Annotated in this window: 362 protein-coding genes, 6 tRNA genes, 1 other RNA gene and 11 pseudogenes (2 of these 380 cut by a window edge); 182 read left to right on the top strand and 198 right to left on the bottom strand. The window is 38.1% G+C overall.

Translation table 11 applies throughout. From position 1 onward, the window contains the following. The 5 genes from NNJ85_RS02195 to NNJ85_RS02215 form a co-directional block, all read left to right on the top strand. A protein-coding gene (locus tag NNJ85_RS02195; protein WP_254473194.1) for a siderophore ABC transporter substrate-binding protein crosses the window boundary here: on the top strand, positions 1-466 show its 3' end. The gene continues 485 nt to the left of window position 1, outside the view; 466 of the gene's 951 nt are visible here — the last part of the coding sequence; the start codon falls outside the window, past its left edge; its stop codon occupies positions 464-466. Between the two features lie 105 nt (positions 467-571). Beyond that, positions 572-1,528, top strand: coding sequence for an ABC transporter permease (locus NNJ85_RS02200; RefSeq protein ID WP_254473196.1), 957 nt, complete (start codon positions 572-574; stop codon positions 1,526-1,528). Continuing rightward, positions 1,521-2,471 (top strand): iron chelate uptake ABC transporter family permease subunit, encoded by a 951-nt coding sequence (locus tag NNJ85_RS02205; RefSeq protein WP_254473198.1) that lies wholly within the window; start codon positions 1,521-1,523, stop codon positions 2,469-2,471. Before NNJ85_RS02200 ends, NNJ85_RS02205 begins: the two co-directional genes overlap by 8 nt. Further along, positions 2,468-3,226 (top strand): ABC transporter ATP-binding protein, encoded by a 759-nt coding sequence (locus tag NNJ85_RS02210; protein WP_254473200.1) that lies wholly within the window; start codon positions 2,468-2,470, stop codon positions 3,224-3,226. Before NNJ85_RS02205 ends, NNJ85_RS02210 begins: the two co-directional genes overlap by 4 nt. A 64-nt stretch (positions 3,227-3,290) precedes the next feature. After that, positions 3,291-3,364: transfer RNA gene (locus tag NNJ85_RS02215), tRNA-Gln, on the top strand. Between the two features lie 403 nt (positions 3,365-3,767). Here the strand turns inward: NNJ85_RS02215 and NNJ85_RS02220 are convergent. From NNJ85_RS02220 to NNJ85_RS02295, 16 genes are all read right to left on the bottom strand, one after another. Further along, positions 3,768-3,959: a hypothetical protein gene (locus NNJ85_RS02220; protein ID WP_254473076.1), complete on the bottom strand. Its 192-nt coding sequence runs from the start codon at positions 3,957-3,959 to the stop codon at positions 3,768-3,770. Positions 3,960-3,993: 34 nt separating this feature from the next. Next, entirely contained in the window at positions 3,994-4,989 is a 996-nt protein-coding gene (locus tag NNJ85_RS02225; protein ID WP_254473904.1) for a phage late control D family protein, read from the bottom strand. Next, the gene (locus NNJ85_RS02230; protein ID WP_254473202.1) at positions 4,989-5,243 is read right to left on the bottom strand and encodes a tail protein X; all 255 of its coding nucleotides are present in this window, start codon (positions 5,241-5,243) and stop codon (positions 4,989-4,991) included. The genes NNJ85_RS02225 and NNJ85_RS02230 overlap by 1 nt, the downstream gene beginning before the upstream one ends. Then, complete coding sequence (locus tag NNJ85_RS02235) at positions 5,240-5,710, bottom strand: phage tail protein (protein WP_142416576.1); 471 nt, start codon at positions 5,708-5,710, stop codon at positions 5,240-5,242. The genes NNJ85_RS02230 and NNJ85_RS02235 overlap by 4 nt, the downstream gene beginning before the upstream one ends. 11 nt (positions 5,711-5,721) lie before the next feature. Next, on the bottom strand, positions 5,722-8,055 hold the full coding sequence (locus NNJ85_RS02240) for a phage tail tape measure protein (RefSeq protein ID WP_254473204.1): 2,334 nt from the start codon (positions 8,053-8,055) through the stop codon (positions 5,722-5,724). A gap of 131 nt (positions 8,056-8,186) precedes the next feature. After that, on the bottom strand, positions 8,187-8,600 hold the full coding sequence (locus tag NNJ85_RS02245; protein ID WP_254473206.1) for a hypothetical protein: 414 nt from the start codon (positions 8,598-8,600) through the stop codon (positions 8,187-8,189). Then, positions 8,575-9,585: a phage tail protein gene (locus NNJ85_RS02250; RefSeq protein WP_254473208.1), complete on the bottom strand. Its 1,011-nt coding sequence runs from the start codon at positions 9,583-9,585 to the stop codon at positions 8,575-8,577. Before NNJ85_RS02250 ends, NNJ85_RS02245 begins: the two co-directional genes overlap by 26 nt. Positions 9,586-9,592: 7 nt before the next feature. Then, positions 9,593-10,606 carry a phage tail protein gene (locus NNJ85_RS02255; RefSeq protein ID WP_254473210.1) on the bottom strand — a complete coding sequence of 338 codons (1,014 nt, stop codon included), beginning with the start codon at positions 10,604-10,606 and terminating at the stop codon, positions 9,593-9,595. 9 nt (positions 10,607-10,615) lie between these two features. After that, positions 10,616-11,617 (bottom strand): phage tail protein, encoded by a 1,002-nt coding sequence (locus tag NNJ85_RS02260; protein ID WP_254473213.1) that lies wholly within the window; start codon positions 11,615-11,617, stop codon positions 10,616-10,618. An 11-nt stretch (positions 11,618-11,628) separates the two neighbouring features. Further along, on the bottom strand, positions 11,629-12,264 hold the full coding sequence (locus NNJ85_RS02265; protein ID WP_254473215.1) for a transglycosylase SLT domain-containing protein: 636 nt from the start codon (positions 12,262-12,264) through the stop codon (positions 11,629-11,631). After that, on the bottom strand, positions 12,257-14,362 hold the full coding sequence (locus NNJ85_RS02270) for a glycine zipper family protein (RefSeq protein WP_254473217.1): 2,106 nt from the start codon (positions 14,360-14,362) through the stop codon (positions 12,257-12,259). Before NNJ85_RS02270 ends, NNJ85_RS02265 begins: the two co-directional genes overlap by 8 nt. Continuing rightward, on the bottom strand, positions 14,359-15,825 hold the full coding sequence (locus NNJ85_RS02275) for a hypothetical protein (RefSeq protein WP_254473219.1): 1,467 nt from the start codon (positions 15,823-15,825) through the stop codon (positions 14,359-14,361). The genes NNJ85_RS02270 and NNJ85_RS02275 overlap by 4 nt, the downstream gene beginning before the upstream one ends. Positions 15,826-15,845: 20 nt before the next feature. Continuing rightward, positions 15,846-16,691: a hypothetical protein gene (locus tag NNJ85_RS02280; RefSeq protein WP_254473221.1), complete on the bottom strand. Its 846-nt coding sequence runs from the start codon at positions 16,689-16,691 to the stop codon at positions 15,846-15,848. A gap of 1 nt (position 16,692) precedes the next feature. Beyond that, positions 16,693-17,118, bottom strand: coding sequence for a hypothetical protein (locus NNJ85_RS02285; RefSeq protein WP_254473223.1), 426 nt, complete (start codon positions 17,116-17,118; stop codon positions 16,693-16,695). Beyond that, on the bottom strand, positions 17,118-18,578 hold the full coding sequence (locus NNJ85_RS02290) for a hypothetical protein (protein ID WP_254473225.1): 1,461 nt from the start codon (positions 18,576-18,578) through the stop codon (positions 17,118-17,120). Before NNJ85_RS02290 ends, NNJ85_RS02285 begins: the two co-directional genes overlap by 1 nt. Position 18,579: 1 nt before the next feature. Then, complete coding sequence (locus NNJ85_RS02295) at positions 18,580-19,287, bottom strand: hypothetical protein (protein ID WP_254473227.1); 708 nt, start codon at positions 19,285-19,287, stop codon at positions 18,580-18,582. 64 nt (positions 19,288-19,351) lie between these two features. Here NNJ85_RS02295 and NNJ85_RS02300 point away from each other — a divergent pair, with 64 nt between their 5' ends. Together NNJ85_RS02300 and NNJ85_RS02305 are read left to right on the top strand one after the other, a co-directional pair. Next, entirely contained in the window at positions 19,352-19,663 is a 312-nt protein-coding gene (locus NNJ85_RS02300; RefSeq protein WP_139413117.1) for a type II toxin-antitoxin system RelE/ParE family toxin, read from the top strand. Continuing rightward, positions 19,644-19,928, top strand: a complete 285-nt coding sequence (locus NNJ85_RS02305) for an addiction module antidote protein (protein WP_254473229.1) — start codon at positions 19,644-19,646, stop codon at positions 19,926-19,928. The genes NNJ85_RS02300 and NNJ85_RS02305 overlap by 20 nt, the downstream gene beginning before the upstream one ends. Positions 19,929-19,963: 35 nt before the next feature. Here NNJ85_RS02305 and NNJ85_RS02310 read toward each other — a convergent pair whose 3' ends face one another. The 7 genes from NNJ85_RS02310 to NNJ85_RS02340 all read right to left on the bottom strand — a co-directional run bounded on the left by NNJ85_RS02310 (position 19,964) and on the right by NNJ85_RS02340 (position 26,514). After that, complete coding sequence (locus NNJ85_RS02310; RefSeq protein WP_254473231.1) at positions 19,964-20,344, bottom strand: hypothetical protein; 381 nt, start codon at positions 20,342-20,344, stop codon at positions 19,964-19,966. Positions 20,345-20,355: 11 nt separating this feature from the next. After that, on the bottom strand, positions 20,356-20,736 hold the full coding sequence (locus NNJ85_RS02315; protein ID WP_254473233.1) for a hypothetical protein: 381 nt from the start codon (positions 20,734-20,736) through the stop codon (positions 20,356-20,358). Between the two features lie 21 nt (positions 20,737-20,757). Continuing rightward, complete coding sequence (locus NNJ85_RS02320; RefSeq protein ID WP_254473235.1) at positions 20,758-21,882, bottom strand: N4-gp56 family major capsid protein; 1,125 nt, start codon at positions 21,880-21,882, stop codon at positions 20,758-20,760. An 89-nt stretch (positions 21,883-21,971) separates the two neighbouring features. After that, on the bottom strand, positions 21,972-22,856 hold the full coding sequence (locus NNJ85_RS02325) for a hypothetical protein (RefSeq protein WP_254473237.1): 885 nt from the start codon (positions 22,854-22,856) through the stop codon (positions 21,972-21,974). Positions 22,857-22,869: 13 nt separating this feature from the next. Continuing rightward, positions 22,870-24,888, bottom strand: coding sequence for a portal protein (locus tag NNJ85_RS02330; RefSeq protein WP_254473239.1), 2,019 nt, complete (start codon positions 24,886-24,888; stop codon positions 22,870-22,872). After that, positions 24,873-26,201, bottom strand: coding sequence for a PBSX family phage terminase large subunit (locus tag NNJ85_RS02335; protein WP_254473240.1), 1,329 nt, complete (start codon positions 26,199-26,201; stop codon positions 24,873-24,875). Before NNJ85_RS02335 ends, NNJ85_RS02330 begins: the two co-directional genes overlap by 16 nt. Continuing rightward, positions 26,182-26,514 carry a hypothetical protein gene (locus NNJ85_RS02340; RefSeq protein ID WP_254473241.1) on the bottom strand — a complete coding sequence of 111 codons (333 nt, stop codon included), beginning with the start codon at positions 26,512-26,514 and terminating at the stop codon, positions 26,182-26,184. The genes NNJ85_RS02335 and NNJ85_RS02340 overlap by 20 nt, the downstream gene beginning before the upstream one ends. Positions 26,515-26,717: 203 nt before the next feature. Here NNJ85_RS02340 and NNJ85_RS02345 point away from each other — a divergent pair, with 203 nt between their 5' ends. Beyond that, on the top strand, positions 26,718-27,242 hold the full coding sequence (locus NNJ85_RS02345) for a hypothetical protein (RefSeq protein WP_254473242.1): 525 nt from the start codon (positions 26,718-26,720) through the stop codon (positions 27,240-27,242). Positions 27,243-27,258: 16 nt separating this feature from the next. Here NNJ85_RS02345 and NNJ85_RS02350 read toward each other — a convergent pair whose 3' ends face one another. From NNJ85_RS02350 to NNJ85_RS02410, 13 genes are all read right to left on the bottom strand, one after another. Then, a complete protein-coding gene (locus NNJ85_RS02350) occupies positions 27,259-27,783 on the bottom strand; it encodes a hypothetical protein (RefSeq protein ID WP_254473243.1) in 525 nt (174 codons plus the stop codon). After that, the gene (locus NNJ85_RS02355) at positions 27,784-28,284 is read right to left on the bottom strand and encodes a Panacea domain-containing protein (RefSeq protein WP_254473244.1); all 501 of its coding nucleotides are present in this window, start codon (positions 28,282-28,284) and stop codon (positions 27,784-27,786) included. It lies immediately after the preceding gene. A 240-nt stretch (positions 28,285-28,524) separates the two neighbouring features. Continuing rightward, entirely contained in the window at positions 28,525-28,962 is a 438-nt protein-coding gene (gene ssb / locus NNJ85_RS02360) for a single-stranded DNA-binding protein (RefSeq protein WP_254473245.1), read from the bottom strand. Between the two features lie 989 nt (positions 28,963-29,951). After that, positions 29,952-30,614, bottom strand: a complete 663-nt coding sequence (locus tag NNJ85_RS02365) for a hypothetical protein (RefSeq protein WP_254473246.1) — start codon at positions 30,612-30,614, stop codon at positions 29,952-29,954. An 89-nt stretch (positions 30,615-30,703) separates the two neighbouring features. Continuing rightward, positions 30,704-31,309 (bottom strand): hypothetical protein, encoded by a 606-nt coding sequence (locus NNJ85_RS02370; RefSeq protein WP_254473248.1) that lies wholly within the window; start codon positions 31,307-31,309, stop codon positions 30,704-30,706. Between the two features lie 291 nt (positions 31,310-31,600). Further along, on the bottom strand, positions 31,601-32,032 hold the full coding sequence (locus tag NNJ85_RS02375; protein WP_254473250.1) for a hypothetical protein: 432 nt from the start codon (positions 32,030-32,032) through the stop codon (positions 31,601-31,603). A gap of 201 nt (positions 32,033-32,233) precedes the next feature. Next, positions 32,234-32,701, bottom strand: a complete 468-nt coding sequence (locus tag NNJ85_RS02380; protein WP_254473252.1) for a hypothetical protein — start codon at positions 32,699-32,701, stop codon at positions 32,234-32,236. Next, positions 32,661-33,728 carry a DUF1376 domain-containing protein gene (locus NNJ85_RS02385; RefSeq protein ID WP_254473255.1) on the bottom strand — a complete coding sequence of 356 codons (1,068 nt, stop codon included), beginning with the start codon at positions 33,726-33,728 and terminating at the stop codon, positions 32,661-32,663. The genes NNJ85_RS02380 and NNJ85_RS02385 overlap by 41 nt, the downstream gene beginning before the upstream one ends. Next, complete coding sequence (locus tag NNJ85_RS02390) at positions 33,718-34,089, bottom strand: DUF1376 domain-containing protein (protein WP_254473258.1); 372 nt, start codon at positions 34,087-34,089, stop codon at positions 33,718-33,720. Before NNJ85_RS02390 ends, NNJ85_RS02385 begins: the two co-directional genes overlap by 11 nt. Next, the gene (locus NNJ85_RS02395; protein WP_254473260.1) at positions 34,076-34,552 is read right to left on the bottom strand and encodes a crossover junction endodeoxyribonuclease RuvC; all 477 of its coding nucleotides are present in this window, start codon (positions 34,550-34,552) and stop codon (positions 34,076-34,078) included. The genes NNJ85_RS02390 and NNJ85_RS02395 overlap by 14 nt, the downstream gene beginning before the upstream one ends. Before the next feature lie 167 nt (positions 34,553-34,719). Then, positions 34,720-34,887, bottom strand: coding sequence for a hypothetical protein (locus NNJ85_RS02400; protein WP_254473262.1), 168 nt, complete (start codon positions 34,885-34,887; stop codon positions 34,720-34,722). 10 nt (positions 34,888-34,897) lie between these two features. Then, positions 34,898-35,602 carry a hypothetical protein gene (locus NNJ85_RS02405; RefSeq protein WP_254473263.1) on the bottom strand — a complete coding sequence of 235 codons (705 nt, stop codon included), beginning with the start codon at positions 35,600-35,602 and terminating at the stop codon, positions 34,898-34,900. 10 nt (positions 35,603-35,612) lie between these two features. Continuing rightward, positions 35,613-35,942 (bottom strand): hypothetical protein, encoded by a 330-nt coding sequence (locus tag NNJ85_RS02410; RefSeq protein WP_254473848.1) that lies wholly within the window; start codon positions 35,940-35,942, stop codon positions 35,613-35,615. Positions 35,943-36,044: 102 nt separating this feature from the next. Between NNJ85_RS02410 and NNJ85_RS02415 the strand changes: the two genes are divergently transcribed. From NNJ85_RS02415 to NNJ85_RS02535, 25 genes and pseudogenes are all read left to right on the top strand, one after another. Further along, positions 36,045-36,365: a helix-turn-helix domain-containing protein gene (locus tag NNJ85_RS02415; RefSeq protein WP_254472617.1), complete on the top strand. Its 321-nt coding sequence runs from the start codon at positions 36,045-36,047 to the stop codon at positions 36,363-36,365. Between the two features lie 237 nt (positions 36,366-36,602). Beyond that, entirely contained in the window at positions 36,603-37,007 is a 405-nt protein-coding gene (locus tag NNJ85_RS02420) for a hypothetical protein (protein ID WP_254472619.1), read from the top strand. 92 nt (positions 37,008-37,099) lie between these two features. Beyond that, positions 37,100-37,786 (top strand): hypothetical protein, encoded by a 687-nt coding sequence (locus NNJ85_RS02425; protein WP_254473265.1) that lies wholly within the window; start codon positions 37,100-37,102, stop codon positions 37,784-37,786. A gap of 14 nt (positions 37,787-37,800) precedes the next feature. Continuing rightward, positions 37,801-38,268 carry a hypothetical protein gene (locus tag NNJ85_RS02430; protein ID WP_254473267.1) on the top strand — a complete coding sequence of 156 codons (468 nt, stop codon included), beginning with the start codon at positions 37,801-37,803 and terminating at the stop codon, positions 38,266-38,268. Between the two features lie 2 nt (positions 38,269-38,270). Then, positions 38,271-38,702 carry a hypothetical protein gene (locus NNJ85_RS02435; RefSeq protein WP_254473269.1) on the top strand — a complete coding sequence of 144 codons (432 nt, stop codon included), beginning with the start codon at positions 38,271-38,273 and terminating at the stop codon, positions 38,700-38,702. Between the two features lie 2 nt (positions 38,703-38,704). Next, a complete protein-coding gene (locus tag NNJ85_RS02440; protein ID WP_254473271.1) occupies positions 38,705-39,250 on the top strand; it encodes a hypothetical protein in 546 nt (181 codons plus the stop codon). Further along, a complete protein-coding gene (locus NNJ85_RS02445; RefSeq protein ID WP_254473273.1) occupies positions 39,247-39,666 on the top strand; it encodes a hypothetical protein in 420 nt (139 codons plus the stop codon). Before NNJ85_RS02440 ends, NNJ85_RS02445 begins: the two co-directional genes overlap by 4 nt. A 121-nt stretch (positions 39,667-39,787) precedes the next feature. Then, the gene (locus NNJ85_RS02450; RefSeq protein WP_254472625.1) at positions 39,788-40,612 is read left to right on the top strand and encodes a RecT family recombinase; all 825 of its coding nucleotides are present in this window, start codon (positions 39,788-39,790) and stop codon (positions 40,610-40,612) included. Position 40,613: 1 nt separating this feature from the next. Further along, the gene (locus NNJ85_RS02455) at positions 40,614-41,237 is read left to right on the top strand and encodes a lambda exonuclease family protein (protein WP_254472627.1); all 624 of its coding nucleotides are present in this window, start codon (positions 40,614-40,616) and stop codon (positions 41,235-41,237) included. 118 nt (positions 41,238-41,355) lie between these two features. After that, a complete protein-coding gene (locus tag NNJ85_RS02460; RefSeq protein ID WP_254472629.1) occupies positions 41,356-41,574 on the top strand; it encodes a hypothetical protein in 219 nt (72 codons plus the stop codon). 6 nt (positions 41,575-41,580) lie between these two features. Continuing rightward, positions 41,581-42,618, top strand: coding sequence for a tyrosine-type recombinase/integrase (locus tag NNJ85_RS02465; protein WP_254472631.1), 1,038 nt, complete (start codon positions 41,581-41,583; stop codon positions 42,616-42,618). A gap of 79 nt (positions 42,619-42,697) precedes the next feature. Beyond that, positions 42,698-43,747: pseudogene (locus NNJ85_RS02470) on the top strand (tyrosine-type recombinase/integrase); the annotation flags it as partial. A gap of 210 nt (positions 43,748-43,957) precedes the next feature. Beyond that, complete coding sequence (locus tag NNJ85_RS02475; protein WP_254473274.1) at positions 43,958-44,158, top strand: AlpA family transcriptional regulator; 201 nt, start codon at positions 43,958-43,960, stop codon at positions 44,156-44,158. A gap of 103 nt (positions 44,159-44,261) precedes the next feature. Then, positions 44,262-45,137 (top strand): toprim domain-containing protein, encoded by an 876-nt coding sequence (locus tag NNJ85_RS02480; protein WP_254473277.1) that lies wholly within the window; start codon positions 44,262-44,264, stop codon positions 45,135-45,137. Further along, positions 45,134-46,732, top strand: a pseudogene (locus NNJ85_RS02485) (YfjI family protein). The gene NNJ85_RS02480 and the pseudogene NNJ85_RS02485 overlap by 4 nt, the downstream one beginning before the upstream one ends. Before the next feature lie 612 nt (positions 46,733-47,344). Beyond that, on the top strand, positions 47,345-52,303 hold the full coding sequence (locus NNJ85_RS02490) for a type ISP restriction/modification enzyme (protein ID WP_254473279.1): 4,959 nt from the start codon (positions 47,345-47,347) through the stop codon (positions 52,301-52,303). 1,335 nt (positions 52,304-53,638) lie between these two features. Then, positions 53,639-54,396 (top strand): annotated as a pseudogene (locus tag NNJ85_RS02495) (hypothetical protein). Positions 54,397-54,484: 88 nt separating this feature from the next. Further along, entirely contained in the window at positions 54,485-55,147 is a 663-nt protein-coding gene (locus NNJ85_RS02500; RefSeq protein ID WP_254473281.1) for a hypothetical protein, read from the top strand. 82 nt (positions 55,148-55,229) lie between these two features. Next, entirely contained in the window at positions 55,230-55,997 is a 768-nt protein-coding gene (locus NNJ85_RS02505) for a hypothetical protein (protein ID WP_254473283.1), read from the top strand. Positions 55,998-56,933: 936 nt separating this feature from the next. Continuing rightward, positions 56,934-57,284 (top strand): type II toxin-antitoxin system RelE/ParE family toxin, encoded by a 351-nt coding sequence (locus NNJ85_RS02510; protein ID WP_254473285.1) that lies wholly within the window; start codon positions 56,934-56,936, stop codon positions 57,282-57,284. A 1-nt stretch (position 57,285) separates the two neighbouring features. Then, positions 57,286-57,609, top strand: coding sequence for a helix-turn-helix domain-containing protein (locus NNJ85_RS02515; RefSeq protein ID WP_254473287.1), 324 nt, complete (start codon positions 57,286-57,288; stop codon positions 57,607-57,609). 165 nt (positions 57,610-57,774) lie between these two features. After that, positions 57,775-58,230: pseudogene (locus NNJ85_RS02520) on the top strand (lambda exonuclease family protein); the annotation flags it as partial. A 65-nt stretch (positions 58,231-58,295) separates the two neighbouring features. Further along, positions 58,296-58,760, top strand: a complete 465-nt coding sequence (locus NNJ85_RS02525) for a DUF488 family protein (RefSeq protein ID WP_254473289.1) — start codon at positions 58,296-58,298, stop codon at positions 58,758-58,760. 130 nt (positions 58,761-58,890) lie between these two features. Next, complete coding sequence (locus tag NNJ85_RS02530) at positions 58,891-59,109, top strand: hypothetical protein (RefSeq protein ID WP_254472629.1); 219 nt, start codon at positions 58,891-58,893, stop codon at positions 59,107-59,109. 6 nt (positions 59,110-59,115) lie between these two features. Then, positions 59,116-60,153: a tyrosine-type recombinase/integrase gene (locus NNJ85_RS02535; protein ID WP_254472631.1), complete on the top strand. Its 1,038-nt coding sequence runs from the start codon at positions 59,116-59,118 to the stop codon at positions 60,151-60,153. A gap of 207 nt (positions 60,154-60,360) precedes the next feature. Here the strand turns inward: NNJ85_RS02535 and NNJ85_RS02540 are convergent, their stop codons facing one another. Genes NNJ85_RS02540 through NNJ85_RS02555 form a run of 4 tightly spaced genes read right to left on the bottom strand, consistent with a single transcriptional unit; the run spans position 60,361 to position 63,715 of the window. Then, positions 60,361-60,915 carry a biotin transporter BioY gene (locus tag NNJ85_RS02540; protein ID WP_254473290.1) on the bottom strand — a complete coding sequence of 185 codons (555 nt, stop codon included), beginning with the start codon at positions 60,913-60,915 and terminating at the stop codon, positions 60,361-60,363. Between the two features lie 31 nt (positions 60,916-60,946). After that, positions 60,947-61,570 (bottom strand): energy-coupling factor transporter transmembrane protein EcfT, encoded by a 624-nt coding sequence (locus tag NNJ85_RS02545; protein ID WP_254473292.1) that lies wholly within the window; start codon positions 61,568-61,570, stop codon positions 60,947-60,949. Continuing rightward, the gene (locus tag NNJ85_RS02550) at positions 61,567-62,247 is read right to left on the bottom strand and encodes an energy-coupling factor ABC transporter ATP-binding protein (protein ID WP_254473295.1); all 681 of its coding nucleotides are present in this window, start codon (positions 62,245-62,247) and stop codon (positions 61,567-61,569) included. Before NNJ85_RS02550 ends, NNJ85_RS02545 begins: the two co-directional genes overlap by 4 nt. A gap of 40 nt (positions 62,248-62,287) precedes the next feature. Continuing rightward, positions 62,288-63,715 (bottom strand): amino acid permease, encoded by a 1,428-nt coding sequence (locus NNJ85_RS02555; RefSeq protein WP_254473297.1) that lies wholly within the window; start codon positions 63,713-63,715, stop codon positions 62,288-62,290. A gap of 2,049 nt (positions 63,716-65,764) precedes the next feature. On the opposite strand from NNJ85_RS02555, the gene NNJ85_RS02565 reads away from it, so the two are divergent. From NNJ85_RS02565 to NNJ85_RS02575, 3 genes are all read left to right on the top strand, one after another. Continuing rightward, positions 65,765-65,837: transfer RNA gene (locus tag NNJ85_RS02565), tRNA-Thr, on the top strand. Positions 65,838-67,196: 1,359 nt separating this feature from the next. Continuing rightward, complete coding sequence (locus tag NNJ85_RS02570; RefSeq protein ID WP_254473301.1) at positions 67,197-67,859, top strand: lysozyme; 663 nt, start codon at positions 67,197-67,199, stop codon at positions 67,857-67,859. Then, positions 67,856-68,083: a hypothetical protein gene (locus NNJ85_RS02575; RefSeq protein WP_254473303.1), complete on the top strand. Its 228-nt coding sequence runs from the start codon at positions 67,856-67,858 to the stop codon at positions 68,081-68,083. The genes NNJ85_RS02570 and NNJ85_RS02575 overlap by 4 nt, the downstream gene beginning before the upstream one ends. Before the next feature lie 638 nt (positions 68,084-68,721). Here NNJ85_RS02575 and NNJ85_RS02585 read toward each other — a convergent pair. Continuing rightward, positions 68,722-68,941 (bottom strand): annotated as a pseudogene (locus tag NNJ85_RS02585) (integrase); the annotation flags it as partial. A 245-nt stretch (positions 68,942-69,186) separates the two neighbouring features. Here NNJ85_RS02585 and NNJ85_RS02590 point away from each other — a divergent pair. Further along, a complete protein-coding gene (locus tag NNJ85_RS02590; protein ID WP_254473307.1) occupies positions 69,187-69,456 on the top strand; it encodes a hypothetical protein in 270 nt (89 codons plus the stop codon). A gap of 12 nt (positions 69,457-69,468) precedes the next feature. Beyond that, positions 69,469-69,609, top strand: a complete 141-nt coding sequence (locus NNJ85_RS02595) for a transketolase C-terminal domain-containing protein (protein WP_254473309.1) — start codon at positions 69,469-69,471, stop codon at positions 69,607-69,609. A gap of 881 nt (positions 69,610-70,490) precedes the next feature. Here the strand turns inward: NNJ85_RS02595 and lldD are convergent. Together lldD and NNJ85_RS02605 are read right to left on the bottom strand one after the other, a co-directional pair. Then, positions 70,491-71,642 carry an FMN-dependent L-lactate dehydrogenase LldD gene (gene lldD / locus NNJ85_RS02600; RefSeq protein WP_254473311.1) on the bottom strand — a complete coding sequence of 384 codons (1,152 nt, stop codon included), beginning with the start codon at positions 71,640-71,642 and terminating at the stop codon, positions 70,491-70,493. Between the two features lie 887 nt (positions 71,643-72,529). Further along, a complete protein-coding gene (locus tag NNJ85_RS02605; RefSeq protein ID WP_254473313.1) occupies positions 72,530-73,618 on the bottom strand; it encodes a 2'-deoxycytidine 5'-triphosphate deaminase in 1,089 nt (362 codons plus the stop codon). A gap of 272 nt (positions 73,619-73,890) precedes the next feature. Here NNJ85_RS02605 and mutL point away from each other — a divergent pair, with 272 nt between their 5' ends. Both mutL and NNJ85_RS02615 read left to right on the top strand, forming a co-directional pair. Beyond that, positions 73,891-75,744 (top strand): DNA mismatch repair endonuclease MutL, encoded by a 1,854-nt coding sequence (gene mutL / locus NNJ85_RS02610; protein WP_254473315.1) that lies wholly within the window; start codon positions 73,891-73,893, stop codon positions 75,742-75,744. A gap of 107 nt (positions 75,745-75,851) precedes the next feature. Further along, entirely contained in the window at positions 75,852-76,088 is a 237-nt protein-coding gene (locus NNJ85_RS02615) for a DUF2093 domain-containing protein (RefSeq protein ID WP_254473317.1), read from the top strand. Positions 76,089-76,099: 11 nt separating this feature from the next. Here NNJ85_RS02615 and lpxK read toward each other — a convergent pair whose 3' ends face one another. The 8 genes from lpxK to NNJ85_RS02655 all read right to left on the bottom strand — a co-directional run bounded on the left by lpxK (position 76,100) and on the right by NNJ85_RS02655 (position 86,117). Then, complete coding sequence (gene lpxK, locus NNJ85_RS02620) at positions 76,100-77,149, bottom strand: tetraacyldisaccharide 4'-kinase (RefSeq protein ID WP_254473319.1); 1,050 nt, start codon at positions 77,147-77,149, stop codon at positions 76,100-76,102. Then, entirely contained in the window at positions 77,139-78,461 is a 1,323-nt protein-coding gene (gene waaA / locus NNJ85_RS02625; protein ID WP_254473321.1) for a lipid IV(A) 3-deoxy-D-manno-octulosonic acid transferase, read from the bottom strand. Before waaA ends, lpxK begins: the two co-directional genes overlap by 11 nt. A gap of 1,248 nt (positions 78,462-79,709) precedes the next feature. Beyond that, positions 79,710-79,955 carry a DUF4170 domain-containing protein gene (locus NNJ85_RS02630; RefSeq protein ID WP_254473323.1) on the bottom strand — a complete coding sequence of 82 codons (246 nt, stop codon included), beginning with the start codon at positions 79,953-79,955 and terminating at the stop codon, positions 79,710-79,712. A gap of 46 nt (positions 79,956-80,001) precedes the next feature. After that, the gene (locus NNJ85_RS02635) at positions 80,002-80,805 is read right to left on the bottom strand and encodes a 3'(2'),5'-bisphosphate nucleotidase CysQ (RefSeq protein ID WP_254473325.1); all 804 of its coding nucleotides are present in this window, start codon (positions 80,803-80,805) and stop codon (positions 80,002-80,004) included. After that, entirely contained in the window at positions 80,792-82,123 is a 1,332-nt protein-coding gene (locus NNJ85_RS02640; protein WP_254473327.1) for a TldD/PmbA family protein, read from the bottom strand. The genes NNJ85_RS02635 and NNJ85_RS02640 overlap by 14 nt, the downstream gene beginning before the upstream one ends. 810 nt (positions 82,124-82,933) lie before the next feature. Next, positions 82,934-83,380, bottom strand: a complete 447-nt coding sequence (locus tag NNJ85_RS02645; RefSeq protein WP_254473329.1) for a hypothetical protein — start codon at positions 83,378-83,380, stop codon at positions 82,934-82,936. Positions 83,381-84,169: 789 nt separating this feature from the next. Then, complete coding sequence (rsmD, locus tag NNJ85_RS02650; protein WP_254473331.1) at positions 84,170-84,736, bottom strand: 16S rRNA (guanine(966)-N(2))-methyltransferase RsmD; 567 nt, start codon at positions 84,734-84,736, stop codon at positions 84,170-84,172. Next, positions 84,717-86,117 carry a pseudouridine synthase gene (locus tag NNJ85_RS02655; protein WP_254473333.1) on the bottom strand — a complete coding sequence of 467 codons (1,401 nt, stop codon included), beginning with the start codon at positions 86,115-86,117 and terminating at the stop codon, positions 84,717-84,719. The genes rsmD and NNJ85_RS02655 overlap by 20 nt, the downstream gene beginning before the upstream one ends. A gap of 268 nt (positions 86,118-86,385) precedes the next feature. Here NNJ85_RS02655 and NNJ85_RS02660 point away from each other — a divergent pair, with 268 nt between their 5' ends. Beyond that, complete coding sequence (locus NNJ85_RS02660; RefSeq protein WP_139412823.1) at positions 86,386-86,832, top strand: nucleoside deaminase; 447 nt, start codon at positions 86,386-86,388, stop codon at positions 86,830-86,832. A gap of 651 nt (positions 86,833-87,483) precedes the next feature. On the opposite strand, the gene NNJ85_RS02665 is transcribed toward NNJ85_RS02660, so the two are convergent. From NNJ85_RS02665 to NNJ85_RS09725, 3 genes are all read right to left on the bottom strand, one after another. Then, a complete protein-coding gene (locus NNJ85_RS02665; RefSeq protein ID WP_254473335.1) occupies positions 87,484-87,975 on the bottom strand; it encodes a hypothetical protein in 492 nt (163 codons plus the stop codon). Between the two features lie 177 nt (positions 87,976-88,152). Beyond that, positions 88,153-91,068 (bottom strand): isoleucine--tRNA ligase, encoded by a 2,916-nt coding sequence (gene ileS, locus NNJ85_RS02670; RefSeq protein WP_254473337.1) that lies wholly within the window; start codon positions 91,066-91,068, stop codon positions 88,153-88,155. Positions 91,069-91,315: 247 nt separating this feature from the next. After that, the gene (locus NNJ85_RS09725; protein ID WP_371923316.1) at positions 91,316-91,732 is read right to left on the bottom strand and encodes an outer membrane protein; all 417 of its coding nucleotides are present in this window, start codon (positions 91,730-91,732) and stop codon (positions 91,316-91,318) included. A 273-nt stretch (positions 91,733-92,005) separates the two neighbouring features. Between NNJ85_RS09725 and NNJ85_RS09730 the strand changes: the two genes are divergently transcribed. Next, complete coding sequence (locus NNJ85_RS09730) at positions 92,006-92,287, top strand: pentapeptide repeat-containing protein (RefSeq protein WP_371923324.1); 282 nt, start codon at positions 92,006-92,008, stop codon at positions 92,285-92,287. Then, a pseudogene (locus tag NNJ85_RS09735) lies at positions 92,241-92,465 on the top strand (hypothetical protein); the annotation flags it as partial. The gene NNJ85_RS09730 and the pseudogene NNJ85_RS09735, both read left to right, overlap by 47 nt. A 1,090-nt stretch (positions 92,466-93,555) precedes the next feature. On the opposite strand, the pseudogene NNJ85_RS02680 reads toward NNJ85_RS09735, so the two are convergent. Continuing rightward, positions 93,556-94,081, bottom strand: a pseudogene (locus NNJ85_RS02680) (ShlB/FhaC/HecB family hemolysin secretion/activation protein); the annotation flags it as partial. A 47-nt stretch (positions 94,082-94,128) separates the two neighbouring features. Then, a complete protein-coding gene (locus NNJ85_RS09740; protein ID WP_371923317.1) occupies positions 94,129-94,359 on the bottom strand; it encodes a hypothetical protein in 231 nt (76 codons plus the stop codon). Between the two features lie 851 nt (positions 94,360-95,210). Here NNJ85_RS09740 and NNJ85_RS02685 point away from each other — a divergent pair. Continuing rightward, a pseudogene (locus NNJ85_RS02685) lies at positions 95,211-95,346 on the top strand (integrase); the annotation flags it as partial. A 339-nt stretch (positions 95,347-95,685) separates the two neighbouring features. Here the strand turns inward: NNJ85_RS02685 and NNJ85_RS02690 are convergent. The 14 genes from NNJ85_RS02690 to gshB all read right to left on the bottom strand — a co-directional run bounded on the left by NNJ85_RS02690 (position 95,686) and on the right by gshB (position 113,153). Continuing rightward, positions 95,686-96,522, bottom strand: a complete 837-nt coding sequence (locus NNJ85_RS02690; protein ID WP_254473341.1) for an outer membrane protein — start codon at positions 96,520-96,522, stop codon at positions 95,686-95,688. Positions 96,523-96,856: 334 nt separating this feature from the next. Beyond that, positions 96,857-97,690: an outer membrane protein gene (locus NNJ85_RS02695; RefSeq protein ID WP_254473343.1), complete on the bottom strand. Its 834-nt coding sequence runs from the start codon at positions 97,688-97,690 to the stop codon at positions 96,857-96,859. Between the two features lie 1,512 nt (positions 97,691-99,202). Further along, positions 99,203-99,532, bottom strand: a complete 330-nt coding sequence (locus NNJ85_RS02700) for a hypothetical protein (protein WP_254473345.1) — start codon at positions 99,530-99,532, stop codon at positions 99,203-99,205. 1,047 nt (positions 99,533-100,579) lie between these two features. After that, complete coding sequence (locus NNJ85_RS02705) at positions 100,580-101,200, bottom strand: ribonuclease D (RefSeq protein WP_254473347.1); 621 nt, start codon at positions 101,198-101,200, stop codon at positions 100,580-100,582. Then, positions 101,193-102,587, bottom strand: coding sequence for a M20/M25/M40 family metallo-hydrolase (locus NNJ85_RS02710; RefSeq protein WP_254473349.1), 1,395 nt, complete (start codon positions 102,585-102,587; stop codon positions 101,193-101,195). Before NNJ85_RS02710 ends, NNJ85_RS02705 begins: the two co-directional genes overlap by 8 nt. 84 nt (positions 102,588-102,671) lie before the next feature. Further along, complete coding sequence (mutM, locus tag NNJ85_RS02715; RefSeq protein WP_254473351.1) at positions 102,672-103,547, bottom strand: bifunctional DNA-formamidopyrimidine glycosylase/DNA-(apurinic or apyrimidinic site) lyase; 876 nt, start codon at positions 103,545-103,547, stop codon at positions 102,672-102,674. Between the two features lie 285 nt (positions 103,548-103,832). Beyond that, positions 103,833-105,080 carry an aminopeptidase gene (locus tag NNJ85_RS02720; protein WP_254473353.1) on the bottom strand — a complete coding sequence of 416 codons (1,248 nt, stop codon included), beginning with the start codon at positions 105,078-105,080 and terminating at the stop codon, positions 103,833-103,835. A gap of 179 nt (positions 105,081-105,259) precedes the next feature. Continuing rightward, positions 105,260-106,096 carry a cell wall hydrolase gene (locus NNJ85_RS02725; RefSeq protein WP_254473355.1) on the bottom strand — a complete coding sequence of 279 codons (837 nt, stop codon included), beginning with the start codon at positions 106,094-106,096 and terminating at the stop codon, positions 105,260-105,262. Between the two features lie 570 nt (positions 106,097-106,666). Continuing rightward, on the bottom strand, positions 106,667-107,389 hold the full coding sequence (gene phoU / locus NNJ85_RS02730) for a phosphate signaling complex protein PhoU (RefSeq protein WP_254473357.1): 723 nt from the start codon (positions 107,387-107,389) through the stop codon (positions 106,667-106,669). Between the two features lie 21 nt (positions 107,390-107,410). Further along, positions 107,411-108,169, bottom strand: coding sequence for a phosphate ABC transporter ATP-binding protein PstB (pstB, locus tag NNJ85_RS02735; protein ID WP_139412809.1), 759 nt, complete (start codon positions 108,167-108,169; stop codon positions 107,411-107,413). A 50-nt stretch (positions 108,170-108,219) separates the two neighbouring features. Beyond that, complete coding sequence (gene pstA, locus NNJ85_RS02740; protein WP_254473358.1) at positions 108,220-109,512, bottom strand: phosphate ABC transporter permease PstA; 1,293 nt, start codon at positions 109,510-109,512, stop codon at positions 108,220-108,222. Beyond that, on the bottom strand, positions 109,505-110,965 hold the full coding sequence (gene pstC / locus NNJ85_RS02745) for a phosphate ABC transporter permease subunit PstC (protein WP_254473360.1): 1,461 nt from the start codon (positions 110,963-110,965) through the stop codon (positions 109,505-109,507). Before pstC ends, pstA begins: the two co-directional genes overlap by 8 nt. 62 nt (positions 110,966-111,027) lie before the next feature. Then, positions 111,028-112,074, bottom strand: a complete 1,047-nt coding sequence (locus NNJ85_RS02750) for a PstS family phosphate ABC transporter substrate-binding protein (RefSeq protein WP_254473362.1) — start codon at positions 112,072-112,074, stop codon at positions 111,028-111,030. 140 nt (positions 112,075-112,214) lie between these two features. Then, positions 112,215-113,153 (bottom strand): glutathione synthase, encoded by a 939-nt coding sequence (gene gshB, locus NNJ85_RS02755; RefSeq protein WP_254473364.1) that lies wholly within the window; start codon positions 113,151-113,153, stop codon positions 112,215-112,217. Positions 113,154-113,240: 87 nt separating this feature from the next. Between gshB and NNJ85_RS02760 the strand changes: the two genes are divergently transcribed. Continuing rightward, positions 113,241-114,035, top strand: a complete 795-nt coding sequence (locus NNJ85_RS02760; protein ID WP_254473366.1) for a molybdopterin-synthase adenylyltransferase MoeB — start codon at positions 113,241-113,243, stop codon at positions 114,033-114,035. 470 nt (positions 114,036-114,505) lie between these two features. On the opposite strand, the gene NNJ85_RS02765 is transcribed toward NNJ85_RS02760, so the two are convergent. Further along, positions 114,506-115,069, bottom strand: coding sequence for a cytochrome c family protein (locus NNJ85_RS02765; protein WP_254473368.1), 564 nt, complete (start codon positions 115,067-115,069; stop codon positions 114,506-114,508). 104 nt (positions 115,070-115,173) lie between these two features. On the opposite strand from NNJ85_RS02765, the gene NNJ85_RS02770 reads away from it, so the two are divergent. From NNJ85_RS02770 to truB, 24 genes are all read left to right on the top strand, one after another. Beyond that, on the top strand, positions 115,174-115,905 hold the full coding sequence (locus NNJ85_RS02770) for a 3-deoxy-manno-octulosonate cytidylyltransferase (protein ID WP_254473370.1): 732 nt from the start codon (positions 115,174-115,176) through the stop codon (positions 115,903-115,905). Next, positions 115,902-116,765, top strand: a complete 864-nt coding sequence (locus NNJ85_RS02775) for a prephenate dehydratase (protein ID WP_254473372.1) — start codon at positions 115,902-115,904, stop codon at positions 116,763-116,765. The genes NNJ85_RS02770 and NNJ85_RS02775 overlap by 4 nt, the downstream gene beginning before the upstream one ends. Positions 116,766-117,327: 562 nt before the next feature. Next, entirely contained in the window at positions 117,328-117,732 is a 405-nt protein-coding gene (locus tag NNJ85_RS02780) for a hypothetical protein (RefSeq protein ID WP_254473374.1), read from the top strand. A gap of 507 nt (positions 117,733-118,239) precedes the next feature. Next, positions 118,240-118,337: signal recognition particle sRNA small type (gene ffs / locus NNJ85_RS02785), an RNA gene on the top strand. A gap of 224 nt (positions 118,338-118,561) precedes the next feature. Beyond that, on the top strand, positions 118,562-120,502 hold the full coding sequence (locus NNJ85_RS02790) for a DNA polymerase III subunit gamma/tau (protein WP_254473375.1): 1,941 nt from the start codon (positions 118,562-118,564) through the stop codon (positions 120,500-120,502). A 14-nt stretch (positions 120,503-120,516) separates the two neighbouring features. Next, entirely contained in the window at positions 120,517-120,840 is a 324-nt protein-coding gene (locus NNJ85_RS02795; RefSeq protein ID WP_254473376.1) for a YbaB/EbfC family nucleoid-associated protein, read from the top strand. 32 nt (positions 120,841-120,872) lie between these two features. Then, on the top strand, positions 120,873-121,478 hold the full coding sequence (gene recR, locus NNJ85_RS02800; RefSeq protein WP_005774121.1) for a recombination mediator RecR: 606 nt from the start codon (positions 120,873-120,875) through the stop codon (positions 121,476-121,478). A gap of 49 nt (positions 121,479-121,527) precedes the next feature. Next, positions 121,528-122,556: a YeiH family protein gene (locus NNJ85_RS02805; RefSeq protein ID WP_254473377.1), complete on the top strand. Its 1,029-nt coding sequence runs from the start codon at positions 121,528-121,530 to the stop codon at positions 122,554-122,556. Between the two features lie 377 nt (positions 122,557-122,933). Then, positions 122,934-123,620 carry a tRNA (adenosine(37)-N6)-threonylcarbamoyltransferase complex dimerization subunit type 1 TsaB gene (gene tsaB, locus NNJ85_RS02810; RefSeq protein ID WP_254473378.1) on the top strand — a complete coding sequence of 229 codons (687 nt, stop codon included), beginning with the start codon at positions 122,934-122,936 and terminating at the stop codon, positions 123,618-123,620. Continuing rightward, positions 123,620-124,111: a ribosomal protein S18-alanine N-acetyltransferase gene (gene rimI / locus NNJ85_RS02815; protein ID WP_254473379.1), complete on the top strand. Its 492-nt coding sequence runs from the start codon at positions 123,620-123,622 to the stop codon at positions 124,109-124,111. The genes tsaB and rimI overlap by 1 nt, the downstream gene beginning before the upstream one ends. A gap of 31 nt (positions 124,112-124,142) precedes the next feature. Beyond that, positions 124,143-125,519, top strand: a complete 1,377-nt coding sequence (gene miaB / locus NNJ85_RS02820; protein ID WP_254473380.1) for a tRNA (N6-isopentenyl adenosine(37)-C2)-methylthiotransferase MiaB — start codon at positions 124,143-124,145, stop codon at positions 125,517-125,519. Positions 125,520-125,648: 129 nt separating this feature from the next. After that, positions 125,649-126,785 (top strand): PhoH family protein, encoded by a 1,137-nt coding sequence (locus tag NNJ85_RS02825; protein ID WP_254473382.1) that lies wholly within the window; start codon positions 125,649-125,651, stop codon positions 126,783-126,785. Then, the gene (gene ybeY / locus NNJ85_RS02830) at positions 126,782-127,273 is read left to right on the top strand and encodes an rRNA maturation RNase YbeY (RefSeq protein ID WP_254473384.1); all 492 of its coding nucleotides are present in this window, start codon (positions 126,782-126,784) and stop codon (positions 127,271-127,273) included. Before NNJ85_RS02825 ends, ybeY begins: the two co-directional genes overlap by 4 nt. An 84-nt stretch (positions 127,274-127,357) precedes the next feature. Next, complete coding sequence (locus NNJ85_RS02835) at positions 127,358-128,383, top strand: hemolysin family protein (protein WP_254473386.1); 1,026 nt, start codon at positions 127,358-127,360, stop codon at positions 128,381-128,383. Further along, the gene (gene lnt, locus NNJ85_RS02840; RefSeq protein ID WP_254473388.1) at positions 128,346-129,980 is read left to right on the top strand and encodes an apolipoprotein N-acyltransferase; all 1,635 of its coding nucleotides are present in this window, start codon (positions 128,346-128,348) and stop codon (positions 129,978-129,980) included. Before NNJ85_RS02835 ends, lnt begins: the two co-directional genes overlap by 38 nt. Before the next feature lie 149 nt (positions 129,981-130,129). Further along, a complete protein-coding gene (locus NNJ85_RS02845; RefSeq protein ID WP_005774131.1) occupies positions 130,130-130,543 on the top strand; it encodes a helix-turn-helix domain-containing protein in 414 nt (137 codons plus the stop codon). Between the two features lie 136 nt (positions 130,544-130,679). Next, positions 130,680-131,948 (top strand): methionine adenosyltransferase, encoded by a 1,269-nt coding sequence (metK, locus tag NNJ85_RS02850; protein ID WP_254473390.1) that lies wholly within the window; start codon positions 130,680-130,682, stop codon positions 131,946-131,948. After that, entirely contained in the window at positions 131,945-132,646 is a 702-nt protein-coding gene (locus NNJ85_RS02855) for a tRNA (guanine(46)-N(7))-methyltransferase TrmB (RefSeq protein ID WP_254473392.1), read from the top strand. Before metK ends, NNJ85_RS02855 begins: the two co-directional genes overlap by 4 nt. A gap of 151 nt (positions 132,647-132,797) precedes the next feature. Then, the gene (gene rimP, locus NNJ85_RS02860) at positions 132,798-133,424 is read left to right on the top strand and encodes a ribosome maturation factor RimP (protein WP_254473394.1); all 627 of its coding nucleotides are present in this window, start codon (positions 132,798-132,800) and stop codon (positions 133,422-133,424) included. Between the two features lie 47 nt (positions 133,425-133,471). Beyond that, the gene (gene nusA / locus NNJ85_RS02865; RefSeq protein WP_254473395.1) at positions 133,472-135,085 is read left to right on the top strand and encodes a transcription termination factor NusA; all 1,614 of its coding nucleotides are present in this window, start codon (positions 133,472-133,474) and stop codon (positions 135,083-135,085) included. Then, a complete protein-coding gene (locus NNJ85_RS02870; RefSeq protein ID WP_254473396.1) occupies positions 135,086-135,721 on the top strand; it encodes an RNA-binding protein in 636 nt (211 codons plus the stop codon). It begins immediately after the preceding gene. After that, positions 135,718-138,246 carry a translation initiation factor IF-2 gene (infB, locus tag NNJ85_RS02875; protein ID WP_254473397.1) on the top strand — a complete coding sequence of 843 codons (2,529 nt, stop codon included), beginning with the start codon at positions 135,718-135,720 and terminating at the stop codon, positions 138,244-138,246. Before NNJ85_RS02870 ends, infB begins: the two co-directional genes overlap by 4 nt. A gap of 125 nt (positions 138,247-138,371) precedes the next feature. Further along, positions 138,372-138,776 (top strand): 30S ribosome-binding factor RbfA, encoded by a 405-nt coding sequence (rbfA, locus tag NNJ85_RS02880; RefSeq protein ID WP_254473398.1) that lies wholly within the window; start codon positions 138,372-138,374, stop codon positions 138,774-138,776. A gap of 4 nt (positions 138,777-138,780) precedes the next feature. Then, positions 138,781-139,743: a tRNA pseudouridine(55) synthase TruB gene (truB, locus tag NNJ85_RS02885; RefSeq protein ID WP_254473399.1), complete on the top strand. Its 963-nt coding sequence runs from the start codon at positions 138,781-138,783 to the stop codon at positions 139,741-139,743. A gap of 467 nt (positions 139,744-140,210) precedes the next feature. Here the strand turns inward: truB and NNJ85_RS02890 are convergent, their stop codons facing one another. Next, positions 140,211-141,839, bottom strand: coding sequence for an MFS transporter (locus NNJ85_RS02890; protein ID WP_254473400.1), 1,629 nt, complete (start codon positions 141,837-141,839; stop codon positions 140,211-140,213). A 315-nt stretch (positions 141,840-142,154) separates the two neighbouring features. Here NNJ85_RS02890 and rpsO point away from each other — a divergent pair, with 315 nt between their 5' ends. From rpsO to NNJ85_RS02905, 3 genes are all read left to right on the top strand, one after another. Further along, positions 142,155-142,424, top strand: coding sequence for a 30S ribosomal protein S15 (rpsO, locus tag NNJ85_RS02895; RefSeq protein ID WP_254473402.1), 270 nt, complete (start codon positions 142,155-142,157; stop codon positions 142,422-142,424). A gap of 252 nt (positions 142,425-142,676) precedes the next feature. Beyond that, the gene (gene pnp / locus NNJ85_RS02900; RefSeq protein ID WP_254473403.1) at positions 142,677-144,872 is read left to right on the top strand and encodes a polyribonucleotide nucleotidyltransferase; all 2,196 of its coding nucleotides are present in this window, start codon (positions 142,677-142,679) and stop codon (positions 144,870-144,872) included. 74 nt (positions 144,873-144,946) lie between these two features. Then, positions 144,947-145,942 carry a class I SAM-dependent methyltransferase gene (locus NNJ85_RS02905; RefSeq protein WP_254473906.1) on the top strand — a complete coding sequence of 332 codons (996 nt, stop codon included), beginning with the start codon at positions 144,947-144,949 and terminating at the stop codon, positions 145,940-145,942. 18 nt (positions 145,943-145,960) lie between these two features. On the opposite strand, the gene hslU is transcribed toward NNJ85_RS02905, so the two are convergent. Together hslU and hslV are read right to left on the bottom strand one after the other, a co-directional pair. Continuing rightward, a complete protein-coding gene (hslU, locus tag NNJ85_RS02910; protein ID WP_254473405.1) occupies positions 145,961-147,271 on the bottom strand; it encodes an ATP-dependent protease ATPase subunit HslU in 1,311 nt (436 codons plus the stop codon). Then, positions 147,272-147,853 carry an ATP-dependent protease subunit HslV gene (gene hslV / locus NNJ85_RS02915; RefSeq protein ID WP_254473407.1) on the bottom strand — a complete coding sequence of 194 codons (582 nt, stop codon included), beginning with the start codon at positions 147,851-147,853 and terminating at the stop codon, positions 147,272-147,274. A 218-nt stretch (positions 147,854-148,071) separates the two neighbouring features. Here hslV and NNJ85_RS02920 point away from each other — a divergent pair, with 218 nt between their 5' ends. From NNJ85_RS02920 to NNJ85_RS02935, 4 genes are all read left to right on the top strand, one after another. Next, entirely contained in the window at positions 148,072-149,061 is a 990-nt protein-coding gene (locus tag NNJ85_RS02920) for an asparaginase (RefSeq protein WP_254473409.1), read from the top strand. A gap of 173 nt (positions 149,062-149,234) precedes the next feature. Then, positions 149,235-150,179 carry a type I pantothenate kinase gene (coaA, locus tag NNJ85_RS02925; protein WP_254473915.1) on the top strand — a complete coding sequence of 315 codons (945 nt, stop codon included), beginning with the start codon at positions 149,235-149,237 and terminating at the stop codon, positions 150,177-150,179. 14 nt (positions 150,180-150,193) lie between these two features. Continuing rightward, on the top strand, positions 150,194-151,561 hold the full coding sequence (locus tag NNJ85_RS02930; RefSeq protein ID WP_254473410.1) for a M17 family metallopeptidase: 1,368 nt from the start codon (positions 150,194-150,196) through the stop codon (positions 151,559-151,561). Between the two features lie 157 nt (positions 151,562-151,718). Continuing rightward, complete coding sequence (locus NNJ85_RS02935; RefSeq protein ID WP_254473412.1) at positions 151,719-152,585, top strand: NlpC/P60 family protein; 867 nt, start codon at positions 151,719-151,721, stop codon at positions 152,583-152,585. 686 nt (positions 152,586-153,271) lie between these two features. Here NNJ85_RS02935 and mutT read toward each other — a convergent pair. The 3 genes from mutT to NNJ85_RS02950 form a co-directional block, all read right to left on the bottom strand. After that, entirely contained in the window at positions 153,272-153,685 is a 414-nt protein-coding gene (mutT, locus tag NNJ85_RS02940) for an 8-oxo-dGTP diphosphatase MutT (protein ID WP_254473414.1), read from the bottom strand. Positions 153,686-153,804: 119 nt separating this feature from the next. Beyond that, positions 153,805-155,037 carry a bifunctional glutamate N-acetyltransferase/amino-acid acetyltransferase ArgJ gene (gene argJ, locus NNJ85_RS02945; protein ID WP_254473416.1) on the bottom strand — a complete coding sequence of 411 codons (1,233 nt, stop codon included), beginning with the start codon at positions 155,035-155,037 and terminating at the stop codon, positions 153,805-153,807. A 133-nt stretch (positions 155,038-155,170) separates the two neighbouring features. Beyond that, entirely contained in the window at positions 155,171-156,124 is a 954-nt protein-coding gene (locus NNJ85_RS02950; RefSeq protein ID WP_254473417.1) for a peptidylprolyl isomerase, read from the bottom strand. Between the two features lie 424 nt (positions 156,125-156,548). On the opposite strand from NNJ85_RS02950, the gene secA reads away from it, so the two are divergent. The 4 genes from secA to prmC all read left to right on the top strand — a co-directional run bounded on the left by secA (position 156,549) and on the right by prmC (position 161,861). Further along, positions 156,549-159,266: a preprotein translocase subunit SecA gene (gene secA / locus NNJ85_RS02955; RefSeq protein ID WP_254473419.1), complete on the top strand. Its 2,718-nt coding sequence runs from the start codon at positions 156,549-156,551 to the stop codon at positions 159,264-159,266. Further along, positions 159,205-159,696, top strand: coding sequence for a Fur family transcriptional regulator (locus NNJ85_RS02960; RefSeq protein WP_254473421.1), 492 nt, complete (start codon positions 159,205-159,207; stop codon positions 159,694-159,696). Before secA ends, NNJ85_RS02960 begins: the two co-directional genes overlap by 62 nt. Positions 159,697-159,921: 225 nt before the next feature. Beyond that, positions 159,922-160,998 carry a peptide chain release factor 1 gene (prfA, locus tag NNJ85_RS02965; protein ID WP_254473422.1) on the top strand — a complete coding sequence of 359 codons (1,077 nt, stop codon included), beginning with the start codon at positions 159,922-159,924 and terminating at the stop codon, positions 160,996-160,998. Then, entirely contained in the window at positions 160,995-161,861 is an 867-nt protein-coding gene (prmC, locus tag NNJ85_RS02970) for a peptide chain release factor N(5)-glutamine methyltransferase (protein WP_254473423.1), read from the top strand. Before prfA ends, prmC begins: the two co-directional genes overlap by 4 nt. On the opposite strand, the gene nrdF is transcribed toward prmC, so the two are convergent. The 4 genes from nrdF to nrdH are packed head-to-tail and all read right to left on the bottom strand — an operon-like array spanning position 161,858 to position 165,598. Next, the gene (gene nrdF, locus NNJ85_RS02975) at positions 161,858-162,832 is read right to left on the bottom strand and encodes a class 1b ribonucleoside-diphosphate reductase subunit beta (protein WP_254473424.1); all 975 of its coding nucleotides are present in this window, start codon (positions 162,830-162,832) and stop codon (positions 161,858-161,860) included. The two genes, prmC and nrdF, sit on opposite strands and share 4 nt — an antisense overlap. A gap of 11 nt (positions 162,833-162,843) precedes the next feature. Then, positions 162,844-164,994 (bottom strand): class 1b ribonucleoside-diphosphate reductase subunit alpha, encoded by a 2,151-nt coding sequence (gene nrdE / locus NNJ85_RS02980; protein ID WP_254473425.1) that lies wholly within the window; start codon positions 164,992-164,994, stop codon positions 162,844-162,846. After that, positions 164,976-165,374 (bottom strand): class Ib ribonucleoside-diphosphate reductase assembly flavoprotein NrdI, encoded by a 399-nt coding sequence (gene nrdI / locus NNJ85_RS02985; protein WP_254473426.1) that lies wholly within the window; start codon positions 165,372-165,374, stop codon positions 164,976-164,978. The genes nrdE and nrdI overlap by 19 nt, the downstream gene beginning before the upstream one ends. Then, entirely contained in the window at positions 165,374-165,598 is a 225-nt protein-coding gene (gene nrdH / locus NNJ85_RS02990; RefSeq protein WP_254473428.1) for a glutaredoxin-like protein NrdH, read from the bottom strand. The genes nrdI and nrdH overlap by 1 nt, the downstream gene beginning before the upstream one ends. 680 nt (positions 165,599-166,278) lie before the next feature. Between nrdH and NNJ85_RS02995 the strand changes: the two genes are divergently transcribed. Genes NNJ85_RS02995 through NNJ85_RS03005 form a run of 3 tightly spaced genes read left to right on the top strand, consistent with a single transcriptional unit; the run spans position 166,279 to position 168,842 of the window. After that, complete coding sequence (locus tag NNJ85_RS02995) at positions 166,279-167,013, top strand: ABC transporter ATP-binding protein (protein WP_254473430.1); 735 nt, start codon at positions 166,279-166,281, stop codon at positions 167,011-167,013. 28 nt (positions 167,014-167,041) lie between these two features. After that, on the top strand, positions 167,042-167,911 hold the full coding sequence (locus tag NNJ85_RS03000) for a metal ABC transporter permease (RefSeq protein WP_254473431.1): 870 nt from the start codon (positions 167,042-167,044) through the stop codon (positions 167,909-167,911). 10 nt (positions 167,912-167,921) lie between these two features. Further along, the gene (locus NNJ85_RS03005) at positions 167,922-168,842 is read left to right on the top strand and encodes a metal ABC transporter solute-binding protein, Zn/Mn family (RefSeq protein WP_254473432.1); all 921 of its coding nucleotides are present in this window, start codon (positions 167,922-167,924) and stop codon (positions 168,840-168,842) included. Between the two features lie 925 nt (positions 168,843-169,767). On the opposite strand, the gene NNJ85_RS03010 is transcribed toward NNJ85_RS03005, so the two are convergent. The 7 genes from NNJ85_RS03010 to NNJ85_RS03040 all read right to left on the bottom strand — a co-directional run bounded on the left by NNJ85_RS03010 (position 169,768) and on the right by NNJ85_RS03040 (position 178,870). Next, positions 169,768-170,814, bottom strand: coding sequence for a sn-glycerol-3-phosphate import ATP-binding protein UgpC (locus NNJ85_RS03010; protein ID WP_254473433.1), 1,047 nt, complete (start codon positions 170,812-170,814; stop codon positions 169,768-169,770). Between the two features lie 2 nt (positions 170,815-170,816). Next, the gene (gene ugpE, locus NNJ85_RS03015) at positions 170,817-171,668 is read right to left on the bottom strand and encodes a sn-glycerol-3-phosphate ABC transporter permease UgpE (RefSeq protein WP_254473435.1); all 852 of its coding nucleotides are present in this window, start codon (positions 171,666-171,668) and stop codon (positions 170,817-170,819) included. 10 nt (positions 171,669-171,678) lie between these two features. Next, on the bottom strand, positions 171,679-172,563 hold the full coding sequence (gene ugpA, locus NNJ85_RS03020) for a sn-glycerol-3-phosphate ABC transporter permease UgpA (RefSeq protein WP_254473438.1): 885 nt from the start codon (positions 172,561-172,563) through the stop codon (positions 171,679-171,681). Between the two features lie 95 nt (positions 172,564-172,658). Further along, a complete protein-coding gene (gene ugpB / locus NNJ85_RS03025) occupies positions 172,659-173,993 on the bottom strand; it encodes a sn-glycerol-3-phosphate ABC transporter substrate-binding protein UgpB (protein WP_254473439.1) in 1,335 nt (444 codons plus the stop codon). 976 nt (positions 173,994-174,969) lie between these two features. After that, positions 174,970-175,692 carry a glycerophosphodiester phosphodiesterase family protein gene (locus NNJ85_RS03030; protein ID WP_254473441.1) on the bottom strand — a complete coding sequence of 241 codons (723 nt, stop codon included), beginning with the start codon at positions 175,690-175,692 and terminating at the stop codon, positions 174,970-174,972. A gap of 202 nt (positions 175,693-175,894) precedes the next feature. Next, on the bottom strand, positions 175,895-177,451 hold the full coding sequence (guaA, locus tag NNJ85_RS03035; protein WP_254473917.1) for a glutamine-hydrolyzing GMP synthase: 1,557 nt from the start codon (positions 177,449-177,451) through the stop codon (positions 175,895-175,897). A 132-nt stretch (positions 177,452-177,583) separates the two neighbouring features. Beyond that, entirely contained in the window at positions 177,584-178,870 is a 1,287-nt protein-coding gene (locus NNJ85_RS03040; RefSeq protein WP_254473442.1) for an RsmB/NOP family class I SAM-dependent RNA methyltransferase, read from the bottom strand. Between the two features lie 526 nt (positions 178,871-179,396). On the opposite strand from NNJ85_RS03040, the gene NNJ85_RS03045 reads away from it, so the two are divergent. Continuing rightward, positions 179,397-179,543, top strand: a complete 147-nt coding sequence (locus NNJ85_RS03045; protein WP_254473443.1) for a hypothetical protein — start codon at positions 179,397-179,399, stop codon at positions 179,541-179,543. A gap of 187 nt (positions 179,544-179,730) precedes the next feature. On the opposite strand, the gene guaB is transcribed toward NNJ85_RS03045, so the two are convergent. The 3 genes from guaB to NNJ85_RS03060 all read right to left on the bottom strand — a co-directional run bounded on the left by guaB (position 179,731) and on the right by NNJ85_RS03060 (position 184,728). Then, a complete protein-coding gene (guaB, locus tag NNJ85_RS03050; protein WP_254473444.1) occupies positions 179,731-181,230 on the bottom strand; it encodes an IMP dehydrogenase in 1,500 nt (499 codons plus the stop codon). Positions 181,231-181,391: 161 nt separating this feature from the next. Continuing rightward, a complete protein-coding gene (locus tag NNJ85_RS03055) occupies positions 181,392-182,963 on the bottom strand; it encodes a phospholipase D family protein (RefSeq protein ID WP_254473445.1) in 1,572 nt (523 codons plus the stop codon). 379 nt (positions 182,964-183,342) lie between these two features. Then, a complete protein-coding gene (locus tag NNJ85_RS03060) occupies positions 183,343-184,728 on the bottom strand; it encodes a sigma-54 dependent transcriptional regulator (protein WP_254473446.1) in 1,386 nt (461 codons plus the stop codon). A gap of 267 nt (positions 184,729-184,995) precedes the next feature. On the opposite strand from NNJ85_RS03060, the gene NNJ85_RS03065 reads away from it, so the two are divergent. Continuing rightward, the gene (locus tag NNJ85_RS03065) at positions 184,996-185,364 is read left to right on the top strand and encodes a hypothetical protein (protein ID WP_254473447.1); all 369 of its coding nucleotides are present in this window, start codon (positions 184,996-184,998) and stop codon (positions 185,362-185,364) included. A gap of 272 nt (positions 185,365-185,636) precedes the next feature. On the opposite strand, the gene NNJ85_RS03070 is transcribed toward NNJ85_RS03065, so the two are convergent. Both NNJ85_RS03070 and NNJ85_RS03075 read right to left on the bottom strand, forming a co-directional pair. Beyond that, positions 185,637-186,629 (bottom strand): SIS domain-containing protein, encoded by a 993-nt coding sequence (locus NNJ85_RS03070; RefSeq protein ID WP_254473448.1) that lies wholly within the window; start codon positions 186,627-186,629, stop codon positions 185,637-185,639. A gap of 39 nt (positions 186,630-186,668) precedes the next feature. After that, positions 186,669-187,559 (bottom strand): UTP--glucose-1-phosphate uridylyltransferase, encoded by an 891-nt coding sequence (locus tag NNJ85_RS03075; RefSeq protein WP_254473450.1) that lies wholly within the window; start codon positions 187,557-187,559, stop codon positions 186,669-186,671. A 241-nt stretch (positions 187,560-187,800) separates the two neighbouring features. Here NNJ85_RS03075 and NNJ85_RS03080 point away from each other — a divergent pair, with 241 nt between their 5' ends. Then, positions 187,801-189,057, top strand: a complete 1,257-nt coding sequence (locus NNJ85_RS03080) for a lytic murein transglycosylase (RefSeq protein WP_254473452.1) — start codon at positions 187,801-187,803, stop codon at positions 189,055-189,057. A gap of 15 nt (positions 189,058-189,072) precedes the next feature. Next, complete coding sequence (locus tag NNJ85_RS03085) at positions 189,073-190,149, top strand: SGNH family hydrolase (RefSeq protein WP_254473454.1); 1,077 nt, start codon at positions 189,073-189,075, stop codon at positions 190,147-190,149. A gap of 165 nt (positions 190,150-190,314) precedes the next feature. Here the strand turns inward: NNJ85_RS03085 and NNJ85_RS03090 are convergent, their stop codons facing one another. Then, complete coding sequence (locus NNJ85_RS03090) at positions 190,315-192,339, bottom strand: M3 family metallopeptidase (RefSeq protein ID WP_254473456.1); 2,025 nt, start codon at positions 192,337-192,339, stop codon at positions 190,315-190,317. A gap of 906 nt (positions 192,340-193,245) precedes the next feature. On the opposite strand from NNJ85_RS03090, the gene mgtE reads away from it, so the two are divergent. The 3 genes from mgtE to ppa all read left to right on the top strand — a co-directional run bounded on the left by mgtE (position 193,246) and on the right by ppa (position 197,989). Continuing rightward, positions 193,246-194,622: a magnesium transporter gene (mgtE, locus tag NNJ85_RS03095; RefSeq protein WP_254473457.1), complete on the top strand. Its 1,377-nt coding sequence runs from the start codon at positions 193,246-193,248 to the stop codon at positions 194,620-194,622. A gap of 950 nt (positions 194,623-195,572) precedes the next feature. Next, complete coding sequence (gene typA, locus NNJ85_RS03100) at positions 195,573-197,399, top strand: translational GTPase TypA (protein WP_254473458.1); 1,827 nt, start codon at positions 195,573-195,575, stop codon at positions 197,397-197,399. 65 nt (positions 197,400-197,464) lie between these two features. Next, positions 197,465-197,989: an inorganic diphosphatase gene (gene ppa, locus NNJ85_RS03105; protein ID WP_254473459.1), complete on the top strand. Its 525-nt coding sequence runs from the start codon at positions 197,465-197,467 to the stop codon at positions 197,987-197,989. Between the two features lie 58 nt (positions 197,990-198,047). Here the strand turns inward: ppa and NNJ85_RS03110 are convergent, their stop codons facing one another. The 23 genes and pseudogenes from NNJ85_RS03110 to NNJ85_RS03225 form a co-directional block, all read right to left on the bottom strand. Then, positions 198,048-198,362: a DUF167 domain-containing protein gene (locus NNJ85_RS03110; RefSeq protein ID WP_254473460.1), complete on the bottom strand. Its 315-nt coding sequence runs from the start codon at positions 198,360-198,362 to the stop codon at positions 198,048-198,050. A 22-nt stretch (positions 198,363-198,384) separates the two neighbouring features. Further along, positions 198,385-198,678 (bottom strand): YggT family protein, encoded by a 294-nt coding sequence (locus tag NNJ85_RS03115; protein ID WP_254473461.1) that lies wholly within the window; start codon positions 198,676-198,678, stop codon positions 198,385-198,387. Between the two features lie 261 nt (positions 198,679-198,939). Next, positions 198,940-199,500 (bottom strand): invasion associated locus B family protein, encoded by a 561-nt coding sequence (locus NNJ85_RS03120; protein WP_254473462.1) that lies wholly within the window; start codon positions 199,498-199,500, stop codon positions 198,940-198,942. Between the two features lie 110 nt (positions 199,501-199,610). Then, positions 199,611-200,132, bottom strand: a complete 522-nt coding sequence (locus tag NNJ85_RS03125; RefSeq protein WP_254473464.1) for an RNA pyrophosphohydrolase — start codon at positions 200,130-200,132, stop codon at positions 199,611-199,613. A 40-nt stretch (positions 200,133-200,172) separates the two neighbouring features. Then, a complete protein-coding gene (locus NNJ85_RS03130; protein WP_254473466.1) occupies positions 200,173-201,483 on the bottom strand; it encodes a S41 family peptidase in 1,311 nt (436 codons plus the stop codon). Next, positions 201,473-202,717 (bottom strand): murein hydrolase activator EnvC, encoded by a 1,245-nt coding sequence (locus NNJ85_RS03135; protein WP_254473468.1) that lies wholly within the window; start codon positions 202,715-202,717, stop codon positions 201,473-201,475. Before NNJ85_RS03135 ends, NNJ85_RS03130 begins: the two co-directional genes overlap by 11 nt. A 134-nt stretch (positions 202,718-202,851) precedes the next feature. Beyond that, complete coding sequence (gene rlmH, locus NNJ85_RS03140) at positions 202,852-203,334, bottom strand: 23S rRNA (pseudouridine(1915)-N(3))-methyltransferase RlmH (protein WP_254473470.1); 483 nt, start codon at positions 203,332-203,334, stop codon at positions 202,852-202,854. Position 203,335: 1 nt separating this feature from the next. Continuing rightward, positions 203,336-203,782 carry a ribosome silencing factor gene (gene rsfS, locus NNJ85_RS03145; RefSeq protein ID WP_254473472.1) on the bottom strand — a complete coding sequence of 149 codons (447 nt, stop codon included), beginning with the start codon at positions 203,780-203,782 and terminating at the stop codon, positions 203,336-203,338. A gap of 68 nt (positions 203,783-203,850) precedes the next feature. Continuing rightward, positions 203,851-204,444, bottom strand: a complete 594-nt coding sequence (locus NNJ85_RS03150) for a nicotinate-nucleotide adenylyltransferase (protein WP_254473474.1) — start codon at positions 204,442-204,444, stop codon at positions 203,851-203,853. A gap of 29 nt (positions 204,445-204,473) precedes the next feature. Then, positions 204,474-205,730 carry a glutamate-5-semialdehyde dehydrogenase gene (locus NNJ85_RS03155; protein ID WP_254473919.1) on the bottom strand — a complete coding sequence of 419 codons (1,257 nt, stop codon included), beginning with the start codon at positions 205,728-205,730 and terminating at the stop codon, positions 204,474-204,476. A 42-nt stretch (positions 205,731-205,772) separates the two neighbouring features. Then, positions 205,773-206,912 carry a glutamate 5-kinase gene (proB, locus tag NNJ85_RS03160; protein ID WP_254473921.1) on the bottom strand — a complete coding sequence of 380 codons (1,140 nt, stop codon included), beginning with the start codon at positions 206,910-206,912 and terminating at the stop codon, positions 205,773-205,775. Position 206,913: 1 nt separating this feature from the next. After that, the gene (obgE, locus tag NNJ85_RS03165) at positions 206,914-207,939 is read right to left on the bottom strand and encodes a GTPase ObgE (RefSeq protein ID WP_254473476.1); all 1,026 of its coding nucleotides are present in this window, start codon (positions 207,937-207,939) and stop codon (positions 206,914-206,916) included. 174 nt (positions 207,940-208,113) lie between these two features. Continuing rightward, the gene (locus NNJ85_RS03170; protein WP_254473478.1) at positions 208,114-208,842 is read right to left on the bottom strand and encodes an RlmE family RNA methyltransferase; all 729 of its coding nucleotides are present in this window, start codon (positions 208,840-208,842) and stop codon (positions 208,114-208,116) included. A 29-nt stretch (positions 208,843-208,871) separates the two neighbouring features. Then, complete coding sequence (locus NNJ85_RS03175; protein ID WP_254473480.1) at positions 208,872-210,182, bottom strand: Ppx/GppA phosphatase family protein; 1,311 nt, start codon at positions 210,180-210,182, stop codon at positions 208,872-208,874. Between the two features lie 922 nt (positions 210,183-211,104). Then, on the bottom strand, positions 211,105-211,707 hold the full coding sequence (locus NNJ85_RS03180) for an invasion associated locus B family protein (protein ID WP_254473482.1): 603 nt from the start codon (positions 211,705-211,707) through the stop codon (positions 211,105-211,107). Next, on the bottom strand, positions 211,704-228,923 hold the full coding sequence (locus NNJ85_RS03195) for a Vomp family autotransporter (RefSeq protein WP_305883487.1): 17,220 nt from the start codon (positions 228,921-228,923) through the stop codon (positions 211,704-211,706). The genes NNJ85_RS03180 and NNJ85_RS03195 overlap by 4 nt, the downstream gene beginning before the upstream one ends. Positions 228,924-229,465: 542 nt before the next feature. After that, positions 229,466-229,705 (bottom strand): YadA-like family protein, encoded by a 240-nt coding sequence (locus tag NNJ85_RS03200; protein ID WP_254473484.1) that lies wholly within the window; start codon positions 229,703-229,705, stop codon positions 229,466-229,468. 12 nt (positions 229,706-229,717) lie between these two features. After that, positions 229,718-229,957: a hypothetical protein gene (locus tag NNJ85_RS03205; RefSeq protein ID WP_254473485.1), complete on the bottom strand. Its 240-nt coding sequence runs from the start codon at positions 229,955-229,957 to the stop codon at positions 229,718-229,720. Positions 229,958-230,083: 126 nt separating this feature from the next. Beyond that, positions 230,084-230,176, bottom strand: a pseudogene (locus NNJ85_RS09650) (hypothetical protein); the annotation flags it as partial. Positions 230,177-230,401: 225 nt separating this feature from the next. Then, positions 230,402-230,512, bottom strand: a complete 111-nt coding sequence (locus tag NNJ85_RS03210; RefSeq protein WP_256480982.1) for a hypothetical protein — start codon at positions 230,510-230,512, stop codon at positions 230,402-230,404. A 51-nt stretch (positions 230,513-230,563) separates the two neighbouring features. Continuing rightward, positions 230,564-230,923, bottom strand: a complete 360-nt coding sequence (locus tag NNJ85_RS03215; protein ID WP_254473487.1) for a hypothetical protein — start codon at positions 230,921-230,923, stop codon at positions 230,564-230,566. Positions 230,924-231,519: 596 nt separating this feature from the next. Continuing rightward, positions 231,520-236,034: a Vomp family autotransporter gene (locus NNJ85_RS03220; RefSeq protein ID WP_254473489.1), complete on the bottom strand. Its 4,515-nt coding sequence runs from the start codon at positions 236,032-236,034 to the stop codon at positions 231,520-231,522. A gap of 663 nt (positions 236,035-236,697) precedes the next feature. Then, the gene (locus NNJ85_RS03225; protein WP_254473491.1) at positions 236,698-237,222 is read right to left on the bottom strand and encodes a helix-turn-helix domain-containing protein; all 525 of its coding nucleotides are present in this window, start codon (positions 237,220-237,222) and stop codon (positions 236,698-236,700) included. Between the two features lie 941 nt (positions 237,223-238,163). Between NNJ85_RS03225 and NNJ85_RS03230 the strand changes: the two genes are divergently transcribed. Next, entirely contained in the window at positions 238,164-238,433 is a 270-nt protein-coding gene (locus tag NNJ85_RS03230; protein ID WP_254473493.1) for a hypothetical protein, read from the top strand. Between the two features lie 304 nt (positions 238,434-238,737). Here NNJ85_RS03230 and NNJ85_RS03240 read toward each other — a convergent pair. Beyond that, positions 238,738-239,921 (bottom strand): annotated as a pseudogene (locus tag NNJ85_RS03240) (MFS transporter). 567 nt (positions 239,922-240,488) lie between these two features. Between NNJ85_RS03240 and NNJ85_RS03245 the strand changes: the two are divergent. The 4 genes from NNJ85_RS03245 to NNJ85_RS03260 all read left to right on the top strand — a co-directional run bounded on the left by NNJ85_RS03245 (position 240,489) and on the right by NNJ85_RS03260 (position 244,207). After that, positions 240,489-241,265, top strand: a complete 777-nt coding sequence (locus NNJ85_RS03245) for a trans-aconitate 2-methyltransferase (protein WP_254473499.1) — start codon at positions 240,489-240,491, stop codon at positions 241,263-241,265. 655 nt (positions 241,266-241,920) lie between these two features. Beyond that, positions 241,921-243,003: an MFS transporter gene (locus tag NNJ85_RS03250; protein ID WP_254473501.1), complete on the top strand. Its 1,083-nt coding sequence runs from the start codon at positions 241,921-241,923 to the stop codon at positions 243,001-243,003. A 45-nt stretch (positions 243,004-243,048) separates the two neighbouring features. Further along, positions 243,049-243,891, top strand: coding sequence for an ATP-grasp domain-containing protein (locus NNJ85_RS03255; RefSeq protein ID WP_254473503.1), 843 nt, complete (start codon positions 243,049-243,051; stop codon positions 243,889-243,891). Further along, positions 243,872-244,207: a hypothetical protein gene (locus tag NNJ85_RS03260; protein ID WP_254473505.1), complete on the top strand. Its 336-nt coding sequence runs from the start codon at positions 243,872-243,874 to the stop codon at positions 244,205-244,207. Before NNJ85_RS03255 ends, NNJ85_RS03260 begins: the two co-directional genes overlap by 20 nt. Before the next feature lie 173 nt (positions 244,208-244,380). Here the strand turns inward: NNJ85_RS03260 and NNJ85_RS03265 are convergent. The 4 genes from NNJ85_RS03265 to rplU form a co-directional block, all read right to left on the bottom strand. Beyond that, positions 244,381-244,470: transfer RNA gene (locus tag NNJ85_RS03265), tRNA-Ser, on the bottom strand. Positions 244,471-244,893: 423 nt separating this feature from the next. Next, complete coding sequence (ptsP, locus tag NNJ85_RS03270) at positions 244,894-247,425, bottom strand: phosphoenolpyruvate--protein phosphotransferase (RefSeq protein ID WP_254473507.1); 2,532 nt, start codon at positions 247,423-247,425, stop codon at positions 244,894-244,896. 953 nt (positions 247,426-248,378) lie between these two features. Beyond that, complete coding sequence (gene rpmA, locus NNJ85_RS03275; RefSeq protein ID WP_254473509.1) at positions 248,379-248,648, bottom strand: 50S ribosomal protein L27; 270 nt, start codon at positions 248,646-248,648, stop codon at positions 248,379-248,381. A 12-nt stretch (positions 248,649-248,660) separates the two neighbouring features. Beyond that, positions 248,661-249,137, bottom strand: coding sequence for a 50S ribosomal protein L21 (gene rplU, locus NNJ85_RS03280; protein WP_254473511.1), 477 nt, complete (start codon positions 249,135-249,137; stop codon positions 248,661-248,663). A gap of 289 nt (positions 249,138-249,426) precedes the next feature. Between rplU and NNJ85_RS03285 the strand changes: the two genes are divergently transcribed. Together NNJ85_RS03285 and NNJ85_RS03290 are read left to right on the top strand one after the other, a co-directional pair. After that, positions 249,427-249,516 (top strand) — tRNA-Ser (locus NNJ85_RS03285). Between the two features lie 877 nt (positions 249,517-250,393). Next, on the top strand, positions 250,394-250,600 hold the full coding sequence (locus tag NNJ85_RS03290) for a hypothetical protein (protein ID WP_254473512.1): 207 nt from the start codon (positions 250,394-250,396) through the stop codon (positions 250,598-250,600). Positions 250,601-250,926: 326 nt separating this feature from the next. Here NNJ85_RS03290 and pgi read toward each other — a convergent pair whose 3' ends face one another. From pgi to NNJ85_RS03305, 3 genes are all read right to left on the bottom strand, one after another. Then, the gene (gene pgi, locus NNJ85_RS03295; protein WP_254473513.1) at positions 250,927-252,597 is read right to left on the bottom strand and encodes a glucose-6-phosphate isomerase; all 1,671 of its coding nucleotides are present in this window, start codon (positions 252,595-252,597) and stop codon (positions 250,927-250,929) included. 189 nt (positions 252,598-252,786) lie between these two features. Further along, positions 252,787-255,924, bottom strand: a complete 3,138-nt coding sequence (locus tag NNJ85_RS03300; protein ID WP_254473514.1) for an efflux RND transporter permease subunit — start codon at positions 255,922-255,924, stop codon at positions 252,787-252,789. 29 nt (positions 255,925-255,953) lie between these two features. After that, positions 255,954-257,060: an efflux RND transporter periplasmic adaptor subunit gene (locus NNJ85_RS03305; protein ID WP_254473515.1), complete on the bottom strand. Its 1,107-nt coding sequence runs from the start codon at positions 257,058-257,060 to the stop codon at positions 255,954-255,956. A gap of 366 nt (positions 257,061-257,426) precedes the next feature. Between NNJ85_RS03305 and NNJ85_RS03310 the strand changes: the two genes are divergently transcribed. From NNJ85_RS03310 to NNJ85_RS03325, 4 genes are all read left to right on the top strand, one after another. Further along, positions 257,427-257,503: transfer RNA gene (locus NNJ85_RS03310), tRNA-Arg, on the top strand. 770 nt (positions 257,504-258,273) lie between these two features. Continuing rightward, positions 258,274-259,944, top strand: a complete 1,671-nt coding sequence (locus tag NNJ85_RS03315; protein ID WP_254473517.1) for a formate--tetrahydrofolate ligase — start codon at positions 258,274-258,276, stop codon at positions 259,942-259,944. A 186-nt stretch (positions 259,945-260,130) separates the two neighbouring features. Continuing rightward, the gene (gene rpsU / locus NNJ85_RS03320) at positions 260,131-260,364 is read left to right on the top strand and encodes a 30S ribosomal protein S21 (protein WP_005774473.1); all 234 of its coding nucleotides are present in this window, start codon (positions 260,131-260,133) and stop codon (positions 260,362-260,364) included. Between the two features lie 1,160 nt (positions 260,365-261,524). Further along, positions 261,525-262,085: an SH3 domain-containing protein gene (locus NNJ85_RS03325; protein WP_254473519.1), complete on the top strand. Its 561-nt coding sequence runs from the start codon at positions 261,525-261,527 to the stop codon at positions 262,083-262,085. 48 nt (positions 262,086-262,133) lie between these two features. Here NNJ85_RS03325 and irrA read toward each other — a convergent pair whose 3' ends face one another. Continuing rightward, complete coding sequence (gene irrA, locus NNJ85_RS03330; protein ID WP_305883485.1) at positions 262,134-262,646, bottom strand: iron response transcriptional regulator IrrA; 513 nt, start codon at positions 262,644-262,646, stop codon at positions 262,134-262,136. Between the two features lie 234 nt (positions 262,647-262,880). On the opposite strand from irrA, the gene fabA reads away from it, so the two are divergent. From fabA to NNJ85_RS03350, 4 genes and pseudogenes are all read left to right on the top strand, one after another. Further along, the gene (gene fabA, locus NNJ85_RS03335) at positions 262,881-263,390 is read left to right on the top strand and encodes a 3-hydroxyacyl-[acyl-carrier-protein] dehydratase FabA (RefSeq protein ID WP_254473521.1); all 510 of its coding nucleotides are present in this window, start codon (positions 262,881-262,883) and stop codon (positions 263,388-263,390) included. A gap of 57 nt (positions 263,391-263,447) precedes the next feature. Next, complete coding sequence (gene fabB / locus NNJ85_RS03340) at positions 263,448-264,668, top strand: beta-ketoacyl-ACP synthase I (RefSeq protein WP_254473523.1); 1,221 nt, start codon at positions 263,448-263,450, stop codon at positions 264,666-264,668. Positions 264,669-264,715: 47 nt separating this feature from the next. Next, positions 264,716-265,534, top strand: a complete 819-nt coding sequence (fabI, locus tag NNJ85_RS03345) for an enoyl-ACP reductase FabI (protein ID WP_254473525.1) — start codon at positions 264,716-264,718, stop codon at positions 265,532-265,534. A gap of 832 nt (positions 265,535-266,366) precedes the next feature. Then, a pseudogene (locus NNJ85_RS03350) lies at positions 266,367-266,534 on the top strand (integrase); the annotation flags it as partial. A gap of 320 nt (positions 266,535-266,854) precedes the next feature. On the opposite strand, the gene gpsA reads toward NNJ85_RS03350, so the two are convergent. The 11 genes from gpsA to acnA form a co-directional block, all read right to left on the bottom strand. Further along, positions 266,855-267,859: an NAD(P)H-dependent glycerol-3-phosphate dehydrogenase gene (gene gpsA, locus NNJ85_RS03355; protein ID WP_254473527.1), complete on the bottom strand. Its 1,005-nt coding sequence runs from the start codon at positions 267,857-267,859 to the stop codon at positions 266,855-266,857. 402 nt (positions 267,860-268,261) lie between these two features. Next, positions 268,262-269,233: a cytochrome o ubiquinol oxidase subunit IV gene (cyoD, locus tag NNJ85_RS03360; RefSeq protein ID WP_254473528.1), complete on the bottom strand. Its 972-nt coding sequence runs from the start codon at positions 269,231-269,233 to the stop codon at positions 268,262-268,264. Beyond that, a complete protein-coding gene (locus NNJ85_RS03365) occupies positions 269,230-269,898 on the bottom strand; it encodes a cytochrome (ubi)quinol oxidase subunit III (protein WP_254473529.1) in 669 nt (222 codons plus the stop codon). Before NNJ85_RS03365 ends, cyoD begins: the two co-directional genes overlap by 4 nt. After that, entirely contained in the window at positions 269,895-271,913 is a 2,019-nt protein-coding gene (gene cyoB / locus NNJ85_RS03370) for a cytochrome o ubiquinol oxidase subunit I (protein ID WP_254473530.1), read from the bottom strand. Before cyoB ends, NNJ85_RS03365 begins: the two co-directional genes overlap by 4 nt. Before the next feature lie 75 nt (positions 271,914-271,988). Next, positions 271,989-272,960 (bottom strand): ubiquinol oxidase subunit II, encoded by a 972-nt coding sequence (gene cyoA / locus NNJ85_RS03375; RefSeq protein WP_254473531.1) that lies wholly within the window; start codon positions 272,958-272,960, stop codon positions 271,989-271,991. Between the two features lie 125 nt (positions 272,961-273,085). Beyond that, positions 273,086-273,535, bottom strand: coding sequence for a type II 3-dehydroquinate dehydratase (gene aroQ, locus NNJ85_RS03380; RefSeq protein WP_254473532.1), 450 nt, complete (start codon positions 273,533-273,535; stop codon positions 273,086-273,088). Positions 273,536-273,588: 53 nt separating this feature from the next. Continuing rightward, positions 273,589-274,722: a DNA replication/repair protein RecF gene (recF, locus tag NNJ85_RS03385; RefSeq protein WP_254473533.1), complete on the bottom strand. Its 1,134-nt coding sequence runs from the start codon at positions 274,720-274,722 to the stop codon at positions 273,589-273,591. A gap of 20 nt (positions 274,723-274,742) precedes the next feature. Then, positions 274,743-275,864 carry a DNA polymerase III subunit beta gene (gene dnaN, locus NNJ85_RS03390; RefSeq protein ID WP_254473535.1) on the bottom strand — a complete coding sequence of 374 codons (1,122 nt, stop codon included), beginning with the start codon at positions 275,862-275,864 and terminating at the stop codon, positions 274,743-274,745. Between the two features lie 186 nt (positions 275,865-276,050). Continuing rightward, positions 276,051-277,622 carry a chromosomal replication initiator protein DnaA gene (gene dnaA / locus NNJ85_RS03395; RefSeq protein WP_254473537.1) on the bottom strand — a complete coding sequence of 524 codons (1,572 nt, stop codon included), beginning with the start codon at positions 277,620-277,622 and terminating at the stop codon, positions 276,051-276,053. 711 nt (positions 277,623-278,333) lie between these two features. Then, complete coding sequence (gene rpsT, locus NNJ85_RS03400; protein ID WP_254473540.1) at positions 278,334-278,600, bottom strand: 30S ribosomal protein S20; 267 nt, start codon at positions 278,598-278,600, stop codon at positions 278,334-278,336. Positions 278,601-278,841: 241 nt separating this feature from the next. Next, positions 278,842-281,529, bottom strand: a complete 2,688-nt coding sequence (gene acnA, locus NNJ85_RS03405; protein WP_254473541.1) for an aconitate hydratase AcnA — start codon at positions 281,527-281,529, stop codon at positions 278,842-278,844. A 296-nt stretch (positions 281,530-281,825) separates the two neighbouring features. Here acnA and ccmA point away from each other — a divergent pair, with 296 nt between their 5' ends. From ccmA to NNJ85_RS03430, 5 genes are read left to right on the top strand one after another with little or no spacing between them, the layout of a single operon-like run. Beyond that, positions 281,826-282,437: a heme ABC exporter ATP-binding protein CcmA gene (gene ccmA / locus NNJ85_RS03410; RefSeq protein ID WP_254473542.1), complete on the top strand. Its 612-nt coding sequence runs from the start codon at positions 281,826-281,828 to the stop codon at positions 282,435-282,437. 11 nt (positions 282,438-282,448) lie between these two features. Continuing rightward, positions 282,449-283,114, top strand: a complete 666-nt coding sequence (gene ccmB, locus NNJ85_RS03415) for a heme exporter protein CcmB (protein ID WP_254473543.1) — start codon at positions 282,449-282,451, stop codon at positions 283,112-283,114. Between the two features lie 46 nt (positions 283,115-283,160). After that, positions 283,161-283,940 carry a heme ABC transporter permease gene (locus tag NNJ85_RS03420; protein WP_254473928.1) on the top strand — a complete coding sequence of 260 codons (780 nt, stop codon included), beginning with the start codon at positions 283,161-283,163 and terminating at the stop codon, positions 283,938-283,940. After that, a complete protein-coding gene (locus NNJ85_RS03425; RefSeq protein ID WP_254473544.1) occupies positions 283,928-284,179 on the top strand; it encodes a hypothetical protein in 252 nt (83 codons plus the stop codon). Before NNJ85_RS03420 ends, NNJ85_RS03425 begins: the two co-directional genes overlap by 13 nt. Continuing rightward, positions 284,154-284,747 carry a DsbE family thiol:disulfide interchange protein gene (locus NNJ85_RS03430; RefSeq protein WP_254473545.1) on the top strand — a complete coding sequence of 198 codons (594 nt, stop codon included), beginning with the start codon at positions 284,154-284,156 and terminating at the stop codon, positions 284,745-284,747. Before NNJ85_RS03425 ends, NNJ85_RS03430 begins: the two co-directional genes overlap by 26 nt. Before the next feature lie 715 nt (positions 284,748-285,462). On the opposite strand, the gene NNJ85_RS03435 is transcribed toward NNJ85_RS03430, so the two are convergent. The 3 genes from NNJ85_RS03435 to NNJ85_RS03445 are packed head-to-tail and all read right to left on the bottom strand — an operon-like array spanning position 285,463 to position 288,625. After that, complete coding sequence (locus NNJ85_RS03435) at positions 285,463-286,446, bottom strand: Hsp33 family molecular chaperone (RefSeq protein WP_254473546.1); 984 nt, start codon at positions 286,444-286,446, stop codon at positions 285,463-285,465. A gap of 35 nt (positions 286,447-286,481) precedes the next feature. Then, on the bottom strand, positions 286,482-287,417 hold the full coding sequence (gene argF / locus NNJ85_RS03440) for an ornithine carbamoyltransferase (RefSeq protein ID WP_254473547.1): 936 nt from the start codon (positions 287,415-287,417) through the stop codon (positions 286,482-286,484). Further along, positions 287,414-288,625: an aspartate aminotransferase family protein gene (locus tag NNJ85_RS03445; protein ID WP_254473929.1), complete on the bottom strand. Its 1,212-nt coding sequence runs from the start codon at positions 288,623-288,625 to the stop codon at positions 287,414-287,416. The genes argF and NNJ85_RS03445 overlap by 4 nt, the downstream gene beginning before the upstream one ends. Positions 288,626-289,097: 472 nt before the next feature. Between NNJ85_RS03445 and NNJ85_RS03450 the strand changes: the two genes are divergently transcribed. Next, positions 289,098-289,628, top strand: coding sequence for a GcrA family cell cycle regulator (locus tag NNJ85_RS03450; RefSeq protein WP_254473549.1), 531 nt, complete (start codon positions 289,098-289,100; stop codon positions 289,626-289,628). 943 nt (positions 289,629-290,571) lie between these two features. Here NNJ85_RS03450 and NNJ85_RS03455 read toward each other — a convergent pair. Beyond that, the gene (locus tag NNJ85_RS03455; protein ID WP_254473551.1) at positions 290,572-291,162 is read right to left on the bottom strand and encodes a Smr/MutS family protein; all 591 of its coding nucleotides are present in this window, start codon (positions 291,160-291,162) and stop codon (positions 290,572-290,574) included. Between the two features lie 46 nt (positions 291,163-291,208). Further along, positions 291,209-291,901, bottom strand: coding sequence for a Tim44/TimA family putative adaptor protein (locus NNJ85_RS03460; protein WP_254473930.1), 693 nt, complete (start codon positions 291,899-291,901; stop codon positions 291,209-291,211). Positions 291,902-292,071: 170 nt separating this feature from the next. Here NNJ85_RS03460 and NNJ85_RS03465 point away from each other — a divergent pair, with 170 nt between their 5' ends. Together NNJ85_RS03465 and secB are read left to right on the top strand one after the other, a co-directional pair. After that, complete coding sequence (locus NNJ85_RS03465) at positions 292,072-292,566, top strand: FxsA family protein (RefSeq protein WP_254473552.1); 495 nt, start codon at positions 292,072-292,074, stop codon at positions 292,564-292,566. A gap of 142 nt (positions 292,567-292,708) precedes the next feature. Further along, complete coding sequence (gene secB / locus NNJ85_RS03470) at positions 292,709-293,185, top strand: protein-export chaperone SecB (protein WP_254473553.1); 477 nt, start codon at positions 292,709-292,711, stop codon at positions 293,183-293,185. 66 nt (positions 293,186-293,251) lie between these two features. Here secB and NNJ85_RS03475 read toward each other — a convergent pair whose 3' ends face one another. After that, the gene (locus tag NNJ85_RS03475; protein WP_254473554.1) at positions 293,252-295,552 is read right to left on the bottom strand and encodes an NADP-dependent malic enzyme; all 2,301 of its coding nucleotides are present in this window, start codon (positions 295,550-295,552) and stop codon (positions 293,252-293,254) included. 197 nt (positions 295,553-295,749) lie between these two features. Here NNJ85_RS03475 and mutS point away from each other — a divergent pair, with 197 nt between their 5' ends. Continuing rightward, positions 295,750-298,482, top strand: a complete 2,733-nt coding sequence (mutS, locus tag NNJ85_RS03480; RefSeq protein ID WP_254473555.1) for a DNA mismatch repair protein MutS — start codon at positions 295,750-295,752, stop codon at positions 298,480-298,482. A gap of 343 nt (positions 298,483-298,825) precedes the next feature. On the opposite strand, the gene ilvD is transcribed toward mutS, so the two are convergent. The 3 genes from ilvD to NNJ85_RS03495 all read right to left on the bottom strand — a co-directional run bounded on the left by ilvD (position 298,826) and on the right by NNJ85_RS03495 (position 301,966). Further along, complete coding sequence (gene ilvD, locus NNJ85_RS03485; protein WP_254473556.1) at positions 298,826-300,664, bottom strand: dihydroxy-acid dehydratase; 1,839 nt, start codon at positions 300,662-300,664, stop codon at positions 298,826-298,828. A 592-nt stretch (positions 300,665-301,256) separates the two neighbouring features. Beyond that, positions 301,257-301,508 carry a DUF1150 domain-containing protein gene (locus NNJ85_RS03490; RefSeq protein ID WP_005774433.1) on the bottom strand — a complete coding sequence of 84 codons (252 nt, stop codon included), beginning with the start codon at positions 301,506-301,508 and terminating at the stop codon, positions 301,257-301,259. Positions 301,509-301,534: 26 nt separating this feature from the next. Then, positions 301,535-301,966 carry an Hsp20 family protein gene (locus tag NNJ85_RS03495; protein ID WP_254473557.1) on the bottom strand — a complete coding sequence of 144 codons (432 nt, stop codon included), beginning with the start codon at positions 301,964-301,966 and terminating at the stop codon, positions 301,535-301,537. Between the two features lie 120 nt (positions 301,967-302,086). Between NNJ85_RS03495 and nth the strand changes: the two genes are divergently transcribed. The 10 genes from nth (at position 302,087) to NNJ85_RS03545 (ending at position 313,114) form a co-directional block, all read left to right on the top strand. After that, positions 302,087-302,848 carry an endonuclease III gene (gene nth, locus NNJ85_RS03500; RefSeq protein ID WP_371923318.1) on the top strand — a complete coding sequence of 254 codons (762 nt, stop codon included), beginning with the start codon at positions 302,087-302,089 and terminating at the stop codon, positions 302,846-302,848. A 156-nt stretch (positions 302,849-303,004) separates the two neighbouring features. After that, positions 303,005-303,208: a 50S ribosomal protein L35 gene (gene rpmI / locus NNJ85_RS03505; RefSeq protein WP_120100283.1), complete on the top strand. Its 204-nt coding sequence runs from the start codon at positions 303,005-303,007 to the stop codon at positions 303,206-303,208. A gap of 33 nt (positions 303,209-303,241) precedes the next feature. After that, positions 303,242-303,643: a 50S ribosomal protein L20 gene (gene rplT / locus NNJ85_RS03510; protein WP_005774428.1), complete on the top strand. Its 402-nt coding sequence runs from the start codon at positions 303,242-303,244 to the stop codon at positions 303,641-303,643. Positions 303,644-303,737: 94 nt separating this feature from the next. Next, positions 303,738-304,820 carry a phenylalanine--tRNA ligase subunit alpha gene (gene pheS, locus NNJ85_RS03515; protein WP_254473559.1) on the top strand — a complete coding sequence of 361 codons (1,083 nt, stop codon included), beginning with the start codon at positions 303,738-303,740 and terminating at the stop codon, positions 304,818-304,820. Between the two features lie 31 nt (positions 304,821-304,851). Next, positions 304,852-307,266, top strand: coding sequence for a phenylalanine--tRNA ligase subunit beta (gene pheT, locus NNJ85_RS03520; protein WP_254473561.1), 2,415 nt, complete (start codon positions 304,852-304,854; stop codon positions 307,264-307,266). Between the two features lie 1,533 nt (positions 307,267-308,799). Further along, a complete protein-coding gene (locus tag NNJ85_RS03525; RefSeq protein ID WP_254473563.1) occupies positions 308,800-309,708 on the top strand; it encodes a metal ABC transporter substrate-binding protein in 909 nt (302 codons plus the stop codon). Beyond that, complete coding sequence (locus tag NNJ85_RS03530) at positions 309,705-310,535, top strand: manganese/iron ABC transporter ATP-binding protein (protein ID WP_254473565.1); 831 nt, start codon at positions 309,705-309,707, stop codon at positions 310,533-310,535. Before NNJ85_RS03525 ends, NNJ85_RS03530 begins: the two co-directional genes overlap by 4 nt. Then, complete coding sequence (locus NNJ85_RS03535) at positions 310,532-311,398, top strand: metal ABC transporter permease (protein ID WP_254473567.1); 867 nt, start codon at positions 310,532-310,534, stop codon at positions 311,396-311,398. Before NNJ85_RS03530 ends, NNJ85_RS03535 begins: the two co-directional genes overlap by 4 nt. Beyond that, the gene (locus tag NNJ85_RS03540) at positions 311,395-312,300 is read left to right on the top strand and encodes a metal ABC transporter permease (RefSeq protein ID WP_254473570.1); all 906 of its coding nucleotides are present in this window, start codon (positions 311,395-311,397) and stop codon (positions 312,298-312,300) included. The genes NNJ85_RS03535 and NNJ85_RS03540 overlap by 4 nt, the downstream gene beginning before the upstream one ends. Positions 312,301-312,727: 427 nt before the next feature. Further along, complete coding sequence (locus NNJ85_RS03545) at positions 312,728-313,114, top strand: YbaN family protein (protein ID WP_254473572.1); 387 nt, start codon at positions 312,728-312,730, stop codon at positions 313,112-313,114. Positions 313,115-313,592: 478 nt separating this feature from the next. Here the strand turns inward: NNJ85_RS03545 and pncB are convergent, their stop codons facing one another. The 5 genes from pncB to aroA all read right to left on the bottom strand — a co-directional run bounded on the left by pncB (position 313,593) and on the right by aroA (position 327,640). Then, positions 313,593-314,897: a nicotinate phosphoribosyltransferase gene (gene pncB, locus NNJ85_RS03550; protein WP_254473574.1), complete on the bottom strand. Its 1,305-nt coding sequence runs from the start codon at positions 314,895-314,897 to the stop codon at positions 313,593-313,595. Between the two features lie 116 nt (positions 314,898-315,013). After that, positions 315,014-323,599 carry a GH36-type glycosyl hydrolase domain-containing protein gene (locus tag NNJ85_RS03555; protein WP_254473576.1) on the bottom strand — a complete coding sequence of 2,862 codons (8,586 nt, stop codon included), beginning with the start codon at positions 323,597-323,599 and terminating at the stop codon, positions 315,014-315,016. Between the two features lie 233 nt (positions 323,600-323,832). After that, positions 323,833-325,533, bottom strand: coding sequence for a 30S ribosomal protein S1 (gene rpsA / locus NNJ85_RS03560; protein ID WP_005774415.1), 1,701 nt, complete (start codon positions 325,531-325,533; stop codon positions 323,833-323,835). A 134-nt stretch (positions 325,534-325,667) separates the two neighbouring features. After that, on the bottom strand, positions 325,668-326,315 hold the full coding sequence (gene cmk / locus NNJ85_RS03565) for a (d)CMP kinase (RefSeq protein WP_254473578.1): 648 nt from the start codon (positions 326,313-326,315) through the stop codon (positions 325,668-325,670). Then, entirely contained in the window at positions 326,312-327,640 is a 1,329-nt protein-coding gene (gene aroA, locus NNJ85_RS03570) for a 3-phosphoshikimate 1-carboxyvinyltransferase (RefSeq protein ID WP_254473580.1), read from the bottom strand. The genes cmk and aroA overlap by 4 nt, the downstream gene beginning before the upstream one ends. Before the next feature lie 186 nt (positions 327,641-327,826). On the opposite strand from aroA, the gene NNJ85_RS03575 reads away from it, so the two are divergent. Together NNJ85_RS03575 and NNJ85_RS03580 are read left to right on the top strand one after the other, a co-directional pair. Then, positions 327,827-328,207, top strand: a complete 381-nt coding sequence (locus NNJ85_RS03575) for a TIGR02300 family protein (RefSeq protein ID WP_005774412.1) — start codon at positions 327,827-327,829, stop codon at positions 328,205-328,207. A 116-nt stretch (positions 328,208-328,323) separates the two neighbouring features. Further along, positions 328,324-328,399 (top strand) — tRNA-Ala (locus tag NNJ85_RS03580). 465 nt (positions 328,400-328,864) lie between these two features. Here the strand turns inward: NNJ85_RS03580 and NNJ85_RS03585 are convergent. After that, the gene (locus NNJ85_RS03585; protein ID WP_254473582.1) at positions 328,865-329,452 is read right to left on the bottom strand and encodes a hypothetical protein; all 588 of its coding nucleotides are present in this window, start codon (positions 329,450-329,452) and stop codon (positions 328,865-328,867) included. Positions 329,453-329,565: 113 nt separating this feature from the next. Then, complete coding sequence (locus NNJ85_RS03590) at positions 329,566-330,750, bottom strand: DNA recombination protein RmuC (RefSeq protein ID WP_254473584.1); 1,185 nt, start codon at positions 330,748-330,750, stop codon at positions 329,566-329,568. Positions 330,751-330,841: 91 nt separating this feature from the next. Here NNJ85_RS03590 and def point away from each other — a divergent pair, with 91 nt between their 5' ends. The 3 genes from def to truA are packed head-to-tail and all read left to right on the top strand — an operon-like array spanning position 330,842 to position 333,046. Beyond that, positions 330,842-331,372: a peptide deformylase gene (gene def, locus NNJ85_RS03595; RefSeq protein WP_254473585.1), complete on the top strand. Its 531-nt coding sequence runs from the start codon at positions 330,842-330,844 to the stop codon at positions 331,370-331,372. Beyond that, positions 331,372-332,301, top strand: coding sequence for a methionyl-tRNA formyltransferase (fmt, locus tag NNJ85_RS03600; protein ID WP_254473586.1), 930 nt, complete (start codon positions 331,372-331,374; stop codon positions 332,299-332,301). The genes def and fmt overlap by 1 nt, the downstream gene beginning before the upstream one ends. Position 332,302: 1 nt before the next feature. Then, positions 332,303-333,046: a tRNA pseudouridine(38-40) synthase TruA gene (gene truA / locus NNJ85_RS03605; RefSeq protein ID WP_254473587.1), complete on the top strand. Its 744-nt coding sequence runs from the start codon at positions 332,303-332,305 to the stop codon at positions 333,044-333,046. A 32-nt stretch (positions 333,047-333,078) separates the two neighbouring features. Here the strand turns inward: truA and NNJ85_RS03610 are convergent, their stop codons facing one another. Further along, positions 333,079-333,942 carry an LOG family protein gene (locus NNJ85_RS03610; protein WP_254473588.1) on the bottom strand — a complete coding sequence of 288 codons (864 nt, stop codon included), beginning with the start codon at positions 333,940-333,942 and terminating at the stop codon, positions 333,079-333,081. 106 nt (positions 333,943-334,048) lie between these two features. Between NNJ85_RS03610 and dapD the strand changes: the two genes are divergently transcribed. Further along, positions 334,049-334,897, top strand: coding sequence for a 2,3,4,5-tetrahydropyridine-2,6-dicarboxylate N-succinyltransferase (gene dapD, locus NNJ85_RS03615; RefSeq protein ID WP_254473589.1), 849 nt, complete (start codon positions 334,049-334,051; stop codon positions 334,895-334,897). 583 nt (positions 334,898-335,480) lie between these two features. Here the strand turns inward: dapD and lepA are convergent. The 5 genes from lepA to dnaK all read right to left on the bottom strand — a co-directional run bounded on the left by lepA (position 335,481) and on the right by dnaK (position 344,577). Continuing rightward, a complete protein-coding gene (gene lepA, locus NNJ85_RS03620; RefSeq protein WP_254473590.1) occupies positions 335,481-337,286 on the bottom strand; it encodes a translation elongation factor 4 in 1,806 nt (601 codons plus the stop codon). Positions 337,287-338,103: 817 nt separating this feature from the next. Continuing rightward, positions 338,104-339,018, bottom strand: a complete 915-nt coding sequence (locus NNJ85_RS03625) for a DMT family transporter (RefSeq protein ID WP_254473591.1) — start codon at positions 339,016-339,018, stop codon at positions 338,104-338,106. Positions 339,019-339,050: 32 nt separating this feature from the next. Next, entirely contained in the window at positions 339,051-339,956 is a 906-nt protein-coding gene (gene argB / locus NNJ85_RS03630; RefSeq protein WP_254473593.1) for an acetylglutamate kinase, read from the bottom strand. A 1,425-nt stretch (positions 339,957-341,381) separates the two neighbouring features. Further along, the gene (gene dnaJ, locus NNJ85_RS03635) at positions 341,382-342,527 is read right to left on the bottom strand and encodes a molecular chaperone DnaJ (protein WP_305883488.1); all 1,146 of its coding nucleotides are present in this window, start codon (positions 342,525-342,527) and stop codon (positions 341,382-341,384) included. Between the two features lie 157 nt (positions 342,528-342,684). After that, positions 342,685-344,577: a molecular chaperone DnaK gene (gene dnaK, locus NNJ85_RS03640; protein ID WP_254473614.1), complete on the bottom strand. Its 1,893-nt coding sequence runs from the start codon at positions 344,575-344,577 to the stop codon at positions 342,685-342,687. Between the two features lie 1,017 nt (positions 344,578-345,594). Here dnaK and NNJ85_RS03645 point away from each other — a divergent pair. Beyond that, the gene (locus NNJ85_RS03645; RefSeq protein WP_254473615.1) at positions 345,595-346,149 is read left to right on the top strand and encodes a copper chaperone PCu(A)C; all 555 of its coding nucleotides are present in this window, start codon (positions 345,595-345,597) and stop codon (positions 346,147-346,149) included. A gap of 106 nt (positions 346,150-346,255) precedes the next feature. Here the strand turns inward: NNJ85_RS03645 and lysM are convergent, their stop codons facing one another. Further along, positions 346,256-346,711, bottom strand: a complete 456-nt coding sequence (gene lysM, locus NNJ85_RS03650) for a peptidoglycan-binding protein LysM (RefSeq protein ID WP_005774393.1) — start codon at positions 346,709-346,711, stop codon at positions 346,256-346,258. 386 nt (positions 346,712-347,097) lie between these two features. Between lysM and NNJ85_RS03655 the strand changes: the two genes are divergently transcribed. The 6 genes from NNJ85_RS03655 (at position 347,098) to thpR (ending at position 352,081) form a co-directional block, all read left to right on the top strand. Then, positions 347,098-347,820 carry a response regulator transcription factor gene (locus NNJ85_RS03655; RefSeq protein ID WP_254473616.1) on the top strand — a complete coding sequence of 241 codons (723 nt, stop codon included), beginning with the start codon at positions 347,098-347,100 and terminating at the stop codon, positions 347,818-347,820. A gap of 39 nt (positions 347,821-347,859) precedes the next feature. Continuing rightward, entirely contained in the window at positions 347,860-349,644 is a 1,785-nt protein-coding gene (locus NNJ85_RS03660) for a sensor histidine kinase (protein ID WP_254473617.1), read from the top strand. 22 nt (positions 349,645-349,666) lie between these two features. Continuing rightward, positions 349,667-350,131 (top strand): HPr kinase/phosphatase C-terminal domain-containing protein, encoded by a 465-nt coding sequence (locus NNJ85_RS03665; protein WP_254473618.1) that lies wholly within the window; start codon positions 349,667-349,669, stop codon positions 350,129-350,131. Between the two features lie 135 nt (positions 350,132-350,266). After that, positions 350,267-350,665, top strand: a complete 399-nt coding sequence (locus NNJ85_RS03670; protein WP_005774388.1) for a PTS sugar transporter subunit IIA — start codon at positions 350,267-350,269, stop codon at positions 350,663-350,665. Positions 350,666-350,682: 17 nt separating this feature from the next. Then, entirely contained in the window at positions 350,683-350,979 is a 297-nt protein-coding gene (locus NNJ85_RS03675; protein ID WP_254473619.1) for an HPr family phosphocarrier protein, read from the top strand. A gap of 562 nt (positions 350,980-351,541) precedes the next feature. After that, positions 351,542-352,081 (top strand): RNA 2',3'-cyclic phosphodiesterase, encoded by a 540-nt coding sequence (gene thpR / locus NNJ85_RS03680; RefSeq protein WP_254473620.1) that lies wholly within the window; start codon positions 351,542-351,544, stop codon positions 352,079-352,081. A 105-nt stretch (positions 352,082-352,186) separates the two neighbouring features. Here the strand turns inward: thpR and grpE are convergent, their stop codons facing one another. Together grpE and hrcA are read right to left on the bottom strand one after the other, a co-directional pair. Next, positions 352,187-352,846, bottom strand: coding sequence for a nucleotide exchange factor GrpE (grpE, locus tag NNJ85_RS03685; protein WP_254473622.1), 660 nt, complete (start codon positions 352,844-352,846; stop codon positions 352,187-352,189). A gap of 124 nt (positions 352,847-352,970) precedes the next feature. After that, positions 352,971-354,041, bottom strand: coding sequence for a heat-inducible transcriptional repressor HrcA (hrcA, locus tag NNJ85_RS03690; protein ID WP_254473624.1), 1,071 nt, complete (start codon positions 354,039-354,041; stop codon positions 352,971-352,973). Between the two features lie 482 nt (positions 354,042-354,523). Here hrcA and rdgB point away from each other — a divergent pair, with 482 nt between their 5' ends. Together rdgB and hemW are read left to right on the top strand one after the other, a co-directional pair. After that, the gene (gene rdgB, locus NNJ85_RS03695) at positions 354,524-355,171 is read left to right on the top strand and encodes an RdgB/HAM1 family non-canonical purine NTP pyrophosphatase (RefSeq protein WP_254473626.1); all 648 of its coding nucleotides are present in this window, start codon (positions 354,524-354,526) and stop codon (positions 355,169-355,171) included. Then, positions 355,168-356,367 (top strand): radical SAM family heme chaperone HemW, encoded by a 1,200-nt coding sequence (hemW, locus tag NNJ85_RS03700; protein WP_254473628.1) that lies wholly within the window; start codon positions 355,168-355,170, stop codon positions 356,365-356,367. Before rdgB ends, hemW begins: the two co-directional genes overlap by 4 nt. 429 nt (positions 356,368-356,796) lie before the next feature. Here the strand turns inward: hemW and dapE are convergent, their stop codons facing one another. The 3 genes from dapE to NNJ85_RS03715 all read right to left on the bottom strand — a co-directional run bounded on the left by dapE (position 356,797) and on the right by NNJ85_RS03715 (position 359,750). After that, positions 356,797-357,969, bottom strand: a complete 1,173-nt coding sequence (gene dapE, locus NNJ85_RS03705; RefSeq protein WP_254473629.1) for a succinyl-diaminopimelate desuccinylase — start codon at positions 357,967-357,969, stop codon at positions 356,797-356,799. Positions 357,970-358,191: 222 nt separating this feature from the next. Then, positions 358,192-358,938, bottom strand: coding sequence for a M48 family metallopeptidase (locus NNJ85_RS03710; protein ID WP_254473630.1), 747 nt, complete (start codon positions 358,936-358,938; stop codon positions 358,192-358,194). 32 nt (positions 358,939-358,970) lie between these two features. Continuing rightward, positions 358,971-359,750 carry a carboxylesterase gene (locus NNJ85_RS03715; RefSeq protein WP_254473631.1) on the bottom strand — a complete coding sequence of 260 codons (780 nt, stop codon included), beginning with the start codon at positions 359,748-359,750 and terminating at the stop codon, positions 358,971-358,973. A 194-nt stretch (positions 359,751-359,944) separates the two neighbouring features. Between NNJ85_RS03715 and infC the strand changes: the two genes are divergently transcribed. Next, positions 359,945-360,463 (top strand): translation initiation factor IF-3, encoded by a 519-nt coding sequence (gene infC, locus NNJ85_RS03720; protein ID WP_254473632.1) that lies wholly within the window; start codon positions 359,945-359,947, stop codon positions 360,461-360,463. Between the two features lie 1,500 nt (positions 360,464-361,963). After that, positions 361,964-363,730, top strand: a complete 1,767-nt coding sequence (locus NNJ85_RS03725) for an ABC transporter ATP-binding protein (RefSeq protein ID WP_254473633.1) — start codon at positions 361,964-361,966, stop codon at positions 363,728-363,730. Between the two features lie 777 nt (positions 363,731-364,507). On the opposite strand, the gene NNJ85_RS03730 is transcribed toward NNJ85_RS03725, so the two are convergent. From NNJ85_RS03730 to NNJ85_RS03740, 3 genes are all read right to left on the bottom strand, one after another. Further along, on the bottom strand, positions 364,508-364,672 hold the full coding sequence (locus NNJ85_RS03730; RefSeq protein ID WP_254473634.1) for a hypothetical protein: 165 nt from the start codon (positions 364,670-364,672) through the stop codon (positions 364,508-364,510). Between the two features lie 561 nt (positions 364,673-365,233). Continuing rightward, the gene (locus NNJ85_RS03735) at positions 365,234-369,886 is read right to left on the bottom strand and encodes a translocation/assembly module TamB domain-containing protein (protein ID WP_254473635.1); all 4,653 of its coding nucleotides are present in this window, start codon (positions 369,884-369,886) and stop codon (positions 365,234-365,236) included. Then, a complete protein-coding gene (locus NNJ85_RS03740; protein ID WP_254473637.1) occupies positions 369,886-371,850 on the bottom strand; it encodes an autotransporter assembly complex family protein in 1,965 nt (654 codons plus the stop codon). Before NNJ85_RS03740 ends, NNJ85_RS03735 begins: the two co-directional genes overlap by 1 nt. A 402-nt stretch (positions 371,851-372,252) precedes the next feature. On the opposite strand from NNJ85_RS03740, the gene NNJ85_RS03745 reads away from it, so the two are divergent. Next, the gene (locus NNJ85_RS03745) at positions 372,253-373,785 is read left to right on the top strand and encodes a YifB family Mg chelatase-like AAA ATPase (RefSeq protein WP_254473639.1); all 1,533 of its coding nucleotides are present in this window, start codon (positions 372,253-372,255) and stop codon (positions 373,783-373,785) included. Positions 373,786-373,796: 11 nt separating this feature from the next. On the opposite strand, the gene NNJ85_RS03750 is transcribed toward NNJ85_RS03745, so the two are convergent. Beyond that, complete coding sequence (locus tag NNJ85_RS03750) at positions 373,797-374,711, bottom strand: transporter substrate-binding domain-containing protein (RefSeq protein WP_254473641.1); 915 nt, start codon at positions 374,709-374,711, stop codon at positions 373,797-373,799. 619 nt (positions 374,712-375,330) lie between these two features. Between NNJ85_RS03750 and gyrB the strand changes: the two genes are divergently transcribed. From gyrB to tsaE, 11 genes are all read left to right on the top strand, one after another. Beyond that, positions 375,331-377,763 carry a DNA topoisomerase (ATP-hydrolyzing) subunit B gene (gene gyrB / locus NNJ85_RS03755; protein WP_254473643.1) on the top strand — a complete coding sequence of 811 codons (2,433 nt, stop codon included), beginning with the start codon at positions 375,331-375,333 and terminating at the stop codon, positions 377,761-377,763. A 118-nt stretch (positions 377,764-377,881) separates the two neighbouring features. Then, positions 377,882-378,664, top strand: coding sequence for a bifunctional demethylmenaquinone methyltransferase/2-methoxy-6-polyprenyl-1,4-benzoquinol methylase UbiE (gene ubiE, locus NNJ85_RS03760; RefSeq protein WP_254473645.1), 783 nt, complete (start codon positions 377,882-377,884; stop codon positions 378,662-378,664). Positions 378,665-378,666: 2 nt separating this feature from the next. Further along, a complete protein-coding gene (gene ubiB, locus NNJ85_RS03765) occupies positions 378,667-380,253 on the top strand; it encodes a 2-polyprenylphenol 6-hydroxylase (protein ID WP_254473647.1) in 1,587 nt (528 codons plus the stop codon). 68 nt (positions 380,254-380,321) lie between these two features. Continuing rightward, entirely contained in the window at positions 380,322-381,749 is a 1,428-nt protein-coding gene (coaBC, locus tag NNJ85_RS03770) for a bifunctional phosphopantothenoylcysteine decarboxylase/phosphopantothenate--cysteine ligase CoaBC (protein WP_254473648.1), read from the top strand. A 152-nt stretch (positions 381,750-381,901) separates the two neighbouring features. Further along, positions 381,902-382,621: a sulfate transporter family protein gene (locus NNJ85_RS03775; RefSeq protein WP_254473650.1), complete on the top strand. Its 720-nt coding sequence runs from the start codon at positions 381,902-381,904 to the stop codon at positions 382,619-382,621. Positions 382,622-383,495: 874 nt separating this feature from the next. Next, entirely contained in the window at positions 383,496-384,416 is a 921-nt protein-coding gene (accD, locus tag NNJ85_RS03780; protein WP_254473652.1) for an acetyl-CoA carboxylase, carboxyltransferase subunit beta, read from the top strand. Between the two features lie 4 nt (positions 384,417-384,420). Next, a complete protein-coding gene (locus NNJ85_RS03785; protein WP_254473654.1) occupies positions 384,421-385,740 on the top strand; it encodes a folylpolyglutamate synthase/dihydrofolate synthase family protein in 1,320 nt (439 codons plus the stop codon). A 43-nt stretch (positions 385,741-385,783) separates the two neighbouring features. Next, complete coding sequence (locus NNJ85_RS03790; RefSeq protein WP_254473657.1) at positions 385,784-386,782, top strand: complex I NDUFA9 subunit family protein; 999 nt, start codon at positions 385,784-385,786, stop codon at positions 386,780-386,782. Positions 386,783-387,498: 716 nt separating this feature from the next. Continuing rightward, positions 387,499-388,896: an adenosylhomocysteinase gene (ahcY, locus tag NNJ85_RS03795; protein ID WP_254473659.1), complete on the top strand. Its 1,398-nt coding sequence runs from the start codon at positions 387,499-387,501 to the stop codon at positions 388,894-388,896. A gap of 36 nt (positions 388,897-388,932) precedes the next feature. Next, positions 388,933-391,398 (top strand): PAS-domain containing protein, encoded by a 2,466-nt coding sequence (locus tag NNJ85_RS03800; protein WP_254473661.1) that lies wholly within the window; start codon positions 388,933-388,935, stop codon positions 391,396-391,398. An 11-nt stretch (positions 391,399-391,409) separates the two neighbouring features. Continuing rightward, on the top strand, positions 391,410-391,877 hold the full coding sequence (tsaE, locus tag NNJ85_RS03805) for a tRNA (adenosine(37)-N6)-threonylcarbamoyltransferase complex ATPase subunit type 1 TsaE (RefSeq protein ID WP_371923325.1): 468 nt from the start codon (positions 391,410-391,412) through the stop codon (positions 391,875-391,877). 172 nt (positions 391,878-392,049) lie between these two features. Here the strand turns inward: tsaE and trxA are convergent, their stop codons facing one another. From trxA to NNJ85_RS03835, 6 genes are all read right to left on the bottom strand, one after another. Then, positions 392,050-392,373, bottom strand: coding sequence for a thioredoxin (trxA, locus tag NNJ85_RS03810; RefSeq protein WP_005774353.1), 324 nt, complete (start codon positions 392,371-392,373; stop codon positions 392,050-392,052). Between the two features lie 180 nt (positions 392,374-392,553). Beyond that, positions 392,554-396,030: a double-strand break repair helicase AddA gene (gene addA, locus NNJ85_RS03815; RefSeq protein ID WP_254473665.1), complete on the bottom strand. Its 3,477-nt coding sequence runs from the start codon at positions 396,028-396,030 to the stop codon at positions 392,554-392,556. Between the two features lie 2 nt (positions 396,031-396,032). Continuing rightward, positions 396,033-399,152 carry a double-strand break repair protein AddB gene (gene addB / locus NNJ85_RS03820; protein ID WP_254473667.1) on the bottom strand — a complete coding sequence of 1,040 codons (3,120 nt, stop codon included), beginning with the start codon at positions 399,150-399,152 and terminating at the stop codon, positions 396,033-396,035. A gap of 436 nt (positions 399,153-399,588) precedes the next feature. Continuing rightward, positions 399,589-401,163 (bottom strand): peptide chain release factor 3, encoded by a 1,575-nt coding sequence (locus tag NNJ85_RS03825; RefSeq protein ID WP_254473669.1) that lies wholly within the window; start codon positions 401,161-401,163, stop codon positions 399,589-399,591. Continuing rightward, positions 401,163-402,824, bottom strand: a complete 1,662-nt coding sequence (locus NNJ85_RS03830) for a lysine--tRNA ligase (protein WP_254473671.1) — start codon at positions 402,822-402,824, stop codon at positions 401,163-401,165. Before NNJ85_RS03830 ends, NNJ85_RS03825 begins: the two co-directional genes overlap by 1 nt. Positions 402,825-403,444: 620 nt before the next feature. Next, positions 403,445-404,680, bottom strand: a complete 1,236-nt coding sequence (locus tag NNJ85_RS03835; protein ID WP_254473674.1) for an argininosuccinate synthase — start codon at positions 404,678-404,680, stop codon at positions 403,445-403,447. Positions 404,681-404,853: 173 nt separating this feature from the next. Between NNJ85_RS03835 and NNJ85_RS03840 the strand changes: the two genes are divergently transcribed. Next, positions 404,854-405,495 (top strand): LysE family translocator, encoded by a 642-nt coding sequence (locus tag NNJ85_RS03840; RefSeq protein WP_254473676.1) that lies wholly within the window; start codon positions 404,854-404,856, stop codon positions 405,493-405,495. A 797-nt stretch (positions 405,496-406,292) separates the two neighbouring features. On the opposite strand, the gene rlmN is transcribed toward NNJ85_RS03840, so the two are convergent. From rlmN to lptC, 6 genes are all read right to left on the bottom strand, one after another. After that, positions 406,293-407,519, bottom strand: coding sequence for a 23S rRNA (adenine(2503)-C(2))-methyltransferase RlmN (rlmN, locus tag NNJ85_RS03845; RefSeq protein WP_254473678.1), 1,227 nt, complete (start codon positions 407,517-407,519; stop codon positions 406,293-406,295). Between the two features lie 42 nt (positions 407,520-407,561). Continuing rightward, on the bottom strand, positions 407,562-408,065 hold the full coding sequence (locus NNJ85_RS03850) for an invasion associated locus B family protein (RefSeq protein ID WP_254473932.1): 504 nt from the start codon (positions 408,063-408,065) through the stop codon (positions 407,562-407,564). Between the two features lie 703 nt (positions 408,066-408,768). Further along, positions 408,769-409,233: a PTS IIA-like nitrogen regulatory protein PtsN gene (gene ptsN / locus NNJ85_RS03855; RefSeq protein ID WP_039759419.1), complete on the bottom strand. Its 465-nt coding sequence runs from the start codon at positions 409,231-409,233 to the stop codon at positions 408,769-408,771. Between the two features lie 1,024 nt (positions 409,234-410,257). Then, entirely contained in the window at positions 410,258-411,052 is a 795-nt protein-coding gene (lptB, locus tag NNJ85_RS03860) for an LPS export ABC transporter ATP-binding protein (RefSeq protein WP_254473680.1), read from the bottom strand. 6 nt (positions 411,053-411,058) lie between these two features. After that, entirely contained in the window at positions 411,059-411,658 is a 600-nt protein-coding gene (locus NNJ85_RS03865) for an LptA/OstA family protein (protein ID WP_254473682.1), read from the bottom strand. Between the two features lie 76 nt (positions 411,659-411,734). Continuing rightward, a complete protein-coding gene (lptC, locus tag NNJ85_RS03870) occupies positions 411,735-412,379 on the bottom strand; it encodes an LPS export ABC transporter periplasmic protein LptC (protein ID WP_254473684.1) in 645 nt (214 codons plus the stop codon). A 186-nt stretch (positions 412,380-412,565) separates the two neighbouring features. Here lptC and ihfB point away from each other — a divergent pair, with 186 nt between their 5' ends. From ihfB to NNJ85_RS03905, 7 genes are all read left to right on the top strand, one after another. Further along, positions 412,566-412,844, top strand: coding sequence for an integration host factor subunit beta (gene ihfB / locus NNJ85_RS03875; protein ID WP_026500856.1), 279 nt, complete (start codon positions 412,566-412,568; stop codon positions 412,842-412,844). A 7-nt stretch (positions 412,845-412,851) separates the two neighbouring features. Continuing rightward, positions 412,852-413,148, top strand: coding sequence for a lipopolysaccharide assembly protein LapA domain-containing protein (locus NNJ85_RS03880; RefSeq protein WP_254473686.1), 297 nt, complete (start codon positions 412,852-412,854; stop codon positions 413,146-413,148). Positions 413,149-413,308: 160 nt separating this feature from the next. Further along, positions 413,309-414,241, top strand: coding sequence for a class I SAM-dependent methyltransferase (locus NNJ85_RS03885; RefSeq protein WP_254473688.1), 933 nt, complete (start codon positions 413,309-413,311; stop codon positions 414,239-414,241). 2 nt (positions 414,242-414,243) lie between these two features. Beyond that, positions 414,244-415,092 (top strand): RNA methyltransferase, encoded by an 849-nt coding sequence (locus NNJ85_RS03890; protein ID WP_254473690.1) that lies wholly within the window; start codon positions 414,244-414,246, stop codon positions 415,090-415,092. Next, positions 415,089-415,592 carry a signal peptidase II gene (lspA, locus tag NNJ85_RS03895; RefSeq protein ID WP_254473692.1) on the top strand — a complete coding sequence of 168 codons (504 nt, stop codon included), beginning with the start codon at positions 415,089-415,091 and terminating at the stop codon, positions 415,590-415,592. The genes NNJ85_RS03890 and lspA overlap by 4 nt, the downstream gene beginning before the upstream one ends. Positions 415,593-416,426: 834 nt before the next feature. Further along, complete coding sequence (locus NNJ85_RS03900; RefSeq protein ID WP_254473694.1) at positions 416,427-417,200, top strand: Bax inhibitor-1/YccA family protein; 774 nt, start codon at positions 416,427-416,429, stop codon at positions 417,198-417,200. Between the two features lie 111 nt (positions 417,201-417,311). After that, positions 417,312-418,175, top strand: a complete 864-nt coding sequence (locus NNJ85_RS03905) for an endonuclease/exonuclease/phosphatase family protein (RefSeq protein WP_254473696.1) — start codon at positions 417,312-417,314, stop codon at positions 418,173-418,175. Positions 418,176-418,181: 6 nt separating this feature from the next. Here the strand turns inward: NNJ85_RS03905 and polA are convergent, their stop codons facing one another. The 6 genes from polA to NNJ85_RS03935 all read right to left on the bottom strand — a co-directional run bounded on the left by polA (position 418,182) and on the right by NNJ85_RS03935 (position 425,014). Continuing rightward, positions 418,182-421,091, bottom strand: a complete 2,910-nt coding sequence (gene polA, locus NNJ85_RS03910; RefSeq protein WP_254473698.1) for a DNA polymerase I — start codon at positions 421,089-421,091, stop codon at positions 418,182-418,184. 328 nt (positions 421,092-421,419) lie between these two features. Beyond that, complete coding sequence (gene dnaQ / locus NNJ85_RS03915; RefSeq protein ID WP_254473700.1) at positions 421,420-422,127, bottom strand: DNA polymerase III subunit epsilon; 708 nt, start codon at positions 422,125-422,127, stop codon at positions 421,420-421,422. 4 nt (positions 422,128-422,131) lie between these two features. Then, positions 422,132-422,719: a dephospho-CoA kinase gene (gene coaE / locus NNJ85_RS03920; protein WP_254473702.1), complete on the bottom strand. Its 588-nt coding sequence runs from the start codon at positions 422,717-422,719 to the stop codon at positions 422,132-422,134. Then, on the bottom strand, positions 422,716-423,588 hold the full coding sequence (locus NNJ85_RS03925; protein ID WP_254473704.1) for a shikimate dehydrogenase: 873 nt from the start codon (positions 423,586-423,588) through the stop codon (positions 422,716-422,718). The genes coaE and NNJ85_RS03925 overlap by 4 nt, the downstream gene beginning before the upstream one ends. Continuing rightward, complete coding sequence (locus NNJ85_RS03930; RefSeq protein ID WP_254473706.1) at positions 423,581-424,177, bottom strand: Maf family nucleotide pyrophosphatase; 597 nt, start codon at positions 424,175-424,177, stop codon at positions 423,581-423,583. The genes NNJ85_RS03925 and NNJ85_RS03930 overlap by 8 nt, the downstream gene beginning before the upstream one ends. A gap of 12 nt (positions 424,178-424,189) precedes the next feature. Beyond that, positions 424,190-425,014 (bottom strand): pyruvate, water dikinase regulatory protein, encoded by an 825-nt coding sequence (locus tag NNJ85_RS03935; RefSeq protein WP_254473708.1) that lies wholly within the window; start codon positions 425,012-425,014, stop codon positions 424,190-424,192. Between the two features lie 557 nt (positions 425,015-425,571). Here NNJ85_RS03935 and rho point away from each other — a divergent pair. From rho to NNJ85_RS03965, 6 genes are all read left to right on the top strand, one after another. Continuing rightward, positions 425,572-426,837, top strand: coding sequence for a transcription termination factor Rho (rho, locus tag NNJ85_RS03940; protein ID WP_005774324.1), 1,266 nt, complete (start codon positions 425,572-425,574; stop codon positions 426,835-426,837). A 31-nt stretch (positions 426,838-426,868) separates the two neighbouring features. Next, complete coding sequence (gene mnmE / locus NNJ85_RS03945; RefSeq protein ID WP_254473710.1) at positions 426,869-428,176, top strand: tRNA uridine-5-carboxymethylaminomethyl(34) synthesis GTPase MnmE; 1,308 nt, start codon at positions 426,869-426,871, stop codon at positions 428,174-428,176. Between the two features lie 107 nt (positions 428,177-428,283). After that, the gene (mnmG, locus tag NNJ85_RS03950; protein ID WP_254473712.1) at positions 428,284-430,152 is read left to right on the top strand and encodes a tRNA uridine-5-carboxymethylaminomethyl(34) synthesis enzyme MnmG; all 1,869 of its coding nucleotides are present in this window, start codon (positions 428,284-428,286) and stop codon (positions 430,150-430,152) included. Beyond that, complete coding sequence (gene rsmG, locus NNJ85_RS03955) at positions 430,152-430,793, top strand: 16S rRNA (guanine(527)-N(7))-methyltransferase RsmG (RefSeq protein ID WP_254473714.1); 642 nt, start codon at positions 430,152-430,154, stop codon at positions 430,791-430,793. Before mnmG ends, rsmG begins: the two co-directional genes overlap by 1 nt. 13 nt (positions 430,794-430,806) lie before the next feature. After that, on the top strand, positions 430,807-431,604 hold the full coding sequence (locus NNJ85_RS03960; protein ID WP_005774319.1) for a ParA family protein: 798 nt from the start codon (positions 430,807-430,809) through the stop codon (positions 431,602-431,604). Positions 431,605-431,642: 38 nt separating this feature from the next. After that, positions 431,643-432,539, top strand: a complete 897-nt coding sequence (locus NNJ85_RS03965) for a ParB/RepB/Spo0J family partition protein (RefSeq protein ID WP_254473716.1) — start codon at positions 431,643-431,645, stop codon at positions 432,537-432,539. Between the two features lie 22 nt (positions 432,540-432,561). Here NNJ85_RS03965 and NNJ85_RS03970 read toward each other — a convergent pair whose 3' ends face one another. The 7 genes from NNJ85_RS03970 to dapF all read right to left on the bottom strand — a co-directional run bounded on the left by NNJ85_RS03970 (position 432,562) and on the right by dapF (position 439,037). After that, positions 432,562-433,029: a hypothetical protein gene (locus NNJ85_RS03970; RefSeq protein WP_254473718.1), complete on the bottom strand. Its 468-nt coding sequence runs from the start codon at positions 433,027-433,029 to the stop codon at positions 432,562-432,564. Positions 433,030-433,653: 624 nt separating this feature from the next. Next, complete coding sequence (locus NNJ85_RS03975) at positions 433,654-434,142, bottom strand: hypothetical protein (protein WP_254473719.1); 489 nt, start codon at positions 434,140-434,142, stop codon at positions 433,654-433,656. Between the two features lie 2 nt (positions 434,143-434,144). Beyond that, positions 434,145-434,906 carry a hydroxyacylglutathione hydrolase gene (gene gloB, locus NNJ85_RS03980; protein ID WP_254473721.1) on the bottom strand — a complete coding sequence of 254 codons (762 nt, stop codon included), beginning with the start codon at positions 434,904-434,906 and terminating at the stop codon, positions 434,145-434,147. A gap of 69 nt (positions 434,907-434,975) precedes the next feature. Then, complete coding sequence (locus NNJ85_RS03985; protein WP_254473723.1) at positions 434,976-435,662, bottom strand: septation protein A; 687 nt, start codon at positions 435,660-435,662, stop codon at positions 434,976-434,978. After that, entirely contained in the window at positions 435,659-436,888 is a 1,230-nt protein-coding gene (ftsY, locus tag NNJ85_RS03990; RefSeq protein ID WP_254473725.1) for a signal recognition particle-docking protein FtsY, read from the bottom strand. The genes NNJ85_RS03985 and ftsY overlap by 4 nt, the downstream gene beginning before the upstream one ends. Before the next feature lie 14 nt (positions 436,889-436,902). Next, entirely contained in the window at positions 436,903-438,186 is a 1,284-nt protein-coding gene (gene mtaB, locus NNJ85_RS03995) for a tRNA (N(6)-L-threonylcarbamoyladenosine(37)-C(2))-methylthiotransferase MtaB (protein WP_254473727.1), read from the bottom strand. After that, positions 438,186-439,037 carry a diaminopimelate epimerase gene (dapF, locus tag NNJ85_RS04000; RefSeq protein WP_254473729.1) on the bottom strand — a complete coding sequence of 284 codons (852 nt, stop codon included), beginning with the start codon at positions 439,035-439,037 and terminating at the stop codon, positions 438,186-438,188. The genes mtaB and dapF overlap by 1 nt, the downstream gene beginning before the upstream one ends. A gap of 223 nt (positions 439,038-439,260) precedes the next feature. Between dapF and NNJ85_RS04005 the strand changes: the two genes are divergently transcribed. The 8 genes from NNJ85_RS04005 (at position 439,261) to lpdA (ending at position 450,380) form a co-directional block, all read left to right on the top strand. Continuing rightward, positions 439,261-439,806 carry an AprI/Inh family metalloprotease inhibitor gene (locus NNJ85_RS04005; protein ID WP_254473731.1) on the top strand — a complete coding sequence of 182 codons (546 nt, stop codon included), beginning with the start codon at positions 439,261-439,263 and terminating at the stop codon, positions 439,804-439,806. A gap of 97 nt (positions 439,807-439,903) precedes the next feature. Then, positions 439,904-441,103, top strand: a complete 1,200-nt coding sequence (gene zapE / locus NNJ85_RS04010; RefSeq protein ID WP_254473733.1) for a cell division protein ZapE — start codon at positions 439,904-439,906, stop codon at positions 441,101-441,103. Positions 441,104-441,377: 274 nt separating this feature from the next. Next, on the top strand, positions 441,378-442,340 hold the full coding sequence (gene mdh / locus NNJ85_RS04015; RefSeq protein WP_254473735.1) for a malate dehydrogenase: 963 nt from the start codon (positions 441,378-441,380) through the stop codon (positions 442,338-442,340). A 91-nt stretch (positions 442,341-442,431) separates the two neighbouring features. Continuing rightward, on the top strand, positions 442,432-443,628 hold the full coding sequence (gene sucC, locus NNJ85_RS04020; protein ID WP_254473737.1) for an ADP-forming succinate--CoA ligase subunit beta: 1,197 nt from the start codon (positions 442,432-442,434) through the stop codon (positions 443,626-443,628). Between the two features lie 3 nt (positions 443,629-443,631). Continuing rightward, positions 443,632-444,534: a succinate--CoA ligase subunit alpha gene (gene sucD, locus NNJ85_RS04025; RefSeq protein ID WP_254473739.1), complete on the top strand. Its 903-nt coding sequence runs from the start codon at positions 443,632-443,634 to the stop codon at positions 444,532-444,534. 164 nt (positions 444,535-444,698) lie between these two features. After that, positions 444,699-447,698, top strand: coding sequence for a 2-oxoglutarate dehydrogenase E1 component (locus NNJ85_RS04030; protein WP_254473741.1), 3,000 nt, complete (start codon positions 444,699-444,701; stop codon positions 447,696-447,698). A 32-nt stretch (positions 447,699-447,730) separates the two neighbouring features. Beyond that, positions 447,731-448,942 carry a 2-oxoglutarate dehydrogenase complex dihydrolipoyllysine-residue succinyltransferase gene (odhB, locus tag NNJ85_RS04035; RefSeq protein ID WP_254473743.1) on the top strand — a complete coding sequence of 404 codons (1,212 nt, stop codon included), beginning with the start codon at positions 447,731-447,733 and terminating at the stop codon, positions 448,940-448,942. A gap of 31 nt (positions 448,943-448,973) precedes the next feature. After that, on the top strand, positions 448,974-450,380 hold the full coding sequence (gene lpdA, locus NNJ85_RS04040) for a dihydrolipoyl dehydrogenase (protein ID WP_254473745.1): 1,407 nt from the start codon (positions 448,974-448,976) through the stop codon (positions 450,378-450,380). A gap of 1,199 nt (positions 450,381-451,579) precedes the next feature. On the opposite strand, the gene NNJ85_RS04045 is transcribed toward lpdA, so the two are convergent. Both NNJ85_RS04045 and NNJ85_RS04050 read right to left on the bottom strand, forming a co-directional pair. Continuing rightward, positions 451,580-452,818 (bottom strand): saccharopine dehydrogenase family protein, encoded by a 1,239-nt coding sequence (locus NNJ85_RS04045; RefSeq protein ID WP_254473746.1) that lies wholly within the window; start codon positions 452,816-452,818, stop codon positions 451,580-451,582. Between the two features lie 53 nt (positions 452,819-452,871). After that, positions 452,872-453,969, bottom strand: a complete 1,098-nt coding sequence (locus tag NNJ85_RS04050) for a carboxynorspermidine decarboxylase (RefSeq protein ID WP_254473933.1) — start codon at positions 453,967-453,969, stop codon at positions 452,872-452,874. Positions 453,970-454,136: 167 nt separating this feature from the next. On the opposite strand from NNJ85_RS04050, the gene NNJ85_RS04055 reads away from it, so the two are divergent. From NNJ85_RS04055 to mnhG, 7 genes are all read left to right on the top strand, one after another. Then, positions 454,137-454,634 carry a BA14K family protein gene (locus tag NNJ85_RS04055; RefSeq protein WP_254473747.1) on the top strand — a complete coding sequence of 166 codons (498 nt, stop codon included), beginning with the start codon at positions 454,137-454,139 and terminating at the stop codon, positions 454,632-454,634. A gap of 231 nt (positions 454,635-454,865) precedes the next feature. Then, positions 454,866-457,787 carry a monovalent cation/H+ antiporter subunit A gene (locus tag NNJ85_RS04060; RefSeq protein ID WP_254473748.1) on the top strand — a complete coding sequence of 974 codons (2,922 nt, stop codon included), beginning with the start codon at positions 454,866-454,868 and terminating at the stop codon, positions 457,785-457,787. Beyond that, entirely contained in the window at positions 457,787-458,128 is a 342-nt protein-coding gene (locus tag NNJ85_RS04065) for a Na+/H+ antiporter subunit C (RefSeq protein ID WP_005774297.1), read from the top strand. The genes NNJ85_RS04060 and NNJ85_RS04065 overlap by 1 nt, the downstream gene beginning before the upstream one ends. Beyond that, the gene (locus tag NNJ85_RS04070; protein ID WP_254473749.1) at positions 458,128-459,750 is read left to right on the top strand and encodes a monovalent cation/H+ antiporter subunit D; all 1,623 of its coding nucleotides are present in this window, start codon (positions 458,128-458,130) and stop codon (positions 459,748-459,750) included. The genes NNJ85_RS04065 and NNJ85_RS04070 overlap by 1 nt, the downstream gene beginning before the upstream one ends. Continuing rightward, positions 459,747-460,229 (top strand): Na+/H+ antiporter subunit E, encoded by a 483-nt coding sequence (locus NNJ85_RS04075; RefSeq protein WP_254473750.1) that lies wholly within the window; start codon positions 459,747-459,749, stop codon positions 460,227-460,229. The genes NNJ85_RS04070 and NNJ85_RS04075 overlap by 4 nt, the downstream gene beginning before the upstream one ends. Further along, entirely contained in the window at positions 460,229-460,510 is a 282-nt protein-coding gene (locus tag NNJ85_RS04080) for a K+/H+ antiporter subunit F (RefSeq protein ID WP_254473751.1), read from the top strand. Before NNJ85_RS04075 ends, NNJ85_RS04080 begins: the two co-directional genes overlap by 1 nt. Further along, on the top strand, positions 460,507-460,917 hold the full coding sequence (gene mnhG / locus NNJ85_RS04085) for a monovalent cation/H(+) antiporter subunit G (RefSeq protein WP_254473753.1): 411 nt from the start codon (positions 460,507-460,509) through the stop codon (positions 460,915-460,917). The genes NNJ85_RS04080 and mnhG overlap by 4 nt, the downstream gene beginning before the upstream one ends. 16 nt (positions 460,918-460,933) lie before the next feature. Here mnhG and NNJ85_RS04090 read toward each other — a convergent pair whose 3' ends face one another. Together NNJ85_RS04090 and NNJ85_RS04095 are read right to left on the bottom strand one after the other, a co-directional pair. Beyond that, positions 460,934-461,326 carry an MliC family protein gene (locus tag NNJ85_RS04090; RefSeq protein ID WP_254473755.1) on the bottom strand — a complete coding sequence of 131 codons (393 nt, stop codon included), beginning with the start codon at positions 461,324-461,326 and terminating at the stop codon, positions 460,934-460,936. A gap of 17 nt (positions 461,327-461,343) precedes the next feature. Then, a protein-coding gene (locus NNJ85_RS04095) for an MliC family protein (protein ID WP_254473757.1) crosses the window boundary here: on the bottom strand, positions 461,344-461,373 show its end. 354 nt of this gene lie beyond the right edge of the window; the window shows 30 of its 384 coding nt (coding positions 355-384); its start codon lies off the right edge, out of view; the stop codon is at positions 461,344-461,346.

Genomic DNA, 461,373 nt, shown 5'->3' on the forward strand with positions numbered 1-461,373 from the left:
AGAACAGGAAGCAGAAAAAGAAATTACAAAGCTTAATGAAACTTTAGCTGAAGTCCGTCAAAATACCCAAGGAAAAGGTACAGGGCTCGTTCTCATGACCTCTGGTGGAAAAATCAGTGCTTTGGGACCAAAATCACGTTTTGATATTTTTCATTCCGCTTTTGGAATTACCCCTGCAACCGATAAACTCACTGTACAAAAACATGGACAGCTCATTTCTCCTGAATTTATTCTTGAGACAAATCCTGATTGGTTGTTGGTAATTGATCGGGATGCTGCAATTGGGAGAGAAGGACTATCCGCAGCACAACTGCTCAACAATGAGCTTGTGCACCGCACAACAGCAAGCAAACAAAACCAAATTATTTATTTGGACTCTTGGAGCTGGTATCGTGCAAGTGGTGGTTTAACAGGACTCCTTGAAACCGCTAAACAGATCAACCAAGCCTTTACAAAGAGCAAATAAGCACACAAAAAAGCTTGCTTGCGATATGAATAAAATTTAAAAGCAGAGGTTGTTTATGAAACAACCTTTGTTTTTTTGTTAAATTTTGTGAGAAAATGATTTAACGTGAAGAATTATTGGATAACCATAACATTTCTAAGTCTCCTGTCTATCCTCAGCATTTTTGTTGGTTATTCTGATGTCACACCTTCTGATCTTTTTGCAGCCGATCCCCATGCGTGGCTTATTTTTTGGCAAACGCGTCTTCCTCGTACCATTTCAATCCTTTTAGTAGGCGCAGCGCTTGCACTTTCAGGCATGATTATGCAACTGTTGACACGTAATCGCTTCGTCGAACCATCAACCGCTGGAACTGTTGAATCTGCTTCCCTTGGCATTCTTTTTATTATGATTTTTCTGCCCGATATTCCTGTTTTAGGAAAAATGGTCATTGCGACACTTTTTGCCATGACAGGCACTTTACTTTTTATGTTTTTATTGCACCGCATTCCTTTAAAATCGGCTCTCATTGTACCCCTTACAGGGATTATGCTAAGCTATATTATTGGCTCGTTAACCAATGCCATTGCAGATTATGAAATGCTCCTTCCTTCTCTTCAAGCTTACTTATTTGGTAGTTTTGCCATGATTCTTGAGGGAAAATATGAACTTTTATGGCTCACCCTTCCCCTTTGTCTTCTAGCCTATTGTATTGCTGATCGCTTTACGGTTGCAAGCTTAGGAGAAGATCTAACCAATAATCTTGGGTTAAATTATCGTGTCGTCATGTTTTTTGGTCTTTTTATTGTCGCCTCAATCACTGCTGTTGTTGTCTGTACTGTCGGCCGTATTCCTTTTGTTGGATTGATTATTCCAAATATTGTTTCAAGTTTCATGGGAGATAATATGCGCTATACTGCTCCTTGGGTAGCCATCAGCGGTGCAGAATTGGTCTTGATTTGTGATCTTTTAGGGAGAATCATTCATCCATCTCTTGAAATTCCCATCAGCACCATAATGGGCGTGATCGGTAGTTTTATTTTTATGATACTGCTTTTACGCTGGAGAAAGAATCTTGGATAGAAGAAAAAAAACAAAATGTGTACTAACAACGCTTATTATCATAGCATGTACAATCATCAGTCTTTACATGACGTGGAATATCAATGTTTATACATGGACATTTCGTCTGACAAAACTGATCTCTCTGCTTCTTATTGCCTATGCAATAAGCGTTTCTACAGTTTTATTTCAAACAATCGTTAATAACCGTCTTCTGACTCCTTCAATTATGGGATTTGATCAGCTTTATATTTTAATAAAAACTGTTTTGATGTATTTTGTAGGCTCTCTTTCTTTGCCCTTTTTGAATGAAGAAGGACACCTCATTCTCGAAGCCCTTATTCTCATGCTTTTTTCCATAAGCCTTTTTCATTGGCTGTTTTCAGGTAGCCTAAAAGGTCTTCACTTGACACTTTTAATTGGTGTTGTTTTAGGCGGCTTTTTTTTCAGTTTACGGATGTTTATGCAATTGCAACTCAATCCAGATCAGATGATGAATCTAACAGATATTATGTTTGCAAATTTTAATAAATTTAATACGTCCCTCATAAGCTTTGCCACAATAATTGTTTTCATTGTGAGTTTAATTGGGTGGCGTTTCCGCCATCTTTTTGATATTTTGGCTTTGGGACGTGAAAATACTCTCAATCTTGGCGTTAATTATCATAAAAGTGCAACAGCTATTCTTATTTTTGTTTCTATTCTCGTCTCTATTTCCACTGCATTAGTAGGCCCCGTCACTTTTTTTGGACTGCTCGTTGCCAACCTTTCATATGAACTTTCACCTCAAGCAAAACATAGTGTCATTATACCGATTGCAATATTGTTAGCGATGATTTGTTTGGTGGGGGGACAATTTATTTTAGAGCAAATTTTTCACATGGCGGGACGTTTAAGTTTTATCATTGAGTTTTGTGGAGGGATTGTTTTCTTAATGTTACTGATGAAGGGAAAAGTAAAATGATTGAGATCAATCATCTTTCCAAGGCTTACGGAGCACGATTGATTATCGACAATTTATGTCTTCATCTTCCCAAAGGGGGGATTATTTCTCTTATTGGGCCTAATGGTTCGGGAAAATCAACTCTTTTAATGCTGATAAGACGTCTTTTACCGCACGACAAAGGCACAATTAATATCGACGATTTTGATATTGATAAAATGCCCCATGATATTTTGGCTCAAAAGCTCTCCATTTTGCGTCAAGATAATCCTTTATCCTTCCGTTTAACCGTGTACGATTTAGTGAGTTTCGGACGCTATCCTTATTCAAAAGGCTGGTATACACATGAAGATAGACAATTTATCGACAGTGCGCTACGCTATCTTGACTTACAAGATTTAAAAGACCGTTTTTTAGACGAGCTTTCTGGTGGTCAGCGTCAACGGGCTTTTATTGCGATGGTTATTTGTCAAGATACCGATTATCTTCTCTTAGACGAACCATTAAACAATCTGGATATGAAACATACCGTTTCTATGATGAAGCAATTACGCCGCACAGCTGATGAGCTGAAAAAAACCATTCTTATTGTTATGCACGATATTAATTGTGCCTCCTCTTATTCAGATATGATTGTTGCATTGAAAAATGGGAAAGCAGCCTATTTGGGAACCCCCAAAGAAATTATGCAGCCAGAAATTCTTAAAGACATTTATGATGTCGATATTCAAATCAAAACAATCAATGACATTCCTATTGCTCTTTATTATCGATAATTATAAAGATTTTTTGCGCTTGCCTACGCTGTAGAATCTGCTAGAGATGGTAAAATCGGCTTATTGGGGAATATTTTTATGGTAGAATAGCGGACTCTGACTCCGTCAATCTTGGTTCGAATCCAAGTTCCCCAGCCAATTTTAGTTGTTGTTGTAGCTTGTGTGTATGTAGCTTGTCAGCAGGTTTTGTATATTTTGCCACCAGGTTTTGTACCAATTTATTTTGCTTCACATGATTTTTAAGGGGTTCTCAAAGGAGCTTCAAAGTCCTTTCAAAGGTTGTTTAAAGACTGTAGCTTGCCAGCAGGTTTTGTATATTTTGCCACCAGGTTTTGTACCAATTTATTTTCTTTAAAATGATTTTTAAGGAGTTCTCAAAGAGTCTTCAAAGACCTTTCAAAGATCATTTTAAGCCTCTTTAATGAGTCTTTATTTTTCTTCTCTTAAAGGTCGCAATTTCTGATGATCAGTCATGAGCAAGAATCGCATTAAAAGAATCGTATTATTTGAGAAGAAGCATGCATAAAATGGTACCTTTTCTTTAGCATAAACTGCGTGACAGCTTTTCGGTTTTCTGAGGCATTATTAAAAAACAAAAGAAGCTTGGAAAAATTCGGTCATGTTGACCGTATTGCACTTCTATATGCAATTGCGCAATGTTTGCACTATTGCTCCTTTCTGCAATTGGTGCAAGTTGCACCAATTCCTCCAAATGTTCATCACCATCGATCAAAGGGACAAGTTGTCCCTTTGATTTTCTGTTCTGATCAAGTTTCCCTTTCTCCTGTTTCCTTTCCTTGATTTAGCGCTTCTAGGGTAATTTCTGTGATGTATCCGCTTTGCTTTTCATAGCGATGGGTCACGGTTGCAGCATGCCATGGGCCATTGATTTCGCCTCGAAACCCTTGAAGCAAAAGCGGTTGCCCCGCCATGATTTCAGGGCGCCCCTCAAGGCTTAAAGAACCACTACCCATGGCTCGACAAAGCCTATCCGACTCAGAAGCAGCCGCAGCTAAAGCTTGCTGCTCACAAGGGTAGCACGTCCGCAGACGGCGAATGGGCCCCGTATACCCTGTGCGATGCGTAACAACGTGCTGTTGCCCTTTTGTGCGATCAAAATACCGTGCTTCTATCATGCCATATTGGGTGCGCGGCTCAAGGTTAAATTCCCAATGGGAACAATCCTGTTGATGAATTGTCTGGAGAGGAAGATTGTCTCCGCTTAAAAATAAAAACTTATTGTCTTTGATCAAAAAACGCCCCTGCATCCGATCAGCAAGCCGGGTTAAAAAATCAATCGCCGATTGATTGGTGCGCACCACATAAGGCAAGGTTTGTTTGCTAAACTGTGGACTGACCTTTGCTTGATAACCATGACGTTTGGCAAGGCTCTCAACAATCTCAGCAATGGTTTTATGGTCAAAATGTTCGCTGTCCTGTTCTTTGATCTCCGCACGCATGGAAGCGCTTTTGCCACAAAGGCGCAAAATCTCTCCATCACTGCCCCCACAACTGGTCACCGTCTCCACAACAAAACGCCCCATAAAGGCACGAATGCTGTTCTCATAACCAAAGGTGACATGGAGTGCAGTGTTACTGGAGGGAATCTCTAAATCATTGCCGCTATCATCAAATTCCGCCTCGAATGTATCGGCTTCATTACCCGCATTGTCTGTGATGGTTGCCGTTAAAAGACGTTGGTAAAAAACTTCATGAACAAGCTTATCCCCTACCCTTACCTTAATAAAGGGATGTGTGCGCATTAATCCCATAGCCGTTTGACCACGCTGTTTTTTTCTTGGGAAATAAATTCAGGCAGAAAAACTTTTAAGCCCCGCGGTAAAAAAGTATCATACCCAGCAATCTCTGGATTAGCCTCCAGTGTGGCTTCTAAATAACCTTTCAGTAAACCAGCTTGCCTCCGGTCTCCTAAAACAGACAAGGCATGGTGATAACAAATGAGGTCTAAACTCATATCCTCTAGTTCGACCACAAGCTGTTTTGCGGGGATCTTCATGAGGTATCCTCCTCTTGCCCCCCTTGGTATTGCCCTATTTGATATTGACCTTGTGGTTTTCCCCCATCAAAAAACGGCAACAGGCTAATGGAATAGCGAATACGCCCCGATTGACCAGAGCGGCTAATATAGTCATGGTCTTTCGTGACACTGGTAATCACCACGGATCCAAGCATTAAGGCACTGTAGCTATCATCACTCATCCAACGGATCATCTGAACGGGTTGAGCCGCACGTATGGTTCTGGTGATGGCATCAATGGCAACCCGGTCACCAAACTCTTCTGGAAATAATACCCCGTGGATGGTTTTGGGATCATTGCCATAGCCGGTAAATTGCAAACCAGGGGCCCCACCAAAACGCTCTAAGCAAACCCATGAGGCAGAGAATTCCTCTTCAAAAGATTGGAAGTTCAACCAGTCCACATAAAATTGATGCGGTCCCAACATCAGCAAAGGATCTTGCATACTCCCTCCCCTTATTCTGTTCCGCCATGCAAGGCATTGGCCCCTGCCCGTTGCAAGGCATGACGAACCGCATAACCAGTTGCAATAGGATCACGCGCGCCATTGACATGCACCGTGACATTTTGATTGTGCGTAATGGGGACGCGTTCTTTGTCTTTTGCTTCTGTGAGAGGCGCATTGGCACGACCAGCCCCCGAAAATTGCACAACAGGCTGAGGCGTTTTGCCTCCTAAAAAACTTGGCAAATAATCTCTTACATCAATCGACCCAATCCACCCCTTTATGCGGTGAGGTAAAGATTTACAAAAGTCCGTCAATTGTGAGATGGTGCCCATAAAACCATTAACAATCCAACTCCCTAAATCTTCTCCGGCTTGTTCCATGCTTGCCTTGGCACTATCCGTGAGCTTTTCTTGAGAGAAAAAACGCTTCAACCACCCCCAAAAATTGGAAAGGCTTTGTTTAATCCCCTCCCACAAATCTTCAAAGCTTTGAGCAACAAAGGAAAGTCCTTGTTTAAACTTTTGCCAGTGGGCAGAAAAATCAAAGGCAGCGGCAATGATGTTTTTCCAACGTGTAATGGTTGCCGTGTCAGCACCAAAAAAACGCATGACGGCTTCAAAGGCACGACCAAAAGCGCGGATTAGCCCCCGTGCAAATCCTTTGACAAAGGAAGAAAAGCGATCCCAATATTTCCACAAAACAAAACAAGTCGCAATGATGACAGCCACAACAGCAGCAATCAGAGCACCGATTGGGGTAAATACAGCCCCAACAACAGAAGCAATACCTGCCCCAACCACCTCGATCGCTGTCCCTATCCAGCCAAAAGAGGCAGCAAATGCTGTACCTGAAATTGCGATCCCTCGCAAAGCTCCCATCAATAAAGTCATGGGGCGTAAGAGTCGCAGTGAACTTGCCCCAAGACCTGCAGTTAACAAGCCCAGTGAGCGCCCTGAAGCCAAGAGCCCGCGCCAACTTGCCTTCAGCGCACCACTAACAGCCCTCATCTTGATAAAAGAGGCAATCAATTGCAGGACCCCAAGGCGGGTTCCCGCCATGGTAAAACGTACAACCCGCAAAGCAATATTAAAAGCCATAAGGGCGGCAATGGTTTTGATGATCACACCGGTTAAAACAGGGTGTTCATTAGCCCATGCCATCAGAACGTTTAAAAAACCACCAACAGTTTCCATTAAACTGTTGACAGGAGGCAGAAGCACTTCACCAATGGTAACCCCTAAAGCCACAATGCGGTTTTGTAACAGTTCAAATTGCCGCATGGCACCGGTTGCTTGTTTATCTGCCTCTTGTTCGACAGAGCCTTTAAAGACTTTTGGGTCTTCAACAAACTTTAAGGCTTGCCCTACCAATTCGGGGTTACCCACCAGTTTGGCAAAATCCCCAGTAAAGTCGCGTCCTGCAATGGCAATCAGTGAACGCATCCCCTGTTCGGATTTGCCCAACACATCAAAAAAACGCACCAAGGTACCGGTGGCATCTTTCTCCAAATCTTCCATAAATTTTTGACGAGAGAGACCAATATTGGTAAAAGCATCTTCAATATGCTTTCCTCCCGCCTGAATACGGGCACTGATAGAGTTAAAACCACGTGCTGCACTCTCTGGAACAATCCCAGCAGAAATCATCGCCGTCCCAAAGGCCGCCGTCTCACGGGCTGTCAGTTTAAACATGGTTGCCGCTCCGGTCGCCCGATTGGTAAAGTCAGACACCTCACTTGCCTTAGCCGCCATGTGGTTGGAAAGATGGTTGATAGCATCCCCTAAATCTTCGATGCCTGCTTGATTAAGCTTAAAGACATTGCGCAATTTGGCAAAGCGTTCCCCAATCTGATCCCCCGTCATATCAAAGGCGACCGCTGCTTTGGCGGCATAAATACTAAAAGCCTCGAGATCTTGTTCACCAATCCCTGCTTGGCTGGCACTGGTCATCAGTTCTAACACTTCACGAGCGGCGAGAGGAATTTTGGTGGAGGTTTCAAGCGCAAAACGACGCAATTCTTTTAAACGATCAAGGGGGGCATCCAGAACCTTTTCCAAGCCTTTCATCGATTGGTCAAATTGCATGGCTTTATAAAGAGGCGCAATTAAGGTTGCGGTTTGAGCCATGGCGCCTACCATGCGCCCACGCGCATGAATATAAGCATTTTGCGCTTTTGCTGTAGCTTCCTCCAAGTGCTCAGGGTCAAACCACCCTTTAAAATGCTTGCGTGTTTGGTTTTGGAAATGCGCAATATCGAGGCTGAAGGCTCTTAAGTCTCGCTTGGCAGAGGCGATCCCTTCTTGGAGATGATTCACAAAACGCACAACAAGGGAAACATCCATAAGCGTATCTCATCCTAACATTTGGCTTTCATATTCTTGGGCTTTCAAGCGCACTAATTCTTCGCGATAGGCAATCACTTCCAACCAATCCATCTGATTGATCTCTAGAGCCGACCAGTGGTAATAAAGGGCTAGTTCGGCTCCAAATTGTCCGGCATAGGGGATTGGTGTTTGGGAAAAAAAGCAAAAAAAACCTTAAACACGGCCATAACATCAACAATATCAAGACGATTAATCAGTTCAACAGATTCATGAGACATCTCTGCCAGAAGCGCGGCGATTCCTTCCATGGCTTCATGGGTAAATAAAGCCTCACAAAGCTTGGCAATGAGAATATCATTGCTCAAAGGTATTTTATCTTCTTCTACAGCGGGCAAAAGTAACTTTGCCAGCTGTGGTCCAATCAGCACAGCTAATTGGCGTGCTTGCTTGAAGTTTGGGCGATAAAAGATCAATTTTTGCCGTGTTGTTTCTTTGCCATCCTTGTCTTGATAAACAAGGGGAACCTGCAATTCCACTTCAATACTGGTTTGTAAACTTGTCATCAGAAATTCCTATAAAAGGCAAGCGAGGCGGCTTATCCTTATCGGTAAACCAAAAGGGAACCTCTTCTTGTGAACCTCCTGCTATTTGGTCAAATTCTTGATTACACCTTTCCAAGGCATCCCCACTCAACCCTACACACTCTTCGTCTAGAGATCTCTTTCGCCTTGTCAAAGAAGATTCAGAAGAAGAAATATCTCGTTTCTTGCGTGAAGAACGGTCAACTGAAGAAGCGGCTCCTATTAAATGTTCATGCGCTTTCAAAGAACACGCTTGCTGACTTGCAAAAGAACGCCAAGGATCTAGACCACGTTCATAATCTGTGCCCCGTAAAAACATTCCCCGAAAATCGGGGACATTAAATGTCGAAACGCCATCTCCTGCTCCCCAAACCGTTCCTATCGCGTCAAACAATGCTCTATACGTTCTTCGCGAATATGCCCCCCCATCACAAGGCAACCAACCTGCCGGCAAGCGTTCCATTGCAAAAGGACCAATAAAACCAGACGGTAGACGTTTTAAGGAAAAAGCTTTCTCCCTTGTTGGATTGAGAATTTGCCAACCGCTTATCTCTTCATCATACACAAGCGTATAAAGACAACCCTCTTGGATCTCGCCTCCCGATAAGGCTAATAAACCGCTTTCTGTCGCCTTATAAACGGGCTTAGCAGCCAAATTATCCAAAGCAATCGTGGTCGCCCCAACGTTTTTACCTTTCGCTTTAAAACAAACCGAGATACCATTCTTATACGCTAAAAATTTCGATTGACTTTGAAGACGTATCGCACTCGTCTTTTGTTCTTGATTAACCGTAACAACCCCCTCAATCACACCCCCCGTATCCGATAAATACTCACTGACTCTTTGCATCATAAAACGCGCGCTGTTATTGACCGTGTTAGGGTGCTGTCCCTCTGACCAATTAATCAAGCTATCTGCCCCACCATTCTCAGAGGCGCTCAAAGACCAATCATAAATCGTTGACATCTTGACCTCACGTCTTAATCCCAAACACAACACTCATATTAATCGGGCGTGTTTCACTGACACCTGAACGAGCCCAAACAACATCACGCATGTGAAGATGGGAATGGGGAAAGGCAAGCACATGATGCAACCGTATATCCTCTGCACGCACACCCAAACGCTCGGCAAGCTTTTCCCTTTGCTGCTCATTCAGCACATACCCCCAGATAATCATCATATTTCCATACCAACTCTCTTCCTCATTGGCATCATTCAAAATCGTAACCGATTGACCTCCATGTTCATGCTTTCTCATAGTGTCATGCTGTAATGTGCCAAGATAACGAAAACGGTCTATCTCGCGATCATCATCAACACCCCGCAAAAACACGCCACGCAAATCGGGAACATTAAACTTCGTCCAACTATCACTGCCACCCCATCTTGTTCTTATCGCTTCATAAAGTGCTGGATAATCACTGCGCAAATAAGCAGCCCCATCACAGACTAACCAGCCTTCAGGCAAAACTTGCATTCCAAAAATCCCTATCGTACCGGTAGGATAAACTGAAATCATTGGTTCTTGTAATAAAGGCAAGGGGGTAGGATTCAAAACATGCCAACCATTATCCCTATAAACCAAACGATAAATGCACCCCTTTTGAAACTCGCCTCCTGTCAAAGAACGCATGCCTAATTCCGTCGCCTTATAAAGAGGCTTGGCAGGTAAAGCATTTAAAGCAATTGTTGTTGCCCCAACATTCTTGCCCTTCGCTTTAAAACAAACCGTGATACCATTCTTATACGCTAAAAACTGACAGTGGCTTTCAAGTCTTATCAACGTCGTTTGTTGTTCCGCATCAACCGTAAAGGTATTTGCAATCATACCACTCGTATCGGATAAATATTCCTTTACGCGTTGCATCATCACACGCGCACTATTATTCACGCTGCTAGGACGCTGTCCTTCTGACCAATCAATCAAATCATCACAATAGGCATTCTCAGAGGCTCTCAAAGACCAATCATAAATCGTCGACATCGTAAAACCTCATGTCTTAATGGCAAACAGAACAGAAACATTCACTGGACGCGTCTCACCTTCACCACTGCTTCTCAAGTCAACCTCTTGATCTTCATCATGGCTATAGGGACTTGCAATATAGCTCCCTAAATTCTCACGCTCTATTCCCATAAAGTTTGCAAGTGCCCCCCCTCCAAACAATCCTAGACGATATCCCAAAACAGCCGTCGTATTCCCATCCCAAAAATCTTCATTGCTCGTAAAATGGGGAAAGGAAAGACTTTGCCCCTGATGTTCGTGTGACTCCATTAAATCTGTTTGCACACTTGCAAAAGAACGCCCTTCATCAATATGACGACCGCTATCAACACCGCGTAAGAACATTCCCCGAAAATCCGGAACATTAAACGTCGTAACACTATTCCCTTCTCCCCAAACCGTCCCTATCGCAGAAAACAGATCACTATAATCACTACGCGAATATGCTCTCCCATCGCAGAGTAACCAACCTGTTGGAAGATCACGCATCGCAAACGTTCCGATAAAACCAGTAGGATAAAGACTGATTTCTTCTTCTAAAGGGATAGAGGTGGGATTAACAAGGTGCCAATGATCTCCACTAAATACCAATGTATAAATGCATCCCTGTTGAATTTCGCCGCCCGATAAAGGACCAATCCCTAAGGCGGTCGCTTTATAAACCGGCTTGCCCTCTAAAGCATTCAGAAAAACTGTCGTCGCTCCAATATTCTTATCCATCGCCATAAAGCGTAAAACGATACCATTCTTGTATTCTAAAAACTGTGATTGGCTTTCAAGCCTTATCGTACTTATTCGTTGGACATGATCATTCGTCACAATCCCTTCAAGCGTTCCACCCATGTCTAACAAGTATTCCTTGATACGCTGCATCATCACACGCGCACTGTTATTGACTGTGTTAGGGTGTTGTCCCTCTGACCAATCAATCAAATCATCTGCGCGCGTGTTATCCGCCGCTCTTAGCGACCAATCATAAATCGTTGACATATTTGTGACCCCTAAACTCCGTAAAATGCCCGCATGAATTGCGTCATCAAAGGATTATCATCTTCACGCTCTTCTTCTTCCAAAGGCTCTTCCTGTGACGCTAGTAATGCCCGTAAAACCTCCAGCAAGTTCTCTCTATCGCCCATACCACCCCGTGCGATAGGGCTTGCTCTATAAGGCTGCCCCCCATACATCTGAAATACACGATTAACAAAATCACTTGCGCGCATTGCGTTATTGCCTGCATTCAAACCAACCGCATTGCTCCCAACCAATTGCGCTGCATTGGCATGGGGATTTTGCAAAAGCCGCGCTGCTCCCCCTGCTCCTTGTTGATGTGCTAAATACAGTTCCGCATCTGTAGGCGCCCTTCCCAACAGACGGCTTAAATGATTGCGATTATCAAGCGTAAACCGCCCCATGGCATCGGCTGCTTGCATAGGGTCAAAACGGTCTTGCAAACCATATTGTTTCGCGGTGCTGTCTATAAACTGATATAACCCACCCGCAGAAGACCGTGGATTCCTTGCATTGGGATTGCCCCCACTTTCAACTTGCGCAACACGGTATAAATAACTTTCCGGCAAGCCATATCGCGCCGCTGCTTGACGGATCGCTTGATCAACTGAAGGGTTATATCTAGCCATAGATTTTGCTCCTTGCAAATCTGCCAGCTTCCCCCATCAATGCCGAAGAAATGAAATGCATTGTCTTCTCAGTCAAAACTCCCTTTTTATGCCAATTTATGAACCTTTGTACCATTTGAGCTACTTCTTGCTGGGTCATACCTTTAACGCCAAAAGTTGCTAACTTTGCTATATCACTTTCAAATATTTGTCTCTCTTTTTGAGGCAATTTTTTAATCGTATCAGATAAAATATTTTGAGTAATTTTTGCCCCTTCATGTGCTGCACTAACTTTTCCGTGCGGTAAGCGAACTCCTTCTAGAACAGAAGCCTCTGGTGTTCCTTGAAACGGCTTTAGTGATCTTTGCGCCGCATCTTGATAAAATCTTTCATCATCTAAAGCTTTTCTAAACGCTTTAACGTTTGTAGGACTTAAAGATCTGCTAAGATTTTCAGACATGCTCTCCGTTTGTAAAATATTCGAAAGTCTATTAACAGAGCGGGATTTCTTTAATATATCATCGATATAATCCCTTATCCCTACGTGATAGGTATTAAGACCATTCGGCATCGCTCCTTTACGAAGTCCTTCGGCTATTCCCTCTCCTGAAATATCTTTTTCTGCAATTCTTTTGCCTTGTTGTATCGCTTCTTCAAAACCTTCATATTTTGCTACACTACTACGGGCTGCTTTATAGGTAGGAGAGATTTCATCCGTTATCTTTACCAAATTGTTCTTAAGCATTTGGTACCCTGAAGACTTTTGATTATCACCAAAATTTTTATACTTGTCGCGAAGATCATCAAGAGACTTCTTAGCTTGATCTAATAATTCCATCGTAGGCTTATAGTTAATATGGGGAAAATCTTTATTATAAAATCGTTGAGCAATTGCTTTTCGTGGGTCTCCTTTTAAAGTATCAACTGCTTCTTTGAGAGCATCTTGAAACCATTGATTTTTAAAAAGCCTATTAAGAGCTGGATAATACCTTTTTCCTATTGGAGTACGATAAGCTTGTGCATAAAGAGGTGTATATTCTCTTTTCCCTTGCTCTTCAAGCGCCCTTTTTAAAACTTTCGTATCTTGGAGAGGAGTAATGTTTTCATCTGCCGATTGACCAATACGGCGGATAGCGTTCTGTACCCTTTCCCCATGAGCATGTTTCAAAAGTTCAGAAACGCGCGTATTTGTTTTTCCCATATTAGCAAGTGATACTTCTAAATTCGGACTAATATCTGTCAAAAATGCGTGACGCGGCGCACTTGCAAGGCGTTCTGCAACATTCTCAACACCATCATCATATAATGTTTTTGCAACTTCTCTAACCGCTTTGGTTTGAACGTCTTTATAAGCAGGATTAAAATGCCTTCTTACAAAAGGAACCTGTTGCAATCCATGTCCCGCTTTTCTTAATCCCCAAGAAGCTCCTGTACCAGCAAGAGAACCAACAGGACCAGCAACTGCTCCAATACCACCACCAATCCCTGCCGAAGCAAGGCGGTCATAAAGACCATCTCCCGCCCCAGAACCATGTAAAGCACCAGAACCCGCTCCTAAAATTGCCGCCTTACCAATATTTCCAAATGTTGATGCCGCAGCACCTACTCTCAAAAGTCCAAGCCCAGGGACAAATGAAAGTGCTGTTGGTACAAACGAACCAGCAATATAACCAATAGAAGACAACACTGGATGTTTCTTTTCCAAGGCTTTTAGGTAAGCGCGCTCTTCTGCTATCCTTCTGTTGTAAATCTCTTCTGCCCGTTTATCGCCTCTCCAATAATCCATAAAACCCGCTTCATTCGCCGCTTGTATCTCATCACTATATCCTGCTGTCAAACCAGATGCACCATGACTCCTTAGTGCATCCCACCACGTAAGATCTTTATCATCAAATGAAAAATCATCTGTTACTCTTGATTGATTTGCTGTATTTTGTAATCCTTCAACATATAAAGGATAGTCGGCTACATAAACATCATCACCAAGCTCTGGTACACGATCTCCTGGTCGATAATGTTTTCCTGAATTGCTGTGTTTAAGAGGATAATCAGCTACATAAACATCATCACCAAGTTCTGGTACACGATCTCCTGGTCGGTAACGCTTATTGTTCATCATCTTTTTGCCTCCCTATATACTGGAGTACCATTATAATCAACCACTGTTCCAGGAGGATAATTATATAGCTCTTCCCTGCTACTTATCGTTGGCAAGTTTGCACCGCCTCCTTGCGATATCGACTGATTAGAATATTGAGCAGAGGGATTTGAACGCGGTCTTACTTCCATTCCTTTTGATAACCTATAAATTTCCTCATCATTGAGTTGTTTAAAAAGATCAAACATATCTTTAATTTTTAAGAGCGTTTTATGTAGTTCTTCAGGTTTATCGCTAATATCCAAAGAACCATAAGATGCTACCAACCGCGCGCTTTCTTCATTAGATAACGGTCCTACTCCCAATGAGCCATTTTCACTTTGTTTTTTGATTGTTTCAATCACTCGAGTAAAGATACCACCTTCAAGCTGTTTGAACTTCTTTTTTAATGAGTTTGCATCAGATCCTGGAACATACTGACCGAGTGAACCAATTATACCTGCAACCTTGTCGGGGTTCGCATCTATAAGTTGAAGAGCATCATTCACTGTCCCCATAATGCTATCAATTTCTTTTGCTGCTATAGCAGCAGCGTTTCTCTTATTTATTTCCCACTCTTCTATTTCTTTTTTCTTCTGATTATATTCAAGTTCCTGCATAGACCCCTTAACCGGTCTATATTCAAGTTCACCTGTCTCTGGATTGGTATACGATTGAAAGCCTTCTGGGGTCTTACCACCTGTTAACAGCGCACTAAGCATTTGAGGGTTACGTGCCATGACAGCAGCTTCTTCTTCACTGTAGCCTTTAGATTTCAGATACTCGACCGTTTGGTTAACCTGCCCTCTTTTTTCTCTTTCCATATCACCACGACGAAGATTCATGGCTCCACTGGCTAAACTTTGTGCCACCGTTCCATCTGACAAGGCATAACCAATCCCATAATCCGCTAATCTTTGTAAAAACTCTGGACTCCGTAGATGATCCCAAAAACTCTGTTGAGAACCAGCCGTTTGGTTAGGAACGACACTCTGTTGTGGTTGTACAGACTTTTGTGGTTCTACCGTTGAAATAGGTTCTGGTAACTGAGCCTGCTTTGGTTGCAATGATGCTAAATCCGAAATTGCATTAGGCAATGGCTCTATATCTTTACCTAAACCTAGAGGATTTTGTTGTGAACCAAAAGTCGCTATAGGTAAAGAAGGTACTGAAGATGGTACATCCGGTTTAAATCCTGCTGGTCTCAAAGACGAACTTACATCTGGTAAAGGGGGAATATTTTTAGCTAAGCCATGTATATTTGGTTGCGAACCAAATGTAGCTATAGACGAAGAAGGGATTAAATAAGGAAAATTATTTGCTTGTTGTTTCGCGTCTTCTCGTGCCATGCGTTGATTTTGCATAAGTATACGTGACGTCAATGGGTCCATTGCATATATAGACTTAAGAAGTCTTGAGAAAATATTATCACTATTGTTTTCCATAACTATCTCTCTTATCTCGCTTATTTTTTTACATAATTTGAACCCAATTGACTAAGACTAGCTAAAATCCCTATAGCGTTCTTCCAAGGGTCGTTGCCTTGCATCATTGTATCTGTCAGATTGTTTGTCGTCGTACCGTAATTTCTTGCAAAACCATGACCGGCATTCATCAACATGTTCAGTCTGTTCCAACCGCTATTGTCCTGCTCCAGCCAACGTTCGCGATTGGCATCAACAAGCCGTTGATTATAATTATCAAGCACGCCTCCTCCCTGTATGGCATTAGAATAGGCATTACCATAACCTTGTAAGAAGTTATTCGAAGCTCCCAACTGGTTTTGATTGGCTTGATCAATCATTGCATTGGCTTGCATCATGTTCTGTACATCTTGATTATACTGGTTTGCTGTAGCACTTGTAGACAAAGCACCAAGTTCATTTGCCAATACATCTGTATGTGCACCAGATCCATAACGACCTGCACCTGCAAAAGAACTGTTAATCGTATCTCTTACACGGTCTAAACTATTTTGAAGAGCGGCATTAAAAGAGGGATTCTGTCCAACCATACCGCCAGAAGCCATTCTTCCAAGATTATTTGCTGCCGACGTTGGATTGTAGATCGTATTCATCAAAGAACGATTTTGATAATGGCTAGGGATACTCCCAAGTCCCCCAATGGCATAGCGCGTCTGATCACTTAACGGCGCAACACGAGGTCCACCATAAACATTGCCACCAATCCCTGTGTCATACATTTGATAGGCATCCGCACCACCACGCTTAAAGACATTCTGCATCCAAGAAGGTGGGGCGCTCGTCTGCACCTGCTTCTGTTCTTGTGTTGTCGGTGTCTTGCTCCCCATGTCATAATTCCTTCCTGTAATAAAGCATCGTTATGCCATAACCTTGCTTGTCTAAGGCGCGCTTCCAACCAAGACGCCCTAAAATCTCTATCTCGAAGGCGCCATTCTCACGCGCCCAATCCTCTGCAACTTTTAAATTATCAATTTGATCAAGAACGCCCTTGCCACTGCATTCACAAATCAAAACGCGCTTCTTTCCTAAAACTGTCTGTTGTATCTGGGTCGTAACAGCCGCTAAAAATTTCTCATCATCATCCAAAACAAGCCACAACTGTTTTTTGCCACTGCAAATGGCTTCAATCAGTTCTTGTAACGTAACTTCATGTTTGAAACGCTCTACGTAATCACTCAATGACGCAATGATCTCTTCAAAATACGGCGCTATACGCTCCAGATCCCAAGAACTGGTCAAATAGACTTTTGCCATTATCCCCTGCCTAAAGGACGTAAATCAACATTAAAGCCCGTAATCATCGTCCAAGATTCATGTTCTGGAATGCGCAATTTAAAGCGGTGATAACGATTGCGTGAGCGACCATGATAAGCACCTGTGACATAAGAACATATCCTCTCCTTGTGCCATGTGATCGGCGTATCGTGATTACGCAATCTTCTCTCACCAATACTTAAAAGACCTTGCGTCGTATCAACCTCTGCAAATATCTTCGTGATAAAGCTAAAACTTCCATCCGGTGCCCCCATCTCTTGCGAAACAACCGTTGCCTCCATTGGGGCTCCTGTAAACATAACAAGATGATTTTGATCATCAAAAGCCCCAAGGATAGGCGCACCACTTTGCCAACGAGGGCTATCTAAAGAAGCCGGTAAGGACTCAAGATTGATCGAAATCTCATCCAATTGTTCTAAAGTATAACCTGTCGTAAAGACTGGAAAAAATGTGAAAGGCTTTCCTTGTATCGTCGACCACTTTTGCAAACCCCAATCATAAATAAAGGTAGTTTGCTCGTTGTTACCTCTCTTTAAAGACCAGTAAATCCGGTTATCAACGGGGTCTATAACCCCTTGCATCTCATCAAGAGCAAACTTATCAAATGTTTTAAAAACCGTTCTATCAACCTTTTCAAAGCCTATCGGCAAAAGTTGACCATCCAAACTCATCTGATAAAAGCCACCATCACTCGCAAAAAAGGTGTCACTGCCTCGACAAGCTATAGAGGCTGCACTGCGCGCGCCTCGCTTGTCTTGAATCTTTTGAAACGTAAACACTATCTTAGAACCTGGAACAAAGGTTCCTGCATAAACAGCAGAACGCATAAAAATGAGCGGATTGGTCGTTTCTGTTGCCCCTTGGACATATTCTCCATCCGGAAAATCTTGAAAATCACAATTTTTCTGCTTAACAGTCCAATGGGTTGCATCATCCAAACCAGACCAATGAATGCGATTGGGATTATCTGTCAATTGCATCAAACAAACAAAAGGTCCCCAAACCTTCACCAATCCGGCTTTCGGTGGATTGCCCCCTAAATCTTCAAATCTTTCAGAACTGTGGGTATTAAAGACTTGCGGTTTGTCATTTTTATTCACCGCAATAACTCTTTGACCAAACAAAGCAAATGACCATTGATTATCTTCATGCGCATGATACGTCACACCACTTTGACTGATGTCTTTCCAACCCTGCGTTTGACTGTCATAACTATAAAGCTTTTGCTTACCTCCAACAATAATCTTAACACCATTGCCACTTCTAAAAGCTATACAACCCAACGGCTTTTCTTCCAAAGGAACCTTAGAAACAATCGTTGCACTCGGCATAGGAATGTAACCGCCATCTGCCGGTAAAACATTCACAAGGCTATCTGTAAAGCTGCCATTGACAACCGAAATATCCGGTCGATAATCGGCTATAGGAAAATAAACCATGTTAGAAATCCGTTGGAATTATGCGGGTGACGTTATGACGTTGAGAGGTCTCTGCACGCAATTCATGCAAATGCTCCTTAAAGTCATTGTAAGCTGCCGTTGCACAATCGGGATCTTTAAGGATATTCTTGTACAACTCATATTTTGCACGCGCCTTAATCAAATCAAACGCGTGCACAAACCATAGATGCTCTTCATCAACACTTTCTATCTCTGCTAAGCGCAATGGAGAGAGAATGAGTTGAATTTGATAGGCTCTGTCCGGTGTAGGATAAAGATGCAATTTCCTATCAAAGTAACTGTAACAAACCGGCGTTCCTTGCTGTTCTGATCGCAATAAAGGCTCTAAAGAAACATGGTCCTTACACGCCAAGGCAAACTTATGATGTTCATCAGAACCCAAGTAAACGCTTTTGATTTTAACAGCTGTTTCGATATGGCGGGTATCGGTTGCATCATAAGCCCCTTGCCCCGCCCTTGTTCGAAACACCACATCACGGCTTTCGTTAAAGTAAAAAGTTTCCCTCTCACAAAAACGAATAGCAGCAAAAATACTTTCTTGGATTTGAGATACATATTCATCCGCAACATCATCAATCTCATCTTGAATGACTGACACCATGTGTGAAAGCGTTTTTCTATGACGATAAACATTTTGACCAGCAGGTATCGGTCCGCCGGTCCTAACCCGAATATAATGACGTGCCATTAAAATACCTTTCCGTAATTGAAACGAACTTGACATTATATGTCATGTATACTATAGTACACGAATGGTAGCGATAATAAAAACAACAGATGAATTCGATAAATGGTTAGAAAAGCTTAAAGATAGAAAAGCTGCCAATATGATTCTTGAAAGACTTCGTAGAATTCGTTCAGGACTTTTGGGTGATGTTAAATTCTTTAATGGCATAGGTGAATTACGTATCCACTATGGGGCTGGTTATCGAATTTATTTTGTAAAAAAAGGCGATAAAATCATTATATTGCTTTGGGGTGGTGACAAATCCACACAATCCAATGATATTCAAAAAGCCTTATCTCTTTTAGAGGATCTTAAAAATGAAATTGAAAACCTTTAACTTTGAAAAACATCTCGCAACACCAGAAGATCAAGAAATCTTTTTAAATGAAGCTCTTAAAACCGGTGATGCAGCTCATATTGCCGATGCTATTGGTCTCGTTGCCAGAGCCCGAAATATGAGTGCCTTAGCAAAAGAAACCAATCGTGAACGCAGTGGATTATATCGCTCCTTAAGTAAAACGGGGGACCCCAAGCTTTCTACCTTAGTTGCTGTCTTATCTGCCCTTAATTTGCAACTCTCTGTACAATCTTGCAATTCATAAAATAAGGGGAAATTAATAGATCTTTCCCCTTAATTTCAGTGATTTGTCACAAATTCAACGACTATACTTGCTTCACCTGCTTGGACTGTCTTATCAGCTTTAGCATAGAGAGTAAGCTCTTCATCATAAGGAACAAATTCCTTTTGGTTGGTGGGTTTGACCTCTTTGACTGCCTGTTGTTTGATTTCTGCCTCACCAAACTCAATCCCTCCAGCCGTGCTGCCTATTTTCACTTTCGTGTCCGAAAAGGCTGTTTTAACAAATACCTTAATCGAAGTAATTAAAGCCCCTCGAGGCAAAATGCCTATTCTCAGTGCATTCTCTTTATCTTTGTAGCTAAAATTAAGCCGCAAAAAGCTTACTTGCTGGGTATGAAGATTTCTCCCCTGTAACGGAGGTGGTAAATGATCTGCCATGTCTGATCCCCTTAATGATTTGTCACAAATTGTACGACCACAACACATTCACCAGCATCCGTGGTTTTATCACGGGTGGCATAAAGAGTAACCTCCTTATCATTCGCAATAAAAACCTTTTGATCTGTTGGTGTAAAATCTTGTGTTCCTTGGGCTTTGATATCCTTTTCACTAAAATCATTGCCCCCATCGGTACTGCCAATCTTCAACTTCGCTTCTGAAAACGCCGTCTTAACAAATGCTTTCATCGACGTGATCAAAGCACCACGAGGGAGAGTTCCTATTTTCGTTGTGAGATGTTTATCTTTATGCGATATGTTCAACCGTAAGAAACTCACCTGTTGCGTGTGAAGATTTCTCCCTTGTAATGGAGGTGGTAAATGATTTGCCATGTCTGTTTTCCTCCTTAATAATTATGCTGCTTCACCGCTGTAGGTAGGAATGACAATCGTTCCAAAATCTTGTGCTGTTTGTGCACTATTTGGCATTTGGAAACGAGTTTTCTTCATTCCTATCAAGGTCTTAGCTGCAACACCAAATTCACGTTCATAATCAAAATATTCTTCTTTGAGTGTGTAATGCGTTGCACTGTGATTTTTACCAAAACCTATAATCGCACTTTGTGCTCCCAAGAACACTGCACGACGCACGCTTTTGACCGCTGTATGATCGGTCGATTTAACACCATGGGTGACATGGATTGCTTCGCGTAAAACAACCCCGTTATACATGCCAAGAGAACCATCAAAGATTGGGTTCTTCGCACGAGAGGTTGCATAAACCGATTTTTGAATATCTAACCATTCACCGGCTGCTGTATTGGTTCGCAACTGCATCACTTGAGTGGGATGCAAATAGAGAACGTAAACATCATCACCATTAACATGAACCGGAGAAATTTGAGGATTAGCTAGTTTAGCTTGTTTAACCGCTTCATCAATCAATTTAAGGCTAAAGCTATGTTTGGCTTTCTCATTGAGATCTTCATCCTTGGTTTTGCCATCTGGACGAATAATCCGTTCACTGCTTGGTGCCATGATTTCATTAAAGCCGTAATGAACCGGTTTAATGTACACTTCTCGACCATCAACATTGATCGTACGCGCTGTATAACCACACACCTGTAAGAAGAACATGATGCTTAAACGATTGGCATACCAGCGAACCAAGCCTTCTTTGGCTTTCTTGCGTAAATTCGGGAGTATTCTCTGTTGATCAATCGAGTCATCATTGGCTACACGCGCTGCATGTAAGAGCTCGTTAATGACCAGCCTATCATTCATAAATTGAAGCGCTTCTTCATTGCCCTCTAGGGTTTCACCTTGAGTGACACCATCCCCAAACAGATTCACCAGCAAACTGAATGTAACGCTATCCCCTGCACTCTTATGGGTTTCATTATAAAGCTGGATAATGCTGTTTGAACTTTTGCCAATCAAGGGGGCAATTTTCGTTGCCTTCAAAACTTCATTACTTAATTTTTGTGACCACAATTTCACTGATTGTGGATCATGGGTTCCTATATGTGTTGTTGCCATTTATTTTACCTTTCTTTGCTGTAAAAAAACCGGCTTAAAGCCGGTGGAAAACCCGCATCAAAGGCGGATTATGCTGTAAAACTTATTGCCTAATCGGGATCTGCACCCATAATTTCATAAAAACGTGCTTCATTCTTTGGATTGGCTATCCAAGCATCAAATTCCTTCTCTGACATATTGGCAAGAGTTTGTTTAGTCATAGGACCTGTTACACCCCCACCACCAGATGCCGTTAAGGTTCTCGCAGAATTCTGCCGACTCTGGAGCGCTGCAATTTGATCATTGACTTGCACCGCTTGGTTCTGATACCCCAGATTTTGCGCTATCCGATAAAGCTCTTCTGCCGGATTAACGCCTTTTTGTGCACACGTCGCGACAATGGTACGTAATTCATCCCCTATAATCGCATCTATCGTGCTTTTTTGCGCATAATTTGGATAAACAGAAGACCATGCATTTAACTGCTTTGCACGCGTCTCATAAAGAAAGTCTGCCGCTGCATCAAAATCACTGTATTTATCCTTAACTGACGCAACAGAATTTTCTAAAAACTGATTCAAATGTCCATTGAATTCTTGATATTCAATCGCTTGTCTTTGCACATCTTGTTGTGCTCTAATATACGCATCCTGCTCTTGAAGCTTTCTTCCCATCCATCCCATATAACCGATAATGTCTTGTGTAGGGTCTGGGGGTGCGTTTTCTCCTTCAGCCATTGGCGCTTGAGATTGGGGTTCATAAAACTTGACAAGTGCTTCACGGGCTTGATTGGCTTGTTCTACAGCGCGCTGCCGATCTATAGGAACAATTTCTGAAGGCTGTTCAACGGGCTCTACAACCGGCTCCGGAGCCGTGACATCATGGCTCTCAACCGTTTCCACATCATTGACGGCATCAAAAGAGCCTTCATCATCAAACACCGGTGCTCCAACTCTGTAGTCCTCATTTAGTCCTTCATTCATTTCTGCATTCATTCTTTCACCTTTCTCAAATGCTTCTTCCTCTGTATGTTGCCGCTCGCTCTCGCATGATCTGATTTTGCATCTGTTCATTGATTATGCGTTGCCGTTCTAGTTCATGTTTCTGTTGCATCAACTCTGAATCCAATTCTGCTCTCTTTTGACGCATGAACAATTCAATCTGCTTTCCTTGTAAATCCATCTGTTGCATTTGGCTTTTCGCTGCTATGTCCTGCTGCTTTTCTTGCAACTTCATTTCTTGTTCTGGAGTCATCTGTTGTTGGGCTTGGTAAGCCATTTGCTGCTGTTGTTGAACCTTCTCACTCACACGATTAAGCAGTGACGCAGGCAATGGGGAATAACGCAACAAATCAATCATGATATCTGGTGTAACCGCATTTTGAAGTAACGGTAACAATTGCGTAATAATGCCAAAGGTCCGCTCTTTCTCATTCGGGCTGGTCGGCGCATCATCTACCACAATATCGTAATCAACACTCATCACTGCTTCACGAGTTAAGGGAATGTATTGCGCATTCTCCTCTCCAGAAATTCTCACCAAACGACCATCAGACAGATAATTCTGGATCAAGTGCAAAATAAGCTTGCCTTGCCTTTTGCGATACAAACGCAAGCCATCAAACAGACAAGCAAGCAGATTTAAACTGGACTGACGTCGTTGTGCCTCCAAAACCCCTGCTTGTGAAACTTCTCGCGTTCCTATAAACTCTGGTGATAATCCTGTGACTTGGTTAATCGCTTCTTTCGCCTCATTAAACAATTGGAAAAAACCCGTTGGAAATTGTGCTACGGGCTTGGGTTGGATCTTGCTAGTAGCTAAAGCATTGGGTTTTGTCCACGTAATACTATCTATCCTGCTCCAACTTTTTACTGCTTCTCTTTCATCTTCAAAAGCCCCCCTTTCTGCCATAATCCCGCCTTTGGATTGGCTATTGAGAATATGCATCACTTGACTGAAATATTTATTCGCCCACCGTTGCGGATCTTTTGTAGGACGCACAACCCCATAAAATTGCCGCTCTACTTTATCAAAATAACCCGTGATACATTCCCAGCCCAATTGACCAACAGGAACCATCGGTTGATCGGGGCATAGTAAAACTTTTCTGCCTAAAAAAGCGCGCTTGACCACCTTTTTATTGAAAGCCGCTCCTTGAATATCGGGCATTATGCATTGAAGTTGCTTAAATTCTTCCTCGCTATAATCACGAAGTTCTCCAGTGCTTAAATCGGGTGCTTTGTAATATGGCTCGTTTTCAAACCAACGACATTCAACGAGCGTGACCATCCGTCGACCGTTTTCAACATCAATGCCTCTCTCATCATCATAAGCCTCTGAGTCGTTATGATGAACCCCTTCATAAATATTCCCATCCTTCGCCCAATCTGCACTCAGTTCACTCCAATGGGATTTTGGAAACATTTGCCTTGCAACTTCCAAAGGCTTGCGGTCCACATACCACATACGTTGTGCATCCGTTAAATTCGGTTGCACTGCCGCGCTGTCCCAAACCATCTTTAATGGATCTAAACGCGTGATAACCGGCTCGCCATCAAGGCTATTCTCATAATCAAGACGTGTATCAGTCCACCCCATGCCACAAATGACAGCATCTTGGAAAGCATCCGAGTCCGCATATTCGGCTTGTGCCATATCGCGAAACCATTCGGCTGCCCCCGTAAGCAATTCACTTGGCAACGCTTTTCCTATTTGACGGGGAATAAACTGTACTTCACGTTTGTTATTACGCTCTGACCCCACAACCGCATTGACCAATGGTGCAATACGATTAAAAGTCATAACGGGGCGGCGTTGCTCTTTTAATGCCGCTAAATCCGCTTCATTCCACTGGTCTCCATTGTAAAAACGAAAATCTTCACGCGCATGCTCACGCCATTTGTTCACATGCTCAACATCTTCTTTGTACCAACTCACAAGCTTGCGAAACAAGCCTTCTGTCGACAGATCTGAAGCGTTGCTATCTTGCTCTAAATGCTCTTCATCATGCATCATTCTGCCATCCATGACGTACTCTCATAAACTTCTCTACCGCTATAAGCTTGTCTCTTATGTTTCTGTATCGGTTGCTCATAACCCACACACATTAATCCAAAGGCATCTGCCCCATGACTCGACCAATCATGCTCTGCCCCCAAACCAATCCCCCGCTTCTCATCCCATTTTTCATGATACCAGTTCAGTGCCTTACGACCCGCTACCGTTGTTTCCTCGTGAAACCAAACGGAGGGCAAGATACGGCGCACTGCCTCTATCCGCATTTTGACTGCACCAGCCCCTTGATTGGGAATGACTTGCGTTTCAAAACCCGCATCATTGAGAGCACTTTCAAAACTCACATTATGCACACGGTCTCTGGTTGCACCGTCATGGGGTAATACCATCAGTGCCTTCTCATAACCATTGTCACGTAACCAACCGATATGCTCTGAGAGCGGCTGTCCTTGTGCCTCGTAATAATCCAGCACTCTGATCTCTCTGCCAACAAATTGTGCTATCCATATCGCTGTGGCATCTGCCTTAGCCCCCGTCCCCCCAATATCCCAAAAGGCGCGTATCTGCATTAAAGGGTCACGGGCAACACGCCCTATCCGCCCCTCTTGCTCGGCTGCCAACATCTCCTTTTGGTAGTAAGCCCCTTGAACCGCTGTAAGATAAGCCCCTTCCCATATATGCTTATAGGTCTCTGGACGGTTTCTAAGGTCATCAAGTCGCGCTTCATTCAAGATCTTGGGAAACTTCGGATTATCTGACCAGTTGATCTCAACACGCTTAATCGCTTCATTGTCTGAAAAGCGAAAACGCCTTTCAACCGGTGCATTGTCTCGCAACGGGTTCCATGTCACCCATAACTCTGCACGCCACCCCTCTCCCTCTTCACGCAACGTCGGTATAAGCGTCTGCCAAGCTGTCTCTGTGACTGGTTCTGCCTCATCAACCCAACAGAGCAAAATACGCCCCATGGATTTGATACTCGCAATATTGCGGTCTAGTCCAGAAAACTGAAAAGCTATACGACCATCATTTGACTTAATCGAAGCTTCCCCAACTTTGTAATAATCTTTTAAAAAATCATGGGCTTCAATAGCGCGCTTAATTTCCTCCAAGGAACTTTCTGCCAACGAATTTTGAAACTGACGCGCACAAAGAATAGTGCCTGATATCCCCTGCATACCAAATTGATAGCCCTTTAAAGCCGCCATTAAGGCAAATGATCTTGTCTTTCCAGACCCTCGTCCACCCCAAGCTGCCCGCACCAAAGCATCTCCTGCAAAAAGTGGAATAAGCTTTGGTACAATCTTAATCTGTCTTGTCGTCATTCATTAAAGGAGCAATTTCTACACGCCCTATGATCTTAATCGCGCCCCCATTCTCACCCGTCACTTGCAAAGGCAAGATCTTACCCAGCAAGGCTAAATAAGCCGCGGGGCATTTGAGTGCTTGCTGTTCTAAATAAGAAATTAGCCCTTCCTTGCCATACTTATTGCCTGCCAATTCAGCTGCTTTAATAATTGCCTCTTTAAGAAGACGTGTATTCTTGTTTGGAACACCTTTGACACGCCCCATACCTGCCCTCGCTGGTCTCAACTTTTTTGCTGTTTGAAAAACCTGTTCTGTATTTTCAGATGTCATAAAATACACCCTCCAGATAATAAAAAACCCCGCATTTGCGGGGATTTTTGACTGTACATCACCCTCATTAGACACAATACACCTAAGTACAGTAATGTCATTAAATACGATTTGCTACACTTTGTCAACATAAAAATAACACATATTGATAATTTCAAAGGGAATCTGTTAGGTAATTAAGACGTAAATTAAGGTAGGAAACAATGTTTACAAAAAAGTCTTTCTTTAAAAGCATCTTAATTATCACATTTCTAATATTATGTCCTATCCCCACTCAAATGGGATATACAAATCCGAAAGAAATATTTTCTTCGAAAGAAATTAGCGAAAAAGAAAGACTATTCCGCATTTTTCTTGTAAATGGAAGTTACTGGTGGTCAGACAGATTTTACAACATCTTATGGATAGAAAAAATATTTTTTTCGAAACAAAATTGGCGATTATCGAGGCAATCCTATGAACAACGTGTTCGTATAATAAAAAAATGGCAGGATATAGTCATAAAACGACATCAAGTATTTGCCGCTTTGTGTTCCCTTATAGAATTTGAAATAAATACAATGAAGCGTATAAATGACGCGAGACAATCTAATGAGCATGTACATGTATCAAACCTAATGCAACACCTATACGACTACAGAGAAAAAATAAATGAAAATAAGAAAGAACTTGAGAAACTAGATCATGAAATTGATCTATTATATAGAGTTATTATAGAGTTTTCATAACTTTGATCTATAATTATTACGAAAAATGCTTTTGAAGCACATTAAGAGCAATCTTTAGTGAACTCACCAGATGTGGTAATTCTTGATCTTCTATAACAAGGTACTGTAGCGCAGCATAAATGTTGTATTGTCTATAGAGGTGTTGCGCTTCTTTTATTGCCTCTTGCGTATTTAAAAACTGCTCTGTTGCAAATTTTACCCATTTGTCCCTTGCTGCCTCATCAGAAGATGACGGCATTTCATCATAAATCGCGCTTGGAAAGCCTTTTGCACAAAGGTAATTATTTCTTATCTGTAGATACTGTTGCGCGGTGTCATATTGCTCTTGAGTAAGTACACCTTGCAAACAAAGCCGCCCTATGTAGGACCCAGCAAGTGGATTTTTTGCCTCATGTAAGCTTAAACCGAAGCGTTTTGCACGCATTTCTATAGCCAATTTATCAATGGCTTCACGCGGTTCTTTTGCACGTGATATACGACCATTGGCTTCTCTTGTCTGCCCTGTAATCTTAGGGCGTCCCCTCTTTTTATTTGCTTTCACTTATACCCTCGATTGTGAATATTCATTAATTTTTTGCGTGAAATATTCTTCGATATCATGGTCTTTTAACTTCACACCAAACCGCCCATTATATACTTTCTTCCATGGCGTTCCCTCCTTATGAGCTTCATTACATAAATGAGCAGATGAAAAATTTTTATAAGCATTCCAAACGATCTCTAATAATTTGAAAGTATATTCATCTGTTGAGTTTTTATGCATTTTAGGGATAAAAATCTCTCCGGTCTCTAAGTCCACCATACGCGAATAAAAATCGATACAACGCCTTCCCCAATCTTTAAACTCATGATAGAGAGCCGGTATAACGGGACCATGCTGCCATGCCTCTATACGATCTAAAAAGAGACGCTTACCTGTAGCTGCTAACATCCAACCATATGCAAAATACACCAGCTTAATAAGCTTCATAGGGGAAATTCGAATATCTTCCTCGCGTCCTTTTTCAAGAAAGAAGTTAGCAATCTGTTGAACTTGATACATTACTCAAACTAAATAACCATACAGATGAAGAGAGACCTATAATTATACTCAGTATGCTTTCCTTTATTTTTCCCTCAAGAAAAAAGAAAGCGCATCCCGCTATTGCCAGCGATATTACAATTGCTATTGCCAGTTCAAAAATAGTCATAGAAGCATCGTTATGATTTAATAACATCATATTATTTTGCATCATCATATTATGATGTATGAGCCATGTGCTTGATCTCATTTTCACGCACCTTAAAAAGGAACATCATCATTTAAAGCGTTTGTAGACATATCAAGAGGTCTGTGAATGCTTGCATAAACTGATGACGGCTCTTGATCATCGTTATTTTTACCATCTAAAAGCTGTAATTCACCTTTGTAAGGAGGCAATATGACCTCTGTTACATACCGTTCACTACCGTTTTTATCTTGCCATTTACGGGTTTGTAAGCGCCCCTCGATATAGACTTTGCTTCCCTTCTTAAGATACTGAAGAGCCACTTTTGCAAGATGTGGATTAAACACCACAATGGAATGCCACTCTGTTTTGTCTATTCTCTTATTGGTTGCCTTGTCTGTATAGCTCTCAGACGTTGCCATGCGAAAATTGACCACCTCGATACCAGATGACATTGTTTTGCTTTCAGGATTTGCACCTAAATGACCAATTAACATCACTTTATTAAGCATTTGCTTTGCTATCCTTTTTATGGGAAATAGTACTTAGAAACAAAAATAACTGATACATAACAATAATATAACACATTATGCTATATTATTACAAGCAAAAATAGTTTTAATAAACTGAATCTAAAGAATGAATCCCATTTTTATTTTACTTATTTGCTTGCGTTTTTACACGTTTTGTGCAATAAAAGAGATGTTCTTTTATTGTGATTAATCTAATCGCTTATTGGAATCGTTAATTATTTTGAGCATAAAGACCGTATCAATTCATTTTGATGCGGTTTTTATGTATTAAGGCTTGTGATTTTGCACGCTTTGTGTAATAAAAGAGATGTTCGTAAACTTGTGAATAACGATAACAGAAATGCATTGCAAAACAGAAGCCGTGTTCATAAAGGGGCACGGCTTTATTATTTGAATGTAATAAAAATCTATAGCTAGTACAAAAGAAAACCCTGTTATGTAAAAAACATAACAAGGTCTTCTCCAATTTCTCAAATCTCAGACAAAATATAGCACATTATGTGTAAAAATACAAGCGTTGAGATACAAAAAAAACCGCATCTTTAAAGACACGGCTTCTTTTGTAGCGATTTTTAAAAAGTATATTGTTTTAAACCTAAGGAACGGTTTAAATACAACGCCATTATGACGTTGCAACAGAAAGTTTTTTACGCTTTCTATGTTTTTAATATAGAACAATATGTTGATTGGTTCAATTTAAATAAAAACAAACTTGCGTTTATACACAAAGTATGTATTTTATAAATTGATCTATTTGATTATGAATTTTATTTTGTTTGATTCATTAGCTATAAAAGCCGTATCAATTTATTTTGATGCGGTTTTTATATATTAAGGCTTGCGTTTTTATACGTTTTGTGTAATATGTTCTCTAGTATTTAGAAGATGTATTATTGGAATCCTATTCTCAAAAGCCGCGTTCTTTATGACACGGCTTTTTTGCTATAAAACAGCCCCCCGCCCCTTATTTACGCTGCTTTGTTTTCAATAATCTTGACAACGTGATCGCTTTCATAAACCACACAATTTTTTGGAACCGAACATAAACCGCTATGTCTTTTTAACCTTGCATTGCCATAGACCTTGCCTCTAATCACGATATGATCAGAGATTTTCGCATTGCCATAAACAGAGCCATAAACATCAGCATTGCCCCCCACGCTAGCATTGCCATAAACCTTGCCATAAATTTTGCAAGCGCCACTCACAACAGCATGGTCATAAACCACGGCATTACTATGAATACGTGCACTCCCTGATAATTTTGCATTCCCATAAACCCTTGCATATTGATAAACCCAAGCGTTATAAGAAAGATGCGCATTGTCATAAACATGAGCATTTGCATAAACGCGGGCGCGGTCACAAACATGCGCATTGCCATAAACAAAGCCCATGATAATAGCCTTATCAGAAACTTTTGCATTTTCACTAACAATAGCATCATATGCAACTATAGCATTATCATATACCCAGCAATTGCCATCATGAGAGAGGTTGCTTTCATTTGCAATAAAGCCACCTAAAGAGCCGGCTTTAACATCAGCAAAGTCTCTTAATGCTTTAATACGATAAAGAGTTTGATTATTTAATACACGTGTCTCATTTGTGAGTGCAAACTTTTTTTGCATAGCACAATTCCTTTATAAAGAAGATTCAATTTTTAAAATGAAAGAATTTGGTTAGAAAGCAGGCGCCCCCGCCGCGCCTTGATATTTAATTACCAATAAAGATCATCTTCTTCTGGAATAAACTTATCACAAATAAAATCAGTTGGAGATAAATAGGTATCACTTTCAATTTGAGAATCCCCTATGACAGTAGCACCATCTATAACGACGTTTTCACTGATACACGAAAAATCGGCAATAAGAGCATTCCCATAAATTTTTACATTATCGTAAATAGCAGCATTATCACAAATGTGTGCATTATCAGAAATATAAACATTATTTACAACACGCGCGTTATCAGAAACCTTTGCTGAATCTTTAACGATAACATCACAAGCTACATAAGCATCATCAGAAACATGCGCATTTTGATAAACACGGGCATTATCGAAAACCCAGCAACTGCCATCATGAGAGAGGTTATCTTCCTTTTCAATAAAACCACCTAAGTCACCCTCTCTAACCGCTCCAAACATATAACCAAAATCTCTTAACGCTCTAATTCGATGTAAAATATGACCGTCAATTTCTATTGTCTCATCTGTAAATTCATATTTTTTCCCAAGATCTTCCTTTTGAAGCGTGGCGTTATCATTATGATGTTGAATATAAGAGAAAATGGTGTCTTGTAATTTTTTAACTGTAGCATTCATGCTTGTTGTCCTATTGGTTAGAAGTTTCTATTGACGACCCTATAAGGGCGCCGGGCGCTAGAAACACGGCCAATAGTCCGCTGTATGCTTTTCCCTCGAAAGGGTATTGTATAGCATAACCACACCCGGCAAAATCATCATACGCTATTCAAAGCATAAAAAACAGCCAGTATTTTAAGAAATGGGAAAAACCTTATCGTGGTTTACCCGCTATTGGATTAGTGTTTCTACACACTTGACACCTTTCTAAACCAACCTTCCTTTAAAGTCAATACGTATTTTTTATTTTTTTCACTTTTTTTCATTTTGATACTTACCTAATTGAATATCAAGCGCTTTTTCTAGCTCTCTGTCCGTCTCTTCACTCGATAATGGGTAGCCTCTCTCCAAATCATTCGTGATCTCACAAATCAAACAATCATTCTTTGTACGTTCTTTAATTTTCATATTTACCTCGTCTATCAATGCTTCAAAATTCAAAATGTTTTTTGGTAACAAACCACCATAAATCCACGCTTTCACTTGAGCCTTCGTGCTATAATCTACATTCGCAGGCGTCTCATGATACTGACCGCCTTCAAATTCCTCATATTCCCTCATTCCATCACCATATTCGTAAAGATTATAAAAATACTCAGTAACCCCTAATCCCCATGGTGCATATCCAACCGCTGTTGCAATAAATTTCTTTTGCTGTCTTGATTTACGATTTCTTAAGAACATCTAATTTAATATCCCCTTATCTAAATCCATAACTTTACCTATGGGTTTATTTGCCTCAAATTGGACCGTACAGTAGCGTTTTTATTTTCAATGTGGTTTTCATCATAAAAATCTAAAATCGTTCTGTACGGTACTTTTTTAGCTATTTAAACCCATATCTAATCTCAAAACCATCAGCACTTTTCACTATTTTGCTGTTTATCATTCAATACCCTTTAAAACCTCTTCCATGCCATTTAAGAGCTCTTCAAGGCTCTTTTCGGTTCTTTCTGTACGGTCTGATGATATCGTCGCCTCTTGATTTTTGCTCTTGATTTCTGGCTTTTGAAGATTCTTAAGAATGCGATTTGCTTGGTAACGAATATCGCTTTCAAGCTTTTCGCAGTAACGATAAAAATCTGCTGTTGATGGCATAAAAGTTGTGTTTAAGCCCTCTGCTTTGCCTTTCAAAACGTTCTTTGTTGCTGTTTGCAATATCCAGCTGCTTATGCCTTCAAGAGCATAAAAATACGCAAGCGCCGTTGCTTTCTCATCTGATCCCATGGGGCTTTTGAGACCATTTGAAAGGACAAGAAACGCTGTTTGGATTTCTTCTTCAGTTGCTTTTCTTTCAAGCTTTTGCAAAGCATCAGTAACCAATGCTGTAACTCTCTCCGCTTCTGCACTCAATGGCTTTTGCCCCGTTTTCCAAAGAAATGGTGGTTCTGTCATCATCCTTGAATAAAAATTTGTACACACTATCTGAATTTTTGATATGGGACATGTGCTGTGCAGCTCGATAACTCCAGCCGCGCTGTTGTTCTGTTTGATAATTGGTTTGTTTTCCATAGTTTTTTTCTTTCTCTAAATCTTCAATTTTTTTTCTTACCCAGTTACGCCATGTTGCTTGCCAATCTGTTTTGCGTGCGTCCTTGCCTGCTTTGGCATTCCAATAATCTCGAAATTTTGCGATTTCGACTTTCACACGCTCTGGAGGCAAGCCCTCTTCGATTGCAAAATCGTAATCGGGTTCAAAATCCGCAGGCAATCGACAACCTCGATTAGCTTTCGCACGTTTTGCTTTTTTCGGAACGCTTTTTTGCTCGTGAATGATTGGTTGGTTTTCTGATGATGTTGCGTTTTGATCTGATTGAACATCATCACACTCGATTGGCTCGTCAACCAAATCGCTTGTTTCTAAATCTTCAAACTCAGTTTCTTTTTTTGATAAAACGATAGTTTTATTTTTTTTATATATATTGTTAATGTTATTGTTAATGGCATCATTTCGCATTGCGTTTGCATTGCGTTCGCATTGCGTTTGCATTGCACTAACATCATAATTACTTTTATCTTTATTTTTATCCCATCTTAATTTTGCTGCTTTTGCTGCTTTGGAAGCCTTTTCTGTAGCTTTATCTAAATTTTCACTACAGTTATTAAGCTCTTCTTCAACTTTTAAACTCCACAAACGACCATCGTCTAAACGTATGATCTTCTCATCACGTAATAAGATGTCTAATGTCTTTTTTAAAATTCTTACTGAACAGCCAGCCCACCGTGCTAATTTTGGAGCATCTTCAATAATAGGGCGGCGTTCTTCATACATATATAAAACAAGAGTCATATAAAGACCCTTCTCCACTATACTCATGCCACTAACATCAACAATCCATTGTGAAGAAAATAGCCTCGTCCATGGCAACTTAGTTGACATGCATTGCCTCCTCTCTTTTCTTACCCCATCTTGCTAATGCTGCTCTCGAAGCGTTCTCTGAAGCTTTGTTTACTCTCTCAAAATCAAAAGCGAGTGACTTATGCCATAAGCCACCATTCTCTAAACGCGTAATATGACCCGTGCTTATTAAGGTCTCTAATGTCTTTTGAAACGTTCTTACTGAACACCCACACCAACTTGATAAATAAGACGCATTATTCATAAGAGGCGCTTTCTTATCATTCATAAGCAACACAAGGGTTGTATAAACTGCCTTCTCTGTTGCTTTTAAACCCATAAGCTCTTTTAAAAACTTATCTGTACTAAACTTTACACACGCTACTTTATTAATAGATATCATTCGTGCTCTCCCTTTCTTTAACTAAATGTAAAATTGCTAAAGCATCCGCTTCGTTATCATCACAAGGCGCGTGTCCTTTTGCACGCATTGCCTTTATCATCTCTTCTTTCGACGCATTCCCCTTGCCTGTTGTCGCTTTCTTAATCGTACAAACCGGTATCCCCTCATACGGTATCTGATGATGTTCACACCACGCCGTTAACGTTGCTAATAAACCACCGTAAACATGCGCTGCATCGGTTCCAACATGACGCCTCACCTCTTCAAAATAAACCGCGTCAATTTGACCTGCTGTCTGCTTTATTTCTGTAAGCCATCTCTTAAAGCGTAAATAACGCATCCCACCGCCTTCAAAACGGCGTGATTTAAAATCAACGGTGCCACTAAATATGTCACCACTCCCTCCACACATCGCCCACCCCGTCTTCGTCCCTAGATCAAAACAAAGAATCGTGCTAATCACTGCCCCTCTCCATACATAACGTGTTTTATAAGATTGTTTTTTTCTAAAAGTAGCTAGAAAAAGGTGTCTAAATTGAATATTGAACACACTTCATCAAATCATCCAGAAAGAGTGCTTCAAACCAAGTTTTGGACAGAGTTTTTACTCGCTTTTGAAGATGAGAATTCTCAAGAATAAGGTAATTTGTAAATTTTCTCTTCTTGTTTTTCTATTATTTTATCTCTTTTATGTACCTCCTTTCTAAGTTTTTGAATTTTTTTATCAAAACAATAAAGTTGAATAGCTAGTTGAATATTGACCGCCGTAGATAAACAAACTGCTGTTATTAAAGCCATTTTTTTCTCCTCACTTACTTTTCTTCTTATTCTTCTGAGACTTTTCTTTTACAGATTCATCACGCTGCTTAAGTTCGTCTTTAAGCAGCTCAATCTTTTTATTAAGAGATTGATTTTCATCAAATTGACAGAGTAGAGCTATGTCTTTCCGTTCAAGCGCTTCTTTAAGCTCGTCTTTAAGCCTCTCAATTTCTGCATCACGGGATTGAACTTCTTTAAATCGCCTGTGTAGAGCTATGTCTTTCTGTTGAAGTGCTTCTTTATGCGCTTGTTTTAGCTTCTTAATTTTTTCATCACGCTGTTTAAGCTCGTTTTTAAGTTTCTCAATTTCCTCATTACGCGATTGAACTTCTTTTTCATCCTCTGGATTCAGTTTATTCTGTTGGTTCAATTTCTCAATTTCTGCATTTAGCCTGCATATAATATCATTTTTCCGTTTGAACGCTTTTTCATACTCATCTATCTTTTGATTCAGTTCTTTAATTTCCTCTTCATACTTTTCTATATTCTCATCATATCCACTAATGATCTCCCTAATTCCTTCGCGTTCTTCTTTTAAAGCCCTAGCTGCAAATTCTTCATCTTCAATATGCTCTTTAAGCGCCTTAACTTGGTTGCGATAATACAAAACAAAACCCAACATCACGACGTCGATAAGTAACATTGCAATAATTGTTATTGATAAAATCTCTGATAAAATTTCATTTAAAATCATTCTGATCTCCTTAAGGCTGCAAAGTATCGCCGGTGTTCTCAACACCGCAGCTCTTGCAAATTTTCGTAATTGGGGGGCGCTGCTCTTGCATTAATGTCTGCAAGCGCTCGGGATAAAAAAAATCATCAGGACGTAAATCTATCCCATGTTCACGCGCGTAATTTAAAAGCATAACTTGGTATTTAGCAGGTATAATTCCGCCTTTACCCTCTCGCTTTTCAAAAGGATAAGCCCATTTTCTAACCACAATAACATTGCGATTAACAATATTGGCAACTTTTTTATGTCCACCTAAATACTCAATTATGAGTTTTGCGGTTTTCGTATATGTTTTTATCATAGCGATAAAAATACGATATCCAAAATATTTAGTCAATACGAAAAACGTATCATTATATTTTTTATATTGTAAGAACTTTAAAAATAAGGAATAAACTTAATTATGATTAGGCAAAAAGAGCTAAAAATTTGGATAAGAAAAGAGCTTGATAAAATGGGACGAGGGAGCCAAGCTAAGCTCGCCGCCCATCTTGGTATAAGAAGACCAGCTATATCTAATATGATTAATCTTAATACAAATAGGGAAATGAGAGATATTAAGGCTGATGAATTAGTGAAGATTATGGAGTTTTTTAAGGATTCTTCACCTATTTCTGGACCTTATTCTGATGATTTTCTTTATTTATATTCACAAGCGAATGATTCTGAAAAGAAGATTGTCGAGGATCTTTTAAAATCTCTGCTCGCAGCAAGAAGTTCATAAAAGCTTTTTTTTCACATTCAGTTAATTTATTTAGCATGATGCATAGCTGCTTTTCTCTTATATTTTCTATCATAAGCACCTCATTAACATTAATGATAATAAACAAATTTGAATAGGTTTATAAAAATAAAAATACGTTTTTCGTATTTTATCTATTGACACATCATTACGAAAAACGTATTAATTTCTCCATATCGTAAAAATTAACGGTTGCCAATAGGCTCTATGGAGGTAGTTGTGAACAAACCAGTGCTTATAAATTCTAATGAAATTTTATTACTTGCCTGCGATGATGATCAAAACATTGCAGAGTCTGGACCGCTTGATGCAAGCCAAATTCTAAGCATTGTTGATGGGGTAGATGATGTTATACAAATCTTTCGTATAAATCCTTCTGAAAAGAGTTGTGAAGACATTTCTGAACAGATTGCAGAAGCATATGTAAAAAAAAATATCGACCATCTCTATGAGGAGAGAGAAGTTCATTACTTTATACGCGAAAGTGATATCTACAATGAAATTTTAGAAGAGATTGCAGAAGAAAAATATGAAGATGAAATGTACGGTACCTATGAAGAACAGCACCGTTTAACTCCTTGGGATGTCCTTCCAAACTACCCAAGCTATACAGTACGCTTCTAAAAGCACCCCTTTTCTCAAAAATTTACAACACAAACCAATGCCGTTCTTTTCAAGAACGACAAAGGAATACTCTAACTTAAAGGAAATAAATCATGGAAAAAAAATACGAACTTACTGATGAAACAACCGAAGTTGGCTTTAAAACACTTTATAGAATTAAAGCATTACGAGACTTTGGAGATGTGAAAAAAGGTGATCTAGGGGGCTTTATAGAAAAAGAAGATAACTTAAGTCATGAAGGCAATTGCTGGATTGGTGATAATGCCAAGGTTTGTGGTCATGCACAAATTTTTGGTGATGCCTTGGTTTCTGATGATGCCAATGTTTGTCGTCATGCCCGTATTTATGACAATGCCCGTGTTTACGGGAACGCATGGATTTATGATGATGCACATGTTTCTAGCAATGCCAAGGTTTGTGGTCATGCACAGATTTTTGGTGATGCCAAGGTTTATGGTGATGCCAATGTTTGTGATAAGGCAAAGGTTCTTGGTGATGCCAAGGTTTATGAATACGCCCAAGTTTCTGATGATGCCGCGGTTTCTGGCAATACTGAAGTTTTTGGCAATGCCGTGGTTAATGGCAATGCCGAAATTTTTGGCAATGCCAAGGTTTATGACAATGCGCAGGTTTTCGGTAAAGCGAAGATTTCTGGTAATATGAAGATTTACGGCAAAGCCCATGTGTTTGGTAGTGCATGGGTTTTTGGCAATCACTGTATTTATGGCAATGCACAAGTAACCGAAAATACAGAAGAATCCGGTAACGACACTGTTTAAGGTCGGGGGTAATCATGGAAAAGAAATACGAATTTACTGATGAGATAATCGAGTTTAATGGTCACATTCTCCAACGCATTCGTGCCTTAAGAGACTTTGGATATGTCAAAAAAGGTGATATCGGCGGTTGGGTAGAGAGTGAAGATAACCTATCCCATGAAGGCGATTGTTGGGTTTTTGATAGTGCACATGTTTTTGGCAATGCCAAAGTTTATGATGATGCTCGTGTTTATGGTTATGCCAAGGTTTATGCTAATGCACAAGTTTATAATTATGCAGAAGTTTCTAGTGCCTCTATTAAAGATAATGCTAAGATTTATGGCTATGCGCGGGTCTATGGAAATTCTGTTATAGGGGAAAGTACACGAATTTACGGAAATGCTAAAATTTACAATCAAGCATATATTTCTTGTAATGTAGACATTGCTGGAGATTGTAAAATTAGTGGCTCCACCGTGATCGTAGCACGTGAGAAAGAGTAATCATGGAAAAGAAATACGAACTGACAGATGAGACAACCGAAGTTAATGGAACAACGCTTTATAGAATTAGGGCATTAAAAGATTTTAGAGGTGTTAAAAAAGGTGATCTAGGGGGCTTTATTGAACATGAAGGTAATCTCTCTCATGATTATGGCTGCTGGGTTGGCGATGAAGCCAAGGTTTATGGTGATGCATGGGTTTATGGGAATGCCAAGATTTTTGATGACGCCCGTGTTTATGGTAGCGCATGGGTTTTTCATAATGCAAAAGTTTTTGGCAATGCCAAGGTTTATGATGCTGCTCATGTTTTTGAGTGTGCCGAAGTCTTTGGGAATGCGAAGATTTTTGGGAATGCACGGATTTTTGGTGCCTCCGAAATAACTGGAAATACAAAAATATCCAGAATGGACCCTCTTTTAATGGAGGAGGAATAATCATGGAAAAGAAATACGAACTGACAGATGAGACAATCAAAGTTAATAAACGTACGCTTTACCGCATACGTGCATTAAAAGACTTTGCAGATGTTAAAAAAGGTGACTTTGGTGGATTTATTGAAAATGAACGCAACCTATCCCATGGTGGCAACTGTTGGATTGGGGATTATGCCAAGGTTTATGATGATGCACATGTTTATCAAAATGCGCATGTTTACAGTTATGCCCATGTTTATGGCGAATCCCGTGTTTATGGCAATGCACACGTTTGTGGTGAAGCAGAAGTTTACGATTACGCAGAAATTTACGGTGACGCAGAAGTTTACGGTTACGCTAAAGTTTTTGATAATGCACATGTTCATGGGGATGCAAAAATTTACGATGATGCACGCGTTTATGATAATGCGCGCGTTTATGGAAATGCGAAAGTTTATGGTAGTGCACACATTTACGGAAAAGCTAAAATTTACGGTGACGCAGATGTATCTTGGGATCAATGGATTGGCGGCGATAACAGAATCTCAACTGGAGGAAAAACCAGATGAAAAAATACGAATTAACTGATGAGACAATCGAAGTTGGCTTTAAAACACTTTATAGAATTAAAGCATTGCGAGACTTTGGAGATGTAAAAAAAGGTGATCTAGGGGGCTTTATAGAAAAAGAGAGCAACTTAAGCCATGAAGGCAACTGTTGGGTTGGTGATAATGCCTATGTTTGTGCTCAAGCACAGATTTTTGGTGATGCCAAGGTTTATGGTGATGCCAATGTTTGTCGTCATGCCCGTATTTATGACAATGCCCGTGTTTACGGGAACGCATGGATTTATGATGCTGCTCATGTTTTTGAGTGTGCCGAAGTCTTTGGGAATGCGAAGATTTTTGGTAATGCACGAATTTTTGGTGACGCCGAAATAACTGGAAATACAAAAATATCCAGAATGGACCCTCTTTTTACGTAGGGCGATAACCGCGAACCTTCAACAGAGGATTACAATCCTTTCTAACAACCAAACCAAACAACTTTTAACACATGCGTGATTCACGCCACGGGGGAATTGCGCGTAAAATAAGGAAACAATAATGACAGATTCACCATTAGCTATTATGGCAAACAAATATGGGTTTTCTCATGAGGAATTTAGAAAAACTCTTATCAAAACATGTATTAATTATAACTCTTCTGATGAAGAATTTGCTGCTTTTATCTCCGTTGCCAACACTTATGGTCTTAATCCCCTAACCAAAGAAATCTATGCTCTCCCTAAAAGAGGTGGCGGCATTATACCCGTGGTCTCTATTGATGGATGGATTAAGATCATAAAATCTAATCCTAACTTTGATGGTATGACCTTTCAAGATCAACTCGATAAAGATGGGAAGATCATTGCTATAAAATGTGCTATTCGTCTCAAAGGCATTAAAGACCCTATCGAGGTCACCGAATATTTAAACGAATGCCTACAAGAAAAAAGTGACCCTTGGAAAAAATATCCAGCACGCATGCTCCGTCATAAAGCAACTATACAATGTGCACGCTACGCTTTCGGATTTTCTGGTATTTATGAAGAAGACGAAGCAGCACGTATTAATAACATCACACAAGGACAACTTGTTTCTTATGACATACTTGAACAAATCAAAGAGTTAATTAAAGAGACTGAAACCAATGAAGATAATCTTCTCACTTACGCAAATGTAGAAAAACTAACAGATCTGTCTTGTGAAAAAGCACAAGAAGTTTTGGGACTGTTGGAAAAAAAGCAAAACATTCAAAGAGAAAGAGCTCTACAATCTCTCCCACAACAAGAGCAAACAGACGCCTCTATACAAGATGCCGAATATATTCATATCCAAGATATTGAATATACACCCACAACCTCTCACGAACAACAAAGGGCGGTGTGAAATGGAACAAAGAACAGCAGAATGGTTTCAAGCCCGTTTAGGTAAAGTCACCGCTTCAAATATTTACAACGTTATTAGTAAAACAGCAAAGGGAACTCCTACAAGCAAATATGAAGACTACAAAATCAAACTCATTACAGAGCGTCTGACTGGTCAAACAAGCCCCTATTATGAAACAGAAGATATGAGATGGGGAATTGAACATGAAGAAGATGCCTTGAGAGAATATGCATTCATTTATGATACTGAAGTCACAAGGTGCGGCTTTATTCAACACCCCACAATAAAAATGGCGGGGGCTAGCCCTGATGGTCTGATTGATGAAGATGGGTTAATCGAAATCAAATGCCCTAGATCAACTAATCATATGCGTTTCATTATCGATAACGAAATCAAACCTGAATATCTCGCACAAATGCAGTTTCAAATGGCTTGTACGGGGCGCAAATGGTGTGATTTTATCAGTTATGACCCACGTTTTACGGGCGATTCATCTCTCTTTCGTATGAAAATCAAACGCATCCACCGTGATGAAAAGAAAATTGAAGAGATTAATCAAGCGGTTGAAAGCTTTTTAGCAGAAATAGAACGAGAGATACAAAGAATCTCAACAAAAGCCGCATGAACTTTTGGGGGCTTTGTTTTAGCATATCTCCTAGCCCCCCCGCCCTTTCCTAACAATTTTCAATCAATTCGTGATTCACGATACGAGTGAATTGCATCTTAAATGTAAGGAGAAAAGAATGGCGCCTCGTCCTGCTACCATAACGCAACCAGCTATTGCACGCGCTTTAAGAGAAGCAAAAAAGCAAGGGTGTGAACTCATAGAAATAAAGCCAACCGGTGAACTGCTTATCTATCTTAAATCCGATATCCCAATACCAAACTCAACAACACACCCAGACAAACTTTTAGATTTCTCCACCAATGAATATTACGAAACCGCGCTCTCTAAGATGTAAAATACCATGCCTAAACCACGCCCTCCTCATCTTGTCAAAGAAGTCACACGTCATGGTAGAATTATATGGTATGTACGCATTGGTCATGGAAAACGCATTAGAATCCGCGGAACCTATGGAACACAAGAGTTTGTTGATAAATACAAAAGCGCACTTGCCGAATTGCAAGGGCTTATACTTCCTAAATCCAAAACCGGTAAACTTACTGAAGGTTCGTTTGCATGGCTGCTTAAGCAGTATTTAAACAGCTCTAATTGGCATAGTTACTCTAATACGACAAAGAAACAAAAAGAATACATTCTTATGAAGGTGTGCGATACAATAGGCAACGTTCCATACCAAGCAATTGAAAAGAAACATATCATAGCCGGTGTTGAACGACGTAAAGAAACGCCAGCAATGGCTATAAGCTTTCTGAAAGCCCTTAATGGACTTTTTAATTGGGCGATTGACCAAGATCTTTTAGAAAATAATCCAGCTTTAGGCATTAAAAGACCAGTCCTTAACAACAAAGATGGGTTTGCTGTTTGGACAGAAGAAGATGTCGAAAAGTATTATCAAAAATGGCATCATGGTACCCATGAACGTGTCTGGATTGATGTTCTTTTATATACGGGTTTGCGTCGTGGTGATGCCGTTCGCATTGGTTGGAAAGATGTAAAAGATAATATTATTCATCTCAAAACAGAAAAAAGCAAATTTCAAACAGATGTTTTTCTTCCGATTTTGCCTGAATTAGCCGAAACCCTTAAAATTGGTCCTATTGGTGATGAAACATTCATCTGTAGTAAAACTAATAAAAAACTCGTCAAAGAAAGTTTTGGCGATGCATTTAGAGAGGCTTGTTATACAGCAGGCATTAAAAAATCAGCCCATGGTTTAAGAAAATTAGCAGCAACACGCGCAGCTAATTCTGGGGCAACAGTATCACAACTGAAAGCACTCTTTGGCTGGACAAATGATGCTATGGCATCTCTTTACACAAAGAGCGCAGATCGTAAAAGATTAGCTCTTGAAGCTATAAAAAAGCTCCAAAAAAGTTAGGGATAGAGGAAAAAAAACGTAATAGAATCAAGATTCACCTATTCCCTTATATTAGACATAACTATTTTATTTTACTTGCTTTTTATATACCATTCACGGGCGGCGTCGTGAAATGGGATTGGGGGCTTTAAGACATGTCTCTTTAAAACAAGCCCGTGAATTGGCAAACCAATGGCGTTCTGTTCTTCGTGAAGGGCGTGACCCCATTAAAGAACGCAACAAACAAAAGCGTGAAGCAATAAGCAATCTTCATTATTTAAAAGATATCGCTTTGGATACTTTTGAAAGCCGTAAAGCTGAATTAAAAGGGGATGGGAAGGATGGGCGTTGGTTTTTACCATTACGCCTTCATATTTTACCAAAATTAGGCTGTCTGCCCGTTTCAGAGATTACCCAAACAGAGATACGCAATACCCTCGCTCCTATCTGGCATACAAAAGCTGGAACAGCAGAGAAAGCACTAAACCGTCTTAATCTTTGTCTTAAACATGCGGCTGCCTTAGGACTGGATGTTGACTTACAAGCAACAGAAAAAGCACGCGCTCTCTTAGGTAAACAGCGTCATAAGGTCACTAATAGACCAGCCATGGATTGGAAAGATGTTCCTGCTTTTTATAAAACACTGTGCCAAACAACAACCCTAACACAACTGGCTTTGCGTTTGCTTATCCTTACAGGCGTTCGTACGCGTCCTTTGCGTCATATTCATAAGGATCAAGTTGAGGGTGATATATGGACAATCCCTGCTGAAAACATGAAAGGAAAGCGTGATGCTACAACAGAATTTCGCGTCCCTTTATCATTAGAGGCATTAGAAATTCTAAAACAAGCGCTCCTGCTTTCTCGCAATGATTTTTTCTTTTCTGCTACCGGTCGCGGTCCTCTTAATGAGTGTTCCATGTCAAAATATATGAAAAAAATTGGACTTGAATCCTGCCCCCATGGTTTTCGTTCCAGTTTACGTGATTGGCTCGCTGAAACAACCGATGCCCCCTATGAGGTCGCTGAAACTATTTTAAGTCATACGGTTGGGGGTAAAGTAGAGCGTGCCTATCGTCGTACTGATTATTTAGAACAGCGCCGTGTTTATATGGATAAATGGACAGCTTATGTCACCGGTCAATCTTAAGATATGGGGTGCATAACCCCATGATCTGTGGATAACTTTCTCTCTCTCTTCTCTCATATCATCTCAATTAAACTCATAAATTATCACATCAGAAAATATATGATAAAATACTGTTTTCTATGAATAAAATACCTTCAAAAATAAACCAAAATGTGTTTAATAAATAGGCATGATTTGTTCTCATTTTTTAATATTTGAAAGGATTTTAGTATGATAGAAAATGATATTCTTTTAACAGACCGTGAAAGTGCAAAACTGCTTCATATGAGTGTCTCAACTTTCCGCCGTCATGTGACCAATGGCTCTTTACCAAAACCTTTAAAATTTGGTTTTTTATCCCGTTGGTTACAATCGGATCTTACCAATGTTATCGAACAAGCAAAACAGCAGCGTCAAAGTGATGCGGCATAAAAAAAACCTTGTCACATAAGGATGGACAAGGCTTTTCATTTTCACACGATGATTATCGATAGCAGAGTCCGTCCTATGATGCAATCATTATAGGATCAAAAATATGTTTTCTTTTACGAATGCTTGGGGCATCACACGTGCCTTGCATGGGGTTTGGTATGGGCGTTATGGACTTGCCCGTTGCCCTGCTCATGATGATAGGCTGCCTAGCTTATCCATTACCAATGGACTTGATGGGCGTCTCTTACTCACTTGTTATGCTGGCTGCTCTTTTAGAGAGATCATACAAGCGCTTAGAAGAATTGGCTTGCTTGGAAAACAAGCCTTTTGGGATAAAGCTTATGATCATACGCTTTCTTTCTCAAAACAGTTTTGTGCTGATTTCAAACGAGCAAAAAAGATTTGGAAACAAAGTCAACCGATCAAAAATACTTTAGCAGAAACCTATTTACGCATGCGGGGTATTACGTGTGAATTATTTCCTTATTTACGATTTCACGACAAATGCCCTCACCCATTAGGAATGACATTGCCCGCGTTGGTAGCTCTTGTTAAGGGGGCTGGTTCCTTTGCCATTCATAGGACCTTTTTAAAAGCCAATGGCTGCAAAACAGATCAGAAACCAGCCAAAGCCATGTTGGGTTCTGTCATGGGCGGTGCTGTGCATTTAAATCAAGGCAATCCAAAACATCTGGTTATTTGTGAAGGTATTGAAACGGGTCTGTCTCTGCTGTCTGGTTTATTATCAGAACCCGTGAATTTATGGTCGTCTCTTTCCACCAGTGGCATGATGCGTGTGAATTTACCCCCGATAAAAGGGCGTCTGACAATTGCAATGGATGGGGATGATGCGGGTCGTAAAGCAGGTTTTACCCTAGCAAATCGTGCTTATAGCCAAGGCTTTGAGGTCTTTATCATGCAAGCTCCAAAAGGAACCGATTTTAACGATTTTCTCTATTATTCAAGGTACGTAATATGAAACAAGATAATAAAAATGTTTTAGAGAAGAATACCCCCGTCAATGATAACGATAATGCCTCTTTAAACGATAATGCTTGTTTAAAAGCCATTCCTTATAAACAAGCCTTGCAACAAAATGGTTGGGGGGAATTAAAACCAATTGCTACGGCTCTCTTACCCGTTGAACCTTTTAATCCATTACAACTCCCAATGCCATTCATGGACTATATTTATAACGTTTCAGAGCGTCAACAGGCTCCAATAGATTTTATTGCTGTCTCTGCGCTCTGTGGTTTGTCTGCTGTGATTGGTAATGGCGTGCGGATTGCTCCAAAACAGCATGATGATTGGACAATTGTTCCTAATCTCTGGGGGGCTCTTATTGGTCAATCGTCAACATATAAAACACCAGCCATGAAAGCCGCTTTAGCCCCTATCACGCGCCTTCAAAAGGAATGGTATAAAGAGTGGTTAAAGCAGAAAGAAAGGCAAGAAATTGAAGAGAGATTAGAAAGTTTAGACAAAAGAGAAAAAGAAAGACAAGCCAATAAAGCGCTTAAAAAAGGTGAGTGTGAAATAGCCCGTGCTCTGTTGTTTGAAACGCTCTCTAAAGACAGTGCTCATGATGATGATGATGTCTCGCGTTTTATTGTCAATGATGTGACGGTCGAAAAGCTTGGGGAATTGTTAAAAGAAAACCCCCGTGGTCTCTTAATGGTCCGTGATGAATTATCTGGGTTTTTAGCCGATTTGGAGAGAAAGGAATATCAAACAGACCGTTCTTTCTATTTAACAGCTTTTAATGGAGATGATCAATTTACCTATGACCGTATCGAGCGTGGAACCATTTTTATTCCCCATGTAACTTTATCAATGATTGGAGGCATTCAACCTTCACGAATTATTCCCATCATTCAAGCCATGCACCGTGGAATAAACGATGACGGTTTATTACAACGGTTTCAAATGCTGGTGTGGCCCGATGAGACAAAAGATTGGCAATTGGTTGATAGACCTCCCAATCAAGAGGGTTAGCAAAAGTATGAAGGGGTGTTTCGTTCTTTTCGTGATAAACGACTAGGTTCTCCAGAACATCCGCTGATCATGCGTTTTATGCCAAAAGCACAAGAGAAATTTTATGAATGGCTAGAAAATCTTCATAGAGAGGCAAAAAGTGATCGTTTCTCAGAAAGCTTACAATCGCATGTTTTAAAAATGCCAAAGACTATAGCAAGCCTTGCGTTGATTTTTGAACTTCTTGACAGTGGTGGTTTTGAAATTGGTCTCTATGCTATCACAACAGCGTTGCGTTGGGAAAAATATCTGATAAGTCATGCGAAACGTCTTTACGCAGCGGGGGATACATTAACAGCAGAGCGTGCAAAATTGATTGTCGAACGCTGTGATTGTTTACCCGATGTTTTTACGGCAAGGGATATCTATAGACGATGTTGGAGTTCTTTAAAAGATAAAGAAGCTGTGAAGCAAGCTTTAGAGCTTTTATGTCGTTCTAATCACCTGCGAAAAAAGTTTATAACACATCAGACAAGTGGACACCCTAGCGCCTATTATGAATGGCATCCTTTGGTCAAAAACAACAGCATAAAACAATAACACCTCTTTTGAAGTTTTTAAAACAATCACACAAAACTCTTTTTATAGCATTCTCATTAAGTAATTTTTTTCCAAAAAAAATGATCTGAATGACTTTGTAAAAAGAGTTTTGTCAGTGCTGTCAGTCTTGTCAGTTCTTTTTAGCCCCCCTTTCTATATATTTTTTAATCAAAAATAAAAGTTATTATATTTCAAAACGTTATTTTTTATTAAGTTTAAAAATAACAACCTATAGTGATATTATAAAACTATAGATACAACCCATAATATATTTTGAAGGTATTTTGAGAGTGTTAGGAACCTTCAAAACCTCTCTGTAAAGTTTGTATAAAACTTATCAAAATAATCATTATGATATTTTAAGCGCCCATAGTGCATTTGTCTTGATTAACACATCAAATGAATAGCAAATTTCACTACTTTGCTGATCTGATCTTTCTCATAGGCTGTTGATAAGTATCCTTTTAAAAACTCTTTTGAAAAAATTTATCCGTTTTTGCGCACTTTTCTACATTTTTTTCTCAATTCGTCCAAAATGGATTTAATAAGCTTCATTTCGATTTTTTTGAAAAGAATTAACCCTCTCATGCCAAAATGGAGCTCTGTTTTAATATGCTGCAATCTGTTAAGTCTGATAATAAACACGTCACTCTACGCTCTCTGTTGGAAGAGTATCGCGATCAAGCAACTTCAAATGCTAAAAAGGGAAAAATTTTTGAAGATTTTGTTAGCAAATATCTTATGCATGACCCTATCCATTATGGACGCTATGAAAAGGTTGAAAGCTATTTTGAATGGGCTAAAGAGCGTAAAGATTGGAATAAAAATGATATCGGCATTGATCTGGTTGCAAAACTTCGCAATCAAGAAGGCTATGTGGCTATTCAATGTAAGTTTTATAAAGCTGACCATCAGATCAGTAAAAAGGATATTGATAGCTTTATCGCAGCCTCTGGAAAAGACATCTTTAAATATCGCCTTCTCGTTGATAGCACTGAAAGTGAATTAAGTGACAATGTGAATGCCATGATTAAAGGACAAGCGATACCCGTTTATCGCATTGACCTTCGTCATATGGAAAACAGTCGTATAGATTGGCAAATATTTGCAACAAAACAAAAAGTTGTTCTGAAAGTTACAAAAGAACCTCGTCCCCATCAGAAAGAAGCCATCAAGAAAGTCTGTGAAGGTTTAGAAGAAGCAGACCGTGGCAAGCTAATTATGGCATGTGGTACGGGGAAGACGTTCACAAGCCTAAAAATAGCAGAGACCATAGCGGGAAAAGGCAAGCGTGTTTTGTTTCTAGTGCCTTCTCTTGCTTTAGTCTCACAAACAATCCGTGAATGGACCATTGATACAGAAATCCCCTTGCGTTCTTTTGCGGTGTGTTCGGATACAAAAGTAGGAAAGCGTCGTAAAAACCAAGATGATCTTGTTGGCATGGAAACATCAGATCTTGTTCTTCCTGCTACAACAGATGCAAAAGCCCTTGCCAAAGAAGCTTGTGAAAGCTTCGCAGAGGCAATGACCGTCATCTTTTCAACCTATCATTCCATTCAAGTGATTTCCGATGCGCAAAAGGAATATGGATTACCAGAATTTGATCTGATTATTTGTGATGAAGCACACCGTACGACGGGTGCTTCATTGGGAACAGACAAGCATGAATCTGAATTTATCAAGGTTCATGATAACAGCATCATTGGCGGCAAAAAACGTCTATATATGACAGCAACGCCTAAGATCTTTGCTGACAATGCTAAAAAACAAGCTCATGAAATGAATGGCATTCTGGCGTCTATGGATGATGAAGCGCTTTATGGAAAAGAGCTTTACACCTATACATTCTCAAAAGCCGTCCAGAATGAACTCTTAGTTCCTTATAAGATTATTATCTTGGGTGTTGATGAGGGGGAAATCAGTGAATCCATTCAACATCTGATGACCGATGAGAATTATGAACTTATCCTTGATGATAAGACTAAGATTATAGGCTGTTATCAAGCTCTGAGTAAAATAGATTTGAAAGTTGATTTGAGTGATGACCCCAAGCCTATGCGGCGGGCTTTGGCTTTTTGTAAAGATATTAAGACCTCTGAACGTATCCGTGATACATTTAACTCTCAAGAAATCCAGAAAGAATTGTCTAATCTTCATAAGCTCTATAAAGAAACGCCGCCTCTTCAGTGTACCTTTGCGCATATTGATGGAACACAAAGTGCCAAGAAACGTAACGAAGCTCTTGATTGGTTAAAGGAAGATGCGGGGGAGCATACGTGTCGTGTGTTGACCAATGTGCGTTGTTTGTCTGAAGGTGTTGATGTTCCTGCTCTTGATGCGATTATGTTTTTACACCCGCGCAAAAGCCAAGTGGATGTGATACAGGCGGTGGGGCGTATCATGCGTCGTTCCAAGGGCAAGAAGAGAGGTTATATCATTTTACCCGTTGGGGTACCTGCTGGGGTTTCTGCTGAAGAGGTTTTAAAATACAACAAGAGATACAGTGTTGTCTGGCAAGTGATCAATGCGTTGCTTTCCCATGATGAGAACTTTGAAGTAACCCTTAACCAGATGATTTTAGGTCAAGATGTTAGTCATACTTTAGAGATTGCTGCCTTAAAGAGTATGACGACGGTTGAAGATAAACTCCATGTTTATGAGAAACCAGAAAGCACGGGTCTTGATATTGGAAAAGCAGCCTATGAACCACAAAAATACATTCATAGCGTAACAGGAAGATTACCCTTTTATAAAGAGTTTCCTAATGCCCTTAAAACTCTTCTGGCTAAGAAATTTACCCTTGCGGATTATTGGGGCATCTGGGCTGGCAATGTTGCTGAGATTGCGCAAAATTATATCAATCATCTTAAAGATATCCTATCCGATGAAACCAGTGAAGCCTATCATGCTTTTGAGAGCTTTCATAAAGAACTAAAAAACAACTTAAACAGCGACATCAAACAAGAAGAAGCTCTAGAGATGTTAGGACAACATCTTGTAACGCGTCCCGTGTTTGAGGCCTTGTTTGATGGAAATGAATTTGTGCAAAACAATGCCATTTCACAAGCGATGGAAAAGATTTTAGCTGAATTGGATAAAACCAATATCAAGCAAGTCTCTAAAGAATTACAAGAGTTTTATGACAGCGTAAAATTCCGTGCCTCTGGAATTACAACCCCCCAAGCAAGACAGAACCTTATTATCAAGCTTTATGAAGATTTTTTTACCAAGGCATTTAAGAAAACCACGGATAGGCTTGGGATTGTTTATACCCCCGTTGAGGTTGTGGATTTTATCATTCACTCTGTTGATGATGTTTTACGCAATGAATTTGGTAAAAGTCTAGGATCACGGGGTGTTTCTATTCTCGACCCTTTTACAGGTACTGGAACCTTTATCACACGGTTGTTACAATCAAATCTCATCAAACCAGAAGATATGGAATATAAGTTCCGTCATGATATTCATGCTAATGAGATTGTCTTGCTCGCCTATTACATAGCCGCGATTAACATTGAATCGACCTATCATAGTCTTATGAAAGGTGATTATATCCCATTCAAGCATATTGGTTTAACCGATACGTTTCGAATGCTTGAAGAGAAAGATCTTATGGAAGGTATACTCAAAGAAAACAGTGAATATTTAGAACATCAAAAGAAACTGGATATCAAAGTTATTTTTGGTAACCCTCCTTATTCCATAGGACAAAAAAGTGAAAATGATAATAATGCTAATATAACCTATATTGCACTTGATACAAGAATTCGTAATACATATGCATCAAGATCTCAAGCAACACTAAAAAGAAATCTGTATGATAGTTATATCCGTGCTATCCGCTGGGCAAGTGACCGTATAAAAGACCGTGGTGTTATTGGTTTTGTTACAAATGCAAGTTTTGTAGATGCAAACGCTATGGCTGGCTTACGAAAATGCCTCGTTGAGGAATTTAGCAGCCTTTATATTTTCCATTTACGGGGGAATGCACGAACGTCTGGAGAGCAGCGTAAAAAAGAAAGTGGGGGAATTTTTGGTGAGGGATCTCGAGCCCCTATAGCTATTTCCATTCTTGTAAAAAATCCAGAATCTGAACAACGTGGCAAGATATATTTCCGTGATATTGGAGATTATCTTAAAAGAGAAGAAAAACTTACGATAATTGAATCCCTTGGAAGCATTGATGGCATCACACGGAGTGAACAAGGTTGGAAAATAATTACACCAGATAAGCACGGTGATTGGATCAATCAACGTGATGAAAGTTTCAAATCATTTTTAGTGTTAGGTGATAAAAAGGTTGGTAATAAAAAGCTTTTTGATACTTTTTCTTGTGGTATTGTAACAAGTCGCGATGCATGGGTTTATAACTCAAGCCGTGAAGCTTTAGCGAAAAATATGAAATCTATGATCACTTTTTATAATAGTGAAGTGGAGCGTTTTAATGATACTTATGCACATGCTGAACGTAAATCACGTGTAAAAGTTGTAAATGATTTCGTAAATTCAGATGTGAAAAAAATTAGTTGGAGTTTTAGTATTAAACAGCAATTAATTAGAGGAAAGGTTTTTGACTTTGAAGATACATGCCTTATGCAAAGTTCATATCGCCCTTTTACACAACAATGGCTCTATTATAATCATACCTTTAATGAAGCAATTTATCAAATGCCGCGTATATTCCCAATAGGGCAAGCGGTTGATAATAAGGTGATACAACTTACAAGTACAGGAGCAACAAAAGACTTTTCTGTCATCATGATTAAGAAAGTACCTGATTTTCATGCAATAGATACTAGCCAATGCTTTCCACTATATATTTATGAAGATGTTACAGCCTTAAAAGATAATAATCAGTCTTATTTATTTACGAATTCTATAGAGAAAAGCAAAAATACTGGTTTACAGAGGCGTGATGCCATTACTGATGAAGGACTAGACCATTTTAAAGCTACTTATCCGAATGAAAAAATTACTAAAGATGATCTATTCTATTATGTTTATGGGATTTTGCATTCGGAAGATTATCGTACCCGTTATGCTGATAATCTCTCTAAAGAATTGCCTCGTATCCCTTGTGTAAAAACTGCTGATGATTTTTGGAAATTTGTTACAGCAGGACGTGAATTGGGTCATTTGCACGTCAATTATGAAACTGTAGAACCTTATCCAGTCACATTTAAAAAAGGCAATCCAAAATTAACTGATATTCCTAATCCAGAAGAATTTTACTACGTTACAGAAATGAAATTCGCAAAAGTTAAGAATAGTAAGGAAAAGGATAAAACAACGGTTATTTATAATAGCAATATCATTATGACAGATATCCCTCTAGAGGCTTATAACTATATCGTCAATGGTAGACCTGCTCTTGAATGGGTTATGGGGCGTCAATGTGTAAAGACTGATAAAAAAAGTGGTATTGTGAATGATGCCAATCGCTATGCTGTTGAGACCATTGGCAACCCTGCTTACCCTCTAGAATTGTTTCAAAAGGTTATTACCGTAAGTTTAGAGACAATGAAAATCGTGAAAAAACTACCAAAATTAGAACTTAAAGAAACTGAATAAGCTTATTAAGGTATGCTCATATAATGGGTATGCTATCTTATAAGGGGTATAGAGTCTTATAATCATAATCTATACCTCTTTTATTAAGTTGATTAGATACAATCTTAAAAGGAGTGTTTATATGTGTTCTTCTAAAAAGAAATCATTTGCACTTTTAAACACCCTTATTTGTATTGCTTTAAGACTTTGAAGAAATCCACTCTTAAATAGAATACGCTTCTTTTGGATTACCTTTAAGAGATTATACCGTAATCTAAAGTGATAGCTTTATCCTTTTCAAAAGCTTTGTTTAAAGAGAGTTACATATATTCATTTTGCTTATAGGTTTTGAAGGTTCCTAACACTCTCAAAACACCTTCAAAATATATTATGAGTTGTATTTATAGCTTTATAATATCACTATAGGTTGTTATTTTTAAACTTAATAAAAATTAAGATATTGAAATATAATAACTTTTATTTTTGATTAAAAAATATATAGAAAGGGGGGGCTAAAAAGAACTGACAAGACTGACAGCACTGACAAAAGTCTATTAAAAGGGATTTTGCTCATCTCTATAATTAACAATCTCTCTTTAGATGTTTTCATAACAAGCTATAAATCACAATTATCCTATTTATAATCTCTCTTATGAAAATGAAAAATGATGCGGTGGCTATAAAGATTATAACAGCTATAAAGCACGCGTGAAAAAAGCAGGGTTTCATAATCATAATGCATTTTCATAATCACAATGCAAATGAAAGCATGATTATAAAGACAATCCCTATAAAAGGCTGTTAAGTTGCAAATGTGTTATAAAAAGAAATTAACAGAAATCTTTAAAACCATTTAGTAAAAAACAAGATAGGTTATAAAGTTAAAAATACGCATGATGAGAGCGTTTATAAATATTATAAATGTATAGATTCAAAAAATAACGCAATTGTTTAAGAAAGCACATAATATAGCTTTAAAAGCATATAATAAAAAAGAAGCAATTCATAATCATATGATAAATATTTATACACAATGCATTTAAAAAAATCATAAAAAATATCAAAAAATATAAAATATTATTTGACAATAAATACGTATTTTGTTATATAAATAATCAAGTGATTAACAAACACTTTCGTTAAGCGGATAGGTTACGAAACAACCTCTCTTATGCTTTTAAAATACTGGCTGTTTTTTATGTGTTAATTAGCATATAATGACTCTGTCGGGTGTGCTTACACCATACAATACCCTTATGGGAAAAGTGTAAGCAACGGACTTAACGCCGTGTTTGTTAGCACCCGATGCTTGTTAAGAGTGTCAATAACAAACAATTTTACGTTAAGGTTTTAATTATGACAAATATATCAAAAAACACCCCCGTTATTTCTAACATTTCAAATGAAACCGCTTCTATTAACAAACAAGAGCCTGCAAAAAATACGAATTTATTGATGATTGTGAATATATAGATGGTCATTTCTTAAAGCGAATTAGAGCTTTAAGAGATTTTGATGATGTCAAAAAAGGCGACCTCGGGGGGTATATTGAAAGTGAAGATAATCTCTCTCATGATGGCAATTGCTGGGTTTATGATAAAGCACGCGTTTTCCAAAATGCTAGGGTTTTTGAGAATGCTAAAGTAAAAAGCTTTTTTGTCGATGTTTATGGCAATGCTAAAATTTATGGCAATGCTATTTTTCAAGGCATGGCAATAAATGATTATTGTGAGGTTTATGGCAATGCTCATATTGAAAATGCCGTTATAATTGAAGGAAATGTTAAAATTTATGATAACGCCCGTGTAAGTGGGCATGCGCATATTTCTGATATGTCTGTTGTTTGTGATAATGCTCATGTCGGTGGCAATGCAAAAATAAGTGATGGTGCTTATATATGTGATTATTCTTATGTTATTGATGATGCCGTGGTTTGTGGTTCTTATGTATCAGGTTCTTCTTGTGTTCATAGCGCTGCCTCTTTAACTTCTGATGATCAAATTCATGATGAGGCAATTCCAAGATTTGGTAGTAAAGATGATTATTATCGTCATGAATATTATGATGATTATAGCTATGATGATGACAGCGCATATGAAAGTGACGCTGCTTAAATAAAGCACGGGCGCGGCGGGGGCGCCTGCTTTCTAACCAAATTCTTTCATTTTAAAAATTGAATCTTCTTTATAAAGGAATTGTGCTATGCAAAAAAAGTTTGCACTCACAAATGAGACACGTGTATTAAATAATCAAACTCTTTATCGCATTAAAGCATTAAGAGACTTTGCTGATGTTAAGGCTGGGGATTTAGGTGGCTTTATTGCAAATGAAAGTAACCTTTCTCATGATGGCAATTGCTGGGTATATGATAAAGCTCTTGTTTTAAATACTGCCTATATTTATGAAAATGCAAAAGTTTCTAATAACGCTATTATCATGGGCTTTGTTTATGGCAATGCGCATGTTTGTGACCGCGCCCGCGTTTATGCAAATGCTCATGTTTATGACAATGCGCATCTTTCTTATAACGCTTGGGTTTATCAATATGCAAGGGTTTATGGGAATGCAAAATTGTCAGGAAGTGCACGTATTCATAGCAATGCCGTGGTTTATGATCATGCTGTTGTAAGTGGCGCTGCAAAAATATATGGCAAGGTTTATGGCAATGCTAGCGTGGGGTCTCATACTGATGTTTACGGCTCTGTTTATGGGAATGCGAAAATCTCTGATTATATCGTGATTAGAGGCAAGGTCTATGGCAATGCAAGAATAAAAAGACATAGCGGTTTATGTTCGGTTCCCATAAATTGTGAGGTTTATGAAAACGATCACCTTGTAAAGATTATTGAAAACAAAGCAGCGTAAATAAAAGCAGCGGTGGTGCGGGGGCGCCCCTCTTTAAACATTTCATTTAAAAATTTATCGAATATTAGATTAGGAGTTACCTATGACCAGTACAATTGTATCTAAAAAATATGAATTTACTAATGAAAGTTTCACTTTTGATGGGATTATTTTACATCGTATACGTGCTTTAAGAGACTTTGCTGATGTTAAAGCCGGCTCTTTAGGTGGCTTTATTGAAAAGGAAGATAACCTCTCTCATGATGGTAATTGCTGGGTTTATGATGAGGCTCTTGTTTATGGCTATGCTCATGTTACTGATCATGCAAAAGTAAGGCATCTTTCTCATGTGCGGGGGCGTGTCTATGGCAATGCTGAGGTTTATGGCAAGGCTGTAATCACTCGATATGCAAAAATTTATGACCATGCTTGTGTCTATGACAGTGCTCATGTCGCAGGGAATGTTTATGGCAAAGCTCATGTGAGTGGTTGCGCCCGTGTTTATAGCAATTCCCATATTTATAATCATGCGCGCGTTTCTCATGATGCTTTTGTTTATGATCATGCAAGGATCTATGATCATTCAAAGGTTTCTGGGTCTGCTTGTATTTACAGCAGTGCAAAAATTTATGGACAAGCTGCTATCAAAGGCTTTGCAAAGATTTATGGCAAGGTCTATGGCAATGCTATAGTGAGTGGTCGTGCCGCGGTTTATGGCTCTGTTTATGGCAATGCGAAAATCTCTGGTTATGTCAAGGTTTGGGGTCGTGCCTATGGAAGAGCAAAAATAGATACACAAAGTAAGATAAAATTGGTTCCCGATAATTATGAGGTCTATAAAAGCGATGAGGTTGTAAAGATTGAGAAATAAAACAAATAATAGTATGTGAGTGCCTTCTTTATGGCTATAAATGCATTATAAGCATTGTTTAAAACGTATCATAAAAGAGAGAATTCAAAAAGAAAGCCGTGCCATTAATATGACGCGGCTTTCTAATTTTGATTCTAATGATTAAAATTAATCACCCACAATGGAGTAATGCATGCCTATATACAAAATGTATTATATTGCAAGCGTTTTCTTGTTTTTATGAAAACTTATCAAAAGGAACATAAATGATGGGTATCATCTTGATAGCATTCATTTGAATGAGAAAAACTATAAACGCTTGTTATGACTATCAAACGTATCAATAAAATGCCCTTTTCTTTAAAGAGATTCATTTGAAATAAAGCACATGATCAAAATGCTTCTTTAAAACGTTTTAAAATACTAAGCTCAAAATTGAGTTGAGTGAATTCAAATAACTGACATTCTAAAATAAAAACGTATTAAAATGCTTTGTAGGTTTATTAAGACAATCAAAAGCAAATATGTATTAAGTGAAATGTCTATAACAAAACCCATTTTTACATTTACGCGCGTTGGTTTTTAAAAGTAGCTTTTCATAAGACAAATAAACAAACGCTTTTTAGAACCTAAGTTTTAAGATTTGCTCTGCTGTGAAATCTAGATTTTTGTTTTTTCGTAAATAAGACGTTCTTAAGAGAAAATGATAACTAAGTTATAGCTGTTATAAAAGAGGTTTTAAGCGTTTCTTATAATCATCTCATTTTATGTTTCAAACGTTTAAACATTCCCTTAAAGAGGTTCTTATAAGCGTATTTTCACTTTTCATTAAAACCTAATTTCTTTGCAAATTAACCAGCTTAAATTCGAACTCATTATTTTAGAATAAAGCATTCCTAATTTTCATATTATTAAATAAGCACTTGAAATTATATCCATATGGATATATTAATAATTATGAGTAAAATAAAACGTATCATATGGCTTGGATCTTCACGAAAAGATATAAAAAGTTTTTCAGATCTTATTCAACAAAGGATTGGTTATACTCTTTATCTTGCTCAGATAGGAGATAAAGGAGAAAATGTTAAGGTTCTCAAGGGATTTGGATCTGCCAATGTTCTAGAAATTATCGAACGTGATATTCAAGGAACTTATCGTGCTGTTTATACGGTACAATATAAAAAGTCTCTTTATGTGTTGCATTGTTTCCAAAAAAAATCGACCCATGGCATTGCAACACCAAAACCAGATATCAACTTGATTAAAGAACGTCTCAAGTTAGCAGAACAATTAGAAGGAAATTAAAATGGTCAATGTTTTTCACGGTACTTCCAATGTCTATGCGGATCTTGGCTTTTCAGATTCTAGAGAGATGCTAATTAAAGCGCAACTTGCACATAAGATTAGTCAAATTCTTAAAGAAAAAAACTTAACACAAAAGCAAGCTAGTCAACTTTTAAAAATGACGCAACCAAAATTGTCTAAACTTTTAAGTGGAGAATTTCGAGGGATAAGTGAAATGAAAATGCTTGAGTGTTTGGCAAAATTGGGAAATGATATCAAGATTGTTGTGAGTTCGGAAAAAGTTAAAACGTTTGAAGGACGGTTTGAAGTTGTTTTTACCTCTTAAGCCTCTTTATGATTTGCTTTTTATGCTCTATTCATACATGGCAATCTTTTATAAAAAATGGTCAAATGAATCACGTATAAAAGGATGGATTCTTAAGTGGATTCATATAAAATAATTGCACATAACATATTGACTTTATTAATTTTTTATGTATAATACGTTATATATTTTATACAAGATATGAGATGGGGAATTGAACATGAAGAAGATGCCTTGAGAGAATATGCATTCATTTATGATACTGAAGTCACAAGGTGCGGCTTTATTCAACACCCCACAATAAAAATGGCGGGGGCTAGCCCTGATGGTCTGATTGATGAAGATGGGTTAATCGAAATCAAATGTCCTAGATCGACTAATCATATGCGGTTCATTATCGATAACGAAATCAAACCAGAATATCTCGCACAAATGCAGTTTCAAATGGCTTGTACGGGGCGCAAATGGTGTGATTTTATCAGTTATGACCCACGTTTTACGGGCGATTCATCTCTCTTTCGTATGAAAATCAAACGTATCCACCGTGATGAAAAGAAAATTGAAGAGATTAATCAAGCGGTTGAAAGCTTTTTAGCAGAAATAGAACGAGAGATACAAAGAATCTCAACAAAAGCCGCCTGAACTTTTGGGGGGCTTTGTTCTCGCATATTCCCTAGCTCCCACCCATTTGCATAAGGAAATTAAACATGTGTAATACCAAAGATGAGAAGCCTTGTTTTTTTACCATTGGTTATGAAGGAAAATCACTAGACCATTATCTGAATTGCCTCATAGAAAACAATGTTAAAACTTTGTGTAATGTTCGTAAAAATCCAATAAGTAGAAAACATGGTTTTTCAAAAAGGCAATTAGAGAAAGCTGTAAGCAACATTGGCATTGAATATATACACTTGCCTGAACTTGGAATTGCCTCTGAAAAAAGACGCAATCTGAAAACACGAGAAGATTATGAACATCTTTTTGAAGATTATCAAAATACAACTCTTAAGGATAATCTTCATGCAATAGAAAAATTATACCAGATTTTTTTAGATAAAAAACGTGTTGCTATTACTTGTTTTGAATCTGATGTGTGCATGTGTCATAGGGGAGAAATTACGACGGCTATTACACAACTAACAAATTGGAAATATGAAATTAAGCATATCTAACACATAACTTGCAATTTTTTAAACTGAAGGTGTTCTATAACACCTCTATCTCCACCCTTTCCTAACAATTTTCAATCAATTCGTGATTCACGATACGAGTGAATTGCATCTTAAATGTAAGGAGAAAAGAATGGCGCCTCGTCCTGCTACCATAACGCAACCAGCTATTGCACGCGCTTTAAGAGAAGCAAAAAAGCAAGGGTGTGAACTCATAGAAATAAAGCCAACCGGTGAACTGCTTATCTATCTTAAATCCGATATCCCAATACCAAACTCAACAACACACCCAGACAAACTTTTAGATTTCTCCACCAATGAATATTACGAAACCGCGCTCTCTAAGATGTAAAATACCATGCCTAAACCACGCCCTCCTCATCTTGTCAAAGAAGTCACACGTCATGGTAGAATTATATGGTATGTACGCATTGGTCATGGAAAACGCATTAGAATCCGCGGAACCTATGGAACACAAGAGTTTGTTGATAAATACAAAAGCGCACTTGCCGAATTGCAAGGGCTTATACTTCCTAAATCCAAAACCGGTAAACTTACTGAAGGTTCGTTTGCATGGCTGCTTAAGCAGTATTTAAACAGCTCTAATTGGCATAGTTACTCTAATACGACAAAGAAACAAAAAGAATACATTCTTATGAAGGTGTGCGATACAATAGGCAACGTTCCATACCAAGCAATTGAAAAGAAACATATCATAGCCGGTGTTGAACGACGTAAAGAAACGCCAGCAATGGCTATAAGCTTTCTGAAAGCCCTTAATGGACTTTTTAATTGGGCGATTGACCAAGATCTTTTAGAAAATAATCCAGCTTTAGGCATTAAAAGACCAGTCCTTAACAACAAAGATGGGTTTGCTGTTTGGACAGAAGAAGATGTCGAAAAGTATTATCAAAAATGGCATCATGGTACCCATGAACGTGTCTGGATTGATGTTCTTTTATATACGGGTTTGCGTCGTGGTGATGCCGTTCGCATTGGTTGGAAAGATGTAAAAGATAATATTATTCATCTCAAAACAGAAAAAAGCAAATTTCAAACAGATGTTTTTCTTCCGATTTTGCCTGAATTAGCCGAAACCCTTAAAATTGGTCCTATTGGTGATGAAACATTCATCTGTAGTAAAACTAATAAAAAACTCGTCAAAGAAAGTTTTGGCGATGCATTTAGAGAGGCTTGTTATACAGCAGGCATTAAAAAATCAGCCCATGGTTTAAGAAAATTAGCAGCAACACGCGCAGCTAATTCTGGGGCAACAGTATCACAACTGAAAGCACTCTTTGGCTGGACAAATGATGCTATGGCATCTCTTTACACAAAGAGCGCAGATCGTAAAAGATTAGCTCTTGAAGCTATAAAAAAGCTCCAAAAAAGTTAGGGATAGAGGAAAAAAAACGTAATAGAATCAAGATTCACCTATTCCCTTATATTAGACATAACTATTTTATTTTACTTGCTTTTTGGTCGCCGTGGCGAAATGGGCTTAAGTATCTTGAGAGATGTTTCTTTAAAGCAAGCTCCTGAATTGACAACGCAATAGCATTCTGTTTTACGTGAGGGGCATAACCCCATTTAAGAATCAGAACTACTCTTTCCTAGAATGAATGAGAGGGACAGTTTTTTTAATGGTAAGTGCTATAAATGATGCAATGAGCACTTTCAAAAAACCACCAATTAAAAAGCCTAATGAACTTATTAAAACTGTCAGCAAAGACACTTGTATCATATAGGCTGTCCATGGAATGCCAAAAGCATAAACAACGCCTATACCACCGACAGTATTGATTAAGAATAAGAGGATAAAATTTAATCGTTTCCAAAATAACTCAACCAGCAAGCCAATGAAAAATGCAGCAAAGGGAAAACTGATGAGATAACCACTCGTAACCCCTGAAAAAACGCTAATTCCACCACGACCACCAGGCAATAGAGGCAATCCAATCGCAACAAGAACAAGAAAAAGAAGTGATGCGAGAGCTCCCCTTTTGGACCCAAGTATAGATCCTGCTAACATTGGTCCCATCGACTGAGCTGTAATAGGTACTCCTAGAAGAAAAGGAAGATAAACAGGAGGGAAAAGGCTTAAAACAGCATAAATAGCAGCGAATAAAGCAATATAGACTAAATCTTTTGTATTCATTTGATTCTTCTTTCACTATCAAAAACTTGCATTATTGATGAGATACTGTATCAATATTATCGGCATCATAAGAACGTGCTTCCAATGCTTCAGCTACTTCTGAAGCCATTCTTATAGTTCGTATAATTAAAGGTATTGCAAGAGCAACGATGTTCGTATTCAGTCCCCGTGCTTGCTGTGCTTCATAGACTTCATTAAACTTTTCACTCAAAAGAGGAATAAACCTGACCGCCATAGAGATAACCATACTCACTTTTGACGGATTTATACCCAAACAACGAAAGGGCTGAAGCCCTGCTTCAATTGCATCCACCATATCTGAAACTTTTGTTGTGAATGAAACAAGGGATGATAAAGAAAAGAGAATAACAAGACGTAATATGACCTCAACTCCCGTAAGCCAACCACTAAAAATAGTTTGAAATACAAATAGAAGAACTAAAAGCAATCCCATCGATTTAAACTGCTTTATCACAGTGCTACAAGGAACCTTGGCAACTCTATAGAATAAGGCAACAAATAATAAAAAGAGTCCAAGAAATGGTATAGATGAAACCATTATTATAAAAGTTCCACATACCGTAAGAAATAATAGCTTAACTCCAGGACTTAACCTATGAATAAACGTATCCCTTGGAATATATAAACCGATCATGACATTCTTCTTATATATTCCTTAATAGCAACAAAAGGTACATCATCAATTGCTATTTCCCCCTTATCAAAAACCAGTACTCTATCAAACTTTTTCAAAAACTCCAAATCATGCGATACAACTATTGCCGTTTGTGGTAATTCTTCTATCACTTGCGTAACACGATGCTTATTTCGCAAATCAAGTAATGTTGTTGGCTCATCAAAAATAATGTAATCTGGTTTCATTGCAATGACACTGGAAATAGCAACGAGTTGTTTTTGCCCACCACTTAATAAATGAACAACGTGATTTCTGAAATCTTGAAGTTCATAGCGCTGTAAAATTTCATCTACACGCTTCTTAATTTCATCTTTACTAAGCTTCAAATTTTTAAGACCAAAAGATAAATCTTCTTCCACTAAGGGTAAAACAATTTGATTATCAGGATTTTGAAAAACAAATCCTACTTTACGCTTTACCGCCTTTGCATCGCGCTTTGTATCAAGCCCATCAACACTTACAAAACCATGAGATGGTAATTGGAGCCCATTGATAAGACGCACAAATGTACTTTTTCCAGAACCATTCGCACCAATAATGGCAATGCGTCTTTCGGTAAGTTGTACAGTAATATTCTTTAAAACACACAACTCACCAAAGACTTGCGTCACCTTATCAAATTTTATAACTCCCAAGGTTTATTCCAATCAAACCCTTTATTATCATCTTCTATTGTTATCGCTTAAGCTTATAGCCTAAAAGTAAAAATAAGTACCATAGAGGAATAATAATAACTGCCAAACTCATATCAGGCATCTGTACAGGAATATATGTTTCAAGAAAAGGTATTCTTATTCCTACCATATCCAAAAGTCTAGCCATTAATCCATTTTTCCCAAAACCACTTATAAGCATTATACAAAATAATAAAACAAGAAAGCATAAGCAAAGATAGTTCGCGTAAGGATATAAACCAAACGCATAAATAAAGTTTCCTTTTCTACTCTTATGCGCCTTTCGAAATTTTAAATGAACAATAACAATAATAGCCCACGTAATAAGCGCCGCAGCAGTTGCAAGAGCCATAATTCGCATAAAACTATTATCAGGAACGAGAGCATTAATAACAATGATTATTGCCGTACACAATGATGAAAAAAGGATAGTAACATAAGGAACACGAGCAGCATTCAGTTTACTGAAAATATGTGGTGCATTTTTTTGTATCGCTAAACTATAAAGCATACGACCATTCGAATAAATGCCACTATTGTAAACAGAAATAGCCGCCATAATAACCACAAAATTCAAAATATGACCCGCAGCGGGAATGCCTACAGTTTCAAAAATTGTCACAAAAGGACTACCATTTTTGCCAATCATATCCCACGGGCTGATTATCATAATAACGCTGATAGAACCAATATAAAAAATTATAATTCTCCACATAACTTGACGAATAGCCGCCGGTATTGTTTTTTGTGGATTAGATGCTTCTCCAGCAGCAATCCCAATAAGTTCGGTCCCACCAAAAGAAAACATCACGACAGAAGTCGCCAAAACAACCCCTATAGCTCCATAAGGAAAAAAACCGCCATGATCCCAAAGATAACGGATACTCGCTTGATTTTCCCCTATTCCAGAAACAATGAGAAAAATCCCAAAAATAATCATACCAATAACAGCAGTAACTTTGATTAAAGCACAACCAAATTCAAATTCTCCATAAAAACGAACATTCGATAAATTAACGAGTGTGACAAACAAAAGTACAATAAAGGATGACTTCCAATGATCAATCAAAATCCAATGATCTAGATAAAATCCAATCACTGTAAGTTCAGTCATACTGACGAGGATATAAAGAAACCAATAATTCCAACCTGTTATGAAACCTGCTAAACTCCCCCAATATTTATAAGCAAAAAAACTAAAAGCACCCGATGTTGGTTCTTCTACAGACATTTCACCAAGCATTCGCATAATGAAATAAATAATAAGTCCCCCGAAAAGATAAGCTAGAATAGCCGAAGGACCAGCCAATTGAATTGCCTCTGTTGATCCATAAAAAAGCCCCGTCCCTATAACGCCACCCAAAGCAATCATCTGAATGTGGCGATTTTGAAGATTACGCTTCAATTTATTATCCGCATCCTTAAGCATTATTCTTCACTCCCCCCCCCTTAATATTGATTGTAATCTTTACATGAAAGGCTGATAATATCTTCGACATATTTTTTTTCAACAGAAATTATAAAAGAGAACATAAATCTATTTTTTTGTCATAATGCAACTCCTTGTCTTTCTGTGCATTATGCGAATGTTCCATTGAAAATATAGGAAGAAAAAATATGCTTCGTTCTTTATTCAAATTAATGGCTTTCATTTTTGTTACACTAACAATTGTAACGTTGGTCATTGATAATGCACACTCCGTCATCACATCACATTGGACAATAACCCCCCTTAATAAAATTCTCGTAAATCTTCTGCAAACAAATATCTATAACCTTAATCAATCTCTATGCAAGATAATGCCTGATTTTCTGTCCTCCATTTGCATTACTCTCACGTATCTACCAGCATGGATTATCTTTGCTGCTTTAGCAATAATATTTTGTATCTTAACCTACAAAAAACAAAAGCCTTTTCAAAAAATATCATATACATATAATAAAGAATACATTTAAACTTGAAAAAGGTTTATAGAACTCACTGTACTATACACAACCGATGTAGCCTAAAGTCCCTAATCCTATCAACACAACCAAAAGTCATTTGATCATAAGAACAGGTTAAAACGCTTTATTATAATATATACATGTTCAATCACGATTGTTAATCGATAACGATAATATCATTTAGTTTGCATCAACTCAAAGAAATTAGCGAGTAAGTTTACCTCCACCTATGAGAAAACTCTGTACAGAAAAAATTGAAACTTCTTAAAATGAATAAGGGAGCTTATAAAAGCTGTCTACATGCTAAAAAATGCATTCAATAAAAACTAATCTGTCAATAACGTAATCGTGATAAAGAACTTTTCACAGTTTCCTCCTATTGAAATATTCATCCTATCACCTCTAAAAAAATAAAGAGGCTATTATTAATTGTTGAACAAATATCTTCACAGGATCACGCCCCTCTCGTAAAATAGAATGCCATTGGGTTGCACATTTATGCGCTTATTTAAAAAAATATCTCTCAATATGCCCAAGCTCAATTCGCGACATCAACCATGAATGATATAATGTTCAATCCATTCAGCACCTCCATCTTTATGCTTGTAAAAGAACAAGCAGACACCATCACATACTTTGCCAACCAACCCTAAAATGTCGCAACAGCCCTTGGTACTTGAGATGATTTATAAAAGGTATTTTAGTTCTTTCTTGTATAGTTTTTATCCTCACATGCATCTTACTTGTAACGTGCAAAAGATCATGGTTTTGACTTAATTAAACATGAGAGAGATTTGAAATGAGAGAATCTTGCGGTATTAAAGATTTTAATTCAAGTTGAATAATGATAAATATTATAAATTAGCCTGTTGCTTTATTAAGAAAATGGCAAAATAACAGCTTCATTAAGGCTTTTCTTCTGAATCTGCCAAGCATCTCTAAAACATCAACTTTTTAGATATTTTCTCCAAACTTTTCCATTGATCAGTGACCACACGAGAAAGCTCCTAAATGATTTTTTCTTTGCAAGCGAGCTTCGTTTCTAGTTCTACCAACCGATTTTCATCCGACATGATCCGACTTCCTCTTAAGTAAAAACCGTGATTAAGTTTAATAACCCGCCCTCTTTTTCTTCCTATAAAGTTGAAAAGAAACTTCAACTAATTTTACTCGCCTCATTTTCAAATTATATAAGATTTATGATAAATTTTAGTTTTCTGAGCACTTATTCAACAAATTTCTTCCATGTCTTAGAATCAGAAAATATTTTTATCTTTGCTAAGATCTCTTAACACCATTTTCTATCTTAAAGAGAGAGGTTTCCAGCTTCTTAATTTGAACACTATCATAAATCGGTAAGCATTTTATAGCATTACAATCACAAGAATACTGCCTCCATGACTTTTGTGCAGTTCTCGCCTTCAATATTATCACATCTTATAAATTTTTGAAAAAAATGCATACTTGCTTTTATACATACTTTTAGCTATTACCCTCAAATTAGTTTTGTTTCATTGACTTACAAACCTATGCCGCATTAGCTCAGTTGGTAGAGCACATCATTCGTAATGATGGGGTCGCTGGTTCGAATCCGGCATGCGGCACCGATTTGTGTGTTTAGAATATTTAAATATATAGGTTTTTTCTTTATTTTCTATTTTTAGACCACCTTTTAGTCTGCCTCTTGTGGCTTATATAATTACTTAGTTTGTTGTTATTTTCTCCGTATTTTTTGAGTAAAAGCTAGCATCTCTTTTTTCTCCATTTCATGACTCTACCTCACTTATATGACTCTAGAAGTAGCGCTTTGAAGCCTCCAAGTATGAATCATTGTTGTGGATACACTAAAAAGCGGTGCACATTCATGAAATATATCTACCACCATTATCACAAAGCATCTCATTTTTATACTCCATAAATGGGTGAAGATTCTGAAAAGAGAAATTTCCCTTCCTAACTTCAAGCAGCTTTTATCAAAATCTTTTATATTCCTTGTGTTATTACCCCTAAAAAGATTTCACAAGCTGAACTGATTTATTTAAGATGCTACTGGAAACGTAGCCAATAAACACTAGACAAGATAATGCCATTGCCAAAACGCTTCATATGAAGAAAACAAGGCATTATTCATATGAATAAACAACATAACCAAGACTGCCGCTCAAGTTTCTTACAGTACAATATTCTTTAAAAAATTATTAAATATCATTGATCTATAGATTAAATATGCTTCTCTGATATACTGTTTCAGTTGGAAACAGATTATAAGAGAGAGATAAAATATCCATTATGTTTTCATGTAAATATATTTTATTTATAAAAAAATTTATGTAACAGTTTATTTCAAATCCTTCATGAAGGTATGTTTTTAATGAAATTAAGCAATTAGAGGAAAAATAAAGAACAATTAAATTAACTATAGCTTTTTTGATTAAATATGTATAATACGTTATGTATTCGATATGTTGATTCTAAGATAGTTGGTGGATGGAAATGTTTAATCGTAATATCTCTTTTTGTTTTTATAAAAGTTTATATAGTGCAGGTTATGGATTCTGAAATTATTTAAGAATCAGTACCTATTGTTTCGTTAATTATTATATTTCTTACTTTTTTATTGAAAAGATATTTTCTTCTCTAAAAGTATTGGAGTATTTCAGATAAATTTTATCTAAATCATTCTATATCAATTGTATTTATCGGTGAAATATCTGATTATAAATTTATAAATTGGTTTATTAAGAATTGTTGTATTTAGGTTCAAGAGGAAGTTAATTACTACAAAATGAATAGTAGTTAACATGATTTTTTCTCTAATAAAAATGATATGGGGTTTAATAAAGTTCATTAAGGTAGTTTTATCTCAATTAAACCCTTTCACTGTTTCATTCTTTAAAATTGAGTAGATGTAAGTTTTGAATTTATGTCCTGCTTTGTGTAGTTTTTTTATAGGATTAAGAATAATGCGAAAAATATCAACGGAAGGGCTTGCACTGATTAAGCAATGGGAGGGTTTACGTTTAAAGTCCTATGAGGATTCTGGTGGAATATGGACAATTGGTTATGGGCATACAAGTGCAGCTGGCGCCCCAAGTGTCAATAAAGACATGCAAATTACCGAAAAAGAAGCTGAAGAAATTCTTTGCCAAGACTTGAGAGAATGTGAAGCCGTTGTTGAAAAAGCTGTTACCGTTCCTTTAAACGATGAACAATTCGCAGCTTTGGTGTCGTTTTCCTATAATGTAGGAATAACAGCTTTTTGCAAATCTACGCTTTTAAAAAAGCTCAATAACGGTGAATATGAAGCGGTACCAACTGAATTGCAAAAATGGACAAGAGTAGGCGGAAAGCGTATCCAAGGTCTTGTCAATCGTCGAGCAGCCGAAGCAGGATTATGGGCAAAGGGAGCTCGTGTTGCGCCTAATTATCATGTCGTAGAATCAGAAGGCGTAACGGGGATTTGCAAAATAGAAGCTCTTGCACCAATTATAGGCTCTTTTTCAGGGCTTGGAGGACTTTTTGCAGGAAATGGTCCTGTCCAGTGGGCTTTAGCAGGCATTATGGTTTTAGCTGCTTGTACAGCTATGGTATATATTGCTAAACGTTTTCAGGAACACCGCCTATGATCTTATGGATAAAAAAATATCTGACGACGACGTCAGCAATCATAGCAGCTTTTTTTATAGCTTTAGTGAAAGCCTTTTTCCTTGGAAAAAGGGTTGAGAAGCAAAAACAAACAAAGGAAGCTTTTAATACAGCGAAAACACGGCTTGAGGTAGAAAATGAAATTAACAAGAAAAGTGATGCTGATGTGCGCAATAAGCTTTCTAACTGGGTGCGCGACGAATGAACGAACTTCTTGTATTGGGTGGCTCCCAATATATTTGAATAGACAAGACATCAGTGTCATTAGTCCAGAGTTGGCAAGAGAGATTCTCAAACATAACGAACAAGGTGAGCGTGTATGTGGCTGGAAACATACAAGAAAAATCAAGTAATAAAAATGCCATTCCTCTGAAACATTTATCAATGAAAAAATTTGAAAGAGGCGAATCCATTTAAATCAAAAACAGAAACCCTTAAAGGGTTAAAGCACTTTGATGGTCTTTTTGATTTACTTGGAGCGATTTAATTTCATTGGAGTGACAATGGGGAGCTTGGCTTAAAATCAAAGGATTTAACTGGTTATATTTTCGCAAAATGATTAAATGTATTGAGATATTCTAGGGGTGTTCCTGTTATCCTAACCAAACAAGAGAAGAAAGGATTTTGTAGATTGCCCTTTTATTGCTTCTCAAAGATCTGATGATATGTCTTTAGCAAAAATTATTTTTAGAGATCTATTCATATTTAAGAAAATAAATCCATAAAATTATACAGAGATATTAGCTTTTTAGGGGATTTATTAATGAAGTTTTTTCAGCTTTTTACTGTAATCTTTTTGAAGGTAAAGTAAATACTTTCGCGTTGTATCTGCTATTTATGCTAAAGTGGTGCAAGAATATTGCGAATAATATTGGCTGTTAATTTTTCCATAGATAAGCTCTCTATGTGTGAAATAACATGCAATTTCAGTGGAGAAAACCAGCACCCATTTTTGCCTTCATTTTTTTTACTGTGCTTTTTTGCTTTCAAAAGCTGTATGTGCAATTTATTTAAAAGTATTACTTTGTTGTTTTAAAATAGTTTGTTCTCGAGAGACAAATGGCGGTTTCATGAATATCTGGAAAGATTGCTCAATTCGCAAAACTTTATCCGACATGTATTGTAGAAGTTGGAAGTACTGAATAAAATTTGATAGGTATTGCTGCTGGTCTTACTTCATGTGAAAAAAGTTCTTTGTTGTTTTGCAGGCTTGTTTTTTGATAACACGTGCCCTTAACAAATAAAGGTAGATATCTGCTTATTGTGAAAATCCTGTTCGATTAATTGATATTAGTGCGGGTATTAGCTATGGATCCTGAAGATACCATCATGCTATTTCCGATTTTGCTTCGTTTCGCATCATTCCTAACATACAGTATTATTGCTTCTGCAGATAATAAAGAAACAAAATCCACAATTCTCTCAACATTAAACAATCCTATGCACGTTTATATCTCCCTAGGAAAGCACCCTGTTATAAATATTCATAAGAGTACTGCAAACATCGATATCAGCAAAGCTTCTGTTATCAAAAAGGGAAAAGATATTCTCCTATTTGCCACTGGAAAAATCGTCTAGATTTATCTTGATGTGCCTGAAGCACTTAAAAAATATGAAATTATCCCAACAGTTGTCAGTGTACCAACAATCCGATCTTTAGATGATGCATCTATATTAGAATTTTGCAAATCTCACAGATCTATCGTTATTTGTGAAGAGCAGGAGGCTTAGAGAAGAAATAGCAAGATTACTCATGGAACAAAATATCGTCTGTAAATTCGTATCACTATAAATACCGGATGAGCCAATCTATAATGGAAACCAATGGGATTGTTTTGGCAAGTTATAAAATAAGTCTAGGAGATATAAAAAAACTGTATTAGCAATGATATAAGATACAAAAAACATGAAACTGCATCTTAATATGCTCGCCCAGTTAAAAATCATCATAAATCATTGAGGATGCAAAAAAAGAGACTGATAAGCACATTAAATCGCATTCTCTTGCTTTCTAATGAAAGCGTTTTTTTTTAATATACTATACTGTATTTTTATTATTTAAAAATATATTCTATAAAAAACAATACCATACCCATATAATATATTATTCATTAAAATTAGCATAAATACTATAGATATTATAGAATATATCTCAATCTTTTATTATAATTTATATATATTAATAATACATATTGATTTTTTAAATAAAATTAGTTATATACTATTATATGTATTAATTGAATATTAAAAACATGATTAATATTATATTTTTTATAAATAGGAGAGGAAAAATGCTCACAGCATTATTTATATCTATTTTTCTATGTCAACAGCTGTTATGCCTTTGCTCACAGCGCTTGTTCCTTTTTATCCTTAGAACGCGTTTTAACAAAGTGAATAACAGGTTTATGAAGTGTTATTTGTACTTTTTCTGCTTTGATTGTTAGTAAGATTTTTTTTACTATTATTATAGTTATTGGGTATTTATTGCCATTTTATAGAAGAGATTTTTAATCTTTTTCTTCAACGTTAACTGTCAACATATCTGTAAAATATACAATGATGCTCTTCTATAAAAAAATTCTTTTTCTAAAAGCAGTATAAAATAACTTTCATTGCTTAAAAACATCTGTATTTACTAAACTTTTGTGTGTAATCTCTTTGACTGTCTGAGCACCTGTCAATGTCATAGCTACCCGCATTTCATTGGCAAAAAGATCAAGCAGGTGAGTAACACCTTTCTCACCTGCTGCTGCGAGCGCATAAACAAAAGCACGACCAATCATGACAGCATCTGCACCTTGTGCGATCATGCGTACAACATCAAGACCAGAACGCACACCAGAATCCACTAAAATAACTAGATCACTCTTTACAGCATCCGCAATTGCAGGCAACGCCCGCGCCGTTGATAAGACACCATCAAGCTGACGTCCGCCATGATTGGAAACAACAATGCCATCAGCACCAAATTGTACTGCTTCTCGCGCATCTTCTGGATCAAGAATACCTTTCAGAATCATTTTTCCTTTCCAAAAATCGCGAATCCATTGTAAATCATACCAACCAATTGATGGATCAAAATTTGCACCAAGCCAACCAACATAATCATCCAGTGCAATTTTCTTTTTGAGATAGGTAGAAACATTTCCAAGATCATGCGGGCGCCCCATAACACCAACGTTCCAAGCCCAATGTGGATGCATAAAAGCTTGTAAAAAACGGCGTACCCCAGCATAAGGACCAGACATCCCTGAATGCGCATCACGGTAACGTGCCCCTGGAACCGGCATATCAACTGTAAAAATCAACGTGCGTATACCTGCTAACCAAGCGCGCTCTAATGCATCACGCATGAAACCGCGATCTTTGAGAACATAAAGTTGAAACCAAAATGCATCACCAACCGCTTCTTGCACTTCTGCAATAGGACAAACTGAAACAGAAGATAGAGTAAAAGGAATCCCTTTTGTAACAGCTGCACGCGCAGCTTGTACCTCACCACGGCGTGCATACATGCCTGTTAGCCCAACAGGGGCAAGAACAATTGGTAAATCAAGTGTCTGATCAAAAAGCTTTATTGAAAGATCAACACCACCAACTTGCCTTAAAATCCTTTGACGCAGTGCAAGTGCTTGAAGATCGCTACAATTACGTCGCAATGTTTCTTCAGCATAAGCCCCACCATCAATATAGTGAAAAAGAAAGGGAGGAAGACGACGCTTTGCTGCCTTACGATAATCAAATGTTGAAGAAATAATCATTGATGGCACCATTGTTTCTAAATGAAAGAGAAGATATCCTAAAATGCATAAGAGCCCCCTCTGTACCTCCTATTTGATACCCTCCCCAAACGCTCGATTGAATAGATAGAGGGAACAGGAATTGCAACTTTCTAAAAAACTCATTGATAAAAACAACGTCTTTTTTTTCTTTTCCAAATTTAAAACCTCACAGTATGGAGGAGGATCAATAACCTATTATTCATACTTTTATACATCGTTCATCTACAATTGAAGTGCTAAACTTTACTGTAAACAGATGCCTCTTTGAAAGCTATTGCGCCGCCAGCTTGTTCATTGTAATTCAAAGTTATCTCTCCCTTAAAAGTTTATTTACACTATTTCTTATAAGAATAGAGAGTCTCTTATCATGTAGGATAAACTATAATCCCCCCAAAAGATGAAAAAAGTATTTATTGGCTCTGAATGATGAATTTTATAGAGAATAAAATATACTAGGTATTTAAGTTCTAGAACAATGAAATTTATAGCAGCATCTAAGTTTTGCATATTTGTTTTGAAAATCAAATACGTTATTGTTATATCGAGTTTTATTAACTTGTTGATTTATTATCATAATGCATATGCAATGACTTATTGAAATAAGAATTGAATACAGTAAAACTCTTTAGATCTTTTTACGATGAAACAATTGGAACTATTCTTTTGCTCATGATAAACAAAGCTCATATGGATAAAAACGCTTAAAAAAGAAGTAAAAATCTCTCTCATATCCTCTAAAATGCAAGGACAGTCAAAACTTTTAAAACTGACAATAGAATGCAGGGAGTCCGTTTTGTGAGAAACAAAATTTTCCTACTTAAAAGATATTTTCTGCATATATTTCATCAAAACTCGTAGTTTTTAGCTCATTTAAAATGCTTGGATAATTTTAAACCCTGTGCTTGATAATGTGACCCGACATCATGCCCATAAAGGGTTGTTGGTCGATTAAACATATGCTCATAGACCAAACGGCCAATAATTTGGCCATGCTCTAAGATAAAAGGAACTTCATGGCTCCGCACTTCTAAAACCGCTCTTGCCCCTTTACCACCCGCTTCCATATGCCCAAATCCTGGATCAAAAAAGCCTGCATAATGCACCCTAAACTCACCTACTAAAGGATCAAAAGGAGTCATTTCTGCAGCATAAAGCGGAGGCACATGAACAAACTCTCGTGAAACTAAAATATAAAACTCATCAGGATCAAGAACCAGCTCCCTTTGACCACGATCAAAAAGAGGTTCCCAAAAATCTAAAATGTGGGCAGAAGCACGTTTATCAATATCAATAATACTTGTATGATGTTTACCACGATAACCTATAAGCTCATTTTTATCTCCTTTTAAATTAATGGAAAGCCCAATACCACCAGTGCTAATATTAGGATGATCATCCGATATCAGCGTTTCTTGCCTTTGCAAAGCTTGCAGCTCAGTTTCATTTAAATAACTTTGCCCTTTTCTAAATCGAAGCTGTGATAAATGCGAGCCAGTACGCACCAAAATCGGAAATGTTCGTGGGCTAATTTCCAGATAAAGCGGACCATGATAACCAGCACAAATTTTATCAAACTCTTGAGCATTATCCGTAATGACCCGTGTAAAAATATCTAATCGTCCCGTAGAGCTTTTGGGATTGGCAATAGCCGATAAAAATTCTGGTAAGGCCAAATTTTCCAAAAGTGGAACAATATAAACACACCCCGTTTCCAAAACAGCGCCATCTCGTAAATCAAACTCATGCAACTTTAACCGCTCAAGCTTATCCAAAACTTTTGCCTCAAGACCCGGCATAAAGGAAGCACGTATACGGTAAGCTTTCTCCCCTAAACGAAGATCAAGGCTTGCTGGTTGTATTTGAGATCTATTAAACGGATACAGAGCTTTCAGAAAGTTATTATCAATCAAAGCTTGTATATCACTATCTGCTAAAATACCGCTTAGACGCGCCATATATGTTGCCTTCCCTTTTTACACTATTTCTTTTTTGACCTAGATGATAAATTGGTGCAAGTTATTTTAAGATGATAAAAATTATTTTTTCTATTTTTTCCAAGTAATTTGTTGATATTTCGAACAATGAAAAACATTTAGTATAATATGCTCTTGAAAAAATAAGAAGCGTTTAGAAAAAATACCTCTCATACCTTCTCATTCTTGAATGTTACACAAATGATGTTATCATAATTTTCTATAAACCCCTTAAGAGTCCTGTTAGAATTTATATGATTATACGCCATCTTAGCGAAAATATTATTAACCAAATCGCCGCTGGTGAAGTTATTGAACGGCCGGCAAATGTTGTCAAAGAACTTGTTGAAAATGCTATTGATGCTGGTGCAACACGCATTGAAATTATGACAGCAAATGGTGGAAAAAATTTTATAAAGGTAAGTGATAATGGTTGTGGGATTCCAGCAGATCAGTTAACTTTAGCCGTTTCCCGCCATTGTACCTCAAAGATTACCGATGACGTACACAATATCTGCTTCCTCGGGTTTAGAGGAGAAGCCCTCCCTTCTATTGGTTCTGTTGCTAAACTTAAACTCATTTCACGGACAAAAGAAGCTGAGAGTGCTGCTGAAATTTCCGTTACTGCAGGAAAAATTGTAGGACCCAAACCAGCCGCTGCAAATTTGGGAACAATTGTTGAAGTTCGAGACCTTTTCTTTGTCACGCCAGCACGGTTAAAATTTATGAAAACTGATCGAGCTGAAACAAATGCTATTAGTGATATGATTAAGCGAATTGCTATCGCATTTCCACATATCCGCTTTTCTCTTTCAGGACTAGACAGAACATCTATGGAACTGTCTGCGACAGAAAATAATACTCAAGGACAATTACAACGTATTACCCAAATTATGGGAAAAGAATTTGCCCCTAACAGCATTGCACTGAATGCTGAACGCGAATCCGTGCGCTTAACGGGGTTTGCTTGTTTGCCATCTTTCAACCGAAATAACAGCCTTCATCAATTTGCTTATGTTAATGGACGTCCGGTGCGTGATAAATTTCTATGGGGTGCAATTCGAGGCGCTTATGCTGATGTCATGACACGGGACCGTTATCCTGTCGCTATTCTTTTTATTGATCTTCCTCCTGCTGAGGTCGATGTTAATGTTCATCCAGCCAAAGCTGATGTGCGCTTCCGTGATCCAGGATTAATTCGTGGTTTAATCGTTGGAGCAATTCGTGAAGCATTGCAGCAATCTGGTATTCGTCCTACTTCAACTCGTTCTGAAGCAATGCTCACAGCTTTTCAAACACAAAAACCATTGACACAACAATCATTGGACAATTTTAAAAATGCCCACCAATCTTCTTCTTACAGCCCGCAGTCTCATCATTTTGCCACCGCTTCAATGGTGCACAAACCATTGGATAGTAACGGTTCTTTTGGTTTAAAAGAAAATGCCACACCTATTATGGAGGGCTTAAATACACCAAGTGGTGCTACCTACATTCCAAGCACTATACCTTCGTCAGAAGAGTTATCGTATCCTCTAGGTGCGGCCAGAGCACAAATCCATAAAAACTATATTATTGCTCAAACTCAAGATAGTTTGATCATTGTCGATCAGCATGCTGCGCACGAACGATTGGTTTATGAATCACTCAAAAATGCTCTTTATGCTAAACCACTTCCTTCACAATTATTACTGATTCCTGAAATTGTAGAACTCTCTGAAGAGGATGCAACATGCCTCTTAATGCACAAAGATGCTTTGCAAAAATTTGGATTAGGAATAGAACCATTTGGACCTGGTGCAATTCTTGTACGTGAGACGCCTTCTATGTTAGGAGAGATCAACGTGCAAGCCCTTATTAAAGATCTCGCCGATGAAGCCGCTGAGCATGATACAACAAACAATTTAAAAGAAATGCTTGATTATGTTGCAGCAACAATGGCTTGTCACGGCTCAATACGGTCAGGGCGCCTTTTACGCCCCGAAGAAATGAACACTCTGTTACGACAAATGGAGGCAACGCCCAATACAAGTACGTGTAATCATGGACGCCCTACTTATATTGAACTTAAATTAGCAGATATAGAACGGCTTTTTGGCAGAAAATAAACGTTTAACTCTTTTGATAAGAAAAATATTTTTAAATTAACTCTCGACTTTATAATATATCTTATGGCACTTTTTTAAATAATACTGTCAAATAAAAAGGAACTAAAATGTTTTCCAATGGTGAACGCGAAGCAAAAGTTCGTTATTCTAATAATGGATATGACATTGTGGAATATGGAACCTATACTATTTGTGCCGTTAGCGGACAAAAAATCCCTATAGATGATTTAAAATATTGGAATCATCACCGCCAAGAAGCATATGCTAGTTGTGAAATTTCCTATCACCGTGAACTTGAATGCAATCCATATCTCAAGCAATTGTTAAAAACAAAAGAAAAATAGACTCTCGAAAGCTACAAATTTAACCTTTTCCCTCTCTGACAAGAAAATTCACAGGAACGTTTTCTAAAGCGGGTTATGACCTCTTCAAGGAGCATATGACAGAAATCTTTTTGAAGAAAATCGACTTCTACATCAAAAACAATAAGATTTTTCAAATCTTTTTGCGTATGAATTGTCTGTATACGGATATAATCTTTAGCCGTTGTCGCTAGCCATAAATTGTGCATTTGAGCTTTTTGTATAAGATCTGTTAAATTTTTATCGGTGAAAAAATAGTGATCTGGATAGATATAAGTTTGCACCACATGACCAGACAATTCTTTAATGGACCGAAAAAATTTATCTGGATTGCCAATCCCTGCAAATGCTAAAAACGATTTTCCCGAAACCTCATCAGAAGCACTTGCCTTAAGATGGGCACGATGTAAAGGCTTTCCAGTACCCCCAACAAGAAAAGCAACATTATCACGTGCATCTGAGTGACCAATCAATAAAACACTATCCATAAAAGAAAATTGCGTTTTTAATGGAACACGTAAAGGTCCTGCTGGAAAAACAGCTCCATTCCCAAAACCACGCATCGCATCCACAACAAGTAACGCATAATCCATATAAAGGCGGCGGCTTTGAAAACCGTCATCCATTAAAATAAGATTACATCCCTCTTTTTTCAACCGTTGTGCTGCTGCATAACGATTAGCCGATACAGCAACAAAAGCATGCCGTGCCAATAAAAGGGCCTCATCTCCAACATCGCGTGCAGTATCATATTTCTCATTTACAAGATGCACTCCTTTAACATCTCCACCATAACCACGTGATACAACACCAGGAACAAAACCAAGCTCTTTAGCCACTTTGGCAAAAGCAATAACAACTGGCGTTTTACCCGTACCACCGCATGTAAAATTTCCAATACATAAAACCGGAAGATCAATCACAGGAGGCTGTCTTGCCATAAAACGATGTGCAAAATAACCATATCCCCATGAAACTGGAGCTAATAAAAAACGCAAAAAGCTTTTATTTTTCCACCAAAAATGGGGAGCACTAATATGCATATCCACCCTGACGCTGACGTAAACCTGTTTGTATGACAAGGGGTTGTAAAAATGGATCTAAAATCTTTAATGTGCGCTCAAGTGCACCTGCCATACCCATTGCGACCTCATGAGCCTTATCAACCATTTCTTGTCGCAATGTTTCATTTGTTAAAAGTTTATACACTTGGATCGCAAGCTGTTTTGTATCTTGAACCACGTATGCTGCATCACGTATTAAAAATTGTTCGAACATCTCTTGAAAATTTGAAACATGAGGTCCCGTTAAAATAGCGGAATTCAGCAAAGCCAATTCCAATGGATTATGACCACCCTTTCCACATAACGATTTACCAACGAAAGAAACTTTCGATAAACGAAGAAAAAGTCCCATTTCTCCAATCGTATCTCCCCATAAAATGTCTGTATTCATATCTGGAATAGCATTTCTGCTTCTCCGCATAAAACGTAAACTCTGATTGTCACATTTTTTGATAAGATCTTCTACACGTTCAGGATGACGAGGTACAATAATTGTCAATAAATCTGGTAAATAATTTTTAACAATCTTATGAACCTCAAAAGCTATCTCTTCTTCCCCTTCATGCGTTGAAATAGCGGCCCAAACTGGACGGTTGCCGATAGCATTACAATAACGTGCAAGCAATGCTTGATCTTCAACCAAAAAAACATCAGCCTTGAGATTACCAGAAAACGTAACAGATTTTACACCAAGTGTATGGTAATAAACGACATCTCTTTCGTTCTGACTAATCGCCAAATCAATATCCTCAAAAATATGTTTGGCAAGAACGCGCCGTTTTTGCCACGCTTTAAAAGAACGTTCAGACATATGGGCATTAACCAGAATCTGCGGAATACGCATTTTGGCAAGCTCTTTAATACGCAGAGGCCAAATTTCCGATTCACAAACCAAAACGAGATCAGGCTTCCAATGATGAATAAATCGCCGCACGACAAAACCTAGGTCCAAAGGCGCATATTGATGAATCAACCGATTCCCAAAATGTTTTCTCACAAGAGAGGAAGATGTCACCGTCCCCGTTGTCAATAAAACATTTATTTTTAATGATAAAATATGATTAATAAGTGGAACAAGCGCAAGTGTTTCTCCCACACTTGCTGCATGCAACCAAACTAATGAACCTTGAGGACGTAGAAGGGAGCTTTTACCTAAACGCTCTTTTTTGCGACACCATTCTTCTTTTCCACGGATAGCACGAAAAAACAAATAAAAAGGGATAACAGGATATAAGCAAAAGCCAATCATCCGATAGGTTAAAAGAGCCGCATGTGCCTTTAATTCTACCATTTAACATCACCTCAGCCAGCTGTTTTGAGATATCTATAGGCTTATTTTGTTAAAAAATTCATCAACACTCTTTGGTTTACATCCATATTTTTTAAAGACTATCCATATCTTGGATACAAGACATTTCTCCTATGAGAAAATTGAAGAAGCTAAAGGAAAAAAATGTAATTTTATCCCCATCTTTTTTTAATTTTCCTATAAGAATAGCATATACACAAAATACAATAGAATAGATAAACCATTGACTATACAATGTCTCTTTTTTAACTTTCTTTACTCTTCCATATGCAATAGGCACATTTATAGCCATATTTTTTCTCAGATTTAAAGGCATTTCAAACGTTAATAATACTCACAAATTTTTATATGAACATAATATGCTGTACATTATTCTATTCCAATCACAATCATGTTACACTTACACTGTTTTATAAATTCCATATTTGTCTTTGCACAACCAAGAAAAAATAGAGCAAAAACTTTCTCAATTTGAGAACAAAACAGCTCCAAGACAATACTACTTGTGTAAAAAAAGTAATAACAAATGAATGATATGCGCCTTTGTGTCTTTGCAATTTTCATCTAAATCTATCTTATAAATAAAGAGATATACCTCATTTCTTTCACAATAAAAACTTGCGCAAACCACCTTGTCATCTGTAAATGCTATATTTTACCAAAGGTACTTTAAAATGTATCGCCTCTTTTTTGAACTCTTTTATTCACTCTGACGGCAAATCCAGAAACTTAACCACACTCTATTCTTATAATCAGGTAATATATTGATGTATAATGATTCACCAATGCGTAACTTATCTTTAAATATCGTAAAATTCTTCTATTTAAAGCCACCTTATGTTGCAGCAATTAAAACTTTTTGCTTACGCACTACAGGTGGAGAGGGGCGTAGATAAAAACGTACTGAAAAAGGCATACTAATACCTCTTATGCCCTCTCTCAAGTGCTAAAATTTATTCTCATCGTTTGAGCTCGCAAAGTGTACAATGATGTAAGAGAAGAATTTTTATTAATATTTTTAAGCATAAAAGATGGTGATATAATAATGGATTTTATTCCTTGCGCGAACACCATTATGAAATGAATTTGACATCTTGAGAAATGTTCCCTTAGGAAATCATATGAATTTACAATAATAATAGGCATTTTGTTTTTCTTAAAGGGCATGCCTATGAGAGAGCACGATAAACGAGCGTAAGATAGCGGATATAATGACCAAATATTCAAGCTTTACTCTGCATCGTCTGTTTCAGTATCAAGACACTGATGCAAATCCACGATGTAATAACGTTGTAATGCATTATCGACACTGCTTTGTGCTTTTGCCTGCCATGCTTCTTTAGCGGATTGGTAATTTGAGAAAATACCAACCACATCTAAATCATCAGGATTCTTAAATTGATTACTTTTAAGATTTTTTAATTCACCACCAAATACAAGGTGTAAATATTGTTTTTTTTCGTTGGCTTCAGTCATATGTGCCTCCATATCATTCAGATAATTTTAGCGCGCTTTTATGTGATTAAACTAACTTTGCTTGACGAACAACATCTATCATATCTTGACAGCAATTATTTTTACCAGCAATTAAAAGTCCATATTGATAAGGTTCAACTCCGTAAAATAATAAAGGGGCATCAAGCGATAAAAAACGCCCCCCACACTCCTGCAAAATAAGATCAGCCGCGGCAATATCCCATTCATGACAATTCGGACGAACTAATACGATATCGATCTCATCTTGAGCAACAAGAACAATACGATAAGCAAGAGAAGGAAGATAATGGTAAAGACTGACTCGATTGAGAAAATTATCGGGTAATTTTTGTGCGAGCGATTTATCAAGCGAAATTTTATATTTTCGATGAGCCTGAAAGGCTAAACGAGGAAGTTTTATCCCATTTAATGTTGCTCCTCCACCCGTGACAGCTGCATAAACATCTCCTTGAGCGGGACATTGTAGAACGCCCACAATAGGACGACCATCCTCAATAATAGCAACCGAAATACACCAATAAGGACTGCCAGAAAGAAAACCTCGTGTTCCATCAATAGGATCAACCACAAAGGAGCGTTCATAACTTTGTTGTTCTCGATGATCTTTTGTTTCTTCTGAAATCCATCCATAATTTGGACGCGCCCCAAGAAGCTTCTCTTTCAAAAAATGATCAACAGCAAAATCTGCCTCACTGACCGGTGAATTACCCTCTTTCATCCAAACATCCAACGTGCATCCAAAATACCGCATTGCTAAATCTCCTGCCTCTCGACAAACCTCACGCAAAAGATTTAAATCAGAAGAATGATGCGTGTTATTTTCCTGCAAGTGTCATCCCTTCAATTAACAATGTTGGAGCCGCTGTACTATAACGCCGATCAATATCATTGGCTGGTGTTAAATGTGCTAACATATGAAGCAAATCAGAACCCAGCGTTACTTCACTCACCGGATAAGCAATTTCACCATTTTCAATCCAAAAACCAGAAGCACCCCGACTATACTGACCGGTAACAAAATCAATGCCATGGCCGAATAATTCTGTAACATAAAATCCACTTCGTAAATCTTTTATCATATCGCAAGGCGATACTAAACCCGGTTCAATAGCAAAATTTGTACTTGTCGGCTGCACCAATGACCCCGAACGCACACCGTGTCCATTTGTTTGAAGTCCCAATTCACGTGCTGTGGATGATGAAAGAAGCCAGTTTTTTAAAATACCATTTTCAATAATATTGAGTGTTTGCCCCTCTATCCCTTCTCCATCAAAAGGATGAGAAGCATTTCCCCGTAATCGCAAAGGCTGATCGGTCACATTAATGCCTTGTTTCATTACCGTTTTGCCTAAGAAGTCCTGTAAAAGACTTGTTTTGCGCGCTACAGATGCTCCATTGACCATAGAGGCGATATGCCCTGCAATTCCACGCGCTGTACGCGGACTAAAAATAACATCAACGCCTCCTGTTGCTACACGAACGGCTCCCACACGGCGAACTGCACCAAGCCCTGCATTCTTTCCCACAGTTTCTGCATCCTCTAAATCAGAAAAATGTAAGGCTGTTGTGTAATCATAATCCCGCTCCATCTGTGTCCCTTCCCCCGCAAGAGCACTGCAAGAACGTGAAAAGCAACTGGAGCGATAGGCACCACAAAAACCATCGCTGGTTACAAGAATAAACCCACTACGGCCATAAGCTGTTGCAGCGCCACCAGAATTGCTTACACCTTTAACATCAAGAGCTGCCGCTTCTGTTTTTAAAGCATCCTCTGTTAAAAAATGACTGCTGGGTACAAAATCATCAAAAAGATCAAGATCTTTAGGATTCTTAACCAAACACTCTTTATCTGCCAACCCCTCAAATAAACTATCGGGAGAAGCTTTAGCCATTGCAACAGCACGTTCTGCAAGCTCTTGCGGATAAGACGCTAAATTAGCAGAAACACTTGCTACTTTTTTTCCAACAAAAACCCTTAGAGTAAAATCATTGCTCTCCGCTGCTTCTGTCGATTCGACTTTCCCAAAACGAACAGATACACTGGTAGAATGTGCATGAACAATAACAGCATCAGCAGCATCCGCCCCAGAACGCCTTGCCGCTTCAACCAATGAAACCGCTTTCTCAATCTGGTTCTTGTCAGTCATTCATAGACTCCCTAAAATATTTTATTATTTACCTTGATACGCACTCTGACAAATTTATACCAATCAGAATATAACTCTTGTGTGTTCATTCATAAAATTACGCACGTCTTATGCATTCTTTTTCTTTTAATGCATTAAATCACTTCCCTGTTAGCTTCTTTATGAAAAGTGGTAATATGTCGTAAAATCTCTTTAGTTTCAAGATTTCTCATGGGCTCTTATCATTTTAAAAGCGAAATCTGCAACTCATAATCAGATCAACAGAAAACCTCGTAAATCAATAGAAGACTTAGCAATAACACTTAGATTTAAGCCAAAATCTTCAAAAATTCAAAAAGCATAAAACAACCTAAACCCCACGCCTTTTGTTCTCTGAAGTGTCAAATAACCTCCCTCATTCCTATAGCATTCTTTAATGTCTCCACAAGAATCAAGAAAATGATTTATCTTTTTGGATATTGCTTTAACTTCTATAAGATCTCTCGTAATGAAATGACAATCTTGTAACCATAAATAGTGTAAAATACCATGACAATACTGGCTAAAACTTCACAAGAGCAGAAAAGAGTTTCTACAATTTTCTTATTTTCAATGAAAAAATCATCTTATAAGTTTTTATATAAAAAATAAAATTTTTATGACTTTTATAAGATTTTTAGGGAAAAATTAATCCCGTAAGATAATTTGACACGCTCTTAATGGCTAACTATAAAACTCATTGGTTTGTGATATACTCATAACTGATTTCATCCTAACAAGGCTATAATTTCTGTATCTTTTTTAAAAGATCAACTTCTTTATGAAGACACATCAGAGAGCTTTATTTTCAGTAAGAGCACGTCTGCTCATTTCAATCATTGCATCGCGAAGATGTAACTTAATTTTTGATCCAATAATCATTCCAAAGAAAGGAGAAAGTAAACCAGACATCGTTACGGTATGACAAACTTTGTTAGTTGAAGAACCAGATTTTTTTGAACAAATATATTCATGATCAAAACTCATACGTGTAAGAGGAAGTTTAGCATAATCAGAAAAACAAATATTTTTTATAACTTTATCAAGTGTAAAAGTTACTATTGGTCCTTTTTTAGGTTTCATGCGTCCTACAGCGCCTTCCTTGAAAGCACCAGAAAGTTCTACCCATTCAAGTTCATGATCCCAGCAAGGCCATGTTGCTACGTCCTCCCACATAGACCAAATCTGCTCTGCACTTGCTTGTGTACTAATTTCTTCACTATGCGTCCATTTAAACATAATAATCTCCCCCTTTTTTACAAAATCAGGTCTCTTTAGTGACAAAGAGTAATATATCAATTACTCTTAAAATTGTATAACGATAAGATATTTAATCTTCTCAAGTGTCTTTAATAGGTAATGATTAAGTCAACAAGCAATATTAATAAAATAAACACACAAATGTTCAGTATAGATGAACATTATTGTCTCCCTTAAATAAAAATATCTGTTTTTTTAAGTCCATACAATAACAAAGAGAGATTTACGCACCATTTAAGATATCAATGTCAACGACATGGCTTAAAGCTTTCCACTGTTGATAAAACATTGACGATGAAGGTGTAACCGAAAAAAGGAGAAAAAAGATGTCACAATTGTTATCGTGAAATATATCTCCTATTGAAGAAGAAATATTGATCGGTAGTAAAGTTCATAATACACGAAAGCTTTGATAATGCGTTTCGCTTTTAATGTCGCTGAAATTAATAAATTAGCCTATAACTTACAAAAATGAGCAGAAACACATACTGCCAACTCAGGTACAATACTATTTACACCTCAAAGCACTTTTGATCTCGACAGAAAATTAGAGGACATCTCTTATTATAAAAGGCTCGCCCTTAGAGCTATAAAAAAGCTCCAAAAAATAGAGGAATTAAGATAAAAAGCATAATGAAGTTAAAACGCATCAATTTCTTTAACATTAGAATCTTTTATTGATTTTCTGCTTCACCTTGAAAGAAACCATATAAAATAAAGGAAACTGTAAAGAAGTTTTTTTGTCCTACTGGATAAAAAAGAATTTTCTCAAGATGCAAGCAATCGTAATTTATAGAGACGTATTGCTGTCTCACCATAAAAACGCTCATCATCTAGATAAAAAACGTCAGGTAAATGAATGATTGTATCTTTCTTTTCTTCAAGTACAAAGAGTGTATCCGCTTTTGCCCACCCTCCTCGCAAAGCTTCTACAAAAGCCCGTTCACCTAAACAACGACTATAGGGAGGATCAGCAAAGATAACATCAAATGGAAGCATTGTTCCAATCTTGCCAAGTTTTGTTGCATCACGACGCAAAATCCGTCCGATTGATTGTAACTCAAAGGCTTCGATATTTTTTTGAAGCAAACCACGCCCCTCAACCGAATTTTCAACAAAAACAGCAGCCTTTGCTCCACGTGAAAGTGCTTCAATGCCTAAAGCACCAGTACCAGCAAACAGATCAAGGATGCGTTTATTGGTCCAAAACTGTTCTTCACGGCTAGAAAGAATATTAAAAAGGTTTTCTCGCGTACGATCACTCGTTGGGCGAATCGACTGATCAACAGGCGAAAACAAAACACGCCCAGCAAATTTACCGCCGATAATCCGCACGTGGTCCTCCAAATCGCTTCGAAGTTTTTGCACCATCTCTATGTGGTTTAGATTTTTTCAGAGCACCACTAAACGATTTTACCTTGTCTTTTCTCTCAAAAGAACGCTCATCAGGACCACCTCTTATCATTTTCTCTTTATCCTTAGAAAAGTGATCTTTCTTACTAAATGCACGCGTCTCATCGTAAGATGTCTTGCTACGTTTTTGAACAAAACCCTCTCCCTTCTCTTTCTGAAAGTGATTGTCTTTTAATTTTTCTTTGCCTCGATGAAAGGATTTTCTACCAGCCAAATCGCTTTTATGAGCCTGCGATTTCTCCTCATTATTGGAAGGCTTCCTCCGTGCACTCTGCGGACGTGCACCAGGAGCCATCCAAACATTCGCACGACGAGACCTCGGTAGAAAACGCTCTACTTTTCCTTCCTCACTTTTCCCTTTATTCATATTCTCATGAGACTTTGCATCCAATCGTGCGCGACTATGCTCAACAGAACGATCTCTAGGGTAGCGCCGTATCGTTCTTTCACCTGAAAAGACCCAACCATCATTGGCAACAGAAACATCCTTCTGTCTTTGCTTTTCTGCAACAACTGCAGAATTTGAAAAGGGTTTCAGAATAGGAGCATCAAAATCGGCATTGGCCTGCATAATCAAACGCTCTCCCAACTGATCTCGTAACATCCGACCTTTTAATTCTTGTACAGCTCCTTCTTCTAAATCAGAGAGATGAAATGGGCCATAAGAGACACGGATTAAACGATTAACGGATAATCCCAATGCCCCTAAAACATTCTTTATTTCACGATTTTTTCCTTCTCGCAAAGAAATAGAAAGCCATATGTTAGACCCTTGTTCCCGTTCAATTGAGGCTTCAATTGAACCATAGAAAATACTATTAATCGCAATACCATTTTTAAGGTTATCGAGCGTGCTCTGCTTTACTCTTCCATGGGCACGGACGCGATATTTGCGGACCCACCCCGTTACAGGAAGCTCTAATACGCGCGCTAAGCCACCATCATTGGTTAAGAGCAAAAGCCCTTCCGTGTTAATGTCAAGCCTTCCAACAGAAAGAACGCGCGGCATTTCTTTTGGTAAATGGCTAAATACTGTAGGTCTACCTTCCGGATCACGGTTCGTGGTGACAAGCCCTGCTGGTTTATGGTAGAGCCATAAACGCGTTCGTTCTATAGGAGGTAAAGGTTTGCCATCAACTTTAATAACATCAGAGCGGCTAACATTAAAAGCAGGTGTTGTCACAACTGTACCATTCACAGAAACACGACCTGCAACAATCATCATTTCCGCATCTCGACGCGAGGCAACGCCAGCACGCGCTAACCTTTTAGCAATCCGTTCACTCTCATTATTTTCATTCATTTGCGTTTCAAACCAATTTTTGCCAGTATGTTCAGAAAATTATTCACATGCACCATACCGCTTATCCTGAAAGACGAAGTAGCACAATCATTTATCATTTTCTATCCTTTAACAACAATAACGTATCCATTGATTTGCAAGTTTGTTTTAAACACTTAAAAAATGAAGGTATTTCTTTCATTATAAAAGCGTAATAAATGATTCATTCCATAGCATTCTTTATTGAGATAATCTTTAGATTCTCTATACTGCCAGTAGAAAGAACATTATGACTTTGACCCCCATGGAAATAGCCCTTTTGGAAGCGCAGTGTGCTGCAAAAAAACATGAAGTTCCTGTAGGCGCTGTCATTACACGTGGAAAAACTATCATCGCACGTGCTGGGAACTTTATAAAATCTGCCTATGACCCTACAGGACACGCAGAAATGCGCGCAATCCGTATGGCTTGTGAAACATTGCAAAGCGAAAGGCTTCCTGATTGCGATCTTTACGTAACACTTGAGCCTTGTGCTATGTGTGCTGCTGCCATTTCATTTGCACGCATACGACGTCTGTATTATGCAACAAATGATCCTAAAGGAGGAGCTATAGAAAATGGCCCACGTTTTTATCAGCAACCAACTTGTCATCACAAACCTGAAATTTATTCTGGTTTTAAAGAAAAAGAAGCTGCTCAATTACTTAAAGATTTTTTTATCCAAAAGCGATGCTAAAAACAATTCTTTATCCATAACTTTCACTCTTTAGAAACTATCCTATTCCTTAAAAAAGACAATTAATCCTTCTGATATAGCGAAAGCTAATTTTCCTCTAACACTCTTTTAACACTGCATAGTGCTTCTATTGGATTGATTCATTCATTTATGAGAATAATTCATTGTTTTATCTATAAAATATAAAGTCCAAAAGATCGTAGAATTCTCTTATTTCAAATCTGCTTATGGTGAATCAATAAAAATCTCTTTCTTGCACATCACAAAGTGGAGTACCATCTGGATAAAAAACAATTTAGAAAAGACTAAAAATACCCCTTATGAAGACTCTTCACTGCAACGGCCCTATCACAACATTAAAGGCTGGCAAATACAATGATGATAACAGCCTGTTCTCTTCATAAAGCATATAGATGGCAAAGCACAATGGATTTTACGTTATCTCCTCTAAACGAGCGACGCTGTGAAATGGGTCTGAAAACCTTGATAGATTTTTCTTGTGAGGGAAACACAGCACCACTCTTTTGATGCTATTGCCATATTACTATTTCATGAAAATCCCCCCTGCCACAAAGGGAAAGCTCTGCGTGGACAAGGACTTGATATTATAAGTAATAGGAAGGACACCTCACATACTTTAATATTTTTTCTCTAGCGACCAATAGGAGCAGTGTTTGCCGGCTGGCGATAACTTAAAGGCGGTTCCGTGAGATAGCGACGGTATTTTGGGCTTCCAACTTGTGCTCTTTGACAACGTAAATATTCTTGTCGTTGTTTTGCATTCAACTGTGAAGGATTTTCTGAACCAACGCCATTAACTGAAGATCCTTTGTGAGAAAAAGAAGGAGTTTCTTGATGCTGTTGTGATGCTGCTCCTTTATTGACAGATCTATCCTGTTGAGGCACCGGCAAAAATCGACGTGCGCTAGAACTTGGTATCACAAGTTCTGGGTGGGGCTTTATAACAATCTGACTGCTGTTATTTACTGGTGTTAATGAAGCAATATTAGCAACATCTTCAAAAAACTGTATCGAAACCGGTTTATTTGTCCCATAGGTAGGAGCAGATAAACTACATCCCGTTAAAATAAAGCATATACCTAAAATTCCTGTTGGAAATATTTTTACTTCACGTTTCCTCACTGCTTATTCCATTTCCCAAGCATACGGCTGATCAATATTCCCGCTATTTATGAGAGAACAGTCCATACACAAATTTCCCCCCTGCAGATAAAACAACGGAATTTGCTTCGTACCACAAAAAACGATATTCATCAATATGCGAAATCTGCTTTCACTTCTTTCTCTTGATCTAAAATTTTAAATCTTGCCAAGAATTTTTAATTCTCGCAAAGCAGCTGCATCACGAGCAGAGACATCCGGATAAGCTGGATCACTCCCAACATCTTGTGTATAACGCCATGACCTAGCACATTTTTTCCCCAACGCCTTCTCTGGATATACACCAACACCTTTAACATCATTCAAAGTAAAAGCACCGGAAGGCATTGTATCCTGCACAATTGTGAGAGCACTGGTGATACAGATTTCTGCCATATCCACATTTTCTAATGCCTCTCGTAGAACTGAATTGGAAATAAAAACAATAGGAGCTGCTTCTAACGAGGAACCAATACGCTTATTAGCACGCTCAAGCTCTAAAGCTCCTGTCACAACTTTACGGACCTGTCGAATTTTTTTCCAACGCTCAGCTAAAGATTTGTTTTGCCATTCTTTTGGTACAGAGCGAAATTGTTCCAAATGTACCGATTGGCTTTCTGGATAACGCTCTAACCAAGCCTCTTCCATTGTAAAAGGCAACATTGGAGCAAGCCATGTCACCATTCGTTCAAAAATCTCACGAACAACCTGCAAAGAAGCTTTACGTTTTTGTGATGAAGGCGCATCGCAATAAAGAGAATCTTTGCGGATATCAAAATAAAATGCCGATAACTCAATGATTGAAAAATCTAATAATGCACGCATAATTTTTTTAAAATCAAATTCATCGTAAGCGTGATTAATCAATTGATCAAGTTCAAAAAGCCGATGTAATATAAATTTTTCAAGATCTGGCAGGGCGCTATAAGATATTTCTTCTCCTTCATCGTAGGCTAAAGTTCCAAGCATCCAACGAATTGCATTACGTAGTTTACGATATGAATCCACATTCGTCTGAAGAATCTTCTTACCTAAACGCTGATCTTCCCAATAATCAGTTGTCATGACCCAGAGACGAAAAATATCAGCTCCAGATGTTTTAATGATCTCTTGCGGAACAACCGTATTGCCTAAAGACTTAGACATTTTCTTACCATTCTCATCTAAAGTAAAACCGTGTGTGATCACTGTCTTATAGGGAGAACAAGCACGCGTACCGCAGCTTTCCAATAGAGAAGATTGAAACCATCCACGATGTTGATCTGAACCTTCAAAATAAACATCTGCAGGCCATTTTAAATCAGCCCGATCTTCTAATACAAAGCTATGACTTGCTCCAGAATCAAACCAAACATCCAAAATATCATAAACCTGCACCCAAGGCTCATGCGCACGATCACCTAAAAAACGTTCACGTGCTCCTTCAGCAAACCATGCATCTGCCCCTTCTGCTTCAAAAGCCTGTAAAATACGCTCGTTCACGTCTTCATCTTTCAAAACAATACCATCTTCATTGGCAAAAATACAAATAGGAACACCCCAAGAACGTTGACGAGAAAGAACCCAATCAGGACGATCTTCTATCATAGAAGCAAGGCGGTTTTGTCCAGAAGATGGCACAAAACGCGTTTTTGAAACAGCTTCCAAAGCCCGACTGCGTAAAGTTGAACCATCCCCAAAATCTTTATCCATTGAAATAAACCATTGCGGTGTATTGCGAAAAATAACTGGTTTTTTCGAACGCCAGCTATGGGGATAGGAATGCTTTAAACGCCCCCGTGCAAACAATCGATCTGCTTTAATTAAAGCGTTAATGACCTCTTTATTGGCATCACCCATTTTTCCATTATCATCAATAACACGTGCCGGTCCCCCTTCACGATCTGGCCCCAAACCCGGAACATCTTTCGTATAGAAACCCGCATCATCAACAGGAAACGGTATCGATGTATCAATCCCCGCTTGCTCTAATAAAGATTTATAATCATTCCAAATTTCAAAGTCCTCACGCCCATGGCTTGGTGCTGTATGGACAAAACCTGTCCCCGCACTCTCTGTCACATGGGTGCCCTCAAGCAGCACAATCTTATAATTATACGCTCCAGCCAAACCTTTCAATGGATGAGAAAGAATAAGAGCTTTCAATTCGTCAGCAGAAACAGTACGTAAACGTTTCAAAACAAGTTTGGCTTTTTCTGCGCAACCCATAGCGAGAGCATCTGCAAAGAGAAGCTTTTCTCCTACTTGAGGACCAAAATCATTTTCAGCACTTTCAACTTCGTAAAGACCATAAGAAATCTGCGAAGAATAACTCACTGCACGATTGCCTGGAATTGTCCATGGTGTTGTTGTCCAAATGACGACATAAGCACCATATAAATCATCAGAATTTGCTTCAAAAATAGGAAACTTAACCCAAATCACCTCTGATTCATGATCATGATATTCAATCTCTGCCTCTGCCAAAGCTGTACGCTCCACAACAGACCACATCACCGGCTTAGAACCACGATAAATCTGATCTGACATCGCAAATTTTATCAATTCACTCGCAATGCGTGCTTCCGCTTGAAAAGCCATTGTGGTGTAAGGCGCCTTAAAATCTCCCACGACACCAAGGCGTTTAAATTCTTCACTTTGAACGGTTACCCAATGTTGTGCAAATTCACGACATTCTTGACGAAATTCATTAAGAGGAACTTCATCTTTATTTTTTCCTTGTGCGCGATATTTTTCTTCAATTTTCCATTCAATTGGAAGCCCATGGCAATCCCAACCAGGAACATAATTTGCATTAACCCCCCGCATTTGAAATGAACGGACAACCACATCCTTTAGAACTTTATTTAAAGCATGCCCGATATGAATATGGCCATTTGCATAAGGTGGGCCGTCATGAAGAATATAAAATGGACGATCTTTTGCTTGTTGGCGCAATTGCGCATAAAGCTCTATATTTTCCCACCGCGCCATTAATTCAAGCTCTTTTTGCGGAAGCCCTGCACGCATAGGAAAATTTGTCTGTGGGAGATAAAGAGTTTTTGAATAATCTATTGTTTCATTTTTCACAGTCATTGTGAAATATTCCTGTCCACTTTTACGATTTCATTTTTGCATAACTTCCCTGAACTCTGCAACTCTGGTTTTTATCTATAGGGAAAGCCGAGCTTATCATTCGTATTAAGCAGCGATCAAGAAAATATTCATCACATTCTATGGGCTTTATCATGAAATTTGCAAAAAAAGAAACCAAAAAATGAGCTTAAAAAAATAAAGGCTCCACCAATAGTGGAGCCTCTTAGAAATTTACTCTTAAAACAGATTAGAATTTATAAGCTACACCAACACGGAAATCATTGGTTTTGTAGTTAATTTCAAGTTTTTCCTTTGCAAATTTCTTTTTACCAAAATCGGAGTAACGATATTCTGCACGCACAATGACATTATCCAGCACCGAGAAATCAACGCCACCACCAAGAGTGTAACCAATCATGGTTTTAGTTTCATCGGTTAAGTTTCTAGAAGAAGCAACGCTTCCATCTTCACCCTTAACGGATATTGATACAGTGTCTTGGAACTGCCCATAAGCAATACCACCCGCAAAATAAGGCATAAAGCGATCAGCAGCAAAACCGATACGTACCCGTGTAGCTCCACCCCAATTTTGCTTGAAAGTATGATTTACAGTTTCAACTTCATCCTCTTGATCAAGACCAAGTTCAGAAGCCATCTGTTTCATTCGTTCTATACCATATACGCTGGTATTACCCTTATCCACCGCTTGTTGACTTTGTGCTCCATGAGAACGAGAAGCATGTGGATGAGCACCAGAGCCATGCCCGCCTGGGTGAAACGCACCATGCGGATTAGAATGTCCACTACCATGGGCACTATGATGAGCTCCGTTTTGCGCTCCACTTGCTCCATTGGAAGCGCCTGTCCCTGAGTTAGATGACCCTGATCTCGCAAGTAAAAGGTTTCCGCTTGGTACTGTTCTTCCTGCTGCTGATGGTTGTGCAGATGCAGGTTTTGCGGGTGCGGCGGGTGCGGTGGGTGCGGCGGGTGCTGTGGTGGCGGGTTCTGTGGCGGCGGGTGCAGCGGGTGCTGTGGTGGTGGGTTTTATGGCGGCGGGTGCAGCGGGTGCAGGTTTTGCGGGTGCAGATTTTGCGGGTGCAGGTTTTGCGGGTGCAGGTTTTGCGGGTGCAGGTTTTGCGGGTGCAGGTTTTGCGGATGCAGATTTTGCGGGTGCAGATTTTGTGGGTGCAGATTTTGCGGGTGCAGATTGCTCTTGTGAGCTTGGAAGGGTTTGCGTTTCTGCTGATCTGCGGGATCTTCCCACGGCATTTTCTACTGTAACGTTATCAGATGAACCTATAGTAATTGTCTTTGTATGTTTTTTTCCAGATAGCGTTAAATCCGTATCGACACCAAAAATAAAACTGTCACCGAGATCAATATTAGATCCTGCATAAAAACCACCAGCAAAACCTGAAAGTTTAGGAGAGAACTCTTTATCCAGTGGAAAACTCTTTTCTTGACCGACAAGAGCCATATCAGCCTTGCTCGAAAAGCCACCAGCTTGGACACCTAAATAAAGCCCCGTCCATGAAAAAGTGGGCGCAACAATGGCAGAAGAAGGAGTCGATGGTGCTGTCTGATGAGGAATCAGTACATCAGCAGCTAACGCTGTAGATGCTGAAATTAAAGAAAAAATAGACGCTGTTATTAAACGTTTTGTATTCATAAAATCTCTCCAAATATCCAAAATGAAATGTATATAGAGTATCTTTTTTGAAAGATCTGTAGCAAAAATGACACACTCACAAAAAAATAAAGAAATTTTGAAATTAAGGTTTTAACTATTTATTTTGCATCCAATGAAAATTTATCAACTAAGTCATACTAAAATTATGTGTCTTAAAGTTGGATTCATTTTCCCTAAACTTTCACATAATTGTTAATGTTCATATTTTTTGTAAATTTCTTTTACCTAAATCTCAGTAACGATATTCTGTACACAACAGAATATTGCTTACCATTAGGAAATCAATGCCAGCCCAAATAGTAAAACCCAATCATTGGCTTTTTTACCCAAGTACCATCAAAGTTTCATCTATTTACTAACATAGTCTATCTTTGATATTTTATTTGTATCTTAAATTACGAAAAACAAAAACGCAAAAAAACATGTCTGACTTTTTATGCTTGAGGATGCTCCAGAAAATACTGGAATAACTAGCATCAAGAGAAACCATTCTCCCTGCAAGCTTGACACCTGCTGTCCAACCAGCAAGCTGTTCATTCATGATAATTGGTTGATTTCATAATGATAATTTACTGTTTTACATGTTGAATGAGAGTCTCAAATATCGTAAGATTCTTTTATTTCAAATCTGTTTATCTTAAATCAATAAAAACCATTTACTTGCACATCAAAAGCGGAGCTTGTGTGTAGGTAAAAACTGTATAAGAAAAGACTAAAAATGGCTCTTATGAACCGTCTTAATGCAAAGGCTGGCAACATGGGGGCTGGCAAATATAACGATGGTACCGACTTATAAAACCGCACAAAGGTTGTACAAAAACACGACCATAGTCCAAACCAACAAAGGGGTGAAGTTCTCCAAAACTCTTTTTAAGAATCCCATTGTTGCACCACGGAACGGTTCTCAGCATCAAGTCATTACGGATAAAAACCGTTATTGTCAAAAATCAAACTCTCACGCGTACCACGAACATTGGAGGCCGCCCCCAAAGATATCTGCTCTGCAGCCAATAAATTATGCGGTGAATATTACCCACTTAAAAAAGTGCTTAATATAAAATTCCACCCGCTCACCTGAAAAGATGTCATGACACTGATCGTACCGGTAATTGGTAAATTAAGACTTCGCATCACCTGCTCCTAGAGCATGTTTTTTAACCGAATGAAAAAGGGGAAATCCTTGCAAATAACTATTATCAAAGGTCTATGTTCTCCCTAACATCTAACGAGAATGCAAAATCCCCAAATTTGTGCCACTATGACACCATTATATTGACGGAGCCCTCCAATCTTATTGCCAAGAAGGTAATTATTGGTTCTTTTTATATCCTAGTCTGGGATATAAAAATGCGCTGTGACATAGTTTTTATCTAAATAGACTTTAGCTTGATTAAAAGCTGGACATCGACAAGACCTATACATCTTTCAACATAAGGATCTGTCATCGCTGCTATAGAACACTTTTTGATATGATAGTAAGCCCCTTCAACAATAATATCATGAATTTGAAAGCCGTATTCACTTCCCCAAAGTTCTCGCTGTTTTCCTTCAAAAGGCGTTGTAATGCCTTGAAGCATCAAGGTGTCGAGAATAACGAACATTTCTAATCTTATAAAATCTAATCTTATAAAAAGCAAAAATTAGAAAAAATATCAAAAAAAACCATAAATTAATTGACAATAAAAAAGCATAGTGACGGACTGTATGCCGTGTTTTCTAGCACCCAGTTCCATTAGAGAAGGTTAATAGAAAATTTAAATAACGATAAGGATTGAACTATGACAACTATATAAAAAAAATACTACAATTTTCTCTAACATTTCAAATAAAACTGCACCTGTTAATAAACAAGAACCTGCAAAAAAATACGTCATTATTCTGAAATCTGTGGTCAAGTCTATAGAAATTCTGAGGTCTATGGCAAAGCCTTCATCTCTCAATATGCAAAGATTTATGATAATGCTTATGTCTATGGGCAAAGTTAAAATTTCCAGAAGTCCCAAGGTTTGTGGGTTAACCTATATTTGCGGAAACATGAAAACCCCTCTTTCTAACAAAAAAAAACAACTCTTTGAGAACAAAAGCGTGATTTACGCCATAGGGAAATTGCGCGTGAACTAAAGAAACAATAATGATAAATTCATGATTAGCTACTATAGCAAAGAATATGTTTTTTCTTATAACGAACTTCAAAAGATTATGATGAAGACTTGTATTGGTAATAAAAATGCCGAAAACATCTCTCTTGAAGAGATTTGCTATTTTTCTTTTTATTGCCAATAGTACGATTTTAATCCTATAACTAAAGAAATCTACAAGCTCTCCCCCCACAAAGCGGTAGCATGATCCCTTTCGTCTCTATCGACAAATGGGGTAAGATCATTAAGTCTAAACCTGAATTTGAAGGTATAACCTCTCTAAATTTACCAAAAAACAGAGAAAACTCATTCTGATGTACAATAGGCAATGTTCCATATGAAGCAATTGATAAGAAATATATTATAGTTGGTATTGAGCGTCGTAAAGAAAAACCAGAAATAGCTAGAAACTTTCTGAAAGATCTTAATGGATTTTTTAATTGGGCAATTATTTATGAGCGCAATATTATAAGTTTAAATGAAGAAAAGCTGTCATAAAAAATAATATAATTATAAAAAATGGAGAATAATCCAAAATAAAATTGCTACATAATTTCACTTCGTACAAAAAATTACATGTTATAAACACCGATAAAATGTTGAACTTACAGTGTAATTATTATCTATCGTTTATGAGAAAGTTTTTAAGAAAATCTGAAGAATATCTTTTTACATCCGCAAATAAAATATAGGATGTGTGATAATATAGTAATATAAAAAGTAGAGGCTCTATCTTTGACAGAGCCTCTAAGAAGTTTATTTTGTGTTTATAATTTCATTTTTATGAAATTAGAATTTGTAAGCAACACCAACACGGAAATCATTGGTTCTGTAAGCTACTTTATCCCCGTCCTTTACAAATGCTTTTTTACCGTAGTCTGAGTAACGGTATTCAGCACGCAACAGGACATTGTCTGTCATTGCGAAGTCAACACCACCACCAATGGTGAAACCAACAAATGTTTTTGATTTATCAGATACTTTAGCAGAAGCGATTTCGGTACCACCAGCTGTTTCTGCCTTAAGAGAATTAACCACCTGCAGCTGTGTATAAGCAATACCACCAGCAACATAAGGCATAATACGATCAACCGCTGCAAAACCAACGCGAACGCGTGTAGCACCAGACCATTTTTCTTTTAAAGAAGCGCTATCTACACGTTTGTCATCCTTCGTGATATCATCGTTTTTTTTCCCTGGAGCATATGTAGCTTTAGCTGTTGTAAGCTCAGCTTTAAAAGCATCAAGACCAGCTGCCCCAATGACTTTTGAAGAGCTTTTTGATTCTTCGCGGTCTGCCCAAACTGCATCGGTTTCAACACCTAAAATGAGGCCACTTCCAAGATCTACGTTAGAGCCTACATAGATACCACCCATAAAACCGGAAGGCTTAAGTACCGAATCTTTATCTGTAATTTTCTTTTTTGATTCTGAATCATATACATCAACTTTACTCGAAAAGTTTCCAACTTGACCACCGACATAAAAACCTGTCCAAGAAAATGAAGGGGCTGCTGCGATAACTGCTGGGGCTGTTTCACGAGGGACGATAACATCAGCAGCTTGCGCCGCAGAAGCTGCAGCTATAGCGATAACAGAAGTTGTTACTAAAGATTTTATATTCATAAACTTTGCTCCTAACTTTTATTTATGAGACAATGCTACAAGATTACACAAAGAAAAGCTGTAGTAAAAATGACACAGTCACAGGAAATGGAGAGTTTGCCGAAGATAAAATTACTTAATAACTTCATTTTATACGAAAAATTGTAAGCTGCATAATATACAATATATTGATTTTAAATGTAATTTTGTTTGTTATGTGTGATTTTTTTTAATAAAATATATTACTAATACTTTTTCATATCCACTATAAATATGGGATGTGTGATAATATAGCAACAAAAATAATAGAGGCTCTATCTTTGTAGAGCCTCTTTGTTATTTAACTGATCATCTGTTAAAATTTGTAAGCAACACCAACACGAAAATCATTGGTTTTGAAAGAAATCTCATATTTATCATTTGAGAATTTCTTTTTTCCAAAATCAGAGTAACGATATTCCGCACGGACAATAATATTATTGGTCACTCCTAAATCAACACCCGCACCAAGAGTGTAACCAACAAGGGCCTTTGTTTCATCAGACAGAGTACCAGAAGCTATGACTTTGTCTGAATCTTTGTCCGTTATTGAAATCAACGCAGTATCTTGGAGCTGTGTATAGGCAATACCACCAGCAACATAAGGCATAATGCGTTCAGCAGCAAACCCAATACGTACACGTGTTGCACCATCCCACTTTTCTTTTAAGGTGAAACTGTGTGTTCGTTTAGAACCCGCTTTAAGGGCATCTTTACCAATATTAATTGCAGCATCTTTTAGTACCTTGTTAATATAATCGATGTGTTCTCTGTCAATGACATATGTTTTTCCTGTCTTTGTGTCATCTTTATTAGACCACATGATATCTGTATCGACACCTAAAATAAGGCCGTTGCCGAGATCAACATTAGAACCTCCGTAAAGCCCTCCCATAAAACCAGATAGTTTAGGCAAATAATCATCACTTACTGGAATCCTTTGTTCTTTCGCGAGAATATCCACTTTCGTTTTACCCGAAAAACCACCAATCTGTCCCCCAAAGTAGAAACCTGTCCAAGAAAAAGTTGGAGCAACAATAACGGGAGCAATAGGTGTTGGACTCGGGGGAACAATAACATCTGCTGCTTGCGCTGCCGAAACTGAAACAAAAGCGCAAGCAGAAGCTATTATTAACCATTTCATATTCATATTTTCTCTCCATAGCTGAATATTTATTTGAACACATCATGTCATATAGAGCCCAAACTTCAGATATCTGTAGCAAAAATGATACACTCATAAAAAAAATAAAAAGCCAATCAAAGTGCTCTAATGACGTGATCTGTAGTCAATGAGAATTAAGCGATGCCCATGCACAAATAAATTCCTCTCGTCACATTTCTCTTCTTGATGAATTTTTCAAAAATATCTGAGTCATCACCGTGGAAAGCATGTGCTATTTTCTATAGAAAGATCGCTACTAATTATAATACCAAAATTATCTTTTCCTCTGTAATATTGAAGATACTCTCATCTTAAATTATTTTATTTAAAGTAACCAAAATCATCCACCTACACGTTACAAACGAGCACGTGTGGGTAAAGTCGTAGAAAAAAAATAAAAATGGCTCTTATGAACACTCTCAATATCAAGGACAGAGAGAGTTCTTAGATCTTGAGAACAAGCAAAATATAACTGTTTCATTTAAATTTATACAAACAATGTGTTTAGTTCATTATTTGCAAGACCAAATGCGCATAGCTCTTTGAGAGTTTTTTACTGTAAAAGCTGTGTATCGCACATAAACAAAGTTTTGAATAATTCATGGATTGTAATAAGATCACATTCAATTTACTTGCTCTTTGTTTTTACTTTAAGCAATTTATTGTTTTTGAAAGATTGACCATTTTATATCTCAATCTTATAGAAATTCTTTTTCAGAGCTTCAGCCTTCTTTGTAAATGCCCTATCTCATACTCTTGTATAAACTAAATTGAAAAAAACAATTCATAAACATTGAAACTTATATAAAAACTCTCCCTCAAACTGAAAAAAGAAAAATCTTTCTTACAGTTTTCACACAAAACCTAGCTTTAAAAATCATGAATTTAGCAGAAAAGCTCTTTGATATTTTAAATCAGAAATCAATAAAGAATATTTTATCTATAGTTAAAACTTGCCAACAAAAATTAAAAATTTAATATTAAAAATAAAGCTTTTTTACACTTAACGACAAGCCTCTTCCTCGATTTTGTGGAAAGAGCCTCAGCAGATTCTGTCTGCAAACAACCCAGATTTTTATCGAGTGGGTTTTTCTTAGTTTCCTGCTCATGTGATTGACTTAATTCAAGAACGTATGGACCAAGTCCTATTCTTGATCCACCTCGTATCCTAAAAACACTTAAATAAAGGATACTTATACCCTTTATATAATCAAACTTCAAATGAGGGAATTTGCGACATACATAATAGAGTCATCGAAAATCTACACATTATATAATTCAATGAAATTTATAACGAGCGAGCACCACTCTACAGTGTGTTCTTTCACCAAAACCTCCCTCCCCTTATCTTTTCCGAACAGTACCCTTCATTCCCCCGCGCATAATCATAATATCCTTCGCAAATAAATAACTCCCCCCCCCTGTTTTTAGGTGATAAACAATATCTTCCTTATTCAATTCCCTAACATAGACTTTTTGATGTTATTTTCTTACTTTTTAATAACTCATTGGACTTCGTGCAAATAGGTTTGGCCGGTTTCTTGTTCCTGGTCCTTTTTTAGGTTTAGGACCTCTTTTTTTACCAGAATGTGACACAGGTACTAACTGAGCCGCTGTCATGCATTGATTGTTTTCTGTGCAAGAAAGTTCCATTTGAACAACTTCAGATAAGATCTTACTAAACTGTTCCCTAGAAAAAAGGTCTCTAGGAAGAACAACAGAAGATATCCCCTCTATGAACTTTTGAGAAGACAAAAAGCCCGCCCCTTGAGCAAAAGAGATTGAAGAAAAAGTAACAAAAGCTGTAATAAAATATTTTATGTTCATAAATTTAACCTCGTAGAAATATTCATAATGGATTTTACGTAGTGTCTTCATTGCTAATTTCCAGAAAAAATAGTATGTTTATAGATAAAAAGTGAAAATCCTCAAAAAACAGAGCTTTGGAGAATTTTAATTTTAAAATAAATGCAAATTACTCTGCTCTGCCAACATAGAAATCACTTGTTTGGCAATGAATAAAAGCACGAAGTATCGTCTGTGAGATGATAAAGGGCACAGGTTTCATATCAACATATTGATTTATAATGATAATATAGCGTTATTTATATTGAATTAGCCCCCGAATACCATAAAACTTCCTCATATTGAATTAACCAAAACCGTTTGTTTTCACATTATAAATGAAGAAACTTACGTGGAGTGAAACTATACAATAAAAATGCTTCTTATGAAGAGTGCCAAGGATTGTCACAAAATTGGGTGTTGGCAAAATGTGTGAGGGTCGCGGCTTTTTAACTCCATAAGCATAAAGATGATGGTTCTCAATAGATTTTATTATATCATATTGGAGGATTTTATCGTTATACCATTCATGAACGCCGCCGTGTGTGTCATGGGCTTGGGTATCTTAAAAAAGTTTTTTTAAAAAAGCATGTGAATGAGAAACTCCAATATATTCTCCGTTTAGGAAAGTATTTTGCATAAATGGTGTAACTCTGCTAAAGAATGTGAAAAACAAAAACGTAAGGCGATATGTAATCTGCATACCTTAATAGATATTGCTTTAGGTCCTTTTGAAAGGCGTAAAGTAAAATGAATGATCGTCAAAATGAGAATTGTTTTTTACATTGATGTCTTTATATTCTCCCCTAGGCTGTATAGTCGTTTCAGAGATTTAAGCTTTCCGTCCCCCTACCGTAATTCCTAGCTTCTCTTCAAAATTGCTTTTATTGCCTCAACTTCAAATCAAAGAGCACTTATGTTATAACTTTTTATGAAAAGATGAGAGGAAAAAGGACAAAATGCCTACATTATCGGCATTTTGTCCTCTTGCATCAGTAATTCACTTCTATTAAAAGTCAATCTTTAAAGTTAGCTATGGGCAAAAATATCAACTTCCGACCATCCTAAAAGGTCAAGCTTAGCTCTCATAGGCAAAAATTGAAAGCACGCCTTGGCAACACTTTCTCGCTCTTCGCGTCTTAAACGTTCTTCAAATATAGCCTTTAAACGATGCAAATATAACACATCCGATGCAGCATATTCAATTTGTGCCTGTGATAACGTTTCTGCCGCCCAATCCGAAGATTGTTGCTGTTTAGAAATATTCACATTCAGCAATTCATTACAAATTTCTTTCAAGCCATGACGATCCGTATAGGTACGCGTGAGTTTTGAAGCGATCTTTGTACAAAAAACAGCCTCTGGCATAACACCAAATGTATGCGCTAAAATAGCAAGATCAAAACGCCCAAAATGGAATATTTTGGTGACTGCATTATCTTTAAGAAGCTTGGACAAATTAGGAGCACTTTTTTGTCCTTTAGCAATTTGTATAATATCCGCAGTTCCATCTCCAGGAGAAATCTGAACAACACACAAACGATCACGATGTGGTTGTAATCCTAAAGTCTCAGTATCAATCGCAACGGCATCAGTTTTATAATTGTCTAAGTTTGACAAATCACCTTGATGAACGCGAATCTCAGCCATTCACCCTCCTCTTTGCTAAAGCGGTAAGAATGCGCGCCCAAGATCTCTGCCCCTTATGAAATGATTTTAGATTATACTTTTCATTAGGCGAATGAATACGGTCATCAGCCAATCCAAAACCAACCAAAAGAGTTTCCATACCAAGAATGGACCGAAAATCAGCAACAATTGGAATCGACCCTCCCATGGCTGTCAAGACAGCAGGAACTTCCCACTCTTGTGATAAAGCATCCTTTGCCTCCTTGATAAAAGGTGAATCATCAGAAAGCTGAAGTGCTGGAGAAGAACCATGATTCTTAAATTCAACCGTACAATCAGCAGGAATTAAGCTACGGACATAATCACGCAACGCTTGGCGTATTTTCTCTGGATCTTGCTTATGAACTAGACGACAGGATACTTTTGTACTCGCCTGAGACGCAATAACCGTTTTCATTCCTTCCCCTTCATAGCCCCCACTAATACCATTAAATTCCATGGTAGGACGTGCCCATACAAGCTCCAAAATGCTCCGTCCTTTTTCACCTGCTGGAACGGAAAGACCGATAGGACCAAGCAAATTTTCAGCAGTACAATGAAGCGCATTCCATGATTGTAAAATATGTGAAGGTGTTTCTTCTACGCCATCATAAAAACCAGGAAGCGTCACCTTATTATTTTCATCGTGAAGTCCTGCCAAAATTTTAGCTAAAATACGAATGGGATTAGCTGCTATGCCCCCAAAATAACCAGAATGCAAATCACGATTTGCTGCTGTAATAATAATCTCTTCCGCCATAATTCCTCGAAGAGAAAGAGCAATAGAGGGTGTATCCGCATCCCACATCGACGTATCACAAACCAGTGCATAATCTGCCTTAAGCTCCTCCTTATTTGCTTTCAAAAAAGGAATAAGGGAAGGAGAAGCACATTCTTCCTCACCTTCACATAAAATAGTCACTTTAACAGGAAGCTGTCCTGTTGCTTGCTTATAGGCACGACATGCTTCAATAAATGTCATCAACTGACCTTTATCATCAGAGGCTCCGCGAGCACAAATAACTTTCTCTCCATCTCTCTCTTTTAAAGAAGGTGTAAATGGATCATCCTCCCATAAACTCAAGGGATCAACAGGTTGAACATCATAATGTCCGTAAAACAACACATGTAAACAATCCTCTGAAGGTCCTGGATGATGCCCAACAACCATTGGATGACCCGGCGTGTCACGCCGTGAAGCCTCAAAACCTATGCTTTTTAAATCCTCTACTAACCAATCAGCTGCTTGACGACATGCATCCTTATAAGCCGAGTCTGTAGAAATCGATTGAAAACGTAAAAAAGAAAAAAGGCGTTCAAGGCTCTTTTCTATATTTCCATCAAGATGTGTTAGTACTTTATTCAGCATAAAAAAACCTCTCAAGCCTCATATATTCGTATAATATAAGAACCTGACTTTAAGCCTCTTGTAGGATTTTGCAAGACATCTTATTCATTTTTGACACTGTGAGCAGTAAAAACTTGAACGTCCAGCCTGTAAAATACGTAATATAGGCGTTCCGCATTCCAAACACTCCTTGCCTTCTCGTCCATAAACTGAAAAAGCATGTTGAAAATAACCAAGGGAACCATCTATATGCATATAATCACGTAAAGAAGAGCCACCAGATAAAATAGCTTCAGAAATTACATTGCGTATATTCTGTGCTAAAGAATCTGCAAGTTCACGTGCATGTACCGTTTTTGACGCCAATGTAAATGCACCACGCTGTGGAGATAAGCGACTTCGCCAAAGTGCCTCGCAAACATAAATATTCCCAAGACCCGCAACGATAGACTGATCAAGTAAAACACCCTTGAGAGACATTTTTTTATTAACAAAAGCCTTTTGTAAATAACGACCAGAAAATGCATGACTCATAGGTTCAAGCCCTAGCTTATTTAAAAGCGGGTGTTTATAAAGCTTGTCCGTATCAACTAACAGCATAAACCCAAAGCGACGCACATCATTATAAATAAGATGATAAACTTCACCATTCCTTGTCTGAATATCCATGATAAAATGATCATGCTTAACCAATTTATTGGTCGTTGAAAAAGCTTTTCTTAAAAGAGCATTTTCTATACGCCATGACCCCGACATTCCTAAATGGCTTAAAATCGTTTCATCCTGAGAAAGATGAAATAATAAATATTTCGCACGTCGACCAAGTTCTAGAATTTTTCTGCCAATAAGCCGCTCAGAAAAAGCCTCAGGAAAAGGAAAACGCAAATCTCTACGATTAAGTTTGATAGATACTATCTTTGCATCAGTGACAACAGACTTAAGTCCACGACGAACTGTCTCTACTTCAGGAAGCTCAGGCATCACTCCTCTTTAATAATTATGCACTCTCCAAGCATATCACTGATCAATTGATCTCTTCCTCACCCTTAAAGAATAAAAATTTTCATCCCATCTGCTCTGTAAATAACGGTGATTCCTGTCGAGTGGGCTTTACTTGGCTTCATACTCATGTAACTCACTTAACGAAAGGCTTTACACAATCAAGCTTTGTCTTGAATATTCACCCACGTACTCTAGAAATACTTGCCCTGTCAAGGAGACTTATCAACCTCAAATGTCGTGTTTGACTTTTACAGCATAACAGAATTAAGCCCATTCTCCCTTACGAAAGATAGGAACTCTTACACCATCCTGCGTAAGACCATCTATGTCAATTTCACCAGAGCCAATCATCCAATCAATATGAATAACACTTTTATTACCACCACGTGCTGCAATCTCTTCTGATGTCAATGATGCCCCATCTAAAAAGCATTTGGAATAACACTGCCCTAAAGCAATATGACAGGCTGCATTTTCATCAAATAAGGTATTATAAAAAAGGAGCTCACTCTTAGAAATTGGTGAAGAATGAGGGACAAGAGCAACTTCACCCAATCGGCTTGCACCTTCATCATTTTGCAAAACTCGCTGAAAAACTGCCTCGCCTGTTGATGCTCTGGCCTCAACAATGCGCCCTGCTTCAAAACGCACTTCAATATTATCAATCAATGTTCCTTGATAGGAAAGAGGCTTTGTTGAGCGAACAAAACCTTCAACCCTATGAGCATGAGGAGTCGTGAAAACTTCTTCTGTCGGAATATTAGGATTGCAAACAACACCATTTTGAGCAATGGATGCACCCCCATGCCATTCATGACCATCTGCTAAACCAACGGTTAAATCAGTCCCTGGTCCTGTAAAATGCAAAGCAGAAAAACGCTGCTCATTAAGCCGAGATGACCGTTTCTTCAAATTTTCATTATGGACAGCCCACGCATGCACCGGATCTTCTCCTGTAACACGTGAAGCAGAAAAAATGGCATCAGCTAATTTCTTAATCGCCTCATTAAGTGGTAAAGAAGGAAAAATCGCCTCAGCCCATCCTGCTGTTGGATAAGCAACAATCGACCAATTCATAGCAAAGTTCGATATTTGCTTGAGTGCCGGCTGGTAAGCCATTGAAGTGGCTTTATTTAATCGCGCAATCTTATCAAAGTCTTGATTGGAAAAGAGTAAAGGATTATCACCAACAATCGCTAAACGTGCAGCCCCATTTTCAAAAGCCTTCGCCATTCCCTCATAGAGCCAAGAAGGAGCACAATCAAAACTAGCTGTATGGGCATTTTCAAAACGCGTAAGCGATAACATATCATCACTAAAAATTGGTGTAATGACGCCAGCACCAACCTTATAAGCATGATATGCAATACGCCGAACAAAAGGTAATGCTGAAACTGGAGCAGTCAAAACAAGATCCTGCCCCTCTTGTAAATTTAGCCCCACTTTTACCGTAACTTCTGCAAGACGATTAAGCATTTCAGGCGAAATTGTCTCATGAATATCAAAATACATTACCTATACCCTTCTTTAAGTAAAATGCGTTCTTTAACGCCACCATATTCTAAATTGCTTTTCCAGATCCTTTCAATTTACTTTCTCTACATCTATTTATATGTAGCACATTACTAAAGAGTTCACTGAATTCATAAACCGCAATGGGGTGTAAAACTCTTCTTCGGTCGCACAAAAACTTACCAGTTTCTGTGTCGCTTTTCTAACATGGCAACAATTGCATTTAACTGATCTGATGAAGGCAACGCCATAATTGTTTTATTTTCCTCTTTCCTCGCTAGATGTTGAGGGGCATAGGTTGGAATAGGAACTTTATCAAGCTGTACCATAGCAAAAGATGTAGGTTGTACCGTCTTGGACAGAGCTACTTCTGTTGAAGGAGATGCACTTTTCTCTGCTTTGACTCCCTTACTTTCTAAACCTTCATCGATAAAGCTTGGCGCATAACCAGAACGCTCCTGAGCAAAGGCATAAGCAACATCATAAGGACGATTATCCGTAGGAATTTGAAGTGATCCATCACGGGATCGTTTTTCATAAAAAGCATTCCCCCCTGCAATATGAACATAGTGCATGTTTTTATAAGGAAAAGACAAACCAGCGGTATGAAAAAACTTAGCGTGTTTAACCTTCTTATCTCGTTCACCCTGTAAAACTGCATCAGCAGCTTCTCTTACACGAGCAACAGACGCTTTCTCCGTCATAGGACGCGTTAAAACACCAGGCGCAAATTGCTTATATTGACCAACAACACCACAAATCGTCTTAGGATAAGCGCTTGAATTAACACGATTCATAACAACCGTCCCAACGGCAATCATCCCTTCACGGCTCGAACGATTTGACTCAAAATACATCGCACGCATAAGGCATTGGCGCTCTGTCAATGGATACGTAACTGTTTTTGTTTTCTTATTATTTACTTTTTCAGCATCTAAATGATTTACAGCACACCCCACAACAACTAACGGTGCTACGCAACAGGTAACAAAAACATTCCAACGATTTTTTTTCATCTTAGGCAACGCATTCCTATAATCTTTGAGCTATTCAAATTTTGAAATGAGCTTTAAATGTATCTCTCAATAAAGTATACAGCTAATTGTTACCAATCAGTAAAATTTTAATACAAATGGTAATCAAAAACTATCTATGCAAAATAAAAAATAAAATACTCTTAATTTATAGATCAATATTGTCGCTCCTCATGGAACAATATAAGCCTCTAACAACCCACACATTTCAATCACAATAAAATAATATGATCACTCATTCTACATACGAAAAAAGACTGGGATATTAAAACTCTTTGCATCAATATTGAAAAAATAATACAGATACCCCCTTATAATATAAATCTTAACAAAATGATCAGAAAGAAGATCCCCCTCCGGCATAATTCAAGTGATGGTATCATCCAATATATAAAAATGTCAAATTAAGAGTTAATAATCTGCCATGTTAGCCTAAAAAACTCTTTGGTGCTTCTGTATGCTTTTTCATCATATGGTTACTATATCCTTATTGATGTTCTTTCTAAAGCTTCTGTATTGTAAGAAAATACTCAATGTATCTACAAGCAACTTTTAATCTCTTTTCTTCTCACCTACGCCAACTTTATAGGTAAGGTCATCACGAGGACGATCAGAAGACATATGATACCCCGTTATGATATAATGCAACATTTCAGCAATATTGGTAACATGATCACCAATTCGTTCAATATTCTTTAAACAAAATAACAAGTGCGTACAAACCGTAATATTGCGCATATCTTCCATCATATATGTCAAAAGTTCACGAAAAAGAGAAGTATACAAAGCATCAATCTTCTCATCACGCTCACGCACAGCGTCAATACGCTCTAATCGGCGACTCGTATATGCATCTAAGACTTCTTTTAATTGATTGAGCGCTAAAGCTGTAATTGTTTCAAGCCCATGATAAAAAGAGGCAGACTGACGTATTTCTGAAAGGGCAACAGTCCTCTTAGCGATGTTTTTGGCCATATCCCCAATCCGCTCAAGATCAGAAGAAATACGAATGACTCCTATAATTTCACGCAAATCTACACCCATCGGTTGACGCTTGCAAATAATAGCAACCGCTTTTTCATCAATATCACGTTCTGCTTCATCTAAAAATACATCATCGGCAATCACTGCCGTTGCAAGTTGAAGATCACTACAGACAACTGATGCAACAGAACATTCAATCATTCTTTCCGCATGGCGCCCCATTTCTGTAATCCTTGCTTTTAGATATTTTAGTTCTGCATCATAAGAACGAACAGTATGGTTCATAGACATATCTTATACTCCTCAATTCACCTATCCAAAACGCCCCGTAATATAATCTTGCGTCCGTTGTTCTTTTGGTGAAGTGAAGATCATTTCAGTTGCACCAACTTCGACTAAATGCCCTAAATGAAACATAGCCGTATATTGAGAAACACGTGCCGCCTGTTGCATAGAATGTGTTACAATAACAATTGTATAATTTTGCCGTAACGCATCGATAAGCTCTTCAATCCGAGCCGTCGCAATGGGATCAAGAGCTGAACAAGGCTCATCCATCAAAATAACTTCGGGACTAACCGCAATGGCACGCGCAATACACAAACGCTGTTGTTGCCCTCCCGATAAACTTGTTCCAAGATCATGAAGACGATCTTTTACTTCTTCAAACAAACCCGCCTGTCTCAAACTCTTTTCAACCACATCATGCAATTCAGAACGCGTTTTCACCAAACCATGAATGCGCGGACCGTAGGCAACATTTTCAAATATAGATTTTGGAAAAGGACTAGGCTTTTGAAAAACCATTCCAACACGAGCCCGTAATTCTACAACATCAATTCTCTGGTCATAAATATTCTCCCCATCCAAAGTGATAAGACCCGTTATTTTTGCCCCTTCAATCGTGTCATTCATACGGTTGAAACAACGCAAAAAAGTCGATTTTCCACATCCTGATGGACCAATCAAAGCAGTGACTTGATGTTCAGGAATATCAAGGGTAATACCATGAAGTGCTTCCTTGTCTCCATAAGAAACCTTCACATCTTGACCACGCATTTTAATCTTCATGACAAAACTCACCTTACAAAAATCTCATCGAAGTTGTTATTTTATTTAAATTACTGGCGGCGTTCAAATCGTCGACGTAAAAAAAACGCAGAAATATTCATGATCGCAAGAAAAATCATTAAGACAATAATAGCTCCTGATGTCTTTTCAACAAAAGCGCGCTCTGCTTCACCCGCCCACATAAAAATTTGAACAGGCAAAGCTGTTGCTGGATCCATGGGAGTTGTAGGAGTATTAACAACAAAAGCAACCATTCCAATCAAAAGCAAGGGTGCTGTTTCACCTAAAGCCTGAGCGACTCCAATAATCGTACCAGTCAAAATACCAGGCGCCGCTAAAGGAACAACATGATGAAAAATCATTTGTGTTTTTGATGCCCCCAACCCTAAAGCTGCAGCACGAATAGAGAGAGGAACAGCACGCAAAGCAGAACGTGTTGCAATAATGATCGTGGGAAGAGTCATGAGCGCTAAAACAAGACCACCAACAAAAGAGGCTGAACGTGGTAATCCTAAAAAATTAACAAAAACTGCAAGTCCTAAAAGACCAAAGACAATCGAAGGAACAGCGGCAAGGTTATTGATATTTACTTCAATAAAATCTGTAAATTTATTTTTGCGTGCATATTCTTCTAAATAAAGAGCCGTTGCTATGCCTATCGGCAGCGAAACCAATAAAACGATGCCGATCATATAAAGAGAACCAATGATCGCAACAGCTAATCCCGCAGTCTCAGGGCGGCTTGAAGCACCAAATGTAAAAAAACCAATATTAAATGTTTTATAAAGCGTACCATCATGCGCTAAACGCTTTATCCATTCTACTTGTCGATTAGAAACTTTGCGATTTTTTTCTGCTACATGCAGATCAATCTGCCCCTTATAAGCAGAATCAATATCTGCGGCTGCCAAAACTCTGATTTTTTGCATTGTGCCAATCAGTTTTGGATTTTTTGTCACCATTTCACGCAGTTGAACACGCACACCACTTGAAAACATACGGTTAATGTCCCTCAGAGAGGTGTGATCATTTTGATTGACTTTAAGTTTTTTTGCTAAAGCATTGCGTACAAGAAGCGGATAATTCGCTGTTATGAGAACTTGTGGTTTTGTTTGACGTTGACCACTTGGATCAATAATCTTTTCATCCAAATAAATCAATAATGTCATTTCACTTTGAAAAAAAGCTGTATAGCCTTGACGCATGATCGACCATAAAAGCGCAAATAAAAAAAACAAACCAATAAAAATAGCAATCAAACCATAGGCACGAAAACGACGTTCAGCCCTATACCGACGCTTAAGGCTAATATTGCGACGAGGAAAAAAATCTTCTTTATTCATATTGTTCCCGATATTTACGCACAATATAAAGAGCTAGAATATTCATCAAGAGTGTCATCACAAAGAGTGTCATTCCCAAAGCAAAAGCCACCAAAGTTTGTGGAGAATTAAACTCAAAATCACCGGTCAATTGATTAACAATCTTAACCGTCATGGTGGTCATTGCTTCGAAAGGATTGAGTGTTAAGTTTGCTGCAACGCCTGCCGCCAAAACCACAATCATTGTTTCCCCAATTGCACGCGATGCCGTCAACAAAATAGCCCCCATAATCCCTGGAAGTGCTGCGGGTATAACGACTTTTTTAATTGTTTCAGATTGCGTTGCACCTAAACCATAAGAACCTTCACGTAAAATGCGTGGAACAGCCGTAATAATATCATCCGACAAAGAAGAAACAAAAGGAATCAACATAATTCCCATCACAATGCCAGCAGTCAAAACACTTTGTGCCATAATAAAACCACCCCCACCTGAGAGAGAAACAGACAGATCTCGTAAAAATGGTCCAACAACCTTTAAAGCAAAAAAACCATAAACAATGGTTGGAATGCCAGCAAGAACTTCTAATAATGGTTTTACAATTGCTCGCAATCGCGCAGAAGCATACTCGGCCATATAAAGAGCTGAAAATAGGCCTATAGGTACAGCAAAAAGCATGGCAACAAAGGCAATATAAAGTGTACCAGCAAGGAGCGGTATTAAACCAAATTGTCCAGCTTCATCGCCTGCACCACTCACGGAAAAACGCGGATCCCAAACCGTTCCTAAAAAGAAATTTGAAAAGGATACAGACTGAAAAAAGCTTACTGTCTGAAAGAACAGAGACAATGCAATGGCTATTGTCGTCAAGACTGCAACGATAGAAGCACAAGCCAAGCCAATGATAATTAAAGATTCAACCTTATTGCGCGCACGCTGATGAGGCGCAATTTGTATTATTCCACAGATAAAACCAAAGGAGGCAATAGCAAAAAGGAAACCACGACCAATAAATTGAAGCTTTTCAGAAGAAAGCATCCATGACCGCGCTATTTTGAACACATCATCCAATACTTCATGAGGCAACATCAATCCTGTTGCAAGTAATTGTGTCTGCACTTCCTTATAAGAAGCAGTGGATAGATCCCCTTCAAAGCGATGCATCATTTTGACGAGATTTCGAAGAATCTCCCAAAGTAGATCATGATTGACAGACTCTGTTATATGCGTACTATACGCCCCAAACTCTCGAGAGGCATTATATTCTAAATAAATTGTACTCCCAGCATCCCACAAAATTAAAAAAATAAAAGCTGGAATAACAGTGATCAAAAAAGTCCACCAGCCGTAATAATAGGCACGAGAATGCATTTTATGTTGTTTATATTCAAGAGTACGTGCTCGCATATAAGAAATACAAAAGCCACAAAATCCAAAAAGAAATAACAAAAAAACAATGAAGGAAATGCGCATTTTATCTTTCAGTTTTTATAAAAAATAGCACCGAAAACTCTTATCTCTGGAACGGCGATAAATTATTTCAACATCATGACTCGACCAGCAGAAAAAGTAGAACGCTGTGCTTGACGTTCCTGTTCAGGAGCAACAATCAAACCATATTCAGCCAAAGGGCTATCTGGACCAATCATTTGTTCAGAAAGGAAAAAATCAACATACTCTCGCAAACCTGGAACAATATCTAAATGTGCTTTCTTAATATAGAAAAAAAGTGGACGAGAAACTGGATATTGTCCACTAGAAATTGTCTCAACTGTTGGCGCAAAACCATTAATATCGGCAACCTTTAACCTATCAGCATTATTTTGATAAAAAGACAAACCAAAAATGCCAATCCCTGTTTTATTCGATGTTAGACGCGCAAATGTTTCAGAATAATCACCATCAATATCAACCGCTTTTCCATCCTTACGGACCGCAATACAAGCAGCGTGTATTTCCTTATCACCCATCCCCAACGCCTTCATCACCTCAACTGCACCACTCTCTTTACAGCCCACAGCAAGTAATTTTTCCTCAAAAACTTCGCGTGTTCCATGCTTCTCTCCAGGAATATAGGCTGCTATCGTCCAATCAGGAAGGGCGCTATTGACTGCACTCCATTTTAAAACATGATTGGGCCGCAACTTCCCGTCTATAATAACGCGAGCTGCAAGGGCTTTATAAACATCTATCGGTTGTAATTTCCAATCAGGACCTTTAATATCTGTTGCAAAAACAATGCCATCATACCCAATGCGTATTTGCTCAATATCTTTCACACCAGCCTCAAAACAAGACTGCAATTCACTCGATTTCATTGCCCGCGAAGCATTCACAATATCAACGGTGTTCTCCCCAATACCACGGCAAAATTCCTTAATTCCCGCTCCTGTTCCACCCGATTCGATAACAGGAACCTTAAAATGGGGATAAATTTCTCCAAAGGTCTCAGCAACAATCTTTTGATAAGGTAAAACTGTAGATGAACCAGTAATCTGTATTTGATCACGCGCATTGCCTATATTTGCTGACAGCAGTAACACAAAAACCAATCCCACTCCAATTGATAAGACTCTGCTCATCTATAAACTCCCTAAAAATCGAGGATAAAGCCTCTTAATTTATATCATACGCTCATTTTAGTTCACATTTGCAACATAACAAAATAAAAAACAACATGGATCATTTTTTTAACAAAAACTATGATTGAACCCCGTATAAATTAATTTGAACGTTTAAACTCAACAATATCCCAAAACAGATGTGCAATATCTGTACCGCAGAAGCGTTTAATTTCACGAATTCCCGTAGGAGACGTTACATTGATTTCTGTTATATAATCTCCAATCACATCAATCCCCACAAACAGAAGACCACGTTTCTTTAAGGCTGGACCAATGCGTTCACAAATTTCATAATCACGTTTTGTTAATTCAACATTTTCCGCACGACCTCCAACATGCATGTTAGAACGCACATCTGTTTTTGTCGGAATTCGATTAATGGCTCCAACAGGTGTGCCATCAAGCAAAATAATCCGTTTATCTCCTTTTCGTACTGCCTCTAAATAACTCTGAACAATAAAAGGTTCGCGATAAATGTCTGCAAACATTTCCAACAACGATGCTAAATTGCGATCATCTTGTTTTAAATAAAAAACACCAGCGCCCCCATTCCCATAAAGTGGTTTCACAATAATATCGCCAAATGTCTCTCTAAAAGCAGTTATTTCTTCAATATCTTTGGTAATTAACGTTTCAGGCATCAAATCAGAAAATTCTGTCACAAAAATTTTCTCTGGACTGTTGCGTACCCATGCCGGATCATTCACAACAAGTGTTTTTGGATGAATACGTTCTAATAAATGTGTCGTGGTGATATAATTGAGATCAAAAGGCGGATCTTGGCGCAAAAGAACCACATCCATATCTCTTAATTCCGCACGAACAGGCTTTCCTAATTGATAGTGCTTTCCCTCTTCCTCATAGAGAATCAATGACTCTAAGCGTGCAATCACACAACCATTGCACAGAGATAAACGATCTGGAGTATAATGGAAAAGAGAGTGTCCACGTTCTTGCGCTGCTAAAGCGAGAGCAAATGTCGTATCTCCTTGAATCCGAACGGTTGAAATATGATCCATCTGAATAGCAATTTTCATCAATAAATCCTCCCTATCCTAAAAGCAGACTGGTCTATGCACTATAAACTTAGTAAACAATAAAATAATGATGACAAGAGAAATTTCATGACACAAGAAACAGATACAAAATTCAATAACGAAGAAATCGAACGCTATGCACGTCACATCATTTTGCCTGAGATTGGTGGTGCGGGACAACAAAAGCTCAAACAAGCGCGTGTTCTTGTTGTGGGTGCTGGTGGTCTTGGAGCACCTGTCTTAACTTATTTGGCTGCCGCAGGTGTTGGAACCCTTGGAATTGTCGATGATGACACCGTTTCACTTTCCAATTTACAGCGCCAAATTATTCATAAGACAAAGGCAATCAACCAAAGCAAAACAGACAGTGCTGAAACCACTATAAAAGCCATAAATCCCCATGTTATGGTCGAAAAACACACCCTACGCTTAGATGAAAGGAATGTGGATAAACTGCTCAATGCCTACCACATCATTGTTGATGGAAGTGATAATTTTACCACACGCTATCTTCTTGCTGATCACACGGCTCAATGCAAAAAGCCTTTAATAAGTGGCGCTGTAGAACGTTTTAATGGCTCATTAACCGTCCTTATGCCGTATAAAGACAATAACCCTCACTATCGCGATTTATTCCCCACCCCTCCTGCTCCCGACACGATCCCAACATGTGCTGAAGCTGGAATCATCGGTGCTTTACCCGGCGTTATTGGAACCCTACAAGCAATGGAAGCCATTAAAATAATCACAAACATCGGAGACCCACTCGTAGGAAAAGTTCTCCTCTATAATGGCTTATTAGCGCAATTTCATGTTATTACCTATAAACGATCAAATTCCAGAGAAAATACCATTGCTCTTAAAAAGCCCAGAAAAACATGATGTTATCCCTACTCATTTTTAAGATTCTCGCGATATGCCTTGAACAAGCATTTGTCTCTGTCCATAAGAAAAACACAGGGGAATTGATGTGTATAAAAGGATTAAGGATAAACTTCATGGAGAGCTTTTATCACATAATAATTATTATTTGCATTTAAAAACAGAAAGCTGTCGCTCATAAATGGATAATCCTTCAGTGATAATTTCACAGACAAGTATATGTGGAAAAAGTGAAGCAAATCGATCTCGAAACCCAATCTGCAGATGACAGCGTAAAGAGTGCATTTTCTTAAAAGATCTCTTTAAAACAAGCGGGGAAATATGCAACGTGAAGTGTCTTCTGTTTTACGTGAGAGGCGTTTCCCCTATCAAAACACCAATAAGAGCTCTTGCAATAAAACCTTGAAACTAAAATCATAAACAAAAAAACTAATCATCCTTATTTCTAAAATGAGCCTCTATAGTATAAGTTAATTTGGCTCATTTGCTTTATCATTATCCATTGGTATGGTAACAGGATGATCGGATAAACTGCGTAAATAAAGCAAAAGATCAGCACGATCTTGGTCATCTTTAATTCCACGGAAAGACATAGTAGTCCCAGGGAATGCTTTACGTGGAGAATGCAGATAACGATCTAACGTTACGAAATCCCATTTTTGATCAGAATGTGCGCGCAACGCCCGTGAATAGGCAAAACCTGCTGCTGAGGCCAAAGGACGATTGACAATTTCCCAAAGAACTGGACCAACACGCCCTGCTTGGTTGCGTCCAGAAGTGTGGCATATGGCACATTGGCGAAAAATTTTACGCCCATTTTCAAAATTGCCTTGTTGAAGGCGGCTATTGAGTGATATGGTGACATGAGATTCTTTTTGTTTTTCTTTGAATGTATCATTCTTGGTAGCTGTGTGCTGATATTGGCCTGATGGAGAATGATCGTAAATGATATCGCTCAGTGTGGAAATCCCCACAACAATAACTAGCACACATAAACACGCACAAATAAAATAGATAACTTTCGAGCGATTCATAAAAACTCAAATGTTCATGGTTTCATTACCGTTTTTAGTATAAGCTTTTTCTTTGTAACACACAACATCATAAATGCATCACAGACGACATTTGGAACCTTGTAATGGCTCTTGAACCGATTATTCTTATTCCTGCCCGTATAGGCTCAACCCGCCTTCCCAAAAAAGCTCTCGCTGAAATCGGTGGAAAGCCGATGATTGTTCATGTCGCAGAACAAGCCAAAAAAGCAGCAATAGGGCGTATAATCGTTGCAACAGATCACAATGATATTGCCAAAGTCGTTGCAGAGTATGGACATGAATATCTCATAACACGAAGTGATCATAAATCTGGATCTGATCGTATTTATGAAGCTTTAATGCGTATTGATCCTGAGCAACGCTACAATGCTATTTTAAATATACAAGGTGACCTCCCAACGATCATGCCACATGAAATCATCAGTGCACTACACCCTTTAGAAAATAACTTTACTGATATCGCAACCTTGGGGGCTCCAATCATTGAGGAAGATGAAAAAAGAGATCCCAATGTTGTCAAAATCATTGGAACACCGCTTTCTCAAAATCGCCTTCGTGCTCTTTATTTCACTCGTGCTACAGCTCCTTATGGAGAGGGGCCTCTTTATCATCATATTGGAATATACGCTTATCGTCGTGAAGCACTTGAGAAATTTGTATCATTCAAACCCTCTACACTCGAGATGCGTGAAAAACTTGAACAATTACGGGCTTTAGAGCATAATATGCGTATCGATGTGGAAATAGTCGATACGATTCCTTTAGGTGTAGACACACAACGTGATCTCGATAGAGTACGTAAGATTTTAGCATGAAAACACTCAAAAAAACCAATAAAATCTCTTTCCAAGGGGAATATGGTGCTAATTCCCATATTGCTTGCTCCAATATGTTCCCCAATATGAATGCTGTGCCCTCTGCTACTTTTGAAGACGCTCTTAATTTGGTGGAGAACGGGAAAGCTGATCTTGCTATGATCCCTATTGAAAATACTCTTGCTGGACGTGTTGCAGATATTCATCATCTTTTACCACAATCATCACTTTATATTATTGATGAGTATTTTTTACCTATCCATTTTCAACTCATGGTTTTGCCCGGCGTTACCCATAACGAAATTAAAACCGTCCACAGTCATACACATGCCCTTGCACAATGTCGAAAAATCATACGAAACAACGGTTGGAAACCTGTTGTTTCTGCTGACACCGCTGGAGCTGCGAAATTTATTAAAAAAAGTGCTCAACGTTCACAAGCAGCCTTAGCCCCTCTGATCGCAGCAGAACTCTACGGGCTTGATATCCTTGAAAGAGATGTTGAAGATAACGCTCATAATATTACGCGTTTTGTTATCCTTTCACGATCCAAACGACATGTGCCCAAACCTACAAATGGCGAAAAAATTATCACCAGTCTTCTTTTTCGAGTGCGCAATGTCCCCGCTGCTCTCTATAAGGCTATGGGAGGATTTGCAACAAATGGTATCAATATGACAAAATTAGAAAGCTATCAAATTGGTGGAAACTTCAATGCAACACAATTCTTTGTTGACCTTGAAGGACATCCTGAAGATCCAATGATGAAACTTGCCTTAGAAGAGTTGTCTTTCTTTTCCGCCGAATTGCGTATTATCGGTACTTATCCAGCACAAAACGATCGAACATCGCATATATAAAAGCAACGAAACCATCGTCATTTTTCACTGATACCGAAGGACATCCTAAAAATCCTATAATGCAATGTGTTTTGGAAAAACTCGTTTTTTTATGCTAAACGCACTTCATTATAAAGCTAACACAGAAAAAGAGTAATAACATCCGATAACGGAATATATAAATTGCTTCGATAATGGTTTTGATAAATTACATTATAATAAACAGTAGTTCAACACGTACCAAAGACCTCTGTGAAAAAAAACAATCACCAAAAATGAAAGTACTTGTACCATCCATTTTTCTTCATATAAAAAAGATTTTGAAGAAAATATATTATTTCCTCTAGCCGTTTATCCCAATAAAGATAACGAACTTCTAAATTAGCTCATAAAAACAATTTAACTTATCATTAGAATATATTAAGATAACAGCTGTTTAAATCTCTTGAATTTAGATAATTTTCAACATGCTTTTTATAAAGCTAGGAAATGTTGTTTAACCCTATTTTTTTTGAATTACGTTTGAGTTTTCTCATTTATAAAAATTGATATATGATTCATTTTGTTAAAAAAGGAGAAGATAATGCAAAAAATCTTCACACAAGGATTATTAACTGCAAATATTCTCGCCTACTCTAGTGTTGCGTTTGCTGGATTTGGCGAAAGAGAATGGGATTTTGCGCCAAATGAAACTGTTACAATTGGTGCACCCGATAAAATACAGCAAGGTGCTGAATATGGGTGCGAAGCATTTAAACCCGAAAAAGTATCCTTTACTTTATCATACTCATCTCCTTCTGACGTCAACAAACTACACATTGCTGCAGATAATGAAAAGAAAATAACACATGATAAAGAACATAAGATCTTTACGATCAAAGATGTAAAATCCCTCGATATAGGTTTCCCTGGATCTGGATATTATACTTTTAAAAATATTACTAAAGAAAGGGTTATTGGTCTAGATTGTGATGCAGGGGATTTTTAATAATATTTTCAAAAATATCTTAGCGTTTCGTAGATGTATAAAAAGACTTAAAGTAAGCTTTTTTCGAAATCGGGCATTGTAAATCATTAACGCTCGGTTTTTGAGAAATTGAGCTTTGTGCTTATGGAATAAAAACTGTATCATAAAATTAAACCGTCAAGAAAAACAAATTTCAAAAAGACTGAAGATTGAATAACTTTTGTAAATTGTGAAATTGTTTATTATATTTTCATTATCAGAATAACTGGTTTATATGAGACTATTGTATCTGCCTACGCCATTGAAGCCTCTCAAAATTGCTACACGCTATATCGTATATAAACAGAAAAATAAAAAGGCTTTGTTTATGGCAAATCAGTGGAGGAGTTATTGCTGAAAATTTAAATCTCCATTACTTTTTGTTGCCTATAATATAAGAATGAAGCTCAAAGGAAAAATTCTTATGTTTGTGTTATATTTTTTGTTTCTGAGCTTGATTTTTCATTCCAAATGGACAATATGAACTTGGGAGGTTGGTGGTGGACGAACTACTCGCCAACTGGGTCAGGTCTGGAAAGAAGCAGCCCCAACGAGTTCTGGTACGGGTCATCGTGCCAGCCTCCTATTTTGCTGAAGGGATTATTTTTATGCTATATTTTAGCAAGGTATTTAATCTTCAGAGCAGCATTTGTATGCAGCATGTAAAGGGATTTGGTTATTTTTAAGAAAATGATCCCATAAAAAATACATTGATTGAGAAAAAATCCTTTTATATGAGAGTACAGTATTGACCTATGCTTTGTGTATGATCAAAATGTACGCATAAAGAACTTCAAAGTTGGAAACATTCATGGAAAATGTACCGGCAGAAACAGCCTATCGTGTTCTTGCTCGTAAATATCGACCTCAAAACTTTTCTGACCTCATTGGTCAAGAAGCTATGGTGCGTACTCTCACCAATGCCTTTGAAAAAGGTCGTATTGCGCAAGCGTGGATGTTAACAGGGATTCGTGGTGTAGGTAAAACTACAACAGCACGTATTTTGGCACGTGCACTCAATTATAAAACAAAAGATATTGATCAACCAACAACGGTCTTGGACTCTCTTGGTGAACATTGCACACAAATTATCGAAGGGCGCCATATTGACGTTATAGAAATGGATGCCGCTTCTCATACCGGCATTGACGATATTCGTGAAATTATTGAACAAATACGCTATCGTCCTGTTTCTGCGCGCTATAAGGTTTATATTATTGATGAAGTCCATATGCTCTCAACGCAAGCCTTTAATGGTTTGTTGAAAACGCTTGAAGAACCACCATCCCATGTAAAATTTATTTTTGCCACAACAGAAATTCGCAAAGTTCCCATTACAATTCTCTCACGTTGCCAACGTTTTGATTTGCGACGAATTGAATCAAAAGCTTTGAGTGTGCATTTGCGCAAAATTGCGAAATATGAAAAGGTCGAAGTAGAAGATCAAGCACTCTCTATGATTGTTCGTGCTGCAGAAGGCTCTGCACGTGATGCATTATCCATTTTTGATCAAGCGATTGCCCATAGCAATGGCAATGTTAATGCCGCTGCCGTGCGTACAATGTTAGGATTAGCGGATCAAGCACGTATTATTGATCTCTTTGAATTTATCATGAAGGGCGATGTTGTCCATGCTTTACATGAATTACGTAGTCAATATGATGCAGGTGCTGATCCTCTGACGATATTAACAGAATTAGCCGATTTTAATCATCTGGTCACACGTTTACGTTTCACACCAGAAATAATGGAAGATTTCTCACTAACTGAAGAACAACGTTTAAGAAGCTTAAACTTTTCAAAAAAACTTTCCGTTCCTGTTCTATCCCGAAACTGGCAAATGTTACTCAAAGGCTTACAAGAAGTTAATCAAACTGCACGCCCACTGCAAGCAACAGAAATGCTTTTAATTCGTCTTGCACACACAGCTGATCTCCCCACTCTTGATGAAGCCTTAAAAAAACTTACGCAGGAAAAAACACCTCTCACGTTTGTTTCGAACTCTTCTCATCAAGAATCGATAAATGCAAATAATACAACAAAAGAAACAACAGCTGATGTCCATGCTTCCTCAAGCGTTTCACATACATTACCAAATCAGACAGATTTTAAAACATCCTTGCAAGACCAATTAGACCACTCCTTAAAACTAGAAAATTTCGTTAAAAATCAAATACCGGACAACGCCAACGCCCAAGAAGTAACAGAAACTCTTGAAACTTCTCAATCGACTAAACTTTCTGAAAAGAGTGCAAATGTATCGCAGTCTGTCACGCAACCAACAGAAGAGATTACTGAACCTAAAACTCTCGTGATTAATTCTTTACACGATATTGTTAAATTAGCCGAACAGCATAATGATGTACCTTTCAAACTCCTTATTAAAGAATTTGTTCATCCTGTTTCTTTTGAAACTGGGCATATTACTTTAAGACTTTCTGAAAATACCCCACAATTTCTTGCTCATGATATCGAAAAAAAAATCTCTCAATGGGCCAAAAAACGCTATGTAATAACTTTTGTTAATAAAGGAGGCGGTCCAACCTTACAGGAAGAAAGTGTTGCGATTCAAAAGACTCTTTTTTCCAATGCAGAGACAGATCCGGATATCGCAAAAATCCTCAACCATTTTCCAGAAGCAAAAATTGTCGATATACGACTTAATCGAGAAGAAAATGATCTTGATTTACCCCCCGATACCTTTAAAAATACTGATCTCTTTGAAAATGAAAACGATAGCAATGATGAATAAGGATACCTATTCCTATGCGTGAAATGATGAGCATGATGAAAAAAGCCAAAGAAATGCAAGAGAAAATGCAAAAAATTCAGGAGGAAATAGCTAATCTGCAAGCTACCGGGACAGCAGGAGGTGATCTCGTCAGGATCACTTTAAATGGCAAAAATATTATAACAGCCATTCAAATTGATCCTTCATTACTCAAACCTGAGGAAACTGAGATTCTTGAAGATCTCATTATGGCGGCTTATAATGAAGCAAGAACAAAAATTGACAACGCACTAGAAGAAAAAACCAAAAGTATGACAGCAGGGCTACCGCTCCCGTCAGGCTTCAAACTTCCATTTTAATAAAACGGTTTTTTCCCCACGGGACAAAATATATGTCTAAATACATTGCAGGCCCGGAGATTGAGCGTCTCATTCAGATTTTAGCACGGTTGCCAGGTCTTGGACCACGCTCAGCGCGTCGTGCTGCGCTTCATCTTATTAAAAAAAAGGAAACTTTGCTGGAGCCTTTAGGGGCAGCAATACAAACAGCGATAGAAAAAGTCGGCATTTGTTCTGTTTGTGGCAATGTCGATACTATTGATCCTTGTTCAATTTGTACAGATCCGCGACGTGATGATACAACGATCATTGTTGTTGAGGATATTGCTGATCTGTGGGCTCTTGAACGTGCAAAAACTCTCGCCGCACGTTATCATGTATTGGGTGGACGCCTCTCCCCTTTAGATGGAATAGGTCCTGACGAACTCAACATTGCTACCTTAATACAACGTGTTGTACAAAACCCAATCACAGAGATTATTCTTGCTGTTAATGCGACTGTCGAAGGACAAACAACCGCTCACTACATCACCGATCAACTTTCCAATTTTTCAGTTAAAATTACGCGACTTGCTCATGGTGTTCCTGTAGGAGGCGAGCTTGATTATCTTGATGATGGAACTTTAGCAGCGGCTGTACAAGCAAGAACAAATCTTTAAAACTTTTTACTTTGAACCTTTAGCTCTTTAATGATGGGGGAATATTCAAATGCTAAAGAAGAATCTCTCACTTTTAAACAACTTTGGTCCTGGTATTTTAGTATGTTTACTCATATCAGCTTTGGCGTATGGTTTAGAAGTCGTAGAAAAACAGCTTTTTGGGCAAGCATGGCTTGAAAGTCTTGTTTTAGCAATTCTCTTAGGGTCTGTTACCCGTAGTTGTTTTACGATACCAACCTATTTTCAAAAAGGTATTAATTTTTGTGCCAAAACACTTCTTGAAGTTGCTATTGTCCTTCTAGGAGCAAGCATTCGTATTCATGCCGTTCTTTCCACTGGTTGGAATTTACTTGCAAGCATTGTATTCTTTATATTTGTAACCATTCTTTTCAGCTTTATCATCGGGCGAATTTTCGGACTTTCTAAACATTTGGCAATGCTCGTTGCGTGCGGAAATGCTATTTGTGGAAACTCAGCCATTGTTGCCGTTGCCCCTATCATTAAAGCAAAACATGAAGAAATTGCTGCATCAATCGCTTTTACAGCTCTTTTGGGGATCCTTATTATTTTATGTCTCCCTTTTGCACATCCACTTCTGAATTTATCCTTTAACCAATATGGTGTGCTTGCCGGGATGGTTGTTTATGCTGTACCACAAGTTTTGGCAACTACCGCATCTGTCTCTTTTGCCAGTGTTCAAATTGCAACCGTTGTTAAATTGGTACGCGTTCTCATGTTAGGCCCTCTTATTTTTGCCCTGTCACTCATCTATCGTCGATCAGAACAAATACACTTTCGTTGGCATACTCTTGTTCCATGGTTTATTATTGGGTTTATGATGATGTTGTTGGTCCGTTCGAGTAATCTTATCCCCGAAACAGCTCTTAATCCGATCAAATTTATTGCTCAATTGTTCACGATTATTTCAATGGTCGCATTAGGATTAGGTGTTGATATTCGCTCATTAAAAAAAGCAGGATGGCGCATTATTTTAGCTTCGACTTGCTCTATAATTATTCTCGGTATTTGTAGCCTTATCATGATACAATTGAATGATTTAAATCATATAACATTCTAAAATATTCTTATTTTTTTTCAACAGAACATGTGATAAACTCAGACAATTGCCAACATTATTAAAACAGCTCTTTCATTTAAATAATCCTTTCTTAAATGATTTTATCTATACACTAACTCTGCTTATGATATGTAAGAGAATGATTTTGATTTATGGGTTTAAATTGAACATAGAAAAAATAATTTATCATTGTAAATCAATTTATTAACAATCAAAACAAATAAGGATCAAATCAATATTTCGTCTTATTACATAAAAAGATATTGTTGCTTATTGGCACTAGCAACTTTCATACAAATGAACTATACAACGATAAGAAAGATTAAAAATACCGTAGATTTTTTTGTCTATCGTTTTATTCAATTAAAATATTTTTTATGCTTATTCTTGCTATCGATACTGCTTCAATTTATTGTGCTGTTGCACTCATTCATCATAAGTCTGTTATTGCGCGTATCGATGAGCGCATGAATAAAGGACATGCTGAAAGACTTATCGGGCAGATTACACAAATAATAACACAAGCCAATATAACGCTTGATCAAGTTGAGCGTATTGCTGTCAACGTTGGACCTGGATCGTTTACTGGTGTGCGTGTTGGTGTTGCCACGGCACGCGCTTTGGCATTAGCACTTGAGATACCAGCTGTGGGAGTGAGTGCACTTGAAGCGTTAGCAGCACAAATTACACTCCGTAAAAATACTGCATCAGCAATTACTGTTGTCATTGAAGCAGGGAGAGAGATGTTCTACCGTCAAGATTTCCATAATGATCTCACTCCTTTGGGAAAACCAAAATTACAAAAAATTGAACATATCCTCGACGATTTGCCCAAAAAAACCCAACTGACTGGCCCAGCGGCTGATATCATTGAGAAACATATTAAAAACCATAAAATAAACGAAAAAATTGTCTTGGAAAAAATCCCTTGCGAAGCAGCAGATATTGTAAACTATGCTTACCTTGCTGCAAACAAACAACCACAAAATTCGCCTCGCCCCCTCTATCTACGCAGCGCTGATGCAAAACAACAAATCAATTTTGCTTTACCACGAAAAAAATAATGTTGAAATTTTCATTGACAAAAAAGCGTTTTGGAATTGCTCCACTACACGTTAAGGATAGTGCTACTCTTCACCAAATTCATCAACATTGTTTTACCCCAGCTTGGGGGGAAAAAACTTTTGATACCTTTTTAACAGATCACTCTATTTTCGGATACAAAGTCTTTCTTATTAATCAATCTGATCAAATTTTAGGCTTTTGCCTATGCCGTCTCATTCTTGATGAAGCAGAAATCATCACAATTGCTGTCCATCCTCATTATCGTCAACAAGGAATTGCTACCCTACTTATTGATCATACAATTCGCCATCTTCACGATAAGTGCGTTATAAAATTATTTTTGGAAGTAGAATCCACAAATCTTTCTGCTTTAACCCTTTATCAACGCTTTGAATTTCAAAAAATTTCTGAACGTCTGGCCTACTACCCGTCAAAAAATGGTCGTGGTGATGCAATTATCATGCAAAAAACTTTTAAGCAAAGAGATTGAGATTTGTGTAAAAAACATTTAGAAAAGCACTATGAATGAAGTAAATCCTAAAAATACATCTCCTGCTGCTCCTAAAAAGGTTTTTATCAAAACCTATGGGTGTCAAATGAATGTTTATGATAGCCAGCGGATGACTGATAGTCTCAGTGCGCAAGGCTATGTGACAACACAAACGCCTGATGATGCCGATCTTATTCTTGTCAATACCTGTCATATTCGTGAAAAAGCAGCAGAAAAACTCTATTCTGATCTTGGTCGTTTACGTGTTATGCGTCAAGAGCGAACGCCTGATAAACCCTTGACAGTTGGTGTAACTGGTTGTGTTGCACAAGCTGAGGGAAGTGAAATCTTGCGTCGTGCTCCAACAGTGGATCTCGTTATTGGTCCGCAAATGTATCATCGCTTGCCAGAATTTTTAGAAAAAGCTAAACAAGGTAAAAAAATTATTGAAACAGATTATGCTGTTGAAGATAAATTTGCTCATTTGCCGCCTCATAATAAACGTGCAGTAAGAAAACGGGGGGTTAGCGCATTTTTAACAGTACAGGAAGGGTGCGATAAATTTTGCACTTTTTGTGTTGTTCCTTACACACGCGGTGCTGAAATATCGCGTTCTGTCGAGCAAATTACCGAAGAAGCCCGTCAACTCATTGAAGCGGGTGTTAAAGAAATTACACTGCTTGGACAAAATGTTAATGGTTGGCATGGACAAAGTGCAGATGGCAAAACCTGGCGTCTTGGTGATCTTCTTTATCATCTTGCAAAACTCGATGGTTTAAAGCGTTTGCGTTACACAACCAGCCACCCCCGTGATATGGATGATAGCCTTATTGCCGCGCATCGAGATCTTGATATGTTAATGCCTTACTTGCATCTTCCCGTTCAATCAGGCTCAGATCGCATCTTAAAAGCAATGAACCGCCAACATAAAAGCTCTTATTATCTTCATATTATCGAAAAAATTCGGGCTGCACGGCCAGATATTGCCTTTTCAGGTGATTTTATTGTAGGGTTTCCAGGGGAAACAGATGAAGACTTTGAAGAAACCATTAAGCTCATTCAACAAGTGCAATACAGTTCAGCTTATTCTTTTAAATATTCCCCCCGTCCTGGAACAGTAGGGGCCACAATGAAAAATCATGTTGATGAAGCTGTCAAAGATGCCCGACTTCAACATTTACAAGTTCTCCTCCTTGAACAGCAAAATACATTTTTGCGTTCTAAAATTGGTCAAAAAGCGGATGTTCTTATCGAAAAAACTGGACGTCACTCAGGACAAATGGTGGGACGTTCTCCTTGGCTTTTACCTGTTGTTGTGGATACAGATGCTTCTACAGGCTGTGTGGTAACAACACATATCAAAAATGTAAGCTCAAATAGTTTTGTTGGTGAAGTGACAAATAGATAAATAGGCTTCTACCATCTTGTTAACAATAAAGATTTTGGAAAACTCTTTTATTTTCAAAGAAAATAATTACATCTAAAGCATAAATTTTTATGAAAGAAAATTTGCCTTTTATAAAGTTCACTCAAAAAAATGTGTAATATTGATGTCGATATGGAGAATAAGCTGAAAGCTTCAACTGAAAAAATAAATGCTGACATTGAAAAAATTGATCCCTTGGAACGAAAAAGCGCTTCAGACATAAGTAAAGTTGTTTTGATTTTCGAAAACAATAAATATGCAAAAGCGGTTTTTGGTAAATTTGACGAAAATCTTGCTTATATTGAAAAAAAACTTAAACTTAGTATTCATCCGCGTGGTAATGAAATTTTAATCCATGGAAATATTTCTGTTATAAAACGTGCGCAATATGTATTGCAGCAGCTTTATGAGCGTGCCAAAACAGATCAAGAGCTCACTTTATCAGATATAAAAGGAGTGATTGCTATGGCGAATCTACCACAGAAGCAGAAAGAAGACACAATAACACACAAATCTGCAACGAAACGTATACCAGCACGGTTGAGTACCCATAAAAAAATAATTCATGCAAGGACTCCAATACAAGATGCTTACATACGCGCGATGGAGCATGCTGAACTTGTATTTGGTGTAGGACCAGCGGGAACAGGAAAAACGTATCTTGCTGTTGCTCATGCTGCAATGCTTCTAGAACGTGGTATCATTGAGCGAATTATTCTCTCACGTCCTGCTGTTGAAGCTGGAGAACATCTGGGGTTTCTTCCCGGTGATCTTAAAGAAAAAGTCGACCCCTATTTACGACCACTTTATGATGCTCTTTATGATATGATACCTGCAGAAAAAATAGAACGCATTTTAGCTTCTGGTGTCATAGAAATCGCTCCTCTTGCCTTTATGCGCGGGCGAACACTTGCCCATGCCGCTGTTATTCTTGATGAGGCACAAAATACCACGCCTATGCAAATGAAGATGTTCCTCACGCGTCTTGGAGAAGGAACACGTATGATTGTTACCGGGGATGTAAGCCAAATTGATTTGCCTATAGGGCAAAAATCAGGTCTTATTGAAGCAATCCGCATTCTTTCAAATGTAGAAAATATTGCCATTGTGCACTTTGATGAAAAAGATGTTGTACGCCACCCGCTTGTTGCAGCTATCGTTCATGCCTATGATCGTGATTCTGGAATACAAAATAAAAAAAAATCACGCGCATGCAATACATTAAAAAATGAATTTGATTCATCATGATTATTATTGATATAATGACTAAAAGCGCAGGGTGGAATGATGAGAAAATGCTTTATAATATCACCGAAAAAGCATTAATGGCGGTGATGCATCATGTTTCATTGGAAAATGTTGTAAGCGAGATTAGCCTGCTTTTTACGGATGATGAACATATGGCACAAATCAATGCACAATGGCGAGGTAAAAACAAATCTACCAATGTATTATCCTTTCCGGCGTTCCCAATTAAAGCTGGAAGTTCTCCTGGCCCCATGCTGGGTGATATTATTATTGCGCGAGAAACTGTTGTGCTCGAAGCAGAAAAACAAGGAAAAACATTTCAAGACCATTTAACGCATATGATTGTTCATGGTATCTTGCATCTTCTTGGCTATGACCATAAAACCGATGATGAAGCACATCAAATGGAAAAGCTCGAAAAAGAAATTCTTCAAAAGCTCTCCATCAAAGATCCTTACGCTGAGTTATCTATAAATGATAAAATTTAACTTTTAAAATCAATATGACGAGCATACCATTTAAAGCCTTTCATTTACCTATCATAAAAAGAAAGTTTAGAAGATTTTAAAACCATGGCAAACAAAATAAATGAACAAAATAATAGTCAAACATCTTCTAACAATGAAAAAGATCCCTCTCAACAGACGAATCATACAGAAAAATATTCTCTGATGAATCATTTTTTTTCATTCTTACGCGGCCGTAATTGTGCATCTACGTCACTGCGCGATGATCTTACCGTTGCACTTGCGACTAACAATGAAAAAGACACCGCCCTCTTCTCACCTGAAGAACGTACGATGCTGCATAATATTTTACGCTTGCGTGAAGCACGCGTGGATGATGTTATGATACCGCGTTCTGAAATTGAAGCATTGGAAATAAATACCTCGCTTGGAGAAGCCCTTAAATGTTTCGCAAAAATTGGTCATTCTCGCATCCCTGTTTATGCTGAAACTTTAGATGACCCGCGCGGCATGATCCATATCCGCGATATTCTTAACTATATGACTCGCTTTATTATCAACCCTACAAAAACCGAACAGAAATCCGATTTGCTTCCGTTAAACCATACAGATTTACATACCCCCATCGGTGAATTAGATTTGATCCGAACCGTTCTCTTTGTTCCAAGTTCTATGCTTGCAAGCAAATTATTAACACGAATGCAAACCACACGAACACAAATGGCTTTAGTTATTGATGAACATGGAGGAACAGATGGTCTCGTTTCAATGGAAGATATTGTTGAATTGGTCGTGGGTGATATCGAAGATGAACATGATCATGTCGACAACGCGATCGTACGCGAACACAACAATAAGTGGCTCGTTGATGCAAGAACCGAATTAGAAGATGTGGAGAAAGCTCTTGGACCTGATTTCATCGTTGGAGAATATGGTGATGAGGTTGATACTATTGGTGGTTTAATTGTCTCCATTCTTGATCGTATTCCTGCAAAAGGTGAAGTTGTCGAAGCTGTTCCTGGCTATAAATTCCGTATTTTAGAAGCTGATAAACGCCGAATTAAGCGATTGCGCATTTTTCGCATTCCAAAAAATGAAAATTTTGAAAACAATGCCATCTCTAAAGAATAGTCGAGCGTTTTTAAACAATTTTATCGTTTTTTTGTTCTCTATTACCAGCTGGAAGCGACAAGCATGGATATTTCTATGTGGTGCTCTTACTTCCCTTGCACTGCCACCCTTTTATTTAACACCTCTTTGCTTTCTCACTTTTCCCATTTTTATCGTTTTACTTGACTCAATACAATCCTCTCCAAACAATAAAAAATATTTTTTTACCTACGCTTTAAGCTGTGGAACCTTTGGTTTTAGTTATTTTATTTGCGGACTTTGGTGGCTCTGCAATGCTTTGTTGACAGATCCAGATTCTTTTGGTTGGGCGGTCCCATTAGCTATTTTATTTCCTCCTCTCTACCTTTCTCTTTATTGGTTTTTTTCTGGTTTCATTGTCGGTTTATTATGGACAAAAGGAATAGCACGCTTTTTCGTTTTAGCCTTTGCCTTAGGATTGGCCGAGTGGTTGCGTGCGTTCTTATTCACAGGATTTCCGTGGAATGCTCTTGGCTATACAGCCATGCCAACCCCGATGTTCATGCAATCTGATGCAATCGTAGGACTTTACGGAATGAATATTCTTGCTGTCTTAACCTACAGTTTGCCAACAGTTTTATTAACAAATGAAAAAAAGAAAGCAGCACTTTCTCTTTGCTTATCACTTATATTCATTCACAGTAGTTTTGGATTTTATCGTCTCCATACGATAGAGAATACAACTGAAGATCAAAAGAGCAATTATTGGGTGCGCATTATTCAACCTTCTATCCAACAAAATATAAAATTGCGTGATAATACACGAGAAGCTATATTGGAAGCGCATATGAATCTGAGTGCAACACCAATAACTGATAAAAATCCAGAACCCGATTTTATTGTATGGCCCGAAGCATCCGTTCCTTACCTTCTCTATGATAATTCATCTATCACAATGCGCATTGCCTCTCTTTTAAAACCTAAACAATGGGCTATTATCGGAGCGATACGCGCCAGTGATGATCTCCCTTATTCCCAAACACAATATTTTAATACAATTGCAGTCATTAATGCTCAAGGTAATATTTTACACACTTCCGATAAACTTCATTTGGTCCCTTTTGGTGAGTATCTTCCCTATCAGAATTTATTGGAAAAAATTGGATTGCGTATTCTCACTGATAATATTGGTGGATATAGTGCTGCACATGTACGCAAAACTGTCACAATGCTAAACGGATTTTCTTATCTACCGTTGATTTGTTATGAAGCAATATTTCCTCATGAAATGACTTTTAAAGGTTCTCCGCCTCAAGCAATCATTAATGTTACAAATGATGCATGGTTTGGTGTAACACCAGGCCCCTATCAACATCTTCAACAAGCACAGCTTCGTGCCATTGAACTGGGAATTCCCCTCATACGAGCAGCCAATAATGGAATATCAGCTGTTATTGATTCTTATGGACGAATCGTTGTAGCTCTTCAACAAAATGCTGTGGGCATTATTGATTCAAAAATTCCATTAGCCATTACCCCTATAGGAAGCAATGAATACAGAACTTTCGCTACTTTTATCTTATTCATCCTTATGCTATTGTGTCGTATTGGTTTTGGTTTTACAAAACAGCCTAAGTGATTCAAGTGCTCATTGTACGGTATTATGTTGCGTTTACCAGTAATATTGGGAAAAAATATTACATATTATTTTAATTGTATGATAAACCAACTTCGCATAAATCTGATGTTGGTTTAAAAGAAAAGTGCTGGAAATTAAAGAGTTGCATTATGACCGAAACTAGAAAAAAACCTGACCCTATCGATATCTATGTTGGAACTCGTATCCGTTTACGTCGTAATATTTTAGGACTTACTCAAGAAAAACTAGGTGAAAAATTAGGAATTACTTTTCAGCAAATTCAAAAATATGAAAAAGGAACAAACCGTATTGGTGCCAGTCGTCTTCAAGCGATAGCAGAAATTATGGATGTTCCTGTTTCTTACTTTTTTGATAAAGGTCTTACCTCTCAGCAAGTAGAGGGTTTTGCTGAAAGTGATCACAATTTTATGGACTTTTGTTCTAGCAGCGAAGGTATCCAGCTGATGCGGGCTTTTACGAATATATCTGATGCTAAAGTACGTCGAAAAATCATTGACTTGGCAAAGGCACTGTCTGAGGAAGATTTGACAGATAAGCTATAAAATAAAATTAAACTTATATTTTTTCTCTCTTGTTCATATAGATTTGCATTGACGATTTGCTGTGGAATTGGCAAACCGGATAAACTTTAGTAGGCAATTAATTGAATGATTGATTTTCTTTTTTGAAGGAGTTCCTATGCCGCATCAAGATTATCTTTTTACGAGCGAATCGGTATCGGAAGGACATCCTGATAAAATTTGTGATCGTATTTCCGATGAAATTGTTGATATGGTCTATAAAGAAGCACAAAAAACTGGTACTGATCCTTGGTTAGTGCGCGTTGCTTGTGAAACTCTCGTCAGTGTAAACCGTGTTGTTATCGCTGGTGAAGTCCGTGTTCCTGATACGCTCTTAAAAAAAGATAAAAATAAAGAATTTATCTACGATGAAACTGGCTTTCCACTTATTAATCCTACGCGTTTTCGTACGGCAGCGCGCCGTGCTATTCGTGCCATTGGCTATGAACAAGCAGGTTTCCATTGGAAAACTGTTAAAATTGATGTTCTTTTGCGCCCTCAATCCACTGACATTGCAAGAGGCGTTGATAATGCGACGGATCGGCATGGTGAAGAAGGAGCAGGTGATCAAGGCATCATGTTTGGATATGCTTGCCGTGAGACACCTGACCTTATGCCTGCGCCAATTTATTATGCGCATAAAATTCTCAAACTTCTTGCCGCAGCCCGCCATAAAGGAGAAGGAGAAACTGAGAAATTAGGACCAGATGCTAAAAGCCAAATCACCATACGCTATAAAGATGGAAAACCTATAGAGGTAACATCCATCGTTCTTTCAACGCAGCATCTTGACGAAAGTTGGGATTCCAATAAAGTCCGCACAGTCGTTGAGCCTTATATTCGTCAAGCTTTACATGATATTCCCATTGCAGCTCAATGCAGTTGGTATATTAACCCAACAGGAAAATTTGTCATTGGTGGCCCTCAAAGCGATGCTGGACTGACGGGACGCAAAATTATCGTGGATACTTACGGAGGAGCAGCCCCCCATGGAGGCGGTGCTTTTTCAGGAAAAGATACAACAAAAGTTGATCGTTCTGCAGCGTATGCAGCGCGCTATCTGGCGAAGAATATTGTTGCTGCTCATTTAGCAGAGCGGTGCACCATTCAGCTCTCCTATGCAATTGGTATCGCACAACCTTTATCGATTTATCTTAATCTTCATGGAACAGGAAAAGTCGATGAAAAAGTTATTGAAGCAGCCATTCGAAAAATAATGGACCTTTCTCCCACTGGAATTCGCAAACATCTTGATCTTAATAGACCGATCTACACAAAAACAGCGGCTTATGGTCATTTTGGGAGAAAACCAAAGCATGATGGTTCGTTTTCATGGGAAAAAATGGATCTCGTGAAAACGCTTCAAACAATGATCAAAATCCCATGATTAAACATAATACACGCAAGAGTGAAGCCTTTTTTGGACGTCGACAAGGAAAGCCACTACGAAACAGTCAACTTAAACGTATAAAAATGCTTCTCCCCAATTTTAATATTGATTTAAATGTCCCTCCTCCCTCAAATCTTACATCCTTATTTTCGAGAAAAATAAAAGAAATTCGACTTGAAATCGGCTTTGGTGGCGGTGAACATTTACTTCATGAAATGGAACATTTTCCGCAAACCGGTTTTATCGGCATCGAGCCTTTTATCAATGGCATGGCAAAAATATTGTTTTCCCTTGAACAACAGACACACTATCAAAATCATCTTCGCCTCTATAATGATGATGCTACACGCCTGCTTGATTGGCTCCCTGATAACTCACTTGATGGAATAGATCTTTTCTATCCTGATCCTTGGCCTAAAAAGAAACACTGGAAACGACGTTTCATCAACGTAAAAAATCTTAACCGTTTTGCTCGCGTTCTTAAAACGGGGAAATTTTTTCGCTTTGCGAGCGATATAGACAGTTATGTAAACTGGACCCTCTATCATTGTGCACACCATGATCACTTTGAGTGGAAAGCAGAAAGCCCCCAAGATTGGAAAACCCCTTATCCACTATGGAGAGGAACCCGCTATGAAGCAAAAGCTTTACGCGAAGGACGAACACCTACCTATCTTACCTTTATCAAGAAATAAAAGACCAAGCGCTTTTCTCATAAAGATCTTGAAAAATTTTGAATTTAAGAGTATCAATAACTAAATTCTTGGTCTTATGATGAAGAGTGGGTCGTTGGACCTGCTCTTTTTTAATATCGTAAAACTGACGAAAATAACTTGGATAAAATGTATGAACGAAGCTGAAAAAATAAGCAATCTTGATGAGCCACGTCTTTTTGAAGAAGATGGTATCGAGGCAAGGGTTGCTGCTCTTGTCATACCACTGCTTAAACCTTTAGGTTTTCGTTTGGTTCGTGTGAAGCTTCTTGGACAAAATGGTTTAACACTTCAAATTATGGTTGAACGGGCTGATGGTTCTCTAACGGTGGAAGATTGTGAAACTGTTAGTCGGACCGTTTCCCCTCTTCTTGATGTGGAAAATGTTATCGAACGCAAATATCATTTAGAAATCTCATCCCCTGGAATTGACCGCCCATTAGTAAGAAAATCCGATTTTTTTCATTGGCAAGGACATCTTGCAAAAATTGAAACCAAAATAGCCATTGATGGACGCCGAAAATTTCGCGGAAAACTCACCAATATCACGCAAGACGGATTTATTTTAAACACTGATAAAGCTGCTTACGGAGAAACCATGTATACCTCTATTTCCTTTTGTGATATCATAAGCGCTCATTTAGTGCTTACCGATCAGCTTATTCGCGATGCGTTGAAAAAGAATAAAGATTTAAGTCAACAATTCATTCCCGAAGATAATCCTACCGACTCAATACAGACGCTCAATTTAAAAAAATAATATCACTGGGAAATACCCATCGTGTGGCATAAAGAAGGAGAAAATTGATGGCTACAAGCGCTAACAGGCTTGAAATTCTGCAAATTGCAGATGCTGTTGCACGTGAAAAGTCAATCGATCGTGAAATTGTCATTTCTGCGATGGCTGACGCTATTCAGAAAGCAGCACGTTCTCGTTATGGTCAAGAAACCAATATCCGTGCTGAAATCAATTCCAAAACAGGTGAAATTAAATTACAACGTCTGCTTAAAATCGTTAATGTTGTTGAAGACTATACAACAGAAATTACTTTGTCCGATGCACTCAAACGTCAAGAAGAAGCAAAAATCGGTGATTTTTTTGCTGATCCTTTACCTCCTATGGATTTTGGACGTATCGCAGCACAATCGGCTAAACAGGTTATTGTACAAAAAGTACGCGATGCAGAGCGTGATCAGCAATATGAAGAATTCAAAAATAAAGTTGGTGAAATTATTTCTGGTACAGTCAAGCGTGTAGAATATGGCAATGTTATCGTTGATCTAGGGCGCGGTGAAGCTATTGTGCGTCGCGATGAATTAATTCCTCGTGAATCCTTCCGCTATGGAGACCGTATCCGAGCTTTTGTTAATGATGTACACCGTGAAACACGTGGACCACAAGTTTTCCTTTCACGCACACATCCTCAATTTATGGTCAAACTTTTTACGATGGAAGTTCCAGAAATTTATGATGGTATTATAGAAATCAAATCGGTTGCCCGCGATCCAGGTTCACGGGCCAAAATTGCCGTTGTTTCACGCGATGGTTCCATTGATCCTGTTGGCGCATGTGTGGGAATGCGAGGAAGCCGTGTACAGGCTGTTGTTGCAGAGTTACAAGGCGAAAAAATTGATATTATTCCTTGGTCGCCTGATGCTGCAACATTTGTCGTTAATGCACTGCAACCTGCTGAAGTTTCTAAAATCATTCTTGATGAAGATGCTGAACGCATTGAAGTCATTGTGCCGGATGACCAACTCAGCCTTGCTATTGGACGACGTGGACAAAACGTTCGCTTAGCTTCACAACTAACAGGATGGAACATTGATATTTTAACGGAAAAGGAAGAATCTGAAAATCGTCAAAAAGAATTTACTGAACGCAGTAAATTGTTTATGGAAGCCTTAGAGGTTGACGAGATGATCGGACAGGTTATGGCATCAGAGGGTTTTTCTTCTATTGAAGAAATCGCTTACATTGATCTTGAAGAAATCGCTTCTATTGATGGTTTTGACCATGATACCGCTGCGGAAATCCAAAGTCGGGCTCGCGAATATCTCGAACATCAGGAAAAAGAACTTGATGAAAAACGCAAAAAGCTTGGGGTTTCTGACGAATTGCGAACACTTCCTGGAATGACAAGTGCTATGCTGGTTGCTGTGGGTGAGGATGGTGTAAAAACAATAGAAGACTTTGCTGGCTATGCCGTTGATGATTTAGCTGGTTGGAGAGAACGTAAAGAAGGACAAACAAAGAATTTTTCTGGTATTTTAACCCCTTTTGACATTACACGCGCGGATGCAGAAGCTATGGTTTTAGCCGCACGTGTAAAAGCAGGCTGGATAGACCAAGCTGATCTTATTACAGGAAATCCTGTAGAAGATGAAAAAACAGATGATTTGGATGTGGATACACTTTAAATGAATGAACGGACTTGCATTGTGACCCGACAAAATGCTTCAGCACAAACGCTGATCCGTTTTGTTATTGGTCCCAATAACCAAATTGTTCCTGATCTTAAAGCGAATTTACCAGGGCGTGGCGTTTGGATTTCTGCCCATCACACTGTTATTGATAAAGCAATAAAACAGAAAGCTTTTCATAAAAATTTTAAAACAGAGGTTGAGGTTGCACCAAATCTTGTGCATATTGTTGATACGCTTTTACTCAAAGCTGCTCTGTCAAGCCTTTCTATGGCAAGAAAAGCAGGCGCTGTCGTGATGGGAGCAATCAAGGTTGATGCTGCTATCCGCTCTGGTCAAGTGACTCTTGTACTTCATGCTAAAGAATCAACAGAAGATGGAAAACGAAAAATTGCACAGGCCATCCATACAATACAACAACAAACAAATCGGACGATAAAAACCATATCTTTATTTACAAGTGATGAAATGCGCGTGGCTTTTGGCTCTAATCCTGTCATGCACGCAGCTTTATTGGACACAAAAGCTGCTGAAGGATTTCTTAAAACAACATATAAATTGATCAGCTATCGTGATAACAAGCATAATAAGCACGGTGAGATGACGGCACAAGCCGTGAAGGAAGTACAATGAGTGAAAATAACAACGACAAAACAACAGGCAAGAAGACACTAACTCTCAAGCGGTCTGTCTTGGAAACGAGTACGGTCAAACAAAATTTTAGCCATGGTCGTACGAAGGCTGTCGTTGTCGAAACCAAACGACGTAAAATTACGCGACCTGATGAAAAAGCTGAGACCCTGCAGCCTATTACAAAACCGCATGTTGCACCCCAGCGCTCTAAACCCCGTTTTGAAGAAAAAAAACCTCAGGAATCTGTGGCCAAAAGCAATCTTTCATCGGCTGAAATGGAAGCAAGACTTCGTGCGTTAGAAGAAGCACATATCCAAGAAAGGATAACGAGAGAACAAGCTGAAAAAGAAGCAAGACGCGCTAAAGAGCGTGAAGAAATTTTAAAGCAAGAAATCAAAGAAAAAGAAATACTTCAAAAACAAGAAGAAGAAAAATCGCTAGTACAGATTCCACCTATTTTTTCTGAGTCTCCCCTCATCGAAAAGACAGATATTCCTCTTACGCTTAAAAACACAACTGTGATTGAAAAACGCAAAATAGATGAAAATAAAGAGGAAGAATGGCATAGCCGACGTGCTAATCCTGCTAAATCAGAAATACGTGCACCAAAAATTGTCAAAGGAGCTGATGAACGGCGCCGTGGAAAACTGACTCTTAATAGCGCATTAGACGAAGAAGGGAGTGCACGGGGGCGCTCAATGGCTGCAATGCGACGCAGACAGGAAAAGTTTAAGCGTGCACAAAACCAAGAACCAAGAGAAAAAATTTCTCGCGAGGTTGTTCTTCCTGAAACAATTACCATTCAAGAACTCGCACAACGTATGACTGAGCGTTCTGTTGATGTCATTAAATTTTTAATGAAACAAGGACAAATGATGAAACCTGGCGATGTTATTGATGCAGATGTTGCTGAACTCATCGCTGTTGAATTTGGTCATACTGTTAAACGTGTTTTAGAATCTGACGTAGAGGAAGGTATCTTTAATATAACGGATAATCCTCAAAATATGCAGCCGCGTCCCCCTGTTGTAACCATTATGGGCCATGTTGACCACGGAAAAACTTCTCTTCTGGATGCAATTCGCAAAGCCAATGTTGTTTCTGGTGAAGCAGGTGGCATTACGCAGCATATTGGGGCCTATCAAGTAGAACAAAATGGTCAAAAAATTACTTTTATTGATACACCAGGGCATGCAGCATTTACTGCTATGCGTGCCCGTGGAGCTCGTGTTACCGATATTGCCGTTCTTGTTGTCGCCGCTGATGATAGTGTTATGCCGCAGACGATTGAATCAATTAATCACGCCAAAGCTGCTGGTGTCCCTATTATTGTTGCTATCAACAAAATTGATAAACCAGCTGCAAATGCACAAAAAGTGCGTACAGAACTTTTACAACATGAAGTGTTTGTTGAGACGATGGGTGGTGAGACTTTGGATGTTGAAGTTTCCGCTAAAACGGGTCAAAATCTTGATAAACTTCTCGAAGCTATCCTGCTTCAAGCTGAAATGCTTGATCTGAAAGCAGATTCTGAGCGAACTGCAGAGGGCGTTGTCATTGAAGCTAAACTCGATCGTGGACGTGGATCTGTTGCAACTGTTCTTGTTCAAAAAGGGACATTACATCCTTCTGATATTATTGTTGCGGGAAATGAATGGGGGCGTGTGCGCGCTTTGATTGACGATCATGGTCGCCATGTCAAAGAAGCCGTTCCTTCTACGCCTATTGAAATTTTAGGCATGCAAGGTACTCCACAAGCTGGAGACCGTTTTGCTGTTGTCACGCATGAAGCAAAAGCACGGGAAATTTCTGAATATCGCCAACGATTAGCACGTGACAAAGCTGTTGCTCGACAAACTGGTTCACGTGGTTCTCTTGAACAGATGATGACAAAATTGCAAACGGCTGGTGTTAAGGAATTTTCCCTTATTATTAAAGGAGATGTGCAAGGATCCATTGAAGCAATCGCTTCGGCATTGGAGAAACTAGGAAATGATGAGGTTCGTGCGCGTGTTGTACATTCTGGTGCTGGAGGAATTACCGAAAGTGATATTTCTCTTGCGGAAGCTTCTAACTCAGCTGTGATTGGTTTTAATGTTCGAGCCAATAAACAGGCGCGTGATTTTGCTAAAACACAAGGAATTGAAATTCGTTATTATAACATCATTTATGATCTTGTTGATGATATCAAAGCGGCTATGTCTGGTCTCCTCTCACCAGAACAGCGTGAAACATTCCTTGGTAATGCTGAAATTTTAGAAGTCTTTAACATTACAAAAATCGGAAAAGTCGCTGGATGTCGTGTTACAGAAGGTAAAATAGAACGAGGAGCCGGTATTCGCCTTATCCGTGATAATATCGTTATTCATGAAGGAAAACTGAAAACACTCAAACGCTTTAAGGATGAAGTCAATGAAGTGCAAAGTGGTCAAGAATGTGGAATAGCCTTTGAAAATTATGAAGATATGCGCGCAGGAGACATCATTGAGACCTTCCGTATCGAACATATTAATCGCACGTTATAAAATAATTCAATAACTTTACTCTGTTTTAAAATGAGAAAAATTATTGCGATTCTATACACAATGTCTCTTTTTTTCCTTATCTGGATGATTAAGAAAAGAGGTCTTGGAGCAAGGATAAAACTTTGATGAAAAATGCAGGGCCATCACAACGGCAACTTAGAGTAGCAGAGCAAGTCCGTCATGCAGTAGCGCATATACTACAACGTGATATTTTGCTTGATGATGTTTTGAAGGATGTTGTTATTTCTATCTCTGAAGTGCGTATGTCTCCAGATTTAAAAATTGCTACTTGCTTTGTATCACCTCTCAGCAAGCTTAAAAATGCTTCCCATATCGATGTCGTTGATACCCTCAATAAATATAGTCGTTTTCTCCGTGGAGAAATCAGTCATGCGTTGAGACAAATGAAATATATGCCAGAACTACGTTTCCGCCTTGATAATAGTTTTGATAATTTTTCAAAAATTGACGCTCTGCTTCGCTCGCCTGAGGTTGCACGCGACCTTCATCGTGATAAAGATGAGGATTAAAAGGATGACATGGCAACGCAAAAAAAAAGGGCGTCCTGTTTCTGGCTGGGTCATATTTGATAAACCCAAAGGAATGAAATCAACAGAAGCTGTCTCACAAATCAAATGGCTCTTTCATGCGCAAAAAGCAGGGCATGCGGGTACACTTGATCCTCTTGCTTCTGGTCTTCTCCCCATTGCCTTGGGCGAAGCAACCAAAACCGTTCCTTACGTGATGCAAGGCAAAAAAACTTACCGTTTCCATATTGCTTGGGGACAAGAGCGATCAACAGATGATCGAGAAGGAGAAATAACGAAAACATCTCTCAAACGTCCAACACAAGAAGAAATACTTTCTCTTCTTCCTCAATATACAGGTGTTATTTTGCAAACACCTCCACAATTTTCAGCGATCAAAATTGCTGGAAATCGCGCTTATGATCTAGCGCGAGAAGGAGAAGTCGTTGAAATTGCGCCCCGTGAAGTGGAAATAAAAACTTTCGAATTAATAGAAATGCCTACCAAAGAGTCTTCTGTCTTTGAAATAACCTGCGGAAAAGGAACTTATGTGCGCTCGCTAGCACGCGATATGGGACGAGATCTGGGTTGCTATGGGCATATCGCTGATTTAAGACGTATTGCCGTCGCACCTTTTGATGAAGAGGATCTCATTACATGGGATGAACTAAAAACAGCAATATCACCCAATAAAAACACCACAGATGAAAATCAGAATTCTTTTGAAAGAGACTTCTCAACACTCGATGAACTGTTAATTGAAACGGGAGCTGCATTAGATTGTCTCCCTCATTATCCGCTTACCGGAAGCCAAGCGCAGAGAGTTATGAGGGGGCATTCTATTCCTTTATGTACTGATAAAACACCTCTTGATGAAGAGGAGGTTTGTCTCCTCTATAAGGAACAACTTCTTGCTATTGGCATTCTCGGCAAAGGTCTATTTAAACCAAAGCGGATTTTCACAATTTGAGTGATTTTTTCTTATAACCATCTCTTGTTGAAAGATCTTATTCCCTATAAGATTAAGAGAAATATTTTGCTTTTCATCTCTCTACACTCATCTTATTCATATCAAGATTTAAAAACAGTGCGATAAGCCAAAACCATTATACACTGTGTTATCCCTTAATGTCATAACCCTCGTCTTTGAGAAACTTTATAAGAAGCTTTTTTATTTCTTTTTCAATCGTTTTTACCTATACGTTTGCGCCCATTTTTAATGTGCAAAAAAACAATTCGGATTGATTCAATATAAATAAGATCAATAGATTTAAAATGAGATAAGCTTTAATTTTTAAGGGTATCACTTAACATAAAAAATGACAAAAATATCATTATAAATCAACTCATTAATCACAAAAGTACTTATTTTTTTGTGTTTATGCTAACCAATTGATCTAAAGAATATAACAACCATATTAAAAAACTGTTCTAATCTTAAGGAAGATGATCAGAAGGAACTTTTAAAAGCATCTCATTGACTTGAGGTATTGTCTGTCGTTCAATCATGCGGTGCACTCTTATACCGTTAGGAGCGCAATTTAAATGACGCAAACGCTTATTAACTTCAGCATCCGCTTTTGTACGACGATGATTATGGCGTAAATAATCTACCCATGTTGGCATATGGTAAGCCTCTGTCCAATATTGGGGTCTTTCTAGATCTCGTAAAAGAACCCATTGACGCGCACCATCACGTAAACGAATATGGCGTCGACGCGTCATCACTTTGAGAAACTCTTCCAGATCATTTTCATGAATTTGATAATCGATCATGATCATGATCGGGCCACTTCTTGCTTTTAGGTCGAGTAAGAGTTCTGGCTCTCTAAAATGATCAAGAGGATTCAAATCTATTTGAGGAATTTCTTGAATTCTAAATTTTACTCCCGCAAGAGCCCCAACAATCAAGAATAGAGAACAAACACTCAAAGCAATTGTTGGAGAATAACCATCCGCCAAAGCTCCCCAAATTGCACTTCCAACAGCCATCCCCCCATAAGATGCCGTTTGATAAAGTGCTAAAGCACGCGCAACAACCCAGCGTGGTGTAGAGAGTTGGACAGATATATTAAACAATGATAATGCCAAAACCCAACTTAGGCCTGCAGGAAATAAAGCAATATGGCTTACAATCAATGAGCGGCTTATTCCCAATAAAAAACAAGAAACGGCAAAACCAATAAATGCACTTGCAATAATTGTTTCTGAACGAAAATGATGCCGTGCAAATGCATTAATAATCCCTGCTGTCATGGCTCCTAACCCAAAACAACCAAGCAATGTACCATAAAGAAAGGCACTTCCTCCGAGAACTTTATGCGCAACAATTGGCAAAAGGGCTAAAATCGAAATCGCCCCTATACCAAAAAGGAACGCTCGGACCATAATACTCAGGAGATTAGGCGACATCGCAACATAACGCAAACCATCTGAAACAGCCCCTAACAGCCTTTCTCTTGGTAATGGGTTGTTTTCATCATTCGACCTCCAGAAAAATAATGCACCAATAAGAGGAATATAGCTTATAGCATTAAACAAAAAAGCAGCAGAAGCCCCCAAAGTTGCAATGATGGCTCCCCCAATAGCAGGACCAACACTGCGCATCAAATTAAAACCGACACTATTCAAACTAACAGCAGCAGGAATATTTTCCCTGCTCACAATATCTCCTATCGTTGCTTGCCAAGAAGGATTATAAAAGGCTGTGCCACATCCAATCAAAAACGTAAAAAATAACAAAAGCCAAGGTGTTAGAAATCCCATATAGGCTAAAACAGATAAGATCATGGAGATAACCATCATCATAATCTGTGCGTTCAACATAATTTGACGCCGATTAAAATTGTCCGCTAATGCCCCTGCCATCAAAGAAAACATAACAAGTGGTAATGTTGTCGCACTCTGAACAAGCCCAACCATGGAATGCGAAGAACTAATTAACGCCATTAACCACCCTGCTCCAACAGCCTGTATCAGCCCCCCTAAATTAGAAATAAGAGTAGAAGACCATAAATTTCGAAATACCGAATTACGAAAAAGCTTGAATGTTGAAATGCTCAGCATCTTTTCCCTCCAAATCGGTATTTATTACTTTTGTTACCACACACACGTTCATAATCTTTGTATCAAAAGGATGCATAAATCTTTAAAAAAATTTCTCATAACACCCTATTTAAATCAATATTTCAAAACAAAAGCCTTTATTTAAAGAAAGGCTTCAAAATGCTGTCAAGGACTAGTATTTTAACCTTCTTTCCTATATAAGAGCGAAAATAGGTAAGAGTCTTCGACTCTTCTTATTTCCTCGCAGACCCTGGCTGAACGACATCTCGGCTATGGGTGACTTTATGTTTCTTCGTTTTTTGAAAGGATAATACGATGTCGATTACAGCTGAACGTAAACAAGCTCTTGTCGCAGAATACGCAAATAAAGCTGGTGATACAGGATCACCAGAAGTACAGATTGCTGTACTTTCTGAACGTATTTCTAATTTAACAAACCACTTTAAATCTCACAAAAAAGATAATCATTCTCGTCGTGGTCTTTTAAAGATGGTGTCTCAACGTCGGCGTCTTCTTGATTATCTTAAAGGAGTTGACCAAAATCGTTATCAGACACTTATCAAAAAGTTAGGTTTGCGTCGCTAAAAGAAAAATGGGGTGGTGTAGAAAAAAACCACCCATTTTTTCAATAGGTTGCTTTTCGTTAAAAATTTTAAAAACTGACACGTTATTATGGGATAGTACTGCTCATCATTTCGCATTTAAGACGATTTATCTCTCTCTTCTCGCAACAAAGATGGAAGTAGCTTGTTGTCTACCCCAGAGCTTAAAAATATGCTACGCAAAGCCAGAATGTGAGCAATCAAAGATTTAAACACTGGTCATTAAGGATAAAAAATGTTCAAAACGCACAAGATAGAAATTGAATGGGCCGGGCGTCCGCTCACCCTTGAAACAGGGAAAATAGCACGTCAAGCTGATGGTGCCGTGATTGCTACCTATGGTGAAACGATTGTCTTAGCAACCGTTGTATCGGCAAAAAGCCCAAAACCAGACCAGGACTTTTTTCCACTCACCGTTAATTATCAAGAAAAATCCTATGCTGTTGGTCGAATACCTGGGGGCTATTTAAAACGTGAAAGTCGGCCAAGTGAAAATGAAACTTTGGTTTCACGCTTAATTGATCGTCCAATTCGTCCTCTCTTCGTTGAGGGGTACAAAAATGATACACAAGTCATTGTTTCCGTTATACAGCATGATCTTGAAAATAATCCCGATATTCTTGCGATGATTGCCGCCTCTGCCGCTTTGACCCTGTCAGGGGTTCCTTTCATGGGACCTATAGCAGGTGCCCGCGTTGGCTATTGTAATGGACAATATGTTCTCAATCCTCATATTGATGAAATGCCTGAATCAAAACTTGATCTTGTGGTTGCTGGAACAGAAAGTGCTGTATTGATGGTTGAGTCAGAAGCACAAGAATTACCGGAAGATATTATGTTGGGTGCTGTGATGTTCGGTCACAAAAGCCTTCAACCTGTCATTGATGCCATTATCAAGCTTGCTGAAGTTGCTGCAAAAGATCCTCGTGATTTTGTTCCTGAAGATCTTTCTGACCTTGAAAAAGCAATGCAAGAAATGGCCGAACAGGGTATACGAAAGGCCTACACAATTACTGATAAGCAAGAACGTTATGCCGCAATTGATGCCCTAAAAACAGAAGTCATTCATAAATTTATACCAGAAACAGAAGATAACTGTCAATTTAGTGCTGACCAAATTGCAACCGTCTTTAAACAATTGCAAGCAAAAATTGTTCGCGGAAACATTCTTGATACAGAAAGGCGTATTGATGGGCGCAACCTTTCTACTGTGCGCCCTATCCAATCAGAAGTGAGTATTTTGCCCCGCACACATGGTTCTGCACTCTTTACCCGTGGAGAAACACAAGCGATTGTCGTTGCTACATTGGGGACTGGTGAAGATGAACAATATGTTGATGCCTTAACGGGGATGTACAAGGAAACGTTCCTTCTTCATTACAATTTTCCCCCATTTTCAGTAGGGGAAACAGGACGCCTTGGTTCTCCTGGTCGTCGTGAAATTGGACATGGAAAATTAGCATGGCGAGCAATTCACCCCATGTTGCCAACGAAAGAATCTTTTCCTTATACCATTCGTGCTGTCTCAGAAATTACTGAATCTAACGGATCTTCTTCTATGGCAACGGTTTGTGGAACATCGCTTGCTCTCATGGATGCTGGTGTTCCGCTCGCGCGCCCCGTTGCAGGTATTGCCATGGGATTGATTAAAGAAGGAGAACGCTTTGCTGTTCTGTCTGATATCTTAGGAGATGAAGATCACCTTGGAGATATGGATTTTAAAGTTGCAGGAACAGAAAATGGTATTACTGCTTTGCAAATGGATATCAAAATTGATGGTATTACCGAAGAGATTATGAAAATCGCACTTGAACAAGCTAAAGACGGTCGAATCCATATCCTTCATGAAATGGGCAAAGCTTTAACCAGTGCACGGGCTGAACTTAGCGAATTTTCGCCGCGTATTGAGGTTATGAATATTGCTGTTGATAAAATTCGTGATGTGATCGGCTCTGGTGGTAAAGTTATTCGAGAAATTGTGGAACAAACTGGAGCAAAAATTAATATTGAAGATGATGGGACCATTAAAATTGCTTCTGCTGATGCTAAAACCATTGAAGCAGCAAAACGCTGGATCCATTCTATTGTCGATGAGCCTGAAGTTGGTGCTATCTACCAAGGAACAGTTGTAAAAACTGCTGATTTTGGTGCGTTTATAAACTTTTTTGGTTCTCGTGATGGGCTCGTTCATATCTCTCAACTTGCATCAGAACGCGTCACCAAAACAACAGATGTTGTTAAGGAAGGTGATAAAGTTTGGGTTAAACTCATGGGTTTTGATGAGCGTGGAAAAGTTCGGTTATCTATGAAGGTCGTTGATCAAGAAACCGGAAAGGAAATTACCGATGATCGATCGGTGAAAGAAGAAAAATGCGTGGATGAAAAAAAGCAACCTGAAAATAAGCGCCGCCGGAAGAAAAAAGAAGAGTAAGTTTTTCTTCTTATCGTAATCATGAAATGCCATCCCAACATTGGGAATGGCATTTTTCTGTGAAAGAGCCACATGTGTTATCATTGTTACCTTTTGAAAATCATGCACTCCCTTATCCAGATCCAAACCAATGCTGGCTAAGTTTCGGTTTAACAGAAATCCCCTCTTTAGAATGGGCTAAAAATTTAAAAGTTATCACGCCTTGGCGACCAGATTTTTTAAAATTTGTCGATACTCAATTTCACTGCTCTCCTCAAATCGATAAAACTCGCATCTATGATGGTGCGCTTATGCACCTAAGCAAATATCGTGGTTTTAACCAAAATTGTTTTCTTGATTTATTAGAATGCGTTAAACCAAGTGGATGGATTGTAATCAGTGGGAATAAAACGGCTGGTGCTGCTTCAATGATGAAATGGGTCAAAAAAATTGTTCCCATCACCCATAAACTATCTAAAAATCATGGTCTTGTATTTTGGCTGCAAGTTCCTCCACAAATAGAGAAACAAAATATTGCACAATTGCGCTCACCACCGCTTTCTTTTGATAAATTTCAAACCACTTCTGGTATGTTCTCACATGGTCGTATCGATCTAGGATCTGCGGCGCTTGCTTCTTATATGCCCAAAGTTATTTCTGGAAAAACGGCTGATTTTGGAGCTGGCTGGGGCTATCTTTCTCACGTTGCACTTGAAAGCAATGTAAAACTGACAACTCTTGATCTTTATGAAGCAGATTACAACGCTTTGAAAACAGCAAAACAGCACCTTAACCTCACAACAGCCCCTTTTCCAATTCATTTTTATTGGCATGACCTTGTGCATGAGCCTGTCACAAATCTGTATGACACAATCATTTCAAATCCACCGTTTCACACACAACAAACGACAGATATCTCCTTAGGAAAATATTTTATTATAAATGCTGCAAAATGCCTAAGGCCAGGTGGCAGTCTGCTGCTTGTTGCAAACCGCTACCTTCCTTATGAAACATTGTTAAAAGATATTTTCCGCTCAGTGTTGATCCATGAACAAGCTCATGGTTTCAAAATTATCGAAGCACGAAAATAAACAAAACAAGCAATATCTCTAAAGAATAAAACGAGAAAGATCGATATCAGCAGCAAGCTCACCAATAGATTGTCTCACATAAGCAGCATCAATTTTAAACGATGTTCCAGCTTTATCGGGCGCTGTAAAAGAAATCTCATCCAAAACGCGCTCCATAACGGTTTGCAAACGACGTGCCCCTATATTTTCAATCCTTGCATTTAAATCTACAGCAATATCAGCTAAAGCATCAATCGCATCGTCAGTAATTTCCAAATGAACCTCTTCCGTTGCCATAAGAGCAATATATTGTTTAATCAAACTCGCTTCTGGTTCTGTTAGAATACGTCGTAAATCTTCCCTTGTTAAAGGGTTAAGCTCCACACGGATAGGCAAACGCCCCTGAAGTTCCGGTAATAAATCAGATGGCTTGGAAACATGAAATGCACCAGAGGCAATAAAGAGAATATGATCTGTTTTGATTTGCCCATATTTTGTAGCAATTGTTGTTCCTTCCACCAAAGGTAAAAGATCACGTTGGACGCCCTCACGCGAAACCGCAGCACTGGCTCCACCATCCCTCGTTGCGATTTTATCAATCTCGTCGATAAAAACAATACCGTCATTTTCAGCAACACGAAGTGCTTCTTGAATAATCTGTTCCTGATCAAGGAGTTTTTCAGATTCATCATCAATAAGCGGTTTAAAAGCATCCCGTACTGTCGTTTTACGGACTTTTGTACGACTGCCCATTTTGCCCAAAATATCGGATAAATTCATAATCCCCATTTGCGCCCCAGGCATACCAGGAATATCAAAGGTTGAAGCACTATTGCTATTATTATCAGCTACTTCAATTTCAATCTCTTTCTCATCTAATTCACCTTCACGCAATTTTTTGCGAAAACTATCACGGGTAGCCGGACTTGCTGTTTTACCAACAAGGGCATCTAAAACGCGCTCTTCAGCATTCACGTGAGCCTTTTCTTTTATTTCATCGCGTTTCTTTTCACGCACAAGAGAAATGGCAATCTCAACAAGGTCTCGAATAATTTGCTCAACATCACGCCCCACATAACCAACTTCAGTAAATTTAGTCGCTTCTACTTTCACGAAGGGGGCTCCAGAAAGTTTTGCTAATCGACGTGCGATCCCTGTCTTACCAACACCTGTTGGTCCTATCATTAAAATATTTTTTGGCATCACTTCTTCACGCATCGGCTCATCAAGCTGTTGTCTACGCCACCGATTACGCAGTGCAATAGCTACAGAACGTTTAGCATCATTTTGGCCAATAATAAAACGATCAAGTTCAGAAACAGTCTCACGAGGGGAAAATACAACACACATTTAAATAGCTTTCTCTAAAGAAGATAATTCTGCATCCAATGTTTCAATCGTAAAATGATCATTGGTGTAAACACAAATTTTAGCGGCAATAGCCATAGCTTTACGGGCAATCGTTTCGGCATCCAAATCCAAGTCCATGAGTGCCCGCGCTGCTGAAAGAGCAAAATTTCCTCCAGAACCAATGGCCATAACCCCATCTTCTGGTTCTAAGACATCACCAAGCCCTGTTAGAGCTAAAGTTACTTTCTTATCAGCCACGAGCATCATTGCTTCTAGACGACGCAAATAGCGATCTGTTCGCCAATCCTTTGCAAGTTCTACACATGCACGCATAAGCTGATCAGGATATTGCTCAAGCTTTGTTTCCAATCTTTCCAATAATGTGAAAGCATCTGCCGTAGCACCTGCAAAACCAGCAATAACCACTCCGCTCTTCCCAAGACGACGGACTTTACGTGCATTGCCTTTCATAATCGTCTGTCCAAGAGAGACCTGACCGTCACCAGCCATCACGACTTTGCCATCTTTTCGTACCGTAATAATCGTTGTACCATACATTATGTCTGGCTTATGTTCTGTCATAAGGACACTCCTTAAATATTACTTTTCTTTTTAATATTATCTTTTCATCCAATATAAAACTCAATGATTATTGTCCTATTTAAGAACATATATAGCAAAACACAATGATTCAGCATCACTCAATTGGTTGAAATTGAAAAAATGATATTATTGTTGTCAATGTAAATTACTGCTAAATAGTTTTATGTAAACAGTTTGTGCCTTTATAGAGGAAAATTATGAAAAAAATAGCTATAGGAACCTTAGGTGGAACAATTGCAATGACTGCTGATCGTTTTGGTCACATGCAACCGACTTTAACCTCAGATAACCTCATAAAAAGTGTTCCTGATTTAAACAAGGTTGCTGATATTCATGCACAAACATTAGTGCAAATGCCAAGTGGATCTTTATCTTTTAAAATTCTTTTTGAAATAATCGAGTGGGCAAAACAACAAATAAACGCTGGCGCAAAAGGAATTGTTTTAACGCAAGGAACTGATACTTTGGAAGAAACTGCTTTTTTTCTTTCTCTTTATTGGAAGGAAGCTGAACCACTTATCATAACCGGTGCTATGCGTACTCCTCACGAAGCAGGTGCTGATGGCCCCGCTAATATTTTAGCAGCAACGCGTGTCGCGGCCGCCCCACAAAGTCGTAATAGAGGCGTTCTTGTTGTCATTAATGATACGATTCATTCACCTTATTGGCTCTATAAAAGCCATACCATCAAGGTTGAAACATTTCAATCAGGCCTTGCAGGTATCTTGGGAACTATTTTAGAAGGAAAACTCATTTATTTCAATGATCGCAAATTTTTTCCGACAACGTTTGATCCCCCCCAAAACTACGATCATCAAATTGCACTCCTTTATTCCTCTTTATCTTCTGATACACATTTAATGAAACTCTGTCTTGAAAGTGGGCATTATGCTGGACTTGTTATCGCTGGTTTTGGTTCAGGACACTGTAGTTTTCAAGAGGCAGATCTTGTACAACAATACGCACAAAAAATACCAATTATTATTGCTAGTCGTTGTTGTAATGGCTCAACAACTCGTATAACTTATGGTTATAAAGGTTCAGAAATCGATATGATTGCTTCGGGTGCTCTCATGTCCGGTTATTTATCAGCCGTAAAAGCACGTCTTCTTTTATGGACTTTTTTAGCACAAGAGTACTCATTGGCACAAATCCGCGCACACTGGAATGACTGGACGATAAGTTAATAAAAATGATCTGTTATCTTAAAGAAGAGAGCAAGCAAAACAAAATTTATTTAAATACAAAGCAGCTCGTCCTCCGCTCTTCATCGATTGCTGCGGCAAAAAAATTTCGATAAATAAAAATGATTAATACGACTATACAAAAAATTAACCAAGAAGATAATTTGGTCAAATCCATTTCTGACCGATATTCACCCTATCGTGTTTTTACAGCGCAAGAATGGTCAGAGTTTCGTGCGGACACACCTCTTACTTTAACTTTTGATGAAATTAAGCGTTTACGCTCTATTGATGATCCTATCGATCTTGAAGAAGTCCAACGCATTTACCTTTCTTTATCGCGTCTGCTCTCATGCCATGTTGAAGCAGTCCAGGAACTTTTTCACAAACGTCAGCAGTTTCTCCATCAAGAAGAGAGTCAAAAAACACCCTTTATTATTGGAATAGCTGGTTCTGTAGCCGTAGGAAAATCAACCACCGCTCGTATCCTTCAAGAATTATTGAAACGTTGGACATTTAGCCTTAAAGTTGATCTGATCACAACGGATGGTTTTCTCTATCCTAATGCGATCTTAGAGCAAAAAAATCGTATGAATCGTAAAGGATTTCCTGATTCCTACGACATTAAAAAATTGCTGTGCTTTCTCTCAGCGATAAAAGCAGGTATCGGAAATGTCTCTGCTCCTCTTTATTCTCATATGACTTATGATGTTCTAGAAAATCAGACAATTACCATTGACCGCCCTGATATTTTAATTATTGAAGGGATTAATGTATTACAGGTTAGCGATCTTCCTAAAGATGGGAAAGCCATTCCTTTCGTGTCGGATTTTTTTGATTTTTCAATCTATGTCGATGCCGAAACAGAAGTCATTCGTCACTGGTATTTAGAGCGTTTTAAACGTTTACGTAAAACAGCTTTTCAAAATCCTGAATCCTATTTTCATCGTTATGCCCTACTTAATGAAAAAGAAGCCTCAAAAATCGCTGAGGATCTTTGGCAAACGATTAATTTAAAAAATTTACAAGAAAACATATTGCCAACACGACCACGATCCAATCTCATTCTACGAAAGGGAAAAAATCATTTGGTCGAGTATGTCGCACTTAGACAACTATAAGGATTTCATAAACTATGCACCAGCACTCTATTCATTTTAGCTCAATACGTATCGATACCAGTTGCCCTATTATCTTGGTAAACCAAAGAGATCTTGCTAACTTATCACTCGATGCCTCAACAAAAGCATGGATAAAAGTTAATGATTTTACTGGCAAAGCAGGACAAATACTCTTTGTTCCTCACGAAACAGGACATTTAAAAAAAGTTTTATTTGGAATTGGCAATGGGGATGATCCCTTTATCACAGGACTGCTTGCTCAAAAACTTCCTGCTGGTTACTGGCATTTAGAAGGTGAAACCTCTGATGAAATAAATGCCTATCTTGGATTGGCTCTGGGAAGCTATCAATTTAAACGTTATCGCCAAAATTCTTCTTTCAAATCATTATCCATCCATGTGAATGAAACCGTTGATTTTGATGAGCTCCAACGTATTTATGAAGCTGTCTTCTTCGTCCGTGATCTTATCAATCTTCCAGCTAATGATATGACCCCTGATACTCTCGAAGAAGAAACACGACAACTAGGGAAAATATACGGTGCTCATATCAGAAGTATTTGTGGAGATGATCTCTTAACCCATAATTTTCCGATGATCCATGCCGTAGGACGAGCAGGTAGCACTGCACCACGACTGATTGAGTTACACTGGGGGCAAGAACATCATCCTACAATAACATTGGTAGGCAAAGGCGTAACTTTTGATACGGGGGGACTGGATATTAAATCAGCCAATAACATGTTGCTTATGAAAAAAGACATGGGGGGTGGAGCACATGTTTTGGGATTGGCTAAACTTATCATGGATGCAAAATTGCCTTTCCGTCTACGTGTTTTGATTCCAGCTGTAGAAAATGCAATTTCTGCCAATGCTTACCGACCAAGTGATATTCTCAAAAGTCGTAAAGGTTTAAGTGTTGAAGTGGGCAATACAGACGCTGAAGGACGACTTGTCCTTGCTGATGCACTCGCCTATGCTGATGAAGAAAGTCCAAAATTCATGCTTTGCATGGCTACTTTAACGGGGGCAGCACGTATCGCATTAGGACCAGATCTTCCCGCATTTTATTGTAATGATTCAATATGGGCACAACAAATTTCTGAATCGGCTCACGCTGTTTTCGATCCTCTTTGGCAAATGCCCCTTTGGAAACCTTACCAAGAGATGTTATCATCTCCCATTGCTGACCTTAACAATGTCACTGGAAATAGCTTTGCTGGCTCTATAACGGCTGCTTTATTTCTTAATTCTTTTGTTGAAAAAGCTGAACATTTTGCACATTTCGACCTTTATGGATGGGTTCCAAAAGAAAAACCAGGATACCCCGTGGGGGGATCCGCACAAACGATTCGCGCCCTTTATAATATTTTAAAAAAATGACGTTTGACACAAAATATCCATAAAGATGGACAATTTTGCTGCTTCAAAAGAATGATCTTATCGTCTTAAAGTATGCTCTGGGCTTTATTTAAAGATGAGGCGTTCTGATTGTGTAGTTGTCATGAATCTATTTAAAAATAAAATGAAAGGGAAACAAATGATCTCTAAAGATCCAAGATTACATGCATTCAGAGAAGATCTAGCAGATAAACGTCTCGAAACAGAAATTACAGCGCAGCGCTTTGTGCAAGGTGAAAAAAGACGTGTTAATGTCCCTGTTGCTGGACTGTTTAAAGAAAACAATAAAAAAAGTGAAATGCAGACAGAATGCTTATTCGGGGAAGAACTTCTTATCTTTGAACATGGAAAAACAATGTCGTGGGGACAATCCCTCAAAGATAATTATGTTGGCTATATTGATACAACAGCGCTTTGTACATCAACCGTAAAGCAAACGCATATCGTTTCAGTTCCACGTACTTTTCAATATTTCCAAGCTGATTTGCGTGGACCAATGGAATATCCTTTATCCATGGGAAGTAAGGTCAGTGTTGTTGATGAAGTTGAAGTCCGTGCAACCATGTATTCTATACTTGAAAATGGGAAAGCAATCATTAGTAATCATCTTAATCCCATTGAACACATGTATAAAGATTATGTTACCGTTGCTGAAATGTTTATTCGCACGCCTTACCTTTGGGGTGGAACCAGTGGCTTTGGACTTGATTGCTCAGGAATCATCCAACTTTCTATGATAATGACCGGTCAAATGGCTTTACGCGATACTGACATGCAACAGAAAACTATAGGCAATTCACTCTCAGACAGTGATAAACTTCAACGAGGTGATTTAATTTTTTGGCAAGGTCATGCTGCCATTATGGTTGATCATGAAAATATCATTCATGCAAATGGCTTCTCTATGGATGTTATGATCGAACCTCTAGAGGAAGTTATTACACGTATTGCTCAAACATATCAACGATATCCCATCGCAAAACGTCGTCCAATTCAAGAAACTTAATACCCTTCCTATAAAAAACAAATCATTGAATGTTTTTATATTTAAGCATTCATTAATCGCATGTTTTATTTGTTTTAAACTGTTTTTCTTACACACAACTCTTTGTACGTTATTGAAATTTTTTTGAATGAAAAATCGTAAAATATCAACAGAAAAAGGATAGTTTATGATTATAAAACACTATGTTATTATATTAAATGTATTACGATAATACTTAAAGTATTGAACATGTAAAATAATCTCTCATGACAAGCTCAAAGCATTTTCTTCTAAAGAGTCTTTTGATTTTTTCCTATCATCGATATCTTATGAAATAAATACCCCTGATATCTCTTAGCACCCCCAAGCTCAACTCACAACAATACGCATAAAAAGTATAAATCCATTATCTAGCACCATTTTATGCTTCTGAATCATGCAAAGCGATCATTATAAATTTTTCTAATTTTCAATGTCGCGATAATCTCTTAGCCATTTTAGAATGTCCTTTCAACACAAATTTCATGTCTTTTTTTAATTGTTTTATCCACGTGTAGCTCTCCGCTTGGAGCGTGCAAGAATGGTTTTGATTGATTGAGCATCTATAAATTTTAAATATGAAGATTTTGCAGGATTGGGCTTTTCCATCTAATATGAAAAATTATAAATAAGTACTTATATTTAAAAATATTTTCCTCTTATACACATTAAAGAAGGTGATTTTTTAATACCTGAACCAATGGTTTATCAGCATCAGGCATAGGATATCTCTCAAGATCATTCATAAAAACCCATTCTAAACTTTGCCCCTCGCATCCTTGCGCAACCCCCTCATAATTGTCACAAAGATACAACGGCATTAAGAGGTGAAATGTTGCATAGCTATGGCTCGCAAACGTTAAAGGGTGTAAATTATTTGCCTGAACATACACGCCAAGCTCTTCTTCTAGTTCACGAATCAATGAGATTTCTGGAGTTTCACCGTGCTCAACCTTTCCACCAGGAAACTCCCATAAACCGGCCAGCGATTTTCCTTGAGGACGCTTGGTAAGCAAAACACGGTTATTTTGATCTAACAATGCGCAAGCAACAACAAGAAGAAGGGAATTTTTTATACCCATATCGCTCTCCAATGAGAATATAATTATCTCTTTATCATATTCTACTACCTCAAAAAGAATTCATATATCTCATTCTCTTTTTTAATAATAGGCCGTTATATATAAAGAGCGTGCATCCGTTAACTTCTGTAATCGCCATTGATCATAACGTATTCCTTGGTCAAATCGCAAGACCAAACCGTCGCCTTACCAGCGCCCAAACCAATATCAACACGAATTGTGATGTGTTTACCTCGCATATAAGCGGCTATTGTTTCTTCGCAATAGTTAGGATCTCGTTCACCATTGACAGCTAAGCGATATTCCCCAAACCAAATCTTCAACAGATCACGATCCACTTCAACACCGGCCTTTCCAACTGCCATAACGACTCGCCCCCAGTTGGCATCTTCACCGGCAATTGCCGTTTTTACAAGCGGTGAATTTGCAATGGATAAAGCAATCGTTTTAGCTGCATTGTCTGTTGTTGCACCAATCACATTCACTTCAATTAAATGACGCGCACCTTCTCCATCACACACAACTTGGAGTGCAAGTTCATGCAGAAGTTCACTCAACTGTTTCACAAAAATGCCATAACGTGGATCAGCTCTCTGGGTAAGAGGAGAAAAGTTTTCTTTTCCTGTCGCAAACAACATAAGCGTATCCGATGTTGAAGTATCGCTATCGACAGTAATCGAATTAAAAGAACCCTCAACGGCCTCTGATAACATGGATTGAAGTATATCCGAAGAAATAGCCGCATCACTGACCACAAACGAGAGCATTGTTGCCATATCGGGTGCAATCATCCCAGCACCTTTTGCAATTCCATGAATGGTAACATTCGCCCCCCCACAATCAAAGGTACGCGTCGCAAGTTTTGGAAATGTATCGGTTGTCATGATGGCTTTTGCAGCTTCCAACCAATTTCCCTCTTCTGCTATCTCTGCCATACTTGGTAAAAGATTTACAATACCTGAAGCATCCATTGGTTCACCAATAACACCCGTAGAAGCTATAAAAATTTCATTTTCTCTCACCTTTAAAGTGTCCGCTGCTGCACAGATGATTTCATTGGTTGTGTTCTTTCCTTTACTCCCTGTAAAAGCATTTGCATTTCCAGAATTCACAACAACACCCCTCGCAACCCCATGGGGAAGCGATGCACGACAATGCTCTACAGGGGCAGATGGACATTTTGAACGTGTGAAAACACCTGCCACACTCACTGGTTTATCGAATACAATAAAAAGGAGATCTGTACGATCTTTATATTTAATCCCAGCTTTAGCTGTTGCTATCCGTACACCAGATAATGGGGAAAGCTCTTGGATGTTTTGGGGCTTCAAAGGAGATATTTTAAAAACCACACTATGCTTTCTATAAAAACAAATAAAATGACTACATATTAATAACCTCTTAATAGAAAACTGCTCGTTTTTTTTTGAAAAAAACAAACCTGCAAACTATCTATTAAAGAGGCTATCTACTTATTTTTTCTCGTTATTCCGTATCTTCTTCGTCAGATGTCTCATCAGGAAGCAATGTTCCATTTTGATTAAGTGATTCCATGATTTTTGTAACATTAGGATCAGGATATTTCACATCTATCTTGCTACGCAAATCAACAATGAGTTCTTGATAGCGCTTTTTTATCAACTGTGTACGCAACATCTCTTTAACATCATCAAATGCAGGAGGTTGTTTTACACGACGATCTTCTAATTTAATAATATGCCAACCAAAAGGACTTTCAACGGGTTGTTTTGTGTATTCGCCAATCTTCAAACCAAATGCTGCATCTTCAAAAGGCTTGACCATTTGACCATGACTAAAATAACCGAGATCACCCCCAACAGCAGCAGAACCATCTGTTGAACTTTTCTTTGCAATCTCTTCGAAATTTTCGCCTTTATTTAAATGCTTAATGATAGCTTCTGCTTCTTTTCTGGTTTTGACCAAAATATGACGGGCTTTAACTTCATCTTCTTTAGGTAAAGCAGCAATTTCTTGCTTATAAAGAGCTTCCAAATCAGTATCCGATATTTTGTCAACAATCGCCTGTTTAAAATAAAGCTGTTGAAGCACATTGTCACGCATAACTGCCATACGTTTATCGTAAGCCTCTGTCTTATCAAGACCTTTGCTTCTTGCCGCTTTTGCAAGTGCCTGCATATCCAAATAAGCTTTTAAGACCATCATACGGCGTTGTTCATCAGGAAAACGGGCTAAATTAGGATTTATTTCAAGCGCCAACTCATCCAATTGTCCTGCTGTAATATTCTTTCCATCAATAACAGCCATAACATGAGAAGGAGAAATAGCTTTTTCAGAAGCTTTCTCCAAAGTCTTTAAATCATTCGACGATGAATTCAAACCTTCTTGGGCCCTCACACCTAAACTTGTACTTGCCAATAAAGTTGATGCTAAAAATAGCGTGATAAAGTTAAATTTCATAAATATACTCCTTAAAAATGCAAGGCAGGTTCAAGATTCCAATTTTCTTTACCATAACACTTTAATCTTTAAACATAGAGAAATAAATGAGCAATTCATTTTAAAAAGTATAAATTTGCCCTTTATATCTCAGTTTTTTCAACCCTATCTAACGCAAATGAAAAACATGATAATAGAAAAAAATGGCACATTATATCTTAAATTACTTTGAATTGTATCCGTTAAATAACATACGTAAAGTTGACATAGCGCCCTTAGCCTCTTATCTCTACTTTACAATTTAAAGTGAAAAATTGCACACCGGCAAGTATAATGGTACCATCTGCATTTCATGATATCAGAAAACTTAAAGAAAATGTGGAACATGGGGAGATCATATGAATTTCCCAACCAGAATGATAACAATTAAAAGAAAGGGCCAGAGATGGTCAGTTTAGGTGTTTTTGCACGTAAATTTTTTGGTTCAGCTCATGAGAGACGTCTCAAAGCACTCCGCCAAAAAGTTGCACAAATTAATGCTTTGGAAGAACAATTTGTAAAATTAAGCGATGAGCAGCTTTGCCAAAAGACAGAAATCTTTCGTAAACGTCTTAGTGAAGGTGAAAGTGTTGATTTACTCTTACCGGAAGCGTTCGCAACGGTTCGTGAAGCCGCAAAACGTGTTTATGATATGCGTCCTTTTGACGTACAACTTATTGGTGGAATGGTCCTTCATGACTGTGGCATAGCTGAAATGCGTACCGGTGAAGGTAAAACATTAATGGCCACTCTACCAATTTATCTCAATGCATTGGAAGGTAAAGGCGTTCATGTTGTGACGGTAAACGATTATCTCGCCAGTCGTGATGCTGAAACAATGGGAAAAATCTTTAGTTTTCTAGGGCTTACAACGGGTGTGATTCTTCATGATCTTGATAGCGATGCTCGCCGAAAAGCCTATGCATGTGACATTACCTATGCGACAAATAATGAACTAGGTTTTGATTATTTGCGTGATAATATGGCTTTCGATCATAGTCAAATGGTTCAACGTGGGCATCACTATGCAATTGTCGATGAAGTGGATTCTATCCTCATTGATGAAGCGCGTACACCCCTTATTATTTCTGGTCCACTAGAAGATCGTACGGACTTTTATAACCTTATTGACACATTTATTCCTGCCTTAACGCCAGAAGACTATGAAATAGATGAAAAACAAAAAACAACGACCTTTACCGAAGTTGGTACTGAAAAAATCGAAAAAATGCTCGAACAAGCTGGGTATCTTAAAGGTGAAAGTCTTTATGACATAGAAAATGTCGCTATCGTTCATCATGTTAATAATGCTCTAAAAGCCCATAAACTCTTTGTTCGCGATAAAGATTACATTGTTCGCAATGATGAAATTGTGATCATTGATGAATTTACAGGTCGTATGATGCCTGGACGACGTTATTCTGAGGGACTGCATCAAGCGTTGGAAGCTAAAGAGCATGTTGCTATTCAACCAGAAAATCAAACACTTGCTTCCATCACTTTCCAAAATTATTTCCGCATGTATAGAAAATTATCTGGAATGACTGGAACTGCAACAACAGAAGCCGAAGAATTCAGAAATATTTATGGTCTTGACGTTGTCGAAGTCCCTACCAATTTACCAGTACAACGTCTTGACGAAGATGATGAAATTTATCGAACAGCAGAAGAGAAATATCGGGCGATTGTACGTAATATCCGTCAAGCGCACGAAAAAAAACAGCCTATTCTTGTTGGAACAACCTCTATTGAAAAGTCAGAACAATTAGCAGAGCGTTTGCGAAAAGAGGGCATTACCGATTTTAGAGTCTTAAATGCTCGCTATCACGAGCAAGAAGCATACATTATCGCACAAGCAGGCGTTCCTGGCGCTCTTACCATCGCAACCAACATGGCAGGACGTGGTACGGATATACAGCTTGGTGGAAATGTTGAAATGCGCATCCGACAAGAATTACAGGATACCCCCGAAGGACCAGAGCGGACAGCTAAAATTGAAGAAATCAAAAAAGATGTCAAACAACTTAAAGAAGAAGCTTTAGCCGCTGGGGGACTTTACGTTATTGCAACTGAACGCCATGAAAGCCGTCGTATTGATAACCAGCTTCGTGGGCGTTCTGGTCGCCAAGGCGATCCTGGTCGCTCAAAATTCTTTCTTTCTCTTCAAGATGATCTCATGCGTATCTTCGGCTCCAACCGTATGGATAGCATGCTGCAAAAACTCGGATTGAAAGAAAATGAAGCTATTATCCATCCGTGGATTAATAAAGCCCTTGAAAAAGCACAAAAAAAGGTCGAAGCACGAAACTTTGAAATTCGTAAAAATCTGCTAAAATATGATGATGTCATGAATGATCAACGCAAGGTTATTTTTGAACAGCGTATGGAGATCATGAACGCAGACGATTTATCAGAAATGATCCATGAAATGCGCGATGAAGTTGTGGAGGATCTGGTAGAGACTTATATTCCATCAGGAACATATTCTGAAAAATGGGATGTAAAAGCTCTCGAAGAGGAGATTCGAGAGCTTTTTAATCTTGAGCTTCCTGTGGAGGAATGGGCAAAAGAAGATGGAATTGCCGAAGAACAAATTTTAGAGCGTATCTTAGATGCTGTTACAAAACTCGAAAATGAGCGTACTGAACGCTACTCTCCAGAGGTTATGGCTTATTTTCACAAAGCAGTATTGCTCGAAACCATTGACACGTTATGGCGTGAGCATCTGGTAAGTTTAGATCATTTGCGTTCTGTTGTGGGTTTTCGTGGTTATGCGCAGCGAGATCCACTCAATGAGTATAAAACAGAATCTTTTGAGCTCTTTCAAAGTATGTTGAGAAATTTACGCCGAATTGTCACTTCTAAACTTATGCGCTTTGAGATTATTCAACAACCTACCGAACCAACCATGCCTGAGCAAACGGGTGCTGATTCTTCTGTCTTTAATGATCAAAATCAAGGAAATGGTTCCCACTTATGGGCAAGATCGCAAGAAAATAGGTTTGTTAATCCACAAGACCGTGATCCCAATGATGTAACTACATGGGGAAAAGTTGGACGCAATGAACGTTGCCCTTGCGGTTCAGAGAAAAAATACAAACACTGTCATGGAGCCTTTGTTTGAAAAGCAAACAATGAAGATGAATAAAAAGCGAAACTATGAGCAAGAATTGCGCACAGCTGGTTTAAGAGTAACGCGCCAACGGCGTGTTATTCTTGATATTTTGGCTGATACAAATGATCATCCCAACGCATTTGAAATTTTTCAGCGTGCAAATAAAATAGATTCGAGTATTTCACTCTCAACGGTTTATCGAACCATGAAAACATTGGAAGGAAATGGAACAATTCACCGTCATACCTTTAGTGGTGGTCCCTCTCGTTTTGAGCAAGCAGATGGGCAACGTCATGATCATCTCATTGATATAGAAACAGGGCAAGTTATCGAGTTTCATTCTGATGTTATTCAAAAATTGCAAGAGGAAATTGCAAAATCCCTTGGCTATGATATTGTTCAATATCGTCTTGAACTTTATGGGAAAAAAAACTCTTAAAGAAATGATTCTATATCATGAGATGAAGATATCTCAGACTAATTGAATCTTATAAAAAAATTACCTTTAAAATAGAATAGTTTTCATTGGCAAAAAAAACTTTCTGCTTTATTACCCCTTTTTGTATGATGCTATACTGTAATTCATTGTCAGTGTTCTAACAAAAAAGCATTGTAACAAAATATTATAAAAAATTGTATTATAAAAAATTAGGCCAATATTATCATGGTTTCCTTGCCACAAGATCGCATAAAACAACTTGAAAAGCGCTTTGAAATAATTGAAAGCCAAATGACAACCAATCCAAATGCTGAAACATATGTCAAATTAGCTTCTGAATATGCAGAACTACAACCCATTATTGCCTCTATACGCGCATTAAATGCTCTTTCCGAAGAGATTACAGAATTAGAAACGATTATCAACGATAAACAAACAGATATAGAAATACGCCATCTTGCCCAAGAAGAACTTCCATCGTTATATAAAAAAATAGAACACCTTGAAAAAGAACTCCAGATTCTGCTTTTGCCTAAAGATGTTGCTGATGAAAAAAGCGCTATTATTGAAATTCGAGCAGGAACGGGTGGATCAGAAGCAGCACTTTTTTCCGGTGATCTTTTCCGCATGTATGAACGTTATGCTCATGCTCACCATTGGAAAGTAGAGGTTATTTCACTCAGTGAGGGGGACGTTGGCGGATATAAAGAGATTATTGCGACCATCTCAGGCAAAGGTGTCTTTTCTAAATTGAAATATGAATCAGGTGTCCATCGTGTACAACGCATTCCTGAAACAGAAACCGGAGGACGCATCCATACATCAGCTGCTACTGTTGCAGTGCTTCCAGAAGCTGAGGAAATTGATATTAATATTCGTCCTGAAGATATTCGTATCGATACAATGCGTGCATCTGGAGCAGGAGGACAGCATGTCAATACAACGGATTCAGCTGTTCGTATCACACATATTCCAACAGGAATTATGGTCGTACAAGCAGAAAAATCACAACATCAAAACCGAGCAAGAGCCCTTCAAATTTTACGGGCACGTTTGTTCGATATCGAACGACAAAAAGCGGAAAGTGAGCGTTCAGCTTCTCGTAAAAACCAAGTTGGTTCTGGTGATCGTTCAGAACGTATTCGTACCTATAATTTTCCACAAGGACGCGTCACGGATCACCGTATTAATCTGACCCTTTACAAGCTTGATCGAATTTTGGAAGGAGATCTTGATGAACTTATTCATGCACTCATCTCCGATCATCAAACAACACTTCTAATGGAAATGGATAAAAATTGAACAAATATTCTTTCAAGAATATCATCCGACAAACGCGAGAAAAATTGTGCACGAAAGGAATTTTGGAAGCCGATATCGATGCGAAAATACTCGTTGAATGGATAACAGGAATAAATGCTGCTGAAAGAATTTCTAGACCAGATATGCATGTATCTTCTGAGCAGATTATACAAATAGAACAGGCTGTACAACGGCGTATTGCAGGCGAACCAGTCTACCGCATTATAGGAATAAGAGAATTTTATGGCATATCTCTCAAATTGTCTCAAGAGACGTTAGAGCCCCGTCCGGATACAGAAACGCTCATCGATCTTGTTCTCCCTTTCCTTAAAAAACAGGTCGAAAATTCAAGAAAAATCACACTCCTTGATATGGGGACGGGAAGTGGTGCTATTGCGATTGCCATTCTAAAACAAATTCCCCAGTCCTATGCAGTGGCAGTCGATATTTCTGAAGATGCCCTTAAAACAGCGATAAAAAATGCAAAAAATGCTGAAGTCATACATCGCTTCACACCTCTCCTTAGCGATTGGTTTGATGCAGTCACAGGTCACTTTGATTTCATTGTTTCTAATCCACCCTATATTCCCACAAAGGATATCAAAAAACTTGCAAAAGAAGTGCGCTTATATGATCCATTGCGTGCTCTGATCGGTGGAGAAGATGGGCTTGATTTTTATCGAAAGCTTGCCCATGAAGCATCTAACCACTTAAAAGAAAATGGCTATGTTGCTGTTGAAATTGGTTACTCTCAAGAAAAAGACGTCTGTGATTTATTTGAAAAAAATGGTTTTCAATGTTTAGAAATGCGCAAAGACCTTAGTGGGATACCCCGCGCACTTCTGTTTGCATGCAAGCCTTAAAATTCCCAATCATCATCCGTGGTCGCAACCGCCTTGCCAATGACATAGGAGGAACCAGCCCCTGAAAAAAAGTCATGATTCTCATCAGAGTTGGGTGATAAAGCCGCTAAAATAGCAGGATTAACACGACAAACCTCAGGAGGAAAAAGAGCTTCAAAACCTAAATTCATTAAAGCCTTGTTGGCATTATAATGGAGAAAAATTTTTACATCTTCCGTCAATCCAAGGGTATCATAAAGATCTTCAGTATATTTGCACTCAATGTTATAAAGATCAAAGAGCAAGTTAAAAGCAAAATCTTTAATTTCTTGTCTTTTGGTTTCATCAAGCTTTGCATAACCCAATTGAAATTTATAGCCTATATAATAACCATGGACCGCTTCATCACGAATGATAAGCCGAATGAGATCTGCTGTATTGGTCAACTTAGCGCGACTGGCCCAATACATGGGCAAATAAAAACCAGAATAAAATAAAAAGCTTTCCAGCAAGGTCGAAGCAATTTTTTTCTTGAGTGGATCATTTGCTTCATAACGCTCAAGGACTAACCTAGCCTTTTTCTGCAAATGACTATTTTCTTCTGACCATCTAAATGCATCATCAACTTCTACCGTCGAACAAAGGGTTGAAAAAATAGAGGAATAAGAACGTGCATGAACCGCTTCCATGAAGGCAATATTCGTCAAAACGGCCTCCTCATGCTCTGTTATCGCATCAGTAAGCAATGAAATAGCACCCACGGTATTTTGAATGGTATCTAGAAGTGTTAATCCTGTAAAAACACGAATCGTCAATTGACGCTCTTCATCCGTTAAACTTGACCATGAGGGAATATCATTGGAAAGCGGAACCTTCTCAGGCAACCAAAAATTTCCAGTTAAGCGGTTCCATACTTCAAGATCTTTCTCATCGTGTAATCTATTCCAATTAACAGCAGACACAACAGGATTTTTGGTTGCAATCTTTGTCATATGATGACCTCCTATAAACTGCACGAAACACAGCCATCGATTTCTGTTCCACTCAATGCGACTTGCCGCAGTCGTACGTAGTAAATACTCTTTATACCTTTTTTCCAAGCATAAATTTGTGCGCGGTTAATATCACGTGTGGTCGCGGTATCAGGAAAAAATAGTGTTAATGAAAGACCTTGATCAACATGCTGTGTCGCTGCAGCATAGGTATCTATAATTTTTTCAGGACCAATCTCATAAGCATCTTGATAAAAATTCAAATTCGTATTATCCATATAAGGTGCGGGATAATAAACACGCCCAATTTTTCCCTCTTTGCGAATTTCAATTTTTGAAGCAATTGGATGAATCGAAGAAGTGGCATGATTAATATAAGAAATAGATCCCGTAGGGGGAACTGCCTGCAAATTGCGGTTATAAAGTCCATACTCAATAACGTTTTTCTTAAGTTCCTGCCAATCCTTTTGATCTGGGATAACAATATTATTCCGTGCAAAAAGCTCTTGTACAAGCGAAAATTGCGGTTTCCATTCTTTTTCAATATATTTTTCGAAAAAACGTCCATCAGCATAAGCGGATTTTTCAAATCCTGCAAACATTTCTTGACGTTCGCGCGCAATTAAATTGGAAGCCCGTATAGCGTAATATGTCACAATATAAAAATAGATATTGGTAAAATCAATCGCTTCTGGAGACCCATAATAAATCTGCTCACGCGCGAGAAAACCATGCAAATTCATTTGTCCCAAACCAATCGCATGACTTTCAGCATTGCCTTTTGCAATGGAAGGCACACAAGCAATATTACTCATATCCGAAACCGCAGTAAGAGCGCGAACAGCAGATTCTACGGTCTGTCCGAAATCAGGACTTTCCATTGCTTTAGCAATATTCATTGACCCAAGGTTACAGGATATATCACTTCCAATCGTGCGATAAGTTAAATCTGTTTCCAGTTCACTGGCCTCACTCACCTGCAAAATTTCTGAACATAAATTGCTCATACTTATGCGCCCAGCAATCGGATTGGCTCGATTAGCAGTGTCCTCAAATAAAATATAAGGATAACCAGACTCAAATTGAATTTCCGCTAATGTCTGAAAAAAAACGCGTGCACTTATTTTCTTCTTACGAATTCTTGCATTATCAACAAAAGAGCGATAATGCTCCGTTAAAGAAATATCGCTAAAAGGTTTGCCTGTCACACGCTCAATATCATAAGATGAGAAGAGATACATGTCCTCATTATTGCGTGCAAGCTCAAAAGTAATATCAGGAATAACCACACCAAGCGAAAGCGTTTTAATTCTAACTTTTTCATCAGCATTTTCACGCTTTGTATCCAAAAACTTCATAATATCTAAATGATGTGCATGCAAATACACAGCTCCAGCCCCCTGTCGCGCCCCAAGCTGGTTGGCATAAGAAAAAGAATCTTCCAAAAGTTTCATCACCGGTAAAACACCGGATGATTGATTTTCTATTTGCTTAATTGGCGCTCCAGCCTCCCGCAAATTGGTTAAACAAAGTGCCACACCTCCACCGCGTTTTGAAAGCTGTAAAGCCGAATTAACTGCACGACCTATTGATTCCATATTATCTTCAACACGGAGCAAAAAACACGAAACTAATTCACCACGTTGTTTTTTTCCCGCATTTAAAAATGTTGGCGTTGCTGGTTGAAAACGCCCTGTAATAATCTCGTCCACAAAACTTTCAGCAAGAGCTTTATTCCCTTGTGCCAAATATAAAGCCACAAGACAGACACGATCTTCATAACGTTCAAGATAACGCTTCCCATCAAAAGTCTTTAGCGTATAACTGGTATAGTATTTAAATGCACCTAGGAAGGTAGGAAAACGAAATTTAAATGCATAAGCACGTTTAAAAAGCTTTTTAATAAAAGAAAAATCATAAAGCTCAAATAAAGCTTTTTCATAATAACCTTCTTCTATCAAGTAATCTATTTTTTCCTTCAGGTTATGAAAAAAAACTGTATTTTGATTAACATGCTGAAGAAAATATTGCCGTGCAGCAAGCCGATCCATATCAAATTGGATATGACCATTTTCATCATAAAGATTAAGCATTGCATTCAGTGCATGATAATCAGTAATCTGATCAGACTTCTGCGACTGTTCTATCCCAATTGTTTCCAAAATCTTTCCAATCCCTTTTTTACACAAAGAACGTCTTCATCAGTTCCACGCAGCTCAAAATGATAAAGGCAAGGGACACAACATTTTTCAGCAATGATCTTACTGGCTAAATTATAATAGCGACCAAAATTACGATTCCCACCGCCAATGACACCACGAATTAACTTGCGATTCTCAGCTTCATTAAGAAAATGAATAACGGCTTTCGGCACCGCCCCTCTTCCTTCTCCATCTGCATATGTAGGAACAACCAGGATATAAGGTTCACCAACTAATGCAGAGGGCTTTCTTTTATCAATTTTGAAGAGTCGTTGACCAAGCTGCGAGACAAAATGTTCTGTATTACCCGTTGCACTCGAATAATAAACAATAAGCCCCATTAAGCACAAAGACCACTAATCATATCTGGTCTAAAACCAGACCAATGATTCTCACCACAAACAACAACAGGAACCTGGCTATACCCCAGAGATTGAACAAAACTGTATGCTTGTTCATCACAGGAAATATCAACAACACGATAATGAATGCCTTTTGCATCAAAAGCGCGGCGTGTAGCATCACATTGGACACAAGATGGTTTGCTATAAATAGTGATCGACATTTTCTTCAACTTTCACAATTCAAAACAATCAACTCTAAAAGAGTCAATCTAATTATTTTATAGGTACTCAAGAATAACAAACAACAGAAATTGTACGCAAAACGTGTGGTTATTTTCAAACAGCACACAGATTTCTGAACATAACAGAATCTCTCATCAAATAGCTTCAAAACTATGAGGAGAATAAGCGATTATTCTATAACTTAAATGGAAGACCCCAGTTATAAAACAATCTTTTGCTTGGCAAACAATTCCCTCCTGCTGTCTAAAAAACTAACGTTCTAAACCGCCGTTTTCAAGAGTTCTGTTTTACTCTTTTACGGCAAAAATCAATTACAAAAATGACAGGAAATCCTCCCAAAAGAGACGCTTCAGCAAGAATATCCCTATACCCTTGCTCAACAAACTTTTACGATAACATTGGAAATAACTTAGATACCAAACGAAACACACTAACACCCTCTCTTGTGCTTATTTAGAATCACCAATCATTTTGATACTATATATAGTATATACTCTCTCTCTTTCGTCAAGGAGAATTCGACCATTATTTTGAATTGTCCACGATCTTCCCACTAAAATATTCAACACTCAACGCTATGTTATAATATAACATTTTATTGACAAACGTTATATTATAACATAATTTCTAAAATAATAAGATAAAGATGGTATAAGTTATGGATCTGCACTTTAAAAAGACAACATTAGGCTATGGGAATAGAATAGCAATCAAAGATTTTTCAGCAAAGTTAAAAGCGGGTTCATTGGTCGCAATCACGGGTGATAACGGTGCTGGAAAATCAACCTTGCTAAAAGCCATCGCCGGATTGATTAAACCTCTTAAGGGAAAAATTACAAAACCGAAAAAAAGCCGCATTGCTTATCTTTCTCAGCAATGTGATATCGATCAAACATTTCCAATTGATGTGAAAACACTTGTAAAAACAGGACTATGGTCTTTTTGCGGATTGTGGAAAAACCAACGCCCTTATGATTCTAAGATTCAGAATGCGCTTGAAATGGTTGGACTCACAACACTTACTACCTGTTCGCTTGAAACATTATCAGGTGGGCAATTACAACGCGCCCTTTTTGCACGTATCATTGTACAAGATGCTGATATTATCTTGCTTGATGAACCTTTCAATGGTATCGATCGCAATACTCAAAAAGACCTTCTTGCACTGATCACGGACTGGCAACAGCAAGGACGCACAGTTCTCACAGCACTCCATGACCCTCTCGTCGTGCAAGAATTTTTTCCTCAAATAATTCAAATTAATCAACAAAACGCCTTTTATGGAGAAACAATACAGTTTCTCGATAATACTATTCATTCCATTATGCCTCCTCTCAGCTCCAACTCTTTGTGTATTAATACACGACACACGACAGCACCTGCCTCCTATTAATGATTCTCTCTTTCTTCGGTTATAAGACGTGTATGCATTTTTTCTTGCCCCCTTTATTGATTTCCACTTTATGCAAAATGCTCTTATCGGCTCTATTCTCCTTTCTATGAGCGCTTGTCCTGTTGGTGTCTTTTTGATGCTCCGTGGAATGAGTTTAACAGGAGATGCTATCTCTCATGCCATTCTTCCTGGTGTTGCAACTGCTTTTCTCATTTGCGGCTTCTCCCTCATATCTATGACACTTGGTGGTATTTTCGCTGGCATTATTGTGGCTTTAGCAACCGTTTTAATTTCACGAAATAGCTTTCAGAAAGAAGATGCATCCATGACCGTTTTTTATCTTATTGCACTCGCAGCAGGTGTCATTATTATCTCAATGAAAGATTCAACCATTGAACTGCTTCATCTCTTATTCGGATCAGTTCTTGCAATTGATACACAGACTCTCTGGTTGATCACCACCATAATGTTGATCACACTCTGCAGTCTTTTTATTTTTTGGCGTGCGCTCGTCTTAGAAAGCTTTGATCCCCTCTTTTTTAAATCACTCTCTCCATTGAGTAAATATATTCACATTTCATTGCTTGGACTTGTGGTGTTGAATCTGGTTGGAGGCTTTCAATCACTAGGAACATTACTTTCTGTTGGCATTATGATGATTCCAGCGATTACAGCCCGTTTTTGGTTTTCACGGCTAGGTCCTATTTGCGTGCTTTCTACTCTTTTTGGAATCATTTCTAGTGTATGTGGTCTTCTGATTTCTTTTCATCTCTCCCTGCCTTCTGGCCCTGCTATTATCATTGCCGCAGGATTGATTTACCTTATTTCCTGCCTCATAAGTCCACGCGGTTTTATTGTAACATGGTTTCCCAACCTTTTTTATACTTCCTCACTTTAAAGAAAAAACAATGCCTAAATTTACTCAAAAATTTGTTCTTCTCAGTGCTTTATTGTTTGCCCTTTCTCTCTTTCCTGCTTCTGCACACAATAAAATAAAAGTTGTTGCAAGCTTCTCTATTCTTGCAGACCTCGTAAAAAATGTAGGAGGCAATAATATCTCTATGACCACTTTTGTAGGATCCAACGCGAATACACACACTTATGAACCTACCCCCCTTGACGCTCAAGCTCTTAGAAATGCTCAGATTATTTTTATCAATGGACTTCATTTAGAGGGGTTCATTGACCGCCTCATCACCGCAAGCGATACAAAAGCACTTCTTGTCGAGGTTAGTGCCAACATTCTCCCCCTCGAAATGAAAAATCAAGAACATGATGCCCATCACCATCATCACAGCGTTATTGATCCACACGCTTGGCAAACAATTCCCAATGTCGAAATCTATGTGAAGAATATCGCTGCTGCTTTTTGTAAAATTGATCCACAATCTTGTCCGCTTTACAATAAAAATGCCGAAGCCTACATCAAAAAGCTTAAAACAGCACAAGAGACCTTAAAAACAAAAATTGCCACTATCCCTAAAGATAAACGTATCATTATTACATCTCATGACGCTTTTGGCTATTTTGCTAAAGAATATGGCTTCACTATCTTGGCCCCCCAAAGCGCTTCAACAGAAGCTGAAGCAACTGCAGCTGATGTTGCTAAACTTATCAAACAAATTAAAGCGAATAAAGCAGCAGCATTGTTCGTTGAAAATATCTCTAATCCCCGGCTCATAAAACAAATTTCAAAAGAAACAGGTTTAAAAATTGGTGGAACCCTTTATTCTGATGCATTGTCAAACGAAAATGGTCCTGCCGCAACTTATCTCGATATGATGGAGCATAATGTGAATACCATCATTGATGCCATCAAAAAACATTAAAAAATCTTTTTATAGAAGAAAAAAGTTCATAAAATCATAGGTCTATGATTATGTTATCAATGCTATGAAACAAAATTAATTTTACAGAAAAAAATTTATACCTTATAGACGTCAAATAGATGAACTCATCAATGGATTTATTCCCTCATGGTGCCCAAATCACAAGCATTATTATTCTATTCTCCAACGTTTTTTTTGCAATAATTCTCAACACGTGAAATAATTCATAAGAAGCATTTTAAACCCTTTCTTAATAGTTTTTTATTCATACGGCTCTTCCCGCTTATAACAGCAAGCGAATGGTTTTGATGATTCAACATGGAACAAAGGTAGAATGAAAAAAATTACGATATTAGGGCTGTTTCTTAATACACAAAACAGTAAATTATCATTATAAATCAATCTATTGCTGTTAAGTAGAACGTACCTATTTTTGTACAAGATACTCAGAATAGCGTCCTGTTTTTACAGATAAAACGGACTTTTTATATCACCGATTAAAGCTAAGATATGGGGACCTAATGTCACTATTTGAGAATAATTTTCTCTCTTTATTTTTCTTATTCATTCTTTATAAGATAGATCAATTATCTCGTCAAAAAAGATGATGATAAGATACTGTTTTTATGAAAAAATGCTTTTCTAAATCCGCGAAAATATGGTTAATAAATTGTTATCTCTATTCATTTCAATGAAAAGAACTTATTATTTTTAATGTTCTTCTTATAGAACGTAAAAAGATAGGATTTCTTCATATGAGTATTTTGACATTCTCGGTGTCATGTGACAATGGATCATTACAAAAACTTTTAATTTGCTTTAATCTCATCGTTACACTTTTATTTTGTGAATATAATCGAGAAAGCCAAAACACAAGATTATTATGATTCAGCATAAAAAGAAGTCTTGTTACACCAATTAATGCTTACTTATTCCTTGTGCGCTTTCCAGTGTTTTTGTTAAAGGTATGAAAATTTTGATGAGCAACAGTGAAACTTAATTTTTGACCATAGTCGTGTGTCAAGCGTTCTTTTATTTCAATCGTAAAAATGATATCATTCCAACGTGTTAAAACATGGCAACCTGTTCCGATTGGCTTGATAAGCTCAATTTTTGTGTGAAAGACAGGTCCTTTATCGGGGTGTTCGCCCAATAAGATTATTTCAGGTCTAAAAGCTAAAAGATCCGTTTCTTCGCTGTAAGAATATGAATGCCCTAAATGTTGTTCTAGGACATGACGATCAAGAAAATTCATAGGAGGAGAACCAATAAAATCGGCAACAAATGTGGTTGCTGGCGTATCGTAAATTTCCATTGGTGTCCCAATTTGCTCAATAGCTCCTTTATTCAAAACGACTATTCTATCGGCTAACGTCATGGCTTCTAGTTGATCATGGGTAACATAGAGGCTGGTTGTTCCTAATGAACGCTGTAGCGTTTTTATCTCAATACACATTTGTGCCCGTAATTTTGCATCCAGATTGGAAAGAGGTTCATCAAAGAGAAAAACACGGGGTTGACGTACAATCACACGCCCCATTGCAACACGCTGGCGTTGTCCCCCTGATAATTGTCGTGGTTTACGATCAAGAAATGGTTCTATCTCCAAAAGCTTTGCAGCATGTGCAATGCGTTTTTTTATTTCTTCTTTTGGAGTTTTACGATTTTTAAGACCATATTCTAGGTTTCCGCGAACTGTCATATGAGGATAAAGAGCATAATTTTGAAAAACCATCGCAATATCACGATCAGCCGGTTCACGATCATTGATCCGTTCGTTATCGATACACAGTTCACCTGAGGTGACTTGCTCAAGTCCTGCAATAATACGCAACAAGGTTGATTTTCCGCATCCTGAAGGACCAACAAGAACAAGAAGTTCTTTATCAGCAACAGTTAAGTTTAAGTCATCAATAACCAGAACGCCGTTGTCATACTGTTTTTTTATATTTGATAACTGGATTGTAGCCACAATTACTTCTCCGTTTCAATAAGGCCTTTGATAAAAAGCCGCTGCATGAAGACAACAACAAGAACAGGTGGTACCATGGCAACAACCGATACTGCCATAAGGATATTCCATTGAGGATCATGTTGTAGTGATTCGACAATAAGCTGTTTTAAAATAATAAGAATTGTTTGATGATTTTGATCCGTTGTAATGATAAGAGGCCAGAGATATTGTATCCATCCATAAATGAACATAATGATAAATAAAGCAGCGATATTACTTTTGCTGAGAGGAAGGAGAATATCCTTAAAAAATTTAAATGGTCCTGCACCATCAACACGTGCTGCCTCTAAGAGTTCATCAGGAACAGTCAAAAAAAACTGGCGAAATAAAAATGTAGCGGTTGCGGATGCAATCAGGGGGATAATCATTCCACTATAAGTGTCAATCATCCCCAATTTTGCAACAACCGCATAGGTTGGAAGAATACGAACTTCAACAGGAAGCATCAATGTAACAAAAATAAGAATAAAAGCCGTTTTTCGGAAGGGAAAACGCATATAAACAATTGCATAAGCAGACAAAAGTGAAATAATAATTTTTCCAATGCTAATCCCTAAAGCCATAATGAGTGAATTCAGTAAGAGTGGCCAGAGGTTAGGGAGACCAAGCCTTGCAAGACCATCACCAAAAATTGTTTTATAGTTTTCCAGAGCATATTCCCCAGGTAAAAGAGGAAGTGTTCCCGTATTAAATGCTGCTGAACTATGGGTTGATGCAATGATAGCAACATAAACTGGAAAACAAATAATGATAATACCAACAATGAGAGTAATATGCGTTAAAAATTTCAAAAGAGGGCGATTTTCAACCATAATTTGTTTCCTAATATTGTACACGACGCTCAATCCAGCGAAACTGGATAAACGTTAAGACAATAACCATCAACATCAATATTGTTGATTGTGCTGCTGATGTACCGATTATTTGATTTCTAAAGCCATCGTCGTATACTTTATAGACGAGAGTGCTCGTTGCACGCGCAGGGCCTCCAGAAGTTGTGTTATCAATAATACCAAAAGTATCAAACATAACATAATTGATATTGACGATAAAAAGGAAAAATGTCGTTGGTGAAATTTGCGGAAAGACCACAGTCCAAAATCGTTTAAAGGGACCAGCACCATCAATGGCTGCTGCTTCTATTTGAGAACGCGGAACAGACTGAAGAGCTGTAAGAAAAAAGAGAAAATTGTAAGAAATTTGTTTCCAGCTAGCGGCAATGACAATCAGAATCATCGCTTGAGTGCCATTAATACGATAATTCCAGAGTACCCCTATTTTCTCAAGAAGAAAAGGAATAATCCCGATGGTAGGATGAAAGATAAACAACCATAATATACCTGCCAATACTGGAGCAACAGCATAGGGCCAGAGCAAAAGTATTGTATAAGCTTTTTTTGCACAGATAACACGGTCAACACAGACAGCCAAAAGAAGTGACATGGTCATTGAAACGACAGTAACTGAAATAGAAAATACTGCTGTTGTAAGAAATGATTGCAGATAAGTAGGATCAGAAAGAACAGTTAGATAATTTTCAAAACCAATAAAGGTTGTTGTAAAGCCAAAAGGGTCTTCACGCTCAAAGGACGATTTTATGGCTTGAGCAGCAGGCCAAAAGAAAAATAAAAAAGTTATAAGAAGCTGAGGGAAAAGCAGTCCGTAAGAAAGCAGACTCTTTTTAAAATATGCTTGTTTTTCTTGCATTCGCAGGGCTCTTTAAATGTAGAGACTTTAAAAAGATAAACAAAAAGGACTCAACTGTTTTTGTTGAGTCTTTTATATTTAACAAAAAAACGAAATTAATGATTAGATTTTTCAAATTCACGCAAGAGTTTATTTCCACGTTCAACGGTCTCATCTAAACCATCTTTCGGTGTTTTTGAACCACTAAGAACAGCTTCTAACTCCTGATCAAGAATGGTACGGATTTGTGGTAAATTACCAAATCTTATCCCCTTCGAGTTAACTGTCGGTGGATTAAGGTTGATCTGTTTGATAGCAATATCAGCCCCTGGCGTTTTTTCATAGAAATGTTGTTTTTTGCTCAATTCATAAGTTGCTTTTGTGGTTGGAAGATAACCTGTTCCTTGATGCCATTTTGCTTGATTTTCCGTTTTTGAAAGAAACTTAAGAAAAGCTGCTGCTCCAGCATATTCCTTTGTGGTATGACCCTTAAACGCCCAAATAGAAGCTCCCCCAATAACTGAATTTTGTGGTGCGCCTTCCGCATCCTTATAATACGGTAACATACCAACCCCCACATTAAACTGAGCTTCAGAAACAATTCCAGCATGTGATCCTGAAGATTGCATAAAAATTGCACAGTTTTGCGCCATAAACATTGGGGTTGAATCTAATGCGCCTGCAGGACCACCATAGCGGAAAATACCTTGATCAGACCACCTTTTCAGGTCTGTCCACATACGTACTTGTAAAGGTCCGTTAAATGTAAGCTCTGAATCAAGTCCTTTAAAGCCATTTTCTTTCGTTCCAAAAGGAACATTATGCAACGCTGAAAAATTTTCTATACCAATCCATTGTGCTGCATAAGCCATGGTAAAACCACATGTTGCCACCTTGGACTCAAGAATTTTTTTAGAAAAATCTTCTATATCTTGCCATGTTTTAGGGGGCTGTTCTGGATCAAGACCGGCTTTTTTAAAGATATCCTTGTTGTAATAAAGGATTGGTGTTGAAATATTGAAGGGCATAGAGATTATATGCCCCTGTTCATCAGAGTAATAGCCGCTAATAGCAGGAAAATAATCGGTAGGATCGAATTCTTGTTTTGTATCAGCCATAAGTTGATAAAATGGATAGATAGCGCCTTTTGCAACCATCATCGTTCCAGTACCAACGTCATAAATTTGGGCGAGCACAGGCTGTTTCTTTCCACGAAACGCTGCAATCAGTGCGACCAAACCTTCTTCATACTCACCGCGAAATGAAGGCACAACTTTGTACTCAGATTGACTCGCATTAAAATCGTTAATGAGACTTTCTGTTTGCTTGCCTAATTCACCACTCATAGAATGCCAAAAGCTGATTTTGGTCTGCGCAAAACTCGCTGTTATTCCTGCTAAGAATATTATAATAGCAACCGTAGTCGCTATGAAAAGATAAAAACGACTCATGGTGCACCCTTTCTGAAGGGATGGAATACAAACTACCCCTGAATTTATAGTATTACAAATGAACATGCTATGACAGTTTTATTTCAGAAATATATTTTCCCATTTAAACAGGAACCATCAAAAGGTCAAATGAATTTGTTTAGGTTTATTCGTTTTCTTTTATAAGCTTTCCTATGTATTAAAGAGATACGCGTTTGTAACGGGTTGAAAAAAGTGAGATGGCTTAAATAAGTAAGGGAATAGGTGAAAAGATATAGACCGTTAATGTCATTTAATGACTTTTGTAATATCTATAATATCTGGATTTACTTTTTTCAAAAAAGAATTGTTTATTCTTTTGTTATTTGTCTTACAATCTTCGGCTTATAACCTTAAAACGGTGTTACGACTAAATTCCACGAAGAGACAAATAGAAATTTCTTAAAATGAAGAAAATCATTTTGAAACGTTTAAGTGTTTCCTTCCCTGTAATGGAATCACACTCCTCTCATTCAAAATAAAATGATATTGTACGATTAATTTCCATTGTGTTAAAAAAAAAATCTTTTAATACATCTACATTTCATGATGGCTCCTATAAAATAAGCCCTAAAGCCTCCCTGTTAAAGTATATAAAAATTTTTTATGACATTATTTTTATACTTTATAAAAGTGCAAAATGGAATCATATAATGATGCCGCTAGCGCTTCAATAAAGCCTTTTTAAAGAGAGTTTAAAAAATGTTTTTTTCAATAGCTTTTTATCACCCCACCACCCCCCACTCGTAATATGCAAGCAAATGATTTTAGTTGATTCATTGTAAAAAAAAATCTGAAGTGAGAAAATTTCTTGATATTAAGCGCTATCACTTAATATAAAAAGTGTTTAATTATCATTAAAATCAACGTGTTATTATTTTGCAAAAGAAAATACCTCCTGCTTTCTTCCATTACACTGGCTGTATGAAAATACAGGGATTTTATAGAAATATATTTTTTACCTTTGTCCACGCAATTGTAATGCAAGATCAGGTTGATCTGTCGTAATATAATGTACGGGCATATTAAGCCAATGTGATAATCGAGCTTTTCCGTTGATTGTCCATACCCCCACAGTAAAACCAGCTTCAAGAGCTGCTTCAATAAAATCCTGTGATACAATGGAACCATCTAAACTTAAATCAGAATAACCCAATTGTTTCCATTCAGAAAAATGACGATACATATCACCTTCAAAATGATCAACACATGGACCAGATGGTATTCCTGCTTCAATAAAAGGGCGAAGAATCAAAGGATCAAAACTAATGGCAGAAACCCGTTCTGTTAAATTTCGACTTTTTATGAGTGCAAGCGCTTTTTGAGATAAGATTGTTTCACGCTCCACTTCACCACAGGTTTTGATTTCAAGATGCAAACCAACATTGGTTGGTGCTAAAAGATCAAGCACCTCTTCTAGCAAAGGAGGTGCTTCTTGGCTTCCTTTTACGCAGAGTTGTTTGCGTGTTTCATTATCAATATCGTGAATATATCCCTTTTTGCCAATCAATTGATCTAGACGGAAATCGTGAAAAACAACTACTTCACCGCTTTTCAGCAAATGAACATCACATTCAATCTCATCAACTTTTAACGCTATAGCGTTACTAAATGCTGAAAAGGTATTTTCAGAATAAAGATGTGCTCCACCACGGTGCGCAACAATTTTTTTCTTAGACATGCAAAATTTCACACTTCTCAATTTTAAATGACAATGGTTTAAATGACATTGGCTCTCAATGATATTAGCGTCTAGATTTTCAGATAAAGGCTTATATCCTATAAACAAGCACACTTAATCTTTTTAAGACTTTTTCTACATTTTTCTAAATATTAAGCCCTCAATCATATTTTATTCTTAAAAAGTCTATCCTTCATTTCAATTATTCCCATTCAATGGTTCCAGGAGGCTTTGAAGTTACATCATAAACAACACGATTAATCCCCCTAACTTCATTAATAATGCGTGATGCTGTCTTACTTAAAAAAGTCATATCATAGGGATAAAAATCAGCGGTCATTCCATCGACAGAGGTGACAGCACGAAGCGCACAAACAAATTCATACGTGCGACCATCCCCCATCACTCCAACTGTTTGAACAGGAAGAAGGACAGCAAAGGCTTGCCAAATTTCATCATAAAGACCGGCTTTACGAATTTCCTCAAGATAGATAGCATCTGCCTCACGTAAAATTTCTAATTTTTCACGGGTCACAGCCCCTGGACAGCGAATTGCAAGACCGGGACCTGGAAAAGGATGACGACCAATAAACTGTTCTGGCAATCCTAATTCTCGCCCTAGCAAACGGACCTCATCCTTAAAGAGCTCACGCAACGGTTCTACAAGTTTCATACTCATCTGTTCTGGTAATCCACCTACATTATGGTGGCTTTTAATGGTGACCGATTCACCAATAGCAGAAACACTCTCAATAACATCTGGATAGAGTGTTCCTTGTGCTAAAAACTCTGCACCTCCTATTTTTTTAGTCTCTTTTTCAAAAACTTCAATAAAAAGGCGACCTATCGTTTTGCGCTTTTTTTCTGGATCTGTCTCACCTTCTAAAGCATGAAGAAATATATCGGCAGCATCAACGTGAATAAGCTCTATGTTATAGTGATCGCGGAATAATGTAACAACTTCCTGCGCCTCATTCTTACGCATTAATCCATGATCGACCAAAATGCATGTCAGTTGATCTCCTATAGCTTCATGAAGAAGCACCGCTACAACAGAAGAATCCACTCCCCCTGAAAGACCACAAATCACACGACTTTTTCCAACCTTTTGTCGTATTGTCGCGATGGCCTGCTCACGATAAGAAGCCATTGACCAATTGCCTTTAATCGCAGAAATCTTATGAATAAAATTTTGCAAAAGTTTTGTACCATCCGGTGTATGAACAACTTCAGGATGAAACTGTACCGCATAAAAATGTCTTTTCTCATCAGCAATAGCTGCATAGGGAGCGCCTTTTGAGATTCCTATGACACGAAAGCCTTCTGGTAAAGCTGCCACACGGTCACCGTGACTCATCCATACTTGATAACGAGAACCTTTTTCCCATACTCCATCAAAAAGAGCACTCTCCTCTTGGATTTCCAAAAAAGCACGACCAAATTCACGCTCATGTCCAACTTCAACCGTTCCTCCAAGCTGAACACACATGACTTGCTCCCCATAACAAATACCAAGAATTGGAATACCAGCCTCAAAAATTTCCGCTGGAGCACGTGGCGACCCTTCATCAATAACGGAATAAGGACTTCCTGATAAAATAATCGCTTGAGGATTTATGCGGCGCACTGCTTCTAAAGCCAATTGAAAAGGAACAATTTCACAGTATACCCCCATTGCGCGCACCCGTCGTGCAATAAGCTGTGTAACCTGTGAACCAAAGTCAATAATAAGAACAGTGTCTGGATGGGATATGCTCATAGGAAACCAATCAACAATTGTAAAAGAGAACTCATAAGAGTTATGATTCAATCTTTCTCTTTTCACAAGCCTGTTTTCTTAAGAAAAGGAATATTCTCGTAAAATTTATGATAAAAAATGCAAAAATATGGATCAATGTTTTTTTTGCAACACAGATAAAAAAAATCCATCTGTTTTTGTTGTTGCAGGCGATAAAGTCAGGCCATAATTTGAAAAAACGGGTTGCACAGGTGAAGAACTGAAATATTTCTGCCAAAGTGCCTGCATATCTATTGGATAAAAATGAGAATATTGTTGAAGGAAATAGGAAATTTGTTCCTCATTTTCATCTGCAAAAAGAGAACAGGTAATATAGACTAAGCGCCCATTTGGCTTAAGATAATCTATCGCCTCATTCAAAATCGCCCTCTGTTCTGTTTGGCGTTGTTTTACCTGCTCTAATGTTAAACGCCATTTCGCATCTGGACGACGACGCCATGTTCCTGTTCCACTACAGGGTGCATCTAACAAAACTCTATCCATCTGGCCTATTAAAGATTTCAATTCTTCTTTTTGTGCTCGTGTTTGTACATTATGAACACCAGCACGTCGAAGACGATCAAAAATAGGCGCTAGGCGCCCTTTATCAGAATCATAAGCATAAATTTGCCCACGATTGTTCATATCGGAAGCTAAAGCTAATGTTTTGCCACCAGCACCGGCGCAATAATCTAATACCTGCATGCTTGCTTGCGCTTCCACAAGATGAGCAACAATTTGAGATCCTAAATCCTGTATTTCAAAGTGCCCTTTTTGAAAAGCTGGTTCCACTTGAACATTGGGATGGCGATCAAATTTTTCAATCGGAGCAACTCTTAAGGCTTGCCGAAACCATGGCAAAGATTGAATTTTGGTTTTTGCTAGCTCTTTTAGTACCTTTTCTGGTGTTGCCTTTAGGCTATTGACCCGTAGATCTAAAGAAGGACGCGTTGCTAGTGCAGCAGCTTCCACGATCCAGTTATCACCAAATAAAGGACAAAGATGTGCTTGACACCATTGAGGAATATCACCACGAATATAGTCTGGTGCATCCACTAATTGCCGCTTTTGCCACGATTTGCGCTGTTGATCCTCTAATAACTGCGGTGCAAACCGATCTCCTTCTAGCGCACTATCAATTTGCTCCAGCGTCATTTTTCCAGTATCTAATAAGGTAGCAAAAACAATATCCCGAATATCATCACTCTCCATTCGCCATTGTAAAGAATATCGTCGTCTTAAAACATCATAAACGATTGTACCAATGGCTGCACGATCACCTGCTCCAGCAAAGCGATGAGAAAGCCCCCAATCCTTTAAAGCTTCTCCTGCGGGGCGATGCCTCATTTCTATCTCTTTGAGAACATTTATTGCTGCTTGCAAATGCCCACCTAATCGCATTCATTTCTCCCATTAAAATAATAAAATTCTAAACCGTTTTAAAAATAATATTATTTTCTTATTGCCAATGAAATCTATTCAAAACTCTCAAAAATTTACACTCACTTTTAAAATGATCTGAGCATACTTCTTTATAAGATCCAATTTAGTATATCTAGATTTTTCCTTTCATTTTCTCTCCACTGGCTTTTTATCCTTTTAAAATACATAAAATCCTCTTACGCTAAAAGATACCTTGCCATCCATAAAGAACTTCTTTCCATCATACATTACGAAAAAACAAACTCCTTGTTATTGCATAAAATGAAATTTTCTCGACTTATCTAAACAACTGAAAAAATCCGATATCTTCCATCTTGAAAATATAATCCTTCTGAAAAAGGAGAAAAAATCTTCTAACAAGATGAGATAAGTTCATCTTACTCTCAACAAAAAATTAACTTTTTTAAAAATGCTTGGAACCACTATTTGGCATGTCCGTTTTTACTATACTGGCAACTGCCAGATAATTTAAAAGGAGAAAATAATGACTTATAATAATGGAAAAACAACTTCATCTAAAAGTCGCCACAATACAATGCCCTCAAACAATGGAAAGAAATCCGTCCAAAGTGATCAGACAAACACTCGCCAACGTGCGTCAAAGATGGAACATAAGACAACAAAAAGTTAATTCTAACTTTATATAATTGACTTCACATAGTCTTAGCAGAAAGAATTAGAGTTTTAGCCTCTAATTCTTTCCTTTTCCGGATTATGATACCAAATCACAAACAGAAAAAAGAACCACCTCTCTTCCTCGTTCTCGGAAGATTTTACATCTATGTGATATGACACTATGACACTAAGCTCTTATATTTTCAAACTGGGCCCCGATAGTTTGGGCTTTCCCGTGTGATCGAAACATCATGCGTATGGCTTTCATGGAGTCCCGCATTAGTAATACGAACAAACGTTGCTTTTTTACGAAACTCTACGAGATCTTTTGCCCCAACATAGCCCATCGAAGCACGCAGTCCACCAGCAAGCTGATGGAGAACTGATGCTATAGGACCTTTATAGGCCACTTGACCCTCTACACCTTCAGGAACCAACTTCAATTCATCACGAACGTCATCTTGAAAATAACGATCTGCTGATCCTCGTGCCATAGCACCAACAGATCCCATACCACGATAGGCTTTAAAAGATCGACCTTGATAAAGATAAACTTCACCAGGACTTTCTTCTGTTCCCGCTAAAAGAGAACCGATCATTGCTGCACAAGCCCCACCCGCTAAAGCTTTAGCAAAATCACCCGATGCTTTAATCCCACCATCTGCAATGATGGGAATGCCTGCTTTTTCAGCAACTTCTGCAGCATTCATAATAGCGGCAAGTTGAGGAACACCAACACCAGCAACAATACGCGTTGTACAAATAGAGCCAGGACCAATACCAACTTTTACTGCATCTGCACCACTGTCAATCAATGCTTGCGTTGCTTGAGCAGTCGCAACATTCCCAGCAATAACAGCTGGAGAGGAAACCATCTTTTTAATCCGTTCAACAGTTTCTAGCACACGCTGAGAATGACCATGCGCTGTATCAATGACCAACACATCAACTCCTGCGTCAATGAGGCGTTCAGCTCGTTCAATCCCATCATTCCCAACACTACTAGCCGCTGCAACACGCAAGCGCCCTTGAGAATCTTTAGCCGCATTTGGATTTAATTTTGCTTTTTCAATATCCTTAACTGTTATCAGTCCAACACAACGATTTTGCTCATCCACAACCAATAATTTTTCAATACGATGATGATGTAAAAGATATTTTGCCTCACTGAGTTGAACATTTTCACGCACTGTGATCAAATTCTCATGCGTCATTAATTCATAAATTTTTTGTTTTGGATCCGATGCAAAACGGACATCTCTATTGGTCAAAATACCAACAAGCCGTCCAGCAGTCTCACCTTTAACACTATTTTCAACAACCGGAATACCTGAAATACCATGAAAGCGCATCAAAGCTTTCGCTTCATCAAGGGTTGCATCGGGTCCAATTGTGACTGGATTAACAACCATACCAGATTCAAACTTTTTTACCTGGCGAACTTCTTCTGCCTGCTCTGCAAGAGACATATTACGATGAATAACCCCAAGACCACCAGCTTGAGCCATAGCAATTGCCAAACGCGATTCTGTTACCGTATCCATTGCAGCGGAAAGCAATGGCAAATTGAGCTGAATATCGGCTGCAATGCGCGTCCTAAGATCCACTTGACTAGGCATAACAAGAGAATGACCGGGCTGTAAAAGTACATCATCAAAAGTCAGTGCCAATGCCCCTGTCCCCGTTTCAACAATTTTTGCCATAGCAAAATTCCTTTTATAATAAAACATTATAACAAAACACCGCAAGAAGCTTTAAAATACAACTGCGGTTCTCATCGGGTAGATTGGCAAAAAATTATGCCATGCTACAAACAAAATGAAAAGAAAAATAAATATTTTTTTAAAGTGTGGTTTATGAAAATTTACAATTGCGATTCAATCGGTAACCAACTTATTATTTTTGTAAATGCGCGACGCCAAAAATTGCTTTCTGGCTCATAATCAATGCTATATTTTTTTTCATTTTCAATAAAATCCCAATAAATACGATTATTCTTACCAAGACGAAGATGATAACTCATTTCGCCCGTCGTTTCTTCGCAAAACAACAAATCTAGCCTTGCTGTAATGGGAGCACATTCAAAAAGAATGCCCATTTCTGTATTGAGTGCTGCTGATCTAGGATCAAAGTTTAAAGATCCAATAAAAGCTGTTTTACGATCAACTAAAAAAGCTTTGGCATGTAAACTTGCCTTACTCGATCGAAACAATCGTAATCCATGGGTATTGCCTTCTGCTTTTAATTCATAAAGCTTAACACCACTTTTCAACAGCGCCTTACGATACGGGACATAACCACCATGCACTAATGCTACATCGGTCGCGGCCAAAGAATTTGTGAGAATTTTGACATCAACACCTTTTGAAACCAAATGACTTAAATTCTGCGTCCCTACCTTACCAGGAACAAAATAAGGGGATGTAATTTGAACCGTTTTTTGGGCATTTCCAATAACCTTTGAGAGTGCCTTCATAAGCCAATTGCTCGCTTTTTTACGCAATGCTTTTTCTGGAGGGTCAGAAAGAACGACAACTTTATCGGCTAAAAATAACCGCTTGCCTGCCTGGATAAAACACTCGAAGTTAATGTGCTCTTTGACATAATCTAAATAAACTTTTGCAACTTTGGAATCCCGAAACTTTCGTAATTTATCTTTCCAATAACTAAGATCGCTTGCGCTTTTAGGAATAACCAAAGTATGAATTGGCAAAACAACAGCACTATTCCAAAAATCATCAAAGATACTTTCCACCTTTTTAACAGAGGGACCGATTAACATCAAATCTAAATCTCGAAAATGAGATTTTTCAGCTGCATCAAAATAAGAATCTGCAAGATTACGTCCTCCTACAAAAGCGACCCTGCCATCAATAATAAAAGCTTTATTATGCATTCTCCGTGTTACAGTAATTGCCCGTAATATAATCTCTAAACCACGGCGTAAACCACCTTTTCGTGATCGCCCTGGATTAAACATTCTCACCTCAATATGCGGATGTTTATCAAGCGCAATATAAGCTGGATCACGTGCCTGAGCGTTAATATCATCCAAAAGAAGCCGTACCCGAACACCTCGATCAGCTGCCTCAACTATTTCACTTAATAATAAACGCCCCGTTAAATCATCGTCCCAAATATAATACATCAAATCAAGGCTACGACCAGCCTCTGCTGCGCCTATTGCACGAACACAAAACGCATCCAAATTGCTGATGATGAGGGAAAGAGCATCTTTATCAACCCCTAGTCCATCTTCTTCCTCAGCCAATTGATTGACGATACGATCAAACTTAGTTTCATCCTTCTGAATAGGCAATGCATAAGAACATTGCCCCCTAGCATTTCTCACGAAATGCCCATAGGTGTAGATTGCCAACATAGACGCAATAAAAAAAAAGAGGATAAAACCAATAACAATCTGTAAAAGAGTCAAAAAAGATAAACTTTCTATTTTCAAGCTATCGCATCACCCGTAATACGAACCATAATACTAATCATTTCGTTTTAACCGTGTAGCGAATAAGATGCCACTTCTTGCTTAAGAGAGTATAAATTTAATAGTCTACGACGTAAAAATTTTAGCTGCAATAATTTAAAAGCTTAAAAAAATATCTCTCGGCTTTAACAAATATATATAAAATGAAACAAACGATAAAATAATTTATACTTGATTTAAATCTCATAAAACCATTCTAATAGATAAAACCTACAATAAATGATTGTTTTTTTAAATGCTCCTCACTGAATTTAGCAAAAAACTTCTCCTTTTTTTGAAAATCATACCTGTCCTCAAAAGAGATTTGTTATGAATTTTACTTTCGTTCTTGATTTCTTATGGTTCTCAACTCTTCCATTTTTCGATAAAGTGTAGAGCGACCAATATGAAGGCGGCGCGCAATCTCACTCATATGCCCTTTATAATGTTTAACTGCTTTCTCGATAATATCATGTTCCATCTCTGCAAAAGTACGTACATGCCCATCATTATTCAAAAATTGTATTGAATCTTGTTCATTATCTTCTTGCATATTACCCTCAATGATATTGGGAACACTCATTAATGCATTTCCCATCAATTGGGGAAAATCTCGAACTGTTAATAACGGTCCCTCACTGAGTAAAATCGCACGAAATAAAAAATTTTCAAGTTCATTTCTATTTCCAGGCCAATCATACTGCATAAGCAAAGAAAGAGCTGATCCTGCTAAACCATGGACATGTGATCGCCCTGTTTCTGTTATGATACGATCAATCAAACGTTGTGTGATCTCTGGAAAGTCATCCCTTAATTCTCGTAAAGCAGGAACGCTAATTGATAGATGAGAAAATTGTTCAAACAAACTATGCAAAAAAAAGTTCTCTTTAACCAAATCCTTTAAACGCGATGTTGAAATAGCAATGACCCGAAAAGGAAAAAGTTCTCCTTTTGTATCCCTTCCCCTTTCTTTAAGATAATGAGCAAGCCGTTTTTGCTGTATGGGTTCAAGCCGATCAATATCACAAAGGCAAAGTGTCCCGTTGTCAAGCGAAGAAACTAAAGGGAGAAATTCTTTAAACCAATGTTGATTTTCTTCTTCTGGATCAACAATCGCTGAACATTGAAAGCGAATAAAAGAGCCCTCCGCGAATAAACCTTCATGATGAATAATCCGAGCTAAAGTCTCACGACCTGTTCCAACTTCACCCTCTATCAAAAGATTCTGTGAAGTGATCGCTGCTGTTCTAGATTGCTCTAAAACAATCTGCATCGCTCTACTTTTTATGCAAAGATCCGAAAACCTTAAATGATTTTCTTTCTTTCTCCGAATATCTTGAACCTCATGCTCCAAGGCAGAAATAAGAGCAAGAATATCCAAAGTAACTCTTACACGTAATAATGTTACTGGATGAATCCAATAATCAATAGCTCCAGCTGCTAAAGCTTTCTGGAGTAAATCCTGATTCTCTTGTTGTGCTATCACAACAATAGGAACAGAAACACCAGCAACTCTAATCATTTTAATCAAATCGCTTACACTCAAATCACTCATAATGACATCAAGGAGTGCAAGCACAATGTTTTTACGTCTGTGTAAAAGATCAATTGTACGGAGGCCATTTTCTGCTTCAATGACACGGTAACCAAAACCTCGGAGCATAGCAGAAAGCTCTATACGTCTTCCATAATCTTCACTCGCAACAAGAATGGGACCAACCATAATGTCAATAATCTCCTTTGAGACTACTCATGAGACTATTCAGCAGCTTAATGTAAAAATTGTTGTAAACCATAAGAAATATTTCACCTCTTGTGTTTCACTTGCGCATTTCATCAAGCTGTTAATTAAATACAACATTAAGGCATTTTTTTCTATTTTTTTTGCTTTTTCATTGATTTTCATCAAATTTTTCATATTGACTCATGGCACAATTTAATAATTTTATAGAAAATAGAGAGCGAAATAATCTAAATTAGAGTGAAATAAATGAAACATACCTATCATATTTTATGTCTTATAATCACCGCTTTGCTATTAAGTGCCTGTGGCTTTTCGCAGTATTATAACCCCAATATGTCAACCGGAATTGATGGAAAATGGGTTGATGAGAATGGCATTATTTCTTCTTTCCACAATGGTGTTTTTGAAACGCGTGCAGCAGATACAGAAGAAAAACTATCAGAAGGGATCTACAGTTACCTCAATGCCCAAAATATAGAAATTGAAATACGTTCTATTCTCCGTGGAACAATTTCTAGAGTCAATTGTACAATGTCATATGACGCCACACAACTTCTCTGCACTTCACATACAGGAGCACAGTTTTTCCTTAAACGGAAATCTTCAACAAAATAAAAGGTAAGCTTCTCTTAATTAAGAACAGAGGGAGTACAGACATCAAACAGGAGGTGATCCTTTCTCCTCCTGATAGAAAATCCTCTTTAAAATACGCAAGGAGACTGATATAATCTCTATCCGTAGAATTTTCTAAACATGATAAAATGTGTAGAGTGATCATTTTTTTTCACAAAATATCAGCAAAAAGCTCCTTCACAATAAAATTGTGACTTTGTATCGCTCAACCTATTTTAGTCTAAAATAATATTTATCTGATAGGGAACTTTAATCTAAGCAGCACCGATTCGCAAAAGATCATGAAAATGAACAATTCCTATCGGTTTTTTATCTTCAACCACGAAAAATGCACCAATATGATGATCATTAATAAAAGCCATTGCTGCACCAACAAGTGTATTTGGCTTTACAACTTTAGGCGCTTTGGTCATCACCTCATCAACATTAAATTTTGATAAATTAAAATGAATGTTCCGAGCAAGATCACCATCGGTCACAATTCCAATGAGTTCACCTTTTGAGTTGATAACACCAACACAACCAAAATGTTTTTCTACCAAAACGTTCATCGCTTCAGTCATAGCTGTTCCCTGCATAACTAAAGGAATACGGTCCCCCTCATGCATAATATCACATACGTATTTAAGGCTTGCACCAAGAGAACCACCAGGATGATATATTTTGAAATCTGTTGCGGTAAAACCACGCATTTCTAAAAGAGAAACTGCTAATGCATCTCCCATTGCCAATTGCATAATTGTTGAAGTTGTCGGTGCTAAACCATGAGGGCAAGCTTCTTCTATCTTTGGTAATAAGAGAACAATGTCAGCTTGTCGTCCTAATACAGAGTGCTCACTTGATGTCATTGCAATAAGGGGGATACGAAAACGTGCCGCATAACTCATAATGCCACTTAATTCTTGTGTTTCACCAGACCATGATAAAGCAAGAATAACATCATCAGATCCAATCATACCAAGATCACCGTGATTGGCTTCTGCAGCGTGAACAAAAAAAGCAGGCGTTCCAGTTGAAGCTAAGGTTGCTGCAATTTTTGTCCCGATATGACCACTTTTTCCAAGACCCGTAATGACCACATGTCCGGAGGCATTTTTAATGGTTTGAACAGCCACTTCAAAAGAAGATGAAAGACTGTCAAGAAAAGCTGCTTCAAGAGCTTCAAGCCCTTGTTTTTCACTGGCAAGTGTTTTAAGCGCCGATGCAACAGCCCCCTGCAAAGCCTTATGAGGAAATGGTATTGTCATAATCAAATTCAATCAATAAAATTAAATGGGAGATCTACATCATTGTTCAACTTTAATGGTTTCTAGTAAATTTTTCAATGAGGCAGAAACATGGCTGTGCATATCGGCACGTGCCAAAGAAAATGCAACGTTAGCTTCAATAAAACCAGTTTTAGAACCGCAATCAAAAGTGCGCCCTTCTAATTGAAAACCCCAAAAATCCTGTTCGTTTGAAAGCCTTATCATCGCATCTGTTAGTTGAATTTCATTTCCTGCTCCTCGTTCTTGAGTGGAAAGAATATCAAAAATTTCTGGCTGCAAAATATAACGTCCATTGATGTACAAATTTGATGGTGCCGTTCCAAACGCTGGTTTTTCTACCATTTTTGTGATTTCAAAACCATTGGCAATTTGTTTACCTTTCCCCACAATACCATATTTATGGGTTTCTCTAGGATCACATTCTTGAACTGCTATAATATTTCCGCCCCCTGTTCTTTCATAAAGGCTCATCATCTCAGAAAGACACCTCTTTTTTGCTTGTATCAACATATCAGGTAATAACAATGCAAAAGGTTCGCCTGCAACTAATTCACGCGCGCACCAAAGCGCATGCCCTAACCCCAAAGGTTGCTGTTGCCGCGTGAAAGAAGTTGTCCCTGGCAACGGCTGTAAACGATATAAATGCGCAAGATCTTCTTTTTTTCCACATTCAGCAAGTGTTGTATATAATTCAACTTGCGCATTAAAATAGTCCTCAATAACTGCTTTGTTGCGTCCAGTCACAAAAATAAAATGCTCAATGCCAGCCTCTCGAGCTTCATCCACAACATATTGAATAACAGGCTTATCAACAACCGTTAGCATTTCTTTAGGAATCGTTTTTGTTGCAGGAAGAAAACGTGTACCGAGACCTGCTACGGGGAATACTGCTTTCCGGATTTTACGCAAACTCACCCTCCTCAATGAATTCATATAACCTTTTTATTTATCATATGTTTTTATAAAATAGTGAAACAGATATCTTATTATTTCGATTATCCTTATAATGAGCAATCAAAAATTTATTGAAAGGATTAAACAAATTATTTGTTGCAGTTTTTTCCTCTTCTTGATCATATTATCAATTAAACTAAATACAAAATAAAATTATTGCACATCTAATAAATTGAATATTAATGGGGATTTCAAAATGCAAAAAACAGAATTGAAGACTTTCTCTTTTGTAGAGAAGTCAATAAATTGGAAAACGCTTATTACGAGCTTTGTCGTTCTTTTGTCTGCTTTTTTAATGTTTTTTGTATCCTTTGCATATGCTGATAGCGGATTTAAACACTGGATTAAAGAATTTAAAAAGACAGCTATTGCTCACAATATTACCCCCTCTACGTTTCACATGGCTTTTAAAGGTGTTAATGCCATTGATCCAGAAGTTTTAAAAAGCGCGGCATATCAACCAGAATTTATTGCGCCCTCATGGAATTATTTCGATAATCGTGTCCATGATATCGCAATTGTGGAAGGGCGGCACCAAGCAAAAAAATGGAATAAATGGCTTCTTCAAATTGAAGAACATTTTGGTGTTGACCGCAATATTTTACTTGCTATTTGGTCAATGGAAAGCAATTATGGGAAAATTTTAGCCAATAAAAGTGTCATGCGTGACACCATTCGCTCGCTTGCAACCTTAGCCTATGCCGATAAAAAACGCGCAAAATATGCACATACACAACTGATTGCGGCTATGAAAATTCTACAAAATGGTGAAATTAAACGCTCTCAACTCACTGGATCTTGGGCCGGTGCATTGGGACATACCCAATTTATTCCAAGCAGTTATCTCACCTATGCTATTGATATGGACAAAGATGGACGGCGTGATATCTGGACCTCTATTCCAGATGCTCTGGCTACTGCTGCTAATCTTCTCCACAAAAATGGCTGGCAATCACACCTTATTTGGGGAGTAGAGGTGAAAGTTCCCCAAGGGAAAAATCTTCCCAGTGGGTGGTATTCCTTTGAACAATGGAAAAAATTAGGTGTAAAACACGCCAATGGGCATCCTCTTCCCCCATTAACTGAACAAGCAATATTAAAATATCCAGATGGAGCCAAAGGACCTATATTCTTAGTCACAAAAAATTTCTTTGTTCTAAAACGGTATAATAATGCAGATCGTTATGCTTTTGCTGTTGCCCTTCTTGCTGATCGTATTGCTGGACATCCTGGATTAGTACATGATTGGCAAAGACCTTTTCAGCCCCTTACCTTCCAAGAATGTAAAGAATTGCAATCTCGCTTAAGTGCACTGGGCTATTATAAAGGAAATGTTGATGGAAAAATCGGAATAGCCTCCCGCAAAGCAATTAAAGTTTTTCAGCTGCGCCATGGTTTAAAAGCAAATGGATATCCATCATCTCAAGTGCTTTTTCTCCTTCGTAAACAATAATGGAGAGTTAAGATTTTGTTTCTTTTTCGTCTGATATACTTGATGTTCTTGCTGTTTTCACTTTCTATTGTGGAGATCATACAGCCCTCCCCAAGTCACGCCACCAACTTCTTCAAATGGTTGTCACAACAAAACAAACAGACACAACAATCACCGCAAATTATAGAACAAAAAAGAGACAAGCCGCAAAAAAAAATCGTAACACAAAATAACATAAAAAAACTAAAAAACGAGAATGCAAAGCGCATTCTTATCATAGGGGATTTTGCAGCTTCTGCTGTTGCCGATGCCCTTAAAAAGTTTTTTACGGATAATAGTGATATCGTTATTATAAACCATACAATGCCCGCTTCCGGTCTCGTGCGAACAGATTATTATCCTTGGCAAAGCAATATTTCTAAACTTATTGATCAAAATAACCCCGATGTCATTATCATAATGATCGGTGCAAATGATAATCAACCTATCAAAGACTCTTATGGCATCATTAATACAGATCAGTCAGAATGGATGCGCATCTACAAACAAAGAATTATCGAAATTACTGAAAATCTTCATGCCTCTGGGAAATCATGGATATGGATAGGCCAGCCTTCTTTTGGAAATGACCTTTTGACACAAAAAATGAAAATTTTTAATGCGCTCTACAAACAAGAAACAGAAAAAGCAGGAGGATATTTTCTCGATATCTGGAGCGGTTTTATTGATGAAGAAGGAAACTTTTCTTTTTCAGGCTATGATATTCATGGAAAAATAGCCAAATTACGCACCCATAATGGCATTCATTTCACCTCTGAAGGAAAGGAAAAACTTGCCTCTTATTTAGAAAAACCATTGAAAAATATTTTAAATTTTCATGCCTTTTCTCATGACAATCCATACTTAACTAATCAAACTATTCAAAAACTTATACAAGAATCAGAGAAACAAGAGACAAGTAAGATGATGCGTCAGCCTCCGATAAGCCTCGATGATATGACACAACAAAATACCCATCTTTTAGGCAAAAGAAAATCAAGTTTTATAAAAAAATCATGGCTTCCGCCAAATGGGCATCAAAAAGATCGCGCTGATAATTTTTCTTCCCCATAATGTCTGTTTAAAATACAAAATCTCATTTCCCCATAAACGAAAAGAGAATAAGATAAAAAAAAATACTGTTTACAGAAACTTAAATAAAGAGAAGATTTTCATAACTCGTAACTGCATCTTTCGGATAAGATAAAAACGGCATGGTGTTAACCATGCCATTATAGCTTATAGTCCACGTCTGTTGATCATTGCCTCTGGTAAAGGCATCCGTCCCCGAAAAGCTTTATACAGTTCCTCTGGATCGCGGCTTCCCCCAGCAGAATAAATAAAACGCTTTAAAAGATCAGCAAGCTCTGAATTAAAGACATCACCTGTTTCTTCAAATGCTTGAAAAGCATCAGCATCAAGTACTTCCGACCACATATAAGAATAATATCCAGCAGCATAACCATCCCCTGCAAACACATGCATAAAATGTGAGGGACGATGACGCATAATAATTGTATCAGGCATTTGCAACTTTTCTAATTCTTTATGTTCAAAAATTGTTGGATCCGTGACTGTTTCTCCTTGGTGAAAAGCCATATCCACGAGAGCTGATGAGATAAATTCAACCGCAGAAAATCCCGCATTAAATGTCTGCGCCGCTAAAACTTTATTGATTAACTCTTGTGGCATCGGATGCCCTGTTTTTGTATGTATAGCATAAGATTTTAAAACCTCTGGTACGGTTAACCAATGTTCATAAAGTTGAGAGGGAAGTTCAACAAAATCACGTGAAACAGATGTTCCCGCTACAGAGGGCCATGTGACATCAGAAAGCAAACCATGCAATGCATGCCCAAATTCATGGAAAAGTGTACGGGCATCATCAAGTGATAAAAGTGCCACCTCCCCTTTAGAGGGTTTAACAAAATTACAAATATTGTAGATAACCGGTTTTTGACTGCCATCCAATTTATGTTGCGATTGCAATTGGCTCATCCAGGCACCAGAACGTTTTGAAGAGCGTGCGAAATAATCACCAATGAAATACCCAAGTAAACTCCCATCAAATTTCTTTACTTCCCACAAACGTGCATCAGGATGCCAAAGTGCAACAGCATTTTTTTCTTCAAAAGTAACGCCAAAGAGTTTTTCTGCTACCCCAAAAGCCGCTTTAATCACACGATCAAGTTGAAAATAATATTTAATTTCAGCGCTATCGAAAGAAAATTTTTCAGTGCGAAGCTTTTCAGCATAATAACGCCAATCCCAAGCGGCTAAAGATTCATTGCTTCCTTGATTATTGGAAAAATTTTGTAATTCAATTTGCTCAGCAGAAGCCTTTGCTTTTGCGCGCTCCCATACAGGCATCAGTAAATCCATAACAGAATCAACGCTTTTAGCCATGGTATTATCGAGTTTCAAATCTGCAAAAGTTTTATATCCCAATAATTTAGCCTGCTCATCTCGAAGTGCAACAATCTCTAAAATAAGGGGACGATTATCATTCTTGTTATTATTTTCACCACGTTTAGCCCAAGCTTGGAATGCAACCTCACGCAAATCACGACGATCAGAGAATTTTAAAAAAGGTTCAACAATCGAGCGTGCTAGTGTTAACGCATAAGCTTCTTCATAGCCTCTTTCGCACGCAATTTCCTTCATTGAAGCAATGAGATCTTCCGGTAAACCAGATAAGTCTGTTTGTTTTAAAAATAGAATCCATTCAGCTTCATCGTTTAAGACATTCTGTCCAAAAGTAGCATTTAAAAAAGCAAGTCTTTCATTAATTTCTATAAGCCGTTTCTGAGCTTTATTGTCTAGTTTTGCACCATGACAAACGAACTTTTTCCACCATAATTCAAGAACACGTGTTGTTTCACTCTCAAATATGCCCTGCTGCGACTGTTGATAAAGTGCATCTATTTTTGCAAATATCCGAGCATCCATCATCATTTTTGAAGAATAACGGGAAAGTTTTACAACGAACTCTTGTTCGAGCTGTTGAATCAACGCATTCGTATGAGAACTGGCACGCAAGAAAAATATTGAACAGACACGATCAAGCGCTTTGCCACAAAGCTCAAAAGGTTGCAAAAAATTCTCAAGCGTTGGTGGTTCTTGCACCATCGCAATCGCCTCTAATTCTTCTTCGGCTTCTTGAAGTCCCTGTTCAAAAGCGGGTTTGAAATCTTCATCTCTTATAGAAGAAAAATCAGGAAGACCTGAAAATCCTTTCCAATCCAGCACTGCTGCTTTTGTCATAATATTGTATGTCTCCATTATAAATTTTAGCTGCAATAATTATCTTTACGACACAAATTGATAATATACTAAGACTATTTCATGCCTTTCAAAATTACCTTTCAAAGCTCTATTGAATAAGGAATATCTTTAGCTTCATGAAATCAATAAAAATAAGAATTTCTACAATTATCAAACAAAATCTTTGATTTATAATGATAATTTATTGTTTTTTTATATTGAATGAGAAAAACGAATAGCATAGGATCGTTTCATTTTAAACCATATTAACAATAAAGCTTATTTACTCGCACAACACAATGAAATTGCCTCTTGATAAAAATGCTTCTTATGAACTTTTAAAACATAAGAGCTAATTTTAATATTGAGAACTAAAAAATAGTCTAATGATCTTGGCTTTTGCCTTTTATTTAAACGTAAAGATAGTATTCTTTTATGGATTTTATACCATTTACGCATAACTTCATGCAATGGGTGTGACGTGTCTCGAGAGATATTTCTTTAAAACAAGCGTATGAATTTGCAACACAAGTATATTCTGTTTTTTTGAGGTGTAACCCCGTAAAAAACGTAAAAAAACAAAAATTTGAAAAAGGCATAATCTCTATTCTTTAAAAGTTATTACTCTTAATTCTTTCGAAAATTGCACTAAAGAAATGATGGTAAAAATGAGAACTGATTTTTACATTTACGTCTTCATATTATCCTGAAATTAGGCTGTATTCTTGCTTTCAGCGATTTTAGAAACTTGTTTATAACGTATACTTTATCCTTGACTTTACTTAAAATATTAACAATTGGAAATATTGTTGGGGAGGTTTTTTTCGATCTTCCATAAACTTTTATTTTTTTATCTCATCATCTTATCTAAATATAACTCTCCAATTTTTCAGGAGGTATTTTATCATGACTGAAATCAAAACGACCTTCGACTTCAAAAATTTTTCTCCTGAAGCTCTCGCTGAAAAATTAAAAAGTCTGCATTTCGCTGACTCTATTGATATTATCAATGACCTTGATATCATGGAACGTGTCACTATTCTTAGTCTTCTGCCTCTTGAATATGTTATCGAACTTTTTGATAAACCAGAGCTTGAACAGCCTGTTGCTATTTTAGAACTTCTCCCCATCAATCGTACAGTTGAAATTCTTGATGGTATGTCTGCAGATGCTGCTACAGATGTCTTCCAAGAAATGGATAAAGAAACCCGCACGCGGCTTTATGCCTTACTTAAACCCTTAACGCGCGCTGAACTTAAAAAACTCACCAGTTATCCCGATCATACAGCAGGAGCACTGATGACAACAGAGTTTATAGCGATTCCTTCAAATTGGACCATACAAAAAACTTTGGATCACATTCGTGAGGTCGAGCGAACACGTGAAACAGTTTATACCAGCTATGTGATTGACCCTAAAAAAGGGACTCTTCTCAAAGCTGTTTCACTGCGTAACCTTATTCTTGCCTCACCTGATGAACAAATTCTTAATGTCCCGACCCATGATTCACCCATTACAATATCGCCTTTCACACATCATGAAGATATTGCGCGCCTTTTCCAGCGCCATGACCTTCTCTCTGTGCCCGTCGTTGATGAAAATAATCATGTCATTGGCATTGTAACCGTTGACGATGTGCTTGATACGATGGTCGATGAGATGAATGAAGATGCCTATAAATTTGGGGGTATGGAAGCACTTCATAAGCCTTATATGCAAATCAAGTTTCCTGAAATGATGAAAAAACGCGGCGGCTGGCTCGCTTTACTCTTTATCGGTGAAATGCTGACCGCAAGCGCTATGCAACATTTCGAAACAGAACTTGAAAAAGCAATTATTCTTACACTGTTTATTCCCCTCATTATGAGTTCAGGAGGAAATTCCGGTTCACAAGCGACATCCCTTATTATCCGCGCGTTGGCTTTACGTGAACTCACACTGAAAGACTGGTGGAAAGTTATCATTCGTGAAATTCCAACAGGCCTATCCCTTGGTCTCTTACTCGGAATTATTGGTGTTACGCGCATCGCTCTTTGGCAACAACTCGGTATCTATGACTATGGACAACATTGGATTGCTGTTTCAACAACAGTAGGAGCAGCTTTAGTCGGCATCGTTACCTTCGGCTCTCTCTCTGGCTCTATGTTGCCCTTTATCCTTAAAGGTTTAAAATTTGATCCAGCAAGCGCTTCTGCCCCTTTTGTGGCAACTCTAGTCGATGTCATGGGCATTATCATCTATTTTTCTGTAGCATCCCTCATTTTGTCAGGAACTCTTCTTTAAACATGTAACGTAAAAACATACCCTTATGGAAAGATCTTGTCATCTCACTAGATTTTTCCATAAGAAAACAAGCCTATTATTTGTTTTCTATCGCATCATTTCATAGGTACCATATTGTTTTTATAATGATAATTCATCGTTTTGATATTAAATAATAGCGCCGCATGCCATAAAATTACCTCATCATAAATCTTCTTATTCTCGTATTGTATCAATTAAAGTCATTTTCTTGCCTGTCACAAACGTAATGAATGTATGGATGGAAAATTATTCAAGAAAGGAGTAAAAGATTTCTTATGTCTTCTTTCAAAATATAAAAGCTGTCGCAATATTGACAGCTGAGAAAGAATAATTATAGGGGTCATCAATGGGCTTTATACGCTTCACAAGGGCATTTATAATACACCCTTGACGTATATTATAGCATTCATTGATCTTATCATGAAATGGATAAGGATATAGGGTATCTCTCTTTAAAAGAAGATAATAAGTGTAGGCAAGACACCAATCTTAATGGTTTAAATTGTATTTTTTGAGATGCTTTTGAAAGCATAACTGTGAATTAAAATAACGGTAAAGAAGAGAACTTTCTTTTAATACCTTCATATTATTTATAAATCTGGCTGTATTTGCATTTCATCAATCAACCAAGATCATAACTCTTTCTTTAAACTATCCTAGAAAAGTTAATGCTTCTTATAAAATTCTTAATTGTCTCCATATTTATCTCAAATATGCGGTTGTATTAAATCTGGATGTTGATTAAAAAACTCCAGAAATTGAGCCTTTATAGAGTCTTAAAGACTTGAAGGAATCATTTTGCCATAAAAATATGGCCTCCATCTTCCAAAATTATAAAAAAACATGTAAAAGGTCTTTTTAATAGTCAGGCAAAGAACATAAAAACTTTGCCTCAAATGAAATTTCATTAAACGAAAAGAAGAAAATTTATGCAATTGCGTAACATTGCCATCATTGCCCACGTTGACCATGGGAAAACAACGCTTGTAGATGGACTTCTCAAGCAATCAGGAAACTTCCGGGATAATCAGCGTACAAGCGAACGTATGATGGATTCAAATGATATTGAAAAAGAGCGTGGAATTACAATTCTAGCGAAAGTGACATCTGTCGTTTGGAAAGATACCCGAATTAATATTGTTGATACACCAGGACATGCCGATTTTGGTGGAGAAGTTGAGCGTATTCTAAACATGGTTGATGGCGCCATCGTACTTGTTGATGCTGCTGAAGGACCCATGCCACAAACAAAATTTGTCGTTGGTAAAGCATTAAAAGTAGGATTGCGCCCTATTGTCGCTATTAATAAAATTGACCGCCCTGATGCACGCGTTGATGAAGTCATTAATGAAGTCTTTGACCTTTTTGCCGCTCTTGATGCAACCGACGAACAGCTTGATTTTCCCATTCTTTATGGGTCTGGGCGCGATGGATGGATGGCTGAAGCTCCAGAGGGGCCAAAAGATCAAGGGTTGGGACCTTTATTTGATCTCGTGACGCGGCATGTTCCTTCTCCTCGTGTTGCAGAAGGACCATTCCGCATGATTGGAACTATTCTTGAAGCAGATCCATTTTTGGGACGAATTATTACAGGTCGTATTCATTCCGGCTCTCTAAAGCCCAATCAAAATGTTAAGGTTCTTGGGCAAGATGGAAAACTTTTAGAAACTGGGCGTATCTCGAAAATTTTAGCATTTCGTGGTCTAGAACGGCAACCTATTGAAGAAGGAAGTACTGGTGATATCGTTGCGATTGCAGGTCTACAAAAAGGTACCGTTGCGGATACCTTTTGTGATCCAGCTGTCAACGAATCCTTGACTGCCCAACCCATTGATCCTCCTACTGTTACGATGAGTTTTCTCGTCAACGATAGTCCCCTTGCCGGAACGGAAGGAGATAAAGTAACAAGTCGTGTCATCCGTGACCGTTTGTTAAAAGAAGCAGAAGGCAATGTTGCGCTTAAAATTGAAGAATCAGCTGATAAGGATTCTTTCTACGTCTCAGGACGAGGAGAATTACAACTTGCAGTTCTCATTGAAAATATGCGCCGTGAAGGATTTGAACTTAGTGTTTCACGTCCACGTGTTGTGATGCAAAAGGGTGAAAATGGAATAACTCTTGAGCCAATAGAAGAAGTTGTTATCGATGTTGATGAAGAATATTCCGGTACTGTTGTACAAAAAATGTCTGAACGTAAAGGTGAAATGGTGGAATTACGCCCTTCTGGAGGCAATCGTATCCGCCTTGTTTTTTATGCGCCCACCCGAGGACTCATTGGTTATCAGTCTGAACTTTTAACGGACACCCGTGGTACAGCTATTATGAATCGCCTTTTCCATGCTTATGAACCTTATAAAGGAGACATTGCTGGTCGTGTTAATGGTGTTATGATTTCAAATGACAACGGTGAATCTGTCGCTTATGCTCTTTTTAATCTTGAAGATCGTGGACCTATGATCATTGACGCCGGTGTGAAAGTTTATCAAGGGATGATTATTGGTATCCACTCACGCGATAACGACTTAGAAGTCAATGTGTTAAAAGGAAAAAAACTCACCAATATGCGTGCTTCTGGAAAAGATGAAGCCGTAAAGTTAACGCCTCCCATTAAAATGACATTAGAACGTGCCCTATCGTGGATACAAGATGATGAACTTGTGGAGGTTACCCCTAAAAATATTCGGCTCCGCAAACTTTATCTTGATCCCAATGAACGTAAACGTTTTGAAAAAACACGGGCATCAATTTCAAGCTAATTTCATAATCTCTTTGGTCAAATATTTGATTGTAAGCCTCACTTTATCCCAGAAAGGATGTCTCTATGAATATTAAGGAAATACCCGTAGGCAAAAACCCGCCAGAAGATATTAATGTTATTGTGGAAGTCTCCCTTGGTGGTCAACCAATAAAATATGAGATGGATAAAAAGTCGGGCGCATTATTCGTTGATCGTTTTCTTCATACCTCAATGGTTTATCCTGGAAATTATGGTTTTGTCCCTCATACGCTTTCAGATGATGGTGATCCTATTGATGTGCTTATCTGTAATACCCGTCCACTTATGCCTGGTTGTGTGATCAATGTTCGCCCCATCGGGGCTCTAATGATGGAAGATGATGGTGGTAAAGATGAAAAAATTATTGCCATTCCAACGCCAAAATTAACAAAACGTTATATCAATATTCATGACTATACAGATCTGCCTGAGATTACACTCAAACAAATTGAACATTTCTTCAAGCATTATAAAGATTTGGAACCTGGAAAATGGGCTAAAATTGAAGGGTGGCGTGATAAGAACTTCGCGCATGAACTCATTAAGCAAGCCGTTGAACGCAATAAATAAATATAACAATTTTAATATAATAAAGCCTATTAAAAAATAGGCTTTATTATTTATTTTTCTACGAGATACAATCTCCAAAGGATTGCCATATCTGCTTTAGCTCCTCTAAATGTGTTGAAAAGTGAAGCCGTTTGTAGCGAGATGTTGCACCGCTTGTCAGAGAAATAGAAGAAGGTGGAATTTTCCACTGCTTCGCAAGAAATTTAATGAGAGCTTTATTTGCTTTTCCATCTTCAGGAACAGCACGAAGGCGTATAACCAGATATTGTTTCTCACCATCCTTACTTTCAATCCCTATTATTTTGTCAACGGATGATTTGGGAATGAGATATACAAACAAAATCAAGTTATTTTTATCAACTTGATAAAACATGTATCTACCTTAAATCATACTTCTATAAATACATATTTACGTAAGCTCGCCACATGAAATTACGAATAAAATAAATAATAATGAACACCACAATAGGTGAAATATCAATTGTTCCCAAATTCGGTAAAATCTGCCGGATAGGGCTTAGAACGGGATTTGTAAGGCGATATAGAAAGTTTCCTATCAAAACAACAAAGCGATTGCGCGAATTTATGATATTAAAGACATAAAGCCAAGAAAAAATGACACTAGCGATTAAAATATAAATATAAAGATCAAAAATCCAATCAAGTGTTTGAAGCAATGCATAAACCATGCGTTATCCCTTTCAATCAAGGAAACAGAAAAGCGTATAGAAAACCTTTATTAAAATGAATCTGTATATTGAATAATCGTTTTATATTTCAAAATCTCAATTAAAAATAGTGCAATGAAAATAGAAGAAACAGAAAATAATCTGAAAACTTTAAAAGCACGAAATTATAAGATTAATTTTAAATCTTATCGTTTTAATGTTCAGGCTATACGCACAAAATAAAAGCGGACTTTTAAGGCCGCTTTTATTTTATTTTTAAAATTATTTCTGCAAAGCAGTCAAACGGTTAAGGGCATTACTAAAACCATTTAGCTGAACAAATAAATCATTCAAAGGTGGTTCACCTGCTGCAGCAATTGTCATCGCTAACTTTAATTGTTTTCCAGCACGTAAAGCTGCTACGTGATTTTTGTCAAAAACGACCGGAACCATACAACCTGCTGGTACACAAGTCCGAATACCGGTTTCAATAACAGCTTTTCCTTCATCAACTTGTAAACGAACAGGCTTAGAAACCAAAATGCCAAAAGGAACTGTTAAATTACCCGATACAACACCCTCAGCATTTAGAATAAGAGTCATAGCTACAACAACACGCCCCTGCTCATTCACTTCTTGACGGTGCATAAAGCAAACTTTTTTTCCTTCTTGTAACCCACAGTTAATAGTCCACAAGCCATAGGTTTCAGTCAAAGAAGAAGCTCCATTTGGCAATGTTGCTGCTGCATCTTTTGCTGCAGAAGGCTTTGAATTTGTTGCAAATGCAACGGATGAAATACTCAAGAGAGCACAAACTATCAGTAAATTAAATAACTTTTTCATTTTCACATTCCTGTTCTTTACATATAAGAGAAGCATGTTTATCATATACAAATAATATACATCATATAAAGCATCTTCATAAAAAAAGCTTTCTCATAGTCATATAGCTTTTATAATGACTTAAGGCTACCTCGAAATTCGCTGACAACTCTCATATAAACATGCTTTTTAAAAGAAACAGCAATCGAAGGGAGAGCTTCTAGATCAATCCATTTCCATTGATCGAATTCCCCTTTATTACCATCTGGTGGCGGATTAATCACAATTTCAGAAAGCTCTCCCGTAAACTGGAAAGCAAACCATTTTTGCGTTTGTCCACGATATTTATTGCTTAATGTGCACGCAACAAGTTCTTGTGGAAAATCATAATGGAACCAATTTTGTGCTTCTTTAATCAACTTTACAGATCGAATACCCGTTTCTTCATAAAGTTCTCGATATGCTGCATCTAATGGCTTTTCATTTTCATCAATTCCTCCTTGAGGAAGCTGCCAACGACGAGATCCATCAATATCCGCATGAGCTGGCGTCATTAAACGACGCCCAACCCAAACTTTACCCTCATGATTAAAGACAACAATTCCAACACATTTGCGATAAGGAAGAGTCTTCAAGTTAACATCTGCATCCATTTATATTCCTCAAAAGCGCACAAGCTATCTATATCATTTCTCACTTTAATATATCCTTATTGGGATCTGGTGGAAATGCTGCATTTGCCATCTCACCCCGTAACAATTTATAAGCCTCATTCAATTGAATATCATCCTTAGGGTCTTTCGGAACAAAAGCAGCTGAACCAGATCCTTTATTGCTTTCTCGTTTCCCTTTGATATGCCCTTTTAATGCAGACTCACCAACTTTTACATCATAACCCTTATATTTTTCAGGAAGTGGTTGCTCTACAATAATATCAGGTGTAATTCCTGTTCCTTGAATAGAAGTGCCAGATGGCGTGTAATAAAGTGCTGTTGTTAAACGTAAAGCGCCATTTTCACCCAAAGGAATAATCGTTTGAACAGATCCTTTACCAAAAGACTGCGTCCCTAAAATTGTTGCACGTCGATGATCTTGTAGAGCACCTGCAACAATTTCAGAAGCACTTGCCGAACCACCATTAATCAGCACAATGAGTGGTTTTCCATTGGTGACATCTCCAGGCTTGGCATCAAATCTCGTTACATCACTCTTTTTGCGTCCACGAGTCGACACAATCTCACCTTTATTGAGAAAAGCACTCGAAACATTAACAGCTTGATCTAAAAGTCCACCAGGATTAAGCCGCAAATCAAGGACGTAACCTTTTAGTTTATCCTCAGGAATTTTAGATTGAATATCTTTAATTGCTGCCAGAAGATTACTCAATGTCTGCTCAGAAAACTGGATAACTCTTAAATATCCAATATCACCCTCAACGCGATATTTCACCGCTTTCACCTTGATAATATCACGAATAATCTTAACTTCAAATGGCTTATCAACGCCAGAACGAATAATTGTCAAGGTTATTGACGTTCCAGGAGCCCCTCGCATCTTATTAACAGCTTCATTCAATGTTTGACCATTTGTTTGTACATCGTCAATTTTTGAAATCAAATCTCCTGCGAGAATACCTGCTTTTGAAGCGGGAGTATCATCCATCGGTGAAACAACTTTAATTAAGTTTTTTTCCATAGTGACCTCAATACCAAGACCTCCGAATTCTCCTTTTGTAGAATCTCTCATATCTTTAGCTTCTTCAGCATTCAAATAAGATGAATGGGGATCTAGTGATGTGAGCATGCCATTGATAGCATTTTCAATAAGCTTTTTATCATCTGGAACTGTGACATATTGCTTACGCACGCGCTCAAAAACATCGCCAAATATGGCCAACTTTTTATATGCGTCATCTTCATTATTCGCAGCAACAGACTGCACCATAATCATTGAACAGGCGCCGAGCAATACCCCAGCGACCAAAAGAATAACTTTACGAATCATTTTGGCTCCTTCTCATTTTTTCAGTCTGCCACCAAGGAGTTGGATTTACAGGCTTTCCCTGCTTTCTAAACTCAATGTAAAGCATTGGAGCAGCTTTTCCTATATCCAATGCGACACTATTTGCAATAAATTGCATCCCCATCATACCCAGAGGCTCGCCTGAAAGAACAAACTGCCCCTGTTTTACATTAATTTTCGACATTCCGGTAAGAATGATATGATAACCATTTCCAACATTGAGAATGATTAACTGTCCGTAAGAACGAAATGGCCCAGCAAAAGCAACAAAAGCATCCGCAGGCGCTATAACAATAGCTCCTGACTCTGTTTCTATCGTCTCACCAAAACGCGTAATCTGCGAATTCTTATGAGAATATCGAATTCTTTTTCCTGAAACAGGAAAAAGTAAAGAACCTTTTCGGCTTTCAAAATTGAACTGCTCTAGCAATTGTAAACTTTTCCGTATCTGTATTGATGAATCAGAACTAAATTTTGACTGACGGTCAAGCTCTAAAATCAATTCTTCCAAAGACTGTGCTTTTTTAACAAGAGCAATATTTTTTTGCTGCTGTTCTGTAAGTTCTTTTTCTGATTTTTTTTGTAGTTTGTTTTTCTTGTCTAATAATAGCTCTAAACGTTTTCGCTGCTCTGCTTGACTTTGCAGTTTTGTCTTTAACACCGTATATTCCGTAGTAATGGAATTGCTTAAATTGGTCAATTCTTTGAGTTTTTCTGTTAAATCTCGTGTTTTCTCTTGCATCTGAGGAATGACAGTCCCTAATAATACAGAACTGCGCATAGAAGCCAACACATCCTCTGGCTGTATCATAAGAGCTGGAGGTGGATTCCAGCCCATACGTTCTAAAATTGCAAGAACTTCTGCAAATTCAGCGCGACGACTTTTTAAATTTTGATAGACTTTTACCCGCTTTCCTATCATTTTTTTAAGCTTTTCTTCCCTTTCAGCAATATCATCCGCAACCTTACGTTCTTCTTGAGCAGCTTTTATGAGTGCATCACTCAAAACACGTTGATCTTTTTTTAAATGCTCAACCTGACGCGTAAGAATAACAACACGCTCACGCGAAAGTGAAATATTTTGGCGAATTTCTCCCAATTCTTTATGTACTTCTGTACTCCTCATTGTATCTTCCGCATGCGATACAGAAAAGTAAAAAAACATACTCAAGAATAGGATGACAAATATCACGCATTCCCCATATAAATATTGCATCTTTCTATGAAGAAGCCTTTTCATTTGCAAAAACCATGATACCTCATCGTATACACGAGAGATGTTTTAAGTGGTGTCAGCTAAAACTATATTAATAAATATATAAATAAGTGCTAAAAATTGAACAAAAATATTTAAAAACGGTGATATGGATGATGATTTGCAATTGTTACAGCACGATAAAGTTGTTCTGTAAGAAGAATGCGTGCGATTTGATGTGGCCACGTCATAAAACCAAAAGATAAAAGAAAATCAGCGCGATTCCTTATTTGTTCATTATGACCATCAGGCCCCCCCAAAGCAATGACGACATCGCGAACGCCTTCATCACGATAACATCCTAATTTTTCAGTAAAAGCAGCTGAAGAAATCGACTCTCCACGCTCATCCAACACAATTAATCGACATTTTTCAGGTAAAAATTCAATAAGTCTCCTTCCCTCTTCCTCCATACGTTGACATGCTGTTTGAGCGCGACTTTCTGGTATCTCCTGTAATTTTTTTAAATGAAATCCTACAGCTCCAGAACTTTTAGAAAAACGATCCAAATAATGCTGAACCAATTTTTGCTCCGCTCCACTTTTCATACGACCAACTGCAAAAATAGAAATTTGCATTTTAATGATCTCCGAAGAGAACCGATGATGTATTATTTAAATCTGGAGCCATCCATATTTTTTCTAAATTATAAAAAAGACGAATTTCTGGACGAAAAAGGTGAATGATAATATCACCCGTATCAATCAATACCCAATCACCTCCAGAAAGCCCTTCTACACGCGCAAAGCCCTGCCCACTATTTTTCCCCTGCCCACTGTCTTTCAAAGTGCGTAACAAATGATCGGCAATAGAAGATACATGACGCTGCGAATTTGCCGAAGCTATGACCATATAATCAGCTAAAGATGTCTTTCCTTGAATATCAATAGCAACAATATCTTCTGCTTTTGTATCTTCCAGACTCTTGAGAATAGTTTCAAGGCTTTCCTTAACAGAAAAAACTTTTTTTTCTGTTAAGGGTATAAGATCGTAAGAGTGATTTTGTACAACGTTTTTCAGATCCATATTCCTTTCTTATTTTTGTAGTATGTAAAAAAGCTTTCTCTAAAGAAAAGCAGAATCTTATAAATTGTTCAAGAAAAATCATTCTTCTTCAAACGAAGGTTTGTTGAAGATTGAAAAGATAAAGGGCCATGCAAATAAGTCCAAACGGGTGGCTTTATAAAAGGTAATCGTTCACTTTCTCTTTCATCTAAACGAAACTGGTGATAAATGTGTGCCATAGGAGAAGAGAGGGCTGCCTTATTGCCTAAAGGACGATCAATAATTGCAATAGGAAGCATTGAGATAATATCACGCCATCGATACCAATGATGTATCGTTGTAAAACTATCTGCCCCTATAATCCATACAAAATTTACGTCACTGTAATGGGTCAGAATATGAAAAATCGTATCGATTGATACTTTGCTTCCTATAGCCTGCTCAAAACCTGTTAAGCGAATTTTCGGATGATCAATAAGTTTAAAACTTAATCGCATTCTCTCCTCTAAAGGGAGTAACTGTGTACAATCCTTTAAAGGATTTCCTGGACTAACCATCCACCATAACTGATCAAGATGTAAACGCCGAATAGCAATTTTTGCAACAAGAAGATGCCCCGCATGCGGCGGATTAAAAGAACCACCAAAAAGACCCACAACATTGGATCTTTCAACATGTGGCATACGATCTTTCCATGGAAAAAATGGATTTTTCAAGCTCTAACCTGACCATTTCCTCTAACATGATATTGAAATGATGTTAGTTGTTCAACACCTATGGGACCACGTGCATGCATTTTTCCTGTTGCGATACCAATTTCCATTCCAAAACCAAATTCACCTCCATCTGCAAATTGTGTGGACGCATTGTGCAATAAAATAGCTGAATCCAAATGATTAAAAAAATTCTCCACCACTTCCATATCCTCAGCAATAATCGATTCCGTATGTCCTGAGGAATAACGCTTAATATGAGCAATGGCTCCCTCAACTCCCTCAACCGTTTTAACAGAAAGAATAGCATCAAGATATTCATGTGACCAATCTTCTTCAGAGGCTAGTTTTATATCTGGCAGAAGAAACGCAATATCTTCTGTGGCACGTATTTCACACCCCCTCTCCTGTAAAGCAGTCAAAACAGGAAGAAATTTTTTTAATGCCCTGTTGTCAATGAGAACTGTCTCAACAGCACCGCATATCCCTGTCCGCCGCAACTTCGCATTTAAAACAATATTGCGTGCCATTTCTAAATCGGCCGATTGATCAATATAAATATGACAAAGCCCCTCTAAATGAGCAAAAATTGGAACACGCGCATCAGACTGAACACGCGCAACAAGACTCTTTCCACCACGTGGCACGATCACATCAATCGCCCCATCCAATCCTTTGAGCATTTCCCCAACAGCAGCGCGGTCTGTCGTGTCAACCATTTGAATCGCATCTTTCGGTAAACCAGAGCGCTCTAAACCTTGTACCAACGCGCAATGAAGAGCATGTGAAGAATGAAAACTATCCGAACCACCACGCAAAATCGCAGCATTGCCCGCTTTTAAGCACAAAGCACTCGCATCAATTGTAACATTCGGGCGACTCTCATAAATAATGCCAATCACACCAAGCGAAGTCCGTACACGACTTATATGAAGCCCATTGGGGCGTGTCCACGCACTCATAACCTGCCCAACAGGATCAGATAAACGAACAACTTGGCGAACGCTATCTATCATTACACCCAAACGTAACTCATCTAATTTGAGCCGATCCACCATTGCGGCTTTCAAATTATTCTGAACAGCCTTCTCTAAATCCAGACAATTCGCCCGTAAAATTTCATCTGAATGAGCCTCTAAGCTTAAAGCAATCATTTCCAACGCATTGTTCTTTTGCTCAGAAGAAGCAACAGCCAACGCTGCAGCGGCAGAGCGTGCTTTTTTCCCCATATCTTTCATTTGTTCTTCTAAAGTCATCGTATCATTCATTCTACCAAAACAATAAAAAAAGTAACTTTTTTAAACAGAATTGATCAAGCAGCGTACAATCATATCATTACGATGTACCATAGCAGAACGTGCCTCATATCCAAGAATAGATTCTATTTCTTCGCTTTTACGCCCTATAATACGTACAGCTTCATCTTTACCGTAACTTACAAGTCCACGCGCAATCTCAACCCCATTTGTATCAACAATGGCAACCGTATCTCCACGATGGAAATTTCCCTCAACAGCAATAACCCCTGCTGCTAATAATGATTTTCCTGATTCAAGGGCCTTAATGGCTCCTTGATCAATCGTCAAAATACCAGACGGATCTAAATGACCAGAAATCCATGTTTTCCAAGCACTAACAGATTTCTCACCGGCCGCAAAAAAACTCTTGCGTTCGCCTCTATCAATTGCCGCCAGAGGATTCATACGTTTACCTGAAGTAATAATCATCGCCGTTCCAGCAGCATTCGCTATCTTTCCAGCATCAAGCTTAGTCTTCATTCCTCCCCGTGAAAACTCTGAAGCAGCAACATCTGCCATTTTTTCGATATCATGGGTAATGGATGCAACAAAGGGTATAAATTCAGCCATCGGATCATTATGAGGAGACTTTGTATAAAGACCATCAATATCAGATAAAAGTATTAAAAGATCTGCTCCCATCATTGTTGCCACACGTGCAGCTAAACGATCATTATCACCATAACGAATTTCATTTGTCGCAACAGTATCATTCTCATTAATAACGGGCACTGCTCCAAAACGTAAAAGCACATTAATCGTCGCACGTGCATTGAGGTAACGCCTTCGCTCTTCCGTATCAAATAAAGTGAGCAAAACTTGACCTGTTTTGAGCCCATGTTGAGCAAGCGCATCTCCATAGGTTTTTGCTAATTCAATTTGTCCTAAAGCAGCGCATGCCTGACTTTCTTCCAATTTCAAAGCTCCTTTCGGGAGCTGTAGTAATGTTCTTCCTAAAGCAATAGCGCCTGAAGACACCAATAATATCTCTACGCCTCCTTTGTGCAATTCAACAACATCATTGATCAAGCTTTTAAGCCATTCAACGCGTAAACCTATCTGAGGATCAACCAAAAGTGCAGATCCAATCTTGACCACGATACGTTTATAGTGTGTGAGTTTTTGCAATCCAACAGTCATCTCAATCAATCCAGCTATCCTCACCCCTCTCCTCTTTGCGTGACATCTCAATAATATGTGCACCAGCACGCAGTACATTTTCTAAACCTTCACGACTCACGGCAGAAAACATCATCACAGGTTGTCCTGCTACTCTTTGCAAAGTTTCCCATTTAGCTTCACGCTCTTCAATCGTGAGAGTATCTATCTGGCTTAAAGCAACAATTTCAGTTTTATCACTTAGATTATTTCCATATGCCTCAAGTTCATGACGCACAATCTTATATGCTTTTGCAACATCTTCTTCTTGAGCAGAAATCAAATGAAGGAGTAGGCGACAACGCTCCACATGTCCTAAAAAACGGTCTCCAATTCCAACCCCTTCATGGGCTCCTTCAATTAACCCCGGAATATCAGCCAAAACAAATTCACGACCATCAATACGTACAACACCAAGATGAGGATGAAGAGTGGTAAAAGGATAATCTGCAACTTTTGGTTTTGCCGCCGTTACAGAAGCTAAAAAAGTTGATTTTCCGGCATTGGGTAAACCAACAAGCCCCGCATCAGCAATTAACTTCAAACGAAGCCATATTGCACGCTCTTCTCCAGCCAAACCTGGATTTGCACGACGTGGTGCCCGATTTGTCGAAGTTGTAAAGTGAAGATTGCCAAAACCGCCATTTCCTCCTTTAGCAAGGCGATAACGCTGTCCTATTTCTGTTAAATCACAGATTAACGTTGTATTATCTTCTTCAAAAATTTGCGTCCCAACCGGAACTTTAAGGATGACATCATCACCCTTCTCACCCGTCATATTACGCCCTTTACCATGGCCTCCTGTTTTTGCTTTAAAATGCTGTTGGTAGCGATAATCAATCAACGTGTTAAGTCCATCAACAACAAGAGCCCAAACATCACCACCCCGTCCTCCATTCCCTCCATCAGGCCCCCCAAATTCTATGAATTTTTCACGGCGAAATGATACTGCTCCAGAACCTCCATTCCCAGAACGAATATAAACTTTAGCTTGATCAAGAAATTTCATTGGAAGCACTCACTGAGGAATCAATTTCTCTACCTCTATAGGCAATATATTAATTTTACCAGTTTTTCATCATTGATAACAGAAAAACTGCCATGATCGCTGATAACTCTTTGAGAAAAGAATCATCCCATTTAAAGAAGTTAAGTAAAGTTTCAGTCTTCTCAAAAGAAAGCGCTATTCTTGTATTTTTGTTTTTCCCTTAAATTCAAGCGCTAGAAGATAAAGCTCCACTGATTCTGATCGACTTGCGGGTGGTTTAACATGATAGACTTTTTTAAAATTCTGTTTTAATATTGTGAGAAGAGTGTTTTCTGCCCCTCCTTGAAAAGCCTTTGCTAAAAAATGTCCCCCAGGCTTCAAAACCGAAAGAGCAAAATCAGCCGCAACTTCACATAAATAAATCGTTCTTAAATGGTCTGTCTGACGATGACCTGTTGTTGGCGCTGCCATATCAGAAAAAACCACATCCGGTTTTGTTCCTAAAGTTTCAATTAATTTCTGCGGTGCCTCTGCATGTAAAAAATCCATTTCCAACATTGCAACTCTAGGCAATGGGGCCACATGCAAATAATCAATACCAACGACACTAGGTTTTTCATTACTTGACCCTACGATACGCTCAGCTACCTGACACCACCCCCCCGGTGCTGCCCCTAGATCAATAACCTTTTGACCTTTTTTCAGAAATTTATAACGCTCATTAATCTCAATGAGTTTATAAGCCGCGCGCGAACGATAACCATCTACTTTTGATTGATGAACATAAGGATCGTTCAAATGCCTCTCTAACCATCGCCGTGACGAAGCTTTAATGGTTCCAGCTTTCTTTTTTACGCGCTGATATAATTCATGCGACCCTGAGCCTCCATAGCCCCCCGTTGGGGTTTTTGTTGTTTTTTTCATCGTTATTCATTGTCTCCACATTTAATTGTCTAACGCTTGAAATCTCTGCTCTTTCTACGACGACACCATACACCATCGCGTAACATCAGCTCTATCAAAATTCCTTCTCTTAATCCACGATCAGCAACTCTTAAACGCTGACTTGGCCAAACTTCTCGAATAACATCTAAAATTGCACAACCAGCTAAAACTAAATCCGCTCTCTCTCGTCCAATAAAAGGATTTATGACACGTTTTTCTATATCCCATGACAGTAAGCGTTTTGTCATAAGAGTAATATCTGCATCATCCATCCAAATGCCATCCACTTTTTTCCTATCATAACGCTCTAAATTAAGATACATCCCTGCTAAAGTCGTAACCGTACCAGAGGTTCCCAAAAGATGAAACTTCGACCCTTGTGCTAACGCGCCTAATTTATGACGATCTGAAAAATTGTTTAACAATCCTCGCACATAGCTTTTCATTTTTTCAAACTCGTCTAAACTAATATTATTCCCTCCAAAACGTTCAGCAAGCGTAACAACACCAACAGGAAGAGAAGTCCAAGCGATAATTTGTCCCGCTAAACGAAAAGAACGCTTTTGAGAAACATCAAGGAGCACAATTTCTGATGATCCTCCTCCAATATCAAAAAGCACAATTGCCTCAGTATTTGATTCAACAAGTGTACTACATCCTGTAACAGCAAAACGTGCTTCTGTTTGCCGATCAACAATTTCTAATTCAAGACCTGTCTCATCCAAAACACGCTGAATAAAATGTCTACCATTTTCTGCTGAACGGCAAGCTTCTGTTGCAATCAAACGATATCGCTTAATATGCCTTTGTTTTAGCTTTAAACGACAAATCTTTAAGGCTTCAATCGCACGATCCATAGCTTGTGTATTAAGAAAACCATTATTTATTAAACCTTCTCCCAATCGTACAATACGAGAAAAAGCATCAACAACACGAAAATATCCAGGTTTACTGGGAGATGCGATAAGAAGACGACAATTATTCGTTCCCAAATCAAGAGCCGCATAAAGAGGTGGAGATTTCACTTGAGAGAACCGTCGAAGAAAAGGCGCTTTGAATTTTTTTGTTTTTTGAACACCTATCATTGTCTGATGATGAAACTCAAAAGCTGTCTCCGATTGAATCAAAACCTGTTTCTTTTTACAATGTCTTTTTCTCTGTTGTCTCTTTATATCAACAAGGATAGAGCATGCCTCTGTTCGCGACAATACAGAACGATTATTTTTATTATTCCCGTACTGCTCATACAACTGATTTGCTTTGGTATCGTATGATTCTCCTTGCTTTGACTCTTTTGAACCATAATTTAACGGGGTCATTTCTCTTATCCCTTGAGCTTTGCCCCCCAATAAATAAATGCGAAAAATTTTCTGCTCATTCTTAAATAAAGCAACGATGCAGCATCACATGATAAAATACAAGAAATCATTCCCTTTTCTCTTATCATCAAAATTTTCTACGCTAGCATCATTTAGATCTTATATAATCTTTTGTTTTTGTCCGTAAAATCATACTTCTTTTTATGAACTTAAAACTATAAATTAATCGTTTACGTTTACATAACTTTTGTAAATTATGTTCTTTATATCATTTCACATGAAGTATACTCCTAACGTAACAAACCAGTACTATCATACTGTCTGCTCACGCTTAAAGTTGCAACAATCTATACATTGGCATGATTTATCAGAAAAAAAAATTTTTTTTCAATGTTTGTTACATGCAACGAAATAGCTTTGATTACGCTAGAATAAAAGATTCATGGTCCTACAAAATGCAATTACGATAGTCGCTATCTCATTAATACAAAGAAAAACTATCGTTCAAAAAAATCTTTAGAATTATAAATTTACTTATTATAACATTTCAATTGAAAAATATTAATGCTCAATCGGAGCTCTCTAAAAAGCCATATGAAACTTTAAAAAAGAGCTAAGCCTGCTCGTTATTGTAAGAAAGCCATATTTCTATTTATTTAACATCGAGTATTTCTAATAACTTTTTATTACTAATAACGAACGCAATCACTCTCTAAGATTTGCGGAAAACTCTAACCTAATTTTCTATTATATAAAGCACTAATTATGACTTTAATGTCATAAAATTCCCACTCTTTCGAATAAATTACCTTTCTATCATATTACAAAAACTTCTCATTTATTCACCTTATAATTTACATTCAAAAAATATAACACAAGGATTTATGAAAAAATGACTCTTGTTAAAAATTTCGATGAATTTTTAAGGACGCAAAGAATTAAGTGCTGCGTTTAACCCTTTAAATGGTACAATAAAAGAAAATACCTTTCCCTCTTTAAGCTTATAGGAAATACGTACTTTATTGTCCTGCTCTATTTGTTTAATAAAAACCAGCCCTACAGGTGATTGTGCTAAACAAACCGTCTCATTACACTGCGTATAATGAATAAGAACAGGTTTTTTTTCACCTTTCACAAACATTTGAATCGGAACATTTATATCAGAATTTGGCAATGTTCGGAAAAGCATCACTGCTTGACCATTTGTCGTAGAAACAAGAGACCAACTAAAAACGGTATTTCCTTCCTGATCATGAACAGTCTGTGTCACATTACATATACCTTGTTTAAGCTTCAGCTTTTGTTTTTCATCACAAATCAAAGTCCAGTCATAAAACTGCATAATAATTCGACGTGTTTCACCTGGTTCTCCCTTAGGTACAGATAAGTGCGGTGGATGAACTGTATAAATACTATTGCTCTCAGTAGCAAAACCTTTACCCTTGCATATTAAGGCAAGAGCAAACAGAATCTTCACTAACACACCTCTTTTTTTTATCATAACAATCATTTTTTCTATTATCATCTCAATCTCAGAGTAATACCAGCGCCTATACCCCAATGGTCTCCAGCACTTGTAATAGATACATTCGAGCGAATATTTCCATCTTCAGATGTATAACCAGCTCCAATAGCAAAGGCAGATTGGCTACGCCACAAACCACTTCCCAATGAGATACTTAAAGATCCTGGTATATCATAGTAACGTAAATTAGAGGTGGCCAAACCAATAGCAGCAGCCTGTCTTGCTTCCTTGCGAACATCCTCAATGGCATAATTTAACGTTTGAAACTTCACATCTGTATAGGCTTTGGACTCATTAACACCATTGTTGACTATTTCATTAACATGCTCATCCGTATACTTCTTCGCATCTTCAAGAACTATATTCATCTGCTGATCCGTGTAATCATGCAATTGACCGCCCGTAACCGCTTCTTTCGAACCACTTTCAATCCGACCTTCCGCTAAATTGTCTATCAAGACAGGATCACTTTCATTGCCTCCAATTAACGTAACTTTATTCGTCTTATGGCCATCCTCATCCTTATCATAGTTAACAGCACCGTTCGTAACCGCATTTTCTACAGCCTGAACATGTTGATCTATGCTTTCTACACGCTGTTCAACCGCTGATACTTTCTGGTTCGTCTCCCAAAGTTGACCTCCATTCACAACTTCTTTCGAGCCTTCCGATATTTCTCCATCTGCTACATGCGTAATCTTACTATCTGCCCCATCATGACGACCATCATAGCCTCCTAACTCATCATTCCAATTCAAACTGTTCGAGATAACATTCTGCGCTACATTATTAAGACGATCGTTGATACCTGACAAACTTCCATTAACACCTTCAAACGCACCTGCTACATTATCATAGATCTTACCTTCAGAAAAACTGCCATCGCTCTTGAATTGCGTTATCTGGAATTCAGGCCCTGTCCATTGACCGCCCTGATAGCTCGCTCCTCCTCCTAAATAACGCGCTAACGTCTGATTCAACTGATACAACTGGTTACCTGTAATCGCTTCTGTCGAACCCGCAGAAATATCCCCATCAACAAGATGGCTAAGCTTGCTATTGTGCTTCTCTGAACCCTGGCCATGAAGCGCTACAAATGATTCATCCGCATCACTCCAAAACAATGCATTCTGCTCAATATTGTCTGAAAGTTCATGATGAAGCTTCGTGAAAGATTGATTCACTCCTGCAAAAGCAGCTGCAACATTATCATAGATCGTCTCCTCAGAACTTCCATCCTCTTTAAAGCTCACTATCTTGAAACTTGGAGCGCGCCATTCACCATCTTCATAACTAGCTTCACCACCAAAATAGCTCGCAAGCGTATTGTTCATCGAATAAAGCTGACCACCATTCACTGCTTCTGTCGAACCCGCTGAAAGATCTCCTGCTTTTAAACCAGAAAGTGTACGATCTGCACCATCACTATTGGCAATGGTAACACTTGTACCACCTTTTTCCGCACCTATCTTAATAACCTTACTCTCTTCATCCTGCTTAACAAGACTATCTCTAACAACTTGGTTAATCTGATGGTTAATATCCGTGACAGCATTCGTCACTTCATTATGAAGATTGCTGAAAGATGTACCTACACTCGCAAAGGCTTTTGCTACATTATCATAGCTCTGCTCTTCAACCTTGCTACCATCTTCATTAACAGTATTAACCTTAAAGCTTGGCGCTGTCCACTGGCCATTCTCGTATTTAGCTCCACCACCAAAATAAGTCGCAAGCGTGTTGTTCATCGAATAAAGTTGTCCACCTGTAACCGCATCCGTTGAGTTTACAGTAATATCTCCATTCGCAAGAGACGTGATCTTGCTGTTTTTCCTCTCAGTATCAGCTCCATGGGTCGCAACAAATGCATGATCAGTATCACTCCATAACAACGCATTCTGTTTAATATGCTCTGAAAGATCACTCGTATTTTTCGAAATCTCTTCATGAAGCTGTGTGAATGAACGATCAACACCACCAAACGCATCCGATACACTCTGATAACTCTTATCCTGAACTGTATAAGTCGGTGCAATACCGTTCAACATATCGGCTCCACCACCAAAGTACTTTGAGCTATTCTCAGCAACCGTTTCAAGATCACCCGTTACTGTCGTAACATTCTGATTGGTCGCAAAAAGTTGTGAACCATTAACTGCTTCTGTCGATGTCTCTGAAAGACCTCCTGCTTTTACACCTGTGAGGGTCCGTGTCGCTCCGTCAGTATTCGCAAACGTAACTTCAGTTCCGCTCTTTTCACCTCCAACTGCAATAACATGTGTCTTCTCATCTTGCTTAACAAGACTATCTCTCACGACTTGGTTAATTTCATTCTTAAGTTCTTTATGAATATTCGTGAAAGAACTACCTACTCCCGCAAAGGCTTCCGCTACTGTGTTATAACTTTTCTCTTCAACCTCACTACCATCAGCACTTACAGTATTAACCTTGAAGTTTGGAGTAGCCCATTTACCTTCTTTATACTCAGCACCACCACCAAAATAGGTCGCCAACGTATTACTCATCGAATAAAGCTGGGAACCATTCACCGCGTCAGCCGAGGTTTCTGTAAGTGCTCCTGCCTTTACACCTGTCAGGGTCCGCGCGGCATCACCACTATTGGCAATGGTAATGCTTGTACCACCTTTTTCCGCACCTATCTTAATAACCTTACTCTCTTCATCCTGCTTAACAAGACTATCTTTCACGACTTGGCTAATCTGATGGTTAATATCCGTGACAGCATTCGTCACTTTACTATGAAGATTGCTGAAAGATGTACCAACACTCGCAAAGGCTTTTGCTACATTATCATAGCTCTGCTCTTCAACCTTGCTACCATCAGAACTCACAATATTAACCTTGAAGTTTGGAGCTGTCCACTGGCCATTCTCGTATTTAGCTCCTCCACCAAAATAGCTCGCAAGCGTGTTGTTCATCGAATAAAGTTGTCCACCTGTAACCGCATCCGTTGAGTTTGCAGTAATATCTCCATTCGCAAGAGATGTGATCTTGCTGTTTTTCCTCTCAGTATCAGCTCCATGGGTCGCAACAAATGCATGATCAGTATCACTCCATAACAACGCATTCTGTTTAATATGCTCTGAAAGATCACTCGTATTTTTCGAAATCTCTTCATGAAGCTGTGTGAATGAACGATCAACACCACCAAACGCATCCGATACACTCTGATAACTCTTATCCTGAACTGTATAAGTCGGTGCAATACCGTTCAACATATCGGCTCCACCACCAAAGTACTTTGAGCTATTCTCAGCAACCGTTTCAAGATCACCCGTTACTGTCGTAACATTCTGATTGGTCGCAAAAAGTTGTGAACCATTAACTGCTTCTGTCGATGTCTCTGAAAGACCTCCTGCTTTTACACCTGTGAGGGTCCGTGTCGCTCCGTCAGTATTCGCAAACGTAACTTCAGTTCCGCTCTTTTCACCTCCAACTGCAATAACATGTGTCTTCTCATCTTGCTTAACAAGACTATCTCTCACGACTTGGTTAATTTCATTCTTAAGTTCTTTATGAATATTCGTGAAAGAACTACCTACTCCCGCAAAGGCTTCCGCTACTGTGTTATAACTTTTCTCTTCAACCTCACTACCATCAGCACTTACAGTATTAACCTTGAAGTTTGGAGTAGCCCATTTACCTTCTTTATACTCAGCACCACCACCAAAATAGGTCGCCAACGTATTACTCATCGAATAAAGCTGGGAACCATTCACCGCGTCAGCCGAGGTTTCTGTAAGTGCTCCTGCCTTTACACCTGTCAGGGTCCGCGCGGCATCACCACTATTGGCAATGGTAATGCTTGTACCACCTTTTTCCGCACCTATCTTAATAACCTTACTCTCTTCATCCTGCTTAACAAGACTATCTTTCACGACTTGGCTAATCTGATGGTTAATATCCGTGACAGCATTCGTCACTTTACTATGAAGATTGCTGAAAGATGTACCAACACTCGCAAAGGCTTTTGCTACATTATCATAGCTCTGCTCTTCAACCTTGCTACCATCAGAACTCACAATATTAACCTTGAAGTTTGGAGCTGTCCACTGGCCATTCTCGTATTTAGCTCCTCCACCAAAATAGCTCGCAAGCGTGTTGTTCATCGAATAAAGCTGACCACCATTCACTGCTTCTGTCGAACCCGCTGAAAGATCTCCTGCTTTTAAACCAGAAAGTGTACGATCTGCACCATCACTATTGGCAATGGTAATACTTGTACCACCTTTTTCCGCACCTATCTTAATAACCTTACTCTCTTCATCCTGCTTAACAAGACTATCTCTAACAACTTGGTTAATCTGATGGTTAATATCCGTGACAGCATTCGTCACTTCATTATGAAGATTGCTGAAAGATGTACCTACACTCGCAAAGGCTTTTGCTATATTATCATAGCTCTGCTCTTCAACCTTGCTACCATCTTCATTAACAGTATTAACCTTAAAGCTTGGGGCTGTCCATTGGCCATTCTCGTATTTAGCTCCACCACCAAAATAGCTCGCAAGCGTATTGTTCATCGAATAAAGCTGACCACCATTCACTGCTTCTGTCGAACCCGCTGAAAGATCTCCTGCTTTTAAACCAGAAAGTGTACGATCTGCACCATCACTATTGGCAATGGTAACACTTGTACCACCTTTTTCCGCACCTATCTTAATAACCTTACTCTCTTCATCCTGCTTAACAAGACTATCTCTAACAACTTGGTTAATCTGATGGTTAATATCCGTGACAGCATTCGTCACTTCATTATGAAGATTGCTGAAAGATGTACCTACACTCGCAAAGGCTTTTGCTACATTATCATAGCTCTGCTCTTCAACCTTGCTACCATCTTCATTAACAGTATTAACCTTAAAGCTTGGCGCTGTCCACTGGCCATTCTCGTATTTAGCTCCACCACCAAAATAAGTCGCAAGCGTGTTGTTCATCGAATAAAGTTGTCCACCTGTAACCGCATCCGTTGAGTTTACAGTAATATCTCCATTCGCAAGAGATGTGATCTTGCTGTTTTTCCTCTCAGAATCAGCTCCATGGGTCGCAACAAATGCATGATCAGTATCACTCCATAACAACGCATCACCTTTAACTTCTTGAGTAATATCAGTTATTTGTTGAGTAAAGTCTTGAACAACATTGGTGAGATGAGTGTTCACATTCTTGATATTCTTATCAAGACCTGCAAACGCAGAACCAACATCTTTAAACTCAGCCTCAAGAGCTTCTCCCTTTTCATCAACCTCAGACAACTTATAGGACGGTCCTGTAAAGACGCCTTCTTTAAAGACTGTCTCCCCACCTAAGAACTTGGCAATATCCTTACCGACTTTATTAATCTGTCCACCATTAACTGCATCATGTGAATCCTCAGAAATCTTACCATCAGCAACATTATGCAATGCAACAGCAGCAGAACCCTTACCTTTCCCAAAAGTTACACGCGTATAATCTGTCTCACCATTTTCCTTCTTATCATAAAGAACAACCGCTGAATCTTCCGACTGAAGACTGTTAGAAAGTACTTCTAAACTGTGATCAAGTTGAGCTTTATTAACCGCTTCATTGTCATTTTCTGCTGCTTTTACACCAGAAAGTGTACGATCTGTACCATCACTATTGGCAATGGTAATGCTTGTACCACCTTTTTCCGCACCTATCTTAATAACCTTACTCTCTTCATCCTGCTTAACAAGACTATCTCTAACAACTTGGTTAATTTCATTCTTAAGTTCATTATGAATATTCGTGAAAGAACTACCTACTCCCGCAAAGGCTTCCGCTACTGTGTTATAACTTTTCTCTTCAACCTTACTACCATCAGAACTCACAGCATTAACCTTGAAGTTTGGAGCAGCCCATTTACCTTCTTTATACTCAGCTCCTCCACCAAAATAGGTCGCCAACGTATTACTCATCGAATAAAGTTGTCCACCTGTAACCGCATCCGTAGAACCAGAAGCAATATTACCATCCAAAATATGGGTAATCTTGCTAGATGTTCTTTCTTTGCCTTCTCCATGTTGCGCACTAAAGGCATTGTCTTCCTTACTCCACGATAAAGAATCCTGTGCAACGCCCTGAGATACTTCTTTAATGCGTTGATTCACATTCTTAATATTCTTATCAAGACCTGCAAACGCAGAACCAACATCTTTAAACTTAGCCTCAAGAGCTTCTCCCTTTTCATCAACCTGAGATAAGTTATAGGTTGGCTCTGTAAAGGCGCCATTGTTAAAAGCTGCATTTCCTCCCAAAAATCTTGCTATATCTTCACCAATTTTATAAATCTGTCCGCCAGTGATTGCTTCATGCGATTTATCAGAAATAGTACCATTACCAACATTGTGGAGAACTGTGAGAGTTTGATCTTTCCCACCAAACGTGACACTCGCATAATTAGTAGCGCCATCCTTTTGTTTATCATAATGAACAACAGCGGAATCATCTGACTGAAGGTGATTAATTTGGTTGGTGATCTCATTGGTAATTTTATTCTGAACATTCGTAATAGAACTACCTACTCCTGTCAAAGCTTCCGCTACATTGGTATAGTTCTTATCTTCTTTATCTCCATCAGCATTAACTGTTTTGACCTTAAAACTTGGTGCTGTCCAGTTGCCTTCTCCATCATACCCGGCACCGCCACCTAAATAGGTCGCAAGCTGTTCGTTCATCGAATAGAGTTGGCCACCCGTAACAGCTTCCGTGGACCCCTTAGAAACATCACCATCTAAAAGAAACGTAATTTTACTATTTTCTGGTGTTGCTTTCTCTTGTTCCACTTTGCTCTTTTCATGACGCGCTACAAACGCTTGCGATTCATCGTTCCATAACAACGCGTCTTTTTCAATATGTTGTGTAATTTCAGTATTGTTTTTATTAATCTCATCATGAAGCTTTGTGAAAGAGCTATCAACACCTGAAAATGCTTCACCAACACTTCGATATTCCTTATTCTGAACAGAAAAAGTTGGTATATTGCCACTTAAAACGTCAGCATTACCACCTAAGTATTGGGATGTATTATTAGCAACTGTATTTAAATCATTTCTTACTGCTGTGACATTTTCATTGGTTGCAAAAAGTTGTGAACCATTAACTGCTTCCGTGGAATCTTTCGTAATAGCTCCTGAAGAAAGAAATTTAATCTTGCTAGCTGTTCTTTCTTTGCCTTCTCCATGTTGCGCACTAAAGGCATTGTCTTCCTTACTCCACGATAAAGAATCCTGTGCAACGCCCTGAGATACTTCTTTAATGCGTTGATTCACATTCTGGATATTCGTATCAAGGCCAGAAAAAGCAGAGCCAACATCGGTAAAGGACTTATCCGTAACTTTACCATTAGCATCAACCTGAGATAAGTTATAGGTTGGCTGTGTAAGAGAACCATCTTTAAAGGATGCTTCTCCACCCAAGAATTTCGCTATATCCTCGCCTATTGTGTTAACCTGCTTACCATTGATTGCATCACGGGATTCTGAAGAAATCGCACCATCAGCAACATTATGAAGACCAACAGCCGTAGAACCCTTACCTTTACCTAAATTCACATTCGTATAATCAATTTCACCCTGTTCCTTCTTATCATAATGAACAACCGCGGAATCATCTGACTGAAGACGTGTAATCTGGTTGGTGATCTCCTTTTTAATATTCGTGAAAGAACTACCTACTCCTTCAAAAGCAGCGGCTACATTTTGATAAGTCTGATCTTCTTCCGCACCATCAGAGTTAATCATCTTCATTTTAAAAGTTGGGTCAATCCATGCGCCATCTTTATAATTAGCTCCACCCCCCAAGTAAGTAGAAATCTTATTATTTGTCTCGAAAAGCTGGGAACCATTAATAGCATCTGTTGAAGCTGTTGAAATATCTCCATTGGCAAGGAATTTAATTTTACTATTCGTTTTCTCTTTTCCGCCATGTTGGGCAACAAATGCGTCCTCAGAATTACTCCAATTTAAAGAATCCTGTGCAACGCCCTCTGAGACTTCCTTAATACGATTATTCACATTCTTGATATTCGTATCAAGACCTGCAAAGGCTGAACCAACATCATTGAAAGACTTATCTGTGACCTGTCCTGCTTCAGAAACTTCAGATAATTGATAAGTTGGGCCTGTAAAAGCTCCATTGTTAATGGCTGCTTTCCCACCCAAAAATTTAGCTATATCATCACCAATTTTATAAATCTGTCCCCCAGTGATTGCTTCATGCGACTTATCAGAAATACTACCATCAGCAACATTGCGGAGAGTTGTAGGAGTTTGATCTTTACCTCCAAAAGTAACACTCGCATAATTAATAGTGTCATCCTTCTGTTTATCATAATGAACAACCGCTGAATCCTCTGACTGAAGATGAGTAATCTGGTTGGTGATCTCATTGGTAATTTTATTCTGAACATTCGTAATAGAAGTCCCAACACCTTCAAAAGCTTCTGCTACATTCTGATAAGTCTGTTCTTCTTCCGCACCATCAGAGTTAACTGTTTTAACCTTAAAGCTAGGTGTTTTCCAGTTGCCTTCCGTATCATAACCAGCACCACCACCAAAATAGGTTGCAAACGTACTTTTTAATGAATAGAGCTGACCACCCGTAACCGCATCCGTGGAATCTTTGGAAATTGTGCCATCCAAAAGATGCGTAATTTTGCCATCCGTTTTTTCTTTTTCACCATGTTGGGCAACAAATGCGTTATCAGTATTGCTCCATAATAAGGCATCACCTTGAACTTGTTGCGTAACATTCGTTATGTTTTGAGTGAATTCATTGACCGCATTCGTTAGTTGATCTTCAACTTTCTTGATATTTGTATCAAGCTGAGCTTTGTTAACAGCTTCATTATTGTTTACTGCTTCCTTCACACCGGAAAGTGTACGATCCTCACTATTCTTATTAGCAATATTGATTTCATTACCTATTACTTCTTTACCAATAGCGATAAGATTTGTTGTGGTATCTTTCTTAACAAGACTGTCACCTTTCACATTACTAATCTCATTATTAATCTGATTGGTAATTTCATTTTTTATATTTATGAAAGAACTACCAACTCCTTCAAAAGCGTCCACTACATTCTGATAGGTCTGTTCTTCTTCCGCACCATCAGCGTTCACTGACTTCATTTTAAAAGTTGGATCAGTCCATGCGCCATTCTCATACTTAGCATTACCACCAAAATAGGTTGCAACCTTATCACCTAAAGAATGAAGTTGATTACCCGTAATGGCATCTGTCGAACCAGACACAATATTGCCATCTAAAAGATGCGTAATTTTACTATTGGCTTTTGCTCCTTCTTTTCCACCATGCTGCGCACTAAAGGCTTTGTCAGCTTCACTCCACAACAAAGCATTCTGCTTAATGTTTTCAGTAATTTGCGTGTTGCTTTGCGTAACCTCTTTTTGAAGATTCTCAAAAGACGTACCTACACCAGCAAACGCCGAAACAACATCATCATAGCTTTCCTCTTTAACACCACCGTCATCTTCTTTAACGATCCTAACTTTGAAGCTTGGGGCTACCCACACGCCATTCTTATAGCTAGCATTCCCACCTAAAGTCTTTGCAACATTGCTCCCTAGAGCATGAAGCTGATTACCCGCTACTGCATCGCTTGAAGCTGCAGAGATATCTCCATTGGCAAGGAATTTAATTTTACTATTCGTTTTCTCTTCTCCGCCATGTTGGGCAACAAAAGCGCCCTCAGAATTACTCCAATTTAAAGAATCCTGTGCAACGCCCTCTGAGACTTCCTTAATCCGATCATTCACATTCTTGATATTCGTATCAAGGCCAGAAAAAGCAGAGCCAACATCATTGAAAGACTTATCTGTGACCTGTCCTGCTTCAGAAACTTCAGATAATTGATAAGTTGGACCTATAAAAGCTCCATTGTTAATAGCTGCTTTCCCACCCAAAAATTTAGCTATATCTTCACCAATTTTATAAATCTGTCCGCCAGTGATGGCATCATGCGACTTATCAGAAATAATACCATCAGCAACATTGTGGAGAGTTGTAGGAGTTTGATCTTTACCTCCAAAAGTGACACTTGCATAATTAATAGTGTCATCCTTCTGTTTATCATAATGAACAACCGCTGAATCCTCTGACTGAAGATGTGTAATCTGGTTGGTGATCTCATTGGTGATTGTGTTTTGAACATTCATAATAGAAGTCCCAACACCTTCAAAAGCTTCTGCTACATTCTGATAAGTCTTATCTTCTTTATCACCATCAGCCTTAACTGTTTTAACCTTAAAGCTAGGTGCTTGCCATTCACCTTTTTCATCATAGCCGGCACCACCACCAAAATAGGTTGCAAACGTACTTTTTAATGAATAGAGCTGACCACCCGTAACCGCATCCGTGGAATCTTTGGAAATTGTGCCATCTAAAAGATGCATAATTTTGCTATTCTTCTTTTCTTTATCCTTACCATGCTGAGCGCTAAAGGCACTTTCACTCTCACTCCATAATAAGGCATCGCTTTGAACTTGTTGTGTAACATTACCGACTGCTTCTGTTAATTTATCTTCAACTTTCTTGATATTTGTATCAAGCTGACCTTTGTTAACAGCTTCATTATTGTTTACTGCTTCCTTCACACCGGAAAGTGTACGATCCTCACTATTCTTATTAGCAATATTGATTTCATTACCTATTACCTCTTTACCAATAGTGATAAGATTTGTTGTGGTATCTTTCTTAACAAGACTGTCACCTTTCACATTACTAATCTCATTATTAATCTGATTGGTAATTTCATTTTTTATATTTGTGAAAGAACTACCAACTCCTTCAAAAGCGTCCGCTACATTCTGATAGGTCTGTTCTTCTTCCGCACCATCAGCCTTAACTGTTTTAACCTTAAAGCTAGGTGCTTGCCATTCACCTTTTTCATCATAGCCGGCACCACCACCAAAATAGGTTGCAAACGTATTTTTTAATGAATAGAGCTGACCACCCGTAACCGCATCCGTGGAATCTTTGGAAATTGTGCCATCCAAAAGATGCGTAATTTTGCTATCCGTTTTTTCTTTTTCACCATGTTGGGCAACAAATGCGTTATCAGTATTGCTCCATAGCAAAGCATCGCCTTTAACTTCTTTGTTAATGTTGTCTACTTTTTTATTAAAGTCTTCAACAATATTCGTCAGATGATTGTTAACATTTGTGAAATTTGCATCAATCCCTGCAAAGGCTGAACCAACATCATTATATGTCTTGTTTTCATCTTTCTTACCATCTTCACTGAAAGTTTGCAGCGTAAAGCTTGGAGCTGTCCAGTTTCCATCCTTATACTCAGCTCCACCACCTAAGTAAGTAGCAACCTTATTATTTGTCTCGAAAAGCTGTGAACCATTAATAGCATCTGTTGAAGCTGCAGAGATATCTCCATTGGCAAGGAATTTAATTTTACTATTCGTTTTTTCTTCTCCGCCATGTTGCGCACTAAAGGCTTTGGCATCCTTGCTCCACGATAAAGAATCCTGTGCAACGCCCTGAGATACTTCTTTAATGCGTTGATTCACATTCTGGATACTAATATCAAGCCCCGCAATCGCTACTCCAACACCATCAAGAGACCTTTCTGTTACGACACCATCCTTAGAAATGTACGATAATTTATAAGTTGGCTCTGTAAAGGCGCCATTGTTAAAAGCTGCATTTCCACCCAAGGATTTCGCTATATCCTCGCCGATTTTATTAATCTGCTTACCATTGATTGCATCATGGGATTCTGTAGAAATCATACCATCAGCAACATTGTGGAGAACCGTGAGTGTGTGATCCTTCCCACCAAACGTGACACTCGCATAATTAGTAGTGCTACCCTTCTGTTTATCATAATGAACAACAGCGGAATCATCTGACTGAAGATGAGTAATCTGGTTGGTGATCTCATTGGTAATTTTATTCTGAACATTCGTGATAGACGTACCAACACCTTCAAAAGCTTCTGCTACATTCTGATAAGTCTTATCTTCTTTATCACCATCAGCCTTAACTGTTTTAACCTTAAAGCTAGGTGCTTGCCATTTTCCTTCCCCATCATAGCCGGCACCACCACCAAAATAGGTTGCAAACGTACTTTTTAATGAATAGAGCTGACCACCCGTAACAGCATCCGTGGAATCTTTGGAAATTGCGCCATCCAAAAGATGCGTAATTTTACTATTCTTCTTTTCTTCTTCTTTTGTATCATGTTGGGCAACAAATGCACTCTCAGAATTACTCCATAGTAAAGCATCGCCTCTAACTTCTTTGTTAATATGGTCAATTTTTTTATTAAAGTCTTCAACAATATTCGTCAGATGATTGTTAACATTTGTAAAATTTGTATCAATGCCCACAAAGGCTGAACCAACATTATTATATGTCTTGTTTTCACTTTCCTTACCTTCTTCACTGAAACTTTTCAGCATAAAACTTGGTGCTTGCCATTTTCCGTCCTTATACTCAGCTCCCCCACCTAAGTAAGTAGCAACCTTATTATTTGTCTCGAAAAGCTGTGAACCATTAATAGCATCTGTTGAAGCTGTTGAAATATCTCCATTGGCAAGGAATTTAATTTTACTATTCGTTTTTTCTTCTCCGCCATGTTGCGCACTAAAGGCATTGGCATCCTTGCTCCACGATAAAGAATCCTGTGCAACGCCCTGAGATACTTCTTTAATGCGTTGATTCACATTCTGGATATTCGTATCAAGACCTGCAATTGCTACTCCAACACCATCAAGAGACCTTTCTGTTACGACACCATCCTTAGAAATGTACGATAATTTATAAGTTGGACCTGTAAAGGCGCCATTGTTAAAAGCTGCATTTCCTCCCAAGGATTTCGCTATATCCTCGCCGATTTTATTAATCTGCTTACCATTGATTGCATCATGGGATTCTGTAGAAATCATACCATCAGCAACATTGTGGAGAACCGTGAGTGTGTGATCCTTCCCACCAAACGTGACACTCGCATAATTAGTAGTGCTACCCTTCTGTTTATCATAATGAACAACAGCGGAATCATCTGACTGAAGATGAGTAATCTGGTTGGTGATCTCATTGGTAATTTTATTCTGAACATTCGTGATAGACGTACCAACACCTTCAAAAGCTTCTGCTACATTCTGATAAGTCTTATCTTCTTTATCACCATCAGCCTTAACTGTTTTAACCTTAAAGCTAGGTGCTTTCCAGTTTCCTTGCTCATCATAACCGGCACTTTTATTCAAATAGGTCGCAAGCGTGTTGCTCGTATAATAAAGCTGTTTACCAGTAATGGCATCTGTTGAATCTTTAGAAACAGCACCATCTAAAAGAAAGGTAATTTTGCTGTTTTCTTGTGCTCCCGTTGTTTTGCCTTGTTCTTCTGCTTTCTTTTTATGATGCGCAGAAAATGCCTGCGCTTCATCGCTCCATAATAAGGCATCACCTTGAACCTGTTGCGTAATATTTGTTATGTTTTGATTAAGTTCGCTGAACTTATTTGTTATATCATTGGTAACTTTATTCTGAACATTTGTGATAGACGTACCAACGCCTTCAAAAGCAGAAGCAACATCCGTATAAGCTTCATCCTTTTTATTGCCATGATTATCAACAGTTTGAACCTTAAATGTCGGTGCACTCCATTTGCCATCTTTATAACTAGCTCCACCGCCTAAGTAAGTAGAAACTTTATCATTTGTCTCAAAAAGCTGTGAACCAATAACTGCTTCATTTGAGGTCTCTAAGAGCACAGCAGCTTTTATGCCTGTAAGAGTACGCTTTTCTTTATTCTTGTTAGCAATATCGATTTTATCACCGTCCGTATCCCTACCAATAGTGATATGTTGTGTTGCTTTATCCTGTTGTACAAGGCTTTCGCCTTCCATTTTTTGGATCATATTATTAACCTGTTCAGACACGTTATTCTGAACATGTGTGAGAGAAGTACCAACTCCTGCTAAAGCTTCCGCTACATTGGTATAACTCGTCTCTTCAGGGTTGCCATCAGCTTTAACTGTCTTTACTGTAAATTTCGGATCAGTCCATTTGCCATCTTCATATTTAGCATTTCCTCCAAAATACTTAGCTATATTCGAAGCTGCCGTTTGGAGATTAATGGAGACAGCACCCACTTTCTGATTTGTCGTAAAGAGTTGTGAACCAGTGATTGCTTCCTTCGACTCCTCTGAGAGTGCGCCATCCTTGATACCAGTAAGGATTCGATTTTCACTTTTGCTGTTGGCAATATCAATTTTATCACCGTCTGTATCCTTCCCAATGGCGATATGTTTTGTATTGGAATCTTGTTTAACAAGACTATCACTCACTACATTCTTAATTTGATTTTCAACATTCGTGATAGAATTATTTACATTCGTAATTTGTTGCTTTACCTCTGTAAAAGAGTGGCTCACACCAGAAAAAGCACTCGCAACGTCATTATAAGACTTGCCTTCAACAGTATAGATAGGCTCCTTACTATTCAGCACATCAGCACCACCGCCCAGATATTGTGATGTATTGTTAGCTATTGTTGATAGATTCGTTTGAATCTCTGTCACTCTCGTCTGTATCTCAGAAAAATTATTCTTAAGAGTTGTCACATTATTATTTGTCGTAAATAGTTGTGAACCGGTGACGGCTTCACTTGAATCTTCTGTAAGTGCGCCATTCTTTATACCCGTAAGAGCCCGCTTTTCACTTTTGTTATTGGCAATATCAATCTTATCACCGTCGGTATCCTTACCAATGGTAATATGTTGTGTTTCAGCTTCTTGTTTTACAAAGCTACTAGCTACGACTTGTTGTTCGACTTCTTTTTCAATTTTCTGCAATTGTGAAAAATTCACTGCATCAGTCGCCTCAAAACCCTCTGCTAGACCTGTTATTTTTTTATTGCCTACATCAATACCATCCGTCACTATTTTGGGACCATTTGTAATGATCAAGCCTGTTGCATCTAAAGTTACTGAACTTGCTGCATTTGCTAAAGCTTCTCCCCCCAATTTAATGCTATTTAATCTGAGATCTTTTGCTAAATCAAATGTTACCTTCTTCTCTTCTTTATTGCTTATAATGCTAAAATTTGGACTTCCTGCTGCGAAGATTAATTTGTCTCCGTTATCAATAACTGTATTCTTATCACCAACAGAAAGCTCCCAACTTCCTTGTTTTGTGATCAGTTCTCTTAAGGCTTTTAGCTGCGCAACATTTACGGCATCAGTTTCTTGAGTCCCAGCTGCTACCCCTACAATCTGCCGTGTCCAGCGTCCCCCACCATTACCGACTTTACCAATACTGAATGCACCATCTTTAGATTTCCACTCAACACTGCTTGATGTTGAGTTTTTTCCAGTCTTAGGATCATAACCGAAAAATCCCTCCTTAACGTTAGCAGTAGAGTTACGTCCCAAGGCAATGCCCCCAGAAATTTCCACCTTTGCTCTTTCACCAATAGCAATCCCCCTATCAGCTTTCTTTTCAACCAAAGACCTTGTACCTATAGCTATTCCCAAATCCGCACGTACTATTGCAGACTCAAATACTTCACCGTGCGTTCCTTGGCTCATATATTTTTTCCCTATTACAACACTTCCCTGAGTGCTGTAAGTTTTATCAACACCTATTCTTACTCTATCTGTAGACCAATCAGAAAAATGATCTTTAGACCCAGATCCTAAGGACAAAGCCTTTAACTGTGCAACATTAACAGCATCGGTATCTTCAGTACCCTGTGCTACTCCTGTTATTTTTTTATTTCCAGCTGAAATCCCAGCAATGGTTATTTGAGGGCCATTGGTAATTTTCAACCCCATTGAATCTAAGGTATTCGTACCTAGTTTTACACTATCCAGCGTCAGTTCCTTCGCCAAATCAAATTTTACCTTATTGTCATCTTTGCCTTTGGTAATTTCGAGATTTTTACTTCCTGTTGCGAAATCTACCGTTTCGTTTATCCCCACAACTTTAGTATTTTTACCATCAACAGACAGTTTCCAACCTTTGTCTACATAGGTTTGTAATGACTTTAACTGCGCAATATTCACGGCATCAGTATCTTCTGTACCCGCTGCAACTCCTTCAATTTGTCGTGTTTTGCTCTTAGCAAGATCACCAACACTCACGGCACCGTAAGTACTTTTCCATGCAAAAGTACCATCTGTCTCTGCTTTATGTAAAAGAGGATTATAGCCTTCAACACCAGCAGCAACGTTTGCTATAGAATCAGCACCTAAAGCAATAGCGTGATCTGCTTTTGCTCTCGAATAAAATCCTATAGAGACAGTGTTTCTTTCCGTTGCATATGCACGATGACCAATCGCAGTTGAACCATACTCTATAGCTTGAGAAATAGAACCCAAAGCCATTGAATAATCACCCTTAGCAATTGTATAGTCCTCTGGATTCCTTTCATTATATTCAGAGCCTACTGCAACACTGCTTTTCCCCAAAGCATGTGCCATATGACCTATAGCAATGCTATCTTCTTTTGTCGCCTGTGCCTGATTACCTATAGTGATAGCAAACTTTCCTGTTGCTTGAGCCTTATAACCAATAGCAACACTTTCCTGCCCTGCTGCATTCGATCTTTGACCCAAATTAGTAGCATTTGATCCAGCTCTTGCGTTTGCAACCGATCTTCCATTCACTTGTATTGGAGAGTTTTCTTCCGATGGAGTAGGTGTATTTAAGAACGTTGTCCTATTCCCATAATCATCACCAACAGAAGAATCTGGATTTGTCTGTACAAATGCATTTGATGTTTTTTGCGTAGCCTGCCGTATATAACTGCCATCTTTTTTCAAAACATTGACAGCAATCTTACCTTGTTCAGAAAGCGTAGTGGTTAAAAAATCTGCATAACCACTAGAAGTACTCACTTTTGCTGCAAACACTGAATTCAGCGCTGTTAGATAACTCGCTTTTGATAAACTAGCATCAATAAAGAACCCGATATAAGGATTATAAGTAGAAAAAGTATTTTGATTGTTTGCTTGAGAATAAACCGCTGTTGCCTTCTCTAGAACTTGAAGAATTTGTTTTATTATATCAAAATTTTTTGCATAAACGGGAGAAGTATTGGATAAAAATGCAACGACTGCAGTTCCCAACAAAAGCTTTTTAAACAAATGCTGAGAGAAATGTCCGTAATCCCAATCATTCTTCTTTGATATGATAGACAATTCTTTCATCACAAATGCCCCAATGAAAAAAAATTAAATCAACGTATTTATGACATAAAAAAGACATATTTCAATTTAGATTTTTTTTTCTTATTAAATTATCTCTAAAAAACTGCTGGGAGAGTTTTTTTTGCATGAAGCCATGATAAAAAGGCCGTTTTTAAAAAAAATTTGAAGGTTTTTGGCAGTTTTATTTTTGCGGTGATATATTATATAGATAAGCTTGCACAAGCATATTCTCTTGTTAGGTTAATGAGTTTTTACCTATACGTAGTTAACATATTGATTTTATGCTCTTTTAAACTGATTTTTCGTGAAAAGCAAAAACGTTTAGTATGTGGTAATCTGCATTCGTATTAAATTATAAATTGAGATTAAAACAGTGCATTAGCATTAATGGTACATTTTATTTCATTGCTCATCTGTTTCGCATATTTTTCTTTAAAAATCTCATTGGTTGACTTTATTGATTTCTTCTTAAAATAAACTTTCGCCCTTATCCTCATTTAAGACAAGGATAAAAGTATTTTACTCAATGGATTTGTTGATTATTAGTTCAATGTCATATTGAATCCCGCACCTATACCCCAGTGATCTCCAGAATTGGTAACAGATATATTAGACAGAACAGATCCACTTTCAGATGTATAACCAGCACCAAAGGCAAATGCAGATTTATTACGCCATAAGCCGGTACCAAATCCAACACTTAATTTTCCAGGTGCTTCATTATAGCGTAAGTTCGCCACTGCTATACCAATAGCCGCTGCTTGTCTTGCTTCTTTTCGCACACCCTCACTGCTTTAATTTAAAGCATCAAACTTCATATCCGTATAAGATTTCGCTTCATTAATAACATCGCCCATTTGGTGATTGATAATGTCATTGAAACGCTCATCCGTATATTTTTTTGCCTTATCAAGGACTACATCTATCTTCTGGTTTATCTCCCAAAGTTGGCTACCATTCACAGCTTCTTTTAAATCTTTGGATAAATCACCTGCCGCTACATTATCTAACACTACCGGATCACTTTCACTCACACCAGCTAATGTAACTCTATTTATCTTATCACCCTTTTCATTTTTATCATACTTAACCGCGTCATTCGTAACCGTATTTTCAATATTTTCTACCTTTTGATTAATATCTTCTACACTTTTTTCAACTTTGGTAACCCTATTATCTGTATTCCAAAGTTGACTACCATTAACAATGTCTGTTGAATTTCCAGATACGTCACCTTTTTCTACACGGGTAATCTTACTGTCCTGATCATTATGACTAGCGTCATAGGCTTTTTTTGTCTCGTTTCAATTTAAACCACTCGATGAAACACTCTAGCTAACATTATTAATACGCTCGTTGATATTTTTCATGCTTTCATTAACACCTTCAAACGCATCTAAAACATTATCATAGCCAGTTTTGTCATTACCATTTTCATTATTCTTGAATTGTGAAACATAGAATACGGGAGCTTTCCATTATTCACCATTCTTATCATAACCAGCACCATCACTTAAATATGCAGCAAGATTATTACCCATCGAGTAAAGCTGAGAACCATTAATCGCATCCGTTGATTCAGCGGTAATATCTCCATTTAAAAGGTATTTAAGCTTGCTCTTTGTCTTTTCTTCGCCATGCTAAGCAACAAAGGCATCATCACTCTCATTCCACAATAAAGCATCGCCTTTAACCTGTTGCGTAACATCACCAACTGCTTCTACTAATTTCTCTTCTATTTTCTTAATGTTTGTATCAAGCTGACCTTTGTTAACAGCTTCATTATTATTTACTGCTTCCTTCACACCAGAAAGTATACGATTCTCACTATTATTGTTGGCAATATTGATTTCACCGCCTTCTGCTTTAGCACCAATCGTGAGACGATTTGTTTCCTTATCCTGCTGAATAAAACTCTCATCCTCTACTTTAAGCGTAAAGGGACTAAAGAGGGACGTTTTATTGTCAACACTATAATTTTTTATGCCTTCAGAATCCATAGACACCTTCAATATTCAATATTGCTTAACTGTTATTGGAAACTGGCTTTTACTTGTTTGCAGAGGATAAAAGTATATTTATATACTCTCTCTTTCTACAATTACACCGGCCCTGGTAAGACAATATTCGACACAATATAGGAACGGCTACATTTATAAAAAAATACCGTATGAGAAACAAATAAGAACAAAAATTTAAATTGTTGTTGGCTCATTTGGCATATCATTTTCATCACCGCTCTTCGTGAAACTAAAATATCTGTAAAGATTATTTTTCCTATAAGAAAATTGCTAGTAAATTTACAAGTTTTGTAGAGAGCAAAGAAGGTCCCATTTCTTACCTATAAAGTGCTTTAAAATCTTTTAGCTGTAAAATTTAAACGTAGAAAATAATGAACCTGCAATTCGTGCAAAAAATTGCATTTTTTAAGTTCAATCGCCTGAGTAAGAATACAAATTTTTTCTGTTTTCTAGACCCGTCTTTAGCAATTGATATATGCGTCTTTTTTTACAAATGTTAAAAACAATTCACCCCTGTTTCATAAGACAAGGGTGAATGAGATTTTTACTCAAACGTTTTGTTGTTTTGTTGATGATTAGTTCAAAGTCATATTGAATCCCGCACCTACACCCCAATGACCGCCAGAAGTAGTGACAGATACATTCGACCGAATATCTCCCTTCTCTGATGTATAACCAGCACCGAAGGCAAACGCAGATTGACTACGCCATAAACCTGTACCAAATCCAACACTTAATTTTCCAGGTGTATCATTGTAGCGTAAGTTAGACACTGCTAAACCAATAGCTGCAGCTTGTCTTGCTTCCTTTCGCACACTCTCAATGCTGTAGTTTAAAACTTCAAACTTCATATCTGTGTATTGTTTGGACTTATCAACAGCATCGTCAATCGCATCAATCCTAATATTATTAATCTTTTGATCCGTATACTGCTTGGATTCATCAAGAATAATTTTCATCTGTTCTTGGGTATAGTCGTGGAGTTGACCACCATTTATAGCTTCTTTTGATCCTTTCTCAATTTTACCATCAGCAACATTATCAATCAAAACAGGTTCACTGGTATCCCCCCCCGCTAATGTGATTTTATTGGTCTTGTTGCCGTTTTCATCTCTGTCATAGCGAACAGCATCCTTAGCAATATCGTTAACCTTATTATCAATATTACCAACTTTAACATCAATATTTGTAACTATTTCCCCAATATCAGCAATGGTATTGGAAATGTTATCGACTTTTTTGTCGATGATCTCAACATGATTTTCAACATCCGTAACACGATTTTCAACCTTTGCAACACGCTCATTGGTTTGCCAAAGTTGTCCACCATTAACCGCATCTTTGGAACCTTTTTCAATTTTACCATCGGCTACATTGATAATTTTATTCGGCTTGCCATCGCGCCCAGCATCATAAGCTTTTTTATCCTTACTCCACTTTAAAGCATCTGAATCGACCTTGTTGATGACATCATCAATACGGTTATTAATATTTGACATCCCACTGTTAATACCACCAAAAGCCTCAGCAACTGTATTATAGCTATTTTCAATAGTTTTACCATTTACGTCAACTTGAACAATCTTGAAAGTAGGGGCTGTCCATTTGCCATTTTCATATTTCGCACCACCGCCAAAATAATTCGCAAGTTGGTTGCTTATAGAATAAAGTTGGCTGCCATTGATTGCATCTGTTGAATCTTTAGAAATGTTACCATCCAAAAGATACTTCAATTTGCTCTTGGTCTTTTCTCCGTCTTTTTCATGACGTGCAACAAATGCTTCTTCTTCATCATCCCACAGTAAAGCATCTTTAGAGATACCCTTTATGCTTTTATCAAGTTGGGCTTTGTTAACAGCTTCATCATCTTTTTCTGCTTCCCGCACACCAGAAATCTTACGTGGTGCGTTACCATATCCTGCAATATTGATCTCAGTACCAGCTTTATCCTTACCAATAGTGATAAGTTGCTGTCCTTCGTCCCATTTAACAAGACTATTTTTTTCCAAATCAGAAATTTTATTATCAATCTTATTGATAGAAACATTCACACCATTAAAAGCATCAAAAACATTGTGATATGCCTCCCCTTGAATAAGGAAAGCTGGCTTGATACCGTTCAGTACATCTGTGCTGCCACCAAAATATTTTGATGTATTTTCCGCAATCTTGAAGACCTGTGAACCATTTACTGCTTCTTTTGATGCTTGAGAGAGTTCTGCTTCTTTCACACCAGAAAGTGTACGATCCTCCCCATTCATATTTTCAATACTGATTTTTGTGCCCCCTGTTGCCTTGCCTATCGTGATAAGACCATTCTCTTCCTCTTGTTTAACGAGGCTATTTTCTTTGATATCAGAGATTTGGTTGTGAATATTTGTGAAAGTATTGTTTACGCCTTTAAAAGCATCAGCAACGTTACTGTAGTTTTTCTTAGAAGAAGTTCCATTAGCATCGATTTGATAAACTTGGAAAGTAGGAGCATGCCATTCTCCATTTTTATCATATCCAGCACCACCACCAAAATAATTAGCAATATCATTCATTGCATTTATAAAATGATGATTAACATTCCTGATATTTATATCAAGCCCTGACAAAGCTGAGCCAACATCATTATATTCCTTTTGTTTTACTTTACCATTGGAATCAATAGTCGTTAAATTATATCTTGGTCTTTTAAAAACACCATTTTCAAATGAGGTATTACCACCAAAGTAATTTGCAATGTCACTGCCCATAGAATGAATTTGAGAACCATTTATTGCATCTGTTGACTCTTCAGAAATATCTCCATCCGCAAGGAACTGAATCTTACTGTCTGTTTTTCTTCCATCTATTTTATGAAGCGCAACAAATGCTTGTTTAACTTCACTCCACAATAAAGCATCTTGAGAGAATTTATCAAATTTATCATCAAATTTCTTGTCTACATATTTTATATGATTATTCACATTCTTGACATTCACATCCAGCTCTGTCAGCGCGGAACCAACATCTTTATACTCTTTCCGAACCACATCACCATTGGCAGAAACATTAGATAAAACATATGTCGGCCCAGAAAAAGCACCATTTTCAAATGCTGCATCTCCACCAAAGAACTTTGCAACATTTCCAGATATTTTATTAATTTGGCTACCGTTTATTGTATCCTTTGAATCGCTCTTAATGAGGCCATCGGCAACATTTGTAATTGATACAGATGCATTTTTATCGCTACCTTTCAAAGTAATCTTGTTTGTTTTTTGTCCGTTTTCATCTCTGTCATAGCGAACAGCATCCTCAGAAAGATTGACAATTTCCTTACTAATATCGGTAACCGTACCTGATATAGTAGTAACTTTCGTGTTAATATGAGAAACCTCCTGATTCGTACCCCAAAGCTGTGAGCCATTCACAGCTTCAGTTGAACCTCTATATAATTTTCCATCTTTCACACCAGAAATTGTCCGAGAATCACCAGATTCATTTGCAATATCAATTTTCGTACCGCCTTTTTCCTTACCAATGGTAATAAGTTTCTTATTCTCAGCCCATTTAACAAGGCTATTACCTGCTATCTGGTCCCTTATTTTATGCAACTGTGAAACATTAACTGCATCAGTGTCATCAGTCCCCTCTAACACATTTGTAATCTTTTTATCACCAGCCTCAATACCATCTATAGTTATTTTTGCTCCATTCTGAAATATAAAACCATCATCGCTCATAGAGCTTCTACCTGTGGTAACGCTCGTCAAATTAAGATTATCATTTAAAATAAATTCAATTTTATGCTTATTGCCCTCATTACTTTTCTCAATCTTTAGGTTATCTTTTCTCTCTTCTTTTTCACTTTTCACTGAAAAATCTATTGTATTGCCTGGATTTACGTCTCTAACATCTTTATCATTATCATTAACAGAAAGTTCCCAAGTTCCTGATGCCGCAGCGCTTATAGCTTTTAACTGCGCCACATTCACGGCATCTGTATCTTCAGTACCAGCAGCCACACCGGTAATTTGTCGTGTTAACATACCATTATCATCACCACCAACTTCACCAACGCTAAAAGCCCCTGCAGTACTTACCCATACCATATTGTTTTTTTCGGTCGCTTGACCTGTTGCAGGATCATAACCCTTAGCGCCCTTGTCTGTACGAGAGACAGAGCCACCACCGATAGCCACACCATCTTTCACAATTACCTGTGCATTTGAACCAATCGCAACAGAATACTCCATCGCTACATGAGCAAAAGAGCCTATAGCAATTGCATCTTTAGCAGACGCTGTTACATATCTCTCTTGTCCATCTTTTTCTACAGGTTCACTTCCACCTATTGCAATAGCGCCACTCGCTAACGCCTCAGCCCGCGTACCTATAGCAACCGCATATTGACCACTTGCTTTTGTTCTGACACCTAAAGCTATGCTTTCTTTACCAGAAGCAGTTGCAAGACCACCAAATGCAACAGCAGATTCGCTCGATGCTTCTGATCCTATACCTATAGCAACTGTTGCTTTACCACTTGCAAGTGCAGCAACACCAAAAGCTTGTGATCCACCAGTTTTCGCAGTTGCGCCAGCACCAAATGCTGTTGAATAATTTCCCGTTGCTGCTGCTCCACAACCGGTTACAAAAGAATAAACACCATAAGCCTCAGGCATAGCATTCGCAATACCACCAGTAGTCATATTTCCCATATAACTAGCATTGTCGCTCAGAAGCCCCTCACCCTGCCAAGTAACCTTTTGAGTGGTTGTTCCATAAGGGGTACGATTTTTATTGTCTACTTGGTTATAGATGAAATTTTTGTACTGTTTCTCTGCAGTTATTTTTTGATTATCAGGAATTCCCTGCTGTTGTATCCCCCCACGACCAATAACATTATTCACACCGCAGTAATCATCATCACCAGCAAAAACAATACTGCCATGACTACCACGCGAATATGGAACATCAATACCACTAGAATTAAAAAAAGCTCCTCCTGTTATGCCAGTACCCGCAGCGAAAACAGGGGAAACACTCGACAAGAGTGTTGCCATTGCCGCGCTAAGCGAGACAGCTTTAATTAAATTTGGTGTGGAATATTTTTTTTTCATAAGAACCTCCTCCAACAGAGCTCAACATCATTACAACGCGCGAAAACACTCATGGCAAAACCCTTGTTTGCGCACCTCAAATAAATCAATATAAACCCCCCCTCTGATACCGATATTCACCCAGCATCAGCCTAAAATCTTTGCAATAACATCGAATCTAGAAAAGTCCCCAACCCTTTTAGCTAGAGGGATTCAAGCTAAAAAATAAATAAAAACACAAGACTTTGAAATATACCGTTATCTCCATTCAAAAACACTGCGTTTTATCTCTTAACAAAAACAGTTTTTTCACTAAAGAGCAATTCTACCTTTCAAATAAAGCACAACAGATGAATGGCAAGAGTGTAAAAAATAATTTTTTATAAATTTGCAAAAATACTTCTTATGAAAGACAAAAAGCGTTGTTTTATAACAGTTGTACTTATCTGTATGAAAATTATAACTTTTAGACTTATTTTATAATCTAATAGATTATGCCCCCTATGAAACTTCGTTCTTTGTTATGGGATAACCTAATTCTAGAGGATTATTATTTTCATAAGAAATATAGAATATTGAAAATATGCATAACTTATTGTTTTTATAGATGTTTTTATCACTCAATGCGTTTTTCTTCAAACTGATTTTATAGCAGAAGAGAATTTTATTTTAGAAGGCTATAATTCATATGCCTTGGGGCATTTTATGTGCCTTTTCAGCTTCAATTTTGCGCTTTAAATGCAATTTTAAAAGTGGCAAAGTGGCTTCGACTTCTTCCATATCATTGAGGTTTTCAATAAGCTCTTGCAATTTTCCGTAAAGCTCTGCTGCTAATTCCGCAACATCTTCAGGAGAAAGTGTTATGTTTGAATCATGATATGTTGTGTAAGCTAAATATCCAAGCTTTTTCATTAGTCCAGCAGGAATCGTTTGTGCTTTTAAACCAGCCGCTTTCGCCTTTGCCATATCTGAAAACATCTCGCCATTACCTGTTACAAGCCAATCCAATGAAACACCGCAAATTTCTTGATATTTGGATAGCGCAGAGGCTGTAGGTTCACTGATACCCGTTTCATAAGTTCCTATAGAGCCAGCAGTAATACCAAGATGTTCAGCAAACTGCTTACGCTCTGTGAAACCAAGAGCGTGACGCACTTCACGAAAACGTTTTGCCAACTCAGTTTTAGGTTTTGCTTCCGGACGAGCCAAAAAATTACTCCAAAATCAATATAATTGTTGACTAAATAATTATATTGATTCACATCTATCGTTACTGCTCTTAGAAAAAAGCAGTTATCACATACATAACCCCACAAAAATGGATGTTACAGCATCCATTTCAGCAGGAGCGAAAATTATGACAATTACACAAAAAATGCGACCGCCATAGTATTTTGCCAAGCCCTCATGCTCATCCTCCTAGGCAAAACGTGTGAAAGTTTACCAAATATCGACCTTCACTGTCAAAAAAATTTGAGCATCCTCTCATGAAAAAACAATACCTGCCATGGCCAATTGCATGCCCGTTGAGCAAAGTTCTTATCAACGGCTCTCTCAAAAAGCGCAATCATATGTCTCACAGCAGTAAAAACCCATGTGGTTCTCTTCATTGCGTACTGTGCAATATATCACTGAAATCTTATTACAAAAACATGCAAATGCACTTCTCATAGCTTTTTATAAGACAAAAGGTTTATTAATGTCTAAAACTCAATATAAAAAAGGCAAAATAATTTCACTTCTGCAAAAAATGAGATTATTACACATTCTTAAAAAGCTGAACGTTTACAAACCATGCCTGCCTATTGTAGATATTAATGGCATTGATTTAGCTATGATTTAGCAATAAAAAGGGTATTTTGTGTATTGCCAAAATATTCTTTTTATGCGCAAATTAAAAGCCTTTTTGCAATGTATTTTAAATGCTATAAGTTCTATAATAAACGCATTGCCATCCATATTTACAATTAGGCACTTCAAAGTCTTGGAGTGACAAAGTTTTTAATAGACATTGATTTAGAAGTGCGTATTTTGCATAAAATTGACAAAACCATGAGGCTCGTATATATGGAAACTCTGAGTGATGATAGTGGAGTGATCCTTAAACAAATCAAAACTGTACAAAAAACCGTAACGTGGAGGAATTTAGCATGACCTCTTTATACGGTAAGGAGTTATCCGATACACTGGTTGGTCTTTATGATGACTATCAACGTGGTTTTGACATTGGAGAAGAGCTTAAATTGTGTGTAGATTTAGCTTTATCTCTTGAATTGGAACTTAGTATTCTCCGTTTAAGTGAAACAGATACGCTTTTAAAAAAAGAGATTGTGCAAACCTTGAATCGTCGCAGAAGTGCTCATTCCAATGAAGATGAAATTGATGCAATTTTTCGTATGGATTTTGAAAAACAAAAATAATGTAATATTCTTCCCATATGATAGAGCATTTTGACCCCAAAAAAATTTTAAGAAGCTTTAAACTGTTGCGCCCTTGCCTCTTTACAAGAGTCCAGTGAATTAAAAAAACGCATAACCCCTTGTTGGTCATCATCAAAAAATAAAGAGTATTTATAACAATATAAAGAGCTATACTTTCTTCATTAAAAGCAGCCATACTTTCGCATTTGCTCATCCTCCCCCTTTAAAAGCAAAATATGAAATATGCCGCCTCGTAAATGTTTATAAAATAGCATATAGCTTTACTGCACTTCAATGTAATTTATCACTTTTCATGTTTATAAAAAAACAGCACGATGAATATTCCCACAAGCGCAACAATGCTTTGAAAAAAATATATCGATTGTGGTGATATGCTACTGCTATCACTTGCCATAATGAGATAGACTCCGAGGATAAAACATTAAAACTTGCCTGCAATCTTCCTTGATATTCAGGATCACAAGAGAGTTGCGATAAGGAAATTGAAAGAGCCCAACTCGAAAGTCCAAATCCAATCATAAAGTAAACAGGAAAAACAACAAAAGTGTGTGTATTAACAGACAAAATAGCAAGTCCAATAGCCATAACAGCTAATAAAAATGCCAAGGTTTTCCTTATGGATAAAATTTTGCAAAGAAGTGGCGAAAAAACGCACCTGTCAATACGCCCATAGAATAAAGCACCTCAAATACTGCAAAGATCCTGCTATCTGCGTTTAAGACCTCTTGTGTATAAGGAACCAGAATAACAGGGATGGTCATTAAAAGCGTCATAATAATCATCTGGCTTATATAAGGCATAAAAAGAACCGGATTCTGCTTAAAATAATGAAGGGATGCTGTATAATTTTCCCACCAGTTTTGCTTACTTTGACTTTTCAATCTTTGGGATTTAGGTACTTTCATTGCAAAGTTAAACAAACCAGCAATAATAAAAAATATACCACCTATTAGAAGAGTTCCTTTTGTTCCTACCCAGGAAAGTATAAATCCACTAACCCCCATACCGATGATCATTCCAAGTTCATAGACCATATCAATGGTTGCATTTGCATTGATAAGCTGTTTTTGGGGAACAATACTTTGGATTAAAGGAACAACTGATGGCATATAAAAAGAAATAAAAATACCCAACAAAGCAGATAAGATCATCAAATCAATTGCTATGCCAAACTGCCAAAGCATTACCCAACCCACAATTATAAAACCTCGCGCTAAGTTTGAAATGATAATCTGTGCTTTACGATTATATTTATCCGCCAATAGGCCAAAAATAATGCTCGGCATCCAGAGAAAAAGCATCATCAACGCTACACCACGAATTGAATTCGTCTGATGGTAGGCAAGCCATGATAATGCAATATAATTGAGCCCATTTCCAAATGTCGCAAACAAACCACTCAAGGTAAAATAGAGGAAAGTTCTATTCTCGAATAGAAGCGCGTTCTTTCAAATTTACGATGAACATAAATCATCCCCTCATACACACGTCATTCACGATGCTGTATAATCACGTTTGAAAACATATATTTAGCTCTTATTGTGATTCATTAAATTTAAGAAAAAACTCTAGGTATCATGTAGGGTAATTTTAAAATATTGAAGATTCATAAATATTTCTATTCTCATTAAGAGTTACATTTGCGCCATAGACAATAGTAGCACTGAAATGTGTTGTTTTAACTTGTAACAGTTACAAAGCGAATAGATGATCTCATTTTTACGATAGAGTATTTGGGATTGATCGTTTCCGCAAGCAGGTTATAAATTTGATACTCATAAAGGACATTCAAGGGGTAATCGCACCAGAAGAGAGACAGATTTTTAGAGGAATATATGGAATCTCAGCGTGATTTGTGCAAAGATAATTGGCTTTAAAAATGCTTCATTTGAGGCAGAAGAAAAAGTAAATATCAACCCTATAGAACGGGACAAAGAGCAACCCGCAAAACTCCTTGGAAATTTATACTTGACATAATTGGACAAAGGAGAGCTTCTTTATGCACAGTGCAATTCGTGAGGGGGACCACACCACATGCTACAGACCATTCAACTGCAAAGTGAAAAATTTGATGGATTGGCTGGTGATTATGATCGCTATCGTCCACGCTATCCTCTCAGCTTATTTAAAATCATGCTGCTTCCTTTTAAAGATAAAAAACATTTGTCCATTGTGGATGTGGGAGCTGGAACAGGCATCGCATTAGAGGGAATTGTCAAACTTCTAGGCAATGAACATCAATATCATGCGATCGATGTTTCAGTAGATATGATTAAGCAGGGGAAAAGAAAATTTCCTTTTGTACAGTGGTATCACGGTAAAGCCGAAAGCCTCTTGCCCCAAATCGGCAAGGTTGATCTTGTTGTTGCGGCACAAGCGTTTCAGTGGATGGATCGCCCCCTATTGCTTAGCACTGTCTCAAATCAACTTCGCACTGGAGGTGTCATGGCGGTTATTCAAAATAATCGCGATTTTCAAAATAGTCAATTTCTAGCTGCTTATGAAACATTATTAGAGGAGATGAGCCCTCACTATTCCCGTTATTATCGTAATTTTGATTTTTTACAAGAAATGCGTGATGGCCTTGGAAGCAATCCAGAAAAGGTTGCTTTACATACACACAATTGGACGATGACAATCCCATCTGAAGCTTTTATGGGTATGAGCCGCTCTTCAACGCAAGCGCAACGCGCCATTGCTAAACACGGAGAAGAATATTTGCAGCAATTGGTTACACTGACAAAACAATACGAAGTACAAGGTAATTTGGAACTTTTGTATCGAAGTGAACTCTACATCTATACGAAATAATCTTACATCTATGGTTCTCCTCATTACCTTTCAACGCAATTATAAATATCCTAAAGCAATGAAGTCATCCTCCTCCAATTGGCTGTATACAAAACCGCCTAAAGCTGCACTCACGCACCTCAATCTAAAGCCATCATTAATTTCTGTCCGATAATAAAGGTTGTTGCCATCTTAAAATCCAAACTTATCGCGGCCATAGTCAGTAGCAAAACCCAAACCTTGAATTAAACGGGAACAGTCTTGAAAAAAATATAACTCTCAAACGTAGCTGCGCTGATCAACTGGCAAAGTAACCTTTTATCGGCAAGGTTTCTACAAGAAACACAGCAAAAATACCCGCCTTCTCCGCTAATCAAATTTCCGAAAATGAACTATCATTACAGTAAATGTTAGCGTTCAACTTTATTATCATGCCCCTATCGAAACAACTTGACCTGTACAATAATAGATGTACTAACTGCTATAAACGTGTGTACCGATTATAATATTGCGTGTTTTTAAGAGACGCCAACATGGGGGTAGTGTGCGCAAACAATTGATGTTTCGGTTTTATGGGCTTGTTGTTCTGCTCTATTTTTCTGATATGGTGCTCTTCTTAAGTAACCTTTGAAATGCTTATCGCATAACATCCTCATCGATTTTTCTAGGCATAACTATGGCTTTGGGAACTCTTACACCCTATCTTTTGAAAAAAAGTGGTCTTGTACACATTAAAGCCTCGCTGCGATTGAGAGATTTATACAAAAGGCGGATTGTCATCTATAGCCTTCTTTTGTTGATCGCTCTATTTCATTATGTCGACTCCCCTTTGGGTTTTATTGCTGTTTCTATCTCTATTGGTTACCTCTCGTTGATCACCTTAAGTACGCTGGAAACTTATAATACTAAACTCGCGCTTAGTGGTTATATTAGCGCCCAAAAAGCTTCTCGCATTATGCAAACAGTGGTGCAGATTGGTGCCTTTTTGGGAGCAGCATTGAGTGGTTATCTCTTAGAAGCCACCAGCCCACGAGGAGCAGTAGCTGAAATCGGCTATAATGGTTTGATTGCAGCTATTTGTGTGTTTGACATTATCATAAGCCTTGTTGCTGGATATATCATCTTTCGCGATGAATATAGTACCGAGAGCACTACAAATGGCTTGCCACCTGCCACCGATAAAGAATCAATGCTTATACCGCAAGCAGATAGGCTTTCCCTAGAACTTAAATTTTTATGCATCTGCATAGGCCTCATTGGCTTTCACATTTGCGCCTATAATACACTAGCAACCATTCTTTTTCAGAGTGTGAAAGATTTTAGTTCTGAATATTATGGACTGTGCAGTGCGGTTGCGGGTGTGGGCGCTTTTTTGGCTGCTTTTATCAAAATCCCGCGCTTTGAATTTATCTTCCCAGCCCTTATGTGGGGTTTAGCTGATCTTATTTTTAGCACCACACAATCACCTTATTTGGCTGTGACCTTTTGCTTTTTTATTGGCTTTTCGATGAATACCATGCGGATTAACGCCCGCAAACATATGATTGAAGCAACAAAAACAGAAACTCAAGCAGAGCTGTTGGGAAGCTATAGTGGCATGCTTTATACGCTCTCCCAATCGGCGGGTTATGTTATTCTTGGTTTTCTTACAAGCTCTGCTCTTATGGGGCCCCAAGCAGCCATTTATCTTCTCCCCCTTATCGGGTTGATAATCTTTATCTATGTTCTTTTTCTTTCATCACAGCGGGGCAAAGCATGAGCAAAACCATTCTTATTGTCAATCCTTTCTCCACGGGTGCTCTCTATGCCCCTGCCTTTGCAAAAATTGGGCTATACCTGTTACGGTGTTATCTCTCAAGCAATTCCTTTTTCACACTTCATGCTTTCTTATCAGGGTGAAGGCATGGCAGAAGCAAAACTTCATAGTATCGATGAGATAAAACAGCGCTTTCCTATCGGCGCGATAGAAGCTGTTATAGCAGGTGCCGAAGGAGGTATTTATTGCGCAGAGCAATTGGCTGCTTACTACGGTTGTCCTGGAAATAACCCCTTGACTACCGATTGGCGACGGAAAAAAGCAGCAATGCAAAAGCACCTTTGTGAAAATGGTTTATCTTATATAAAGTCAAAGATTCTTACAAAAGATGATTGTGCTCTCAATGATTTTGAAAGCCCCAGCGGCTATGTGATAAAGCCAAACGATTCTGCTGGGAGTAATGGTGTTTTGTTTTTCTCTAGCCGTGAGGAAGTGGCAGCGTGGATTTCTGAAATTGACTGGACACAGAAAAATATTTTTAGTGTAGCTAACAAGGCTTATTTGCTTCAAGAAAGATTGGAGGGAGAGGAATATATCGTAGATGCCATTGTGAAGGGAGAAGCTATAAAGATATGCGCTTTATCACGATATAAAAAGAGTATCCATAATGGAAGTGCTTTTGTTTATGAATCGCTTGATGTGCTTGATGCTCAAGATCCCCTTTATGCCGCTCTGATCTCTTATGCAAAACAGTGCATTCGCGTAGTGGGGATTGAATTATGGACCTGTGCATATGGAAATCATGCAAGCCGCCCGCAGTCCAGCGATGATCGAAGTAGGAGCCCACCTCCACGGAGGAATTGCGCCCACTTTGTTTGTACATTGCTATGAAGACGATTTACTTGACAGCTCCGTTAACCTTATTGCAGAAAAGTTTTCGCCAACACCAAGCCGTTTTAAGAAAAAAGGGCGTATTATTTTTCTTATCAACAAGATCGATGGTCATATTATAAAAGATGTTAACCTGTGGAAGAAAAAGCTTCATTCTTGGGAAAATGTGGTTCATTTTGTGCTCTTTTTTAAAGAAAATGAGCCTCTGCCCTTAACCATCGATTTAAATACCTGCCCAGCCATTATAGCAATTTGGGGCCGGAGTGATGATGAATTATCAACTCTGGAAAGGATAATTCGTCGCAATCTCTTATAGAAAAAACGTCAATTGAAAATAACAAAAAAGCCCCAAAACGCTGAACTTTAAGCTATGCTTTCAAGCTTATGAAAATCTATTTAAGGGGACAAGATAAATAAAAAAATAAATCAACAAAATCAAAGAGCTTAAAATTCCTTAAACTTTACATAACCCTTTGATTTTACGATAAATGGCGGAGAGAGAGGGATTCGAACCCTCGATATGGTTTCCCATATACACGCGTTCCAGGCGTGCGCCTTCAACCACTCGGCCACCTCTCCAGAAGTCTCGCACTATACCCAGAAAGAAATAACGTGCAAGCCCAAATTATACATTCAAAATTCAAAAAACGATTTTATCCATAAAAATAAAATGTGATACTTATTGATAACAACTCTACCCTCTTTTTTAAAGCAGAAAAATTTTTGAAATCACAAGCATTCCTGCTCGCCTCATTAAAAAATACTCTCTCCAAATTGAAGATGCTACCTATTTTTTTTAAGTAAAGTATTACGCATCATCACTAACCCGTTATCACTCATTGTATTTAACAATTAACAGGAACAATAACTGTACAACTCTCTTTTGCTCTTTAATATTAAAGCATAGGATAGAATAAACTTCTTCTAACAAAAACGATTTATAACATGGTTTTTGAGCGAGACTGCTAAGATTACGCGCTCTTCCCCTTAAAGCTCTCCTATTTACCTTATATCATCCTTAAGAGCGCGTACAGCGCGTGCAGTTTCACATTGTAGAGCTTTTTGTGCTAAAATTTTCATCTCTTCAAAACTATGATTCTGCAAACATGCCTTTACTGGAGAAATATCACAAGATATCATAGAAAGCTCATGAACCCCCAATCCCGTCAAAATCATTGCACCAAAAGGATCCCCAGCGACACCACCGCATACACTAACCCAACATTTATGTTGTGCGGCTCCCTGAATAGTCTGATAAATCATACGCAAAACTGCTGGATCAAGACTATCCGCTTCAGACACAAGATACGGATTTTGCCGATCAACGGCCATTGTATACTGTGTTAAGTCGTTGGTTCCAATTGAGAAAAAATCAACATGAGCACCCAACACATCTGCCATAATAGCTGCTGCTGGAACCTCGATCATAATACCAAGTTTTAATTTTGGTGCATCAATATCATTGCGGATTTCTTCTGCAATCTTTTTTATAGTAACAATCTCTGAAACAGACATCACCATCGGAAACACAATCCATAAATCTCCACCCTCTTTTGCTGCTCGATACAAAGCACGTAATTGAGGAACCAAAAGATCACGCCGACGTAACAAAAGCCGCGTTCCTCGAACACCTAAAAAAGGATTATCTTCTTTAGATAAATGTAAATGCGTAACCTGTTTATCCCCGCCAATATCAAGCGCCCGAATAATTAATGGCTTATCTCCTACAGCTGCAATCATCGCCCGATATACATCAAATTGGGCCTCTTCGTTCGGAATATGCGGATTCTCTAAAAATAAAAATTCTGTACGCATGAGTCCAATACCTTCAGCCCCCGAATCAAACGCAACAGGAACCTGATTTGCATAATTGACATTAGCCATGATACGAATTCTTTGACCATCTGTCGTTTGCACTGGTAATCGAAACGCACTTATCTCACTAACACGTTTTTTCTCAACAGTATCAATATGTCTTTGAGCATCTTCAACATCTTCATGCGTAGGATCAAAGTAAATGAACCCGTTATCGCCATCAATAATAGCCTGAATATCAGACTGAACCGCTAAAATATCATCACCTACAGCAACAACCATCGGAATACCAAGCGTACGCGCCAAAATAGCTGTATGAGAAAGTGGACCTCCCCATGCTGTTGCTAATCCTTTTACTTTTGTACAATCAAGTTGTGCGACATCAGAAGGAGAAAGATCATTTGTAACCAGAATAACACCACTTGGAATATCATTTAAAAAGAAGGATCTATAAGATGGATTTATTTCACCTAAAACACGACGACCAACATCAATTAAATTAACAGCACGGGCTGCTAACAAAGGATTATCCACCTTAGAAAACATATCTGAAAACTGCCGAACCGCTCTATCCCAAGACCAAGCAACACCATGACCTTCTGCGATAAAACGACAAGCTTGAGCTATGAGATTCTCATCTTCAAGCAAAACCATTTGCGCAGAAAAAATCGCAGCAGAATCCGCCCCCATACGCACTGTAATATCAGAAATCACAGATGCCATTTTTTGTTTTGTTTTTGTAAGAGCACTTTCAAGACACGCTGCACCAACCGCAAAATCAATTGGCTGGTCTATTATGGAAATATCATTTTGCCTTAAAACAAAAATCTTACCAAACGCTAACCCTGAACTTGCTCCAACACCAGAAATGCCTTTTTGCATGGAACGTGGATACCAACCATGAAAAGTCTTTGTTTGAGATTCTATTTCTCTTACCACGCATTTTTCACTAATACTCACCTTTTTTACAATAGCAATGGCATCATTGAGAAGTTTTGCTCCTTCTACAGCATCTGTAGAAAAAATCAGAACATCACCATTTTTTGCACCTAATTGTAATAACCCAACCAAATTTTTCATTTCAACGGCATATTGACCATGGCGAACTCTAATAGAATTTTGAATTTTTTTTGCAAAATCAACCCAAAGAGAAGCTGGTCGTGCATGAAGACCACTTGGATAATCTAAAGTCCATTCCTGACAGACCGAAAGATCACCAATAAAAGTTTCTTCTTGCTTTATATCTTGATCAAACAGAGTTGTAACAATTTTCTGTTTGTCCGTAGTTGTCGCAAGTACTTCAAGCTGTTTTTTATCAAATAAAAGAGACGTCAATTTTTTACAAATTTCTCTATAGCGATCTGGATACGCTGCAATGGCAATAACCAAATGTGCTTTCTTTCCATCCTGCCATTCAACACCAGCAGGAACCTGTATAACAGCAATGGCATCCTTGATAATTAAATCACAATTTTCAACCAATCCATGAGGAATGGCTATACCATTTCCAAGCCAAGTATTCGTTATTTCTTCACGTGCAAGCATGCTTGCCAGATAACATTCGTCAACTGCGCCAACCTGCACAAGTAATTCAGCAGCAGCATAAATCGCATCATTTTTATGATTAAAAGCAGCTGCAAGTTGTACAGATTTGATAGACAAGATTTCACTCTCGGCAAAATCTACATTCATTGCTTCTGCTTTCTCAAATCCCATCATGAATTCAAACTGCCTCACACTTGAATACAAATATCCCTAATAAATTTCATTTCAAAGCCTCATTTTCAAAAATACAAGAGGTACACATCATCACAACTTTTTGTTTTACGCAATTCAATAGAGCTAGGTGAGGTGCTTAAACACCTCAATATAACCGATAAAACAATTGGATACTATAATCCCGCGGGTTGCTTAAACCATCATAAGCAAATCTGACTCTTAACTCTTACTTTACAAAGACAAAACCTCAATTTTTACAGCCCCAATCACCTGAAAAACTATGTTTTAAAAACGCTCCCTTTATCCCAAGTTATTCAACATAACTTACCATTATTCTCCCTATAAGAAAGCATCCTTTTCAATCATCTGTAACTCAGCTAACAGTCTAACTCTTCCTCCAAGCTGATTTAATTTACTGTGTCCCTCTTATCAATTTATTACACCATTAAAAATGACTCTATGCAACTTATTATCTTTAAAATTCTATGCAACTCGCCCTACGATACTCATCCACCAATTATATAACAGTAATATGTTTTAAGCGAACCCTTTGCTTCAATCCATATCGCAAACACATAATGCTCTCTGTTGCACATTTGCAAAATACGCAACGCCCCCAAACACCATCATCAGTCACGAGGCCCTTCTTTATATATAAAAAGGAAGTAAATTTTTCTCATTATTTATCATACACAAATTTACCAATAAATTCCATCATAACATCAATATCTTCAATGCAAACACAACACAGCAAAAATTCTCCCTCTTATTGAGAAAACTCATTTCCTCAATTTTACCTTTTTTGTTTTCCATATATTTTCTAGATTTATCATATTAGCAATAAAATAAGGGAAAGATAACATTTATCTTTCCCTTTTAGTGTTTATTAATACTTTAAAACTACAACTGCAATTCAATGACACCCCAGTTGATTGCTAGAGAAATGCTACAGATTATTCTGCTGCCTCCACCATAGGGATAACTGAAACATAGGAACGGTTACCTGCTTTCCGTTGAAAAGAAACTTTTCCTTTTGATAAAGCAAAAAGCGTATGATCTCTTCCCATGCCGACATTGTCGCCGGGATGCCAACGTGTACCACGCTGACGGATAATAATATTCCCAGCAATAACGGTTTCACCACCAAATTTTTTAACGCCTAGACGTTTCGATTCTGAATCGCGACCATTACGCGAGGAACCACCAGCTTTTTTATGTGCCATAGACGCTCTCCTTTAATCTTTCTTACTTTTTGATGCTATAGCCGCTTTCTTCTGCGATGCAGCCTTTTTTTCAACCGTTTTCTCAGCCTTCTTCTCAACAGCGGCATTTTTTGTTTCTTTTACTGCCGTTGCTTCCTCTTTTACGGGTTTTGCAGCTGCTTTTTTAGGCTTTGAACCACCCATTAAAATTTCTAAAACACGCAGTGTTGTGAATTCTTGACGATGACCACGCGTGCGTCTAGAATTCTGACGGCGGCGTTTCTTAAATGCGATAACCTTGCGTCCACGTGCCTGTTCTAAAATCTCAGCTGTCACCAGCGCATCAGCGACAACAGGGGTTCCGATAACTGCATTACCTTCTTGCCCAACCATCAAGACATCGTTGAATTCAACAACATCACCTGCATTTCCAATAACTTTTTCAACTTTTACCACTTGGTTAGCAACAATGCGGTATTGCTTACCACCGGTTTTAATGACTGCGAACATTTTTTATCCTTCCGTTCACTCCAGCTCTTATTTAATTTTTACCTTGAAATAAGGGAAAATAGGCTGCTTTTTATCAGTCGTAATCAACTTTAAAGAAGGATAAAACCTTCCTCAACACAAATATGCGCAGATTCCTCCACGCTGATATTCTACTTATATGAAGGAATTTCTATTCTCTGTCAATAAAGTCCCATAAAAAAGAAAAAAAGGTTGTACCAAAAACAATTGAAGGTTATCTACCCATCATAGGCTATACTTAAATAGTGCGCATTTTTGTTGCACTTCATATGGAGAGGTGGCTGAGTGGTTGAAAGCACCGCACTCGAAATGCGGCATAGGGGTGACTCTATCGAGGGTTCAAATCCCTCTCTCTCCGCCATTGACTTAAAACGAACTTGTCTATGCTCAGTATAGTAGAGCTTAAAGCTCAGCATTTGCAGGATTCTTGTGGTTTGCACTTGGCTCGTTTGCGTCCATCTATGCCTGTCATTATGCATCTCTAGAAATTGGTATTAGATTCCCACGAGTTTTATAATTTCTAGGCTTCTCCTCTTACGATCTTTAGATTTCCTGATCTGGTATAAAATATCTCTTCAAATATTATGAAGAACTTTTGCCAATCACCAGCCTTTAATAGAGTTTTAGAAAAAATGGTGACCATAGAGCTCTTTGCAATTCCGTTTATTAACGGGCTCAATGCATTTTATCCGCATCAGAGTTTTTATATTAACAAGCCCCGCAGCTTTTTTCATACAATGTGCGCATTTAGAATGAATATTATGAGTATTTATTCTAAATTTTTCTCTCTTCTTATAATCACAAAAAGGTGTGTAATCATTGAATATCGTTCACACAGCACTTTCTTTTATTTCTAAGCTTTTTAAGTAAATAGATAGTACACCGCTTGCACAAAAACTTGTCAAGCATCCAATCAAAATCATAAGAAAAACAGAATTACGCAATCGTTCTCTCATCTCTAAGCAAAATGCTAAGCCGTTTTATGCTTTTCTCCATTATCGAATATAGCTCGATACTAAATTCTGATTTTTCATAAAATTTGAGTGTTGTAGATATTTATTTTTTGCAAGTCATCTATCAGTATCAATTCTATACAAGACAATGTAGTGCTCATAAATTGAAATAAAGAATAGAAAACGGCTTTCCAATACATATGGAGACGCTCCCTTACTAAATAATTTTCTAAGGCATATTTCAAATGAAAACCATCTAAAGTATGTTGCACAATGGTACTACGAATGACAAATACAAATAGCATCCCCTTTATACACGGGACAAGAAGAAATATTTTTATCTCTTATGATAATTATAAAAACTTCCAGCAGTCAGATCTTCTAAATTCAGTCTCACCACAACAAGATTGGGTAGCAACACGAGACAAAGCCAACTTCATTGCTAAAGTTTCCATAACCACTCAATCAGATTCTCTGGATAAGCTTTTTTAAATTTCCCGTCCAATCCTCTCTGATGATCCCTTATAATCATTCTATGCCCCAAAATGATAACTTAACCCATGAGTTCGGAAAATGCCTCTCTAAAGGTAAAAGATCTTCTCATAAAATATCTATCTCTTTCTGATAGCACAGCATTTAAAGCCTTTTTTTCACATGAATAATTGTTTCACAAACACTGTATGGAACCTGTAAAATCTGTTTTTTGTTCTTTTTTTGATTTATTGCAAAAATCCAATTCAAAAATAAGGGAGTACAGAGTAAAATAGAGAATTGTCTCATATTTTTCTCTCACTCTACCGTCAAAACTTATGATCAAATTATATGTATTTTGCGCGTCTTGCTTGAATATGGGCGAGCAATCCTAATGTTGAACTATCGCGATTATCCGCTTTACTTTCTCCACGAAGAATGGGGAGTAACTCATTTGCTAATTCTTTACCAAGTTCAACACCCCATTGATCAAATGAATTAATATTCATTAAAATCCCTTCAACAAAAATACGATGTTCATAAAGTGCAATGAGACGACCGAGTGTGAACGGGGTTAATGAATCTTGAACCAGCGTCATGCTGGGGCGATTTCCTTTAAAACTTCTATGAAGTGCTAAATGATCTGCTTCACGTTCATCAACGCCATTTTTTATCAAGATATGCCGAGCATCTTCAACACTACGTCCTTTCATCAAGGCTTTTGATTGCGCTAAACCGTTTGCTAGCAACATCTCATACATAGAATGTAAATTTTTCTCATGCCCTTTTATAAATAAAATAAATTCTACAGGAACAACATCGGTTCCTTGATGCAGAAGCTGAAAAAAAGCATGTTGGCTATTTGTTCCTGAATCACCCCAAACGATCGGACCACTTGAAAAATTTAGTGGTTTTCCATCCAACGAGACTTGCTTCCCATTTGATTCCATATCAAGCTGTTGTAAATAAGCTGGAAAATGTATTAAGCGCTGTGCATAGGGAATGATAGAGCGTGATGAATAACCACAAATAACACGATGCCAGAACCCTAAAAGAGCAAATCGAATAGGAATATTTTTATGCAAAGGCATGGTTTTAAAATGTTGGTCCATTTGTAAAGCACCATTGAGAAATTGGCGAAAGTTTCGCCCCCCTACTGCAAACATAACAACAAGCCCAATGGCGGACCAAATTGAATAACGTCCTCCAACCCAATCCCAAAATTTAAAAACTCTTGTGAAATCTATGCCAAATTCTGCCACTTTATCAAGTGCACTCGAAACAGCAACAAAATGCGTGTGAATAGCTTCTTCCCCTAAATGTGAACAAATCCACTGACGTGCAACTTGAGCATTGACCATTGTTTCAGCTGTTGTAAAAGTTTTAGAAGCAATGACAAAAAGCGTTGTTGCTGGATTCAAAAGAGAGAGAGTATCAGAAATATGAGCACTGTCAGCGTTAGAAACAAAATGACAACGTGGACCATCATGATAAGGTTTTAAAGCATAGGTGACCATTGCAGGACCAAGATCAGAGCCCCCAATACCAATATTAACAATATCCCTTATTCTCTTTCCACTACTTCCTTTATAGCTGCCATCACGTACCTTTTCAGAAAATCTCTCCATATCTTTAAGGACGTCTTGAATATCGCCAATAAGATTATGACCATCCAGCATGAAAATTTCATCGGCAGGTAAACGTAATGCAATATGAAGAACGGAGCGTTTTTCAGTTGTATTAATAGCTTGGCCCGAAAACATTGCATCACGCCGCCCCAACACATCTGCTGCGACAGCTAAATCATCTAGAAGTTGCAATGTTTTGAATGTTACACCACATTTTGAAAAATCGAAAAGAAGATCATCAAGTCTGAGAGAAAAATGGGAAAAACGCTGATTATCCTCCACAAAATGCTGACGAATATCATAGACTCCATCCTTTGCAGCATGGTTTTTTAAAGCTCTTAATGCGGCTTCAAAAGCCTTTTCATTTCGAATCGAAAAGCTATCTGCCATAAGCTTATCCTATACGGTTATTGATCATGAAATCTTTGTCCAAACAATAACAAAGCAGAAAACGTCTCCTTGATTACATGCTCTTTTCACTGCTCACACAAAAAATGAAGGAATATAAAAGTAAAAAAATAAGATCCAAAAATGATACTTTTACAAAAATAAACTTTCAAATCTTTTCTACTTAATACATCATTTAACTTGATTGAGTTCTTTGGTTAAGCGCAAATCCTCTTCTGCTTTTGGTCTTATAAAACGCCCCAAAAAAAGATAAACAACCGGTGTAACATAAAGCGTAAAAATCGTTGCTAAACCTAAACCACCAACAATAACCCAACCTAAAGCTATACGAGCTTCTGCACCAGCACCTTTGGCTAAAACCAAAGGAATTCCCCCTAAAATGGCACAAATCATTGTCATACAAACTGGACGAAGACGAATATTTGCTGCTTCTTCTACAGCTTCACGCACACTTCTTCCCTGATCCCGTAATTGATCTGCAAATTCAACAATCAGAATACCATTCTTTGCCATAACGCCAATTAACAAAATTAATCCAATTTGACTGTAAATATTAAGACTCACACCACTTAAGAGCATAGCAATCACAGCACAACCTATCCCTAATGGAACAGTGGCCATGATAATGAATCCTGAAATAAAGCTTTCAAACTGAGCCGCTAAAACCAATAAAATAATAAAAAAGGCAATGCCGAAAACAATCATAAAATTAGAAGATGTTTCATTAAGTGTTTCAGCTTCTCCCAAAGGGACCACATAGGTTCCTTTCGATAACAAAGGAGAAGCAATTTTCTGCACAGTTTGGTAAGCTTCCCCTAAAGTGATATCTGGAGCAAGATTTGTGCTTAAAATGACAGCACTCATGCGCTTTTCCCGTTTTAATTGGGGAGCGATAGCTTTTTCATGTAAACGCGCAATAACAGATAAAGGAACATATCGATTATCTTTGGTCTTTAAAAAAATATTTTCTAAATCACTAGGACTTTTCATAGGATTTTTACGCGATATCAATTTAACATCGTAAGAATGATCATCCACGTTAATGGAACCAATCTTTTTACCATCCAACATTGCTTGTAATGTATCGCCCAAATTGGTGATATCAATCCCTAAATCAGAGGCTTTTTTTCGATTTATTTCAATAAAAAATTGTGGTTGTGTGGCATCAACAGTAAGACGTGGGTGAATAAAACGCGGATCAGCTTGTAAAGCACGCACTAATGTATCAGCAATGGGTTGTAATGTCGCATAATCATTACCAAGAATTGCAAATTGTAACCCTTGCCCCGTTCCTCTCACACCTAGAGAATTTCCCTGTGCAGCAAACACAAAAACTGCTGGAAATTGCCTAACCTTTGCATTAACATCTTTCACAATTTCTTGCTGATTGCGTAAACGTTTATCCCAAGACGAAAGCAATAAAACCAAAAAAGCAGTATTGGGTGAACCGCCAATACCCGCGATAGAGTAACTATTAGCTATCTCACCTGCATCACGTAATGGCTGTAAACTTTCTTCAATTTGCTCTACTTGCTCGTTCAAATATTGTGTTGAAATACCTTGTGGTCCATTAATAACCAAAAAGATAAGAGCTCTATCTTCTGCTGGTGTTAATTCTTGTTGCAACTTCGTATAACCTCCAACACAAAGCGCTGCAAAAACAAGTGAAGCAAAAACAACAGCCCAAGGCTTTTCTAAACACTTATGCAAACTGTACGTATAGGCCTTATGAAACAAAGAACCCCATTTATATAAAAAAGTAAAATGATGATGGGCTTCTTCTTCTTTCTCTTCGATATGTTCTTTGAGAAAACGTGAAACCAACATAGGACAAAGCGTCAAAGCAACGATTGAAGAAAGCAAAATAGAAATTGCCAAAACAAAACCAAATTCTCTAAAAAGTCCTCCAACTTGTCCAGGAAGAAAAGAAATAGGAACAAACACAGCCATTAAAGTCAATGTTGTTGCGATAACAGCAAAAAAGACTTCACGGGTTCCTAACACCGCTGCAGCCCTAGAACCTATCCCCATATTCCGCCATCGAACAATATTTTCCAGAACAACAATGGCATCATCCACAACAAGCCCTGTTGCCAAAACAAGCCCTAAAAATGTGAGAATATTCAATGAAAACCCTACAAGATAAATAGCAGCAATGGTCCCAATCAAAGCGACGGGCAGAGATACAGCAGGTATCAGCGTTACACGAATGTCTCTGAGAAAAAGAAAAATAACCAAGATAACGCTCAAAATAGCAATGACCAACGCAACCTCAACCTCATGAAGAGCGCTTTTAATAAAAATTGCATCGTCACTAATAACGTCTATATGTACGGAAGAAGGAACAACACTTTTGAGATTATTAACAACAGCTCTCACGCCTGCAGAAATATTAAGCGTGTTGGATTGTGCTTTACGCACAATACCTAATCCAATCCCTGTCTTTCCGTTGATACGAAGAATAACATTTTCTATATCGGGTGATAAAGTTACATGCGCCACATCACCAAGATATACATGAGGCTTTAAAATAACTTGCTCAAAAGATTCTGGTGTTGTTAAACGTGCAGTAGCACGAATAACTAAAGTTTGTTTAGAATTGCGTAGTGATCCTACGGGCACATCCGTTGTCATATCAGCAAGAACACGTGAAATATCTGCGACAGTTAATCCATAACTTGCAAGTTTTACTTGATCTATATCAATTTGAAAAATCTTTGTACGAGCACTATCGACCTGAACATCACCAACGCCATCAACCGCAGAAATTGCATCAACGATCTGATCATCTACAACTGTTGTTAAATCATCAATACTCATTGTTGATGATGTTACAACCAAATACATCATGGCAGCAGCATTCGAATCTGCTTTAATAATCAAAGGTGAATCGGCATTTTTGGGTAAAGAATAAGCAATGCGAGACAGAGCATCACGGATATCAGATGCCGCTACATTTAAATCAACACCAACATTAAAATTAATCTGTACACGGGAACGTCCAAAAGAAGATGTTGAAGAAATCGTCTTAACCCCTGAAACACGAGAAACGGCATCTTCTATAACTTTTGTCACTTCACGATCAATTGTTTCCGCCGACGCTCCAGAAAATACCGTTACAATCGTTGTTACTGGCGTATCAACATCTGGTAATTCTCGCACATCAACATTCAACCATGCTGCAAATCCTGCAATGATGATCATGGCATTTATAACAAAAGTAAAAACCGGTCTTCGAATAAATAAAGCAATGAGACCGCCTGGCTCCGCCTGTGACATTGGCTGCTTTGTGCTCAATTCTTGGCTCATTGTATATCCATTTCATAAACTGCTGATAATTACTGTTGATGGGACGTTGGATCATCAATAATTACTTTACTCCCTGGATAAAGCATTTGCACCCCTTGAATGACAACTTGATCACCATTTTCTAAAGAGGCTTTCACGAAAACTTGATCTGCTTTATGCTGAATAATCGATACGGGTATAGGCTCTACTTTTCCTTCTCTCACACGCCAAACAAATGACCCTTTATTATTCCATTGAATCGCCAGAGGATTAACGACAGGGAAAGATCCACCATGGAATTGTAAGGCAACAGAAAAGGACATACCAGACATGAGTGTATCTTTTTCATTATTGATTTCAACCTGAGCATGAAGTGTACGACTTTCTGGGTCAACGACATTATCAATCGCGTAAATATGACCAACAAAAGTTTTATCTGACTGCGCTGTTAATGTTGCTGTTACCTCATCTCCCTTATGGATCCGTGAAACATATCGTTCAGGAACCCATATATCGACCAAAATACGTTCTCTATTCTCAATACGGCCTATTACAGTATTAAGGGTCACGTTATTCCCCGCATCAACGGGTAGAATACCAACAACTCCAGGAATCGGTGCACGAATTGTTCGCCGCTCGAGGTCTACCTCAGCGTTACGCAAAACCAAATTTGCGTTATCCAACTCTAAGCGCGCTGTAATTTCTTGAACTTCCGTTGCTGTATTGCTAGCACGTAATTTAAGAATTCGCGAAAGTGTTAAAGCATTATTATCACGTTGTACTTTTGCTTTTGCGGCTGCTATTTCCTCCTTTTTAGAATCAAGCTTTGCAATTACATCTCCCACTTGTACTTTTGTACCAGCAGACACAAAAAGCCTATCAATAACACCTGGTGATAAAGGGGTTAAACCTACCTCAGCAAGTGCTTGTCCACTCCCTAGAACGTTAAGTTGTTCATAAAAATCTTGGACCTTTACAAGATCAACGACAACATTCGTCAGTGGTCTTCCCATTTTTCCCTTTGAAGTTTTATACAATATACTTGTTTTATTCACTATAGAAATGGGTTGTTCTGCACTCTGTTTTCCAGCCCAATAAGTAGCCGTTAAAACAACAATTAAAAACACCAATGGAAAGATCTTTTTTAATAACGCCATACATCTACCCTTGCTGTATCATGTTTATCTGAAATAGTTTTCAACAGTCATATCGGCGTTTTATACAAAAAACCAACAGCAGGTATATATCTTACCCCCCCACCGCAAAAACATATATCATCTCTGGCTGACTATTGTTCATAGACGAAAACGTCAAGTTAACTATCGTTCATATTGCGTGGTAAGGTCACAGCAGAAAAATGACTCTATCAAAAATCCAACTGCATCCATAATATATTATAAGTTTTTTTTAATATCTCATAAAAAAAGAGATTTTTTTTATGACGACCCAAGTTTCACTTGCATTTTTTTAATGAAACGATTAGGAACCCTTTGTCTTAGACAATGTAGAAAATTGAAATGTGTGCACCCGTAGCTCAGCTGGATAGAGCACCAGACTACGAATCTGGGGGTCAGGAGTTCGAATCTCTTCGGGTGCGCCATCTATCAATAAATTCAATGTCTTGCTCATGAATCTAAGCCTTTTGAATTTCTTTTATGTGATCTATATTTTTGTTTATCTTTGATCTTCTTATAGCTTTTTGTTCCATTCTATTGTGAGTCGTTTCTTAGCTATTTTGATAGAATGGGATGTTGAGCGGCCTTCAATCCAGCCCAAAGGTGTTTTTTATTAACAATAATCGTAGAGATTACATAAGTTGGTGTGTGCTGTTGCTTTCTTTTCTCAATCTATGCGCTTGTTTTTGATTTCTTCTGGGTTATATTTTTTAATCAGTTGGATAATTTTTTACGTGCTTATTTCTATCTTTTCCAGCAAGGAATCTTTCTGAACATTTCATTTTTGTTCTCCCTATCTTAAGAGAAACTTTAGGTATGTCTCCATAAATTGCAGTTTTTACCGCCTTCTAAAATTCTTCCAGCAGGCTATCCAGAATAACAAATATAAGATATCAATATCGCTGCGTAAAAAGTTTTTAAATTAATTACCCAAAACTTTCTTCTAATGTTCATCATTCATTGATATTAAAAGTAATATTGCAGGCTGGCTAAAAACTTATCGAAACTGAAAATACAGAGTTTTTTCCCCAAAAACGCTAAAACTCTTCTTGTGCTCTTTTAGTATTATCGCTTGCGCGATACATCATTGATCTCTATGCTATCTTATACTTTCTATTCTCTATGGTTTTTTTTCATTAATCCATAAAGTACAGATTCCAAATGTTAATAAAAGCTCCGTTTAAAGAATTTTTCCATGCCTAAAACAGATATTGAAATTGCTCGCACTGCTAAAAAGCAGCATATTACTGAAATTGCACAAAAAATTGGTATATCACATAAAAATCTCATTCCCTATGGCCATGATAAAGCTAAAATTTCTTCCTCCTACATAAAATCGCTTAAAAATCCAGATGGTAAACTTATTCTCGTCACGGCGATCAATCCCACACCCGCTGGAGAAGGAAAAACAACAACAACTATTGGACTGAATGACGCTCTTAATCTTATTGGCAAAAAAACAATAGCCACTTTGAGAGAACCATCTTTAGGCCCCTGTTTTGGTGTAAAAGGTGGTGCCGCTGGTGGTGGTTATGCGCAAGTCGTCCCAATGGATGACCTTAATTTACATTTTACTGGTGATTTTCATGCTATTACAGCAGCGCATAATCTTCTTGCTGCAATGATCGATAATCATATCTATTGGGGAAATACTCTAAACATTGATCCACGTCGCATTGTTTGGAAGCGCGTTCTTGATATGAATGACCGGGCATTGCGCGATATCGTTATTTCATTGGGAGGCATAACAAATGGTTTTCCACGCCAAACAGGTTTTGATATTACTGTTGCATCAGAAATTATGGCACTTCTTTGTCTTTCTGAAAATTTAGAAAACCTTACACAAAGACTCAAAAAAATTATTGTTGCCTATCGTTATGATAAAACACCCGTAACAGCGGCTGATCTCAATGCAGAAGGCGCAATGGCAGCTCTTCTCAAAGACGCCATACAACCCAATCTTGTACAAACAATTGAAAATAATCCTGTTCTCGTTCATGGAGGACCTTTCGCCAATATTGCTCATGGTTGCAACTCAGTTATAGCAACAAAAACCGCTTTAAAACTCGCTGATTATGTTGTCACAGAAGCAGGATTTGGAGCCGATCTTGGCGCAGAAAAATTCTTCAACATCAAATGTAGACAAGCCGGTATTGTACCAAATGCAACAGTGATTGTCGCAACGATTCGTGCATTAAAAATGAATGGTGGTGTGGATAAAAATAACCTGACAGAAGAAAATATCACCGCTTTAGAAAAAGGAGCCGCTAATCTTTTACGACATATCAAAAATATGAAGCTCTACGGTATCCCTTGTGTTGTAGCGATTAATCATTTTGACAGCGATAGCGATGCTGAAATAAGAACATTACAAGAAATAGTTGCAACAACTGGACACAAAGCTATTATTTGTAAGCATTGGGAAGAAGGTGGAAAAGGCGCAGTAGCACTTGCACAAGAACTCGTCACCTTAATTGAAAAGCAAGATTCCCATTTTAAAGTTCTCTATCAAGATGATATTCCCCTCATTCAAAAAATTAATTGTATTATAACAAAGCTATATGGTGGGCGTGGTGCTATCATCTCAGCTCCTATTTTTAAACAACTTGAATCGTGGGAAAAAGAAGGTTTTGGCACCTACCCTATTTGTATGGCAAAAACACCTTATTCTTTTTCTGCTAATCCCAAGCAATATGGTGCTCCTGTCGATTTTGAAATTCCTGTACGAGAAGTTCGTCTCTGTGCGGGAGCCGGCTTTATTGTTGTCATTTGTGGAGATGTTATGACCATGCCCGGTTTACCACATTATCCTGCCGCTGAAAAAATTCATCTTGACGAGAATGATCAAATAAAAGGACTTTCATGAGTTTATAACCATAAACTCTATCATTTATTACAAAAAGCATTTTATTACAAAAAAAAATAGAATTTTTAAAAGCTATATAGACAAATGTCTTGTTTATATGATATAAGCTCGTGTCCTTTTGATATGTCTTTAAAAGGACGTAGGTTTTTCCTATCATTTATGACACTGAAAAAAGCAGGATAAATAGTGCAAGTACTCGTTCGTGATAATAATGTTGACCAAGCGCTTCGCGCGTTGAAAAAAAAGATGCAGCGTGAAGGTATCTTCCGTGAAATGAAGATGCGTAGTTATTATGAAAAGCCATCTGAAAGGCGTGCTCGTGAAAAAGCTGAGGCTATTCGTCGTACACGTAAGCTTGCTCGTAAACGTGCGCAAAGAGAAGGTTTTGTGAGTAACGGACGAGCTGGTGCGATGAAGTGATGTGCTTTTGATGCATCATAGAATTGCATAAACAATAGAGAATGAGCTATCCTAGAGTTTTATCTTTATAAGCAAGTGCAAGAGGTTGTTTGCTTGTGGTGTTTTGTGTGTAATGTTATCTAGTACTTTAATTATACAAACGAGTGTGTTAATTATTTAAAAGTGATAAATTTCTTATCACAGAGATGTGAGTTTACTTCACTCTTGTAATTTTCAAAAATAGATAACAAACGACACTTTGGATATTTAAGCGACGTGTTCCTATGTAAAATGTGGATTGAGTGTAAGGTGTTTTGTTATTACTTTTCGCTATAATTTTTTTTATCCTTCAATATTCTGCATCTTTCAAAGATGTTAGATCAGCTTGCGAAACATGAATGACTATCGCAATATGTGATTGCGTATATAAGGATATGAAAATACATAATCCTATCCTCCGCCCCTTCACTTATGTAATGAAACGATATAATTTCATAACTCTTTATATCTCCTGATTCTGTTCTTCTAAAGGATACAGAATTTCCACCACTGCACTACAGATTCTATTTTCTTGATCAATCTCTTCTATTCACCGCTTATATCATTAATCTCATATAGGCGTATCGAATAATCCTTCCTCTTTCATTAAACTTTTTTACACGGAGCTGAAACACAAAAAAATTGAACAGAAACAGAGAAAATGCTCTTATTTTAATATGAGTGCAAGAGTCTTATATGCCCATTTCTGATGAACGTGTTTTTACAACTTAAGTAACGAATTAAAATTTATAACTTATTGATTTATATCCATAAATAATCGTTTTTTTCATATTAAGTTATAACTCTGAATACAGGAAAAACTCTTAGAAAAAAAGAGACAACATTTCAGCTCTGATTTCCTATACAAAAACTGCTCCGGCCACAATATACTTGACTGTTTTAATATCTTTCTCACGCTATACAGCTTGCTAAAAATCCAATATTATATACAGTTATCCCCTCATAAACGCCATAAGCACTCAGAAATTCAAACTTTTGTTTTTCTTATTTTGCTCTTCTCGTAACAATTTTTTCATTGTTTAGATCTCTTTAACGAGCGATATGGCATAATTTTTATCAGTCTCCAAACTTATCTTCCAGATTTTAAATGACCAATATATGACGAAATAAAGGAGTTCAGTGTGCAAAATTCTCGTTGGTTTCGCGTTTTAATACTCGCATCATGTATTTTAATAGTAAAAGTCATTGTATTGGGTTCACCGCATTTGTTGCAGGCACAAACCTTGAATCAAAATTTGGGCCCCAGTGGTTTGCCACTTCCGCGATTTGCTTCGATTAAACCTTCTCGTGTTAATGTCCGCATTGGGCCAGGAAGCAATTATTCTATCATTTTTACTTACAAAAAGAAGGGGTTGCCTATTGAAATCATCCAAGAATATGATCAATGGCGCAAAATTCGTGATGCAGAAGGGGATGAAGGGTGGGTGTATCAATCGCTTTTATCAGGAAAGCGAACTGCGATAACTATTCCATGGCAAAAAGATAAAACAAAAAGGCTGATGCTCCGAAAAAAACCCACCGACAACGCAGAACTTGTAGCAGAAGTAGAGCCTAATGTCATTGGCAACATCCACCACTGCGATGGAAAATGGTGCGAAATCACTCTTAATAATGTTCATGGGTGGCTTCATCAACCTCAATTATGGGGGATCTATCCTGATGAAAAAATAAAAGGTTGGTGAATATTAAAACATGCACCAAATTTAATTTTTATTCCTCATTGAGTATCCTTATTTCCTATCACAAGATTGACTTTTTGGTTTCAATCGAACGATCAAATCAACATGTGAAATTTCCATACCTTCTGGTGGTGTAGGCAAATTTTCAATAATCGGAAATTCTTCTAAATTGCAAGGAATATCAAGAATATGATTTTCACCTTCTATATAAAAATGGTAATGATCAGAAGTATTTGTATCAAACCAAGTCTTCGAACCCTCTACAGCAATAATCCGTAACAATCCTGCTTCAGTAAATTGATGAAGCGTATTGTAAACCGTTGCTAAGGATATAGGAACACCTGCCCTCACAGCTTCCTCATAGAGCTCTTCAGCAGTAATATGACGATTTCCTTCAGAAAAAATCATATGTGCAAGTTCTAATCGCTGACGGGTTGGACGCAAACCATTTTCACGCAAACGTTTTTCTAACATAGAAGTGGAATAATATTGCACACCTTCTCCACATTCTTTTGTGGACTGTTGTTTTTTATTGATATCTAATTTATTTGCATTCCCTAACATATTACGAACCCAAATATCTTGCTGCTTTAATAAGATAAAAATATAAAAAAATGGTAACAGTTATGGTGCAATCTTGTATTCCATTTTTAAATAATTATCCATGTAGAATACATAAAAAAGGGTTTTTGTCATTAAAAATGATATAAAATCATTTCCCTCTCTTTAAAATTTGCTCTAAAAGTAGATCGGGGAAAAGCGCAGAAATAAAGATATATGCAAATAAATGGAGTAACCATGGCTGAACAAAAGTCTCGCTACACTTACGAAGAGCTTCTAAGCTGCGCTCGCGGCGAAATGTTTGGTAAGGGTAATGCGCAATTGCCGGCACCGCCAATGTTGATGATTGATCGAATCACTCAAATTAGTGCAACTGGTGGCAAATACGATAAAGGAATGGTTCGTGCCGAATTTGACATTACACCAGACAACTGGTTCTTTAATTGTCATTTTATAGGTGATCCCGTTATGCCAGGATGTCTTGGATTGGATGGTATGTGGCAATTAACAGGTTTTTTTCTTGGTTGGTTAGGAGAACCAGGAAAAGGGAGAGCAATATCAACAGGTGAAGTAAAATTATCAGGTATGGTAACACCACAAACCAAACTTCTTGAATATGGAATAGATTTTAAGCGTATTCGACGGGGAAATTTAGTCTTGGGAATAGCTGATGGATGGCTAAAAGCAGATGGAGAAACTATTTATAAGGCGAATGATTTGCGTGTTGCTTTATTCAAAGAAGATTAAATGTTATTTTTACCAGGAAGAATTTTTTGCTATTCTGTATGGAATAAGGAGGTATGAATGCGTCGTGTTGTTGTAACCGGAATGGGGATTGTTTCCGCGATTGGGAATGACCCCCAAACCGTTTTAACCAGTTTAAGTGAAGCAAAATCCGGAATTTCTTACGCACCTCAATATGCTGAGTTAGGCTTTCGTAGCAGAGTTTACGGTAAACCTGATATTAATATAGAAGAACTCGTAGACCGACGAGCTTTACGTTTTCATGGACGTGGAACAGCGTGGAATCATATCGCCATGGATCAAGCAATTGCTGATGCTGGTTTAGAGCCTTACGAAGTATCAAACGAACACACAGGGATTATTATGGGCTCTGGAGGTGCTTCAACGCAGTCAATCGTCGAAGCTTCCGACATTACGCGCCAAAAGGGTCCGAAACGTGTTGGGCCTTTTGTTGTGCCTAAAGCAATGAGTTCTACAGCATCTGCAACACTGGCAACTTTTTTTAAAATAAAAGGGGTCAATTATTCAATCTCTTCAGCTTGTGCTACTTCCAATCATTGTATTGGAAATGCTTATGAAATGATCCAATATGGTAAACAGGATCGCGTCTTTGCCGGTGGCTGCGAAGATTTGGATTGGACACTCTCTGTTTTATTTGATGCTATGGGCGCTATGTCTAGCAGATATAATGACATCCCTCATAAAGCTTCACGAGCCTACGATGTCAATCGTGATGGATTTGTTATTGCTGGAGGTGCTGGCGTTTTAGTCCTTGAAGATCTAGAACTTGCTAAAGCGCGTGGTGCAAAAATCTATGGAGAAATTGTTGGTTATGGTGCAACATCCGATGGACACGATATGGTCGCTCCATCTGGAGAAGGAGCAGAACGGTGCATGCGCATGGCCCTTGCAACAGTCAATAATAAAATTGATTATATCAATCCTCATGCAACAGCAACGCCTGTTGGGGATCCTCCGGAAATAGAAGCTATCCGACGTATTTTTGGAGCGGGAGATCGATGCCCACCCATTTCTGCTACCAAATCTCTAACAGGGCATTCCTTAGGAGCAGCAGGTGTTCATGAAGCAATCTATACATTGTTAATGATGAATCATAATTTTATCTGTGAAAGTGCTCATATTGAAGAACTTGATCCAGCTTTTGCGGATATGCCAATCGTTCGTGAACGACGTGATCATCAACAACTGAATACCGTGTTGTCGAATACTTTTGGCTTTGGCGGTACCAATGCAACGCTTGTTTTTCAACGCTATGTATAAATGAGAGTTCTTAGTAATTGAAAAAATACGGTCTTACGGAGAATAATATGAAAGGTTTGATGGAGGGCAAACGTGGCCTTATTATGGGAATTGCGAATGACCATTCAATTGCTTGGGGCATTGCCTGTCAACTTGCGCAAGCAGGAGCTGAATTAGCCTTAACTTATCAAGGAGATGCTTTCGGAAAACGTGTTCAGCCCCTAGCAGATAAGCTTGGCTGCAAATTAGTTTTAGAGTGTGATGTTGAAAAAATTGAAAATGTAGACGAGGTCTTTGAGAAACTTGAAAACGAATGGAAAACTATTGATTTTATTGTCCATGCTATTGGTTTTTCAGATAAAAATCAGCTAAAAGGGCGTTACGTTGATGTTACAACGCGTGAAAACTTTCAACGTACAATGGTTATTTCAGCTTATTCCTTTACTGAAATTGCTCAGCGTGCGGGAAAGCTTATGCCTCATGGAGGAGCTCTTTTAACACTTACTTATGGCGCTTCACAGCAAGTGGTCCCTAATTATAATATCATGGGGGTTGCTAAAGCTGCTTTAGAAGCTATGGTCCGTTATTTGGCGGCTGACTTTGGCCCGCAAAATATCCGCGTCAATGCAATTTCAGCTGGTCCTGTTAGAACTTTAGCAGGTAATGGCATTGCAGCTGCCCGTGCAATATTCTCACATCAACGACGGAACGCCCCATTACGTCGTACCGTGAATATTCACGAAATTGGAAAGTCTGCTCTCTACCTACTCTCTGATTTGTCATCAGGCGTTACAGGTGAAATCCATTATGTTGATTCAGGCTATAATATCATGTCGATGCCAATACTTGAAGAACTGAAAAAAACTGAAGATTCCCAAGAAGGATAAAAAATATCCAACTAACAAATAAAATCGATTATCTGCAGAGTACTTGAGTCGCGTATTGAGTGTTTCTCTACTAGACCAAGCTTCATGGAGAAGTCCTTCAAATCCAATCTGTTGCACATATGATGTACATACAATTCTCACTAAGGGAACATGACCGGTTGCAGAAAAAATCATTACGAGATAGCAAATGGCTTGTTTCAAAAATTTTTAATACCTCTGATGATAAAGGAAACGAAATTCTCTTACAGTTATTATGCTTTCCTTTCAACTTTTCGAGCCAAGGATAATCCATATATTTCTCTCAAGCTAATCTTTATAAATATAACGCAAAGAACGTGTATGCCCCTCTATAAGGATAAGCAAACACAAAGCCAATTGTGTCATTATTATTGTTTTGCAAAGTGTTTTATAAAGAGCCGGTTTATCTCTCCAATTTGTTTTGCTGAAAATTTTGTGTTTTATGGGGTTCTTTTCCTAACAAAACCCGTACTTTTTGCACTTCTTATAAATCAATATCCAACCCCAAAGCCAACATATTTAGGATAAATATTAAGACGGTTTATTGCTGTCTTTGCTGTTGCGGTTTCCGTATGCTAGATAGGAGAAAATATGTCGCGTATTTTCCGTTGATTTATTTCTGAAATGGAAGGGAGATAACCTAATTTGGGGAAAAATATAAAGGCATAAAAGTAGGAACCGTCTTCCGGCTTTGCTATCATCCTTTAATTGAGATCTTACGTTTTTTTAAAGTATCTACCGCAATATTTTTTAATAATAAAGATTCCGCTTCACCTCATGCCCTTATTTTTCTCGTTCTTTAATGAAAGTATAAAGTAATCTCCATTATTTAAAAGATATCGCTTTAAAGGCCTTTACAAGTCGTAAAACTGAAAAAAAATGATGGTAAAGATGTGAACTGGATTTTTAAAACTTCATATACTTCCTAAATTAGGCTGTCTCCCCCGTTTCAGAAATTACGCAAACAGAGATACGTAATACCCCCCTTCTCTAGCATATAAAAGCCATTACACACAGCAAATAATATTGGAAATTGAATAATAGCAGTGATATTTCTAGCTTATATAAATTAAGAAACTACTCTCCAATGAATCTTCTATTATTCTGTTTGCAAATATCATTGTGAGAGGCGTTTAAGAGAAAATTGAAATATCTCTTTCATTACATTACACAAACATATGTGAGTGGAAACAATAATTTATTTTCAAAGAAGTGCTTAACAAGAGCCAAAACTTTTTATATTTCTATCATAGAATGTTTCTATTTTTTTTATGATTGAAATTATTTAAAATACAGGAATAATTATATTTCATTCTTGAGAGTGCGTCTTAGTAATGTGTTAGCCGCTTCAGTTGTGTTTTTACCACAATAGAGAATTTGATAAATTTGTTCTACAATGGGCATTTCTACCTCCACACGTTGCGCTAACATATATACTTCCTTGGTATTTAAGTACCCTTCCACAACCTGACCAATTTGTCTTTCCGCTTCTTTTATATCTATTCCTTTACCAAGAAATATTCCAAAACGTCGATTACGCGACTGATTATCAGTACATGTTAAAACCAGATCACCTAAGCCTGTCATTCCCATAAATGTGGAAAGCTCAGCACCCATAGCGCCCCCTAAACGGCTGATTTCAGCAAGTCCTCGTGTGATGAGGGCTATTCGTGCATTTGCCCCAAATCCCATGCCATCTGATATTCCTGCCCCAATAGCAATAACATTTTTGACGGCTCCCCCTAATTGAACACCAATCATATCTGAGCTTTTATAAACTCTAAAACTTCTGTCACAATGAAAAAGTTGCTGCAATTCTTTAGCAAACCCAACATCAGAAGCAGCTATCGTCATTGCAGTAGGCCAACCAATAGCGAGTTCTTTAGCAAAAGTTGGTCCAGAAAAAACCGCTAAAGGGATTTTTTCACCTAAAATCTCACGAGCGACTTCTTGTAAGAGACGTCCTGTACCACATTCTAAACCTTTCGTTGCCCAAATAACGCGTGAATATCGATCCAAATAAGGCTGAATATTATACAACACTTGATGAAATACATGGCTTGGAACAGCGATTAGTATATTATCACTTGCTGTTATCGCAGTTTTAAGCGAAGCTTCAAGGAATAAATTTTCAGGAAATCGAATATCAGGCAAATATACTTGATTACAACGTTCTTCTTGTAATTTTTTGATGTGTTGAGAATTATATCCCCAAAGTAAAACATTATGACCATTACGAGCAAGAGCAATCGCTAATGCAGTACCAAAAGAACCAGCACCAATAACTGTCATTGCAATGGTTTTCATTAATTTTTCTGATTATTCTCTAAATTATCGATTTCAGTTGCACATTATTATTAAAATAACTTCACTGTTCTCTTTAATATAAATCCTCTAAAACTAAAATGTTACTTCTTCGTAGCTTTATCTCACACAACATAAAAATGTGTTTCTCACGCTCTCTCTATCTGTATTGAATTGTACAAATACCATCCTTTGTATATTCTACAAATAGCTCTTTATCTCAAAAATCAAAGCTTGACTAAATGCTCAATGGACCGTCTTGTTAAAAATAAAAGCACATTCAAAATCATAATACTTATTCCACTGATATCTTACACTTAGCCCCCTCTTCATATCTTATTAATCTTTGCAACAACTCCCGTAGAGCTGATACGTGCCGCATCAGCTCTACAAGTATTTCTCACTCTATTCTACAGGAGTTTGCATACTTGGAACTTGCTCCATAGGCATCTCTGAACCAGGTATTTGATCCACAGGAGTTTGCATATTCGGAACTTGCTTCATGGGCACTTCTGAACCAGGTGCTTGTTCCACAGGAGTTTGTATACTTGGAACTTGCTCTATGGGCACTTCTGAACCAGGTGCTTGTTCCACGGGAGTTTGTATACTTGGAACTTGCTTCATAGGCATCTCTGAACCAGGTATTTGATCCACAGGAGTTTGTATATTCGGAACTTGCTTCATGGGCATTTCTGAACCAGGTATTTGATCCACAGGAGTTTGCATATTCGGAACTTGCTTCATGGGCATTTCTGAACCAGGTACTTGATCTACAGGAGTTTGCATACTTGGAACTTGCTCCATAGGCATCTCTGAACCAGGTATTTGATCCACAGGAGTTTGTATATTCGGAACTTGCTTCATGGGCATTTCTGAACCAGGTACTTGATCTACAGGAGTTTGCACACTTGGAACTTGCTCCATGGACAATTCTGAGTCCACCACCTTTTCTGACTGTTTTCTTACAGATATATCTTTGTTTGATAATTGCTCAGATACTGAAGAATCATTTACCCCTGATATTTCCGGTTCAATAACACGTCCTGAGCCACCCATCATATTATAATTCAAATGGGAAATAGCCCACCACGTACCTCCAATAATAACAAAAACGCAAATAGCAGCAAACCATAAAGCGCTTAAATTCCATTTGGCATCTGGACCAGAGTTCAAATGTAAAAAGAAAACAATTTGTACTATAATCTGAATAATTGCCATCCCAATAAGATATGCAACCTTTGTACTAATTGCCCAACTTCCCATCATTCCATACATCACAGGGATAAAAGAACCCAAGGTGAAGAATACAGCCAGAATAAAACCAACCAAATAGGAACCAGTACTGGGACCATGTGTTTCATTTTGCATGCTCATCATAACGCTCCTAATAGATAAACCATGGTGAAAACACCAACCCATACAATATCAAGTAAATGCCAAAAAATGGAAAGGCATGCTAAACGTGTTTTATTATTCTGATCCAAGCCATTACGACGAAGATGAAAAAACATCACAACCATCCACAGAAGACCAACACTTACGTGAAGTCCATGAGTGCCAACCAAAGCAAAAAATGCTGACCAATAAGCAGAGAGAATTTCCCGTCCAAAAAGCTGTAGACCTGTTGCAGAATCGATACCCGCATAAGCATTTGGATCGTAATAAAAGACCTCACTCAAAAGTTCATGGAATTCGTAAAGTTCCATACCAATGAAATAACACCCCAATAAAAAGGTTATAGCCATCCATAAACGCACACCACTGATGTTGTTTTTATGTGCTTGTACCATTGCAAAACCATAAGTGACAGATGAAAACAATAAGAAAGCCGTCTCAACTAAAACAAACTTTAAATCAATAAATTCATTGCCTGCTTTACCGCCGCCATAAGAAGCAGAAAAAACAGCAAAACTTGAAAAAAGTGTCGAAAACAGAATTAAGTCTGAAAGAATATAGACCCAAAAACCAAACATCATGACCGAGCCACTATCGTGGTGAAGTTTATCCACAGTACTCGCATCATTCATTGTTACTGCACTCATACTGTCACTCCTTGTTTTTTAAGAACAGCTGTAAAGGCATCTTCAGTTTTTTGTACTTCTTCAGCTCGAATATAATAACCATGGTGATCGCCTGTTAATGAACGACACACAAGCGTTGCAATAAAACCAACCAGTCCGATCGCAACGAGCCACCAAATATGCCAAACAAGCGCAAAACCAACAATTAATGAGAAGAAGCCAGCAATAATTCCAGCCGATGTATTCGATGGCATATGAATTTTTGTAAATCCACTTGTCGGACGTTGATAACCACTTTTCTTCATATTCCAATAAGCATCATCAGATTGTATCTCTGGGAGAAGAGCAAAATTATAGGAAGGAGGTGGTGAAGAGGTAAACCATTCAAGTGTACGTGCATCACCCCAAGAATCATTTAACGTTACCGGTAAGTGACCTTTATGCTTAATACCGTACCAAATTGCCAAAACAACCTGTAACACAAAACAAAGGATACCAAGTAAAATAATAAAAGCACCTAGAGCAGCAATAATAAACATCGGTTGCCAACCAGGTTCCATGTAATGCTGAAGACGACGCGTCGCTCCCATTAACCCAAGGGCATAAACAGGGAAAAAGGCGAGATAAAAACCGATAAACCAACACCAGAAAGATGCAATCCCTAGCATCCGATTTGGTTTATAACCGAAAACTTTTGGAAACCAAAAAGCAAGTCCAGATAAATAAGCAAAAACGACGCCTCCAATAATCGTATGATGAAAATGCGCTATCAAAAATAGCGAATTATGAAACTGCCAATCAGCAGGAACTATAGATAATAAAACACCCGTTAATCCCCCACCAACAAAAGTAAAAATCATTCCCATGCACCAAAGCATAGGAGGCTCAAAGCGAATCCGACCTTTATACATCGTTAGCAGCCAATTAAAGACTTTTACACCCGTTGGAACTGATATGATCATCGTAGCAATACTAAAGAAGGTATTTACAGCTTCACCACCACCCATTGTGAAAAAATGATGTCCCCAAACAAGAAGCGAAAGAATCAAAATTACCAACATGGCCCATATCATGGAAGTATAACCAAAGAGGCGTTTTGAAGAAAAAGTTGATACAACCTCAGAAACGATTCCAAAAGCAGGAACAACCAAAACATAAACCTCAGGATGACCAAAAACCCAAACATAGTTAATCCATACCATCGGATTTCCGCCCCCAACATTGGAAAAGAAATTCATACCCAAATAACGATCACATGCCAAAAGTGCAAAGGCTACAGTTAAGACAGGATAAATAACTAAAATAAGGACATTACTAACAAAAGCGCTCCAACAAAAAATAGGCATTCTCATCATTGTCATTCCAGGAGCACGCATCTTAATCAGAGTTGCAACGAAATTAACTGACCCCATAGTTGTCGCGATGCCAGAAAGCTGAAGTGACCATAAATAATAGTCTACCCCCGTATCTGGACTCGTTTGCAACTCTGTAAAAGGTGGATACATGAGCCAACCACCACGACCAAAATTACCAACACCCAGCGATATATTAATCAAAATCGCCCCAGCTGCCGTAATCCAAAAACCTAGATTATTTGCAAAGGGAAAAGCAACATCACGCGCACCAATTTGAAGCGGTATAAGATAATTAAAAAGGCCAAATAAAATGGGCGTGGCCATGAAAAAAATCATGATCGTGCCATGCGCCGAAAAAATTTGATCAAAATGCTCAGGGGGCAAATAACCCGCTGTTTCACTCCCAAGAGCTAAAGCTTGATGCGTTCGCATCATAAGTGCGTCCGCAAAACCGCGAACAAGCATAATAATTCCAAGGATTATGTACATAATACCGATGCGTTTATGGTCAACAGTTGTAATCCAATTTCGCCATAAAGCCCCCCACAACCCAAACGCTGTTAAAGCAACAACAGTAACTAAACCAATCACAACAATCGCGATACATGTATACAAAACAATTGGTTCATGTGCAAGCGCATGAAAAGCACCTGCTGTAGGATCTGTAAGTCTTCCAAACATTTCTCAACCCATTTCAAATGAAATTCAAGTTTTAAAGAAACCTTATATTAAAAGGGCTCTTTTTCTACTGACCCTTTAAATAACATCAGGATCAAATACTGAACACAATGCACCCCACAGTGTCTGAGCAGCAGCACGTTTCATTAAATCTTCATTACATACCGTATTTTCATCAACACATCGATTAACAATGCGATAGTAAAGCCGCTTCTCAACAGGTGCAAAATAACGAACTTTAGCATCTTTTTCCTTCGCAGCAATATCACCCATACGAGGCGCAATAGAAAGTTGACGATAAGATTTACGATCAAGTACTTGACCACTAGCCCGAACTTTTACAATCCAATCTTCAAACTCCTGCAAAGACACAGAATGCCACTTAAACCGCATCCCTGAAAAACCATCGCCGCTGTAATTTGCTGAGGTCCCTTTGAATACGCCTTGTTCTTCAGCAATCAAATGCAACTTAGCATTCATCTGCGGCATAGCGTAAAGAACTGTACCCAACCTGGGGACCCAAAAGGCATTGACAGAATTTTCTGACGTCAATTGCAATAAAACTTGACGTCCTTCAGGCGCGTAAATTTCATTAATCGATGCAACACCATATTGAGGATAAATAAAAACCCACTTCCAATCAAGAGCGACAGCATTAATCTGTAATGGCTCTCCTTCACCCACAACATCTACTGGAAGAGGCTTTGCAGGCTCAAGCATATAGGTATAATAAGCTGTTAGTGAACCTAAAACCATCACGATTACAATTGGAATACCCCACATTAATGCTTCAATTTTATTTGAATGCGCCCAATCAGGGGAATAGTTCGCTTTCGTATTCGATGCACGATATTTTATCGCTAAAAACACCACACTTACCATGACTGGAATAACAACGCAAAGCATAACAAGTACACAAACAACGATCAAAACAAGCTGTTGACGTGCTACATAACCTGATGGCTGAAGGACATCCATTTTACAACCAGACAAAAGCAGTGCTACCCCTAAAACAACAAGCATTCCCAATTGTCGAACAAAGCTTTTCATCTTCATTTACCCCCGTCACACGCACTAAAAATTGTCATAAATATAATACCTCATATTGTACAGATTTTAAAATAATTATCAAGTGAATTCAATGCCTATATTCCTCTTATCCAACGCATAACTCTTTACTTTTTACAATTTATTAATTGTTTTGCAATATACTCGAGTGCAAACCGGTATCCATCACTTCCACACCCCGTTATGAAAGCGTCTACACCTGCAGATGTATAAGAATGGTGACGGAAAGTTTCGCGTTGATAAATATGGGATAAATGAACCTCTACTTTTGGCCCTGAAAATATTTTTAGAGCATCAAGAAGAGCAACAGATGTATGACTGTAAGCCGCTGGGTTAATGATCAATCCAGAACTTAATCCTATTGCTTCTTGTATCCATTCTACTAACTGTCCCTCATAGTTACTTTGATAAAAATTTACGATAACATCAGCTCTTTTTGCCCATTCTCTACAGTTTTTTTCAATATCTTCTAGAGTTTCAGTTCCATAAATTCCTGGCTCACGTTGACCCAGAAAATTTAAATTAGGACCATTTAAAATCGTTATCATCACAGACATAGCAAGCCTTTTCTTCTCGACCATCACTTATTAAAAAATATTTAGCATGTTTTTTACAGTAATAAAGCGCCATCCTTAATCTCAAAAAATTCTGCGCGTCCTTTCAAGTCATCAAATAAAAGACGATCTGTTCCTGTCATAAATGTTTGCACAGCTAAATCATCAAGAATATCAAATAAAGCAGCACGCCGATATAGATCAAGATGAGCAGCCATTTCATCAAGAAGAAGAATAGGAGCCCTTTCCGATATCATACCTGTTAGACGTGCATGACACAAAACCAAACCTATCAGGAGTGCTTTTTGTTCACCTGTTGAACAAGATGTTGCGGCTTTATTTTTATCCGCATAAAAAACTTGTAAATCTGTGCGATGGGGGCCCTCTAATGTTCGCCCAACAGCACGATCCATTGCGCGATTACGCCGCAACAAATCACAAAATTGCTCTTCAACTTCAGTGGCTGATAGTTTCCTTAGAGCTGTTTCCAAAAAACCATCAATTTGCAAAAAAGCCCGTGGAAAAAGTATCTGAGATGGCATTTGTGTAAACATGTCATTTAAAAGCCGAATAACATCAATACGCGCCGCAGAAATAGCTGTCGCCAATTCTGCCATCTGCTTTTCTAAAGCATCAAACCAAGCAGTATCTTCATTGCCATCCAAAAACAAACGATTACGTGCGCGCATAGTTCTATCATAATCGGCTATGCGACGACTATGAAAAGGATCAATGGCCAAAACCATACGATCCAAAAAACGACGACGCTCAAGCGAAGGACCTGTAAAAAGACCGTCCATAGACGGTGTTAAGATACTAATATGACAGTAATCTGTTAAGCAGTCACTTGGCTCATTCAAACCATTAATATGGACCTTTCGACTGTTATCGCTAACCTCCAAAGCAGTACCAATCTTTACTTCACCATAAAGAGCACATTCAAGACAGGCAAAGACAACAAATCCTTCACCGCCACCATCTATAAAGCTAACATCAGAATATGCAGCCCGTCGCAAACCACGACCCGGAGAAAGAAAAGATAACGCCTCTAAAAGATTTGTCTTACCAGCACCGTTGTGCCCAGTAAAAACGACATGCTGACCCGAAAAATGAATATTAAAAAAAGAATAATTGCGATAACGTAAAAGCTTCAGCTGCCTCACAGACACTTTGTGCACATGACTTGCCATGCATTGCAAAACAATTGCCCCTAAACGCGAATAGGCATCAGTACATAGAGCACATCCGCATCATCATTATCACGAATCAGAGCTGGCGCTCCAGCTTCAGCCAACATAAAAACCATCTCATCGCTTGAAAGCTGCCCAGCAATATCCAAAAGATACCGTGAATTAAACCCTATCTCAAGTGGTTCAGATGTGTAAGTTACGGATAATTGATCTTCCGCACTGCCCGAATCAGGGCTATTAACAACAAGCCTTAACTGTCCATGCTCAATCATTAACTTAACTGCACGCCCTCGATCACTTGAAATCGTTGAAACACGATCAACGGCAGAAGAAAAATCCTGCCTATTAACAATTAATTCTTTATCATTTCCAAGAGGGATAACACGTTGATAATCTGGAAATGTTCCATCAATTAACTTTGATGTAAAAATTACAGAGCCTATAGAAAAACGAATCTTCGTCTCTGAAAGTTCTATACATACATCACCATCATTTTCTTCTGAAAGAAGTTTTTGCAACTCCCCTACAGCTTTACGAGGAACAATAACACCGGGTATTCCCTCGACTCCTGAAGGTGCTTCCCTCTCAACTTGTGCCAAACGATGACCATCCGTTGCCACCAAACGCAGTTTCAAAACACCATCATGAATAACATGGAAGTATATACCATTAAGATAATAGCGGGTTTCTTCAGTAGAAATGGCAAATTGTGTGCAATCAAGTAAACGTTTTAACCCAGACGCCGATAGAGAAAAACGATAACCAAACTGCCCAGGAAGCGACTCTGGAAAATCTGCCTTCGGAAGACATTGAAGTTGAAAATGTGCACAACCTGAAACAACAGACATTGTGCCCGCTTGATTCTCATCGATGGCTAATACAACCTCATTGCCCTCAGGAAGTTTGCGAATGATATCATAGAGCAAATATGCCGGAACAGTTGTCGCTCCGGCTCGTTCAACATTAACTGTAAAAGATTCTGTAACCTCTAAATCGAGATCTGTTGCCTTTAACTGCACATGACCATCTTCTGCATCAATCAACACATTTGATAAAATAGGAACAGTATTACGGCGCTCTACCACACGGTGAACACGACCAAGAGACTTGAGAAATTGATTGCGATCCACTGTAATACGCATAAAAGCCCCGTATGATTTACCAAAAACTATAAGAATTCCTTAGAATTAAAATAACAGATCCTTTTTAAAGAATCGCTTGCTGGAGTTTATTAAACCTCTTTTAAAATGGCAAGCCACTCCTGCATAGAAAAAACAAATCCTTTCTTAAATCCCTTAAAGTTTCTTCAAAGAAAAAAACGATAAACACTATACAGCCTGTTCTCCAATCAACCGCTTAAGCAATTCGAGCTCCTTAGCCAAGGTCTGATCACCACAAACCAAATCTTCAATTTTACGCACTGCGTGTAAAACTGTTGTATGATCACGTCCACCAAAACGGCGACCAATTTCTGGCAACGAGCGAGGTGTTAATACTTTCGCCAGATACATCGCAACTTGCCGTGGCTTTACAACCGTCCGTGTTCGACGATTAGATAACAAATCCTGTTTAGAAACATTATAATGGCGTGCTACCGTACGCTGAATTTCTTCAATCCGAATACGCTTAGGTTCACCTGGACGTGTCAAGTGACCTAATAACTCATCAATCCGTTCTAAAGATAAATCAGACTCAAAAGACTGACGAAATAAAAGCTGGTTAAATGCACCTTCAATATCGCGCCCAGACCCTAAAACCGTTTTTGCAATATATTCCAAGACATCATCAGAAATTGATATCATGCCATCATCTTGCTGTGCCACTTTCAACCGCTGACGCAACATTTGCAAACGCATTTCATAATCTGGAGCTTCAATTTCAAGAGCAACTCCTCCCTGAAGACGAGACCGAACGCGAAGATCAAGCGATTCTAATTCAGCTGGTGGACGATCTGCAGCGACAACAACCTGTTTTGCACTATCAAGTAACATATTAAGCAAATGGCAAAATTCATGTTGTATCGACTTACCCTGCAAAAACTGCATATCATCAATAATCAAAAGGTCTATATCGCGAAGCTGTTCTTTAAAAGAAAGAGCATCATTATCACGAATAGCTGTTGCAAAACGCCACATAAAATATTCAGCCGTTAAATAAATAACACGTGCAGACGTTAAACGCTTCAATGCAGAAGCGGCAATCGCTTGAAGCAAATGTGTCTTTCCTAAACCAACTGACGCGTGAATAAAAAGAGGATTAAAACGCAAAGCACTTTTATGCCCCTCCCCAATTGAACGCGCTGCCGCTAAAGCAACGCGATTAGAAGCCCCCTCAACAAAACTTTCAAAAGTATAGCGAGAATCAAGAGGAGATCCAAAAACCCCCGCTTGAGAACTCTTGACCGAATGCTCTGCACAACTCTCAACAAAAGAAGAAGCCGCCTGCTCCTCCAGCACAACAGAAGGTGCACTTGTTTTGCAAACAACTTCTCTTGAAACGCGTTCCATACCGCGAACGATGACTTCAACACGAAGAATCGCCGAGTTCTCTTGCTGCCATAAATGCGTTAAAAGAGAACCATAGTGATTATTAATCCATGAACGTAAAAAAGCCGTAGGAACAGAAAGCTTTACAAGGGTATGGCTATATTCAGCAAGCTTCACACGACCAAACCAACTGGTATAAGCCTCAACACCAACCTGCGCCTTTAATTGTGCCATAACACGTGTAAAAGCCGCCGCACTTTCCTCCTCTGCAACAATAGAATGCCCTATAGAAGTATTTCTACAAACGACCCCATCACTCTCCGTCATTCTATTATTTATTACGTTCTCTGCTGACAGGATATTCACCGAAACCCTTTTAAAGGAACTAGCTTTAGAGTTCAATTTATCCACCATCTTCCATCCTGATAAAAATAAAATTTTGTCCTGCCAAATCGCTAAAATAAATCTAGCAAAGGCAAAGCGCCCTACCCCAAATAAGATTACTCACCCTCCCCTAGGATAGCCTCATCATACCCCACTAACAAAGATGACCAATAAGATTTACTTGTACTCATGATATGACCCACCCTTCTAAAATGGTAAACATACCCATTAAAAAAACTAAAAGACTCTCAGAAAATCTATCCAACACAAAAGCTTCAAAAAGCCTAAACTAAAGTATTTAATATTGAACAAAATACAGGATAATGCGCCGATGTGACCCCTTCATGCTTTTTAATCTTCAGTAAGAACCATACAAAACAGCAGAGGTAAAATGCAAGAGGTCAAAATAAAATCAAAAGCCCAAAAAAATACTCTAAAAATGCTTATTTCAATGAGGAATGAGAAAAATTATTGATTCAATTCATTTTTTTTCTCTGAATTTACCAATCATTAAAGAATCTCTTTAGATTAAAAAAAAAAAATAAAATGCTTGACAAAAAAGACTCTGTAAAAATCCACAAAGCTTGTGGATAACCATACTTCCCCTATAAACTTTCTCTCCTTTTTCAAGAAGAGAATCATTGTTGATTCTTATTTTTAATAGAAACTTTTTAGAATAATAAACAAAAAGCCAGCGTCCGTAGGGATGCTGGCTTGATTTCTAAATAAAATAGAAAAAACTTAAACGCTGAGAGCCTTCAAACGTTTCGCTAAACGCGACACTTTTCTCGCAGCAGTATTTTTATGAAAAACGCCTTTAGAAACCGCACGCATAATCTCAGGCTCAAAATTCTTAAATGCAATTTCTGCAGATGCCTTATCACCCCCTGCTACAGCATCATCAAACTTACGTATAAAAGTACGAACGCGTGAACGGCGGGCCCTATTAACCTGTGTGCGTGCTGCACCCTTGCGCACCGCTTTTCGAGCAGAAGGTGTATTCGCCATAAATATAATCTCTCTTTCAACACCTTGGTAAAATGAGCCTTAAGAATAACTCTACCAATGTAAACAAACCTAACTCAAGCAAAACTATAAAGCTGCCTATAATTCATGTGGCTTATAGCGCAATGTCAAAGCCAACGTCAATTAAATTTTCAAAGACAAACATAAAAAACGAAACCAAATTCTTTGATCCATAACTTTATAGCTTAATCGTTTAAAGATATCCCTCAACGAACAAAGGCATTTAAACAGCTAGCTTACGCAAGACATATTGCAAAATCCCACCATGATGCAAATAATCTAGCTCATCTTCAGTATCAACACGGCATAATAATGGAACGGTTTTTACCATACCATCAGAAAAAGTAATTTTTGCTACAGTCTTTTGACGAGGTTTCAAGTTATGAATCCCTTCAATTGTTACCTTTTCATCTCCCTTTAAGCCTAAAGATTTCCAACTTAACCCTTCCTCAAAGACAAAAGGAACAATGCCCATACCAACAAGATTAGAGCGATGAATCCTTTCAAAAGATTGCACAATCACCGCTTTGATACCAAGAAGATTGGTCCCCTTGGCGGCCCAATCGCGTGATGATCCATTGCCATATTCAATTCCCGCAAAAACAACGAGCGGAATACCTTCTTGTTTATACGCCATCGCTGCATCGTAAATGGTTTGTTCTACCGTTGATGGATAATGAACCGTATAACCGCCTTCTCGACCATTTTCTCCTAACATGAAATTACGAATGCGAATATTGGCAAAGGTCCCACGAACCATAACTTCATGATTCCCACGGCGCGTCCCATATTGATTAAAATCGGCAACGTTAACACCATGATCCATTAAATATTTTCCAGCAGGAGAAGCTGCCTTAATAGAACCAGCAGGAGAAATATGATCTGTCGTGATTTTATCACCAAACAAACCTAAAATCCGCGCATTCTTAATATCTGGTAAGACATCAGGATTTTTCTGCATATCATCGAAATAAGGTGGATTACGGACATAGGTGGATTGCTCATCCCAAGAATAGGTAGACCCTGTAGGGATCTGAACTTTTTGCCAATTTTCATCTCCCTTAAAGACATCTGCATATTTTTCAGCAAAAACCTTACGAGTAACATTTTCTTCGATAAATGCCTGTATTTCTTGAGAAGTTGGCCAAATATCTCTCAAATAAATCGGTTGACCATTTGAATCTTCACCAAGAGGCTCTTTGGTTAAATCTTTACACACCGTCCCAACAAGCGCATGTGCAACAACTAATGGGGGTGAAGCTAAATAATTTGCTTGCACATCAGGGGAAACACGCCCTTCAAAATTACGATTTCCTGAAAGAACTGCAGCTGCAATAATACCATTGTCATTAATCGTTTTGGAAATAGCAGGATGCAAAGGACCAGAATTCCCAATACATGTTGTGCATCCAAACCCCACTAAGTTAAATCCTAATGCATCTAAATCTTTTTGCAGACCCGAATTTTTAAGGTAAGCTTCAACAACTTGTGAACCAGGTGCAAGAGAAGTTTTTACCCATGGTTTGCTTTTGAGACCTTTTGCCACAGCATTTCGTGCCAAAAGACCTGCTGCAATAAGAACACTTGGATTCGATGTATTTGTACAGGAAGTAATCGCAGCGATCACCACATCACCGTGACTAAGCGTATATTCTTCACCTTCAACCGGATAATGCTCATCTTGTCCTGAAGTTTTCTTATAATCTTCAACCAATGCCTTCTCAAAACCTTGTCCAACATTTTCCAATGCAATACGCCCTTCCGGACGTTTAGGACCAGCCATAGAAGGAACAACAGTTCCTATATCTAACTCAATTGTATCACTAAAAACGGGATGAGCCACCCTTTCGTCATGCCACATCCCTTGTGCTTTGGAGTAAGCCTCCACTAAGGCAATCCGATTTTCATCACGCCCTGTCATATTGAGATAACGCACTGTCTCCTTATCAATTGGAAAAAAACCACAGGTTGCTCCATATTCAGGTGCCATATTCCCAATCGTCGCCCGATCAGCAAGAGTCATATGCTCCAAACCAGGGCCAAAAAATTCAACAAATTTACCAACAACGCCCTTCTGGCGAAGCATTTGGGTCACCGTCAACACGAGATCAGTAGCTGTGACACCTTCTTTAAGTTTCCCTGTTAGGTAAAAACCAATCACTTCAGGTAATAACATAGAGACGGGTTGGCCTAACATTGCCGCTTCAGCTTCAATACCACCAACCCCCCAACCTAAAACACCCAAACCATTGACCATCGTCGTATGCGAATCAGTTCCCACACAGGTATCAGGATAAACTGTCTCCCCCCCCTCTTCATTCTTCATCCATACACATTGTGCTAAATATTCAAGGTTAACCTGATGACAAATCCCTGTGCCTGGAGGAACGACACGAAAATTTTGAAAGGCTTGTTGCCCCCATTTCAGAAAACGATAACGCTCACCATTGCGTTCATATTCATGCTCAACATTTTCCTTAAAGGCCATGGGAGTGCCAAAATCATCAACAATAACTGAGTGATCAATAACAAGATCAACGGGGATGAGAGGGTTAATCTTTTCAGCGTTTCCACCAAGTTTGACCATGGCATCACGCATTGCAGAAAGATCAACAACCGCCGGAACACCGGTAAAGTCTTGCATAAGAACACGTGCAGGACGGTAGGCTATCTCTGCCCCTGCATGTCCTTTGTCACTTAACCACTTAGCAACATTAAGGATATCCTCTTTTTTAACCGTGCGACCATCTTCAAATCGCAATAAATTTTCGAGAATAACTTTCATCGAAAACGGCAAACGTGAAATGCCTTCAAGTCCATTCTTTTCCGCTTCGACCAAACTATAATAAGTATATTCTTTGCCACAAACCTTTAATGTTCTGCGACAATTAAAGCTATCAATGTGAATCATGACTGTCCACCCTCATACTACAAACCACCCAATTTCCAGGAATGAACAACACAAACTACGAGTCAAGGTCGCAGCTTGAGCGCAGACGCAATTACCTCCGCTATCCATTTCCCCCTCCACTTTTCATAGGTAAATGCGGAAATCAGCGCCAAAAATCATTCTACACCAGATATTGATGTAACGCCTCTCTTATAGAACCATTTCTAGAACTATTCTAGGGACAATTGCATAAAAAAATGTGTTTTTTTATTCTATAATGCAATAAAGAATAGGAAAATAAAAAAATAGGCAATCACATGGTGTTATCAGGCAAAGATTTAGCGGCTTACAGAAACGAGGAAATTCTGTTCAAAGATCTTTCTTTTCGTTTATTTCCACGGCAACTGATGACAATCACTGGACCAAATGGCGTCGGAAAATCTACATTACTGCGAATCATTGTTGGCCTTCTTGAAGCTGCTGAAGGTCATATCATACTTAAAGACGGTAAACAAAAATACCCTGTTACAACTGCGTGTCATTATCTTGGTCCTCAAAATGCTATGAAACCTCCTTTATCTGTCATTGATAATTTGCAATTTTGGGCAGAGTTTTATGGACAACCTCTGTACTCCTCCTCTGAAGCCATTGCCAATATTGGTCTTTCTGATCTTGAATATTTACCCTTTAACACACTGTCAACTGGGCAACAAAGGCGTGTCGCTCTTGCTCGTCTTTTGCTCTCCTATCGCCCTATTTGGATTTTAGATGAACCAATATCAGGACTTGATAGCTATGCTCAGAAACTCCTTGCTCGTATTTTTCAGCGTCACCTCAATCAAGGGGGTATGATTATCGCCGCAACCCATAATTCCTTAGGTATTCCAGAAAACCATACAATCGCTCTGGAAAAATTTTTACCTCTCTAGGAGAGAATAAAATGAAAGCACTGTTCTGGCGTGATCTTAAACTACTATTAGAGCCACAAACCTCTTCGCTAACAGGACTATTGTTCTTCATCGCTGTTGTGGTCATAACTCCCTTTGCTATTGGACCAGATCCAAGAATTCTTGCACAAATAGGGCCAGGGATACTGTGGTTTGGAGCCCTTCTCGCAGGACTCCTCAATCTGAACAAACTTTTTCAAATCGATCGCGATGATGGTAATCTCGACCAATTTATCCTTTCAGAACAAAGACAAAGTTTTACATTGATTATCTTTATAAAATGCATCACCCATTGGGTAGGAACAATGCTTCCTCTCATTTTTGCCACGCCTATTTTAGCTCTCATGCTCCACTTAGATGTCACAATAACTTTTTCAACAATACTTACTCTTTTATGTGGAACACCAGCTATTATTTTTATTGGCGCCATAGGAGCGGCACTTGCAAGCTCATTGTCGCATAGCACGCTTCTTATTTTCATCATTATCTTGCCGTGGATCATTCCAATTATGATTTTTGGCGTTTCTGCTGCTACAGCGCCAACAAATCCAAATGCCTCTTTTCTCTCTTCCTTAGCTCTTCTTAGCGCTTTTTCACTATTTTTGAGTCTCTTTAGCTCTTTTGTTGCCGCTTTAGCACTCAAGCTTTTATCTGAATAATAAAAGATGATTGCCGTATAGAAAAACTTTGCCTATTATGAATTCTATGAATGAACTATCGCGCACATATAAAATGAGGTCACTCCCTACAAGTTTTGTCCGTTTTATGAAAATAAGCAAAATCATTTTACCTTGGTTAGCTAGCATAACATTATGTCTGCTTATCCTAGGGCTTATTCTAGTGATGCATTCTCCAGACGACTATCAACAGGGTATGACTGTTAAGATTATGTACCTTCATGTCCCTTTTGCGTGGTTATCTACATTCTGTTATATAACCATAAGTGTAGCAGCATTAGGAAACTTGATTTGGAAATATCATCTTGCTGATGTGGCTCTCAAATGCGGGGCGCCCATGGGAGCAATTTTTACTGCCTTGGCTCTCATGACAGGAGCACTTTGGGGACGCCCTACGTGGGGAACATGGTGGGTATGGGATGCACGATTAACATCGGTTTTAATTCTGCTTTTTATCTACCTTGCCATTATTCTGCTTGGGCGTGCTTTTGACAATCAAGTAAAAGCCGCTCGCGCGACTGCAATTCTTACCCTTGTTGGATTTGTTAATATCCCTATTATTAAATTTTCCGTTAAGTGGTGGAATACATTGCATCAACCAGCCTCTTTGTTACGTGCTGGAGGACCAACCATCGACAATGCTATGTTATGGCCCCTTATAACCATGTTATTTTGTTTCGTCTTTATGTTTATTGCGCTCTATGTGATGGCTATGCGAAATGAGATCAATAACCGTTATATCAAAATACTTCAAATTAAAAAATCCCGTCGTGCCAAACAACAGGACTCTTCATCATGCTCAACCTAAATGGCATCCACAGCGAACTTTTAGGAAATCTATCTTTGAAAATTGATTTTTTCCTTGGCACCCTTAAACACGAGCAAATTGTTTTTTTAAGCTATACGCTTTCTGCAATATCTCTCCTCTGTCTTATTGGCTATATTCTTTGCAAAGCCTTCTACCAAAAAAAAATTCTCCAACAACTAAATAAAAAAGAACTGTCACAAAAAGAAAAATATAATGAAGAACATCCCTCCAAAACTTAAAGAAAATATATCTTTACCTGTTTTGTTTATTCTTTTTGGACCATTTCTGCTTTTTCTTCTTCTCATGATGTTTTTTTTCAACTTTATGAATAAAAAATACCCCCAAGATTCTTTTCTTCTCCCAAATGCATTGGCTGGAAAACCTGCCCCCAATACACATCTTCCTCTTCTTGATAAGGAAGGTTATCTTAATTCAAAACAGTTTAAAGGACGTGTCACATTGATCAATTTTTGGGGTTCTTGGTGTTTACCCTGTCGCGAAGAGCATCCTCTTCTTATGAAAATTGCACAAGATAAACGTTTTGATCTAATTGGTATTAATTATAAGGATAACAAAGCAAATGCCCTGCACTTTTTAAATCATTTTGGTCATCCTTTTAAATTGATTGGCTTTGATGTTTCAGGATATACAGCCATTGACTGGGGGGTATATGGACCACCAGAAACCTTTCTCTTAAATAAAGAGAGCATCATTATTGCCAAACATGTTGGCCCCTTAACATGGCAAATTTATCAAAAAAAAATTCTCCCAAAAATTGAACAAGCAATTATGACAAAAGAAAAATAAAATATAAAAGTATTGATTTACCATTTCTCTCTATTCAATGAAAACACCGAATATTATGAGATTTTTTCAAATCTTTTTATGTTGAATCAAGAAAAACAGCTAAGAAAAGACTAAAAATGCCTTTTTGTGCATTTTTTTAATATAAGTATAATGAACAATGTTTTAAATTGAAAAATACAAGAATGCAGGTTTGTAAGAAGACAAAGTTTTATCGCTCTATGCTCACCATTTTGTTTATAGAGCCCTTTTTATGTAAAATACACATTGTTATGAGAGGTATTCCTAACTATTCTCATCTTTGAGAATAAGAAATCCGTTTTTTCATAGTGTCATTGTTATATTTATTCCCAGAGCACTCTTTGTTTGTAAGAATTTTATAAGGTTCATATTGATTCTTTGATTTATAGGCTCTTATTTTCTCGATAATTTCTCTTATCATCATAACCAATGGTCTTTTTTGACTCTTAAGTAAGACAAATTCGAGTAAGAAAATATGACTATAGTCAAAAAGAAGCCCTTTCGAGAAAAGAAAGTATCTTTTACAGGGCTTCTCTTTTTAAAAAGGCATATCGAGTGAATAGTGATTTCAACAGAAAGATCATTGGCATACATCGAAAAATGCTAAGGAAAGAAATATTCAAGAGCTTCATATGAGCTTATGCTTTAAGTTTTTATAGCGCGAATAAAATGGGCTTTATCATTTTTATGAAGTTGATTATATTTTTTCTTCCAAAAATTCTTGCGGTGTAAAACGATATGTTTTTGAGCAAAATTCACATGTCACTGAAATATATTTATTTTTAACCATTTTATTGCGTTCATCAATCGGGAAGCCTTCTAGGATTCCTTTGATTTTTTCACGCGAACAAGAACATTGATCAACAAGAGAAAAAGGATTAAAAACTCTCACACCTTGTTCATGAAAAAGACGGAATAAGAGCTGCTTACTCCCGACTTTGGGATCTGTTAATTCTGAACTCTCAATCGTTGCCATGAGTATTTTAGCTTCTTGCCATTGGTTATCTAATTGGGTTTTGGATTTTGTTTCTTCTCGCTTTTGATGATGGGACGATGCTTGGGGCAAAAATTGAGTCAAAATACCTCCAGCTCGCCAGCTTTTCTGCGGTTTTCCTTGGTTGTCACGATTGATTAATATAGCAACAGCCAAACGGATATCGGTAGGAATTTGCTCTGATTGATCAAAATAAATACGAGCAGCTTCTTGTAAATTTGATCCATCTAATGCCACTATCCCTTGATAGGGTTGCATGTGGGACCCTTGGTCAATCGTGAAAGCTAAAGTGCCTTTTCCTAAAAGTGTTTCTGAAAACGTTTGATCATTGTCTATAGCTTGGTTAAGCTGTTCTTTATCAAAACGGGCGTATCCACGTAAACTGGAAGGAGGAGAAAAATCACACACTAACATATTAACCGGCCCATCGGAATGGGTTTGTAAAATAAATTTTCCCGTAAGCTTGAGAGAGGTTCCAAGCAGAACAGTTATAAGTAAAGCCTCTGCCAGAAGATATGAAACTGGTTCAGGATATTGGTGTCTGTTAAGAATAGAATTCAAAGTTTCCCCAAGTTGTACGGCACGTCCACGGATATCAAGTTCTTCGACTTGAAAAGGAATCACACTATCATCTTCATGCAAAAAGATATGGTTGAAAGAGGCTTCATCTTTAGCTTGTTCACTCATGGCTTTGCCTTTTATTATAATCTGTTATAGGGAAACTATTGTGGAGAGAAAAACGCATCTTGTAAACACCAAGAAAGAATTGCTTTTTGAGCATGAAGACGATTTTCAGCCTCATCGAAAACAACGGAGTGCGGCCCATCAATCACAGTATCGACAACTTCTTCCCCACGATGAGCAGGAAGACAATGCATAAAAAGAGCATCAGGTTTTGCTAATTTCATGAGCGCTTCATTGACTTGATAAGGCTGAAAAATAGAACGGCTGCGAGCACGAAATTCTTGTCCCATGGAAACCCATGTATCGGTCATAATACAATCAGCACCTTGAGCCGCTTTTTGGGGATTATGAGTTAGCGTAAGATGTGCTCCCCGTTCACGTGCCCAATCTATAAATTTTTCTTGTGGTTCACTACCCTTTGGAGTGGCAATACGCAAATGAAAATCAAAAAGAGCCGCCGCCTCAATCAAAGAATGAAGCACATTATTCCCATCCCCCATCCAAGTAAATATTTTGCCCGTAATTGACCCTCGATGTTCTTCATAGGTTAAAATATCTGCTAGAACTTGGCAAGGATGTGTATCATCTGTAAGGGCATTAATGACAGGAATTTGTGCATATTGCGCTAATTCAAGCATGCGTTGATGTTTTGTTGTTCGCAATATTACGATATCCACAAAACGCGATAAAACGCGTGCCGTGTCAGCTATGGTTTCGCTATGACCAAGTTGCATTTCTGAACCCGTAAGCATAATTGTATCTCCCCCAAGCTGGCGCATACTAATATCGAATGAAATACGGGTTCGTGTAGATGGTTTTTCAAAAATCATCGCAAGTATTTTGCCCTTAAAAGGTTTTGAACCTTTCCCTCGTTTAAAAGATGCTTTAAGTTTTTTTGCATATTCAATCAGTGCGCGTGCTATTTCTGGCGTTAAAACAGATAAGTCCGTGAAATGACGAAGAACATTTGTCATGTGTGTGATATTAGTCTTTCTTTGTTTACAGAAAGATGAGCAACTGCTTTTTCAATACGATGCAAACTTTCATCTATTTCTTCTTCCCTAATGATAAGAGGAGGCAATAAGCGCACAACGTTGTTGTTAGCTGCAACACTTAAGAGATATTCATTGTCCAAAGCATTAATGACAAGATTTGCAGGAACAACACACTGAATGCCCACCATAAGGCCCATCCCCTGAACGGCGCAGATAATATCAGGATAGATATTGAGAATATGCAAAAGTCCACTTTTCAGCCTATCCCCCATGTTTTGCACATGGTTAAGAAAACTTGGCTCTAATAGAACATCAAGAACACTATTTCCTACAGCCATTCCAAGAAGGTTTCCTCCAAAGGTTGAACCATGGGTCCCAGGTATCATACTTTTTGCAACTTTATCCGTTGCAAGGCAAGCGCCTAAGGGAAATCCTCCTCCTAATCCTTTTGCGAGGGTAAGAATATCAGGTGTGACATCACTCCATTCATAAGCAAAAAGCTTTCCTGTTCGTCCCATGCCCGTTTGGACTTCATCAAAAATCAATAATAGATCATTATCATCGCATATTTTACGCAAAAATTTTAAATATTCATGAGAAACCGTTCGTATTCCTCCTTCTCCTTGAATAGGTTCAATAAGAATAGCGGCAGTATTTTTATCAATAGCGTTACGCAAAGCGATTTCATCACAGAAAGGGACTTGAAGAAATCCACCCGCTTTAGGTCCAAAGCCTTCAAGATATTTTTCATGCCCAGTTGCAGCAAGTGCTGCAAGTGTCCGTCCATGAAATGCCCCTTCAAAAGTAATTATTTCAGTGCGTGCTGGATGACCCGAAGCATAGTAATAATGACGTGCCGTTTTGAAGGCGCATTCCAATGCTTCAGTGCCTGAATTGCAGAAAAAAACCTTATCCGCAAAACTATTTGCACAAAGCCGCGTGGCAAGAGCTGTTTGTTCAGGAGACTGAAAAAGATTGGAAACATGCCAAAGTTTTTCAGCTTGTCCTTTGAGCGTATCAACTAATTTAGGATGGGCATACCCTAATGCATTAACAGCAATGCCAGATGTGAAATCGAGATAATGTTCTCCTTTATCCGAAATAAGCCATACCCCACGCCCCTGTTCAAAATGCAAATTTCGTCGTGCAAAACATTCATAAAGTGGTTGTATAGAGATGGCATCCATCATAATTCTCTTTATATTTTAACCTTTTCAATATATATATACAAAGCAACATGATACATTTCATTCCGGTGCTTTAAACATTTCACTCGATTAATGATTACACCTATGGAATAGATCATTACACCAATTGAGAAAAAGTCAATGAGGGTTCTAAAAATAAGCATTTTGGGAAAAAACGCCTTAAACAAAAGTGGACGTTTAACCTATGATTGATTTGCAAGTTGGGGAAAACATTCTAAATAAACTCTTTGAGAGGCAAAGACTCTTGTCATAGAGTGAGTGCATATTGTAATTTAGACTATCGTTAAGCAAGATGATGTGTTTTGATTTGTAAGTTCCACAGGTTGGATGATTTTCTTATGCTCACTTAGAGTGTAAAATTCTTTCATTCAGCGCATTGAAGACATTATTGAAACATTTGAAGATGCAAAGGGGAAGCATCTCAGTGACGTAATCGGAATGGAGTGCTGATATGGGTTGGACATGTGAACGCGTTGAGCTTCTTAAAAAGCTTTGGAGTGAAGGGCTAAGTGCAAGTCAAATTGCTGCTCAATTAGGTGGAGTCAGTAGAAATGCAGTCATCGGCAAAGTGCATCGATTGAAGTTGCCAGGACGTGGCAAAACAGCACAAGGAAATGTGCGTGCGCAAAAAACTCCCGCAAACAGCCCATCATCTCCACGTGTGCGTCGTAACATAGCCACAGTATCGCCAATCAACACATCATCTGTCAATGTTGAAGAAACAGCTTTAAAAACAGAGGTTGTAGCAGAAGATGTTAAAGAAGTTGATATTTCCACAAAATCCAATGTTGTAGTGCCTATATCACGTCAACTTAATTTGCTACAATTGAGTGAAAATACATGTAGATGGCCGGTTGGCGATCCATTATCAGCCGATTTTCATTTTTGTGGTGCTGATTCTGATGAAAATAGTCCTTATTGCGCCTTTCATGCTAAGTTAGCATTCCAACCAATATCTGAAAGACGGCGAATAAGGATATAATATCCGCCGATATAATTTCATATTCTGTACCTTCTGTGCCTCATAATTAAATCTCAATGATAAAATTATTATGAAAAAGAGATCTTATGAGGTTTTTAACGAATGAAAACGTTTATTCATGAAAATATTCAACGAAATTATATCTTTTGGTGCCCTTGCGCAGCTATATGTTATAAATCCAATACTTTTTTATTTTCACGATTCTTTTTAATTTAGTTGTACTAATTTAAAAACTATCCGTAGGGATATCTTTTGAATAATACCGTTTCTCAATTTAGCATGTTTTTATTCTTCGTGTTCTTAATAGAATATATCGTAGTTTAAAAAATAATTTATCGTTTGGCAACTAGAGTGAAATCCACGAATATCTCTCCCATTTTGAACCCTCCATATAGTTCAATCAATCAGAATCTTTTGCGTATCATAGGCGAGATAGGAGTCCGTATAGAGTGAAAATACTTTAAAGAAAAGCATGTCTCTTATAACTCTTCTCAAATATAAAGTTTTTTCAATATTAGGGGCTAACAAAGTATGTAATAATGCAACCTTGCACTTTTATGAAACGTAAAGATGAGCGTTATATAATCAATTTTATACACTCCATGGAGATCACTATTTTACGCAGCCTATCACAGAATAGGCTTGCAAGTATTAAGAGATATTTCTCTAAAATAAGCACGTGAATATGTAAGTGTATTCTATTTGGCGCATGTTGTTTCGTGTGAGGGATATAACCCTAAAAAAATATGAGATAAACAAAAGTATGATGCAATGCATAATAAAAAAATTAAAAATAAGAGAATATTGTATTTAAGGTTCTTACGCAATAGACGAAAATAATAAATTATAATTACAAATCAATATGTTATTATATTTCTTTTATGATCTATAATATACGAGATCTTTTAGAGTCAATCTTGAATCTAAAACGACTACAATAGCATTACATTCCTTTTCCCGACACAAAACGGCGCAACCAGACATAAAGCGCACCCTCACCGCCATGCTGATGCGCGGCTTGCTCAAACGCATGAACATAATATCGAAAAGCTGGTGTTGATAACCAATACGGAACAAATCTATACAAAGCTCCGTCACTCCCAACAGATCGGCCTTTTCCTGTAATCACAAGGACGTAACGCAATCCACTCTGTTGAGAGGATTGTAAAAATTTTTTTAAGAAAAAATAAGCTTCTTCCTGCATATAACCGTGAAGATCAAGACGTGCTTCAAGAAGATAACGACCTTGAGAAATTTTACGATGTGCAACACGATCAAAGAAATGAATCTTATGCGCTTGTGTAAGGGCTCTCTTTTCTTTTTTAGTAATTGTTGAGCGTTGTTGATTTTCCTGAACCCCCAGAGGTTTTTGCTTTATGCACTGTTTTTTATCAGTAATATTTGCAATATCTTCTGAAATAGAAAAGAGCCTCTTATTATGAAGCGGCGTTATTGTGCGACAAACCCTCTCCCATAAAAGGCGATCTTGTGAAGTTAATAAATCTCTTTTTTGTCTCCATTTACTTGAGGACATTTTAATTTCTCATAAAATATTGAGTAATTATGGAAGAAAAAATACTCTAATTTTCATCTTCTGTAGCAAAAAGCTTCCAGTTTGGATCCGACGATAGGCTATTGCGAACAAAAGTCCAAATATCTCTAATTTCTACAATAGCATCGGGATCACCGTCTATACACTCACCCTGTTCATTATAAGTAACAGAAATCATCTCACTGATAATACGTATCGTTAAAAGTTCATTCTTTTCTTGTATTGCCGCTGCAACAAACTCAATTTTATTAATTCCAACAAAAGTAAATTCTATTCTTTCTTTGTTTTTTTCTCGTTGCTCAATAGCAGTACAAAAGCTCTCAAAAACATCCTGACAAAGCAAGCTTTTAAGTTGACTGCGATCACCTTTAGCAAAAGCTGTTACAATCATTTCATAAGCAATTTGCGCACCTTTTATAAAAGATTGAGGAGAAAAATGAGGATTAATTCTACGCATTGCGCGTAAATTTTCATTCAAAATACTCCCCTCTGGTGCAATCTCATCAATTTCACTAAAATCGCCTTTTTGTAAATTTTTTTGATGAGGGAACGAAACAATATTATCTGTCGTTTCTGCCTCAGCTTGTTTTTTAGAATGACGTGAATAAGGATCAAAAGGAGGCTTTTCAAATCCAATTCGCTTTCCTAACACACTACGGAGTTGCACAAAAATAACAACCATAACAACAAGAGCGATGACAAGTATAACGTCAAATTCCATGGGCGCTGTCAATCTCCAAGCTTTAAGTCTGTAATAAACATTGCAGTCAATATCATTTATCAATAAATATGTAAAATAGGGAATCCTACCATTCAAATATTTTTGTAGATTTTATATAAGAAATGCTCTTAAGAATTTCTTCTCTCCTCATTTCAGAAGGAAATTTTCATGTGATAAAACTTTATTCTCTAAATCCTCGTTTTTTTGTCGTTGTCTTTCTCTGCATTCTTTTAATTGAGATCGCTGGTTTTATTTTTGTTGGTCAAGAAATTGGCATTCTGGCAACTTTGAGTTTGGTTATTCTCACAACTATAGTTGGGGTTGTTTTATTGCGAATTCAAGGGATTAGCCTTTTAAAAAACATACAAAATGAACTTATCCAAGGACGCACATTAGAAAACAATATTATTCATGATTCTTTCATCATGTTGAGTGCGATTTTGCTTATTCTCCCCGGTTTTGTAAGTGATCTCTTGGGAATATTACTTCTTATTAAGCCAATTCGCTCTGTTGCTTGGCATTTCTTTTCATCATTTAAAAACACAATGAATGCCAATACAAAAAGAAAAAATAATTCTGAAAAAATCATTGATCTTAACGCTGAAGATTACAAAATTCATGATACGATAGAATCTCCCTGGCGAAAAAATGATGATAACCATTGAAAGTCTTAAAAAAATCTGTAACGAACGAAAAAAATAATCAAGATAAAGAGCGCATTCCTTGCAACCTTTTGCAAGGCGTGATAACCAATTCGATCTTTAGATCTAAAATAAATACATATTATAAATGAGAGAGGTTCGTCGTATGGCCGAAGGTGAAATGAACAACAGTGGTGGAGAGCCGGTTTTTGCTGTATTAACGCAATATTTAAAAGATTTATCATTCGAGAACCCAGGTGCTCCTCATTCATTGCGTGCGCGTAAAAAATCACCACAAATTGATATCAATATTAATGTCAATGCTAACCCAATTGGTGATGATAATTATGATGTTGTCTTGTCTCTCTCCGTCAAAGCCAATGATAACACTGAAACCTTATTTCATGTAGAACTGATTTACGGGGGTGTTTTTCACCTTAAAAACATTCCACAAGAACATGTTATGCCACTGGTCTTTATTGAATGTCCCCGTCTTTTATTTCCATTTGCTCGCCAAATTATATCTGATGCTACTCAAAACGGTGGTTTTCCGCCTTTGTGGATTGATCCTATTGATTTTGCAGCCCTCTTCCAAAAGCGTCTCGCTGAAGAACAAAAAGACAATCAAATACAGCCTTCTTAAAAATTTGTTCTTTTGCTATCATAAAGCCCTTTAATATATTATTGGTATATTAGGGGCTTTTTTCCTTTAGACGACCTTTGCCGCATGATAAGCTGCAAGCATTGCAATATTGACAACATCTGTATCGCTTCCACTAAACGGTACAATTTGAACAGATTTTTCCAATCCAATTAAAATAGGACCGATGATGGTTGCTCCTCCAAGTTCTTGTAACATTTTGCTTGCAATAGAAGATGCGTGATAGCTAGGCATAACCAAAATATTAGCGGGCTCTGTTAATCCCATAAATGGATATTGCTGCATCAATTTGGAATTAAGCGCTACATCAGCACTCATTTCTCCATCAAATTCAAAATCAACTTTGCGCTCATGCAAAATATTAATCGCATCCTGAATTTGTTGTGTAACCTTCCCTTTCATATAACCAAACGTAGAAAACGCTAAAAATGCAACTTTTGGCTGATATCCAAATCCACGCACAAACGAAGCGGTTTGTTCCGCTATATCCGCTAATTCTTCAGCATTAGGATTTTCATAAACAGCAGTATCCGCAATAAACACAGTTCGATCACGGCAAATAGCCATTGAAATACCAATCAATCGTTCTTTTGGTTTTTCATCAATTGCTCGACGTATATCAACCAGCGCTGTTTCATAATTGCGTGTCACCCCTGTAACCATTGCATCCGCATCTCCTAGTGCCACCATACATGCAGCAAAATAATTTCGATCATTATTGATACGGCGATGACAATCACGCAACAGCCAGCCTTGACGCTGCATCTTTTTATAAAGATAATTCGCATAAGCATCTGTACGACAGGAAAGCTTAGCATTCATCACTGAAATACCTTCACGCTCCAGATCAATTCCAGCGATAACAGCCGTTTCTCTCACTTGCTCTTCGCGACCAACCAAAATTGCTTGTCCTAATTTTTGATGAACATAGGAAACAGCAGCCCGCATGACTTGCTCTTCTTCACCTTCTGCAAAAACAATTTGTTTTGGTGCTTGACGAACATGGTTATACACTCCACGCATCACTGAAGAAGTAGGATTACGTCTCGCATTCAAATCGCGCTCATAGGTCTCTAAATCATCTATGTTCTTTTGCGCAACACCACTTTCCATTGCTGCTTTTGCTACCGCACTTGAAACAACCGTCAACAAACGCGGATCAAAAGGAACAGGAATGATATAATTAGGACCAAATTTTAATCGCTTTCCACGATAGGCTTCTGCAACACTGTCAGGAACTTCCTCATGCGCTAAATTAGCAAGGGCCCTTGCCGCAGCAATCTTCATATCTTCATTAATAACCGTTGCGCGCACATCAAGCGCACCACGAAATATATAAGGAAAACAGAGAACGTTATTAATCTGATTTGGATAATCGGAACGCCCTGTTGCGACAATGGCATCCTGACGTACTTCTAAAACCTCTTCCGGCGTAATTTCTGGATCGGGATTAGCCATAGCAAAAATAATTGGCTGCGGCGCCATAGATTTTACCATTTCAGGAGTCAGTGCACCTTTAGCAGAAACCCCGAAAAATATATCTGCCCCTTCCATTGCTTCCATAAGCGTACGTTTATCCGTTCGAACAGCATGCGCCGATTTCCATTGATTCATGCCCCCTTTACGACCTTCATAAACCACACCCTTCGTATCACAGAGGATGATATTTTCAGAACGAAAACCCATCGCTTTAATCAGTTCAATACAAGCAATCCCAGCAGAACCAGCACCATTACAGACTAACCGCGTATTTTGCATATCGCGTCCTGTTAAAGCCAAAGCATTGAGAACACCAGCAGCCACAATGATTGCTGTACCATGTTGATCATCGTGAAAAACAGGAATATTCATCACTTCGCGTAGACGACTTTCAATCATAAAGCACTCAGGCGCCTTAATGTCTTCAAGATTAATTCCACCAAAAGAGGGTTCTAAATGACGCACTAAATTGATAAAATTTTCCGTATCGTTGATATTAATTTCTAAATCTATGGAATCAATATCCGCAAAACGCTTAAATAACACTGCTTTCCCTTCCATGACCGGCTTAGAGGCAAGGGCACCTAAATTTCCTAATCCCAAGATAGCGGTACCATTTGAAATAACAGCAACAAGATTGCCTTTTGCTGTATAGTCATAAGCGAGCGCTGGATTTTGAGCAATTGCCTTAACGGGAACCGCAACACCTGGTGAATAAGCAAGGGCTAAATCATGCTGTGTTGCCATAGACTTTGTTGCAACAATCTCAAGCTTTCCTGGTCGACCACGACTATGAAAATCAAGAGCTTCTCGTTCGCTCGCACTGTAAACTGTTTGAGACATTTTCTGATCCTGCTCGCTTTTTTTCATCTCACTTTATTTTCTCCAAAAACAGTGTAAATTTTGCTTGATAATGCTTATAGTTATTCAATTTGATTCATATGTTAGAAATCGCTATTCTTTAGCCTTAGCAAATCTGATGATGCGTTTCAATTTAGAGATAAATAAATATCGAAGTAAACAAAAAAGAGTAAATGCTTCACTGAAAAGGAACAGGCCACGTAGAAATGGATAAAAAAAACGACCATAAAAATAATTTAATTCCACAGCCTGCTTCCTCTCAAGAACGTCTTACACCTATGATGGAGCAATACATAGAAATCAAAGCTGTCCATCATGATTCCCTTCTTTTTTACCGAATGGGAGATTTTTATGAATTATTTTTTAATGATGCAATTGAAGCTGCTCAGGCTTTAGGAATCACACTCACAGCACGCGGAAAACATTTAGGGCAAGATATTCCTATGTGTGGTGTTCCCGTTCATGCTGCAGATGATTATTTACAAAAATTGATTGCTTGTGGTTATCGCGTTGCTGTTTGTGAACAAACAGAAGATCCTGCTGAGGCAAAAAAACGCGGCTCAAAATCTGTTGTTCGGCGTGATGTTGTTCGCCTTGTAACCCCTGGAACAATAACAGAAGAAAAACTCCTTGATCCAACACGCGCAAATTATTTGATGACACTTTCTCGGGTAAAAACCGTTGATGGAGAAGAGTTTGCCCTTTCTTGGATTGATATCTCGACAGGTATATTTCGTGTAACAGAAAGCCGCCAAGAAAAACTTTTAGCCGATATTATGCGTGTCGATCCACAAGAAATCATTGTTGCTGATTCCTTTTTTCATGATCAATTGCACAAATCACTTTTTAATGTTCTTGATCGTATCGTTTCACCTCAACCGGCGTGTCTCTTTGATACCCTCACTGCTGAACGCGATATTTGCACTTATTTTAAACTTTCAACGCTTGAAGGTGTTGCTGATTATTCACGCTGTGAACTCTCTGCCATCGTAGCTGCTATTCGTTATATCGAAAAAACACAAATCACGCATCGTCCCCCCCTCATGCAACCTGAGCGCCAAAATGAAAGCGCTACCCTTTTTATTGATGCTGCAACCAGACTAAGCCTTGAGCTTATTCGAACGACATCAGGTCAACGGGATGGAAGCTTATTAAAAGCTATTGATCGCACTGTAACAGGAGGAGGATCTCGCCTTCTCATTGATCGTCTTATTGCTCCTCTTACCATCCCTTCAGCTATTGATACGCGTTTGGATTCTATCGATTTTTTTCTCCGTAATCCTTCTCTTGCAGAAGCGATAAAGATCACCTTAAAAGGAGGACCAGATATGCCCCGCGCTGTTTCACGTTTGGCTCTTGGACGAGGAGGTCCCCGTGATATGGCAACGATTCAACGCGGCTGTGAAATCATTCGTGAAATTCATCAGCTTCTTAATAATGAGCTCCTGCCTCAAGAAATAAGTGATATACAACAGGTGTTTTCAAATCTACCCGTTGCTTTACATTGCCATTTAGACCAAGCATTGGCTGATGATCTGCCACTGCTTAAACGTGATGGTGGTTTTATTCGTTCCAATTATCATCAAGAGCTCGATGAAATGCGTGCTTTACGGGATGAATCACGCCGTGTCATTGCTGAACTTCAAGCACAATATGCCCAAGAAACAGATATTAAGACGCTTAAAATAAAGCATAATAATATTCTAGGCTATTTCATTGAAGTCACTAGTACTCAAGCATCTGCCCTTACAAATCACCCACAAGCTAAAGCACGCTTTATTCATCGGCAAACAATGGCAAATGCTATGCGTTTTACAACAACAGAGCTTGCTGACCTTGAAAGTCGTATTGCCCATGCTGCCAACCACGCCTTGACACTTGAACTGGAAATCTTTGATACGCTTGTTCAGGAAATTATCGAACAAGTTGATTTTATTCGTAAAGCCGCTGAAGCCCTTGCTATTTTAGATGTCTCTGTCGCTTTAGCACATCTTGCTGAAGAACAAGGATATTGCCGTCCTAAAATTGATCATTCACTAACCTTTCATATCACCGCAGGACGCCATCCTGTTGTTGAGCAAGCACTCCGAAAACAAGCCGCCGAATCCTTTGTTGCCAATCATTGTGATCTCTCTGTGCAAGAAAATCAGCAATATGCAGCAATCTGGCTTTTGACAGGACCTAATATGGGAGGAAAATCAACTTTTTTGCGGCAAAATGCGCTCATTGCGATTATGGCGCAAATGGGATCCTTTGTTCCAGCGGCTTCAGCACATATTGGCGTTGTTGATCGTCTGTTTAGTCGTGTTGGGGCTTCCGATGATCTTGCTCGGGGGCGCTCAACCTTTATGATGGAAATGGTTGAAACAGCAACGATTCTTAATCATGCAAGTCACCATTCTCTTGTTATTCTTGATGAAATAGGACGTGGAACATCAACCTTTGATGGACTTTCCATTGCTTGGGCAGCCGTTGAATATCTCCATGAAGTTAACCATTGTCGTGCTATTCTCGCTACCCATTTTCATGAAATGACAGCATTGACCGAAAAACTTGACAGACTGCATAATGTAACCATGAAAGTTAAAAATTGGGATGGTGATGTGGTTTTTCTCCATGAGGTCGCACCAGGAGCCGCTGACCGATCCTATGGTGTACAAGTTGCAAAGCTTGCTGGGCTTCCTCCAGCTGTTATTTCACGAGCAACAGATGTCCTCCATCAATTAGAACAAGGTGAAATGGCTGGAAAAGGACATAAACTCATTGATGATTTACCGCTCTTTTCACTTAAAGCAACCTCTCCTCTCAACGAAAAAAGCAACAAACATGATGTACTTCACGAAGCTTTAAAAAATATTCATCCCGATGAGCTCTCTCCTAAACAAGCTTTAGAAGCAATTTATCACCTCAAACAACTGGAAAAAAATAATCCTTTATAGGCCAATAAAACACTGTATTTTTTCTTGATTGTTCTGATGCATATTAGATTTTACGCACTATTATCACCGTTTTCATGCAAAATCTGTTAAAAAGCATTAAATGGATATAAAGAAAGCAAATGTATAGACATTTCCTCAAACCAATTGTTTATTTTCTTGTAAAATCCAACAATCATAGCACTGTATTTTTACTTCTCTCTCAAAACCTTATGTATCCTATGCACCCTGGTTTAAAATATTTTTCCAGAGCCAGGTAAAATAATCACCTTGGAATATTAGGAAAAATACTTACTCAATCTCTTATCACACCGTTTATTTTCCATAAACCGGACCTTTCACGTAATCATATGCTACGAACTGCACCCTTTGCAGCAGATGTTGTCATTGCAGCATAAGCTTTGAGAGCCTTTGAAACTTTGCGCTGACGCTTCTCAACCGGCTGCCAAGCATCTTTTCCTTTTGCTTCCATGTTAGCACGACGCTGCTTCATCTCAACGTCATCAACCAATATATGAATACTCCGGTTTGGAATGTCAATTTCTATGATATCTCCTTCTTCCACCAACGCAATTTCTCCTCCTTCAGCCGCTTCTGGTGAAACATGTCCTATCGAGAGCCCTGAGCTCCCCCCTGAAAAACGTCCATCCGTAACAAGTGCACAAACCTTACCCAATCCTTTAGACTTAAGATAACTCGTTGGATAAAGCATTTCTTGCATCCCAGGTCCCCCACGCGGTCCTTCATAACGGATTAAAACAATTTCACCTGATTTAATTTTATCATTTAAGATTGCTGAAACAGCTGAATCTTGGCTTTCAAAAATTCTTGCTGGACCTTTAAAAGTCAAAATTGATTGATCAACACCTGCTGTTTTTACAATACAGCCATCTTTAGCAAGATTTCCATAAAGAACTGCCAATCCTCCATCTTGTGAATAGGCATGTTCCCTATCGCGAATCACACCTTTTTCACGATCACGATCAAGAGTCTCATAGCGACAAGATTGGCTAAAAGCTGTCTGTGTTGGAATACCCCCTGGAGCAGCACGATAAAATGTACAAACTGTTGGTTCATTGGTTTGTTTCACATCCCAACGATCAAGAGCTTCTTTCATCGTTTTTGCGTGAACCGTATAAACTGATGTATCAATGAGTCCTGCCGCTTCCAATTCGCCTAAAAGCCCCATAATACCACCCGCGCGATGAACATCTTCCATATGGACATTCGCAACAGCAGGAGCAACCTTGCATAAAACTGGAACACGACGTGAAAGGTGATCAATATCCGTCATGGTAAAATCCACCTCGCCTTCTTGCGCCGCGGCTAAAAGATGCAGTACTGTATTGGTTGACCCCCCCATGGCAATATCAACGGTCATAGCATTTTCAAAAGCCTTGCGTGAGGCAATAGAACGTGGCAAAACTGTTGCATCATTTCTTTCATAGTAACGCTTGGTCAATGCAATAATCTGCCTTCCAGCTTCTTCAAAAAGCATCCGTCGATCTGCATGCGTTGCGAGTACTGATCCATTTCCGGGAAGCGAAAGCCCTAAGGCTTCTGTTAAGCAATTCATGGAGTTGGCCGTAAACATTCCTGAACAAGAACCACATGTAGGACAAGCAGCACGTTCCATTTCAGCAACTTCTTCTTCTGAGTTCTGTTCTGAAGCGGCGGCAACCATGGCATCAACCAAATCAACCCTTACGTCTTGATCTTTCCATTTAATCTTACCGGCTTCCATAGGACCGCCTGAAACAAAGATTGTTGGAATATTCAACCGTAAAGCAGCCATTAACATTCCAGGTGTAATTTTGTCACAATTAGAAATACAGACAAGAGCATCCGCACAATGGGCGTTAACCATATATTCTACAGAATCAGCAATGATTTCACGTGAGGGTAAAGAATAGAGCATTCCATCGTGCCCCATGGCAATTCCATCATCGACAGCAATGGTGTTAAACTCTTTTGCAACACCACCGGCAATGGCTATCTGTTGTGCAACCAATTGCCCAAGATCTTTTAAATGGACGTGCCCTGGTACAAATTGTGTAAAAGAATTTGCAATCGCAATAATCGGTTTACCGAAATCCGCATCTTTCATCCCTGTTGCACGCCAAAGACCGCGAGCTCCCGCCATATTACGCCCGTGTGTCGATATTCTTGAACGATAAGAAGGCATTATTTTTTCCCCTCAAATAATTTCATTTTGCTTGTTGTGCTGTAACTTCACTACAAAGACAAGAGCTTTAATATTCAAAAAAGAAAAATACCTTGTACTGAGGCATTTGAAGCACAAAATTAAAAGCCCTGCATAAACTTCCTCATAAAGACACAAAGCTTTTATTTTTCTATGACCTGTTAATCAACATCTAATCCCAGCGTAAATGCATGTTTGAAACAAGTGTCAAAACGGTTCAACGCAGCACAAATTCTTCCAGACTTTTATATGCTAGATTTAGCGCGTATCTTGCATCTATCTGTTTGCGTAACTTCTAGTATAAGAAAACAACCTAATGGGTGAAGAATATGAAGGTCTAATGGTAAAACTTACCATATCCTTACACTTTAAGCTTTATGCCTTTCAAAAACCTCCATAGTGATATCCCAAATCAAGCCCGTGAATGGCATCAAGGCCCCATAAATGAATACACTTATAGAGCACCACTCCTCCCTTTACACTTATTTGAAGAGGAATACAGCTCAATGCCCTTTAATTGAGAAAAAACGGACAAAATTTAAAAGAGCTTAAGTTTTTTCTCGTAAAGCGCAATCTAGTGTAGAGTGACAATTTGGAGTTCGTGCTCATTGGCTCCAGCAAGAGCAATAGAGCGTTCATCGGATAAAATGATAGGATAACCTGTTTCACCAAAAAGCGCCCATATGGTAATGCCTGGGGTCATAGGTGGAAGATCTGGAAAGTTTTTAGCCAGATCATCTGTACAAACCTTTTTTAAATAAGCAATCTGTCCCGCATCAGAGTAGGACGTGTTCTGAAACGATAAGCTTTGTTTATGTTCTCCCATTTCACTGTTCCTTTACGCCTTAACTTTTATGACTCACCACTACTGACTTTAATTGGAATCTGTTTTATTTCTTTTTTTAGTTTTGGTTGATACAGATTAATTGATAAAAGACCATTTTTCAACTCGGCATTTGTAACATTCATCCCTTCCGCAAGAACAAAGGTCCGCTGGAATTGCCGCGCAGCTATACCGCGATATAAATATTGATGATTTTGATTGTCTGTTTGTTTACCATGAATAACCAATTGATTATCATCGAGCAAAATATTAAGATGATTAATCTTAAATCCAGCAACAGCTAAAGTTATCCGGATATGATTTGCATCATCGTTTTTATGTAAACGTTCAATATTATAGGCTGGGTAAGCCTCATCAGCTTTACAGATACGTTGTAATATTTTTTCTACGGTTTCAAATCCTAAAAGAAAAGGATTGGAGAAAGGTGTCACATGTGTCATTCATGAGTATCCTCTTTAAAGCGGCTTTACTTGACCAAACCCTATATAAAGTGTTCGCTGCATTCTTCTCATATGGCGAGCGTGAATGATAACTTCAAGAGAGATGATTAAGAGAGTTCCATGGCTCAAAGTAACATAAAAATACCTCGAAATACTATAAAAATATCAAAAGTGCGAAATTTATCTGGTATATTATATAATGAAGATGAAATTGCAGAAATATTTCGCCGTTTTTCTGTGCAACGCCCGACACCTAAGAGTGATCTTAGCTATATAAATACTTTTACGCTTTTGGTTGCCGTTGTTCTTTCAGCTCAAGCAACAGATGTAAGCGTTAATAAAGCGACAAAAGAACTCTTTCGCCTTGCTGATCAACCAGAAAAAATGATTGCATTAGGAGAAGAAGAAATAGCATATCATATTCGTTCAATTGGTCTTTGGCGTGCAAAAGCACGTAATGTTTATGCACTTTGCAACTGTTTAATGGAGCAATATGGTGGTCAAATCCCTGATACGCGTGAAGCACTTATGGCCCTTCCAGGCGTGGGGCGCAAAACAGCTAATGTCGTTTTGAATGTTGCTTTCGGTCAGCCTACCTTGGCGGTCGATACACATATTTTTCGCTTAAGCAATCGTCTTGGTTTGGCACCTGGCAAAACACCAGAGATTGTTGAGAAAAAATTATTAAAAATTATACCGATTCATTATCTTCGTCATGCGCATCATTGGCTGATTTTGCATGGGCGTTACATCTGCCAAGCACGTAAAGCACAATGTAGGCAATGTATTATTGCGGATCTCTGTAAAGCCGCAAGCAAAACAAATGCTATTCCGGCACCTTTGGTTGAAATTCAAGGCAATGGAGCGCCGATTTTTTTGTAATGCGCTCTTGCTATTTTGTGTATACTAGCTTATGAAAACGTCTCTGGAGAACCGCCCGGCAGGGCATGCCGTGGCTGTTTAAATGCTTATTCAAGTGTTGGTCCACTTGAATGGATAAAATATTCGATTGAATTAATTAATGTATGGAGTAGCAAAATGCCCAAGATGAAAACCAAATCATCCGCTAAAAAGCGGTTTAAGATCACTGCGTCAGGCAAAATTAAAGTAGCAGCCGCCGGTAAGCGCCACGGCATGATTAAACGTTCGAATAAATTTATTCGCGATGCACGTGGAACAATGGTTTTGTGTGAACAAGATGCTAAAAAAGTTATTCACCATTATTTGCCGAATGGTCATTAAACCTTGCGCTTTTGATTTTGAGGAGATTATAATATGGCACGTGTGAAAAGAGGTGTGACAGCACACGCTAAGCACAAAAAAGTTCTTAAACAAGCGGAAGGCTTTTACGGTCGGCGTAAAAATACCATTCGTGCTGCTAAGGCAGCCGTTGATCGTTCAAAGCAATATGCTTATCGTGACCGCAAAAATAGAAAGCGTACTTTCCGCGCTTTGTGGATTCAAAGAATTAATGCGGCTGTTCGTGCAGAAGGTTTGACTTATGGGCGTTTTATTGACGGCTTATCAAAAGCCGGTATTGAAGTTGATCGTAAAGTTCTTTCAGATATAGCAATCTATGAGGCAGAAGCATTTTCTGCTTTAGTTGCTTCGGCAAAAAAAGCTTTAGAATATTTAAAAGATACAACGCCCAATGCTTTTGAAAGCGCTGTCAAGTAAGCCAGTCGTGTTCTCTTAAAGCATTTATTTATTCGAGGTCCCGTGCTGGCTATTGCGAGTGCGGGTTTTTTTTATTAAAAAAATAGGCAAAAATATGAACGATATTGAGCGTCTGGAACAAGAAATTTGTTTAGCCTTAGAAGCTGCAGGTGATGAACAGGCACTTGAAACAGTGCGTATTGCAGCATTGGGTAAAAAAGGCAGCATCTCTGAAAAATTAAAAGCATTAGGAAAGATGGAGGCGAGCGAGCGCCAAAAAGTTGGCCCTGTTCTTAATGGATTAAAAAATCGCATTTTAGAATTATGGACGCAAAAGCGTGATCTTCTGAAAAGACAAAAAATGAATGCCCGTCTTTCTCGTGAAACGGTTGATATTACCTTGCCTGTTCGTTCTTCGCCTATGGAACGGGGGCGTATTCATCCTATTTCACAGGTGATTGAAGAAATTATCGCCATTTATACAAAATTGGGTTTTTCACTTGCAGAAGGACCAGATATTGAAACAGATTATTATAATTTTACGGCATTGAACTTTCCTGAAGGGCATCCAGCACGTGAAATGCATGATACCTTCTTTTTTAATGTTGATAAAATGGGAGAACGCAAATTATTGCGGACCCATACCTCGCCTGTACAAATTCGCACACTGGAAAAACAAAAAGCACCGATACGGATCATTATTCCCGGGAAAACATATCGTATGGATTCAGATGCAACGCATTCGCCCATGTTTCATCAGGTCGAAGGTCTTGTCATTGATAAAACCTCTACCATCGCCCATATGATGTGGCTGCATGAAACTTTTTGTAAAGAGTTTTTTGAAGTTGCTTCAGTAAAAATGCGTTTTCGTCCCTCTTTTTTCCCTTTTACTGAACCATCTATGGAAGTAGATATTCAATGTGATCGTTCTGGTTCAGAAGTAAAATTTGGCGAAGGACAGGATTGGTTGGAAATTTTAGGATGTGGAATGGTGCATCCTCATGTGTTGAAAAATGTTGGTTTAGACCCCGATGAATATCAAGGCTTTGCATGGGGAATGGGCATTGACCGTATCGCTATGTTGAAATACGGCATGCCTGATTTACGCGCTTTTTTTGATGCTGATCTGCGTTGGCTAGACCATTATGGCTTTCGTTGCTTTGATATGCCTGCTTTTTTTCCTAATAGAAATGTGTGATCTTATCATCGCTTTCATGTGAGGTTTTAAAATGAAATTTACTTTGTCGTGGTTAAAAGATCACTTAGAGACAGATGCGTCTTTGGATGAAACTTGTGAGAAACTAACAGCGATCGGTCTTGAGGTTAACCATGTTGATGATCGTTCTTCTTTAAAAGGTTTTGTGATTGCGAAAGTTTTAACGGCAGTAAAACATCCTGATGCAGATAAACTCCAGATTTTATCCGTGGATACAGGCTCTGGTACACCTGTTCAAGTTGTCTGTGGAGCACCAAATGCACGTGCAGGACTTGTGGGTGTTCTTGCGTTACCCGGTACTTACATTCCAGGACTTGATGTGACATTATCTGTAGGAAAAATCCGCAGCGTTGAAAGTTTTGGGATGATGTGTTCATCGGCGGAGCTTGAATTATCAGGTGAACATGATGGGATTATCGAACTTCCAGAAGATGCACCTATTGGGGGGGGATTTGCAGCTTATGCTGGTTTAAATGATCCGATCATTGATATTGGTTTGACTCCTAATCGCTCTGATTGCACAGGTGTTCGCGGCATTGCCCGTGATCTTGCTGCTGCTGGAATCGGGCAATTAAAAGAATTGTCTTTACCAAAATTTGAAGCTTCCTTTGACACACCCCTCGACGTTTCATTCGATTTTTCACAAGCTTCATCGTTATGCTTAGGTTTTGCTTGGCGTGAAGTGCGTAATGTTCAAAATGGTCCATCACCACAGTGGATGCAACAACGTTTGAATGCAATTGGTTTAAGACCGATTAATGCGCTTGTTGATATAACCAATTACATCAGTTTTGACCTTGGTCGTCCGCTCCATGTTTTTGATGCTGACAAAATTAAAGGGAATTTGTATGTTCGTTGTGCATATGAAGGAGAACAACTTCAAGCACTTAATGGAAAAATCTATCATTTGAGTGTTCAGGATTGTGTTATTGCCGATGAAGACGGTGTTGTTTCGATTGCTGGTATCATGGGTGGTGAGAGAACAAGCTGTGATGAGACGACGCGGCGCGTTATTATTGAATCGGCGCTTTGGGATGCGCAAAGCATCGCACAAACAGGGCGAACATTAGGACTTATCAGTGATTCACGTTATCGGTTTGAACGGGGTGTTGATCCAGCTTTTATGGAAACAGGGCTTGAGATTGCAACAGAATTGGTCTTACGTCTTTGTGGTGGTGAAATATCCAAGGCAAAAATTGTTGGCTATCCGCAACAAAAAACCAAACAGATCGCTTTTCCTTTTTCTGAAATTAAACGTTTGACACATTTGGAAATAGAGCCAGAAAAAGTCATCTCTATTTTAATGAAACTTGGATTTTGCGTTGAGGGAAAAGGAAATGTCGTTACAGTAAAAATACCATCATGGCGCCCTGACATTATGGGTAAAGCCGATTTGGTGGAAGAAGTCATGAGGATTTATGGGTTAGATAAAATTAAACCTATTCCTTTGGAAAACTTCGCAGAAGGAAAAGATCAAGTTTTAACATGCGCGCAAATTCGTTCACGCGCTACCCGTTTGGCTTTGGCACATCGCGGTATGAAAGAAGCGGTAACGTGGTCTTTTATCTCCGAAAATCAAGCTCTTGCTTTTGGGGGAGGTCAAACACAGCTTAAATTGGTCAATCCTATTGCCGCTGATATGTCAGTGATGCGTCCTTCTCTTTTACCTGGTTTACTTATGGCAGCACAGAGAAATGCTGATCGTGGTTTTTCTGATCTTGCTTTGTTTGAAGTTTCCAGCATTTATGAAGACGATACCCCTGATAAACAACGACGTGTTGTAAGTGGGATTCGTCGTGGTACAGAGCAATTTGAAGGAACTGGGCGTTTTTGGAATGGAAATGCAACAGCTGTTGATGTTTTTGATGCCAAAGCAGATGCTTTAGCCGTTTTAGAAGCATGCGATATAGATGTTAAGAAAGTACAAATTGAAGTTGGAGCCCCTGATTGGTATCATCCAGGTCGTTCAGGAGTCATAAAACTTGGTTCAAAAATTATTCTTGGTTTTTTTGGTGTTCTTCATCCAGCGACCTTAGAAAAATTAGATATCAGTGGTCCTTTATGCGGCTTTGAAATTTTTCTAGATCAAATTCCAGAACCAAAGAAAAAAACAACGAAAAACCGTCCTCCTTTAAAATTATCGCCGTTTCAAATGGTGCGGCGTGATTTTGCATTTATCGTTGACAAAACAATTGCTTCTTCTCTTATTGTTCGTGCGGCTCAGGGAGCCGATAAAAAACTTATTCATTCCGTACAGGTTTTTGATCTTTTTGAAGATCAGAGCCTTGGTGAAGATAAAAAATCTGTTGCCATTGAAATTGTTATTCAACCGATTGAACGCACTTTGACAGATAAAGACCTAGAAGAAATTGCTGCAAAAGTAATAGAAAATGTCACTAAAACAACAGGCGCTTATCTTCGTCATTGAATATTTTCAAATGACTTTTATAAAGACAGGAGCGCTTTATGAGTGCTCCTTTATTTTTTAAAGGTTCAAATTCTATGAAATTTTTTGAAAAAAAGTTTTACGATAATCCATTCATTGATAATTTTTATCTTAAATAGGAATCCCCAATATTATGGGACTTATCATTTCAAATCCCCTTTGAATGAATCAAAATCATTGATTCTCCACCTTAAAGTGGAACGGTTCTTTAGAAACCATAAAAGAGAAATAAAAATGCTTCTTACTCAGGCTCTCAAATGCCAAAGCCTGTCTCAATATGAGGAATTGATCGTGCAACAATGGGATTGAAAAAATAAAATAATGATACCGCATTTTGTAAAATCAATGATGGAGCTCATCCCCCTTGGGGACTGTATCTTTCAGCTCAAGCCCATGAAATGAATATAAGGTGTTTTGTTAAAACAAGTCGCATGAATAACATAATAAGTCTCTGTTTTGAGCGTTTTGTTTTTTATGAAAGATGTATTCTCATTGGAAAATGAGAGTAAAAACATGGGACAATACGCATTCTATGAATTAAAAGACATTGTTTAAGATGCTTTAGAAAAACGCAAAAATTGCATTATAACTGTAAATAACTTGACTAACCTGATTTACTAGCACCATCAGCAACGTACTAAAATCCTTTGGATTTTCAAAATTCATTTTATGTAAAAACTGAATTAAAAAGGGAAGATCATCGGAAGATGTTTTTTACTTTGTATCTTTATATTCTCCTCTAAAAAAGCTGCATTTTCATTTCAGAGGTAGATCAAACAGATATACGCATTATTTTTGCTCCATTTTAGCAGATAAAAGTGAGAATTGCTTATAAGGCTTTTAAACGTAATATTTTTCAAATGTGTACTTGTTTTGAGAAACATATTGCAGTGCTTCTAAGTTTATTTTAAGATAGCACCTGTGAATAGTGTGGTTAAAGTTTATTGCGCCTCATTCTCCTTATGCTGAATAAAAGGGAAAATTGGCTCCATTATGCTTTCTTTTTTCTAGTTTCCATGTAACCGACAAACCCTTGTATTTGCGAGAGGCCATAAAAAGGATTTTTATTCCTTTTTATCGTTTTTGTTCACAGGCTCATTCTGCTTGAAATGATCAAGTAAAAAATAGTTATTGATTCATAATAAGAAGGTTTAAAATGAGAAAAATCTATGATATTCAGTTCATTAACTCAATAAAACGATACGTTATCCTTATAAATAATATATTATTATTGGGATGAGCTGTTGAGTAATCAGCAACAGCAAAGACACAGGCTTACCAGCAACGAATAAGAAAAATATCTCAGCTTTTTATAAAATGCTTTGCAAAACAACAAAGCAATTTTTCTTTAAAATCATTCGCTTTTTTAAAGCTTAATTTTAAGGCAAGAAAAAATTGTTTTTAAAGGGCTTGAAAAGTTAATTCTTGTAAAAATCTTTTATTGCAAATGCAAAAAATAACTGTTATTGCTAAATGATAATGCAAATCATTCGCAATAAAATAAAGAGAGAACTAATGAATATAAAAAAAGTTTTTACTCTAATTCTGGGGGGGATTATTTTTTTTACTCCTCATTTAGCGGTATGCGCTGGTAAATTTAAAGCTGTTACAACATTCACCATTATTGCTGATATGGCGCGAAATGTCGCCGGTGATGTCGCTGATGTTGAATCAATCACAAAACCAGGAGCTGAAATTCACGAATATCAACCCACCCCTCGTGATCTCATGCGTGCTCAAGGCGCGAATCTTATCCTATGGAATGGATTAGAGTTAGAACTGTGGTTTGAAAAGTTTTTTCAAAATATCAAAGATGTTCCAAGTGTTATCGTTTCAAAAGACGTTGTACCCATTACAATTGGTGAGGGTCCCTTCAGCGGTAAACCGAATCCTCATGCTTGGATGTCACCGACCGCTGCTTTGATTTATGTTAATAATATTCGCGATGCTTTTGTAAAGTACGATCCTGAACACGCGGCCACTTATAAAGAAAATGCCGAAATTTATAAACAGAAGATTCGTGCAACGATTGATCCAATTAGAGCTGAATTGGCAGCAGTTCCTCAAGATAAACGTTGGCTTGTAACGAGTGAAGGTGCATTTAGCTATTTAGCGCGTGATTTTGATCTGAAAGAACTTTATTTATGGCCAATTAATGCGGATCAGCAAGGAACACCGCAGCAGGTTAAGCATGTTATTGATATGGTTCGAAAATACAATATTCATGCCGTTTTTTCTGAGAGCACAATTTCTCCAGCACCTGCAAAACAAGTCGCAAGAGAAACAGGAGCAAAATACGGTGGTGTTCTCTATGTTGATTCTCTCAGTGAGAAAAATGGTGAGGTCCCCACTTATATTGATTTATTACGTGTCACGAGTGGACGTATTAGCAAAGCCTTATTAGAAGGAGTAAAAAGCCAATGAGGGAATGTGGAATATTTGCCCAAGGGGTAACGGTAACTTATCGTAACGGACATACCGCTTTACGCGAAGTAAATTTTGAAAGTCCAAAGGGATCTATTACAGCATTGGTTGGTGTCAATGGCTCTGGTAAATCAACATTATTTAAAGCAATTATGGGATTTGTACGCCCCTCAAAGGGAAAAATTCGCATGTTTGATTTGCCTGTTGATATAGCTTTGAAAAAAAACCTTATTGCTTATGTTCCTCAAAGCGAAGATGTGGATTGGAACTTTCCTGTTCTGGTTGAAGATGTTGTCTTAATGGGGCGGTATGGTCATATGAATTTCTTTCGCTATGCTAGTGCACAAGATTATGAAGCCGTTCGTGTTGCGTTGGAACGTGTCGATATGTTACCTTTTGCCAAGCGCCAGATTGGGGAACTTTCTGGTGGACAGAAAAAACGCGTTTTTTTGGCGCGTGCTTTGGCACAAAAAGCAAAAGCTATTTTATTAGATGAACCGTTTACAGGAGTTGATGTTACAACAGAAGATAAAATTATTGCTTTGTTACAAGATCTTCGTAAAGAAGGAGCAGTAATCTTGGTCTCTACCCACAATTTAGGCTCTGTTCCGGAATTTTGTGATCATACGGTTTTAATCAAGGGAACTGTCTTAGCTTCTGGGTTAACAGAAAAAATCTTTACAAAGGAAAATCTGGAGAAAACTTTTGGAGGCTCTTTGCACCACCATATTTTTGAACTTCAAGACACGAAAAAAAATAGTGTTTTCATGGGAGGAAAAAAGTCTACAGTTTGTGAAAATATTGAAAGAGTGGAGCACGTTGCATGATTTCTTGGTTACTTGAACCACTGAGCTATCAGTATATGGTGAATGCAATGTGGGTTTCTGGATTAGTTGGATGTGTTTGTGCCTTTCTTTCAGCTTTTTTGATGTTAAAGGGGTGGTCATTGATTGGTGATGCGCTATCCCATTCGATTGTTCCTGGTGTCGCAGGGGCTTACCTTTTAGGACTACCTTTTTCACTTGGCGCTTTTTTTTCTGGTGGTCTTGCTGCGGCAGTAATGTTGTTTTTTAATCAGCGGACAAAACTGAAGGAAGATACCATTATTGGTCTCATTTTTTCTTCTTTTTTTGCTTTTGGATTATTTCTCAAATCATTAAAACCAATGGCTGTTAATATTGATACGATTGTTTTAGGAAATATTTTAGCAGTCAGTTCATCAGATATTATACAATTAGCTTTTATTGGTTTTTTCTCTTTATTTATATTGCTTTTGAAATGGAAAGAGCTCCTTGTTTCTTTATTTGATGAAACACACGCGCGTGCCATTGGATTGAACGTAAAGTTTTTAAAGATTCTTTTTTTTACACTGCTTGCTGCTTGTACTGTTGCTGCTATGCAAACGGTTGGAGCATTTTTGGTTATTTGTTTGGTTGTCACGCCCGGAGCAACGGCTTATCTTTTAAGTGATCGTTTTGTGAATATCTTGGTTATTTCAGTTATAATTGGGACATTCACAAGCGTATTAGGTGTTTATGTGAGTTATTTTTTAAATGCGCAAACTGGTGGTGTTGTCGTGCTTTTTCAAGCATTCTTATTTATGTTAGCTTTTATTTTTTCTCCTAAACACGGATATATTGCTGCTCGTTTACGGATAAATGCAGCAAAAAAAGGTGTGATGTTATCATGATTGATCAATTACTACTCCCTTTTCAATTTTCTTTTATGCTAAAAGGTATGCTTATTGTTATGATCCTTTCTATTCCAATGGCAATGCTTTCTTGTTTTCTTATTTTGAAAGGATGGGCGCTGTTAGGCGATGCTATTTCCCATGCAGTTTTTCCAGGTGTTGTTGTTGGTTATATGACAACACCGTGGGTGATAGTATTTTTAGCTTCTGTACCATTTGCTTGGTTCCAGCATATGCGTCCAGAGAATATTACAATGACTTTGATTACTTGCGGTGCTTTTGTTGCGGGTATGATTTGTGCGCTTATAACAGGTTTTTTGGGAAGCAATAGTCGTATCAAACAGGATACAGTGATGGGTGTTGTTTTTTCATCGATGTTTGGTTTAGGACTTGTTTTGGCAACATCTATTTATAGTAACTTAGATTTAAATCATATTCTATTTGGTAACCTGTTAGGCGTTAATTGGCTTGATATTACGCAAACAGCAATCATTTCTGCCATTGTTACTTTTATTTTAGGCGCAAAATGGCGCGATTTTATGCTGTATATTTTTGATTCAATACAAGGTCGTGCAATGGGATTGCGAATATCACTGCTCCACTATACCCTTCTCACGATGATTTCTCTTACAATTGTTGCGGCATTAAAAGCAGTTGGAATTGTACTTGTTATTTCTTTACTGATAGCACCAGGGGCAATTGCCTATCTCGTTACAAAACGGTTTTCTTTTATGTTAATGATTGCGATACTTGTTGCAGCTCTTTCTGGTTTTTTAGGGATTTATCTCAGCTTATTTATCGGCTCTGATTCTGCTTCCACAATTGTGTTGATCTTGACGTTGATTTTTATTGCCATTTTCATGATGACTTTCTTGCGTCAAAACACAGTTCAAGAAACTTAGCGATGATAAAATTCATGCATATCAGCCATGCATTTTTATATATTGTTTCTTATACTTATTTTAATTAGTGGTTGAGTCGCTAGGTTATGTTTCCTCCTAATGTCTAGCATGTGAATGCAGTACATATTCTCCTCCCCCCCCAACGCTGCATTCTTAATTAAGAGGCTGCATTGATTTATTCTGCAGCCTTTTTATTTTTTACTTCTCTAAAATCTCTTCTTATTTCTTGAAACTATTTAAAATGATTATCATATCGCAAAGCTATTTAGTATCTTGAAGGAACTTATGACAGTAAAGACACTTACACATAGAAATGGTGGAGAGGGGAAATGGTGGAGAGGAATTATCCATTCAAATACATGAACAGTGAAACAGATACAATTTTTTGTGTAAAGTTGTTTTACGTGGAGGAAAATAATACGAGAGAATGAAGAAATATTTCAAGATATCACATCCTTTACGCCTCTGCTATTATATAGCAGGTTGGGTAATGGTTATATTAGGTATTATCGGTGTGGTATTACCTATTATACCGACGGTGCCTTTTTTGTTGGTTGCCTCATGGTGTTTTACGCGTTCTTCTCCACGTTTTCATCACTGGTTGAATCATCATCGTATTTTTGGTCCCCCTCTTAAACGATGGGAAGAAAGAAGAGCTATTTCTCCATTTGTTAAAATTTTTGCCGTGATGAGTATGACAGGAGGGGGATTATCCTTTTTCGTAATGGTACACCCTCCTTTATGGATTTCTTTACTCGTTGCCGTTATATTATTGTTGATTGCTATTTATATTGTGACACGTTCATCTTCATAATGATAGAAAAGACTTTATGAGAGATGCTCTTTTTAGCTTTGACCTATTTGTTAGAACAATAAGAGAGACTTTTTCTTGAAGTTTTAGATATAACCTCTCCATATTCAAAATACATATGAAATAACAAGCTTTTTATAAGCAAAGAAAATTATGTCCCCCCCCTTAAAGCTCATAAAAAGTTACTTTGTAAAAGATGATAAATTACATTTATTAAAAGGCTTTATTTTTGTAAAGCATGTAAATTTTGCTAAACTTTCTTGGCATGTTAAGCCTTTTTAAGTGCCTCGTGCATATTTTTGTTTATCGAACCTTATGTAAGTAAATTGCCTATGTGAAAAGCCAGGTGGAATCCGCTCGACAAGAAACCGAATGATTTACAGACCTGCAAAGGTTAAGAATCTTCGTCCTTAGGATTAAGAAAAAGGTCAACCTTATAAACAATAGGATGAGTCAATATATTCGTTTAAAGAGCCCAAAACTACATCTTTATAGGTCTAGAAACGCGCTTTTTATTACCAAAAAAACTGAGATAATGTTGTATTTCTTTTGAATCACCGATCGTTTTTTCAGGATTATCTGAAAGTTTTACGGTTGGTCGACCATTGGCATGGGTCACCTTACAAACAAGGGAAAGAGCATCAAGGGTTGCGATTTCTTGAGGAGCACAACCTGTAAAGTCATTGGTAAGATCAGTGCCCCATCCAAAACTCATGCGCACTTTTCCATGGAAATGATGATAGGTTTTTTCAATTGTATTGACATCAAGTGCATCAGAAAAAATTAAGAGTTTTTCGCGTGGATCTTTCCCTTTTTCTTTCCACCATTGAATAATACGTTCTCCACCTTCAATAGGGGGTGCACTATCCGGTCTAAAACCCGTCCAATCTGCTACCCAATCTGGAGCATTGCATAAAAATGCTTCTGTACCAAAGGTATCAGGTAAAACAATGAGAAGATTTCCGCCATAATAACGGTTCCAATCTTGCAAAACTTGATACGGAGCTCTACGTAATTCATCATCGTTGTTGCTGAGAGCAGCAATAACCATAGGCAATTCATGCGCATTGGTTCCAATAGCTTCTAAATCTGTATCCATGGCAAGAAGAACATTAGAAGTTCCCGTAAAAGAATGACCAATACCTTCTTTTAATGCTTCAACACACCAACGCTGCCATAAAAAAGAATGGCGACGCCGTGTCCCAAAGTCAGATATTTTAATATCAGGCAATTTTTTAAGGCGTTCAACTTTACTCCACATTTTTGCTTTAGCACGTGCATAAAGTACATCAAGAGCAAAGCGATCCAGTTTTTTCATAGCAGCACGTGAGCGTAATTCACTGACGATAGCAAGGGCTGGGATTTCCCACATGGAGCTATGAGCCCATGAACCATGAAAATGCAGAATATATTGGCTATCTTCCCGGGTTAATTCATATTCCGGAAGTTGAAAATTCTCAAGCCACTGAAGAAAATTCGGTTCAAAAATTTGTTTGCGTCCATAAAATGTATTACCAGCAAGCCAGATCATTTCTTTTTTTGTAAAGCGCAAACTAAGAGCGTGATCAAGTTGGGCGCGCAATTCACCCTCATCAATATCATCGGCAAGACGTATTGTTTTAGAACGATTTATGAGGGAAAAAGTAACATTAACAGTGGGATAAAGCCCCCAAATCATCTGTACCATAAGAAGTTTATAAAAATCCGTATCAAGAAGTGAACGAATAATAGGATCAAGCTTCCAAGTATGATCGTAAACACGTTTAGCAATATCCGGATGATTCATAATCCTCTTTCTTTTGGTTTCATAGAATTTAAAATTATTGTGCTCCAACAAAATCCATATAGGAATGAAAAAAACTATAACAACTCTAAGATTTTAGGCAAGAATAAAAAAGCTCTTTAGTTTTTCTGTTTTGAGGATTTAAGTATGCGTATGATTTCATGTTTTCCCGTTTTTTGTAACTTTATCCCTGTATGAACTTCGGTATATTTTTTGCCATTAACGTGAAGTATATTTTCAGATCCCCATTTGACTTTAATGGTATAAACAGCCTCATAAAATTTCATTTTTACTTCACACTTTGGCCAAGTAGAAGGTAAATGTGGTTTTAAAAACAACAGATCTCCCTGACGCTGTATTCCAAGAATAGCTTGTGTTGCAGCATGATAAAACCAGCCTGCTGAACCTGTATACCAGGTCCAACCACCTTGTCCAAGGTGTGGCTCAACGGCATAAATATCTGCGGCCATTACATAAGGTTCAACACGATAAGTTTCAGGATCTTGTCCATGATTAATAGGGTTAATTGTGGAAAATAAATGATAGGCTTTATCGCTTTCATTCATTTCAACAAGCGCTAAAATGCTCCAAATAGCACCATGGGTGTATTGTCCACCATTTTCTCGAATGCCAGGGGGATAACCTTTTATATAACCAGGTTCGAGCGTTGTTTTATCAAAGGGAGGCCAGAAAAGACGTAAAAGTTTCCCTTTTTCATCATAGAGACGTTCAAGCATTGAGGCCATAGCTTGTTTTTGGCGCTCAAGCGGTGCCATTTGAGAAATGACAGCCCAAGATTGAGCAATGGTATCGATTTGGCATTCATCATTGATTTGAGAGCCAAGAGGCGTCCCATCATCAAAATAACCGCGTCGATACCAAGCACCATCCCAAGCATTTTTTTCTAAAGATTTTTTCAAGCGTTCAAAATATGCATTCCATGTTTCAACACGGCTGTTATCACTCCGTTTTTGAGCTAAAGGAATGAATGCTTGTAATGTGCACCCGAAAAACCACCCTAACCAAGTGCTTTCGCCTTTTCCTTGCACACCAACCAAATTCATGCCATCATTCCAATCGCCACCTAAAATAAGAGGAAGACCGTGAGGTCCACAGCGTTTAATGGCAAAATCTAAAGCTAAAGCGCAATGTTCATAAACTGTTGCAACCTTTGAGGATTGAGTGGGTTTAAAATAAGCATCCTGTTGCCCACTTTTGAGAACATCGCCTTCAATAAAAGGAACGAGCGTATCAAGAAAAGCATCATCGCCAGTGGTATTGACATAAAAAGCTGTTGCATAGGCAAGCCAAACGATATCATCAGAAATGTGTGTGCGAACACCAGCATTTGTTTCAGGCAACCACCAATGTTGCACATCCCCTTCAAGAAATTGATGCGCAGCTGCGTTTAACAATTGTTCATGAGCTAATTGTGGTTCTAGAAACAATAAAGATAAACTATCTTGTAACTGGTCACGAAAGCCAAATGCACCACTTGCTTGATAAAAGGCAGCACGCGCCATGATACGGCATGCGTAGATTTGATAGGGAAGCCAATGATTGACCATAATATCAAAAGAGGGATCAGGTGTTTTTACTTGGAATGGGGAAACAAAATCACTCCAATATTGTTTTTGTTGTGTGAGCAAAGTTTCAAAATCACTTGCACGTACTTGATTGAGTAATTTTTCAGCTTCTTTTCTATTTTCAGCACTGCCAAGATAGAAAATGATCTCTTTTGTTTGACCTGGAAGAAGGTCAATATCATAAGCAAATGCTGAACAAGGATCATATCCTGCTTCAATAGTATTCGAAAGTGCACTGGCTTTACGGATCGCGTTTGGATGTGTTACGGTTCCTGTTGTACCAATAAATTCGCTGCGATTGATTGTGCTACTGGTTGGCATTTCAGATGCCGATAAAAATGTGACTTGCTGAGACTTTTCAATGTGATAAGGATTTTGAATAAAATGTGCCCCCCATTTAGCCTCGTAAGAGGGAACAATGAAGGGAGCATATTTTGTTTGAGTCTTGCCTAAAACCCATTCAACATAATTATACAGGCGTAAACTGCGTGGTTTTTCCCCTTCATTTGTGAGGAGCAGACGTGAAAAGCGAACAGGTTTCTCTAGGTCAAGTGTATGGGTTAATTCTAATGCGATTTCTGAATGTGTCGACTTAAAAGTTGAGAATCCAAAACCGTGACAAGCCTCATAGATAACATTTTTATCACATTCTACAGCAGAAACGGGTGAGAAACGTTTTAAAGACTGGCGATCAACCAGATAAAGTGCTTCGCCTGGCCGGTTAGACGTTGGATCATTCGCCCAAGGCGTTAATTGATAATCACGGCTATTGTGAACCCAAGTAAAGAGTGCACCTTCAGCAGAAACATGAAAACCAAATCCGTGATTAGCAATGACGTTAATCCACGGATGCGGTGTTGTAGTACGTCCATGAAGACGTATGATATAATGATTATGCTGATTAAAACCACCATAACCATTCCAATATTTTAGATCTTCTCCAGTCATTGGAGGAAAAGATGATTTTTGTCGGCTCGCAAGACCAATGGAAGCAAAAAGATTTTGTTCAGTTTGTGTTGTAACTTGTCTTCCTTTGTTATATTTTGAAGTGTCTAATTGATCATGAGCACTCTGATCATTTTTACGAATTGAGAGATCAAAATCATTCTCACCAAGTCGTTTAAACTGTTCAGATAAAGAGCCATTTTCGGCATCGAGAATAATGCGTGCGGATGCAAGAAGCGTTTTAAAACTTTGCTCACTCATTTGATCACGCCGAAGCGTAAAAATATGTTGGCGTGCATCTGTTTCTTGCGTGTGATGTCGATAAGATTCGCATACCCATTCAAGAGCGCGTTGTGTATTTTGTATATAGGAAAATGCTTGTTCATTGAGAATGACTAAATCAACAATGAGTCCGCGCATACGCCAATATTCATGTGCTTTAAGGAGCTCACGCAGCACAGTTATATTTCCCTCGTTATTTAATCTAAGAAGACAGAGTGGATTATCACCAGAAATGGACATGGGCCACAGATCCGACTGTTTTCCAAGTGTTTTTGCTAATATTTCAGAAGGAAGACGCCATGTTCGATCAAGATAGATAAGAGGCGTTGCATATTTTTGATAGACAATCGCTTCTTTAAGCGAGGTTTCGCTCTGATACAGTGCAACTTGTGAGCGTGTCCATGCCATTGAAAGTTCTTTTTGAAACATATCAGGTTGTCGATAATGTTTTATATGATGATGCAGCGTTTCTTTTGTATGAGCAGCAAAAGTCCAAAAAATAAGTTCTGCTTTTCCATAGGCTGGAATTTTTATACGGCATCGCAGTGACATAATAGGATCAAGAACACAACCTTGACTGTTACTAAAATGAGCATTTTGGTCAAATGCAGCGGGCCGATGAATGGATCGCCCCCGTCCAATAAACAACGAACGATCCGTTTCAGCTTCTGTTTCTCTAAGAGTATCTGCTGTACTGGAAACAAAATGAGCAACATAAATTTCAGGATCATTAGGTGCGCGTTTGCGCCTTTTGGCAAAAATTGTTTTGCCTTCCTCAGCAATTTCCGTCTCTATAAACATCCGTGAAAAAACAGGATGAGCTTGGTCCATATCCATTGTTGCAAGCGCTAGTTCACCATATGAGGTCACTTCAATAAGACGGTCTTTGTTTGTTGTATTCATCAGTTGAATACGTCTACCTTCACCACATCCTTCAGATGTAATAAGACATTCAAGGGTTGATTTGATACCATCAACCATTTTCGTATATTCAGCCTTTTCATCCGTAAAAATGCTGACAGCTTCTTCTTCAATAACGCGTGTTGGTTCGCTGGTCACAGACCACCACCGTCCACTATGTATATTGCGTAGGAAAAATAAAATCCCTTGTTGATCTTCTGTTGCATAAGGAATAAAGCGCGTAATCGCATAATCGTGCCAACGGCTATAACCAGAACCATTCGCTGTCAACATGATAGAATAAAAGCCATGAGATAAAAGCAACGTTTCCCGTGGCTTAAGCAGCGGGTTTGTAATAATGCGCAAAGGGGCGGCATCCAATACTTCAGATTTATTGCGCATACGATTAATAGCTTTGGTGTGAATCATAGGAATAAGATGGGCAGCGCGCTCTTGTAAAAGCAATTGCGTTGCTTCCACAACGGGATCACGGTGAAAACGATCACGCATTCGTCCTTGAAAAATAACATTGTTAAGAGCAAGGATAGACATCCCATGATGGTGCGCATAATAATTGCGTACAATAGCGTATTTTTCCCCTGTTTTTACGCGTGAAGGGGTAAAATCAATAGAGTCATAATAACCATATGTTCCTAAAGCTCCAAGATTACGCAATCGCTTTAAATTGGTTACAGCTTTGTGAGGCACATATTGTGCTGCAAGAAAGCTGGCATAGGGAGCAATGACAGCATTGCGTGAAAGACCACGTTGGAGTCCGAGGTTAGGAACACCAAAATGAGCATATTGGTAATTCATTAAATGATCACGAGCATTAAATGCAGCCTCTGAAATCCCCCATGGCAATTCCCGTGTATGAGCATATTGTATTTGACAACGAATAATCAATCGATTGGTTTGATCCAAGAGAGACCCTAAAGGTTCATGCATCACAAGAGATGGCATAAGATATTCGAACATGGAACCAGACCATGATAAAAGAGCACCTTTCCACCCTATGGGAACGAGGAGTCGACCAAGATGAAACCAATGTTTAAGTTTTATATCGCCTTTTGCAATGGCAAAAAAACTTGCAAGACGTGCCTCTGAAGCAAGTAGATCATAACAGTTTTCATCGAGTTTGTTTTCTTGAACACGATATCCAATGGATAAGAGATGCCGTTTAGGCTGTTCTAAGAAATCAAATTTCATATCAAAGGCTATTTGCCTTGCCGCTATAGCTAACCTGTTTAGTTTTCTGCATAATTTTTCAGGATCACAATGAGCCATTGCATCGTGATGATAAGCGTCGCAAGTTTCGATAAGGCATTTAGCCCAACAAAGGGCACGAGCAGATTCTATTGTTTGAATTTTTTGGTCGAGTTCATTAACTAAGTCTACAATATCTTGGGCTGCACGTGAAAGATCCCTGATGTGAGAAGGTATCGTATTTTCTTGTTCGACAAAAGTACGGAAAGAGTGATGAAAACGAACAATATTTTCTTCAATTCTGTGGCGTAAAGCGCGTAGACTTGGTTGATGATCTGGAATTTCTTTAACCGTTTCTTTAAGAATAATAAGAACATCCGATAAGCCTTCTCGATCACTTTGAAAAAGAAGATGCGGTTTTTCAGCCCATTCCCTTAAAGCAGAAGAGAGTGTTACCAAATGACCAGCAAGATTTCCTGAATCAACGGTTGAGACATAAGTGGGCAAAAGAGGCCTGAGTGTATCCGTTGCATACCAATTATAGAGGTGACCATGGAACTTTTCCATTTTTGCAAGAGAGCGTAATGTACATTCGATACGGGTAACTGTTTCTTCAAAACCAATCCAGCCAAAATCACGTGCCGCAATAATAGACAGGAGATAAACGCCAATATTTGTAGGGGATGTACGTTGAGCAACAAGAGGTTCAGGGTCTTCTTGAAAATTATCGGGAGGCAAATAATTGTTTTGCTCATTGACAAAGGTTGCATAATAAAGCCATGTCCGTCGAGCAATAGAGCGGAGGATTTTTTCATCTTTTGAAGAAAGTTCAAGGCTATCTTGAAATGTTGAAGGTTGACTCACAACCCAAGCAATGAAAGGTGAAAAAAACCATGCTATCCCAAAAGGCAAAGCAATAAAGCTTGCAAAATTATCAAAAAAAAGAGGGAGTGTTAGGGCAAGAGCACCAATAAGTGATGCTGGTGCCATTGTAAAAACATAGAAACGCAAACTATTGGGCATTGATTTTGTTGCGGCAGAGGTTTTCCATTCAAGAAGATGCTGTCTTGAAATCGTCATACGATAGAGTGTACGAATAATCGCATCTGTCATAAAATACACCGAATGAGCAAGAAAAGTCGTCTTAAGAAATATATCAGCGCCTGTAAGAGTAGTTTTATTCCAAATTAATTGAACATGTCCGCGCAAAGAATGATCTATATTGGATGAAAAAAACGTTTTTAATACACATAAAATGGGAGCAATAAAGGTGCTCAGCAACAAAAATATCTGCCAAATGAATGCACTCTTTATTGGCAAAAGAGCCCATCCTGCAAACGCTGCAACTAACCACATTAATGGTGTAAGAGAACGACGCAAATTATCCTGCATTTTCCAACGCGTCACGGAGCTTATTTGACGGGGACAAAAAAGATAGGGAAAGAGTTGCCAATCACCACGAATCCAGCGATGATAACGCATAACATCAATATTATAAGCCGTTGGGTAGTCCTCAATGACTGTGATGCTACTGACCAGAGCAGTACGGGCATATCCTCCTTCTAAGAGATCATGACTGAGAACAGTATTTTCTTTAACTTTGCCGTCAAGTGCTTGTTCAAATGCATCAATATTATAAAGACCTTTACCGATAAAAGTACCTTCTCCTAACAGATCTTGATAAGTGTCAGAAACAGCAAAAACATAAGGATCAATACCACGGCTGGTCGAAAAAACCCGTTGGAAAATTGATGTTTTTTTTCCTGTTGTCAGAGACGGAATAATGCGTGGCTGCAAAACGCTATAGCCTTTGACAAGCTTTCCACTTTGTGGATCAAAAATGGGATGATTAAGTGGATGATTAAGCTTTCCAACAAGTTTTGTGACACTTTCAGGGGTAAGACGTGTATCACAATCCAGTGTCATAACAAAACGACAATCCATCGGAAGATTTGGATCAGGAGAGTAAAAACTCGTATTTTTATCGCCTCTTAAAAGCCGATTGAGTTCATGAAGTTTTCCCCGCTTTCGTTCCCATCCCATCCAACATTTTTCACCGCTATTATAAAGACGTCGGCGATGTAAAAGGAAAAAAACAGGAAATTCATCACGATGATAACGACCATTGAGTTTATCAATACCCTTTTGCGCATAGTGAAACAAATCAAGATCATCTTGCGTTTCTCTTAAGGGAGCATCTACCCAATCTGTAATGAGTGCAAAATGAACCGCACCTTTGGGATTGGAAAGATAGTGCACTTCAAGATTGTGCACGTGCGCATCAATATCATCGCGTGATGTCATCAAAGTAGGTACAACAACCATTGTACGTGCATGTTTTGGAATACCTTCTTTATATTCATAACCAATGAGCTGTCTTGATGGAACAAACCACGAAACAACTGTATTAAAGAAGGAAAAAGCCGCATCCATAGCAGGAAAAAGCGCTAATACAGTAAAGCAAAGGGACATCCATAGTGTCATGCCAGATATTTGGAAAAGGGTATAGACTGCAAGCAAAAGGGCAAGCGTCAGAAAAGAGACAGGAATGGCAATGACTCTCAGTTTTAAGCAATAAAAAGCGCGTGCCCATTTTATGAGAAGAGACGGCGTATATCCACAAGCCTTTTCAAATATGCCACGACCATCACCGACAAGATACCACCCAACAGAGGAATAATGAGGCATATCTTCAAAAATGGGATTTGCCATTTCTACAGATTTGCGTGCAACTTCCAGCTCACTAAGAGATGAAAAGCGTGAGATTTTTTCAATGACTTGTCGATAAATACTGCGTGAATGGGAATCAATTTCAGAAAAATCACTCTTTTTACGCAAAATAGCATCGACACAACTCACTGTTTCAAACCATACGGTCCAATCAACATCATCTATCGCTTTAAGAGCACAGATAATATTACCCATGGTCACACCATCTGCCGCTTGTCGGGTATGCTCATCGGCTGTTGCACTTTCTAAGCTACTGCCTTGACTTTCTAATTGCTTTTCAAGCCAAGTTAACGCTATGTTTGAATCGATAGATGCACTGCGCAGACGATAGAATAAATGTGCTGAAAAAGTTGGGTCAGCAGTGAATGGTTTGTACTGCGTAAAAAGAGAATTTAGACTGGTTTTATTTTCTACAAGAGAAATTTTATCAGCTACTTGACTGGCAAGATGGCGCATCTGGCGCGCTTTTTCGATACGCACTGAAAGACGACGAACATTTTCAATGAGTAGCATTTGTATAACTGAAGGAAGAGCCCACAATTCACCAATTGTGAGCGCACAAACTTCTTGAAACCCATTGATCATAACTGTCAGTGTTTCTTGTGAAAAGCTGCTATCGGTATGCGCAATATAAAGCCAAGTTAAAGCAAAAATGCGTGGTATTCCTGCTTTTTGTGGTGAAAGAGGAAGTTGCTTTATGAAGGACTTGGGAAAGTTACGGCGTAGTTGTTGTATGGTTTTATCAATGGTGTAATGATTATCAATGAGCCATTGCGCAGACGGTGCAATAGTTTCATCATTTCTGGCAGCAAAATCACTGGTATGAAAGGCATGAAGGATAAGTTTAGCATTTTCATTCAATCTCTTGCGAAAATCTTCTACTCCTTCATATTCAGGGAGTAAAATTTCTTTGCCAGAAGCTATATCATGCCCTAGATCATAAAGATCTTCCTGTACTTTATAAATTGCACGAAGAGGGAAATCACTATTAATAAAATGGTCTTTTCTCTTCTTTTGAGAGAAAAAGTACTTTATGAAAGGTATTGTGCACACCATAATGTCCCATTATCATTCAATTACATCGCTTTTTATTTAAATTGTAAGCATTTTATTTGAATAGTGAACCGTTGATAGACAAAAAACAAACTTTTTGTTTTTATTTGCAAGCAGTTATAATAATTTTTAATGCAATAATTAAAAAATAAGAAAATAATTTTTTTTAGTAAATAAAAAGGTCACTCATTTTAGGGAGTGACCTTAATAATACCATCAGTGTTAATGATTGATGATTAATCTTGTTCTTGTTTTTTCAAAGCTGCACCGAGAATATCGCCAAGAGAAGCACCTGAATCTGTAGAACCATATTGGGCAACAGCTTCTTTTTCCTCTGCAATTTCCAACGCTTTGATCGATACTGAAATTTTACGTGTTTTTTTATCAAATGCTGTGATGCGCGCATCAACCTTTTGCCCAATTGCAAAACGCTCAGGACGTTGTTCATCACGATCACGCGCGAGATCAGCACGCCGAATGGTTGTCTCAAGGTTGTGGTCAATCAATTTCACATCAATATCATTGTCGTTAACAGCGATCACTTCACAGGTTACAACAGCCCCTTTTCGCAATTCGCCAGAAGCAGCCGCTTCTCCAACTTTATCACTAGAAAGCTGCTTAATTCCAAGAGAGATACGCTCTTTTTCAATGTCAACATCCAAAACCACAGCTTTAACGATATCACCTTTATTGTAAGTATCAATAACTTGTTCACCAGGACGGTTCCAATCAAGATCAGAGAGATGAACCATACCGTCAACATCACCTTCAAGCCCAATAAACAGACCAAATTCTGTTTTATTTTTAACCTCTCCCTCAATTTGTGAATTGACAGGAAATTTATTGGCAAAAGCTTCCCATGGATTTTCAAATGTTTGCTTTAAGCCAAGAGAAATACGCCGTTTAGAAGGATCAATTTCAAGGACAACCACTTCTACTTCTTGTGATGTAGACAGAATTTTTCCAGGATGAACATTTTTCTTTGTCCAGCTCATTTCAGAAACATGGATCAATCCTTCAATCCCTGGTTCAATTTCAACAAAACCACCGTAATCCGTAATGTTGGTCACAGCACCCGTAATTTTTTTACCAATCGGATAGCGGACACTGATGCTTTCCCAAGGATCACTTTCAAGCTGTTTCATTCCAAGAGAAATACGATGCGTATCTTGATTAATGCGAATAATCTGAACTTTAATCGTTTGACCAATTGTAAGCACTTCAGATGGGTGGTTTACACGCCGCCATGCCATATCTGTAACGTGTAAGAGACCATCAATCCCACCAAGGTCAACAAAGGCACCATAATCTGTGATATTTTTCACCACACCTTCAACGATTTGGTTTTCTTCAAGATTTTGTACAATTTCTGAACGTTGCTCAGCGCGACTTTCTTCTAAGACAGTACGACGTGAGACCACAATATTGCCACGACGACGATCCATCTTCAAAATTTCAAAAGATTGTGCATTATGCATGAGAGGTGAAACATCACGAATGGGACGAATATCAACTTGACTGCGCGGCAAGAAAGCAACCGCTCCATCAAGATCAACTGTGAAACCACCTTTTACTTGGCTAAAGATAACGCCCTCAACACGCGCACCAGCATTGAACTTTTCCTCTAAACGAACCCAACTTTCTTCGCGCCGTGCTTTTTCACGCGATAAAACAGCCTCGCCCATCGCATTTTCAATGCGTTCAATATAAACCTCAACTTCATCGCCAACTTGCAAAGAACCATCTTTCGCTTTAGCTCCAAATTCTTTGAGAGGAATACGTCCTTCGACTTTAAGTCCAGCATCAATAATGGCCATGTCTTTTTCGATTGCAATAACACGACCTTTAACAACAGATCCTTCATTAAGATCATTGGTTTGAAAAGATTCTGTTAAAAGGGCTTCAAAATCCGCTGTTGTGGGATTGTATTGTGACATAAGAACTCCTAATATATACCTTATCTTATAAGGTATGAGCGCTAGGTTAGTGTTAACATGGGCAACCCCTTACCCTTTGTTCCTTGAATAAAGGAAGAAAAGTTAGCGCTAGGCTGGGAGCCGCCTTGATGAATTTATCCAATTATATGCATTTTTATGATTGGATCAATAAAAGTACATGCAATTGCAAATGTTGCCTCTATACTCAATTCTGACGTATCAAGCAAGTGGGCGTTTTTTGCCGGTTTTAGCGGACTTTGTTTGCGCGTTCTATCGCGATTGTCTCGCTGTTCAAGATCGCTAAGAATTTCATGATAATTTGCTTGTCCCTCTTTTTCTAAAATTTCTTGGTAACGACGTTTAGCACGTATCTGAACGTTGGCTAGAACATAAAACTTGATATCGGCATCAGGACAAACGATTGTCCCAATATCTCTTCCATCGAGCACACTTCCAGGTAAAGTTTTGGCAAAATTACGTTGTTTTTCGACAAGAATTTTGCGTACAGCAGGGTTAATCGCTATTTTTGAAGCCGCTTCACCAAATTCATGAGAAGAAAGGAGAGCAGGATTTAAGCTATTAAAATCAAGTTCATTAGCACAAATGATAGCATTTTTTTCATCATTAAGAGCCAATTTTTGTTGTAAAAGCGCATGAGCAACACCACGATAAGTAAGCCCTGTATCCAAATGATGAAGATGATAATGTGCAGCAATTTTGCGAGCTAAGGTTCCTTTGCCTGAGGCAGCAGGTCCATCAATGGCAATAACAAAAGGCTTCAAGCGATTTTTCCCCCAAGTTGTTTTATAAAACGAATAAATTCCGGAAAACTCGTAGCAATCATTCGTTTATCATCAATGGTAACAGGTTTTTCTGATACAAGCCCAAAAATGAGAAAGCACATAGCAATTCGGTGATCAAGATGTGTGGTAACATGTCCACCCCCCAAACCTTTAGCAGAACCTTTCCCATAAACAACGAGAAAATCTTGACCTTCTTCACAGTCTACGCAATTAATTTTTAATCCTTGAGCAACAGCAGACAGCCGATCTGATTCTTTAACACGCAATTCTTCAATTCCTAACATCACTGTTTTGCCTTCTGCAAAGGCTGCCGCAACCGCCAAAGCAGGATATTCATCAATCATCGATGAAGCACGTTCCTTCGGCACAGTAACACCTTTTAAGATCGATGATTTTATCCGTAGATCGGCAACATCTTCTCCACCTGTTTGGCGTTGATTCAAAAATTCAATTTGAGCGCCCATTTCCCACAATGTTTCGATAAGTCCTATTCGAGAATTGTTTATCAAAACATTTTCAATAGTGATATCAGAATCTTCTACAAGAAGGGCTGCAACCATTGGAAAAGCAGCAGAAGAAGGATCTCCGGGAATATGAATCGTTTGTCCAGTAAGATGGGGGAAACCATTAAGATGAATCAAACGCGCACTTTCTTTATCTCTTTCTATTTCAAGTTGAGCACCGAATGCTTTTAACATTTTTTCCGTATGATCACGTGTGAGAACCGGTTCAATAACCGTTGTAATGCCAGCGGTATTCAGTCCAGCAAGGAGAACTGCCGATTTAACTTGGGAGGAAGCTATTGGAACACGGTAGCGAATCGGATTAGCCATTTTGGGACCATAAAGCGTTAAAGGAAGGTGATCGCCATCTGTTGCCTCAATTTCCACCCCCATAAGACGCAGTGGATCAAGGATACGTCCCATAGGACGTTTAGAGAGAGAAACATCACCCATAAAAGTTGTTTTCATATGATAGGGCCCAACCATTCCCATAACCAAACGAGCACCTGTTCCTGCGTTTCCAAAGTCTAAAGGTTTTTGTGCGGCTAAGAGGCAACCATTCCCTGTTCCTCGTACGATCCAGCAGTCATCTTCCTTAATTATACAAGCACCCATAGCCTGCATAGCAGCAGCTGTATTGAGCACATCAGCGCTTTCAAGTAATCCATGGATATATGTTTCACCATTTGCTAACCCTCCCAATATAAGAGAGCGGTGAGAGATTGATTTATCTCCTGGTATTCGAATTTTTCCAGAGAGACTACTCGATTTATAGGCAGTTATAGGGATTGCTTTTTGCATGGAAATTCTATTTAATTCTATCTAAATTGTATGAAATTATGCATTCTTTAGCACAGGCTTTAAAGGGCGTCATGAAAAAATCTACGTGGAACAGTTTATTTATCTTTGACAAAGGCATTATTTTTCGATTAAGCACCATAAAATTTATCTTTTAATGGAATAAAATGAATCAAAGAGGCACGGTTTATGGCAAAACAGGAACTTGGAACGAAACGTGTTGATCCAGAAACAGGAAAAAAATTTTACGATCTAAATCGCGACCCTATTGTGTCACCTTATACAGGAATCTCTTATCCGCGTTCTTATTTTGAGGTTGCAGCAGCTGAAGCAAACAATGAAGAAGAAGTGGATACTGAAGAGCTTGATACTGCACTTGAAAAGTCTGCTTTTATGCTTCTTGAAGAGGATGATGATGGTTCTAAAGATGACGATCTTCCTGATTTGGAAGATAGTGATGTTGATCTTGGTGATGACGATGATACATTTTTATCTCACGATGAGGACGATGAGGATGATGACGTTACCGATATTCTCGGAGGCGGCGTTTCTAATGATGACGATTCTTAAAAGAAGTAAAAGAAAATATCTTTTCCGTTGAATACAAATTCTTCTTGATCTTCAATTTTTATCGTTTTAAAAAAATTGAATTTATAGACTGTCTTTTTGGGGAGAATTTGTTTTTAGGGGCTATAGCTCAGCTGGGAGAGCGCTTGCATGGCATGCAAGAGGTCAGCGGTTCGATCCCGCTTAGCTCCACCAAAAGAACCAGCTCTTCTATCGAGAAGAATCAATTTGGGAAGTTTATGTGCTTTGTAACCTTTCCTCTAGTGCTGTATAGCCTGTATTTTAACGCTCTTATAATGCCCTTTTAATTGTTTGTTGGATTGTAAATTTTACTTTCATGACAATAAAAAGCGATATTATATTTTAGAATTTTTCTTCAGCACTCTCTAGTATTTTGCCCAGATTCAATAGCTAGCGCCAAATGGAAGATTGTGTCCATTGTAAATTTTTCAAACAAAGGAGAACAAAAATATCGAGAGTATCTTCAAATGCATTGTGTTTTGCAAAAGCTTTCTCTCATTTTAGTTTATTAAAAAAAATAACAACTTATTTCATTCGACAATCGGACAAACGACCTTATCGTATCACTCCATAAGAAATTTTTCTCTCAAATTAATTTTATCCCATCAGCTCCTTAATTGAGATTTTCAAAAATCTTCCCTAATACCATCCACAGCTCTTTAATTGCTGTTCATAGAGCTTAGACATCCTTGCCATGCGCTGTGCTGCCTGTGAAAGTGCAGCATTAACATATCCACCACTCCGCGCATAAGCACCATGCCCCATATGATAATTTAAATAAAGGCTATAGGCATCATCAAACCTCACCCCATTACGTCGAACACTTTGGCGATGATACCAAGCAACAAAATCAGCAGCATCTGCAAAATTGGTACGCCATGCAAAAGACCTCCCCGTAGAACGAAGATACATTGCCCATGTACTATCAAGCGCTTGAGAATAGCCATAAGCTGTCGACTGACGCTTCCATGGAATAAAACCAAGTAATTTTTTTCGTGGAGGACGTGCATTGTGACGAAAACTTGATTCCATATTAATGGTTGCAAGAATAATCGACATAGGAATGCCATAGCGCCTTTCTGCTCTTTGAGATGCCTTACCCCAATTATCAAAAAAACCATTTTTTTGTGCTAAAATAGCGCAAGCGTTGTTTGTGTGGATGGGAGCGGTTGTTGCACACCCCCCTAGTAGAAACACCAGTGCCCCTAAAAACAAAAGGTGTCGCATATTCCCTATTCCTCTCGTTTTAGAAATAAAACAAGATAGAGATACTAAAAAATTATTACCAATCAATAAAGAACATGATCTGAACTTGTAATCGTTCAGAAGCTTGCTTTTCTTTATTCGTCATCAACCAAACGCAATGTTTGCGACTGAGCCGATGTTGTCATTTTTATTGATTCAGAGTAATTTTCTTTTAATTCGACAGTTTCAATGCGATTTGCCCGTTTCATAATTTTGGAGGACGATATTAAAATTCCTTCTATATCTTCACCTGCCTTGTGAAAGTGCTTCTGTAGTGCCCGAACACGTATATCCATTCGTCCAAAATCTTCCATTAATTTTGCTACTTCTGATTGAATTAAATGCGCTTGTTCACGCATCCGCGCATCTTTCATAATGGTTTGAACAACTTGGACAGAGAGCATCAATAAAGACGGTGAAACAATAATCACATGAGCTCTATTGGCTTTTTGTACCAATGGCTCAAAATCCTCATAAATTGTTGCAAAAATCGATTCCGACGGTACAAAAAGAAAAGCGGTGTCATGGGTTTCTCCAGGAATCAAATATTTTTGCACAATATCACGGATATGGACTTCCATATCGGTACGAAATTGGCGTTCTGCCTCTTGGCGCTCTTGCGCTGATGCAGCTTTACGCAGAGCATTCCAAGCCTCTAGAGGGAATTTAGCATCCACAACAAGAGAAGGTGCTTTATTTGGCATATGAATAAGACAATCTGGGCGCTTTCCGTTGGAAAGAACTGCTTGAAAAACATAAGCATTTGTTGGTAAGGCATCGGCAATAATAGCTTCCATCCGCCCCTGACCAAAAGTACCACGTGTTTGCTTATTGCTTAAAATAGACTGCAACTGAACAACTTGTCCCGTAAGCGATTGAATATTATTTTGTGCGGCATCAATCACTGCTAAACGCTCTTGCAAACGATTCAAATTTTCATAGGTGGATTTGGTCTGTACCTGAAGTGTTTGACCTATATTGGCTGTCATGCCATTGAGTTGCTCACTGAGTGATTTATTCAATTCAGCTTGCCGTTGACCAAAAATTTCCGCCATCGTTTGCATTCGCCCTTGCATTTCAGCTTGTGTTTTGAGCAAAATAGCCATCTGCTCTTGTGCCTCACGAGCACGCTTGGCAACTTCACTTTCCAAAAGTGCCTTTTTCCGATGAGAATAAATTAACATAAAAAATGCTAAGCAAACGAGTATCAATAAAAGAAGAACACTCAATTTCGTAAAAGACTCATCAGCAAGTATAAAAGAAAAAAACGAATCAAACATGAGAAGTAATATAACGCCCTCATCGTAAAAAAGCGTAAGAATTTGTTATTCAATATTGACCCATACACAAGCATTGATTAATCTGTACCTTATGTCAATGAGACCTTTAGTTACTTTACCAGATCCAATTTTACGGGAAGTGTCCAAACCTATCGAGCATGTTGATGCAGCTCTCCAAAAGCTTGCAGATGATATGTTGGAGACCATGTATCGCGCTAAAGGCATTGGTCTTGCTGCTATTCAGATTGGTATACCGCTGCGCATGTTAGTTATGGATGTCTCTCCAAATGAGGAACCGAAAAATCCGCTTGTTATCATCAACCCTGAAATTCTATGGCTTTCAGAAGAACGTAATATTTACAAGGAAGGTTGTCTTTCTATTCCTGACTATTTTGCAGAAGTTGAACGCCCTAAACGTCTACGTATTCGCTATCAGAACCGTGAAGGAAAACGAACAGAAATTGAAGCAGATGATCTGTTGGCAACTTGCTTACAGCATGAAATGGATCATTTAGATGGGCGTCTTTTTATTGATTATATCTCAAAAATCAAACGCGATATGGTGATACGAAAATTTAAAAAACGCGCAAAAGAAAAAAATACTCAGGAAGCAATTTTGTAATGGCATTACGGTTGAGTTTTATGGGAACACCCAGTTTTTCTGTTCCCGTTTTGCATGCTTTATTGGATGCTGGTCATGATGTTGTCGCCGTTTATAGTCAACCTCCTCGCCCAGCAGGACGTCGTGGTCTTAAACTCATTCCCTCACCTGTGCAAAATGCAGCAGAAGAAAAATCTATTCCCGTATTCACACCTCAAACACTCAAAACAGCCGAACAGCAAGCCCAATTTGCAGCACTTCGTGTTGATGCTGCTGTTGTGGTTGCCTATGGACTCCTCTTACCAAAAGCTATTCTTGAAACACCGCGTTTTGGATGTTTTAATGCCCATGCTTCGCTTTTACCACGCTGGCGTGGTGCTGCGCCTATTCAGCGTGCAATTATGGCTGGGGATAAGAAAACCGGGATGATGATTATGAAAATGGATGAAGGGCTTGATACAGGGCCTATTGCCCTCTCACGCTCTATTCCCATCACTGATACAACCACTATGGGTGAACTGTCAAATAAGCTTTCATATATCGGCGCAGAACTTATGATAGAAACTCTATCAACTTTAGAAAAAGGACAACTCAAACTGACCCCCCAATCAGAAGAAGGCATCACCTATGCTGCCAAAATCAAAAAGGAAGAAACCCGCATTGATTGGACAAAATCTGCTGAATTTATTCATCGATATATTCGTGCACTCTCTCCCTTTCCTGGTTGCTGGTGTAATATGAATATCGTGGGACAAGAAGAACGCGTAAAAATTCTTGGAAGTCGTTTAATAACTGGTCTTTCTCTTGAAATTGGTCGAATAGAACCAAATTCTTTGATTGTCCATTGTGGACAAGGGCTCCTTGAAATAACCCACCTGCAAAGATCTGGTGGTAAAGTCCTTGAGAGCGCAACCTTTTTGCGAGGTGCTCATATTTCTGCTGTTTTTTGATATGCCCCGTTTTAAACTTACTCTTGAATATGATGGATCAAATTATGCTGGCTGGCAGCGTCAAGCAGAGCTTCACACAATACAAGGAGCTCTTGAACAGGTGATTTTCCACTTTAGTGGACAACAATTAACTATTACAACAGCGGGACGAACGGATGCTGGGGTGCATGCTACGGGACAAGTTGCCCATGTTGATTTCATAAAAAACTGGCCTCCATATACTGTACGGGATGCGCTCAATGCTCTTTTACGCCAACAGGGAGAAGCAATTTCAATCTTAAATGTAGAAAATGTCCCTGATGACTTTGATGCACGATTTTCCGCTATCAAACGTCATTATCTTTTTAAAATTCTCAATCGTCGCTCTCCACCAGCCTTAAATGCCAAACGTGTGTGGTGGTTGCCAAAGCCTCTTGATGCTGAAGCTATGCATGAAGCCGCTCAAAAGCTTGTAGGACAACATGATTTTACAACTTTCCGTTCAGCACATTGCCAAGCCAAAAGCCCTATTCGGACCCTTGAACGTCTCGATGTGCAAAGAGAAGGTGAAGAAATCTTCCTTTATGCGCGAGCCCGCTCTTTTCTTCATCATCAAATTCGTTCATTCGCAGGAAGCCTCATGCAAGTGGGGATTGGACGTTGGACAGCTCAAGATCTTGAAGCAGCTCTTCATGCTAAAGACCGTAAACATTGTGGTGTTGTTGCTCCCCCTTCAGGACTTTATTTAACCAAAGTAGAATATTAACTGTCTCACAAAAATGACTTTTTCAAAAACAATTAAGGCAGTTTATAAAAAGAACGAATTTCTTTGAAAGCTTCTGCTGCTGTATTGACAAATTTCACCAAATTAACATCCGTAGGAGCAATTGTACCTTGCGAAGCTAAATATTCAAGATTGATCGCATTGCTCCAAAATTCTTTACCAAACAATAAAATTGGTACCTGTTTCATACGCCCTGTTTGTATTAAAGTTAACGTCTCAAACAACTCATCTAAAGTCCCAAATCCTCCAGGGAAAATAGCTAATGCTTTCGCTCGTACTAAAAAATGCATTTTTCGCATCCCCAAATAGTGAAAATTGAAACACAAATGCGGAGACACATATGCATTAGGCTCTTGCTCATGCGGTAAAATAATATTTAAGCCAACCGTTGGGGCCCCAACATCACAAGCACCACGATTTCCCGCTTCCATGATCCCTGGTCCGCCCCCTGTAACAATCACAAATTCACGATATTCTGTTTTCGCTGAATAAAGGGAACACAAACGTGCAAATTCTCTGGCTTCATCGTAATAATGCGACATAGCATGCAAGTTTTTCTTTTGTGTTTCATTTTTTGCAGCCCACGCTGCTTGCCCAGGTTCAGGAATACGTGCACCACCAAACAAAACAACTGTTGATTGAATATTATATTCTTTAAGTGTTATCTCTGGCTTTAAAAATTCAAGACCAATACGTTGTGAGCGCAGCTCTGGTCGCATCATAAAATCTTGATCGATATAGGCTAAACGATAAGTAGGTGAACACATTTGTGCTGAATTAGAAACTTTATGGATCTGTTGGAGAGCTTCTCTCGTGTGAAGAAGTGGTGTCCAATTTTCTTGTTCTTCTTTTCTTTTTTCTTTACAGCCTTTTTTCATGCACATGTCCTACTTTCTCATCGTTTTATTGACTGAAAACATTTCTTCGCGTAGGTCATAGAGAATAAATCTTGAAGCTTTCAACTTGTTTAACGGAACTCTCGTTATGACCCATCTCACACAACTTGAAATCATTATCGAAAAAGCATTTGATGATCGCGATTCTATCAATACTACCACAAAAGGCGAAATTCGTGAGAGTGTCGAACACACATTGAACCTTCTTGATAAAGGTGAAATCCGTGTTGCAGAACGGCAAAAAAATGGACAATGGCATGTTCATCAATGGTTGAAAAAAGCTGTTTTGCTCTCTTTTCGGCTAAACCCAATGCAAATTATTGCTGGTGGAATCAATGGAACACATTGGTGGGATAAAATTCCCTCAAAATTTTCTGGTTGGAAAGAAAATGATTTTCAAAAAGCGGGGTTTCGTTCCGTTCCTGGAGCAATTGCACGTCATTCTGCCTATATTGCACCAAATGTCATACTCATGCCATCCTTTATCAATCTTGGTGCTTTTGTCGATGAAGGAACAATGGTTGATACCTGGACAACCGTTGGTTCTTGTGCACAAATTGGCAAACATGTTCATCTTTCTGGTGGTGTTGGTATTGGTGGTGTTTTGGAACCTCTGCAAGCAAATCCAACAATTATTGAAGACCATTGCTTTATTGGCGCTCGCTCTGAAGTTGTTGAAGGCTGTATTATTCGTGAAGGGGCTGTTTTAGGAATGGGAGTCTTTATTGGAAAATCTACAAAGATTATTGATCGTACAACAGGTGAAACTTTTACCGGTGAAGTACCAGCCTATTCAGTTGTTGTACCGGGGTCTCTTCCTGGAAAACCACTCCATAATGGTGAAACAGGCCCAAACCTTTATTGTGCTGTTATTGTAAAACGCGTTGATCAAAAAACACGAGAGAAAACATCCATTAATGAGCTTTTACGTGATTAGACACCATGTTGATTGATAATGTCATTTATTGTTTTTCAACTTGAATAACATCATAAAATACAAGGAGTCTCTTATTTAAAATCTTTTCATATTGAATTAATTACTCTCATTTCCTTGCGCATTACAAACGTAAGAAGTGTATGAGTAAGACACACCTTAATACACAGAGTAAAAATGTCCTTAATTAACGCTCTCAAACACCAAGAGCTATCATAACATTTTGAATGCGCAAAAAGTATGATGATAGCAGCACGCGTCTTTATGACATGTAAAGATGATCATACCAAATGGGTTTTATGTCATTTACGGAGGCTTTAGATTATCCTTTTGACAAATACCATTGTGAAATGAGATCGGGTGTGTTGAGAGATATTTCTTTAAAAAAAGGGAGCCAATATGCAACACCAATGTATTTTGTTTAAAGCATTCCATTTTACGTGAGCAACGTAACACAATGAAAAAACACACTATACCCAAAAATGTGAGGACTGAGAAATTGCCATTTAAGAAGCACTCTTTAAGAACCTGAACCAATCAACAAAAGCAAAAGCGCAATCTAATGAGGAAAATACGCCTTTTTTCGTTATTTATTCATTTTAAGCGCTTGAATAAAAGCTGACTGAGGAATTTCTACCTTTCCAAATTGGCGCATCCGTTTTTTACCTTCTTTTTGCTTTTCCAACAGTTTACGCTTACGCGTCACATCGCCACCGTAACATTTTGCCGTTACATCTTTACGCAAAGCGCGAATTGTTTCGCGCGCTATAACTTTACCACCAATAGCCGCTTGAATTGGAATCTGAAACATATGCTGGGGAATAAGATCTTTTAGTTTTTCACACATGGAACGCCCGCGCTTTTCCGCAATCGTGCGGTGTACAAGCATCGATAATGCATCAATAGGCTCTCCATTCACCAAAATAGACATTTTAACTAAATCCCCCTCGGCATAATCCCTCATCTGATAATCAAAAGAAGCATACCCCTTTGAGATCGATTTTAAGCGATCATAAAAATCAAAAACAACTTCATTGAGTGGTAAATCATACGTCACCATAGCACGCGTTCCAACATAGGATAAACCAACCTGTATTCCACGCCGCTCTTGGCACAGCTCTAAAATTGACCCAAGATAGTTATCAGGAGTCATGATTGTCGCTCGGATCCACGGTTCTTCGATGGAAGAAATTTTAACCACATCAGGCATATCTGCTGGATTGTGCAACTCTTTAACAGAACCATCATTCATATTCATACGATAAACAACCGAGGGTGCTGTCGCGATTAAATCCAAATTAAATTCGCGTTCTAACCGCTCTTGAATAATTTCAAGATGAAGAAGCCCTAAAAAACCACACCGAAAACCAAACCCCAAAGCCGCAGATGTTTCCATTTCAAAAGAAAAACTCGCATCATTTAAGCGTAATTTGCCCATGGCTGCACGCAAATCATCAAAATCAGCAGCATCAATTGGAAAAAGTCCACAAAAGACAACTGGTTGCGCAGGCTTAAAACCAGGCAAAGCATTTTCACATGGACGACGCTCTTCAGTAATCGTATCCCCAACCCGTGTATCGGCAACCTCTTTGATAGAAGCAGTGATAAAACCAATCTCACCTGGTCCTAATTCATCAACCTGCACCATTTTAGGTGTAAACACCCCAACGCGCTCAACAGGATATTTTGCCCCTGTCCCCATCATACGAATGGTTTGGCCTTTTTTTAACACACCATCAATGACTCGTACCAAAACGATGACGCCAAGATATGCATCATACCAGCTATCAACCAACATTGCCTTCAAGGGATTTGCACCATCGCCTGTACGTGGAGGGGGTAATTGTGTGACAATTGCCTCCAAAACATCAGGGACACCCAAACCTGTTTTTGCTGATATTTCTACGGCCTCAGATGTATCAATGCCTATCACATCTTCAATTTGTTCTTTAACACGCTCAGGTTCTGCTGCTGGAAGGTCAACTTTATTGAGTACAACGACCAATTCATGGGAATTATCAATGGCTTGATAAACATTTGCTAATGTCTGTGCTTCCACCCCTTGGCTCGCATCTACCACCAACAGAGAACCTTCACACGCTGCCAGTGACCGCGAAACTTCATAAGCAAAATCCACATGACCTGGTGTATCCATAAGATTTAGAATATAGGTCTCACCATCCTGTGCTTTATAGTGTAAACGTACTGTTTGTGCTTTAATAGTAATTCCACGTTCGCGCTCAATATCCATGGAATCGAGCACTTGTTCTTTCATCTCACGTGTGTCAAGCCCCCCTGTTATTTGAATCAAACGATCCGCTAAAGTGGACTTGCCGTGATCAATATGCGCCACGATGGAAAAATTACGAATATAATTACGATCTATTGTCATATAAGGCGATTTAGCAAAGAATAATATAAAACGCAAAGACCAATTATATCTTATCGAGAACCTTTCAAAAGAATATTAACCCCAAAAGCCTCTCAAAACATGAACTTCTCATAGTTTAAAAAATAAGGCTTTTGTTTACTAAATTAAATACCAAAAGGACCTAACATGATCTTTTCACATCTTGTTTGATGACTCATCAGCTGGATAAGCCGGTACGTGTACTATCACACACTTTGCCAACCTCCAATGTTTCGATGCTTCTTAACACTTGAAAGAATTTAGAGGAGGCACGCCTTTTTTATGCAATTTTAACCACATGGCTCCCGCTTACGGCGTGTAAACAAATGATTTGGATTAATTTAACATGAAAAACATTTGAAATGAGAAAATTTTACGGTCTTCAGAGTTCTAACTCAATATGAATAATGTTATATTATCATTATAAATCAATATATTGTATGAATATCGGGTGGACGCATATATCACTTAAATTTTCGATAAAATTTGCGGGAAATGCTTTTTTATTTGTACGCAATGATTTGTTTTTCTAGCAATCTTATATAAAATAAATACATATCGGGAGGGATAGTTTTCTTCTCAACGTTTAAAACTTTAGCAATAGGCTCTATTGCATAGAGTTTTTATGTACTTTTTGTACAACTCCTTTCTTCCTCCATTAAAGATAAAAACATTAACTCTTTTCGATTCATTGGATAATATATTGATTTATAATGATCATTTATTGTTTTGTAATTTAAATGAAAACGCTGCAAGCAAAAAACGCATGCAATAAAATCATCATAGGAAAAGTGCATCGCTAATCAATTTTTTCAATTGCTTTATTTTTTTTACGCCATTGTGAAGGTTGTAATTCAGCAATAATGATCCCAATCAGAATAAACAAACCACCTAATAAAGCCAAAGGAGATAAATGCTCTCCAGCCAAACGCCCAACAATGCCAGCCCACACCGGTTCACCTGCGTAAATGAGTGTTGCACGCGTAGGGGAAATAGACTTTTGTGCCCAATTCATCGCCAATTGAATAATAGCACTCATTAACGCTAATCCCATACCAATACTAAACCATACCCACGAAAATTCAGGAACGCTTTCACCCATCAAAGGCATACAAGAAAATGAAAAAAAACCACTAAAAAATAACTGGATAATGGTCACACGCCGACTATCAACCTTGTTGGCAAAAATTCCGATGAGTATGACTTCTCCAGCAATCGCTAAAGCACCTAACAAAGTCAAAATTTCGCCTTTTGAAAAATCAAAACTTCCTGGCTTTTGTCCTGAAACAAGTACAAGCCCAATAAAAGCAAAAACAATACCAACCCAACAGGCAAAACGGGGAGGTTTTTTAAAAACAATCCATTGCAAGATTGGAACCATCGGAACATAAAGCGCTGTGATAAAAGCCGACTGACTACTAATAATCGTTTGAAGTCCAGCTGCTTGCAAAGCATAACCCAAAAACATGGATAAACCAATTGCCATCCCAGCGAAAACTTCATAAACAGTTATACCTTTTATAGAACGCCAAAAAATTGCTCCACATATTAATGATGCAACGATAAAGCGGAATCCAACAAAAAACAGAGGACCACTATAGCGCATCGCGATGTGAACCACTAAAAATGTAATCCCCCACAATATCGTTGCAGCAAATATTGCCAATTCTGGTTTACTTAATAAAGGATATTTAAACTGTTTTATATTCGTCATGAAAGGCCTTCTCCTCCAATTTTCCGTACAATTTATGAAACAATAAGCGTTCCAACTCCCTGTTCGGTAAACAGCTCTAGTAAAACAGAATGAGGGGTTTTTCCATTTAAAATGACCACACCTTCCACACCATTTTGAAGGGCTTTCACACAAGTCTCTACTTTTGGAATCATGCCTCCTGAAATTGTTCCATTTTTGATAAGCTTCTTAGCTTCAGAAACTGTCAATTCTTTTAAAAGCTTACCCTGTTTATCCAAAACACCAGGAACATCAGTGAGAAATAAAAGACGTTTAGCTTCTAATGCACCCGCAATAGCTCCAGCAAAAATATCAGCATTAATATTATAGGTTTTACCATCCCGACCTGGAGCTACAGGAGCAAGAACTGGTATCATTTCAGAACACGCTAATAGATCCAGTAATGTACGATCGACTTCAATAGGCTCACCAACAAATCCCAAATCTAAAACACGTTCAATATGCGAATCAGGATCAATGACAGTTCTATAAGCCTTTTCGGCAAAAACCATATTGCCATCCTTTCCGCACAACCCTATTGCCCATTCACCCTCAGCATTGATGAGTGCAACAATCTCCTTATTGATGGAACCCGCCAAAACCATTTCAACCACTTCAACGATCCGTTCATCGGTTACCCGTAAACCGTTTTCAAATCGTGATTCAATCCCCATTTTCATTAAAATTTCAGCAATCTGAGGCCCTCCACCATGGACAACAACAGGATTAATCCCCGATTGCTTTAATAGAGCAATATCACGCGCAAATGCTCGTCCCAAAGCGGGATCACCCATAACATGACCGCCATATTTTACAACAACTGTTTCATTTTCGTATTTTTGCATATAAGGTAAAGCAGACGATAAAAATGCTGCTTGTTTTTCCAAAACATCAACAGCACTGTTTTTAGTATCATCCATTAATAGAGCCTCCTTATCACTTTTTACCATCCCTTAGTGAAATTTAGGAAAAGTGAAAACAATAAAACAAAGCTTTACTCTATCTATCCCCCTGAAAATCGTCAAATTTCCTTCAAATTACGAAAACGTAATAACGAAATGAAACAAGAAAACAACTTCCTCAATAAAATTAGCAACGAAAAATTAAACATAATAAGCGCAAAAAACGTCATTATTTTATGATCTTATGCACAAAATCGAAAACAAAATCTTTAAGCTAGGCTGTACAGTCAACTTATTAGTTTACCCTTGTGGATACTTAACAATGAATAGGAATATATACAACCATTGATTTTGTGAAATAAAAATAAAATTTTCTTATAATAATAAAGTTAATATATCACCGACATAAAAATCGCTCAATTGCTTTATCTATATCTTATTTAAAATTGAACCTTAGAAAATATCAATGAAATAATTTACGAAAATGCACGTTATGGGGAGTTATAATAAACTGATTTATAATAATAATTTATATTTTTATAGCGTAAAAAAATAAGAAATTTGAGTAGAAGAATGTTTTGTCATTTTAACTCTCAAATTCTAAATCAATCAAAACCATTGGTTTTCACATTAAAAATGAAATTGATACATGAACACCATATAAAGCTTATAATACAATTTGATTTATAATCATAATTTAACGTTATCCGAATAAAATGCCCTATATTTTAAAGCGGGCTGGGGTTAAGACTATGAAAATAGCACCTATATAATATCGATCATGAAAAGTTAGCTTATTGGGAATAAGATAGATTGCTCAACAGCTTTTTTAGCCTTACTTGATAAGATCTTGCCATTTTAAAATTTTTTATTATGGAGCTTTTAAAAAGAGTTTTGAGTAAAAAATCATAGACAAGAAAGATAAACACAAAATTTGGAACCTTTCCTTTAAAGAAAAAGGTTCGTAAAAGATTTTGTCTGTAAATAACCTGGATTCTTACTGGGGTGGTTCCACCTGATAGCCGCTCATGTGATTTATTCACTGAAGCCTCTACGAAAAAGCCTAAGAACCTTGCATTTTCTAAAAACACTTCATGTGTGCAAGAGGCTTATGTGGCTTGTATTACCGCCTTAAATGACGATCTTTTATGGCACAAAAGATAAATGCCATTAACACTGGAAATATTATCAGTCATTCAGTGTATCCTTCTATGGATAAGCTCTTTTTAAAATGTTATAGGCATTCCAAAGCAAGACTTATCCATAAAATTCATTAAATGTAAAAAACTCTGCGCAGCAGGAGCTTACACTTAAATTAATCGTTTCTTTTTTTTCTTTTCAAACCAAAAGAATGCTTCTCAAAGATAATAAAACAATCGAAAGTTTAATGAAAATAACCTTCCCAAAATATTTTCTCATGTACTCTGGAAACATTCACCTATTTTAACCGGAAATATTTTCAAAAAATTCTTTCATCCGTGAAAAAAAACCATGTGATTGTGGTGAATTCTCATGATTGGAAAGCTTTTCAAATTTTTGCAATAATTCACGTTGCTCTTGCGTAAGTTTCTGCGGTGTCTCAATCGTGATATGGATATAAAGATCACCCCTTGCTTGCTGACGACGCAACATAGGCATGCCTTTGCCTTTAAGACGGAATTGACGTCCATTTTGTGTCCCTTCTGGGATCTTAACACGTGCTTTAACACCATCAAGGTCAGAAACTTCAAACTCTCCTCCTAAAGCCGCTGTTACCATCGAAATAGGGACACGACAGTGAAGATCTGCTCCTTCTCGCTGAAAAAATTCATGCGGTTTAACGGAAAGGAAAATATAAAGATCACCATTAGGACCACCACGAATACCAGCATCACCCTCACCAGAAAGACGAATACGCGTCCCATCTTCAATACCAGCTGGAACATTCACACTTAATGAACGTTTTTTCTCTATGCGTCGTGTCCCCTGACATTTGGGGCATGGATCTGTAATCATTTCACCACGTCCATGACATGTAGGACATGTTCTCTCAATAGAAAAAAAACCTTGTGCAGCACGCACTCGACCAGATCCATGACATGTCCCACAAACTTGCGGACTAGAGCCCTTTCTCGCTCCTGAACCTTCACAAACATCACACGTGACAGCACTAGGAATATTAATTTCTGCAGTTTTTCCTGAAAATGCCTCTTCTAAGGTCACTTCCATATTATAACTCAAATCTGCACCACGTTCGTGACCATCACCACGCTTACGGTGCGCACCTCCCATAATCTCACCAAAAAAATCTTCAAAAATATCAGCAAATCCACCACCGGAAGCAAAACCGCTAAAAGGATTGCCTCCCCCCCCTTGACCACTGCTATTTTCAAAGGCTGCATGACCAAATCGGTCATAAGCAGCACGCTTTTGGGGATCTTTAAGAACTTCATAGGCTTCGCCAATTTCTTTGAATTTTCGCTCTGCCTCTTTATCCCCGGCGTTGCGATCAGGATGATATTGCATTGCCAACTTACGAAAAGCAGATTTCAATTTTTTATCATCACATTCACGAGTCACGCCAAGAATTTCATAATAGTCAACCTTCATCATGTATTCCTGATCGTTTTTCTATCATCCACCTTTATGGATAATATCACTTTTATTTATATTTTTAGCAACAAACTTGCAACTTATCTCACATAATAAAGCCCAGCCTTATATTTCAAAGGCCGGGTTTATAAATTAATCAACACATATGCTGACACTATTTCTTTTTATCATTAACTTCTTCAAAATCAGCATCGATAACATCATCATTCTTTGTCTCTGTTTCAGTGTCAGCGCTCGCTGCTTGTGATGCTTCATACATAGCCTGCCCAAGCTTCATACTGACTTCTGCTAATTTTTGCATCTTTGTTGTTATTTCTTCCGTATCAATGCCTTCAAGCGCAGATTTCAAATCAGATATTGCTGTTTCAATCTGTCCTTTTTCTTCAGCTGATACTTTATCGCCATATTCATTGAGTGACTTTTCCGTTGAATGAATAAGAGCTTCCGCTTGATTTCTAGCTTCAACACCTTCACGGCGTTTTTTATCCTCAGCTGCGTGCTCTTCCGCATCCTGTACCATTTTTTCAATATCAGCATCACTTAAACCACCTGATGCCTGAATACGAATTTGATGCTCTTTACCTGTTCCCTTATCTTTTGCCGAAACATTAACAATACCATTCGCATCAATATCAAAAGTAACTTCAATTTGCGGTATACCACGCGGTGCGGGGGGAATACCAACAAGATCAAATTGAGCCAATAACTTATTATCACTGGCCATTTCCCGTTCACCTTGGAAAACACGAATCGTTACAGCACTCTGGTTATCATCAGCTGTTGAAAAAACTTGCGATTTTTTCGTCGGGATCGTAGTATTACGCTCAATGAGACGTGTGAAAACGCCCCCCAATGTTTCAATCCCCAAGGATAAAGGTGTTACATCGAGCAGCAACACGTCCTTAACATCGCCTTGTAAAACGCCCCCTTGGATGGCAGCACCCATTGCAACCACTTCATCGGGATTAACACCTTTGTGTGGATCCTTGCCAAAGAAGTTCTGCACAACTTGCTGAATCTTGGGCATACGCGTCATACCACCCACCAAAACAACTTCGTCAATCTCACCAGCCTTTAATCCAGCATCTTTCAATGCAGCTTTACAAGGCTCAATGGTACGCTGCACTAAATCATCAACGAGCGATTCAAATTTTGCCCGAGTCAATTTCATTGTTAAGTGCTTTGGACCGGATTGATCTGCCGTGATAAATGGTAAATTGATTTCTGTTTGCTGTGATGAAGAAAGCTCAATCTTTGCTTTTTCTGCCGCTTCTTTTAAACGCTGTAAAGCAAGTTTATCATTCTTTAGATCAATTCCTTGCTCTTTTTTGAATTCATCGGCAAAATAGCCAACCAAGCGCATGTCAAAGTCTTCACCCCCCAAGAATGTATCTCCATTGGTTGATTTAACTTCAAAAACGCCATCTCCAATTTCAAGGACTGAAATATCAAATGTACCACCACCAAGGTCGTAAACAGCAATTGTTTTGCCGTCCTTTTTGTCCAAACCATAAGCTAAAGCAGCAGCAGTTGGCTCATTAATAATCCGTAAAACTTCAAGTCCAGCAATTTTACCCGCATCTTTAGTCGCTTGACGTTGTGCATCATTAAAATAAGCAGGAACGGTAATAACTGCTTGCTCAACTTTTTCACCAAGATAAGATTCAGCTGTTTCCTTCATCTTTTGCAAAATCATCGCTGAAATTTGCGATGGAGAATATTTCTTACCCGCTTCTTCAACCCATGCATCACCATTGTCACCTTTAACGATTTTATAAGGCACAAGTGCTTTATCTTTTTCAACCATAGGGTCATCAAAACGGCGACCTATCAAACGTTTCACTGCAAAAACTGTCCCTTCAGGATTTGTTACTGCCTGACGTTTAGCAGGCTGTCCAACAAGCCGCTCTCCCCCATCAGTAAAGGCAACAACAGAAGGTGTTGTTCGCGCTCCTTCTGAGTTTTCAATAACCCTTGCGTTTTTGCCATCCATAACAGCCACACAAGAGTTCGTCGTCCCCAAATCAATACCAATTACTTTTGCCATATTATAATCTCCATTCAGCAAGCTACCTCAACCTTCATAAAGCATCTTTTTAAGATAGCTCCTCATAACACTCAAAGCTCGTATTCTGCTTCAAGCAACATAAATAATAACAAACCGCAAGTCGCAACAAGCCTCGCTGTCTCGTATATAAGAACAGGATTTTATTGCTACAAGAGAATAATGAGAGAAACATCTCCAAAATAAAAAATTTCTTTTAAAATAGGCACTCTAATAACCTATAAATACCATATTTATGAAAGACTTGAGATCATAATATATTTTTCCCGCAATTCTCAACAAACATATCTGTCTATAAAAATAAAAAAATCATTGAACACGCGCTCTTGAGCTCTCATCATGAATGAAGAAATACTGACACAAAAGCTTTTTAAAAATATCGCTTAAAGGAAAATAACTTATAGCATAAATATTATAAACCTTCCTTAGACTAAAACAGCTCTTATATTTTATGAACCTATTTTTTATGAACCTCCTTCATAGTATTAAATAGTGCTTTTCCAAATGCTCATATTGATAACGATATCATTGATCGATGATCTTCTCTCAAAAATTCTTCTTCTAATAGCCTCATCGTTCATTGCTATTTGAAAGCTGTGCTTTAAATGCACCGAAAAAGCTTTTTCTTAACTGTATCCTTCTAAAATTCGAAAAATAATGCCTCTGTATAAACGCTTTAAAGTACCAAAAGCTGTCGTAATACTAAGAGTTTATCAAGTGTATGATCTTTGTGTATTGTATCTTTGTTTAATAAAGTAATGGTAGATTGTAAATTTTTATCATTTACAAATACTTTTGTGAGATAAAAATAGAAATGTTGAGAGGTGTTTTATCTTCTTAAACATGATTGTCTTTCTTTAAGATGCAAGAATTCTATGATTTCTGTTCTCAGATTAAATCAATTTTATTTTAGTAATTCTTTGCTTTTATTTTAAATAAAAACTCTGCTAAAATAAAAAAACGATTTAAATTATGAGTCTTATGAAGGAGGGTAAATCAATGGTGACATCTATTATCAAGAAAATAACAAATCCCATCTTTAAGAATATAATACATGCACAATATTCATACAAAAAGGTTATTGCAAATATTGTATGTGCTCTTCTCTTTGCGGGTATAACCCTACCAGCAAATGCCCAGCAATATAAACTTGGTGACATAGAAATTCTCAATCCTTGGGTACGTGAAACACCTAAAGGTGCAAAAGTTAGTAGCGGTTATTTCTATATTATTAATCACAGTAATACACCAGATCGTTTAGTGTCTATTTCTACAAACGGCGTAAAAACAACGGAAATGCACACTATGGCCGTTGTTAATGATATTATGAAAATGGAAAAATTGCATAATGGCATTGAAATTCCGGGAAATGGTGAAATAACCCTTAAGCCAGGCGGCGATCATATTATGTTTATGGGGCTTTCACAACCCTTCAAGATAGGTGATAAAATTAGTGCAAAATTGACATTTGAAAATGCAGGAACTATTGATGTTGATTTTTCTGTAAACGCTATGAAAACAACCTCGCCTTCTAAATCCACTCCTGCTCACTAATTATCATAAACACATATTTTACAAAATGAAGAAGCGTGAAAAATCTTACGCTTCTTCATTTTGTTTAATGCCATAACATAAGCAAAAAATTATCCTCTTTGACGCATCAAATATGGTCAACTTCAGGAATACGTAAAACTTGTCCAGGATAAATTTTATCAGGAGATTTTAGCATTGGTTTATTGGCTTCAAAAATAAATGTGTTTTTATTCCCTTGCCCTTTTCCATAAACCTCTTCAGCAATTTTCCAAAGATTATCACCAGACTTAACCTCATAAAAACGAGACGTTTTTTTATGCGTCGTATCAATAACTTTTAATTGCTCAACATCCACAGAAGAAATACCTTGTGAATTGCCAACAACCAGAAGTGCTTTTTCAAGCGTTTCCCTATCTGGAACCTCACCGCTTAAAACAGCTTTACCATCTTCAACTTGAATACTGACTTTTTCTGTATCGAGTTGAAAATGATCAAATGCGGCCTTAAAGTCTTTTTCTTTTGGTTCATGGTCTCCTATACCTAACTTTTCCCCTACAGTTTTAATGAAATTAAAAAATCCCATTATGACCTCCTTTCGTGTAGCAGAAACAAATTTTTGTGCATATATTGCCACATTCTTGTCTTTTCTCTTAAAACACATAGGCGGATTTTCTAAACTTCAACAATCAAAACTAAACCTGTTCAATTTTGGGACAAAGACAAGAATAAACTTTGCAATAAATTTTAATAAAAAAAGCTTTTATGCAAATTTTCTCTCAAACGAAGGGATCTTAATAGACGGAGAAACATTATAAATTATGAAAGCAAAACAAGATTTTACAGGAATGACAACAGGTTTTTTACTTTGCTACAATTTGTATCATATTTGTTTTGCAAAAAAAATGTGAACTCCCATATAAATAAGTGTGGGTAATTTGCTACCACAGCAATAGAAAGGTCTAAGAAACCATGAAAGATACACCAACAATCACGCAAACGATTGTACTTGTTGATGATGATCGCAATATTTTGACATCTCTATCTTTTGCGCTTGAGACAGAAGGATATCGGGTTGAAAGCTATACGGATGGAGCATCTGCACTCAAAGGTCTCACACTTCACCCCCCACATTTAGCTATTTTTGATATTAAAATGCCCAGAATGGATGGGATGGAGCTCTTGCGTCGTTTACGTCAAAAATCTGATATTCCCGTTATTTTTCTGACGTCCAAAGATGATGAAATTGATGAATTATTTGGTCTTAAAATGGGAGCTGATGATTTTATTACAAAACCTTTCTCCCAACGTCTTCTCATTGAGCGCGTAAAAGCTATTTTGCGCCGTTCCAATGCCCGTAACCAACCACTTTCTGCAGGAACTACTTCCACCTCTTCTCTTAAACGTGGAGATCTTGTGATGGATCAAGAACGTCACACCTGTACATGGAAAGATAAACCTGTTATTTTAACTGTTACGGAATTTTTGATTCTGCAAACCCTCGCACAAAGACCAGGCGTTGTAAAAAGTCGTGATGCTTTAATGGATGCTGCCTATAGTGATCAAGTCTACGTAGATGATCGCACCATTGATAGTCACATTAAACGTCTGCGTAAAAAATTTAAACAAGTGGATGATGATTTTGCAATGATTGAAACACTTTATGGTGTAGGTTATCGTTTTCACGAGGTATAAAACTGCTTTGTCGCAAAAATTTGAACGGCAATCAAATCGATGACAGACAATTCTCAACTGGAAACTCTAAAAAAAATAGCTCCTAACGGTATATCCTCAGCGCCATTTCTTATGTTTGCTCGTTTACACCTTCGAATACAACGTCTCTTTAGACAATTGCTTTTTTCCAGTCTCACACGCCGCATTGTTATATTAAACATTGCTGCCCTTGCCGTTCTGGTTACAGGCATTTTATACCTTAACCAATTTCGCGATGGTCTCATTGAAGCAAAAATTAAAAGTTTATGTACCCAAGGAAAAATTATCGCTGGGGCTATTGCTGCTTCTGCAACAGTAGATACAAATTCTATCCTGATTGATCCCCAAAAACTCTTAGAGTTACAGACTGGTGAAAGCGTTACACCCGCCCCTCAATCAACCGACTCTTGGGATTTTCCCATTAATCCTGAGCAAGTTGCCCCTCTTTTACGACGTCTCATCACACCTAAAACAACAAGAGCACGTATCTATGATCGTGATGCTACTTTACTGCTTGATTCGCGGGTTCTTTATTCTAGTGGAGACGTTTTTAGATATGATTTACCCCCACTTAAAACAGAACAAAATATATGGGATCGCCTTACTTCGTGGTATTCAAACACATTTTATGACAAAGGTATTATTTCTGATAGAGAACAAACAAAAAACCGTGGTATTGCTTATCCAGAAGTCTACCGAGCATTAAACGGATCTCTTGCTACCGCCAAAAGACGTAACAGACAAGGTCAACTTATCGTTTCTGTTGCCGTTCCTGTTCAACGCTATCGCGCAGTGGTTGGTGCCCTTCTTCTTTCAACAACTGGCTCCGATATTGATAACATTGTAAAGGCCGAAAGACTGGTTATATTTAAAGTCTTTGCCGTTGTAGGTAGCGTACTTTTAGTTCTTTCGCTCTTTTTAGCCCATACGATAGCTCATCCATTAAGCAAATTATCTGCCTCTGCTAACCGAGTGCGGAATGGCAATAATCAGCGTGTAGAAATTCCTGATTTTTCGATGCGTGAAGATGAAATTGGCCATCTCTCAACCTCTATTCGTGACATGACCAATGCCCTTTATATGCGTATTGAAGCCATTGAACGCTTTGCGGCTGATGTAAGCCACGAATTAAAAAATCCCCTTACTTCTCTCCGCAGTGCTGTTGAAACTCTTCCTCTGGCTAAAAATGAAGAAGCACAAGAAAAATTGCTTGAAATTATTCAACATGATGTGCGCCGTCTTGATCGATTGATTACAGATATTTCTGATGCATCGCGGCTCGATGCAGAGCTTGCACGAGAAACTGCAGAGATCGTTGATATGACACCGCTTTTGGAAAGTCTTGTTCATGCCGTTCAGGAAGTATATCGCAATGCACAAACCATCGATGTAAGCCTTAATATTACCCCACGTCCTTATGGAAAAGCTTATCTTGTGTTGGGACATGAGCTCCGTTTAGGGCAAGTAATTTCCAATCTTCTTGAAAATGCACGTTCCTTTATTCCTCGTAATCGTGGCAAAATTTGCATTACTATGAAAAGCCATGCTTCAACTCTTATTTTAACCATTGAAGACAATGGCCCTGGTATTCGTTCAGAGAATATTGAACGTATTTTTGAACGTTTCTATACTGATCGACCCAACGAAGATGCTTTTGGGCAAAACTCTGGACTGGGCCTTTCTATTAGTCGGCAAATCATCGAAGCCCACAATGGGACAATTACAGCCGAAAATATTATTGATCCGTCACCTGGAAAATGTAAAACTGGTGCACGCTTTATTATTATGCTTCCCCTCGTTAAATAATCTTTTACCCAAAGTAAAGGACATGAAAACAAAATGTGAAATACTCCACGCAAATTGCCTTCAATTGGGTGGAAAGGGGCTGTTAATTAAAGGTCCCTCGGGATCAGGAAAATCGACCCTCACCCTTGCTTTGCTTGACCGCGCTGAGTGGTCAAAACGTGAAGCAAAACTCATCAGTGATGATTATACAATGCTACGTGTGGAAAATGGAAAACTTCACGGATACACGCCTGACAACTTACAGGGTGGTATTGAGATTCGTGGCGCTGGTCTTTATATGATAGAATTTCAAAAGCATACAACCGTTGACTGTGTTATTTTTCTCGGACCCGAATATGAACGTTTTTCCACAAATAAAACTTTTCAATTTGAAGATTTGCACATTCCTCTTTTAAAACTTCCTTCTCTCCGTGAAGCCGATTGTACCGCCATTTGTCAAGCTATTGAAGCATTTTTGTTTAGAAAATTATGGCGCAAACCTGTTTAATTTTTTTCTAAAGATAAAAAAATCACACTTTTTGCCTTTTTTTTGCAAATTTTTCTTGGCAGCAAGACAAAGCATTGTAAAATACCTTTCCCACCAATATGGTCGGATTTTATTAGTTAACAGGAGTTTGCGTAAATGATTGGACTCGTGCTTGTAACGCACGGTGAGTTGGCTGTTGAATTTTTACATGCCGTGGAACATGTTGTTGGAACACAAGAAAAGTTCGCAACAATATGCGTTCATCCCGATGACGATATAGATCAGCGCCGAGGTGATATTATAGCCGCAGTAACCGATACAAATACAGATCATGGCGTCATCATATTAACAGATGTGTTCGGTGGAACACCATCAAATATAGCTATTCCTGCTATTGAAAAAGGACGCGTTGAAATGATTGCGGGGGTTAATTTGCCCATGCTTATTAAATTGATTTCTATTCGCAAATGCCCTGATATCTCATTATCAGACGCGTTAAGAATAGCACAAGAAGCAGGGCGTAAATATATTAATGTACCAAGTATGATTTTATAGCGGATGATACAATACTGATGCTTTCCAAAGATGCCCTCTCCTCTCAAATAAGCCGTCATTTCAATATCTGTAATAAACGTGGGTTGCATGCAAGGGCTTCTGCAAAATTTGTACAAACTGTTGATAATTTTAACGCTACTGTTGAAGTTGAAAAGGATGGAAAAATCGTTGGTGGATCATCAATTATGGGACTCATGATGTTAGCGGCTTCAGCCGGTTGTAACCTTACCATTCGTGTTTGGGGACCAGAAGCAACAGACGCTCTTAATGCTCTTGAAAAGCTCATCAATAACAACTTTGGAGAGGAAAACTAGCGCTTTCTCATAATAAACAAGGATGATGATTCTTAGAGAAGAAAAAATTTCCATCATTATCTTGTATTTTGATTGCTTTTCTCGTTTTTATGCCAAATTTTTTTTACTTTCTTTCCTAACATTATTTTGCCAATTTAAATAGTTGTTACGTATTATAGGCTGTTACCCACCTTAACTGTAATGATTGATATCTTTACAGAAAAGAGAATTTTGACTTGGACTGAATATGTTTTCTTTTAGGCAAAAGAAAAATATCAAGATAATTTCAAGAATCAGAAATTGATCAACTTTCGTTATTTTCTGCTAACTTTGCAGCTTTTTATAATACACAAGCAATCCCCGACTTCAAATCATTGTGTTGTGGATTATGAAAACGCAATTTTTATCGATATCATAACCATTTTCTTACAATAAATAAGCTTTTTGTATTTATAATTATGGGAAGCACTTTTTAGACATTCTTTTTCTATACTATTGCCTTATCTTCCGTGGCATTTTTCACTGTTGATTTAGCCGTCATTGCACTTGGGATAGCACCTTTTCATTATAAGGAGATAATATTATGGATCGTTTATTTAGTGCCCTTCAAATTCCTCAACAAACAACACAACAACTTGTATCGTTGCAAAATGGCTTACCAAATGCGCAGTGGATTAATCCGCAAAATTTTCACGTCACTTTGTCTTTTTTTGGTGAAGTTGAAAGTGCTATAACAGATGCACTTAAGCATGCCTTTGACACAATAAAGCTCCCTCCTTTTAGGCTACAAATGAGGGGTTTTGATGTTTTTAGTTCGGAAAATACTCCACATTCTCTTGTTATTCGCATTAGACTTTGCGAAGCTCTCAATCTTTTACACGAAAAAATGCAATGTATTCGCAGCCATTTAGGTCTAACACCTGATAAAAGAGAATTTACGCCGCATATTACTGTTGCGCGACTGCTCGATATTAAGCCTGAAGACCTTCCTTCTTATTTGTCCTCTCGGAGTGATTTTTCATTTCCTCCCTTTGATATTGATCATTTTGTTTTATTTTTATCGCCATCTCCCTCAAGCGATGCTCCATATATTGTAAAAGGAAGTTGGCCACTTCAAAGATAAAAGGGTGTTTGTAACACCCTTTAAAACTTTTTGAGGAAAGACCCCATATACGCGCACTTACAGGGAATGCTGCATTTTACGCTAGAAGCTTGTTATTGATATGTTTTAAGCCGAATCAGTTTCAACAGAAGCTTCTTTTGTTCCTCCTTTAGCCACACCCACGATTGCTGGGCGTAAAACCCTCTCTCCGATAATATAACCAGCCTGAACCACTTGTTGAACCGTGTTATCGGGAACATCGGCATTAGGAATTTCAAACATCGCTTGATGAAAGTGAGGATCAAATTTTTGCCCCTCTGGATGAATTTTCTGCACCCCATGACGCTCTAATGCTGCCATCATGGCACGTTCAGTCATTTCAACACCTTCTGCCAATGATTTCAAACCAGAATCACTTTCTCGTGAACCTTCTGGAATTGCTTCCAAAGCGCGATTGAGATTGTCAGAAACAGATAACATATCTCGTGCAAAATTAGCAATGGAATAAGCCTTCGCATCCGCTACATCACGCGCAGTACGGCGTCGAAGATTTTCCATATCCGCAGCAAGACGTAAAAGCTGATCTTTCAACTCTTTGTTTTCATCCTGCAAAGATGCTAAAGGATCAATCTCACTACTTTCTTCTTCAACGTCTCCGTGTGCTTCTGTTTTATGTGTTTTTAAAAATTCATCCGCTGCTTGTTTAAGTGTATTACGATCAGTTGGATTTTTTAAATCACAATTTTCAAATGAAGCATCAGTAAACTTGTTTTTTTCATCAGACATAAAAATTCTATTCCTTCATAAGATTTGTTATTCTCGATATCGAAATTTTACAGACAAAAATCAAGGGGTATTAATGCATATTAATACAATGTGCTTTTATAGTACAAATACTTACCTGCACCGTTTAACGCAATAACTGTGACACAAGTTGAGCTGTATAATCAACCATGGGCACAATCCTTGCATAATTAAGCCGTGTAGGACCAATAACACCTAAAGCACCAATGACTCTTTGTTGTGAATCACGATAAGGTGCTACGACTAAAGAAGAACCAGAAAGTGAAAATAACTTATTTTCTGAACCAATAAAAATTCGGACCCCTGACCCTTCATCCGTTAAATCGAGAAGCTGTGCCATACTCTCACGTGTTTCAAGATCATCAAACAAATGGCGTAACCGTTCTAAATCTTCTTCTGCTTTCACATCTTCAAGTAAATTACTGCGTCCACGAACAATGAGGTGAATTTTATGATCAGCATCTTTTCCTCCCCAAAGAGCTAATCCCGTTTCAACAAGATGATGCGATAAATCATCAAGTGCAGCCCGTGTTTCTGCGCATAGGCAAGCAATTTCCCCTTTAGCTTCACTCAATGTACGCCCTTGAATATGGGCATTGAGAAAATTCGTTGCTTCTGTCAATTGTGCATGGGTAACCCCTTCTGGCAAATGAACAATACGATTTTCAATCTCACCTTGTTGAGTCACTAAAACGGCAAGAGCATGCTCTCTATCAAGACGCACAAATTCAATATGTTTCAATGTTCCTTCTTGTTTTGTTGCGAGAACAAGTCCTGCTCCACGAGAAAGATCTGAAAGAACCCGGCTTGCTTGAACAAGAAAATGTTCAACCGATTGTGCATGACCCGCCTCTTTGACTTGCATTTCAATATTTTCTCGCTCTTCGTTTGGCAAATCACCCGCTTCCATAAATGCATCAACAAAAAAGCGTAAACCCGATTGGGTTGGCATTCGCCCTGCTGAAATATGCGGGGCATAAATCAAACCGAGATGTTCAAGATCACTCATCACATTGCGAATCGTCGCAGGTGATAAGGTCTGTTGCAAAAGTCGCGAAAGATTGCGTGACCCTACAGGTTCACCATCATTAAGATAAGCTTCAACAATATGGCGGAAAATATCACGCGAACGCTCATCAAGATATTTTAGTTCATTATCAATAGGCTTGTGCTTCATCACAATTGTTTCACTACTTAAAAAACACTCTTCTCTTATATAAGTTTTGCTAAGGTTTGGTCAAATAATCTAAAGTAGTATCAAAACATATTATCCCTATTGAGCCATAAAACACCATCTTTTAGAGTGATGATATAAGCATATAAATTATGCATGAAGTGTTTTTTATTAGAGGGTGTGATTGGATATTTAAGACAGGAATTGGTCTCTTTAGGAGCTTACCAAGAAGAGCTTGTTTGTTTATAAACCACTGGAAGTAGAAAATTAGTTTTTTACCATAAAAAAGCTTTCATAAAAAAATCGTTTCTCATAGCTTTTTAATCATTGTCTTTACAAAATACGAAAATTTTTATTTGAATAAAATATCATAAAACAAGTAAAATAACTCTATCATATAAAATCAAGCAGAATGTGTGTATATGAGCATTTAAGCTGGTTCTTAGCACAAGAATAGTTCCCCTTTCATTTTTGGAGAAATCTATATGAGAAGCATAGCAGATAAAAAACTTGTCATTGCGACGCATAACGCCGGCAAATTACATGAAATCACCACCTTGGTTGCACCTTTCGGTTTAATAATACAATCAGCAAAAGAGCTTGGCTTGCCAGAACCAAAAGAAACAGGAACAACATTTGAAGAAAATGCTTATATTAAAGCTTTTGCAGCAGCAAAAAAGACAGGACTCCCTGCCCTCTCTGATGATTCAGGCTTAGAGGTCGATGCATTGGATGGTGCACCGGGCGTTTATACAGCTGATTGGGCGATTCAAGCCGATGGTACACGTAATTTTCCAAAAGCGATGCAAAAAATAGAAGATGAACTCCAAAAAGTCGGAGCACGAGAAAAAAGCCAACGAAAATGCCGTTTTATATCCGTCATTTGCATTGCGTGGCCTGATACTCACGCAGATTATTTCCGCGGATACGTTGAAGGAACATTCATTTGGCCTCCACGGGGAGATAAAGGCTTTGGCTTTGATCCTATTTTTTTACCAGATGGATATGAAAATACCTTTGGAGAAATGTCAACAGAGCAAAAACACGGCTGGCAACACAATGGTATTCCCCCTCTTTCACATCGCGCACGAGCTTTTAAACTTTTGGCTGAAAACCTTTTGGCATTCTCATGAATGAACCTTTTGGCATTTACATTCATTGGCCCTTTTGTGCTGCTAAATGTCCCTATTGTGACTTTAATTCACATGTTCGCCTCCATGGTGTTGATCAGCCGCGTTTTGTCACCGCCTTTGAGCGCGAAATAGAAACGCAATACCATAAAATAGGTCCACGCCATATTACGAGTATTTTTATTGGTGGGGGAACCCCTTCTCTTATGGAGCCACAAACTGTTGATGCCCTCTTGCAAGCACTTGCAAAAAAGTGGATACTTGATGATAAAGTTGAAATTACATTGGAAGCTAATCCATCCAGTGTGGAAGCAGAACGTTTTCGCGGATACCGTGCTGCAGGTGTTAATCGCTTATCTCTAGGAATACAAGCACTCAATGATAAAGCATTGCGCAAACTTGGCCGACTCCATAATGTAGAACAAGCTCTTTATGCAATTGATTTAGCTCGGCAAATTTTTCCACGCTTATCCTTTGATCTTATTTATGCTCGCCCCGAACAAACCCTTAAACAATGGAAATCTGAACTTGTACAAGCCATTGATTTGGCAGCAGACCATCTTTCTCTGTATCAATTAACAATCGAAGAAGGAACCGCCTTTAAACGACTTCATGATGCAGGAAGGCTTATCCTTCCCCCATCTGAGCTCGCAGCAGATCTGTATCATCTTACCCAAGAAATAACAACTCTGTATGGACTTCCTGCCTATGAAATCTCAAACCATGCCATGCCTGGTGCTGAATCAGCACACAACCTTCTTTATTGGCGTTATCACCAATATGCAGGCTTTGGTCCAGGAGCACACGGCCGTTTTATTGAGAACATACCAAATCATTCTTCCACCTTTTCAAAAACATCTTTATCACACCTTGAAAACCATGAACGTTATGTCACTATCAATGAAAAGAATCCCGAACAGTGGCTTGAATTAGTCGAACAAACAGGGCATGGCTGTATTGAAACAGAACGATTAACTCTTCAGCAACAGGCAAATGAAATGCTCCTCATGGGTTTGCGCCTTTGTGAAGGCTTGGAACTTACACGCTATGAAACCTTAAGCTCCAAACGCATTCCAATGGAAAAACTTATCGATTTACAACACCAAAAATTGGTAGAAATGGTGGATAATCAACGCTTAAAAGCAACAACCAAAGGACGTATTGTTCTTGATTACATCATCAGCCAACTTGCAAACTAAAGTTTTTATAGCGACATATTGATTTTAATGATCATAATTATTTTTCATAGCAAAAATGAAACTAAAGTATCGTAAAATTTTTTTTAAAACTGTTTATAATACATTAATAACAACCATTCACTTACCCCTTAAAGGTAAGGGAATTTTTGGATAAAAATGACTTTTATGAACACTTTCAAATGCCAAAAGCTATCGTCATATTTTGAGATAGAAAATATATGATGGTCTAACTTTCTTTTTTAGAAGCGTAAAGGTGATGATTCACAGAGCTGAAGGCTTTACGAGAAAAAATTCCAGCTTTAAAATTGCGCACCACGTACTCTAAAACCACTTGATATATTAACACCTAAAACGACAATGTTTTATGGGAACAAAAGGGTTTTGTGGTAAAATAAGATAAAGATACTATTGAACCAAACAATTATTTTTTTATGCAAAAAAATCAACAATAAAACACTCATAAATAACTGTGAGCGTTTCCACTGCATCAAGGGCGACACATTCATCAACCATATGCATCGTTTGCCCTGGTAAGCCAAATTCAACCACGGGGCAATAATCCTTAATAAATCGCGCATCTGAAGTTCCCCCAGACGTGGAGCATTCTGGCACACTCCCTGTTACACTTTTAATAGCATTGGATAAAATTTGAATAAGTTTATCATTTTTGGTCAAAAAAACATCCCCTAAACTCGGAATCCATTTAAGCTGATAAGAGGGATATTGACCGCTGTTATTTTTTGATTGCACCAAAGCAAGACGCTTTTCAATTTCCGCCATCAAGGTTTCTTTTGTCCAAAGATCATTGTAGCGTATATTAAAACGAACCGTTGTCTGCGCTGGAATAACATTGACCGCCAAATTACCGGTATCAATGGTTGTTAGCTCTAAATTACTGGGTTGAAAATTCTCTGTCCCTTGATCTAAAGCCGTTTGTGTCAATGCTTGAATAAGCTTATTTGCCAAAGGCAAAGGATTAGCAGCCCGCTCTGGAAAAGCAACATGACCTTGGCGACCTTTCACAGTAATAATCCCAGAAATCGATCCGCGACGACCAATTTTGATAACATCACCAACAGCCTTTACGCTTGTTGGTTCTCCCACAAGAGCTGCAGTCCATTTTTCGCCTTTTTCTTCTGCCCATTGGAGAAGTTTTACCGTACCATTAACAGCAGGCCCCTCTTCATCACCAGTAATCAAAAGGCTTATCGTTCCTTTAATGGATTGTTTCTCAAGAACGCGCGCGAGAGCTGCAATAAAACAGGCAATACCGCCTTTCATATCAACAGCACCCCGCCCATATAATTTCCCCTGATCTATAACAGCTTCAAAAGGTGGATAAGTCCAATCTTCTAATGCACCTGGCGGTACGACATCCGTATGACCTGCAAACATAAGATGGGGTCCTTCGCTTCCCATTTTTGCATAAAGATTTTCAACATTATCTGTATTTTTATCCGTAAAAATAGGGCGCTCAACATGAAATCCCATTTTTTTCAAAAATTGTTCCAACGTTGATAAAGCCCCTGCTTCATGAGGTGTAACAGAAGGACAACGAATCAGTGCCTGTAATAGCTGAAGTGGATCTGTAAGAACAGACATAAAAACCCCTTCCCATTTGTTATAAATTATCGGAACTTAAGGGTATTACGCTGAATGGCAAAAAAGATAAAGTAAAAACATTGAAGACACTCAGCAAACCAAGCAGGGGAGGACAATCGTGCTGAGAGCTTCAATGGCTTCCTCATCATGCATGACGAAGCACACATACAACGAAACACTCAACAAAAAGTTCCGTTAAATATTGCTCTCATTTGCAAGTTTTTACGCCTCTAATTTATATGAATCAAAATTAATGGCGTGTAGTCTATGAGCATTTTCTTTCAACCAAGCACGATACGTTTTACTATCAGGGCAAAGTTTCTCACAAAGAGCCCAAAATCTTGGTCCGTGATTCATTTCAACAAGATGAGCAACTTCATGAGCGACAACATACTCAACAACTTCTTTTGGTGCCATAATAAGGCGCCAAGAAAAAGAAAGACGCTTATCGATGGAACAAGATCCCCAACGACTTCTCGTGTCTTTATAACAAATGGATTTAACTTTCCGCTCTACCTGATGGGCATAATGTGCCACCAAAGGTGTTATAATAAGTGCTGCTTGTTTTTTTAAAACATCAGCAATGCGTCTTGGAAGATATTCTAATTGACCATAAACAATAATTTGAGGCCCTTGCTCCGCATCTTCTGTAACAATTTCTGTTACTCCACGTCCTTGCTCATGCTTTATGGTATGGGAAACACCCAGGAAGGGAATTGTTGCGCCCTCTTTGAGATAGGTATTTTCATGAGAAATTTGTATACGCTTAAGGCGCATCTCAATCCAAGACTGATGTTTTTCAATAAAACTTTCAACCGTACAGAGATTTATCGCTGGTGGTGTTGTTACACAAATCTCCTGACTGCTGGCATCAATACGTAAGGTAAGACGGCGGGCGTGCTTATTCTCCCGCACACGTATAGGGATAGCACGATCAGAAAAAATAAAATGCTTTTTAGAAATGCTCATATATTTATCTTCATCATCAATAAATAGCCCCCTTATTTTGCATTAATCTGATTAATTAAAGATCTCAAGGCTGTTTCTAGACAATCTAAATCCTGTGGACGAGAAAAACGGTGATCTGCATCACGCACAAGTGTCAATGTTACGTCATGAAGAGGTAAATGATCAAGTAAAGTCAATGTATGCTGATAAGGTATCTTATCATCTTCCATTCCTTGGAGAATATGGATTGGACAGCCAACATCAATACATCCTCTCATGACACAATTTTCGCGTCCATCTTCAATCAATTTTTTTGTAAAGGGCATCGGCTCCTCATCACCAACAGCAGGTCGTTCAATATAGCCTTTTTCTTCCAAAATTTTCCATTCTTCAGGGCCTAATTCTGGTTCCACCAATGTTTGTGTAAAATCAGGCGCTGGAGCAATTAATATCATACCAGCAAGCTTCTTATTTTTCTGTGCTAGAATCATAGCAAGCCTTAAAGCAATCCATCCTCCCATAGAGGAACCAACCAAAATTTGCGGCCCCTCACAATAGGTTTCAAAAGCTGCTAAACTTTCGCTCACCCAACGAGAAATCGTTCCCTGAAAAAAATCTCCTTCAGATTCCCCATGGCCAGAGTAATCAAAACGTAAACAAGACAAATCATGCTTTTGAGCAAACTGATCAATCAACATCGCCTTACTTCCCAACATATCGGACTGATAGCCATGAAGCCAAACCAAACCTGGAGAGTGGTGCCCTTTGCGATGGCGTACTGCAAGAGCAGTGTCCTCAAATGAAAAAAACTGGCAAGGAATATTTTGATTCATGATTCTTTTCCTCCATAAAACAATTTCTTTAAATCAAGAGAAAAACTTTTATAATCTAAATCACTTAAAAAAGTAACAAATCAAATAATGAAAAATACACGAATTATAGTTGTTTTTATGTACATAATTGTATATTAAATTAACTGTAATTGAATCAAAATGAAGGAGCATAAACCATTCGTAAACCGTTTAAAATGACACCTACCCAAAAAGACGGACCACGTTCAAATCAGGATATTCGGGTATCTCATGTGCAGCTTATCAATGATGAAGGACAACATCAGGGAGTTGTTGCAATACAAGAGGCTCTTGCTATGGCCGCAGAAGCTGGACTTGATCTGGTTGAAATTGTACCAAATGCCGAACCGCCCGTATGTAAAATCATTGATTTGGGCAAATTAAAATATCAAACTCAAAAAAAAGCTGCAGAGACGCGTAAAAAACAAAAAGTCATCGAAATCAAAGAGATTAAGATGCGTCCGAATGTTGATGTTCATGATTATGGAGTCAAGCTCAGGGCTGTTCATCGCTTTATTGATCATGGTGATAAAGTAAAGATTACTTTGCGTTTTCGTGGTCGTGAGATGGCTCACCAAGATCTTGGATTAAAGCTTCTTCAGCGTGTGAAAGAAGATACAAGTGAAATTGCCAAGATTGAATTGGAGCCAAAACTTGAAGGGCGGCAAATAATGATGGTGATAGCACCTAAATAGTTTTTCATTGGAATATGTCTATGTACAACTCATCAAGATGAGCATGTAAGTATATCGTTTAGAAGCACCATGTTATGGGGTTGTGTGGTGCTTTTAAGGTTTTGTAAATGTGTATAGATCTTTTTAAGAGTTTAATAGTGCTTCCTTGATTTATAAGAAGAACATATTAAATGAGAGAGCGTTAGCATCGTAAGGTCTTCTTCATTTTCAGCTCTCTTATTCATGGAATTCAGCAAAAAATCATTTTCTTGTACATCACAAACAGAGATAATGCATAAAATATTAAAAAAGTAGAAATATCTTTTGTAAACCATTTAAAATGCCAAAGCCTGTAGCAATATGGAAACTGGTAAAGAAATGATGGGGTGTTAGTTTGAACTTTCGTAATCATAAAGATAATGGTGCCTTTTAGCACTACCACCATCATCTGTTACTTGCAATGGCAACGTATTGGTTTATAAAACAATTCATTGTTTTGCATGTTGAATAAGAGTCCCGAAGATTGTAGGATTCTTTCATTTCAAATCTGTTTCATGTTGAATCAATCAAAATCGCTTGCTTGCACATTACAAGTGAAGAGAATTGTGTGAAGAAAAACTATACAAAAAAAGAGTAAAAATGCCTCTCATAAATCGTCTCGAGTGCCAGCGGTTATCGCTACACGCACGAGCTGTCAAAGTGTGTGATGGTGTCGACTTGTTTCTTCATAAGCGTAAAGATGGAGGTGCTTAATAACAACACTTTACCAAACTGTATTCAATAAGCCAGTGGACAACCTGTGTTTATTTTTTCAAATCAGCGATCATCTCCTCATTAAAAATTTCCCCTTATTATCCACTCTACTGTCAGCATTCTCAGCAACTTTAGCCACTATCTCTTTTAAAGAGAGGTTGTTTTGTTGATTCATCACCAAAGCCTTTAAAAATTTTTTATTTCTTTGGTTTTAACCTAACCTTCTGAATGTAATAGGATAAAGCGTATACGCAACATTATAGGATGAAAATGATATATTTATAAATGCTCAAAGCATAAAAAATTTCTTGCGCGATATTTTACATGGAGCGGAATAGAATAACATATTAATTAATGATAATAATTTATATTTTTGCTCCTTGAATAAGAGAAGTGAATATCGTAGAATTCTCTCCTTTCAAATCTTTTAATATGAAATCAAACAAAAATACTCACTTGTGCATCATAGGGGATATGATGTGCATAGAAAGAAATCATTATCCTCTTATGAAACTTTTCAAGCGACTAAGGGAGATTGTTGCAATATGCAAATGCCAATAGAGTAATGGTATCAGCTTATATCTTATAGATGGTGTCTATAGGGCACAGACCATTTCTGAAGAATTTCACGTTATACGAAACGTTATCGCATGAAAGAACATGACGCACATTGAAAGAAGAAGGCTCTTTTTGTAAAAAAGATTAAGGAGCTTTAATTAAGAGCGCTTCAATCTTGCATAAAACAACAAGAAAATATAGAAGCACTTCATGGCCAAAAAACAACTTTCCTCTTTTGATAAACATCTTATTATCCGCCTTTTGCGAGAAAATTTTCATAAACATGCGCGTTGGTACAGTGCAGCGATTATTTCAATGATCATCATTTCCTGCACAACGGCAACCAGTGCATGGATTATGCGTGATGTTGTTAATTATATTGTTGATGCGCAAAATTTTGCTATGATCGTTTTGATTTCTAGCTTCATTGCTTTTATCTTTATTCTTAAAGGGATTGCAACTTTTGCCCAAACTTACTTTTTAAGCAAAGCAGGCAACAGTATCATTGCTGAACAACAGCGCAAAATTTATGCGCGCCTTATGGAACAAGGTGTCTCTTTTTATCACAATAATACGTCATCTGATTTGCTTGTTCGCGTAACCCATAATGCAACAGCTGTGCGTAATATTATTGATACGATTATCACAACTTTTGTGCGTGATTTGCTCTCCGTTAGTGGTTTGTTGCTCGTCATGTTCATTCAAAACTTTGTGTTAATCTCCATTACTTTAATCGTAGGACCACTGGCTTTTTTAGGTGTTCGAATGGCTTTAAAACGCGTTCGCCGCCTTATGGAAAAAGAACTTCTTTCACTTGGTGAAATTATCAAAATCGTCCAGGAAACGGCTGTTGGCATTCGAGTCATTAAGGCTTTTTCACTAGAAGAAGTTATGAAAAAAAGGATGGACAAAGCCATTTGGGATGTTGAAAAACAAACAAACAATATTGCAACACTTGAAGCGATTACCAATCCAATTATGGAAACACTCACAGGTGTCGCCATTGCGGGTATTATCTGTTTTTCCGGATACCTTGCTACCCAACGCTCAGGTGTTCAAGGTGAATTTATGTCCTTTATTGTTGCTTTACTTTTAGCTTATGAACCCGCAAAAAGACTAGCAAATGTCCGTGTCAAAATTGAATCTGGCTTGGTCAATATCCGTACAATGTTTGCAATACTCGATCGTCCCCTTACTGTTATAGAACATAAAGAAGCTAAAGATCTAAATAAAACGCAAGGAGCTATTCATTTCGAGGATGTTTCTTTTGCATACACTGATAATAAAATGGTATTGAAAGACATTAATCTAGAAATAGAATCTGGAAAAATGACAGCGTTGGTAGGACCATCTGGTTCAGGAAAATCAACCCTTATCAATCTTATTATGCGCCTCTATGACCCCACAAAAGGACGCATATTGATTAATGATCAAGACATCCGCTACACAACATTTCGTTCTCTGAGAAACCTGATGGCCTACGTAGGGCAAGATACTTTTCTCTTTCAAGGAACCGTTAAATATAATATTGGGCTTGGAAAAGAAGGCGCTCGTGATGATGAAATTATCGCAGCAGCAAAAGCAGCAAATGCTCATGATTTTATTATGAATTTGCCAAATGGTTATGATACACAGATAGGCGATAATGGTTGTAATCTTTCGGGGGGACAAAAACAACGCCTTGCTATTGCTAGAGCAATGATTCACGATAGTGAAATTCTGATTCTTGATGAAGCAACAAGCGCTCTTGATTCACACACCGAAGCACAAATCAATGAAGCCATTCATCACCTTACCAAAGGGCGCACAACGATCATTATTGCGCATCGCCTTTCAACGATTGCTCGTGCTCATAAAATTGTGGTCATACAAAATGGACAACTAATTGAACAAGGAACTCAGAAAGAATTACTCGCAAAAGAACATGGGTTTTATAAAAAACTTCATAATATCCAGTTCAAAAAGCACACGTCTTAATTTCTAGGTATTTAAAGAAGATTTAAAGTAAAAAATGAATAGAAGCTAACGTTCCACTTGTAAAAACAGAATTACCAAGGGAGAGTATTATTTCAATTAAGAATTGGCAAAAAATTTATGATTTATTGAAAATAAACTTCTTGGATTTAGATAAAAACCTTTCCTTTTATTGTGTTGAATGCCATGGATTTTTAATCATGCAATGAGAACAAAAACCTTCTTCTCTTTTTAAGAAAGTGATGAAACATTCTTAAATTTTACCAATCCTAAAGAGAGGATACCATCAAGTTCTGAAAAAAAATTCCACGAAGGATAAGGAATCTAGGTTGATGCCACCTTATTCATATTTATCTCTACGCTAACAATTTTTTCTCTTAACATCTTAAAAGGACGAAGATTCCTACTCAATCTAATTTATAGACAATACAGATTCTTATTGAATTCATTCCACCCGATAATGACTTATGTGATTCACGTATACAAGGCTCAACGAATAAGACCACCCCTAACTATACATCCACATACTTTCAAAATACTTGGTCAAAGGCTACACGCCTTACTATTACTACCCCTAAAATGACTGTCTTCTATAGCGCAACAAGGTAAGCTATCAATTACAAAAAATGTGCTGCAAATTATAGATACACTCAGCGTAAAAGAAAAAGATTTAAAAAATAAGAAAGGATTTATTCTAAGACTTTTGACTGTTGTAGATTGCTTTAACTGCGTTTGAAAATAAAATCGATATTTTATAAATTCTATGCTTGCCTCATGCTTTTATTTATCGCGTTCTCTAATGAGCGCACGTCCTTCATGTAAAACAAAATGACATTCTGTTGCAAATTCACCGACTTGTTTTAAAGAGACGTCTCTCAATATTCTTCCAAACTCATTTTGCGACAACATCCGTGAAATTGTATAACGATAAATCCATTTGAGCACCTCCATCTTTACGCTCATGGGATAACAAGCCAGCATCTTTCAAACATTTTGTCAGCTCGTGGGTATTGCGACAGCCCTTAGTTCTCGAGATGATTCATAGGAGGTATTTTGAGAAATTTCTTAATCGTTTTTACCACGCAGACTTCTCTACTTGTAATATACAAGAAAATGCTTTTGATTGCTTTAATATGGGAGAGATTTGCAATGAGAGTAGCTTACGGCATTCAAAGTTCTAATTCAAGGTGAATAAAGATAAATTAATTTTATAAATCAATATGTCGTATATAATACACTCTTTAGTCAACAGCATGAAATGGGCTTGAAAATGAGGTTTAAGTATTTTTCTAAAATAAATATAAATCAGTAAAATAATATGCTCTCTTTCATGAAGATTTTGTCTCTTTAGAGACTGTCATAAACAAAAAATAAACTATTTTAGATCGTTCTCTTAACATCGCAATAAAACACTTCTCCTTTGAGTATATTTCTAGTCTAAGCTTCCTTCCCAGCCCAAGAAATGAAAGAGAAAAAATAAAGAACTTGTTTTTTAAACTTTAATCTTTAGTAGTCTCTTTCATAAAAGAGACCAATACTCGAATTTTGTTCATTTCCTATAGAACCTTTAGCTTTGAGGTGACGCGAAATATCCAAATTAATTGTCCCTTTCGTCGTTCCATCAGATCCTGCTTCAAAGCCTAAATAAATGTTATTGTGTATGTAGCGTCCAATGCGTAAACCTGTGTTACCCTTTTCATTAACGATAACATCAAGATCATCAAGTCCAATTTTAGTTCGTAAAGTGTTCAACAAAGATGTATTAGCCCCCCCTGCAAGATCAGCGGCAGCGGCTGCAAGTTGCGCAATCTGAAATGGTGATAGTTCATTAAGAGAGCGATTAAAAATCAAACGCGCCAAAATCTCATCCTGTGGCAAATGCGGTTGTGAAGAAAAATTAATATCAAGATTATCAATCGTTCCACTTACAGTTACAGTGACACGAATGTCACCACTGGTATTGTTGGTTACAAAATAAACCGTAGGATTAAGATTACCGCTAAAACTCGCTTGTCCTTGATCAAAATTAAGATGTTGTGAAAGAATATCAAAACGTCCACGAATCATTCTAAATTCACCCACTGGATGCACATCATTTAATGGACCCGCTAAATTAATGCGCCCTCCCAGTTCGGCATCTAACCCTTTTCCCCGTACAAAAAATTGATTGCGTGCTGTAATACGCATATTTGATAACACAACAGATGATGATTCTTCTGTGGCACTAGGACTTTTATTCGTGCTCTTAACATCAGCACGTTCAAGTGTTGTTTGAATTGGCTTTGTTAAATTCTTATTTTTGACATCAAGAAACTTAGCATTTTGAAAATGATCAGGAACCAGAATTTCAGCCTTTTCAACAATGATATTTCCCCCAATAACAAGATCACTGAGAAAATGACCTGTCATTGTCATCTCACCTGACAATGTTGCAAGAATCATAGAACCATCATTATAATTGGCATTATCAAGATGAAAGATCAAATCTGTCTCTAGATCATTAGAAATACGACCTAAAGCAGAAATCCCCCCTCCCTCAGATGAAGAAGCTGAAGCTTTCTCTATAAGAATGTGATCGCCATTTAATTTGCCTTCAAGCGTTATATTATTCAATCCTACATGGGTTTTTGAATCTAAAAAGCTACCATCGGCTATAGAAATATTTCCAATAAATTGTGGCTTTGATAACGCACCATTAAGAACTGTATCAACTCTTGCTGTACCCGTTACATATGCACCACGCTTAGCTAATAAGAGATTAACAAAATCAAGAGGCATTATTCCTTTAACATTCAATTTTGCCTCTGAACCATTAAGAGAAACAGGCCCATGAATGGAAAGATCTAATCCTTTATCTCCAGTTGCTATCATATTTTCAATATGCAATGTCGATTTTTTATAAGAACCACGAGTATTTATATTGATTAACATCGGTCCTTTATGCGTCATAGTGGTTAAACTTTGACTAGAAAGCTCAAAATGAGCCGATGGATCCTTCATTGTCCCACCAATATCAATTTTGCCTATCACCGTCCCATCAAGCGCTTGTCCTGCAATAAAGCTATTTGCCAAACGTGCAGATAAATTTTGCAAATTAATATGGAGATCAAGTTTGTCTTTCTCTAAAGATACCAGCCCTTGAGCTTGTGCTTGTACTCCTTCTCCTGTTAAACTTGCATTCAAAGTAAGGTTTTGATCTAAGGTTTTCCCCGTAGCAGAAAGCGAAAAAGGCATAATTTTTTTATCTTGAAGAGCAATAGTTGTCAGATCCTCACCTCTTACATCGTAGGTTATATCAGGTTTTTTTAAATGACCACGAATCATAACCTTTCCTGTTACACTCCCTGCTGCTCCAAGATCGGATTTCCACAGATTGGCTAAAGTAGCAGGAAGAGAATCCACGGTAAGTTGCAAATTCAGGGTATCTTGAATATTCCCTGCAAGGGTAATTTTACCGCCATTTATTGCAATTCCTAATTCATTGATTGTTATCCCATCTTTATCAAAAACAATGATTGATGGTTTCGGCAATGTTGCATGAAAATGGTGTTGTTTTAAATCTACAGTTTCAATTTGCACTTCTCGTTTTATGCCTTTTGGAAGTTCTACACCCATTACTCGACCAGAAAGCTGAGCATTAAGAGCATCATGCAACATCGCTTGGACAGTAAAAACCGTTTGTTCATCATTTCTATTAGCGTGAGCTTTTAAACGGTTAACCATTATCAAAGGAGTTTGGATATGCTCTGCATTGATAACACCTTCAAACTGAGTTGTGCCAAAAGGATCAAATATGTCGGCATCGATTGCCAGTTTTTTTATTTTATTCTTGGCAAAATTCAAATGGTTAACATGCGCCTTCACATGGGCTTTTTGTCTGCCATGTTGTTCATCAAAAATAAAATCTCCTTTTACTTCTCCACTACCATCCTGTAAAAATAACGCTGAAAGCACTGAAATATCATCGGCATCAATATGCAGCGCTCCTTTCAAAAAACCTTCAAATTGTTGAGAAAGATCACCCGTTATTTTTGCACTTCCCCCTTTAATATCAATATTCTCAAGTTTTCGAATCTTATGAGAATCCTTAAAAGAAGCAGATAAATATAGAGGTTTATGAGCAAAAACTCCTTCACCTTTTACATCCCCCGTTAAAGAAGTAACGGGTGCTGTATTATCTATAAGTGCCTTTATATTAAGTGTTGTGTTTTGAAGTTTCTTCCCTATAACGAACGCTTCAGCAATATAAGCACTTGTATTGAGCTTTATATGGCTATTGCGCCCTCTTGCTGTCCCTTGAATTGTAAGTGCTCCACTTATCTTCGGATCTAATTTGGCGAGATCAGATATCTGAGCAGATAAGTCCATTTTAGCGCTTTCATCCGAAAAATAACCATTAGCTTGTATGTTCGTATATTGATTTTTCAAATTCAAATGACGTAAAATAAAGCCCATCGTATTGCGAGCAATACCACCTGAAAGAGTGATATTTCCGTTGAATAAACGATTAAAAGGTTGCACACCTATTTTCATATTGTCAGCCATTCCTGATAATTTCAGATCAAAAATGCCACTCAATAAACCAATCGTTCCTTTGGCTTTAATATCTGCACTACCAGAGAGGGGTTGTTTACTGAATACTTCTAAAGGAGTTAGTGTTTGGGCTTTTAACCCAAGATCACCTTTAAAAATAAAATTCTCCATTGTCCCTTTTAACCAAGAAGAAAAGCCCTGAGATGTAACACTAAGATCATGAATCAAAATTGGTTTATTCGAAACAATATCCGTATCTAAATGTACATGAACCGCTTGCCTTAAATCTTCTACGATCCCTCCTTTAATCTTTTTAACCCCTTGAAGCGTTCCATTAACCTGAACACCAACATGACGAGAAGCCGCATTATCAAGATTTTCGCTTACTCCTCCCATATCAAAAACCGCATCGCGAATATAAATATTTTTATTGCTAAAATGATGGACAACCAGCCGCCCATTCCAAGATTGTTGTCCTTCACGACCATAGTCAATGTTCAAAGCAACATTATTCGCAGGTTTTAACGCCTCTGATATGGGCAAATGAACAAACTCCTTTTCGTTATCAAGAGCTATTTTGCCATCAATAAAAAGCTGACGCAAAAAACCATCGGCGGTTATTTCACCATTGGCGACAACATTCATTGTGTTGCTCTGAAGAACCATCTGATCAAGGTGTGTCATCCCTTCTCTTGTCCTTCTTGCCTCTGCTTTTAATGTTATATCAGATGCGAAGAGATGACGATATTGAGAAGGTATTAAAGGGCTTAGTGTCCCCTCTAGTTTCATAGAAAAACTGTGTCCTTCTGAAAAACTTGCAAGCATAACATTCCCATCTAAAATAGAATGATGATCGGCTTCTAAAGAAAGCTTGATAACCAAATCATCAAAAGTACCATCACCTTTAATGGCAAGATTTAATGCTGGACGTTGTTCAATGTTAAAAACATTCGCCAAAATACCATTTTGCGGTTCATCAGCAGAGATATCAATTTGAGCAGTACGATTGTTCTCTGATATCTTGGTAAGGACAGAAAAAGACCCCGGTGCATCTAAACGATGCGCCGCTATATCAACATCAAAATCACCACTCGCCACAGTGACAGTGCCTTCCAAGGACATATCAGCAGAAAAACCAAAAAGATTCTGTTCAAATGTCACATGTTGAGCTGCCAGTGTATTGATCGAAAGAGCAAGCGGCAGTTTTGGTAAAGAAAACCTCCCCGTCTCAAGAGAAGAAATAAAAGAAGAATTGCCTTGTGGTTTGCGTAAAAGCGTAATCTGTTCTGCCGAAAGCTGATTAATATCCATCCGCCCTCTTAGCAACTCTAGACGATTCCAATCCATTTTGGCATTAGTAATTTTAAGCCAAATCCCCTTTTTATCACTGACAGTAATCGCATCAATTGTTGTTTGAGAAGACAGCGCTCCTTGCATATTGTGCAAGCGAACTTGACGATTAGGTGCTGAAAGCTTGCTTTCAATTAAAGAAACAAACCATGAACGATCATCTGCTGTCTCTTCGCTAGAGGGAAGATGGCCTTCTTTTTGCGCAAGAACAAAACCACCGACCAAAAAAAACACAAATCCAAAAAAGAAAGCTGATAAACGTACGCTTTTTTTCATTAAAATGCTTGTCCTATACCTACATAAAAACCAATGCGAGGATCACCCTGCTCCCTTTTTAAAGGAAAGGCTAAATCAACGCGTAAAGGACCAAGACCTGTCATATAACGACCTCCTATACCGGCTCCCCATTTAATTTTTTGAGAAAAATCAAAATTCGCCTTTTCCCCTACGAGGCCTCCATCAAGAAAACTGACAAATCCTATTTTATCATTTAAAGAAACACGCAATTCTGCCGATCCCTCAATAAGCGCCCGTCCGCCAACAATCGCATCATTTTCTGTTTTGATACCAATATTACGATAAGCATAACCACGAACAGAGCCCCCACCACCAGAAAAAAAGAGCGTATCCGCAGGGACTTGTGCTGTATTATTCCCAAGAATTGTACCAAACTTTGCCCGCGCAGCAAAAACAAAACGATCCCCTTCATCCAACGCCCAATAAGAACGACCTTCTGCTGTTACTTTTGCAACAAAATTGCTAAAACGCATCTCATAAAAGGGTTCAATGAGAACTTCACCATATAAACCTTTTGTTGCATTGAACTTATTATTACGACTATCATAAATCAAACCGCTAGGAAAACCAATTGTTGTAAAATTACGGCTTCCAAAATAGATATCACGTGAGTAACCATTTGAAACTTCTATAGCAGCCTGTCCTGATAGATTACTACTGAAAATATGCGTAATACCTAATTTCCCTTTGATAGCTTTCGTTGTATAATTTTCCAGAACACCTTGCTGTATTTTTAATTCTGACCTGAGATCTGTATCAGGTGTGAGTACACCAGGTTTTATAAATGTACTACCGAAAAGATAATCAAAATTTTTAAAATTATATGATTGTTTTTTGTTGCTGCCAACACCACTTATTTTTGTTTCAATTTTAAGGACTTCTGCATGACCAAAAAGATTGTTATGCATCCAATAAGCTTCAAAACCAGCACCATCTAATGTTGAATAACTACCCCCTACACCAAAACGACGCGGCTTACGTTCTTGTACAATAAGCATAAGCGGTAAACTGCCATCTGGGTTAATGGTATCAGCCTCACGGATATTGATCGCACGAAAAACACCAAGACGTGCAAGACGTTCATTTGCCTTAGCTAACGCATCGGAACCGTATTTCTGGCCGGGTTTCAATCCGGTCATCCATGCGATATAAGCTGAATCGACACGTGGTTCCTTACTTATATTACGGACACTTAAAGGACCATAATGAGCCTTTTGTCCAGAATCAACAACAATCCTTCCTTCAATACGCAACGCAGCATGATCAGCCACGATCTCATTTTTTATAATTTTAGCTTTCGCATAACCTTGTTGACGCCATCCTTCTACTGCCCATTTTTCTGCTTTCAAAATGGTTTCAGATTTGGCAATAGCTCCAACTTTATAGCCCAATTCTTCAATTGTAGGCATTTTATGCGCTTTACGCTTTTCAGGAGGCGCTACTTTATCAATATCTGCAATACTAAAAACATATTGTGGACCAGCATTAATCGTAATAACAATATTGGACTGTACTGGAAGTTGCGTTACTGGACTTAAATCAGCAGCTTCTAAGCCATTAATTTTAATACTAATAACACCACCATAGCGCCCATCAGCATAAAGAGCAGAAAGAATAGCACGATAATCTGAACGCGCTTTGGCTAACAAACCAGAAGAACTCGCAGATGCTTTCTCTTTATCTGCAAAAAGAGAAGAGACAGATTTAACTATTTTTATGCCTTCCGATGGCGCCCCTGGTGGCGTAACAATATCAACTTTGTAAAATCTCTCTGTACTTTTAACAGAATGTGAAGAAGAATTTGTTTTCTTTTGACCAAAAAGAGGGATGCCGAAAAAATCAAATGCAGCAAGTGGCTGTGGAAAAGCAAAAGCGAAACACAAGCCTATAAATACACAGCGTACAGTTCCTGATTTTAACAAAATTCTTGCTTGGTATACCATAAATCAGATACCTTTAATACACTTTGCATCTACTACACTTTAAATAATATAAAATAAAAAAGGTAAATATGACTACTTCGCATGCTTTATACGTTTTATCACATCAAATAACACTCTGCGATACATAACGTCACCCTCCCCTCATATCTTAACAACATTCTGCTCTGTTGTATCACATAAACAGCCTTATTCCTTTTTCTTAACATATTCATTTAGCTTATTATAAGTGTTTTATTGCGCTCCATATTATCATGGTTAAATTTGTACAAATAACTTACCATGAGAACGCTATAAAAACCTATGTATGCATATAGACCTCTCCATTTAAAAAACCATAGAGATGCTTCTTGATTTTTGTGCGTAGATATGATTGTCTCTCCCAAGTCTGAAGGGGGAAGATAAATGATCGCACGTATTACAACTGTTGCTTTTCGCGGTCTAGAAGCAGTCCCTGTCGATGTACAGGTTATGGTTTCATCCGGTAAAATAGGAATGGCTATTGTTGGATTAGCCGATAAAGCCGTTGCAGAAAGCCGTGAACGTGTACAAGCAGCCCTCCATGCTTGTGGGCTTTCTATGCCAACCAAACGAATTACGATTAATCTTGCACCAGCTGATTTGCCTAAAGAGGGATCACATTATGATTTGCCAATTGCTGTAGGCTTAATGCTTGCTATGGGAATCCTCCCTCCCGAAGTAGCGCAAGACTATGTCATTTTAGGTGAATTGTCACTGGATGGTTCGCTGACCGCTGTCAATGGTGTTTTACCAGCGGCCATGACAGCTGTATCACTCGATAAAGGACTGATTTGTCCCTTTCAATGTGGACCTGAAGCAGCATGGGCAAATGCAGAAATAAATATTCTTGCCCCAGAAACTCTTCTCACGATAGTCAATCATTTTAAAGGGATCCAAATTCAAAAACGTCCACAACCGCGCCAATATACGATCGAAACTGAACTTCCAGATCTTTGTGAAATCAAAGGACAAAAAACAGCCAAACGTGCCTTAGAAGTTTGTGCTGCTGGGCACCATAACCTTTTATTTGTCGGTCCTCCTGGTGCTGGAAAATCTATGTTGGCGCAACGCTTACCTTCTATTCTACCCCCTCTTGATAGTCGCGAGCTTTTAGATGTCTGTCTGATTGCATCTATTACAGGAGAAACAATTCACAATACCATTTCACTTCATTGCCCCTTTCGTGCTCCACATCATTCTGCTTCTATGGCAGCAATGATTGGTGGAGGACTTAAAGGACGACCAGGAGAAATTTCACTTGCTCATAATGGCGTGTTATTTCTTGATGAGTTGCCTGAATTTTCTCCGCAAGTTCTCGATTCCCTTCGTCAACCTTTAGAAAGTGGAGAAGCGGTTATTGCTAGAGCTAATCACCATATCAGCTATCCTGCTCGCTTCCAACTCATTGCCGCAATGAATCCTTGCCGATGTGGTATGGCAGGTGAAAAAGGCCATGTTTGTGCTAAAGGTATACGCTGTCAAATCGATTATCAATCCCGTATTTCTGGTCCGCTGCTCGATCGAATTGATTTACGAATTGATGTTCCTGCTTTGACAGCGATGGACCTTATGCAACCAGAGAAATCAGAAAAAAGCTGTGATGTTGCAAAACGTGTCGCACGGTGCCGTACCATTCAAGCCAAACGTTTTGCAAAACTAGGGTTGGATCATATCCGAACCAATGGCGATTGCCCTGCCAAAATTATAGAACAAATTGCCATTCCTGATAAAAATGCCGCCATATTCTTACAAGATGTGAGTGAAAAAATGCACCTTTCTGCACGTGCTTATCATCGTATTCTCAAAGTTGCACGCACAATTGCTGATCTTGATGGATCCAATAATCTTTCACGCCATCATCTTGCAGAAGCTATCTCCTATCGACTCGGTACGGAAAGATTAACAGCTCTTAACTAAAAAACTGCTCATCAATAAAAACTTATTGGAAAATAACGTAAATAAAGCTCTGCGAGTTTACCATCCTCTTCTAAAGATTTTAGGGTATAATTAAGGATATCAACCAATTTTTCGTTCTTTTTTGCAACAGCAAGCTGCATTCCTTGACCCAATAACTGTGGAGCCATATATGCCCCCCCAACAAAATGGCAGCAATCAACAGATTTTTGATTTTTGAACCATAACGATAAAGCAAATCCATCGTCAAAAATAAGGTCAATTGTACGCTTCTGTAAGGCTTGATAGAGCTCTTCCCTCTCTTTAAATCCTTGCCATTTTGCTTTAGGAAAATAATTATGAAAGAGCTTTTCGTGAATACTGTTAGACAAAACACCACTGGTTAAATGGGCCAATTGATCGCTTATTGGCTCATCAAGATTTAACTGTCGAGAAGCAACAAATCGCGCTGGAAAGCGCAAATATGACTTTGTAAAAATAAGATCTTGTTGGGTTTGACTTGTTTCTTTTAAACCCGCAATAATGATTTCTGCACCACCATTTTTGACATGCTCGACAAGCTCTTTCCAAGGAACCACTTCTACTTCACAAAGTTTCTCTAAGTTTAATTTTGAGCAAAGAGCACGCAATAAATCGATATTATAACCTGCAAGATGCCCCGTTTGATCAAGAAAATTAAAAGGAGGAAAATCAAAAGTTGTTACAAAACGCAAACGAATGATATCCTTGGTATCAGGTTGTACAAAATGTTCATGCGAATCAAAAAAAGAAGGCAACCTTCCAGCTATTTCAGCTTCTGCGTAAGAGAAAAATAGAAATCCCCCTGCTACAAATAAAATACGAATAAAAAGAGTGTATAAATTATGGAGTAAAAAATACCGTAAACGCCATTGAAGATGTTTGATGTGGATAGGTTTTCTTATTTTCAAAATCTCTTCCCCATTTTTCAAAGATAAGATGCAACGCTGCTTCGTTATTATCTAACGCTCTTCACCAAAATATCTTCCGTTTCATAAATAAAATTCTTGCGCTTTTTTAAACTGTTAAAAATTTTAACAGTTTCCGTATATTTTTTGAAATATATTGAAAATGCTTAAACTTTTGATCTCAAATATTCCCAAACAAATCTATAAAAAGAAATTAACCTTATAGAATTCTCAAGGTATTTGACGTTATACTCTTCAAACTCAGCTTCTCTCGATAAATTACGCTTTTAAATTCTTTTGTCTTCCCATTCATGCGATTTACTTAACGAAAGGCTAGACAGATAAACCCTGCGCTGAATATTCACCACGCACTGTAAAAATACTTAAATATATCAAAGAAGCGCTTACTTATTTTATATAACCGTCCTAAATGACAGTGTTTTACTGTATAATAGTGTCATATCATTTCATCATTCTCTCCATTATAATCGACAGATATTGAATCTAACGCTGATATACGGTAAATGTTTAATGTGGTTATTCCATAAATAACTGAGCGGAACATTGAGCTTTAAAAAAGCGGATAAAATATTGTAAATTGAACACAGAAATGGACTAACTTATGAGTGATGAAATAACCTCACCGACACCAGGCGATGACTATGGCGCCGCCTCTATCAAAGTTCTCAAAGGTCTTGATGCTGTACGCAAACGTCCGGGTATGTATATCGGTGATACTGATGATGGATCAGGGTTACATCATATGGTCTATGAAGTTGTAGACAATGCTATCGACGAAGCTTTAGCCGGTCATGCAACTCTTGTAAACGTCACACTCCATGCGGATGGTTCTTGTTCGGTTCGTGATAATGGACGTGGAATTCCAACAGATATCCATCCAACAGAAGGTATTTCTGCTGCTGAAGTTATCATGACACAGCTTCATGCCGGTGGAAAATTTGATCAAAACTCTTACAAAGTTTCAGGTGGATTACACGGTGTTGGTGTCTCTGTGGTGAATGCACTTTCTGTTTGGCTTAAATTGCAAATCAGACGGAATGGTAAAATTCATGAAATGTCATTTACCCATGGAATGGCTGATGCTCCCTTAAAAGTTGTTGGCAATTGTGAACGAGAAAGTGGAACAGAAATTAGATTTTTACCAAGCTCTGAAACTTTTACCATGATTGAGTTTGATTTTGAAACTTTAGAGCGTCGTTTACGGGAATTGGCCTTTCTTAATTCTGGAGTTCATATTCTTCTTGTTGACGAGCGTCATGCTGACATTCAATCCGTTGAATTGCATTATGAAGGCGGATTAACAGAGTTTGTCAAATATATTGATCAATCAAAAAAAGCACTCCTGGACGCTCCTATTTACATTACCAGTGAAAAAGATGGTATGGGCGTTGATGTTGCCCTATGGTGGAATGATTCCTATCATGAAAAGGTCTTGTGTTTTACCAATAATATTCCTCAACGGGATGGTGGAACGCATTTAATCGGTTTTAGAAGTGCTCTTACACGCCAAATTAATGGTTATGCTGAATCTTCAGGGATTGCCAAAAAAGAAAAAGTGAATTTAACCGGTGATGATTGCCGTGAAGGATTAACAGCTATTCTTTCTGTCAAAGTTCCTGATCCTAAATTTTCTTCACAAACAAAGGACAAATTGGTTTCTTCTGAAGTACGCCCCGTTGTTGAAAATTTGGTCAATGAAGGTCTTTCAATATGGCTGGAAGAACACCCTAATGAAGCAAAACTTCTTATTAGTAAAGTAGTGGAAGCTGCAACAGCACGTGAAGCTGCACGCAAAGCACGTGAACTCACAAGGCGAAAAGGAGCGCTTGATATCACTTCTCTGCCAGGAAAACTTGCTGATTGCCAAGAGCGTGATCCTGCAAAATCAGAAATCTTTATCGTCGAGGGAGATTCAGCAGGTGGTTCAGCAAAAAGTGGACGTTCACGTCAAAATCAGGCAATTTTACCTCTTCGCGGTAAAATCCTCAATGTTGAACGAGCCCGCTTCGACCGTATGCTCTCATCTGATATGATCGGAACCCTTATTACAGCTCTTGGAACATCTATTGGTAAAGATGAATTTTCACCCGATAAATTGCGATATCATAAGATTATTATCATGACAGATGCGGATGTTGATGGAGCCCATATCCGCACTCTGCTGCTCACTTTCTTTTTTAGACAAATGCCCGAGTTGATTGAACGGGGACATCTTTATATTGCGCAACCTCCTCTTTATAAAGTATCGCGTGGAAAATCTTCTCAATATATTAAAAATGAAGCAGCCTTTGAAGAATTCTTGATCGATACGGGACTAGAAGAAACAACTCTCGAGCTTTCAACGGGAGAAGTTCGGGCAGGGGCTGATTTATATCAACTCGCTAAAGATGCCCGTATATTCCGTCAACTTTTAAATGGTCTTCATACCCGTTATGACCGCAATGTTGTCGAGCAAGCGGCCATTGTTGGGGCTTTTAACCCTGAAGCCTTTGCAACACAAGAAAAAGCACAAAAAATAGCAGATGCTGTCGCGCAGCGTCTTAATCTGATTGCTGATGATATGGAGCAGGGATGGCGTGGGCAATATACAGAAAATGGAAGTTTATGTTTTGAGCGTGTTTTGCGTGGTGTTAAAGATGTTATCACGCTTGATGCAGGACTTATAAACTCAACAGATGCACGTCAAATTGATCGCATTTCCCAAAACTTTAGCGACCTATATCATCCGCCTCTTCTTTTACGTCGCAAAGATAAAACAGAGCATATTTTTGGACCTATGAGCCTCTTAGAGAGCATTTTTACAAACGGTAAAAAGGGTATTATTCTTCAACGCTATAAAGGTCTTGGGGAAATGAATGCTGAACAGCTTTGGGAAACAACCCTTGATCCCAATGCGCGTTCTCTTTTACAAGTAAAAATTAATGATGCAACCGATGCAGATTCACTCTTTTCTCGTCTCATGGGTGATGAAGTTGAACCTAGACGTATTTTTATTCAAGACAATGCCTTAAGCGTTGCTAATCTTGACATCTAAAGGTACTCTTCTGTTTTTGGCTGTATAAACGTCGCAGTTTTATACGTTGTTTTTTCGTATTTGAACATTACCTCTTTCTTTCATTTACGATAAAAGAAAAATAAGGAAGGTCATAGATATGGCAACTGAAACAGAACGTGTAGGCACCAAAGGAGGTATGGAGCACTCCTTTGGGTTTACAAGAGTTGATGAAACACAAAAACAATCCATGGTGAATGGTGTGTTTCATTCTGTTGCTGAAAATTATGACAAGATGAATGATATCTTATCCTTAGGACTACACCGTGTGTGGAAAAATTCTATGGTTGCATGGCTTTCTCCACCGGCACTTTCTCATTGGAAAGTTCTTGATGTCGCTGGTGGTACAGGTGATATTGCTTTTCGTATCCTTAATGCTTCACGCCAAAAAGTCCATGCTACGGTTCTTGATATTAATGGCTCTATGCTCAACGTTGGCAAACAACGCGCACAAAAAAATGGTCTTGCTCCTCTGATTGATTTTGTTGAAGCCAATGCAGAACATCTCCCTTTTGAAGATCAAAGCTTTGACGCTTACACAATTGCTTTTGGAATTCGCAATGTTCCTCATATTGATCAAGCTCTTAGAGAAGCTTTTCGTGTTTTAAAGCCCGGTGGACGTTTCTTATGTCTAGAATTTTCAAATGTCGAGATGCCTTGGCTCGATAAAATTTATGATCTTTGGTCTTTCCATGCTATCCCTAAACTGGGTCAATTTATTGCAAATGATGGCGATGCTTATCGTTATTTGGTTGAATCTATTCGCAAATTTCCTAAACAAGATGATTTTGCCCATATGATCAAGCAAGCGGGATTTTCACGCGTATCGTACCGCAATCTCACCGGTGCGATTGCAGCACTGCATTCAGGTTGGAAACTTTAAAAATGGTGCAAATTTTTCCTTATTTTCAATTGATGCGTGCAGGATGGATTTTAGCGCGTGAAGGTGTTTTAAGTGCTCTTCCTCATGATGATCTTCAAGGATTTCCAGCGTTATGTCATCGTATAGCGCGTGCATTAGCACGACGCAAAACAAAAAAGAAACAGCGATCTGAAAATATTTCGTATGCCATCAATAAGCTTGGACCCTCTTACATAAAACTTGGTCAATTTCTTGCCACACGACCTGATATTGTCGGACGGAATGTTGCAGACGATTTATCACAACTCCAAGATCGTGTTGAAACATTTTCTTGTACCGCAGCTATTGCTCAAATTGAAAGTTCGCTTGGTCGCTCTATTGATGATTTATTCGTCAATTTTTATCCCCCCATTGCCGCTGCTTCTATCGCTCAGGTTCATCCTGCCGAATATCGTGATGAAACCGGTCATAAGAAAAAATGTGCCGTAAAAGTTATTCGTCCCAATATCCGCGCGCGTTTTTCTAAAGATCTTAGAGGTTTTTATCTCATTGCGCATTTACAAGAACGTTATATCCCTGCCTCCCGAAGGTTGCGCCCTGTTCGTGTGGTGGATACTTTAGCACAAACAACACGCCTTGAAATGGATCTACGCTTAGAAGCAGCAGCTATATCTGAAATGGCTGAAAATATTCAACAGGATACCGGTTTTCGAGTGCCAAAAATTGATTGGGAACGGACAGGGCGTAATGTTCTCACCATGGAATGGATTGATGGTATAAGAATATCCGAAATTTCCAAGCTTAAAGAAGCGGGTTTTGATCTACAGGCGCTTGCCGTTACGCTTATTCAATCTTTTCTACGCCACACATTGCGTGATGGTTTTTTTCATGCCGATATGCATCCTGGTAATTTATTTGTAGACTCAGATGGGTGTATTGTTGCTGTTGATCTAGGGATTACAGGAAGGCTTGGCAAAAAAGAAAAACATTTCCTTGCTGAAATTCTTTATGGCTTTATTACCCGCGATTACCATCGGGTAGCTCGTGCTCACTTTGAAGCAGGCTATGTCCCTTCACACCATAATATTGAAAGCTTTGCGCAAGCTAATCGCGCGATTGGTGAACCAATTCACGGACAATCAGCACAAAGCATTTCCATGGCTAAGTTGCTCACATTGTTGTTTGAAGTCACTGAATTGTTTGACATGCAAACGCGACCTGAACTTCTCTTACTGCAAAAAACAATGGTTGTCGTGGAGGGTGTTGCCCGCACATTAGACCCCAGTTTTAACATGTGGAAAGCTTCTGAACCCGTTGTCAGAGAATGGATTAGTAAAAATTTAGGCCCCATAGGTGTTGCAAAAGACTTTAGCGAAGGAGCGCAAGCTCTCCTTTCTCTGGCACGCAAAACGCCACAATTGGTACAAAATTTCCAGCGTATAGAAGAAGATTTCAATCAAATAAGGAAAACAGGTTTTAATCTTTCTCCTGCGACCCTCAAACAACTTGCTGCTGAACAAAGTCGTAGAAACCGTTATGGTCGTTATAGCCTGTTTATTATTGCACTTTGTTGTGTTTTTTTCACTTTTTACTTTTTTCATCTTTTCTAATCTCCTTAATATGCTAAAAATATCAACAATGAAATCATTGCAATCATTTTGTTTCTTGGAGATATTTTATGGCCAGTATTACTATTCGTAACCTCTCTCCTGAAATTAAAGAAGCTTTGCGCATACGCGCCGCGCAAAATGGCATTTCTATGGAAAAAGAAGCGCGCCGTCTTCTAAGTAATCCTACCGCTCTCACCCCGCACCTCTCTCATGCAAGTGCCGTTGAGGTGCAATCATTGCAATCAAAATCACTCCTTCTTATTATTGGTGGAAGTATTGCGGCCTATAAAGCGCTTGATCTCATTCGTCGTTTAAAAGAACGTGGAGCATACTTAAATGTCATAATGACAAAAGCAGCGCAAAAATTTATTACGCCTTTAGCCGCTGAATCTTTAAGCGGTCGTACTGTATATACTGATTTATTTTCACGCGAAGAAGAACATGATATCGGACATATCCGCCTAGCTCGTGATGCTGACCTTATTATTTTAGCCCCTGCTACAGCCAATCGCATTGCAAAAATAGCCCAGGGTATAGGAGATGATCTCGCCGATTGCATCCTTTTAGCAGCACGCTGTCCACTCTTAATTGCCCCCGCTATGAATCCAGCCATGTGGGCGCATCCAGCTACTGTTCGCAATGTTGCACAATTGCGCGCAGATGGCGTTCATATTATCGGACCAGAAATCGGAAATATGGCTGAACGTGACGAGACAGGTCATGGGCGCATGAGTGAACCCTTAACCATTGTCGCTGCCATAGAGGCTCTTTTAGATGTACATGAAAAACCTCTCTCTGGTCGTCATTTCATCGTTACCTCTGGTCCTACCCATGAACCCATTGATCCAGTGCGTTATCTTGCTAATCGATCTTCGGGTAAACAAGGTCATGCCATTGCAACCGCCCTTGCGCATTTGGGGGCAAAAGTAACCCTTATTTGTGGACCCGTTAATCTTGCAGATCCACAAGATGTAAAAACTATTCACGTTGAAACAGCACAACAAATGTTACAAGCTGTTCAAGAATCATTGCCCGCTGATGGTGCCATCTTTGTTGCTGCTGTTTGTGACTGGCGCAGTCAAACGCAATCTTTACATAAAATTAAAAAAAATGCTCATAAAACACCACCATCCCTCCATATGGTTGAAAATCCCGATATTTTAGCAACAATTGGACATGCTCCAAACCGCCCCTCCTTGGTTATTGGTTTTGCTGCTGAAACTTGTGATATCATTGCCAATGCACAAAAAAAATGTGTTGAAAAAGGCGCTGATTTCATTCTTGCTAATGATATTTCTCTTCAACCGGATGGCACAAGTGTCATGGGCGCTGATACAAACCAAGTTTATCTTGTAAGTAAAGAAAAAGTTGAACAATGGCACCCTATGCGTAAACAGCACGTAGCACAAAAATTAGCAAACATGATCGTATCATTTTTTGCTCTCCAAATGCCTACACCTCATGAGAAAAAAACACCTGATTTTAATAATATATAAAGGTGAAAATCCTCTTTTTTACAAAACAATATCAATGTATTTCTTTAGTGTTATTGAAAATAGAGCTTTAATTCAAGAAAGGAAAAATTACACAACACCTTCTTTAAATATATTTCTTGTTTTTTTTGCTTCTTTCCTTAGTTTATTAATCTATGATTTTTACTGCTGCCTATCGTGCTTTACAACGTTTGCTGACTTCGCAATATAGCATTATGATCCTAAAAGCATTGGGGATTACTTTTTTTGTGCTCGCCATTTTATGGTTATGTGTACACCAACTTTTTGTGTCTTACTTTTGGCCTTGGATTTCTCAGTTTCTTCCTGGACTTCCAAGTTGGGCAGGATGGTTGGGATTTAGCATGCTTATCATTTTCAATTTTGGTTTGGCTCTTTTGTTGGCTTTTTTGATTGCCCCCATCACCGCTATGATTGGTAGTTTTTTCATTGACTCTGCTGCTGAAATTATTGAAAAGGAAGATTATCCAAATGAGCCTCTTGGACAAGCGATGCCATTTGGACGTTCTCTTATCCTCTCCTTTAAATTTGTTATTTTAAGCCTTCTTGGTAATGGAATTGCTTTTATTTTATTCTTCATACCAGGTGTTAATTTCATTGCTTTTTATGTTATTAATGGTTATTTGCTTGGGCACGAATATTTCTTGTTTGCTGCTTATCGTTTTCGAACAGAACAAGATGCGCGTGCTTTTTTACATACTCATTATACAACGGTTTTTGGTGCTGGATTATTGATTGCGGTTTTTGTTTCAATTCCCATTCTTAATTTAGCTACACCACTTTTTGCAGCTGCCTTTATGACACATTTACACAAAATGCTTTCCCAAAAAACCATGGCACGCATCACTCAAAAATAATGTTCTTTAAATTTCACAAAACTCGTTAGCCAAAGAAAACATATTATAAAATTCTATGCTTGACCTTTTTAAGTCAATATATTGATTTATAATGATAATTTATCGTTTTATGACATGAATAGAAAACCTAAATATCATAAAACTCTCTCATTTTAACCCTGTTGATCTTGAATCCAATTGCAATGGTTTGTTGAGAGGTCATAAACGGGAACTGTGTGTGGATAAAAGCACTTTTAAAAAGGCATAAAATACCTCTCATACTCCCTCTCAATGCAAAAATTATTGTCACATTGGAAACAAGCAAAGAGTATGAAGATATCGGTTTGTACCTTCTATTTCAATAAAAATGGGAAGCATCATGAATTTTTGAAATATGTGAAATGCGTGCGCTTTAAGAAAACCGTTTGAAAAAAATCTTGCCCTACTATTAGCGTTTCGCTAACATAACACTGTCATATCCATTCTTTTTAATGGATGCGTATCGCCTTGTTAAGGTTTTTATATTATGAGGTTTCTTTGCTTTAGGACCGTTGGTGTTCGTGATTAATTGGAGAGTCATTTTTATTAAAAGAAAATAAGCGGTTTGTTAACCAGCGCAAGAGGTGAATTTTAACACCAATGTCAAAGAATAAAACATGTAAGTTTTTAAGATGTCTTAGAGATTTGTGATAGGGAACACTCTTCGTGCATACGATTTTTATGACTTTGGAAATGTTAAAAATAAAAAACAATGAGATTAGAGCTATATGTGTATGAATAAGAATATTAAGTGGATTGGTTATTGTTCAGCCGGAAAAGCAAATGTGACTGCTTAAGTTCTATATTCTTTCAAATCATGCAAAAGATGTGTAATATTTAAAGGAAGGTTATAAAGATGAACTGGATTACAAATTATGTTCGTCCTAAAATTAACTCTATATTGGGACGCCGTGAAATTCCAGAAAATCTATGGATTAAAGATCCTACCAGTGGTGAAATGATCTTCCATAAAGATCTGGAAGCCAATCAATTTGTGGCTCCCAATTCTGGCTATCATATGCGTATCAGTGCCAAAAATCGTCTCATGCATTTTTTTGATGATGGTGTCTATACAGCTCTTGAAAATCCAAAAGTTGTAACAGATCCTTTAAAGTTTCGCGATGAAAAACGTTATATTGACCGGTTAAAAGATTATCGTTCTAAACTTGGTGTTGATGACAATATTTTAAGTGCACGTGGTACGATTGAAGGCTTACCCATCATTGCAACTGTTCAGGATTTCGCTTTTATGGGTGGGTCTCTTGGTATGGCTTCAGGAGAAGCTATTATCAAAGCTTTTGAGACGGCTATTGCTGAAAGGCGTCCGTTAGTTCTTTTTGCTGCTTCTGGTGGTGCACGCATGCAAGAAGGAACGCTCTCATTGATGCAAATGCCCCGTACAACAGTAGCAATTGAAATGCTGAAAGAAGCAAAACTTCCCTATATTGTTGTTCTGACCAACCCTACCACTGGTGGCGTTACTGCTTCTTACGCCATGCTCGGCGATATTCACATTGCTGAACCCGGCGCTATGATTGGGTTTGCTGGTCCACGTGTGATTCAACAAACTATACGCGAAACTCTACCAGAAGGTTTTCAAAGTAGTGAATATTTGCTTGAACATGGTATGGTTGATATGGTTGTATCGCGTTTAGAAATGAAACCAACCATTGCACGTCTTTTACGCTTAATGATAAAACACCCTGCTGTTGTTAACCCTTCCAACCCATCCCCAACAGATTCTAAAACACCGCTTTCTACAATAAAAGCAGCTTAAATTTATGCAAAAAAGTCAAGTACAAAGGATGGTGGATGATTTACTCAAGAATTATCCAAAAAAATTTGATCTTTCTTTGGAGCGTATTGTTCGTCTTTTAGAACGTCTGGGCAATCCACATTTAAAACTTGGCCCTGTTATTCACATTGCTGGAACAAATGGTAAAGGATCTGCCTCAGCAATTTGTCGTGCTCTTTTAGAAAGTGCAGGCTACTGCATTCATATGTACAGCTCACCTCATCTCGTCAACTGGAATGAACGCTGCCGGTTAGGACAAAAAGGAGGTGGTCAATTTGTTCCAGAGACCTTATTAGCTGAAACAATCCGTGAAATCATAAAAATCAATCATCAAGAGCCGATTACTATTTTTGAAATTTTTACAGCCGCTGCCTTTATGCTGTTTCGTATACATCCAGCTGATGTTGTCATTTTAGAAGTTGGGTTGGGAGGACGTTTTGATGCTACCAATGTCATTAACAAACCAGCCGTATCGCTTATTATGCCCATTGATTATGATCATGAGAACTTTCTTGGAAACACAATTGCTCAAATCGCTTTCCAAAAAGGGGGAATTATCAAACCAAATGTTCCTGTGGTTATCGGTAAGCAAGATTATGAAGAAACTTTTGCTACTTTAATATCCCTTGCCGATAAAAATAAAGCACCTTATTCTCTATTTGATCAAGATTATCAAAGCTATAAAGAACATGGACGTATGGTTTTTCAAAACAATCAAGGTCTCATGGATCTTTCCCTTCCTAACCTTATTGGAGACTACCAAGTTGCCAATGCTGGAGCTTCTCTTGAAGCAGTCTATCAAGCAGGTTTTCAACTTTCAGAACAAGTCATAAACAACGCTTTGAAAAATATTTATTGGCCCGCACGTATGCAACATCTCACCCACGGATATTTGGTTGATCAACTGTCTCCTAAGTTTGATTTATGGTTAGATGGTGGTCACAATCCTGCTGCTGGAAAAGTTATTGCCGCTGAACTTACACAATGGAGAAAAAAAACAAATCGTCCCATTATTATGATTGCTGGCATGATCAATACAAAAGATGCTGTCGGTTATTTTCGTCCTTTAGCGAGCCTTGTCGAGAAAGTATATACGATACCGCTTATTAATAATAACGCCAGTATCTGTCCAATAAATTTAGCTGAATCAGCCCAAAAAGCAGGAATTTTTGCATCCGCCCAAGCACACCTACAAGATGCTTTGCATAAAATTAAGGAAGAATATCAAGAGGCTATTGTTCTTATTGGAGGTTCCCTTTATCTTGCTGGCGATATTTTGCGTGACAATAAAACACCACCGTGTTAGAAATTGACTATTTTTAAAGCTTTGAAAGATAGACTTTTTAATCATGCAACTTGATTGTGCACTTTATCAACATCCTAAACTTATTACTGTTTTTGGCGGGTCTGGTTTTGTAGGACGTCATGTCGTCGAAACTTTGACGAAACGAGGATATCGCGTTCGTATCGCTGTTCGTTATCCACAAAAGGCTTATTACATGCTCCAAATGGGAGAAGTAGGACAAACCCAAATGCTTAAAACGGATATCAAGCATCCTGCCTCTGTTGCACGTGCATTACTTGGAGCTGATGCTGCAGTGTTTTTGCCTGGTAGTTTAAAACAAGCCAATCAATCTAATTTTAAAAGTACACAAATTGATGGTACTTACAATGTTGCTGAACTAACAGCAGAAGCTGGTATTCCACTCATCTATATGTCAACACTTGTAGCCAAAGAGAATGCTTCATGTCTTTATGCGCGTGTTAAATTTATGGGTGAGCAAATCATTCATAACAAGCATTCTCAAGCAATTATTATCCGTCCATCTGTTATCTTTGGACCAGAGGATTGTTTCTTTAATACCTTGGCAGATTTATCACGTTTTTTACCCATTATGCCTCTTTTTGGAGGTGGGCAAAGTAAATTGCAACCCGTGTATGTTGGTGACGTTGCTGAGTTTATCGCACGTGCCTTAGATGGACAGGTTTCTTGGGGAAAAAATTATGATCTTGGTGGTCCCCAGATTATTACTTTCCAAAATGCTCTTGAAAATATACTCAAAATTATTCACCGTAAAAAAATGCTTCTGTCCATGCCTCTTTCTGCGGGGTTATTGATTGGAGGAGTTTTGGGAACAATCGGTAAATTGCCCTTTGTACCAACACTTGTAACGGCTAATCAGATACGCTTTTTGCAAATGGATAACATTGTTTCTCAAGAAGCTCTTGAAAATGGCTATACTTTAGAAGGTGTGGGAATTACTCCTAAAGCAATCGCTGCGTCCTTGCCAAGTTATCTCTGGAGATTTCGTCCACATGGTCAATTTTCCCAAAACTTAACCGTCTAAAATAAATTCTCCCAAAACTGAATTAGTTATTTGATTTATAATTCATAGCTTGTTGTTCGCTATTTTAAAAACAGCGTGTTCAATAGATTGGTGTTTTTGCATTTTAAATGCTCTATTCAAGATTACACAAAGTGTTTCTTTACACATTTACAGTCTTTTGATAGAAATTATTAAAACATAAAAAGCGTCTCTTATAAACTGTCTTAATGTAGAAGTAGAGGCACCATAGGAATCTAGAAGAACTGGATCTGGATTACCTATTCATAAACATAAAGATAACAACATATAGCTTTGCATTATATTATTTTGCTCAAAAGCTTAATAATGAAATGAAACAAGGTCATAATGCCTTTCTTAAACAACCGTATGCGTGCGTAGAATAAGAGTATACTCCCTTTGATTATCCCGTAAAAAAGTCGATATAAAAACTGTGAAGCAATACATCTTTTTACTCTTTAAAAGGTATCCCTCTGAAGATTTTGAAAAGCTTTAACCTTCCGTAAAAAGGATAAAATTTTGTTTTTATAATAAGACTTATCCTGAGATCTCTTGTCCTCTTCGTAAATCACTATTCAGATCCATAAATGCATATTTGTTGCACAAATTTATAGAGATTTTAAAAGAGCTTTTTCACGTAAAGAAGTCTTCTTCTTGTCTTGCATTTTTTTTTAATTTCTCCTACCGTCTTTAAAAAATTGATTTTAAAGGAACGAAGAATGACAGCTCAAGATTTTGTTGTCAAAGATATTGCCCTTGCCGCTTATGGTCGTAAAGAACTTGATATTGCTGAAACTGAAATGCCTGGCTTGATGGCTTGTCGCAAGAAATTTTCCTCCAGTCAACCTTTACGCGGTGCGCGGATTTCTGGCTCATTGCATATGACAATTCAAACAGCTGTTTTAATTGAAACATTAAAAGCGATTGGTGCCGATATACGGTGGAGCTCTAGCAATATTTTTTCTACGCAAGATCATGCAGCAGCAGCTATTGCCGCAACGGGTATTCCTGTATTCGCCGTTAAGGGTGAAACATTGGAAGAATATTGGACTTATATAGATGCAATTTTCCAATGGCCTGATGGTAATCCTTCCAATATGATTTTAGATGATGGAGCAGATGCTACAAACTATATTTTAATGGGAAGTCGTGCAGAACAAAATAAAGATATCCTCTCGCATCCCAAAACAGAAGAAGAAGAAATTTTTTTCAAACAAATTCAAAAGCGTATGGATACAACGCCAAGATTTTTTACACGACAACGCGCAGCAATTAAAGGTGTAAGCGAAGAAACCACAACAGGTGTCAATCGTCTTTATCAATTACAAAAAGAAGGGCTTCTGCCTTTCCCTGCTATTAACGTCAATGATAGCGTCACAAAATCAAAGTTTGATAATAAATATGGATGTAAAGAATCATTGGTTGATGGTATTCGCCGTGGAACAGACGTGATGATTGCTGGTAAAACAGCCATTGTCTGTGGTTATGGTGATGTAGGAAAAGGTTCAGCGGCGTCTCTTTCAGGTGCTGGAGCTCGTGTGAAAATAACAGAAATTGATCCTATTTGCGCTCTTCAAGCGGCTATGGATGGCTATGAAGTTGTTAATTTGGATGATGTTGTCTCCGGTGCTGATATTATCATCACAACAACAGGCAATAAAGATGTCGTCCGTTTAGATCATATGCGCCAAGTAAAAGATATGTGTATTCTTGGCAATATTGGTCATTTTGATAATGAAATCCAAGTCGCAGCCCTTAGAAATTTGCCATGGACCAATATTAAACCTCAAGTTGACATGATCACCTTTCCTGATGGAAAACGCATCATTTTGCTTTCTGAAGGGCGTTTGTTAAACCTCGGTAATGCGACGGGGCATCCTTCTTTTGTCATGTCAGCTTCGTTTACCAATCAAGTTTTAGCGCAAATTGAACTTTTTACCCGTGCCGAACACTATAAAAATGAAGTCACTGTTCTGCCTAAACATCTTGACGAAAAAGTTGCACGTCTCCATCTTGATCGATTAGGAATAAAATTAACTGTTTTATCAGAAGAACAAGCAGCTTATATTGGAGTCACACCGCAAGGACCTTATAAACCAAACCATTACCGTTACTAAAATGCTTCCTTGGGTTTAAAAAGAGGGAAAAATGTCGTGCTCAGCTTTGGTGACCATACCCCCAAAGAAAAAGCTCAAAACATGATTCGAATCTTCACGTATATATTTTGCCTTTTTTTCTTTTTTTCTCCAACACGCACTGTTGCTCAGTCGTTAGAAGGTTATTTACCATTCTCTCTCACTTTGCCAAATGGTCCATGGCTGCTTTTAGCGCTGTGTGGAGGAGTTTCTTGCGCTTCATTTTTTACGTGCATGGCTGTTATTATGCATGCAAAAAAAGCAGCCCAGAAGCCTTTGAAGATAATTCAGACAGATTTTTCTGAAAAACTTAAATATTATGAATGGCTTCTGGAAGAAACCAAACAACTCCTTCTTATTTGGGAAAATCCAACATCCTTGCCTCGTGTCGTTGGTGGCCTTTCCACATTACAAAAAATAGGCATTGATCAGCAAGATTTTCAGCGCTTTGAACTCTGGGTTGAAGAAAATTCTCTGCGAGAACTTGATTATGCGTTGACTCAACTGTGTTGTAAATGTCACCCTTTTGAGCTTTCTATCACCACCACAAATAATGTGCTGCTACAAGTTACAGGGGTTATCGCAGGAACAGTCGCTATTGCTCGTTTTCAAGATATCTCAAAACAGCAGAGCGAAAATGCTCGTTTACAGAAAGATATTGCTCGCCTTCTTATTGAACTTAGAATGCAGCGTAATCTTCTTGATCTTATTCAAGAGCCTGTATGGATAAAAGATTGCGAAGGAAAAGTTTGTTTTATCAATCGTGCATTTAGAGAAATGACAGACTTTCATGAAGATAGTGATGAAGTGGGTGATCTTTTCAATGAAAACACACAACGCAAAACAGATGAAACAGAAACAATTTTTCAAGAACATGTTCATACCGTCATTGATGGTGAACGGCGCTATTTTCATCTCACACGTCTCACAACAGCCGAAGGAATGGCCGCTTTCGCACGTGATGACAGCGCCTATGAAAATCTTGCTCATGAATTAAGATATGTTCTTCAAAGCCATTGTGAAACCCTTGACCAAATCTCAACAGCTGTCGCCATTTTTGATACAAACCAAAAATTAAAATTCTGCAATCATGCTTTTAAAATTTTATGGCCGTTAGAAAGTTCCTTTTTAGAAAGTGAACCAAGCCATACATTATTTCTTGAACGTTTACGTGAAAAAGGGCTCATTGCTGAACATCCTGATTGGCGTGCGTGGAAAGAAGAACTTTTTAAAGCCTATCGGCAAACAGAATCGAACCAACAAATTTGGAATCTTCCAGATGGTCGTACGGTGCGTGTTGTCTCGAATCCTCATCCACAAGGAGGGGTTACATGGCTTTATGAAAACCTTACAGAAAAAATTGATCTTGAACGCCGTTATAATACACTTATTAAAATACAAGGTGAAACACTTGATAAACTTTCTGAAGGTGTGGTCGTTTTTGGTGCTGATGGACGCCTTCGTTTATCGAATCCTTCCCTGTCGAAATTGTGGTCGCTTCCTTATAATTTAATGGTAGAAGGAACCCACATTACACAGTTAAAAAGCCATTGTTCAGCCTTAACAGTGCGACAAGAATGGGATCAATTTACTAAATTCATTACCGGTTTTGCTGAAAAACGTGAAACATATTCAGGTCGTATAGATCTTAAAAATGATATGATTATTGACTATACTTTGGTCCCTCTTCCCGATGGACAAACGATGCTTACTTTTGTGAATGTCACAGATACTGTCCATGTTGCACGTGCTCTTCAAGAAAAAAATGAAGCCTTAGAAAGTGCAGATCGTTTGCGGAATGAATTTGTTCAACATGTTTCCTATGAATTGCGTACACCTCTCACCAATATTATTGGATTTTCCGACATTTTACGGGATCAAATTTTTGGTTCTATCAATGAACGTCAACAAGAATATCTTGGGCACATTCATTCAGAATCAGGAACCCTTTTAAATATTGTTAATGATATTCTTGATCTTGCCACTCTTGATGCAGGTATTATGGAGTTAGACATAAAACCAGTTAACATTGCCGATGCGATGATACAAGCAGTAGCCCGTGTAGAAGATCGCCTTAATGGACGCCACATTACGCTTTTACAACAAATTTCTCCTTCCTTAAACACTATTTCTGCTGACGAAAAACGCTTACATCAAATTTTTGTGAATGTCTTAAGTAATGCACTTAATTTTGCAACGGAAGCGAGCACAATTGAATTTTGTGTCGATGAACAAGATGATAACATTGTCTTTAGCGTTCACAATGAGGGCTCTGACATCCCTGAAGACATTCTTGATCGTATTTTTAAACGTTTTTCTTCCCATTCACATCATGGTGGGCGTACAGGAGCGGGACTTGGTCTTTCGCTTGTGAAAAGTTTCGTTGAACTACACGGTGGACATGTTGAAATTCTTACCGGTTCTGGAAAAGGAACAACAGTTAAGTGTTTTTTCCCCTTCCCAAAAGGAGATGAGATTTTTTAATGAAAGCCTTAATGAATTTTGATTTTTTCCTTGAAAATGAAGAAGCAACAAAGCTTTTTGCAAAAAATTTAGCCCTTTCTTTAAAGCCAGGGGATCTTGTAACACTGCAAGGAGATCTTGGAACTGGAAAATCAACCATTGCACGCACAATCATCCAAACGCTTGCAAACGATAACACTATGGATGTTCCAAGCCCTACTTTTACTCTTGTGCAAAGCTATAAACTTTCACAGTTTGAAATTATTCATGCTGATCTTTATCGCCTTTCTATGGCAGAAGAAATTGACGAATTAGGGCTTCATGAAACACGTGAGAAAACCATTTTACTCGTTGAATGGCCAGAAAGAAGTGCATCTCTTTTAGAGATTGCCACTTTTGCACTCACCTTACACTATAAAGCACAGGGACGTCATGTGACATTGAGATCGTCACAACATTCCATTGAACGTTTTCAACAATCTTTTGCAATTTGCACATAAAAAAACATCGATATGAGCACGCTTAACAGTATGGACTCTTAAAAGCATTAAAATAAATGCATCTAACTTTTTTCTTTCATTGAACTTCTTTTACAATATATCGTAGAATATTTTAAAAAACCTCAAAAGGAGAGATAAAATGTCTCTCCTTTATCGTTGCTTATGTATAGCATTAACTCAGCCCATCTTTTATCCATTCAGAAAGACGTCCTTTAGAGGTAGCGCCAACCATATTTGATGAAACATTTCCATTTTTAAACATTAATAATGTAGGGATAGAGCGCACTCCATATTGGGTAGCCAATTCCGGATTTTCATCAATATTTACTTTAGCAATTTTAACTTGATTTTGCATTTCCGTTGAAATTTCATCCAAAATTGGCGCAATCATTTTGCAGGGACCGCACCATTCTGCCCAAAAATCAACCACAACAGGGGTGGAAGAAGTTAAAACTTCACTTTCGAAATTGTTCTTATCAACTTTTATACACGTCATTGATTTATCCTTTATACTACTCACTTTTTATAGATTGGTATGATAACAATTCATATCAAGTTATTGTAAAAAATAAATTATTAAGGAACTTTTCTGCACCAAAAATTGTGGAGTGCGTTTATTTGAACGATTTTATGAAAGTAAAAAAGCATAAAGATACTTTGAAGGGAAAGAATAAACTTATAAGGCAATTTCATCAAGAAATGCCTCAAGCTTTTCTGGAGGAAGTTTAAAAATTTTAGCTTCTTTACTGTAGATAAGCAGAGCTTGGACATCTTTATCGGGATGAATAGCTTGTAACAATTTACGATAAAGAGCCATTTGCAACCAATGATGAGGAGCAATAGCGGCTTCATTTTCTGGTGGGTGTCCCGTTTTAAAATCAGCAAAGATAATGCTGTTTTTCGTGATGTAGAGACGATCAATTTGACCAGAAACTGCTTGTTCTTTTCCACGAATTTTTACAATACCCATTAAAGGAACCTCAGCACGTGAATGCTCAGAAAAGAGAGGTTTGAGGTAAACATGATCTAAAATTTTCCAAACATGGCGAAGAGCACCTTCTCTTTGGCTTTTCTCCCAATGAAAAGCTTTAATATTGAGATAGTTTCGAGCATAATCTTGGCGTTTTTGTGGGGGGCAATTGGGTAGATATTGTAATAATCGGTGAATGAGATGACCATATTCAATGAAAAAAGCTCTGTTGGTGTTTGTTTCTCCTAAAACAGGCGAAGTGAAAAGTTGTTTTGGGCTTGAAGAAAGCTCTGTATCAGCTTCAATGGAAAGGCTTGCGACAGAGGGTTTTAACGGTTTTGGAAGCATTGGTTCTGCTGGTACTTTATGAGAGAAAAAAGCAGGCAAAGGTGGTAAGGCTTGACTCTCAGCGAAAGCGACTTCTTGGTTTATAGGAACAGTAGAAGAAGATGTAATGCAATAACGCCAAGCTGCAATATCTTCTGCAGGGCCTTTTATAGCAACCGCATGGGGTTCAAGGGCTTTTTTTACCAGTTGTAGCCATGTGTCAGAGGGCGTTTTTTTACCTTTATATCCACAAACAAATAAACGATCTTCAGCACGTGTCATTCCTACATAAAGAAGGCGCCTATATTCTTCTTCGGCACGCTCTTTTAAATGTGAAATTGCTTTCTTAGAGAGCTTTGTATCAAACTTTTCATTGGGGTGCCAAATAAAAGCGTGTGGTCCGTTCTCTTGTGCACTGTTTAAAGGAATTTTAAGCAAATGAGGCGCATGCTGAGGATGCCAAATCGCGCTACCAGGATCAACCAAAAATACAACAGCAGCTTCTAGTCCTTTTGCAGCATGAACAGTCATGATGCGAATTTCTTCATTGTTTTGTTCAAATTCACGTTTAATTTCTGGTTCGCTTGCACTTAATGTTTCTAAAAAAGCTTGTAATCCTGGTAATCCTGTTTTTTGAATGTTAAGCGTATAATCCATAAAAGCATCGAGCACATCATTGGCTTCAGATCCTAAACGAGACAGAATTTTTTGTCTTCCCTTATCATTATTCAAAATATGGCTATAAAACTCGAAAACCGGTATTTTATCCACTAAAGCGCGATAATGGTTCAACTTTTCAAAAGCGTCTTTAAAAGATGCTTTCGATGATGCGTGCGTAGATAAGTTTTGCCAAAGAGAGCCGGTGCGGTGTGCGGCAAGCTGATAGAGTTCCTCTTCACAAAAAGCAAAAAGGGGGCTTTTTAACACGCAAGCAAGAGAAAGATCATCTTGTGGCTGCAAAACAAAACGCCCAAGTGCCATTAAATCACGGATACTAATATGTTTGGTGAGTTGTAAACGATCAGCTCCTGCTACCGGAATATTAAGGTGTTTAAGAGCACGAGAAAGAGCTGAGACAAATTTATCACGTTTACGGACCAAGATCATAATATCACTTGCCCGTATTAAGCGTTCCTTTGCTGGAAGCATTTCGCCTTTTCGTAACCAGCCAGCAACCGTTTCAGCAATTTTTTCTGCTAAACGCACTTCAGGTGTATCTAAATGGTCAACGCTTAAATGCCAGTCATGCGGAAATTCGCTTGTTTCTTTAGAAATAGCATCCCATATAACAACCTCTCCCGGGCTATGAACACGAATAGCTTCATGCACCGTCTTTATATTTTCCGCCGAAAGTCCTTTATAGTTTTCTGGTGTTTCAAAAACAAGATCAACGCTTTTAAGAATATCTGCTGTAGAGCGAAAAGAATAATGCAATTGTATTTTTTCAAATTGCTGATTTGTTTGCTGCGCTTTTTTTTGAATAATTCGTCCATTTGCAGCAAAATTTTCTGGAGCCGCACCTTGAAAAGAATAAATAGATTGCTTTTCATCTCCAACAGCAAAAAGAGTCCGTATATTTGTTCGTTGGCTATACCCTGAGAAAAATTCTTGTGCCAACAGTTGAATAATTTGCCATTGCTCAGGGTTGGTATCTTGTGCTTCATCAAGTAGAATATGATCAAGCCCCTGATCAAGTTTATAATGCACCCATTGGCTTGCACCTTTGCGCTGTAACAAATGAAGTGTACGCTCGATAATGTCATCAAAATCTAAGAAGCCATTAGCCTTTTTTAGATTGGTATAGATTTCGAGATAAACAGTACACAGCTGAAAAGCAGCCATATTGAGGGTGGCAACTTTTGCGCATTGATATTTTTCTAAAAGAACAGAAAGCTTGTTTTGTTTATCTTCAAGCATTTGTTGAATAAAAGGCCAAATTTCATCTGATTTTTTACGAAATAAATGTGGAAAATTACGTGGTTTACCCTCTGTGGTCAAATAAATATCAGAGACAATATTGAGAATATTGGTCTCATCACGCGCTTCTTCTAATTGGGAAAACTTTTCCACCATCTCTTTTAGACGTTGACTGCCATTGGTTTCACAATGCTTAAGAGCATAAAGAGGAAGACGCGCGGTTTGTTGAATTTGTTCTAATAGGGATTGGTTTGTTTCATCAGGCGCTAAGTTAAAAAGCGCACGAAATTTTTCTTCTCCATTTTCAGATAAAAGAGAAGAGAAAAAATCAGAGAGTTTATGTTGCTTTTCAATAGCTTCATAGAGAAGTTTGTTAAAAGTATGTTCGCTAATAACTTGAAGTAACTGTTGTAAAGCAGGCTGTATATCACGACGTACTAAAAGTTGGCGACGGGATTCTTGTCGTAATTTTTTGCGACTGACATCATCAGGAATTTCAAAATGCCGTGCAATATTGGCTTCTAACATAAATTGATACAAGAGAGATTCGCAAAAAGCATGAATCGTTTGAATTTTTAAGCCACCAGGTGTTTCAAGAGCACGCGCGAAGAGTTGTCGTGCATAAATTAATTTTTGCGCATTGACGGGCTTATTTTCAAACCGTGTCAAGGTTTCTTGCAGCTGTGCATCATCCAATTCATTCCAACTGGACAACGTGCGAAAAATTCGTGATTGCATAACAGCAGCAGCAGCTCTTGTATAAGTAAGGCATAAAATACGTGCTGGAGGCGTACCATTTAAAAGCAAACGAATAACACGTTCACTTAAAACGTGCGTTTTTCCAGATCCTGCATTCGCAGAAACCCACACGTTTTTCTGGGGATGTGTTGCCGTCGCTTGTGCATCAAGAGCAGCTTCAGGAATAGAAAAAAACGTCATGATTACTCTTCTTCGTGAAAACCAATTGACCATTCCCACAACCGTGCTAAATGGTCGTAGTCACCTTCATACCGTTTTTCAATGGGAACAGCATGTGAGAGATAGCCTTGTTGTGGATTTTGATAATACGTTATAAGGGCAATAAGATTTTTCCATGCGATTTCACCAAGATTAACGGCACTAAGATAAGTTTTTTTGTCTTTTTCCGTTAAAAGAATGGATTGAGATTTAATTTCACCTTTTCCGTTCAGAGGAACATAAAACAAATTTGAGGGAACAAGATCTTGAAAATCTGGAAATGCCCCTTCCATCAGCAAAGCTGTTTCTAAAGCCAATTGTGGAAATAATAATTCACGAACTTGTTTTGATGAAGGAGGGATTCCAGTTTTGAAATCTAGAATTTCAACCGTTTTGTCTGGCAAAACATCAAGGCGATCAGCCCGTCCTGAAAGGGTTACTCCTGTTTTGCCTATAGGAATTTTTTGTGAGACTACTTCCGAATACCGCTCTCGCGGTCCTAAACTTTGTTCCCATTGAATTAGAAATGGAGCAAGATTTTCAAAACTGTTCCACCAAACTGTTTCAATATCAGGTGGAAAATTGAATTTATCAAATTCTTTACGTCCAATAGAAAGCAGAACATTGAGTGCATTTGCAGCATTTGGATTTTTTATTTGTGTGCAAAAAGCGGCAAGAATAGCGTGATAAAGTATTCCGCGCTCAAGTGTGCTAGGGTCATGAATCAGTGCTTTAAGAGGTTTGAGTCGTAAGATTCTTTTGGCATAAATAGCATAAGGATCATACCGCAATGTTTCTATTTCAGTGACTGAAAAATGACGCGGACGCATAGTAAGAGGTGGTACAGGACAAGGACGTTTCACCTCAGAATTTACGCTTGTATGATCAAGCATCTTGCTCCAATAGAGGAGTATTTCACCTCGTACACGAATTTGTTTCCAAACCTGTTTTCCTACAACTGTTTCTATACGTTGTAGCCATCGTGAGGGAATAGAAGGAGTATGATTAACCCGCAATGCACGACTCATCACCACTTTATCCATTCCCATAGCCCATTGAAAATCATGCGCAGAAACACCTATACGTTGCTCTGGTGGTTCCAGAGTTAACATCATTTTCATCGGGCGCGATAAAAAAGCATCATTTCGGGTTGATATCGGCCATGAACCTTCATTAAGACCGCCGATGACCACTGTATCAACCGTTTGCAAACGTGATTCCAAAGTACCCCAGATGAATAAACGTGGATGTCCTCCAGGTGAAGGTGTGACGGAACGCGTTGCGATCAATGCAGAAAACATAGCAGGCCATTCGCTAAAATGAAATGTTAATCCTGATCGATCACTGACCAATTCACGCAAAAAATTTGATAGGGTTTGTCCTGCTTCGTGTTGATAAAGATGAGCAAGAGAATTATCCTCATTGCGACCAAAATTCTCAAAAACTTCAACAGTTGCTATCGCAGCTTCATTGACGGTGCATTCTTTCTCTTGTTTCATGAGAAAGGTTAAAGGTTCAACAGCTTTCTTCAAAAGATGACACAGAAAACGTGCTTCTTCAAACTTCTGCTGATCAAGGGCATTCATTTCAGAACGATCATGAGAATATGTTTCAATCCATTTTTCAAGGAATTGATCACATTCAAAAAGATTGATGCGCCCTGTATTCCCTCGCAGTACAAAAAGTTCAAAATTTTCTGCCAGTTCGCGTAAGCGATGACGGTTTTGGTGGAGTGTTGTCAGTGGATGTTTAAGAAGAGAAAGAAAAGCAATGGGATCATCAGGTTGCAACACATTTTCTAAGATCAGTCGTAAGAGTGTTACAGGCAATGTTTGTGCAAGTGGTATTCCCCCTGAATCATTTGCTTCAATACCAAATCGCTGTAATTCCGCCGCAACACGGCGGGCTAAATTACGGTCATTTGTAATAAGAGCTGCGGTTTTTTTGGGATTTTCAATAGCTCTTCGTAAAGCAACAGCGATAGCCAGAGCTTCCTCACGTTCATTTATAGCTTCAATAAATGACCAATCTGCACAAAGTTCCTTATAATCATCACGGACAATTTGTACCCATTTATCGGTTGTAGAAGCTGGTCGGAATGCTTCTGATAAAAGCGCCATTCGCCTTTTCTTTGTTGCACTTTGTTGGCCAATCTCACAAACATGAGCGCGTTGACACTCCATGAGAGAAAGAAGTTTTTTTAAATGATATTGAGGATGGCTAAAAATATTTTCTGCATGATCAAAAGAAGCACACGCTATTTTTTCTTTATTGCTCGTGCCAAGTGCATTCCATTGCTCTTCATCCATATGAAGATCAAGACCTGGAAGAACAACTGCCCCTTTTGGCAGAGAGGCTATAACCTTTAAAAGATGAGAAACTGCCGGCATAGAACCTGATACACCAGCCGCAATGATAGGTTTATCAGATTGTGCGCGTCGTAAAGTCTCTGCGTGCATTGTAAGTGCTTGATTACGCCATTCAGCGGGATTACTTCGTTGCCTTTCTGTTAAAATTTGCGGCCAATTTTGTGTCACAATCGTTAAAAAATCGAGCGTTATTTGCCACCATTCAGCGACCATATCAGGGGCAATATCTTTAAGTTTTGACCAGTCTGCTCCTTCTGTTTCAATTTCATCCATCAAATGTGCTAAATCTTGAGCAAGCCAAAGTGCATCGGCACTATGAGCCGGAATAAGCACATCTTCTGTACCAAACATGGTACGCAAATGTGCAGGCAAATTTTCACGCCATGGACGAATAAGACGCGCTAAAAGCAGCAGGCGTTCACTTTCGCCAATGGGTGGATTGAGAGTGCTGGTATGATTTTCAACAAAAAGGAAACTGTCTTCATCGACATCTCCTAGAGCACGAATGGTTGGCAAGAAGGTTGATCGTGTATCACTTCTTTCAACAAAGGCTAAACGCAAAGCCCGAGCCGCACGACGTGTCGGAACATAAATAAGGCTATCGGCAAGAGCCGTTTGAATATCTCCATCAGAAGCAAAATTATCAATAAGGGCACCAGAGAACAGCGCATCAACAAAGTGAGGCAAAAAAGCTGTTCCAGAAGAAATAGAAAAGACACGTGGTTTATAGGTCATATAATATTGTATTTGGGATAACAAATTCCATCTTATTGATTATTTGTATTATTTTGACTGTATACAATTTTCATACAATTAAAAACTATATTTATACAGGAGATTCTTAATTTAGATTTTAAAAAGATTGAAAGACATTCCATATCTTATCGTAAAAAAACATATCAAAATTTTTTTGATATGTTTCAACGAAGAATTGGCGATAGCTTGTTCTCTAACTCACATAAACGCTCTAAAAAATATTAAAATTTTAAAAGCTCCAAAAGTATAAATATATTGTAAATTATTGAATATAATAGTTAAATTTACGGTATTCTTTCTATCGTGCACTCTGAAAATGTTCTTTACATACTCTATCACTTTCAGAAAAAATACTCCAACTCAACGTGACAAATGATTACCAACCAAATTGTTGTATAACCGATTCTTCTTTACATTAAGCGCGTATTTGATAATCTTTAAAAGCAGAAAATTTTATTTTAGGAGCTCTTTCTGCCTCATAATTTAATGAAAAATGGTTCTCTGCTAAAAATACTGGATCACCCTCTAAATCATACGCAATAGCAGAGCGGTGATTTCTGAGAAACTTTTGCAACTCATCTTTGCTCTGTGTTGAAATCCAACGACATACATTAAAGCGTGCTGGTTCAAAATTTACCGGTAAAGAATATTCTATTTTCAATCGCTCTTTTAAAACATCAATTTGCAAAGCACCAATAACACCAATGAGAGAAGGTGACCCATCATCTGGAATAAATAATTGCACAACCCCTTCTTCAGCCATCTGTTGCAAAGCTTCTTTAAGCTTTTTTGCTTTCATTGGATCGCCTAAACAAACACGACGCAAAATTTCTGGTGCAAAATTGGGGACTCCCTTAAAGAGGATATCTTCTCCTTCAGTCAAAGTATCGCCAATCCGTAACGTTCCATGATTAGGGATTCCTACGATATCACCAGCATAGGCTTGATCAGCAATTTGGCGTGAACGCGCAAAGAAAAACTGTGGAGCCGAAAGTGTCATCGGTTTTCCTGTTCGCACTAACTTTGTCTTCATGCCGCGTTCAAGTGTTCCAGAACAGACCCGAAAAAATGCAATACGATCACGGTGATTAGGATCCATATTTGCTTGAATTTTAAAAACAAACCCCGTCATTTTAGGTTCAGTTGCTATGATATTGCGCTGATCTGCACTTTGATCACGAGGACTTTGACCAAAATCAATGAGTGCATTGATCAAATCACGAACACCAAAATTTCGTAACGCCGAACCAAAATAAACCGGAGTCATATGACCTTCACGGAAAGCTTGAAGATCAAAATTTTTGCAAGCATTTCGAGCGAGTTCCACCCCTTCAATAAAAGTTGAATGTTGATACTCTGGAAGTAAATGGACAATTTCACTGGGATCTGAAACAATCTGTTGTGTTATTTCATCATCTTTTTGACGAAATCGATTATGATGAAGATCAAAAGTCCCAACAAAATCTTTACCCGTCCCAATGGGCCATGTTATGGGTGCGGTATCAAGCGCTAGCTTTTCTTCAATTTCATCTAAAAGCTCTAGAGGATCACGCGCCTCACGATCCATTTTATTGATAAAAGTAACAATAGGAATATCCCGCATCCGACACACTTCAAATAATTTCAGTGTTCTAGGCTCAATCCCGCGGGCGCCATCCAAGACCATGATAGCACTATCAACAGCTGTCAGCGTGCGATAGGTATCGTCTGCAAAATCTTCATGGCCTGGCGTATCTAGGAGATTAAAAATATGATTTTCATATTCAAACGTCATCACTGAAGTCACAACGGAAATACCACGATCACGCTCAATATTCATCCAATCAGAACGGGTTTGAATACGATCCTTTTTAGCTTTTACTTCTCCTGCAAGTTGAATAGCACCACCAAACAATAAAAGCTTTTCTGTCAATGTCGTTTTTCCAGCATCTGGGTGAGCAATAATTGCAAATGTACGGCGTCGCTTTACTTCTTGCACTCTTCGTTCCATTATTCCTCCACAGATCGTGCAAGTGCTTCAGCAATTAGTGCACGCATTTCATTAATCCCATAAAGCGCAATAAATGATCCCAATCGTGGTCCTCGTTCCTGCCCTAAAAGGACTTCATAGATCATTTGAAAAAAGACATTTGAAACACCCGGTCCCCCTTCAGGGCTTTTTTTGTTATGATCTTGATAGCGTTCTATTAAACGTGCAACATCAAGAAGTGCATTTTGAATCATATTGCTATCAGCAGTTTCAGGCAAACTGGCTAATTTTGCATCAATTTGCGCTAATGTTGCCCGTTCACTATCATCTGCTGCGCGAAATTTTTTGTTAGGTTTCACAAAAATATCAAAATATTTAAGAGCAAATTGCACTAACTGATCAAGTTCTGGATAAGTTTGTGCATTGGCTCCTTGAGCATAGCGAGAAATAAACCCCCAGAGAACCTCTTTATTCTCTGCATTTGAAGCACTTACCAAATTCAACAGAAGAGCAAAGGGAACCGGTAAATCAACCTGTGGAGGACAACCATTATGGATATGCCATACTGGATTATTAAGCCGTTCTTGCCAACTTTGACGACCATAAGCTGAAAGATGTGCATAATATTCATCCACGACTTTGGGAATAACATCAAAATAAAGCCTTTTGGCTGTTTTGGGCTTTGAAAACATATAAAGCCCTAAACTCTCCGTTGGAGCGTAAGTAAGCCATTCATCAATGGTTAAACCATTTCCCTTGGATTTGGAAATTTTCTGACCCTTTTCATCCAAAAAGAGCTCATAGTTAAATCCTTCTGGAGGTTTTCCACCCAAGACTTTACAAATTTTAGAAGAAAGATTTGTGGAATCGATAAGATCTTTTCCTGCCATTTCATAATCAATGCCAAGCGCTGTCCAGCGCATAGCCCAATCAACCTTCCATTGACACTTAACCTTGCCCCTAGTGACCTCCGTTTCTATAGTTTCTCCTGTTTCAGGCTCTATATAAGTAACCGTTCCTTTTTCAACATTCCGCGCAATCATCGGTACCTGTAATACTTTTCCAGAAAAGGGAGAAATCGGTAAAAAGAGAGAATAAGTCGCCTGCCGTTCTTCACCCAATGTTGGTAAAATAATTGCCATCACCTTGTCATAACAGGCAAGGATTTTTAAAAGTGTTTCATCAAAACGACCGGAACTGTAATAATCCGTAGCACTTGCAAATTCATAATCAAAACCAAAACAATCAAGAAAAGCCCGTAAACGTGCATTATTCGCCGCTCCAAAAGAAGGATAATCATCTCCAAAAGGATCAGGAACGCGGCTCAACGGTTGACCAAGATAATGTTCCATCTTCTCGCGATCAGGCACATTCTCAGGGACCTTGCGCAAACCATCCATATCATCAGAAAAACAAAGCAGCTTTGTTTTTACTTTATTCTCTGTAAGAATATGAAATGCATGACGCACCATAGTTGTACGTGCCACTTCACCAAAAGTTCCAATATGCGGTAAACCAGAAGGCCCATAACCTGTTTCAAATATTACACTGTCTGGATAACCCGTCTTTTCGTACCGTTTGATAATCTTACGTGCTTCTTCAAATGGCCAAGTTCTCGATTGAGCAGCCGCATCCTTTAATTCAGGCGTAAGGCTAAGGGCATCACACTGATCACGCATCATTATCTTTATCCTAAAAATTATACTCTTTTCAAAATAGGGTGTATGGTTCTTGAATTTATTCGTCAATAATAGCAAGCAAAAATATGGAAATTTCTTGATACTCACCATATAAAAACAAACCGCGCTGTAAACATATTTTATTTTGATAAAAATAAAAAACGTTCAATATTATAAAGCAAAAGTATCTTGTTTTGATTATCAAAGCCTTCTTTTTTCTTAATCATAAGGCGTGCTTATTATATTGGTGAGCAAACCAACATCATCACAAACTTTGCTCCCTAATGTTGTTACAATTCTTAACGCTTGAGATGATTCATAAAAGATATGCCTTTCTTGTACAGTTTTTACCCACATGGCTCATCAGCTTGTAATATGCAAAAAAATGATTTTGATTGATTCGATATGAGAGACATTTGAAAAGAGAAAATTTTAAAGTCTTCAAGATTCTAAATTCAATAGAAAAAAGATAAATTATCATTATAAAACAATATGATAAATCATAAAAACGAAATCTCTAATAGTAAACAAAAGAACTGTAAAAAAATTAATAGATAAAAACACTTCAATAAATCGTTTCATACAAAAGCACTAACCCACATGATACTTGTCAAAAAAATCTTTTATTTCTTTTCTTTATCACCTTGATGCTGCATGGCTAATGTACGCAAGCGCAGAGCATTTAATTTAATAAAACCCGTTGCATCTTTTTGATTATAAGCGCCTTGATCATCCTCGAAGGTTACCAACTCACTCGAATAAAGCGATTTTTTACTTTGGCGTCCTTCTACAATCACATTTCCTTTATAGAGCTTTAATGTAACTTCACCTTCAACATGTTCTTGAGATAAATCAATCGCTGCCTGCAACATCTTGCGTTCAGGCGAAAACCAAAAGCCATAATAAATGAGTTCTGCATAACGTGGCATCAATTCATCTTTTAAATGAGCTGCACCACGATCTAGCGTTAAAGATTCCATAGCCCTATGTGCTGTCAAAAGAATGGCCCCCCCTGGGGTTTCATAAATACCCCGTGATTTCATACCGATAAAGCGATTTTCTACTAAATCTAACCGACCAATACCATTATTGCACCCATAATGATTTAATTTTGTAAGTAAAGTTGCAGGTGATAAATTTTTTCCATTGATTGAAACAGCATCGCCTTTTTTAAAACCAAGCGTGATTCTGGTTGCTTGATCGGGAGCATCTTCCGGCGAAAGAGTACGCATATGGACATATTCAGGAGCAGAAAGTGCCGGATTTTCTAATATCTTTCCTTCTGATGAAGAATGCAATAAATTTGCATCCACTGAAAAAGGTGCTTCACCTTGCTTATCTTTTTCTATAGGAATTTGATGTGTACGTGCGAATTCAATTAGATCTGTTCGACTCTTAAAATCCCAATCACGCCATGGAGCAATAATCTTGATATCAGGATTAAGTGCATAAGCAGAAAGCTCAAAGCGTACTTGGTCATTGCCTTTTCCTGTTGCCCCATGGGCAATGGCATCCGCTCCTGTTTCCTTAGCAATCTCAATAAGCCGTTTTGAAATAAGTGGACGCGCAATTGATGTCCCCAAAAGATATGTTCCTTCATAAACAGCATTGGCGCGAAACATTGGAAAGACAAAATCACGCACAAATTCCTCACACAAATCTTCAATGTAGATTTCTTTAACACCCAGCATCTCTGCTTTACGACGCGCAAGTGCTAACTCTTCCCCCTGCCCTAAATCAGCTGTAAAAGTTACAACCTCAACGCCTAGTTTAGTTTGCAACCATTTGAGAATAATTGATGTATCCAACCCCCCTGAATAAGCCAAAACAACTTTCTTCATATTTTGCCACTTTTTCATTTTAAAGTTCTATATGAGCTGCTTTTTTTATTTTTTCCTAAAAATTTAAACGATGCAAGAAATATAAAAATAAATTCTTTTTAAGCAACATTAAAAAGACTCAAAAAGCGTAAATAAAGGCGCTTCGGACTATAAATAGCGTGAACACTACTTAAAAACAAGAGGAGATTTAGGTGTCATTTCTACCGGAGTGGTCTATTATTGTACAATTTTCTTTAGCATCGTTGATTTTAGCACTTATTCCAGGACCAGACATGATGCTTTCTGTGGGAAGAACCATTACACAAAGCAAAAAAGCTGGAATTATGTGTGCCTTGGGGAGTGCAACAGGATTTGCTATTCAAGTTATTGCTGTAGCACTTGGCTTGTCAGCACTTATTTTTGCTGCGCCACACGCCTTTGTTCTTCTGAAAATTGTTGGAGCCTTTTATCTTTTATGGTTTTCTTTCCAAGCTTTACGGAGAAAACCAACATTTTCCTTTGAACAAACATCTTCTAAATCTCAAAGCTCCAAACGTAACTATCTTGCTGGTATTGGAATTAATCTTCTCAATCCTAAAGTCATACTCTTTAACGCAACATTCTTACCACAATTTATTAATGAGAATGATCCTATGGCAACACAAAAGTTACTTTTTTTAGGACTCTCTTACATTCCTATTTCTTTCCCTATTACAATTTCGGTCGTTTTTACAGCGCATAAACTTACCAAAACTCTTAAACAAAATCCTCTCTATATTCGCTTTCTCGACTGGCTTATTGCAGGGACCTTTACCAGCTTTGCCCTCCACCTTCTTATCTTTACAAAAAATTGATTTATAAGGTGTAATTTATCACTCTTAATTTAAATGAGAACTCTATATATTGTGAAACGTTCTCATTTTAAATCTGTTTATATTGAATTAAACAATAGCTTTATTCTCTTGTACATCACAAGAAAAGATGGAATTGTCGTGTAGCTAAAAACGACCTAAGAAAAGAATATCTCTTATGACGTGTCCTAAACATCAAAATCTTTTACAACATTGAAAACTAAAAATTTGAATGCTCGTATCAACTTACACACTTTGTATGAAACCTAAAAATATGGATGGTATCATATATTTCACAGAAGCTTTTTTGCTATAGTTTTCACAGGCGTTGTCGTGAGACGGGGAGTACATTAAGAAATGCTTTTTTAAAAACATGTCAATGGATAACAATGGTATTTATGGTGTAGGATATTTATATTTTAGTCACACCATTTTATGTATGAAGCGTAATCTTGCTAAAAAACGTAACAAACAAAAGCATCAGGCAATGTATATCTCCACTCTTTAAAAGTTATTACTGTCGATGCTTTTAAAAATCATAAAACCGAAGTAAAGAGTGTGAAGTGAGGTGAAAATGAGTGACTCTTGAGACTTTCCTCTAAATTAGGCTGCCTCCTCATTGCAGAGATTACACAAACAGACTTTATACAATATCTTTCCCCTATTGAACCTATACAAGCAAAGACTGTTTGTCTCGCACTGATCCGTCTTAATCTCTGTCTCACACATATTCTCTATATGAGGTTTATATGTTTATTTACGGAAAAAATACAGGCTTTATAGACTTAAAATTGTGTTAACTAATGACCAATAGCACTTTCAAGTTTCAAACGTTCAGATTTTCGTAAGCGCTCTGAGGCCGATTTAAGCTGTCCACACGCCGCTAAAATATCGCGTCCACGCGGTATCCGAATAGGAGAAGCATAGCCTGCTTGATTAACAACATCAGCAAAACGCTCGATTTGCTCCCAATCAGAACATTGATAATTACTCCCTGGCCACGGATTAAAAGGGATTAAATTGATCTTCGCTGGAATCCCTTTCAATAACTGAATTAATCGCTTAGCATCATCTATACTATCATTGATATCTTTCAGCATAACATATTCAAATGTGATTCGTTTTGCATTAGACAGACCAGGATAATTACGGCAAGCTTCCATAAGCAAAGCAAGCGGATACTTTTTATTGATGGGAACAAGCATATCCCTTAGCGTATTGTGTACAGCGTGGAGTGAAATTGCTAACATAACACCAATTTCTTCTCCAGTTCGGATAATTCCAGGAACAACCCCACTGGTTGAAAGCGTAATCCGGCGTTTTGATAAAGAGAGCCCATCGCCATCAGAAGCAATCAATAAAGCTTTTTTTACAGCTTCAAAATTATAAAGAGGTTCTCCCATTCCCATCATAACAATATTGGTAATTTTGCGCCCTTCAACAGGAACAATTGCCCCATCAGGCGTATCCTTATCAGGAAAATCACCCAAACAATCACGTGCAACCAACAATTGAACCAAAATTTCTTCCGCCGTCAGATTGCGAACAAGCATCTGCGTTCCTGTATGACAAAAAGAGCAGGTTAATGTACACCCGACTTGCGATGAAAGACATAAGGTCCCACGTCCTTCTTCAGGGATATAAACCGTTTCAATTTCAACAGGCCTTCCAGCCCCACGTGCTGGAAAACGTAAGAGCCATTTACGTGTACCATCCTTTGATATTTGTTCTCCAACAATTTCCGGACGTGCAATGGAAAAATGACGTTTGAGAGTTTCCTGCATTGCTTTAGAAATGTTCAGCATTTCATCAAAATTTGAAACGCCACGGACATAAAGCCAATGCCAAAGTTGACGCGCACGCATACGCGTTTGACGCTCTGGTACACCAAGTGTCTTTAAAGCTTGCACTATTTCATCTTGCGATAATCCAATTAAAGAGAGCTTAGAACTCTCCTTCACCATCACATTATCTGTTTTTTGTGCTAAACATGAACCAACAGGTCTAAGATCATAGGAAATAGCCATTGCTTTCCAATTTACATTACTATTTTAGAAGTTATCAAAACCTTAATGGCACTTTTGAGCCGCATTTAATGCAGCAGTAACCCCTTTTAAGGAATAAGTATAGGTGGTGTGCGTTCCCCGTTTTGATATTGCTTTCACGGTCATATTGTTTCCAGCACGCATAGCAGAAACAAGCTGCTTTTCTAGCTCTGATGACGTCAACCAAGCTGAAGAATCCTTCGTGAAGAAATCAAAGTCCTTATCTCCAATAGTCACTGTCACTCTCGACCCTTCTTGAAGCGTATAACCAGCCATAAACTGCGGTTCAAACGAAACAGGCGATTGAGAACGCTTGGTAACTAAGAAAAAATTATCACCATGATTAACCGTCGTTGGAAGAGCCTTTAAAGGAATAGATAACACATAGCAAATCGTATTTTGGGACGATTTATAAGAATAGACTCCCCACGCTTCAAATTGATTTAAACGGCTTGGCGTTTGTGCACATGCTGCCCCAGCTGTAATAAGAACCATTACAGATGCAGCAATAACAGTCTTTTCAAACATCTTCATTTAGCTCACTTCTTTAATCTCTAACAAGATTCTCTTCATTGGAAAAGTTCAAACAAAAACTCCTCAATACTCATGTATAATTATCCTAATTCCTTTAATAAGCGAAACATTTTCACAGTAATCAGAACATATTTTTACGTTCCATTGTGACCTTTTAGTCGTTACCAAAATATGAACTTTTTATTCAATAATCACATTAAAAAACAATATTTTTAATTTCACACCACCCTTTTCGTTTTTTATAAAAAAACGATACCTTTAAGCAATATGACTTTAAAACAAGATGAAAATATATCACCACTCTACTAAGAAATAAACCACACTCTTTATATCACAAGCAATCTGCTGAAAAACTCTGAAAACACACCCTACACTCCCCACAAAACTTCATAGAACCTCATACCTTGTGAATACCACTTCTCAATTTTACATATTCAATACATGTATGTCTTTAAGATATTCCACCTTTCAATTATTATAGTGTATTCATACTTCGTATTCAATATCGTCCTGATATCGTCTTTTCATAATCTTAATATTATCAATATATTAAATCATAAAACATAGAAACCTTAGATTCTGTCTCAATGGCGAATCGCATAACGTTATCTTTTACCATCAGCCCTTTAAGATACAAATTATATTATTTTTAAACTCTATGGTGTATACCTCACAATTTATACACTTATAATCTTTTTTAAGCCGCATTTGATTCTGAAGTTTGAATCAATAAAGCATAAAGCGCATTAGCATTATGCGTATTGCGTAATTTTTGCACAACATCAGCATGACGCAAAACACGTGCAATCTGTGATAAAGCTTTTAAGTGATCTGCGCCAGCATTTTCAGGTGCCAAAAGAAGAAAAACAAGGTCTATAGGCTCATCATCGAGAGCTTCAAAATCAACAGGACTTTCAAGACGTGCAAATATACCAATAATCCGATTAATATCAGGTAATTTTCCATGCGGAATCGCAATACCACCACCCAGCCCCGTCGAACCAAGTTTCTCGCGTTGCAAAACAATATCAAAAATTACATGCTCACTAAGACCTGTCAGCTGAGACGCTTTTTCGGCTAAAATTTGCAGAACTTGTTTTTTCGAATTCGCCTTAAGAGCCGGAATAATTGCTTCCGGTGCTATTAACTCACTCAAATTCATCCTTTAATTTTCCTCTTACACGCTCAAATGCTCATCAATAAACCTATAAACGGTATCGATATTTAAAGTTCTTTCACTTTTCGCAACATCGCATGTGTTTTTATTTTTAATTGATAACGGGTGAAGGCTTAATACGTCTCATATCACTTTTGACAGAAAAATAAATAGTGTTTAGCTCCTCATTAACAGTATGAGAAAAGAAAAAAAGAAATGAAGTTGTTCATAAAAATTAATTTCCTTAAGACACTAGAAAAGGGCATTATTCGTAAATTTATTAAATTTGTCACAAGAGTTAACGTATAATCCCCATTAGATTTTTTCTTTCTTTAAAAACGAGCTCTTAAATAGAATGAGAAGCCATTGAGCAAAATAGACCTTTAGTTTTAAAATTACTGTATAGCTTAAACAAAGCCTTATAACAAGAACCTAAAGCTTTTCTCCTATTTTAAATACGCCATACAAACCAATAAAACAGGACAATCCTATTAAATAAACGCAATATATAACGGATGGATTCTCCAATCAAAATATCCAAAACAGCATCATCGATATGTTCTTTGATTGGACAGAGAAAGTATGATGAATATCTTTCACCTTTTCTATGATACAATCATGAATAAGCTCAACCAATAAAATAATAAACTCATCTTAAGTGAGGAAGCCTCTTTCACCACTCAATGAAAATTTATTAAATTATACTCATAAAAGAAGTTTGGCATAAATAAGGAGATTTTCAATAATATCAGAGAAAAACTTATCGCACAGCTCAATTAAAAAACTTTATCCTAAAGTCACATTCTTTTATTGATTTACAGCTTTTAATAACATTATCATCGTTTCTACAATAAAGAAAAATTTGCCTTTGTTTCTGTAATAGAAATATGTCGATGACACATGCTTTATTAATAATCACAATGAAGCCTTATCTACCTCCTTTGAAATGTGTTTGATTACTTAGAATAGTGTTTGTGGCGACCATGTTGTTTTTGTTAAATTTAAATGGAAACGTATGAAAGCTGTAAAATCATAGAGAAAAATTATTGCCCAAATAAATTCTGCGGACATCAACATTGTTGATAATATCATGAGGACGACCGTGAACCAACACTTTGCCGGTATGAATAATATAAGCGCGATCGACAAGTCCTAATGTTTCGCGTACATTATGATCTGTTATTAAAACACCAATGCCACGCTTCGTTAAATGACGAATAAGCTGTTGAATATCAAAAATAGCGATAGGATCAATTCCTGCAAATGGTTCATCAAGTAACATAAAATGAGGTCGAGAAGCTAAAGCGCGCGCAATTTCAAGTCGTCGACGCTCACCCCCAGATAACGAAAGAGCAGGCATTTTACGTAAATGATCAATTTTAAATTCATGTAAAAGACTATCGAGCTCTTCACGTTGTTTAAGGCGATCTTTTTCAACGACTTCTAAAACAGCTTTGATGTTATTTTCTACGGAAAGGCCACGAAAAATAGAAGCTTCTTGGGGAAGATACCCAATACCTAAACGCGCCCGTCGATACATCGGAAGATGCGTGATATCAAATCCATCAATTTTAATGGATCCTCCATCAGATTTTATGAGCCCCGTAACCATATAAAAACAAGTTGTTTTACCTGCCCCATTGGGCCCTAAAATGCCAACAGCTTCTCCCGTACGAATGCCAAAAGAAACACCATTAACCGTTGGTCTTCCTCGATAAACTTTAATCAAATGGCTGGCAATCAAGGTCCCTTTTAAGCGCTTTTTTGAAGCTTCACTTGCAAGGTCATGCTGATCAATCTGTTTTTTTCTTTTGATTCCAAACATGCAATCTTAATGGCCATTTTGTCGATTTTGTTTAAAAATAATAGAAACGCGACCTTTTTTCTTAGTTGTCTCACAACCCTCTAAAAAAGCTTTTCCGCTTTCCATATTTGCCGTTAGTTTGCATCCCGTTGCTACATTGTCACCATCTGTTAACACAACATGATTCCCTGTCAAGCTCATCATTTTTGATTTTCCATCAAAAACACCTTTATCCCCCGTTGCAATTTGCGTCGCTATTTTTATATAGACTTTTCCTAAGACTTCCATTTTTTGTATGCCCGATGAACCAAACAAAGAAACAGATGATGCCGTCACATTTTCCTTGTTTCTATCCGCTCCTTTATGAGTTTTATCGTAATAAACAATTAATTTTTCCGCCCGTAAAAGACGTTCACCTTGCACTACTGAAACATCACCCTTAAAAAGCGCTATCCCTTCTTTATCACGTATTTCTAAAGAATCTGCATGAAGTTTTACTGGTTCTTTGTCGTTTGATAGACTTATTCCAAAATGGGTCCCTTCAGCATATCCTAAAACCGTTCCTCCTCCTAACATTCCCACGCTAAAAGCCAACGTCATACCTATCCATCTTTTGTATGATTTCATTCTTTCAATTCTTCTGTTTGTATATACACATGAATTCTCTTTTAAATATTCCTTAAAGATTCGTCTTGATATTGCGTCATTGCTTTTCAAGCACTAAACGCACACCACCATGGAAATACATGTTTTTTCCTTTTTCTCGAATTTTTAAGGCATTGGCGACAAGATGAAAACCGGCTCGCTGAATATTAACACGTTGATTTGTTTTTAACTGTCTTTCAGATAAATTAATATTAGCTGACATAAATTGTGCCATCACTCCATCATTCGTTGTAATGGTGAATGGTTTATCCAATTGTAAAAAACCATGAATGTTATCGTAAATACCCCCTTGTGCTGAAAGAAAAACCTGTCTTTGTTGGCCCATAGATGCTTTCGCTGTAATGTTTTGTAATCCAATTATTCCAGAGCGCGTATGATCTTGAAATGCCTTTTCTGCTTTAAGCCAATAAGGTTCATGAGCACGCGTATACCCTTCTAATTTTGGATTGAGCATCGTCAAGTTCGTCACTCCATTCTCTTCATTATTCAAAGGCATAGGATCAGACGTAACGGGAACCAAGAAAAACGTAAACCAGCAGACCCCCCCCCCTGAAACTAGCGCTAAGAGGGGTAAAAAAAATTTTAATAGGCTAATGCGACGCGAATGCCGAGATGCTTTTTTAAAAACATCTCCAACAGATGATTGCATTGAAAAGACTTCATTACGATTGTGTACGAACATACTCTCCTAATCTCTTAAATATTCCGTATTTTTAATCTGTATAACCTTTATAAGAGGTATTTTCAAATTTTGTTTCTTGAAATTTGTTTTTTCTTGGTTTTATTTTGCTTTTATCCGTTTATATGTTGTAATATGCATGAAGTGCACAATTATAAGAAAGTTTTTTTGTGTGAAAGTGAGGTTATTGTGGTTAAATCAGAGCTTGTGCAAATTATTGCTCGTCATAACCCGCATCTTTTTCAACGGGATGTGGAGAATATTGTAAACGCTATTTTTGAAGAAATTTCAACAGCACTTGCCAATGGCGATCGTGTTGAACTTCGTGGATTTGGAGCTTTTTCTGTAAAAAGCCGTTCAGCCCGTAATGGACGTAACCCACGAACTGGAGAAGCCGTTGCTGTTGAAGAAAAATGGATTCCTTTTTTTAAAACGGGCAAGGATTTACGCGACCGTCTTAATCAGTGAGAAACTTATGATCATTAAACGTATTCTTCTAACAAGTATCGGTGTGATTATCACAGCGTTTTTGATTGTTTTTATCGTAGCTAATCGTCAAGTTGTTCCGTTAACCCTTGATCCTTTTCGAGCAAATTCTGAAAGTTTTACTTATCATGCTCCCCTCTTTATATGGCTCTTTATTTTCTTTGGTTTTGGTATTTTATTAGGAAATCTGATCCGTTGGTTTTCCTATCACAAATGCAAAAAGGCCCTCAAAAAAAGTAAAGCCGAGATCGAGAAATTGAAAACGTCTATCACAAATCTAGTGTAATGGTCTTTTAATGAAGCCTTTTTCTCTTTAGTATTTTATATTCAATACAGAATTTATTTTTATACGTATTTTAATTGATTTTAGTTCTTTTGCACTTTTACGAAACATTTAAGAGCTTTATAATGTAATTTTTTATACTTCATATACCGTGATACAAAACATGCCTGCACAATGCTTTCAATCCTCCCACAAGAATAGATATCCGCAGGAAAAGTTGCCTCTTATTTTAGAAACAGGTATGAGTGAGAATTATGCTCTCATTGATTCTGGCAATGGACAAAAATTAGAGCGTTATGGAGACTATCAAATTATTCGGCCAGAAGGTCAAGCACTATGGAAACCTGCTTTATCACAAAAACAATGGGCTGATGTTGATGCTATTTTCACGGGAAACCGTGATGAAGAAGGTGTTGGTCGTTGGCATTTTCCTAAAAAGCCACTTGGTGAAACATGGCCTCTTTCTTGGAATGGACTGTCTTTTCTAGGTCGCTTTACTTCCTTTCGTCATGTAGGCGTTTTTCCTGAACAAGATGCCCATTGGCGCTCTATGGAAGAACAAATTGTTAAAGCCGCACGTCCTATAAAACTATTGAATCTTTTTGGCTATACAGGTGTTGCCTCTTTGATTGGAGCACGAGCGGGTGCAAACGTTACCCATGTTGATGCTTCTAAAAAAGCCATTGCGTGGGCAAAAGCTAATCAGGAAAGAGCAGGATTACCAGATCATTCTATTCGCTGGATTTGCGATGATGCTGTAAAATTTGTCGAGCGAGAACTGCGTCGCAAAAAAAACTATGATATGATCCTTCTTGATCCCCCTGCTTATGGACGTGGACCTCATGGCGAAGTTTGGCAACTGTTTGATCATTTACCAGCCATGATCACAAATTGTCGTAAACTCCTCTCTGATAAACCGCTCTCTGTTGTCCTTACAGCTTATTCCATTCGTGCTTCTTTCTTTGCACTTCATGCTTTAATGCGCGATGCATTTGTAAATCTTGGGGGTACAGTTGAATCAGGAGAGCTCATTTTGCGTGAAGAAATTGCAGGGCGCGCCCTTTCTACTTCTCTTTTTAGCCGTTGGATTGCTTGAATATGTGTGGACAAAAAACTGGTAGAGTGAAAGAAATTACCTCTCTTAGCAACCCTATCATAAAAGATCTTAAAGCACTTACCCAAAAGAAAAACCGTAATCGAGAAGGTCTTTTTATGGCAGAGGGATTAAAATTGGTCATTGATGCTCTCAATCTCGGTTGGACAATACAGACACTTATTTTTTCTAAAAGTGAAATTGGTAATGCCACTATTGAAAATACTGCTGCACGCGCTGTAGCCAATGGTGGTTTTGTTATCAAAGCCTCACAAAAGATTATGGAATCACTTACCCGACGCGATAATCCACAAACAGTTATTGGTATTTTCAAACAAAAATGGCAACCTCTTGAAATGATAAAAGGGCAAGCTAAAGATGTTTATATCGCGCTTGATCGTGTGCGTGATCCTGGAAATCTTGGGACCATTATTCGCACTGCTGATGCTGTAGGTGCCAAAGGTGTTCTTTTGATTGGCGAAACAACAGACCCTTTTTCACCTGAAGCAGTTCGTGCAACCATGGGATCTATTTTCTCTATACCCCTTTATCGTTTTGATGAAAGTGCTTTTTTAAGCTGGTCGGCTCACTTTAAAGGCATGATCGTTGGCACCCATCTCAAAGGATCTCTGGATTATCGCACTCTTGATTTGAAAAATGGTCCGATAATCCTTTTAATGGGAAATGAAAAACAGGGGTTATCAGATATTCTGACAAGTCGGTGTGATAAACTTGCACGTATTCCACAAAGTGGACGTGCTGACTCGCTTAATCTGGCAGTAGCAACAGCTGTTATGCTTTATGAAATCCGTCGCCCTTATTTAACACTGGAACCATGCGAGAAAAAAATATGATCCGTAAATCACTCCCTTTTTTTCTTCTTGGCTTGGCCCTTACAGTAGGACTTGACCAAGCTGTTAAGTATTGGATTATGCACAATATGCCTCTCGGAACAGAAATCCCCCTTATTCCTTTCCTTTCCCTTTATCATGTGCATAATTCTGGCATTGCATTTTCGTTTTTCTCTTCCTTTTCTCACTGGGGAATCATTGCCATCACGATTATTGTGATTATCTTTCTTTTATGGTTATGGAAGAATACTGAAGACAACAAATTTTTAATGCGTTTCGGTCTTGTCCTTATTATTGGGGGAGCAATCGGCAACCTTATTGATCGTATTCGCTTTCATCATGTCACTGATTATATACTTTTTCACATTGATGATATTTTTTATTTTGCTATTTTTAATCTTGCAGATAGTTTTATCACTCTGGGTGTTATTGCCATCCTTATTGAGGAACTGCGTACTTGGATGAAAGCAAGACATCATTCCAACCATACATCTCCTCATTGATGTTCTCATCGCCTTAAAAACAGAGATTTTTAACCACCATAAGCTTGATTACAAATCCTCTTGGATAATTCTTGCGGCTAATCATTTCACGTATTTTTTTATGAGATTTTATTTTCTCTTCAACTTTATATTTCCATCCTTCATCAATACAAAAGAACTGACTTAAAATAGAAATCAATATCTTTTTACCTATATGTTCCTATCACACCCTAAGAAAAAATATTTTACAGCTTTTTATTAGCACGCCAATCCTGCTTGTGTGTCGTGCAAGAAAATGATCTTGATGGATTGAATATAAACAGATTTGTCATCAGACAATCTTACGATATTTTTGTGAGAGATATCTAGGGTGAAAAATAATATATCTTTATATATCAATGTGTTATATAAAAACTCAATTCAATTAGGAATTCTGATAGGGCAGAGCTTATGCAATCTTGAAGGTTGAAAAATAGCGTGATACTACGCGACATTTTTCTTATCACCTTAAAGATAGATATTTTGTAACTGGGAATTATAGGGTTCCTGTGAATAATAAAAAAAAGTCTTAGTATCGTCCTTTTATCGTGCAGAAATATGGCAAAAAATGGAAATATTTTTCATGAAAATGAACTATTTCCTTACCAATTTGTAAGGTTCCTTGCTTCGATAAATCTCTTGTAATTTTTAAATAAATCTCCATAATAAGGGGGAAAATATGCTGGAATTCCGCCAGTGATTCGGAAGGTTTTTTGTATTTGCCAAATTAAGGCTTATACAAAGTTTGTCTTGAGAATGAGAGAGACACTTAAAAACCCAATGCCTGACGGGACATATGCTAAAGGATTTTATATTATGGCTAATTTTAAAAATTTACGTTCAGCGCCTGCTTCTCATGCTGATGCATCGATTGATCAGGGATTGCGCGACTATATGTTGGGTGTTTACAATACAATGGCCATTGGTTTGCTTATTACAGCTGCTGCTGCCTATGCAATTGTATCATTAGCAACGACAACAGATATGAGCCAAGCAGCAGCTCAGATTAACAGCAGTGTTTATTTAACATCATTTGGAGTAACATTTTATACATCTCCATTCTCTTATATTGTGATGTTTGCACCCCTCGTTGCAGTTTTATTCCTCAGTTTTAAAATTAATACATTAAGCACCAATGCTGCTCGTAGTCTCTTTTTTGGTTATGCTGCTTTAATTGGGCTTTCATTGTCTTCAATCGTTTTACGTTATACGACAGAGAGTATTGTACAAACCTTTGTTATTTCCGCTGCAACTTTTGGAGCTCTTTCACTTTATGGATACACTACAAAGCGTGATCTTACAGCAATTGGTTCATTTTTATTCATTGGACTGATTGGCTTGTTTCTTTCTATGATTGTGAATATTTTTCTTGGGTCAAGTGCTTTGCAATTTGCTATCTCCGTTATTGGTGTTTTTATCTTTGCTGGCTTAACAGCTTACGATACTCAAAACATTAAGTTGATGTATTATGAAGGAGATCAAGGCGATACCAGAGGTCGTAAAGTTATTATGGGCGCGTTGAGTCTTTATCTTGATTTCATCAATATGTTTGTCTTCTTGCTACAATTTCTCGGTTCAAACCGTGATTGATTGCAAAAACAGCGCTTAATGAAGGAACCTTGTTTCTAAAAGAGACAAGGTTCTTTTGTTTTTAGTGTAAGTTTTTGTCCTTTGCCTTTTAGGAATTATTCTTTTCGTAAAATGACAAAAATGCCTTACAAGCAAAAACTCCCTTGGTTTAGCGGTTTTATTCAACAAAAGCTCCATAACACCCTTTTAAAGGCAATCCATAGCCGTTCTCATCATCCATCAAATATTCTCAACCCAAATAATCATTATGATCTGACCGTTGCTTCCTATAATGTGCATAAATGCGTAGGTATTGATAAAATTTTTAATCCTACTCGGATTGTCCGTGTTATTACTGAATTACAAGTTGATATCCTTGCTCTTCAAGAAGCAGATAAACGTTTTGGTGAACGTATTGGTTTAATTAATCTTCAACTGTTAAAAGCTGAAACCGGTTTGATTCCTGTTCCTCTCAATACTATGTCACCTCAGGGTCATGGTTGGCATGGGAATGCTCTTTTTTTGCGAAAGGGATATGTACGTGACACTTTACAAGTCACTCTTCCTGGTATTGAACCACGTGGAGCTATCATTGTAGAGTTGGAAATGGCAGCAGGTCCTATTCGTATTATTGCGGCTCATTTTGGCTTATTACGTTATTCTCGTAAACAACAAACAAAAATGCTCCTTGCAATTTTGCAAAAACGCTCCCTCATGCCTACACTCCTCATTGGAGATTTTAATGAATGGCGGATGGGAAAAAGCTCATCTTTAAATCATTTTTATCTCTATTTTGATAGCGCACTTGAAGTTGTACCAAGCTTTCCCTCTCGCTTTCCTTTTTTAGCTCTTGATCGCGTTTTTGCCTTTCCTCAGCAATTGGTAACAAATCTTGAAAACCACTATTCACCACTTGCGCGCATTGCCTCAGATCATTTGCCGATCAAAGCCTATCTTAATCTTGCTAATGCAATAAACATCCTGAAAAATAAATGAAAAAAGTTAATGAGCCTCATCCCAATTTTGAGCCGTCATAACTTTCACTTCAAGGGGTACAGATAAAGATAAAATCGGCATTGTAGCATTTTCCATGACATTTTTAACAACAGCTATGTTTTTTTTACTTTCTTCTTCTGGTACTTCAAAAATCAGTTCATCATGCACTTGCAACAACATTTTTGCTGATAGACTTTCTTCTTTTAAAGCATCTTCCATCTGTATCATAGCACGGCGAATAATATCGGCCGCAGAACCTTGAATGGGAGCATTGATCGCCGCTCTCTCATTAAGAGAACGAATTTTTACATTCTCTGCTTTTATTTCTGGATAATGGATACGACGTCCAAAAATTGTTTCTACATAACCATTCTCACGCGCAAAGCTTTTAGTCTTTTCCATATAATCTTTAATTCCTGGAAATCTTTCAAAATAAAGTTGAATATACCGCCCTGCTTCTTGGCGTGAAATCCCTAATTGATTGGCTAATCCAAAAGCTGAAATACCATAAATAATACCAAAATTAATCGCTTTTGCACGCCGTCGTGTATCTGAAGGCATTCCCTCTATCGCAACGCCAAACATTTCTGACGCCGTTATAGCGTGAATATCATGTCCTTCAGCAAAAGCTTCTTTTAATGCTTTTATATCCGCAATATGTGCAAGAATGCGTAATTCAATTTGACTATAATCAGCAGAAAGCAAAACATGTCCTTTGGAAGCAATAAAAGCTGTTCGAATCTTACGTCCTTCAGCAGTTCGTACTGGAATATTTTGCAAATTTGGTTCTGATGATGATAACCGCCCTGTTGACGTTATTGCCAAAGAATAATTCGTATGAACACGGCCTGTTTTTGGTAAAATATAAGAAGGTAAAGCATCGGCATAGGTCGATTTTAACTTTGCAAGTTGACGCCACTCAATAATTTTACGCGGTAAAATATGACCTTCAGCAGATAACTCTTCTAAGGTTTGTGCAGAAGTTGACCATTGGCCACCCTTTGTCTTAGCGCCTCCAGGCAATCCCATTTTGCCAAAAAGGATATCCCCTAATTGCTTTGGCGAAGCAAGATTAAATTTTTCATCCGCTTGTTTATAAATTTCTTCTTCTAAAATCAAAGCAGCTTGCGCCAATTCTCCTGAAAGGCGCAATAAAATCTGCCGATCAATAAGAATCCCGCGTTCTTCCATTCTTGCAAGAACTTCTACAAGAGGTCGATCAAGGCGTTCATAAATTTTTGTCATACCCTGAGAGACAAGTTGCGGTTTCAAAACTTGCCAAAGACGTAGCGTTATATCCGCATCTTCCGCCGCATAAAGGGTTGCTTGCCTTAAATCTACTTGTGCAAAAGAAGTAATTTTTTTTCCGTTATGTGTTAAATCCTTATAGGCAATTGGTTTATGTCCAAGCCAACGTTCCGATAAATCATCCATATTATGGGTTAAAGTTCCAGCATCCAAAGCATAGGACAAAAGCATGGTGTCATCAAAAGAACGTATCACAATGTCATATTGCTTCATCACCAACCAATCATATTTTATATTCTGTCCAATTTTTAATACTGCAGAATCTTCTAATATCGGTTTTAAAAGTGCTAAAGCTTTTTGAGTCTCAATCTGGGAAGCAATGCGCCCACCCCTCAAAAGATCTTCCTCTCCTTCATCAAAATGTTCAAGAGGTATATAGGCCGCTTTTCCCGGCTGTAATGCGAGTGAAAAACCAACAAGCTTTGCTTGCATTGGATCAAGAGAAGTTGTTTCAGTATCAAAAGCAAAAAAGCCTTGTTCTTGTGCTTGTGATAACCACTCTTTTAAAATTTTCTCATTAAGAATTGTTGTATAAGTCTCTCTTGTAACTTTTTGAGTCAGTGCTTGATCTTTACGTTTTTGTGCAAAAGCTTGTGGAGAATTTTCAGAAAATTCATGACGAGATTTTTGTTCGATGTTCTTGGTATTAAAATCATGCTGGTACTTAGGCTTTTCCCATTCAATATCTATATCCAGTGCATCAATAACAGCTGCATCGCATGCTGTCGCCTCTGCTACGCGACGCGTTAATGTTGAAAATTCCATTGCTTTCAAAAAAGAAATTAAGCGTGGCCCATCTTGTGGCTCCAAAATAAAATCATCTAAATCACTGTCTATAGGAACATCTGTTTTAAGCTTAACAAGTTCACGAGAAATTTTAACCTGTTCACTATAAGCTTGTATGTTTTCACGTCGTTTTGTTTGTTTAATTTCAGTCACACGTTGCAACAAAAGATCAAGAGAACCAAACTGATTTAACAACTGAGCGGCGGTTTTTGGTCCAATTCCTGGAATCCCTGGTATGTTATCCGTCGAATCTCCAATTAATGCTTGTAAATCGATCATCTTTTCAGGGGGAACGCCCCATTTTTCTATAACTTCTGAGACACCTATATGCTTGTCTTTCATTCCATCATACAAGGATACATGCTTATTGACGAGTTGCATAAGATCCTTATCAGAAGAGATAATCGTTGTTTTTGCACCAACCTTTGTTGCCAATTGTGCGTAGGTCGCTATCAAATCATCCGCTTCAAAGCCTTCCTTTTCAATACAAGGCAAATTAAAAGCCTTTGTTGCTTGGCGTATTAACGCAAATTGAGGAATTAAATCTTCAGGAGGTTCAGAGCGATTCGCTTTATATTGAGGATAAATTTGTTTTCGAAAAGTATCAGATGAATAATCAAAAATAACAGCAAAGTGTGTTGGAACAATACCTGTCGCTGTGTTACGAGCATCGCAAAGTAATTTCCATAACATATTACAAAAACCAGCTACGGCTCCTATAGGAAGTCCATCCTTTTTACGTTTTAAAGGCGGTAAAGCGTAGTAAGCACGAAAAACATAGCCTGACCCGTCAACCAACAAAAGATGATCTGTTGCTTTCATGACAATTTTATTTCTCCATTTCAGCTAAAAAACACATTCCCCTTATATATTTTTTTCACTTTTATTTTAATTTTTTTCATTTTGCCTCTAAAAAGCCATTTTTTCTTTTCATAAGACATGAAGTCGTTACACTTTATATTACGTACCTAGAGCTTTTCTTTGCTGTTACAGGATTAATAGCTTTCATTTTGCTCCTCCTATGATAGCTGAGGTACGATGTAGCGACAGGGTCGTTGTGGTGTTCCCCTCCCCACAACGACCGTTTTTTTGACATCCGTATTTTTCATTCTTAATCTTAAGTAACTTTTTTAGAGATAAGGTAGGGATGTTATTCATGAATTTTGAAGTTATTCCAAAGAGCTTTTTCACCCATTTTTCTGATAAAATCAGCGTGCAGCCTTTTTTCCTGTGCAGCCAATCTTGAAGGTAAAGCCTGTGGACGAGATCTAACTGCATAAGATGTGCCTTTATCATTTTGGGTATGTTCATCAACATTCCTTCTGTTCTCAAAACCCAATACGCCTTGCTTTCCACCAATCAGTTCAATATAAACATCGGCCAAAATCTCTGCATCAAGCAAAGCGCCGTGAAGAACACGATGGCTGTTATCAATTCCAAAACGTTTGCATAAAATATCAAGAGAATTAGGACCCATAGGAAATTTACGCCGTGCCATAGCCAATGTATCAAGAATATTATCAACACTGATAAGCGGCTTATTGACGCGCTTTAATTCTGCATTAATAAAACCTATATCAAAACTCGCATTATGCGCAATCATGGTTGCACCATTGATAAATTCCAAAAATTCATCAACAATATCACTAAAACTTTTTTCGTTTTTTAAGCGTTCATTGGTTAATCCGTGAATTGCTACCACTTCATCAGGAATAATAACGCCTTCAGGGTTTAAATAAACATGAAACTGGCGTCCCGTAAGATAACGATCAACCATTTCTACACAACCAATTTCGATTATGCGATCTTTCTCTTTATCTAAACCTGTTGTTTCTGTATCAAAAATAATTTCCCGCATAACTTCAATTCTTTAGCAATTTTTTTATCACATCAAAAACCTGTTGACGTGTATTCTCTAAATCTTTTCCTGTATCAATAATAAAATCAGCACGTTTCCGTTTTTTTTCATCTGGCATTTGCCTCGCATTGATAAAGGCAAATTTTTTCTCATTCATCCCTTGGCGAATCATCACACGCTCTTTTTGTATTTCTGGTGGAGCAGAAACAACAATAACGCTATCTACACGACTTTCACCATTTTTTTCAAACAGAAGTGGAATATCAAGAATAACTAATTTTTCTCCATGGTGGCGTGCTGTATCAATAAATTCCTTTTCTTTTTTTTGCACCAATGGATGAATTATTTTTTCTAATGTTTGTAATTTTTCCTTATCATCAATCAAAATTTCAGAAAGTTTCAAACGATTAACTTCACCATTTTCAACAACACTAGGAAAAATACGCTCTATGCGCGACACAGCTGGCTCACTTTTATAAAGCTGTTGTACCGCCTCATCAGCACTAAAAACAGAAACACCCGCTTGCTTAAAAAAATCAGCAACTGTTGATTTTCCCATAGCAATTGATCCCGTCAATCCTATGATCTTCATTCTCTCTCTTCACTCATATCCTCTAAAATAGCTTCCCGTAAGGCTTTTGTTACCTGTGGTTTTATTCCAAACCACCGTTCAAAACCTATAACAGCCTGATGGAGAAGCATCCCAAACCCATCAACAGTCTTTAGACCACAAGCTTTTGCCTGTTGTAAAAAAGGAGTTATCAATGGTGTATAAACAATATCTGTTACTAATGCTGTTTTTTTTGCTTTATGAAAATCACAAAAAAAAGAATCATTTTTTTCTTCTGGATTTTTTATGCCAATGGACGTTGTATTAACAATCAAATCAGCTTTATAAAGTATTTCATGAATTTTATGCCAATCATAGACTTTAATGGGTTTTCCAAAATGTTGGGCTAAATTATCAGCGCGTTGTTTTGTACGGTTAACTAAATAAATCTGTTCAAATCCGCGTTCTTTTAAAGCATAGAGGATAGCGCGTGCCGCACCACCTGCGCCAAAGACAAGAGCTGTTTCCCCTTCCCAATCAGATGCAAAATCATCAAGATTAGCGCTAAAACCATAAGCATCACTATTTGTGGCACAAAGTTTATCTCCTTCATACCAAAGTGTATTAGCAGCACCAATTATTGTTGCTTTCTCATCTTTATAATCTGCCAGAAGAAAGGCTTCCTGTTTATGAGGTAGAGTAACATTTCCTCCACAAAAGCCCATTTTTTGTAAAGAACTAATAAAATGGTTGAATTCTTCAGAAGCCACTTCCTGTGCAAGATATTCCCCTTGTAAACCATATTGCTTAAGCCAAAAATTATGAATTGTTGGCGATTTTGAATGATGAATAGGAAAACCAACAACAAAAGCGCGGGGATAATTTGTTTTTTTTATTGTTAAGTCAACCATCGATGATCCCTAAATGACGTAATTTTACGAGTAGAGGGAGCAAAGGTAAACCAACAATAGTGAAAAAATCTCCATCAATTTTTTCAAAGAGTTGAATCCCTTCCCCTTCAATTTGATAGACTCCCACACTGTTTAAAACATCTTTTCCTACGCGCGCTAAATAACGTTCAATAAATTTTGATGAAAGTAAACGTACGGACATATGTGCACTAAAAGCTTCAATCCAAATTTTTTGACCATTTTTAAATAAAGCTACCGCACTATGAAGAGAATGTGTTTTTCCTGACAATTCGCATAAACGTTGATGTGCTTCCTTAATATTTGTTGCTTTATGAAAAACTTGACCTTCTAAATCAAGCACTTGGTCACAACCAATAACAAAAGCATCAGGAAAACGATCTGAAACATTTTTTGCTTTTGCACGCGCAAGAAAACAGCTAAGCTCTTTAGGTGTTTTTTCTTTTGCTTTTTTTTCTATTTCTCTTTCATCAAAAGAAGCTCCTTCAATCAAAAAATTTAAACCTGCTTTTTTCAATAATTGTGCACGATAAAAACTAAGAGATGCTAATATTAATGTCTCTGTGTTCATGAGAATTTTCTCTCATTTTCCTTCACGAAATCGTGATAAAAGTTCAAATATTGCCGCTGCAGTTTCTTCAATAGAGCGCCTTGTGACATCAATAATAGGCCAACCAAAACGTTCGCAAATGCGTTTTGCATAGATTAATTCTTCAGCTATGTTAATACGATTTGTATAACTATCAAGAGCAAGACCTTCTCCCAAATCACGATTTTGGCGAATATGTGAGATTCTTTCAGCTGAAGCAATTAAACCAATAATTAAAGAATTTTTTGCCTCTAAAAGGGATTCTGGTAAATCAATATTAGGAATAAGAGGGACATTGGCCGTTTTGATCCCCCGATTTGCTAAATAGATACTTGTTGGCGTTTTAGAGGTTCTTGAAATTCCTACAAGAATTACATCCGCTTCAGATAAGCTACTGGAAGACTGCCCGTCATCATGCTCTATAGTAAAATCCAATGCCTCAATACGGCGAAAATAATCAGCATTAAGATCATGTTGTGCGCTCGCACGTAAATGAGTTGGCATTCCAAGATAAGACTGAAAAGCATTAAAAACAGGATGTAATATATCAATATAGGGAACTTTTATTTTTTCGCATCTTTTTTGAAGAAGAAGTTTAAGTTCTTCATCAATTATTGTGTAAAGAACAATACCTGGCTCTTGTTGTATTTCATCAAGAGCTTTTTGTAACTGTATTTTGTTACGAATCATAGGATAGATATGTTCTGTTGCCTGACTCATTGTATACTGGGATGCTACAGCTCTTCCAACAGAGATTAAAGTTTCCCCCGTTGCATCAGAAAGCATGTGTAAATGAAAGGATTTTTTTTCTTTTGTCACAAAAATTTTAACTCCTTGTTAAGACATGTGTATATATCTTTAGACTTTTTTATAAAACTAAAATTTAGAAAAAATCTTCCATTATTATGCACAAATAAATCCCTTGTGATAATTGAACGCTGCTTATGAGAAAAAAGAGGGGATAATATCTTTAAGATAGTGTTATTTTTATTCTTTTTATCCTCTCTTTTGTGGATAAAATTGAGGATAAATGAAGTGTAACTAATAATTCACACTAAACACAGTTTTAAATAAAAAGAATCCTTACCTTTAATATAAATTTATTAATAAAAAGTTTTGGAAAAATACTCTTGAATGGAATTTCATTAATGCTATATAGGTTAAGTTCATATTTTTGTTGTAAAATAATTTAATACTATTTGTATTTAATTATTTTTTATATAATTTAATATTGCACGAATAAATTTTCATATAAATGGTACTTGCAGATTGAAAAAATCGAGTGTAAAATATTTTTTCTTGAGAATATTTCATTCTACAAAATCTCCATAAATTGTTCAGGATAATTCTCTCCTTAAATTTAAAGAGCATCTTTCATGCAAAAAATGAAACTACAAGAACTTAAAAGCAAAAATCCCGTCGAACTTGTTTCTTTTGCTGAAACATTAGAAGTTGAAAATGCTTCCCTTATGCGCAAACAAGAATTAATGTTTGCAATTTTGAAAAAACTTGCTCTACAAGATGTAGAAATTATAGGAGAAGGCGTTGTTGAAGTTTTACAAGACGGATTTGGATTTTTGCGATCTGCTGATGCTAATTATCTTCCTGGACCTGATGATATCTATCTTTCACCTTCACAAATTCAGTCATTTTCTCTAAAAACAGGCGATACCATCGAAGGTCCTATACGAAGCCCAAAAGAAGGGGAACGTTATTTTGCTCTTCTTAAAATTAATACAATTAATTTCGAAAAACCTGAAAAAATTCGTTATAAAATTCACTTTGATAATCTCACACCTCTTTATTCAAATGAACGCTTCCAAATGGAAATACAAGATCCTACAGAGAAGGATATGTCATCGCGCGTGATTGATTTGATATCTCCATTGGGAAAAGGACAAAGAGGATTAATTGTTGCACCACCTCGGACGGGAAAAACAGTTCTCCTTCAGAATATTGCTCATTCTATTACCACTAATCATCCCGAATGTTATCTTATTGTTCTTTTGATTGATGAACGACCAGAAGAGGTTACGGATATGCAGCGTTCAGTAAAAGGAGAGGTCGTTTCTTCTACTTTTGATGAACCTGCAATACGTCACGTACAAGTGGCAGAAATGGTCATTGAAAAAGCCAAACGCCTCGTTGAATATGGTCGTGATGTTGTTATTCTTCTGGATTCGATTACACGTTTGGGGCGCGCATATAATACGGTTGTTCCTTCTTCAGGTAAGGTTTTGACAGGTGGTGTGGATGCAAATGCTTTGCAGCGTCCAAAACGTTTTTTTGGTGCTGCACGTAATATTGAGGAAGGTGGATCTTTAACCATTATTGCAACGGCTTTGATTGATACAGGAAGCCGTATGGATGAGGTTATTTTTGAGGAATTTAAAGGAACTGGTAACTCGGAAATCGTTCTTGATCGAAAAGTTGCTGATAAGCGTATTTTCCCTGCTATGGACATTTTGAAGTCAGGAACGCGTAAAGAAGAGCTTTTAGTCGCACGACAAGATTTACACAAAATTTTTGTTCTTCGTCGTATTTTAGCGCCTATGAATGTAACAGATGCAATTGAATTTTTGATTGATAAATTAAAGCAAACAAAAAACAATAGTGAATTTTTTGATTCAATGAATACATAGAGTCATTAAAGTTTTTATTAGGATAGAACCTGTGGATACAATCTTTGCTGTTTCGAGTGGATTGTTACCTTCAGGGGTTGCAGTCATTCGGCTTTCTGGTCCTCATGTTGTGCATGTAGTTAAAACGCTTTGTGGTTGTTTACCTAAAGCACGCTTTATGCATTATGGAAATCTTACTGCTCGTGATGGTAGTTTTTTAGATTCTGCTTTAACTGTTTTTTTTCCCGCTCCTCATAGTTTTACAGGAGAAGATTGTGCAGAATTCCATTTGCATGGCGGAAAAGCAGTTGTTAATCGTTTTCTTGATGAATTATCTACATTTTCTGGATGCCGTATGGCTGAGGCAGGTGAATTTTCACGTCGTGCATTTATGGAAGGGAAATTAGATCTTGTTCAAGCAGAAGGTTTGGCTGATTTAATAGAAGCAGAAACTGAGAGCCAACGGCGTTTAGCGGTGATGGGGACAAGTGGACATTTAACGACACTTTATCGTGATTGGCGCCATAAGCTTATGAAAGCGCGTGCTTTTATTGAAGCAGAACTTGATTTTGCTGATGAAGCAGATATTCCCAACACAATATCTAATAAAATTTGGAAAGATGTGGAAGATCTTTGTATTTCTCTTCGAGAACATATTGCTGAAGGAGAGCGTGCAAGTATTTTACGTGATGGATTAAAAATTGTTATTGCGGGGGCTCCAAATTCTGGAAAATCAAGCATTATGAATCGTCTTGCAGGAAAGTCTGTTGCTATTGTGACAGATGAGGCAGGGACAACACGTGATGCTTTAGAAATGAGGTTTATTTTTGCTGGTTTACCTATTTTTTTAACGGATACTGCTGGTTTTAGAAAAGCAGAAAATAAAATAGAACAATTAGGAATAGAAGTTGCTAAACAGCATGTTAGAGAAGCTGATTTGGTTATTTTGGTTTATGATATAGGAAATCCTAAGCAAGTCGATTTACCAGAAACATCGGCTGAAATATGGCGTGTTGGTAATAAGCTTGATCTTTATAAAAAAAATGACCAGTGCTGGTCTATACAATTTTCTGCATTAACGGGTTTAAATTTTGATTGTTTTATCAAAGCACTTGAATCATTTTGTCATCATCGTGCTTCTGAAGTTGGGAACCTTGTTCCGGCGCGAAAAAGACAACTTCAACTCTTAAAGGAAGCTGTTAAGGAAATTGAAAATTCTCTCAATTATCATTCTCTTGATCTCAGTTTACGTGCAGAACATCTCCGTCGTGCAAGTAATTTTCTTGGAAAAATTACGGGAGATATTGATGTTGAAGATTTGCTTGATATTATTTTTTCAGAGTTTTGTGTTGGTAAATAATGATTCACGTGAAACATTGATTATTTCATAGACAGATTTAAAAGATTATGTATTTTATATTCTGTTTCACGTGAAACCTTAGAATTATTCTCTATGGAATGAATTAAATGCAATCATATGATGTTATCATTGTTGGTGGTGGTCATGCTGGCTGTGAAGCAGCTTCAGCTTCAGCGCGTGTAGGAGCACATACAGCACTTGTGACACATAAAATATCAGCATTGGGAACAATGTCCTGTAATCCTGCTATTGGGGGACTTGGAAAAGGACATCTGGTTCGTGAAATAGATGCATTAGATGGTCTCATGGGACGTGCAGCAGATGCTGCTGGAATTCAGTTTAGACTCCTTAATCGACGTAAAGGACCAGCAGTAAGAGGTCCACGGACACAAGCAGATCGGCAACTTTATAAAGAAGCCATTCAAAAGCTCTTAAAAGAGCAAGAAAATCTTACGCTCATTGAAGATGAAGTTATTGATTTGGTTTTTAAAAATCATTGTGTATCAGGTGTTGTTTTAAAAAAACAAGGAGCAATTTTTTCTGGTGCTGTTGTTTTGACGACAGGGACATTTTTAAATGGTTTTATTCATATTGGTAATAAAACGTGGGCTGCTGGCCGTATGGGGGACCCCTCAAGTGTGCAACTTGCTGAACGTTTGAAAAATTATGCTATAAAGCTTGGGCGATTAAAAACTGGAACTCCTGCGCGTCTGAGTAAAAAAACAATTGATTGGGATCGTCTTCTAAAACAACAAGCAGATGAAAATCCTGTTCCTTTTTCTCTTTTAACAGAGAAAATTGAACAGCCACAAATTGAATGTGCAATAACACGTACGAATGCGCAAACACATCAAATTATTCGTGATAATATTCATCGTTCTGCTTTATATTCTGGAAATATTGAAGGATTAGGCCCCCGTTATTGTCCCTCAGTTGAAGATAAAATTGTTAAATTTGGGGAACGTGATGGACATCAGATTTTCCTAGAACCAGAAGGATTAAATGATGATACAGTTTATCCAAATGGTCTTTCTACTTCTCTTCCTGAAGACATACAAATTTCCCTATTGAAAACCATTGAAGGATTGGAAAATGCTACAGTTTTACAACCTGGTTACGCTATTGAGTATGATTTTGTCAATCCTCAACAATTAACGAGAAGTTTAGAATTACGCTCTTTAGCAGGTTTGTTTTTAGCAGGACAAATTAATGGGACAACAGGATATGAGGAAGCGGCAGCACAGGGACTATTGGCTGGATTAAATGCGGCACGTAAAGTGGGTAAATTAGATGAAATACTTATAAGTCGTTCTACGGCTTATATTGGTGTTATGGTTGATGATTTAGTTTCACGCGGTGTTTATGAACCTTATAGAATGTTTACATCACGTGCTGAGTTTCGTTTATCTTTACGATCTGATAATGCTGATACGCGTTTGACACCCTTGGCACAAGAATGGGGTATTGTCAGTAAAATACGTTGGGATTGTTATCAGAAAAAACAACAACGGCTTGATCAAGCACGATCAATATGCCAAAATCTCTTTTTAACACCGAATGAAGCTTCCGCTCATGGATTACATGTGAATCATGATGGAATTCGGCGTTCGGCTTATGATTTTCTTGCTTATCCTCATATGACTTTAGAGCGTCTTTCACATTTTTGGCCACAACTACAAACAATTGATTCTAAAACAGTGGAATCTTTAGAAATTGAAGCACAATATGCGGTTTATTTAGATAAACAAGCACAAGATATTGCTTCTCTTCAGAGGGATGAACGTTTAGAAATTCCTCTATCTCTTGATATTCAGGCAATTTCAGGTCTTTCAAATGAGCTTAAATCAAAAATTCAAGAAATGTCACCGCGTTCAATTGCCGATGCACAAAAAATTGATGGTATGACACCCGCCGCGTTATCTCTTATTATTACATATATTCAACGTCAACGACGTGAAAAGGCTAAAACAGCTTAATGGATTTTTCTATAGAACAAAAATATCAGCAATTATTAAATATAGTTCCTTCTGTTTCACGTGAAACGATGGAAAATTTAATTCAGTTTGAGTCTTTAATACTTCAATGGAATGCGCATATTAATTTGATATCTGCTGCCACAATACCAGATCTATGGATACGGCATATTTTAGATTCAGCACAAATTTTTCCTTTGTATCCTCATTCTTTACAGTGGTGTGATTTAGGATCAGGAGGAGGTTTTCCCGCAATAGTGATTGCTATCTTTTTGAAAGAAAAAGGAACAGGGCACATTAATCTTGTTGAAAGTAATGGAAAAAAAGTTGCTTTTTTGCGAACGGTTATTGCTCAACTCAATCTTCCTGCAACGGTTTATCATGCTAGAATTGAAGATGTATATCAAAAGATTCCCATATCCGATATTATAACGGCGCGGGGATTAGCGCCGCTCAATATTCTTTTACCGCTTATTTTTCCTTTATTAACAGAAAAAACAATCGCTCTTTTGCAAAAAGGTCGGGATTACGCTACAGAAATAAAAAATGCCTCTGCCAATTGGCACTTTGATCTGTTAAAACATAAAAGTAAAGTTGATGAAAATTCTGTTATTTTAGAAATTTCTCATATTCGATCATATTAGAGGGTAAAGCAAAATGAGCGAAACAAGAATTATCGCTATTGCAAACCAAAAGGGTGGAGTCGGAAAAACAACCACAGCAATTAATCTTGCAACAGCTTTAGCAGCCATTGGTGAAAATGTCCTTATTATGGATGTTGATCCACAAGGTAATGCAAGTACAGGCTTGGGAATTGATCGTAATAGTCGTCCTTTGTCGTCTTATGATGTTCTGGTTTCAGGAGTTTCAATTACACAAGCGGCTTTAAAAACAGCTGTACCCAATCTTTACATCGTTCCTTCTACACTTGATCTTTTAGGTGTAGAAATGGAAATTTCTTCATCACAAGACCGTATACGACGCTTGCGTAAAGCTCTATACGATGATCCAGAAATGGAAAAAAAATTCAATTATATTTTAATTGATTGTCCACCATCACTTAATCTTCTGACACTGAATGCTATGGGAGCTGCGGATTCCGTTTTGGTACCTATGCAATGTGAATTTTTAGCGCTTGAGGGTTTAAGCCAATTGCTTGAAACAGTAAAACAAGTGCGATCCGTTCTTAATCCATCTTTAGAAATCCAAGGTATTGTTCTCACTATGTATGATGGACGGAATAATCTTTCAAATCAAGTTGTTGAAGATGTACGTTCTTTTATGGGAGATAAAGTTTATCGTACTGTTATTCCACGAAATGTAAGAGTATCAGAAGCACCCTCTTTTGGTAAACCTGTATTGCTTTATGATCTCAAATGTGCTGGGAGCCAAGCTTATCTACGTTTAGCATCAGAAATGATTCAACGTGAAAAACAAGCACGCGCTGCTGCTTAGAAATATAAAAAATATATAAAGGTTTAAAGAGAAAAATTATGAATGATGATCTCTCAAAAAAAAGACTAGGACGTGGATTAGCAGCATTGATTGGCGATATCAATTTAAACAATAATCTTGCACGTTCATCAAGTTTTGATAAATTAACCGAATCCAGTAGTATTTCCGAACGATTTGTTCCTCTTGAATCTATTTCATGTAATCCTCATAATCCGCGGCGTCATTTTACTGAAACAGAGCTTGATAATTTGGCACAATCAATTCGTCAGCACGGTGTGGTTCAGCCTGTTGTTGTAAGACCTTTAAAAGGTCATCCCCATCGGTTTGAGTTAATTGCGGGTGAACGACGTTGGCGTGCTGCACAACGTGCAAATTTAAGTCAATTACCCGTTATTGTTCGTGATGTGGATGATAAAACCGCTTTGGAATTGGCTATTATTGAAAATGTTCAGCGGGCTGATCTTAATCCTATTGAAGAAGCAAAAGGATATGAGATGCTCCTGAATGAACATGATTATACACAAGTTGATTTAGCACACGTTATTGGAAAAAGTCGTAGTCATGTTGCTAATACGCTTCGTTTGTTAAAACTTCCAGAAAAAGTACAACAATTCTTGACGGATGGACAACTTTCTGCGGGACATGCGCGATGTCTTATAACTGTTGATAATCCACAAGATTTAGCTGAAAAAATTATCCGTGAAGGGCTTTCGGTACGTCAAACAGAAATACTTGCCTATGAGCAAGCTAATCCTAAGACTAAAAAACGTACCACTGTGGAGAAGGATGCAGAAACAAAATCTTTAGAAAAATTACTTGCAGATGTCATTGGAATGAAAGTTATCATTCGGCATGGTAAAAAAGGTGGTGATTTAAAAATACATTATTCTTCATTAGAACAATTAGATGAAATTTGCCGTCGTTTACAAAGTTAATCAATTATTTTAAAAGACCTTTTTAACAATTCCCTTTTAAAATTTTGATCATTCTATACATATGTTCTTTAGCGAATTCAATATTACTTGAAGGTATAATATTTTGTTCATGAGGAAAAGTTTCTTCATTTGTAAGCACAATTAATGTTGCTTGAAGTGCAAGTTTGCTAATAGTAAAATCTCTGGGCGTGAGATTGTTTTTTCTTAAAATATTTACGAGTTCTTGTTTACTAGAAATATAAGTGATATATTCCTCAAGATGATCGTTATCAGTGGTAAAACCACTTTTTGTATTTGCTTTTTTTAGCTCTGGAAGTAAATTTTCACATTCTTTTTCAATTTTTTCCAGCTTTAAAAGAAGATCTTCTGTTAAGGGATAATTGGCCACAAGAGGTGATATAAGAGAAGAATTATCCATTTCTTGCTTTTTTTCTTGAGTGTATAATACAAAAGGAAAAAGGAAAATAAAACATAATATGAATTTAAACATAATCAAATACCTTTTCTTGTACGAATTTCAATAAAGATTTTTCATTTATTGTTCTTTATTTTTAGAAAAATCATTTATAAATATAACCGAAAATAAGGTAATTGTTCGGAATGGTAAAGATGTGATGATTTTAAAATGAACCATTCTTTAATTAGGGGCACGATTCCTCATGAAAAATAAAATGCCACTGGTTTCCAATTCACACGCTTATTTAAAAAAAGATATTTTCCAGGCTTTTTCAAGCCCATTTCATGATGGTTTCTGTAATAAGGTACTATGAATAATAGAAAATTATAGAATTCCAATTTTTATGCTTATGAAGGAGTAAGCCATATCATTACATTCTTTGATAGTCCCCACAATCTGCTGCGATAAGCTCTTGGCATTTAAGATGATTCATAAAAGATATTTTTGTTGTAAAGTTTCACTTCACACGGACTGCTCTGCTTATAACATGCAAGCGGATGGTTGTGATTGTTTTAAAATGAGAGAGAGTTGTAATAAGAGAATCTATGGTATTTAAAATTCTAATATAATATGAATTAAAGAAAAATTACCATTATAAATCAATATGTTGACTTATATACAACAATGGAAAGATATTTTCCGACAGCTTATAATTGATTAGTTTTTAAACATGAATTCTTCACAGCTTCCTAAAAGAGTCGTTATTTTGTAAAAATGTTTTTTAACAAATTCGAGATTATTTAGAAATATAATATTTTTTTCAAATGAATATTCCTTTTCGGGTACAAATGCAAGAAGCATTGATATTTCTATAAGTGCTAAGGTGCTAGCAGCGAAATCTTTAGGTGTAAGATTATTTTTTTCTAAAATATCCATGAGTTTTGGTTTATTAGAAATATAGGCCGTGTAATTTTCAATACTAGAGTGAGTCCTAGAGTCATAAGTGATGGGGTTATTCTTTATTTCTGGAAGTAAAATCTTACATTCTTTTTCGACTTTTTCCAGCTTTAAAAGAAAATCTTCTGTTAAGGGATAATTGGCAATGAGAGGTAATGTAAGGGAAGGGTTATCCGTTTCTTGCTTTGTTTCTTGAGCATATGATAGAAAAGGAAAAAGGAAAAGAAAGAACAGTAGAAATTTAAACATGATTAAAAATTATCCTTTATTTTTCGAATTTCAGCAAAAAACTCTTCATCTGTAGCATTCTTCATTGAAAGATTTTTTCTGATTGCTTGATCATCCCAACGAAGAAAGGGATTTGTTGCTTTTTCTTGCTCTAATGTGACAGGAAGAGTCATAGCATTTTTTGCACGTAATGAAAAAACTTCTTCTGCTCTTTGTTGAAGTTTTTGATTATCTGGATCAAGTGTCAATGCAAAAAAAGCATTATTTTTTGTGTACTCATGTCCACAATAAAGAAGTGTTTCGTCAGGAAGTTGACGAAGTTTTTTTAAAGAGTTTAGCATTTGTGCGGCTGTTCCTTCAAATAGACGTCCACAGCCAAGTGAAAAAAGTGTATCTCCAGCAAAGAGTAATTTTTTTTCAGGAAAATAATAAGATAGTGCTCCTAGGGTATGGCCAGGGGTTGAAAGAGCTAAAAGTGTATGAGAGCCAAAAAAATTTTTTTCATCAGGTTGAAGTGTTTGATCAAGGTGATGAATTTTTTCTTTTTCTGCTTCTGGTCCGATAACCATAGCATTGTACACTTGTTTTAATTCTGCTACGGCTTCTACGTGATCATAATGATGGTGAGTCACAAAAATAATGTTAAGTGTCCAATTACGACGCTTTAAAGCATTGTGAATTGCTGCGCTTTCAGGAGCATCGATTGCGGCTGTTATACCGCTTTTTTCATCATGAATAAGTACACCAAAATTATCTTCTCGACAGATAAACTGTTCAATCAACATGTCTTTTCTCCTGAACAGTGCACAGTGATAAAATTTATACAATAACGTGTAATATAAATTATGTTATATTTAAGAATTAGATTTATCCTCTTCTGTAAAAAGCCCTTGTGAGTGTTTTAGTATAAGAGGCATTTGGGTAAGCATAAAGATAATTGTTATAGGCATGACGCCAAAAACTTTGAAACTCGTCCAAAAATTATCGCTAAAATTACGCCAAATGATTTCATTCAAAAGAGCAAGGAAAGCGAAAAAAAATGCCCAACGATAGGTGAGTTTTTTCCAGCCTAAATCATCAAGTTTTAAGGTAGAGTCGAGAGCATAACGTAAAAGTGGTTTTTTAAAAAGCATCCCACCAAAAAGTATAAAAGCAAATAAGCTGTTAATGATTGTTGGTTTCATCTTTATGAAAGTTTCATTATGAAGCCAGAGCGTTAGAAAGCCAAAAACGAGAACAAATATTCCCGAAATAAGAGGCATAATAGGAACTTGTCTTGCAAGGATCCACGATAAGCTTAGAGAAATAATAATTGCTACCATAAAAATAGCTGTTGCAGGAAAAATGGGCTTACTAAAATTTTGAAAAAATTCAATGTTTTTTATCAACCATTCTCCCTTATAATTGGCAAAAAAGAAGGCGACCAATGGTCCCATTTCTAAGAGAAATTTAAATGTTGGTGAGAGAGGCGTTTTTTTATTGTTGTTCATATTTTTCTCAGAATTATTGTGTGAATTAGGGTTCGTTAAAGGTTGTTTCATACATGTTTTCCTACAATAGTTTCGGCAAAGTCAGAAGCAGAAAAGGGTTGAAGGTCTTCAATATTCTCTCCTACACCGATAAAATAAATGGGTAATTTATATTTTGCTGCGATCGCGACAAGAATTCCTCCGCGTGCAGTCCCATCTAGTTTTGTCATGACTAAACCATTAACACCGGCAATGTCACGGAAAATCTCCACTTGGCTGAGTGCATTTTGTCCGGTGGTGGCATCAAGTGTTTGAAGAATTGTATGGGGCGCTTGGGGAGAGTGTTTTCTTAAAACACGAATAATTTTTGCCAACTCATCCATCAATTCAGATTTATTTTGTAAACGCCCCGCTGTATCAATAATTAATACATCACTGTTTGTTTTTTTTGCCTTCTCGAAAGCATCAAAGGCTAAGCTTGCGGCATCTGCACCCAATTTAGTTGAAATAACAGGAGAATCGGTACGTTTACCCCAAATATGTAATTGTTCAATCGCTGCGGCTCGGAAAGTATCACCAGCTGCAAGCATAACTTTTAGTCCCCCTTCAGTTAATTTAGCGGCAAGTTTTCCAATAGTTGTCGTTTTTCCAGTACCATTTACACCGACCAGCAAAATAACATGAGGCTTATGACTGAGATCAAGCTCTAATGGTATTGCTACAGGCTCCAAAACTTTTTTGATTTCATCAGCAACAATCATATGAATATCATCTGGGGAGAGATCTTTTTCATAACGACTGGAAGCTAAAGTATTCGTGATGCATGTTGCCGTTTCTACACCGAGGTCAGCTTGAATAAGAATATCTTCGAGCTCTTGCAATGTCTCTTCATCAAGTTTTCTCTTGACAAAGAGGTCGCTAATTGATCCGCTTAGGCGTTGTGAAGAAAGGGCTAAACCTTTTTTAAGGCGTCCAAACCACGCTGTCTTTTTTTGTTCAACAGAGGGTTCGGGTAAAGTTTCTTCACTCTTTTTTTCACGAATGGTGTTTGTGACAATAATTTTGCCATAAGAAGGAACGTCACCAGAATGGAGTTCTAAAGATATGGGGAGGTCATCGTGTTTTATAGGTGTTGATTTTTTACTTTTTGTTTTTTCTTTCTCTATAGAAGTTTGGCTGTTTTTTATCTCTTCATTTTCTTCTATTATATCGCTTTTATCAGGAGCGAAAATTTGTTCTATTTTCTGCTCTTTGGATTTAGAATAAGAGAATATTTTTTTTATAAAAGATTTTGTCATAAGAGTTTTCCTGCTCAAGCAGCGTTTAATTTTGGAAGGACAGCAATTAATTTATCGCCATCATGGTCAATGATAAGAGCTTGAACAATTGTTCCTGCTTTTGCACCTTTAATTTGTACAAGAGTATAATCTTCCGTTCGTCCAATTTCATCTTTTTCAACAAGAATTGTTTGTTGGCTGTTTTGTAAATGAGCAAGATGTTTTTGGTAAACCTCTTCACCTGCTTTACGCAATCTTTCAGCACGCATCTTAACTATTTTACGGTTGACTTGTGGCATTCGTGCGGCAGGTGTCCCTTCTCTTGGACTAAAGGGGAAAACATGAAGGTGGGTTAAATTACAATCTTTGATTAAAGCAAGACTGTTTTGAAACATCTCTTCTGTTTCCGTAGGAAAACCAGCTATTAAGTCGGCACCATAAACCATTGTAGGACGTTTGGAACGTAATTCTTGGCAAAATTGAATAGCATGTTCACGCAAATGACGACGTTTCATTCGTTTTAAAATCATATTATCGCCTGCTTGCAAGGATAAATGCAAATGGGGCATGATCCTTTTCTCATAAGCTAAAAGATTTATAAGTTCTTCGTCTGCTTCAATAGAATCAATAGATGAAAGGCGTAATCGGGCCAAATCGGGAACATGATGTAAAATGGCTGATGTTAATTTTCCTAAAGTCGCTTTTCCAGGAAGATCGTGACCATAACTTGTAAGGTCAACACCTGTAAGGACTACTTCTTGAATCCCCTTGCCTGTCAGTTTTTTAATTTGCTCTATGACAGCACCCATGGGAACTGAACGAGATGGCCCACGTCCATAAGGAATAATGCAAAATGTACAGCGATGATCGCATCCATTTTGTACCTGTACAAAAGCGCGGGTGCGCTCTTGCATTGCACTGACCATATGGGGAGCAATTTTTTGTACTTCCATAATATTATTAATACGCACCTTTTCGGAATGGTTAATACCAAAATCAGGAAGTTGACGATAAGAATGGGCGTGAAGTTTATCTTCGTTCCCTAAAACAAGATCGACTTCTATCATTGAGGCAAAATTTTGTGCTTCTGTTTGGGCTGCACATCCTGTTACAATAATGCGTGCGTGAGGATTTTCACGCCGCGCTTTGCGGATAGCTTGTTTTGCTTGTCGTACGGCTTCGGCAGTGACAGCGCAGGTATTAAAAATAATAGCACCATTTTTGAGCTGGTCTAGACCTGAAGCAGTGCTTTCTTTGCGAATGATTTCCGATTCGTAGCTATTGAGTCGACAACCGAAAGTTAAAATTTCTACTGCCATCAAGAGTGATCCTTTTTATAGCACCCTGTTAAAGGATTTAAAAAACCACTAAATTGATATTTTATGGGTCCTGTCATAATAATGCGATTATCTTCTCGGTAAAAAATATTAAGTGTTCCCCCTGGTAAATTTACATCGATATGGCGCTGTGTAAAACCACGTCGATAAGCGGCCACGGCACTGGCACACGCAGCACTCCCACATGCTTGTGTTAATCCTGCTCCTCGCTCCCATGTACGTAAATTTAGACTTTTCTTTGACGTTATGCAAGCAATGGAAATATTGCACCGTTCTGGAAAAAGGGAATCATGTTCAAGTATTGGTCCGTATTTTTCTAATGGAATATGTTGAAGATCATTTTCAACAAAAAAGATAGCGTGGAGATTGCCAATAGAGACAAGACAAGCATCTTTTAGGGGACCAGCTGTAATTTCTACGTGATTGGTATCAACTATTTCACGTGAAACAGGCATCCCTTTTGCATTGAAATTTGGGCATCCCATATCAACAGAAATGAGATTGTCGGCTTGGTATTTTCCTTCGATCACTCCAGCGGGGGTTTCTAAACGAAAATTTTCACCAAAATTGTGGTCTGTGAGCCATGCAATGACACAGCGGGTACCATTGCCACAAGCTTTAGCCTTTGAACCATCAGCATTCCATATTTCAATGCGGAAGTCGGCTTCGTTCTGAATTGGAGTGTGGATAGCCATGATTTGATCAAAATGCATTTCAGGATCTGCTGATAAAGCAAGGATTGCTTGTGGTGTAAGAGCCTGTGTGCTTTCGCGCATATCAGCAACAATAATTTGATTTCCAAGACCATCCATTTTGCTAAATGGCGTTTTCATGAAATTTCTCTATTCTAAAGATTACTTATTAAGGGATATATGATTAAAAATCTTATAAATTTCTAGTGTTTTATAAATATAAAATTGGGTACATAAATTATTTTGTTTTAAATAAAGAATTTTAATCCTGTTTTTTTAATTTGTTAATTTATCTTTGTAATTATAAAAAATATTCACTTAATTTTTTGTGAGTTTATTTATTGTCATGGGAGAGAGTACAGAAATGTCGTTTTCAAAAAATTCGTTTTTCGTTGCAATGTCAACTGTAATGCTTTTAGGGGGATGTTCAATAACGCGGTTTGACAGTAATGATAATAGTAACGCATTAGAAGTTTTTTATCCATCTCAACAAATGACAACCCTAGAAGTATCTGATTTATCGTCTGCTTCTTCGTCGGTATCTGAAGCTGAAAACGCTTCGATGTATGAGAAAGGAGATTCTCAGAGCGATGGACGAATGGCTAGTCTCGAATTACCAAGCAATGCCACTGATTTGTTTCCTGCAAGTATTGCTGGGGTATGGAATCTTTCTATGGGGGGTAAAGTTTGTCGGATTGCAACGCCACAAACAAAGTTTGGACAAGGGTACCGAGCTGGTCCTTTACACTGTCCAGGAATTGTTTCCCAAGTAAGATCGTGGGCTGTTAAAGGAAAAAGATTATATTTTTATAATAATTATGGACGTGTTATCGTTGCTCTTTATTCTTCAAATGTTGATCGTTTTGAGGGACGTACACTTGATGATCATCCCGTTGTTTTAAGCCGTTAAATCATTTTGACCGTTTATGAAAAAATAAGCTATAGGGGCAGATTCGTGAAAAGAATTTGTATTTTTCATTGAAAACGGTTGGAAAAAGGTTGTTTGGATGATTCTCGTTTCAACGCGCTATAAGGAGCTGGTCTCTAAAGGGGAGGTCCGTTCTGATCCAGCTCAATTGGCTGTAATAGAGCACTTTGATCATTTATTAAAGAAAATTTCGGAACGAAGTGCTTCTCGTTCTTGGTCTTGGATATTTTGGTCTTTTTTAAAAAGAATATTTAAAAGGAAAAGACAAAATTTTGATCGTATTGTAAAACAGGGGGATGAAAATGGTTCTTTTCAGGGATTATATATTTATGGTGAAGTAGGACGAGGCAAAACCATGCTGATGGATTTGTTCTTTTCTTGTTTGCCTAAGAATAATAAAAAACGCGCTCATTTTAATGATTTTATGGCTGATGTGCATGAGCGTATTAATTTTTATCGTCAAGCATCTGGGCGTGCAAAATCTAAACAAGATAATCCTATTTTAGCTGTTGCAGAAGATCTTGCACAAGAAGCAAAGGTACTTTGTTTTGATGAGTTTAGTGTAACAGATATTGCTGATGCTATGGTGTTGGGGCGGCTTATTTCTGCTTTGTTTGAGAAAGAAATTTTCTTTATTGCAACTTCAAATGTGGCGCCGAATAACCTTTATTATAACGGTTTAAATCGTGAACTCTTTTTGCCTTTTATTGAAGTTTTGAAAGCATATGTTCGTGTTGTTAATCTTGATGCAAAAACAGATTATCGTCTTGAAAAATCAAATCTACAGCCTGTGTATGTAACGCCATTAGGGAAAAAAGCAGATGAATGTATGGATCAAGCATGGACACGTGTGTTGCAAGGACATAAAGAAAGATCTGATGAGCTTTCTATCAGAGGGCGCCTTATTCCTATTCCACGTTTTGCTGCTGGTTGTGTGCGCTTTGATTATCGAGACTTGTGTGCAAAGCCTTTGGCCGCAGCTGAGTATTTGGTATTAGGGGAGCGTTATCATACGATTTTTATCGATAATGTACCGATCATGGATGACACATGTCGCAATGAAACAAAACGGTTTATTTTGCTTGTTGATATTCTTTATGAGCGCCACATCCGATTATTTATGTCGGCAGCAGCAGGAGTGGAGGAATTGTATAAGGGGCATGCTCAGACTGCAGAAACATTTGAATTTCAAAGAACACAGTCACGTCTTTTTGAAATGCAAAGCTACGACTATTTGAAGCTTTGGGAAGAACATTTTCTTTTGAAGAAGAAGCTTTGATTATACTTTTACCTTTACGTAAACTGTAAAAACAATAACTCTTTGAAATTAAAGAAATGTAATAATTCTGTTGTATTTTTTTTAAATTCACTTTATCGATACATCATGATAATTTTCTAATAGTTGTTTCTGCGGAGGGTTGTTGTTTCTGTAAGGAGAGAAATTTGTAAATTTCATTTCTTTACTGCTTTTTATGATATTGTTTAAATGTGGTTTAAGTCAAAAATTTTCAGTATATGGGCGCTGAATGATCTAAAAGTTAGGAAAAAATAAAATGGCACGAAAAAAGATAGCTCTCATTGGTTCAGGTATGATTGGGGGTACTTTAGCACATATTATTGGGTTAAAAGAGCTTGGTGATGTTGTCTTATTTGATATTGCAGAGGGAATGCCACAGGGTAAAGCTCTTGATATTGCTGAATCTTCTCCCGTTGATGGTTTTGATATTAATTTAAAAGGTGCAAATGCTTATGAAGCAATTGAAGGGTCTGATGTTGTTATTGTAACAGCAGGCGTTGCACGCAAACCTGGTATGAGCCGTGATGATCTTTTGGGTATTAATTTAAAAGTCATGGAACAAGTTGGTGCTGGGATTAAAAGATATGCGCCTTCAGCTTTTGTTATTTGTATTACAAATCCTCTTGATGCAATGGTGTGGGCATTGCAGAAATTTTCAAGCCTTCCCGTGCATAAAGTGGTTGGTATGGCTGGTATTCTGGATTCAGCGCGTTTTCGTTATTTTTTATCTGAAGAATTTAAAGTCTCTGTTAAGGATGTAACAGCGTTTGTTTTAGGTGGGCATGGTGATTCAATGGTGCCTTTAGTACGTTATTCAACAGTTGGTGGCATTTCTTTGCCTGATCTTGTTAAAATGGGTTGGACAACACAGGAAAGGATTGATCAAATTATTCAACGGACCCGTGATGGTGGTGCAGAAGTTGTTAGTTTGTTAAAAACAGGTTCTGCTTATTATGCACCAGCTGCTTCTGCTGTTTCCATGGCTGAAGCTTATTTAAAAGACACTAAGCGTGTTGTGCCCGTTGCAGCCTATCTTTCAGGGGAATATGGCGTTAATGATACCTATGTTGGTGTTCCTGTTGTACTTGGTGCAGGTGGTGTTGAAAGGGTCATTGAAATTGAGCTTGATAAAGAGGAAAGAGAGGCTTTTGATTATTCCGTAAATGCGGTTAAAAAGCTTTGTGAAGCTTGTATTGCTCTTGTGCCTAGTCTCAAGTAAATAAAATAAGATTTCGTTTATTAAAATGAAGTATTTTAGAATATTAGAACTTTAGGATTAATAATAATTCATAAAAGAAAAGGACAAATGCATGAATATCCATGAGTATCAGGCCAAACGTCTGCTTCATGAATATGGAGCTCCCATTGCAAATGGTGTTGCTGTTTATTCTGTAGAGCAAGCTGAAAAATGGGCAAAAAAATTGCCCGGACCTCTCTATGTGGTTAAAAGTCAGATACACGCTGGTGGTCGTGGTAAGGGTAAGTTTAAAGAACTTGATCCAGATGCAAAGGGTGGTGTTCGGCTTGCACAATCTGTTGAAGAAGTTGTTGCAAATGTTCAAGAAATGCTTGGCAAAACTTTAGTAACCAAACAAACAGGTCCAGAAGGTAAACAGGTCAATCGTCTTTATATTGAAGATGGTGCCGATATTGAGCGCGAGCTTTATCTTTCACTTTTGGTTGATCGTAGCGTTGGTCGGATCGCCTTTGTTGTTTCAACAGAAGGTGGAATGGATATTGAAACGGTTGCTGAGGAGACACCAGAGAAAATCTTCACTTTGCCCATTGATGCTACGCAAGGTGTTACCTCAGCTGATTGTGCAAGACTTTGTGATGCATTGGGATTGCGCGATAGTGCACGAGAGGATGGTGAAAAGCTTTTTCCAATTCTCTATAAGGTATTTTGTGAAAAAGATATGAGCCTTTTAGAAATTAATCCGCTTATTGTGATGAAAGATGGTCACTTGCGCGTCTTGGATGCAAAAGTTTCTTTTGATAATAATGCTTTGTTTCGTCATCCAGATATTTTAGAATTGCGCGATCTTTCAGAAGAAGATCCAAAAGAAATCGAAGCCTCAAAGCATGATCTTGCTTATGTTGCTCTTGAAGGCACAATTGGTTGTATGGTCAATGGTGCGGGTCTTGCGATGGCAACCATGGATATCATTAAGCTTTATGGCGCTGAACCGGCAAATTTTTTGGATGTTGGGGGTGGTGCATCAAAAGAAAAGGTGACAGCTGCTTTTAAGATTATTACAGCTGATCCAAATGTTAAAGGCATTTTGGTTAACATTTTTGGTGGTATTATGCGTTGTGATGTCATTGCTGAAGGTGTGGTTGCTGCTGTGCGTGAAGTTGGTTTAAAGGTTCCCTTAGTTGTTCGTCTTGAAGGTACGAATGTTGGGCAGGGTAAAGCAATTATCAAGGACAGTGGTTTGAATGTTATTTCCGCTGATGATTTAGATGATGCTGCTCAAAAAATTGTTGCAGCCGTGAAGGGAGCTTAAGTTATGTCGATTCTTGTGAATAAAAAGACGAAAGTTCTCGTTCAAGGGCTTACAGGAAAAACAGGAACATTTCATACAGAACAGGCGCTTGCTTATCATGGCACGCAAATGGTTGGTGGTGTTAATCCTAAAAAGGGTGGAGAAACATGGGAAGGTTCAAAAGGTGAGACTCTTCCTATCTTTGCTAGCGTTGCAGAAGCAAAAGAAAAAACAGGCGCGGATGCTTCCGTTATTTATGTTCCTCCTGCAGGAGCTGCAGCAGCTATTATAGAAGCGATTGAAGCTGAAGTTCGTTTAATTATCTGTATTACGGAAGGTATTCCCGTTATGGATATGGTTAAGGTAAAGGCGCGATTAGAAAATTCAAAATCTCGCCTTATTGGTCCTAATTGCCCCGGTATTCTCACGCCAAACGAATGTAAAATTGGTATTATGCCTGGTTCTATTTTTAGAAAAGGCTCTGTGGGGGTTGTTTCAAGGTCAGGGACTTTAACTTATGAAGCTGTTTTTCAAACGAGTCAGGAAGGTCTTGGACAAACAACCGCTATAGGGATTGGGGGTGATCCTGTTAAGGGGACTGAATTTATTGATGTGTTGGAAATGTTTTTAGCGGATGATGAAACCCAGTCTATTGTGATGATTGGTGAGATTGGGGGATCTGCTGAAGAAGAAGCAGCACAGTTTTTACAAGATGAAGCAAGAAAAGGTCGTAAAAAGCCCGTTGTTGGCTTTGTTGCTGGTCGTACGGCTCCTCCAGGACGTACAATGGGGCATGCTGGTGCTGTTATTTCTGGTGGTAAAGGTGGAGCAGAAGATAAAATTGCGGCAATGGAATCAGCAGGGATTCGTGTATCTCCTTCGCCATCACAAATAGGTAAGACTTTGATGTCAGTTTTGAAAGGCTAAAAGAAAATTTCACCTGAATTAAGAAAATATTCTTAATTCAGGTGGAAAAACTTGAGTATAAATAGGTAAAACTTTTTTGAATATTCGACCCCTCATTTGCTTTGTGAGCGTTTAAGGGTTGAAAAGAGATGTAAGGAGACGGAATAGATGTTCCGGAGAGGTATATGGCAAGGCAGGACGAGATAAATAGTCTTTTTGCACAGACATCATTTCTTTATGGTGGGAATGCGGATTATATAGATCAACTTTATGCTCAGTATGAAAAAGATCCTACCAGTGTTGATTCACAGTGGCGTGCTTTTTTTGAAGGCCTTCATGATAACAAAGAAGATGTTCTCAAAAATGCCGAAGGAGCAACATGGCAACGTGATCATTGGCCATTAAAGCCAGATGGTGAGTTAGTGTCTGCTCTTGATGGTGATTGGTCTTCTCTTGAAAAATATCTTGGTGATAAATTAAAGGAAAAAGCAGCAACAGGGACTGCTCAAAAGGGAAAAGCTGCTAGTGAACAAGATATTATTCGCGCAACACGTGATTCTGTTCATGCGCTTATGATGATTCGTGCGTTTCGAGCTCGGGGGCATCTTCGTGCAAAGCTTGATCCTCTTCAATTGGCGGAAAAACTGGAAGATTATAAAGAACTTTCTCCAGAAGCTTATGGTTTTACTCCTGCTGATTATGAGCGTCCCATTTTTATTGATAATGTTTTAGGATTGGAATATGCAACTATTCCGCAAATGCTTGAAATTCTCAATCGTACCTATTGTTCAACAATCGGTGTGGAATATATGCATGTTTCTGATCCAGTCCAGAAAGCATGGCTTCAAGAGCGTATTGAAGGGCGAGATAAAAAAATTGCTTTCACACAGCAAGACAAGAAAGCTATCCTGAATAAGCTTATTAAAGCGGAAGGATTCGAACAGTTTTTAGACACGAAATATAAAGGGACAAAACGTTTTGGACTTGATGGTGGTGAAGCGCTGATTCCTGCTCTTGAACAGATTATTAAATACGGTAGTGCTTTAGGTGTTCAGGAAGTTATTTTAGGAATGGCCCATCGTGGTCGTTTAAATGTTCTTTCACAAGTTCTCGCTAAGCCGCATAGAGCCATCTTTCATGAATTCAAGGGTGGGTCTTATAAGCCAGATGATGTAGAGGGATCAGGTGATGTTAAATATCATTTAGGAACGACGGCTGATTTAGACTTTGATGGAAATAAAGTTCATTTATCGCTTGTGGCTAATCCTTCTCATCTTGAGATTGTTGATCCGGTTGTTATGGGAAAAGCACGTGCTAAACAAGATCAACTTGTCGGACCCACACACACTGATTCACTCCCATTAAGTGAACGCTCAAAAGTGTTGCCATTGCTTATTCATGGTGATGCTGCTTTTGCAGGACAAGGCGTTATCCAAGAAACTTTCGGTCTTTCAGGTCTTAAAGGTTATCGTGTTGCAGGTTCACTTCATGTGATTATTAATAATCAGATTGGTTTTACAACAGCGCCACGTTTTTCACGTTCTTCGCCTTATCCATCTGATGTTGCAAAAATGATTGATGCTCCCATTTTTCATGTGAATGGTGATGATCCTGAAGCTGTTGTTTTTGTTGCTAAAATAGCAATGGAGTTTCGTCAAATTTTCCATAAACCGGTCGTTATTGATATGTTTTGTTATCGCCGTTATGGACATAATGAAGGCGATGAACCTTCCTTTACGCAGCCACTTATGTATAAAGCAATTCGTAATCATAAAACAACTCTTCAGCTTTATAGTAATCAATTGATCGCAGAAGGAGTGGTTTCTTCAGAAGAGATTGAGCAACAAAAAAAATTATGGCGTGATAAACTTGAAGGTGAGTTTGAAGCAAGTGCTTCTTATAAGCCTAATAAAGCTGATTGGCTTGATGGAAGCTGGACGGGACTCAAAGCCTTTAGTAATGCTGATGAGCAACATTCTAGAACAACGGGTGTTGAATTAAAGACTTTAAAGGAAATTGGTCAGAAACTTGTCGAAGTTCCAGAAAATTTTCATGTTCATAAAACGATACAGCGCTTTTTAAACAATCGTGCTAAAATTTTCGAAACTGGTGAGGGCGTTGACTGGGCAACCGCTGAGGCTCTCGCTTTTGGTTCACTTTGTTTAGAAGGAGCACCGGTTCGTCTTTCGGGTGAAGATGTTGAACGGGGAACTTTTTCACAGCGTCATTCAGTTCTTTATGACCAAGAAAATGAAGCGCGTTATATTCCTTTGAATCATTTACAAAAGGGGCAAGCATTTTATGAAGTTGTTAATTCTATGCTTTCTGAAGAAGCTGTTCTTGGTTTTGAATATGGATATTCTCTTGCTGAACCACGAGGATTAATACTTTGGGAAGCACAATTTGGTGACTTCTCTAATGGTGCACAGGTCATTTTTGATCAATTTATTTCATCTGCAGAGCGTAAATGGCTTCGTATGTCTGGTCTTGTGTGCTTATTGCCTCATGGTTTTGAAGGACAAGGACCAGAGCATTCTTCTGCACGTTTGGAGCGGTTTCTTCAGCTTTGTGCGGAAGATAATATGCAGGTTGCTAATTGTACAACTCCTGCAAATTATTTTCATATTTTGCGTCGACAAATTAAGCGTGATTTTCGTAAGCCATTGATTCTAATGACACCTAAATCGCTTTTGCGCCATAAGCGGGCTGTTTCTCTTCTCAATGAAATGGGACCAGAAACGAGTTTCTCTCGTGTATTGCTTGATGATGCAGAATGTCTCAAAGATTCTGTCGTGAAGTTGCAGAAAGATAATAAAATTCGCCGTGTCGTTCTTTGTACGGGAAAGGTTTATTACGACCTTTATGAAGAACGTGAAAAAAAGGGTATCGATGATGTTTATCTCCTTCGTGTTGAACAGTTGTATCCTTTCCCTGCAAAAGTTTTGGTGAATGTGTTATCGCGCTTTTTGCAGGCAGAAGTTTTTTGGTGCCAAGAAGAGCCAAAAAACATGGGGGCTTGGTCATTTATTGAGCCTTATTTGGAATGGGTTTTGACGCATATTAATGCGCAATATTCACGTGCTCGTTATGCAGGACGCCCGGCGAGTGCATCACCGGCCTCTGGGTTAATGGTGAAACACCTTGAACAACTGGCTGCGTTTCTCAAAGACGCGTTAGGTTCTTAATTTATTACTACTCTGATGTATGGAAAAATATTATGACTACTGAAATCCGTGTTCCTACTTTGGGCGAATCGGTTACCGAAGCAACGGTTGGCAAATGGTTTAAAAAACTTGGCGAAGCTGTCGCTATGGATGAGCCTTTGGTTGAATTAGAAACTGATAAGGTAACCGTTGAAGTTCCTTCTCCTGTTGCAGGGAAATTATCTGAAATCATTGCAAAAGAAGGCGATACGGTTGAAGTGAATGCTCTTTTAGGAACGGTGGAAGCTGGCCAAGCGGGTGTTTCCCAATCATTTTCGCCTTCTGCAGCATCTGTTCCAGCGGCTTCATCTGAATCGGAGAAGCTTGCTTCGAGCAGTACTATGCCTCCTTCACCCTCAGCAGCAAAATTGATGGCTGAAAATAATGTAGCAAAAAGTGATATTGCAGGTTCTGGAAAACGTGGACAAATTCTTAAAGAGGATGTTCTTGGTGGATTAGAACAAAGAACAAAAACGCCTACACCTTCTTCTTCTGCAACAGGTTCTTCAGTGGTTTTTGTTCCGGAAACACGTGAAGAGCGGGTTCGTATGACGAAATTGCGTCAAACAATTGCTCGTCGTCTTAAAGATGCGCAAAATGTAGCAGCAATGTTAACCACATTTAATGAGGTTGATATGTCGGCGGTGATGGATTTGCGCAAACGTTATAAAGATCTTTTTGAAAAGAAACATGGTGTTAAACTTGGTTTTATGGGATTTTTTACCAAAGCTGTTTGTCATGCATTAAAAGAACTTCCTGCTGTTAATGCTGAAATTGATGGAACAGATATTGTTTATAAAAACTATGTCAATGTTGGAATTGCTGTTGGAACGGATAAAGGGCTTGTCGTTCCAGTGGTGCGTGATGCAGATCAAATGTCATTGGCAGAAATTGAAAAGGAGATTGGCCGTTTGGGACGTCTTGCGCGTGATGGGAAATTAGCCGTTTCTGATATGCAAGGCGGAACTTTTACCATTACTAATGGTGGTGTGTATGGATCGTTGATGTCAACACCGATTTTGAATGCACCACAATCTGGTATTTTGGGAATGCATGCGATTAAAGAACGGGCAATGGTTGTTGAGGGCCAAGTTGTGATCCGCCCCATGATGTATTTAGCGCTTTCTTATGATCACCGTATTGTGGATGGGCAAGAAGCTGTAACTTTCCTTGTGCGTGTTAAGGAAAGCTTAGAAGATCCGGAACGCCTTGTTCTTGACTTGTAAAATACAGTTTTCAGGATGAAAGGAGAAACGGATGTCTTATGATGTGGCTGTGATCGGAGCGGGTCCAGGTGGTTATGTAGCAGCGATAAAGGCGGCACAACTAGGGCTTAAAGTAGCGATTATTGAAAAGCGTACAACATTAGGGGGAACATGTCTCAATGTTGGTTGTATACCTTCTAAAGCATTGTTACACGCTTCAGAAGTGTTTGCTGAAACCCAGCATGGTTTTGAAACGCTTGGGATTTCTATTGGCAAATCTAAGCTTAATCTTGAACAAATGATGGTTCATAAGAAAGCCGTGGTGACAGCTAATACAAGCGGCGTTTCTTTTTTGATGAAAAAAAATAAAGTTGATACTTTTTTTGGAACAGCCAAAATCGTAAACGCGGGGCAGGTGGAAGTTGTTGCTAAAGATGGTCATAAACAGACCATTGAAACAAAAAATATTATTATTGCTACAGGTTCAGAGAGTTCAAGCATTCCTGGGGTGAATGTTGAAATTGATGAAAAGACAATTGTTTCTTCTACGGGAGCTCTTTCTCTTGAAAAAGTACCATCACGTATGATTGTCGTGGGCGCTGGTGTCATTGGTTCGGAACTTGGGTCGGTTTGGAGCCGCTTGGGGGCTAAAGTGACTATTATTGAGTATCTTAATAAAGTTTTGGGCTCAATGGATGGTGAAGTTTCACGTCAATTTCAAAAGTTAATGGAAAAACAGGGGATTGAATATAAAACGGGTGCAAAGGTAACAGCCATTACACAATCTGGCTCAACGGCTCAGGTGAGCTTTGAATCTGTTAAAGGTGGTGAATCTGAAACCTTAGAGGCTGATGTTGTGCTTATTGCGACTGGGCGTTCTCCATATACGGAGGGGCTTGGTTTGAGTGAGGCTGGTGTTCAGTTAGATGAACGCGGATTTATTGCAATTGATGCCCATTGGCAGACGAATGTTCCAGGAATTTATGCGATTGGTGATGTCGTAAAAGGACCAATGTTAGCTCATAAAGCAGAGGAAGAAGGCGTTGCGGTGGCAGAAATTTTGGCAGGTCAAAAAGGACATGTTAACTTTGATGTTATTCCTAGTGTCGTTTATACACAGCCGGAAATTGCGAGTGTAGGAAAGACAGAAGAAGAACTGAAAGAAGCCGGTATTGAATATAATGTTGGAAAATTTCCTTTTATGGCTAATGGTCGTGCACGCGCGATGCAAAAAAGTGATGGATTTGTTAAAATTCTTGCTGATAAAAAAACAGATCGGGTTTTGGGCGGGCATATTCTTGGATTTGGTGCTGGTGAAATGATTCATGAAATTGCAGTTTTAATGGAATTTGGTGGTTCATCAGAGGATCTAGGACGCTGTTGTCATGCACACCCTACCTTATCAGAAGCAGTTCGTGAAGCAGCTTTGGCAACATTTGCTAAACCGCTTCATATTTAAAAAGCTTTTAAAAAGGACATTTTAAAAAGCCAAAGAGGACAGTAAATATTTGTGAAGCATGCAAAAAATTTTGAGAGGGAATAAAAACAGTCGTATGAGGTGTTCCACTTAATTTTTTGTGTGCTTTTCAATAATTGTTATTTTAAATCTCTGTTGTGCTGTTTTGATTAATTACCCTGTTGTGCACACGCGCTTAGAGCGTGTGGTATTTAGTCTATATCAAGTTTTACATGTGTGGTGTTTCATCATGTTATAAATTTCGAGATGGGATTCTCAGCCTATTTACGTGCTGTGTTTTAAGGAAACATCTCTCAAAGCTCTCAAATCTATTTCGCGATAGTGTGCTCGTGAAGGGTGTAATTGAAGTTCTTAAAACCCATTATGCACCATCATCTTTATGTTTCATAAAAGGTATAAATCGGCACTATAAGTTATATTTACGAGCCTTCAATGTTATATAATTTTTAGCTATTTGAAAGCGTTTATAAGAGGTATTTTTTTCTTGCCCTTTTATTCACACCAACCTCTTCTGCTTGTGACATGTAGAAAAAATGGTTTTGATTAATTCAATATAAATAGATTTGTCATGAGAAAATCCTACGGGTATGAAGCTCTCATTCAATGTGCATAACAATAAATTATACTTACAATTTATATTTAGAGCAAAGTTTTCTTATAGAGCTGTATGAAGTGGAAAGCCTGTGATAAGAAGCTGGTACAAACCATTGTTTATAGAAACGATATTTTATTGTTATAAATTAATGGATTACATATGGTGTGAGACACATAAAGTGGGAAGCCAAGAGGAATTTTTTCAAAGAAAGCAGGTTGTTTAATGATTGGTACGGATTAAGGATCTTTAATTTTTTAAGATGAAGCGGGTGCTAAATATTTTGAAAAATACCACCTTTTAAGGTGGTATTTCTATATCTTTTGTTGAGGAACTCCCTTTTTGATGATGATGGTAGGTTATGCGATGTGCTTAAGTTATGCCTCTCTGTTCTTTTTTATCATTGTTTGCTGTATCTTAAAGATGATCTGGATTTTCTTTAAGGTTTTTAAGAAATCACGATGTTGCCAAAACATGACCCATAGCTAAAATTTTTGAAAAAACATAATTTCTTAAGAATATTAAGTTTATTTTCATTGGGCAATTTTATGATAACTTAAAAAAATCAAGCCACCCTATAGGGATAAGTTTAAAATTGTAATTTTTTATCCTCTTCTTGTTCTCTTATAAAGGTAGGGAGCCCCATATGATCAAGATATTTGAGGAAAGGGCGGGGAGGTAATTCTTCTACATTGACCATCGTTTTAACATCCCATTCGTCTGTGGCAATGAGAAGAGCTGCTGCTGCTGCGGGTACACCAGCTGTATAAGAAATGCCTTGTGCACCGGTTTCATGAAAAGCTTGTTTGTGATCGGCTATGTTATAGATAAAAATTTCTTTTGGTTTTCCATCTTTTTCGCCTTTTATCAGATCTCCAATACAAGTTTTTCCTGTGTATTCAGGGGCGAGAGAAGAAGGATCGGGTAAGACAGCTTTGACAACTTTTAAAGGAACGACTTCTTGTCCTTCTGCAGTTTTAATGGGCTGTTCGGATAAGAGACCAAGATTTTTCAAAACGGTAAAAACAGTGATATAACGATCACTAAACCCCATCCAGAAGCGGACATTTTGGACATCAAGATTTTTGGAAAGTGAATGAATTTCGTCATGGCCTGTCATATAGGCTTTTTGTCTTCCAACAACGGGAAGATCCCATTCATGGCTGACTTCAAACATTTTATTAGAAGTCCATTTTTTGTTTTGCCATGACCATACTTGTCCTGTAAATTCTCGGAAGTTAATTTCTGGATCGAAATTTGTAGCAAACCAACGCCCATGATTTCCAGCATTAATATCAATAATATCGATGTCTGTGATTTTATCAAAATAACATTTATGCGCTAGTGCTGCATAGGCATTTACCACACCTGGATCAAAACCCGCACCCAAAATAGCGGTGATACCCGCTTTTTCACATTCTTGACGCCGAGGCCATTCATAATTGCCGTACCAGGGTGGGGTTTCACAAATTTTAAGAGGGTCTTCATGAATGGCAGTATCGATATAAGCGCATTTGGTTTTGATACAAGCTGAAAGAATAGACATATTAAGAAAGGCTGAACCAACATTAATGACAATTTCGCACTTGGTTTTTTGGATGAGCTTTACAGTTTCTTCTACATTCATGGCATTGAGCGAATGGCTTTTGAGAACACCTTGTTCTTTCATGCTGTTTTTTTCTTTAATAGAAGCAATAATAGCCTCACATTTTTTGAGTGTTCGCGAAGCAATATGAATTTCACCAAGAATATCGTTGTTTTGAGCACATTTGTGGGCAACAACTTGTGCAACACCTCCAGCACCAATAATGAGAACATTTTTTTTCATTGTAGGTTCATCTCCTTTTTAATACTGTTGTATGACGTTTTTTATGGTTATCTTTATGAAAGGCTTGTCCGATAGTCATTGTAGCTGAATTGGCGTCGCAGCGTTAATGTACCATCGCACTCTTTCAGAACAATAGCAGGCATTGTTACACCATTAAACCAATTTTTCTTGACCATTGTATAACCTGCTGCATCTTGAAAAGACAGTCTATCTCCTACTTGAAGAGGTTTTTGAAACTGAAACGTTCCAAAAATGTCTCCAGCAAGACAAGATTTTCCGCAGATCATAATTTCGTGTTCTCCTTGATTAGGTTCTAATTTGGCATTTTCACGATAAATAAGAAGATCAAGCATATGTGCTTCGATTGAGCTATCAACGATGGCAAGATTCTTTTCGTTGTACAATGTATCAAGGACGCTAACTTCTAAGGTGGTGCTTTTGGTGATAGCAGCTTCTCCTGGTTCCAGAAAAAGAGTGACACCATGGGTCTGTGAAAAGTTTTTTAAGCGTTCTGCGAAAGCTTCTAGCGGATAATTTTCAGCTGTAAAATGAATTCCACCACCAAGGCTTATCCAATCTACGGCAGAAAAAAGTTCTGAAAACTTTTTTTCCATGTACCCGAGCATTTGATTAAAAAGATTAAAATCAGCATTTTCGCAATTATTATGAATCATTAAGCCGTTGATGAGAGGTAGAACTTCTTTAATAGCACTTTGGTTCGTTTCTCCTAAGCGGCTAAAAGGGCGAGAGGGATTGGCAAGATCAAAGTGGGATGCACTTATTCCTGGATTTAATCTGAGACCTCGTTGAATGGTTTTGGTTGCATCAGAAAAGCGTTGAAGTTGCTGGATTGAGTTAAAGATAATTTTATCTGCATAACCACAGGCTTCATCAATTTCGTGATCAGCCCACGCAACCGAATAGGCATGGGTTTCTTTCCCAAATTTTTCTTTTCCTAAACGCAGTTCATAAAGGGATGATGAGGTGGTTCCATCCATGAACTCAGACATTAAATCAAAAACACTCCATGTGGCAAAACATTTCAAAGCAAGCAAAACTTTTGCTCCTGACATTTCTCGTAAACGAGAAATTGTTTGCATATTTTTGATGAGTTTCAATTTGTCTATAAGGTAGTAGGGGGTTTTTATCATCATTCATTCATTCTTTTTTAAAGGATCTTATTCTTGAGATCAGCGTTTAGTACAAAGAGTAACAGAATGTCTCAAGAAAAAAGAATCTTAAGAAAAGAATCTGTTTCTGTCTAGCAAGAGAAAGGCTTTCTGTAACGGCTGTCGTTTATTAGTTCGAGTTTTGCGTTATGCGTATGAAAAAAAAATTATATTATGCTTTAGCTTTTGTATTTATGAGCAGTCTTTTCATTATAACAACTGCTCTTGTTCATTTGGGGCAAAATAGAGGTGATGCTAAAGCCAAACTGGTCTCTCAAACCGCTGTCCAAGAGAGTTCGGTGCCTTTGATTTTTACGGGACGTAGAGAACTGAATGGTTTTAAGGGTTATCATCATTATCGGCGTGGTTATGTTAGGTATAAAGATAATTGGTGGTATCCTGAAGCGGCTTTTGTTACATCATCACACTTAAGCACAAAAGGCGTATCATTAAAAGTTGTATCAGATGCTAAAAGAGTTTTTTTAACGGCTTCTTCTGAAAAGTTAGAAAAAAAAGAGCCATGGATGCTTAAACAGCATATTGAATCTTGTCGTGCTCGTTATCGCTCTTATAATCAAAATGATAATAGTTTTCAGCCTTTTCATGGTTCTCGTAGACAGTGCTTATCGCGCTTTTTTAAAGGATAGAAATGATTAAATAAAATTTTAATTGCTTCTTGTCGTGAGCGTTATTGTTCTTACAATAAAAGAGAGCTTGTGTGGTGCGCAGCATTTCCATGCAAGCATTGTTTTTTGAAAAATTTAAATGCTTTTAAGTTTTATTAAATCTTATTATCATTAAGTGTACAATGGGGGGTGAGAATATAAATTTTTGTTTTGTCAATGACAAAATATTAAGGGCAGGATGGAGCTGAAAGAATGGCAACACGGGAAGCAATGCTAATATTGCTCATTTTGCTTCCCTTTTGTGGAAGTGCTGTTATTGGCTTTTTTCGTTCGACAGCAAAAAATAATGAAGCATGGTTTGCTGGGGGGATTGCTCTCTTTAGTCTTCTTTTTACAATCATGCTTTATCCGGCAATTCGTGGCAATCACATTATCCGTTTAAATATTTCTTGGCTCCCAGAATGGGGAGGTGATTTGATCCTCCGGATGGATGGCCTGTCTTGGCTTTTTTGCTTGCTCATTACAGGAATTGGGCTGCTTGTCGTTGTTTACGCCCGTTATTATATGGATCCTGCAGATTCTGTTCCACGATTTTTTTCTTTTTTTCTAGCCTTTATGGGCTCAATGACAGGGATTGTTTTATCAGGTAATCTCGTGTTTTTGGTTGTTTTCTGGGAACTTACCAGTATTTTTTCTTTTTTGTTGATTGGTTATTGGTATCATAATGCGAGTGCGCGTGAAGGGGCGCGTATGGCTTTAACGATTACAGGTTTGGGTGGTTTTGCCCTTTTTATTGGGGTTTTATTGATTGGGTATATGGTTGGTAGTTTTGATCTGGATAAAATTTTGCAGTCTGGAGATGTGATCCGGTCAAGTTCGCTTTATATCCCTGCCCTTATTTGTATTTTATTGGGTGGATTAACAAAAAGCGCACAGTTTCCTTTTCATTTTTGGTTGCCTAATGCGATGGCAGCGCCAACACCTGTATCGGCTTATCTGCATTCGGCAACGATGGTGAAAGCTGGGTTGTTTTTGCTGGTTCGTTTATGGCCCGTACTCTCTGGGACAGAGTCTTGGTTTTGGATGGTTGGCTTTTCAGGACTCTCAACACTTCTCCTTGGCGCTTATTTTTCCATGTTTCAGCAAGATTTAAAGGGATTGCTCGCTTATTCAACGATTAGTCATCTTGGATTGATTACAACGCTTTTAAGCCTTGGGAGTCCCCTTGCTTGTGTTGCTGCGATTTTTCATATGGCTAATCATGCTACTTTTAAAGCGTCTTTATTTATGGCTGCTGGCATTATTGATCACGAAACGGGAACACGTGATATGCGTAAGCTAACAGGTCTTTATCGCTCTATGCCGATTACAGCAACTCTTGCTTTAGTCGCGAGTGCGGCAATGGCTGGTGTTCCTTTGCTCAATGGTTTTTTATCAAAAGAAATGTTTTTTGCTGAAGCTGTTGAAACGCATATGGAATCATGGCTTGATTGGATTGCTCCTTATGTCGCAACGCTTGCTAGTTTGTTTAGCGTGACCTATTCTGTACGTTTTATTCATAGTGTCTTTTGGGGACCAAAATCGGATAGATTACCCAAAACTCCCCATGAACCACCGCATTTTATGCGTTTACCTATGGAACTTTTGGTGTTTATTTGTTTGGCCGTTGGTATTTTTCCTAATTTTACAATCGGGCCTATTTTAGATAATGCTGTTGTCTCTGTTTTAGGGTCGATGACGATCTCTTATAGCTTGGCTGTTTGGCATGGGGTTAATACACCATTAATGATGAGCTTGGTGGCTTTATTTGGGGGTGGTTTGCTCTATGTTGTTGGGCGGCGTTATTTTTTATCTTGTGATGATGGGGCTCCCTTTTTTCGTCATTTGAAAGGACCGCGTATTTTTGAACGCATTCTTGTGATTATTTCTTGGAAATGGGCACGCACGGTGGAAGCTCTTTTGTCAACACGTCGTTTGCAAATCCAGTTGCATTGGATTTTTGCTGTGTGTTTTATTTTTGTTGGTCTTTTGCTTTGGCGTGATGGTTTCATTGCACTAGGAGGGTTGCCGCTTTTTCCACTTGATATTCCTTTTCTCGCGCTTTGGCTGGTCGGTGGATTGTGCGCGCTTTTAGTCGCTTGGCAAGCAAAGTTTCATCGTCTTGCATCACTCATGCTTTTGGGGGGAGCAGGGTTGATGACGTGTGCAACCTTTTTATGGCTTTCTGCGCCCGATTTGGCTATAACGCAATTGGTTGTTGAAGTGGTGACAGCTGTTTTATTATTGCTTGGTTTGCGTTGGTTGCCTAAGCGTGTGTATAATCCTGCTCCAACGTCTATTCATTTCGGGGTACGTTTACGTCGCGCTCGTGATTTCATTATAGCAATTATGGGAGGTGCTGGTGTTGCATGGCTCTCTTTTGCGATGATGACACGTCCTCAAGGGACAACAGTTTCTAATTTTTTTCTGAAAAATGCTTATTCTGGTGCTGGTGGTCGCAATGTTGTGAATGTGTTGTTGGTTGATTTCCGTGGTTTTGATACGATGGGAGAAGTTGTGGTTTTGGGGGGTGTTTCTTTGACTGTCTTTGCTCTGTTACGTCGATTTCGCCCTGCTCCTGAAAGTATTGAGCCGCCGTTTCAACAACGTGTTCAGGAAGCTTTTGATAAGACAAAACCGGATCGAAATGTCGGGGATACAGTTTTGAATTATCTCGCCATTCCTTCTGTTATTATAGGGTGGCTCTTTTCTGTTATTATTGCTTTTTCTTTTTATTTATTTGTGCGAGGACATGATCTTCCTGGAGGTGGATTTGTCGGCGGTGTGACTTTAGCGATAGGCTTTATTTTGCAGTATCTTGCCCGGGATATTCGTTGGGTGGAAAACCATTTAAGAGTTTTGCCTTTACGTTGGATGGGCTTTGGCTTATTGCTATCAGTTGTCACGGGAGCAGGGGCTTTGTTTGTTGGGTACCCTTTTTTAACATCATTTTTCCAATATATCCATGTGCCTTTGATTGGAAAGATTCCTATAGCATCTGCTTTTTTGTTTGATTTTGGTGTGTTTTCTCTTGTGTTGGGAGCAACGATTCTCATTTTAATCGCACTTGCACATCAATCAATACGGAGTTACCGAATCGGTAAAAAACCTGCTTTAAAAGGGAAGGAAAATTAATGGAAATTATTCTTTCTTTGGCTATTGGTGTTCTTGTGGGATCGGGAATTTGGCTCATTTTGCGTCCTCGAACTTTTCAAGTCATTCTTGGTTTGTCTTTGATATCCTATGGCGTTAATCTTTTTATATTTGCAATGAGTAGGCCACGCAGTAATGCAGCACCAATCGTTGATCCTACGATGGCTATCAATCCAGCGAATTATGTTGATCCTCTTCCACAGGCGTTGGTTTTAACTTCGATTGTGATTGGTTTTGCAACAACAGCTTTATTTTTGGTTATTTTGTTGGTTTCACGCGGTTTAACAGGTTCAGATCACGTTGATGGACGTGAGGTACAGTGATGGGAGCTTGTGTGCATTATCTTCTTATCTTGCCGATTCTTTTGCCGTTAAGTACTGGAGCCTTTCTTCTTTTCTATGATGAACGTCGTTCAAAATTGAAATCACTCATAAGTATTTTTTCTGCCGCATTGTTAATTGTCATTGCTGTTTTATTGGTGATACGTGCTCTTGACGTCGCACCAGCTGTGGATGTTTATCGGCTTGGTAATTGGCCTTCTCCTTTTGGTATTGTTTTGGTGCTTGATCGCTTAAGTGCTATGATGCTTTTGCTTTCTAGCTTGGTGATCAGCGCGACGTTGGTTTTTGCTCGGGCACATTGGTATAAAGCGGGTCCTCATTTTCAGTCATTGATGCAGTTTTTCATGGTCGGAATAAACGGCGCTTTTTTAACAGGTGATTTATTTAATTTATTTGTATTTTTTGAAGTGATGTTAACAGCTTCTTATGGCCTTGCGTTGCATGGTTCTGGTCCATTACGTGTGCGTGCTGGGTTGCATTATGTCGTGGTTAATCTGGTTGCTTCGTTGTTTTTTCTCGTTGGTGCGGCGCTCATTTATGGAATCGTAGGCACCCTCAATATGGCTGATTTGGCTGTAAAAATACAATATATCGCTTCTAGCGATATAACCTTATTCGAAATAGGGGCTGCACTTTTGGGAATTGCTTTCTTAATTAAAGCAGGGGTGTGGCCATTGAACTTTTGGCTGGTTCCAACTTATAGTGCAGCAGTAGCGCCTGTAGGAGCTTCTTTTGCACTTTTAAGCAAAGTCGGTATTTATATTATTTTACGTTTAACATTGTTATGGTTTGGACCAGAAAGTGGACATTTTAGCCATTTTGGTCAAACGGTTTTGTTTTACGGTGGGCTTGCCACTATGGCTTTTGGTTTTATTGGAGTGTTGGCAAGCCAGATTTTGGTACGTTTGGCAGCTTATAGTGTTTTGGTTTCTTCTGGGACATTGTTGACAGCAATTGGGATCGGCAATACAAACCTGATCGCAGGGGCACTCTTTTATATTGTTTCCTCAACTTTGGCACTGGGTGCTTTTTTTCTTTTGGTGGAATTGGTTGAACGCTGTCAAGATGTCGCAGCTAATGTTTTGACGGTGACAATGGAAGTCTATGGGGATGATGAAGAGGAGGAGGAAGATGAAGTCGGGACTTATTTACCAGTAACTTTGGCAATTCTTGGGGCTTGTTTTGGTCTTTGTGCTCTTTTGATTATTGGTCTACCTCCTTTTTCTGGCTTTGTTGCTAAATTTATGATGTTTGTGGCACTCTTAAACCATAGTAAAGAAAATATTTCTCCCTCTCTACTCGTTTATCACGATTGGCTTTTTATGATTTTTGTCACTCTCTCTGGTTTTGCAGCTTTTATTGCGATGACACGAACGGGCATTCGAACTTTTTGGATCTCTCTTGAAGGGAGGATTCCACGGGTGCAAGTGATTGAATTTGCTCCCATTGCCGTTCTGCTTGCTTTGTGTTTTCTTATTACAATTGTCGCTGGTCCTGTTAGTCGTTATATGTTTGAAACAGCTAAAACTTTGTATGAGCCTCAAAATTATATTGGTAGCGTTTTAGATGATTTTTCTTTTGAAAATAGGGGGATTCATCAATGAAATATTGTTATTTTTTCCCTTTTTCTAGCGTAGCAATTATTTTTATGTGGCTGATCTTAAATGGCTTTAGTTTTGGTCAACTGCTTTTAGGCGTTATCATTGCTTTATTTGGGGGCTGGATGATGCGGCTTCTTGAGCCGGAAAAAATAACTATTAAGAGTTGGCGTGCTGTTTTTCAGCTGTTTTTTCGTGTGTTTATTGATTCTATTATTTCAAATATTGCTGTGGCTTGCTTCGTTTTAACTAAAAGATCTCGAAAACAGCAGTCTGGTTTTATTGTGGTGCCCATTTCGCTTGAAAGTTGCACCGCTTTAGCTGTTTTGGCATGTATTCTTTCAGCAACTCCAGGGACTGTTTGGATTGCCTATAATAGAAAGAATAGTGAACTTTTGCTTCATGTCTTAAATTTTGAAAATGGATATGATTACCAAAAATTGATCAAAAAACGCTATGAGCAATTACTTTTGGAGATTTTTTAATGAGTATGCTGATCCTTTATTGGGGGCTTTATCTTTCACAGTTTTTTTTAAGTTTGGCAATGATTCTCGCACTGTTTCGGTTGATTCGTGGTCCACGAGCGCAAGATCGGATTGTGGGGTTGGATGCTCTTTATATAATCACTATTCTTTTGTTTCTGACATTCGATATCCGTTCAGGAACAACCATTTATTTTGTGGCAGCTCTCATTGTTGGCTTATTGGGCCCTGTATCAAGTATTGCGTTGGCAAAATTCCTTATGCGGGGGGAGATTATTGAATGAAGGACGATGTATCGCTTATTGTTGCTATTTCTGTTACGGTTTTTTTGATCTTAGGATCTGGTCTCACGTTGATTGGAACGATAGGATTGGTGCGTCTTCCCACTTTTTATAAGCGTTTACATATGCTTTCGTTGAGTACAAGTTGGGGCGCTGGTAGTATTCTTGTTGCGTCGTTTCTTTATTCAATTTTTGTTGATCATCATTTTGTTTTTCATGAATTTTTGTTGATGATTTTTTTACTTGTAACAATACCAGTCGCTTCTATGTTGGTATCACAAGCAGCAGCTTATCGAGACTATTCAGAAAATAAATTAAAAAAACCGCTGGCCCTTTTATCACGTCAGATGGAAAAACAAACACCTACTTCCGAAGAAATGTCATGTGATACGAGCCAGAGCGATTTTTAAGATACCATAAGCTTTTTTATTCTGTTTTTTGTTCTTCTATACAGTGAATAAGATTTTTTTCTTCTGGGTCATTGATGAGATCAGAAAGCATGGCTTCGTTCCCTTTTGTCCACCATATATAGGGTCCTCCCATATATTTTGTTCCAGAAGCACTGATACTACGGGAAGCGATGATGCGCTTTCCTTGCCATATGAAATCAACAAGTGAAATGTTCCCAGCATTGAGATAGGTTACTTCAACAGACTCTTTATTTGTCCCTGTCTCGCATTGATAGGCAGTAACTTCTGTTGTGGGCTCTGGATCATCTGGGACTTCAATAACTAAAGAGCCAGCAAAAGCATTAGGTGAACCGAAGAGCGGTAGGCTTAAAGCAGTAAAAAATCCTACAATAAAAGCAATTTTTTTCATGATATTTCCTCAGTTATTTAAAATAATAACAGTGATTCATCCTTACA

This window comes from Bartonella sp. B1098, assembly GCF_944896145.1.
GTDB lineage: Bacteria > Pseudomonadota > Alphaproteobacteria > Rhizobiales > Rhizobiaceae > Bartonella.

What these genes read in the sequence shown, in the direction of transcription:
- NNJ85_RS02210 (WP_254473200.1), top strand. Translation starts at nt 2,468, where the DNA reads ATGATTGAGATCAATCATCTTTCCAAGGCTTACGGAGCACGATTGATT.
- NNJ85_RS02225 (WP_254473904.1), bottom strand. Translation starts at nt 4,989, where the DNA reads ATGCGCACACATCCCTTTATTAAGGTAAGGGTAGGGGATAAGCTTGTT.
- NNJ85_RS02230 (WP_254473202.1), bottom strand. Translation starts at nt 5,243, where the DNA reads ATGAAGATCCCCGCAAAACAGCTTGTGGTCGAACTAGAGGATATGAGT.
- NNJ85_RS02235 (WP_142416576.1), bottom strand. Translation starts at nt 5,710, where the DNA reads ATGCAAGATCCTTTGCTGATGTTGGGACCGCATCAATTTTATGTGGAC.
- NNJ85_RS02240 (WP_254473204.1), bottom strand. Translation starts at nt 8,055, where the DNA reads ATGGATGTTTCCCTTGTTGTGCGTTTTGTGAATCATCTCCAAGAAGGG.
- NNJ85_RS02245 (WP_254473206.1), bottom strand. Translation starts at nt 8,600, where the DNA reads ATGACAAGTTTACAAACCAGTATTGAAGTGGAATTGCAGGTTCCCCTT.
- NNJ85_RS02250 (WP_254473208.1), bottom strand. Translation starts at nt 9,585, where the DNA reads ATGTCAACGATTTATGATTGGTCTTTGAGCGCCTCTGAGAATGGTGGG.
- NNJ85_RS02255 (WP_254473210.1), bottom strand. Translation starts at nt 10,606, where the DNA reads ATGTCGACGATTTATGATTGGTCTTTGAGAGCCTCTGAGAATGCCTAT.
- NNJ85_RS02260 (WP_254473213.1), bottom strand. Translation starts at nt 11,617, where the DNA reads ATGTCAACGATTTATGATTGGTCGCTAAGAGCGGCGGATAACACGCGC.
- NNJ85_RS02265 (WP_254473215.1), bottom strand. Translation starts at nt 12,264, where the DNA reads ATGGCTAGATATAACCCTTCAGTTGATCAAGCGATCCGTCAAGCAGCG.
- NNJ85_RS02270 (WP_254473217.1), bottom strand. Translation starts at nt 14,362, where the DNA reads ATGATGAACAATAAGCGTTACCGACCAGGAGATCGTGTACCAGAACTT.
- NNJ85_RS02275 (WP_254473219.1), bottom strand. Translation starts at nt 15,825, where the DNA reads ATGGAAAACAATAGTGATAATATTTTCTCAAGACTTCTTAAGTCTATA.
- NNJ85_RS02280 (WP_254473221.1), bottom strand. Translation starts at nt 16,691, where the DNA reads ATGGGGAGCAAGACACCGACAACACAAGAACAGAAGCAGGTGCAGACG.
- NNJ85_RS02285 (WP_254473223.1), bottom strand. Translation starts at nt 17,118, where the DNA reads ATGGCAAAAGTCTATTTGACCAGTTCTTGGGATCTGGAGCGTATAGCG.
- NNJ85_RS02290 (WP_254473225.1), bottom strand. Translation starts at nt 18,578, where the DNA reads ATGGTTTATTTTCCTATAGCCGATTATCGACCGGATATTTCGGTTGTC.
- NNJ85_RS02295 (WP_254473227.1), bottom strand. Translation starts at nt 19,287, where the DNA reads ATGGCACGTCATTATATTCGGGTTAGGACCGGCGGACCGATACCTGCT.
- NNJ85_RS02300 (WP_139413117.1), top strand. Translation starts at nt 19,352, where the DNA reads ATGGTAGCGATAATAAAAACAACAGATGAATTCGATAAATGGTTAGAA.
- NNJ85_RS02305 (WP_254473229.1), top strand. Translation starts at nt 19,644, where the DNA reads ATGAAATTGAAAACCTTTAACTTTGAAAAACATCTCGCAACACCAGAA.
- NNJ85_RS02310 (WP_254473231.1), bottom strand. Translation starts at nt 20,344, where the DNA reads ATGGCAGATCATTTACCACCTCCGTTACAGGGGAGAAATCTTCATACC.
- NNJ85_RS02315 (WP_254473233.1), bottom strand. Translation starts at nt 20,736, where the DNA reads ATGGCAAATCATTTACCACCTCCATTACAAGGGAGAAATCTTCACACG.
- NNJ85_RS02320 (WP_254473235.1), bottom strand. Translation starts at nt 21,882, where the DNA reads ATGGCAACAACACATATAGGAACCCATGATCCACAATCAGTGAAATTG.
- NNJ85_RS02325 (WP_254473237.1), bottom strand. Translation starts at nt 22,856, where the DNA reads ATGAATGCAGAAATGAATGAAGGACTAAATGAGGACTACAGAGTTGGA.
- NNJ85_RS02330 (WP_254473239.1), bottom strand. Translation starts at nt 24,888, where the DNA reads ATGGATGGCAGAATGATGCATGATGAAGAGCATTTAGAGCAAGATAGC.
- NNJ85_RS02335 (WP_254473240.1), bottom strand. Translation starts at nt 26,201, where the DNA reads ATGACGACAAGACAGATTAAGATTGTACCAAAGCTTATTCCACTTTTT.
- NNJ85_RS02340 (WP_254473241.1), bottom strand. Translation starts at nt 26,514, where the DNA reads ATGACATCTGAAAATACAGAACAGGTTTTTCAAACAGCAAAAAAGTTG.
- NNJ85_RS02345 (WP_254473242.1), top strand. Translation starts at nt 26,718, where the DNA reads ATGTTTACAAAAAAGTCTTTCTTTAAAAGCATCTTAATTATCACATTT.
- NNJ85_RS02355 (WP_254473244.1), bottom strand. Translation starts at nt 28,284, where the DNA reads ATGTATCAAGTTCAACAGATTGCTAACTTCTTTCTTGAAAAAGGACGC.
- ssb (WP_254473245.1), bottom strand. Translation starts at nt 28,962, where the DNA reads ATGCTTAATAAAGTGATGTTAATTGGTCATTTAGGTGCAAATCCTGAA.
- NNJ85_RS02365 (WP_254473246.1), bottom strand. Translation starts at nt 30,614, where the DNA reads ATGCAAAAAAAGTTTGCACTCACAAATGAGACACGTGTATTAAATAAT.
- NNJ85_RS02370 (WP_254473248.1), bottom strand. Translation starts at nt 31,309, where the DNA reads ATGAATGCTACAGTTAAAAAATTACAAGACACCATTTTCTCTTATATT.
- NNJ85_RS02375 (WP_254473250.1), bottom strand. Translation starts at nt 32,032, where the DNA reads ATGTTCTTAAGAAATCGTAAATCAAGACAGCAAAAGAAATTTATTGCA.
- NNJ85_RS02385 (WP_254473255.1), bottom strand. Translation starts at nt 33,728, where the DNA reads ATGTCAACTAAGTTGCCATGGACGAGGCTATTTTCTTCACAATGGATT.
- NNJ85_RS02390 (WP_254473258.1), bottom strand. Translation starts at nt 34,089, where the DNA reads ATGATATCTATTAATAAAGTAGCGTGTGTAAAGTTTAGTACAGATAAG.
- NNJ85_RS02400 (WP_254473262.1), bottom strand. Translation starts at nt 34,887, where the DNA reads ATGGCTTTAATAACAGCAGTTTGTTTATCTACGGCGGTCAATATTCAA.
- NNJ85_RS02405 (WP_254473263.1), bottom strand. Translation starts at nt 35,602, where the DNA reads ATGATTTTAAATGAAATTTTATCAGAGATTTTATCAATAACAATTATT.
- NNJ85_RS02410 (WP_254473848.1), bottom strand. Translation starts at nt 35,942, where the DNA reads ATGATAAAAACATATACGAAAACCGCAAAACTCATAATTGAGTATTTA.
- NNJ85_RS02415 (WP_254472617.1), top strand. Translation starts at nt 36,045, where the DNA reads ATGATTAGGCAAAAAGAGCTAAAAATTTGGATAAGAAAAGAGCTTGAT.
- NNJ85_RS02425 (WP_254473265.1), top strand. Translation starts at nt 37,100, where the DNA reads ATGGAAAAAAAATACGAACTTACTGATGAAACAACCGAAGTTGGCTTT.
- NNJ85_RS02430 (WP_254473267.1), top strand. Translation starts at nt 37,801, where the DNA reads ATGGAAAAGAAATACGAATTTACTGATGAGATAATCGAGTTTAATGGT.
- NNJ85_RS02435 (WP_254473269.1), top strand. Translation starts at nt 38,271, where the DNA reads ATGGAAAAGAAATACGAACTGACAGATGAGACAACCGAAGTTAATGGA.
- NNJ85_RS02440 (WP_254473271.1), top strand. Translation starts at nt 38,705, where the DNA reads ATGGAAAAGAAATACGAACTGACAGATGAGACAATCAAAGTTAATAAA.
- NNJ85_RS02445 (WP_254473273.1), top strand. Translation starts at nt 39,247, where the DNA reads ATGAAAAAATACGAATTAACTGATGAGACAATCGAAGTTGGCTTTAAA.
- NNJ85_RS02450 (WP_254472625.1), top strand. Translation starts at nt 39,788, where the DNA reads ATGACAGATTCACCATTAGCTATTATGGCAAACAAATATGGGTTTTCT.
- NNJ85_RS02455 (WP_254472627.1), top strand. Translation starts at nt 40,614, where the DNA reads ATGGAACAAAGAACAGCAGAATGGTTTCAAGCCCGTTTAGGTAAAGTC.
- NNJ85_RS02460 (WP_254472629.1), top strand. Translation starts at nt 41,356, where the DNA reads ATGGCGCCTCGTCCTGCTACCATAACGCAACCAGCTATTGCACGCGCT.
- NNJ85_RS02465 (WP_254472631.1), top strand. Translation starts at nt 41,581, where the DNA reads ATGCCTAAACCACGCCCTCCTCATCTTGTCAAAGAAGTCACACGTCAT.
- NNJ85_RS02475 (WP_254473274.1), top strand. Translation starts at nt 43,958, where the DNA reads ATGATAGAAAATGATATTCTTTTAACAGACCGTGAAAGTGCAAAACTG.
- NNJ85_RS02480 (WP_254473277.1), top strand. Translation starts at nt 44,262, where the DNA reads ATGTTTTCTTTTACGAATGCTTGGGGCATCACACGTGCCTTGCATGGG.
- NNJ85_RS02490 (WP_254473279.1), top strand. Translation starts at nt 47,345, where the DNA reads ATGCTGCAATCTGTTAAGTCTGATAATAAACACGTCACTCTACGCTCT.
- NNJ85_RS02500 (WP_254473281.1), top strand. Translation starts at nt 54,485, where the DNA reads ATGCAAAAAAAGTTTGCACTCACAAATGAGACACGTGTATTAAATAAT.
- NNJ85_RS02505 (WP_254473283.1), top strand. Translation starts at nt 55,230, where the DNA reads ATGACCAGTACAATTGTATCTAAAAAATATGAATTTACTAATGAAAGT.
- NNJ85_RS02510 (WP_254473285.1), top strand. Translation starts at nt 56,934, where the DNA reads ATGAGTAAAATAAAACGTATCATATGGCTTGGATCTTCACGAAAAGAT.
- NNJ85_RS02515 (WP_254473287.1), top strand. Translation starts at nt 57,286, where the DNA reads ATGGTCAATGTTTTTCACGGTACTTCCAATGTCTATGCGGATCTTGGC.
- NNJ85_RS02525 (WP_254473289.1), top strand. Translation starts at nt 58,296, where the DNA reads ATGTGTAATACCAAAGATGAGAAGCCTTGTTTTTTTACCATTGGTTAT.
- NNJ85_RS02530 (WP_254472629.1), top strand. Translation starts at nt 58,891, where the DNA reads ATGGCGCCTCGTCCTGCTACCATAACGCAACCAGCTATTGCACGCGCT.
- NNJ85_RS02535 (WP_254472631.1), top strand. Translation starts at nt 59,116, where the DNA reads ATGCCTAAACCACGCCCTCCTCATCTTGTCAAAGAAGTCACACGTCAT.
- NNJ85_RS02540 (WP_254473290.1), bottom strand. Translation starts at nt 60,915, where the DNA reads ATGAATACAAAAGATTTAGTCTATATTGCTTTATTCGCTGCTATTTAT.
- NNJ85_RS02545 (WP_254473292.1), bottom strand. Translation starts at nt 61,570, where the DNA reads ATGATCGGTTTATATATTCCAAGGGATACGTTTATTCATAGGTTAAGT.
- NNJ85_RS02555 (WP_254473297.1), bottom strand. Translation starts at nt 63,715, where the DNA reads ATGCTTAAGGATGCGGATAATAAATTGAAGCGTAATCTTCAAAATCGC.
- NNJ85_RS02570 (WP_254473301.1), top strand. Translation starts at nt 67,197, where the DNA reads ATGCGAAAAATATCAACGGAAGGGCTTGCACTGATTAAGCAATGGGAG.
- NNJ85_RS02575 (WP_254473303.1), top strand. Translation starts at nt 67,856, where the DNA reads ATGATCTTATGGATAAAAAAATATCTGACGACGACGTCAGCAATCATA.
- NNJ85_RS02590 (WP_254473307.1), top strand. Translation starts at nt 69,187, where the DNA reads ATGGATCCTGAAGATACCATCATGCTATTTCCGATTTTGCTTCGTTTC.
- lldD (WP_254473311.1), bottom strand. Translation starts at nt 71,642, where the DNA reads ATGATTATTTCTTCAACATTTGATTATCGTAAGGCAGCAAAGCGTCGT.
- NNJ85_RS02605 (WP_254473313.1), bottom strand. Translation starts at nt 73,618, where the DNA reads ATGGCGCGTCTAAGCGGTATTTTAGCAGATAGTGATATACAAGCTTTG.
- mutL (WP_254473315.1), top strand. Translation starts at nt 73,891, where the DNA reads ATGATTATACGCCATCTTAGCGAAAATATTATTAACCAAATCGCCGCT.
- NNJ85_RS02615 (WP_254473317.1), top strand. Translation starts at nt 75,852, where the DNA reads ATGTTTTCCAATGGTGAACGCGAAGCAAAAGTTCGTTATTCTAATAAT.
- lpxK (WP_254473319.1), bottom strand. Translation starts at nt 77,149, where the DNA reads ATGCATATTAGTGCTCCCCATTTTTGGTGGAAAAATAAAAGCTTTTTG.
- waaA (WP_254473321.1), bottom strand. Translation starts at nt 78,461, where the DNA reads ATGGTAGAATTAAAGGCACATGCGGCTCTTTTAACCTATCGGATGATT.
- NNJ85_RS02630 (WP_254473323.1), bottom strand. Translation starts at nt 79,955, where the DNA reads ATGACTGAAGCCAACGAAAAAAAACAATATTTACACCTTGTATTTGGT.
- NNJ85_RS02640 (WP_254473327.1), bottom strand. Translation starts at nt 82,123, where the DNA reads ATGACTGACAAGAACCAGATTGAGAAAGCGGTTTCATTGGTTGAAGCG.
- NNJ85_RS02645 (WP_254473329.1), bottom strand. Translation starts at nt 83,380, where the DNA reads ATGTTTAAATGGACGCATAGTGAAGAAATTAGTACACAAGCAAGTGCA.
- NNJ85_RS02655 (WP_254473333.1), bottom strand. Translation starts at nt 86,117, where the DNA reads ATGAATGAAAATAATGAGAGTGAACGGATTGCTAAAAGGTTAGCGCGT.
- NNJ85_RS02660 (WP_139412823.1), top strand. Translation starts at nt 86,386, where the DNA reads ATGACTTTGACCCCCATGGAAATAGCCCTTTTGGAAGCGCAGTGTGCT.
- ileS (WP_254473337.1), bottom strand. Translation starts at nt 91,068, where the DNA reads ATGACTGTGAAAAATGAAACAATAGATTATTCAAAAACTCTTTATCTC.
- NNJ85_RS09725 (WP_371923316.1), bottom strand. Translation starts at nt 91,732, where the DNA reads ATGAAACAGATGGCTTCTGAACTTGGTCTTGATCAAGAGGATGAAGTT.
- NNJ85_RS09740 (WP_371923317.1), bottom strand. Translation starts at nt 94,359, where the DNA reads ATGTTCGTTATTCTCGACACCTTGATGCTTCAAGGCATTACAACGCCT.
- NNJ85_RS02690 (WP_254473341.1), bottom strand. Translation starts at nt 96,522, where the DNA reads ATGAATATAAAATCTTTAGTAACAACTTCTGTTATCGCTATAGCTGCA.
- NNJ85_RS02695 (WP_254473343.1), bottom strand. Translation starts at nt 97,690, where the DNA reads ATGAATATGAAATGGTTAATAATAGCTTCTGCTTGCGCTTTTGTTTCA.
- NNJ85_RS02700 (WP_254473345.1), bottom strand. Translation starts at nt 99,532, where the DNA reads ATGAACATAAAATATTTTATTACAGCTTTTGTTACTTTTTCTTCAATC.
- NNJ85_RS02705 (WP_254473347.1), bottom strand. Translation starts at nt 101,200, where the DNA reads ATGGCTGAGATTCGCGTTCATCAAGGTGATTTGTCAAACTTAGACAAT.
- NNJ85_RS02710 (WP_254473349.1), bottom strand. Translation starts at nt 102,587, where the DNA reads ATGCTGAATAAAGTACTAACACATCTTGATGGAAATATAGAAAAGAGC.
- mutM (WP_254473351.1), bottom strand. Translation starts at nt 103,547, where the DNA reads ATGCCTGAGCTTCCTGAAGTAGAGACAGTTCGTCGTGGACTTAAGTCT.
- NNJ85_RS02720 (WP_254473353.1), bottom strand. Translation starts at nt 105,080, where the DNA reads ATGTATTTTGATATTCATGAGACAATTTCGCCTGAAATGCTTAATCGT.
- NNJ85_RS02725 (WP_254473355.1), bottom strand. Translation starts at nt 106,096, where the DNA reads ATGAAAAAAAATCGTTGGAATGTTTTTGTTACCTGTTGCGTAGCACCG.
- phoU (WP_254473357.1), bottom strand. Translation starts at nt 107,389, where the DNA reads ATGTCTATGAACCATACTGTTCGTTCTTATGATGCAGAACTAAAATAT.
- pstB (WP_139412809.1), bottom strand. Translation starts at nt 108,169, where the DNA reads ATGAAGATTAAAATGCGTGGTCAAGATGTGAAGGTTTCTTATGGAGAC.
- pstA (WP_254473358.1), bottom strand. Translation starts at nt 109,512, where the DNA reads ATGAATAAAGAAGATTTTTTTCCTCGTCGCAATATTAGCCTTAAGCGT.
- pstC (WP_254473360.1), bottom strand. Translation starts at nt 110,965, where the DNA reads ATGCGCATTTCCTTCATTGTTTTTTTGTTATTTCTTTTTGGATTTTGT.
- NNJ85_RS02750 (WP_254473362.1), bottom strand. Translation starts at nt 112,074, where the DNA reads ATGAGCAGAGTCTTATCAATTGGAGTGGGATTGGTTTTTGTGTTACTG.
- gshB (WP_254473364.1), bottom strand. Translation starts at nt 113,153, where the DNA reads ATGAAAATTGCTATTCAGATGGATCATATTTCAACCGTTCGGATTCAA.
- NNJ85_RS02760 (WP_254473366.1), top strand. Translation starts at nt 113,241, where the DNA reads ATGACACAAGAAACAGATACAAAATTCAATAACGAAGAAATCGAACGC.
- NNJ85_RS02765 (WP_254473368.1), bottom strand. Translation starts at nt 115,069, where the DNA reads ATGAATCGCTCGAAAGTTATCTATTTTATTTGTGCGTGTTTATGTGTG.
- NNJ85_RS02770 (WP_254473370.1), top strand. Translation starts at nt 115,174, where the DNA reads ATGGCTCTTGAACCGATTATTCTTATTCCTGCCCGTATAGGCTCAACC.
- NNJ85_RS02775 (WP_254473372.1), top strand. Translation starts at nt 115,902, where the DNA reads ATGAAAACACTCAAAAAAACCAATAAAATCTCTTTCCAAGGGGAATAT.
- NNJ85_RS02780 (WP_254473374.1), top strand. Translation starts at nt 117,328, where the DNA reads ATGCAAAAAATCTTCACACAAGGATTATTAACTGCAAATATTCTCGCC.
- NNJ85_RS02790 (WP_254473375.1), top strand. Translation starts at nt 118,562, where the DNA reads ATGGAAAATGTACCGGCAGAAACAGCCTATCGTGTTCTTGCTCGTAAA.
- NNJ85_RS02795 (WP_254473376.1), top strand. Translation starts at nt 120,517, where the DNA reads ATGCGTGAAATGATGAGCATGATGAAAAAAGCCAAAGAAATGCAAGAG.
- recR (WP_005774121.1), top strand. Translation starts at nt 120,873, where the DNA reads ATGTCTAAATACATTGCAGGCCCGGAGATTGAGCGTCTCATTCAGATT.
- NNJ85_RS02805 (WP_254473377.1), top strand. Translation starts at nt 121,528, where the DNA reads ATGCTAAAGAAGAATCTCTCACTTTTAAACAACTTTGGTCCTGGTATT.
- tsaB (WP_254473378.1), top strand. Translation starts at nt 122,934, where the DNA reads ATGCTTATTCTTGCTATCGATACTGCTTCAATTTATTGTGCTGTTGCA.
- rimI (WP_254473379.1), top strand. Translation starts at nt 123,620, where the DNA reads ATGTTGAAATTTTCATTGACAAAAAAGCGTTTTGGAATTGCTCCACTA.
- miaB (WP_254473380.1), top strand. Translation starts at nt 124,143, where the DNA reads ATGAATGAAGTAAATCCTAAAAATACATCTCCTGCTGCTCCTAAAAAG.
- NNJ85_RS02825 (WP_254473382.1), top strand. Translation starts at nt 125,649, where the DNA reads ATGTGTAATATTGATGTCGATATGGAGAATAAGCTGAAAGCTTCAACT.
- ybeY (WP_254473384.1), top strand. Translation starts at nt 126,782, where the DNA reads ATGATTATTATTGATATAATGACTAAAAGCGCAGGGTGGAATGATGAG.
- NNJ85_RS02835 (WP_254473386.1), top strand. Translation starts at nt 127,358, where the DNA reads ATGGCAAACAAAATAAATGAACAAAATAATAGTCAAACATCTTCTAAC.
- lnt (WP_254473388.1), top strand. Translation starts at nt 128,346, where the DNA reads ATGAAAATTTTGAAAACAATGCCATCTCTAAAGAATAGTCGAGCGTTT.
- NNJ85_RS02845 (WP_005774131.1), top strand. Translation starts at nt 130,130, where the DNA reads ATGACCGAAACTAGAAAAAAACCTGACCCTATCGATATCTATGTTGGA.
- metK (WP_254473390.1), top strand. Translation starts at nt 130,680, where the DNA reads ATGCCGCATCAAGATTATCTTTTTACGAGCGAATCGGTATCGGAAGGA.
- NNJ85_RS02855 (WP_254473392.1), top strand. Translation starts at nt 131,945, where the DNA reads ATGATTAAACATAATACACGCAAGAGTGAAGCCTTTTTTGGACGTCGA.
- rimP (WP_254473394.1), top strand. Translation starts at nt 132,798, where the DNA reads ATGAACGAAGCTGAAAAAATAAGCAATCTTGATGAGCCACGTCTTTTT.
- nusA (WP_254473395.1), top strand. Translation starts at nt 133,472, where the DNA reads ATGGCTACAAGCGCTAACAGGCTTGAAATTCTGCAAATTGCAGATGCT.
- NNJ85_RS02870 (WP_254473396.1), top strand. Translation starts at nt 135,086, where the DNA reads ATGAATGAACGGACTTGCATTGTGACCCGACAAAATGCTTCAGCACAA.
- infB (WP_254473397.1), top strand. Translation starts at nt 135,718, where the DNA reads ATGAGTGAAAATAACAACGACAAAACAACAGGCAAGAAGACACTAACT.
- rbfA (WP_254473398.1), top strand. Translation starts at nt 138,372, where the DNA reads ATGAAAAATGCAGGGCCATCACAACGGCAACTTAGAGTAGCAGAGCAA.
- truB (WP_254473399.1), top strand. Translation starts at nt 138,781, where the DNA reads ATGACATGGCAACGCAAAAAAAAAGGGCGTCCTGTTTCTGGCTGGGTC.
- NNJ85_RS02890 (WP_254473400.1), bottom strand. Translation starts at nt 141,839, where the DNA reads ATGCTGAGCATTTCAACATTCAAGCTTTTTCGTAATTCGGTATTTCGA.
- rpsO (WP_254473402.1), top strand. Translation starts at nt 142,155, where the DNA reads ATGTCGATTACAGCTGAACGTAAACAAGCTCTTGTCGCAGAATACGCA.
- pnp (WP_254473403.1), top strand. Translation starts at nt 142,677, where the DNA reads ATGTTCAAAACGCACAAGATAGAAATTGAATGGGCCGGGCGTCCGCTC.
- hslU (WP_254473405.1), bottom strand. Translation starts at nt 147,271, where the DNA reads ATGTGTGTTGTATTTTCCCCTCGTGAGACTGTTTCTGAACTTGATCGT.
- hslV (WP_254473407.1), bottom strand. Translation starts at nt 147,853, where the DNA reads ATGACAGAACATAAGCCAGACATAATGTATGGTACAACGATTATTACG.
- NNJ85_RS02920 (WP_254473409.1), top strand. Translation starts at nt 148,072, where the DNA reads ATGAAAAAAATAGCTATAGGAACCTTAGGTGGAACAATTGCAATGACT.
- NNJ85_RS02930 (WP_254473410.1), top strand. Translation starts at nt 150,194, where the DNA reads ATGCACCAGCACTCTATTCATTTTAGCTCAATACGTATCGATACCAGT.
- NNJ85_RS02935 (WP_254473412.1), top strand. Translation starts at nt 151,719, where the DNA reads ATGATCTCTAAAGATCCAAGATTACATGCATTCAGAGAAGATCTAGCA.
- mutT (WP_254473414.1), bottom strand. Translation starts at nt 153,685, where the DNA reads ATGGGTATAAAAAATTCCCTTCTTCTTGTTGTTGCTTGCGCATTGTTA.
- NNJ85_RS02950 (WP_254473417.1), bottom strand. Translation starts at nt 156,124, where the DNA reads ATGAAATTTAACTTTATCACGCTATTTTTAGCATCAACTTTATTGGCA.
- secA (WP_254473419.1), top strand. Translation starts at nt 156,549, where the DNA reads ATGGTCAGTTTAGGTGTTTTTGCACGTAAATTTTTTGGTTCAGCTCAT.
- NNJ85_RS02960 (WP_254473421.1), top strand. Translation starts at nt 159,205, where the DNA reads ATGAACGTTGCCCTTGCGGTTCAGAGAAAAAATACAAACACTGTCATG.
- prfA (WP_254473422.1), top strand. Translation starts at nt 159,922, where the DNA reads ATGGTTTCCTTGCCACAAGATCGCATAAAACAACTTGAAAAGCGCTTT.
- nrdF (WP_254473424.1), bottom strand. Translation starts at nt 162,832, where the DNA reads ATGACAAAGATTGCAACCAAAAATCCTGTTGTGTCTGCTGTTAATTGG.
- nrdI (WP_254473426.1), bottom strand. Translation starts at nt 165,374, where the DNA reads ATGGGGCTTATTGTTTATTATTCGAGTGCAACGGGTAATACAGAACAT.
- nrdH (WP_254473428.1), bottom strand. Translation starts at nt 165,598, where the DNA reads ATGTCGATCACTATTTATAGCAAACCATCTTGTGTCCAATGTGATGCT.
- NNJ85_RS02995 (WP_254473430.1), top strand. Translation starts at nt 166,279, where the DNA reads ATGGATCTGCACTTTAAAAAGACAACATTAGGCTATGGGAATAGAATA.
- NNJ85_RS03005 (WP_254473432.1), top strand. Translation starts at nt 167,922, where the DNA reads ATGCCTAAATTTACTCAAAAATTTGTTCTTCTCAGTGCTTTATTGTTT.
- ugpE (WP_254473435.1), bottom strand. Translation starts at nt 171,668, where the DNA reads ATGGTTGAAAATCGCCCTCTTTTGAAATTTTTAACGCATATTACTCTC.
- ugpA (WP_254473438.1), bottom strand. Translation starts at nt 172,563, where the DNA reads ATGCAAGAAAAACAAGCATATTTTAAAAAGAGTCTGCTTTCTTACGGA.
- ugpB (WP_254473439.1), bottom strand. Translation starts at nt 173,993, where the DNA reads ATGAGTCGTTTTTATCTTTTCATAGCGACTACGGTTGCTATTATAATA.
- NNJ85_RS03030 (WP_254473441.1), bottom strand. Translation starts at nt 175,692, where the DNA reads ATGTCTAAGAAAAAAATTGTTGCGCACCGTGGTGGAGCACATCTTTAT.
- guaA (WP_254473917.1), bottom strand. Translation starts at nt 177,451, where the DNA reads ATGAGCATATCCCATCCAGACACTGTTCTTATTATTGACTTTGGTTCA.
- NNJ85_RS03040 (WP_254473442.1), bottom strand. Translation starts at nt 178,870, where the DNA reads ATGCGATTAGGTGGGCATTTGCAAGCAGCAATAAATGTTCTCAAAGAG.
- NNJ85_RS03045 (WP_254473443.1), top strand. Translation starts at nt 179,397, where the DNA reads ATGACTTATAATAATGGAAAAACAACTTCATCTAAAAGTCGCCACAAT.
- guaB (WP_254473444.1), bottom strand. Translation starts at nt 181,230, where the DNA reads ATGGCAAAAATTGTTGAAACGGGGACAGGGGCATTGGCACTGACTTTT.
- NNJ85_RS03060 (WP_254473446.1), bottom strand. Translation starts at nt 184,728, where the DNA reads ATGGTTGGTCCCATTCTTGTTGCGAGTGAAGATTATGGAAGACGTATA.
- NNJ85_RS03065 (WP_254473447.1), top strand. Translation starts at nt 184,996, where the DNA reads ATGAAACATACCTATCATATTTTATGTCTTATAATCACCGCTTTGCTA.
- NNJ85_RS03070 (WP_254473448.1), bottom strand. Translation starts at nt 186,629, where the DNA reads ATGACAATACCATTTCCTCATAAGGCTTTGCAGGGGGCTGTTGCATCG.
- NNJ85_RS03080 (WP_254473452.1), top strand. Translation starts at nt 187,801, where the DNA reads ATGCAAAAAACAGAATTGAAGACTTTCTCTTTTGTAGAGAAGTCAATA.
- NNJ85_RS03090 (WP_254473456.1), bottom strand. Translation starts at nt 192,339, where the DNA reads ATGACAAAAGCAGCAGTGCTGGATTGGAAAGGATTTTCAGGTCTTCCT.
- mgtE (WP_254473457.1), top strand. Translation starts at nt 193,246, where the DNA reads ATGACTGAAATCAAAACGACCTTCGACTTCAAAAATTTTTCTCCTGAA.
- typA (WP_254473458.1), top strand. Translation starts at nt 195,573, where the DNA reads ATGCAATTGCGTAACATTGCCATCATTGCCCACGTTGACCATGGGAAA.
- ppa (WP_254473459.1), top strand. Translation starts at nt 197,465, where the DNA reads ATGAATATTAAGGAAATACCCGTAGGCAAAAACCCGCCAGAAGATATT.
- NNJ85_RS03110 (WP_254473460.1), bottom strand. Translation starts at nt 198,362, where the DNA reads ATGTTTTATCAAGTTGATAAAAATAACTTGATTTTGTTTGTATATCTC.
- NNJ85_RS03115 (WP_254473461.1), bottom strand. Translation starts at nt 198,678, where the DNA reads ATGGTTTATGCATTGCTTCAAACACTTGATTGGATTTTTGATCTTTAT.
- NNJ85_RS03120 (WP_254473462.1), bottom strand. Translation starts at nt 199,500, where the DNA reads ATGAAAAAGTTATTTAATTTACTGATAGTTTGTGCTCTCTTGAGTATT.
- NNJ85_RS03125 (WP_254473464.1), bottom strand. Translation starts at nt 200,132, where the DNA reads ATGGATGCAGATGTTAACTTGAAGACTCTTCCTTATCGCAAATGTGTT.
- NNJ85_RS03130 (WP_254473466.1), bottom strand. Translation starts at nt 201,483, where the DNA reads ATGATTCGTAAAGTTATTCTTTTGGTCGCTGGGGTATTGCTCGGCGCC.
- NNJ85_RS03135 (WP_254473468.1), bottom strand. Translation starts at nt 202,717, where the DNA reads ATGCAATATTTATATGGGGAATGCGTGATATTTGTCATCCTATTCTTG.
- rlmH (WP_254473470.1), bottom strand. Translation starts at nt 203,334, where the DNA reads ATGCAAATTTCTATTTTTGCAGTTGGTCGTATGAAAAGTGGAGCGGAG.
- rsfS (WP_254473472.1), bottom strand. Translation starts at nt 203,782, where the DNA reads ATGGATCTGAAAAACGTTGTACAAAATCACTCTTACGATCTTATACCC.
- NNJ85_RS03150 (WP_254473474.1), bottom strand. Translation starts at nt 204,444, where the DNA reads ATGCCACATGTTGAAAGATCCAATGTTGTGGGTCTTTTTGGTGGTTCT.
- NNJ85_RS03155 (WP_254473919.1), bottom strand. Translation starts at nt 205,730, where the DNA reads ATGACTTTAGAAGAACAAATGAAAGATATGGGGAAAAAAGCACGCTCT.
- proB (WP_254473921.1), bottom strand. Translation starts at nt 206,912, where the DNA reads ATGACTGTTGGATTGCAAAAACTCACACACTATAAACGTATCGTGGTC.
- obgE (WP_254473476.1), bottom strand. Translation starts at nt 207,939, where the DNA reads ATGAAATTTCTTGATCAAGCTAAAGTTTATATTCGTTCTGGGAATGGA.
- NNJ85_RS03170 (WP_254473478.1), bottom strand. Translation starts at nt 208,842, where the DNA reads ATGAAAAAAACAACAAAAACCCCAACGGGGGGCTATGGAGGCTCAGGG.
- NNJ85_RS03175 (WP_254473480.1), bottom strand. Translation starts at nt 210,182, where the DNA reads ATGACCCCGTTAAATTATGGTTCAAAAGAGTCAAAGCAAGGAGAATCA.
- NNJ85_RS03180 (WP_254473482.1), bottom strand. Translation starts at nt 211,707, where the DNA reads ATGATAATAGAAAAAATGATTGTTATGATAAAAAAAAGAGGTGTGTTA.
- NNJ85_RS03195 (WP_305883487.1), bottom strand. Translation starts at nt 228,923, where the DNA reads ATGAAAGAATTGTCTATCATATCAAAGAAGAATGATTGGGATTACGGA.
- NNJ85_RS03215 (WP_254473487.1), bottom strand. Translation starts at nt 230,923, where the DNA reads ATGGATTCTGAAGGCATAAAAAATTATAGTGTTGACAATAAAACGTCC.
- NNJ85_RS03220 (WP_254473489.1), bottom strand. Translation starts at nt 236,034, where the DNA reads ATGAAAAAAAAATATTCCACACCAAATTTAATTAAAGCTGTCTCGCTT.
- NNJ85_RS03230 (WP_254473493.1), top strand. Translation starts at nt 238,164, where the DNA reads ATGACCTCTTTATACGGTAAGGAGTTATCCGATACACTGGTTGGTCTT.
- NNJ85_RS03245 (WP_254473499.1), top strand. Translation starts at nt 240,489, where the DNA reads ATGCTACAGACCATTCAACTGCAAAGTGAAAAATTTGATGGATTGGCT.
- NNJ85_RS03250 (WP_254473501.1), top strand. Translation starts at nt 241,921, where the DNA reads ATGGCTTTGGGAACTCTTACACCCTATCTTTTGAAAAAAAGTGGTCTT.
- NNJ85_RS03255 (WP_254473503.1), top strand. Translation starts at nt 243,049, where the DNA reads ATGCCCCTGCCTTTGCAAAAATTGGGCTATACCTGTTACGGTGTTATC.
- ptsP (WP_254473507.1), bottom strand. Translation starts at nt 247,425, where the DNA reads ATGATGGGATTTGAGAAAGCAGAAGCAATGAATGTAGATTTTGCCGAG.
- rpmA (WP_254473509.1), bottom strand. Translation starts at nt 248,648, where the DNA reads ATGGCACATAAAAAAGCTGGTGGTTCCTCGCGTAATGGTCGCGATTCA.
- rplU (WP_254473511.1), bottom strand. Translation starts at nt 249,137, where the DNA reads ATGTTCGCAGTCATTAAAACCGGTGGTAAGCAATACCGCATTGTTGCT.
- NNJ85_RS03290 (WP_254473512.1), top strand. Translation starts at nt 250,394, where the DNA reads ATGACAAATACAAATAGCATCCCCTTTATACACGGGACAAGAAGAAAT.
- pgi (WP_254473513.1), bottom strand. Translation starts at nt 252,597, where the DNA reads ATGGCAGATAGCTTTTCGATTCGAAATGAAAAGGCTTTTGAAGCCGCA.
- NNJ85_RS03300 (WP_254473514.1), bottom strand. Translation starts at nt 255,924, where the DNA reads ATGAGCCAAGAATTGAGCACAAAGCAGCCAATGTCACAGGCGGAGCCA.
- NNJ85_RS03305 (WP_254473515.1), bottom strand. Translation starts at nt 257,060, where the DNA reads ATGGCGTTATTAAAAAAGATCTTTCCATTGGTGTTTTTAATTGTTGTT.
- NNJ85_RS03315 (WP_254473517.1), top strand. Translation starts at nt 258,274, where the DNA reads ATGCCTAAAACAGATATTGAAATTGCTCGCACTGCTAAAAAGCAGCAT.
- irrA (WP_305883485.1), bottom strand. Translation starts at nt 262,646, where the DNA reads ATGTTAGGGAATGCAAATAAATTAGATATCAATAAAAAACAACAGTCC.
- fabA (WP_254473521.1), top strand. Translation starts at nt 262,881, where the DNA reads ATGGCTGAACAAAAGTCTCGCTACACTTACGAAGAGCTTCTAAGCTGC.
- fabB (WP_254473523.1), top strand. Translation starts at nt 263,448, where the DNA reads ATGCGTCGTGTTGTTGTAACCGGAATGGGGATTGTTTCCGCGATTGGG.
- fabI (WP_254473525.1), top strand. Translation starts at nt 264,716, where the DNA reads ATGAAAGGTTTGATGGAGGGCAAACGTGGCCTTATTATGGGAATTGCG.
- gpsA (WP_254473527.1), bottom strand. Translation starts at nt 267,859, where the DNA reads ATGAAAACCATTGCAATGACAGTTATTGGTGCTGGTTCTTTTGGTACT.
- cyoD (WP_254473528.1), bottom strand. Translation starts at nt 269,233, where the DNA reads ATGATGAGCATGCAAAATGAAACACATGGTCCCAGTACTGGTTCCTAT.
- NNJ85_RS03365 (WP_254473529.1), bottom strand. Translation starts at nt 269,898, where the DNA reads ATGAGTGCAGTAACAATGAATGATGCGAGTACTGTGGATAAACTTCAC.
- cyoB (WP_254473530.1), bottom strand. Translation starts at nt 271,913, where the DNA reads ATGTTTGGAAGACTTACAGATCCTACAGCAGGTGCTTTTCATGCGCTT.
- cyoA (WP_254473531.1), bottom strand. Translation starts at nt 272,960, where the DNA reads ATGAAAAGCTTTGTTCGACAATTGGGAATGCTTGTTGTTTTAGGGGTA.
- aroQ (WP_254473532.1), bottom strand. Translation starts at nt 273,535, where the DNA reads ATGTCTGTGATGATAACGATTTTAAATGGTCCTAATTTAAATTTTCTG.
- recF (WP_254473533.1), bottom strand. Translation starts at nt 274,722, where the DNA reads ATGGCAAGTCATGTGCACAAAGTGTCTGTGAGGCAGCTGAAGCTTTTA.
- dnaN (WP_254473535.1), bottom strand. Translation starts at nt 275,864, where the DNA reads ATGCGTATTACAGTGGATCGCAATCAATTTCTCAAGTCTCTTGGTCGT.
- dnaA (WP_254473537.1), bottom strand. Translation starts at nt 277,622, where the DNA reads ATGGTGGATAAATTGAACTCTAAAGCTAGTTCCTTTAAAAGGGTTTCG.
- rpsT (WP_254473540.1), bottom strand. Translation starts at nt 278,600, where the DNA reads ATGGCGAATACACCTTCTGCTCGAAAAGCGGTGCGCAAGGGTGCAGCA.
- acnA (WP_254473541.1), bottom strand. Translation starts at nt 281,529, where the DNA reads ATGATTCACATTGATAGCTTTAATTGTCGCAGAACATTAAAGGTTTGT.
- ccmA (WP_254473542.1), top strand. Translation starts at nt 281,826, where the DNA reads ATGGTGTTATCAGGCAAAGATTTAGCGGCTTACAGAAACGAGGAAATT.
- ccmB (WP_254473543.1), top strand. Translation starts at nt 282,449, where the DNA reads ATGAAAGCACTGTTCTGGCGTGATCTTAAACTACTATTAGAGCCACAA.
- NNJ85_RS03420 (WP_254473928.1), top strand. Translation starts at nt 283,161, where the DNA reads ATGAATGAACTATCGCGCACATATAAAATGAGGTCACTCCCTACAAGT.
- NNJ85_RS03425 (WP_254473544.1), top strand. Translation starts at nt 283,928, where the DNA reads ATGCTCAACCTAAATGGCATCCACAGCGAACTTTTAGGAAATCTATCT.
- NNJ85_RS03430 (WP_254473545.1), top strand. Translation starts at nt 284,154, where the DNA reads ATGAAGAACATCCCTCCAAAACTTAAAGAAAATATATCTTTACCTGTT.
- NNJ85_RS03435 (WP_254473546.1), bottom strand. Translation starts at nt 286,446, where the DNA reads ATGAGTGAACAAGCTAAAGATGAAGCCTCTTTCAACCATATCTTTTTG.
- argF (WP_254473547.1), bottom strand. Translation starts at nt 287,417, where the DNA reads ATGACAAATGTTCTTCGTCATTTCACGGACTTATCTGTTTTAACGCCA.
- NNJ85_RS03445 (WP_254473929.1), bottom strand. Translation starts at nt 288,625, where the DNA reads ATGGATGCCATCTCTATACAACCACTTTATGAATGTTTTGCACGACGA.
- NNJ85_RS03450 (WP_254473549.1), top strand. Translation starts at nt 289,098, where the DNA reads ATGGGTTGGACATGTGAACGCGTTGAGCTTCTTAAAAAGCTTTGGAGT.
- NNJ85_RS03455 (WP_254473551.1), bottom strand. Translation starts at nt 291,162, where the DNA reads ATGTCCTCAAGTAAATGGAGACAAAAAAGAGATTTATTAACTTCACAA.
- NNJ85_RS03460 (WP_254473930.1), bottom strand. Translation starts at nt 291,901, where the DNA reads ATGGAATTTGACGTTATACTTGTCATCGCTCTTGTTGTTATGGTTGTT.
- secB (WP_254473553.1), top strand. Translation starts at nt 292,709, where the DNA reads ATGGCCGAAGGTGAAATGAACAACAGTGGTGGAGAGCCGGTTTTTGCT.
- NNJ85_RS03475 (WP_254473554.1), bottom strand. Translation starts at nt 295,552, where the DNA reads ATGAAAAAAAGCGAGCAGGATCAGAAAATGTCTCAAACAGTTTACAGT.
- mutS (WP_254473555.1), top strand. Translation starts at nt 295,750, where the DNA reads ATGGATAAAAAAAACGACCATAAAAATAATTTAATTCCACAGCCTGCT.
- ilvD (WP_254473556.1), bottom strand. Translation starts at nt 300,664, where the DNA reads ATGCCTTCTTATCGTTCAAGAATATCGACACACGGGCGTAATATGGCG.
- NNJ85_RS03490 (WP_005774433.1), bottom strand. Translation starts at nt 301,508, where the DNA reads ATGGGAGAACATAAACAAAGCTTATCGTTTCAGAACACGTCCTACTCT.
- NNJ85_RS03495 (WP_254473557.1), bottom strand. Translation starts at nt 301,966, where the DNA reads ATGACACATGTGACACCTTTCTCCAATCCTTTTCTTTTAGGATTTGAA.
- nth (WP_371923318.1), top strand. Translation starts at nt 302,087, where the DNA reads ATGGCTCAAAGTAACATAAAAATACCTCGAAATACTATAAAAATATCA.
- rpmI (WP_120100283.1), top strand. Translation starts at nt 303,005, where the DNA reads ATGCCCAAGATGAAAACCAAATCATCCGCTAAAAAGCGGTTTAAGATC.
- rplT (WP_005774428.1), top strand. Translation starts at nt 303,242, where the DNA reads ATGGCACGTGTGAAAAGAGGTGTGACAGCACACGCTAAGCACAAAAAA.
- pheS (WP_254473559.1), top strand. Translation starts at nt 303,738, where the DNA reads ATGAACGATATTGAGCGTCTGGAACAAGAAATTTGTTTAGCCTTAGAA.
- pheT (WP_254473561.1), top strand. Translation starts at nt 304,852, where the DNA reads ATGAAATTTACTTTGTCGTGGTTAAAAGATCACTTAGAGACAGATGCG.
- NNJ85_RS03525 (WP_254473563.1), top strand. Translation starts at nt 308,800, where the DNA reads ATGAATATAAAAAAAGTTTTTACTCTAATTCTGGGGGGGATTATTTTT.
- NNJ85_RS03530 (WP_254473565.1), top strand. Translation starts at nt 309,705, where the DNA reads ATGAGGGAATGTGGAATATTTGCCCAAGGGGTAACGGTAACTTATCGT.
- NNJ85_RS03535 (WP_254473567.1), top strand. Translation starts at nt 310,532, where the DNA reads ATGATTTCTTGGTTACTTGAACCACTGAGCTATCAGTATATGGTGAAT.
- NNJ85_RS03540 (WP_254473570.1), top strand. Translation starts at nt 311,395, where the DNA reads ATGATTGATCAATTACTACTCCCTTTTCAATTTTCTTTTATGCTAAAA.
- NNJ85_RS03545 (WP_254473572.1), top strand. Translation starts at nt 312,728, where the DNA reads ATGAAGAAATATTTCAAGATATCACATCCTTTACGCCTCTGCTATTAT.
- pncB (WP_254473574.1), bottom strand. Translation starts at nt 314,897, where the DNA reads ATGAATCATCCGGATATTGCTAAACGTGTTTACGATCATACTTGGAAG.
- NNJ85_RS03555 (WP_254473576.1), bottom strand. Translation starts at nt 323,599, where the DNA reads ATGGTGTGCACAATACCTTTCATAAAGTACTTTTTCTCTCAAAAGAAG.
- rpsA (WP_005774415.1), bottom strand. Translation starts at nt 325,533, where the DNA reads ATGTCACAATACAATCCCACAACAGCGGATTTTGAAGCCCTTTTAACA.
- aroA (WP_254473580.1), bottom strand. Translation starts at nt 327,640, where the DNA reads ATGCAAAAAGCAATCCCTATAACTGCCTATAAATCGAGTAGTCTCTCT.
- NNJ85_RS03575 (WP_005774412.1), top strand. Translation starts at nt 327,827, where the DNA reads ATGGCAAAACAGGAACTTGGAACGAAACGTGTTGATCCAGAAACAGGA.
- NNJ85_RS03585 (WP_254473582.1), bottom strand. Translation starts at nt 329,452, where the DNA reads ATGCGACACCTTTTGTTTTTAGGGGCACTGGTGTTTCTACTAGGGGGG.
- NNJ85_RS03590 (WP_254473584.1), bottom strand. Translation starts at nt 330,750, where the DNA reads ATGTTTGATTCGTTTTTTTCTTTTATACTTGCTGATGAGTCTTTTACG.
- def (WP_254473585.1), top strand. Translation starts at nt 330,842, where the DNA reads ATGTCAATGAGACCTTTAGTTACTTTACCAGATCCAATTTTACGGGAA.
- fmt (WP_254473586.1), top strand. Translation starts at nt 331,372, where the DNA reads ATGGCATTACGGTTGAGTTTTATGGGAACACCCAGTTTTTCTGTTCCC.
- truA (WP_254473587.1), top strand. Translation starts at nt 332,303, where the DNA reads ATGCCCCGTTTTAAACTTACTCTTGAATATGATGGATCAAATTATGCT.
- NNJ85_RS03610 (WP_254473588.1), bottom strand. Translation starts at nt 333,942, where the DNA reads ATGAAAAAAGGCTGTAAAGAAAAAAGAAAAGAAGAACAAGAAAATTGG.
- dapD (WP_254473589.1), top strand. Translation starts at nt 334,049, where the DNA reads ATGACCCATCTCACACAACTTGAAATCATTATCGAAAAAGCATTTGAT.
- lepA (WP_254473590.1), bottom strand. Translation starts at nt 337,286, where the DNA reads ATGACAATAGATCGTAATTATATTCGTAATTTTTCCATCGTGGCGCAT.
- NNJ85_RS03625 (WP_254473591.1), bottom strand. Translation starts at nt 339,018, where the DNA reads ATGACGAATATAAAACAGTTTAAATATCCTTTATTAAGTAAACCAGAA.
- argB (WP_254473593.1), bottom strand. Translation starts at nt 339,956, where the DNA reads ATGGATGATACTAAAAACAGTGCTGTTGATGTTTTGGAAAAACAAGCA.
- dnaJ (WP_305883488.1), bottom strand. Translation starts at nt 342,527, where the DNA reads ATGAAGGTTGACTATTATGAAATTCTTGGCGTGACTCGTGAATGTGAT.
- dnaK (WP_254473614.1), bottom strand. Translation starts at nt 344,577, where the DNA reads ATGGCAAAAGTAATTGGTATTGATTTGGGGACGACGAACTCTTGTGTG.
- NNJ85_RS03645 (WP_254473615.1), top strand. Translation starts at nt 345,595, where the DNA reads ATGGTGACATCTATTATCAAGAAAATAACAAATCCCATCTTTAAGAAT.
- lysM (WP_005774393.1), bottom strand. Translation starts at nt 346,711, where the DNA reads ATGGGATTTTTTAATTTCATTAAAACTGTAGGGGAAAAGTTAGGTATA.
- NNJ85_RS03655 (WP_254473616.1), top strand. Translation starts at nt 347,098, where the DNA reads ATGAAAGATACACCAACAATCACGCAAACGATTGTACTTGTTGATGAT.
- NNJ85_RS03660 (WP_254473617.1), top strand. Translation starts at nt 347,860, where the DNA reads ATGACAGACAATTCTCAACTGGAAACTCTAAAAAAAATAGCTCCTAAC.
- NNJ85_RS03665 (WP_254473618.1), top strand. Translation starts at nt 349,667, where the DNA reads ATGAAAACAAAATGTGAAATACTCCACGCAAATTGCCTTCAATTGGGT.
- NNJ85_RS03670 (WP_005774388.1), top strand. Translation starts at nt 350,267, where the DNA reads ATGATTGGACTCGTGCTTGTAACGCACGGTGAGTTGGCTGTTGAATTT.
- NNJ85_RS03675 (WP_254473619.1), top strand. Translation starts at nt 350,683, where the DNA reads ATGCTTTCCAAAGATGCCCTCTCCTCTCAAATAAGCCGTCATTTCAAT.
- thpR (WP_254473620.1), top strand. Translation starts at nt 351,542, where the DNA reads ATGGATCGTTTATTTAGTGCCCTTCAAATTCCTCAACAAACAACACAA.
- grpE (WP_254473622.1), bottom strand. Translation starts at nt 352,846, where the DNA reads ATGTCTGATGAAAAAAACAAGTTTACTGATGCTTCATTTGAAAATTGT.
- hrcA (WP_254473624.1), bottom strand. Translation starts at nt 354,041, where the DNA reads ATGAAGCACAAGCCTATTGATAATGAACTAAAATATCTTGATGAGCGT.
- rdgB (WP_254473626.1), top strand. Translation starts at nt 354,524, where the DNA reads ATGAGAAGCATAGCAGATAAAAAACTTGTCATTGCGACGCATAACGCC.
- hemW (WP_254473628.1), top strand. Translation starts at nt 355,168, where the DNA reads ATGAATGAACCTTTTGGCATTTACATTCATTGGCCCTTTTGTGCTGCT.
- dapE (WP_254473629.1), bottom strand. Translation starts at nt 357,969, where the DNA reads ATGTCTGTTCTTACAGATCCACTTCAGCTATTACAGGCACTGATTCGT.
- NNJ85_RS03710 (WP_254473630.1), bottom strand. Translation starts at nt 358,938, where the DNA reads ATGAGCATTTCTAAAAAGCATTTTATTTTTTCTGATCGTGCTATCCCT.
- NNJ85_RS03715 (WP_254473631.1), bottom strand. Translation starts at nt 359,750, where the DNA reads ATGAATCAAAATATTCCTTGCCAGTTTTTTTCATTTGAGGACACTGCT.
- infC (WP_254473632.1), top strand. Translation starts at nt 359,945, where the DNA reads ATGACACCTACCCAAAAAGACGGACCACGTTCAAATCAGGATATTCGG.
- NNJ85_RS03725 (WP_254473633.1), top strand. Translation starts at nt 361,964, where the DNA reads ATGGCCAAAAAACAACTTTCCTCTTTTGATAAACATCTTATTATCCGC.
- NNJ85_RS03735 (WP_254473635.1), bottom strand. Translation starts at nt 369,886, where the DNA reads ATGAAAAAAAGCGTACGTTTATCAGCTTTCTTTTTTGGATTTGTGTTT.
- NNJ85_RS03740 (WP_254473637.1), bottom strand. Translation starts at nt 371,850, where the DNA reads ATGGTATACCAAGCAAGAATTTTGTTAAAATCAGGAACTGTACGCTGT.
- NNJ85_RS03745 (WP_254473639.1), top strand. Translation starts at nt 372,253, where the DNA reads ATGATCGCACGTATTACAACTGTTGCTTTTCGCGGTCTAGAAGCAGTC.
- gyrB (WP_254473643.1), top strand. Translation starts at nt 375,331, where the DNA reads ATGAGTGATGAAATAACCTCACCGACACCAGGCGATGACTATGGCGCC.
- ubiE (WP_254473645.1), top strand. Translation starts at nt 377,882, where the DNA reads ATGGCAACTGAAACAGAACGTGTAGGCACCAAAGGAGGTATGGAGCAC.
- ubiB (WP_254473647.1), top strand. Translation starts at nt 378,667, where the DNA reads ATGGTGCAAATTTTTCCTTATTTTCAATTGATGCGTGCAGGATGGATT.
- coaBC (WP_254473648.1), top strand. Translation starts at nt 380,322, where the DNA reads ATGGCCAGTATTACTATTCGTAACCTCTCTCCTGAAATTAAAGAAGCT.
- NNJ85_RS03775 (WP_254473650.1), top strand. Translation starts at nt 381,902, where the DNA reads ATGATTTTTACTGCTGCCTATCGTGCTTTACAACGTTTGCTGACTTCG.
- accD (WP_254473652.1), top strand. Translation starts at nt 383,496, where the DNA reads ATGAACTGGATTACAAATTATGTTCGTCCTAAAATTAACTCTATATTG.
- NNJ85_RS03785 (WP_254473654.1), top strand. Translation starts at nt 384,421, where the DNA reads ATGCAAAAAAGTCAAGTACAAAGGATGGTGGATGATTTACTCAAGAAT.
- NNJ85_RS03790 (WP_254473657.1), top strand. Translation starts at nt 385,784, where the DNA reads ATGCAACTTGATTGTGCACTTTATCAACATCCTAAACTTATTACTGTT.
- ahcY (WP_254473659.1), top strand. Translation starts at nt 387,499, where the DNA reads ATGACAGCTCAAGATTTTGTTGTCAAAGATATTGCCCTTGCCGCTTAT.
- tsaE (WP_371923325.1), top strand. Translation starts at nt 391,410, where the DNA reads ATGAATTTTGATTTTTTCCTTGAAAATGAAGAAGCAACAAAGCTTTTT.
- trxA (WP_005774353.1), bottom strand. Translation starts at nt 392,373, where the DNA reads ATGACGTGTATAAAAGTTGATAAGAACAATTTCGAAAGTGAAGTTTTA.
- addA (WP_254473665.1), bottom strand. Translation starts at nt 396,030, where the DNA reads ATGACGTTTTTTTCTATTCCTGAAGCTGCTCTTGATGCACAAGCGACG.
- addB (WP_254473667.1), bottom strand. Translation starts at nt 399,152, where the DNA reads ATGACCTATAAACCACGTGTCTTTTCTATTTCTTCTGGAACAGCTTTT.
- NNJ85_RS03825 (WP_254473669.1), bottom strand. Translation starts at nt 401,163, where the DNA reads ATGGAACGAAGAGTGCAAGAAGTAAAGCGACGCCGTACATTTGCAATT.
- NNJ85_RS03830 (WP_254473671.1), bottom strand. Translation starts at nt 402,824, where the DNA reads ATGATGCGTGATCAGTGTGATGCCCTTAGCCTTACGCCTGAATTAAAG.
- NNJ85_RS03835 (WP_254473674.1), bottom strand. Translation starts at nt 404,680, where the DNA reads ATGAAAAAGTGGCAAAATATGAAGAAAGTTGTTTTGGCTTATTCAGGG.
- rlmN (WP_254473678.1), bottom strand. Translation starts at nt 407,519, where the DNA reads ATGGCTATTTCCTATGATCTTAGACCTGTTGGTTCATGTTTAGCACAA.
- NNJ85_RS03850 (WP_254473932.1), bottom strand. Translation starts at nt 408,065, where the DNA reads ATGTTTGAAAAGACTGTTATTGCTGCATCTGTAATGGTTCTTATTACA.
- ptsN (WP_039759419.1), bottom strand. Translation starts at nt 409,233, where the DNA reads ATGAATTTGAGTGAGTTAATAGCACCGGAAGCAATTATTCCGGCTCTT.
- lptB (WP_254473680.1), bottom strand. Translation starts at nt 411,052, where the DNA reads ATGTTTGGAATCAAAAGAAAAAAACAGATTGATCAGCATGACCTTGCA.
- NNJ85_RS03865 (WP_254473682.1), bottom strand. Translation starts at nt 411,658, where the DNA reads ATGAAATCATACAAAAGATGGATAGGTATGACGTTGGCTTTTAGCGTG.
- lptC (WP_254473684.1), bottom strand. Translation starts at nt 412,379, where the DNA reads ATGTTCGTACACAATCGTAATGAAGTCTTTTCAATGCAATCATCTGTT.
- NNJ85_RS03880 (WP_254473686.1), top strand. Translation starts at nt 412,852, where the DNA reads ATGATCATTAAACGTATTCTTCTAACAAGTATCGGTGTGATTATCACA.
- NNJ85_RS03885 (WP_254473688.1), top strand. Translation starts at nt 413,309, where the DNA reads ATGCCTGCACAATGCTTTCAATCCTCCCACAAGAATAGATATCCGCAG.
- NNJ85_RS03890 (WP_254473690.1), top strand. Translation starts at nt 414,244, where the DNA reads ATGTGTGGACAAAAAACTGGTAGAGTGAAAGAAATTACCTCTCTTAGC.
- lspA (WP_254473692.1), top strand. Translation starts at nt 415,089, where the DNA reads ATGATCCGTAAATCACTCCCTTTTTTTCTTCTTGGCTTGGCCCTTACA.
- NNJ85_RS03900 (WP_254473694.1), top strand. Translation starts at nt 416,427, where the DNA reads ATGGCTAATTTTAAAAATTTACGTTCAGCGCCTGCTTCTCATGCTGAT.
- NNJ85_RS03905 (WP_254473696.1), top strand. Translation starts at nt 417,312, where the DNA reads ATGACAAAAATGCCTTACAAGCAAAAACTCCCTTGGTTTAGCGGTTTT.
- polA (WP_254473698.1), bottom strand. Translation starts at nt 421,091, where the DNA reads ATGAAAGCAACAGATCATCTTTTGTTGGTTGACGGGTCAGGCTATGTT.
- dnaQ (WP_254473700.1), bottom strand. Translation starts at nt 422,127, where the DNA reads ATGCGGGAAATTATTTTTGATACAGAAACAACAGGTTTAGATAAAGAG.
- coaE (WP_254473702.1), bottom strand. Translation starts at nt 422,719, where the DNA reads ATGAAGATCATAGGATTGACGGGATCAATTGCTATGGGAAAATCAACA.
- NNJ85_RS03925 (WP_254473704.1), bottom strand. Translation starts at nt 423,588, where the DNA reads ATGGTTGACTTAACAATAAAAAAAACAAATTATCCCCGCGCTTTTGTT.
- NNJ85_RS03930 (WP_254473706.1), bottom strand. Translation starts at nt 424,177, where the DNA reads ATGAACACAGAGACATTAATATTAGCATCTCTTAGTTTTTATCGTGCA.
- rho (WP_005774324.1), top strand. Translation starts at nt 425,572, where the DNA reads ATGCAAAAAATGAAACTACAAGAACTTAAAAGCAAAAATCCCGTCGAA.
- mnmG (WP_254473712.1), top strand. Translation starts at nt 428,284, where the DNA reads ATGCAATCATATGATGTTATCATTGTTGGTGGTGGTCATGCTGGCTGT.
- rsmG (WP_254473714.1), top strand. Translation starts at nt 430,152, where the DNA reads ATGGATTTTTCTATAGAACAAAAATATCAGCAATTATTAAATATAGTT.
- NNJ85_RS03960 (WP_005774319.1), top strand. Translation starts at nt 430,807, where the DNA reads ATGAGCGAAACAAGAATTATCGCTATTGCAAACCAAAAGGGTGGAGTC.
- NNJ85_RS03965 (WP_254473716.1), top strand. Translation starts at nt 431,643, where the DNA reads ATGAATGATGATCTCTCAAAAAAAAGACTAGGACGTGGATTAGCAGCA.
- NNJ85_RS03970 (WP_254473718.1), bottom strand. Translation starts at nt 433,029, where the DNA reads ATGTTTAAATTCATATTATGTTTTATTTTCCTTTTTCCTTTTGTATTA.
- NNJ85_RS03975 (WP_254473719.1), bottom strand. Translation starts at nt 434,142, where the DNA reads ATGTTTAAATTTCTACTGTTCTTTCTTTTCCTTTTTCCTTTTCTATCA.
- gloB (WP_254473721.1), bottom strand. Translation starts at nt 434,906, where the DNA reads ATGTTGATTGAACAGTTTATCTGTCGAGAAGATAATTTTGGTGTACTT.
- NNJ85_RS03985 (WP_254473723.1), bottom strand. Translation starts at nt 435,662, where the DNA reads ATGAAACAACCTTTAACGAACCCTAATTCACACAATAATTCTGAGAAA.
- ftsY (WP_254473725.1), bottom strand. Translation starts at nt 436,888, where the DNA reads ATGACAAAATCTTTTATAAAAAAAATATTCTCTTATTCTAAATCCAAA.
- mtaB (WP_254473727.1), bottom strand. Translation starts at nt 438,186, where the DNA reads ATGGCAGTAGAAATTTTAACTTTCGGTTGTCGACTCAATAGCTACGAA.
- dapF (WP_254473729.1), bottom strand. Translation starts at nt 439,037, where the DNA reads ATGAAAACGCCATTTAGCAAAATGGATGGTCTTGGAAATCAAATTATT.
- NNJ85_RS04005 (WP_254473731.1), top strand. Translation starts at nt 439,261, where the DNA reads ATGTCGTTTTCAAAAAATTCGTTTTTCGTTGCAATGTCAACTGTAATG.
- zapE (WP_254473733.1), top strand. Translation starts at nt 439,904, where the DNA reads ATGATTCTCGTTTCAACGCGCTATAAGGAGCTGGTCTCTAAAGGGGAG.
- mdh (WP_254473735.1), top strand. Translation starts at nt 441,378, where the DNA reads ATGGCACGAAAAAAGATAGCTCTCATTGGTTCAGGTATGATTGGGGGT.
- sucC (WP_254473737.1), top strand. Translation starts at nt 442,432, where the DNA reads ATGAATATCCATGAGTATCAGGCCAAACGTCTGCTTCATGAATATGGA.
- sucD (WP_254473739.1), top strand. Translation starts at nt 443,632, where the DNA reads ATGTCGATTCTTGTGAATAAAAAGACGAAAGTTCTCGTTCAAGGGCTT.
- NNJ85_RS04030 (WP_254473741.1), top strand. Translation starts at nt 444,699, where the DNA reads ATGGCAAGGCAGGACGAGATAAATAGTCTTTTTGCACAGACATCATTT.
- odhB (WP_254473743.1), top strand. Translation starts at nt 447,731, where the DNA reads ATGACTACTGAAATCCGTGTTCCTACTTTGGGCGAATCGGTTACCGAA.
- lpdA (WP_254473745.1), top strand. Translation starts at nt 448,974, where the DNA reads ATGTCTTATGATGTGGCTGTGATCGGAGCGGGTCCAGGTGGTTATGTA.
- NNJ85_RS04045 (WP_254473746.1), bottom strand. Translation starts at nt 452,818, where the DNA reads ATGAAAAAAAATGTTCTCATTATTGGTGCTGGAGGTGTTGCACAAGTT.
- NNJ85_RS04050 (WP_254473933.1), bottom strand. Translation starts at nt 453,969, where the DNA reads ATGATAAAAACCCCCTACTACCTTATAGACAAATTGAAACTCATCAAA.
- NNJ85_RS04055 (WP_254473747.1), top strand. Translation starts at nt 454,137, where the DNA reads ATGCGTATGAAAAAAAAATTATATTATGCTTTAGCTTTTGTATTTATG.
- NNJ85_RS04060 (WP_254473748.1), top strand. Translation starts at nt 454,866, where the DNA reads ATGGCAACACGGGAAGCAATGCTAATATTGCTCATTTTGCTTCCCTTT.
- NNJ85_RS04065 (WP_005774297.1), top strand. Translation starts at nt 457,787, where the DNA reads ATGGAAATTATTCTTTCTTTGGCTATTGGTGTTCTTGTGGGATCGGGA.
- NNJ85_RS04070 (WP_254473749.1), top strand. Translation starts at nt 458,128, where the DNA reads ATGGGAGCTTGTGTGCATTATCTTCTTATCTTGCCGATTCTTTTGCCG.
- NNJ85_RS04075 (WP_254473750.1), top strand. Translation starts at nt 459,747, where the DNA reads ATGAAATATTGTTATTTTTTCCCTTTTTCTAGCGTAGCAATTATTTTT.
- NNJ85_RS04080 (WP_254473751.1), top strand. Translation starts at nt 460,229, where the DNA reads ATGAGTATGCTGATCCTTTATTGGGGGCTTTATCTTTCACAGTTTTTT.
- mnhG (WP_254473753.1), top strand. Translation starts at nt 460,507, where the DNA reads ATGAAGGACGATGTATCGCTTATTGTTGCTATTTCTGTTACGGTTTTT.
- NNJ85_RS04090 (WP_254473755.1), bottom strand. Translation starts at nt 461,326, where the DNA reads ATGAAAAAAATTGCTTTTATTGTAGGATTTTTTACTGCTTTAAGCCTA.